We start from the raw sequence: 449,703 nt of genomic DNA on the forward strand, positions 1-449,703 counted from the left end.
GCTGCTGCTCGGCAGCACGTCGGATCGGGTGCTGCACCACGCCCACCGCCCGGTCCTGGTGGTGCCCGCCCCGAAGACCGCTACCTGAGCGGCTCTTCCCCCACGCGCCGTTCTGTTGGCTCCATCAAGCCTGCAGGGCTTTACGCCTACTTGCTTGACGCCAGTGGTGTTAGTGGGGTGCAAGTGACGGTCAAGGACTGCACCATAATGTTCCCTTCGTTCGCAATACCTACGAAGGGCACAGAAAATGACACCCCCTCGTCGTCGTCTGGCCGTCGCGGCCGCGACGCTTACCCTTGCCGTCCTCACCACCGCCTGTGGTGCCCTGGGCCAGGCCGTTGACTGCAACTCCGCGGCCACCGAGGCCAGCAAGATCATGACCGATTGGAGCTCCGAGGTCAGCAGCAACGCGACCGACACGAAGGCCGTCGGCACGGCTTCGAAGACCGCGGCCACCAAGACCAAGGAACTCGCCGGCAAGCACGACGGCGAAGTCGCCGCCGCACTGAACGATCTCGCCGCCGGGTTCGAGTCGATGGAGTCGGGCCAGCTGGAAGGCGTCTCCGAGTTCACGGGCAAGATGAACGGCTTCTCCCAGAAGATCACCGCCGCCTGCACCTGATGGGGCCCGCGGTCGCCGTTCCGCCTGTGGGGGGCAGGCCGGGGCGGCGGCCGCGTTACGTTCGGGCGGATTCGTTCTAGTCTTGCTGCCCGTGACGGGTGACATGATCGCGGCGCGACCGGGGGCGAGCGCCGCTGCCGCCTGGCGGCGGATCCGGCTGACAGGCCACCGCGGATGGGTGGGCGCGATCGCGCTGCTCGCCGCGGTGGCCTACGCCGTGCTGGGGCTGGTCAGGCTGACCGCCTACCGGGCCACCACGTTCGACCTGGTGATCGTGGACCAGGCGGTGCGCAACTACGCCGCCTTCCGCCCGCCGTACATCCCGGTGGTGGGCATGTTCCACGGGCGCGGCATGGACTATCTCCAGATCGCCGACCACTTCTCGCCCATCTACGCGGTGCTGGCGCCGCTCTACTGGATCCACGACGGGCCGGGGACGCTGATCGTGGCGCAGGCGGTGCTGTTCGCCGCCGCCATCCCCTTCCTGTGGCGCTACACCAGGCGGGTGCTGGGCGTCGTGCCCGCCTATCTGGTCTCCGTCGCGTACGCGCTGTCGTGGCCCGTGGCGCAGGCGGTCGCGTTCGACGCGCACGAGGTGATGTTCGTCCCCGTGCTCACCGCGATCATGATCGAGCGCTACCACGCCGGCAAAGTGCTGCCGGCGTTCCTGGCGATGCTCGGGCTCCTCCTGGTCAAGGAGGACATGGGGCTCATGATCGTCGGCGTCGGGCTGTGCCTGTTCGTCATGGGCGACCGGTGGCGCGGCGTGCTGTGCGCGATGTTCGGCCTCGGCGCCGTGCTGCTCATCCGCGGCCTGGTGACCTCGGTCTTCGGGGGCGAGGCGAAGGATTTCTGGGCCTACGGCCACTTCGGGGAGAATCTTCCGGACGCGGTCCTGGGGATCGTCCGCGATCCGCTCGCCGCCCTCCTGCTGTTGTTCAGCGAGGAGGCCAAGGTCGACACGCTGTTCCTGCTGGTGTGGCCGACGCTGCTGTTGTGCCTGCTGTCGCCGCTGTCGCTGGCGGCGCTGCCGCACGTGCTCGAACGCATGCTGGCCGACCGTTCTCAGTGGTGGCAGGCCGACTTCCAGTACAGCGCGTTCACCGTGGTGATCCTGTTCTGCGCGGGCGTGGACGGGCTGGCCAGGCTGCTGCGGTGGGCCGAGCGCTCCGACGACCCCGCGCTCAAGCTGGCCTGGTCGGCGGCGGCCTGCGCGATCGCGCTCACGCTGATCCCCAAGTTCGCGCTGGACCAGCTCTACCATCCGGCCTTCTACAAGGAGCCCAAGGCGGCCGCCGCCGCCGAGGCGGTGAGCAAGGTCCCCGCGGGCGTCACCGTCGAGGCCGTCAACTCGATCGGCCCCGCGCTGACCTCGCGCGCCACGGTCCTGCTGTGGTCGCCCACCACGCACGGCGCGCCGTGGGTGGTGGCCGACACGGCCCGCTGGGAGTTTCCCTTCGGCTCGCTCGACGACCAGCTCGCCAAGGTCAACGAGCTCCAGGGCCAGGGCTACGTGAAGGTCTTCGACCGCGACGGCTACGTCGTCCTGCGCCGCGGCTGACCGTCTACAGCCTGGCCCGTGCCTGCTCGTAAGCCCGCTCGAACCCGGCGAGCACCGTGGGCCACGAGCCCGCCGCGGGCGGCGTGGACCGGTTGTGGGCGGCGATGGACTCGCGCAGCCCGGCGTCCACGCACAACCGGGCCACCGCGCGGGCCAGGTCGCCGAGGGTGCGGCCGAGCAGCCCTTCTGTGCCGTTCTTGACGAAGTCGGCGACCCCGCTCTGCGCCCTGGCCACCACGGGCAGCCCCGCGGCGCGCGCCTCCAGCGCCGCGATGCCGAACGACTCGCGCGGGGCGGGCGCAACGAAGACGTCGGCCGACTCCAGGACCTTGGCGATCTGCTCCCTGGTGTAGCGGCCCGGCAGCGAGACCCAGCCGGTCATGCCGTGCCGGGCCAGAAAGCGTTCCATCTGGCCGCGAGCCGGACCGTCGCCGACGATGGTGGCTCGCATGGGGATCCGGGCGGGGACACGGGCGCGCGCCGCCTGAAGGAGCTTCAGCAGGCGTACGGGGTGCTTGCGCGGCGCCAGCCGGCCCACGGCCACGATGTGCACCTCCTCCCGCCGGTCCGGCGTGCCGGGCGCGGGCGCCCAGCCGGACAGGTCGATGCCGTTGGAGACCACGCGCACGGGCACGCCGGGCCCGGCCACCGCGCGGATGGGCGCCGCGGCGGCGTTGCTGACCGTGGTGGCCACCAGTCCCCAGCGCTGCCAGCCGTACGCCAGCCGCAGCAGCCGGTAGATCCCCCGCGTGACCGGGTCCCACATGCTGTGCACGGTGACCACGCACGGCACCCCCGCCCGCGCGGCGGCCCGCACGCCCATCCAGGCGAACGGCGAGACCGCCCCCGTGTGCACGTGCACCACGTCGGGACGCGAGGAGGTGAGCCGGCGAGTGAGATGCCCCACGCCGAACGGGTGGACGGGCAGGTCGAACGGCATCCTGGCGACGATCCTGTGCACCCCCGGCAGCGGCTCGCCCCTGGTCGCCGTGGCCACCGACACTTCGTGCCCGGCCTCCCGCTGCATGCGCACGAGATCGGCCACTTGGACCTCGATCCCTCCGAGTCGCGGCAGGTAACAGTCACTCACGTGAAAGATCCGCACCCCTCCCAGACTAATCTGGGCGTGTGCCTCCACGTACCGCTGTGTTCTTCCACGCTCACCCCGACGACGAGGCCCTCCTGACGGCGGGCACCATGGCGATGCTCGCGGCCGAGGGGCACCGCGTGGTGCTCGTGGTGGCCACCGCGGGCGAGCGCGGCCTGGCCGAGATGGAGCCCGGCGAGGCGCTGGGCGAGACCAGGCTCAAGGAGCTCTACGAGTCGGCCGCGGTGCTGGGCTGCGCGCGCGTCGAGTGCCTCGGTTACGGCGACTCGGGGCTGAGCCCCAAGGGCGGGAGCGCCGAGGAGCGGCCCGACAACGCCTTCATCGACGCCGACACCGAGGAGGCGGCCAAGGCGCTGGCCGCGATCCTGCAGGAGGAGGAGGCCGACCTGCTGTCGATCTACGACCCGGCGGGCGGCTACGGGCATCCCGACCACGTGCAGGTGCACCGGGTGGGCAAGCGGGCCGCGCAGATCGCCGGCACCGAGATCGTGCTGGAGGCGACGGTCAACCGGGATCCGCTGGTCAGGCTGCTGCGGCTGGCGGGCCGGTTCTACAAGTTCCCGCCGGAGTTCGACCCGCGGGCGTTCGAGAGCGCGTACTCGCCGGGCGAGGCCATCACCCACCGAGTGAATGTCCGGAAATTCACGAAACAGAAGCGTGCCTCCATGGCCGCGCACACCTCCCAGGCCAGCGGCGGCGACAGCGACCGCACGCTCGCCGTCATGCTGAAGGTCCCCGGCCCGCTCTACCGCCTCGTCTTCGGCACCGAGTGGTACGTCCGCCGCGACCTTCCCCCGGGGACCCGTCTACGTCATCCTTTCGAGCAGTGGCCAAAGTAATGCTTCCGGACGAAGTGGCCCATCGCCGCTAACCGGCAGACTGGACACCGATGAAGAACAAGTGGCTGCAGATCGCCCTTTCCGTGCTGTCGCTCGGGCTGGCCGTGCTGCTCGTGGTCTACCTGCCGCAGATCGTGCGGACCCTCACCGGCAAGCCCGTCTCCTGGACGCAGATCGGCGCCGTGTTCGGCACGATGGGCGCGGGCGAGATCGCCCTGATGGCCGCGTTTTGGCTGCTGAGCCTGCTGGCCTACACGTTCGTGCTGACCAACTCGCTTCCCGGGCTCAACAACCTGCAGGGCCTGACGCTCAACGCGGCGGGCAGCGCGGTGAGCAACCTGCTGCCGTTCGGCGGCGCGGTGGGGGTGGCGCTGTCGTTCGCGATGACCAGGGGCTGGGGCTTCGGCAACCGGTCGATCGTGGTCATGACGCTGGTCAGCGGCATCTGGAACACGTTGTTCAGGTTCGTCCTGCCGGCCATCGGGATCATCGCGCTGCTGATGGCCGGCGTGGCGCCCAACGGGACGGTCGCCAACGCGGGCTGGACGGGCGCGATCTCGATCCTGGTGCTCTGCGCGATCATGGCCGTCGCGCTCTACTGGGACCGCGCCGCCGTCCTGCTCGGCCGCGCCCTCGACGCGATCACCCGGCTGCTACGCCTGAAGATCCACGCCTCCGAGGCGTTCCACCGGCTGCGCGCCGACACCGCCGGGGTGGTCAGGACCCGGTGGCCGGGACTGTCGCTCGGCATGATCTTCTTCCTCGGCTTCCAGTGGGCGATCATGGCGACCTGCATGTACGCCACCGGCGCCTGGCCCGGCCTGGCCCAGTCGATCGCCGTCTTCGCCCTGTCGCGGGTGCTCACGAGCGCCGTGATCACGCCCAGCGGGGCGGGGATCATGGAGAGCGGCGTGGCGGCTCTGTTGATCACCGCGTTCGCCATCCCCGAGGCGCCGGCGATCGCGACCGCACTGCTTTTCGGCTTCTGGACTTACACTATCGAGATCCCGTTCGGTGGCCTGGCTCTGGGCGCTTGGGCGCTGCTGCGCAGGCGCAACAGCCGGAACGCCGGTACGGAATCCCCGTCCGCGATATCGAAGGCCCCCCAGTGACAATCCCAAACCCATCAAAGACCTTGTGCCTGATTCACAGGCCCGCATAGCGTGGCGGCTGACATGGTGGCGTTCCGAGTTCTGGGGCCAGTCGAGGCGTACGAACACGACGACGAACTCGACCTCGGCGGGTTGCGGCAGCGTGCCGTCCTCGCCCGACTCCTCGTGGCCAGGGGTCAGGTCGTTCCGGTCGACACGCTTCTTTACGACTTGTGGGACGACGATGCGGCCAAGGGCGCGCAGTCGGGCCTGCAGGTCTACATCTCGCGCCTGCGCCGGGTGCTCGAGCCGGGCCGCCCGCGCGGCGGGCCCAACCGGCTGCTGGTGACGGTCGCCTCCGGCTACGCGCTGCGGGTGGCCTCCGAGCAGGTCGACGCGCTCAGGTTCGAGCAGCTCGTCCGCGCGGCGGGCGAGCACCTTGAGGAGGGCGATCCGCAGTCGGCCCGCGGCCGCCTGGAAAAGGCGCTGGGCCTGTGGCGCGGCACCCCCTACTCCGACTTCGCCGACCAGCCGTGGGCCGAGGCCGAGGTCAACCGGCTGACCGAGCTGCGCCTGGTGGCGCGCGAGCGGCACGCCGACACCAGGCTGCGGCTCGGCCTGCACGCCGAGACCGTGCCCGATCTGGAGGCGCACACCACCGAGCAGCCGCTGCGCGAGGAGGGCTGGCGGCTGCTGTCGCTCGGGCTCTACCGCTGCGGCCGGCAGGGCGACGCTCTGGGCGCGCTGCGCAGGGCCAGGAACATCCTGGCCGACGAGCTCGGCATCGACCCGGGCCCGGCGCTGCGCAAGCTGGAGTCCGACATCCTGGCCCAGTCGCCGGAGCTGGAGCTGGTCGCCGCCCCGCGGCCGGCGCGGCCGGCGCCGGTCACCGACACCTGGCCGCCCCGGCGGGCCACGCCCGTCGAGCCGCCGCCGCTGGAGCCGGAGCCCTTCGTCGGCCGCGACGCCGAGCTGGCCAGGCTGACCACGGCGGCCTCGCGCACGGGCAGGTTCCAGGTCGCGATCGTGACCGGGGTGGCGGGTGCGGGCAAGACCACGCTACTGCGCCAGCTCGAAGGCAGGCTGGGGAGCGACGGCTGGATCACCTCCTCCGGCGCCTGCCCCGACTCCAGCGCCACGCCGCCGGGGTGGGCGTGGGTGGAGATCCTGCGCTCGCTCGTCGGCATGACAGGCGCGGGCGAATACGCGCAGCTGCTCGCGCCGCTGCTGGACGACGCCGTGCCGGATCCCGACGAGGACGAGGTGTCCGGCGGGTTCCGCCTGCACCGCGCGGTCGGCGGCTACCTGGCCGGGGTCGCACGCCGGGCGCCGGTGCTGCTGACGCTGGAGGACCTCCACTGGGCCGACGACCAGACGCTCGCCTTATTGCGCGCGCTGCCGAGCCTGCTGGCGACCAGCCGGGTGCTGCTCGTGGTGACCTGCAGGGAGAGCGAGCTCGACGACCGCCAGTCCGACGTGCTGGCCGCGCTGGCCAGGCTGGGGCCGCTCCGCGTGAGCCTGTCGGGGCTCGATCCGAAGGCCGTGGCCGAGCTGGTCAGAGCCACGTGCGTACGCGAGATCGACGAGGACGCGGTCGAGTCGATCGTCGAGCGCACCGGCGGCAACCCGTTCTTCGTCCGCGAGACCGTACGCCTGCTCGACTCCGAGGGCGCCGCCGCCCGGACCACCGCCACCGAAGTGCTCTCCCAGGTGCCCTCGGGCGTGCGGGACGTGCTGCGGCGGCGCATCTCGCGGCTGCCCGCGGGCGCGCAGCAGATCCTGCTGCAGGCCGCGGTGATCGGCCGGGACGTCGACCTCGACGTGCTGATCGCCGTGGCGGGCGACGAGGACGCGGTGATCGAGGCGGTCGAGGCGGCGCTGCTGGCCGGACTGGTGACCGAGCCTGGTCCGGGCCTGCTCAGGTTCGACCATGACCTGGTGCGCGACACGATGTACTCCGATGCCTCCCGGCTGCGCCGCACCCGGCTGCACGCGGCCGTGGCGGCGGTCATCGAACAGCGCACGCCGTCCGACGTGGCAGCGCTGGCCCACCACTACTTCCTGGCCGACGCGGCCGGGAAGGCCGTGCACTACGCGGGCCTCGCGGCCGAGCAGGCCGAGCGGCGCTTCGCCCACCGCGAGGCGGCCACGCTGTGGGAGCAGGCCATCGCGGCGTTCGACCGTTCCCGCAACGAGGAGCCCCGGAAAGACAAGCAGGGCGGCGAGCAGGAGCCGGAGCGGGCCAAGGAGCGGCTGCGGCTCATGCTGCGCCAGATCAGGGCGCTGGCCCTGTGCGGCGACATGACGGCGGCGCGGCTGCTGCGCCGCCAGGCCATGGACGCCGCGCTGCCGCTGGGCGACCTGGAGATCACCGCGAAGGTGGCGGCGTCGCTGGCCGTGCCGCACAAGGGCATGGCGCGCGACTTCACCCGCACCGCGTGGGAGATCGTGGACGTCACCGAGCGGGCACTCATCGAGTTGCCGGCCGGTGAGCAGCGGCTGCGGGCGAGTCTGCTGACGACGCTCGCCCTGGAGCTGGAGGGCTCCTCCTCGCCCGAGCGCGGGCGGCAGGCGTCGCTGGAGGCGCTGGAGCTCGCCCGGCAGAGCGGCGACCCCGCGCTGATCGCGGCGGCGCTGAGCGGGCGGCTGCGGCAGTCGTACGACATCCCGGCCGTGGACACGCGCGAGAGCATCGGCAGGGAGCTGCTGGAGGTCGCCCAGCGCTCGGGGCAGATGGCCACGCAGGCGCTGGCGCACCTGGTGCTGCTGGAGTGCGCGGCGGCGCGGGGCGAGTTCGCGGTGGCCGACGAGCACGCGGCCGCCGCCGACGCGCTGGCCAAGCAGTACGACCTGTCGGCGCCGGCCGCGATCGTCGTCTGGTACGCCGGCCAGCGGCTGATGATCGCCGGCGACTACGCGGGCGCCGAGCGGGCCTACCGGGACGCGGCCAGGATGACCGCGCGGGCGGGCATGCTGGAGGGCCGCCAGGACCTGCCGCTGATCACGACGTTCTGCCTGCAGCTGGTGAACGGCCGGGCCGCGGAGACGGTCGAGCTGCTCGCCGCGGCCCACCATCGCGGCGCCAAGTGGACGCTCGACGCATACGCGCTGGCCCTGGCCTCGGCCGGGCACGTCAACGACGCCAAGGCCGTGGCCGCGACGCGTCCCCCGGTGCGCCCCGACTTCCTCTACGAGCTGGCGATGACCTGGCGGGCGCTGGCCGGGATGCTGCTGGACGACCGGGAGCGGATGGTCGACTGCTACGACAAGCTCAAGCCGTTCGCCGACCGGGTGGCGGGCGCGGGCACCGGCGTGGTGGCGCTGTGGCCCGTGGCGCTGACGCTCGGGGACCTCGCCATCCGCCTGGGGCAGCCGGACGCCGCGCGCGACCACTACAACAAGGCCCTGGAGGTGGCCGAGCGGGTCGGCGTGCCGCGCTGGGTGGAGGCGGCGCAGCGGTCGGTCAGCAGCTCACCTGGAAACGGTCGCTCGTGACGGTCTCGGCGCCGTTGACGGCCAGCTCGACGCGGTACCACCCGGGGTTGCCGGAGATCCGCGCCCGCCACTCGACGGTCTCCGGGGCGCCCGCGAAGCCGTCGTAGTCGACCAGATACGTGCGCCAGCTCTTGGTGACAGGGCTCCAGCGGGTGAGCTTCCAGGCGTACCGCACGCTCTGGGCGGGGCTGGTCACCACGGTGCGGGCCACGTACGTCTTGACGCATTCCGGGCCGGGCTGCTCGGTCACGGTGATGGTGCCGGGCCGGGCGGCGGCCGTCAGGTCTTCGGTGATGGTCATCTCGCGGGCCGACAGGGCGACGGTGGTGGCACGCGCGGGCTGGGTGGCGGATCCGGCGTTGCTGTAGGCGGAGAAGCCGACGTACGCGCTGGTGAACGCGAGGGCGGCCACGAACAGCTTGGCCGCGTTCGCGGTGCCACTCGCCAGGACGGCTGCGCTTCTGGTCGGCATCTTCAACACTCCTTTTGGCTCACCCATAGAGTGGGCCTGGGTGGTTGAGTCCTGGTTGTCGGCCGGTTGCGGAGGCTTGCAAGCGGGTGTGGCGCTCACTTGCACGCTGAATTAAGGTAAGGCTGACCTAAGGCTTCGGGAGGGTGACTCGATGATCGACGGGGACGATCTCGCGAGGCCGTTCTTCCTTGGCCTGCCCTACTGGCTGGTGGGCGTGATCCTGATCCTCGCCCTGTTCGGCGCGTTCCAGATCTACTACTGGGTCGGCCGCAAGCTCGGCGACAAGCTCTACGACTCGCGCGTCGGCGTCAAGCTGGGCCGCGAGCGGATCGCGAAGATCGAGCGGGTCGTCGAGAAGTGGGGCGCGCTGGCCGTCTACGGGTGCTTCTGGGTGCCCATGCTGCGGCACACGCTGCCGTGGGTGGCGGGCGCGCTGCGCGTGTCCTATCCCTGGTACGTGGTGGCGAGCGCGCTGGGCTGCCTGACCTGGGCGCCCCTCGTGTGGTTCGGCGCCACCGCGGCCGTGTGGGGCTTTCTGGAGCTGGCCGCGCGATCGCCTGTGACGGCGGCGGTCGTGGCGGTCGTGGCCGTCGCGGGCGCGGCCTGGTTCATGGCGCGCCGCAGGAGGAGGCGGCAACGCGCCGGGGACGAGAAGGTCCTGACCCCCTAATCTTCGCGGCTCTGGTCGTCGATCGTCGCCTCAGGAGCGTTCCTGCGTACCGTCTCGATGCCGTTCACGCAGGCGGCCTTGCTGGGATAGCCCTCGCCGACGGCGAGCGTCTGCCCGTTGTTCGCGACGAGCGCGAAACGGAACCCGCCCTGCCCGTCCTGGCTGATGATGAACCTGCCCGCCACGGCCGCCGCCCCCCGCCAAATCCGGATCCATGCATGATTTACCCCCATCTGATGGGACCTTATGGCGTAGTTCGGCAAACGAACCCTTGATCTGCTGCCAACATGTTGGTCATGCGTATCGCGGGATTGATCAGCTCCACCGTACTCGCCGTGCTTGTGGGGGTTTCCCAGCCGGCCGCCGCCACGCGGGCCGCGGACGCGCCGGCGGTGAAGGCCGCGTCGGCGTACGTGATCGACTCGGCGGGAACGGTCCACTTCAGCAAGCGGGAGACCCGGCGCGTTCCGGTGGCCAGCCTAGTCAAGGTCATGACGGCGTACGTCGTGCTGCGCGAGGCCCGGCTGAGCGACACGATCACGATCACCGCGACCGACGTCAAATACGCCGCCCGGGGCGGCGCCACCACGGCGGGACTGAAGAAGGGCGAGCGCCTGACCGTCAGGGACCTGCTGTACGGCCTCATGCTGCCCTCTGGGGCGGACGCGGCCAACGCCCTGGCCCGCCAGTACGGCCCGGGCAAGACGGCCTTCGTGGCCAAGATGAACCGCACCGCCCGCGCCCTCGGCCTGACCGACACCCGCTACACGAATGCCGACGGCATGCCCACGCCGGACAACGGCGGCTACTCGACGGCCGTGGACCAGGCCAAGCTGGCACAGCGGGCGCTGGCGAGCGACACGTTCAGGACCATCGCCGGGAAGAAGGTGTACGCGGTCGCCAAGACGTCCCTGCACCGGGCGCACACGTGGCGCAACTCGAACAAGCTGCTGTCGCAGGCCGAGGGCGTGCTGGGGGTGAAGACCGGCTACACGAACGCGGCCGGCTACTGCCTGATGTTCGCCGCCGACCGGAACGGGGAGCGGGTGGTGGGCGTGCTGCTCGGCGACCAGAACGAGCGCCGCTTCTCCACCGCCGAGCAGCTCCTCGACTACGCGGGCGAGCAGATCGCGGGCACCTGACGCGAGTTTTCGACCTCGCTTCTGGTCACGACGGCAGCGACGGTGCCGCCGCCCGCGACGGTCGGGCGACGGCGATCCGGCGTTGCGTCCTCAGCGCAGGTGGCCTGCGGCCCAGCAGTTCGGCGCACCGGGCTTCCCGCAGTTCGCGAGACCCTTGAGAATCTTGGCGAGGTCGGCCGTCCTCGCGTTGCCGGGGTCGTTGGTCTCCTGGTGAGGGTCGGTGACGGTGTTGTAGTACTCCGGCTTCGGTTCGCTGTCGTACTTGACGTAGAGCTCGTCCGCGGTGCGTACGGCCGCGTAGTCGGGCGCCATGGTGTTGCCCACCCGCATGGAGTCCGCGTCAGGGTCGGGGTCGCGGGGCGCGTGGGGGTTCTTCGGTTCGACATGCTCGATCAGGGCCGCATCGCGCCAGTCCGTGACCTTCTGGCCCTGGATGAGGGGCAGCAGGCTGCGGCCGTCGCGGCTGTCACGCGTGGCCGGGTCGATCCCGGCCATGTCGAGGAAGGTCGCGAACAGGTCCACGTTCTGGGCGATGGCCCCGGTCACGAGGTTGCCCGGCCGGCCCGCCGCCGGGCGCTTGACCAGCAGCGGAACGTGGACGTCATGGTCGTAGGCGGTGGTCTTGCCGCGGACCAGGCGGTGCTGGCCGAGGTGGAAGCCGTTGTCGCTGGTGAACACCACGTAGGTGTTGCTCTTCTCGCGCTCGCTCAGCGTCGACAGCACACGCGCCACCATGTCGTCGACCGACTGCACCATGCGGATCCGGTTGCGGAAGTCCTTGCGGAGCTCCCCGACCAGCTTCGGGGGGAGCGGGGCCCGCCGGACCCAGGAGGGCTTGTCGGCGGTGTCCTCGTTGAACGAGGGCAGCTTGGTCACGTCGATGCTCTTGCAGTCGGTGCCGCCGCAGTCGCCGTGCGGGAACTCGCCCGCGGGCCAGCGGGTCTTCGGCCGGTCGCGAGGTGCCGGCGCGAAGCGCGGCTCCTTGTCGCCCGGCTTGATGTCGACCCTGGCGTGCGGCGCGAACGGCGAGACCTGGAGGAAGAACGGCTTGTCCGGGGCCTGCTCGCGAGAGCGCTCGATGAAGTCGACCGCGCGCTTGGCGAGCTCGTCCACCAGGTACGTGCCGTCGGAGGGGTCGCGCGGCTTCGCGCCGGCCGGCGTCTGCTCCTTGATGTACCGGGTGAGCTTGTACTTGAACTCGTTGTAGCCGCCGGCGGCCGCCACGTGCCACTCGTCCCAGCCGGCCGGCACCCGATAGCGGGCGTTCACCCGGTATTCGTTGATGTACTTGCCGAGATAGCCCGTACGGTAGCCGGCCTGGTTCAGTGCGACGGCGTACGTGCGGCCCTCGTGCGGCTTGAACGCCTCGTAGCCACCCCTGTCCCAGCCCTGGTTCGTACGCACGCCGGTGTTGTGCGGGAACTGGCCGGTGAACATGGAGGCCCGCGACGGGCAGCAGAGCGAGTCGGACACGTAGTAGTCGGTGAACGTGGTCCCTCCGTCGGCGAGGCCGCGCACCGTGTCCATGTATTGGAGCAGCTCGGCCGACATGTCGTCGACCAGGAAAAAGATGATGTTGGGGCGCTCGGGCTTGGACACCGTCGCCGCGCCGGCCGGCATCGCCGCCGTCACCATCATGGTCAAAACCAGGACGACGGTCGATACCAACCGGACTTTCACACTTCTGGACAAAACTTGCCTTACCGCAGGAGGAGCTCAGGGTCGCGGTGAAGAGTAATGCCCCACTTGGCGAATTATCAACCGTTTTGTCCGAATTGGCTAACTGGCAGTGTCAGCGGCGCATCAGTCCGTGGCAGGCGATCGCGGCGGCGGCCACCACGTTGAGGGAGTCCACGCCCGCGGCCATCGCCGCCGCGCTCATCGGGATGCACACCGCCTCGTCGGCCTCCTCCAGCCAGTGGGAGGACAGGCCGTCCCCTTCGGAGCCGAGCAACAGCGCGACCCGATCCGCCAGCTTGACGGCGTCCATGGGCGTGGCCGTCTGGTCCGGGGTCAGGGCCAGCGTCTGGAAGCCCGCCGCCCGCACCTGCGACAACCCCTCGAACCAGTCCTCCATCCGTGCGTACGGGATGGAGAACACCGCACCCATCGACACCTTCACCGCACGCCGGTAGAGCGGATCGGCGCACCGGGGCGACAGCAGGATCCCCTCCACCCCCAGCGCGGCGGCACATCGGAAGATCGCCCCGACGTTGGAGTGGTCGACCAGGTCCTCCAGCACCAGCAGTCGCCGCGCCCCGCCCTTGAGCAGGGTGTCGACGGCAGGCAGCGGCAGGCGTTCCATCGAGGCGAGGGCGCCGCGGTGGATCTGGAAGCCCGCGATGCCCGACATGATCTCCTCGCTCACGACGTAGACGGTCGCGTCGCCGAGGACGTCCGCCAGCGCGGTCAGCCAGCGGGGCGTGGTCAGAACCGAACGGATCGGGTAGCCGGCGCCGATGGCGCGCCTGATCACCTTCTCGCCCTCGGCGAGGAAGAGGCCGCGCTCGGCCTCCAGGCTCTTGCGCAGTTCCATGTCCCGCAGCCGGGTGTAGTCGGACAGGCGCGGGTCGTCGGTGTCGGCTATGTACTCGAGCACGTTCTGATACTGCCAGGCCGGTCATGTGCCTTCGGATGCGGCCATGCGCCGCCTGACCTGCCAGACCGCCGCATAGCAGGTGAGCACCAGGCACAGGCCGATCACCGTGCCGGCGCCGGTCTTGGTGATCACGCTCGGCAGGCCCAGCTCCGGGCTGGGCTCGTCCACCAGCGGCCACAGGAACGCCCCCGCCACAATGCCCACCGAGCACAACGCCATGACGGAGCGCCGCAGGCGCGGGCCGATCCGCAGCCGGTCCGGCACGGGCGCCGAGGGCATCCGCGACAGCCCGCGCCACCCCCACCACACCACCACGGCCAGCCCGATCACGGACGAGACGTACTGCAGCAGGCGGAAGAGCCTGATCACCCCGAAGACGGACACGGACAGCCAGGGGCCCCACTCATATGGGCCGGTGGAGTGGGTGAAGGAGTCCCACACGACGTGTGAAGCCGCGCCGATCACGGCCCCGGCCGCCATGGGGAGGAGCGCGAGCCGCGAAGGGGCCAGGTTCGCGGCGCGCCCCGCCAGGGACGACGGCAGCAGGGAGATCAGGGGATCCCTGAAAACGGCGTGGAACAGCGGCACCAGCACCAGTACGGCCAGCAGGTCGATGGTGACCACGCCGAGCCAGGAGTGCCAGTTGCTGTAGTCGGGCAGGAACGGCAGGAAGATCGGCAGGTCCGGGACCATCGCGCCCACCGCCAGCGCCCACGGGTCGACGTAGCGGCGCACGCGCGGCGAGGCGATCAGCGGCACCACGGCGGCTATGTGACTAGGTGTAAACGGCACGACCCTCTCCCCCCGGACGATCACCGCTCATTATGCGGCGAACCTTGACCATCCTTTGCCGGCTCCATCCCAGGTCACGATCCGAGATGGGTACGTTACAGAGCGCTGTCGACGGCCGGATAGCCGGGAGTTCGGGGGTTCACGGTGCCTGACCAGCGGATTCATGAGCGTCCGGCCGCGTCAGCCGATTGGCTGCGCGCTGCTCGCGCGGCCCGCGCGCTCTCCGTGGCGACGCTGGCCTGGCTGGGCGTGGAGAGCACGCTCGGCCTGGCGGCGGGCCTGGCGGCGCATTCGGTGGCGCTGATCGGATGGGGACTGTCCGCGCTCGTGGAGGCGGCGGCGAGCCTGATCGTGGTCTGGCGGTTCACCGGGGCGCGCACGCTGTCGCCGAGCGCGGAGACCACCGCCAGGCGGGCGGTCGCGGTGAGCTTCTGGCTGCTCGCGCCCTACCTCGTCTGCCACGTCGTGCACGACCTGGGCGAGGGGCAGCGGGCGGCGCCGAGCGCGCTGGGGATCGTGGTGACCACGTTCAGCCTGGTCAGCATGCCGGTGCTGGGGATGGCCAAGCGGCGGCTCGGCCGGCGGCTGGCCTCCGCGGCCACCTCCGGCGAAGGCACGCAGAACCTGCTCTGCGGCGCCATGGCGGCCGGCGTGCTGGTAGGGCTGTGGCTCAATACCCTGGGCTGGTGGTGGGTCGATCCGGCGGTGGCGGTGGCGGTGGCCGCGGTCGCCGTACGGGAGGGAAGGCGGGCCTGGCGTGGGCACGGATGCTGCCACTGAACACCCGGAACGCGGTCACGCCTCCGGTCGATGACCGCAACAGAGGGTAATCACCGCACCAAAAGGGCTGTTTTGCACCACAGACCGCACCGAGTATCGTTCCCGGAGTATTGCGGAGCATCTCCCGACTAGGGTCTCCGGAAGGTCTCAAACATACCTAAGAGGACATCGTGGGGCGACACCGCACAGACGAGCTCGATGGCGGATACAGAGCCAGCGAACCGCCATCCCGCAGGCGTGCCAGAAGCGGCCGCGGCAGGGTGCTCGTGCCACTGGCCGGCGCCGTCGCGCTCGCCGTGCTGCTCGGTGTGGCCGCGTTCGTCATCTTCAACCGCGACCACGACTGCTCCGGCGGCAAGCTGCCGCTGCGCGTCGTCGCGACCTCCGACATCCAGCCCGCGCTTTCCAAGATCGCGGACAACTACAACAAGGCGATGCACTCGATCGACAGCAAGTGCGTCGAGGTGACGGTGGCCAAGGAGGCCGCGGCCAGGACGGCGAACGCGCTGGCCGCGGGCAAGGTCACCGCCGACTTCTGGGTGGCGGACTCCAGCCTGCTCATGGCGACCCTGCGCGCCACGCCCGCCGGCAAGGCGCTGCCGCAGCCGGAGGGCTCGGCCGCGGTCTCGCCCGTCGTGCTCGCGGCGGCCAAGTCGGCCGCGGCGAAGCTGTCGAGCACGCTCAAGCCGAGCTGGTCCAGCATGATCGCCGCAGCGAACGTGGCGAACGTGGACGGCCCCGGCAAGAAGGTGCGCGTGCTCGCCCTCGACCCGCAGAAGAACTCCGCGGGCCTGGCCGCGCTGCTGGCCGCGGCCGGCACGGCCAAGGAGGCCGGGCAGGACAAGGCGCTGGTGGGAGCGCTGAAGGAGTTGTCGGGCCAGCTCGCGTCCGACTCGACGGCGCTGCTGGCGAGCCTCACCGTCAAGTCCGGCAGCAAGGTCCCCGTGGGCGTCGCGAGCGAGCAGGCCATCCACGCCCACAACAGCAAGCGGCCGGAGGCGCCGGTGGTCGCCCTCTATCCACAGGAGGGCACGCTCAACCTCGACTACCCCATCACGATCCTCACCAAGGACCCGTCCACGCTGAAGGCGGCGGCGGACTTCAAGCAGGATCTCGCCACGGCGTCGGCCGAGAAGATCCTGCGTGACGCCGGTTTCCGCACTCCCGACGGCAAGGCGGGCGAGGCGCTGTCCAAGGACAAGGGATTCACGCCGGAGAAGCCGCAGGCCCTGCCCGCGCCCGATGTCGCGACCGTGAGCAGGATGGTGCAGACCTGGTCCCGGCTGAACCTCGGCACCCGCCTGCTCACCCTGCTCGACGTCTCGGGGACGATGGCCCTGCCGGTGCCGGGTACGGGCATGACCCGCATGCAGGCCATCGGCAAGATCGCCACAGAGGGTCTCAGCCTGTTCGCCGCCGACTCCGAGCTGGGCGTGTGGACGTTCTCCACGCACCTGGACGGCCAGGGCAAGGACTGGAAGCAGCTCATCCCCGTCGGCCCGCTCACCGAGAGCGTCAACGGGGTGCTCCGCAAGGACCTGCTGGTCAAGCAGCTCAGCACGATCCAGGCCAAGGCGACGGGTGACACCGGGCTGAACGACACGCTCAAGGCCGCGTACACGGAGATGACGAAGACGTACCAGCAGGACAAGATCAATACGATCCTGATCCTCACGGACGGCGCGGGCAACGACGATCCCGACGGCGGCATCAAGAACCCGGCCATCCTGAAGTTCCTGCAGGAGACCTACAACGCCAAGCGCCCGGTCAGCATCATCCTCATCGCCTTCGGCCCCGACGCCGGGCCGGGCAAGCAGCAGATGGACGCGCTGGCCAAGGCGACCGGCGGCGAGGCGTACATCGCCAAGAACATCCTCCAGGTCCGCGACTTCTTCCTGCAGGGCATGGAGCGGCGCCTCTGCTCCCCCAACTGCGACGGGTGATTTCCACGGGGTGAGGCCCACCATGCCTGTTGGGCATGGCGGGCGAACCTGTCCTGATACGACCGCGTCCTCTCCGCGTGGGGCTTCAGTGCCCCGTCGTACCTGCGGGGAGGGAATCCGTGCCTGGATGGCCGACCGTCGATCGCGCCGCTGATCAGGAGCTGGTGGAGGCTCTGCGGCGCGCGGACGCCGACGCTCCCGCGAGGCTCTTCGACTCCTACGCCGACCGGCTGCACGACTACGCGTACGCGCTGGCCAGGGGTCAGGACGTGGCCGCGGACGCCGTGCACGACGCCCTGGTCACCGCGCAGGGGTGCGTGCCGCGGCTGAAGGACCCCGGCCGGCTGCGGGCGTGGTTGTACGCGCTGGCCAGGTTCCAGGTCCGGGCCAGGATGGCGCACAGGAGCGGCACACCTGCGCACGGCCTGCCGCTGCCGGGTCTGGAGGAGCCGGCCGACCCCGAGCTGGCCGACCTGGTCCACGAGACGCTGGGTGAGCTGAGCGGGATCGACCGCGAGGTGCTGGAGCTGTCGCTGCGCCACGGCCTGACTCCGTCCGAGGTCGGCGCGGTGCTGGCGCTGACCTCGCGGCAGGCGGCGGCCAGGCTCGGCAGGGCTCGCGGCCACCTGGAGATCGCCGCCGCGGCCGTGGTGCTGGCCAGGACGGGCCGGGCGCACTGCCCCGACCTGTCGGCGATGGTGGACTCGTGGGAAGGACCGCTCACTCCGCTGCTGCGACGGCGGCTGTCGGGGCACATCGGCGGGTGCGAGGTGTGTACGGAGCGGCGGCACCGGCAGATCTCGGCCGGGCGGCTCCTGGACATGGTGCCGGTCGCGTACCCGCCGCTCTCCCTGCGCGGCCGGGTGATCGACACGTGCGTCAACCCCGAGCGCGACCAGACCCGTACCCTGATCACGGATCGCGGGGACAGCTTCGACCGGGCCGGGTTCCCCGTGCCGGCCGGGCGGGGCACGCGCCGGCGCAGGCCGCGCCGCCTGGCGCCGGTGGTGCTCGCGGGCGCGTGCGTGCTGGCCGCGACGGGCGCCGTGGTAGTGATCAACGAACGCGGGGCCTCGAACGGCACCGCGCCGCGGCCCGTCTCCTCCCCCACGGCCGAGGCCACGGAGGAGAGCCCCACGTCCGAGCCCGTGCCCGAGGAGGACGAGCTCACCCCGTCGCCGGCGCCGAGCCCCACCCGGTCCGCCAGGGCCACGCCGAGCGGGCGGCCGGCCGCCTCGCGGCCGAGCACCAGGCCCGCGACCGTGCCCACGACCACCCGTCGCAGGCCCGCGCCCGGCGCGAAGCTCGGTGTCTCCTGCCCGGGTGACCTCGACGGCGCCGCGAAGATCGGGCTCAGCGCACGCAACGCCTCGGTGTCCTGGGTCGCGACGGCCTCACAGGGGCTGGACGTGTTCCCGGCGAGCGGATCGATCAAGGCCGGGGGCTCGGTGAGGATCTGGGTGACGGTCATCGACCCGGACAGCGACGGCACCGGCCGGGTCTCCTTCACCTCGAACGGCGGCACGGCGAGCTGCGCGCTGTCCTGGGACGGCCGGGACGCGGAGGCATCCGACCCCCCGACCGAGGAGCCGACCCCGACCCCCGAACCGTCCGAGTCGCTCAGCGGGATGGCGACCACTCCCCATCCGGATCAGTAAAGCAGGGGTCAATCAACAGTAGAGTCATCTTTGGACGACAAACAGGGATGAATCGGACCCTGACTCGAAGAACCCTGGCCTCATAGGGCATTCTGGTGTGCTTGGGGACCACATCGGGCCGGTGACCACTTGACCGTGTGTTGAAGGTCACACGAGAAAACTCTTCCTGCCGGTAAACCGGAGTGCGTCGCCAAGCGTCGCCATTGACGCACCCAGCCCCACATTGGTCCCATGAATTGGCGATCAAACGCTTTTGACCAGTAAGAGCAGGAGAGAAACCGGAGATGCTCAGGCCGCAGCACCGCAGAGCCCTCGCCTGGTTGGTGGGGCTCGCCTGCATAGCGGGAGCCGTAGTCGCGCTGTTCGACATCGAGACGCCGCTGCGCCCGTTCTTGATCTCTCTGTTCCTTCTCGTGGTCCCAGGGGCGGCGGTGGTGGGACTGTTGCGAGATCGTGATCCCCTTGCCGCACTATCAGTAGGAGCCGCGGCAAGCCTCGTGCTGAACGTGCTTCTCGCCGAGGCCATGTTGTTGTTCGGCGCGTGGTCTCCACGGGCCGGGGTGGCGACGGTCGCCGTGCTCGGAGGGTTCATGTACGTACTGCGCGTGTTGTACCGGGGGAAGAGCCTGCAGACGGAACAGGGGGCCAGGGCAAGGTGAAAATCCAGGTAGTTCGGCCGGGAGAGCTCGGGAGCGCCGAGCGGGACCGATGGCGTGAGCTGCAGAAGGCGGATCCGAGTCTGGACAACCCGTTCCTGTCGGTCGAGTTCGCCGTGGCGATGGACACCCTGCGCGACTACGTGAGGGTAGCGGTCATTTCCGACGGAAGCGGGATCAAGGGGTTCTTCCCGTACGAGCGGCACAGCTTCGGCATCGGCAAACCACTCGGCGGCTTCCTCACTACCTGTCACGGTTTGATCTCGATTCCGGACCTGAAGCTCGACGCGAAGGCATTACTGCGCGCCTGCAAGCTCAGCGTGTTCGACTTCGATCACCTGGTGGCCGGGCAGCCGACGTTCGCCGCCTACGAGACGGACGTGCGTCCCGCGCCGGTCATGGACTTCACCGCCGGCTTCGACACCTGGATCGAGCAGGTCAAGGCCAACTCGCCGAAGAACCTCAAGACGGTCCGCTACAAGGAGCGCAAGCTCGGCAGGGAACACGGCGAGCTGCGCCTGGAGTGGGCCTCGCCCGATCCCGAAGTGCTGCGCACCCTGCTGGCCTGGAAGTCGGACCAGTATCGGCGCACCGGCCGGGTGGACAGGTTCGCCCAGCCGTGGATCGTCGAGCTGACCGACATGATGCATGCCGAGAACTCATCGGACTTCGCGGGCGTCCTCACCATGCTTTATGCCGGTGACGTGCCGGTTGCCGGGCATTTCGGCCTCCGTACGGCCACCACCCTTGTAGGGTGGTTCCCCGCCTACGACACCGAGTACAGCCGCTACTCGCCGGGCATCGTGCACCATCTCCAGATGGCCGAGGCCGCCGCGAACGACGGGCTGCACATGGTCGACATGGGCAAGGGCGGCAAGGAATACAAAGACTGGCTGAAGAGCGGTGTCTTGTACGTTGCCGAAGGCCGCATCTCAAGACCGTCCGCGACGGCGGCGGTCCACTGGATGGGCCGAACTCCTTTCAACAAAGCCCGAACAATTGTCATGGATCGACCGTCTCTTTATAGGGCGGCCGACCGTGTCCTCAAGGGCTTCGGTCGGGTGCGCACCTCGATGCAACCGCAGCAGGAGTCACCCAGCGCAGTAGTCAAGGAACCCACGGGAGCGCGCTGAGCGCTCCCCCCGACCCCCGGCACACACCCTCACTCCACAGGACCCTTCAATGCACCGTTCACCGGCTTCGCCATTCCCGCAGCACCCGGGAGCGGCTCCGTCCGGCCAGCACGGGAGGGCCCCGGAAGGAATTTCCCTCGCCATGAGTCCCGAGATCACCAAGCACAACGGCAAAATCCACTCCTCGCCCCTGCGTTCGATGCCGCCGCCCTCGAGCTTCACGCCCGTCACACCTCACCTGGCCATTTCCCCGACGGTGAGCGTGGTCGTGCCCGCGATGAACGAGGCCGAGAACCTGCCTCACGTCTTCGCCACGATCCCGCAGTGGATCGACGAGATCGTGCTCGTCGACGGCAACTCCACCGACGACACGGTGGCCGTGGCAAAGCGCCTGCGGCCCAACGTGAAGATCATCACGCAGACGGGCAAGGGCAAGGGCGACGCCCTGGCCGCCGGTTTCGCCGCGTGCACCAGCGACATCATCGTCATGATCGACGCGGACGGCTCGACCGACGGCCGCGAGATCATCAACTTCGTGGGCGCGCTGGTGACGGGCGCCGACTTCGTCAAGGGCTCGCGCTACGCCTCCGGTGGCGGCAGCGACGACCTGACGCTGAACCGGCGCCTGGGCAACAAGGTCCTCACCGGCATCGTCAACGTCATGTACAACACCAAGTACACCGACCTGTGCTACGGCTACAACGCTTTCTGGGCCCGCCACCTGGACGTGCTCAACCTCGACTGCGACGGCTTCGAGGTGGAGACGCTGATGAACGTGCGGGCCGCCAAGGCCGGGTTGAAGGTGTACGAGGTGCCGAGCCACGAGCGCAACCGCATTCACGGCGAGAGCAACCTTCACGTCGTACGAGATGGCTTCCGCGTGCTCAAGACCATCCTGAAGGAGTGGCGTCGCCAGCCCTCTCCTGCTCAGCCTGAGCCCACTGCCACTCCCGCCGCTGACCGAGGCGTCGCATAAAAAAAGGATTGTTGTGAACACGTCTGTTGTCATCTGCGTCTACACCGAGGAGCGGTGGGAGGACATCAGGCAGGCAGTCGAGTCGGTCGAGAACCAGACACGCCCGGCATACGAGCTGATCCTGGTGGTCGACCACAACCCCGACCTGCACCTCAAGCTCAAGCGTGAATATCCGCAGGCCATCGTGGTGGAGAACACGCACGAGCAGGGGCTGTCGGGGGGCAAGAACACCGGCGTGGCCACGGCCGGCGGTGAGATTGTCGCGTTCCTCGACGACGACGCCGTCGCCGATGCCGGGTGGCTGGAGGCTTTGGAGGAGGGCTTCCAGGAAACCGGCGTGGTGGGCGTGGGCGGCCGTACCGACCCCTTGTGGGCGTCGGGGCGGCGGCCGGGGTGGTTCCCGTACGAGTTCGACTGGACGGTCGGCTGCACCTACCGCGGCATGCCCGCGGTACGTGCGCCGATCCGTAACGTGATGGGCGGCAACGCCGCCTTCCTGCGCGAGATCGTGTCCGAGGTGGGCGGGTTCCACAGCGGCATCGGGCGCAGCGTGCAGGGACGCAAGTCGCGCCCGCTGGGGTGCGAGGAGACGGAGTTCTGCATCAGGCTGAGCCAGCGCAAGCCGGGCTCGGTCATGCTGTTCGAGCCGCGCGCGGTGATCGGGCACAAGGTGTCCAAGCAGCGCGAGCGGTTCGCCTACTTCAGGTCCAGGTGCTATGCGGAGGGGCTGTCGAAGGCCCTGGTGACGCAGGAGGTCGGGACCCAGGACGGGCTGGCCAGTGAGCGGGCGCACGCGCTCAAGACGCTGCCGCTCGGCGCTTTGCGCGGCCTCGGCGAGGCGCTGCGCGGTGACCTGGGCGGGCTCGGCCGGGCCGCCGCGATCGTGATCGGGCTGGCCTGGACGACCTGGGGTTACGCCGTGGGTTCCGTACGGCTGAAGGCGGCACGATCATGATCAGAGTTCCGATCCTGATGTACCACTCCGTCACCGACAAGCCCAACGATGAGACGCGCCCGCACGCGGTGCGTCCCTCGGACCTGGCCGAGCAGCTGGCGTACCTGAAGGAGAGCGGCTTCACCCCGCTCACGCTGGGTGACCTGGTGGCCGCGCTCAACAAGATCGACGGCCACTCGGTGCCCGAGAAGCCGGTCGTGGTGACGTTCGACGACGGCTACGCCGACTTCCACAGCCACGCGCTGCCGCTGCTCGACCGCTACAACTTCCCGGCCACGGTCTTCCTGACCAGCGGCTGGGTGTCCGACGCTGGCAAGGACGCCGCGGGCCGGCCCCTTGACGGCATGCTGTCGTGGGGCCAGGCCCGCGAGGCCGCGCAGACCGGCATCGAGATCGGCGGCCACAGCCACAGCCACCCCCAGCTCGACCAACTCCGCACCGAGGACCTGCGCCAGGAGCTGCGCAGGAACAAGGGCCTGCTGGAGGAGAAGATCGGCGCGCCGGTCGCGACCATGGCCTACCCGTACGGGTACTCCAGCGCCCGCGTCCGCCACGAAGTACGTAAGGCCGGATATTTCGCCGCCTGCGCCGTGAACAACACGATCGCCGCGGACCGGCACGACATGCTCGCCATCCCCCGGTTGACGGTCGGCAAGGGCACGACCATCAACATGTTCAAGCGCGCCGTCGAAGGCAACGCCGTACCTCTCATCTACCTGCGCGAGCGCATCCTCACCAAGGGGTACGCGGTCGTGCGGCGGACGAGGTACGGGCTGCAACGGGTGCGCGGAAATGTCTAGGATCTGGGAAAAGATCCGTCGCGACCTGCGTAATCCCCTGTTCCTTCAGGGCTACGCGCTCATGGCGAACACCGTCATCACCGGTGTGCTCGGCATGGGCTACTGGCTGCTGGCCGCCCACTTCTACTCGCCGGAGGAGTTCGGCAGCGGGCAGGCGGTGATCACGGCGATGCGGCTGTTCGCGTCGCTGACGGCGCTGGGGTTCGTGGGGGCGCTGGCCCGGTTCCTGCCGGTGGCCGGCCGCCGCACGCCCGAGCTCATCCTGCGCGGGTACGGCCTGGCCGCCGCCACGGGCGGGGTCGCCGCCCTCGGGTTCCTGCTGACGCTGCCGATGTGGGGTCGGACGTACTCGGTGCTGGCCGGGTTCGGGCCGGGGCTGTTCTTCCTGGCGTCCGTGGTGGTGTGGGCCGTGTTCACGCTCCAGGACGTGGTGCTGACCGGGCTGCGCAGGGCCACGTTCGTGCCCCTGAACAACCTGATCTTCGGCGTGGTCAAGATGGGGCTGCTGGTCGCGCTGGCCGGCGCGCTGCCGTCCGGCGGGATCTTCGTCTCGTGGGTGATCCCGACGGCGCTCGCCCTCATCCCGGTGAACTGGCTGATCTTCGGCGTGGTCGTGCCCAGGCACGTGAAGCAGTCCGATACCGCTCAGGAGCCGCCCCGGTTGCGGGAGATCGGCAGGTTCCTGGCCGGGGACTTCCCTGGGACACTGTCGATCCTGGCGATCGTGTATCTGGTGCCGGTGGTGGTCGCCACACAGGTGGGCGCGGCCACGTTCGGGCGCTTCTCGATGGCGCACACGCTGGCCAGCATGATCGAGCTGCTGGCCATGAACATGGCGGTGTCGCTGACCGTCGAAGGCTCCTTCGACCGCACCAAACTGGCCCAGAACTGCCGGCACGCGCTGCGGCGCGCGTTCATGATCGTCATTCCGATCATCGCCGTGGCGATCCTCGGGGCGCCGCTGATCCTGACCATCTTCGGGTCCGCCTTCGCCGAAGAAGGCACGCTGCTGCTGCGGCTGATGGCGCTGGCCGTGCTGCCGCGGGTGCTGATCGAGGTCTACCTGAGCGCTTTGCGGGCACAGAGCCAGGCACGGTCGCTGGCGATCGTCCAGATCGGGCTGGCCGTGCTGGTGCTGGTCTCCACCCTGGCGCTGTTCCCGTTCGCCGGGGTGAACGCGGTGGGGTACGGATTGCTCTTCAGCGAGCTTCTGATGGCACTTTTGATCTTCGGAAAACTGCGTAAGATTCTCAAGTTCGGCGAAACAGGGAAAGCGACTGTCACCCAGGGGTCGTCCGGGGCCGCATGATGGTCAACGTGAGGCAACGGGACGGCGATGGCAGGACAACAACGGGGATCACCGGCTCCTCGGATGTGCGTGGGGACAAGGAGGAGTCAGACGTGCCCTTCGATCCGGAGGCTACCGGGGTCATCCCGAAGCTGACGTTCGAGTCCGCTTCGGAGGGCTCCGAAGGGGCGCCTGAGGGCTCGTCCGAGAGCTCTTCGGCGGAGGCCGACGACGTGAGTGCGAGCAGCACCGCCGTCTTCCGGATTCCGGGGCCGCTCCACATCGGCCACCCGCCGACCGCGGAGGAGGCGGATTCCGAGGCCTCCGGGAACGTGCCCACGCCTGGGCAGCCGGATGGCGGCGAGTCGCCCAAGAAGGCTGACACGGCTCAGACACCCACGAAGGCCGGCACCTCCGACGCTGCCACGTCAGCGAAGCCGGGCGCCTCGAAGGGCTCCACACCGGCGAAACCGGGCACCCCCGAAGCCTCCACACCGGCGAAACCGGGCACTCCCAAGGCTTCCACGCCGACGAAACCGGGCACTCCCGGGGCTTCCACGGCAAGGAAGCCGGGGCAGGCCCAGTCGTCGGCATCGCCGGACACGGCCCCGACCAAGCCGGGCCTGCAGTCGCAGCCGGCCAGTGGGCCGCAGCGCGTCGACCGCCAGCCCGCCAGCGGCCCGCAGCGCGTCGAGACGCAGGAGGCACAGGCCGCGAAGCGGGGCGGGGGTGAGTCCAAGGCTGCGCCGCCTGCAAGCGCGTCCGCCAAGGGGCCGTCCGCCGGGCAATCCGTCGGCGATGAGGCGGCGGCTGCCGGGACGGTGCCCACGAACATCGCGCCCACCCCTACTGGAGCACCTCCCACTGGGGGGAAGTCCAGCACGGTATCCCCCACCGGCGCGCCCGCCAAGGGGACGTCCGCCGCGACGCCGGCCACCGGAGGGGCGCGCAGCGGAGCGGCGCCCGCTCAAGGGACAGGTGGAGGAGCGCCCGCCCAAGGGACAGGCGGAGGGGCCGCCAGGCCGGGGACGGCTGCCGGCGGAGGGGCCGCCAGGCCGGGGACGGCTGCCGGCGGAGGAGTCGCCGGGCCAGGAGCGGGCGCGTCTCAAGGGCCGGCCGCTTCGGTGCAGCCCGCCGGGGCGCCACCTCAGGGCGGCGGGGGGCCGACTGCGGCCCCGAGCGCGCCGCCGCAGCAGGGCCTCCACCAACAGGGTCTCCACCAGCAGGCACCGAGGCAGCAGGCACCGCAGCAGGCGCCCCAGCCGGCACCGCAGCAGGCACCGCACCAGGCGCCTCAGCAGCAGGCCGCGCCCAAGCCGCGCCCCGCGGGTGGCCGCATCGGCGCGCTGATCGCCGGCGCCCCCAAGTGGCTGCCCGTCCTGCTGGTCCTCGAGGGCCTGGTCATGTACGTCCTCGCCCTCAAGGTCCCCTCGGGCCCGCTGCGGGGCGTGGATCCCAGCAACATCGACGGCCTGGGCCTGATCTCGGCGCTTCCGACGACGGCGTTCATCGCCATCCTCATCATGATCGCGTCGTTCTTCGTCACGGTCGCCCAGAGCACCGACCGCAAGTTCCTGCTGCTGTTCCAGATCGCCGCCATCACGTTCGCCCTGCACGGCGCCGGCGCCCTCGTCGCGGAGGAGCCCCGCTTCCCCACGGCGTACATCCATGCCGGTTTCGTGGAGTTCATCGGCAGGACCGGCGAGACGGCGATCAGCATCGACGCCCGCATGGGCTGGCCGGGCTTCTTCGCGTTGTTCGCGTTCGTGACGAAGGCCGCCGGGATCACTGACATGACGCCGATCCTGCAGTGGACGCCGCTCGTGTCGAACCTGCTCTACCTGCTGCCGTTCGTGCTGATCCTGCGCCAGGTCGTGGCGACCACGCGGGCGCGGTGGTTCGCGGCGCTGCTGTTCGTGCTGGTGCAGTGGATCGGTCAGGACTACTTCTCACCGCAGGGCTTCACGTTCGCCCTGTATCTGGCGTTCGTGGCGATCCTGTTGCGCTGGTTCGGCCGGGTGGAGCAGCGTACCAAGCCGATTGCGCCCAAGGGCCTGCGCAAGCTGCTGGGCAAGCTGGACGCGATGACGCCGGGCGAGCTCGCCAATACCGGCACGTACCGCGCCGACAAGCTGCTCATGCTGCTCATGCTGCTGGCGTTGTTCATCGCGGCGGTGGCCTCGCATCAGATCACGCCGTTCATGATGCTCGGCGTCGTCACCGCTCTGCTGATCTTCAGGCGGACGTCGCTGACGTGGACGCTGCCGTTCTTCCTCGGGCTGGTGGTGCTGGCCTGGATCAGCTACATGACGGTCGGTTTCTGGGCCAGCCAGATCGATGCGATCTTCGGCGGCCTGGGCCGGATCTTCCAGAACCTGCGCAGCAACACCGGCGACCGGATCGAGGGCAGTGACCCGGCGCACGCGATGGTGCTCCAGGCCCGCCTCGGCATCCTCGTGGTCATCCTCAGCCTGGCGGGGACCGGCCTGTTCAGGCGGTTGCGGCGCGGGGTGTTCGACCGGTCGGCGCTGATCCTGCTCTGCGTGCCGGTGATGGCGCTCGGGCTGCAGAGCTACGGCGGCGAGATCGGGCTGCGGATCTACATGTTCGCGCTGCCCGGCGCCTGTCTGCTGGCCGCGTACGCGTTCTTCCCGAACCTGCCTGCCGACAGCGCGGACGTGCGCGAGGAGACCGTGCCGCTGCGCAAGCGGAACGTGCGCTTCAACCCCGAGCTCACCAAGAAGATCTCGGTCGTGCTCGCCGCCTGCTTCGCGGTGCTGTTCGCGTTCGCGTTCCTGCTGGCCAGGTACGGCAACGAGAAGTTCGAGCGGGTCACCGCCGGCGAGGTGGCCGCCATGCACTACGTCTACGACCACGACAAGCCCAGCGCCAGGGTGATCTACCTGGTGCCCAAGGAGGGCCCCGAGGTCACGCCCACCATGCCGTGGGGCGAGCGGGACGTCGAGATCGTCAGCTTCAACCTGCAGGCGCTCGTGCACAAGGACCCGACGAAGATCGCGGACGCGGTCAAGAAGCTACAGGAGTCGCCGCGGAACTCGTTCCTCATGGTGAGCCGCGGTCAGGTGAGCTACCTGCAACTCAACGAGGGCTTCCCGGCCGACTGGGGAGAGAAGTTCCGCGCGGCGCTGGACGCCTCGCCGGACCTGAAGAGGGTCTACTCGAACCAGGACGCGGCGCTCTACACGTGGAAGAAGTTCGTCCGCGGCACCGAGATCCCCGAACCGAACCCGTTCGAGGGGCGCGGCGACCCGACCTCGCCCTGGACGCCGGTGGGCCTCGGCGCGCTGGGTGTGACCTGGGCCGCATTGTTCGGCTACGAAATCATCCGGCTCAACGGCCCGAACCGGGCGCGGAAGGCGCGAAAGCGCCTGCTCTTCCTGGCTGTGCCCGGGTTCGTGGTGGCCGTAGCGGTGATCGCCGAACGGTTCATCTACATCGCACAAAATAACTGAATTCACAGGAAACGCTCAGGATGTGCGGAATGATGCTCTTCAATGAGGACACAGAAGACACATCCCGCCATCCCGGGCACACGACCTGCCGCGGCTGCCCGGATCGCTTCTGTTGACGCCTTACGAGGCTTCTCGCTCCTGGGCATCCTCGTCGTGAACATCGCCTTCCTGGCCTCCGGCTACCGGATGGCCGGGTTGGCGGAGCCCGCCTTCCACGGACCGCTGGACTGGGCCGTGCGGTGGACTGTGACCCTGCTCATGGAGAACAAGTTCTACCTGCTGTTCTCGTTCCTGTTCGGCTACAGCTTCACGCTCCAGCTCGACTCGGCCGCGCGACAGGGCCGGCCCTTCGTGCCGATGTTCCTGCGGCGGCTGGCCGGGCTGCTGCTGATCGGGCTGGCGCACGCGGTGCTGCTGTTCCCCGGGGACATCCTGACGACGTACGCGGTCGTGGGCGTGGCGCTGCTGGTGCTGCGCAGGATCACTCCCAAAGCAGCGGTGCAACTGGCCGTCGGCCTGACGTCGCTCCTGGCCCTCGGCTTCGTGCTGCTGGCCGTGATGGCCATGGCCGGGCTGGACATGTCAGGAAAGGTCGCGGAGACTGCCGCGAGCGCCGCCAGGTCGGACGCCATGCTGGGCGGGACCGTCTGGCAGATCGTCTCTGAGCACATACACAAGCTGTCCCTGGTCATCATCATGCGGGTGCTCTTCCAAGGGCCTGCCGTGCTGGCCGCTTGCCTGATCGGCCTGGCGGTCGGCAAGCTCGGCGCCCTGCGCGACCTGTCCGCCCACACGGCCGCGCTGCGCAAGCTGCAGTGGGCCGGCTTCACGGTCGGGCTGGCCGGCGCGCTGTTCTACACGGCGTCGGCCTGGACCGGCACGGTGCACAAGTTCTGGGGCGAGGCGGTGGACCTGGTGACGGCTCCGCTGCTGGCGGCCGCGTACGGGGCCACGTTCCTGCGGCTGCTGCCGCATATGCCGCGGACAGGCCGCGCCCTGGCCGCGCCGGGGCGAATGGCGCTGTCCAACTACCTGGCGCAGTCGCTGATCTGTGCATTGATCTTCACGGGGTACGGGCTGGCGCTCGTGGACCGCGTCAGCCCGCCCGTGGAGGTGGTGATCGCCCTGGGCATCTTCGTCGCCCAGGTCCTTTACAGCCGTTGGTGGCTCAAGGAGCACCGGTACGGGCCGGTGGAGTGGGTGCTGCGCTACCTCACGTACTGGCGCAAACCCTCCTACCGGCCCCGCCACGCCTCATCGACCGCCTGAGATCCGGCCTTCCGTGTCCTGGAGGAACCTGTCGCCGCGGGGCACCAGCCAGAGCGTGAGCAGGGCGGATAGCAGCGTGACCGCGCAAGCCGCGTTGAGGGCCGGCGGAAGGCCGGTCAGTTCGCTCAGGACAGGCCCGGCGAAGGCCCCGATCATCGTCGCGGCGGCCTCGGTGGTGAATATTCGGGTGACCTCGGCGGCGGAGATCGGAACAATGGGTCGGCATGCGCCACTGGCCTCTCTTCAACCTGCGACTGACCACGCCCCGGCTCGAGCTGCGTCTCCCCTCCCTGGACGACCTCGACGAGCTGGCCGAGCGGGCCTTGGAAGGCGTACACGATCCGGACCTGATGCCGTTCGGCGTGCCGTGGACCGACGCCTCCGCCGCCGACCTGCCGGGCAACGTCGTCCGTTTCCACCTCGGAGTCATCTCGCGGTGGCGGCCCGAGCAGTGGTCCGGCAACTTCGTCGCCGTCCACGAGGGCCGCGTGATCGGCACCCAGGACCTGTCCGCCTCCGACTTCCCGATCACCCGAGAGGTGCACACCGGCTCCTGGCTGGGCCGCGCCCACCAGGGTGCCGGGCTCGGCACCGAGATGCGCGCCGCCGTACTCCATCTGGCCTTCGCCGGGCTCGCCGCCCAGACGGCGGTCTCCAGCGCCTTCCTGGACAACCCTGCCTCGCTGGCCGTCTCCCGCAAGCTCGGCTACCGGCCCGACGGCCTGTCCGTCCACCAGGTACGCGGGCAGCGCGCCGTCCAGCAACGCCTGCGCCTGCACCACGACGACTTCACCAGCCCGGTCCCGGTGGAGATCCACGGCCTGGAGCCATGCCTGCCGCACTTCGGCCTGAATTGACCGTAAATGCGGCGATCGTCTATGACCTCGCGCTATGCGATCATCAGCTGGGACCTGGATTCCGCACGAAGAACGTGAGGCCATGACAGACCTGTCGACATTCACCGGGGACGAGCTCGACCTGCTGCTTCACGTACCGCGGCAAGTGGCGTGGGCGGCCGTGCTCGCCGAGGAGGACGGCCTCGCCGCAACGGCCAGGGAGCTGTACGCCGGCGGCAAGGTCCTCGTGGAGGCCGAGCGGTACGGCAGCGAGTTCATCGAAGCACTTGCTGCACGCACCCCTGAGGGAGAGACCATCGGGTCGGGCCCGGGCGAAGCAGTCGCTGATGCGCTGGGCAAGGCACCGACGGCCATCGCCCTGCTCCGCGTCAAAGGCACTGAGCACGACGTACACGCCTACGGACAGTGGCTGATCGAGATCGCCGTCAGGGTCTCCGACGGCGCCGGCGGCATCTCCTCGGCCGAGCAGAGCTTTGTCGCCCGGCTCACTGCGGCGATCAAGAGCTGAGCTCCCGTCTCAGTTTGCCGAACCGCCGGCGCCACCGCCCAACATCGTCGGCGGTTCGCGGGACGGCCAGCCTCCACATTCGCATGATGAACATATGAACACTAAGCCGATCACTATCACAGTGGACGAAGCCGTTCACAGGTACGCCGCCGAACAAGTGGAGCTCGGGCGGGCTCGTTCAGTGTCGGCGTACTTCAACGAAGCCGCACTTCACCGGATGGAGACGGAACGCCAAGCCGACGTTGCCTGGCGTACCGCCGTCGAAAAGGCCAACCAGGACCCCGCCGTCGTAGAGCGAGCCCAGCGTCGCGCACGCAAGGCACAGGAGATCTTGAATGCCGGCTGACGGATATGTTCTGGACGCGTCTTTGCTGGCCGAAGTGGGTTGCGGCGACAACGACGTGGTCGCCCTGCTCCAGCAGCTCGACGCCGCGAACATCGCCATCATCGTGCCTGCACTGGCGGTCACCGGCGCCACCGTGGAGAGGACCGCCACCAACGAGCAGCTCGCTGTCATGCGCGGGGTCGGCCGACTCGATTCGGCGACCTTCGCGGCGCTCTCGACGTTCCATGACACCGTCGACCTGGCACGGATGCGGCTGGGAGCCGACACGCCCAGCGAGCTCTGGGACGTGCAGACAGCACTGCAAGCAGTGCTTGCAACTGCCCCATCCTCACGACGGACGCCGCACACTGGAACGCGGCCGCGAAGGAGTTGTCAGGACATCTCACCGTGGTCGAGGTATCCCAATTGGACGACTAGGAGCATGTCACAGCTGAAGCGGCGCTGAAAGCGCCGGCAAGATCAGCCGCCTGAACGCCGAGACGTTGGTCAAGCCTTGAGCAAGGCGGCGGCGAGCTCGGCCGGGCGGGTGAACTGGGCCTCGTGGCTGCCCGGATGCTCGATGACAGGGGCGCCCGTGCCGAGCCGCTGCGGAAAACGGGGCGTCCAGCCGAACTCGCCCGGCGGCAGGGCATGGTCCTCCGGCCCGGTCACGTAGGTGGCGGGCACGCCGAGCGCCGCCGGGTCCACCGGCAGGACGGTCTCGGTGAAGTAGCGCATTGGCTGCGGGACGAGCAGGCCGTGGATCAGGCGCTGCGTGGTCTCGTCGGCGTCCTGCATGAACGCCGCGCAGAACACCTCGTAGGGGAAGACGACGCTGTTGTTCCCCGACGCCGCCGCGAGCTGGGTGAACATCTCGGCGTAGTGGGGCGGGACCTCGTCCATCAGGGACGCGCCCTCCGCCGGGACGAACGCGCCCCAGTAGACGAGCTTGCGCAGCCGGTGCGCGAGCCGGTGCGCGGCGCCTGTCATCGGGTAGCCGCCCCAGCTGTGCGCGACCATCGTGACGTCCCTCAGGTCGTTGCGCTCGACGAGGTCGACGATGAAGTCGCTCACCTCCGCCAGGCTATGCCGCTCGGGATTGTCGCCGTCGGCGAGACCGGGCAGGGTCGGGGCCAGGACGCGGTGACCGGCGGCACGCAGGTGCTGGGCGACGAGCCGCCAGGTCCAGCCGCCGTGACAGGCACCGGTGATGAGGACGAAGGTCTCTGCCATGACGTCTCCTTGTGACGTGGCGGATGCCAGGGGTTACTGAATATGCGCCATGTGTGAGACGTTCGTCAATGGCATGACACATCTTTGACGTCGTTTGTGTCATGAAAAGTTTCATACCGGCGTCGCCCGTCCCCGATATGAAATCCGAAGTCACGCCGATCCGGCGGTGCCACGCCGAAGGAAAGCCTCAGGGGGCGGCTGTCCAGCGCTCGCCCGGCGGCAGGTCCACGACCCGGAGGTGCGGCCCGGCCAGCGCCACCGCGTCAGCGGCGGTGCCGCTGGTCCGGAACAGCGCCGACATCGGGTCGTGTCCGTGGGCGTCGTGCACCGGGACCAGCACCTTCGCACCGAGTACGGACGCCCCGGCCACCGCGCGGGCGGGATCCATCACCAGGCGCGGGCCGAACACCGGACGCAGCCCGTTGACCGGCAACAGGGCGAGGTCCACCGCCCGGTGCTCGGCCCGGTACCGCTCCAGCGGGCCGACTTCAGCCATCTCCCCGCCGAAGAACACGTGCGTGCCGGCCGTGGTGAAGACGTAGGCGTTGTTGGGCCACATCAGCGTGCGCCCCGAGGGCACCACCCGCATGGACACGCCCGGCGCGATCTGCCGGGTCTCTCCCCAGCTCAGCCGCTCGGCATTCCGGAAACCGAGCGCTTTGGCCCGGCGAACCATGTGCGGGACGGGGGCGTACAGGGGGATGTCCTTGTCCGGCAGCATGCGCAGGGCGCGCAGGTCCCAGTGGTTGGTGGCCGGGTTGGTGACGACGACGGCGGCCAGTGGAGGCAGGTCGGCGATCCGCAGGCCCAGCGGCTCGCCGCGCCGCAGCCACCATCGCTCGGTGAACCAGGGGTCGGTGAGCACCGGGTGGCCGTCCAGTTCGAGCAGCACGCAGGAGTTCACCACGCGGGTGATCGCGATCGATTGCTTGATCATGCGGCCAACGGTGCCGGTTAATGTATGCATGAAGTCAAGCGAGAACCTGTCGATCGGCGAGCTGGCCGAACGGTTCGGCCTGCCCACGCACGTGCTGCGACATTGGGAGAGCGTGGGCCTGCTCCGGCCGGCCCGGCGGGCGGGCGGACAGCGGAGTTACGGACAGGCCGACCTCGCGCAGGTGGCGCTGATCCGCATGGGCAAGGAAGCCGGATTCACGCTGACGGAGCTGCGCACGTTACTGTCCGCGCCCAGCCCGATGGATCACCGGGACCTGTTGCGCCGTCACGTCGTGGAGCTGGAGCAGCGCATCTCACGGGCCCGCGCGGCCAAGGATCTCATCGAGCACGCGCTGGCCTGTCCGTACAGCTTCGCCGAGTGCGAGCACGCGCGCGAGCAGATCGCGGCACACATCCCGCCGAGTCCCCCATCGTGACCTGCGCCACGTCGAGATCTCGCGCTGCAGAAACTTCGCCCGCGAGCGACAATTGCGCCCCATCGCGGGAGTCATCTTCTTCGCAGGACGACATCTTCGCTCACGCGGACCGCACGCGTCCGGCGGTGGCGGGAGACCGGAAGCAGGAGGCGACAGACATGACCAGGGTGAAACGCGAGACGGGCACCTGGCCGCTGATTCATGGCGAACGGGCGGCTCTGGCGGCCGACCTCGAGAGCCTGACGGAAGAGCAATGGGCGACACCGTCCCTGTGCGCCGGGTTGGCGGTGCGCGACGTGCTCGCGCACCTCACCGCGGGGGCGAGCCTCACCCCTGTGCGGTGGCTGGTGGGTGTGATCCGCTGCCGGTTCGACTTCGACAAGCAGGTGGCGATGCGACTGGCGGAGCAGTTGGGCGCGACGCCGGCCGAGACACTCGGCAGGTTCCGGCGTGTCATCGCCGGCACCACCAAGCCTCCGCTCCCGGCCATCGCGATGCTCGGTGAAACGATCGTGCACGGGGAGGACATCAGGCGCCCCCTGGGTATCCGGCGTGACTACCCGATCGACACGGTTACCCGGGTGGCTGAGTACTATCGGGGCTCCGACCTGGTCGTTCTCGCCAAGGGCCGGATCGGCGGGCTCCGGCTCGTCGCGGCCGACGGCCCCTTCACCGCAGGTTCGGGGCCACTCGTGACCGGCACCACCTTGGCGCTGACCATGGCCATGACAGGGCGCACGGCCTACTGCGGCGAGCTGGACGGCGACGGCGTCCCCATCCTGCTCGATCGCTGCAGGCGAGTTTGAGCGGCCGGGCCGGGGAGGAAGCTACGCGCCGCCTCTGCCGGCCCACTTGATCTCGTACGGCTTCAGGCTGACCTGCCTGCCGTCCACCGTCGCCGTCACGTCCTCATCCGAGGTGTTCACCATCACGGCCTGACGTTCCTGGGCCAGGACCCTCACCCGTTCGTCCGACGATTGCGCCTCGGCCACCTGCACCCCTGACGGGAACCACTTCGTGAACCCGCTCAGCAGCCCCGCCATCGGCAGTTCGCCGCCGACCTTCGGTGACCACAGGCAGCCGGGGCAATCGCCCGTGCCCTTGAGCTGCGGGTTCCAGTACAGGGCCGTCGTGACGCCGCTCTTGGCGAACTCCATCAGCGCCGTCGCCTGCACGGCCGTCCGCTTCTCCTCGCTCCACCCAGAGTTGTCGGGCTCGACGTACCACTCGGCCCACCACACCGGCAGGTCGTCGCTCTTCTGCCGCAGCCACGTCGTGATCGCGCTGAACTTGGCCTGAGCGGCGAAGTCGTCGGGGACGTTGCCCTTGTCCTTCGCCATCGAGGCGCCGTCGACCACGATGAAGTCGGCGCCCTTCTTGTTGTCGATCCAATACTGGATCGCGTCCAGGGAACGCTGGTCGATCTTTCCCCATGGGCCGCTCAGCTCCGATGAGTCAGAGGAGCGGGAGCTGCTGTCGACCGAGATGTACGGCCCGCCGACCTGGATGTCCTTGTTCACCTTCTTCAGGGCCGTGTAGACCTTGTTGTACATCTCGGTGTAGCCCTCGGCGTCCCACTGGTTCGTGGCCGGGTTCCAGAAGCCCTTGAACTCGTTCCACACCATGTAGTGCTTGACGGTCGGGTACTGCTTGGCGACCCGCGTGGCCAGCTTGGCGAAGTCGTCGAAATGCTCCGGCTCCGGCGCGACCGTGTGGTTCTTGCTCCAGTCCGTACGCCCGGCCTGTCCGCCCTTCATCCAGTCGGGCGCGCAGCACAGCGTGATCACGGGCAACCCGCGCGACGACGACATGAACTTCAGCCGCCGGTCGAGGTCGCGGAAGTTGTACTGTCCGGGGCTGGGCTCGGGGTTGCCGACGCCCCAGCCCATGATGTGCTGGTTCTGCAGCATCGGGACCCGCCCGAGCACGCCCCTGGCCTGCTCCACGACGTCCTGCGGCTCGTTGTCGGCGCTGTATTGGGTGTGCGTCACGCCCCAGCGCGGCCAGGCCTCCAGGGCCGGCGGCTGCTCCAGTTCGGGCGCCGGTTGGGTGGGCACCTGCGTGGCGACCTCGCTGCCGACGAACTCGCTGCGGGACTTGGATCGGCTGGAGGCGTACACCATGATGCCCGCCACGAGGACGACCGCGAGGATTCCTGCCCCCAGTGCGATCGGCCAGGGCGAACGTCGGCGCGCGTGTCGGCCGTCGGTCGGAATCACTGAAGGCTCCTCACGGGTCGCGGACGTGATAGGGGCTGGGCATGGCCCAGCCCCTATCAAGCTAATCGTCCCACTTGCAAGCGACTTGCCGTCAATCCGCACGTGGCGGCCGCTGGCCCCCGGCGGGCCCGGGAACCCCGGCATAGCGGTACGGCACCGGCTGCCTGCCGGGCTGGACAATCAATAGTGTGCCAGGCGTGTCCGTGTAGAACGCCGATTCCACGGCGGCGGCCACGTCCTCGGCCGGGAGCAGGGGGAATCCAGCGTTGACGAACATCTCCCGCGCTTCGGCCACCAGCGGCGTGTCGGTGAATCCGGGGCAGACGGCGCTGATCCGGATGTTCTGGGCGGACAGCGGCTCGGCCAGTGCCCTGACGAGGCCGACGACGGCGTGCTTGGTCATGGTGTAGATCGGGTCGCCAGCGTAGCCCACCAGCCCGGCCAGCGACGACGTGACGACGATGGCGCCACCGCCGCCACGGACGAGCAGCGGCATGGCGGCGCGCACGCCGAAGACCACGCCGTCCACGTTCACCCCCATCACCTGGCGGTAACGCTCCAGGTCGAACTCCGCCAGATCCACCCTGCCGGGGATCCCCGCGTTGAGGTGCACCAGATCCAGCCGCCCGTAGCGGCGCTCGGCCAGCGCCACGGCCTCCAGCGAGGCCTCCTCGTGGCTGACGTCGGCGGCCAGCCAGGATCCCTCCACCTCCTTGGCCACCCGCTCGACTCCTTCGCCGTCGCGGTCGACGAGGACGCATCTGACGCCGCCCGCCGAAAGACGCCGCGCCGTGGCCGCGCCGATGCCGCTCGCCGCTCCGGTGATGAGTGCAACTGTGCTCATGGCGCTCGCTCCTTGCGGGGTGCCGAGGTCAGGCGTGGTCGAGCATGCGGTGTGCGCGGGAGATCAGCGTCGGCACCGCCGAGCCGATCCCGTCGAACCCCTCCCCCACGGTCTTACCCTGCCGGAAGCGCGCGTGGATACCCTCCACGATGACGGCGAGTTTGAAGTTACCGAAAGCCACATAAAACCCAAGATCTGAAATATCCCGACCGGACACCTTCGTGTAGTGGGCGGCGAACTCGGCGGCGTTCATGAACCCGGGAGCCACCGTCACATCTCCGGCCACCGGGATCGCGGCTCGTTCCTCGTCCCCGCGATCATGCCAGTACGTGAGCGTCAGCCCCAGATCGGCCAGCGGATCGCCGAGCGTGGACATCTCCCAGTCCACCACCGCCATGATCTTCAAATCCCGGATCAGCGTGTTGTCCAGCCGGTAGTCCCCGTGCACCAGCGTGCTCGCCGACTCCACCGGCAACCGCGACCGCAACCGCTCCACCAGCCGGTCGTACTCCGGCAGGTCGGCGGTCTTCGACCGGTCCCACTGCTGGCACCACCGGTCGAGCTGCCTGGCCATGTAGCCCTCGGGACGCCCGAAGTCGCTCAGCCCCGCCTCGCGGTAGTCCACGGCGTGGATGGCGGCCAGGACCTCGGCCAGCTGCTCCGACAGTCGCCGTGCCTGCTCCGGTGCCGGATCGCCGAGCTCGTCCTGGGTCCGTACGGCCGCGCCCTCGACGTACCCCATGAGATAGAACGGCGCCCCGATCACGTCCTCGTCGCCGCAGAACGCGACCGGCTCGGGCACCGGTACGGGCGTCGGCGCCAGGGCCGAGATGACCCGCCACTCGCGGCGCATGTCGTGGGCGGTGGGCAGCACATGACCGAGCGGCGGGCGGCGCAGCACCAGGCGGCGCTCGCGCGTCTCGACCAGGTAGGTCAAGTTGGACCTGCCGCCGGAGATCAGCGAGACGGACAGGGGCTCACCCGCATCGGGCACGTTGCTGCCCATCCACGCGACCAGGCGGGGCCGGTCAATGCCAGGTACGGTCATGAACCCACACTAGAACGCCACTCGGTCGTGTAAACCACCTGTGAGTTGTGTAACGTTCGTAGCCTCGCAGATCAACCATCTGGTAAGTGCCTTTACCCTGGGCGTATACGTCTACCCGCACGCTGGTCAGCAAGTGGAATGCCAACAGTAGGAGCCCATGCGCGTCACCCTTGCCCTCCCTCGTGAGCTGGGACAGCCAGAAGTGAGCCGATGGCGAGCTCTGCAGGAGTCCGACCCTGCCCTCGACAACCCCTTTTTGTCGCCAGAATTTACGATAACGGTGGGCGGGCTCCGAAATGACGTACAGGTCGCCGTCCTTTATGACGGTCCGGACATCGTGGGGTTTTTCCCTTTTGAGCGGCACCCGATGGGCATCGGCAAACCGGTCGCCGCGGGGCTGACGGACGCGCAAGGGCTGGTCTACGCCAAGGACTTCGAGATCAACCCGATCCAGTTGATCAAAGCCTGCGGGCTGGCCGTCTACGAGTTCGACCACCTGGTGTCCGGTCAGCCGCTGCTGAACAACCGGCACGAGCGGCACGCGTCGCCGATCATCGACCTGCGCGACGGATACGACAACTACACCGCAACGCTCAGGGAGCACTCCGGCAAGACGTACAAAAGCACCCTGGCCAAGTCGCGCAAGCTCCAGCGCGAGACGGGGGCGCTGCGCCACGACTACGCGACCACGGCCCTGCGGCCGCTGCACACCCTGCTCGGCTGGAAGACCGACCAATACCGGCGTACGGGGCGGACCGACAGGTTCGCGCACCAGTGGATCGTCGAGCTGGTCGAGCGGCTGCTGGCCACACAGTCGGAGAGCTTCGCCGGGGTGCTCGACATGGTGTACGCGGATGACGTGCCGGTGGCCGGGCATTTCGGGCTCCGTACACGGACGACGCTCGTCGGCTGGTTCCCCGCCTACGACACCCGATTCGCCCGCTACTCCCCCGGCCTCATCCACCACCTGGCGATGGCCGAGCGGGCCGCCGAATCCGGGATCCAGGTGATCGACATGGGCCGGGGCCAGAAGGAATACAAGGACAAGCTCAAGAACGGCGAGCTTGAGGTGGCCGAAGGACGCGTTGCCAGGACCAGCGCGGCGGCGGGCGTCCATTGGATGATGCGGGTCCCGGCGCGCAAGACGCGCGCAACCGTGATGGCCAACCCGCTGTTGCTCAAAACGGCCGACAAGGCATTGAAAACCTATGGGCGCTTCCGTACTGTCATACAGCGGTGAAACATATCGCAACGCGCACGGGCCGTCACTGTCTGCCCCTGCCCTCCAACCGGCTGGGCCTCTACCTGGCACTACGTCACTGGTGCACGCCGGGACAGCGGTTGCTCATGTCCCCCATCTCGGCCGACGAGATCCTGTTTCTGGTGCTCGCGGCCGGTCTGCGGCCGGTGATCGCGCCCCTGTCCCCCCACGACGGCAACATCGACGCCTCCCGGGTCGATCTCTCCGCCGTGGACGCCGTGCTGACGACCAACTTGTACGGGCTCCCTGACCGGGTGTCCGCCTTCGCCGGGAAAATTCTGATCGAGGACGTGGCGCACGCCATGGAAACCAGCGTCGGCGGGCGTCCGCTGGGGACGTTCGGCCAGGCGGCGGTCTTCAGCCTCTCCAAGCACGCCGGGGCGGGATCGGGCGGGGTCCTGGCCGTCGAGCAGGAATCCGACCTGCGCGCCCTCGAACGCGCCCGCGACGAACTGCTCGCCAAGGGCTCGCTCAGAGCGGACCTGCTCAGCGTGGCCACCTCCATGGCGCGTCAGGCGGCGCTCAAGCTGGACCTCGTACGCCCGGCGCTCGCCCTCATGCGCGCCCTCGGCCTGCAGGAGCAGCGCGAGGGCTACCGCATCGCCCTCGACCCGGAGGGGCTGTCACGCGCTCTCAAGCAGGTCCCCGCGCTGCCGCCCTTCGACCCCTGGGTACGCGCCGACCTGCACGACTACCGCGCGCGGCGCGGCCGGGCGGCCCTGTGGTACCAGTCCAGGCGCCTGGCCAAGGTCCCCGCCGAGCGCGGGCGGCGGCTGTCGGGCGTCGCGCGGCTGGCCGAGCTGCCTCTCGTCGCGCCCGCCGTACGTGACAACCTGGGGCAGCCGCTGTTCCGGGTGCCGCTGCTGGTGCGCGACCGGGACGCGGCCATCGTCGCGCTGGAGCGGCAGGGGGTCGCCACGGGCTACCTGTACGACCCGCCGTACGACGACTACGCGCCTGACTTCACGGAGGCGTCACCGGACCCGGAGCCGGCGCGCTGGTGGGCGCGGCACGTGCTCCCCATCGACCCGCTGTACGCCACCCGTGCCCTCCCGGTCCTGAGCGAGCTGAAGCCGCCGCCCGGCTTCATCGGTTGATCCGGCACAGCACGACATAGGCGGCGTGGCGGCGTGGCGGCTCAGTGCCCGGGGGGCGGTGGTGCGTGGGCGGCTGCGATCAGCTCGGCCAGGATGCGGCAGCCGCGTCTGACGTCCGCCAGCGGAGCCGAGCCGTACCCGATCACCAGCCCGTGCAGCCGCGCCCGGCCGTGGTGGTGGCGTTCGGTCGAGTCCAGCAGGACGCCGCGTTCCCTGGCCCGCTCGACCACGGCGGGCACCGCGGCCGCGGGCAGTTCGGCCAGCACGTGCAGCCCCGCCGTGTCGCCGTGCAGCCGGCAGACGGGCGCGAGGAGCTCGACCACGGCGGCGCGGCGGCGCGCGTACTCCAGGCGCATCCTCCGCAGGTGCCGGTCGAGGTCGCCCCGCTCCAGCAGGGCGATCACGGCCTGCTGGACGGGCCCGCTGGTGCGGTCGCCCATGGCGTTGCGCAGGCCGGCGATTCTGGCAACCAGCTCGGGTTCGCCGACCAGCCAGCCGACGCCGACGTCGGGTGAGAGGGTCTTGGAGAGCGTCCCCAGGAGCACCACCCGCGACGGGTCGAGGCCGTAGAGGGCGGGCAGCGGGGCGACGTCGTAGCGGAACTCGGCGTCGTAGTCGTCCTCCACGATCGTCGCGCCGGTGCTCCTGGCCCAGGCCAGCAGCCGCTCCCGGCGCGGGATCGGCAACCGGCCGCCCAGCGGGTACTGGTGCGCGGGCGTCGTATAGAGCACCCGCAGGTCGCCGGGGAGCCTGTCCACGATCACGCCGTCCTCGTCCACGGGGCACGGCACGACCTCGGTGCCCCTGGCCGCGAACACCGTCCGCGCCACGTGGTAGCCAGGGTCCTCGACGCCGGCCCGGGCACCGGCGCCGAGCAGGGCGAGCGCGCACAGGTCGAGCCCGTTGCCGGTGCCCCTGGTGACCAGGATGTTCTCCGGGCCGACGGCCATGCCCCTGGCCCGGCGCAGGTGGTCGGCGAGCAGCTCTCTGAGGCGCGGCAGGCCGTACGGGTCGGGCGAGTCGCCGGGCGGCAGGTCGGCGGCCTTGCGCCAGGCGCGTTTCCAGGCCGCCTGGTCGTAGTCGCGTACCCAGGGGCGGCCGGCCGTCAGGTCGATCAGGCCGGCCGCGCGCTCGGGCCGGGCGGGGACGTACGGGCGGCTCTCGCCGGGCGGCGTGGGCGCCTCCATGTCGGCCACGAACGTGCCGGAGCCGTGCCGCCCGTCCAGCCACCCCTCGGCGTACAGCTGCTGGTACGCCTCCGTGACGACGGTCCGGCTCACGGCCAGCTGGGCCGCCAGGGCCCGCGTGGACGGCAGCCGCTCGCCGGGAGCCAGCGTCCCGTCCAGCATGGCGCGCCGCAGCCAGTCGGCGAGCTGCGCGGTGAGTGGCACGTCGGCCTCCCGCGACAGGGAAACCGGCAGGTCAACATGGACGCGCACGGAAGTGGTCTCTACGAAGGGGACAATAGTGGCCCTACAGGATAGGTCCACTTCGTGGCTACGGTCGAATCATGCTCTCCGCCACACCCCGCACCACGCTCGGACGCTCGAAGGAGCGCGGCAGCGCCGACCGGAACGACCTGTACGAGGTGCTCGACACCGGCCTGATCTGCCACCTGGGCGTCGTCGTGGACGGCTGCCCCATGGTGGTGCCGACAGGCTACGGCCGCGTCGGCGACACCCTCTACCTGCACGGCTCCACCGGCGCCACGTCGCTGCGCGCGGCAGCCAGCGGGGACGTGTGCGTCACGGTCACCCATCTGGACGGCATCGTGCTGGCCCGCTCGGTCTTCCACCATTCCGTCAACTACCGTTCGGCGATCATCTACGGCCCGGCCAGGCTGGTGACCGGCCACGACGAGCGGCTGACGGGATTGCGTGCCGTGACCGAACGGCTCGCGCCGGGCCAGTGGGACTACGCCAGGCCGCCGTCACGCAAGGAGCTGGCCGCCACGGCCGTGCTGGCGCTGTCACTGGAGGAGGCGTCGGTCAAGATCCGGCGTGGCGCGCCGGTGGACGAGGAGGAGGACTACGCGCTGCCGGTGTGGGCGGGAGTGCTGCCCCTCGTCACGACGTGGGGCGAACCCGAGCCGGATCCGATGCTCCCAGAAGGTATCGATACCCCTGTTCACATTCTCTATCGGGAGTAGTTCTATAAATCACGACCACCTGGCAAACCGGACTCCTTGATCACACGTCTCATCAGGTGGGCCAACTCCTGATGGGAGAGGCATATGGAGTGGAGCGCTCCCGGATACACGGCGATCAAGCAGCTCGGCGCGGGCGCCAGCGGCCGGGTCGTGCTAGCCGTGCACAACGAGACCGGCGTGCAGGTCGCCATCAAGTACCTGTCCGAGGGGCTGCTGCGTGATCCGGCCGCGCTGGCCAGGTTCCGGTCCGAGGCCCGGCTGCTGACCACGCTCCGCAACCCGAACATCGCCACGATGTGGGAGTACATCCAAGACGTCGGCGGCGCGGCCATCGTCATGGAGCTGGTCAACGGCGTGTCCCTGCGGGCGCTGCTGCGCGAGCACGGCGCGACCGAGCCGGAGGCGGCGCTGGTCGTGCTCAAGGGCTCGCTGCTCGGCCTGGCCAGGGCGCACGCGCTCGGCCTGGTGCACCGGGACTACAAGCCGGAGAACGTGATCGTCAGGGACGACGGGATCAGCAAGCTCGTCGACTTCGGCATCGCCGTGCGGCAGGGCACGATCGCGCACCCGGAGGGCACGCCTCCCTACATGGCGCCCGAGCTGTGGGCGGGGCAGCCCGCCTCGCCGGCCACCGACGTGTACGCGGCCACGGTGGTCTTCTTCGAGTGCCTGACCGGGCACCGCCCGTACCGTTCGACCGAGCCCAGCGTGCTGGGCTACCAGCACGTTCACGCCCCGGTGCCGATCCACGACGCGCCGGAGCCGGTACGCGAGCTGATCAGTCGCGGGCTGGCCAAGGACCCGGCGCTGCGGCCGGTGGGCGCGCTCGCGTTCGTGGCCGAGCTGGAGGCCACGGCCAGGGCGGCGTACGGCGAGGACTGGGAGGAGCGGGGCAAACGGCGCCTGGCCGCACTCGTGGTCCTGCTGGCGCTGCTGCTGCCCAGTCCGCAGACGCCCGCGCCCGAGGTCAGCACGTCGCTGGCCAGGACGGTGTTCCGCGGGCTGCGCTCGAACGCCACCCGCGTGGCCATGAGCGGCGCGCTGGCCGCGGCGGTGACCGTGGCGACGGTGGTGGTCGTGCTGGCCAACAGGGAACAACCGCCCGGGGGGCCGATCGGCGCGGCCGCGGCCGTGCCGCCGACCCAGATCACTCCGGAGGTCGCCTCGCTCCCGCCGGCGACCCCTGAGAACACCCCAGAGGCGAGTACGGAGAGCACGCCTGAGCCCGGCCCCGAGGAATCGGCCGAGGTCGTGCTGCCGCCCGAGGAGAGCCCCACCGGCTCGACGACCACAAGCCCCGCGCCGACACCCACCGCCACGCCCACCGCCACGCCCACTTCCACGCCCACAGGGACCCGGACACCCACACCGACACCGACACCGACACCGACCTTGACCCCCACGAGGACCCGGACGCCGACACCGACCCCCACGCCGACCAGGACTCCGAGCCCCACTCCCACGCCGACACCAACCCCCACACCAACCCCAACGCCGACACCGACACCGACCCCTACGCCGACTCCGACGCCGACTCCGACACCTTCGCCGGTCACGTCGGTGCTCGGGGTGAGCGTGGGCGCGCCCACCGTCGATGAGGACGGGGTCGCCAGCAGCACGATCACCGTGCGCGCCGGCGGCACCGCCGCCGTCACCGCCACCGCGGCCTGGACGGCCCCCGGCGCGGACGGCCGCGTCCAGCGCCTGAGCCTGAGCGGCGCCACTACCTACACCCGCACGCTGACCTGGTCGATGGGCGAGCGCCCGTGCGGCAGGACAGTCACGCTGACCGTCACCACCTCCCCCGCGGCCCCCGGCGGCGCCAGGTCCGCCTCGGTGTCCGTGCCGCCCTGCCCGACCCGGGTGACCGGACTGCGCGTCAGCCTCGACCTGCCCGCCGCGCCCGCCCGTGCCGCCCAGGCCAGGATCAGGGTGACGGCGAGCGGCACCGGCGAGATCCCGGTGCAGGCGCAGTTCGCCGTGAACGGCGACCCCGTGGCCACCCGCACGGCGACCCTGTCCGGCCAGACCTCCTACGCCCGTACGCTCACCCACGCCTTCAGGTCGCGCCCCTGCGGCTCGACGCTCTCGGTGAAGGTGACCGCGGGCGGCCGGACGGCCACCGCGCGCACCTCGGTCCCGTGCCCGCCGCAGGTCCAGCGGGTGTCGATTCTCAGGGCCGGCGTGGGTGAGGGCGGGCTCGTGGCGACGGTTCAGGTGACGACGTCGAACACCCAGCCGGTACGGCTGAACGTGGCGTTCTCGGTCGGCGGCGAGGGCGGCGGCACGGAGTCCGTCACCCTGTCCGGCGAGACCTCGTACACGCGGACCGTGAGTCTCCCCGTCAAGCTGCCCTGCGGCGCGAAGTGGACCGTGACGGCCGCCACGTCACCGGCGGCGGGCGGCGGCGCCGACAGCGCAGGCGGCAGCACCGCCGAGTGCCCGTCCGAAGAGGTGCCCACGAAGACACCGAAACCCGACACACCGGAAACCGATAAGTCAGAAACACCGGACCCAATCGGCTGATCTCACAATTCAGACTTATTGCGATATCAGTAGCGGGAAAGCGGTTCCCTCTGGTTAAGCTACGGACCGTTTGGTGAGGGTGGGGGCCCAGAAACTCCAGAGGAGACCGTATGTACGGCGAGGGCCATTGGGGGGTCCCCGGCTACACCGAGGTTCGCGAGCTTGGCTCGGGAGCCTCCGGTCGCGTCGTGCTCGCTACCCGCGACCACGACGGCGTCGAGGTAGCCATCAAATATCTCAGCGACGAACTGAAAACCGACATGGGGTTCGTCGCCCGATTCCGGCATGAGGCCAGGCTGCTGGGCACGCTCCAGAGCGCGCACCACGCCCGGCTGATCGACTACATGGAGTCCGGCCAGGGCGCCGCGATCATCATGGAGCTGATCAACGGGGTCTCGCTGCGCGAGATCCTCAGGTCAGAGGGCCCCACGGGGCCTGAGGCCGCGCTGACGGTCCTCAAGGGCTCGCTCCAGGGCCTGGCCTCCGCGCACGCGATCGGGGTCGTACACCGCGACTTCAAGCCCGAGAACGTCATGGTCCAGGGCGACGGCACCAGCAAGCTCGTGGACTTCGGCATCGCGGTCCGGGCGGGCGAGGACGTGAGCGCGGCGGGCACCCCGCCGTACATGGCGCCCGAGCAGTGGTCGGGCGCGCCCGCGGGACCGGCGACCGACGTGTACGCGGCCACCGTGGTGTTCTTCGAGTGCCTCACCGGCACGCGCCCCTATCGGGCGCCGAACATGGCCGCGCTGGCCCACCAGCACCAGAGCACGCCGCCCCCCGTGGAGGAGGTGCCCACGGCGCTGCGCGGCCTGGTCGAGCGCGGTCTGGCCAAGGACCCCGTGGAGCGGCCGCCGTCGGCGGAGGCGTTCCTGACCGAGTTGGAGGCCGTCGCCGCCGAGGGGTACGGCCACGACTGGGAGGAACGCGGGCGCCGCCGCCTGGCCGCCCTCGCCGGCCTGCTGGTCCTGCTCTTCCCGAGCGCGCCCCACGAGCCGGCGGAGACGCAGACCTCGCTCGCCGAGACCCGCTTCGACGAGCCGTCCGGCATTCTGCGCATGCTGCCCACGAAGATCGCCCTCGGGGCGGTGGCCGCCGGCGTGCTGATCGGCGCGGCCGTGATCGTCGCCAACGCGTCCGCGGAGGAGCCGGTGCTGCAGGCGCAGACCACCAAGGTCACGCCGAGCACCGACCCGTCGACGGTTGAGCCGACCGAGACCGAGGAGGCGCCGTCTCCCGCGCCCGAGGAGACCACGCCGGAGCAGACCGCGCCGGAGGAGACACCGGCGGCCACGACGAGCCAGGCGCCGCCGCCTGTCGTGCCGGCGACCACCAAGCCCCCCAAGAGCACGAAGACGCCGACGCCCAAGCCCACGCCGACCCGGGTCAAGACGCCTTCCAAGACCAGCAAGCCCACCCCGACGCCGTCGGCCGAGCCCGAGTTGAGCGGCAAGGTCAACTCGCCTGAGGGCACCCGCCCCGCCTCGTCCCCACCGGCCCCGACCCCGACTCCCACGCCGCCGCCGACCCGGCCCTCCGAGGTCCCCACGACGCCGACGGACACCGGGACCGAGCCGACACGGGAGCCCACGGTCGAGCCGCGGGTCGACAGCGCGGGCATGGCGCCGAGCGCGTTGATCGTGTTCGGCCTGATGACGTCCGGCGCGGTTCCCGTCACACTTGCGGTGAAACGCCGTATGGCGGGCCGCCATAGAAGGAAGCGCTAGTGCACGCCGGGGGGCGACGGCGATGAACAATCCTGCACCCGGTATCGCCGGGTTCCGGCTCACCGAGCACACCTGGATGACCGAGCTCGGCAACTGGATCGACGCGATCTCGCCCGACGGCCGCAGGGCCGGGGCGCTGCTGTTCGACCCGAAGATCGTCGGCCTGCCCGGCGTGCGCGACCGCGTGGTGAACACGGTCATGACCGACCAGCGGCTGGTGCTGGGCGGGATGGCCGGGCTGATCCCGGTGGCGGACGTGGTCGCGGCCGGCGAACAGGTGTGGCTGCTGACAGCGCAGGCGGTCAGCCCCACGCTGGGCGACCTGCTCGCCGCCGGGCCGATCGATCCGGCCGGCGCGGCCTCCGCGCTGGTGGAGACCGCCCAGACGCTGATCGCGCTGCACGCCGCCGGGGTCACGCACGGCTCCGTGCACCCCCGCACCGTGGTCGTCACCGCCGAGGGCGCCGCGCTGCTGTCGGAGCGCGGCCTGGCCGACGCCATCCGCGGTCAGGTCTCCCCGCCGGAACGGGACGCGGCCGGCTGGGCGTCGCTGGCGCGCGGGCTGGCCGCCTCCTTGGGGCCGGGCGCCCCACGGGCGGCCGAGCTGTTCGAACGCGTCGCGGCCACGGCGGGCACACTTGGCCTGACCGCCGCGCGCAGCACGCTGATCGGCGAGCAGGCGGCGCTGCCCGGTGGCGCGATCAGCCGCGACGGGCTGGCGCGGGCTGCGCGCGGGAGGTCGGCGTTCGCGCAACCGGCCCCGTACGCGCAGCCGCCCGTCCTGCCCAAGGACGAGGGCGACATCGTCACACTGCTGCACGTCCCCGGCCGCGCCTCGGGGCCGGTGCAGTTCGGGCCCGGGGTCGGCACGCAGGTGCAGCGGCAGGAGACCACGGCGGAGCGGATCTGGCGGTCCGGCCGCGGCGACGTGTCCACCGCGCACAGCCCGGGAGTCAGGCCCAGGGCGTCGCGGGCGCGGCGGTTCCGTACGATCTGGGCCACGGCGGTGTTCGCGGCCGTCATGGCGGGCGCGCTCCTCGCCTGGTTCAAGCTGGGCGACGCCCCGGACCTCGCGGTCAAGTCGATCGACGTGGTCGCGTCGAAGAAGTCCTACGGCTGCGACAGCACGGTCCTGATCACCGGCACGGTCGTCACGAACGGCGCGCCCGGCGAGATCGCCTTCGAATGGCGCAAGAACCTGGACAAGGAGGTCGTCAAGGGGACGCTGCGTACGACGTCCGATCAGACGTCGTACGCGTTGCCGCTGAGGTGGTCGCTACAGGGAAAGAGCAACGTCAAGGCCACCGCCACGCTGCGCATCCTGACCCCCGGACCGGTGCGGACGGACAAGGCCAGCTTCACGTACAAGTGTTGATCCCTGCCCGGCAATGCATATCAAAGCGGTTCTTACTAATCTGGCGCACATGACCACGCAGACCCCCGCGGGCTGGTATCCGGACCCGTACGGCGAGCCCCGGCTCCGCTGGTGGGACGGCAATCAGTGGACCGATGCCACCCACGTGCAGGAGCAGGGGCCGTCGCAGCCCCACCAGCAGCCGGCCTCCGGGCCGCAGCTCCACCAGCAGCCGGCCTCCGGGCCGCAGCCGCAGTCGCAGTCGCAGCCCAACTGGTCGGCGACGCCGGCGAACCCCACGCTCCAGTACGGCCAGCCGACCCAGGGCCAGTCGGCCTACGGCCAGCCCACGCCCGACCAGTCCGGTTACGGCCAGCCCGCACCTGGTCAGTCCGGTTACGGCCAGCCCGCGCCCGGTCAGTCCGGTTACGGCCGGCCCGCACCGCCCACCCAGCCGCAGTGGGGCGCGCCGCAGCCATCTGGTCCCGGCTACGGCCCGCCGCCGAAGCAGGGCAACCCACTGCCCTGGGTGTTCGGCGGGCTGGCGGCGCTGGTGGTGCTCGCGCTGATCGCGGTCGCGGGGATCTTCTTCGTCAACCGGAGCAACGACGCCGCCCTCCCGACGCCGGAGAGGACCTCCGAGACGCAGGAGCCGCCCACCAACGAGCCCCCGTCCAACGATCCGCCGTCCAGCGAGCCGCCGCCCCAGGGCACCGAGATGCCCCAGCCGGTCGGCGACCGCGTCACCGACCCGCGGGCCGGGATCTCCTTCCAGGTGCCCGACGACTGGACGGTGCCCAAGTTCACCGACGTCAACGGCACGAACCCGACCCCGACCCAGCAGCTGTGGACCGGCGCGGTGCAGGCCGTCTCGCAGCAGAAATACGACGGCCAGTCCGACTGGATCGGCAACGTCTACACGGGAGTGCTCAACGAGCTCTATCCGTACTCCGGCGCCTCGGGCCTCGGTGACACGGCGAAGGCCGTCTTCGTGGACTTCTCCAGCAAGTACTACGCGCTCGAACACGAGAGCAAGGTCGTGCAGGACAAGGCGATGAAGATCGGCGACCGGGACGCCTGGGTGCTGCAGTTCGAGCTCGACTTCACCAAGATTTCGGAGGAGAAGGGCTACAAGTGGAAAAAGGAGAATGGCGCGATCGTCCTCATGGATCGCGGCTCGGGTGAGAACCCGGCCATCCTGTACGTCTCCGTTCCCGACAATCTGGGGACCGACGTGGTCGGCAAGGTGATCGGCGCACTCAAGCCCGCGTAAGCGGTGGCACTAGGCTGGTGGGGTAACAAGCGGGCGGATTGCTCCGAGCCGCTGGGCGAGGAGATCGTATGAGTGACTTGCTGGTCTGGATCGACTGCGAGATGACCGGACTCGACCTCGGGCGCGACGCGCTCGTCGAGGTGGCGTGCGTCATCACCGACAGCGAGCTCAATCAGCTGGACGAGGGCGTCGACGTGGTCATCAAACCGCCGCCGGAGTCGCTGGAGCAGATGTCGGACGTGGTCCGCGAGATGCACACCTCCTCCGGGCTGCTGCCCGAGCTGGCGGGGGGCGTGACGCTGGGGGAGGCGGAGTCGCTTGTGCTCGACTACATCCGCCGCCACATTCCCGAGCCGAAGAAGGCGCCGCTGTGCGGTAACTCGATAGGCACCGACCGCACGTTCATCTCCCGTGACATGCCCGTGGTCGACGCCTATCTGCACTACCGGATGATCGACGTCTCATCGATCAAGGAGCTGGTCCGCCGCTGGTATCCGCGGGTCTACTTCGCCGCGCCGGAAAAGCAGGGCGGGCACCGGGCTCTGGCCGACATCACGGAGAGCATCAGGGAGCTGCGTTACTACCGCGCGGCGATCTTCGTGGAGCAGCCGGGACCCGATTCCGTGACCGCGAGATCGCTCGCCGAGCGTGTCAGCGGCTAAAGGAGTGGCGTAAAGACTCCGAAACCCCGCTACACTTTTCCTGTGCCGCCACACGGCGGGCGGCCATGGTGGGTGTAGCTCAGCTGGTAGAGCGCCAGGTTGTGGTCCTGGATGTCGAGGGTTCAAGTCCCTTCACTCACCCCAAGCGAACGGCCGGTCCTCAGGACCGGCCGTTGTCGTTTTCTCCCGGCAATGCCCCCAAATCACGACAATGCGAGTTATGCTCACTGTCTACCGCTAACGCCGGAAGCACGGGGGCCTCGGCGATCTGACCGTCTTCGCGCCCCGGAGGCCGGATGAGAGTCGACGACGCAGCGTTCGATAGCGTGTTCACGTCCTTGAGCAAACGCGAGGCCGAGGTCATGGACCTGATCGCGACAGGCCAGTCCAACGGCCAGATCGCGCAACGGCTGTTCCTGAGCGAGAAGACGGTGAAGAACCACGTCAATCGCATCTACGCCAAGCTCGGCGTGACCTCGCGCGTCACCGCCATCGGCCTCTGGCTGTCCCACCGCAAGTAGCCGCCCGCCAGGAGCCGCCGCGGCCCCGGTCGAACGCGGGGCTGGGGTTTAACCGGCGCCGGCGGTGTCAGAGGAGTCGGTGGCGATGTTCCCGGGCAAGGAGCTCTCATGGTGCGGAGAACGCGGGTCGTCGTGGTCGGAGCGGGCTTCGCCGGGCTGGCCGCGACGCGGATGCTGGCCAAGGGCGGGGCGCTGGTGACGCTCGTCGACCGCAACCCGTACGCGACCTTCCAGCCTCTCCTCTACCAGGTGGCCACGGCCGGGATGGGCACGGCCGACGTCTCTTACCCGACCCGGACGTTCGCCGCCAAGTGGCCGAACGTGCGGACCCGCCGCGCGGCGCTGAGCAAGGTGCTGCCCGACAAGCGGCGCGTGGAGTTCGCGGACGGCGGCGCGCTGGACTACGACTACCTGGTGCTGGCCACCGGCGTCACCACCAACTGGCTCAACGTGCCGGGCGCGCCGGAGAACGGGCTGCCGATCTACTCGCTCAAAGACGCGGCGGTGCTGCGGCGGCGGCTCCAGCAGGACCTGGAGGACACGGCGACGGGCCGGCGCGAGAGTACGAACGTCGTGGTGGTCGGCGCGGGCTCGACCGGGGTGGAGATCGCGGGCACGCTGGCCGAGCTGCGGCGGCGTACGCTGCCGCTGACGCATCCCGAGATCCGTCCCGAGCAGACGAGCGTGACCCTGGTCGAGCGCTTCGACTTCGTGCTGGCGCCTTACAAGCCGCGGTTGCGGGACGCGGCGGCGGCCGCGCTGCGCAAGAGAGGCGTCCAACTGAAGCTGGGAGCCACGGTGGCGGCCGTGGAGCCGGACGCGGTGGTGCTTGAGGACGGCACGCGGCTGGCGAGCGACGTGACCGTGTGGGCCCTCGGCGTGGCCGCGCCGGAGCAGGTCGCGGAATGGGGGTTGCCGCAGGGCAAGGGCGGCAGGATCACGGTCACCGAGGCGCTCAACGTCTCCCAGCATCCCGACATCTTCGTGGCCGGCGACCTGGCCGGGCCGCCCAGGCCGCTGCCCCAGCTCGCCCAGCCGGCGATCCAGATGGGCGAGCACGTGGGCAGGCAGATCCTGCAGGCGGCTCAGGGGCGCCCGGTGCGGCCGTTCGCGTATCGCGATCCGGGCATCATGGCGACCGTGGGCAAGGCGGAAGCCGTGTTGCAGTTGCCCAACGGGTGGACCATGCGCGGCTGGCCGGCATGGCTGGTGTGGATCTTCGTGCACGTGTCGTACCTGCTGGGCGGGCGAAACCGGCTCAGCGTGCTGATCAACTTCTTCTGGCGCTACATCGGGCCGCGCCGCAGCGCCACCAGCGTCACCCAGTGAGGGCCCCATCGAATGTCGCGGTGAGTGCCGCCGACAGCGCGCGCAGGCCGTGGTCGAGGTCGCCCTCCGTGATGTTGAGCGCCGGGCGCAGGCGTACGGAGCGAGGGCCGCAGGGCAGCACCAGGACGCCGTGGTCTTCCCTGAGCCTGGTCACCAGGGCGTCGCGGGCGGCCTGGTCGGGCAGGTCGAAGGCGCACATCAGGCCCCGGCCGCGCACCGAGGACACCGCGTCGGGGCGTTCGGCTTCCAGCTTCGTGAGGCGTTCGAGGAGCTCGTTGCCGAGCGTGCCGGCGCGCTGGATGAGGCCGTCGCGTTCGATGATCTCCAGGATGCCGCGGCTGCGGACCATGTCCACCAGGCCACCGCCCCAGGTCGAGTTGATCCGGCCGCTCAGCTGGAAGACGTTGTCGGGCACCAGCTCGACCCTGCGGCCCGCCATGATCCCGCCCACCTGGACCTTCTTCGCGAACGCCACCACATCGGGAGCCAGCCCGAGCTGCTGGTACGCCCAGGGCGTCCCGGTCGTCCCGCCGCCCGTCTGGACCTCGTCGAGGATGAACAGCGCGTCGTACTCGTGGCACATGCGCTGCATGGCTTGGAGGAACTCGGGCCGCATGTGGTTGTCGCCGCCCTCCCCCTGGATGGGCTCGGCGATGAAGCAGGCGATGTCGTGCGGGTTGCCCTCGAACGCCTCCCGCGCCTGGGCCAGCGCGCGCTCCTCGGCCGCCTCGACGTCGCCGAAGTGGATGGCGGGCACGTCGATCCGCGGCCAGTCGAACCTGGGGAAGCGGTCGGTCTTGCCCGGCTCGGTGTTGGTCAGGCTCATGGTGTAGCCGCTGCGGCCGTGGAAGGCCCTCGTCAGGTGCAGCACCTTGGTGCCGAGGTCACGGGAGCGGCCCGCGGCCTCGTTGCGGCGGCTCTTCCAGTCGAAGGCGGTCTTGAGGGCGTTCTCGACGGCCAGGGCGCCGCCCTCGACGAAGAACAGGTGCGGCAACTCCGGATCGCCGAGCACGCGGGCGAAGGCGTCGACGAAGTCGGCCAGGTGCTCGGTATACATGTCGGGATTGGCCGGCTTGTTACGGGCGACCTGACCGAGCAACTGCACGAAATCGGGATCGAAGGGCGGATTCACGCCCAGCGGGGCGGAGGCGAAGAACGTGTAGAAGTCCAGGTAACGGCGGCCGTTACGGGCGTCGACGAGCCACGAGCCGTGGCTGAGCTCCAGGTCCAGCACGAGGCGGTAGCCGTCGACGAGCAGGTGGCGAGCAAGGCGGGTGTGTACGTCCATGTCGCTCCACTGTGGGTAGACAGGCCGCACGTTCCTCCGGAGGAACGCCGACACATGCGTAAAATTTACGGTACATCTACCCAACAAGCGGAGTTCTTCAACCTCAGGTGTGCGAATAGACGACGATCGACACCGCGATGTACTGGACCAGGTAGGCCGCGATGGTGAACGCGTGGAACACCTCGTGGAAGCCGAACCAGCGGGGTGAGGGGTCGGGGCGGCGCAGCCCGTACACGATCGCACCGGCCGAGTAGAACACGCCGCCGACGGCCACCAGCACCACGGCGGCCACGCCCGCGCCCGCCAGGAGCTGCGGCATGACGAAGATCGCGGTCCAGCCCAGCGCCAGGTAGAGGACGGTGTAGAGCCAGCGCGGCGCGTTCATCCAGAACACCCGGAACAGCACCCCCGCCAGCGCGCCGCCCCAGATGATGGAGAGGACCACGACCCGGGCCACCCCTTCCAGGGCCAGCAGGGCGAAAGGCGTGTACGTCCCGGCGATGATCAAATAGATGTTGGCGTGGTCGAACCTGCGCAGGAACTCCGCCAGCCGGGGGCCGAGCGCGCTCCGGTGATAGGTGGCCGAGATGCCGAACAACAGAGCCGACGTGATCGCGTAAATGACGGAAGCCAGACGGGCCTGCAGGGTCGGGCCGAGCGCCACGAGCACGAACCCCGCGACCAGCGTCACGGGGAGCGCTCCTGTGTGCAACCAGCCTCGCAGCCGCGGCTTGACGGTAATGGTCGTCATAAAACCTACGGTACCGTAAGTTTCGGTACCGTAGGTTACAGGCCATTGAGGAAGCGGACCGCTGCCGGCACCGCGGCCGAGCGCCCCGAGCCTCCGTTCCGCACGAACACGCAGAACGCCAGGTCATCGCGGTATCCGAGGAACCAGCCGTGCGGCGTGACGCCCTCCCCCACCTCCGCCGTGCCGGTCTTGCCCGCCACCCCCTCCGGGAGCCCCGCCTCGCTCGCCGTACCGTGGTCGACGACAGCGGTCATCATGTTCCTGAGCGCGGCCACGATCCTCTCATCCAGCTGCACGTCCGGAACCGGCTCGCCGTCGATGCGGCGTACCTGCGCCTTCGACAGCAGCCGGGGCGAGCGCCAGGTGCCGCTCTGCACGGCGGCGGCGAGCGCGGCCATGCACAGGGGACTGGTGACGACCTCGCCCTGGCCGATCGCGTTCTCCGCGAGCAGGTCCATGTCGTCGGTCTCCGGCACGGTGCCGCACGTCCCGCCGATGCCCGTCATGATCGGCCGGCCGAATCCCCACTCGGCCGCCGTCTCCACCAGTTCCTCCGAGCTCAGCAGGGTGGTGGCCTGCTCGACGAACGTCGTGTTGCAGGAGTGGGCGAACGCGTCGGTGAAACTCACGAGGCCGCGATCCACCTCGCCGTCGTTGGGGATGGTCCGAAAGCCCGGGATGGTGTACGTGGCGGGGCACGCTACCTGGGCCGACGGATCGAGCCCTTTCTTGAGCAGCGCCGCCGCGCTGATCGTCTTGAAGACGGAGCCCGGCGGGAAGACGTCGCGCACGGCGCTGTAGTTGTCCTCCAGGCGGTCGGCCAGCCCGAGGATCTCACCGGTGCTCGGCCGGATGACGACGATCGTGGAGTCCTCGATGCCGTCCAGCGCTCTGGCGGCCGCGGCCTGGACGGGACGCGACAGGGTGGTGCGCTCGACGTTCGCCTCGGGCTGCTTGGTCAGCAGCGACCGGTCCGGCTGCCCCGGCGTCTTCAGCACCAGCTGCCAGCCGAAGCCGACCTGCTCGAACTCGGGCTTGAGCGGGTTGAGGTACGCCTCCGCGTAACTGTCGTTGGGGATCTTCTCCCCCTCGCTGGTGACCAGCTCGGCCGCGGACACGTCGATCTCGTCCAGCTCCAGCCTGCCGCCGTCCTTGAGGAGCGGGTGCAGCGTCTCCGGCGCCCACAAGACCTTCCAGGCCCGGTCGCGTACGCCCAGCCGCAAGATGCCGTCGAACGGCCACGCCCCGAACTCGGCGAGCCGGCGCACCCCCGCGAACGGCACCTCTGCGCTGCCGTCCCCTGTGCTCTTCAACGGCCCCGGAGTCAGCTGGATGGACTCGACGTGCAACTCCTCGGACAGCGCGCGATGCCGGGCGGTGTAGTCGGCGGGCGGCTGATACACCAGCCGCGCCATGCCGTCGACGTTCCCTTTGCGCCACGCCTCGAAGTAGGCGGCCGCGGTCTTGGACGCGCTCCCTTTGACCCGGTTGGATGCCACCACCGCGAATGCGCCCGCCCCGACTATCGCGACAACCGCGATAACGAGCACAATCAGCCTTCTCCGTCGCATACGGTTTCTCCCAGGAGGGGATCAGCGTGACACGTGGACAGCGGGAACCGATGCCTGGCCTGTATCCGGTGACGTTCGGCGAGGTCGAGCTCCTCCGGGATCTGGACAGGCAGGACGGCTGGGTGCTGTCCAAGGATGGCGTACCGCAGTCCTACGTGGATCTGAAAGACCCCACATTCCTGGAATTCGAGTACGTACGTCTCATGGCGGACGTAATCGACGTTCTCCACGAGGGCGCCTTGAGCTGTCTACACGTGGGCGGCGGCGCCTGCACCGTCCCGCGCTACATCGCCGCCACCCGCCCCGGCTCCCGGCACATCGTGATCGAGCCCGACGGCCTGCTGGTCAATCTGGTACGGGAGCAGCTGGAGCTCCGTTCGGTCCCCCGGCTGAAGGTCATCGTCGAGGGCGGCCGCGACGGCACCGCGAAGGTGTGGGACGCCTCGGCGGACCTGGTGGTCCTCGACGCGTTCACAGGGGCGACGATGCCGGTGGAACTGGCCACCGCCGAATACATGGGCGACCTCGCCCGGGTCCTGCGCCCTGACGGGACGCTGTTGATCAACCTGGCGGACGGCAAGGGCCTGACCTTCGCCCGGCGCCTGCTGGCCACGGTCACCGGCACGTTCCGCCACGTCGCGCTGCTGGCCGAGCCGGGTGTCATGCGGGGACGCCGCTTCGGCAACCTGATCGTGGCGGCCTCGCGTACGGACCTGCCGGTGGATCTGCTCACCCGGAGAGCGGCCGGCGGCCTGACGCAGGCTCGGTGCGTGCACGGGGAGGCGCTGACGAACTTCATCGCCGGAGCGCACCCCATCAAGGACGGCGACGCGGTCCTGGCCCCCGTTCCACCGCCGGCCGTCTTCGGGTAGGGCAACGGCGCCCTCACCTCAGCCGCCCGGCGCATCCGGACCGAGGTAGGCGAGGACGCCTGGAGGGTCGGTCCGGACATCCCGGTCGAGGCGGTCCCCGACTCCTACCAGCGGAAATGGAACGCCGCGAACGCCATCATCAACCACCACCCCGCACGCCACCTGGGCGGTTCGGCGACCAAAACGTTCCTTCTCGAGGCGGTGTGGCGCCGTGGAACCCATGGCGTCCGAGTTCAGCTGACCGGGAGCGCGGCGGCGGTCTGGCGCCAGATCCTGCCGTCCCTGACCACCAGGGTGCCGTACGTGGTGACGCGGTTGCCCCCGATGGTCATCAGCGCGTTGTAGAAGATCACATCGTCGGTCGTCTGGACCGAGACGATCTCGTCGACCTGGGGCTTCGCCGAGAAGTAGGCGGTGAACAGCTCCCTGATCTCAGCGGGGCCCCTGGCGACGCGGTCGAGGCGGACGACAGTGGCGTCGTCGTGGTATTGGGCGAGGAGGGCCTCCAGGTCCTGGCCGGCGATGGCGGCGAGCTGGCGGTCGAACACGTCCTTGGTCGTCATGCGGCACCTTCGGCAACGGGGCGGGACAGGTCGTATGCCACCTGCGCCACCGCGAACAACAGGATGATCGGTAGCGCCGCCACCACCGGCAGCGCGGAGGCGGCGAGCGTGAGCACGGCCGCGGCCAGGCGGATGCCGCCCGCGCGGCGGTCGCGCGAGCACAGGTGCTGCACGCCGAGCACGGCCAGCACCAGCGCGGCGGGCACCCCGACGGACCAGCTCGTGCCGGACGGATGCACGATCGCGTGCTCGATCCCGATCCCGAACGCCACCAGGCCCACGGAGAGCGGCAGGTGCGAGTAGACCCACACCTGTCCGGCCCATTGGGTACGGAGCACGACGGACTCGTCGATGTGGCCGAAGTACAGCCACCAGAAGCCCATCGCGATCGCCACCCCGACGAGGGCGATCAGCAGCGCACCGGGCGTGACGTCGTGGCCCTTCAACCCGACGACGACCGCGGCGATGACCTCGCCGAGGACGATCACCACGAAGAGGCCGAAGCGTTCCGGCAGGTGCTCGCTCTGCGGCGGCAGCTTGCCCTGGTAGCGCCTGGCCAGGAAGGGCGTGGCGAGGTCGATCAGAAGGGCGACGGCCCAGAACGCGTAGCGCTGCGGCGGGTCCACGGCGAGCGAGACCAGCCAGATGAGCACCGCGACGGTGAAGCCGGCGGCGTAGCGGGCAGCCAGTGCCCTGGCCTCGGGTACGTGGCGGCCGGCTCGGACGTAGGCCACGATGAGCAGCACTCGCGCCACCGCATAAGAAACGGCGAAAAGTCCGGAACGCTGGTCGATGTCGCCCACGCTCGCCGCCATGGTCGCGACGGCAAGGATCTGCGGCAACGCGAGGAGCCGGTGGCTGGTGTCGTCGGTGTCGAACCGGTTGGCGTAGAAGACATATCCCGCCCAGGCCCACCAGACCGGCACGAACAGGCCTACGAAGGTGAGGATCCTGCCGAGATCCGTGCCCCCGGCGAGCACGCCGGCCAGCTCCGCGACCGCCACGACGAAGACGAGGTCGTAGAGTAGCTCCAGCCAGGTGGCCCGGCGGTGGACGTCTTCGAAAAGCCGTAATCGGGGGGGTTGCCACTGGCGGCTGCTGATCACTCGCTTCATACCTCCGCTATGTAATTGTGTAAGTATGCCATGCGGATCTTCGCTCACCGCAAGGTCAGGCAGGCGACCCTGTCACCCGCCTGACCGGCCTGCGGGCCGCTGGTCACGGTGGACTTGGAGTGGAGCGCGAGCGAGCCCGGCAGGTTGTCGGGGTCGAGCGCCCAGTTGTTGCGGGCCGTGGAGTGACCGGCGCCCTCGCCGTCGGTCGTGACGTCGAGCCAGACCTCGCTGGCCGCATTGATCTTGCCTGGCTGGTGCTGATAGTGGGGGCCGGAGTCGTTGGGCTTGCGGCCACATGGCTTGACGTGGAGGTGGGCGCCGTAGCGGCGGTTGGGCAGCAGGCCCTCGACCACGAGGGAGGTGCGGGTGTGACCGCCGGACGACTCGACGGTGACGCTGGCCTGGGCCCCTTTCGGGACGAGCTTGCGGTCATAGGCGATGGCCGAGGTGTCGGTGTCGCTGAAGTCACCGGCGGCGGACAGCGAGACCTGTCCGTTCTGAGCAGTGCCGCGCTCGCTGGGGCCCGGGGCCTTCTGGAGCGGGGCGGGCGGACCGGCGCAGGCCACCGTGCCGGCGGCGAGCGGGACGAGCAGCATTGCGGGCACGCGCATGAGAACCCCCATAGTTCGAGCCCTGACGACAGGCGGGCTTCGAGAGGACACCACTCTAACGAGTGAGCGAGTGACTACGCTCCGTCTTCGACGGGATGTCTTTCATGCGGCTCGGCCGCCGGTCACGCCCCGTGACGCGTGGCGATGTCGTCGATGATGGCGGCCAGCGTGAAGTCGAGATCGGTGAGGCCGCCCTGGTCGTGGGTGGTGAGCGCCAGGTTGAGCGTGCGCCAGCGGATGTCGATGTCGGGGTGGTGGTTGAGCTCCTCCGCCTTGACCGCGATCTCGTCGACGATGCGGATGGCCGTGGGGAAGTCGGGCGCGGTGACCGTACGCCGGATCTCGTCGCCCTCGCGCCGCCATTCGGGCAGGTCCTTGAGCTTGCTCTCGACATCCATGGAGCAACATTACTTCAGCGCGCCCGTGCCGAGCCCCGACTGGATCTGCCGCTGGAAAATGATGTAGACGACCATTACGGGAAGGATGGTTATGCTCAGGGCGGCGAACAGGCCCGGCCAGTCCGCCTCATATCCCGCCAAAGTGGAGATTTTGGCAATGCCCTGAGTGAGGACCCATTTGTCCGGGTCGCCGGCCAGGAGGACCAGCGGCAGCAGATACTGGTTCCACTGGCCCAGCACGTTGAAGATGGTGATGCTGATCAGTCCGGGCTTGGCCATGGGGACCATGATCTGGAAGAACGTCCGGGTGTGCGAGGCGCCGTCGATCTTGGCGGCTTCGGCGATAGCTTCCGGCAATGTCCGGAAAAATGCCGCCAAGAAGAAGATAGTGAACGGAAGAGAATATGCGATATAGACCAGGACCAGCCCGATATGGGAGTTCAGCAGGCCGAACTGCTTGACGACGAAGAAGAGCGGTCCCAGGGCCAGGAAGACCGGAAACGCCAAACCGGCCACAAAGTAGTAATAAATCACCTTATTGCCGATGAACTGATAGCGCGCCAGCACGTACGCCGCCATCGACCCGAACAGCATCGTGCCCGCCGTGCCGAAGAAGACGACGATGACCGTGTTGAGCATGTACTGGCCGACGTGCGCCTTGTCCCACGCCCGGCCCCACGCGTCGAGCCGCAGCGCGCCCGGGAGCTGCAACGGGTCGCCGAAGATCTCGGTGTTGGTCTTGAACGAGGCCAGGAACGTCCACAGCAGCGGCAGTATGATCAGCAGCGCCCAAATGGCCAGCGCCACGTGCGAGAGCCCGTTGAGCACCCCAGGGCGCGGCTTTCCGGCGTCACGCGAGGACATATCTAGAGCTCAACCTTCTCACGCCTGGTCGTCCGCAAGGTCAGTACGGCGAACGTCACGGTAAGGAAAAACAGCGCCACGCCCATCGCGGACGCGTACCCGACCTTCTGGTAGGAGAAGGCGGTCTTGTAAACGGTGACGGGAAGAATGGTCGTGGCCCCGTCGGGCTCGCCCTTGTCGCCGGCCAGCACCTGGATGAGCGCGAACCCGTCGAAGGCCGCGATCCCCAGATAGACCCAGCCGACCTGGATGGTGTCGCGCAGCAGCGGCAGCGTTATCGAGAAGAACAGCCGCAGGCGTCCCGCCCCGTCCAGCGCGGCCGCCTCGAAATAGTCCTTGGGGATGGCGGCCATGCCCGCCGAGAACAGCACGACGTAGAAGCCCACCCCCTGCCAGACCATCACCGCGACGACGGACCACAGGGCCAGTTCCGGCTCGATCAGCCAGCCGACCGGGTCGATGCCGAGCCGGGCGAGCGCGCCATTGATGACGCCGTCCCCGTCGGGCCGGTAAATCGCCTGGAACAGCACCCCGACCACGGCCACGGCGAGAACCTGGGGGAAGAAGAACACCACCCGGTAGAACTTCGACCCCCAGACGCCTCTCATGCCCGCGCCGCGCGTGCCGCCGCCCAGGTTCAGCAGGAACGACAGGAACAGGGCGATGACGATGGTCACGATCGGCAGCACGAGCAGGATGGATCCGTGGTTGCGCAGGGCCTGCCAGAAGACCTCGTCCGAGAACAACCGGCCGAAATTGTCCAGCCCCACGTAGCGCACGATCGAGCTGTATCCGTTCCAGTTCGTCAGGGACAGCTGGAACGCCTGGACATAAGGGCTGATGACGAAGACCGAATAGAGCACGACTGGGACGACGAGGAATCCCGCCACGAAGCCGTATTTGCGCAACCGCTCCATGTGCTACTGGCTCCGCGTCTGCTTCGCGATCGAGTCGTCCTTCTTGATGTCGTCGGCCTTCTTCTGCATGTTGGCGCAGAATTTCTCCGGAGTGATCCGCCCGGCCATGACCACGTTGATCTGCTGGGTGCCGTAGTCGAAGAGCTCCTTGTACCAGCCCTCGAAGCGGGCGTCGGTGATGATGTTCTGGCCCGCCGCGTCCTGCGCCTTGGCCGCGCTGACCAGGCCGGCGGGCAGGTCGACCCCTTCGGCGGCGCCGTTCACCACGGTGAGGTTCTTGGTCTTCTCGGTGAAGCCCTTCGCGCCTTCCTTGGACAGCATGAGTCGCAGATATTCGAGCCCGCCCTGCGGGTTCTTGCCCTTGGCCGCGACGACGAAGTTCTCGCCGACGCCGACCTGGATGGCGCCGTACGGCATCTTGTCGGCCGCGGTGACGTCGGGAATGGGGGCGATGGCGTATTGGAAGTCCAGCGGCTTGTCCTTGGCCATCTCGTTCTCGATCCAGGACCCGACGGGGTAGAACAGCACCTTGTTCTGCAGGTGCTTGATCTGGGTCTGCGTGTGGTCGAGGCCGAAGTACGCTTTGTCGCCATATTTCGCCTGGATGTCCACCCACGCCGCGACCGCCTGCTTCATGGCCTCGGCGTTCCAGGCGTTGTCCACCAGGTTGTCGATGTCGATGAGGGCCTGGTTCCCGCCGATCTTGGCAGCGGTGTAGAGGACGTTCCAGAGCTGGTAGTACGGGCCCTTCTGGCCGGGGTACGCGAAGAGCAGGATGCCCTCCTTCTTCGCCGTCTCCCCCAGGGCCGTGAACTCGGCCCAGGTCTTCGGCAGCGCCCACCCCTTGGACTCGAACAGCTGGGCGTTGTACCAGAGCGCGCGGTGGGACACGGTGTAGTTCAGCACCAGGTCCTTACCGTCGATCTTGGCGTTGTCGAGCACGGCCGGCGTGATCGTGTCGCGTACCTTCTTGGCCGGGTCGTCCACCGAGGGCGCGTCGAACAGCGCGGTCAGGTCGGCCAGGTGGCCCTCGGCGGCCAGCGGGACGAGGTCCAGCGCCTCGGGTCCGGAGTTGTTGAGCACATCGGGCGCGTCGCCGCCGACGAAGCGCGGGCGGAGCTGGGTGCCGATCTGCTGAGTGGCGTTGTGCTTGATCGTTACGCCGGGGAACGCCTTCTTGTAGAGCTCCTCGTGCAGGTCCTTGGCGTACGCGTCGCCGTACCCGCCGCTGAAGATGACCACTTCGAGCGGCTTCTTGGCATCGACGCCGAACGGGTTCTTGGGATCCGCCGAGGCGGCGATCGTGGTGGCGGGCGCGGCCGTGGGATCGCCGCCCGTTCCGGCGGTGGCGCAGGCGCTCAGCAGGCCGGCACCGGGGCCGGCGACGAACGCGGTCATGCCGATGCGGCGGAGCAACTGGCGCCGCGTGATCTCGCTCGGGTGGGTCATGGGGGCTCCCGAAGAGGAATTAGGAAAGTTTCCTAAATGTTTGTCCGAAGGTACGGATAGCCCTCTACCTGCGTCAAGGGGTCGCAATCGAGACGTGACCTGGCTGTGACCAGTTGCCTGGAACTCATTTCCGCCGGCGCTCGGGCCGCGTCAGGCGAAGCTGACGACAGCATCCTCGACGCAGGCCACAGAGAGCAAGCGGTCAGTCCTCCCACCAGAGGCGCGGTTGCGGAGCGGAGGACTTGGGCAGCGAGTCCCTGGGCACGTCGGGCCCGAGCTCGACGGTGACCTGGACGGCGTCGGACGCGGTCTTCATCGCCGCGCCGACGATCCAGTCGTCCTTGATGTGGACGGCGTCGACGTCGTAGCCCGAGCCGGTGCCGTCCGGGTGCGACCACATCGCCACGTATTCGATCTTCTTCAGTCCGCGCTTCTCCATCTCGGCCCTGACCTCGGCGACCGTCTTGCCGCGGGGGTCGTAGTCGCCGCCGTTCACCGGATGGATCTGAACCGACTCGGCGTAGCGCTCGCCGGGCGCGGCGGGCCGTCCGATGCCGAAGATGACTCTCCCCGTGTAGTGGATGGGCATGGAGATCTTGGTGCACCGGGCGGAGGCGCAGCTCTCCTGCCGGGAGGAGCGGGTCACGCCGGTGCCGGGCGGGAAGTCGCCGGGGGTGGCGGGGCCGATCAGCGCGCCCACGTCCTCCGGCGCCACCGGGACCTTCTTCACCTCGGCGTTCAATCCGACGGCGCGGAAGGCCTCGGTGAACATCGCGACGTCGGCTTCGGGGTCGGTGATCGTGACATTGAGGTAGTTGTCGCCGGCCTCGACCGAGACGGCGGCGTTGGCGAACTGGGTGACCGGGCCGCCCAAGGGCAGCCCGAGGACGAGGGCCACGGCCAGCCCCGTGGCCAGCACGGCGAGCCCGAGTCCCCGCCGCACCTTGAAGCGGCGGCGCGCCGGCTCGCGTTCCTCGGACATGATGGACTCCATCAGCGCCCGCGCCCCCGCGCCGGACGCCTGCCCCACCGGCTCCTTGACCAGGTCCTCGTCGCGCACCCGCGCGAGATCGGCGATGTTCACAGGACACTCCCTTCGATGGCGACGGCATGTGGGGCCTCGATCCCGGCCTCCGCGAGGCCGCGGGCGAAGCGCTTGCGGGCGCGGTAGAGCCTGACCCGGGCGGCGTTTCGGGAGATGCCGAGCGTTCTGGCGATCTGGGCGGTGTCCAGCTTCTCCCAGGCGACCAGGGAGAGCAGCTCCCTGTCGTCATCGGACAGCGCGCGGAAGACCCGGCTCAGCTGCGACAGGTCCTCGGCGGGCGACGGCTCCGCGACCAGCGGCGTGGTGGCCAGCTGCGCGCGCAGGGCCACGGTGCGCTGCTCGTGGCGGCGCTCGCCGCGCCGGTGGTTGGCCAGCACCTTCCTGGCCACGCCGAACAGCCATAACTTCGCCTCGTCGCCCTGGGGGACGTCTTCGATGCGGCGCCAGGCGATCACGAACGTCTCGGCCACCACGTCGGCAGCGTCGTCCGGATCCAGGCACCGGCGCAACGCGTACCCGAGCAGCGGTCCGTACGAAGAGCTGTAGATCTCCTCGAACCGGCCTTCGGGATTGACTCCCATCCGGTCTCCTTGTGTGGGTGGTTAATACTCACCCCATGTCCGGGATTCCGGATCCATTACAGGGCTGTGGGAAAGGAGTTCGCGGTGTCCGCGGATCGGATCATCGGTGTGGGTGTCGTGCTGACCGCGCAGGACGGGCAGATCCTGCTCGGCGAGCGGGTGAAGGCCGGGGAGGAGCCGTCGTGGTGCCTGCCGGGCGGGGCCGTGGAGCCGGGCGAGAGCTTCGAGGCGGCGGCCGTCCGAGAGCTGCGTGAGGAGACCGGCATCCACGACGCGGGACCGCCCCAGGTCGCCGCCGTCGTGCTGGATCATCCCGGAGGCGTGGTGCGGGTGAGCGCGGCGGTGACCATGACGCTGGGGGCGACGGCACCGGTGGTGACGGAGCCGCACGTGTTCCGCTCCTGGCGCTGGTTCGCTCCGCACAGCCTGCCGGCGCCGCTGTTCCCGGCGACCGGGCACATCTTGACCGGCGCGAGTGATCGCAACTGGTACTACGCCGTCCGGGACGCCGGAGCCGCCTGACACACGGCGGATCGTCAGCCCGCCACCCGCACCGGTCCCCATCGGGCGGTGCAGGGGCGGGAGCGGGTGGCGGGTGGTCAGGCGAAGTGAGCGCGGGTTTCGGCGAAGGCCTGGTCCGTGCCCTCCAGAGCCTTGGCGACGTCCTCCTCCGTATGGGCGGCCGACATGAACCAGTTGTGCCACGGATGCACGTAGACCCCGTGGCGGAGGCAGGCGTCGCTCCAGTACATGGCCACGGACAGGTCGGAGTCGCCGTCGAAGCTGAGCCACGGGATCGTGACCGGTCCCGTCTGGTTCACGACGAAGCCGTGGGACTTGGCCTGCGCGTACAGCCCTTCGCGCAGCTGCGTGCCCGCGCGTTCCATGGCGGCGATGCCGTCCGTGTCGCGCAGGGTCTCGATGGTGGCCTTGGCCGCGGCCATCGCGACCGCGGAGAACCAGAAGGAACCGGTCGAGTACAGCGTCTGGGCGGGGCCGCGCAGGGCGTCGGTGCCGGTTACGGCGGCGATGGGGTAGCCGTTGGCCATGGCCTTGGACCAGGCCGTCAGGTCGGGTCGCACCCCGTACGGCTCCCACGAGCCCCGCAGGTCGATACGGAAACCGGCCCGTACGTCGTCGATCACCAGCGCGGCCCCGAGCCGGTCGGCCAGGGCGCGGGCCCCACGGGCGAAGGCGGGCTCGACCAGTTCCTGGTCCTCGAACGAGTCGTGCTTGAACGGCGTCACGATGATCGCCGCCACGTCCCCCTCCACGGTCGCCGCCGCGGCCTCCAGTGACTCCAGCGAGTTGTAGGTGAACTCGACCAGGTCGGCCCGCTCGTTCGGCGTCGTACCGGCCAAGGAAGGCGTGCACCAGGGATCGGCTCCGTGGTAGGCGCCGTGTGCCATCAGCACCTTCGTCCGCCCGGTCGCGGCCCTGGCGACCATCAAGGCCTGCGTGGTGGCATCCGTGCCGTTCTTGGAGAACATCGCCCAGTCCGCGCTGGGCACGGTGTCCACGAGCAGCTCGGCCAGCTCCACCATGATCGGTCCCGGCCCGTTGAGGCAGTCGCCGAGCGCGGCCTGGCGGGCGGCGGCCTCCTCGACACGCGGGTGCCGGTGCCCGAGGACGACGGGGCCCCAGCTGCACATGAAGTCGATGTATTCGCGGCCGTCCACGTCCCACTGCCGGCAGCCCTCGCCACGCTGGAAGAACTGCGGGTAGCCGGGGGCGAAGATCGCGGCGTTGAGGTGCCCGTACATGCCGCCGGGGACGACTTTCAAGGCCCGCTGGCGGAGTTCGGCGTCGGTCATCAGAGGGGGTCCTTACAGGAGGCTGAGGGTGGATTCGAGGTCCATGAGGCCGGCGTCCGAGCCGAGGCCGGTGGCGACGCGGGCGGCGGCGGCCGTGCCCCATCGGGCGGCGGTCAGGACGTCCTGGCCGTGGAGGAGGCCGGTGAGGAAACCGGCGCAGTAGGCGTCGCCGCAGCCGGTCGTGTCCGAGACGTCCGTCTTGATGGCCGGCACCCGCTCGGCACCCTCCGCGGTGACCACGAGGCTGCCTTCCTCGCCGAGTGTGACGAGCACGCCGCGCGGCCCGTCCGCCAGCAGGGTCGCCGCCGCCGTGTCGACGTCCGCAGCCCCTGTCATGAGGAGGGCCTGGGACTCGTTAGGGAGGACGTAGTCGACATGCGGCAGGAAGGCGCGGGCCATTCCCAGCAAGTCCGGCATCTCGGAGAGCAGGTCCATCGTGACGATCGTCCCGGCCGCCCGTACCTCGTCCAGGAGGGCGAAGAAGGCCGGGTCGCCGAGGCCGAACGTGACGTCCATCCCGCCCAGGTGGATCGCCCGCGCGCCGCGCAGCACGCCGGTGTCCAGGTCGGCGTAGGTCACGGTGAGGTTCGCGCCGGGCACGTGGAAGCTGGGCCGTCCGCCGTCGGGCCGGATGGGCAGGATCGAGGCGGCCGTCCGCTCCCCCGCCCTGCGCACCAGGCACGAGGTGTCCACCCCGCGCTTGGCCAGCACCATCAGCAGGAAGTCGGCCAGCTCGTCATCGCCGACGGCGCCCATGGTGACCACGTCGTTGCCCAGCTTGACCAGGTCCACCGCGGTGCCCGCGGCGGCGCCGGCGGCGGTGATGCGGATCTGGTCGACCAGCACGGTGTCCTGGCCCTCGGGAATGTGATCGATGGGCCTGGCGAGTATGTCGACGATGTGGACGCCGACGGTGGCAACGGTCATAGTCTAAATAGACAGACGTCCGAATAAAAAGTCAACGGAGGAATCGATGCCGAAGATCGTCGATCACGACGAGCGCAGGCGCGAGGTGCTGTCGGCGGCCCGCCGGGTGATCGTCAGAGACGGCATCGACGCGGCCACCACGCGGGCCATCGCCAAGGAGGCGGGCTACTCGAACGGGGTGCTCGCCCACTACTTCACCGACAAGGACGACATCCTGCTCTCCGCGCTGCGCCAGTCCCACCAGCGCATCCGCGCCCGGCTGGCCGGCAAGGTCGAGGGCGTGACGGGGCTGGCCGCCCTGCGTGAGCTGCTGCTGGACAACCTGCCGCTGGACGCCGAGCGCACCCAGGAGACGCGGCTGGAGGTCAGCTTCTGGAGCCGGAGCCTGGCCTCCGAACGCCTCGCGGAGGTCCAGCGGGCGGAGGCGGCCGAGCTGCGGGCCGTCGTACGCGACCTGCTGGGCCAGGCCCGCGCGGCCGGCGAGCTGCGTACGGACGACAACCTCGACGACCTGACCGAGCACCTGCTCGCCCTGGTCGACGGCCTCAGCCTGCACCTGCTCCTCTACCCGGGCCGGCTGAAGCGCGTCGACCTCGAACGCCTCATGCTGCAGGCCCTCGACCGCCTGTGAGGGAGCGCAGCGACCAGAGCGGGGGCCGCGAGGGAGCGCCGAACGGAGTGAGGCCATGAACAGGCGATTGCTGCATTTCGGACGACCGACTACATTGGCGGCGTATGAGCCTTCGCGAGCAGCTGTGCGAGTACGGGCGCCGCGCCGTCGAACTCGGCCTGGTCATCGGCACCTCGGGCAACCTGAGTGTGCGCCAGGGCGACCTGGTCGCGGTCACGCCCTCGGGGGCGGCGCTCGACCGGCTCACCCCGGACATGTGCCCGATCGTGGACGTCGAGGGCTACCTGGTCGAGGGCGAGCTGCAGCCGTCCAGCGAGACCCCGATGCACCTGGCGGTGTACGAGGCCACGAACGCCCAGGCCGTCGTCCACACGCACTCGGTGTTCGGGACGGTCGTCGCCACCACGATGACCGAGCTGCCCCCGGTCCACTACAACGCGCTGCTGCTCGGCGGCGTGGTCAAAGTCGCCGAGTACGCCACGTACGGCACCCCGGAGCTGGCCGCGAACGTGCGGTCGGCGCTGGAGGGCAAGCAGGCCGCCCTGATGGCCAACCACGGCGGCGTGACCATCGGGGCGACGCTGGAGCAGGCGTTCGAGGCCACTCGCCTGCTGGAGTGGCTCTGCGAGGTGTACGTGCGGGGGCTCGGCGTGGGCAAGCCGACCATCCTGACGGACGAGCAGCTTGCCGCCGTTGTGGAGCGTTCCCTTGATCCTCCGGTCTTCCCCCGCCGTCCCTAGGCCAGCGCGGCCTGCTCGGCGAGGCCCAGGGGCAGGCCGCCGGAGCCGGCGATCTTGTCGTGGAACTCCTTCAGCGACCCCTGGAACGACGCGCGGATTCGGTCGATCTCGATGGCCCCCGTGAGGTACGACGGCGCCTGCGTGGGCCAGGCGCAATAGCGGTTGACCTCGCCCTGGGCGGTGCCGGGCGACAGCGACGCCTTCGTCGCCATGAACGTCTCGGCCTCTTCGATGGACATGTCCTCGCAGTGCAGCGCGGTGTCCACGACGATCCTGGCGGCACGGAAGATCCGGCAGTCGAGGTGGGCGAGCTCGGTGGCCGGGGTGTCGAAGTAGCCCTGCTCGTGCAGCAGCTTCTCGACGTAGAGGGCCCAGCCCTCGGTGAAGTACGCCGTGCGGAAGACCTTCCTGACCGTACGGGGATTGCCCGCCATGTACGACAGGTGCCAGTGATGCCCGGGGTAGGCCTCGTGGACCGCGATCGACGGCATCTGGGCCCGCGAGTTGGTCCGCAGGCGCTGGCGTACCTGCTCGGGGGTGAAGTCGTCAGGCGTGTACGGGACGAAGAACACGCCGGTGCGCGAGCTGCTCAGCGGCGGCGGCGCCAGGTAGTGGGCGACGGACAGGACGGGACGGGTGTACTCGGCCGACGGCAGCACGTGGCACTCCTCGCCGCCGGCGAACGTGACCAGGTCCCGCTCCCTGACGAACTCCCTGGCGCGCAAAGTCTCGGCCTCGTACTCGGCGCGCATGTCGGCCAGCGTCGGCGGGTGGTCGTCCATGAGGGACTCCATCGCGGCCCGCCAGTCGTGCGTGCCGTTGACCTGGACCGCGACCTGGCGCATCCGGGCGTCCAGGTCGGCCCAGGCGGCCTTGCCCTTCTCGTGCAGCTCGGCGGCGCCGTACCCGAGCAGCTCGCGCTCGCGCAGCAGCGTGGAGTAGAGCTTCTCCCCCATCCGCCAGGTGCCGCCGCAGGTGAAGCCCTCCAGGAACGTCACCAGCTCGTCGAACGCCTGCGCGGCCGGTTCGGCGGCGGCGGCCAGCCGAGCGCGCAGCTCCGGGTCCTCGACCATGCCCGGGATCGTGCGGGTGAGGAAGTTGCGGCCGGTGCGCGCCTGGCCGAGCCCGCGCTGGATCAGCAGCGGCGCCGCCAGGTCCGGGTCCAGGTTCGTACGGCAGGCGGCCAGCACGCCGGGCACCTCGGCCAGCCGGGAGACGGCGGCCGAGACCAGCTCGGGCTCCGGCTTGAGCCGGCGCTGGAACGGCGTGTACATCGAGCTGAAGATCGCCGATAGGTAGACGGCGGGATCGCGGCGCCAGTCGGGCCAGGACGCGAGCGCGACCGAGCCCCTCAGCTGGGAGAGGACAAGGTCCCTGTCGATCGCGTCGTCCAGTGTGGCGGCCTCGGCCGCCGACAGGCGTTCGAGCCAGCGGGTTTCCTCGCGCTCTCGGGCGGCCCAGGCGGTGGCGGTGAAGTCACCGAGGGTGTGATCGTAGCCGTCGGCCCCCAAGAAGCTGGCGACGACGGGACGGTCGGAAAAGTACCACTTGAGAAACTCGTCCACCGATGCACCATATCCTGAGGTAATGCCTTTGCAGATCACTGGCGCGCTCGGTGACCCCGACCTCATCCGCCTCCCATGGGACGTCCCTCTGAAGGACTGGCCGGAGCATCATTTGGTAGATCTGCCGCGGGGCATCTCGCGGCACGTCGTGCGGTTCGCGCGGCTCTCCGGCAAGGTGTACGCGATCAAGGAGATCGGCGAGCGCTTCGCCAAGCGCGAATACCAGCTGCTATGGGACCTGGCCCGGCTGGACGCGCCCGCCGTGGAGCCCGTCGCCTACGTCACCGGCCGCGACGAGGGCCTGGACGCCGCGCTGATCACCAGGCACCTGCAGTTCTCGCTCCCCTACCGCGCCGTCATGTCCGGCACGCTGCGCCCCGACACGCTCACCCGGCTGCTGGACGCGCTGGCCGTGCTGCTGGTGCGGTTGCACCTGAACGGCTTCTACTGGGGCGACTGCTCGCTGTCCAACACGCTCTTCCGCAGGGACGCGGGGGCCTTCGCGGCGTACCTGGTGGACGCCGAGACCGGCGAGATGCATCCGATGGTCAGCGAGGGCCAGCGGCTCGGCGACATCGACATCGCCCACACGAACATCTTCGGCGAGATGCTCGACCTGGAGGCCGGTGGGCTGCTGCACCCGTCGATCGACCCCATGGACACCGCCGAGGACGTCGTCTCCCGCTACCACCGCCTGTGGGACGAGATCAACCAGAGCGAGATCATCGAGGAGGTGGACTGGCACCGCGTGGAGCAGCGCATCAGGCGGCTCAACCTGCTGGGCTTCGACGTGGCCGAGATGATGGTGCGGCGCAAGGTCGGCACCGGGCGGCTGATCGTCCGGCCGAAGGTCGTCGACGCCGGCCACCACCAGCGGCGGCTGCTCCGGCTGACCGGGCTGGACGTGGAGGAGAACCAGGCGCGGCGGCTGCTCAACGACCTCGACGGCTACCGGGTGGCCAAGGGGCTGCGGCACGAGGACGAGGCGATCGTGGCGCACCGGTGGCTGGCGGAGGTGTTCCAGCCGACGGTCGAGGCCATCCCCGCGGAGCTGCGCGGGAAGCTGGAGCCCGCGCAGCTGTTCCACGAGATCCTCGACCACCGCTGGTACCTGTCGGAGCAGGAGAACGCCGACGTCGGGCTGGGCACGGCGGTGAAGTCGTACGTGGACCACGTGCTCGTGCACAAGCCCGACGAGAAGGCATTGCTGCCCAACGAGGCTTCTCAGTAGGCGGTCCCCCGGCTCAGGGACCGGTCAGCTTGGTGATCTCGGCCACGATGTCGGGCCAGAGGGGACGCGGGAGATCGTGTCCCATGCCCGGATAGGTCACCAGCCTGGCGCCGGGGATGGCCGCGGCCGTGGCGTGACCGGCCGCGACGGGGACGAGCTGGTCCGCCTCACCGTGCAGCACGAGTGCGGGAACGGTCACCCCCGCGAGCGGCTCCGTGCGATCGCCCGAGGCCATGATGGCGGCGAGCTGCCTCGCCGTGCCCGCCGGATCGAAGCATCGGTCGTAGGCGAGCCCGGCCATCATGGTGATCCGCTCGCGATCGAGCTCGTAGCCGGGCGAGCCGATGACCGCCCAGGTTCGCAGCGCCTGCGCGAGCACGCCGGCGCGGTCGGCGGCCGGCTCGGCCATCAACACGGCCATCGCCGCCTCGGTGGGCGCGGCGACCGCCGCGCCCGGCGTCGACATGATCGAGGTAAGGGACAGCACTCGGGAGGGATGCCGGATGGCCAGCGTCTGGGCGATCATCCCGCCCATCGACGCGCCGACCATGTGGGCGGCGGGCCAGCCGAGCGCGTCCATGAGCCCGGCCGCGTCGTCGGCCAGGTCGTCCAGCAGGTACGGCGCCGGCGCCCCCATCATGGGCGCGCCGTGGTCGTGGAGGTGCGTGGAGAGGCCCGCGTCGCGGTTGTCGAACCGCACGACGTGGTGTCCCTGCTCCACCAGGAGCTCACAGAACTCTTCGTCCCAGTGGACGAGCTGGGCGCCTAGTCCCATGATCAGGAGCAGCGGCCGTCCTGTGGGCGAGCCGAAGCTCTCGTAGGCGATTTCGATGCCGTTCGCGGCTACGCGGGTGGTCACGGAGACCAGAATGACATTCTGGTCTCCGGCCCGTAAAGGGCTGATCAGCGCTTGACGAACTTGCGGATGCGCTCGCTACCGAGCGCCGCGCCACCGAGTACCGCGCCGCCGCCCACCAGGACCAGGGCGCCGGCCGCGAAGGACAGGCCCACGGTGCTGGACTCCTCCGCCTCGCCCGGAGGAGCGGCCGCCACGGCCTTGACACCCGCGGGCTTCTTCTCGGCCACGGGCTGAGCGAGCTCAGCCGGGTTGTCGTCCCGCTTGGCCGACTTCTTCTCGGCCATCACCTTCGGGGGCTCGGCCGGGTTGTTGTCCCGCCTGGCCCAGGCGCGGGAGGAGAAGGGGACCGGGTAGTTCTTCTTGCCGAGGCCCTCGCCCCACTTGGTGATGACGTAGTCCACGTCGATGTGGCCCTGGCCGCCGATGCCGTCGACGTGGAGGGTGTCGGGGTTGAACGTGCCACCGGTCAGCTCGGCGAACGTCTTGGCGTCCAGGTCCAGCATGATGCCGTTGTTGGAGGGCGTGCCGGGCCCGCGGTCGCCGACGAAGAAGGGCAGCTTCTTGCCCTTGTAGATGACGTAGCCCTCGGTGAGCAGCGGCCAGCTCGGACTTGCCGCCAGCCCCTTCTGCATGGGCTTGCCGCTGGCAGGCAGTCCGGTGTCGCCGGCGCGGCCGGAGGCGTCGTCCCAGAAGTAGGACGCCGTGGTCGAGCCCTTGAGCAGTACCTTTTCTTCGTTGTCGGCGCAGGCCGTGCCGGCGATGGTGAGCGCGCCGACGGTGGAGGCGGTGAGCAGGGCGAGGGCACGCAGGCCAAAACGAGCAGACATGAGGTAGTGAGTCCTTCGCGAGGGGACAAAGGGACGCACGCTCGCTGAAAAGGCGTAGCCGGGCAGATCGCCGAGCGGTCGCTACGCGGAGCGCGGAAGGGCTGGGGGGAACAGGCCGCTCAGCAGGCGGTCAGCACTACGCTGTCTGGGGGTACGACGCGGTGATACATCTATGTCCTCTCCATCTCGCCTACCGGGTTAGCTGACGGGTTCGGGCGTGGAGCTGCCCTACCGGCACGCGGCCGGATTCACCCCAGGGGATTTGGGTCCCCGGTTCCCGACTGATCGGGATTCGGCGCCAACCGGCTGGTCCCTCCTGGGTAAGGTCCATGCCACCGGCTGGTAATGGGCGATACTGTAACCGCCAAATATGGACAAACGCAATCGAACCGTCATGAAGCGGGATAAAGATCTACCTTCGTCGGCAAAGAAAAAGGGGGCACGGCACGCCGTACCCCCTTCTAGATCCCAGTCTCAGCCGCCGCTCTTGCGTCTGAACGATCTTTTATTCGCAGCCGGACCGTGCGCCCCGTGGATCTTCGATGGGTCGACGTCCTTGCCACCCGCGCCCGCTCCGGCGTGCTGGTTGCGCTTGCGCTCCAGCGCTTCACGGAACTTGCGCTTCATCTCGTCCTCGGGAGTTTCGCTGACTTCCGGCTCCGGTGTTTCCGCCATGAGGACCTCCGTGGTGTTGGGACTATCACAGCTTCGCATGACCCCGCTTATGACGCGAAACCGGCCTCGACCCTGTCCGCCCGCGCGGCGGGCGCCTCCAACCGCTCGCTCGGCATCGCCACCAGCGCCACCAGGGCGATCACGGCCCCCGCCACCAGGGAGCGACAGGATGATCAGGGCCGCCTCCGCGGTGACCGTCGAGGTGTAGAGGGTGCCGCCGATCTGACGTAAAGCGGAATCGTTCTGTTCCTGGTGTTGTGTTGGGGCGGGTCGGGAAATGGATCCGGACATGATGGTCGACCCCCCGGTCCGGCGATGAGCCTCCTGGGCCATGATCTGGCGATGGATCTCGGGGCCGCGCGCACCCGGATCTACGTCAAGGGCAAGGGCATCGTGCTCGACGAACCGTCGGCCGTCCTGCGCGACCGCGACACGGGCAGGATCCTCGGGTACGGCGCGGAGGCGGCCCGCGGCGAGCCGTGTTGGCCGATCAAGGGCGGCCTGCCGGTCGACGGCGTGCTCGCCCAGCGCATGATCAGGCACTTCCTGCGCAAGGTGCACCGGCATCCGTTCGCCAGGCCGCGCATGGTCATGGCCGTGCCCGACGACGCCGACGCGATCGAGCGCGCGGCGCTGCGTGACCTGGCTTTCGAGGTCGAGGCGCGCGGGGTTCTGCTGATCCCGCACGCACTGGCGGCGGCGCTCGGCGCGGGCGTGCCGGTCGACGACCACGCCGGGCGGATGGTCATCGACATCGGGCGCGACTCCGCCAGGGTCGCGATCCTCTCGCACGGGGAGCTGGTCGCGGCCGGCAGGGCGCCCGGCGGCGGCCACGCCATGAACCGGTCGATCGCCTCCCTGATCGAGCACGACCACGGGCTGCTGATCGACGAGGGCGAGGCGGAGGCCGCCAAGCGGCGCGCGGGCCCGCAGTGGAAACCGCTGCACCGGCAGGTGCTGATCCACGGCCGCGACCCGCACACCGGCGCCGAACGCACGGAACGGGTGCCCGTACAGAGGATCTACGAGGCCACCAGACAGCCGGTCGAGTCCATCGTGCGGGCGGCGCTCGACACCATGGAGCGCTGCCCCGACGAACTGGCCACCGACCTCGGGGAACGGGGCGCGGTACTGGTCGGAGGCGGGGCGCTGCTGCGCGGGCTGGCGCGGCGGCTGCGTACCGGGCTGTGCATGCCGGTACGGCGGGCGGAGCGGCCCCCGGAGTCCGTGGTGCTCGGTCTCGGGCAGTGCGTGGACGATCTGGGGCTGATCGCGAAGCTCAGTGATCGGCTGCGCGCGGATCGGCGGGCCAAGGTGCGCACGTGACAGGATGCTGCGTTCAGGGCCGGAGGTCCGGATCGTCGGCAAGACCACCTGCTGTCCGGCCGCCGGATAGCGCCACAGCATGCCGCGTGCCGTGGCGCCGTAAGGGGGGCTAGGGCGTGGACAGCGCCTCGGTCGGGGACAGCCGGGAGGCCCGGATGGCCGGGTAGAGCCCGGCCGCGGCGCCGATGGCCAGCGTCGCCGCCAGCCCGCCGACGGTGGCCCAGGCGGGCACCACGGAGGGCCAGCCGCTGTAGAACGCGTACCCCATGGTGACCGCGGTGCCCAGAAGGATCCCGCCGCCCCCGCCCATGGCCGACAGCAGCAGCGACTCGGCCAGGAACTGGGTGCGGATCTGGCCGCGGGTCGCGCCCAGCGAGCGGCGCAGGCCGATCTCCGCGCGGCGTTCCAGCACTGAGATGACCATGGTGTTGGCCACGCCGACGCCGCCCACGAGCAGGGCCACCGCGCCCACGCCCAGCAGGAGGTTGGCGAACGCCTGACTGGTCGCCTGCTTGGCGGCCAGCGCGTCGGACGGGCGGGAGACGTCCACCTCGTTCGGCGCCTCCGGGTTGGCGGTGCCGGCCAGCACCTGGCGTACCGCCTCCAGCTTGGCCTCTTCCGAGCGGGTGTAGAGCGTGGTCGGGTGTCCGTCGAAGTCCAGCCGGTCCTCCGCCACCGGCCAGCCGACCAGCACGCCGCTGTCCAGGTCGGTGGCGAGGGCCACCGGATTCAGCACGCCGACGACGCTGAACCGGATGCCCCCGACGATGACCTGCGTGTCCGCGCTCACCGAGCCGACGCCGAGGCGCTGGGCCGCGGACGAGCCGAGCACGGCGGCCGGATAACGTTCGGTGGCCTGGTTGAGCCACGTGCCGCTGCGCAGCGTCGCGCCCACGGTGGCGGGCAGGTCGAGGCGGGCGGCGTACGTGTTGAGGCCGCCGGTCTGGGCCTCGGGGATCTGCTCGGACCGGTAGACCTTGGCCTCGGAGACCTTCCCGATCGCCGAGGCCGCCTCGACGGGGCCGATCCGCTCGATCATCGCCTCGGCGTCCTTCGGCATCTGGGCCGCCTCGCCCGTGAGCGTGGTGCCGGACGAGACGGTGAGCAGGTTGGTGCCGAGCGCGGACAGCGTACGGTCGAGCTCGGCGCCCGAGGAGGACGAGAGCCCGACCACGGCGACCATGGCGGCGATGCCGATGGCGATGCCGAGCGCGGACAGGAACGCCCGCAGCGGCCGCGTGCGCAGGCCGACCGCGCCGACCCGCAGCACGTCGCCCGGCCGCATCCTGGCCGGGGACAGCCGGGGACGCCGCACCTCTGTGACGGCCATCACGCCACCCCTGATTCGGCGGGCTCCGGCAAGGGGACGTTCGCGGAGTCCGCGATGATCTGGCCGTCACGCATCCGTACCTGCCTGGGCAGGCCGGCGGCGATCTCCCGGTCGTGCGTGATGATCACGATGGTGGTGCCGCCCGCGTTCAGCTCGTGCAGCAGCTCCATCACCCCCGTGCCGGACACCGAGTCCAGTGCCCCGGTCGGCTCGTCGGCCAGGAGCAGCGGCGGATCGCCCGCCACGGCCCTGGCGATGGCCACGCGCTGCCGCTCGCCGCCGGACAGTTCGTGCGGCTCGTGGTCCATCCGGTGCCCGAGCCCCACCCGCTCGAGCGCGGCGGCCGCCCGGCGGCGCCGCTCGGTCCTGCTCAGACCGGTGTAGATGAGGCCGTCGGCCACGTTGTCCAGTGCGGGGACCTTCGCGGCGAGGTGGAAGTGCTGGAAGACGAAGCCGATCGTGGTCGCCCGCAGCGCCGAGAGCTGGCCGTCGGACAGCTTCGACACGTTGTGCCCGTCGATGTGGATGCTCCCCGAGGACGGCCGGTCGAGGGTGCCGACGACGTTGAGCATGGTCGACTTCCCCGATCCGGAGGGGCCGGCGATGGCGACCATCTCGCCGTGCTCGATCCGCAGCGACACCGACCTCAGCGCCGCCACGCCGCCGGGGTAGGTACGTGACACGTCCGTCAGCGCGATCATGGGGTACGTCATTTCGGCATCCCCACGGTCATGCCTTCGGTGAGCCCGTCGCCGGTGACCTCGACCCGCCCTCCAGCGAACAAACCCGTCTTAACAGCGACATATCGGGACTTGCCGCCTTCGATGACCTCCAGGCCGAACCCGCCCTCCCGGAGCGCCACGAGCGCGGCGACCGGCACGGTCAGCACGTTCGCGCGCTTGGACGCCGTGAACGTCACGTCCACGGCCGCCCTGTCGAGCCCCTTGGCGGACTTGGAGGCGCCGATCGAGACCAGCGCCTCGATCCGCGTCTCGGGGTCGGCGTTCTGGCCCTCGCCCGGTTCGATGACCGTGGCGACCTCGGTGACCTTGCCCTTCACGCTCTTGCCGTCGGGCAGCGTGACCTCGACCTTGGCGCCTTTCTTGGCCATCCGCTGGTCCTCGGCCGCCAGCTTGGCCGTGACGACCTTGGACGTGCCCGTGTACGTCAGGACCTTCTGGCCGGGCTGGGCCGGCTGGCCCTCCTCGGCCTCCAGGCTCTCCACGCGTACCTTGCCGGGGGCGAAGACCACCCGGCCCAGCTCGACCACGCCGGTCTCGTCCAGGCCGCGGTCCTCCTGCCATTCCAGGACGGCCTCGTAGGTGTCGTACGTGTACTCGTCGTCGACCGTGAAGCCGTCGTAGCCGAGCTTGCTGAGGTTCCGCTCCAGGTTCTCGACGTCCTTGCCTTCCGCGCCGATTTTGAGGTCGCGGTAGGCGGGCGTGTCGCCGTACATGAGCATGACCGGCTTGTTGTCGAGCCGGTACAGCGACCTGCCGCGGGTGATCTGCTGCCCGCTCTCGGGCAGCCAGGTGATCGTGCCGGGTTTCCTGGTCACCGCCGTGGTGACCGGGCCGTAACCGAGCTCGCCGTCGGCGTCCATGGTGTCGTTCAGCGTCTGCTTGGTCACCTGGGCCGTGGCGGGGGGCAGCACGGCGGCCGACTGGGTCGGGCCCGCGCCGGCCTCCAGCACGCCGGTGCCGTTCACCGCCACGAAGCCGGCGCCCGCGGCGGCCAGCACGATCAGAAGTCCGCCGACCACCTTGCCCCGGCCGCGACGGCGGCGCGGCCGGGAAGGCGTCGCGTCGGGCTCCGCCTTCCCATCAAGGGTGGCCATTCCCATCACATTCCTCCCATACCGGCCTCAGCGAGCTGCTTCTGGCACTTCTCCTGGGCGGACTTGAAGTCGGGGTCGTTGCCGACCTCGCCGGTGATGCGCATCATGCCGCCCTCAGGGTCGGGGTAGCTCTCCACGCCGTTGTCGCGCATGCACTGCGCGACCTTGCGCAGAGCCTCGGCCCTCTTGGGGTCGCCCCCGCCCGACTTCTGGCCCATCGGGGCGTACTGTTTGCAGGCCGCCTGGGCCTTCTCGACGGTCTCCCTGGGGACGCTCCCGTCGAACTTCATCATGATGCCCTTGCCCGGCTCCGGGTCGTCCACCTGCACGCCGTTCTCGCGCATGCACTGGGCGAACTTGAGTCCGCGCTCGTGCGGATCCTCGCTCGGCTTCGCGCTGGACGCGGCCTGGTTGCCGGTGCCGGACACCGACGCCACGTCGGATCCGCCGCCGTCGCCGGCGCCGCAACCGGTGAGGAGCAGGGTGAACGCGAGCGGCGCCGCGGCGAGCGTACTGAGGACTCGTCCTCGCATGAGTGTTCTCCTCCATCGAATGAACGTCGTCGAGGGGAGATGCAATAGGGCCCGCTGTTTCCTCAGCGTTTCCATCCGCGCCGGGTCTTCTGGCGGCTTATTTTGAGCAAATGCCACCTAGGCCACACTCGGCTATGTAAGCGAACGAAAGGCCTGAGGTACGCCATGCGGGTGCTGGTGGTTGAGGACGAGCGCATGCTCGCCGACGCGATTGCCGAGTGGCTGCGTGAGGAGACCCACGCGGTCGATCTGGCGCACGACGGCGCGGCCGCGCTGGAACGGATCGCGGTCAACGACTACGACGTGGTCGTGCTGGACCGCGACCTGCCGCGGGTGCACGGCGACCAGGTGTGCAAGGAGCTGGTCGCGTCGGAGTCCGACGCGCGGGTGCTGATGCTGACGGCCGCCGCCCAGCTCGACGACCGGGTGACCGGACTGTCCATCGGCGCCGACGACTACCTGCCGAAGCCGTTCGCGTTCCCCGAGTTGGCCGCCCGCGTCCTCGCGCTGGGCCGGCGCTCGCGCCCGGCCGTGCCTCCCGTGCTGCGGCGGGCCGGGATCACCCTGAATCCGGCACGCAGGGAGGTCTTCAGGAACGGGCGGTTCGTGCCGCTGTCGAAGAAGGAGTTCGCGGTCCTGACCGAGCTGATGCGGGCGAACGGCAACGTCGTCTCGGCCGAGCAGCTGCTGGAGAAGGCGTGGGACGAGCACGCCGACCCGTTCACCAGCGCGGTCCGGCTCACCATACTCAAGCTGCGCCGCAAACTCGCCGACCCGCCGGTCGTGGAGACCGTGCCAGGGGTGGGATACCGGATCGCATGACCTCCTGGCGAAGCCGGTTGCTGCCGCCGCAGCCGACGCTGCGGCTGCGGCTCACCCTCGTGTACGGCGCCGTGTTCATTCTCGCCGGACTGACCCTGCTCACTGTCACCTATCTGCTGTTCGACCAGCAGCTGACCCAGTCCTTCGAGAGCCGGTTCACCCCGGAGCCCGGTAAGAAGAAGAACGTCATGTTCGTCCAGGCGAACGGCGTCAGGCTCGAGGGCGAGGCCGCGGTCGAATGGCTGCGGCAACAGGAGCTGGAGCTGCACGACGCCGCCGTCACCTCGCTGCTCACGCAGGGCGCGATCGCGCTCGTCGTGGTCGGCGGCGCGGCGATCGGACTGGGGTGGGTGGTCGCGGGTCGTGTACTGGCCCCGCTGCACCGGGTCACCGACACGGCACGCAAGATCGCCGCCGCGCCCATGGCCGAGCGCGGCCTGCACGAGCGGATCGCGCTGAGCGGGCCGAAAGACGAGGTCAAGCAGCTCGCCGACACGTTCGACACCATGGTCGAGCGGCTCGACCACTCCTTCGACGGGCAACGCAAGTTCGTCGCGAACGCCTCGCACGAACTGCGCACGCCGCTCACGCTCAACCGGGCGCTGGTGGAGCTGGCCATGCACCGCCGTACCGCCTCGCCCGACGTCAAACAACTGGGCGAGAGCCTGCTGGAGATCAACGCCCGCCACGAGCGGCTCATCTCCGGGCTGTTGCTGCTGGCGAGGTCGGAGCAGGAGATCGCGGACCGGTCGCCGGTGGACCTCGCCGACGTGGTGACACACGTGGTCGGGCACACGGCGGCGGACGCGGCGGCGGCCAAGGTCACCGTGTACGAGGTCGCCGCGCAGGCGCCCACCACCGGGGACGCGCTGCTGCTCGAACGGCTGGTGCACAACCTGGTGGAGAACGGCATCAAGTACAACCTCGACGACGGCACCGGGTGGGTGCGGGTGGTGAGCCGCACCGTGGCGGAGGGAAAGGTCGAGGTGGAGGTCAGCAACACCGGGCCGAGCGTGCCGCCGTACGACGTGCCGCTGCTCTTCAAACCCTTCCACCGGCACGGCACCGAACGCGTGGTCACCGCGCAGAGCGCCGGGCTGGGATTGTCGATCGTGCGGTCGGTGGCGGCCGCCCACGGTGGAGACGTCAGGGCGCGGCCACGCGAGGACGGCGGCCTGATCGTGACCGCCTCACTCCCCCGCCGCTAGTCGCCGGCCCTCCTTGGGACGAACGCCCTCATCGCCGGTCAGTACGGGTGATGGTCGCGCTTGTTCGTCCAGGCAGCGTACGCCTGGGCGCCGAGCTCGGGGCTGATTTGATCCACCTGGATCTTGCGCTGGTCGAGGGGTCGTGTGAAGTCTTCGTACTGGAAGGCGTCGTCGAAACCTATCTTCCGGGTCGCCTCCAGATCCGCGCTGAAGTGGACGGCGTCGATCCTTGACCAGTAGATGGCGCTCATGCACATCGGGCACGGATAGCCGCTCGTGTAGAGGGAACAGCCCATGAGCATCCTGGCCCGCTCGGGCAGCGGGTCGGGCGATCCGTCAGGGCGTGGCACGAGCTCGAGCGTCGACTCGTTCTGGTGTTCCTCCGAGACGGAGGGCGCCTCCGGATTCAGGACCTGAACGGCCTTGCGGATCGCCTCGACCTCGCCGTGCGCGGTCGGATCGCCGGTGAGCAGGACGCGATTCTGCCCGCGGGCCAGAATTTCTCCGTCCTTGACGATGACCGCGCCGAACGGGCCGCCCCAGCCTTTCGTCACGGACTCGGCGGCGAGCCGTACGGCTTCGGCCATGAAATCCTTGGGCGTCATTTGGCGACCTCCTGCAGGTAAATTACGGCTGAAATTTTGACGCGATCAACCGTTTTGTGCTATTCGTCGCCACGTTTCTTCCCTGAGTGCCCTGGACTACACTTACCCAGGTGAAGCCTTATGTGAACCGTGGATCCCGCGGAGTCGGCGCCACCGTGGTGATCTCCTCGAAGGTCCGTGAAGGGCGCGAGGCAGAATATCGGCAATGGCAGCAGAAAATAAGTGAGACCATGCGTTCCTTTGCCGGTTTCCAGGGCTTGGAAGTTTGTCCGCCAATTTCTGGCGAGCAGCGTGCCTGGTCGGTCGTGTTCCGCTTCTCAAGCACCGGCGAATTGACCGGGTGGCTCGACTCCGAGATTCGAAGGAGACTGCTCGGCGAGGTTCGCCCGCTGTTGGAGGAGCCGTCGGCACTGGAGGTCCTGCCAGGAGAGCCGCCGGCCCGGGAAGCGGTCACGGCGGTGATCTCCCACAACGTGCGGCCGGGCCGCGAACGTGATTTCCGGCGCTGGCAGGACAAGGCTCGCAAGGCCCAGGAGAAGTTTCCCGGGTTCCTGGGGTTCGAAGCCTTCGAACCCGTGCCGGGTGTCCAGGAGCACTGGGTCGTCATGTTCCGCTACGACACCCGCGAGCGCCTCGACGCCTGGCTCGAGTCCGACGCCCGCAAGAAACTCCTGGACGAGGGGCGCGAATACTTCGACTACGACGTGCGCACGATCGCGTCGCCGTTCAGCGGCTGGTTCCGGTTCAGCGGCGGGGCGGCGCAGGAACAGCCGCCCAGCTGGAAGCAGGCCATGTCCGTGCTGCTGAGTCTCTATCCCACGGTGATGATCCTGAACTTGACGGTGGGCCGCGCGTTCGAGGCGGTGCTCCTGCCCGGATATCTCGCCATGTTCATCAGCAACGCATTGAGCGTCGCCCTGCTCACGTGGGTGATGATGCCTTTCGTCAACAGAATCTTCGCCTCCTGGCTGGTGCCCAGCGGCGGCAGCTCGCTCGTCACGAACATGACGGGCGTGTTCGTGATGGTGCTGTGCTTCGCGCTGTTCATCGCCGCCTTCGGCCTGATCGACGGCTGGACGGGTGCGCCATGACCATGGGTGACGGTGTGCCCGGACGTCCGCCTGCGCGATCCCGAGCACCGGCGCCCACTCGCCCGTTGACCAGGCTGAGGTGCGAGGTGGTTCAGTTGAAGCAGTCCTGCGTTTTGAGCGCGAGGGCCACCTGGTAGATCTTGCCTTTCGAGGCGAGGAAATAGTAGTCGGCCTTGGAGTTGCCGGGGACGGAGCTGTAGGGAAAGCCGCTGGCCGCCGTCTTCAGCTTCGGATATGCCTTCTTGAGCTGCTTCAGCGTAGAGCCGATGCCGATGCCCTCAGGCGTCTTGACGCCCTTCGGCGCGAAGATCCCGGCCACGCCGTGCTTCTTGGAGATGTACAGGCCTACGCTGTCCTTTCCGGTGGGGTGCGCCTTCAGGTCCCAGCCGGCGCACGATCCCTGCTGTCCGGCCATCTTTAGCACGATCTTCCCCGTCGCCTTGGCCTGCTTGGCGCTCATGCCGAGTCTGACCTGGCCGTAGCCGTACGGGCCCAGCGTGGTCTTGGAGGTCTGGGCGAGCGCGGGCGTGCCGGCGGTGAGCAGCGCCCCGCCTGCCAGAACCGCTACGAGCGCCTTCTTCATGACGATCTCCCCGTGAAGTGTCGAACCGTACTCCTGCTTCGAGTGGCGGAGGCGGCGGAAAGTTCGCACGGTCGGCGCCGTTCCAGCGAACGACCCTGAAGATCCGCCCGAGGTGAGCACCTCATCTGTCGGTACGCGCCAGAGCAGCCGAAGAATGGTCGGTATCGGCTCGGATCCGCCATACCGAGGGCACCAGCAGCGTGCCGGCGGTAGCGAGCACGGCCACCGCGGCGCTGATCCATAACACTCGGCCGGTGCCGAACGCGGCCGCCGCCGGGCCCGCCAGCCCCATGCCGAGCGGCGTGCCCACCAGCGAGCCGAGCATGGTCACAGACATCGCCCGCGCGACGAACCGCTCGGGCAGGTTGCGCTGGATGGCGGTGGTCTGGAGCACGTTGTAGACCACCACCTGCAGGCCGGCCGCGGCGCCCGCAAGCGCCAGCACCCAGACCTCGGCCGGGAGCGCGAGCAGCGCCGGGAGCGGCGCCATCAGCAGGACGAACAGCACCGCCGCGACCATGGGACGTGCGGGCCGCCATCGCGCGCCGAGCAACCCGCCGGCGAGGCCCCCTACGGCGTACGCGATGCCGATCGCCGACCACGCCGGGGCTCCGCCGAGGTGCTGGTCGGCGACATAGGGGCCGAGCACCAGGATCGGCGCGGTCACCAGCACGTTCGTGACCGCGACGTGACCGATCCGACCCACAGCCAGGAGCGCCGGCCCACCTCCGCGAGGCCGCCGCCGATGCTCGCCAGCAGCCCGCCGCCCGACTGCGGATGGTCAGCGGCCGCAGCCGGGGGCAGCCGGTAGAGGAAGGCTGCACTCACCAGGAACGTCAGCGCGTCGATCAGGACGGCCCACCCCGGACCGACCAGCGCGACCAGTGCTCCGGCGGCGCCCAGCGCCAGGATCGAGGCCGCGCTCCGAGACATCGAGATCAGGGAGTTGGCCGCCTGCAGCCGCTCCTGACCGGCCAGCGAGGCGATGAGCCCCACGGCGGCCGGATTGAAGAACGCCGATCCCGCGCCCGCGACGAGCTGCAGGACCACCAGCATCCAGACCTGTGCGGTGCCCGTGAGCAGCAGCGCCGCGGTGCCGCCGTGCGCCGCGAACCGGATCAGGTCGGCGAGCAGCATGACCGTGCGGCGCGAGAACCGGTCGCCGATCGCGCCGCCCAGCAAGGTCAGCACGATGACGGGCAGCCGGGTGCTCAGCACCACGATCCCCAGATCGATCGGCGAGCCGGTTAAGTCCAGCACGGCGAACGCGATCGCCAGCGGCGTCAGCGAATCCCCGAACCCGGACGCCGTCTGCCCCACGTAGTAGCGCCGGAAGTCCGGGATTGCCAAGGGCGCGAGAATCCGCACTGCCACCTCTTCCCGCAACAGGCCGGGTGTCCGGCAAAGGGCCGACCCCTTCCGGCCCACGCCGGCCGGAAGGGGTCAGTCCGTGGACACCTTGCCAGTCCGCACCGACAATCCGACGGCCGGTCGCGGACTGCAGTAGTCGCCCATCGTGTCGTCGTATCGGCCCGTGGAACGACAGCAGCGGCGCCACGGCGCGATCGGTTTCACTCCGGCGCGTAGTAGGAGTCGACGGCGGGCTGGCCCGTGTAGTTGGGGCCCGCCTGGTCGTCGGCGCCCAGGTAGCGGTAGGGGAGGTCGATGCGGCCGCGGCCGGTGCGGCGGATTCTCCGGGTACGCCCGTCGTACGCCAGTCCCGCGGCACGCAGCGCGGCCGTCAGGCGGCGACCGGCGGGGGTGCCGTCCGCGAGGCGGATGCTGCGGACGTCGAAGCTCGCCACGAACAGGCCGCCCTCGGTGAGCCAGCCGGCGATCTTGGCAAGGAGGCCCAGCTTGTCGCCCACGTAGTGCAGGCCATGTACGCAGGTGATGAGGTCGAACGCGGTGTCAGGACGCCAGGTGGCCACGGAGGCGGTGACCAGGCGCAGGCGCGGAGTGCTCGGCTGGCCGGCGAAGAAGTCGACCAGGTCCACGCCGACGATCTCGGCGTCGTCTCCGAGCAGGCAGGTGGCCTCGTGGAGGGCGTTCGCCGCGCCGCAACACAGGTCCAGCCAGCGGGCCGGCCTGCGTGGCGTGGCACGGAGCACGCCGACGATGTCGATGCCGAGCTCGCGGTCGTAGCTGCGGAGGCGGCGCTCGCGGTTCATGAGGGAGTTGGCGGCCACCGGTGAGCCGGCCAATTCGTCATCCGTGATCAGACGCATGATCTTTTCACTTTATGGGCTTGCTGCGCATTGTGGAGGTTTTTCGACGGATGCGTAACTTCACCACAAATCCTGACGGAGATCGCTATCGTACGTTGCATCCACCGCATCCCTATCAGGAGTCACTTCCGTCATGGCGCATGTCGAACCGCTGCGGGAGGACGATCCGGCGGCGGTAGGGGTTTATCGCTTGCTCGGCCGCCTGGGTGCGGGCGGGCAGGGGACCGTCTATCTCGGTCAGGCGCCTGACGGCAGGCGGGTGGCGGTCAAGGTGCTGCGTGACGGGGCCGGGTTCGACGACAGGTTCGCCAAGGAGATCGAGGCCGCGCGGCGGGTGGAGCCGTTCTGCATCGCGCAGGTGCTGGACGCCTCGCTGGGGCGGCAGCCGTACATCGTGACCGAGTACGTCGAAGGCCCCTCCCTTCAGCAGGCCGGCCGGCTCACCGGGGCCGACCTGCAGCGGCTGGCCGTCGCCACCGCCACCGCCCTCGTCGCCATCCACCAGGCGGGCATCGTGCACCGGGATTTCAAACCGGCGAACGTGCTGCTGGGTCCCGGCGGGCCGCGCGTCATCGACTTCGGCATCGCCAGGGCCGCCGACTCCGCGGCCACGGTCACGAGCAGCATCGTCGGCACGCCCGCGTACATGGCGCCCGAGCAGTTGGCGGGGCAGGCGGTGGGGCCGGCCACGGACGTGTTCGCCTGGGCGTCGGTCATGGTGTACGCGGCCACCGGCACGCCGCCGTTCGGTCAGGACACGCTGCCTGCGATCATCAACCGGATCCTGCACAACGAACCGCACCTCGGCGATCTGCAGCATTCGTTGCGATCGACCGTGTACGCCTGCCTGGCCAAGGATCCGCGGGCGCGGCCGGCCATGCGAGATGTGCTGCTGCGGCTGCTGGGCGAGCCCGCGCAGGGTCCGGGTCAGGGCGCGGTGTGGACGCCCATGCCCGGCCCCGGCTCTGGACCCCAGGCGCCGACGCCGGTCCCCGGGCCTGGGGCCGTCCCAAGGCCGGGCGCGACGCCGGGACAGTGGCCGGGGCCGGGCGCGACGCCCGCACCTGGTGCGCCTCCCGGACCGGGCGCGATCCCAGGACCGGGCATGATGCTCGGGCACGGCGCGGGGCCGGGGGTGCGGGCCGGTGGGCGCAAGGGGGCCGGCCTTCCGGTGGCCATCGGCGTGTCGGGGGTCATGGTGGCGGCGCTGGTCGGCGGAATCGTCTGGCTGTCCCCCTGGGCGAACGGGTGGCCGAGCGCGGCGTCGCTCGCCGGCGGCTTGTCGAGCCCGAGCCCAAGCCCGAGCCCGACGCGGGAGACCCAACGCCCGGCGACGACACCGCCGCCGCGCAAGTCCACGCGCAAGCCCCCGCGCACGCCCACGGGGAAGGCCAGCGGGAGGGCCACGCCCAAGACCACGCCCACGCCGTCATCTTCCCCCACGCCGGAGCGCACGACCGCGCGGCCGACCCCCAGCCCCACACGGACGACGAAAAGGCCGGTCACGAGCGCCAGGATCAGCATCCTCGAGATCGAGCTCTCCGGCGGGCCCGGCCAGTCCGGCGCCGAGGGCTGCTACATGCCGCCGGTTCACTTCCAGACCAACATGGAGTCCTCCCGGTCCGAGGTGTGGGTCTCCTATGTCTGGGAGGTGGACGGCAAGGCCGTCGTGCGTAACAGGTCATGGGTGCCGAAGGGCGAGTACACGGCGTTCGCGACCTCCTATCACTACGACCTGAAGGCCGGAAGCCACCGGATCACCCTGCGGGTCACCTCGCCGTCCGTGACGAGCAAGAGCGTCACGATCAACATGTGCGACGTGGAGACCTACTGATGCCGGACGCCATCGGCCCGTACCGGGTCATCCGGCAGCTCGGTGAGGGCGGCCAGGGGGTGGTCCATCTGGCCCAGGCCCCCGACGGTGCTCGCGTCGCGGTCAAGGTGCTGCGGGAGGGTGTGAGCGGTGACGGCCGCTTCGCCAAGGAGATCGCGGCGGCGCGGCGGGTGGAGCCGTTCTGCATCGCCCAGGTGCTGGACGCCTCGCTGGGCGGGCGGCCGTACATCGTGACGGAATACGTCGAAGGGCCGTCCCTGCGGGAGGCCGGCCGGCACACCGGGGCCGACCTGCAGCGGCTGGCCGTCGCCACCGCCACCGCCCTCGTCGCCATCCACCGGGCCGGCGTCGTCCACCGCGACTTCAAGCCCGCCAACGTCCTGCTCGGCCGGGACGGGCCGCGCGTCATCGACTTCGGCATCGCCCGCGCCATGGACGACGGCGTCACGCGTACCAGCAGCATCGTGGGGACGCCCGCGTACATGGCGCCCGAGCAGTTCGCGGGCGCCACCGTCGGGCCGGCCGCGGACGTGTTCGCCTGGGCGTCCGTCATGGTGTACGCCTCCACCGGCGCCCCGCCGTTCGGCAACGACTCCCTGCCCGCGGTGCTCCGGCGGATCCAGTACGAGGAGCCGCGGCTCGACGGCGTGCCGGAGCCGCTGCGGTCGATCGTGTACGCCTGCCTGGCCAAGGATCCGCGGGCCCGCCCGGCCATGCAGGACGTGCTCTTCCAGCTCATCGGCGGCCAAGCCCCGGCCAGGTCATCCCCGCAGGACGCCGGTCCGGCCCACGCGTCCGTCCCGCCACACGCCGCCTTCCCGGGCACCCCAGGGCCCGCGGCCGTTCCCGGGGAGCCCAGTTCCTCTTGGCAGGGCGGGCACGCTCGTCCCGGGCCGCCGATCGCGCACGATCACACCGGTCCCACGCACGCGCCCTCCCGCAACCGGCGTCTCCCCGCGCTGCTGGCGGCCGGGACGGCGCTGACCGTGACCGGCGCCCTGGTCGCCGCGTGGGCCTGGCTGCCCGGGTCTCAAGGCCGGACCAGCACCGCCGTCATCACCACGGCGTCCTCGCCCTCCCCTTCGGCGACCAAGGTGAAGGAGTCGGCCCGGGCCCTGCGCCCGACCTCCCGCCCGAGCACCACCAAGAAGCTCCCGAGTCCCGCCAAGAGCTCCGTCAAGCCGACCTCTTCCAGCCCTACGGCCCAGCCCACTCGTACGGAGCCCACCGCGAAGCCCACCGCGAAGCCCACCACCGCCAAGCCGACCAGTGGCGGCGGCGTGACGTCCGTGACCTTCACCTACGAGGGCATCGAACTGGGCGACTGCTGGCGCAGCGACACCAACATCTGGGCCAAGGTCTCGGCCACCGGCACCTACAGCTACCGGTGGCTCGTCAACGGCCAGAACCAGGGCAGGCAGCAGGGCACGTCGTCGTCGAAGCCGCTGCTCCCGTCCATCGTGTGGAAGGGGGAGGGCGCCTACCGCGTCGTCTTCGAGGTGGTCACGCCCACAAGCATGCGCAAGAGCTTCACGGTGAACATCTGCGACCCCTGGAAGGGCTGGTAGCCGTACGTGCCGTCCCTGACGGTCGCGGTGGGCTTCGCGCGGACGTAGCTGCCGATCGCCTAAAGTGCGTGTCCGCCGGCTACCTGCAGGACCTGCCCCGTGATCCATCGGGCCTGATGAGAGGCGAGGAAGACGACGGCGTCGGCGATGTCGTCCGGCTCGCCGACCCGTCCCATCGGCACGATGGCCGTCGAATGGTCGAAAATGTCCTGCGTCATCCAGCCGGTCTGCACCGGGCCGGGTGCGACGGCGTTCACCCGGATGCCGCGCGGCGCCAGGTCCAGGGCGGTGGCCCGGGTCAGGGCCTCCAGCGCCGCCTTCGACGTCCCGTACCCGATCTGGCCGGGGAACGCCCTGGCCGCGTCGGTCGAGACGTTCACCACGCACAACGGCGCGTCGCCGGAGTGGCGGCGCGCCAGCTCGGCGATGAGGAGCGCGGGCGCGATCGCGTTCACCTGGTAGTTCCGCTCCAGTGAACCCGGGGTCAGGGCGTCGACCGTGTCCGGGGTCTCACAGTGCGCGGCGTTGTTGACCAGGACGTTGATCGGGCCCAAGTGTTCCGTGACGGCCTCGACGAGGCGGCGGGGGCCGTCCGGCGCGGACAGGTCGGCGCTGAACGCGATGCCGCCCAGCTCCTCGGCCAGGTCTTCGGCGGCGTTCGGGGCCGGTGTGAGGTGCGCCCATTCGACACCTTCGGGTGCCGGAGGATCCTGCGCCAGGTGGTGGATCGCCACGCGCGCCCCTTGGGCGGCGAACGCGCGGCTGATGGCGGCGCCGATGCCCCCCGCGCCCCCGGTCACCAGGACGTTCTGACCGGCCAGCCGGGTGTCGATCATGGTCGGAGGTCCTTCCTGCCGGCTCAACCGGCGGCTGTGCGCAGCGCCCGGTAGAGCAGGCGGGCATCGCCGAGGTGGTGGCGCAGGAGCTTTTCCAGGCCACCGATCGGGACGAGGTTCTGTGGCGCGCGCGGGTCCTTGTAGTCGACTCCGGCCAGCGGCGGCAGGGCCAGGGTCACCGCGTCCGCCAGCCGTACGACCTGGGTCGGGTCCAGGTCCGCGCTGGCCTCGCAGCGGGCGACCCCCGCCCAGGGGGCGGAGGACTGGACGGGGAGCCGGACGTACCAGGCGTGCCGCCGCCAGCTCGTGCCCATGAGGAACACCGGCGTACGCTGGCCGGGCGCGAGCGCGGCGACCACCGCGGACTGCGGCGGCGGCAGATACGCGGTGTGGTGCGTCTTGATGTAGCCGACCGTCCGCGGCAGATGCGTACGCCCCCGCAACGGACCGTCCACCAGCAGCAGATCGTCGCTCCGCGACCGGTGCCGCACGGCCAGCTCCACTTCCAGCTGGGTGACCTGCCGCTGCAGCGCCAGTGACAGCTCCTCGAAGCTGGCGTCGGCGGCCTTGCTGGGCTGGTACGTCGCATGCGAGGTCTTGACCTCGGGCGTGTGCGGCGAGGCGGAGATGAGCGCCCGGTTGACCTCGATCTCCGCCAGGTCGGCGCCGTCCGGGCCGCACCTGACGATCCCGGCGGCGTAGGAGGCGGCGATGCCGGGGACGGGCATGGGCGCGTCGGGGTCGTTCACCCAGACGCGGGCGTCGATCCTGCGTACGCCGTCGGCGACCAGCAGAGTTCCGGGAGCGGCGGCGTCCGGCCCGGGCGTGACGGGCTTCCAGTCGGCGGCCGGCCGCTCGATGTCCAACGCCAGCTCGGCGCTGGTGGCGCCCAGCTCGGAGAGCGCCTCGACGGCGAGGGCGGCGGCGTAGCCGGGATCCCACGGGTCAACGGTGAAGCCCGTCACGGATTGTCCGCCTTCCGCACATGGGAGCCCTTGGCGTCGCGCCTGACCTCGAAGCGTACCGGCACCCGCTCGGCCAGCGCGGGAACGTGGGTGACGACGCCGATCATGCGTTCCTGGCCGGCGGCGAGGCGTTCGAGGGTGGTGGCCACGGTGTCGAGCGTGGCCGGGTCGAGCGTGCCGAAGCCCTCGTCGAGGAAGATCGAGTCCAGTCCCCTGGCGACGGCGCCGGACAGCGCCAGGGCCAGGGCGAGGGCGGCCTGGAAGGTCTCGCCGCCGGACAGCGTGCGGGCGCTGCGCCGCAACCCGGCCTCGCCGTGGTCGATGACCTCGATGTCGCCGGTCTTGTCGCTGAGCGCGAGCTCGTACTGGCCGTCGGACAGCTCGCGCAGCGTCTCGGAGGCCGAGGCGACCAGGACCGCCAGCGCCTCGGCGCACAGCCACCGTTCGAAGGCGTTGGCCCGCAGACGGAGGGCCAGCTCGTGGGCGACCTTCGCCTCGTGCTCCTTCTGCGCGACCTGGGTCTCCAGGTCGGCGGCGCGCTTGCGCTCTTCCTTGAGGCGTTCGAGGGCGCCGTCCGCGCGTGCGACGGTCCCGGCGACGGCGGCGCCGAGCTGGTCGGGCGCGGCGTCGCGCGGGGTGGCGACGCCGTGCTCGGCCAGGCGTTCGACCAGTTTGTGGCGGTCGGCCGCGAGCCTGGCGGTCGCCTGGGAGAGCTGCTCCTCGCGTTCGGCCAGCGCGGCGCGGGCGGCCTGCGCGGCCCGGTCGCGCCAGCCGAGCAGCTCGGTCCAGGCCCGGTGCAGGTCCCCGCGTACGAGCGGCGGCGGCGGATCCTCCTGGGCACCGGAGACGAGCAGCCGGTCGCGGGCGGCCTCCAGCGTCCGCCACGCGCTCTCGGCCTGGCGCTCGACCTGCTCGGCCTCGCTCCGCGTCCGGTCCAGCTTCCCGCGGGCGGCGCGGAGCGCTTTTCGCGCCTCGTTGGCGATTTGCTCCGCCTTGCCGATCGCGGCCAGCCGCCCCTCGAGCTCGGCCCGATCTCCTGGGGCGGGCAGCGTGGCCAGCTCGGATTCCAGCCGGTCGGCCTGCTCGGCCAGCATCGACGCCGACGCCTCGGCCCTGGCGCAGGCGGATCTGGCGCGCTCTGCCCGGTCGCGGGCGCCGGCGAGGGCGCGGTCGGCGGTGCGGATGTCGGCGGGCGGCTGATGGCGAGGCAGCTCGGCGACCGGGTGCCGGCAGACGGGGCACGGCTCGCCCACGGCCAGCCGGGGGGCCAGGTGGGCGGCGGCGTGGGCGTCGCGGAGCCGTTCGCGCTGGGCTTCGGCGGTGGCCAGCGCCTGCTCGGCCGCCTCTCGCGCGGTGGCCAGGCCCTGCAGCGACGCCGCCGCCGCGGCGGCCTCGGCGCGGGCGCGGGCGGCCTGGGCGGCCAGCCGTTCGCGGGCGTCCAAGGCGGCCAGCGCCGCCCGTGGCGCGCCGCGGTCGCCGAGCGCGGCCAGTGCCTCATAGGCCTCGTGGTCGTCGGCCTCCAGCGTCGCGACCTCGGCGGTCAGCGCCTCGACCGCCTCGGCGGCGGCGCGTCGGGCCGCGGCCAGCGTCGGGACCGCGGCGGGCATGCGCAGCGACGACAGCACCGACTGCTGTTCGGCCACGGCCGAACGCTCCTGCTCGGCCCGGCGGATGTCGGTTTCGCGGGCGCGCAGCAGGTCGAGGTCGGCGCCGATGGTCTCGGCCAGCCGCCGCAGCGCCGCCAGCCGCTCGGCCAGCTCGCGCTCGGCCTCCGCCGTCGCGCCGGAGAGCTTGGCGAGCTGATCGCGGGCGAAGGAGGCGGCCTGCTTGGCGGTCTCCTCCTCGCGGGCGGCGCGCTGCCTGATGCGCTCGTAGACGTCGGCGTCCAGCAGCTGCACCAGCAGGTCCTGCCGCTCACGCGGCGCGGCGTGCAGGAACTCCGCGAAGCGGCCCTGGGGCAGCACCACGCACTGGGTGAAGAACCGGTATTCGAGCCCGGTCACCCGCTGTGCCTCAGGGGTGACGTTCTCGCCTTCGGCGAGCGGCTTGACCACCGCGTCGTACGCCCGCGCGAGCGGCGCCGCCGGGTCCAGCTCGTCGATCCTGGCCTCTTTGGTACGCACCGCGCCCTTGGCGTCGCGCACCATGGCGCGGACCACGCCGTAGCGCCGCCCGTTGCTGTCGAACACCAGGGCCACCTTGCCCGCGGCGACGGAGGGCGCCAGGGCGTGCGCGATGACGTTCTCCCTGCCCCAGCGCGGCACGGTGCCGTACAGGGCGAAGCAGATCGCGTCGATGATCGTGCTCTTGCCGGCGCCGGTCGGCCCCACGAGCGCGAAGTAGTCGGTGTCGGAGAAGTCGACGGTCACCGGCTCGCGGAAGCTGCCGAAGTGGTCCAGGTGCAGCAGCAGGGGGCGCATCAGCCGGTCACCTCGTCGTAGAGCCGGTCGAACAGCGAGGCCACCTGCTCGTCGTGGCGGCCGGTGGCGGTGAGGTATTCGCGGAACAGCTCGCGCGGGCTGCGATCGGCCGAGCCTGCCTTGCGCGTGGCGGGCACCGGCCTGAACCGCTCGTCGAGCGTGACGTCGACGGCGCCGGGCAGCAGGCCGCGCACGTCGTCGGCCAGCCCCACGCGCGGTTTCTCCTCGACGATCACTCTGAGCCAGTCGTCGCCCGGCTCGATGCCCTCCAGCTGCTCAAGCGTGCCGCGTACGGTGCGCAGTCGGCGGGCCGAGCCGAACGTCAGCTCCCTGACCACGGCGGGCCGTCCCGGCGTGACCTCGACCAGCAGCGCCCCGGGAGTGTTGCCCTCCTCGCCGAAGTCGACGGCGAGGGGCGAGCCGCTGTACCAGATCGGGCACGGGCCGGGGATCTGCTGGCGGCGGTGCAGGTGGCCGAGCGCGGCGTATTGGGTGACGGTCGGGAAGGCGGTCGGCTCGAAGTAGTAGGAGAAGATCGACTGCGCCTCTCGCTCGCCGCCGCCGAACGCCCCGCCCGGCAGGGTGCCGTGGGTGGTGACCACGTTGACGGTGTCGGCGTGGAAGCCTGCCGTGAGGGCGCCGATCAGCTCGGAGATGCGGGCGGCGTAGTCGCGGTTGTGGTCGGCGGCGGTGCCGGTGAGGACCTCGGCGGCGCGTACGACGTACCGGTGCGACAGGAACGGCAGCACGGCCAGCCGCACCGGCTCGCCCGAGCGCGCGGTGAAGGCCAGCGTGCCGCCCGCGTCGGGGCGGCGGAAAGCGCCGATCACGTGCAGCCCGAGCTTGCCGAGCACCGGCCGGTAGACCTCCAGGAGCTGTGGGTTGTCGTGGTTGCCGGCCAGCACCACCACGTCCCGCCCGTCGCCGCGCAGCGCCATGAGCGCGTTGAGCACCAGCGCCTGGGCCTCCGGGGTGGGGGCCGAGGTGTCGAAGAGGTCGCCGGCCACGATGACGGCGTCCACGTCGTGGGTGCGGGCGGCGGCGACCAGCTCGCGCAGCACGGCGCGGTGCTCGTCGAGTCGGGGGCGGCCCTTGAGCACCTTGCCCACGTGCCAGTCCGCGGTGTGCAGGATCTTCACGAAACCACCTGTGGGTCAGAAGGGCGGGATGTCGTCTTCGATGCCGGGCAGCCCCTTGAACGGGTCGTCGGAGACCTTGGCGGGCGCCGCGGCTTCGGAGGGACGCGTTGCCCACGCGGGGAAGGGGAAGGCGACGGCCAGCGGGACCGGGATCTCCGGCTGGGCGACGAACATGGTGCCCGGCTTGGCGATCGTGGCGCGCTCCCTGACGGCCGCGGGCAGCCAGCCGTACTCGGATCGGGCGGCCTCTGCCGGATCCAGGCGGCCCGCGACGCGTACGGCGCTGTTGGAGACGATGCGCCGCTCCACCTCCGAGGCGGTCTGCTGGGCGCCGATGAGGATGACGCCGAGGGAGCGGCCCCGCTCGGCCACGTCCAGCAGGATCTCCTTGATCGGGGAGTCGCCCTCGCGCGGGGCGTACTTGTTGAGCTCGTCCAGCACCACGAACAGCAGCGGCCGGGCCGTGCCGGAGGACTCCTTGCGGTGGAACTCGCCGCGCAGCACCACGCCCACCACGAACCGCTGCGCCCGCTCCGGCAGGTTGTGCAGGTCCACGATCGAGACCTGCGCGTCGGAGGTGCGGACCGAGTGGGTGCGGAAGAACGGCAGGTCGCCCCGGACGATCGGGGACAGCGGTTTGACCGCGCTGCGGAGCCTGCGCAGGAACGCGTTGACGGTGCCGAGCGGGGTCTGCGCGCCGGTCCAGTCCGTCCGGCTGGCGTCGTCCTGCAGTTGCTCCGACAGCAGCTCGACCAGGTCGTCGAAGGTGCGGCAGGACGTGCCACGCACCCTGATCGCGCCACCGTCGCCCACCGGCTCGGCCCACGCCTTCAGCCGGGCCGCGACCTGCCCCACCAGCAGCGAGTAACCGGCCCGCTCGTCGTCGGCGTCGGCGAAGACGAACCGCAGCAGCTCCTCCTGGCAGAACTCGACCAGCGTCCAGTAGAACGCGCTCACCCCATGGGTACGGGCGGCGACGTGCGGCACGCCGTTGACGTCGCCGGGCCGCGGCGGGGCGAAGACGTGGACGCTGCCGAACGGCTGGGCGGGCAGCCCGAGCCGGCCGTAGACACTCCTGGCGCTCTCGTTGAGCCGCAGGTTGTCGTGGTCGAGGAAGAGCAGGTCCTCGCCCTTGACGGAGAAGATCAGCGCCTTGGTGTTGGCCGCCTCGCCCTCCAGCACCCCCGAGTTGAAGATCGAGTAAAGCAGGAAGGTCGCGAAGGACGTCTTGGTGGCCACGCCGGACACGCCGGAGATCGACACGTGGGCGCCGCGGGTGCCGTCGAGGAAGTCGAAGTTGACGTAGAGCGGCTGGCCGTCGCGGCCCGTCCCTATGGGGATCCGCCGGTCCATCACGTCGAAGTAGAGCGCCTGGTCGCGGTCTCCCGCACCGGCCAAGTAGACCTTGGAGCCGGGCAGCGGCGGCACGAACACCTCCGGCTCCACCCTGGTCACCCGCACCTCGGCCACCTCGACCACGGCGGCCGGCAGCGCGCCCTCGGCGATGAGGAAGACGTCGGAGTCGTAGGCGGCGCCCTCGTGCCTGGCCTCCACGGTCGTCACCACGCCCGCGACCAGCACGGTGCCGTATCCTGGCACCTCTCGTCTGGTCACCACCACGTCGTCGAGCTGGACCACCTTGCCCGGCTCCAGGCCGAGCCAGAACGACAGCGGCGAGGCCGCCTGGGTGCCGAGGACGCGTCCGACCGCCTCACCCGCCGCACGTGTCGCCACCGTCGGCTCGTGGCTCACCGCCCCGTTGACCGTCACGAATCCCTCCGCCCCCATCAATGCCCTTCTATGGGAGCGTAGTAGGGCGCGGGGTGTGCGTCCGGCCCATCGCCGCCTCAATCCGCGACGGATCCTCGCCCAGGCCGCCGTCCTGCGCCCCTGGCCGTCTTTTGCCGGAGCGCCACGAGCCCGCCGGACGCGTCGGTCTACGCCTGGCGATAGGGCCGCAGAGCACGGTGCAAGGATTCGAACTCCTTCGACAGGACGATGTCGTCCAGCTCGGTGACTTCCTCGATGGTCCTCGCGTTCAACCTCATGCAGGAGCGTTCAACCGAGCGCTTGAACCGCCAGGTCGATCCATCCGGATGGAAATACGGATCGTTTCCCATGTCGATGACCGCGATCGGGCCGAGTTCGAGGTCCTGGCCGTCCGCATAGTGCAGAACGACCTTGACCACGCCGAACCAGGGTTCGACCTCATCGTCGTCGTTCACCGGGCCCAGCGTGAGCCTGAACCGGGTGTGTCCTCCCGGCGGCACCGTGACGCGGACCTGGTTACCGACGGCAAAGGGGGTGGCCGACTGGGTGTCGATGGGGACGTCGTACGTGGCGGAGATCTTCTCGATGCCGCCGGACGGATAGCACCCGGCGAGGAACTCCGACCGCTGCACCTTCACCGTGTAAGAGTCGATGAGCCCTTCGCCACTGCCCCGGTTCTTCAACGTGATGTCGATGCGCGGCCCTGGCAGGCCCGACTCTTTCTTGGCCTGTCCTGTTCCCCCGAGAGGAATGCGCTCACCTTCCAGGTCATGGGTGAGATAAGCGGTCAGCGCCGCCACCCCGAGCACGCTGCGCCGGGACGCCTCGCGCCGGCTGATCTCGGCCGAGAGTTCCGAGCTGCGGGCGGAGTCCCACGCGAAATAGGCGGAGAGCATGCTGACCAGCAGCGCCACGATGGCCAGGATCGCGGTGGGGGAACGCCAGCCGGAGGGATCGGAGGACCGCGCGTCGTTCATATGGGGAGATCCTCTTCAGATCCGTGCGCCCGTGGCGGGGTCGAATGCGATGATGTGGCGCCCTACGACGTAGAGAAGGCCCTTGCCGGCAAACAGCAGGCCGCCGTCATCGATCGAGGACGACCACAACTTCGCGCCGCTGCGACTGTCCAGCGCGATGAGGGTGTCTCTGCCGCCGCCGTCGAACGTGGCGTACACGATGCCGTTCGCGTCGGCGATCAATTGACTGACCGCGCCACGCAGCTCGTACATCCACCGTTTTCCGCCGTTGTCCCTTTGCCTGGCATACAGCGGATGAAGGCCGCTCGGCAGCCGGACCGGCATTGCGGCGAAGACCGTTTCCGCGTCCACGGCCAGCGCCGGGTTGATCGATTTCTCGGTCAGCGGAAAAGACCACACCTCGGAGCCGGTGGATACGCGGAGTGCGCGTACGTGCGTGAGATCCGCCATGTAAAGGGTGCCCTCGAGCAGTTCGGCGAAGCCGGAGATCTGATCCAGCGTCTTGGACCAGGTCCTTTCGCCGGTCCGCTCCGCCAGCGCGGTGAGTTCGTACGCCTCTTCGTCGGGAATCGGATAACCGGCAACCACGAGCCGCCCGTCCGAGGCGAACACCCAATCGATGAAGCATTTCGGGAATTCGGCCGCCCATTTGCGGCGCCCGGTCGCGGCCTCCACCGCCACGAGCCGTTCACCCCGGGGCAGGCGCTCGGTGACCAGCAACGTCCCGCCTGCCAGCTGCATGGCTTTCAGCTCGCCGGGCGGCCAGTGCCAGCGCTCGCGTCCCGACGCCGGGTCGAAGGCGTAAAGCGTGGAATTGGTCCGGCAGAGAATGAGGCCGTCCACGGCGACCAGCTCATGCGCATAGTCGTCCACGGAGGCGGTCCAGACCACCTGGCCGGTGGAGGCACGCAAGGCGACCACCTGACTGGGATTCGCCCGGCCGAAGGCCGGTTCACCTCTGCCATTGCCCACGATGAGAAGGTCGCCGACCGGCAAAGGCGTGCCCTGCCAGTTGATCGCCGGAGCCCCGGGCTTGTCGGGCACGTGGGTCTGCCAGATGACGGCGCCCGTACGAGGCTGGAGAGCGCGTATTCCGCCCGTTGCACCGGCCACATACAGGGCCGCGGCGGACACGGCAGGCGGCGCGTCCTGACCGGAGACGCTGACCGGCCACCTGGACGCCGGCGATGCGCTCGCGGGAGCCGTCACCTCGCCGGCCTCCGCGCGACAACCTGCCAGCGCCGCCACACAAGCCAGGAACGCCGTACGCCGCGTCACCGCTCCGCCGGCTCGGAAAGCGCATGAATGTGGTTCGCCCATTCAGCCGTTATCTCTTGGAGAAGAGCAGCCCGTCAACCGGATTGGCACAATTCCCAAATAGGCAAATCGCGTATTCAGTAAACTGTCGGCTGAAAGCGGAAATACCGATCCGCGGCCGGCGTCCCCACGTCACCAAGGGCGGGCGAGGCTGGGAGCAAACCAGCAGATCATGATTCTTTCGCGACTTCGGGGAAGCCCTGCCGAATCGCGCCTAATCTCGTTTTGTGAGCTCCCGCAGTCGCGTCACGCTTACAGATCTTGAATTCGCCAGGCGGACCGTCCTGGACGGCGCGCTCGCCGACGTCCTGGCGCCGAGCCGAGGCCGAAAACATCCGCGGCGATCTACGCCGAACAGCTCGAAAGTGAAGACGACCTGGCCGGGGCCCTCAACATCCTGATCAGCGGACAGGAGAGGATGCTGCGTCAAGGCGACACGGCCGGCGCCGACATCCTCGCCACGCCCATCAAGCGCGTACGCCGAGCCATGGGCTTCCCCACCGACGAGGCGGACGTCGACCTGGACTTCGACGAGGAGGAGCGCACCCACCACGAGACCGTGGGGGGCAGAGGTCCTGTACTGGCCGCGGCCGGACTTCGAGCAGTTCCTCAAGTGCTGGTGCGGCTCCGGACGCAAGTACAAACAGTGCTGCCACCCGCGCAGCTTCACCTGAGGCGGCGGTTCCCGGCCGTGGGTGTCGCGGAATGATCGTCGTAAGCTGCACGGGTGACCACGGAACAGATCGACCGGCTGGTCGAGGTGGAATCCCTCTTGTCCCGTCACCGTCGCGCATCCGTGACCGTCACCGATTGGCAGCCGCTGCTACCCTGGGCCGTCGTCCGGGCGCGGGTGGAGGGCCGGGAGGGCGTGATCGTCAAATGGATGCAGCCGCACCCCAACCAGTCCCGTACCGCGTCGTGGCGGATCCGCACCGAGCTGGCCGCGCTGCGTTTCCTCTCCGACGACCTCGGCCTCCGCCTGGCTCCGCGCGTCATCGCCGCCGACCTGGCGACCGGGCTCATCGTGCTGGAGGACCTGGCCCCGCGGACGGCGCTGGATGGGCTCCTGCGCGCTGATGGCGCCGCGGTCCACGCGGAGCGGCTGGCCGCCTTCGCCCGCGTACGCGGAGAGCTCAGTGCCGCCACCGCCGGCCGCGCCGGGACCTATCACGCCCGCAGGGCGGCTCTCGGCCCGGTCGACGACCTCATGGGAGAGCTCGCCGAACGCCGCGAGGCGGGCCGCGGCCAGGCCGCCGCCCTGGGCGCGCCCATCACCGGCCAGGCCGAGCGCGAGCTGGCCGCCGCGCTCGATGAGCTCGCCGAGCCGGGACCGTTCCTGGCGCTCAGCAACGGTGACCCGGAGGCCAACAACGTGCTGGTGCACGCGTCGGGCGACCCGGACGCCCGCCTCATCGACTTCGAGTTCGCCGGCTACACGCATGCGCTCCACGACGCCGTCTGCCTGCACGTTCCCGGTCCGGCATGGTTGACGGTCGGCGGCGGTCCCACTGACGAACATCGCCGCGCCCTGGCTCGCGGCATCCCTGAGGCCGAGGACGACCGGCGGTACGGCTTCGCCCTGGCAGCGGCCTGTGTCCGCTTCGCACTCGGACGCCTCGAACGGCTCCCCAAGATCGACGCCCGCCCGCCGGGAGACGACAGCCGCCCGCAGCTCATCGCCACGATGGAGGCCGCCGCCCGCACCGCCGACGCCCACCGCGTCCTGCCCTGCCTCTCCGGCTGGGCCAGGCAGGTAGCGGACCTGCTGCGCCGCCGCTGGCCCGACGCGGACCTCGACCTCGAGGACCGGACGGCGTTCCCGCTCTATTCGCCCCGCGGCCGTTGAGCGCATTTCTGCCAGAATGTGGACAACTGCGTCAATCCGGTGTCCTCACCCCCTGTCTCCTCTGTGCACCGCCGCCGACCAGGACTACCGCCCCGAGTGGGACGGCACCGACGGCGTGATAGTCGGACGCCCTGCTGACCAGGCTGGCCAGGTCCCATGGCGAGCCGGGCCCTGTCCGTGATGGAGGAACGCCTTGACACAGAGGGACCTCTCGGCGCGTGGCCAGGTCGCCGGACACCGTGGCGGCCTCCGGGCTATGGCTTCAGCACCAGGTCTAGGTCCGTTTCTGGAAAGTAGTTTCCTTTGCACAGCAACGGGAGGCCGGAAATCTTGCTGACGGCATAGCTCAGGCAGTCGCCGAAGTTCAAGGCCGCGGGATGGCGGCCCTTGCCGTAGCGGAGGAAGGCGTCCACCGCCACCTGCCAATGATCTTCGGTGAAGTCGACTACGGTGATCTCACCCTCGGTGAGGAAGCGGCCCAGCAGGCTCCGGCCCGTCACACCCAGCCGTGCACAGAGCACCATGGACGCCTCTACTAGTGTTGGGGCACCGATTCCCGCGAACTCAGCCTCGGCCAGGCGCTCCAGCAGCGCCTCGTGCCCGGGCTCCTTCAGCAGGATGCCGATGACCGCCGAGCTGTCAATGATCACACGCCCTCCGGTCCGTACCCGAGGATGGCTTCCTGCTCGGCCTGGGAAATCGTTGTCCCCAGAACCTCCTCGGGAACCTGAGGCCAGGCTTCGTCGTGAAGGAACCGCCGGAGCCGTTCTGCCCGGCGGCCACCTCCCGCTGCCTGAAGCCGCTCTTTGCGTTCTCGAAGGGCTACGCGCACTGCGTGAGTCTTGCTCTCATGGGCCAGCGCGGCCACCTCCCCGGCGAGCCGCTCGGTTTCCGGGTCTTTGATATTGAGCGCCATGGTGTAATGATACAAGAAATGGTAGAACTACACCATCCCTGCTCGTCCTCGTCGCCGGTGCCGGCCTCTGGCTACGCAGGCACAGGCCCACCCCGTAAGCGCGATGACGACCGGCACAGCCGGGGTGGGTATTTCTGCGCGGTCACCCGGACCCGCCGCAGCTTAGTTTTCTCCGGTGCACGCCGAGCCGGTGTACGCCGCCTCGGCCGGCGACAGGCGTGTCACCGCTCGCGCGGTCCCGCGCGAGAACGGGGAACTCACATCAGGAGAAATCCACCATGACCATGCCCTCAACGGCTCCATCACGCCGCCGTGGCCTGCGCCTGTCCGCGTTGACCGCCATCGCGGTCGCGGTCGCGGGCACGCTGCTGGCGGGGAACGTCAACTCCGCCGAGGCGGTGCCACCGGAGGTGATCAGCCGCTGGAACAACGAGCTGATCCACTCCAACGCCATCAGCCCCGGCTTGAGTACGTCCCTGGGCACGGGCGCGTACACGATCACCGCCAAGTTGTACGCCGAGAACACCGGTTCCTCGGCGATCAACTACTTGTGCACGATCGGCACGGGCCCCAACTCGGACAGCGACGTCACCGAGGTGACGCTGGCGCCGCACAGCAGGCACAGCATCTTCCTCAACGTCGTGCACAACTATCCCGGCACGGGGCCGCTCAGCTTCGGCTGCACCAAGCCCGCGGGCACGGCCCAGGTGCGGATGAAGCAGGTGAAGATCACTGCGGTCAAGGTGAACACGCTGGTCAACCAGCCGTTCTGACGTGATCGCCCAGGGTCGGCTGCCCGTACGGCCGACCCTCTAGTGATATGTGGTCGAGGACGGCCATATCGCCCTGCGGCTCGGCCGCGCCCCCGCCCTGGTGGGCCCGACCGCAAACTGGGCACCATGCCGGCGCCACCCGGCACAGCGCCGCAGACGGTGGCGGCTCATGGAATCAGCGGCCCGGCCACACAAGAAAGATCCCAGCTCACAGGACTGAGCTGGGATCTTTGCCGGTGCGCCGCCAGGGACTCGAACCCCGGACCCGCTGATTAAGAGTCAGCTGCTCTAACCAACTGAGCTAGCGGCGCCTGCGGAGAAATATACCGGTGATCCTCATCCTGGTCGAATCGGTATCAGCAGGGCCCTTGTCGATAGAATAAAGTTCGGCCCGCCAGACAGGAGCACCGATGTTCGACTCCCCCGCCGAGGTGACGGACCGGCTCGCCGCCGTGGACTACCTCTCCGACGACGCCATCTCCACCTCGGTGTTCCTGGCCGCGGCGCTGGGCAAGCCGCTGCTGGTGGAAGGCCCCGCCGGGGTCGGCAAGACGCAGCTGGCCAAGGCGGTGGCGTTGGCAACCGGCGCCGACCTCATCCGGCTGCAGTGTTACGAAGGGCTCGACGAGGCCCGGGCGCTGTACGAGTGGAACTACAAGAAACAGCTGCTCAGGATCCAGGCCACCAGCGCGGACGACGACATCTTCAGCGAGGAGTTCCTGCTGGAGCGGCCACTGCTCAAGGCGATCAGGTCCGCGCGGCCGACCGTGCTGCTCATCGACGAGACCGACAAGGCGGACGTGGAGGTCGAGGGGCTGCTGCTCGAACTGCTGTCGGACTTCCAGGTGACGATCCCGGAGCTGGGGACCATCGCCGCGACGCGCAGGCCGTACGTGGTGCTGACCTCCAACGCCACCCGCGAGCTGTCGGAGGCGCTCAAGCGGCGCTGCCTCTACCTGCACCTCGAATACCCGACGCCCGAGCGGGAGCGGGACATCGTGCTCAGCCAGGTGCCGACGATCAGGGCCGATCTGGCCGAGCAGCTCGCCAGGACGGTGGCGACGCTGCGGACGCTGGAGCTGAAGAAGGCGCCGTCCGTGGCCGAGACCGTGGACTGGGCCAACACGCTGCTGGCCCTGGGCCGCCAGGAGCTGGACGAGGCGACCGTGGCCGGGACGCTGGGCGTGGTGCTGAAGCACGCCTCCGACCACGCGCGGGCGGTCAAGGAGCTGGGATTGCCCGATGCCTGACCGGATGTCGCTGCTCGACCGGCACGTGGGCTTCGTGCGGGCGCTGCGTGAGTCCGGGGTGCCGGTGTCGGTGGCCGAGGGGCTGGACGCGGCGCAGGCGCTGCGGGTGATCGAGCTGACCGACCGGGAGTCGCTGCGCGCCGCCTACGCGGCGACGCTGGTGAAGAAGCCCGCGTACCGGCCGGGGTTCGACGTGCTGTTCGACCTGTGGTTCCCGGCGGCGACAACCGGCATGTACGCCGAACGCTCCGATAAGGCGATAAATCAGGAAACAGCCACGGTTGAAGAGCTCCGCGACCACCTCGCCGGCCTCCTGACCGGCGGCGGCGACCCGGAGCTCCGCGCGTTCGCCCAGGCCATGGTCGAGCGCTTCGGCCGCCAACCGGCCGGTCCCGGCCGGCAGAACTGGTTCTCCTACAGCGTCATGCGCGCCCTGTCCCCCGAGACCCTGATGGCCCGCATCCTCCGCGAGGTCCTCGCCGGCCAGGAGCGCGGCGGACTGGCCGAGAAGACCGCGCGCCAGCGGGTCACCTCCGGCATCAGGCGCTTCGAGGAGGCCGTGGCCACCGACGTCCGCCGCCGCATCGCCGAGGACTCCGGCATCGAGCGCATCGCCCGCTCCGCCGTACGCCCCCCGCTCGACCAGATCGACTTCCTGCGCGTCACCAAGGCCGACCTGGCCCGGCTGCGCAGGGAGGTTCATCCGCTGGCCAGGCGCCTGGCCGCGCGCCTGACGATCAAGCACAGGAAGGGCCGGCGCGGCCGGCTCGACTTCCGCAGGACGATGCGGGCCTCGCTGCAGAGCGGCGGCGTGCCGCTGACCACGCACTTCAGGCCGCCGCGACCGCACAAGCCGGAGCTGGTCGTCCTCTGCGACACCAGCGACTCGGTCTCGTCGTTCGCGCACTTCACGCTGCTGCTGACGTACGCGCTCAGGGAGCAGTTCACGAAGGTGCGCGCGTTCGGGTTCGTGGACACGGTGGACGAGATCACGAAGTTCTTCGTGCCGGGCGCCGACGTGGTCGAGGCCATGACCAGGTTGGCGAGCGAGGCCGACATGGTCCGCTTCGGCCGTACGAACTACGGTCACGCCCTGGAGGGCTTCGCCGCGCGCTACGCCACCGCGATCGGCCCCAAGACCTCGCTGCTGATCCTCGGCGACGCCCGCTCCAACTACCAGCCGCCCGCCCTGGACGTCCTCAAGTCCCTGGCGGACCGGGCCCGCCACGCCTACTGGCTCAACCCCGAGCCGAAGCGGCAGTGGGACACGGGCGACTCGGTGGCAGGCGACTACGGCACGATCGTCCCCATGTACGAATGCCGCAACGTCGCCCAGCTCACCGCGTTCATCGAGACCCTGGCCTGAAGAGCGGGCGACGTCAGAGGTCGTCAGGCGGCCTTCTGCAGCTCCCTGACCGCGGTGCGGGTCAGCAGCTCGATCTGCTCGTCGCTGTAGATCCGGCCCTCGGCCGCCTTGATCTTCTTGGCCGCCAGCCGCGGCTTGAGCAGCGTGAGGCCCTCGGCCGTCAGGTTGCCACCCCGGGGCAGCATGCCGCAGTGGACCGCGAGCATCGGCGTGATCGTCACCGGCACGCGCGTCTCGCGGGTCAGCAGCTCCGCGAACGCCTCGGCGGTGTCCACCAGGGCCTTGGCCGTCTTGGAGCCGTACTTCTCGCCGAAGAACAGCCGCCCGGCGTAAGAGGCGATCTCGGTGTCGGGGCTCCAGGACTCGTTGTCGATGATCCATACGCCGGCGGGGCCGATCACCAGGTGGTCGATGGAGGCCTGGCCGCGGATCGCGCGGCCGTCGAGAACGCTGTAGCCGAGCCGGCCGAGCGACCTGCGCAGGTGCTTCCCGGTGATCGCCTCGCCGCGCTTCGCGCCGCGCCAGACCGCTGTGGCGTGGAAGGAGCGCCAGTCGAGGTACCAGTCACCCGCCGCCACCAGTCCGGCAAGGAGCAGGCCGAACAGCGGCGCGGCGGCGGTGAGATCGAACCTGAGCGCCAGAGCGGCCCCGATGACGAGCCCCACAGCGGCCTTGACGTATCTGGACCTGCGCCGGCTCTGGGCGTCCTCTCGCCAGAACTTCTCGTACCACCACTGGGGGGAATTCCCTGTGTACTTCTCGTTCGGCTGCACGTAGATAGAGCCACCGGGCACGGCAAACTCCCCGAATCAGTAGATGTCCTCCAGGATCTGCCACGCCGAAGATCCCTCGCCGGTCAAGAGATACCCGCTCCCCAACCAAGGCGAGCCTAAGGTGAGGTAATTAGTACCCGCAAGACCAGCAACCGACCAGTCGGTATGCTTCATGGTGTGACCCATGTGAAAGAGGAACCCGTCAGGCAGCGACTGCTGGCCGAGGCGACCCGCCTGTTCGCCGAGCGCGGCTTCGAGGGCGCCTCCGTGCAGGAGATCGTCCTGGCGGCCGGTGTCACCAAGGGCGCCATGTACCACTATTTCGACTCCAAGGACGACCTGCTGCACGAGATCTACGCTCGCGTGCTGCGCATGCAGATGGATCGGCTGGCACAGATCGCCGACGGCCCGGGCACCGTCAAGCAGCGCCTGCACCGGGCCGCGGCCGACGTCGTGGAGACCACGACCGCGAACCTCGACGACTCCAAGATCTTCTTCAGGTCGATGCACCTGCTGGCGCCCGCGACGCAGAAGACGGTGCGCGCCGAGCGCCGCCGCTACCACGAGCGCTTCCGCGCCCTGGTGGCCGAGGGACAGCTCGCGGGCGTCTTCAGCGACAAGGTCCCCGCCGAGCTGGTCGTGGACTACTTCTTCGGCTCGGTGCACCACCTGGGCAGCTGGTTCCACGCGGACGGGCCGCTGACCGGCGCCCAGGTGGGCAAGCACTTCGCCGACCTGCTGCTCGCCTCACTCGGGGCCGGGGACGTCGACGAGTGAGGCCAGCGCCGCACGGTGATCGCCGGGCGTGCCCAGCGCGATCTCGGTGGCCTTGGCGCGCTTGAGGTAGAGATGCACGGGGTGCTCCCACGTCATCCCGATCCCGCCGTGCAACTGCAGCGCCTCCTCGGCGGCGTGTACGGCCACGCCGGCGTTCCAGGACTGGGCCACGGCCGCGGAGACCGGTGAGGGATCGGCGACCGCGTTGCGCGCGGCGGCCCTGGCCCTGACCACCTCCAGCCACAGATCGGCCAGCCGGTGCTTGATCGCCTGGAAGGAGCCGACCGGCCGGGCGAACTGGTGGCGTTCCTTGACGTAGGCGAGGGTGGCCTCGAGGCACCACTCGGCCACCCCGAGCTGCTCGGACGCCAGCAGCGCAGCCCCGGACCGCAGCACCCCGGCCAGGTCGCACGCCCCGACCCGCCGGGCCTGTGCCCGCTCGAACGTCACCGTCGCGACCGGCCTGGTCAGATCGAGTGACGGCACGAGCTCGACACCGGCCTCCTCGACCGCGTACAGCTCGCCGTCCACGGGCACCAGCAGCACATCGGCCACGTCCGCCCCGGCCACGCCGGTGACGGACCCGGTCAGCCGCCCCTCCTCGATCCCGACCGACGCGCCCCGCAGCGGCCGGTACGCCGACGCCGCGAACGACACCGCCAGCGCGGCCGTCTTCCGCCCCTCTGCCAGCTCCCCGAGCAGCGCGTCCCCGGTCGGGAGCAGCGCCTGGGTGGCCAGCACGGAGCTGGTGAAGAACGGCACCGGCGCCACCGCCCGCCCCAGCTCCTCCAGCACGACGGCCACCTCGCTCGCCGACGCGCCCGCGCCGCCGTACTCCTCGGGGATGAGCAGCCCGGCCACCCCGATCTCGCTCGCCAGCGTCTTCCACAGGTCCAGGTCGCAGGGGTCGGACTCGACCCGCTTCAGCACCGCCCCGGGCGGGCAGCGGTCGGCGAGCAGCCCGCGCACGGCCGCCCGCAGCTCTTCCTCGACCTCCGAATACAGCAGTGTCATCGGTCGCTCACCGCTCCGTGTCATCGCGGCAGGTCCTTCCAGGGCACGTCCTTGTCGACGCGGGGTTCCGAGGGCAGGCCGAGCACCCGCTCGGCGATGATGTTGCGCAGGATCTCGGACGTACCGCCCTCGATCGAGTTGCCCTTGGCCCGCAGATAGCGGTAGCCGGGGCCGCGGCCGTAGAAGTCGACGGTCTCCGAGCGGCGGAACGTCCAGTCGTCGTAGCCGAGGTCGCGCAAGAACTCGACCTCGAAGCCGGACAGCGCCTGGTTGAGCTGGGCGAACGACAACTTCATGCCCGACCCCTCGGGACCCGGATGCCCCGCGGCGAGCTGCTCGCGCAGCCGCGCCCCGGACAGGCGGGTGACCTCGGCCTCCACCCAGAGCGACAGCAGCCGCTGGTGCAGGTCGTGGCTGCGCAGCTCCGGACGCTCGCGCCAGGCGTCGAGCACGGGCGCGAGCATGCCGCCGCCGCGCCGCACCGGAGCGCCGCCGATGGCGACGCGCTCGTTCATGAGCGTGCTCTGCGCCACCCGCCAGCCGTCGCCGACCGCGCCGAGCCGCAGGTCGTCGGCCAGCCGCACGCCGGTGAGGAACACCTCGTTGAACTCGGCCTCGCCGGTGATCTGCCGCAACGGCCGCACCTCGACGCCGGGCGCGTGCATGTCACAGATGAAGTACGTCAGGCCCCGGTGTTTCGGCACGTCCGGGTCGGTACGGGCGACGAGGATGCCCCACCGCGCGTGATGGGCGCTGGACGTCCACACCTTCTGACCGTCCACGACCCATTCGTCACCGTCCCTGACCGCGCGGGTCGCGAGCGTGGCCAGGTCGGACCCGGCGCCCGGCTCGCTGAAGAGCTGGCACCAGATTTCCTCCCCGGTCCACAGCGGCCGCAGGAAGCGCCGTTTCTGCTCCTCGGTCCCGAACGCGAGGATCGTCGGCGCGGCCATGCCCAGCCCGATGCCCTGCACGCCGGTGTCGATCTGCGGCGTGCCGGCCAGCTCCCGCTCGACGTCCTGCTGCAGCTCCCTGGCCACGCCCAGCCCGCCGAGCCCTTCGGGGAACCACACCCAAGCCAGCCCGGCGTCGAACCTGGCCCGCAGGAACTCCAGCCGGTCCCCGTCCGGGTCGTGCGCGCCGAGGAACGCCGCGACCCGCTCGCCGATGTTCACATCCACCTCTTGAGCTCGCGATAGGCCAGGGACCGCTTGTGCACCTCGTCGGGGCCGTCGGCCAGGCGCAGCGAGCGGGCGCCCGCCCACAGCGCGGCCAGCGGGAAGTCCTGCGAGACGCCGCCCGCGCCGTGCACCTGCACGGCCTTGTCGAGGATCCACTCCACGGCGATCGGGGTGGAGATCTTGATGGCCTGGATCTCGGTGTGGGCGCCCTGGTTGCCCACCGTGTCCATGAGCCAGGCGGTCTTGAGCACGAGCAGGCGCAGTTGCTCGATCCTGATGCGGGACTCGGCGATCCAGTCCTGGACCACGCCCTGCTGGGCGACGGGCTTGCCGAACGTGGTCCGCGCCAGCGCCCGCTTGCACATGAGCTCGACGGCCCGCTCGGCCATGCCGATCAGGCGCATGCAGTGGTGGATGCGGCCGGGGCCGAGCCTGGCCTGGGCGATGGCGAAGCCGCCGCCCTCCTCGCCGATCAGGTTCGCCACGGGGACGCGTACGTCCTCGAACACCACCTCAGCGTGGCCGCCGTGGTCGGCGTCGGTGTAGCCGAACACGCGCATGCCGCGTTTGACCTGCAGGCCGGGAGTGTCGCGGGGCACCAGGACCATGCTCTGCTGGCGGTGCTTGGGCGCGTCGGGGTTCGTCTTGCCCATGACGATGAAGATCTTGCAGTTGGGGTTCATCGCACCGGAGATGAACCACTTGCGGCCGTTGATGACGTACTCGTCGCCGTCGCGGACGATGGCGGTGGCGATGTTCGTGGCGTCGGAGGAGGCCACGTCGGGCTCGGTCATCGCGAACGCGGAGCGGATCTCGCCGTCCAGCAGCGGCTGCAGCCATTCCTTGCGCTGCCACTCGCTGCCGAACATCGACAGCACCTCCATGTTGCCGGTGTCGGGCGCGGCGCAGTTGGTGGCCGTCGGCGCGATGGTGGGACTTCGGCCCATGATCTCGGCCAGCGGGGCGTACTGCAGGTTCGTCAGCCCGCCGCCATGGTCCCCCGGCAGGAAGAGGTTCCACAGGCCGCGCTTCCTGGCCTCGTCCTTCAGGTCCTCCATCAGCGGCGGCGGGGCCCAGCCGCTGGTCGCCGCCTGCTCCTCGAACGCGGACTCGGCGGGGTGGACGCATTCGTCCATGAAGCGGAGCAGTCGCTCACGCAGGTCCTCGGTGACGCTGTCAAAGGCGAAGTCCATGCCGTGAGCCTACCGACCGGCCGGTATGAGTGTCGACAGGTGGTTCCCCGCAAAAACCGGCATGTGGCCATAATCGTGATTTCGTGCGCCCCCTAAGGTTGCCGCCATGACCGCGAAGCTGCCTGCCCCTGTAGTGCTCGAGAACGACGTCGTCCGGCTCGAGCCGCTCGCCCTCGACCACGTACCCGACCTGTTCGCCGCCGGGGGCGGGGACGACGAGGTGTGGCGCTGGCTGCCGACCGCGACGCCGCGGTCGGAGGCGGACCTGGGGAAGGTCGCCCGGGGGCTGATCGACGACGACCGCCACGTCCCCCTCGCGGTGGTGCTGAAGGAGAGCGGGCGGGCCGTCGGCTGGACCACGTACTGCGATGTGCCGGGCTTCGACGAGACCGTCGAGATCGGCTGGACCTGGTACGGCCGCGCGGTGTGGCGCACGGCCGTCAACACGAGCTGCAAGCTGCTGCTGATCGACCACGCCTTCGGGCTCGGGTACAACCGCGTCCTGCTCAAGACGGACGTGCTCAACCTCCGCTCGCAGAACGCCATCAAGCGGATCGGCGGGGTGCACGAGGGCACGCTGCGGCGGCACCGCAAGAGGCCGGACGGCACCTGGCGCGACACTGTCTGTTTCGGCATCCTCGATGAGGAGTGGCCACAGCACCGGGCTCGCCTGAACCCGTGACACGTAACGGGTGACGCTGGGCTGAGATCACAAGCACGGGTCAGCGGAGCATGCCGGCCAGGAGGTCCCGCATCGCGTCGCTGAGCTCGTCAAAGGCCGGCATGGAACCGGCCCCCGCGATGGCGTCGAACATGAGCCCTTCCCCGAACGCCACCAGCCGGCGCGCGTGCCGTACCGGGTCCTGGGAGCCCAGCGCGGCCAGCATCGCGACGGCGGGGTCACGGAAGCGGCGGCCCGCCGCGTCGTAGATCTTGCGTAGCTCCGGCCGTCTCGTCGCCTCCAGCGCCAGCTCGTAGCGGGCCAGCGTGCGCCTGCGGTCCTGGAGCTGGATGTACAGCGCCTCCGCCAGGAGACCGGGCAGGTCTGCCGGCTCGAAGCCGGCACCCTGGTACGCCGGGGCCAGCGCCGCCATCTCCAGCTCCGTGAGCCTTGCCAAGGTCAGCTCCAGCAGCGCGGCGCGGGTGCGGGCGAGGTTGGACGTGGAGCCGGGAGGGAGACCGGCGGCCTCGTCGACGGCCCGGTGAGTGAGGCCGCGCATACCTCGCTCGGCCAGCAACGTGATGGCCGCGTCGGCCACGGCCTCTGAGCGTTTCACAGGACCCGATACTACAGCGGTAGTGCCACCTGACTACAGGCGTAGTATGGTGACACTACAGACGTAGTTAGAGGAGGGCGTGAGATGCCCAAGGCTGTCGTGATCGGCGCCGGTGTCGGCGGGTTGACCAGTGGGATAGCGCTACGCCGCAAAGGGTGGGACGTGACCGTGCTGGAGCGGGCTCCCAGGATCGACCCCGTCGGGTCCGGGCTGGCGATCGCGGCCAACGCCCTGAAGGCGCTCGACACGCTCGACCTCGGCGGTCCCATACGCAAGCTGTCCGGCCTGCAGGGGCAGGTCGGGATACGCAGACCGGACGGCCGGTGGCTGGTGCACACGACCCGCGACATCGCGGAAGCGCGCTACGGGGACTCGGTGGTCGTCATGCTGCGGGCGACGCTGATGGAGGTGCTCGCGAACGCGCTGGGCTCCGCCGACCTGCGGCTGGGCGTCACCGTGTCCGATGTGGACGCCGACAAGGGCGTGGTGCGGACCGGCGGCGGTGATCTGGAGGCCGATCTGGTCGTGGCCGCCGACGGCATCCACTCCAGGACGCGGCAGGGGCTCTTCCCAGGGCACCCGGGTCCGGCGTACTCAGGGGTGACGGCCTGGCGCGGCCTCATGCCGCGGGGGGATCTGGACATCCGCAGCACGGAGACCTGGGGCAGAGGGCTGGTGTTCGGGGTGATGCCGCTGGCCGATGGCATGGTGTACGTGTACGCCACCGACGTGCTGCCCGCGGGCACCGTGCTCGGCGACGAGCGGGAAGAGCTGCTGCGGAGGTTCGGCGACTGGCACGAGCCGATTCCCGCGCTGCTGCGGGCGGCCGACCCGGCCGACATCATCCGCAACGACGTCCACTACTTCGACACGCCGTTGCCCGCCTTCCACCGCGGCAGGGTGGCACTGGTCGGCGACGCGGCACACCCGATGACGCCGAACCTCGGACAGGGCGCCTGCCAGGCGATCGAGGACGCGGTCGTCCTGGCGCACGTGGCCGGGGACGCTCTCGCCGCTTACACCGCCGCCCGGCGGGAACGGACGTCGAAGATCGTACGGCAGGCGATGAGCATCTGCCGGGTGACCAAGATTCGTAACCCCGTGGCGGTGCGGTTGCGTGACCTCGCGATGTCCACGGCTGCCAGGCTCAGCCCGGACCTGATGCTGCGGTCCATGGACGAGGTACTGGGCTGGCGCCCGCCGGTGGCCGGCGCTTCCGGGATGATCAGTTGACTTCTGAGGACGCCGCCACCGGACGGGGCGGCGTCGGAGCGGAGGGCTCTGCCGGGCCGGGGGGCTCCACCGGGGCTGAGGGCTCCGCCGCGGTGACGGCGTGGGAGTGGTCGGGGGCCAGGCGGCCGAGCGTGATCGTGCCGCCGATGGTCAGCGCGCTGGCGAGCAGCGCGGGGATCGCCGTGGACGAGCTCGTCGGCAGCGGCTCACCGAGCAGGAGCGCCCCCGCCAGGACCGAGGTGATCGGGTCGATGACCTGTACGCCCGCGTACGCGATGCCGAAGTACCCCACGGCGTAGGAGCGTTGCAGCAGCACCACCGCGCAGACGAGCAGCACGGGCACGGCGAGCGTGAACCAGTGCAACAGCCTGCCCCAGTCCCCCTGCATGCCACCGCCCACCACGCGGACGAACGTCGACACGCTTGCGGTGACCACCCCGGCGCCCACCGACAGCAGCAGCGCCCGGCCGGGGCCGTGGAGGCGGCCCGCGAACACCTGGGTGACCAGGACGATCGCGCCGATCACGGCCAGGAACCCGAGGGCCGCACCGTCGCCCAACCGAGGCGGCACGTTGTGCGGCGGCACCAGCAGCATGAGCCAGAGCAGGCCCACGGCCACCGCGATCGAGCCGAAGATCTCCGCCTTGTACGGCTTGCGCCCATACATGAACGCGGCCAGCGGCACGGCGAACACCAGCGTGGCGACGCTGATCGGCTGGACGGCCACCAGCGGGGCGAAGCTCAGCGCCACGGCATGCAGGGACGCGCCGGTGAAGCCGATGGCGCCGCCGATCCACCAGCGAGGTCGTCTCACCAGCTTGAACGAGGCGCCTTCGGCCACGGCCTCGTACTGCTGCAGAGCTGCGCCGAGCGCGTATCCAAGCGCTCCCGCCAGGGCGATGATCAGGCCGACCCAGGTCATGGTCGCCCACGCAGGGGCATGGATCCTTCCAAGAGCATTGCTCTAGCTTATGAGCCAACCGAGCCGGTGAAATCCTACTTTAGGCTGATCATTCGCCGAATAGTGCCCATGACCAGCACGAACAAATGGCCCATTCTGGACTTCGATTTGGTCTCCGTGGAGGGCGCGACGTGGGGTGCCACGCCCCGCCCCGGAGGCGACTTCGGCGGCCTGGGGGCTCGATCAGGACGCGTCGGGGCAGACGCAGAACAGGTGCCCCTCGGGGTCCTGCAGGACGATCCAGCGCGTCCCGTCCTCCGTGACCCCCGGCTGGAACTCGGGCTTGGTCGCCCCCAGCGCGATGTACTCCTCGACCGCCCGCTCCACGTCCGGCACCAGCAAGTCCAGGTGGAACTGCTTGTCCGGGCTCGGCCACACCACGGGCTTGCGCTCGGCGACGCGCCCGAAGTAGATGTTCATGGTCTCGTTGCCCACGGCCGCGTATTCGTCCTCCGCATGCTGGATGTCCCAGCCGGTCACCTCGTGATAGAACGCGGCCAGTTTCTTGGGCTCCGCGCAGTCGATGCTGACCGCCAGGAGCTTCGCCTTCGTCGTCATGGATTGAGTGTTTCAGGCGTACCTGCCACCTTCTGTCAGGTACGCCGAACCGGCGCCGGCGTTATGGGCCTGCCGGACCCGCTGGATCTGCTCGTCGGTGACCACGAGGTCGCCGAACAGCCGGACCGCCTGGTAGTAGGTCCAGGCGAGACCGTCACAGGTCGACTTGGCGGCTCCCGAGTATCGGGCGCAGACCTGCTTCATGTCGAAGTGGAACGCGTCGTCGATACGTGACTTGTTCACCGGGAACCGGCTCACCGCCCGGTAATTGCGGTAGCCGAAATCGTGCCGCCGGCACGGCATCCGGAAATCGTAGCCGAGCGGCTTGTCGGGGCTGCTGGAGCACAGGTCGGTCGACCAGTCGAAGACGTAGCCGGCCCAGGACGCCTGGTTGTGCCAGGCGTCCCGCCAGGACGCCGCGCTGCCGGCGGTGGGCTGGGTGAAGCCGGTAAGGGCGGCGAGTTTCTGCTCCAGAGTCACCGCATGGGCCGGTGCTGCGAATCCGATCACGGTGACGATCAGGGAGAGGGCGGCAGAGGCCCGTGCGGGACTCATGGGACTTTCAGGCGAGCCGCTCGTCCACGCCGACCGCGCCGACGCCGCTGGTGAAGATGCCGCCGCAGTATCCCTGCGACTCCCCGGACGCGCCCGGCGGGAGCGTCACCCACTCCCCCACCACGTCCGGCGCCCGGCCGCAGACCACCACGGCCCGGAAGATCCAGGTCTGGCCTGTGGGGTTGCTGCACGCGGCGATGCCCAGGTCGTTGTCCTGCGCGTGCACGAAGGTGTCGCAGTTCAGGACCGTCGCCGCCGAAGCGGACACCGTCAGGAAGCCGGACAGGAGCGCGACGGCCCCGCCCACCGCCGCGGCGATACGCATTCCTCTGGACATTGCCCCTCCTGGACCGTAGATCGACGATTACTTATCGTCGTCGATCGTACGCGGAGAGTACACGCTCTGCCTAGCGGATTTTCATTGCGTCAGCTCAGCCGCGGCGCGTGGCCGCCGTGACGCGCCGGAGGATGCGGTCCCATTCCGTGCCGAACGGGTTGTCCTGCACCAGGTACGTCCAGGTCGCCGTCGGCCGCTTCAGATCGGGCTCGGGCGCCTCGAACGCTTCCAGCGAGCGCCGCTCCACCTCGGCCTGCAGCGATTTGTACTCGGCCACGGCCTCCCGGTGGAACTCGTCGATCGGGCTCATCCGGCCCAGCGCCCGCAGGTGGATGCCCTCGCGCAGGTCCGTCAGGAACGCCAGGTGCTCGGTCCAGCAGGTGTCGATGGCGTGCAGGACGATCTGGCGGGCCGTCTCGTCCCTGGTGTCCTCGGGAAGCGCGGCCCAGCGTTCGGGGTCGGCCGCCTCCAGGGCCTTGGCGGCGGAGTCGCCGTGCAGGACCTTGTCGCGCCACTCCAGGATCAGCTCGCGCTGGTGCTCGAGGAGCCGGGTGAAGCGCCAGGTGTTGCGGTGGATCTCCAGGTTTACGCCCTCGGCGACGCGCTGGGCGTGGCCGACGAGATAGGCGCCGCGCCGGTGGCGTACGAGGCCGTCGGGGTCGGCGGCGGGCGGCCGCTCGTCCGGGACGAACTGGGTGATCAGGTCGTCCTGCATGCTGACGAAGAAGACCGAGCCGCCCGGGTCGCCCTGGCGGCCGGCGCGCCCGCGGAGCTGGTCGTCGAGGCGGCTGCTGGCGTGCCGGCCGGAGCCGATGACGTAGAGGCCGCCCAGCTCGGCGACGCCGTCGCCGAGGCGGATGTCGGTGCCGCGGCCGGCCATCTGGGTCGAGACGGTGATGGCCCCGCGCTCGCCCGCCTTGGCGATGATCGCGGCCTCTTCCGCGTCGTTCTTGGCGTTGAGCACGACCGGCTCCAGGCCACGCCGCTGCAGCAGCTTGGCGAGGTTCTCCGACTCGGCCACGTCCAGCGTGCCGATGAGGATGGGCCGGCCGGCGGCGTGGGCCTCCTGGATCTCCTCGACCAGAGCGGCGTCCTTGTCCGGCGCGGTCGGGTAGATGCGGTCCGGCTCGTCCTCACGCACGCAGGGCCGGTTCGACGGGATGACCGCGACCTTGAGGCCGTAGAACTCGCCGAGCTGCTCGCTGACCGCCACCGCCGTGCCCGTCATGCCGCAGATCTGCGGGTAACGGCGGATCAGGCCCTGCACGGTGATCGAGTCGAGGATCTCGCCCTTCTCGCTGGGCGGTAGCGCCTCCTTGGCCTCCACGGCCGCCTGCAGGCCGTCCGGCCAGCGCTGCAGCAGCGCCACCCGGCCGCGCGAGGGGTTGATCAACTGGACCTTGCCGTCGCGCACGATGTAGTCGACGTCGCGGGCGAGCAGCGCGTGAGCGTGCAGGGCCAGGTTGAGCTCGATGAGCGCGCCGGGCTCGTGCTCGTCGTAGAGCTCGACGCCGAGGATGTTCTCCACGCTGTCGGCGCCCTTGGCGGTTAGGTAGACGTTGCGCGCCTGCTCGTCGATCTCGTAGTGGTAGCCGCGTACGAGCTGCCTGACCAGTGCGGCCATCTCCGGCACCGCGTTGCCGGGGTCGGTCGATCCGGCCATCACCAGCGGCACGCGGGCCTCGTCCACGAGCACGGAGTCGGCCTCGTCGATGAGCGCGACCTCGGGCGCGGGCACGATGATCTCGCTCGCGTCGGTGTGCAGCCGGTCGCGCAGCACGTCGAACCCGATCTCGCTGACCGGGCCGTAGGTCACGTCCTTCGTGTACGCCTCGCGCCGCTCCTCCGGCGTGGAGTTCTGCCCGATCCAGCCCACGCTGACGCCGAGCGCCTCATAGAAGGGCCCCATCCACTCGGCGTCGCGCCTGGCCAGGTAGTCGTTCACGGAGATCACGTGAACGTGCTTGCCCTGCAGCGCGTAGCCCGCGGCGGCCATGGCGCCCGACAGCGTCTTGCCCTCGCCGGTCGCCATCTCCGCGACCTTCCCGTCGAGGAGCGCGAGCGTGCCGAGGAGCTGCACGTTGTACGGCCGCAGCCCCAGGGTCCGGTCGGCGGCCTCCCGCGCGACGGCGCAGAACTCGGCCAGATCGTCCATCCCGGGCTTGGGCAGCTCATCCAGCTTGCCCACTCGGTCGGCGCGCGCGTCAGCCGCCTTGACGATCTTCTGGTAGGGGGTCAGGGGCACCCCTCCTGGACGATCCAGGAGGTTCCTGAAAATTCCCTTGATTGAGGCCACAATTCCTCCAACGCACGCGCCGTCGGCGCCGTTCCCTCCGATGGAAGGTAGGGAGCGGAGCGACGGTACGGCAAGCGTCGCCGTACGGACCCTAATACATCTGGGGTCCTGAGTCGCCACACCCGCTCCCGCCCGCGTCAGCCCCTTTCCGCGCGCACCGCGAGGACCGCGACCGCGGCCAGCAACAGTGCGCACCCCGCCCACGCGAGCGGTGTGAGCCGCTCGCCGAAGAGCACGACGCCGAGCAGAGCCGCGCCGACGGCCTCACCCAGCGAGATGATCGACACGGTGGTGGCGCGCAGCGCGGTCAACGCGCGGAAGAACAGGCCGTAGGCCAATGCCGTCGGCACCGCCCCCAGATAGAGCAGCAGGGCGACCGATGTCCAGCTGACCTCCGGCACCACCCCGTCCGCCAGGGCGAACGGGGCCAGGCACGCCGCGCCGACGACGAACCCGCCGATGGCCATGCCCTGCTGGTGGTCCCGGTGACGCCGGGAGAAGAGCGTGACCCCGGCGTACCCGGCGGCCGAGGCCACGGCGAAGCCGATACCCGCGACGGAGGACGCACGGGACTGCGCCGCGGTCTCGGCGGTGAGCAGGACGAGCCCGGCCAGGGCGGCGGCCAAGGCGGCGAGCGCGATCCTGCCGAGGCGCTCGCGCAGGAGGAAACGGCTGCCGAGGGCGGTGAAGACGGGCGTGGCGCCCATCGTCACCACGGTCGCGACGGCCACGCCGGAGTGGGCGATCGCGGCGAAGTACGCGGTCTGGTAGACGGCCATCCCGGCGCCGATCGGCAGCACGCGCCAGTCCAGGCGACCGGTGAGCGCGGGCCGGAGGGCCAGCAGAAACGCGGCGCCGAGCAGGTAGCGCCAGAGGGACACGCCGACGGGGCCGAGACCGCCGGTGTCGAAGAGGAGCGAGCCGGCGGCGCCGCCGGTGCCCCAGGCGGTCGCGGCCACGGACACGTAGACGGCGCCCCGCCGGGCGGAGACATGGGTCATGACAGAGAGCTCCGGATGGAGTGGTTGGGATGGGCCCGGAATGCGGGCAGCAACCACCCCCGGATCGATCAGACCCGGAAATTTCGCGAAATGCCGCCCGCTACTGGGCGGGCGGCGGGGAGCAGATCAAAAGTCGCGGCACAGCCCACACCCTAGTTCATCCCGGCCGGCGCCCCTGTCAGGGCTTGCGGCCCACACCGCCGAGCAGGAGCTCCTCCCAGGGAGCGAGAGGCCCGGGGAGGCGGTCGTCGGGGCGCCATTCCGGGAAGTGCACCACGCCCGGGTCCACCAGCACCAGCCCGTCGAAATAGGCGGCGATGGCCGCCTTGTCGCGGAAGTAGCCGGTACCCATGGTGGCCTGGAGCAGCGCCTCCAGGGCCTTGGACTTGGGGCTGGCGGAGGCCACGAAGTTGGAGGCGGCCAGATAGCTGCCCGGCGGCAGCGCGGCCACGTACCGCTGGATCAGGCCGTGCGGGTTCTCCTGGTCCGAGAACAGGTGCAGCAGCCCGATGGCCAGGATCGCCGTAGGCTGCGACAGGTCGATCAGCCGGGTCAGCGCCGGGTGGCCCAGCACGGAAGCCACGTCGCGGGCGTCGGCGGTGATGGCGTCGGCGTACGGGTTGCCGTTCAGCAGGGCGCGGGCGTGCGGCTCCACCATGGGGTCGATGTCGACGTACACCACCCTGGACCTGGGGTCGGCGAACTGGGCGACCTCATGCGTGTTCTCCACCGTGGGCAGCCCGGCGCCCAGATCGATGATCTGCCGGATGCCCGCCTCGCGGATCAGGAAGTCCACGACCCTGCCGATGAAGGCGCGGTTGCACCAGACGAGGTCCACCACTTCGGGCACCGCGTCCTTCAGCCGGCGGGCCACCGAGCGGTCGCTGGCGAAGTTCTCCAAGCCGCCGAGCAGGGCGTCGTGTACGCGGGCCACGCTCGGCCGCTCGGCATCGACGCCGGGTGGAGCCCATTCCTGATCGCTGTCGAGACTCACCTGGCCCCCTCACAGTCCGTGACGCGGATGGTATCCCCGCCTGGGGCTCCCACGCCTCCCTTGGCAGGCGGTTGTCAGGACCGGTCAGGGCTCCCCGTCGAAAGCATGACGGGCACGGGCGCGACGACGCGCATAATCGCCGCATCTGCCGCACTTTGCGGCAAAAAGGCGCAAATAAGCACGAACGGGCAGGTAGAGGCCGGAGAACGGGGCCAGGGGTTTACGAGGGCGTGCCCGGGTAGCGGAGGCGTGCCCGACGAAGACGGATGAAGAGAGGAAGAGAGCCCAATGGAGCTCTGGAACTATCGTCCGGACGTCTACGACCGCGGCAAGAGCCTGGACCTGGTGGGCTACCACGTGCAGGCGACCGACGGGAAGGTCGGGTCCGTCGACGAGGCGACATACGAGGTCGGCGAGAGCTACGTCATCGTCGACACCGGTCCCTGGATCTTCGGCAAGAAGGTCATGCTCCCGGCCCAGGTCATCACGAGCATCGACCCTCAGGAGCGCAAGCTGTTCGTCGCGCGCACCAAGGCCGAGATCAAGGAGGCGCCCGAGTTCGACGAGGGCACGTTCAAGGAGCACGAGTACCGCACGAAGATTGGGGACTACTACGGGCGGTTCCCCGGGTGACCTCGACGTGCCATGAGGAGGGCCGCGGCCAGGCCGGCCGCGGCCCTTCGCGATCATGGCCACTTGGGGTCGCCCGACGGCTCGACGGGACCGCTCAGCACGCCCAGCCGCTCCAGCAGGGTGATGAACGTGCTCGCGTACGGCGAGTCCGCCGTCACCGCCGCCACGCGCGGCCAGTCGACCTGCTCGCGCAACGCACGCACCTGGGCCAGCAACGCACCGTAGTCGCAGGCGTGCTCGGACAGCGGCAGCAGCCACGTGATGACCAGGTCCGTGGCCTCCAGCACGGGAACGATCACCGCCGACGCCTTCAGCGGCTCGGCCCGGTCGAGCAGTTTGTCGGTGATCGGCAGGTCGGACACCCTGAAGATCAGATCCACCAGCCGGCCCTCGTCGTACGCCTTGACCAGCCAGTCCTCCGGCGGCTTGGCCGTCTGAAAGCCCTGGGCGCGCAGCGCCTCCAGCGCGGCGGGCACGTCGTGCTCCGTCAGCACGAAGTCCACGTCGTGCAGCGAGGGCGCGGCGCCTCTCGCGTATGCGGCACACCCCCCGGCCAGCGCGAATTTCACGCCGGCATCCTTCAGCGCGGAGCTGGCACGCTTGAGCGTGTCAAGGATGGCGTCGGTGACCGCGTGGCCGTGGCTGCTCATGTGATCGGGCTACCCAACCGATCGTCAAGTAGACGTTGGATGTGGGTGATGCCGCCCCCGTAGGGGGTAGCGGCAAACCCCATGACGGAGATTCTGGAGCAGACCCAAGAGGAGTACCAGGGCGAACACGAGCGGCCGCTCGGCAAATACGCCGGCATCCTCGGCGCGTACGGCGGTACGGTCGCCGTGGCCGCCGCCGTGACGGCGCTGGCGGGCCGCCGCGCCCCCGACCACGTCGGCGTGATGGACCTGCTGCTCATGGCGGCCTGCACGCACAAGGTGTCGCGGTTGCTCGCCAAGGACCCGGTCACCAGCCCCATCCGCGCGCCCTTCACCCGGTACGAGGGCCAGAGCGGGCCGGCCGAGGTACAGGAGACGCCGCGCGGCGCGGTGGGCGAGCTGCTCGCCTGCCCCTTCTGCCTGGCCCAGTGGGTGGCCACCGGATACACCGCCGGGCTGGTGCTGGCGCCCAAGGCGACGAGGCTCGTGGGCGCGACCATGACCGCGGTGGCGATCTCCGACTGGCTGCAGCTCGCCTACGCCAAACTCATGCGGTCGGCGTCCTAGCGGACCCGCGGCAGGACCTCGCGCTCGTAGAAGTCGAAGAACGCGTCCTGTTCCTCGCCGATCTGGTTGACGTAGATCTCGTCGAACCCCGCGTCCAGGTACTGCCGGATCGCCTGGGCATGCACCTCGGGGTCGGGGCCGACCGGGCTGCCGTTCACCGCCTCGTCCTCGGTCACCATCGCCGCGAGCTGCTCGAAGTGCCGCGGTAGCGGCAGGAGCTGCGACGCCTCCCCCTTGATGCCCTGTGTGGGCCACAGGCGGTGGACGGTCTTACGCGCCGACGACTCGTCGGTTGCGTAGCAGGCCTTGAGCCCGCCGAGGGCCGGCTTGCCCGCGCCGCCGGCCTTGCGGAAGGCCTGGACGGCATCCGCGTTCGGCGCCGTCGAGACATAGCCGTCGGCGATGCGGCCGGCCAGTTCGGTCGACTTCGCGCCGAGCCCCGACATGACGATGGGCGCGGGCTCGTCGGGCAGCGTGTAGAGCCTGGCGGTGTCCACGCTGTAGTGGCGGCCCCTGTGCGTCACCAGCTTGCCCGTGAACAGCTCCCGCATGAGACCGACGGCCTCCTCCAGCATCTCCAGCCGCTCGCTGAGCGGCGGCCAGCGGGACTCGACGACGTGCTCGTTGAGCGCCTCGCCGGTGCCCACGCCGAGCCGGAACCGGCCGCCGGTCAACGCCGCCGTGGTGGCCGTGGCCTGGGCGATGACCACCGGGTGGGTACGGATGAGCGGGCAGGTCACGGCGGTGGTGATCGGCAGTGACGTGGCCTCGGCCAGGGCGCCGATCACGGACCAGACGAAGGGGGACTGCCCCTGCTCGTCGAGCCACGGGTGGAAGTGGTCGGAGATCCAGAGCGCTTCGAAGCCGGCGCGTTCGGCGGCCTTGGCCTGCCGAACCAGCTCTTTCGGCCCGTGTTCCTCACAGGACAGGAAATAACCGAATATCGCCATAAGTGCACCCCTGCCCGTTGCGCCGGGGAAAAACATGTTAAGTAGCTTGCCCTGGGGGCAGTTGCAGGCCTATGGCTACTCTGCTTTGGATCATCGCGGTAATTCTCGTCATCGCCGGGATCTACGTGATCCTGGCCCGGCGCGACCTGCTCTGGGGGATCGTGCTGATCGTCCTCGGATTCCTCGTCGGCCCCGGCGGTGTCAGCATCTTCAATGTATAAGGTGGCGCCCCGCTAACTCCGTTCGTAAACCGGCTCGCCTTCGTCGAGACAGTAAACGGCGTAGGCACGTCCTAGCACGGGCAGCGCCACATTGCGCACCCTGATGCCACCCGGCGTCATACCTTTCTCACTGCCTTTGTGCGCGTGCCCGTGCAGGATCAGATCGGCGCCGGCCGTGTCGACCGCCTCGGCCAGCAGATAACTGCCGAGGAAGGGGTAGATCTCGGGCGGCTCGCCCTCCAGCGTCTCCTTGATCGGGGAGTAGTGCGAGAGCACCACACGGTGCTCGACCGACATCTCCTTCAGCGCGACCTTCCACGCCTCGGCGATGTAGCGGGTGTGGGCCACGAAGTCCTTGATCTCGCGCTCGCCGAACTCGCTCGCGCACTTGCCGGCGTATCCGCCGCCGAAGCCCTTCCCGCCGACCACGCCCAGTTTCGTGTCCCCGCACTGGATCACGGCGCCGTCGTCGTCGAGCACGACGACTCCGGCGTCCCGCAACTCGCCGGCGATCTCGTACTGCATGTCCGAGTGATAGTCGTGGTTCCCGAGCACCGCGACGACCGGGATCGGCATGTCGCGTAGCTCGTCGGCCACCAGCTTGCCCTCCTCCAGCGTCCCGTGCCTGGTCAGATCCCCGGCCAGCATCAGCACGTCGGCACGGTCCTCGATGCCCCCCAGTCTCTTGCGGTATTGGCCTCGGACGTCCTCCCCTAGGTGGATGTCTCCGACGGCCGCTATGCGCAGGTCAATCAAGATGCTCATCCTCTCCTGGTTCGGTGACGTCGACGACCTTGACCTCGTTGTGCACACGGAGATCGGGAGCGGCCTCGTGCGCCACCTGACTGAGCCGCTCGCGCTGGGCGGCCCCGCTCACCTGGCCGCGCAGGAACAGCTGGTCACCTCTTATGTCGACGCGAATCCCGAGCTCATTCGTGCGTGCGTCCTCCGCCAGCGCCTGCTGGACGCGGGCGGCGACGTACTGTGGAGCTTCCATCGCTCGCCTCCTTCTTCATGTCGCCGCATGCCCGGCAATGAACACCTCAAACGGCGCGAATGAGGTCGATAACCGCCCGCTCCACCGGCCCGGCCGTGGCCAGCTGCCCGAAGTCGGCGTCCGCGCCGAGCTCGGTCAGCACCGCGCCGATGGTCCGGTCCTGGTCGTACGCCTCCACGACGCGCGGGTCCACGTACGACGCCTGGGCCACGGTGGGGGTGTTGCCCAGGTATTCGGAGACCTCGCGCATGACGCGGGTGATCGCCCGCTTCTTGCTGGCCGTTCCGTCAGCGCCGGCCGGCCTGGACACCGCCAGTCCCACGGCGGCCAGGACGGTGGCGTGCCAGGTGCGGAAGTCCTTGGCGGTGACCTCGTACCCGATGATCTCGCGGAGGTAGTCGTTGATGTCCTCGCTCCTGACGTCCCTCCAGCCGCGGTTGTGCCGGTACCGCAGCAGCTCTCCGTCCACGCCGAGCGCCCTGAGCGAGCGCAGCACCGCGCACGCGCCGGGATCGGCCACCTCGACCTCGCGCGGCACGTCGCCCTTGGCCTGGTAGGAGCAGATGACGATGCCGTTCACGCAGGTGACGTGCTCCATCCTGAGGGTGGCCAGGCCGTAGGTGTCGTAGCTCTCCCCGCCGACGCGGAAGAAGCCGATGTCGAGCAGGCGCGCGGCCGCGGCCAGCACCCGCTGCCGGGTCAGGCCGCGCCCGCCCAGCTGGTCGTCCACGATCTTCCGGAACGCGGGCAGCCGCTCGGCCATCTCCAGCACCCGGTCGAACTTGGCCCGGTCCTGCTGCTCGCGCCACACGTCGTGGTAGCGGTACTGCCGGCGTCCTGCCGCGTCCGTGCCCACCGCCTGCAGGTGCCCGTACGGCGACGCGCAGATCCACACGTCGGTCCAGGCCGGGGGGATGGCCAGCGCCTTGATCCGCTCGATGGCGGCGGGGTCGCGCACCGGACGGCCGTCCGGCCCCTCGTAGGTGAAGCCGCGGCCCCGGCGGCGGCGGGTGATCCCCGGCTCGCTTTGGTCACTGGGTTGCAACTCGGGCACAAAGGGGCGGCCTACCCAGGACGTTAGGCAACAAACAGGACGGGCAGGTGAGCGGCATGGCTGATAACGGAAAGTGGCACGAAGAGCGGGACCGCAAGGGGCACGCCATGGTGCCCGCCACACCGCGGGACGTGGTGCACGTCAGGGTGGGGTCGTTCATGCTGGTGTTCCTGTTCGCGTTCGCGGTGCTGGGGCTCATCACCCGGGCTCCCGTGATGACGGGGGTCGCCGTCGCGCTGGCCGTGGCCACGGTGATCGACATGGTGCTCGCCGTACGACGGCAGAAGGAGCGCGGCAACGGAGAGGCGGGCTGATCTCGACATGGCACCACTTCGCGGGCGGATCGTGGTGGTGACGGGCGCGAGCGGCGGGGTCGGGCGTGCGGTCGCGCAGGAGCTGGGGCGGCGCGGGGCCAAGGTGGCGCTGATCGCCCGCGGGACGACCGGGCTGGGCGCCGCCGCCGTGGACGTGGGGGTGGCGGGCGGCAGCGGCAAGGTGTACGAGGCCGACATCGCCGACTACGACCAGGTGCGGCGGGCGGCCGAGCGGATCGAGGAGGAGATGGGGCCGATCTCGGCCTGGATCAACTGCGCCTTCTCCAGCGTGTTCGCGAAATTCACCGATGTCTCCCCCGACGAGTTCAGCCGCACGACCGCGGTGACGTACCTGGGATATGTCTGGGGCACGAAGGCCGCCCTGGACCTGATGGGCCCGCGCAACGCGGGGACCGTCGTCCAGGTCGGCTCGGCGCTGTCGCAGCGCGGCATCCCCCTGCAGTCGGCGTACTGCGGCGCCAAGCACGCGATCAAGGGCTTCACCGAGTCGGTCCGCACGGAGCTGTTCGCGGACCGGAGCAACATCAAGATCACGATGGTGCAGTTGCCCGCGCTCAACACCCCGCAGTTCGACTGGGTGCTGTCCAAGCTGGGCCGCCACCCGCAGCCGGTCCCGCCGATCTACCAGCCGGAGGTGGCCGCCAGGGCCATCGTGTACGCGGCCGAGCATCCGGAACGCAAGGAGTACTGGGTGGGCGCCACCACGGCCGCCACCCTGCTGGCGCAGCGGGTGGCCCCCGCACTGGTGGACCGGTACGTGGCACGGACCGGCATCAGCTCGCAGCAGACGGACGAGAAGCCGCCGACCGGCGTGTCGAACCTGTGGGAACCGGCCGACGAGACGACGGACTACGGCGCGCACGGCGCGTTCGACGGCCGCTCCCATGCCCGCAGCCCGCAGGTGTGGATGTCGCAGCACCGCGCCCAGATCCTGGCGACGCTGACCGGGGGCGCGGCCGCGGCCACCGTACTCGCCGCGCTGCGCCGCCGCAGGCACCGCTGACCGCGCGCCGACCTCAGGTGACCTCCACGGGCGTGGGGGCGTGCGCTCCCACGCCCGATCGGCCGACTTAAGCCGGCCGGAAGGGGTAGACGGGCTGAAACTCACTCCAGGAGGTCCTGATGCCTGAGCGCGATCTTCAATACCTGACCGAGCTGGCCGCACAGTTGCGCGTCGACTCCGTACGGGCCGCCGCCGCGGCCGGCTCAGGTCATCCGACCTCGTCCATGTCCGCGGCAGACCTGATGGCCGTGCTGTTCAGCTGCCACCTCCGCTATGACTTCGCCGATCCCGGCAACCCGGCCAACGACCATCTGATCTTCTCCAAGGGGCACGCCTCTCCCCTGCTCTACTCGCTCTACAAGGCGGCCGACGTCATCGACGACGAGGAGCTGATGTCGTTCCGGCGCCGGGGCAGCCGGCTGGAGGGGCATCCCACCCCCCGGCTGCCTTGGGTGGACGTGGCCACCGGATCGCTCGGGCAGGGGCTGCCGATCGGCGTCGGGGTCGCCATGGCCGGGCGGCTGGAGCGGCTGCCGTACCGGGTGTGGGTGCTCTGCGGGGACAGTGAGCTGGCGGAGGGGTCGGTCTGGGAGGCCGTGGAGCACGCCGGCCAGGAAGGGCTGGCCCATCTGACCGCCATCGTGGACGTGAACCGGCTCGGGCAGCGCGGGCCCACCCGGCACGGGTGGGACACAGGCGCGTACGCGCGCAGGTTCGGGGCGTTCGGATGGCACACGATCGAGATCGACGGGCACGATCCCGGGCAGATCGACTTCGCGCTCAGCGACGCGTGCAACACGCGCCGGCGGCCCACCGTGATCCTGGCCAAGACACGCAAAGGCGAAGGGGTGCTGGAGGTCGAGAACCGCGAGGGCGCGCACGGCAAGGCGCTCAAGGATCCCGGCAAGGCCATCGAGGAGCTGGGCGGGCGGCGTGACGTGCGGGTGGAGGTGCGCAAGCCCGACGCCGCCCCGGCGCCGTACCGGTTCGCGACCAGGCCGGTGGAGCTGCCCTCGTACAAGGTGGGTGAGAAGGTGGCCACGCGGACGGCGTACGGCGAGGCGCTGGCGGCGCTCGGCGCGGCCCGCGGAGACGTGGTGGCGCTGGACGGCGAGGTCGCCGACTCGACCAAGACCGAGACGTTCGGGGAGGAGTTCCCCGAGCGGTTCTTCGAGATGTACATCGCCGAGCAGCAGATGGTCGCCGCCGCCGTCGGACTGCAGGTGCGCGGTTGGAAGCCGTACGCGGCCACCTTCGCGGCGTTCCTGACCAGGGCGCACGACTTCATCAGGATGGCCGGGGTGAGCCGGGCGTCGATCCGGCTGGTCGGCTCGCACGCCGGCGTGTCCATCGGGGAGGACGGACCCTCCCAGATGGGGCTGGAGGACCTGGCCATGCTGCGGGCCGTCTACGGCAGCACCGTCCTGTACCCATGTGACGCCAACCAGGCGGCGGCGCTGACCGCCGAGATGGCCGACGTCGAGGGCGTGTCTTACCTGCGGACCACGCGCGGGAGCACGCCGGTGATCTACGAGGCGGGCGAGCGGTTCCCGGTGGGCGGGTCGCGGGTGCTGCGGCAGTCCTCCGGCGACCGGGCCACGATCGTGGCGGCCGGGGTGACCGTGCACGAGGCGCTGGCGGCGGCCGACGAACTGGCCGAGGCCGGGGTCCCGGTGGGGGTGATCGATCTGTACTCGGTCAAGCCCGTCGACGCGGCGGCGCTGGTCGAGGCGGCCACCACGACGGGCAACCTGATCACGGTGGAGGACCACCGGCTGGAGGGCGGGATCGGCGACGCCGTCACGGACGCCGTCAGCGATCTCGGGCCACGGGTCGTGAAGCTGGCGGTGACGGGGCTGCCGGGGTCGGCGACGCCGGAGGAGCAGCTCGCCGACGCACGCATTGACCGCCACGCGATCATCGCGGCGGTCAAGCGGCTGTTGTGAGTGGCGCCGTCAGCTGCGGGCCTTGGCGGTGGCCTGCCTGTTGGCCTTCTTGATGGCGGTCACCAGCTCCTGCTTGGTCATCTTGGAACGGCCCCGTACGCCCAGCCTGGCGGCCACGCTCTGCAGGTGTTCCTTGCTGGCATTGGCGTCCACGCCCTCGGCCGTCCGGCCGGACCGGTCCGTCGCACCCTTGTCGGAAGGGCCCTTCTCCGACTTCGGCTCCCAGTGGTCGCCGACTTTCTCGAAGGAGTGCTTCAGCGCGGCGAACGCGGTCATATGGGCGCGCCGGCCCTCGCCGTACTGCTCCACGGCGTTGTCATGCGCCTTGATCCAGGTGGTCTGGGCCTTCTTCGGCGAACGCCTGATGGTCGATGGCAGCTCTTCAACGGCTGGCATGCTGCTTCACCTCCTACAGCGGTGGTTCGTTGTAGTGACGGCGGTCCTCGTACACGGTGGTCTTGCGCGTCTCGGGCTCTGTGTAGATGTCGTGGCGGTGCACCGGCTCGTCGATCGGGCCGACCGCCCTGCGGGTGACGCTGATCCTGTATATGCCGAACAGGAGTCCGACCAGCCCGCCGAGCATGAGGATGACCCCTACGACGTTGATGTCGAGGCCGGCGAGATCGAATTCGACGGCCCAGGTGAGGATCGCACCGAGCATGATGAGGATGATGCTTCCGGCGATGGTCATCAGATTTACCTCCTTGACACGAAGGAAACCTCTATCCACATGTCGAAAAACAAACCAGTCGTGGTGATCGGGCTCATGGGTTCGGGCAAGACGACGGCGGGCCGCTTGATCGCCGAGGCGCTCGAGCTGCCCTTCAGCGACAGTGACCCGTTCCTCACGGCCAGGTACGGCGGCACCGCCGCGGAGCTCGCCGCCCGCGACGGGGCAGACGTCCTGCACCGGTACGAGGCGGAGCACGTCCTGCACGAGCTCGTGGGCGAACCCAAGGTGATCGCGGCGGCGGCCAGCACGGTCGAGGACGCCCAGGTGCGCGCGGCGTTGCGGGCGGCGTTCGTGGTCTGGGTGGACGCCGCCGACGAGGTGCTGATCGAGCGGATGCGCTCCAGCGACCATCGCCCCGACTTCGATCCGGCCACCATGCGGGCGCGCCGCGCGCCGTACTTCCGCGAGGTGTCCGACCTGGTCTGCGACGTCGGCGTCATGCGGCCCGAACAGGTGCGGGACGCGGTGCTGCGAGAGCTGGGGACAACCAATGGCCCCCGCGGCGCATCTAAGCATCAGTGATGACGGTGCCCGGCGACCCCGAAAGGCTGGGCGGCTACTGGCTGGCCGCCCGGCTCGGCGCGGGCGGCCGCGGCGTGGTCTACGACGCCTATGACGACGAGGGCCGCAGATACGCGGTCACGGTGCCGCGCGGAGAGGTCGGGCGCCGCTTCGAGCGGGTGACCTGCCGCCATCTGGCCGAGGTGGTCGCCGTCGGGATCGACGGGCGCGTGCCCTATGTCGTGAGCGAATACGTCGACGGCCCCGACCTGCGGCGGGCGGTCGCGCTGCACGGCCCCTACGCGGGCGAGGAGCTGATCGCGCTGGCGGGCGCGCTGGCCGCCGCGCTGCGCGCCCTGCACGCGGCGGGGCTGACGCATCGCGGGCTGAACCCGGAGAGCGTGCTGCTCGCGGCCGGCGGCCCCAAGGTGATCGAGCTGGGTCTGCCGGCCGCGGGGTCGGTGGACGGCACGTACACCTACCTGGCGCCCGAGGTGCTGACGGGACGGGAGGCCGGGGCGGCTGCGGACGTGTTCGCGTGGGGCGCGGTGGTGGTGTTCGCGGCCACCGGCCGCGACCCGTTCCGCGGGGACAGTCCGGGCGGGGTCATGCACCGGCTGCTGGCCGTGGACCCCGACCTGAGCGACCTGCCGGACTCGCTGCGGGGGCTGGTCGGGCGCGCCCTGGCCAAGGATCCCGCCGATCGCCCCAAGGCGGACGAGCTCGACATCGACGTCGTCGCCGCGCTGCGGCCGCCGGACGGGCACGTCGGGCCGCGGTCGCTGGGCGACGTGGCCGAAGCGGCGTACCTGGCGCTCACGCCCGGTCAGCAGGAGGAGGTGCCGGGGCTGCTGCTGCGCCTGATGGACGGCGACACCCCGCACGACGAGGGCGGCGTGCTCGGCCCGCTCATGGCCGCCGGCCTCCTGGTGCGCCGCAGCGTACGCGTGCCGCCGACGGACACCCCCGTCGGCAAGCTCGTGGCCGTCGGCGACGGGCGGGTGGCGCCGGCCAGCGCCGCGCTCTACCGGGCCTGGCCCCGGCTGCGCGGCTGGGTGGCCGACGAGCGCGAGAGCCTGCTGGCGCACCGGCGGATCCGCGAGGCGGCCAGGCGCTGGTCGGAGCACCGGCGCGGCAGGAGCCGCCTCTTCCGCGGCCAGGAGCTGGACACCGCGCTCGGCTGGGCCGCGACCAAGCGCCGCCACCTGCGGCTCAACCAGCTCGAACGCGACTTCATCAACGACAGCGTTGCCCTGTCCAAACAGCGCAGAAGGCTGGTCGTTCCCTCGCTGACGGCGCTGGGCGCGGTGCTGGGCGTCGCGGTGGCCATGACAGTGGTCTCCGTACAGGGGCAGCACGAGCTGCGCGGGCAGCTCGTCGAGGCCAACGCGCGGGCCGTGGCGGCCAGGGCGGAGGCGCTGCGGTCGTCCGATCCGCAGACGGCGATGCGGCTGAGCGTGGCCGCCTGGCGGCTGTCGCCGGTGTTCGAGGCGCGGGCCGCGTTGCAGGCCTCGCTCGTGCAACCGGAGCTGGGAGTGTTCACCGATCCCGCGCCCGACTCGCGGGCCCGCTACCTGGTGCGCGGCGACGAGCTGGTCAAATGGGACGCCGGTGCGGTCACCATGTGGGACGTGGCCGCCGGGCGGCGGCTGGCCTCGTACGCGCTGCCGCCCGGCAACGCGGCGCTGAGCGACGACGGGCGGTATGCGGAGGGCGTCGACGGCCGGCCCTTCGACGTGGCGACGGGGCGGACGCCCGCCGGGGGCGTCTACGCGATCAGCCGCGGCAACACCACCAGGGTCTACCGGGGCGGCGCGGTGCTGTTCGAGGTCGCCGACCGCAGGGTGGCGCTGTCCCGGGACGGGGCCGCGGCGGCGGTGTCCGGGCTGGACGGGCGGGTCGAGCTGTGGGAGCTGGCGGGCCGGACCAGGACGGCGACCTTCGAGGTCCGGCCGCTGATCGGCGCGGACGCGGCGGCACCGGCCCTGGCGTTCAGCCCGGACGGGACGATGCTGGCGGTGGTGGGGCGAGACGGGGTCACGCTCGTGGAGCCCGCGAAGGCGGCGGCCGACACGCTCGCCGCCGACGCCACGGACACCAGGGAGGGCCCGGAGGCCCGTCGTGCCAGGGCGCGCGGGCAGCGTGCTCCGGACGCGGCCGGCGACCGTCGTGGCGGGGCCCGTCGCACTGACCCGTTGGAGCCGCCCGGCGTCCGCCGCGCAGGGGCCGTCGGCACCGAGAAACTGCCGGCGGCCCACGGCATCGCCTCGGCGGACGTCCCCGTCTTCAGCCCCGACGGGCGGCTGCTCGCCCTGCCCGGCGACGGCGAAGTCCGCGTGTGGAACGTGGCCGAGCGGCGGCTCGCCGGCGCGTACCCGCTCAAGGACCCGCAGCCCGGCCTGACGTTCTCAGCGGACGGGCGGGCTTTGCGCTACCTGAGCGGCACGGGCTCGGTCGTCTCGCTCGACGTCGCCGGCCTGCCCGTCCCCTCGGACGACCACCAGGCCGCCGCCTTCTCGGGCGACGGCCGGTACGCGGCCAAGGAGGTCGGGGACGCGATCGAGCTCACCGACACCGTGGAGCACAAGAAGGTCGGCAGGATCGCGGCCGCCGGCGACCTCGCCTTCGACGCGAGCGGCCGCCTGCTCGCCGTCGCCGGCGACCCGGTGACCGTGTGGGAGGTGACCGGCGGCAGGCTGGTGACCTCCGTCGACGCGGGCGGCGACGTGCTGGCCGTGGCGCTCTCCCCCACGGGGGACCTGCTGGCCACCACGCGCGGCCGGACCCTGGAGACGTGGGACGTGCACAAGGGACGGCGGGTCAGGGTCTACGAGGGCGCGGGCGACCTGGCGCTGGCGTTCAGCCCGGACGGCGCGACACTGGCCGCCGGGGCCAACCTGCTCGACCTGCGTACCGGCAAGGTCACCCCGCTCGATCTGCGCAGCGGCACCGCGGCCGAGGCGCCGGTGCCGACCGCGCTGGCCTTCTCCCCCGACGGGCGCACGCTGGCGTTCGGGCTGGACGGCGGCCGGGTGCTGCTGTGGGACGCGCGCGAGCGAAGGCGGCTCGGCACGATCGAGACCGGCACGTCCGCGGTGGACGAGCTGCGTTTCTCCCCCGGCGGCGACCTGCTGGCCATCGACGCCTCCCGCACGTCGCTGTGGGACGTGCGCACGCTGCGCGAGGTGGGCCAGGTCGGGTCGTGGGCCGCCGGGCTGGCCTTCAGCCAGGACGGCACGTGGTTGCGCGGCGTCGCACTGGACGGCAGCGTGCGCGAGAGCCCGGTCGATCCGGCGCTGACGGCTCAGGAGGTGTGCGCCAGGGCGGGCGGGTCGCTGAGCCCGGCGGAGTGGACCCGCCTGATCCCGGAGAGCGGCTATCAGGACGTGTGCTGACCGGCGGCTAGCTGTCCGGGTACGTCCTGAGCACCTTGCCCGCCGGGCTGGCGACCAGATAGCCCGAGCGGTACTTGTCGGAAACATAGACGCGCAGCACCTGGCGCGGCGAGGCGGACAGGCGGTCGGAGTCCACGCGCACGTAGCGGTTGATGGGCTTGGGGACGCCCAGCCTCTTGTCCGCCGTCTTGATCAGCGCGGGGAGAGCGTTCCATTTGTACTTGTCCAGGTCGATCAGCGGGCCGTCGATCTTGTCGCCGGTGCCGGAGGGGGTGACGATGCCGTTGCGGTAGGTGTACCTGTCGTAGAACTCCTTGTCCTCCTTGAGCGGGGCCTCGATGAAGGCGTAGGTCGGATAGACCGCCATGCTGACGATTTTGCTGCCGCCGATGACCGGCTTCAGTTTGGCGATCATGGCCTTCATGCCCGCGGGGGTGAGCAGGTTCTCGGGCTCGGCGGGCGTGCTCGCGCTCGGGGTGCCGGAGACGGTGCTCGGGGTGTCGGGAATGGTGCTCGCGGTGTCGGGGACGGTGCTCGCGTTCGGCGTCAGCACGCTCGGCGAGGGATCGCCGGTCGCGACGGAGGACGTCGCCGGGAGCAGGCGCCACACCAGGACGCCGGCCACCACGACCACCGCGAGGGACACGGCGCCGGCGGCGTTGCGGGCGGCGCGGTTGGAGCGGCGCGAGGGCACGGTTTTGGCCTGCGGGATCGGGGTCGCGCCCCACGGAGGCGGCTGCGAGCCCGGCGGGCCGCCGTACACGGGCGGTTGCGACCCCGGCCGGCCGCCGTACACGGGCGGCTGCGACCCCGGCGAGCCGCCGTACACCGGCGGCTGTGACCCCGGCGGGCCGCCGTACACGGGCGGCATCGGTCCCGATACGGCGGGGCCCGATGCGGCCGGGCCGGGTGGCGGTGGGATCGGTCCAGAGCCGGGGCCGGGCACCGATGCCAGCATGCGGTCCAGGGTCTCGGCGTCGGGACGGGCGCCCGGGTCGCGCCTGAGAAGGGCGGTCAGCACGGGGGCGAGCGGCCCGGCGCGCTCCGGCGGCGGAACGTCCTGGTTGAGCACGGCGGCCAGCGTCGCGAGCGTGGTGCTCCTGCGCATGGGATGCCGTCCCTCCACGGCCACGTACAGCAGCATGCCGAGCGACCACAGGTCGGAGGCGGGGTCGCCTTCGTAACCGTTGATGCGCTCGGGCGCCATGTATTCGGGCGAGCCGATGAACGACCCGGTGGCCGTCAGGCTGGTGGACTCGCGTACCGCCGCGATGCCGAAGTCGGTGAGCACCGACCGGCCGTCCTCGCGCATCAGGACGTTGGCGGGCTTGACGTCGCGATGCTGGATGCCGACGGCGTGCGCGGCACGCAGGGCCGATAAGACCTCGCGGCCCAGCCGGGCCGTCTCCGTCGGCGCCATGGGCCCGCGCTGGAGACGGTCCTGGAGCGAGCCGCCGGAGACGAGCTCCATGACGATCCAGGGGTAACCCTGCTCGCCGGCATCGACGATGTGGTGGATGGTGGCCACGTGCGGGTGGTTGAGCCGGGCGAGGGCGCGGGCCTCGCGCAGCACCCTGGCGCGCAGCTCTCGGGCGCGGGTCGGGTCCTGCTCGTCCATGGAGGGATCCGGCGGGCGCACCTCCTTGAGCGCGACCTCGCGGTGCAGGGCCACGTCCCAGGCGCGCCACACCAGGCCCATGCCGCCGCCACCGAGCCGTTCCATCAGCTCGAAGCGGCCGTCGATCACCCGTTTGTGCATGCAGAGCAGCGTAGGGCCGCGCCGCTCTCCTCGTCATCCACGCGGAGGTGTCCCGTCTTGTGCGGTTGAAGAGGACCGTTCTAAAGTGACCCGGGAAAGCGTTTTCCGTGAGGCTTGGAGCTCGATGTGTTCGCGCTGCCCGAAGAGGACCGCACCCTCAGCCCGTACACCGGCTGGACGCGCCGGCACTGGGAGGCCGTGGCCGACGGGCTGCTGGCGGCGGTGGAGCCGTACCGGTCGGCGGATGGCGCGTCAATCCTGCTGCCGGGCCCGGCGAGCTGGTCGAAATGCGATGGGATGGAGGGGTTCGCCCGGACGTTCCTGATCGCCGCCTTCCGGGTGGCCGGGGGCGGCCCTGCCGCGCTGCTTGAGCCCTACCGGGCCGGGTTCGTCAGCGGGCCCGCGTCCTGGCCGGCGATGGCGGACCGGTTCCAGCCGATGGTGGAGGCCGCGTCGCTGGCGCTGGGACTGCAACTGACCCGCGAGCACCTGTGGGACACCCTGGAGGACGGCGAGCGCGAGCGGCTGGGGGCGTACCTGGCGAGCGTGCTGCGCCACGAGCCGTGCGACAACAACTGGTGGCTCTTTCCGACGACAGTCGGCGCCTTCCTGGCGAGCGCCGGGGTGGAGGAGCAGGCCGCGCACGCCGCGATCGAGCGCGGCCTGGCCACGATCGAGCCCTGGTACGTCGGCGACGGCTGGTACTCCGACGGCCCCAACCGCTCCTTCGACCACTACAACGGCTGGGCGCTGCACTTCTACCCGATCCTCTACGGGCTGCTGTCCGGCGTGCCGCTCCCGGCACACCGCTCGCGGCTGCGCGAGTTCCTCGCCTCGTACGCGCTGATGTTCGGCGCACAGGGAGAGCCGCTCTACCACGGGCGGTCGGTCACCTACCGGTTCGCGGCGGTGGCCTCGCTGATGCTGGGCGCGGTGACCGGCGACACGCCGCTGTCGCCCGGCGCCACCAGGCGGCTGGCCTCCGGGGCGGTGCGCTACTTCCTCGAACGCGGTGCGCTGTCCCCCGAAGGGCTGCTCACGCTGGGCTGGCACGGGCCGCACGAGGCGTCGCTGCAGCCGTACTCGGGGTGGGGGTCGCCGTACTGGGCGGCCAAGGCGTTCGTCGGCCTGCTCGCCCCGCCCGACCACCCGCTGTGGACCGCCACCGAGGAACCCGGCCCTTCAGGGGCGATCGCCCTCGCCGGTCCCGGGTTCGTGGTGCAGAACGCGGGCGGGATCGCCCGCCTGCTCAACCACGGCAGCCAGAAGCACCCTTGGAACCCGCTCTACGACCGGTACGCCTACTCCACCCATACCGGGCCGACCTCGGACGAGCTCCCGGACAACCACTTCGGCCCGGTGCTGGACGACGGCACGGTCACGGCCCGCGGCACCATCGAGCCGCGGGGGGCGGGGCAGGTCGGAGAGCTGCTGTGGGCGGCCTCGGCGAGCGAGGGCGTCGAGAGCGTGAGCGTGGTACGGGGCACGGCCGAGCTCCGCGTGCACCGCGTCGCGCCCGGCACGCGCGTCCGCCAGACCGGCTGGGCCGTGCCGGGCGCCACCGCCGAGGTGCGGTCCGAAGCCATGGCGCCGGTCACGGACGCCGCCCCGCCCGTGAGCGTCGCGCCGTCTGTGTCGCTGGTCTCGCCGGACGCGCCCCGTTCCATCCTGACCGGCCTGTACGGCTACACCACCGCGTCAGCGCGCGAGGCCGCCGAAGGCACGGCGTTCGGCGGCCCGGCCCTGGTGCCGGTGCTCGACGGCGTGGCCGCGGACGGCTGGGCGGTGGCCCTGGCCGTCCTGGGCGACGAGGACACCCCCGCCCCGGCGGTGCGGGCCGGCGACGACCGCGTGACACTCACGTGGCCGGACGGCACCCGCATCACGGTCACCCCGCACGGCCCGGCCGCCTGACGCTGTCATTCCCCCAAGTTGCTCAACCTCCCGATGAGCGCCGTCCGCGAGGCGATGCCGAGCTTGGTGTAGATGTGGCTCAGGTGGTATTCGACCGTCTTGACGCTCAGCACCAGCTTGCGCGCCGCCTGCCGGTTGGTCATCCCCCTGCTGATCAGCACCGCCACGGTGTGCTCCTGCGGCGTCAGCCCCAGCCTGGCGGTGTCCTGCGGACGCAGCGCCGCCCGCCCGCTGGCGGACAGCTCCAGGTCGCACTGCTCCAGGTACGGCAGCGCGCCCAGCCTGGACATCGTGAGCTGGGCGGCTTCGAGCTGCTCCGCGGCGGCCGCCCGGCGCCCCCTGCGACGGAGGAACGTTCCGTACGCGAGCTGGATCCTGGCCTCCTCGAACGGCATGTCGATCTTCGCCGAGTGCTCCAGCGCGAGCTGGTAGCCGGCCTCCGCCTCGACCGGCTCGTGCCGGGCCGCGTGCAGCCCGGCCCTGGCGCGCGCGGCTGCGGCCAGGACGCTGCGGCGCTCCTTGTCCAGGGCCAGCAGCTCGCACGGCACTAGGACCGCCTCTGCCTCCTCCAGCCGGCCGGCGTTGACCAGGGCGTCGGCCAGGACTGTGCGCCAGAGCGCGATGGCGGGCTCGTCGGGCAGGTGCATCCTGGTCAGCGGCATGAGCGCGGTGATCGCCGCCTCGTGGTCGCCCCTGACGGTGGCCGTGAGCGCGTCGGCGCCGGCCGTACTGACCTGGGCCGGGATGTTGTCCGGGTGGCAGGCGGCACGGGCGGCGCGCACGTGGGCGAGCGCCCTGTCCCATTCGCCGCGAGCGGCCGGCACCAGGGCGGCCACCGCGTGGGCGTAGCTCGCCAGCCACACCTGGCCGAAGTCGTCGGCGGTGGACGCGCCGATCTCGGCGTGCGTCGCCGCCTCGTCCCAGCGGCCGAGCCGGTACTCGGCCTGCGCGAGCGCGGTGGCCGCCAGGAGCTGGAACGGTACCGAGCCGGCGGCGCTGACGGTCAGCACGCCGAGCAGGTCCTCGTGCGCGCCGGCCAGGTCGTCGGCCCACAGGCGCAGCATGCCCCTGCCGAGCAGCGCATCGAGCTCCCCCGCCGCGCCCTGTGCCGGGGGCGGCAGCTCGCCGCTCGCCGCCAGCCCCGCCTCGATCTGCCCCGACAACCCCAGTCCCACCAGCCGAGCGAACCGCACCAGCTCCCCACCGCCCGGCACCCGCCCGCCGCCCGAAGACCGCGCGTCGGGCGGGCGTGGAGGGGCGGCGCTTCGGGGCGAGGGGCCGGCGCTGGGCGAGGCGTGGTCGGCCCAGTGGACCGCTTCGGCGCCGGCGCCGCGGAGCAGGGCCGCCAACGCCTGGCGGGCCGCTATCCCCGTGGCGAGTGCCGGGTCGTGTCCGGCGTGGGACCAGGCGTAGCCGAGGTGCCGGCCGGCTTCCTCCAGCCGCCCGGCCACGAGCGCCACCGACCCCAGCGCGTAGTCACGAACCGCCGGATCGGCGCCGGGCGCCACCTGGGCGGCCAGCGCGCCGGCGTCCCCCGGGCGACCGGCGGCCAGCAGCGCTTCCACGGCCTCCGCGATGAGCCGATCGCGCCCGGGTCCCTCCGCCGTGAGCTGGACGGCACGCGTCAGGCAGCCGCACGCGCTCGGCCAGCGCCCGGCCGCCGCCTGCCGCCGCCCGATGCCGGCCACCTCCCGCACCAGCTCCGCGTCCACCTGGTCGGCCGCGGCCAGCCGGTGGTGCAGCCGGTACACGACGTCGTCGGCGAGATCGGCCGCGAGCAGGTGCAGCCGCCGCCGCGTGGCCGGGCCGAGATCGTGGTAGATGGCCGCCTTGACCAGGGGGTTGGGGAAGCCGATCGAGACCCCGGCGCCGGTGCGCCACTCGGCGAGCAGCCCGGCGCCCGCCGCCTGCTCCAGCGCGGGCAGCGGCTCGGCCAGCTCGGCCATGCGGGCCACGAGGTGCAGCGGCGCGGAAGTGCCCAGCACGGCGGCCGCGGCCAGCAGCCGCTGCGCCGCTGTGCCGCACCGGCCGAGCTGATCGAGGACGAGCGCGGTGAGGGCGCGCGGCGCGGGCAGCGGGGCGTCCACGTCGGCCAGGGTCTCGGCGCGTACCTGCTGGAGCAGCGCTCGGGCGTGCAACGGGACGCCCTTGGTGTGCTCGTGCAGCCGCTCGGCGGCCTGGGGCGTCAGGCGTACCGGACCGAGCCGGGCGCTGAGCGCCTGCAGCTCGCGCGCGCTCATCCCGCCGAGCGGCAGCCGGAGCGCGGCGCTGCCGCGCAGCAGCCGGCGCAGCCCCTCGGGCAGCCGGGCATCGTCGCTCTCCCTGATGATCACGATGGCGAGCACCCGGTCGGTACGCAGCCGCCGCAGCGCGAACGTCAGCGCCCGCAGCGACGGCAGGTCCGCCCACCCCGCCCCGTCGATCGCGATGACGACGGGCGCGGTGCGCTGGAGCCGGCCGAGCAGCTCCAGCAGGGCCGCGCCGACCACGAGGGGATCCGGCTGCGCGGCCGCCCCAGGTCCCGGCAGGTGGGCCAGCACCTCGGGTAAGGACTGCGCCTGCGCCGCGAGCTGGCCCAGCACGCCGTACGGCAGCTCGGCCTCCCCTTCCTCGCCGCTCACGTCCAGCACGATCGCGTTCTCGATCGCGGGCAGGAACTCGCCGGCCAGCGCCGTCTTCCCTATTCCCGCCGGCCCCTCCAGCACCACCAGACTCGACCGGCCCTCACAGGCGCGGCCGAGCTGGGCGTGGAGCACCGCCAGCTCGCGGCAGCGACCGACGAAGTGTTCGTCGCGAGAGCGTGCGGTTCCGTTGCGAAGGACGCGGGTTGTCATGGACTCACCCCCTGGACCAACTCATGGTGTGCCTTGGTCCGGCGACCGTCCAGTGCCTGGCTGACCCGAGTCGGGTCCTGTTCTCGTTAGGGTCCTGCCCCGGGGTTATCCCCAGGGCGTTCCCTGATGCTCGCGGCAAGGCGCGTTCATAACGTCCCCGTAGGTGCACAACGTGCCCCCAACGCCAGGAGACCATCATGCCGTCCTACATCGCAGAGGAGCAGCGCGGAACGGAGGCACGGATTCTCAACGTGCTGTTCCCCACGATCCTCCAGGGCCTCCAATTGGCCCACCAGGCAGCAGAGCAATTCGGCGCACCTTCGCAACAGCCGCCGACCGGGCCCGGGATGGAGCACCGGCCCGTGGAGTACCCACCGCGTTTCCCTGAGGCCTACGTCCGGTCGGCGGCCGACCGGTCGTTCATGGACGTCGCCGCCGTACTCATGCCCGTCGTCCAGGCCATCACCCCGCCGCTGGTGGAGCAGTTGCTCTCGTTCGGCCCGCCGAAGTCGGAGACCGACCAGAACGAGGACGAGCGCTTGACGCAGTTCGTGCCGCAGCTCATCGGCACCATCACGCCGATCATGATGCAGGTGCTGCCGGGGCTGCTCCAGACCATGCACGGTGCCCGAGCGGCGCACCCCGTACGCGTCACCGACAGGGAGCTCAACCAGCGCTACTTCGGTCCCATCCTGCAGGCGGCGCTGCCCGCGATCATCTCTTCGCTGCCTGAGCTGCTCGCCATCGTGCACGGCGACCATCGCTCGCCCGTCCACTACGAGCCGATGCCCGGGCGCGGCCTGCTGCAGCTCATCAGGATCAGCAGGAACGACCTCGTCAACGCGCACCGGCTGCGCGACGGCGACGTAGTCTACCTGACCGAGACCCCCGCGCCGCCCGGCACCACGGAGGTGCGCGTCAGCATGGCGCCGCACGGCCTGTGGTGGAAGGGCGTCCAGGTCACCGACGACAGCGGCCGGCAGATCTGCTTCGTCGAGACCGGCGGCGAGACGTTCGCGAGCTTCGACTCCAGGTCGGTGCAGACCGGTGGCGGCATCGTGCTGTGGAAGGCCAAGATGTTCGGCGTCCACACCCCGATGTACATCCTCCCGACCGGCGATCTGTCGCCGGATGCCAAGTGCTTCACCTTCCACTGGGCCGCGGACTGATGGCCGGGCCCACGCTGCGACTCGGCAGCAGAGGAGAAGAGGTCAGGCGGCTGCAGGAGCTGCTGCGCGCCCGCGGCTACCGCCTGCGGGCCGACGGGTACTTCGGCGCCTCCACGTACGGAGCCCTGCTCAACCTCCAGCAACGCGAGGGCCTGCCCGCCGACGGCGTGGCGGACCCCGGCACGTGGCGGGCGCTCGGGGAGATCTCGCAGCCGGCCACCCTGACCGCCGATCAACGCCCGGCCGAGCAGGCCGAGTGGAACTTCATGGTCTACATGGCCGGCAACAACAACCTGTCCGACGCCGCGGGACGCGACCTGGAGGAGCTGCGCGCCGTACCCGCCCACAACGGGGTACGGATCACCGCGTTCGTCAAGCAGCAGAACGCCGGCGGCCGGGCCAAATACCTGGAGATCACCCCCGGCGGCGCCCCCGACCTGGTCGAGGAGCTGCCGCCCACGGACTCCGGCGACCCGCGCACGCTGCTGCGGTTCGTCCGCTGGGCCGCCGGGCGGGCCCCGGCCAGGCGGTACGCGCTGGTGATCTGGAACCACGGCGGCGGCTGGACCCCCGACGACCTCGACCAGCTCTACACCCAGGTCAGGGGCCGCCGGGTCAGGCGCGACGTCGAGACCGGGTACGTCCGCCGCACCGCCCGCATGGCCATGGCCGAAGAACCGGCGTTCTCCGAGCTGGCCAGACTCACGGAGACCCCGGCGATCACCAAGGCGGTGTTCACGAAGTCGCTGGAAGAGGTGCTGAAACTGCCCAGCGCGCAGGAGCGCGCCATCGCCACCGACGACGGCACGCTGCACTCGCTGGACACCATCGAGCTGCGCAACGTCATGAAGCAGGTTCACGAGGACCTCGGCAGGCCGATCGACCTGGTGGGCATGGACGCCTGCCTCATGAGCAACCTCGAGGTCTGCTACGAGATCCGCGAGCACGTCGGCATCGTGGTGGGCTCCGAGGAACTGGAGCCGAACGAGGGCTGGCCGTACACCGAGATCGTCTCCGCCATGGCCGCCGAGCCCGGCATGGACGCCAGGGAGCTCGGGCGGATCATCGTCGAGGAGTACGTCAAGTCCTACCGCGGCTCCCAGCAGACCGTCACGCAGTGCGCGGTCGACGCGACGCGGATCGAGGAGTTCATGCGGGAGTTCGAGTCGCTCGCCGGCGGCCTGCGGCAGCAGGTGCACGCCAACCGGTCGGTCGTGGACAGCGTCCAGTCGGTGGCCACCCGCTTCCACTTCGACCGCTCGCTGGTCGACCTGCGCACGCTCTGCCTGGCGCTGGTCGCCGACTCGCGTACGGATCCGACGCTGGCCTCGGTGGCCGACAAGCTGCTGGCCATCCACAGCCCGGGCGGATTCGTGATCCAGGAGGGCCATCTGGGCCAGAAGGTGGAGGGGTGCGGCGGTCTGAGCGCGTATTTCCCGATGGAGCGGACGATCTCCCGCTACTACGCGGATCTCCAGCTCGCCCAGCACACCGCGTGGGACGAGTTCCTCAGAGAGTACGCGGACGCCCGTACCATCCGGCGTTAAGAGACCACGAGCCGGCGATCCGCCGGTGACCTTGGGGCTATTGCGGCCCGGGACCGGCCGCAATAGCCCCTACCTTTGGAGCCATGGATCCCCTCATCAGCCGCCGGGCGCTCAACCGGGCCACGCTCGACCGGCAGTTCCTGCTGCGCCGCACCGACCAGGGCGTCGCGGACGTCGTGGAGCACCTCGGCGGGTTGCAGGCGCAGACCCCGCACACCTGGTACACCGGCCTGTGGAGCCGTATCGCGGGCTTCAAGCCCGCCGACGCCGCCGATCTGCTGTTGTCGCGCGCGCTGGTCCGGATCGCGTTGCAGCGCTCCACCATCCACCTCGTCACCGCCCGCGACTGCCTGGCCATGCGGCCGCTGCTGCAGGTCGTCACCGAGCGCATGACCAGGACGACGTACGGCAAGCGGCTGGCGGGGGTGGACCTGGACGAGCTGGCGGCGGCCGGGCGGGAGCTGGTGGAGGCGCGGCCGATGACGTTCGCCGAGCTGGGGCGGGAGCTGGCCGAACGGTGGCCGTCGAACGACCCGCACGCGCTCGGCCAGGGCGTTCGGTGGCTGGTGCCGCTGGTCCAGGTGCCGCCGCGCGGGGTGTGGGGCAAGAGCGGGCCGATCGCGCACACGAGTGCGGAGTCCTGGCTGGGCTTCGAGGCGCCCCCGATGACGACCGCCGAGCTGGTGCGACGCTATCTGGCGGCGTTCGGGCCCGCGTCGGTGCAGGACGTGCAGACGTGGTCGGGACTGACGCGGCTGGGCGAGGTGGTGGAGTCGCTGGACCTGGTGCGGTTCAGGGACGAGGCGGGGCGGACGCTGTACGACCTGCCGGACGCCGTACGGCCCGACGCGGACGTGCCGGCTCCGGTGCGGCTGATGTACGACTTCGACAACCTGTTCCTGTCGCACGCCGACCGGTCCAGGGTCATCAGCGAGACCGGGGCGGCCGCGCTGCGGGGCTTCATGGGCACCAACGTGGTGCCACGCGCCATCCTGGTGGACGGGTTCACTGCCGGGGACTGGACGGTCACCCGGGCCAAGGGCGTCTCAACGCTCAACATCCACCGGTGGGCGCCGATCCGGGTCCTGGAGGAGGTGGAGGCGGAAGGGCTGCGGCTGCTGGAATTCCTGGCGCCGGACGACAAGCACGAAATCTCCGTCCTCGACGGCCCCTCCAAGCCCTGACAGCAGGGGGTGATGGATGACGGATCCTGACGTGCAAAGGCCTCAGGGAATGTCAGTGAGCAGTCGTACGGTTACGGTATGTCATACACCCCCTCCTACTGGGAGTAATCCCCTGACTTCTGTGGCGCCGCCACCGGGCGGGCCGACGAGTTCGACCGGTTATTTCAGTCCTTGACCGCCCCACCGAGTCCTGACATCAGCCGCCGCTGCACCGCCACGAAGAAGATCAGGACTGGGATCGTCATCAGCGTCGAGGCCGCCATGATCCCGCCCCAGTCGTTCTCGTCCGGCTTGAAGAAGACGAGCAGCGCCGCGGGCAGGGTCTGGTTGTCCTTGGCCGAGATGATGAAGGTCCTGGCGAAGATGAAGTCGTTCCAGGCCGTGATGAAGGAGAACACGCTGGTCGCCACGAGCCCGGGGGCGACCAGCGGGAACACGATGCGCCACAGCACGGTCGCGCGCCCGGCTCCGTCGATCATGGCCGCCTCTTCCAGCGCCTCGGGCACGGCGGCGACGAATCCGCGCATCATCCAGATCGCGAACGGCAGCGTGAACGCCAGCTGCACCAGCACCAGCGAGGCCAGCGTGTTGAGCAGCCCGAGGTCCCTGACGACGAAGAACAGCGGGATGGTCAGAGCTTCGACGGGGACCATCTGCGCGATCAGGAACATGATCAGCACGGTGGTCCTGAGCCGGAAGGCGAACCTGGTCACGGCCACGGCGGCGAGGAAGGCGACCCCGGCCGAGAGCACGACCACGGAGAGCGCCACGCCCGCGCTGTTGAGCAGGTAGCGGCCGAAGCCCTCGCCGGTCAGCACCCGGACGAAGTTGTCCAGGGTCGGGTGCAGGGTCCACGGTTCGACGTCGAGCGACTGGATCTCGCCGTCGGGCTTGAGCGCCGACAGCACCATCCAGTAGAGCGGGAACGCGGTGACGAAGGCGACGACCAGCGCCACGGCGTTGGGCAGGAGGCGGTTACTCAAAGTCGCTCCCCACTGCGATAGAGCGCACGGATGTAGAGCAGGGTGACGGCGAGCAGGATGAGCGTCATGACGACGGCGATGGCCGAGCCGAGACCGTATTCGGAGGAGCCGAAGGCCGTCTGGTACGCGTACACGTTCAGCACGGTGTTCTGACCGGCGACGCCTCCGCCGTTGGTCATGACGTAGATCTGCGTGAACACCTTGAAGTCCCAGATGACCGACTGGATGACGACGATGGTGATCAGGGGGCGCAGCATCGGCACGATGATCTTCCAGAACGTGCCCCACGCGGAGGCCCCGTCGAGCGCCGCAGCCTCCAGCACGGAGACCGGGATGGCCTGGATGCCCGCGTAGAGCGTCACCATCACCAGCGGGAACGAGTGCCACACGATGGTCGCGCCGACCACCCCGAACGTGATCCATCGGTCGTAGAACCAGTTGAAGCCGTCGAGCCCGAGCACCTGGTTGACCAGCCCGAGGTCGGCGTCGAACAGGAACATCCACACGGTCGAGCCGGTCATCGCGGGCGCCGCCCACGCCCCCAGCGCGGCCAGTGACAGCGCCATTCTCGGCACCGGGCCCACTCTGGTCAGCAGCACCGCCAGCGCCGCACCGACGGCCAGGGTGGACACCACGAGCGCCACCGCGAAACCCACGGTCTGCGCCAGCACCTCCCAGAACCGGGTGTCGCCGAGCAGCGCCGCGTAGTTGCCGAAGCCGACGAACGTGCTCGGCTGCCCGCCGCTGACCTGGGCCTGCCGGTAGTCGAAGACCGACAGCAGGCCCAGCATGTACACCGGGTAGCCGAACATGGGCACGAGCACGGCCGCCGCGGGCAGCAGGTAGAGCCAGGGCCGAGCCCGCCCGCGCCGTGCCCGTTCCCGCACGTGACGCCCGGTCAGAGCCACCGCCGTCACGACTGCCCGAAGGCCGCCTTGACGGCCGTGGCCGCCTCGGTGGTGGCCTCGTCCACGGTGGCCTGGCCGGTGGCGATCTTCTGCAGCATCGTGGGGATGACCTTGCCGTTGTCGATCTTCACCCAGGCGGGGTCGATGGGCACGAACTTGGTGCCCTTGGCGACCGTGTCCAGGAACGGCTTGAGGAAGGCGTCCTTGGCCGCGATCTCCTCACGCGCCGCGGTCAGCGTCGGCAGGTTGCCCATGGCCTCGTACATCTTGATCTGGTACGCCTTGCTCCCGAGCAGCTTGACGAAGTCCACGGCGAGTGTCCGATGCTGGACGTTCTTCATGACGCCCAGGTTGTTGCCCCCGGCGAAGGCCGGCGCGATCGAGCCCTTGGCGGAGCCGGGCAGCGGCACCACCGCGTACTTGCCGGCCGCCGCGCCCGCGTCCATCGCCGAGCGGTTGAAGTTGCCCCCGATGCCCATCGCGGCCTTGCCGCCGGCGAACAGCTCGACCGTCTTGCCGCCGGTGAGCGACACGCACGCCTGCGGCGGGCAGATCTCGTCCGTCAGCAGGTCCGTGTACGCCTTCACGCCCTTGCGCGACTCGGCCGAGTCCAGCGAGGTGATGTCGCCGCCGGCGTCCCAGACGAAGGGCAGGGCGCCGAAGGTGTTCTCGCCGCCGACGGCCATGCCGTACAGGTCGGGCTTCTTCTTGCGGATCGTGCGGGCGGTCTCCGTCAGCTCGCCGATCGACGTGGGCGGCTTGAGACCGAGTTCGTCGAAGACGTCGGTGCGGTAGTAGAGGGCGCGGACGCCGATGAACCACGGCAGGCCGTACTGTTTGCCGTCCACGGCCGCCGACTGGAGGAGCTCGGGCGTCATGTCCTGGCCCTTGAGGTCGGCCGTGAGGTCGGCGAAGCCGCCGGCGGCGGCGTACTCGGCGAGATCGGTGTTGCCGTATTCGGCGACGTCCGGCGAGCTGGCCGGGTCGTTGAAGGCGCCCTTGAACTTCTCGTGCCGGGCCGGCGTGGTCGGGACGTAGCTCACCTCGACCTTCACCTCGGCGTGGGCGGCGGTGAACTCCTTGATCGCCTCATTGATGACCTTGTCCTTCGGGGCGCGGTTGGGCTCGTCGAAGAGCCACACGCGAAGCGTCCCGGTCTTCTCGTCGGCGCCGCCTCCGGCCGGGGCGGTCGAGGGAGCGCATGCGGTCAGCGCGATCAGCGCGGTTCCGGCCGCGCCAAAGTAAAGAAACTTCACAGTAAACCTCCTGGTCGCAGACACTAGGAATCCGCGCAGGAGCCGGGAAGGTTCGTAATTGCTTGTTGTGCAATGCAAAACTCCGTGTTGCATGTGCGTTTCAGGAGGTATGTTGGCACTCGTGCCCGAACGCAACCAGTCCTCCTCGCTCAGACGGGCGCTGGCCGTGCTCGACCACGTCCGCGAGCACACGGGCCTGTCGCTGACGCAGCTGGCCGAGGCGCTGGAGCTGTCCAAGAGCACGGTGCTGCGGCTGAGCGTGCCGCTCATCGAGGCCAGACTCCTCGAACGCGACCGCAAGACAGGGGCGTACCGGCTGGGCCACGGCACGCTCCGGCTCGGCCAGGCATACCTGGCCACGCTCGACCTGCGCGCGGTGGCGGCCGAGGAGTCACACCGGCTGATGAGCGAGGTCCGCGAGACCGTGCATCTGGTCGTGTACGACCCGCCGCACGTCGTCTACATCGACAAGGTGGAGAACTCGGCCAACGTCCGCATGGCCTCGCGCATCGGCAGCCGGGGCCCGGTCCACGCCACCGCGGTCGGCAAGGCCATCCTGGCCTGGCAACCGGACGAGGCGATCGCCGAGCTGGTGCTCGAACCGAGGACCAAGCACACGATCACCGACCCAGAGCGGCTGCGCGCCGAGCTGGCGGCGATCAGGCGCCGCGGCTACGCGGTGGACGACCGGGAGAACGAACCCGAGGTGCGCTGTGTCGCCGCACCGATCTTCAACCACAATGACGCGGTCTCCGCGGCCATCTCCGTCTCCGGGCTCACCTCGCGGATCACCGCCGCGCGCGTGCGCGAGCTGGGGCCGGTGGTGGCCGGGGCGGCGGCGCGGATCTCGAGAAAGCTGGGTAGCCCGAACCGATGACCGATCTGGTGACCTTCGGTGAGACCATGGCCCTGTTCGCCGCCCGCCGCACCGGGCCGCTGCGCTTCGCCCGCGACTTCGACCTGGGCCTGGGCGGCGCCGAGTCCAACGTCGCGATCGGCGTGGCCCGGCTCGGCCACAGCGCGACGTGGGTGGGCAGGGTGGGAGCCGACGAGTTCGGCGACCTGATCCGCTCGACCCTCGCCGGGGAAGGCGTGGACGTGCGCGCCATCCCCGACCCCGACGCGCCCACCGGGCTGATGATCAAGGGCAGGCGCACCGCCGACCTCATCGACGTGCGCTATTACCGCAAGGACAGCGCGGGCTCCCGGTTGTCGGCCGCCGACCTCGACCCGGAGCTCATCGGGTCGGCCCGGGTGCTGCACGTCTCCGCGATCACACCCGCGCTGTCGGACTCGGCGCGCGACGCCGTACGGCACGCGATCGCCACGGCGCGGGCCGCCGGGGTGCTCGTCTCACTCGACGTCAACTACCGCAGGGCGCTGTGGACGCCCGAGGAGGCGGGGGCATGGCTGCGCAAGACGGTGGGCGACGTGGACGTGCTGTTCGCGACCGAGGCGGAGGGCCGGCTGATAGCCGACGCGGCGGGCCCGGTCGAGCTGGCCCACGCGCTGGCGGCCCGCGGGCCCCGGCACGTGCTGGTCAAGCTCGGCGCGCAGGGCGCCCTGGAGCTGTCCGAAGGCGAGGTACGGCGGGCGGAGCCGTACCGGGTGACCGAGGTGGACTCCGTGGGGGCCGGGGACGCCTTCGCGGCCGGGTGGCTGGCGGACTGGCTGGCCGCGGCGGAGCCCGAGGAGCGGCTCAGCACGGCGTGCGCGGCGGGGGCGTTCGCGGTGACCTCGCAGGGCGACTGGGAGAGCCTGCCCCGGCGCGCCGACCTGAGCCTGTTGCGCCGGCCCGCCGACGGCGTGAGCAGGTGATCAGGCGGTTTTCAGCAGCTTGGCGGCGCAACCCGAAGGACCACCGCCCGTAACCGGCTTTACGCCCAAAGAGCGCCGTACGTCACCCGTAATGTCATAACCTGCCGGGGTGCTCGATCAACTTCTCGACGAACTCTTCCAAGCCGCGGAGGATCGGGACCCCGCGCGCTTCTTCGACGTCCTGCCCCGGCTCTACGCCGCCGCCCAAGCCGCCGAGCAGCCGGCGCTGTCGGCCGCGCTGACGCGGCTCGGGGATCTGTTCGAGCGGGTACCACCGCTGATCGGCGCGCGCCTGGGCGTGCTCTGCGGCGCGCTGGCCGAGCGCGGCGCCGATCCGGCGCCGGTGACCGAGCCGCTGGTGACCGGGCTGGGCGACTGCCTGGAACTGGCCGGCAGGTTCGCCGCGACCTGGCGGACGGCCACCGGCGAGGAGCCGCCCGAGCCCGTGGACGACGACCACGACTGGGCCCCGGTGATCGACCGCCTCACGAGCGCGGCTCTCACCCGCGAGCAGGCGGTCGCGCTGACCGAGGCGTGGACGTGCGCGTACCTGCGGGCCCTGCCCGTCATGTCGATCCTGCAGCTGTCGCCGCGGGTCAGGACCGCACTGCCGGGCCGCGAGCGGCTGATCGCGGCTCTCGGGTCGGTGCTGGACGAGCGCGCGGACCTGGAGTTCCTCGCGGGCCTGCTGCGGGTGCTCGACGACGAGCGGCTGATCGTGCTGCACCGGCCGACCGGGCGCGGCTACGAGGTCGTGATCGGCGGGATCGGCGACAACTTCCAGCTCCACACGCTGCTGGCCGACGCGCTGAGCGGCCCGGACGCCGACGGGCTGCTCGACGGCGTGCGCCCCGACCCGAGCTGGGTCCTGGCCGCCACGGAAGGGCAGGTGGACAGGGATGCCGCGCCGGTGCGTGGGCAGTTCAACCTTGTGGACGCGAACGGCAAGTGGATCTGGAACGAAGGCCGCCCGGCCGACATCCCACGCCTGGACGGGGTACGCGTCGTCGTCCTCGATCCGCCGCCGTACGAGCGGTCGTGGACCCCGGGCCGGATCTATCCGATGATGCGGCCCGCCATCCGCGTGCGCCGGATCCTGCCGGCGGACGAGGCCGCGGCGTGGCTGGCCAAGGTCGCGCCGGTAGCCGGCCTGGGGGCCTGACCTTTACCTCCGCGCCTCACAGGAGGAGGCTCGGAAGTGTGAGGAGGTCGTCATGGACTACAAACAGTGGAACATACAGATCTGGATCAGTGAGGACGACGACGACGCCCTGACCACGGCAACAGCGGTGCTGTTCACCGCGGACGGCAAGCGGCACGAGAGCGTGGGGCACGCCCGCCGCAACCCGAGCGACCGGCCCGTGCCGGGGATCGGGGACGAGCTGGCCGCCGGGCGGGCGCTGTCCAATCTGGCGGCGAAGCTGATCGAGGACGGCGCGAAGGACGTCGCCCATCTGGCCAGCCCCGCCTGACAGGCCGGGTCCGGGATCAGAGCAGCCCGGCGGACGCCAGGAGCTTGCCGATCCGGCCGATCTCGTCGTCGTTCAGGGGGATCTGCGGGAGCGCGGTGATCGGGCAGTCGATGACACCGCGCAGGTGCAGTGCGGCCTTGAACGCTCCGAGGCCCGATGAGCTGCCGCCCATGCGCGTGCCACCGACCCGGACGATGTCGAACAGCCTGACCAGGCGCTCCTGCTCCGCCCTCGCCGCCTCCCAGTCGCCGCGGGAGGCGCAGCGGTAGAGCTCGGCGTAGCCGTGCGGGTCCACGTTGCCCAGCCCGGGGACCACGCCGTCGGCGCCCATCCAGAGCGCCGAGTCCACGGTCACCTCGGACCCGGTCAGCACGCTGAACGGCGCCTCGCGCCCCAGGATGACCTGCCGCAGGCCGCCGTCGTCGCCGCTGGAGTCCTTGACTCCGGCCAGCACGCCCTCGGCGGCCAGCCCGAGCAGCAGGTCGGCGTCCAGTTTGAGGTGCACGGAAACCGGCAGGTCGTAGGCGTAGACCGGGAGTCCGCCGCGGGCGGCGATGGCGCGGAAGTGCGTACGGATCTCGTCCGGGTGCGTGCGCGTGTAGAACGGCGCGGTCGCCACCAGCCCGGCCGCGCCGGCCTCGACCGCGGTCCGCGCGTGCTCGAGCACCCGCGGCGTGGTCATGTCGATCACCCCGGCCAGCACCGGCACCTGCCCGCCCACGTGCCCGACCACGGTGTCCAGCACCACCCGCCGCTGCGCGTCCGTCAGGTACGCCACCTCCGACGACGATCCGAGCACGAACAGCGCGTCCACCCCGCCCGCCAGCAGATGATCCACCAGCCGGGTGAGAGAGGCCGCGTCCACCTCGTAGTCGGGGGTCATCGGGGTGCAAACCGGGGGGATGACACCGGTCAAAGTCATGCGCGCTCCTGGATCAGCTCTACATCGGTCGCTCCCGCCGCCACCGGGTGGTGGCAGTGGAAGAGGTGGTCCTCGACGGTGTCCGCGGCGGGCATCTCCGCGGCGCAAACGTGGTCTGCCCGCCAGCACCGGGTGCGGAACGGGCAGCCGCTCGGCGGCCTGGTGGCCGAGGGCACCGCGCCCACGAGCGGGATGGGGTTGATGGGCGAGATCAGGCCGGGGGTCGCCGAGAACAGCGCCCGCGTGTACGGGTGCCGCGCCCCCAGCGGCACGGCCTGCGCCGGCGCCTGTTCGACGATCCGGCCGAGGTACATGGTGACCACGCGGTCGCTCATCCTTCGCACCGTCTGGATGTCGTGCGAGACGAACACCAGCGCGAGCCCGAGCCGTTCCTTCAGGTCGAGCAGCAGGTTGAGGATCTGCGCGCGGACCGACACATCGAGGGCGCTGGTGGGCTCGTCGGCGATGAGCAGGTCGGGTTCGAGCGCGAGCGCCCTGGCCACGGCCACCCGTTGGCGCTGCCCGCCGGACAACTGGCCGGGCAGCGCGTCGGCGGCGCTCGGCGGCAGGCCGACGAGATCGAGCAGTTCGCGTACGCGGGCGTCGCGCTCGGCCGGGGTGCCGCGCCGGTGCACGTTGAGCGGGTCGCGCAGCACCTGCCTGACGGGCAGGCGCCGGTTGAGCGCCGTGGACGGGTCCTGGAAGACCATCCCGACGCTCGAACCGATCAGCGCCCGCCGCTCGGGCTCCTTGATCGCCCACAGGTCCTGGCCGCGGAAGACCACCGTGCCCGAGGTCGGCCGCTGCAGCCCCACCAGCACCTTGGCCAGCGTGGACTTGCCGCAGCCCGACTCGCCCACGACGCCGACGGTCTCGCCGGGCTCGATGGTGAGATCGGCGGCGGTCAGCGCGTAGACGCGGTCACGCGAGAACACCCCGCCCGAACGGCCCTTGTGCACCACGTGCACGTCCTTCAGCTCAAGCACGCCGCTCGCTCCCCGCTGTCTCATGGGCCGCGTCCGCTCCCGCTTCACGGGTCTTGGCTCCCTCTCCCCCTTCATGGGTCGAGTCCGCCTTCGCTCCCTCTCCCGTGGCCGGATGGTGGCAGGCCACCAGATGAGTGACGTCGCCTTCCAGCACCGGAGTCTCGGTACGGCACACGTCCGTGGCCATCGGGCACCGGTCGGCGAAGCGGCAGCCGGGCGGGAAGTCGGCCGGGGCCGGCACCACGCCGGGGATCTGGGTGAGCCGCTCGGCCCCCGACTCCAGGGACAGCACCGAGCCGAGCAGGCCGCGGGCGTAGTGGTGGGCGGGTGCGCCGACCAGGGTCGCGGTGGCGCCGGTCTCGACGATCTGGCCGCCGTACATGACGACCACGCGGTCGGTGACGTCGGCGACCAGCGCGAGGTCGTGCGAAACGAGGATCAGCGCGAATCCGAGCTCTTCGCGCAGCCGCAGCAGCAGCTCGATCACCTGTGCCTGGACGGTCACGTCGAGCGCGGTGGTGGGCTCGTCGGCGACGATCAGCTTCGGCTCGCGCGACAGCGCCATGGCGATCAGCACCCGCTGCCGCTGCCCGCCCGACAGCTCGTGCGGGTAGGCCGACAGGGTGCGGCGCGCGTCGAGGCCCACCAGTTCCAGCAGCTCGGCCGGGGTACGCCGGCCGCCGCGCCGGGTGAGCTGCTTGAGCTGGGCCTTGATGGTCATGGCCGGGTTCAGCGAGGACAGCGCGTCCTGGTAGATCATCGCCATCTCGTGACCGAGCAGCCGGCGGCGGGCGCCGCGCGACAGGGCGAGCAGCTCGCGCTGGTCGAAGCGGACGTGCCCGCTGACGCGGGCGTCGCGGGGCTGCAGGCCCATGATGGTCAGCGCGGTCAGCGACTTGCCGCAGCCGGACTCGCCGACCAGGCCGAGCACCTCTCCAGGGCGTACCTCGAAGCCGATGCCGTCGACGATGTCCACGCCCTCGGTGAACCCGATGCGCAACCGCTCCACCGCCAGGATCGGCGGGCCCTGCGGGAGCGGGCGGGCGCGTTCGGCCAGCCGGCGCGCGGCCTCGGCCAGCCCCGGCAGTTCTACGATCTTGCCGGAGCCCGGCTGGGCCCGCTCGAACGCGTCCTCCTCCCTTTTCACCGGGGCCTTGCGGGCGGCGGGCGCGGCCCAGGCGTCGGAGACGCCCTCCGACAGGATGTTCAGCGCCAGCACGGTGATCAGGATCAGCAGGCCGGGGAAGACCGTGGCCCACCAGCCGCCGAGCAGGACCATGTTCTTGCCGTCGGCGATGACGCTGCCCCAGGAGGGGTTCGGGGGGCGTACGCCGGCGCCGATGAACGACAGCGACGCCTCGAACACGATCGCGTCGGCCACCATCACCGTGCAGAACACCAGCACCGGTGCCGCGCAGTTGATCGCGACATGCTTGATGAGGATGTGCGGCGTGCGGGCACCGATGATCCGCTCGGCGGCCACGTAGTCCTCGCCGTACTGGGCGAGCACGTTGGCCCGCACGACCCGGGCCACGGACGGCATGTAGAGGAAGGCCATGGCCATGACCAGCACCGGGATGCTGCCGCCGAACACCGCCACCAGCACGGCCGCCAGCGCGATGCCGGGGAAGGCCATGACCACGTCGAGCAGGCGCATGATGGTCTCGTCCACGGCGCGCCGCGAGGTGGCCGCGACCGCGCCGACGATCGCCCCGGCCACCAGGGCGAGCCCGGTCGCGCCGAGGCCGATGATCAGGGACCAGCGGGCGCCGTACAGGAGCCTGGAGAGGATGTCGCGGTTGGCGCTGTCCAGGCCCATCCAGTGCGCGGCGGACGGGCCGCCGCCGGCGGCCTCCTGGAAGTACGGCGAGTGCGGCGCGATCCACGGCGCGAGCAGTGCGGCCAGCACGACGACGGCGACGATGCCGACCGCCACCCACGACAAGGGCTTCAGCCTGCGGAACCGCATGCCCGGCCGGGCCAGGCGCTCCGTCAGTCCACGTCTCATGCGGCACTCCTGAGGCGGGGGTTGACCAACAGGTAGAGAACGTCCACGACCAGGTTGACGACCATGAAGCCGACCGCGATGGTGAGCACCACGCCCTGGACGACGGCCGGATCGCCGTCGCGCACCGCGTTGATCATGAGCTGACCCATGCCGGGCAGGCCGTAGATGGTCTCGATGACCACGGTGCCGCCGATCAGGTAGCCGATACGCAGGCCGAGCACGGTCAGCGGGGTGATCAGGGCGTTGCGCAGCACGTTGCGGCCGATCACGACGATCGGCGGCAGGCCGCTGCCGATCGCGGTACGCACGTAGTCCCGGTCCAGCTCCTCCACCATGGAGGTGCGGATGATGCGGGTGAGCTGCGCCGCGATCGGCAGCGACAGCGACAGAGCGGGCAGCGTCATCGACTGCAGCCAGCCGGTGGTCGAGTCCGCCGGGTTGATGTAGCCGCCCGTCGGGAACAGGCCCTCGCCGACGGCCAGATACTGGATCATCAGCAGCGCCAGCCAGAACGGCGGCGCCGCCACCCCGATCAGCGACACCACGCGGATCACCTCGTCGGGCCAGCGGTCGCGGAACAGCGCCGCCGTCACGCCGAACACCAGCGCCAGCACGACCGCCACGGCCAGACCGAGGAACGTGAGCTGCAGCGTCAGCGGCAGCGCGGTCGTCACGGACTCCAGCACCGGCTTCTTGGTGAGCACGCTGGTGCCCATGTCGCCCTGCGCCAGATCGGCCACGAAACGGACGTAGCGGATCGGCATCGGGTCCAGCAGGCCGTTCTCGAGCTGGAACTGGTGGATCTGCTCGGGGGTCGGGTTCGCGCCCTGGAAGTAGGCGTACTCGGGTTTGCTGTTGGAGAAGCGCATCACGATGAAGACGAACGCGACCACCCCGAGCAGCACGGGGATCAGGATGAGGAGCCGCCGCAGCAGCATCCTGGCGACGAACGTCATGTCCTCTTGGCCTGCAGCAGGTTGATGCCGGGGTACGGCTGGGCGCGGATGCCGGACAGCTTCTTCGGTTCCCAGGCAGTCATCAGCTCGTTGTGCACGACCGGGTAGAGCACGGCCAGCTCGGCCACCAGATCCAGATATTTGTGGATCAGCTCGGATCTCTTGGCCTTGTCCGTTTCCTTGCTGGCCTCGTCCATCATCGCGAACAGCTTCTTGGCGTCGTCGCTGCCGTCGAAGTGGCTGTACTTCATCCACAGGCCGCCGGGCACGTAGTTGTAGTGCAGGATCAGGTCGGCGTCCATGCCGAACTGGTTGGGGTTCGAGGCCGCGGCGACCACCTGGTAGTCCTGGAACTGGTCCATCTTGGTGAACAACGCGGCCGTGTCCTGCGGCTCCAGCGTGGTCTTGACGCCGATGGCCTCCCAGGAGGCGGCGATGGTGGGCAGGCAGTCGGCGATCCAGCTCACGTTGACGGCCATGAGGTTGATCGTCAGGTTGCTCACGCCCGCCTCTTTGAGCAGGGCCTTGGCCTTCTCCGGGTCGTAGTCGTAGACGACCGAGGCCCGCTTGTGGTCGGGGTGGCCCTCGTTGAGGAAGGAACTGGAGGCCGTGCCGTGGCCCTTGAGCGCCACGTCGATCATCTTCTGCTTGTCGATCGCGTAGTGCAGCGCCTGGCGCACCCGTACGTCGCCGAACGGCTTCGCGCCCGTGTTGAACATCAGGAACATGTGGTTCATGCCCTTGCCGCCCTCGACCGTCAGGCCCTGCTGCTTGAGCTGCTCGACGTTCGCGTACGGGATGTTGTCGGCGATCTGCGCCTCGGCCGAGCCGCCGGAGATCTTGGCGACGCGGGCCGCGGCGTCCACGATGGTCAGCCAGTTCATCTTCTTGACCGTGGCCGGGCGCGGGCCGTTGTAGCCGTCGAACGCCTCGAAGGAGGTGTTGGACTTGGGGTTGTGCTGGACCATCTTGTACGGTCCCGAGCCCACCGTCTTGCCGCTCTTGGCCTGGTCCCACGCCCCCGCCTGGCTGAACACGTGCTTCGGCATGATCTTCGCGATCGTCAGCCGGGGCGCGGCGTCCGGGAACGGGAACTTGAAGACTAACTCGACGGTCCTGTCGTCGATCTTCTTCACCTCCTGCAGCCAGGACTTGAAGAAGTTGCCGACCAGCACGTTCGCCTCGGGGTCGAGGACGCGCTCGTAGGTGAAGATCACATCGTCGGCGGTGACCGGCTGCCCGTCGTGCCACTTGGCGCCCTCGCGCAGCGTGAACTTCCACGAGGTGGCGTTCAGGTCGGTGGGCAGCGCCGACGCCAGCGCCGGGTACGGCTCGCGCGTGATCGGGTCGGTGTCGAGCAGGCCCTCGTAGATGTGGCTGATCCCGGCCATCGCGAACGCCGACGCGGTCTGCGTCGGGTCCCAGCTCTGGTCGTTGCCGTAGCCGATGACGGCGGTGATCAGGTCCTTGTTGGAGCCGGCGCCGACCGAGCCGGTCGAGGCCGGACCTCCGGAACAGGCGGAGAGGGTGGCCGCGATGAACGTCGCCGCACCCGTCGCTCCGCTGTAACGCAGGAAGTCACGGCGGCTGAACTCAGAGCTCACGGATGCCTCCTGGAGGGTTCATGGCTGTCATCCCACGTAGAACGTGGGACATCCCATGTCCTATCTTGTGCGTAAAGTGGACGCTAGATGCCGGGCCTGCTTGAGGTCAACAGAAGGTTTCCGGAATGTTACGTAAGTACCTTTCAGAAGGGGACATTTCATGACCGCTGTCTCGCGTCCGGCCCGGCCCAGCCGCGCCGTGGAGGCCCAGGAGGGCGTCAAGGACCTGATCGTCCGGCGCGGGCTGGTGGCCGGGGATCCGCTGCCGACCGAGTCCGAGCTCATGGAAGAGCTCCAGGTCAGCCGCAACTCGATCAGGGAGGCGCTCAAGGCCCTGCAGGCGGTCGGCATCGTCGACATCCGCCACGGCTTCGGCATGTTCGTGGGCCGGATGTCGCTGGCCGGGCTGGTGGACGAGCTGGCCTTCCACAGCCGCATCACGCTCCAGAACGGCAAGAACCACCTGGCGCACCTCGTCGAGATCCGCGAGATCCTGGAGCGCGGCCTCGTAGAGCGCCTCATCCACCTGGAGCCGAAGGCCGACCTGACCCCGGTCGCCGACGTGATCGCCCGGATGGACGCCGAGGCCGAGGAGGGCCTGGTCTCCCCGGAGACCGACCGGCTCTTCCACGACCTGCTCTACCGGCCGCTGGGCAACCCGCTCGTGAGCCAGCTCCTGGGGGCGTTCTGGGACGTCTACTACCAGCTGCGTGACCACCTCGGGACTCCCGACGAGCCGCCGGGGGACGTGGCCAAGCGGCACCGCGACATCTACACGGCCGTCCTGGCCGGTGACGGACCGGCCGCCACCGCCGCCGTCACCGCCCACTTCGACGGCGTACGCAACCGCCTGGCCCGGTTGAAGAGTTAGACACGGAGCATCAGGCGGGCCAGCGCTCCACGCGCCGCCAGAGCCGGCGCCACTCCGCGTACCACTGCGCGAACCAGGGGTGGGCCCCGGCCAGCGGCATGATGTACGCGACGGTCTCCAGGTAGTAGCGGCGCTGGAACCGCCACGGCATCCGCTGCAGCTCCTGCACGTTGCTCGCCCGGTCGGCCAGCTTCACCAGCACGGCCTGCGGCGGCGCCTTGACGAGGGAGCCGAGGTAGTCGGCTTTGGCGGCGCCGCGGGGCTTGGTCGCCCACCGCACGAGCTCCGCCACGCGCGCCCCGAACCGCCGCGCGATCTCCTGCTCGGTGCACGGCGTGTCCTCCAGCACGTCGTGCAGCACGATCGCCACCAGCACGTCCCGATCGCGCACCCCGGCGCCGGCCACGGCCACCTCCAGCGCCTCCAGCAGATGCTCCAGGTAAGGCCGCCCGGTCGGCCGCTGCTGCACCCCGTGCCAGCGGCCGGCGAACTCCACCGCCTCGCGCAACGCGTCGACGGTCTCCGCCGGGAGCGCCTTGGCCAGCGGGCCTTCGGCCTGCTTCCACGACGTCCAGCTCGTGAAGATCTCCATCCTGCTCCTCATGTCTTAGGCTGACAATATGGCCGAGATCGCCGTCCCCGACGGCTCCTGGACGTTCACGGGCGAAATTCTGCGCATCGTGCCCAGCAGCGGCAAGGACGTGCACGAGCTGCGCAGGACCCTGGGCGAGGTGACGGTGCCGCTCGAAGCCATCGCGGGCGTGGCGTTCGAGCCGGCGCGCAAGGGCGGGCACGTACGCCTGCGCCTGCGCAAGGGGGCCGATCCGCTGCACGACGCGGTCGCGGGGATGCTGGGGGCGCCCGCGGACCCGTACCGGCTGGCCGTCCCGAAGACGCGCGCCGGCGCGGCCGAATATTTCGCCGACGAGATCCGCGACACGCTGCTGGTCTACCAGACGCCGACCGGCCCCTGCGAGGATTACCTCATGCCCGGCCCGTCCGTGCCGATCTCGGCCACGGCCGGCGACGGCACGGCGATCTTCGACGGCGAGCGCGTACGCCTGGAATGGACCGGTTTCGCCAGCACGGAGAAGGAGCGGGCGGGGCCGCAGGAGTTCCCGCTGTCGGATCTGGTGGGCGTGGAGTGGAAGCCGCAGTCCGGCATGGGCTACGGGACGCTGCGCTTACGGATCAAGGGCGAGGGCCCGGCCCAGCCGCCGCAGAAGGACCCGCGCTGCGTCTCGTGGGGCATCCAGCGCTTCGGCGGCACGACGGCCCTGGTCGCCGCGGCCGTGCTGGCCCGCCTGCCGCGCAACGTGCCCGAGCTCCCGCCCCCTCCTCCGCCGGGCTCGGACGACATGCACGACGCCGTCCTGCGCCGTCTGGCCGAGCTGGGCGAGCTGCACCGCTCCGGCGTGCTGACGGATGACGAGTTCTCCCTGGCCAAGCAGGCCATGATCCGCCGCCTGCAGGAATCCTCATGAAGAAAACCCCAGGCCGAATCGACCTGGGGTTTTCTGGTGGTGCGCCGCCAGGGACTCGAACCCCGGACCCGCTGATTAAGAGTCAGCTGCTCTAACCAACTGAGCTAGCGGCGCAACGGGTGTAACTCTATCAGTCGCCGAGCACTGCCCACGCACATCAGCCGAGCCGGGCGGCCAGCCTCTCGTACGCCCCCACCACCAGATCCCAGAACCGCTTCACATCCAGCGTGGTCGCCACCAGTGCGTTCGCCTGCCGGTCGCCGACCTTGAAGTCCGTCACCGTCATGCCACGGGTATACGTGCCGGCCGTCTCCACGTTCACCACCGCGGGAACGCAGGTGAAAAGGGAAGGATCCAGCACGTACGCCACCGCGCACGCGTCATGGATGGCCGGTCCGCCCTCGGCCGTCACCATCCCGTACGACTGCGCGCCCGGCACCAGCAGCTCCGACAGCCTGCCGAGCGGCCGCATCCGGTCCAGGACGTCGGAGGTCACCACGGCCGACAGCGTCACGTCCAGGCCCAGCATCTTCACCGTCCACCCGGCGTCGAAGACGATCGCGGCCGCCTCGGGGTCGGCCAGCATGTTGAACTCGGCCGCCGGGTTGTGGTTGCCGCGCGTGTAGGAGCCGCCCATGATGACGAGGTCGCGGGCCCACTCCACGACGCGCGGATCCCTGCGTACGGCGAGGGCGACGTTCGTCAGCGGCCCCACGGCCACCAGCGTGATCTCGCCGGGGGCGGCCCGCAGGGTGTCCAGGATGAAGTCGACGGCGTGCCCCTTGGACGGCTCGCGCACGGGCGCGGGCAGGACCACGTCGCCGAGACCGGTGACGCCGTGCACGTGAGCGGCCCGGACGGTGCCCCGCATCAGGGCCCCGGCGCTGCCCGGCGTCACCGGGACATCGCCGAGCTGGAGAAACTCCCTGAGCGCCAGCGCGTTCGCCGTGGTCAGCTCGAGATCGACGTTCCCACCTACCGTGGTGACACCAACCACGTCCAGGGCATCGGGGGAGCCGGCCGCCAGGGCCAGAGCAAGGGCGTCGTCGATGCCGGGGTCGCAATCGATGAGAACTCTTTTCACGGAACTGGAGGATACGCATAGATCGGGCCGGGCAGTTCCCCCAAAGCTGCCCGGCCCGATCGGCGGCGGTCCAGGCCGACGCTTTCCCCCAAAAGCGTCGGCGGTCCCGCACTCGCGGACCGCGGTCCCCCTCCGCGTCCGCATCGGTGAAGGTCCTCGGCCAGTTGCAGTGCCCCTGACCTGCTACAACGTTACCGAGCCCTATGTAACGGTCGCGTCATAACGGGGTCGAATATCTGTTTAATCCGACTAGGGAAGCTCCAACCGAACCTCAGTACCCTCCTCCAGGGACCTGCTCACCGTGCAGTACTTCTCGTGCACCCGCCCGGCCACCGCCCGGAACACCTCGTCGGCCTGCTCCGACGGCAGCTCGACGTCGTATGTGACCGTCACCGGGCCGAGCTTGTTCGGCTCGGCCTTCTCCGACTGGACCGTCATGGCCAGCCGGATCAGCCGGTGACCGCGCTTGGCGGTGAGCGGCTCGACCGTCACGATGTTGCAGCCACCCACCGCGGCCAGCAGCAGCTCCACCGGCGTGAACACCCCGTCCTCGTCGCCGCCGCCCATCCGCACCTCGGCGCCGCGAGCGTTCGTGGCCCGGAATCCGCCGTCTTCAGTCCGCTCAACACGCACGTTAGCCATGTTCGAGACTTTACCGACACGGAACCGGCCGCCCCGCCGCCGGGCCTGCGGAGCCCGCGGCGCATTCATTAACGAGATTTCTCAGGAGTACTCAGGAACCTTTCATCTTCATTCAGGATCGTGGTCGACATGGCTAGCGAGGTGAATGCGAATCATGGTCCCGTCCTGTTCTGGTGCGGGGTCGCGGTAGCCGAGTTCGGTGCGATCCACCCGGGCTTCGGCTACCCGTGGACCCCCACCGCCTACGCCGCCGCGGCGCTGCTCGTCGGGCTCGGCTTCCTCAGTGTCAAGGCCGCCGACTACCTGCGCACCGAAGAGGCCAGGCAGCGGTTGCGGCTCGGCGGCTATCTGGCCGGCGCCCTGCTGGTGGCGCACCAGTTCGCCTCGACGGCGTACGTGACGAACCTGAGCCGCGTGGGCGCGCTCATCCTGTACGCGATGGCGGCCGTGATGGCGGTCTGGAGCCACCAGGTCCCCCAGGAGACCCGGGGCTCGCTGCTGATCGCCACCGGCCTGGACCCGGCCGCGCTGCGAACCCGCCTGGCCGGCGCCCGGGACACGGTGGCCGTCTACCGGGCCGAGCGCGTCACGGAGGAGCTCCGCGATCTGGAGGCCCGCTACGGGCTCATCCTCGTCGTCGGCGAGGAGCATGACCCGCGAGCCAAGGAGCGGCTGAGCGCCTCCGGCCTGAGTCGCCAAATTCCTGACATCGCCGAGCGCGACGTGGTGGTGGCCGGCCCGCGCCAGTTCAAGCGGTATGTAGGCGGCGCCCTGTCACGCCTTGCGGTCCCCAGATCACAGATTCATTTCAAATCAGGCCAAAAGGTTTAGCCGGAATTTACGCCTCATCTGCAACGGTGGGCTGCGGACAAGGAGGCAAGGTGACGATTTTCCCCGGAACCGCCCGTGTCGAAATGATCATGGGCATGCCGGTCAGCGTGGACATCCGCACGGCTCTCCCTCAGCGCGAGCTGACCCCCCTGCTGGATGACGCATTCGCCTGGCTGAGGTGGGTGGATGACACCTTCAGTCCCGTCAAGGAGGACAGCCAGGTCGGCCGGCTCAACCGCGGCCAGACCATCCGGCAGATCCCGGAGCTCATCGAGGTCCTGCACCGCTGTGAGGAGCTCAGCGAGGCCACCGGCGGCTGGTTCGAGGCCCGCATCAACGGCGTCATCGACCCCTCCGGCTACATCAAGGGCTGGGCGCTGGAGCGGCTGTCGCGCGCCCTGTCCAACGCGGGCGCGGGCGACCACCGCATCACCGCGGGCAACGACATCCGGGTACGCGGCTCGGCCGCCCCCGGCCGGCGCTGGCGCATCGGCATCCGGGACCCGCGCCTGGACGTCATCCGCAAGGTCGTCTTCGCCAACGACCTCGGCATCGCCACCTCGGGCGGCGCGCCCGTGGTCGACCCGCGCACCGGCAAGGTCCAGCAGGGGCTGGGCGCGGTCACCGTGATCGGCCCCGACCTGGGGCTGGCCGACGCGTACGCCACCGCGATCTACGCCATGGGCCCCGTCCTGGCCCGGCGCTTCGCCGCCGATCTCGCCGAGTCGAACCCGTACCAGACCATGATCATTACTCGGGACGGCAAGGAGGTGAGCACGCCGGGCTTCGCCGACCACTACGGTGCGGAGGCCAGGCTGGCGGGCTGAGCCTTCGGGCGGGCTCAGGCGTCGGGATGCCGTCGCAGATACTCGATGTAGATCGGGCGCAGCGCCTCGCCGAGCTCGCCCTCCCCGGCCGCGAGGGCATCGCTGAGCAGCGCCGAGACCTTGCTGAGGTCGTTGGCGCTCTCGTTGGCGTGACCGCTGGCGGCCTCGGCGGCCGGGATCACCTTCAGCAGGTCCCACAGGAACCCCAGGTCCCCGTGGCGTACGGCATAGCGCACCGCCCGATCGTGCAACTCATGCGCCGGCAGCGACTCGAGCCCGTTCGCATCCATCTCGCTCCCTCCCCCTGCACGCTCTTCCCCGCGTTGGGTGGCCATAACCGGCGACTACGAAGCGTGACGACCGGGAATCGTAGTGCGTGCGCCTCTATCGCAGCGTCGAGCTCAAGTGGGAGGATCAAGCAGCGTGAGATTCATCATCAGAACCATCGCGGCGGCAGTGGCCCTGTGGGTGGCCATCCAGTTCGTCCCCGGGATCGAGGTCAACACCCCGGCCAACACGGCCAGATACTGGGGCGTCCTGCTGGTCGTGGCGCTGATCTTCGGCATCGTGAACGCGATCGTCAAGCCCCTCGTCAAGGCGCTGGGCTGCGCGATCATCGTCCTGACCCTGGGCCTGTTCCTGCTCGTGATCAACGCGGTCATGCTGCTCCTGACGAGCTGGATCGCCGGCGAGCTGGACATCCCCTTCCAGGTCGACAACTTCTACCCGGCCGCGTTCTGGGGCGCGATCATCATCAGCGTGGTGAGCTGGCTGCTCGGCCTGTTCATCCCCGACAACGACTGACCGACCATGGTGCTGCTCGACGGTGCAGGCCTGACCTGCGCGCAGGTCCACGAGGTGGGGTATGCCGGGACCCGGGTCACGATCTCTTCCCCGGATCGGGCCCAGGCCGCGTGGGCTGCCGCGCGAGACCTGACGAGGCCCCTGTACGGCCGGAGCACCGGCGTCGGCGCCAACAGAGACATCGCGCTCTTCGCCCCCGGCCTCGACCTGCTGCGCAGCCACGCGTGCGGGGCGGGGCCGCTCATAGAGCCCGCCCGTGCCAGGGCGATGCTCGCCGTCCGGCTCAACCAGCTCCTCGCGGGCGGCTCCGGCATCGACCCGGCGGTCATTCCGGTGCTGGCCGACGCGGTCAACGGTGGTTTCACGCCGCCGATCAGGATGTACGGGGCCATCGGCACCGGCGACCTGCCGGCCCTGGCCATCACCGCCCTGTGCCTGCTCGGCGAGCTCCCCTGGCGCCGTGAGGCCGACAGCCCCACCCCCGACGAGGAACCGCCGGTCGCCGGATCCGGCGAGGACCTTCCGGGTCCCCGCTACCCGCTCGCGTCGAGCGACGCGCTGCCGTTCATCAGCTCGGGGGCCGCCACGCTGGCCGACGCCGCGATCGCCTGCCACCGCCTCGGCCTGCTGCTCGAAGCCGCCATCGACGTCGCCGCCCGGTCGTTCACCGCCGTGTCGGCCTCGGCCGAGCCGCTGGCCGCCGACGTGCACGAGGCCCGCCCCCACCCCGGCCAGGCCGCCGTCGCCGCCCGCCTGCGCGGCCTGATCGCCCAGGAGCAGGCCCCCCGCATCCAGGACCCGTACGGCTTCCGCGCCTTCCCCCAGGTGCACGGCGCCGCCGTAGACCTGCTCAGCCGCGCCACCGCCGTCGTCGAGATCGACCTCAACGCCGCGACCGAGAACCCGCTCATCTCCGGCTCCGTGGCCTGGCACAACGGCAACTTCCACGGCGCCCCGGTGGCGCTGGCGCTGGACGCCCTGCGGGCCGCGCTCGCGCAGACCGCCCAGCTCAGCACGGCCCGCCTGGCCACCCTCATGGACCCGGCCTACACCGGCCGCCAGTCCTTCCTCGGCGACCGGCCGGGCGCCTCGGGGGCGCTGATCCTGGAGTACGTGGCCCAGGACGCCCTGGCCGAGCTGCGCCACCTCGCGACCCCGGTGACGACGGGCACCGCGGTGATCTCACGGGGCGCGGAGGATCATGCCAGCTTCGCCACCCAGGCGGCCCGCCACGCCCTGCGCTGCCTGGAGCCCTTGGAGATCGTGCTGGCCTGCGAGCGGGCCGCCGCCACCCGGGCACTCCACGCCTCGCCCCTGGACCGCCCTCTCACCGAGGACCTGGAGGAGTCGCGCCGCGCCCTGCACACGCCCGGCGGAGCCACGCCGGCGCCCTGACCGCCACACGCTTCGCCGCCGGCGTGACCGCGGCAACTGAGCTGGATCGGGGCACCGAAGCAGCCTGAGCGCGACGAGAGACGGCGGGGGGACCGAAGCGACGGAAGGCTGCCGATCAGGACAGGCGGGCGATCGAGCCGCGTTCGCGCAGCGTGGGGGCCTGGACGACGCGGCGCCTGCGGGTGCCGCCGTCGGCCGCCGCCGAGATGAGCCGCACCGCCGCCCGGACGATGCCGTCGATGTCCCAGTCGACCGTCGTCAACCCGGGCGTGAGCAGCCCGGACATCGGATGGTCGTCATAGCCCATGACGGACACGTCGCCCGGAATCGACAGGCCCAGCTCCTGCGCGGCCGCGTAGACGCCGTACGCGATCGAGTCGGCGAAGCAGAACACCGCGCTCGGCCTCCGCCCCTCCAAGAGCTCGCGGGCGGCCGAGGTGGCACCGGCCAGGCCGTGGGACGCGGTGGTGACCTCGATGTCCAGGCCCAGGCGGTCGGCCTCGGCGGTGACGTGCACGTCGGCGGGGCGGTCGGGCGTGCTGGCCTTGGTCGAGGTGAGGACGGCGATGCGGTGGTGGCCCTGCGCCCGCAGGTGCTCCAGCGCCAGCGTGACCCCGCGCCGGTTGTCGAAGATCACCTCCCCGGCCGTGCCCGCGAGCGAGTCGCCGATCGCGACCACCGGCACCGACTCGCACAGCTCCGGCCAGAAGGCCGCGGCGGGATCGATCGGCTGCACGATCATGCCGTCCACGCGCTGGTCGCGTAGCTGCTGGGCGAGGACCCGCTCCCTGGCGGGATCGCCGACAGCGTCGAGGATGAGGGCGTAGCGGTCCTTCTCCCGCAGGCCCCTGCTGATGCCGACCGCCAGCGACTGCTGCCACAGGTCCTCCAGCGACCCGCACAGCAGCCCGATCATGCCGGTGCGCCCGCTGGCCAGCGCCCTGGCGATGGGATCGGCCTCGTAGCCCAGCTCGGCCGCAGCGGCCCGGACCCGCTCCATCGTCTCCTCGGAGACCTGCAGACCGCGTAGCGCGTAGGAGACGGCCGCGGGTGACAGGCCTGTGGCCTGAGCCACCTCACGGATCGTCGCTCTCTTGCGAGGCATGCCGCCAGCCTATTGGGTTGCACCGTCAAAAGCCGCGCCGGCCGAGCTGGAGCGGGCGCCGACGGTGTCGGCGGTGGTGGTGCGGCTGCGGCGGGCGAGCCGTTGACAAGTGCTCAGGTGAAGCGGTTCACTGAACCGTATCACTGAAGCGGTTCAGAATCGAATGTCGCAGCCCAGCAGGTTTACCTGTAATACTAGTAGGAAATAGGGGGTGGGTGACCGTGGGCATCGACGTGCATCAGCACTTGTGGACCGGCTCGTTCGTCGAGGCGCTGCGTGCCCGCACCACGCCCCCCTGCCTCGACGGCTGGACGCTGATCCTCGACGGCGAGCCGCCGTACCAGGTGAATCCCGCCGACCACGAGCAGCGCGACACCACCGGTCTGGAGCTGGTGCTGGTGTCGCTCTCGAGCCCCTTGGGGATCGAGTTCCTGCCGCCCGAGGAGTGCCTGCCACTGCTCGACGCCTACCACGACGGCGCCCTGGCCCTGGGCGAGCCCTTCGGCGCGTGGGCGGCCACGTGCCTCAGCGAGCCCGATCCCGAACGCCTGGCCGAGGACCTCGACCGCGGCTTCGCCGGGCTGCAGATCCCCGCGACCGCCGTGCCCGACGACCGGCTCCTGGAGGTTCTCACCGACCGGGACCTGCCGCTGTTCGTGCACCCGGGCCCGGCGAAGGCCACCACGGGCGGGCCGGCGTGGTGGCCCGCGCTGGTGCCGTACGTGCAGCAGATGCACGCCGCCTGGCACTACTTCCACGCCGTCGTCAGGCCCAGGCACCCGCGGCTGCGGGTGTGCTTCGCGCTGCTGGCCGGGCTGGCGCCGCTGCACTCCGAGCGCCTGATCGCCAGGGGCGGCGCCGGGCGCGGGCTGGTTGACCGGGACTTCTTCGTGGAGACCTCCTCGTACGGCCCGCGCGCGATCGACGCCATCGTCCGCGAGCTGGGCATCGACGTCGTCGTCAACGGCTCCGACGCCCCCTACGGCACCGCACCGGACCCCGGCCTCGGCGCCGCGGCGGCCCACGCCATCCGCGACACCAACCCCCGTCGGCTACTGGCGAGGGAGTACCGGTGCCTGGAGGAGCGGCGGGAGCGCAGCGACCAGAGCAACGGACTGAGGCCATGAGCAGGCGAGGGAGTGCCGGCGCCTGGAGGAGCGCCGGGAGCGAAGCGACCAGAGCGGGGGAAGGCGGCGGCGTCGGGCGACCGAGCTCGCCGAACGGAGTGAGGCAATGAGCAGGGTGGGAGTGCCGGCGCCTGGAGGAGCGCCGGGAGCGAAGCGACCAGAGCGGGGGAAGGCGGCGGCGTCGGGCGACCGAGCTCGCCGAACGGAGTGAGGCAATGAGCAGGGTGGGAGTGCCGGCGCCTGGAGGAGCGCCGGGAGCGAAGCGACCAGAGCGGGGGAAGGCGGCGGCGTCGGGCGACCGAGCCCGCCGAACGGAGTGAGGCCATTGAACAGGGAGGGAGACTCGTACGTGAGCACCGATCAGATCAAGGACGGGGGCGTCTGCGCTCGCCTCCCCGAGCGCGCGCTCGACCGGCGCGAGCTGCGCGACCTGGTCAACGACCTGGCCGCCCACCCGGAGGAGTGGCGCGACCTGGTGGAGTTCCCAGAGGACGGCGGGCGGCACTACGCCTCGCTCTACCGCGACGCGTACGTGGACGTCTGGCTGCTGTGCTGGCGCCCCCAGGACGACACGGGCTGGCACGACCACGACATCTCCTCAGGAGCCGTCCACGTGGTGCGGGGCGCGCTGCTGGAGAGCAACCCGCGCATCGGCGGCGAGCACCTGGAGACGGTGGTGCCGGAGGGACAGTCGTTCGCGTTCGGGCCCGACCACATCCACCGGCTCACCGGCGCGGTGGACGACAGCATCTCGATCCACGCCTACTCGCCGCCGCTGTGGCGGCTCGGGCAATACTCGATCGACGGCACGGGCGTCATGCGCCGCGTCTCGGTCAGCTACGCGGACGAGCTGAGGCCGCTGGACGACGCTGTGGCCTGAGCACGCAGCAGCTCCCGCAGGGCTCCACGTCGGGCAGCGTGATCCACAGGCAGCAGGTCCTGCGGAAGTAGCCGTCGCCGACGGGCTCGATGAGCCCGTCGACCGGCCTGCCGATCTCTTTCAGCAGCCGCATGTAGTCGCCGGGGACGATGGAGGTCAGCGGGTGCGCGATGGCCTCGGCCGTGGAGCCCCACAGCGTCCGTTCGCCGACCTTGGCCAGCGCGTTGATGGCCTCGACCAGCGGCCGCTGCGACTCCTCGAGCGCGTCGCCGATCGCGCGGGCGCCGGAGGCCCAGCTGACGCGGGTGGCGGCGATCGTGACCCCGGCGTCGGACACCTTGAAGTACGTCTCCGCCAGCCGCATGATCGGCACCCGCCCGTCGAGCGCCCAGCCGAGCGCCATCGGCAGCGTGTGCCAGTATCCGTAGGTCTTCCAGAACAGCGCCGCGCCGACGTGGCGGGGCGCGTTCCAGCGCCCGGCCGTCTCGTCCATCAGCTCCTTCAGCAGGGTGTACGGCTGCCGCGGCAGCTCCGCGACCGGCGTCCAGCTCGCGTCGGGCTCGATGACGAGGCCTGGTTCGACCCCGATCACCCCGCCGCGCGCGTCGGCCATGCGCTGGAGTGTCTCGGTCAGCACGCTGGAACACCCTCCTAAAAGTTAGGCTTACCTAAGGTAGCAGGACGTCCGGCGCGCCACCCCGCCAGGATCTGCACCATGAGCACCCCCAGCACCGCCACCAGGGGCACCGTCCAACCTCCGGACACCTGCCCGAGATATCCGAACAGCACCGGCCCGAGCGCCGCGACCACGTAGCCGACGGACTGGGCCACGGCCGACAGCGCGGTCACCGCGGCGGGGTCGGCGGGGCGCAACGCGATGATCAGCAGGGCCAGCGCGAACGAGGCGCCCTGGCCGATGCCGAGCACGATCATCCACAGCCACGGGACGGTCGTCGGGGCCAGCAGCACGCCGAGGTAGCCGAGGACGGTGAGCAGGCCCGCGCCGACCACGTACGGCACCTGCGAGGCCCGCCGCCCGGCCAGCACGGGGACCGCCAGGGAGGCTCCCACCTGGACCAGGTTCGTCAGGCTGAGCAGGTAGCCCGCCTGGTCGGCAGGCAGGCCGGCGTCCAGGTAGATCGTCGGCAGCCAGGCCAGCATGACGTAGAAAGTGAGCGACTGCAGGCCCATCAGCGCCGTCACGTACCAGGTCACGCGGCTGCGCAGCACCATCCCGTACGGCCTGGGCCCGTTCTGCGGCCCGGCCTGCTTGCCCAGGGCCTGCGGGAGCCAGAGCAACGCCCCGAGCAGCGCGGGCACGGCCAGCAGGGCGGAGACGCCGCGCCAGCCGTAGCCGGTGGTGTGTTCGAGCGGGACCATCAGCGCCGAGGCGGTGGCCGCTCCGCCCACCGCGGCGGCGACGTAGACGCCGGTCAGGAGGTTGACCCGGGCCGGGAAGTGCTGCTTGACGACGCCGGGCATGGCGACGTTCATGACGGCGATCGCGATGGCGGCGAGGGCGGAGCCGAGGTAGAGCATGGGGGCGCCGTCGAGGCCGCGCAGCGCCACGCCCGCGGCGATGACGAGCAGCCCCGCCAGCAGCGTGCGGTCGAGCCCGATGCGGCGCGCGAGCAGCGGCGCCACGGGAGCGAACACGCCCAGGCAGACCACCATGACCGTGGTGATCGCGCCGCCGCCCGCGGGCGAGAGGCCCAGGTCGTTCATGATCTCATCGAGCAACGGGGAGACGCCCGCGATGGCCGGGCGCAGGTTGAGGGCGGCCAGCACGAACCCGGCCACGAGCACGCCAGAACGCAACGACATAGGTGACCACTGTCGCATAGCCCCTGACAACGTTGTCTACCTGGGCTGGGTAGGACATGATCCTGGCGTGAGACCGACGATGAAGGACGTCGCGACGGCGGCGGGCGTGGCGCTCAAGACCGTCTCGCGCGTCGTGAACGACGAGCCGGGTGTGCACCCGGCCACCGCCGAGCGGGTGCGGGCGGCCATCGAGCGGCTGGGCTACAGCCGCAACGAGAGCGCGCGGGTGCTGCGCAGGGGGCGGACCGCCACCATCGGGCTGGTCATCGAGGACGTCGCGGACCCGTTCTACGCCGGTTTGAGCCGGGCCGTGGAGGATGTGGTCATCGGCCACGGCTGCCTCCTGCTGAGCGGCTCGTCGGGCGAGGAGCCCCGCAGGGAGCGGGAGCTGGTCGCGACGTTCTGCGCGCGCCGGGTGGACGGGCTGATCATGGTGCCCGCCGGGGACGATCACACGTACTTGCGTCCCGAGCTCGAGGAGGGGACGAAGGTGGTGTTCGCGGACCGGCCGCCGGGGGCGGGGCTGGACGGGGACACCGTGCTCGCGGACAACGCGGGCGGGGCCGAGCAGGCGATCCGCCATCTGCTCGGTCACGGCCACCACCGGATCGCCTTCCTGGGGGACGATCCGGCGATCTACACGGCCGCCGAGCGGCTGCGCGGCTACCGTGAGGCCCTGGGCGGGCTGTTCGATCCGCGGCTGGTGTCGATGCGACCGCGGTCGCTGGAGGCGGTCAGCGAGGATCTGGCCCGGATGTTCACCCTGGCCCATCCGCCTTCCGCGGTGTTCACCGGCAACGGCCGGTACACCGTGACCGCGCTGCGGGCGCTGGCGGGGCGGCGGGTGGCGCTGGTCGGGTTCGACGACTTCGAACTGGCCGACCTGCTCGATCCGGGGGTGACCGTGGTGGCGCAGGATCCGGCCTGGATGGGGAAGGTGGCGGCGGAGCTGCTGTTCCGGCGGCTGCGGGGGGACGTGGGTCCGCCCGAGCACATCCAGCTCCCGGTCCGGCTCATCCCCCGCGGCTCGGGCGAGCTCAATCCTTTTTAGCCGCTCACCGTTCGCCTCAGCGGGGCGCCGGTTGAGTCGCGGGCGACGGGCGCAGCACGCCGGCCAGCGCCAGCGCTACCAGGATGCCCCCGCCGCCCGCGACCGCTATCGCCGGTCCGGGGCCGATCACCTCGCCCAGTGCCCCGACCAGCGCCGCGCCGGCCGCCTGACCCGTCATCAGACCGGCCGACTGCAGGCCGAACGCCTGTCCGCGCACCTCCTCCGGCGCCGCGTCCACGAACCGCCGCTGCAGGCCGAGCTGGTACGACAGGCCGGCGGTTGCCGTCGCGGCCAGCACCGCCGCCCATGCGATTCCCGGCCCGAGCGCGAAGCCCACCCAAGGGACGCCGAGCAGCACCGCCAGCGGCAGCGACAGCCGCTCGCGCAACTCCGGTGCCGCGAATCGGCCCACCGCGAACTCGCCGGCCGCCATACCGGCCGCGGCCGCCGCCAGCACCACACCGGCCTGGCCCTGCCCGCCCAGGTAAGGAACGACCATGGCCTCCGCTCCGGCCAGGCACACGCAGGGGAGCCAGCCGGCCAGCAGCAGGCCGCGTACCCGCCCGTCGGCCAGCAATCGCCGGTTCACCCGCAGCGTCTCGCGTACCGCGCCGGACCCGGTCGCGCCCCTGGCCGGCCGGAACGGGAGCCCGGCCCGGAGCACCACGGCGGCCACGACCGACAGGCCGGCGGTGGCGGCCAGCGCCCCGGAGGCTCCGGCGAAGGCCAGGACCGCGCCGCCGGCCGCCAGCCCGACGATCTGCGCGCTCGCGGAGGCGACGTTGAGCACCGAGCGCCCCAGCACGTACGCGTCCCCGGGCAGCACCTCGGGCAGCATGGCCGCCCGCGCGGCGAAGAACACCGGCGAGAACAGCCCGGTGACCAGCACCAGGGCCAGCATCGCCCACACCGGCAGCCCCGCGTACGCCAGCAGCAGGCACGTCACCGCCCTGACCAGCTCGCCCACCACCATCAGGGCCCGCGGCGACACCCGGTCGGCCAGCGACAGCAGGAACAGCCCGCCGAAGATGAACGGCAGCCAGCCGGCCATGTAGGCGGCCGCCGACAGGCCGGGAGAGCCGGTCCGCGCGTACACCAGCACGGACAGGGCCAGCATTTTGATCACGTCCCCGCCGATCAGCAGCGCGAAGCTGCCGAACAGCACCCGGAACTCCCTGACGGCGAACACCTCGCCGAACGTCGCGCCTTTCACGGTCCCGATGCTGGAGACCAACCCCCGATCGCGCGACTTTTTCGGATATAACCGAAAGGTGGTGGCAATCATCGAGGTCACTCCGCAGGACCTCGTGACCAGCAGGTTCGCGATCTCGCCGCTGGTCGAGACCATGCACGCGCAGTGGGTGCTGGCGGGCCGCCTGGAGGCGGGCGTGCACGGGCGGTGGGCGGCGCGGTGGCGGGAGACGTACCGGCTGCTGGAACGCGCGCACCCCGCCCTGCGGGCCGCCGCGGTGGTCAGCGGCAACAAGGGGGACGCGAATGTCGACTTCATCGCCCCTCCCCCGACGGCGGTGGACGTGCCGTTCGAGGCAGAGCTGGCCGCCATGCGGGCGACGCCGCTGGAGCAGGCGCACGCGGAGATCGCCAGGGTGCTGGCCCGGCGCCCGCCGGTGCCGGGTCCGGTCCGGGAGCTGCTGCTGGGGCCGCACGTGGTGGAGCGCTTCGCGGAGGCATACGAGGCACTGTGGACGGAGATCCTCGCCCACGAATGGCCGCGCCTGCGGGCGACCCTGCAGCGGGACGTGGCGCAGCGGGCGGGACGGCTGGCGGCCTACGGCTGGGCGGCGGCGCTGGAGGATCTCAGCCCTCGGGTCCACTGGCGGCGCGGTGGCCGGATCGAGGTCGAGATGCACCACAGCGGCACGCACCGGCTCGGCGGCAAGGGGCTGCTCTTCCTGCCCTCGGCGTTCACCGGCGCCGTCGGCGCCTACCTGACGGACGCCTGGCCGTACGCGCTGGTCTATCCCGCCAGGGGCATCGCGGCCGCGCCGCCCGTACCGGACGCCGACCTGTCGGGGCTGATCGGCCGCAGCCGCGCCCGCATCCTGGCCGAGCTGACCGAGCCCGCCACCACCACGCAGCTCGCGGCGCTGCTCGGGCAGAGCGTGGGCACCACGGGCGGCCATGTGGCGGCACTGCGCAGGACCGGACTGATCGCCGGCACCCGCATCGGACGCAGCGTCCTGTACGCCCGCACGAGGCTGGGCGACGCCTTGATCGCCCGTTAGCCTTATCCCCGGCCGGCGCGAAGCTATAGTGATTGCGCATCAGTTCTGCAAATATGTTCACAGATAGCGATTCCAGGAGCGCGCTCATGAATGCCGCCGACGTCGCCCCAGACGCGCAGGCCAGGTTCCCGGTTGAGCTGATGTACGCGGCGGCGCAGCAGTACTACATGGAGGACGCCACCCAGGGCGACATCGCCAAGCGGCTCGGCGTCTCCAGGGCGACCGTGAGCCGGCTGCTCACCGAGGCCCGCAAGCAGGGCATCGTCGAGATCAGGGTGCACCGCCCGGCCACGATGGCGGACGGCCCGCTGGCCGACGAGGTCGCGCAGGCGCTCCAGCTGCAGCGCGTCTACCTGGTGCCCAAGGTGAGCGGTCCGGCGCTGGGCCCGTGGCTGGCGCCGGGCATGGCCCGCGCGCTGGCCGCGGTGGGGCTGGAGTCGGGCGACGTCGTGCTGGTCTCGTCGGGCACCACGGTCTACGAGTGCGCCCGCGAGGGGCTCGGCCAACACCCCGGCGTCACGATCGCGCCCGCGGTGGGCGGCCAGGAGGAGCCCCAGCCCTGGTTCCAGACCAACGAGACCACCCGCATCCTGGCCGAACGCGTCGGCGGCGTGCCCGCCTACCTCTACGCGCCCGCGCTGCCGGGGCCCGAGCTGTTCTACTCGCTGCAGCACGAGCCGTCCGTGCGCCGCGTGATGGACCTGTGGGCGCACGCCAAGTGCGCCATCGTCGGCGTCGGCTCGGCGCCGCTGATGCGGCAGCTGATGCCCGCGCTCATGCCCCGCGACGCCGACAGCCTGCGCCAGGCCGTGGGCGACGTGTGCATGCGCGTCTACGACCGCGACGGCGCCCCGGTCACCTATCCGGGCAGCGAGCGGCTGGTGGCCACGAAGCTGGAGGAGCTGCGCCGCATCCCCGCCGTGATCGCGGTCGCGGTGGGGGCGGAGAAGGTGCTGTCGATCGTGGCCGGCGCCAAGGGCGGCTACTTCAATCAGCTCGTCACCGACGTGCCGACCGCGGAGGGCCTGGTTGCAGCCGCTCGCCAGCTCTGAACATTTTTTCTGGACAATGTTTCCGCACGCGAGGTAACGTGAGCCGCACCACAGGGCGTGCCCCTCAGTGAGGGGCATCCCCATGTCTCGGGGGCAGCGAGCGTGATCAATCCGTCCCGCGAGGACGTAGCGAGTGAGGAACGAACCCGTGAACAGAGCTAAGATGCGGACCCCCGCGTTCGCCGCAGTGGCAGTGCTCGCAGCCTCGGTGCTGGCCGCGTGCGGCTCGGGCTCCGGCGCCGCCGGCGGGAGCACCAGCGGCGGCGGCAACCTGGAGAACGCCAAGGTCGCCTTCCTCATGCCCGACCTCGCCTCGACCCGATACGAGTTGCAGGACAAACCGCTGTTCGAGGCCAGGATGAAGCAGCTGTGCCCGAGCTGCGAGGTGATCTACCAGAACGCCGACTCCGACGCCGCCAAGCAGCAGCAACAGGCCAACTCCGCGCTCGCCCAGGGCGTCAAGGCCATCGTGATCGACCCCGTCGACTCCGCCGCCGCGGCCACCATCGTCAAGACGGCGCAGTCCCAGCAGGTGCCGGTCATCGCCTACGACCGGCCGATCCCGGCCACGCCCGCCGACTACTACATCTCGTTCGACAACGAGAAGATCGGCCAGATGATCGCCCAGTCCCTGGTCGACCACCTCAAGGCGGAGAAGGCCGAGGGCGGGATCCTGGAGGTCAACGGCTCCCCCACCGACGCGGCGGCCGGTTTGATCAAGAAGGGCATCCACAGCGCCATCGACCCGAGCGGCTTCAAGCTGCTGGCCGAGTACGACACCCCCGACTGGCAGCCGGAGAAAGCCCAGACCTGGGTGAGCGGCCAGATCACGCAATTCAAGGACCAGATCGTCGGCGTGGTCGCGGCCAACGACGGCACGGGCGGCGGCTCGATCGCCGCGTTCAAGGCCGCGGGCGTGAAGGTGCCGCCGGTCACCGGCAACGACGCCGAGGTGGCCGCCGCGCAGCGCATCATCTCGGGCGACCAGTACAACACGATCTCCAAGCCGATCAAGATCGTGGCCGAGGCGGCGGCGAACACGGCGTGGGAGTTCATGCAGACCAAGAAGCCGGCCGGCAAGACCACGCTCTACAACACGCCGTCCGAGCTGTTCGTCCCCACGGTCGTCACCAAGGAGAACATCAAGGAAGTGCTGTTCGACAGCGGCATCATGAAGGCAAGTGAGGTGTGCACCGGCGAATACGCCAAGGGCTGCGCCGAACTCGGGATCAAGTGATGAACGTCCTTTCCCTCCGCGGGATCAGCAAGACCTTCGGCGCTGTGGCCGCGCTCACCGGCATCGACCTCGACGTGGCCGCGGGCCAGGTCGTGGCCGTCGTCGGGGACAACGGCGCGGGCAAGTCGACGCTGGTCAAGATCCTGTCGGGCGTGCACCCGCCGGATTCGGGGACGATCACGTTCGAGGGCCGCGGGGTCGAGATCCCGACCCCGGCCGCGGCGCACAAGCTCGGCATCGCCACGGTCTTCCAGGACCTGGCGCTGTGCGAAAACCTCAACGTCATCCAGAACCTGTTCCTCGGCCAGGAGCTCCGCCCGCTGCGGCTGAACGAAGTGGCCATGGAGACCCGCTCGTGGGAGCTGCTCCGCCAGCTGTCCGCCAAGATCCCGAGTGTGCGGGTGCCGGTCGCGGCGCTGTCGGGCGGCCAGCGGCAGACCGTCGCCATCGCCAGGTCGCTGCTCGGCGATCCGAAGGTCATCATCCTCGACGAGCCCACCGCCGCCCTCGGCGTGGCGCAGACGGCCGAGGTGCTCAACCTGGTCGAGCGGCTGCGCGAGAACGGCCTGGGCGTCATCATGGTCAGCCACAACATGGCGGACGTGCGGGCCGTCGCCGACAAGGTCGCGGTGCTGCGGCTGGGCCGCAACAACGGGCTGTTCGACGTGGGCGAGGTCTCCACCGAGGACATCATCGCCGCCATCACCGGCGCCACCGACAACGTGGTGTCCAGGCGGGCGCGAAAAGGAGTGTCGTCATGACGGCTGTGACAACCGACCGCCAGGACGAGCGGCTCCAGGACCGCGACGGGTTGCGCGGCGCGGTCGCCGACGTGGTCGAGCGGGCCCGCGGCGGCGACCTCGGCGTCATCCCCGTCGTGGTCGGGCTCGTGGTCATCTGGACGGTGCTGCAGATCCTCAACCCGATCTTCCTGTCCAGCGCGAACCTGGTGAACCTCACCCTCGAGTCCGCCGCCGTCGGCATCATCGCGCTCGGCATCGTGTGCGTGCTGCTCGTGGGGCAGATCGACCTGTCGGTCGGCTCGGTCAGCGGGCTGTCGGGCGCGGTGCTCGCGGTGCTCTTCGTCAGCGAAGGGCTGCCGGTCTGGGTGGCGATCGCGGCCTCGGTGATCATGGGCGCGGTGATCGGGTGGGTGTACGGGCAGCTGTTCAACAGGTTCGGCGTGCCGAGCTTCGTGATCACGCTGGCCGGCCTGCTGGCCTTTCTCGGGCTGCAGCTGTACGTGCTGGGCACCAAGGGGTCGATCAACCTGCCGTTCGACTCGGGGCTGGTGAACTTCGCGCAGCTCGACTTCGTACCGGCCTGGCTGTCGTACACCTTCGCGGTGATCGCCGCGATCTGGCTGTTCGCCACCGGCTACCTGTACGCGCGGCAGCGCCGCACGGCCGGGCTGTCGGCCAGGAGCACCGCCGCGCTGGCGGTCAGGAGCGTGGCGCTGCTGGCGGTGCTGGCGTTCGTGGTGTGGTACCTCGGCCAGACGCGCGGCGTGGGCTGGATGTTCGTCTTCTTCGTGGCGCTCGTGCTGATCATGCACTACCTGCTGTCGCGGACGAAGTGGGGCCGGGCCGTCTACGCCGTGGGCGGCAATGTGGAGGCCGCGCGCCGGGCGGGCATCAACGTCAAGGCGATCTACACCTCGGTGTTCGTGCTGTGCTCGACGTTCGCGGCGGTCGGCGGCATCCTGGCCGCGGCCCGGCTCGCGGCGGCCAACCAGAGCAGCGGCGCGGGCGACGTCAACCTCAACGCGATCGCCGCGGCCGTGATCGGCGGGACGAGCCTGTTCGGCGGGCGCGGCACGGCGTTCGGCGCGCTGCTCGGGATCATCGTGATCCAGTCGATCTCCAGCGGCCTGACGCTGCTGAACCTGGACTCCTCGATCAGGTTCGTGGTGACGGGGGCGGTGCTGCTGCTGGCGGTGATCGTCGACTCCGTGTCGCGCCGGTCGAGGACCTCCCACGGCAGGGCATGATGGCGATCATCTGCGTGGACGTGGGGACCACGGTCATCAAGGCGGTCGGGTACGACGCGGCGGGCGTGGAAGCGGTCGTCGCCAGGCGCGAGACCGTCGTCTCGCGGCCCGCGCCCGGCCATGCCGAGCAGGACATGGGCGCGGTCTGGGACGCGGTCGCGGCCACGGTACGCGAGGTCGCGGCCCAGGTGGGCCCGACGGACGGCCCGATGGGCGGCACGGTGGACTTCGTGGCGGTCACGGCGCAGGGCGACGGCTGCTGGCTGGTCGACGCCAGCGGCGCGCCGACCGGTCCCGCGATCCTCTGGAACGACGCCCGCGCGGCCGAGACCGTGGCCGCCTGGACGCGCGAGGGGCCGGCCGCGGCGGCGTTCCGGGTCAACGGCTCCTCGGCGGCCTCCGGGCTGGCGCACGCGATCCTGACCTGGCTGCGGGCCAACGACCCCGAACGGCTCGACCGGTCGGCCGCCATGCTCACCTGCGGCGGATGGATCTTCTCCCGGCTCACCGGGGAGCTGGTGGCGGAGGAGTCGGACGCCTCGGCGCCGTTCATGGACCTGCGCGCGCGGGCGTACTCACCGGAGCTGATGGCCATGTTCGGCCTGGAGTGGGCCGAGCGGCTGCTGCCCCCGGTCCGGTCCTGCCCGGTCGCCGAGCTGGCCGCCGAAGCCTCCGAGTCGCTCGGGCTGCCCGCCGGGACCCCGGTCGTGATGGCTCCGTACGACATCGTCGCGACGGCGCTGGGCGCGGGCGCGGTGCGGGCCGGGCAGGCGTGCGGCATCCTCGGCACCACGCTGTGCACCGAGGTCGTCGTCGACTCCCCCGGCCTGGACGGCGAGCCGATCGGCGTCACGATCGCGCTGCCCGGCGGCTACCTGCGGGCCTTCCCGACCTTCGCCGGCACCGAGGTGGTGCAGTGGACGTGCCGCCTGCTGGGCCTGCGCGACCCGGCCGAGCTGGGCGATCTGGCCCTGCGCAGCGCGCCGGGCGCGGGCGGGCTGGCGTTCCTGCCCTACCTGTCGCCCGCCGGCGAGCGGGCGCCGTTCTCCGATCCGCTGGCCAGGGGGTCGTTGCTCGGGCTGTCGTTCGAGCACGGGCGCGAGCACATCGCGCGGGCGGTGCTCGAAGGGCTCACGATGGTCATCCACGACTGCCTGACGGCCACCGGATCCGCGCCGACCGAGCTGCGGGTGTGCGGGGGCGGGTCCGCCAGCGCCGCCTGGCTCGGGATGATCGCCGACGTGACAGGGCTGCAGGTGCGCCGCTCGGCCGACGCCGAGGTGGGGGCGCGTGGGGCGTACCTGGTGGGGCTGGCCACGACGGGGGCCGCGCCGTCCATCGCGGCCGCGGCCGCTGAGCATGTACGTCTGCGCGACGCGGTCGAGCCCGACCCCGGCCGCCAGGCCCTTTATGCCGGGCTGTTCGCCGACTTCCTCACGTTGCGCGCGGCCAATGCCGGTTCGTGGCCGCTGCTGGCCGGGATGCGAGGCCGTACATGAGCGTGTGGATCGGCATCGATCTCGGGACGCAGAGCGTGCGGGCGCTCGCCGTCACCGGCGACGGCGAGGTGCTCGGCGCGGCCGGCCGGCCGCTCACCAGCCACCGGGACGGGCCCCGGCACGAGCAGGACCCCGAGCAGTGGTGGCGGGAGCTGGCCGCGGCCACCCGGGAGGCGCTTCGCGACGTTCCGGCCGAGCGGGTGGCGGGCGTGGCGGTGGCGGCGACCTCTGGAACGATCCTGCTCACCGACGCCGTCGGACGCGCTCTGACCCCGGCGCTCATGTACGACGATCGGCGGGCCGACGCCGAGCGAGCCAACGAGGTGGGCGCGGTCGTGTGGGAGCGGCTCGGCTACCGGCGCATGCAGCCCAACTGGGCACTGCCGAAGCTGCTGTGGCTGCTCCGCGACGCTCCGGCCGGGGCCCGGCTGGCGCACCAGAGCGACTTCGTGAACCGGCGGCTGGTCGGACATGATGTGGCCACCGACCTCAGCAACGCGCTCAAGACCGGCGTGGACCTGATCGAGGAGCGCTGGCCTCCTGAGGTGCTGGAGCTGCTTCCGGCGGGGATGCTCCCGGAGGTCGTGCGGCCGGGCAGCCGGCTCGGCACGGTGTGCGCGGAGGCCGCCGAGATCACCGGCATCCCCGCGGGCACGCCGGTGATCGCCGGGACCACCGATGGGTGCGCGGCCCAGCTCGGGGCGGGTGCGCTGCGGGTGGGGAGCTGGAACTCGGTGCTGGGCACCACGCTGGTGCTCAAGGGCGTGACGAAGGAGCTGATCCACGACCCGCTGGGAGTGGTGTACTCGCATCGCGCGCCGGACGGCTCGTGGCTGCCGGGCGGCGCGTCGAGCACGGGCGCCGGCGTCCTGTCCCGCGATCTGCCCGGCCGCGACCTCGACGCGCTCAGCGCCCAGGCCGCCCGCTCCGGCCCGTCCGCCGCTCGTTCCGCTCCCGTGACCTACCCGCTCGTCTCGCGCGGCGAGCGCTTCCCCTTCGCCGCCCCTGAGGCGGAGGGCTTCACGCTCGGCACCCCGGCCGACGACGTGGAGCGTTACGCGGCGATCTTACTGGGGGCGGCCTTCGTGGAGCGCCTCTGCTTCGACTACCTGGACCTGCTCGGCGCCCCCGTGGACGGCGAGATCATCCTGACCGGCGGCGCCACCAGGAGCGCCTACTGGACCCGGCTTCGCGCGGACGTCCTGGGACGTCCCGTGACTCTGCGGGAGAACGCCGAGCCCGCGCTGGGCATGGCCGTCCTCGCGTCCGGCGACGCCGGCCGGATGATCAGGACCAGCGCGGTGGTCGAGCCGTCGGGCGCCGACCTGCGCGAGCCGTACCTGCGTTTCGTCGCCGAACTGGCGCGGCGGGGCTGGCTCCCGGAAAACGCCGCACAACACGCCCGCGAGAGGACCGCTCGATGACCGACCTCGAGCTCGTACGCCACGGCGAGACCGTCTGGCACGCCGAGAACCGCTACGCCGGCGTCAGCGACGTGGAGCTGACCCCGCGCGGCCGGGAGCAGGCCGTCCAGCTCGCCGAGTGGGCCGGTCAAGCGGGCCTGGTGGCCGTCTGGTCCTCCACGCTCAGCCGGGCCCGGATCACCGCCGCGGCCGGCGCCGCCAAGGCGGGCGTGGAGCTCCAGACCGACCCGCGGCTGCGGGAGCTGGACTTCGGCGAGGGCGAGGGGCTGACCTCGGCCGAGATGGCGGCCCGCTTCCCGGAGGCGCGCGCCGCGTTCGAGGCCGATCCGGCGGAGAACCCGCTCCCGGGCGGTGAGAACCCGCATCAGGCCGCCGACCGGTTCGTCGCCGCGCTGCACGACATCGCCGCCGCCCACCGCGACGGGCGGGTGCTGGTGGTCGCGCACACGACCGCCATCAGGCTCGCCCTGTGCCGGCTGATCGGCGTGCCGCTCGGCGAATACCGGCGGCTCTTCCCCCGGCTGGACAACTGCGCGCTGACCCGGCTGCGCCTGCCGGAGCTCGGCGGCACCGGGCGGGCCGCGCTGCTGCAGTACAACTCCCCGATTGGAGCCGTTCGTTGACCATCCGAGTCCTTGCCGCAGGCGACCACTTCGTCCAGAACCGCCTGCTCGTCGACGCGCTCAAGAGCGCGGTCCCCGGCGAGGTGGACATCCGCGAGCTGACGCTGCCGTGGCCGCTAGAGCCGTTCGGCCGGGTGGGTGAGGTGGACGAGGCGTCGGACGTGGAGGACGAGCTGATCGAGGCACTGCGCGGCGTCGAGGTCTGCGTGACGCAGATGGCTCCCCTGACCAAGCGGGTCCTGGACGCCTCCCCCGACCTGCGGCTGTTCTGCGTGAGCCGGGGCGGGCCGGTGAACGCCAACCTGGAGGCGGCCGCCCATGCCGGGGTCGCGGTCACCTACGCGCCCGGCCGCAACGCGGTGGCCACCGCCGAGCACACCCTGGCCATGCTCCTGGCCGCCACCCGCAGGATCCCCCAGACGCACGCCGACCTGGCCGGCGGCGTGTGGCGGGGCGACTACTACATGTACGACAACGTCGGCCCCGAGCTGGAGGGGAACATGGTCGGCCTGGTCGGCTACGGCGCGATCGGCCGCCGCGTGGCCCGCATGCTGGAGGGCTTCGGCGCGGACGTCCTCGTCCACGACCCGTACGTCGACGTGCCCGGCCGCGTGGAGCTGACCGAACTGCTGGCCCGCTCCCGCTTCGTCTCCCTGCACGCCCGTGCCACCCCGGAGACCGTCGGCATGATCGGCGCGGCCGAGATCGCCGCCATGCCCGAGGGCTCGGTCCTGGTCAACTGCGCCCGGGGCGCGCTGCTCGACTACGACGCCCTGTGCGACGCGCTGGAGTCGGGCCATCTGTTCGGCGCGGCGATGGACGTCTTCCCCGAGGAGCCCATCCCGCCCGGCTCGCGCCTGCTCGCCGTGCCGAACCTGGTGATGACCCCGCACCTGGCCGGGGCCAGCAAGGAGACGGCGATGAAGGCGGCCGCGATCGTGGCCGCGGACGTGGCCCGCTACGTGCGCGGCGAGCCGCTGGTCCATCTGGCCAGCCCTTGAGCGCGCCCGCCGTCGAGACGTGCGGGCGGGCCCGAGCCCTGCGCGACTCGAGCCCGCTGTCACGCGCCCAGAGCCGGACCTCCACCCCTCCGAAGAGGCCCAGCCCCGCACGGACGCGTGACGTCCACGGTCGATCGGCTCGGCGCCCTGGCGCGCGATCCGATCGATCACAGGAAGAACGGTAGGCGTGCAGATGGCGTGTGCACATGCACTGACATGGCCATTCGAGGATGTACGCGGCAGGCGCGGCAATGTGTAGACGGCTCAGCGGTGCTCGGCCGCCCATGCGGCGATTTGTGTACAACGTCGAGGAGAAAGCCCGTCACGACAGAGCGGCCTCGATCACGGCCCGTGCGATGGGCGCCACGGCCTCGGCCCGGGCGCCCGGATGCTCCAGCACGACCCCCACCGCCACCTCCGGCTTGTCCGCCGGCGCGAAGGCCGTGAGGAGCGCGTGCTGCTCCATGCCCGAGTCCGCGGTCTTCGCGGCCACCTCCATCCCCGGGATGGCCGCGCCCGTACCCGCGCCGCCCGAATGCGTCACCGTGGTCATCATCGCCGCCAGATGCTTGGCCAGCATGGGAGGAAGGGCGGTCCGGTAGGGCGTGGGGCCGGCGCGGTTGATGACCGAGCCGTCCGGCAGTCGTACCTCCTCCACCAGGTACGGCCGCATCAGCACCCCGTCGTTGGCCACCGCCGCCGACAGCATGGCGATCATCAGCGGCGTCGCGCGGGTGTCGTGCCGCCCGATGGCCGACAGTGCCGTCTGGGCGCGGGACATGGCCGGCGGATACCGGCTCGGCGTCGTGGCCAGCGGGATCGTCAGCCCCGCCGCGTTGAACCCGAACGCCTCCGCCTGATCCCGCAGGATGTCCTGGCCGAGCTGCAGCCCGATGCGGGCGAACGCGGTGTCGCACGAGACCTGGAAGGCGTACAGGAGTGTCGGATGCGCGTCACGGCAGCCGGCGGCGTTGCGCACGACCACCGAGGTGCCCGGCAGCCGCAGCCGCGCAGGGGCGTCGAGCAGGCTCGCCGGGGCGTACTCGCCGGAGGCCAGCGCCGCCGCTGTGGTCACCAGCTTGAACGTGGGCCCCGGCGGATACGACCGGTGCAGAGCCCGGTTCAGCATGGGCTGCGCCGGGTCCTGCCCGAGCCGCCCGCTCACCGCGGCGAGCCGCGCCCGGTCGAAGGTCGTGAAGGCGTTCGGGTCGTACGACGGGTACGTGGCCAGCGCCAGGATCGCGCCCGTGGCCGGGTTGATGGCCACGACCGCGCCGGGGATCCCTTTCTCTTCGAGGCCCCGGTACGCCACCCGCTGCGCACGGTCGCTGATCGTCAGCCGGACGTCGGCCCCCTGGGCGGCGCCGGCTCTGAGCAGCGAGCGGACCTTGACCTTGGCGTCGTCGCCGGACAGCACCGCGTTCTGCGCCTGCTCGATGCCGGTGGCGCGATACAGCGCCAGGTGGCCGGTGACCGGGGCGTAGATCTCGCCGTGCCTGTAGACCCTCTGGTAGAGGTACGGGCCCTCGCCCGCCGGGCGGCTCGTGGCGATGGTCGTGCCGTCGTAGGTGAGGATGTCGCCGCGCGGATGGTCGAACCTGGCGATCAGCGGCCGCTCGTTCCTGCGGTCGGCGTTGAGTGTGTACGAGCCGAACGCCTGGACGACCGTGATGTGCGCCAGCAGGGTGAACAGCATCGTCGCGCAGAGCACGGCGACACGGCGCAGCGAGACGTCGATCCGCCCGTTCCGCGATCCGGCCATGGATCTTGGTTTACCGGCCGGACCGCAAAGACCGAGCTAGAGAACCCTGCGGTAGTAGGAAATCTTGGTCTGGATGTAGCGCTGGCGCTCGGCGAGGTTCGCGATCTGCGCCTGGACGTGCTGGTCGTGCTCCTCCAGCAGCTTGATCCGGTCCCGGATCGTGTGGTCCCCCGCGCGTACGAGCTCGGCGAAGCGCAGCATCGTGGCGATGGGCATGCCCGTGTCACGCAGGCAGCGCAGCGTGCCGAGCCAGCCGATGTCCTCCTCGCTGAACCTGCGCTGCCCGGCCGCGTTCCGGTCCACGCGCTCCAGCAGGCCGATCTTCTCGTAGTAACGCAGGGTGTCGAGGCTGAAGCCGGTTTCCTCGACGGCTTCCGCAGGTGTGTACACGCTCACGCGACCAGTTTTTCACCTGGAGCGCACTCCAGGTCAACCGATTGACATGGAGTGCGCTCCAGCTCTCAAAGTCGGGGGCATGAACATCGCACTCGGCACGATCCCCTTCGGCACCAGCGTCGATCTGAAGGACACCTTCGCCATCCTGGACCGCTTCCACGAGGCGGGCGGAACCATGCTCGACACGGCCAACAACTACCCGTTCTGGGTCGCGGGCCGCTCGGGCGACGAGAGCGAGCAGGCCGTCGGCGCCTGGCTGGCCGCTCGCGGCAACCGGGACCAGATCTTCATCAGCACCAAGGCCGGGGCCCGGCCGACCGTGGCCGGCGACACCACCCTGGCCTCCGCCGAGGGCCTGTCCGCGCCCGCCATCGCCAGGGCCGCGGAGGGCAGCCTGCGGCGGTTGGGCACGGATTACATCGATCTGTACTGGTCGCACATCGAGGACCGGTCCGTCCCGCTGGAGGAGACCCTGGGGGCGTTCGACGACCTGGCCCAGCAGGGCAAGGTACGCCGGTTGGGCGCCAGCAACATCGCGGCCTGGCGACTGGAGCGGGCCAGGAACCTGTCGGCGGTGCGTGGCTGGATGCCCTACACGTACGTGCAGCTGCGGCACACCTACCTCCGGCCCCGGCCGTTCACGGAACTGGCGGAGGCGGGGCACACGCTGGTGTCGGACGAGATGCTGGACTACCTGGCCGCCGAACCGGACATGACGCTGTGGGCGTACAACACGCTGATGTTCGGCGCCTACACGCGTCCCGACCGGCCGATCGCGGAGATCTACGACCATCCGGGAACGACCCGCCGCCTCGCCGTCCTGCGCGAGGTCGCCGGCGAGCTGGGGGCCACGCCGAACCAGGTGGTGCTGGCCTGGCTGATGGCCGACGGCATCGTCCCCATCGTCGGGGTCTCGACGATGGCCCAGCTGGAGGAGGCCATCGGCGCCGCCGGCCTCAAGCTGGACCCGGAACTGCGAACCCGCCTGGACGCGGCGCGCTGATCCCGGCACGCGGCCTCCCGGGCCGGACAGCGCGCCGACCGGCCCGGCGAGGCGGTTATGGGAGGTGGGGGGTCAGATAGCGGCGGACCAGGTGTTTGCACTCGGCGATCAGCTCCGCGTCCCCCCGAGGATCGGCTCGGAAGGCGAGTTTGAGCACCGCGTCCGTGGCCTCGACCGCCACCACCAGCGCCCGGTCGAGCCCCGGCCCCGCGGGCGCGTCCAGGAGCTCCTGGATGAGGGCCCGCAGCCGGTCGGCCACCACCGCGCTGTTGTCCTGGATGCCGTCGAGCACCCGCTTGGTGCCCGGGATGGCGGGCCCGCCGGGCGCGGTGAGCACCTCGCCGAAGTCCACCACGGCGAACCCCGGCGTGCCGCGTTTCATGTCGACGAACTCGTCGATGGCCAGGTCGACGAGCTCGGTCCAGTGCCTGAGGTCGGCCGCGGCGAAGCGCTCGCTGATCCGTTCGAGGAACGCCTCCAGGTTGCGCAGCGCCAGCGCCCGCACCAGCCCCAGTTTGTCGTGGAAGAACTGGTAGAACGTGCCGATCGGCACCTCGGCCCGGCGCGCGACCTCTTTCGTGGTCATCGCCTCGTATCCGATCTCGTCGAGCAGCAGCGCGCACTCGTCGAGCATCCGCTCCACCCGCTCCACGCTGCGGCGTTGGGCGGGACGGCGGCGCAAGATACTCGTCATGCCCCCATCTTGGCGTATGCCCGGCGGATAAAGGGAGTCACACGGGACCCAGTTAACATGAGCCAAACTCGCATAACAGCAGGGAGCCCGTGATGTTCCTATGGGGTACGGCCACGGCCGCGTACCAGATCGAGGGCGCGGCCCAGGAGGACGACAGGGGCGCGTCCATCTGGGACACCTTCGCGCACGAGCCCGGCCGCACCAGGGACGGGCACACCGGCGACGTGGCGTGCGACCACTACCACCGCTGGCGGGAGGACGTCGCTCTGATGTCCGGCCTCGGCGTGAACGCCTACCGCTTCTCGATCGCCTGGCCGCGCGTCCAGCCGCTCGGCACGGGCGCCCTCAATCCCCAGGGCCTCGACTTCTACGACCGGCTCGTGGACGCCCTGTGCGAGCAGGGCATCCAGCCGGTGCCGACGCTGTTCCACTGGGACCTGCCGCAGCCGCTGGAGGACCGCGGTGGGTGGCTGAATCGTGAAATATCGGAAATGTTCGCCGAGTACGCCGCCATCGTCGCGGACCGCCTGGCCGACCGCGTCCCCCTGTGGATCACCCTGAACGAGCCCTTCGTCCACATGGCCTTCGGCTACGCCATGGGCATCCACGCCCCCGGCCAGGCCCTCCTGACCGGGGCCCTCCCGTCCGCCCACCACCAACTCCTGGCCCACGGCCTGGCCACGCAGGCCCTGCGAGCGGCCGGCGCCCGCCAGGTGGCGATCACCAACAACTGCACCCCGGTCTGGCCCGCCTCGCAGGAGGAGCCCGACCTCAAGGCCGCCGACGCCTACGACGTCCTGCACAACCGCCTGTTCAACGACCCCGTACTCATCGGCGAATACCCGGATCTGTCGGCGTACACCCCTGCCCTGGACTTCCTCCGCGACGGCGACCTGCAGATCATCTCCACACCGATCGACGCTCTGGGCATCAACTACTACAACCCCACCCGGATCACGGCCCCGGCAGCCGAGGGACTCCCCTTCGAGGACGCCGGCATCACCGGCCACCCCACCACCGCCTTCGGCTGGCCGGTCGTCCCCGACGGCCTGCGCGAGCTCCTGACCGGCCTCAAGGCCAGGTACGCCACCGCGCTCCCGCCCATCTACATCACCGAGAACGGCTGCTCGCAACACGACGTGGTCACCGCCGACGGCCGGATCGAGGACCAGGCCCGCATCGCGTACTTGGAGGGCCACATCGCGGCGATGCGCCGGGCCATGGCCGAGGGCGTGGACGTACGCGGCTATTTCGTCTGGTCCCTGCTGGACAACTTCGAGTGGGCCGAGGGCTACCACCAGCGCTTCGGCCTGGTCCACGTGGACTTCGAGACCCAGCGCCGCACCCCGAAGGCGTCGTACGCCTGGCTGAAGGAGTTTCTCGAAGCTCAGAAGACCGACACGTGAACGTGGTCGTAGTGGTTGGCCGTCACCCCGCCGCGGTCCGACATCGGATCCCAGCCGCCCCCTGACCGGATGTCGTAGTAGCGCTGCTTCCAGATGATGTACATCACACCGAGCCTGGCGCCGTTCTTGATGAGCCAGTCGGCCAGGGCGTCCCCGTTGGCCCCGTCGGCCCCGGCGGCCATGGTGCCGCCTCTGGACATCATGAAGTCGCAGGCCCGGCCCTTGCCGTGCTCGCCGGGGTCGCCGGGGCGCAGGCAGCCGACGCCGTACCTCATGGGGAAGTTCTGCATGATCTCGGCGCGCACCGAGACCATGCGCGGCGTCAGCCCGTCCGCGCCGCCGGGCTCCTGGAAGCCGTACTTGTTGAGCAGGCGCTCGATCTCGCGGCGCTTGCCCTGCATGACCTTGATTTCCTTCTTCAGCTTCTGGATCTTGTCACTGGCCTCGATCTTGGCCTCTTTGGACTTCTCGATCAGCTTCTGGATGCTCTTGACGCGCTCGGTCCGCTCGTTGGCCATGTAGGTCATGTTGGCGGCCTGCCCCAGCACCTGGTGCGGCTCGACCTGGGTGGTGAGGAGTCGCAGCCCGTCGATCGGGCCCACCATGTAAGCGGTCTGCGCGATGCGCGCCACGTCGCTCTGCGCGGCCTTGAGCTTGGCCTCCAGGCCGCTGGAGGTGTCGGTGGCCTTCTTGGCCTGGACCCTGATCTCCTCCAGGCTCTGGATCTGTCCCCGGTAGAGCTTGTTGAGCTGATCCGCCTGCTTGGTGAGTTTGCGCAGCTCAGCGGGGGAAGGAGCGGCCGCCGCGGACTGCGGGGCGGGGATCGCGAGCAGCCCGGCGAGGACGGCGACAAGAACGGCGAACCGCCCGGTTCTCACACCCGCCCCCTCCCCTCATAGACGGACCGAAACTATAGAAGATGATCTTGATCTCTGTCATCCGAACGCCAGAACTGCTGCACCTTTGATGAAGTTTCTTGCATTTTGTCCGCTTTTGGGGAGGCATGACCCGCGCGCGAGCGCGGCGCTCTTGCGTGGATGGGCAGAACATGGTTCGGTCGCCTTGGGACGTTCGCCAGGCAAGCAAGCATTCGGTCGGCAGGAGGCTCACGACATGCGCCAGCACGACACGCTGTTCATCGGGGGCGAATGGGTGGCCCCAGCGGGCACGGGAACGATCGACGTCATCTCCCCGCACACCGAGGAAGTCGTCGGCCGGGTGCCGGACGGCACGGCCGCCGACATGGACCGCGCGGTCGCGGCCGCCCGCGAGGCGTTCGACCGCGGGCCGTGGCCGCGCATGACGTTCGCCGAGCGGGCCGAGGTGATCAGCCGGCTGGCCGCGATCTACAACGAGCGGCAGGGCGAGATGGCCGCGCTCATCACGGAGGAGATGGGTTCGCCGATCACGTTCTCCAACCTCGCGCAGGCGCCGCAGCCGCTCGGCATGCTGCAGTACTACGCCGAGCTCGGCAAAACGTACAAGCAGGAGGAGCAGCGGCCCGGGCTGTTCGGCCCGGTCACGGTGCGGCGCGAGCCCGTGGGCGTGGTGGCGGCCGTGGTGCCGTGGAACGTCCCGCAGTTCGTCACGATGACGAAGGTGGCGCCCGCGCTGCTGGCCGGCTGCACGATCGTGCTCAAGCCGGCGCCTGAGACGCCGCTGGACGCGTACCTGCTGGCCGAATGGGCGGCCGAGGCGGGCCTGCCGGCCGGAGTGCTCAACATCGTGCCCGGGGGCCGCGAGGCCGGCGAGCACCTCGTCTCGCACGCCGGCGTGGACAAGGTGGCCTTCACCGGCTCGACGGCGGCGGGCCGGCGCATCGGGGCCATCTGCGGCGAGCAGCTCAAGCGGGTCAGCCTGGAGCTGGGCGGCAAGTCCGCGGCGATCATCCTCGACGACGCCGACCTGGCCGCCAGCATGGGTTTCCTGTCGCTGGCCTCGCTCATGAACAACGGGCAGGCCTGCGTGGCGCAGACGCGCATCCTGGCCTCGCGCAACCGCTACGACGAGGTCGTCGAGGCCGTCGCCGGCATGGTCACCTCGCAGCCCGTCGGCGACCCCGCCGACCCGGCCACCGGCATCGGCCCGCTCGTGGCCAAGCGGCAGCAGGACCGGGTCGAGGGCTACATCAAGATCGGCATGGACGAGGGCGCCAAGGTCGTCGTCGGCGGCCTGGACCGGCCCCACGACCGCGGCTGGTACGTCGCCCCCACCGTCTTCGCCAATGTCGGCAACGACATGCGCGTCGCCCGCGAGGAGATCTTCGGGCCGGTCCTGGTCGTGATCCCGTACGAGGACGAGGCGGACGCCGTCCGCATCGCCAACGACAGCGACTACGGCCTGGCCGGCACGGTGTGGACGGCCGACACCGAGCACGGCATGGACGTGGCCCGCCAGGTTCGCGCCGGCACCTACGGCGTCAACTGCTTCATGCTGGAGACCAACGCGCCCTTCGGCGGCTACAAGGCCAGCGGCGTCGGCCGCGAGCTGGGCCCCGAGGGCCTGCAGGGCTATCTGGAGTACAAGTCGATCGCCCGGCTGGGCTGAGCCGCCTCCCAAGGCCGACGACCAGGGCCCCGCGCCTGACGCGGGGCCCTGGTCATCACAGGACGTGCACCCAGCGCCCCCGCGACGCTGGGCTACCGCCCGACTACTGAAGTATGTCCCACGTCCACCGCATCGACGGTTTCCTTCCCCAGGGACTTTCTCCCGGCGGTTCTCTTCCATCCGCCCTAGGTAGACGCGTATTACTCAGGAAAAGTTCGAAGAGATCCATTTGCCGATTCGGCGGATGAGCTCGGGGGACGCCGCGGACTCCGCGTGACCGTATCCGGACTCGATCCACAGCTCCTTGGGCTCGCGGGCGCCGTCGTACAACTGATGGGCGTGATCCAGCGGGAAGAACATGTCGGCGTCCCCGTGGACGATCAGCAGCGGGGCCGGCGAGACGAGCGCGGCGGCCTCGTGGGGCGGCATCGGGATCGGGTCCCACCGGCCGCGAGCGATCTTGGTGCGCTTGGCCACCCTGGCCGCCCACCGCCCGAACGGCTGCTCGATCGCCCAGTGCACCTGGCGCATCGGCTTGGTGCCCCGGTAGTACCAGCGGGCCGGGCCGCTCACCGCCGCCACCGCGTCCACCCCGCCGCGCAACCCCGCATGCCGTACGGCCACCGCCGCGCCCATGGAGAAGCCCACGACCGCGATCTTCGAGTAGCCGACCACGCGGGCGTGCCGCACGGCGGCCGCCACGTCGAGGATCTCCCGGTCGCCGACGGTCGTCTCGCCGCCGGAGCGGCCGTGGCCGCGGAAGTCGAACGCGAGCACGCCGCCGTACTCGCTGAGCACGTGCGCGATGCGGCGCGCGGCACGCTCCCGCCAGGACCCGGTGAAGCCGTGGGCCATGACGATCCCCACGTCCGTACGGGTGGAGGGCGTGTGCGCGGCGTCGATGCGGACCCCGTCCTCGGTCCTGAGCATGACGGGGAAGTGTGGTGCGAAGGGCATGTATATGAGCTTAATTTCGCAGAGCGCTGAGGTCCGCGACGCTCATGACGATCCGTACGCAGGACTCCTCCGCCGCCTCGAGCGCCTGCGGCAGGTCGGAGATCAGCACGCGGGCGCCGCTGTCCCTGATGTGGTCCCTGAGCACGTCCGTGTCGAGATGGGCGGACACCGGCCAGGCGACGCCGCCCGCCGCGATCACCGCGTCGGTCGCCACCAGCAGATCAGGGCCGACGGGCAGGCAGATGAGCACGGTGTCGCCCGGCCGCACTCCCCTGCGCCGCAGCTGGACGATCGCGACGGCGGACCTCTCGTCCAGCTGCTCCTCGGTGAGCCTCAGGCCCGTGCCCGAGTCCACGATGACGATGCGCCCATCCATGGGGCCCACCGTAGGGAGGGCTTCCCATGCGTACATGGGGCGAAATATGTAGATCCCTATGCAGAAGAGCGCGAGGTGCGCTCGGCCGCCCATACTGCGATCTGCGCCCGCGATGTATAGCCAAGTTTCTCCATGATGTTGGCAATATGCCGGGCAACCGTGGCGGGACTGATCACCAGCTCTTCGGCGATGGCGCGGTTGGACAGCCCGCGGGTGAGCAGGCTCGCGATCTCCTGCTCGCGGGCGGTCAGCAGCGAGTGTTTGGCGGGCTCGGCGGCCACGGGCCCCCGCGGCGCCGGCCGCTTGCCCTCCAGCACGTGGCGCGCGGCGTCGTCGGGGCTCATCACGCGGCCCCGCGACCACAACGCGGCCGTGCGGCCCTCGCCCAGCTTGGCGCGGGCCCGGCCGAGCAGCTCCTCGATCCTGATCGTGGCCGAGTGCTGCCCGATCGACTCGCGGAGCGTGGTCGCCGCCGCGGCGGCCAGCACCGCGCCCTCCAGGTCGCCTTCGTGCTCCGCCAGCACCGACAGCCCCGCCAGGCAGCGGGCCACGCTCTGACGCTGCCCGGCCCCTCTGCTCAGCGCCAGGCTCGCGGCCAGCCGTTCCCTGGCGGTGCCGAACTCGTGCAGCATCGCCGCCACCCGGCCGATCCTGGCCAGGCAGCGCGCCAGGTCGGCGTCGCCGTCCAGCTCCCGCAGCCAGGGGACGGCCATCTCGTATTGGGCCTTGGCCGTCACCAGGTCGCCGCGTGCCTCGGCCACCGCGCCGAGCTGGGCCGCGGCCCTGGCCATGATCCAGCGGTGGCCGTGCTGACGCGCCCGGGCGAGCGCCTCCTCACCGAGCCGCTGCGCCTCGCGCAGCCGGCCGCGGGTCAGCGCCACCGCCGACAGCCCGGCCAGGCCCGCTGCCTGGTTCCACGCGTCGCCCGAACGGGTGGCGCGGGCCAGGCCCTCCTCCGCGTGGCGCACCGCCTCGTCGGCCCGGCCCATGCGCAGCAGCACCACGACCATGAGGCTGTGCATGCCGCAGCGCACCCACTCGTTGTCCGGCGACAGTCCCGCCAGGCTCTGCTCGGCCACCTCCAGCGAGCGGCCCAGCTCGTCGCGCGCCTCCAGCCCGTAGGAGAGGTACGCCTTGGCCTGCGCGATCTGCTCGTCCGGCACGTGCGTCAGGTCGAGCGAGAGCAGCCGCTCGATCCAGGCGACGATCCCCGTCAGGTTGCCGACGATCGGCAGCAGTCCCGTGCTCGTGGTGCACAGGCGCAGGCCCAGCGGTACGTTGCCGGACTCGGCCGCCCAGTCGAGCGCCACCCGCCGGTCGTCCAGCAGGCTCTTGCTGGCGGTCAGCGCCCGCAGCCGCTCCCGCCACGGCACGCCGGACTCGATCATCTCCGTCACGAAATGTCGTTCCTGCAGCCGGCAGATCACGTCGAGATGCCGCTCGCGCAGGACCTCGCGCTCGCCGGCCTGCTCCAGGCGCTCGAGCGCGTAGCGCTTGATGGTCTCCGGCAGCCAGTAGCGTGTGCGGCTCTCGTCGCACAGCACCAGCGACTTGTCCACCAGGCCGCCGAGCAGGTCCACGATCTGCGCCCGCGAGATGGGCCGCTCCACGCAGACCTGCTCGGCCAGGTCCAGGTCGAAACCGCCGGCGAACACCGACAGCCGGCGCAGCAGCACCTGCTCCTTGGCCGAGAGCAGGTCGTAGCTCCACTCGACGGCGGCCAGTAACGTGCGCTGCCGGGCGGGGGCGGTGCGGCCGCCCGTGGTGAGCAGCGAGAAGCGATCGTCGATGCGGTCGGCGATCTGGCCGGGGCTGAGCAGGCTCGTGCGGGCCGCGGCCAGCTCCAGCGCCAGCGGCAGCCCGTCGAGCGCCTGGCACAGGCGGACGATGTCGGGCAGGCTGCCAGGGCCCAGCCTGGTGCCCGCGGCCGTCGCCCGATCCATGAAGAGCTGCACGGACTCGGCGTCGGCGCTCTCGGCGTCGTCGCTGTCCGCGTCGGGGAGCTCGAGCGGCGGAACCCGCCAGATCAGCTCGCTCGCGATGCGCAGCGGCTCCCTGCTGGTGGTCATGACGCTCAGCCGCGGGCAGTCGGCCACCAGCCTGGCCGTCACCTCGGCGCACGTGTCGACCAGGTGCTCGCAGTTGTCGAGCAGCAGCAGGCAGCGCAGGCCACGCAGCCTGGCCGTCACGGTGTCGAACAGCGGCCTGCCGGCCTCCTCGCTCATCCCCAGCACGCGGGCGATCTCCGGCACGACCAGCTCGGCGCGGCCGAACCTGGCCAGCTCCACCAGCCAGACGCCGTCGGGATAGGCGGGCACCAAGCCCGCGGCCACCCTCAGGGCCAGCCGGGTCTTGCCGATGCCGCCGACCCCGCACAACGTCACCACGCGATTCTCGGCGACGAGCGCGCACAGGTCGTCGAGATCGCGTTCGCGGCCCACGAACCTGTTGGGCTCTGCTGGAAGGTTGTGCCTGGGGGGTTGTGGCATGTGGTCACCCTGCGTCGCGGATGGATCACACTTTTTTCACAGTCTCACATGCCGAGCGAACTCACCACTGCCCTTTCGTCGATGACGCGGAGGACCGGGTCGCCGAGCAGCCTTCTGGCCACGTCGTAGGGCGCCACGACCAGAGTGGCGCGGCGCTCCTGGGCCAGCACCCGGCAGCCGACCAGGCTCGGCTCGTGGGCGATCACGACATGGGCGCCGGACATCATGGCCAGGTCGACCACCCGCAGGCCGCGGAAAACGCCGCTGGCCGCGTTGATCACGACGTCGTCCTTGCCGATCACCAGCCGCGCGGCCACCCTGCGCAGGTCGGCGGCCAGCTCGTCGTGGTCGAGCACCCGCCTGCCGTCGGGCGCGATCGCCGGCCCCGCCAGCGGGCCGAACTCGAGGGCGCCGCTGTTCAGCAAATCGCCGAACGGCGTGGCGCCCGGCGCCGGCAGGAACGAGAAGACCCGCTCCACCTTCGCCGCCGCGGGGTCGTGGTCGCGCTGGGTGATCATCATTCGGGCCGTGCCGGCGGCCCCGAGCACCGCCACCCCGCCCGCCCAGGCCACGGAGTGGACCGCGACCGGCAGCGACGCGCCGAGCGGTACGTTGACGAGCACGCGCTCGCCGAACCGCAGGCCCTGGCGGCGCAGCCCCGCCGCGGCGCGAGTGACCCGTCTCACGAAAGCCGAGTACGACACCACCTCGCCGGTTCTGACGTCGCTCACCGCCGGCTGGTCTCCCTTCGTCGGCGCCGCGGCCATAACCAGCTCTGTCCAGGTCATGCCGACAATGTAGGGACCACGCCCGGGCTTGCCATGCGCACAATTGTGCAACCGACTATGTAGGTGCGCCCCCGCTACCTGCGGCGACCCGCCGTGCGGCGCTTCGTCCCGCTCCTGCCATTAGGGGGGATCAACTAGACTTAAGTAGTCGCGACTTCGCGCGGCCGCCCCCACGACACAGAGCGAGACGTCATCATGCCTTTGAACAGCCGCGACGACCTGCGGAACATCGCGATCATCGCGCACGTCGACCATGGCAAGACCACGCTGGTCGACGCCATGCTCTGGCAGTCCGGGGCATTCCGCGCCAACCAGGACGTCGACGACCGCGTTATGGACTCCAACGACCTGGAGCGCGAGAAGGGGATCACCATCCTCGCGAAGAACACCGCGGTCCAGCACGGCGGCATGACCCTGAACATCATCGACACCCCCGGCCACGCCGACTTCGGCGGCGAGGTCGAGCGCGGCCTGTCCATGGTCGACGGCGTCGTGCTGCTGGTGGACGCCTCGGAGGGGCCGCTGCCGCAGACCCGGTTCGTGCTGCGTAAGGCCTTCGCCGCCAAGATGCCCGTCATCCTGTGCATCAACAAGGTCGACCGCCCCGACGCCCGCATCAAGGAGGTCGTGGACGAGGTCTACGAGCTCTTCATGGACCTCGACGCCACCGAGGAGCAGATCGACTTCCCGATCGTCTACGCCTCCGCGAAGGCGGGCCGGGCCTCGCTGAACCGTCCCGCAGACGGTGGCATGCCCGACTCCGAGGATCTTGAGCCGCTGTTCGACATCATCAAGTCGACCATCCCGGCCCCGACCTACGACCCCAACGCGCCGCTGCAGGCCCACGTCACCAACCTCGACGCCTCCTCCTACCTCGGCCGCATCGCGCTGTGCCGGATCCACCAGGGCGTCCTGCGCAAGGGCCAGCAGGTGGCCTGGTGCCGCACCGACGGCACGATCCAGCGCGTCAAGATCACCGAGCTGCTCATGACCGAGGCTCTGGAGCGCAAGCCGGCCGAGGAGGCCGGCCCCGGCGACATCATCGCCATCGCGGGCATCCCCGAGATCATGATCGGCGAGACGCTGGCCGACCCCGAGGACCCGCGCCCGCTGCCGCTGATCACCGTGGACGAGCCGGCCATCTCGATGACCATCGGCACCAACACCTCGCCGCTGGTCGGCAAGGTCAAGGGCTCGAAGGTCACCGCCCGCATGGTCAAGGACCGCCTCGAGAAGGAGCTCGTCGGCAACGTGTCGCTGCGCGTGCTGCCGACCGACCGGCCCGACGCCTGGGAGGTGCAGGGCCGTGGCGAGCTGGCGCTGGCCATCCTGGTCGAGCAGATGCGCCGCGAGGGCTACGAACTGACCGTCGGCAAGCCGCAGGTGGTCACCAAGGTCATCGACGGCAAGGTGCACGAGCCGGTCGAGCGCCTGACGGTCGACTGCCCCGAGGAATACCTCGGCGCGGTCACGCAGCTCCTTGCCGTGCGCAAGGGCCGCATGGAGCACATGACCAACCACGGCACCGGCTGGATCCGGATGGAGTTCGTGGTCCCGGCCCGCGGCCTGATCGGCTTCCGTACCGAATTCCTCACCGAGACGCGCGGCACCGGCCTGGTGCACCACGTGTTCGACTCCTACGAGCCGTGGTTCGGCGAGCTGCGCACCCGCAACAACGGCTCCCTGGTGGCCGACCGGTCCGGTCCCGTGACCGCGTTCGCCATGCTCAACCTGCAGGAGCGCGGCACGCTGTTCGTCTCACCGACGACCGAGGTCTACGAAGGCATGATCGTCGGCGAGAACTCCCGCTCCGACGACATGGACGTGAACATCACCAAGGAGAAGAAGCTCACCAACATGCGCTCCTCCACCAGCGAGGAGACCGAGAAGGTGATCCCGCCGCGGGTGCTCTCCCTGGAGCAGGCGCTGGAGTTCATCCGCGAGGACGAGTGCGTGGAGATCACGCCCGAGGCCGTACGCATCCGCAAGGTCGTGCTCGACGCCGCCACCCGAGGCCGCGCCGCCGCCCGCGCCAAGCGTGCCTGATTGAAGTTTCACCGGGCCGCGCTTTGCCGACATATTTGCCGGCAAAGCGCGGCCTTCGTGTAAGTGCGGGGAGTAAGCGGCGGCCCGCGGCCGCGTGCTGCCATGTGCGATACATGGGCGGCTCCCGGGTCGGGCTGTAAAGAAAAGTTGTCATGGGAATAGCTGTAATCACACCGTGACCCCATGAGATAGAACATTCGGGCATGCCGGAGAATCATCCACATTGTGGGAAAGCTCCGGATGACGATCGCGTTCGGGCTGGCGTTGGTGTCATTGGGGGCGATCGTTTGGTGCACCGTCGCAGCCAGACCGGTAGCGGGGCCTGCGCCGCCTAAGAGCGCCGCAGCGCCCAACCCGTGGGTGGCCGCCGCCACCCGCGCCGACCCCCTCGTGCGCTGGGCCCGCAAGGCCACCACCGAGGTCCTCATCACCAGGGCGGACGAGAACGACCTGGATCCGGTCCCAGAAGGCCGGATCGACCCGCGCCAGCGCCAGGTCAAGGTGACCGTCGTCCACCGGCTCCAGCTGGCCCGCAAGGACCCGCTCATCGAGGCGTTACGTCAGGGCGGCGGCTTCCCCGACACGCTCCAGCAGGCCACGGACGCCGTTTTCGGCGCCGTCAAGGTGGACGGGCCCGGCCTGGCGCCCACGACGCGACTGGCGCCGATCCTCGTCTCCGACCCCCAGGGCACCACGGCCGCCTTCACGGTGAAGCTGCTGCGCCAGGTCGAGATGGAGGAGCTGCTGAAGCTGGACTTCTCCGCCCCCAACGCCTCCCCCTTGATCGTCACCTCGCGCTCGATCGCGGTGGTGCCCGGCGAGTGGACCGTGCTGCGGCAGGAGGGGATCACACCGAAGCGGGAGCAGGAGGAGCGGGTGGAGTTCCCCATCGGGGCCTACCCGGTGAGCATGACGCTGGCGCCGGACTCCTACGGGTTCCCCGACGTGGTGGTCGCGGAGGACTTCTCGTGGGCCACCGCGCTCGGCGTGCTCACCGCGGTCGCGCTGGTCGCCTTCCTGCTGCGCTCGCTCGGCCGGGGGTTCTGGGAGCGGCTGCCCAACAGGGAGCTGGCCATCGGGCTCGGGCTGGCGGCGCCCTCGTTGCTGATCCCGCTGTTCGCCAAGGAGTGGTCGCCGGTCGCGTACGTGATCCTCTTCGTCGCCGTACCCGCTCTCGTGCTGCGGCACGCCGGGCGGGTGCTGCCCACCAGCCCGCCGTGGACCACCCGCGACCTGCTGATCGTGACCGGCCTCGGCCTGCTCGTCGGGCTCGGCATGCTGATCTGGTCGTGGCTGCACGGGCAGCTGTCCGGGCCGGCCCTGCTCGCCGGCGGGGCGGTGGCCGCGCTCGCCGCGGCCGGGTCGGCGGTCGCGTTGAGCGTCGATCTGGGGGTCCGGCCGGTGATCGTACGGCTGGCCGTGCTGTCGGCGGAGGCCGCGATCGGGCTGCTGGCGCTGGCGCTGTGGTTACGGGCGCTGCTGGCCGGGGTGTACCCGCCCGACAGCATCCGCCTGGTCCTGGGGCTGGGCTGGGCGATGATCCCGATCGGCGCCGTGGCCGTGGCGACCAAGCAGTGGAGCCGCACCGCGGTCGTGGTGGCCGTGTTCGTGAGCCTGCTGGTGCAGGGCTGGCCGACCGAATGGCTGGACGCCGGGTCGTGGAGCCTGGCCGTGTCCCAGCCGGTGCCGAGGATCGGCAGCCTGCCCCTCGACCCGATCGTGCGCGGGGTGCTCGGGCTGCTCCTGCTCGGGTTCGTGATGCTGGTGCTGCGGCTCAGGCGGCTCGGTGGGCAACTGGCCGCGATCGGCAACCCGGTCGCCGAGTCCACGATGATCGCCGTGCTGATGGTGCTCTACATCACGCCGGGCGGCAGCACGACGCTGGCCGACATCGACGTACCGCTGCCGCTGCTGGCCATCACCTCGATCGTGGCCTGGGCGACCGCCCGCTGGCTGCTCACCGGGCCGGACGTGGCGATCGCCGAGCCCGCCACGCCGGAGGAGCACCGCCGGCTCATCAGGGCCGCCATCCACAAGCGGCTGCTGCTCGTGGCCGAGCAGGAGCTCTACCGCATCGGGCGGGGCAGGATCGGCGCCGGGGACCTGTCGATGGCCGACTTCGACGAGCAGCGGCACGCCTTGGAGGCGGCCCTGCGCGAGCACGGCCGGCATCCGGAGACCGCGTTCGCCACGGCCGCCGCGTGCACGCCCTGGTACAACGGCGTGCACGGCTTCACCGTCAGCCTGCTGCTGAGCCTGCCCTTCACCGTCGTGTACGGCCTGCCGGAAGGGGTGGACCTGACCAGCTTCATCTTCGACGGGCGCTACCTGATCACGCTGCCCGCGTTCGGCTTCCTCTTCGGCTACTTCTACCCGCGCATCCGCGGCACCCAGCCGATGACCAAGGCCCTGCACCTCACCGCCGCCGCCCTGCTGACCGAGTTGTCCGGCTACCTCTCGACGCTGGTGGAACCGGATGTCGGGGCGTTCGACAAGACGCAGGTGGTGGCGATCGTGGTGGGGCAGGTGATGATGGTGTGCATCGGGCTCGGCCTGTTCTGGGAGTGGCGGATCATGCACCTGGCCGACGAGCCGTGGGCGCGGGTGCGCAACCTGCGCAGCGTTCGCAGCCTGGCGGCGCCGACGCTGGCCCTCGTGCTGGCGGCGGGGACGACGGCGGCGAGCTCGGCGGCGGGACAGACCGTGGACCGCATCCTCAAGGGCGACCAGGTGACCAGCGCCCCCCGCTGACGCCGCGGTGGGGTCAGCGGCGGGGCAGTTCGCTCCCCCGTACATGTGTGCACAGCCACTCCACCAGGGGGCCGAAGGCGCGCCAGGCGTGCTCCACGCGCGTGCGCACCTCCGCCGTGTGCACCCAGGGCTCCGGCTCGAACCGCGCACCCGCGTAAAGGGACTTGTGCCGCAGCAGCTCGATGCGCGGATGGTCCTCGCTGAACCCCCGCGGCTTGGTCTTCAGCCGCTCCCCCAGCAGGTCGTAACCCGCCGCCACCAGCGCGTCGGTGATGGCCGACAGCGGCTTGCCGGTGAGGTCACCGTCCACCGCGGCCCGGTAGCGGGCGATCTGGTCGGACGCCTGCGTGTAGAAGCCGCCCGCCATGAAGAGCCCGGAGGCGCTGATCTCGACGTAGAACCCGATGCCCGGCATCAGGTCGACGAAGGCCCCCTGGTGCGTCTTGTAAGGCGATTTGTCCTTGGCGAAGCGCACGTCGCGATAGGGCCGGAAGAGCTGCGCGGACCCGAACTCGGCGGCCAGCTCGTCGGTGAGTGCCAGCATGGGCGCCCGCACGGCCTCCTCGTAGAGGTGCTTGTTCCGGGTGAAGTACGTCTTCGAGTTGTCCGCCTCGAGACCCTCGTAGAAGATGAACGCCTCGTCGGGGAAACCGGTGAAACCCATGTCGTAAGGGTGCCACGCCGGACCCACTGCCCGAGAAACCGATCATCGCTCCGTGTACGTCCGGCCCGCCGCGAGCGTCTTGCCGTACAACTCGGAAACGGTGACGAACGTGTAGCCCTTCCTGCTGAGCCGATCGAGCACCTCGGGCACGGCGTCCACGGTGCTGCGGTGGATGTCGTGCAGCAGGACGATGGAGCCGGGTTTGGCCTCGCTCGCCCGATGGACCACGCGGGAGGCCGCCCGGTCGCGCCAGTCGAAGGTGTCGACGTTCCACATGATCTGGGCCAGCCCCTCGCTACGGGTCACGGCGGCGACGCCGTCGTCCGTGGACCCGAACGGCGGGCGCATCATCCGCATCCGTATCCCGGTGATCTGCTCGACGATCTTCTGGGTGTCGGCGAGCTCACGCCGGACCGCCTCGCGCGGCAGCTCGGCCAGCGGCGGGTGGCTCCAGGAGTGGTTGGCGATCTCGTGGCCCTCCGCCACGATCCGGCGGACGGTGTGGCCGCCCTCGTCGGCGGCGACCATCTGCCCGATGACGAAGAACGTGGCCCTGGCCGCACGCTGGCTCAGCATGTCCAGCAGCCGGTCGGTGTGCTCACCCGGGCCGTCGTCGAAGGTCAGGGCCACGCACTTGATCCGCGCGCAGTCGAACTTGCGGCTGCGCGGCCAGCCGGCCTGCAGGGACGCCAGCCGCTTGGCCAGCGTGGCGGGATCGATGCTGACCGGCCTGAGCGGCAGGACCGGTTCGGCCCGCCGGTGGTGCGCCACCGAGTAGGTGACGCAGGCCACCAGGGCGAGCAGGGCCAGCGGCAAGGCCCATACGCGCATGCTTCCCCCCGGAGCGCCGCATGCGGGGGCCTATGGATAGTCCTGGGCCGGTTTCCCCCGCAATTCCCTGACCAGGTCGTCCCACCAGAGTGGGATATCGGCCTGCAGTTCCTGATAGCGGCGCGCCACGCGTATGGCACATCCAGCCGGATCCGTACCCAGATGCCGACGTTTCACCGGTCCTTCCTGCCAGCGGTAAAAACCATCCCTATAGCGCACGACCAGGCTGATCCATACCGAGATGGTCGCGTCGTCGCCCACCTCGTACGCGCTGGTGACGCCGAGACCATGGAGCTCTACCTGGAGCTTCTCCGTCGCCGCCCGGGCCTCACTCACACGCCACCCCCTGCCGACGTTTCGCCGTACACCAGGGATGTACCCAAACAACGGGCAACAGCCGTCCAAGACATGGAGTAATCATGAGACTCCGGTGCGTGCTCCGGCGGGCATTCGCCGTTATTGGTCCGACGCCTCGCGTGGCTCGGCGACCACCATCACCAGCCTGAGCTCCTCGTTGCCCAGGTTGGCATAGCGGTGGGGCCGATCGGCGGTGAAGAGCACCGCGTCGTCCTTGCCGATCACGTGGCTCTTGCCATAGACCGTGAGCGTCAGCTCCCCGTCCAGCACGGTCAGCATCTCGCGGGTGCCCGGCGGATGGGCGTCGCCGTCGTGGTGCTCCCCCGGCGCCAGCCGCCAGTCCCACAGCTCAAGGATCATCGGCGAGTCCGCGCCGACGAGCAGGCGGGCCTGCACCTGGCCCTGGTGGAACGTGACCACGTCCGACTTGTCCACGACCCGCACCATGGGGACGTCGGAGACCTCGACCAGTCTGGCCACGGTGACGCCCAGGGCGGAGGCGATCCGGGTGAGCGTGGAGACGCTGGGGTTCGTCCGGCCCTGCTCCACCTGGACGAGCATCCCGCGGCTCACGCCTGACCTGGCGGCGAGCTGGTCCAGCGTCAGCCCTCGATGCGAGCGCTGGAAGCGGACGTTGTTGGCGATGGCCTGATTGATCAGGGCTGGATCCTCCATGACAGTGCAGTGTAGTGAATCTGATTTGCACTGTGTTGCACTCAGTGTGTTGTACTAGGAGTGCAACGCATTGAACTTAAGGAGTGAGCGATGGTTGCAGTGATCCTGGCGACCGCCTGTGCGGTCGTGTACGGCACGGCCGACTTCTTCGGCGGGCTGGCCGCCAAACGCAGCCAGGTGCTCTCGGTCGTCGTGCTGTCGCAGATCGCCGGGCTGGCGCTGATCCTGGTTTTACTCCCGCTGCTGCCGGGCGTGTTCAGCGACCGCGCACTGCTCTGGGGGCTGGCCGCCGGGCTGTCCGGCGCCGCCGGGCTGGTGCTGTTCTACCGGGCGCTGGCCACCGGCGTCATGTCCGTGGTGGCGCCGACGACGGCGGTGACCTCGGCGGCGCTGCCGGTGGTGTTCGGGCTGGCGACGGGCGAGCGACCGGCGTTCTGGGCGCTGGCGGGCGTGGTGCTGGCACTGGGCTCGGTGCTGCTGGTCAGCCAGGACCGGTCCGCGGGCGGGAGCACTTCCCCCGGCTCCCTGCTGACCTCGCTGGCCGCCGGCGCCGGGTTCGGCGGGTTCTTCATCCTGCTCGCCATGGCGCCGTCGGACGCGGGCCTGTGGCCGCTGGTCGGGGCGAGACTGTCCTCGGTCACCACGGTGGCTCTGGTGGCCCTCGTCACCCGGCGTACGCTGCGCCCGAGCGCGGGCTCCCTGCACATCATCGTGGCGGCGGGCGTGCTCGACATGGCGGCCAACGTCCTCTTCCTGCTTGCGCAGCGTCAGGGGCTGCTGAGCCTGGTCGCCGTGCTGGTCTCGCTCTACCCCGCCAGCACCCTGCTGCTGGCCAGGCAGGTCCTCGGAGAGCGGCTGCAGGGCATCCAGGTGGCCGGCGTGGCCTGCGCGTTGGGCGCGGTGGCCCTGATAGCCGTTGCATAGCCCCGCAAGCGCTTGCTACGTTTCGCCCGTGCACCCAGAGCGGGCACGTACCGATGGCGAGGGTCTGCGGCACGTTGCGGTGCCGTACGACTCCCATGCCGCCTTTCTGGAGCTGACCGTGCCGCGCGTGCGGGCCGCACTGGACGAGGGCCGGCGGGTGCTGGTGATCACCTGCCCGGCCAAGCTCGCCCTGCTGACCGACGCGCTGGGCGGCGACGCGGGACACATCGACAGCCGGGTCTCGGCCGCGTGGTACGGCCACCCGTACCGGACACTGGCCGCCTACCACGAATACACCCGCGGCCGGCGTACCCTCGTGATCTGCGAGCCGCTCTGGGAGGGCCGGAGCCAGCGCGAGGTCAGGGAGCTCATCCGCTGCGAGTCCGTGCTGAACGCCGCGCTCGGCACGGCGGCGTCGATCATGTTGTGCCTCTACGACGTGCGCCACGTGCCCCCGGCCGTGCTCGACTTCCACGCGGTGAACCATCCGCTGCTGCTCGGCGCGCAGGGCGAGGCGGCGAGCACGCGGTTCGTCGCGCCCCACGAGTTCAGGCTGAACGACGACCGCGCCCCGCTCCCCGAGCCGGCACCGGACGCCGAGAGGATCCACTTCACCGGGCACGAGCTGAAGCGGCTGCGCCGGATCGTCGGCGACTACGCCAGGGCGGCCGGGATGGACCGCGATCTGATCACGTCGCTCGTCATCAGCGTCTCCGAGATCGCCGCGAACAGCATCGAGCACGGCGCCGGGTACGGCACGATCGCGATGTGGGTGAGCGGCGAGGAGCTCGTCTGCGAGCTCACCGACCCGGGCGGCGCCCTGGACGACCCCTTGCCCGGCTACATACCACCGGAGCCCGAATCCCCTCGGGGATACGGGCTCTGGATCAGTCGTCAGCTCTGCGATCTGGTGGAGCTGCGCACGGAAGGCGGCGTGTTACGCGTCCGCCTTCATCTCTCCATGGGGTCCTAGGCGGCGGCGCGCTGGGCGGGGAGCCGGAGCGCGCCCTCCTCGACGGCGTACTGCTCCAGCATGCCGCGCAGCTGGCGCCGGCCGCGGTGCAGCCGGGACATGACCGTGCCGATGGGCGTGCCCATGCGCTCGGCGATCTCCTTGTACGCGAACCCCTCGACGTCGGCCAGGTAGACCGCGACGCGGAAGTCCTCGGGAAGGGAGCGCAGAGCGTTCATCACGACGCTGTCGGGCAGCCTGTCGAGCGCCTCGGTCTCGGCCGACCGCAGGCCGGTCGAGCTGTGCGACTCGGCGGCGTGCAACTGCCAGTCCTCGATGTCCTCGGCGGCGGACAACTTGGGCGAGCGCTGCTTCTTCCGGTAGTCGTTGATGAAGTTGTTGGTCAGGATCCGGTGCAGCCAAGCCTTGAGGTTGGTGCCCTCGCGGAACTGGTGGTACGACGTGTACGCCTTGGCGACCGTCTCCTGCACCAGGTCTTCCGCGTCTGCGGCGTTACGGGTCAAACGCATGGCGGAAGCGAACAGCTGTGAGGTCACGGGCACGACATCGCGCTCGAACCAGTCCTGACGCTGCTCATCGGTCATAGTGATCATTCATTCCCCCTTGCGCTATCCCCCAGTTTCGGCACAGGCCGCCTGACGGCGGTCCCATCATGGCAAGTCCCAGCTAAGGGATGCGTTAGGGAGCTTCCGCCTTGGTCAGAAGGGGTTTCCGTCCATCTGCTCGCGGCGCGCCTGATCACGTCCACGGCCGGACAAGTCTCAGTATCATAACACTAACCACCCAATTCCGCAGTAATAGTGGCGAGAGTCACATGCGATAGCGTATGCGCATGGATTTCGTGGACCGTCACGACACGGGGACACGTCGCTGGGTGGCGGAGGCGATTCGCAAAGTCGAAGCCGACGCCAACCGTAGTTGCGACACGCACCTGCACGTCTTTCCGCTTCCCTCGCACTGGGGAGTAAACCTCTACTTGAAAGACGAGTCAGTGCACCCAACCGGTTCACTCAAACACCGGCTCGCCCGCTCCCTATTCCTGTACGGCCTGGCCAACGGCTGGATCGGCCCCACGACGACGGTCGTGGAGGCCTCCAGCGGATCCACGGCCGTGAGCGAGGCGTACTTCGCCCGCCTGCTGGGCCTGCCGTTCATCGCCGTCATGCCCGCGTCCACGTCACCGGAGAAGTGTCATCTCATCGAGTTCTACGGCGGGAAGTGTCACCTCGTCGCGGATCCCGGCACGATCTATGACGAATCTCATCGGCTGGCCGCCGAGACCGGCGGGCACTTCATGGACCAGTTCACCTACGCCGAGCGGGCCACCGACTGGCGCGGCAACAACAACATCGCCGAATCGATCTATTCACAGATGTCGCTGGAGCCGCACCCCGAGCCCGCCTGGATCGTGGTCGGGGCGGGCACCGGCGGCACGTCGTCGACCATCGGCCGCTACATCCGCTACCGCCGCCACCCCACCCGCCTGGCCGTCGTCGACCCCGAGGGCTCGGCCTTCTACCCGAGCTGGCTCTCCGGCGACGCCTCCGTCACCGCACCCGGCTCCCGCATCGAGGGCATCGGCCGCCCCCGCGTGGAGCCGTCGTTCCAGCCGTCCGTCATCGACCGCATGATCGCCGTACCCGACGCCCGGTCGATCGCCGCCATGCACTGGACGCGCGAGGTCACCGGCCTGGACGTCGGCGGTTCCACGGGCACGAACATGGCGGCCTGCGTGGAGCTCATCCAGGAGATGCGCCGGTCGGGCGACCAGGGCAGCGTCGTCACGCTGATCTGCGACAGCGGCGACCGCTACCGGGGCACGTACGGCAACCCGCAGTGGCTCACCGACCACGGCCTGGACATCGAGCCCCATCTGGCGGAACTACGCGCGTTCCTGCCCGGCTAGCCCCGCGCCGCGTCCACGCCGAAGAACTTGGCCACGTCGTCCAGGATCGAGTGCGCGCCCTGGATGCCCACCGCGGTCATCCACGTCGGGTCGGCGACCTCGTGCTTTTCCCCCTTGAGCTTGGCCCACAGCGGGTTGTTCACGAACTTCTCCTTGGGCCCCTCGGCCGAGGGGTCCTGGTAGGTGGAGACGAAGATGTGGTCGGCGTCCAGGTCCGGGATCCGCTCCTGGCTCACGTCGACCGCGATCGTGTCCTGCACGGTCGGCTGCCCCTCGGGACGCGGGAACCCGACGTCCTTCATGACCAGGCCGGAGTACGACTTCTCCACGTACAGCCGGACCGTCGGCTCACCGGCGAACCGCACGATCGAGATCGTCGGCAGCTCGCCCTCCTTCTCCTTGATCGACGCCCCGATCTTGGCCGCCCGGTCCTGGTATTCCTTGAGCCTGGTGTCGGCGAGCTGCTCCTTGCCCAGGGCCTGGCCCATGAGCCGGATGTTCTCCTTCCAGATGGCTCCGGTGGTCTCGCTGAACACGGTCGGCGCGATCTTGGACAGCTTGTCGTACAGGGCCTCGTGCCGGACCTTCGCCGAGACGATCAGGTCGGGCTTGAGCGCCATGATCTTCTCCAGGCTCGGCTGCTCCAGCGTGCCGACCGGGGTGGCCTCCTTGCCGTACTCCGCTGCGACGGTTCCCAGGTACTCGGGCAGCTTGTCGTCGAGCGACCGGTACGTCGTGTACCCCACCACAGGCGTCTCCAGCGTGAGCACCGCGTCGACGAAGCTCTGGTCGAGCGCCACGACGCGCTTCGGCTGGGCCGGGATCTTCGTCTCGCCCATCGCGTGCTTGATGGTCCTGAAGGGCGCAGCGGCCGACGCCGCGGTGGTGGTGGTGGCGGCGGGTTCCGCGGAACCGCAGGCGGCGAGCCCCGCCACGAGAAGAGCACCGACCAGGGCGCGCAACGGTTTCATCAGATCCCTTTCCTCGAGAAGTAAGGCAAACCTAAATTAGGTTAGCCCTGCCTAAGCTGGCATACTTCACCGGGATCGGGCAATCGCTGAGGAGGAAATACGGGTGAGCGCAACCGCCGCCGCGCCGCGCCTCCATGGCATCCGTCATCGCCGGATCGCGCTCCTGGCCGCGCTTCTCGCCGCCGTGCTGATCGCGGTCGTGATGAGCATCACGATCGGCTCCAAGCCGGTGCCGCTCGCGGACGCCTGGCACGCGCTCACCGCGCCCGCCGGCACCGACAACGACATCGTCATCCGCTCGCTGCGCATCCCGCGGACCGTCTTAGGGGTCCTCGCCGGGGTCGCGCTGGGCGTGGCCGGGGCGCTCATGCAGGGCCACACCCGCAACCCGCTCGCCGACCCGGGCCTGCTCGGCGTCACGCAGGGCGCGGCGTTCGCGATGGTGGCCTCCATCATCCTGCTGGGCGCCTCGAGCCTGCTGGTCTACATCTGGTTCGGCCTGGCGGGGGCGCTGATCGCCAGCGTCGGGGTGTTCGCGCTCGGCATGGTGGGCGGCAGGGGCGGCCCGACGCCGGTCACGCTGGCGCTCGCCGGCACCGCCGTCAGCGCTTTCCTGTACGCGCTCACCTCCGCCATCGTCCTGCTGGACGAGCAGGCGATGGACGTGTTCCGGTTCTGGCAGGCGGGTTCGATCGCGGCCAGGGGCGCCGACGTGGTCTGGCAGGTGCTGCCGTTCATCCTGGCCGGCCTGGTCCTCGCCATGGTCAACGCGCCCGGCCTGAACGCGCTCTCCCTCGGCGAGGACGTGGCCAGGAGCCTCGGCCAGAACATCGCCATGACCCGCACCATCGGCGTCGCCGCGGTCACCCTGCTGTCGGGCGCGGCGGTGGCCGCCTGTGGGTCCCTGTCGTTCGTCGGCCTGATCGTGCCCCACCTGGCCCGCCCGCTGTCGGGCACCGACCACCGGTGGCTGCTGCCGTACTCGGGGCTGATCGGCGCGGCGCTGCTGCTGCTCGCCGACGTGATCGGCCGCGTGGTGGCCCCGCCGGGAGAGCTGGAGGTCGGCGTGGTGCTCGCGCTGATCGGAGCGCCGTTCTTCGTGGCCCTGGTGCGCCGAAGGAAGCCGGTGCGCCTGTGATGACCACACTTCCCCTGCGCGCCGCCGGCCTGTCCTGGCAGGTACGCCTGCGCGGCGTCGCCGTCACCGTGACCGGCCTGGCCCTCCTCGCTCTGCTCATGGCCCTGAACATGCGCATCGGCGACATCCAGATGACGCTGTCCGAGGTGGTCACCGGCACGTTCGACGCGGGCAGCGCGGCCCACTTCGTCATCATGGAGCTGCGCCTGCCGCGCGCGCTGACCGGCGCGCTCGTCGGCGCCGCGCTGGCGCTGTCCGGCGCGATCATCCAGTCCATCGCGCGCAACCCGCTGGCCAGTCCCGAGATCCTCGGCGTCACCACCGGCGCCTCCGTCACGGTGGTCGCGGGCGTGGTGGCCAGCGGCAGCGTGTACGGCGGCACCAGCGGCCTGCTGGCCACCCTGGGCATCCCCGCGCTCGCCCTGCTGGGCGGCCTGATCGGCGCGGCCATCGTGTACGGCCTGGCGTGGCGGCGCGGCCTGGACGGCTACCGCCTGGTGCTGGTCGGCATCGGCGTGGCCGCGGTGTTCACCAACGTCAAGTTCTGGCTCCTGACCGTCGGCGACGTCAACGACACCAGCCGCGCCATGGTCTGGATCAGCGGCTCGCTCAACGGCCGCGGCTGGGAGCACGTGGCGCCCACGGCGCTGGCCCTGGCCGTGCTGGTGCCGCTGACCCTGCTCGGCACCCGCTCGCTCGACGCGCTGCGCTTCGGCGACGACACGGTCACCGCCCTGGGCGTCCGGACGAACCTGGCGCGCGCGCTGATGATCCTGGCCGCCGTGCTGCTGGCCGCCGTGGCGACCGCCTCCGCCGGGCCGATCGCGTTCGTGGCGCTCGCCTCGCCCCAGATCGCGCTCAGGCTGGTCCGCTCGGGGCAGCCGCCGCTGCTGTGCTCGGCGGTCGTGGGCGGCGTGCTCACCACCGGCGCCGACCTGATCGCCAGGACCGCGTTCTCTCCGCTCGAACTGCCCGTCGGCATCGTCACCGCCGTCCTGGGCGCCCCGTACTTGATCCACTTGATCTGGAGGGCACGAAAGTGAGACTGCAGGCCGCCGGTGTCAAGCTCGGGTACGGCGACCGCATCGTCGTCGACGGGCTCGACCTCGGCATCGAGGCAGGCACCGTGACGACGATCATCGGTCCGAACGGCTGCGGCAAATCCACCCTGCTCCGCGCGCTCGGGCGCCTGCTCAAGCCCCAGGGCGGGGAGGTGCTGCTGGACGGCAAGCGCATCGACAAGATCCCCACCCGCGAAGTGGCGAAGATCCTCGGTGTGCTCCCCCAGGCACCCACCGCTCCCGAGGGGCTGACCGTGGCCGACCTGGTGGCCAGGGGCCGGCATCCGCACCAGACGTGGTACCGGCAGTGGTCCTCCGACGACGAGGGCGCGGTGGCCGCGGCGCTGGACATGACCGGCCTGGCCGACCTGGCCGAGCGGCCGCTGGACGAGCTGTCGGGCGGGCAGCGGCAGCGGGCGTGGATCTCCATGGCCCTGGCCCAGGGCACCGACCTGCTGCTGCTCGACGAGCCGACCACGTTCCTGGACCTGGCGCATCAGGTGGAGGTGCTCGAGCTCGTACGGCACCTGCACCAGGAGGCGGGCCGCACGGTGGTCATGGTTCTGCACGACCTCAACCTGGCCGCCCGCTACGCCGACCGGCTGGTGGCCATGCGCGCGGGGAAGGTGATCGCGGCGGGCACCCCGCACGAGGTGCTCACCGAGGAGCTGCTGGGGGACGTGTTCGAGCTGGACGCCAAGGTCATCGAGGATCCCGTGGCGGGGACGCCGCTGGTCGTGCCGATCCGGCCGCGGTCGCATCCCGCTAAAGAGGCGTCTCGGCCAGCGCCCGCCTGACGTCGTCGTCGCCGGGGGCGAGCTCGGCGGCCCTCAGCAGGTCCCGCCTGGCCTGCTCGGGCCGGCCCGCGGCCCGGTACACCACGGCCCGGTTGAACAGCAGCTCGGCCGTCTCCGTCAGCTTGAGCGCGTGCGTCAGGTCGGCCAGGGCGGCGGCGTTGTCGCCGCCTTCGAAGGCCAGCTCGGCCCGGCTCGCCCAGGCCGCCGCCAGGTCGGGAGCGAGCTCCAGCGCCTGGTCGAACGCGACGCGGGCCTCCGGATGCCGGCCCTCGGCCAGCTCCACCTGCCCGAGCACGCACAGCAGGTGGGGGTCGCGCGGCGCGAGCGCCAAGCCCCGCTCGACGTCCCGTCTGGCCAGCTCGTAGTCCCCTTCCACCCCCGCGATTCCGCTGCGATTGACGTAGGCGGGCGCGAAGTCGGGGTCCAGCTCCAGGGTGTGGTCCAGGTCGGCGCGGGCGCCCGCGCGGTCGCCGGTGGCGTAGCGCAGCTCGGCCCGGTTGTAGTACGCCTCAGGGAAGGGCGGGCTCAGCCTCATGACCGTCTCGTAGTCGGCCAGCGCGGCCTCCGTCCTGCCGAGCCCGTGCAGCAGGTTGCCCCGGTCGAGGTAATAGTCGGGGTAGCCGGGGTCGGCCTCGATGGCCCGCGTGTAGTCGGCCAGCGCCTGCTCCGCCTGCCCCGCCATGGCCAGGAGCTGGGCCCGGTTGGCGTACAGGACCAGCCGGTGGATCGGGTGCTCGTCCGGCAGGTGCGCCTCGGCCAGGTCGATGGCCTGCTGGACCAGGTCCATGGCGGCGTCGTGGCGCCCGCTGCGTACTTCGACCAGGGCCTTGCCGTTGAGGTCGAACCCGAGATGGAAGGCCCGCTCGCGGGGGTCGGGCAGCAGGGAGGTGATCGTGATCGCCTCGTTGATCCAGGCCAGGGCCTCTTCGGGGTGGCGCCGGGCCGGGTCGTGGTGGCGTACGAGGATCATGGCGGTCGCGTAGGCGATGGTGGCGCGGTGTTTGGGGTCGGTGCTCTCCCGCCTGGCCCGGTCGTAGAGGTCGCGGGCCTCGTCCTCGCGCTCGATGGCCTCCAGGGCGGCCGCGACCCGCTGCAGGAGACGCTGCCAGCCGTCGGGATCGTCCTGGTAGGCCATGCCGCGCAGCCTCTCCAGGCCCGACTCCGCCATGGCGTGGTGGAAGCCCTCGTCGCGGTAGCGGCCGAAGTCGGCGGGCAGCGGCCCCACGCAGGGAGCCGACGGGCCCTCGTCGATCCGCAGGAGCCCCGGGTCCAGCCTGCGCCGCAGCACGGCGACGAGCTCGGCGTCGGTGTGGTCGGCCTCGCCGAGGTTGGTCACGGTCAGCGCGAGCGCACCGGCGCGGCCGAGATGGTCGCGGACGAACTCGGCCAGCCCGTTGGCGATCCTGAGGCTGCGGCGGGCGCCGGGCACGAGGATGCGCTGCGCCCTGGGCAGGCTGTCGGCCAGCGACCGCCGGCGCGCGGGCACGATGTCGCGCAGGTGCGGCGCCGCCGTGCGGATCTCGATGTCGTGCGCGGCGACCAGCTCGGGCCAGCGCTCCAGCGCCTGCGGGACGAGCAGGTCGAGGATCGCGGCGGCGAGCGTGTAGGGGCCGCCGATGCGGCGGTCCGCATTGAGGATGACCGGATTAGGCATCGTCTGTACGGCCGGCGTCTCGCAGGAGACGCCGGCCGATTCAGGCACTGTGCCGGGGCGCGGCCGCGGCCGTGGGTTTCACAGTTCCGGGCCGGTGTACAACGATCTTCTTCATCGACGCCCTTTCGCCAAAAAAGCGATCATTTAGACCGATACATGTCAGCACAGCGCAAAGTCGTCGATCAAGGCTTAACTGGTAAGGGCCATTCCGTTGGTGATTACCGGGTGGCCGGAAAGCGTCAATCGCCCAGGATCGCGTCCACGAACACTTCGGGATCGAACGGCGCCAGATCATCCGGCCCCTCACCGAGCCCCACCAGCTTGACCGGAACGCCCAGTTCCCGCTGCACCGAGATCACGATGCCGCCCTTGGCCGTGCCGTCGAGCTTGGTCAGCGCGATGCCCGTGATGTTGACGACCTCGGCGAACACCTGGGCCTGGCGCATGCCGTTCTGGCCCGTGGTGGCGTCGAGCACGAGCAGCACCTCGTCGACCGTGGCCTTCTTCTCGATGACCCGCTTGACCTTGCCGAGCTCGTCCATGAGCCCGGTCTTGGTGTGCAGGCGGCCGGCGGTGTCGACGATGACGACATCGGCCTTCTCCTCGATGCCTTTGGCGGTGGCGTCGAAGGCCACGGAGGCCGGGTCGCCGGCCTCGGGGCCGCGCACCACGTCGGCGCCCACCCGCTCGCCCCACGTCTGGAGCTGGTCGGCGGCCGCCGCACGGAAGGTGTCGGCCGCGCCGAGCACGACCTTCTTGCCGTCGCCGATGAGCGCGCGGGCGAGCTTGCCCGTGGTGGTGGTCTTGCCGGTGCCGTTGACGCCCACGACGAGCACCACCGCGGGCCGCTCGCCGTGCTTCTGCACCTGCAGCGTGCGGTCGAGGCCGGGGTTGATCTGGGCGAGCAGCTCCTCGCGCAGCAGGCCGCGCACCTCCGCGGGGCTGCGGCTGCCCAGCACCTTGACCTTGGTGCGCAGGTCGTCGACCATGACGCGGGTCGGCGCGACGCCCACGTCGGCGGTGATCAGGCGCTCCTCGATCTCGTCCCACACGTCGTCGTCGAGCCGGTCGCGGGAGAGCAGCTCCAGCAGGCCGCGCCCGAGCGCGCTCTGCGAGCGCGCCAGCCGCGAGCGCAGCCGCACCATCCGGCCCGCGGACGGCGGCGGCACCTCGATCTCGGGCTTGACGACGGCCGGTTCGGCGGGCTTGACCGGCGGCGGGAGCGTGGTGGTCGCGCCCTCGCCCTCCTCACCCGCCGCCGCGGGCCGCTTCTCCTCTTCCTCGGGAAGCGTGGGGGCCTCCGGCGGCTTGACCGGCGGAGGAACCTTCCGGCCCGGCCGGAAGAGCAGGAAGAGACCGCCGACCGCCAGCAGGGCGACGACGACCACGATCACGATGACGCCGAGATAACCTTCCACAAGATGTCAGTTTTCCAGATCGTCCGGCCGAGATGGACCAGCAGGGTCCTGCCTCGGCCGCACCGATCAGGCGGACTCGCGCTCTCGCAGCCGCTGGCTGACCACTTGCGTCACACCGTCACCGCGCATCGACACGCCGTAGAGCGCGTCGGCGATCTCCATCGTGCGCTTGTTGTGGGTGATGACGATCAGCTGCGAGCTCTGCCGCAGCTCCTCGAACAACGTCAGCAGCCGCTGCGTGTTCGTGTCGTCGAGCGCGGCCTCGACCTCGTCCATCACGTAGAACGGCGACGGCCGCGCCTTGAAGATGGAGATCAGGAACGCCACCGCGGTCAGCGACCGCTCACCGCCCGACAGCAGTGACAGCCGCTTGACCTTCTTGCCCGGCGGCCTGGCCTCGACCTCGATGCCGGTGGTCAGCATGTCGTTCGGGTCGGTCAGGACGAGCCGGCCCTCCCCGCCGGGGAAGACCCTGGTGAAGATCTGCTCGAACTCACCGGCCACGTCCGCGTAGGCCGAGGCGAACATCTGCTCCACCCGGTCGTCGACCTCCTTGACCACGGTCATCAGGTCGCGTCTGGTCTTCTTGAGGTCCTCCAGCTGCGAGGTGAGGAACGCGTGCCGCTCCTCCAGCGCCGCGAACTCCTCCAGCGCGAGCGGGTTGACCTTGCCGAGCTGGTTCATCTGCCGCTCGGCGGCCCTGGCGCGCTTCTCCTGCTCCTCGCGCACGTATGGGACCGGCGGGTCGCCGGCGACCGGGACCTCGGGACCGTACTCGGAGATCAGGGCCTCGACGTCGACGCCGAACTCCTCCATGGCCCGCTGCTCCAGCTGCTCCAGCCGCATCCGCTGCTCGGTCCGGGCGACCTCGCTGCCGTGCACGCGGTTGACCAGCTTGTCGAGCTCCTGGCCGAGCTCGCGGACGCGCAGGCGTACCTGCTTGAGCTCGGCGTCCACGGCGACCCTGGCGAGGTCGGCCTCGTCGCGTTCCCTGGAGGCGAGCTGGATGGACGTCGCCAGCGCCCTGAGCACCTGCTTGGCGCCCTTGCTGACGGCCTCGGCCACGGCGGCCTGCCGCCTGCGCCTGGCACGCTGCGCGGCCGCCTGGGCGCGTTCGTGGCGCTCGCGCTGGGCGGCTCTCATGAGGCCGTCGGCGCGGCCCTCGATGCCCTTGACGCGTTCTTCGGCGGTGCGCACCTGCAGGCGGGTGTCCATCTCGCGCTGCCGGGCGGCCTCGCAGGCGCTCGCCAGCTCGTCACGCAGGTCGGTGGTGGGCTCGGACTCCAGCTCCTGGGCGTATTCGGCCTCGGCCAGGCGGATCTCCAGCTCGGCCAGCTCCTCCAGGCCCTCGGCGCGGGCCTCCTCCGCCTTGGTGGCGCTCCTGGCGAGCCGTTCGGCCTCGTCGTGCGCGGCGTTGGCGGCGGCTTCGAGCTGGGCGAGCCGCTTGGCGGCCGCGGCATTGCGCTGGTCGGCCTCCCGCTGCCGGCCCCTGACCTGGTCGAGGGCGCCTTGGGCGGCGCTCACGCCGGCCTGGGCAGTGGTGACGGCGTTCTGGGCCTCGTTGACCTGGGCCTGCGCGGCCTCCAACGCCGCCTGGGCGGCCTGCTCCTGGTTGATCGCCTCGTCCAGGGCCAGCGCCGTCTCCTCCGCCCTCGCCTCCGCCTCCTCCAGGTCCCTGACGGCCTCGTCGAGCGCCGCCCGGACCTGGAGCACGGAGGTGCCGCCGTCGGACCCGCCGCCGGCCAGGTGCGCGCCGACCACGTCGCCCGCCCTGGTGACGGCTCTCAGAGCGGGGTGGCGCTCGACGAGCGCGCGTGCGGCGTCCAGGTCCGCCACGACGGCGACGTCTTCGAGCACATGATCGAGCGCGGGACGCAGGTGATCGGGAACGGTGACCAGCTCCGCGGCCCACTGACTGCCCTCAGGAGCCGCCGTACGCGTGCGCCCGGCCCCGGTGTCCCCCTCCGCGCCGACGCGGCGCTCAGCGGGCGCTCCGGGCGCCGCGGCGGCATCGGCGGCCGCGGCTCCACCCGCGTGGTCGTCGTCGGCGAGGGCCACGAGCAGGGTGGCCTGGCCTGCGCCACGGGTGCGGAGCAGGCCGAGCGCTTCGATGGCCGTGTCCAGGGTCTTGACGGTGATCGCCTCGGCGACCGGCCCCAAGACCGCCGCCACCGCCAGCTCGGCCCCCGGCGTGACCTGCATCGCGGCCGCCAGCGGCCCGAGCACCCCGGCCAGGTCCGCCTCCAGCAGCGCCGCGCCGCCGTCGCCCTTGGCCAGCCCCAGTTCCAGGGCGTCCCGGCGAGCGGCCAGAGCGGCCACCGACCGCTGCGCCTGCTGGTCGGCGGCGCGCGCGGTCGCGACCCCCGACTTGGCGGCCTGGAGGGCGGCGCGCGGCGCGTCCAGGCCCGCCTTGGCCTCCTCCGCGGCGGCCCGCGCCTCGTCGGCGACCGCCTTGGCCTCCTCGACCAAGGCCTGCGCCGTGGCCAGCGCCGCGGCGAGCGCGGGATCGACGGCAGGCTCCTCCTCCCGCTGGGTTTCGAGGTCCTCCCTGGCCTGACGCTCGCGTTCGGCCGCGTCGGCCACCGCCTGCTGGAGCCGGCCGATCTCCTCCTCGGCGGCGCGGGCGCGGCTCCGTACGGAATCGACCTGGCCGCGCAGCTTGGCCAGGCCCTCGCGGCGGTCGGCGGCGGCCCTGGCGGCCAGTGCGAGCCGTCGCTCCTCGGCGCTCAGCTCGGCCTCGCCGTCGGCCCGCCGCTGGACGGCCTCCTCCAGCAGCTCTTGCGCCTGCTCGAGCTCGGCCTTGAGGATCAGCTCCTGCTCGCGTACGTCGGCCGCCTCGCGTTCGAGGTCTTCGGGGTCGCGGCCGCGGCGCTCGATGGCGGCGGCGTCGAGGGCGTGCCGGTGGCGCTCGGCGGCGAGCTGCTCCAGGCCGGTGATGCGCTCGCGCAGCGACGAGAGCCGGAAGTAGGTCTCCTGCGCGGCCGTCAGCCTGGGCTGGGTCTCGGCCTCGGCGGTCTCCAGCGCCGCCTCCCGCTGCTGGGCCTCGGCCAGCTCCGTCTCCACCTGGTTGCGCCTGGCCATGATCGCGGCCTCGTCGGCGGCCTCGCGCTCCAGCGTCGTGCGCAGGATGCACACGTCGTCGGCCAGCAGCCGCAGCCTGGCGTCGCGCAGGTCGGCCTGGATGACGGCGGCCTTGCGGGCGATCTCCGCCTGCCGGCCCAGCGGTTTGAGCTGGCGGCGCAGCTCGGTGGCGAGGTCCTGGACCCGGGTCAGGTTGGCCTGCATGGCATCCAGCTTGCGCAGCGCCTTTTCCTTGCGCTTGCGGTGCTTGAGCACGCCGGCGGCCTCTTCGATGAACGCCCGCCGGTCCTCGGGCCCCGCGTGCAGCACGGCGTCGAGCTGGCCCTGCCCGACGATCACGTGCATCTCGCGGCCGATGCCCGAGTCGGACAGCAGCTCCTGGATGTCCAGCAGGCGGCAGGTGTCACCGTTGATCGCGTATTCGCTCTGCCCCGACCTGAACATCAGCCGGCTGATCGTGACCTCGGTGTAGTCGATCGGCAGCGCGCCGTCGGAGTTGTCGATGGTCAGCGTCACCTCGGCGCGCCCCAGCGGGGGCCGGGACGAGGTGCCGGCGAAGATGACGTCCTCCATCTTGCCGCCGCGCAGCGACTTGGCGCTGTGCTCGCCCATGACCCAGGCCAGGGCGTCGACGACGTTGGACTTGCCGGAGCCGTTGGGGCCGACCACGCAGGTGATGCCGGGCTCGAACCGCAGGGCCGTGGCGGAGGCGAAGGACTTGAAGCCGCGCAGGGTGAGGGTCTTCAAATACAAGCGCGGCCCCCTTCTCCCTGTACGAACTGCGGAAAGCCTACTGGTCCGCACTGCCCCACGTGGGCAAGTACAAGTGTGCGAGGGCCTTGACCAGGGCTTTAGTCGTCAGGGCAAATAACAAGGGACGCCTCTTCGAGACGTCCCTGGGTCTTGCGCTCCGATCACTCTCAGGTGAGTGCCGGCTCGCGCTCTTGCATGCGACTTAGCGCTTCGTCGCGGGTTTGCGCCGCAAGAGCGTCATTCGTGGCCTGAAGTCGGATAAGTTCTGCCTCCAGATCCCGGATACGCTGCTGCAAGCGGCGCATCTCCGAGACCATCCGAGGGTCAGGACCGCCGACGTGGCCGAGTAGAGCCTTCGCCATGGTAAAGGGTCCTCCACGCTGAGTGACCAGACTGGTTCGCGCACTTCTATTCCGCGGGAGGGGTGCGCGTGGTACCTAACAAGAGTCGCACCGGCAGTGTGGGCGGTCAAGTCGAACAAACCGCTGCGCCCTACTGATGGGCACTCCCGACATACAACTATACCCTATTTGAGCCGTTTAACGAAAGGCGCTACCTCTCCACAAACCCGCCCAAACTACCTCGGGGTTCGCTCCATCGTTCCACTACTCCATCCACCCGGCCCGGCGTGTCGCAACCCCTGAGCTGCTCCAGCAGCTTGACGCAGTGCTCACGCGGCCCCTCGGCGACCACCTCCACCCTGCCGTCCTCGGTGTTGCGCGCCCATCCGGCCAGGCCCAGCTCCAGGGCGCGGGCCCGGGTCCACCAGCGGAACCCCACCCCTTGCACCCTGCCCCGTACCCAGGCCGTCAGTCTGGCGTTCTCCGTCTGTTCCGGCATTTTTCCTCCTGCTCAGGCGACCAGGGCCGCCACTCCGAGCGCTTGCCCGGCCGCGGCCTCGCCGAACGCCCTGACCGCGGCCGTCTCCGCCGCCTTCACCCAGGCCAGGCCCAAGATCGACGGCGGCAGCCCGGTGACGGGGACGAAGGCGACGTCGGGGCGCCTGTGGTGGGCGGCCGTGGGGGTGCAGAACAGCATGCCACCCCGGTTGAGCGCCACCTGGGTCAGGCCCTCCTGGGAAGTGGCGACCGTGCCGACCAGGGGGATCGTACGCCCCGAAGGGGTCACGGAGGGTGCGGCGCGCTCGCGCCACCAGCGCGGGGCCGGGCCCTCCAAGCCGATCAGCGGCACATCCGCGAGCTCCTCCACGCCGATGCTCCCGCGGGTCGCCCAGGGATGCCGCGTGGAGAGGCCGAGCTCGTAGGGGACCCGGTTCAGGCCCACGCCGGTCCCCAGGTCGGGCTCGTCCACCGGCAGCAGCGTGAACGCGATGTCCACCTGCCCGGCCCGCAGCTTGCTGAAGGGGTCCGAGAGCGGGATCTCCACCAGTTCCGCCGCGCACCCGGGGTGGCGGCGTTCGAAGGCCCGTACGCTGCCCGTGACGACGTCCGTGGGCGTGGCCAGGAAGCCGACCCTGATCACCCCCGTCACCTCGCGGGCGGCCGCCTTGGCGCGGCCCACGGCGGTCGCGAGCCCGTCGTAAGCGGGCCGCAGCTCGGCGAGGAAACGCTCGCCCAGAGGCGTCAGGGACACGCGGCGGCTGGTCCGGTGGAAGAGCCGGCCGCCGATCCTGGTCTCCAGGGCGCGCATGAGCTGACTCACCCGGCCCGGCGACAGATAAAGGCGCTCGGCCGTACGCGCGAAGTGCAACTCCTCGCTGAGGACCACGAAGCACTCCAGCTCCCTGAACTCCATCCCCACCTCCGCTCGATCGCTTAGCTCACCTAAACCAAGCCTTCGGCCTTCGCCATTGTTCCCGCCGAGGCCTGGGAGAACGCTGAGGGGCATGACAACGCTTGTTTCCGCCCCTGTACGGGCCCGCTGGCTCGCCGTGACGTCGGTCGCGGTGGGCACCTTCACCATCGTGACCAGCGAGATGCTGCCGGTCGGCCTGCTGACCTCGATCGCCGCCGATCTCGGCGTGTCCGCCGGCACGGCCGGGCTGATGATGTCGGCGCCCGGGCTGGTCGCCGCGATCGCCGCGCCCGTGCTGGCGATCATCTCCCGGCGGCTGGACCGGCGATCCGTGCTGCTGGGTCTGATGGCGCTGCTGGCGGTGGCCAACCTGGCGGGCGCGCTGGCGTCCGCCTACCCGGTCATGCTGGCGGCCCGGGTGCTGACGGGGGTGAGCATCGGCGGGTTCTGGGCCTTCGCGGCCGGCCTCGGCGTGCGCCTGGTGCCGGAACAGCACGTCGGGCGGGCCACGTCGATCATCCTGGCCGGGGTGTCGGTGGCGTCGGTGCTGGGAGTGCCAGTGGCGGCGTTCGTCTCGTCGTTCGCGGGGTGGCGCAGCGCTTTCGCCGCGATGGGGGTGCTGGCTCTCGCCCTGCTGGCGCTCCTGGCCACGACGCTGCCGCCACTGCCGCAGGAGCCCGCCACGCCCGCCCCTGCCGGCGCCGCCGAACCGCGCCGTGCCTGGCTCTCCGGCCCGCTCAAGGTCGTCCTCCTGCTGACCGTCCTGATCGTGTCCGGCCACTTCGCGGCCTACACCTACCTCCGGCCGTTCCTGGAGCAGGTCGCGCACGCCGGTCCCGGCCTCGTCAGCACGGTGCTGCTGGTGTACGGGGCCGCGGGCGTGCTCGGCAACTTCGCCGCGGGCGCCAGGGCGGCCAGGAATCCCCAGCCGGTCCTGATCACGCTGGCCGTCCTCATGGCCCTGGCCACGGCCGCGCTGCCGCTGATCGGCCTGCCGCTGCTCGTGCTGGTGGTGTGGGGCCTCGGCTACGGCGGCGTCGGGGTGACCCTGCAGCTGTGGATCATGCGGGCCGGCGGCGGCGAGCTGGGCACGGCGCTCTTCGTCGGCGCGTTCAACATCTCCATCGCGCTCGGCGCGCTGGCCGGCGGCCGGCTCGTGGACGGCGTGTCGATCTCCGCGGTGATGTGGGCGGGCGCGGTGCTCAGCGCGCTGGCCGCGGCCGTCGCTGGCATCTGGGGCAGGAGTAGGACGACCGGTTCATGAACGCATCGCGCTTGATGGGGGTGCCGCAGCGGGAGCACGGCAGGTCGCGCCGCCCGTACGCCTCCAGCGAGCGGTCGAAGTAGCCGCTCTCGCCGTTGACGTTGACGTAGAGGCTGTCGAAGGACGTGCCGCCCTGGTGCAGTGCGGCGGCCATGACCGTGCGGACGGCGGCGACCAGCTCGGCGATCTTGGGGCGGGTGAGCGTGTGCGTGGGGCGGGCCCAGTGGAGCCTGGCGATCCACAGCGCCTCGTCGGCGTAGATGTTGCCGACGCCGCTGATCAGCGACTGGTCGAGCAGCGCCCGCTTGATCTCGGTGTGCCTGGCCCTGAGCCTGAGGGCGAACTCGGCCTCGTCGAACGCCTCCTCGAACGGGTCGGGGGCGATGTGGGCGATCGGCTCCGGCACGCCGTTCACCAGGGCGGTGAGCATGACGTGGCCGAACGTGCGCTGGTCGACGAAGCGCAGGTCGGGGCCGCCGTCCTCGAAGCGGAGGCGTACTCGCAGGTGCTTTTCCGGCGGCGCGTCCGGGTCCACGACGAGCAGCTGGCCGCTCATCCCCAGGTGAGCCAGGAGCGCCTCCTCGGCGCCCGACAGCGGCAGCCACAAGTATTTGCCGCGGCGCTCGGCGGACAGCACCGCGCGGCCCTTGAGCCGCGCGGTGAACTCGTCGGCGCCCGGCACGTGACGCCTGATGGCGCGAGGGTGCAGCACCTCCGCGGCGGCGATCTCGCGGCCGACCACCCATTGGGCGAGGCCGCGCCTGACGACCTCGACTTCCGGCAGTTCCGGCAACCTGGTTCGCCCCCTCGCGTCAGCCCGCGGGCTGGCTCTCCCGCTGCTCGCGGCGGGCCCGGATGCGGGTCCACGCCGCCTCGGCCGCCTGCTGCTCGGCCTCCTTCTTGCTGCGCCCGGTGCCCGTGCCGTAGGACTCGCCGCCGACCCGCACCACGGCCGTGAACGACTTGGCGTGGTCGGGGCCGCTCTCCTCGACGTGGTATTCGGGCACGCCGAGCGCCTCGGAGGCGGTCAGCTCCTGCAGCGAGGTCTTCCAGTCGAGCCCGGCGCCGAGCGAGGCCGAGCGCACGATCAGCGGGTCGAACAGCAGGTGCACCACCCGGAACGCCTCGTCGAGCCCCTTGTCGACGTAGACGGCGCCGATCAGGGCCTCGAGCGTGTCGGCCAGGATGGAGGACTTGTCGCGACCGCCGGTGCCCTCCTCGCCCCTGCCGAGCCGCAGGAACCGGCCCAGGCCCAGGTTGCGGGCCACGTCGGCGAGCGCGCGCATGTTGACCACGGCGGCACGCAGCTTCGCGAGCTGCCCTTCGGGCAGGTCGGGGTGGTTGCGGTAGAGGGTGTCGGTGACCACCAGGCCCAGCACCGAGTCGCCGAGGAACTCCAGGCGCTCGTTGGTGGGCAGGCCGCCGTTCTCATACGCGTAGGAGCGGTGCGTCAGCGCCCGCTCCAGGATGTCGTGGTCCAGGCCGACCGCCAGGACCCGCTCCAGCTCGTCTCTGGCGACCTCCACGGCCACCGGCTTAGGACCTGCGCCCACGTGCTTCCTCCTCGGACATCTTCACATGACGCGCCGACTGCGGAAGATGCCCGAAAACGTGGTGGGCGTCGGGGTAACACGTAGCCCCGGCGTCCACCACGGCCGCGGGCGAGCCGCCGCCGCACGCATCTAAGACGGTAACGCCGACCGAGGCACAATTGCACCCGCTCGGCATCACGTCAACTGCTGACGAGAAACCCGCGAGTGGACTGCCGCCACGGTCTCAACCAAGCACAAGAGTGGTGCGGCAGTCCAACGGGCAGGTTTCTTGCCAGAGGATCAGGCGGACGGCTCGATGACCTGACGGCGGTTGTAGGTGCCGCAGGTGGGGCACGCGATGTGCGGCTGCTTGGGCGAACGGCACTGCGGGCAGCTCACCAGGGCGACAGCAGTCGTCTTCCACTGGGAGCGACGGGCGCGGGTGTTGCTCCGCGACATCTTTCGCTTCGGGACGGCCACGTCACTTCTCCTGATCGTTATCTTTGTCGGAAACCAGACCTTGCAACGACGCCCAGCGGGCGTCGATCTTCTCGTGCCGGTGACCCTCGCCGGCCTCGGCCAGCTTGATCCCGCACTCCGTGCAGAGCCCTTCGCAGTCCTCGCGGCACACGGGGCTCAGCGGCAGTGCGAGCACCACCGCGTCGCGGAACGCCGGCTCGAGGTCGAGCAGCTCACCGTCGAGCAGCGAGTCGTCCTCCGAGGCGTCCTCGGAGGAGTAGAAGAACAGCTCCTGCAGGTCCACCTCGATGTCCGAGGAGACCGGGTCCAGGCACCGCGCGCACTCCCCGGCGAGCGGGGCCTGCGCCGTGCCGGAGACCAGCACGCCTTCCATCACTGCTTCGAACCGGAGATCCAGCTCGACTTCGGCGTCCTTGGGGACACCGATCATGTCGACGCCGAGGTTCGCCGGTGCCGGGAGAGCCAGAGTCATCTGCCTCATCGTGCCCGGCCGCTTACCCAGGTCATGAGTGGAGATCACCCACGGGGAGCGGGGGTCGAGGTGCTGAGTCATCCTGCTCTCGCTAGGCATGGCGAAAAGGATCGCCGTCGTACAAGGCCGAAATGAAAGGATAGCAGGTCGGGCTCAGCCCCTGAGCCGCTCGATGAGCAGCTTGTGGACGAGATCGGGTACGAGCCCCGACACGTCGCCACCATAGCGGGCGATCTCCTTCACCCGGCTGGAGGACAGGAACGAGTATTCGGGGTTCGTCGGCATGAACAGCGTCTCCACCCCCGACAAGCGGTAGTTGAGCTGCGCCATCTGCAGCTCGTAGTCGAAGTCGCTGACCACTCTGATGCCCTTGACGATGGCGGGGATGTCGTTGTGTTTGCAGAAGTCGACCAGCAGGCCGTGGAACTTCCGCACCTTCACGTTCGCGAAATCCTTGGTCACGGTCTGCAGGATCTCGATCCGTTCGTCCACGGTGAACAGGCTGCTTTTTTCGACGTTGATGAGGACCGCCACGGTCACCTCGTCATACAGGTGGGCGGACCGGCCGATGATGTCGAGATGGCCATTGGTGATGGGGTCGAACGACCCCGGGCAGACTACGCGGCGCAAGACGCCTCCCAGGTCTACGGGTTCCCGGCGGCGCGACCGTACCAAACGGACGCTTCGCCATAGCGACGGACCCTCTCCTCGACATATCCTTCAGGCCACATAAGGGCTTTCCCCCTGCTTTCCCTCTCGAAAGCCACCAACGCCTCATCGGCCAGCCAGCCGTTGTCCCGGAGCAGTTCCAGAGTCCTGGTGACCTCGCTGTCCGGCACCGCGTACGGGGGGTCGGCGAAGACGATGTCGAACGGGGCTTCCGGGGGCTTGGCCAGGACCCGCTCCACCTTGTCCGCCACCAGCAGGGCGCCCTCGAGGCCGAGCGACTGGATGTTGGCCTTGATCGTGCGGACGGCCTTCGGGTCGGACTCGACGAGCATCGCCTCGGCCGCTCCCCGCGACAGCGCCTCCAGGCCGATCGCGCCCGACCCGGCGTACAGGTCCATCACGCGAGCGCCGTGGAGTCCGTACAGGGAGTCGAGTGTCAAGAAGATCCCTTCTCGTGCCCTGTCGCTGGTCGGTCTCGTCCCGCGCCCCGGCGGCACCGTCAACCGCCGCCCACCCGCGCTCCCCGCGATGATCCGAGTCATGTGCCCCATTGTTCCGCATGTTCATGCAGGTCAAGAGTGGACAAGTGTCTGCCTCGACTGCGCAAGGGTGATTCACATCGGTGCGATGGGCCCGCATGATGAGTTCTGCGGCCTTCGAGGTGACCCACACGGAGGCCGACCGGCGTGATCGTGAGCCCTTCCGCACGCCGGTTCCCTCGGCACCTGACCCGAGGGTGGGCCCAGCCGGGGACGGCATTCGGGGGGAGGCCGTCCCCGCGGCTGGGTTCTTTCTTTCAGACCGTTCGCGCCCACCGCGCCGAGCCGCGGGACGGGTTACGTCTTCTCCAGGTATTCGGCTCGTTCGTCGGCCAGGAGCCGGTCGATCTCCGCGCGCAGGCCCTCATGAGACTTCAGCTCCGGATCCTGGGACAGGAGTGCCGCCACCTCCTCCCGGGCCGTGGCGATGACGTCCTCGTCCCGAAGCAGTTGCAGCAGCTTCAGTGAAGAGCGCTTGCCCGACTGCGCCGCCCCCAGGACGTCGCCCTCCCGCCGCTGCTCCAGGTCCACCCTCGACAGCTCGAAACCGTCCAGCGTGGCGGCGACCGCGTCCAGGCGGGCGCGGGCCGGGGTGCTCTCCGGGAAGTCCGAGACCAGCAGGCACAGGCCGGGCAGGCCACCGCGGCCCACACGACCGCGGAGCTGGTGGAGCTGGGAGACGCCGAAACGGTCGGCGTCCATGATGATCATTACGGAGGAGTTGGGGACGTCGACGCCCACCTCGATGACCGTGGTGGCGACCAGGACGTCGAGCTCGCCCCGCGTGAAGGCCCGCATGATCGCGTCCTTCTCCTCCGGCGGCAGCTTGCCGTGCAGGGTGCCGACGCGCAGGTCATGGAAGGGGCCCTCGGTCAGGAGCTCGGCCACGTCCAGGACGGCCAGCGGCGGGCGGCGCTCGTCGTCCGCCGCGGGCGCCGCCAGGTCGCCCTCGTCGCCCTCCAGATCACCGATGCGGGGGCACACGATGTACGCCTGCCGCCCCAGCGCCACCTCCTCCCTTACGCGCTCCCAGGTGCGCTCCAGGTAGTGGGGCTTGTCCGCGGCCGGTACGACGTGCGTGGTGATGGGGGCGCGGCCGGAGGGGAGCTGGGACAGCGTCGAGACCTCCAGGTCGCCGAAGACGGTCATGGCGACCGTGCGCGGGATCGGGGTGGCGGTCATGACCAGGACGTGCGGACGGGTGTCACCCGCCTTCGCGCGCAACGCGTCGCGCTGCTCCACCCCGAACCGGTGCTGCTCGTCGACCACGACCAGCCCCAGGTCGGCGAACTGCACGTGCTCCTGCAGCAGCGCGTGCGTGCCGACGACGATCCCCGCGGTGCCCGAGGCGGCGTCGAGCAGGGCGGAGCGCCGCGCGGCCGCGCCCATCGAGCCGGTCAGCAGCGTGACCGCCGTCCCGCCGAACATGCCGCCCTGCGCGAGGTCCCCCAGCATGGTGGTGATCGAGCGGTGGTGCTGCTGGGCGAGCACCTCCGTGGGCGCCAGGAGCGCCGCCTGGCCGCCCGCGTCGACGACCTGGAGCATCGCCCGCAGCGCCACCACCGTCTTGCCCGCGCCGACCTCGCCCTGCAGCAGCCGGTGCATCGGGTGCTCGCCCGCCAGGTCGGCGGCGACCTCCTCGCCGACCTGCGCCTGCCCCTCCGTCAGGGAGAACGGCAGCCGTTTGTCGAACTCGGCCAGCATCCCGTCGTCCCGCCGGGGCCGCGGCTTGGCCGGCCAGGCGGTGGCCGCCTGGCGGCGCTGCAACAGCACGGCCTGCAGCACGAACGCCTCGTCGAACTTCAGCCGCTTGCGGGCCAGCCCCACCTCGGCGAAGTCCTTGGGCCGGTGAATGGCCTCCAGCGCCGCGCCCAGGTCCTGCAGCCCGTGCCGGGCCCGCAGGCCGGCGGGCAGCGGATCCTCCAGCGGGCCCAGCGTGTCGAGCACGACGCCGATCGCGCGCCTGATCGCCCACGGCGTCAGGTCCTTGCCCGCCGGGTAGATCGGCACCGGCGCCGACGCGAACTCCTCCGCGCTCGCCTCGCCCTCCTCGAACAGCTCGAACTCCGGGTGCGCGAGCTGCCAGCGCGGCTTGGCCCTGGCCCCGAACAGCCCCACCTTGCCGGCGAACATGCCGCGCCGCCCCGGCTTGAGCCGCGACTCGGCCGCGTGGGAGCCCTTGCCGAAGAACGACAGGTAGATCTTGTTGCCGTTGCCGTCGACGACCTCGACCTCCAGCCAGGTGCCGCCCCGGTTGCGCATGGGTTTGCGCATCGCCCTGGTCACCTCGCCGACCACGGTGACGTGCTCGTCGACCTCCAGCGCGTCCAGCGAGGTCAGCTCGCCGCGCTCGGCGTAGCGGCGCGGGTAGTGGCGCAGCAGGTCGCCGACCGTCTCCAGGCCGAGCACGCTGTGCAGCAGCTTGGCGGTCTTCGGGTCGAGCGCCTTCTTCAGAGGCTCGTCGAAACGGCTCACGGCATTAAGTTCTACCGCCTGCGGCCGACAGGAATCCCGCTGACGGCTCCGTGGACGCTCCGGGGTTCACTTTCCTCGCTACTCCACGCCGATCAGCAGCGGGTAGCCGCCCTGCTCGCCCTCGTACACGACCAGGTCCACGTCCGGGCGCGTACGTGTCAGGTGCTCCTCGACGTGAGCGGCCAGCCGTACCGGCGCCTCCGCCCCCGTGACCAGGGTCACCAGCTCGCCGCCGCCCGCCACCATCCGGTCCACGATCATGACGGCCACCCGCTCCAGCGCCTCGCCGATCACCGCCACGTCCCCCTCGATCAGGCCGAGCACATCCCCTGAGCGGCACACCCCCGCGCTCGTGAACGCCTCCCTGTCGGCCACCGCCAGATGCCCGTACCGGGTCTGGCTCGCCGCGTCGGTCATCGCCACCACGTCGTCGTCGAAGCGGCGCAGCGGATCGTGTACGGCCAGCGCCGCCAGCCCCTGCACGGTCGCCTTCGTGGGCAGCACGCTGACCACGACGCCGTCCTCGCGGGCGATCTCGGCCGCGGCGGCGGCCACCGAGCCGACGCCCTCGTCGTTGGGCAGGACCGCGACCTCGCTGCCGGCCTGCCTGATCGCGGCCAGCATGGCGGGGAGCGCAGGCCGGGCACCGGGCGTGCGGCGCACCACGACGGCCCCGCACTCCTCGAACAGCGCCGCGATCCCGTCCCCCGCGGCGACCGCCACCACTCCCCTGCCCGCACTGCCCCGATGCGTCCGCTCGGCCAGGTACGTGATCCTGATCCGGTGCGGCCGCCCGGCCCGTATCCCGGCCTCGACGGCGGGACCGGCCTCCGGCACGTGGACGTGGACGTTCCACAGCCCGTCGCCGCCGACCACGACGAGAGAGTCGCCCATGGCGTCGAGCTCCTCGCGCAGTTCGGCCACCGCCAGGTCGCCGGCGTCCAGCAGGTACATCACCTCGTAGCCCGCCCCCACCTCGCTCATCGGCGACACCCGCGAGGTCGGCGCGGGCACCTCGTAGTGGTCGGTGTAGGAGTCGGTGATCACGGCGGCCAGCGTCTCCAGCATGATCGCCGCCCCCGCGCCGCCCGCGTCCACGACGCCGCTGCGGGCCAGCACGTCGAGCTGGTCAGGGGTACGCCGCAGCGCCGCCCGCGCCTCCCCTGCCGCCTGCCGCGCCACCTCACGCAGGTCCCCGTCCAGGTCCCGCACGGCCCGCGCGGCGGACTCCAGCACGCTCAGCACCGTGCCCTCGACCGGCCTGGCCACGGCCTCCCTGGCCAGCACGGCGGCCCTGTGCAGCCCGGCCCGCAGGTCCTGGCCGTCCTTCAGGGCCTCGGCCAGACCGCGCAGCGCCTGGCTGACGATCACCCCGGAGTTGCCGCGCGCCCCGACCAGGGCGCCGTACGAGAGCGTCTGCCACACCACAGCCGCGTCCACGTCGTCGGGCAGCGACTCGACGGCCTCGGCCGCGGCCAGCATGGTCAGGTAGAGGTTGGTGCCGGTGTCACCGTCGGCGACCGGGAACACGTTGAGCGCGTCGATCTCCGTCCTGGCCCCGCCCAGCGCGTCGGCCGCCAGGCGAGCCCAGCGGCGCACCGCGGGCGGGTCGAGAATCTTCATCCGCGCTCTTTCCCAACCAACCGACCCCGGCCGACTACATCCCCGGCCAGCCGACCCCGGCCGACCTCCCGGCCGGCCCGGATGCGCTACCGTTGTCGGAGGAGAATATCTCCGCGCCGGGCCTAGTCCAGTAGCTCGGTCCAGTGCTCCGGTTCGCGCCCAACGGTGGGGATCGGATATTCTCGTCTGGCTAGCCGGTTGTCCCGGCATGCCCTCCGCCGGGAAAGCATCAGCGGACAGGGCTACATCGACTGTTTTAAGGAGCGATACCGTGGCTTCCGTCTGCGATGTCTGCCGCAAGGGGCCGACCTTCGGCAACAACGTGTCCCACTCGCACCGCCGCACCCGCCGTCGTTGGAACCCCAACATCCAGACGGTCCGCGCGGTCGTCGGCGGCACGCCGAAGAAGCTGAACGTGTGCACCTCGTGCATCAAGGCGGGCAAGGTCACCCGCTAGTTCGACTTCCACGAAGGCCCGCGCCTCCTCACACTGAGGAGCCGCGGGCCTTCGTCATGAGGCTGTCCCCTCGCCGCATGAGTGCCCCGCCTCATGCGCGAGAAGCGGCGAGTGGGCATCTCGGGTGCCCGGGGGCGCGCTCGCGCCGTAGGAGGCGTTCCAGGCGCTCCTGGGTCAGCGCCAGCGCCAGGCGTGGTCGACCGGGCCGATGCCGGCGCCCAGCGGGAAGCCGCGGGCGATCGCGCCCGTGACGTAGTCCTTCGCCGCCCCCACCGCCGTGGGCACGTCGTCGCCCAGCGCGAGGCGTGAGGCGATGGCCGAGGCCAGCGTGCAGCCCGTGCCGTGGGTGTGGCGGTTGTCGAGGCGTTCGGCGGTGAAGCGGTATTCGCTCGTGCCGTCCGTCAGCAGGTCCACCGGCGCGCCGGGCAGGTGGCCGCCCTTGATCAGCGCCCACGCCGGTCCCAGCTCGAGCACGGCGTCCGCCGCCCGCCGCAGCTCGTCCTCGTCCTCGACCTTGACCGAGGTGAGCTGCTCCACCTCCCACAGGTTCGGCGTCACCACGGTGGCCACCGGCAGCAGCCGCGTCTTCATCGTCTCGACGGCCTCGGGGGCCAGCAGCGAGTCGCCGTGCTTGGACACCCCGACGGGATCGACCACGACAGGGGCGGCGTACGAGCCGAGCGCGTCCGCCACCGTCTCCACCAGCACCGGCGAGGCCAGCATGCCGGTCTTGACGGCCTGCGCGCCGATGTCGCCGAGCACCGAGTCGAGCTGCGCCCGCACGGCCTCGGGCGGCAGCTCCCAGTAGCCCTGTACGCCGACCGAGTTCTGTGCGGTCACCGCCGCGATGACGCTCATGCCGTGGACGCCCATAGCCATCATGGTCTTCAGGTCAGCCTGGATGCCCGCGCCGCCCCCGGAGTCGGAGCCGGCGACGGTCAGCACGCGTGGAAGGGTCGAAACCGTCATGCCACCCATCCAACCACTCAGCTGACGGCGCACTCCCCGCTGACCATCCCGCAGTTCTCGGGCTGCGCGCCCTTGCCCGTGGCGGTGAACGAGACACCGACCGAGCCGCCCGCCGTCAGCGTCGCCGACAGGTCCAGGATCAGCAGGTCACCGTCCTGGGTCCACTCGGCGCCGTCCACGTCGAGCACCTGACCCTCGACGGGCACGGAGACCGTGGGGCTCTGCAGGGTCACCTGAGAGGTGTTGGAGACCGTCAGCTTGGCGGTGTACGAGGCCAGACGCTGCTGGACCGTCTGCTTGACGTTCACCGAGCCGCCGCTGGACCCGGACTCGACGGTGCCCGTGCTGGTGGGGAAAGGCGTGACGCCCGCGGTCGGCGCGACACCGCTGTCGGCGTCGTCCAGCGTCGAGGTCTCCTCGGTCGGCGTCTCCTCCACGCTTTCCGGGGGGGACGGCTCCGGCTCCTTGGTGGGCTTCGCCGACGTCTTCACCCTGGTCTTGGTGGGCGTCGGCGTGGCGGTCGCGGTACGGCGCGGCTGGCGGGGGCGGTAGGTGGGCGTCGGGGTCTCGGACGGCGTGGTCTCCGCCTCTTCCGCCGGCTCCTCCTCGGGCGCGGACTCGGGCTCCTCCTCGGCGGGCGGCTCGGAGACCAGGGGGCCCGGCTGGTTGGTGGGGGCCTGTACGGCCGCGCAGGCGGCGCCCTCGCACTTGGCCGCGTCGCCCGAGGCGCTCATGAACTTGACGCCCGCCACGGTGCCGCCCAGCACGATGGCCACGGCGGCCACGGACAGCAGCGCGACCCGGCCCTTGCCGCCTCCTCCCGAGGCGGCGGGGATGACGTCGTCGCCTCCGCCACCACCACCGCGTCCGGCCTTGCGGCGGCCGCGGCGGCCCTTGGGCTGATCCGGCTCGTCGAGTCCGGCGTCGGACGACCAGCCCGAGGCGAGGAAGCCGGTCTCGGCCTCCGCCCACGCCGGGGTCTGCACGGCCGTCGGCTCCCCGGCCACCTTGATGTCACCAGGCTCCGGCGGTCCAGCGGGGCGGGTGTCGAACCTCGCGGTACGGTCCGCGTCCACGTCGTCTCGGCGGTCGGCAGGGCCGCTGAAGCCGCCCGCTCGATCGGCCGGCCCGTCGAAGAACCCCGTCCCGTCACCGGGCCGGTCGAAGAACCCTGTCCCGTCACCGGGCTGGTCGAAGAACGCCGTTCTGTCGGCGGCTCCATCGAGCCTGTCGCCAGGCCGGTCGAAGGGGCCGGTTCCGCTGGTCGGCGCGTCGAAGGGGCCCGGGCTGTCGGGGGAACCGTCGAATGCGCCGGGGCGATCAAAGGCGCCCGGCCGGTCGAAAGCGCCAGGGCCGCCGGGCACGGGGCCGTTGGAGGCGTCAGGACCGCCGGCCGGACCCGGACCGCCGAAAGGATTGGGGCCGTTCGAAGAGGCGGGCCCGGGGCGGTCAGTGGGCGAGTCCCAGTCCTGCGGGCGGACGAACGCGCCCGTCGTCTCAAAGGGCCCGGCCTGCTGCCCGAAAGGGCTCGGCGGTGGGAAGCCGCCCGCGGGGTCGTTCGCCGGCGGGAAGGCGCCCGCAGGGTCGTTGGCAGGCGAGAAGCCGGCAACGGGGTCGCCGGGCAGCGCGAAGGCCCCAGTGGTCTCGAAAGGCTCGGGCTGCGGCCCGCGCGGCGGCTCGCTCTCACGCCGCGGCATGGGGGCCCACTGCCCCGTTACCTCCGGCCGATCCGGCAGCGAGGGCCAGCCTGGCGGCTCGGCCTCCTCATCAGGACCCCAGAATGCGCTGCTACTCCCCCGTTCTTCCCCGTCGTCGGATCCACCTGTGCCGTGGCGGCCCATGGGTGCCCTTTCTGCCGGTTACAGTGGCCGCCAATCTTCATAACACCTTTGCTACGCCCTTGTCACAGCAATCCCGCTAGTCGTACCCCAAACCAGGAAAATTTCACTTAAATCGGGACAAGTCATCACCGAAAGTGATCCCATCCGCCTCGGCCCATCTCGCGGCCATACACCAGTACGCCGTCACCCTCGACCACCCGGCCCACGACCTGCCACGACGGCGGCAGCCGTACCTCTGGGGGAAAGACCGCGGCGAGCGCGTGATCCTCACCACCGGTGAGCACCCACTCCAGCGGATCGGCCCCCAATTCCTTGGCCGCCGCCACCACGGGCTCGCCCACCGTGAACGCCTGGGGGTCCAGCTCGACCCGCACCCCACTGGCCGCGGCGACGTGGCCGAGGTCCTGGACGAGCCCGTCGCTGACGTCCAGCATCGCGCTCGCGCCCAGCTCCGCCGCCCGCGGCCCCTCCGCGTAGGGGGGCCGCGGCTGCCGGTGCCCGGCCACCGCCTCCCGGAGGGCCGGGGAGTCCACCGGCACCCCCGCGTCCAGCAGCGCCAACCCGGCGGCGGCGTACCCGAGCCGGCCCGCCACCGCCACCACCTGTCCCGGCCTGGCCCCCGCGCGGGTCACGGGGGGCCGGCCGCGCAGGTCGCCCAGCGCGGTCACGCCGAGCACCACCAGGTCGCTGCGGGTGACGTCGCCGCCGGCCACGCTCGCGCCGGCCGCGGCGCACTCGTCGCGGAACCCGTCGGTCAGCGCGTCCAGCCACGCCACCGGGAGGTCGGCGGGGATCCCGAGCCCGACCACGATGGACGTGGGCAGCGCGCCCATGGCGACCACGTCGGCGAGGTTCTGGGCCGCGGCCTTGCGGCCCACGTCGTAGCCGCTGGACCAATCCCGGCGGAAGTGCCTGCCCTCGATCAGGAGATCCGTGGACACCACGACTCGGCCGTCAGGCGCGCTGATCATGGCGGCGTCGTCACCCGGGCCCAGCATTACCGCCGCGACCTGGGGCAGACGTCCGGTAATGCGGTTTACCACTCCGAATTCGCCGAGATCTCCGACTGTGATGACGCACCTCCTGTCGCACACAGGGTACGGTGGCCCTTCGGCGTGATCCAATCGCCCGGGAGGACGTAATGGTGCAGGCCTACATCCTTATCCAGACCGAGGTCGGCAAGGCCGCGGCCGTGGCTCGCGAGATTTCCGGGATATCCGGGGTAACTCAGGCGGAAGACGTGACGGGCCCCTACGACGTGATCGTCCGTGCGGAGGCCCGCAACGTCGACGAGCTGGGCAAGCTCGTCGTCGCCCAGATTCAGGCCGTGGAGGGCATCACTCGTACGCTGACATGTCCCATCGTCCATATCTGAAGGTAGTCCTCGCATGCGTGCCGCCGCCGCCCTGCTCGTTCTCCTGACGCTCGCCGGTTGCGGCGGCACTGTGCGGGTCGAGCCGCCCGTGCCCCAGGGTTCGGCGGTGGCGGCCTGCGACCGGCTGGCGACGCTGCTGCCCAAGACGCTGGACGGCGCACCGCGTGGCGAGTCCACGCCCGAGTCGCCGTACGTGGCCGTGTGGGGTGACGGCACCATCGCGCTGCGCTGCGGCGTGCCCCGGCCGGCCAGGATGGCGCCCACCGACCAGCTGCAGGAGATCGACGGGGTGGGCTGGTTCGCCGACCCGGAGAAGCCCGCGCTGTTCACCGCCGTGACCGACGTCGCCTATGTGGAGGTCACGGTCGGCGGCGAGCACGTGGCCGCCGAGGTGCTCGCCGATCTGTCGAAGCCGATCGGCCAGGTCTCGGCCCAGCCCCGCTGACCGTCACCGCAACCCGGGCGCGCGGGACAGGGCGAGCTGGATGAGCCGGTCGACGAGCTCCGGGTAGGACAGGCCGGTGGCGGCCCAGAGCTGCGGCGCCACCGACAGCGATGTGAAGCCCGGCATGGTGTTGATCTCGTTGAAGATCAGCCTGCCGTCGGGCGTGTAGAAGAAGTCGACCCGAGCCAGCCCCTCGCAGTCGAGCGCCTCGAACGCGCGCACGGCCATCGCGCGCAGCTCCCCGGCCCTCTCCTGCGGAAGGTCGGCGGGCACGGTCAGCGACATCTGGTCGGGATAGTATTTCGCCTCGAAGTCGAAGAACTCCTGCCCGCCCTCGACCTTCACCTCGCCGGGCAGCGACGCCGCCGCCGGCTCGTCACCCGGCGACTCCAGCACGGCGCACTCGATCTCCCTGCCCTCGATGGCGGCCTCGATGAGCACCTTGGGGTCGTGCTGCCTGGCGAACTCGACGGCCGCCTCCAGCTGTCCCCGGTCGTGGGCCTTGGAGATGCCCTGCGAGGAGCCGGCTCTGGCGGGCTTGACGAACACCGGCCAGCCGAGCTCCTCGGCCTCCTTGAGCACGAGGTCGCGGTTGAGCCGCCAGTCCCGGTCGCGTACGACCACGTAGGGTCCGATCGGCAGTCCCGCGGCGGCCATCACGGTCTTCATGTGCGCCTTGTCCATGCCGACCGCGCTGGCCAGCACGCCGGAGCCGACGTAACGCACCCCGGCCATCTCCAGCAGCCCCTGGATCGTGCCGTCCTCGGCGAACGGCCCGTGCATCACGGGGAAGACCACGTCGACCGAGCCGAGCTCCACGGGGATGCTGCCGGGGTCGTACGCCACCAGTGCGGGGCCGCCCGAGGGCAGCGCCAGCGCGGCGCCCGCGGTGTCAACGACCGGCAGCTCTCCGGACTCGATGGCGAACCGCTGGTCCGACGTGGCCAGCACCCACCTGCCGTCTTGGGCGATCCCGATGGGGATCACCTCGTATTTGGTCCTGTCGATCGCATCCAGCACGCTGCCCGCGCCCATGAGGGACACGGCATGCTCGGAATTGCGGCCTCCGAAAACGACAGCGACGCGTGGCTTGCTCATGGTGTCCGAATCTACCGGGGTGTCCCCAGGACAGCGAGCCAAGCACGCCGAGTGAGCGCGCGAGGGAGTGCCGTCGCCTGGAGGAGCGGCGGGAGCGCAGCGACCAGAGCGGGGGAAGGCGGCGGCATAGGGCGACCGAGCCCGCCGAACGGAGTGAGGCCATGAGCAGGGTGGGAGTGCCGTCGCCTGGAGGAGCGGCGGGAGCGTAGCGACCAGAGCGGGGGAAGGCGGCGGCATAGGGCGACCGAGCCCGCCGAACGGAGTGAGGCCATGAGCAGGGTGGGAGTGCCGTCGCCTGGAGGAGCGGCGGGAGCGTAGCGACCAGAGCGGGGGAAGGCGGCGGCATAGGGCGACCGAGCCCGCCGAACGGAGTGAGGCAATAAGCTCGTGATTACACGCCGTACCGCTCCGGCTTGGGCGAGCGGGACATCAGCAGCATCCCGGCCTCGGCCGGCGACATGCCGTCGTGTACGACGCCGACGACGACCTCGGTGATCGGCATTTCCACGTCGTGCTTCCTGGCCAGTGCCAGCACCGACTCGCAGGACTTGACGCCCTCGGCGGTCTGCTTGGTGGCCGCCACCACCTCGGCCAGTGTCATGCCCCTGCCCAGGTTCTCGCCGAACGTCCGGTTGCGCGACAGCGGCGACGTACACGTGGCGACCAGGTCGCCCATCCCGGCCAGGCCCGCGAACGTGTGCGGATCGGCCCCCAGCGCCGCGCCCAGGCGGGAGATCTCGGCCAGGCCCCTGGTGATGAGCATGGCGCTGACGTTGTCACCCATGCCCATGCCCGCGGAGACGCCCACGGCCAACGCGATGACGTTCTTCACCGCGCCGCCGAGCTCGATGCCGACCACGTCGGGGTTGGTGTACGGGCGGAACCACGGCGGCAGGTGGCAGATCGCCTGGAGGCGCGCGGCCACGGAGTCGTCCGTGCAGGCCACGACCGTGGCGGCGGGCTGGCGCTGGGCGATCTCCCTGGCCAGGTTGGGACCCGAGACGACCGCGACCCGATTCTCGGGCACCTCGGCGACCTCGCGGATCACCTCGCTCATCCGCTTGGTCGTGCCCAGCTCGATGCCCTTCATCAGGCTGACCAGCACCGCGCGGGACGGGATGTGCTCGCGCCAGACGGCCAGGTTGGGCCGCAGGAGCTGGGACGGCACCGCCAGCACCACGAACTCCGCCCCCTCCAGGGCCCGCACCGGGTCGGTGGTGGCGCGCAGCGCGGGCGGCAGGGCGATGCCGGGCAGGTAGTCAGGGTTCGCGTGAGTGCGGTCGATCGCCTCGGCCAGCTCCGGCCTGCGCCCCCACAGCGTGACCTCGTTGCCCGCTTCCGCCAGGACCATGGCGAACGTGGTGCCCCACGAGCCTGTGCCGAAAACGGCCACCTTTGTCATGCCATCACCGCCCGGCGGGATCGTAGGGGGTCTCGGGCGCCTTTTCACCGCGCAGCTCGGCCAGCTGCGCGCTGATCGCCGCCATGATGTCGGCCGTGGCCTCGCGCAGAACACTCGCGTGCGGCGACTTGCCCGCGTATTTCGACAGGTCCACCGGCGGCCCCACGCTCACGTGGAACGTCTTGCGCGGGAACAGCCTCGGCTTCTTCTCACCGTACGGCAGCAGCTCATGCGCCCCCCAATGGGCCACCGGGATGACCGGCGCGCCGCTCTCCAGCGCCAGCCGGGCCGCGCCCGTCTTGCCCACCATGGGCCACAGGTTCGGGTCACGGGTGCAGGTGCCCTCGGGGTAGAACAGGATCGCGCAGCCGTCCTCCAGCCGCTGGGCCGACGCGCGCAGGGATCTGGCCGCCTCGTTGCTGCCGCGCTCGACCGGGATGGCCAGCAGGGCCGTCACCGCCCGCCCCAGGAAGGGCGCCTTGAACAGCGCGGACTTGGCGAGGATCACCGGCCAGCGCCCGTTGTTGTAGAGGAAGTGCGACAGCAGAACCGGGTCCGCCCAGGAGAGATGGTTCGTCGCGATGATCACGCCGCCGGTGCGGGGGATCCGCTCGCCGTGCCGCCAATCCTTCTTGACCAGGAGCCGGGACAGCGGTTTCACGACAGCTACTGCGAAGGTTTCCCAGGAACGCGATGGTCGCGTGGGGCGGCTCATGGTCTCCTCCTACGTTATGCGCCTAAGTCTCCCGGTTGGCCGTATGGGATGTCGAGGCGCGATGCTTAAGCGTATGAGCATCCGCTGGTCGTTGGTCATTCCGGTGAAAACGCTGGTCGCGGCGAAAACCCGGTTGGCCGCCGCGACGGGACCGCATCGCACGAAGTTCGCCGTCGCCGTGGCCTGCGACACCCTGGCCGCGGCGCTGGCCTGCCCGCAGGTGGCGCGGGTGATCGTGGTGACGGCCGATCCTGCCGCCGCGGGGCCGCTGGCCGCGCTGGGCGCCGACGTGGTGCCCGATCCCGACCGCGGGCTGAACACCGCGCTGCGCACGGGCGCCGCCCATGCCGTACGCGTCGCGCCCGGCGACGCGGTGGGCGCGCTCCAGGCCGACCTGCCCGCCCTGCGGCCCGCCGAGCTGGCGGTGACGCTGGGGGCGGCGGCCGAGTTCGACCAGTCCTTCGTGCCGGACGCGCTCGACGTCGGCACGACCTTCTACGGCGTGCGCCCGGGCGTCCCGTTCGCACCGAGGTTCGGAGGGGAGTCTCGGGCCAGGCACCTGGCCGGCGGGGCCAAGGAGCTGTGCGTGCCGGGGATCGACTCGGTCCGGCGCGACGTGGACACACCCGACGACCTGCGTGCCGCCATCGCGCTCGGCCTGGGCCGCCACACGGCGGCGGTGGTCGCCGAGCTGTGGCCTGGGTCATGAGGCCCGTCATCGGGCGGTGGTCGCGCTCCTGATCGCCCGTCATCGGGCGGTGGCCGCCTTCATGATCACCCGTCATCGGGCGGTGGCCGCCTTCATGATCACCGGCGCGGTGACCACCGCCAGGTGCGACAGGCCCAGGACGACGACGCCCGCGGCGAAGGCCGCGTACCCGCCGAGCCACTCCCCCAGCGCGCCGCCCGCCAGCCCGCCGAGCGGGCTGGCGCCCCACATGAGGAAGCGCATGCTGGCGTTGACCCGGCCCAGCAGGTGCTCGGGGGTGACGCGCTGGCGGTAGCTGAGCTGGGCGACGCCGAAGATCGCGCTGGCGACGCCGAACAACGCCGCGGCCACGGGGAGGATCAGCAGCCGCCAGCCCGGCCCGGTCGCCAGCGCGGGCAGGTAGAGCACGGTGGCGAGGGCGGCCGAGCCGTACAGGGTGCGACCGGCACCGAACCGAGCCGTGACCCTGGCCACCAGTGCCGCGCCCGCCAGCGAGCCCACGGCGACGGCCGACATGAGCAGCCCGTACTGGGCCGATCCCACGCCGAGTTCCTTGACCAGGTAGAGAGGCAGGCCGACCGCGCAGACGCCGTTGGCGGTCATCGCCAGCGCGCCACCGACTGCGATCCGGCGCAACACCGGCTCCCCGGCGACGAACCTGAGGCCCTCCTTGACCTCATGGCGCACCACCCGATCGCCACGTCGCGGCCGCTCCGCCGCGCGCACGCCCGACAGCAGCAGCCCGGAGGCGAGGTAGCTGACGGCGTCGGCGAGCAGGGCGATCGGCGCGGTGAACGCGGCCACCGCCCAGCCGCCGACCCCGGGCCCCGCCAGCACGGAGACGTTCCTGGTGACCTCCAGCACGCCGTTGCCGCGCTCGAGCCGTTCCTTGGGGACGATGGCCGGCAGGAAGCTCATGTGAGCGACGTCGAAGAAGACCGTGCCGACGCCCACCACCAGCGCGACGGCGTAGAGCTGAGGGAGGGTGAGCACGCCGAGCCACGCGGCCACGGGGACCGACAGCAGCGCCACGCCCCTGACCAGGTCGGACCAGATGAGGATCGGCCGCCGGCGCGCCCGGTCCACCCACACGCCGGCGGGCAGCCCGATCACCAGGAAGGCGACCATCTGGACGGCGGACAGCACGCCGAGCTCGAAGGCCCCGGCGTCCAGGGTGAGCAGCGCGGTCAACGGCAGCGCGACGACCGTGACCTGGGTGCCCAGTTGCGTGATGCCGTTGGCCCACGCAAATCGCCAGAAGTCGCCCGCCTGCCCCATCTGGTCGATCATCACGCTACTCGCCAGGCGAGGGCAAACCCTTTGGGCGCAGACACCGCTGCCTGCGATGGACCGCTGGACGCGGCCCATCGTAGGCGCATAACCCGCTGCCTGCGATGGACCGCTGAACGCGGCCCATCGTAAGCTGATCTGCGTGCAGGGGACGGTACGCAGCTTTGACGAGGGCACGCGATCGGGCACGGTCTTCCTCGATGACGGGACCGTGCTGGACTTCGGCACGGCCGCGTTCGACGCCGGGCCGCTGCGACTGCTGCGCACCGGGCAGCGGGTCAACCTCGCGATGGCGGCCGGCGAAATCACCTACATCACGCTCTCGACTTTTCCGGTGCCGGACCCGTGAAATGCGGACGCCCGGGCCACTGGGCCCGGGCGTGGTGGTCCGCTGGGTTTACTTCTTCTTGCCGGTTGTCCTGCCGCCCTCATTGACCAGCTCTTTGAAATCGGAGCCCGGGCGGAACTTCGGTCCCCAGCTCTCCGGGACGTTGATTTCCGCGCCGGTGGACGGGTTCCTGGCCGTGCGGGCCGGCTTGTGCACCATCTCGAACGCGCCGAAGCCCGTGATCGAGACCTTGTCGCCGCTCGCCACGGCCTTCTGGATGGCGTCGATGACCGAGTTCACGGCCTCGGTGGCCGTCTTCCTGTCGCCCATCCGATCCGTGATGGCCTCGACGAGTTCTCGCTTGTTCATGAAAGTCCTGCTCCCCCAGTTACGGCTCGGGGTTCCAGCTCACGAGTTCGACGTAGAAACCCCTTACGCGCTTGAAAGTAGGCTGGATCGCGGGGGAACTCAATCACCCAGCGTGTTTTCGTCCTTGCGTGGCGTGTCGGCGCCGTGGTCAAGAATGGCGAGAAACGCGTCAAGCCGGACGGCGGCCCTTTCCGGGTCACGCTTGGCCAGGTCGCAGATGGCGAGATAACGGCGGGCCAGCCGCTCCTTGTCGCCCGGGGGAAGCAGGCGGACGCGGCGGTGCGCCTCGCGCAACCGCCGCGCCAGTTCGTCGTCTTCTAGACGGTCGTCGGCAGCCATGGCTGCCGACCATTCTCGTATGCCGTGATGTCCTCGGCGTGCCGCAGGGTCAGCCCGATGTCGTCGAGGCCCTCCATGAGCCGCCAGCGGGTGTAGTCGTCGATCTCGAACGGCACGACCTCGCCGGCCCAGCGCACCTGGCGTTCCGCCAGGTCGACGGTGATCTCCAGCTTCGGGTCCGCCTCGACGGCCGACTGCAGGGCCTCGACCTTCTCGCCGGGCAGGACGACCGGCAACAGGCCCATCTTGGTGGAGTTGTTGCGGAAGATGTCGCCGAAGCGGGCGGCGATCACGGCGCGGAAGCCGTACTGCTGCAGCGCCCAGACGGCGTGCTCGCGCGAGGAGCCGGTGCCGAAGTCGGGGCCGGAGACCAGGATCGTGCCGCCCTCGTAGACGGGGTCGTTCAGCACGAACGTCGGGTCCTCGCGCCAGGCCGCGAACAGGCCCTTCTCGAATCCGGTGCGGCTGACCTGCTTGAGCCAGACGGCCGGGATGATCTGGTCGGTGTCGACGTTGCTGCGGCGCAGCGGCACCGCCGTACCGGTGTGGGTGGTGAAGGCGTCCATCAGATTTCCTTCCTTACAGGTCGGCGGGGGCGGTGAGGCGGCCGGTGACGGCGGTCGCGGCGGCGACCTGCGGCGACACCAGGTGGGTACGGCCACCCTTGCCCTGGCGGCCCTCGAAGTTGCGGTTGGAGGTCGAGGCGCTGCGCTCGCCCGGCTGGAGGGTGTCGGGGTTCATGCCCAGGCACATCGAGCAGCCGGCCTCGCGCCACTCGGCGCCGGCGGCCTTGAACACCTCGTGCAGGCCCTCCTGCTCGGCCTGCAGCTTGACCAGCATCGAGCCCGGCACGATCAGCGTGCGGGTCTTCACCTGGCGGCCGCGCAGGATCTCGGCGGCCGAGCGCAGGTCCTCGATGCGGCCGTTGGTGCACGAGCCGACGAAGACCGTGTCGACCTCGATCTCGCGCAGCGGCGTGCCCGCGGTCAGGCCCATGTACTCCAGCGCCCGCTCGGCGGCCGAGCGCGCGACCGGGTCGGCGAAGGACTCGGGGTTCGGCACGGAGTCGCCCAGCGGCAGGCCCTGGCCCGGGTTGGTGCCCCACGTGACATAGGGGGTCAGCGTCGTGGCGTCGATCTCCACGACCTTGTCGAACACGGCGTCGTCGTCGGTGCGCAGCGACTTCCAGTATTCGACGGCCTGGTCCCACGCCGCGCCCTCGGGCGCGTGCTGGCGGCCCTTGAGGTAGGCGAAGGTGGTCTCGTCCGGCGCGATCATGCCGGCGCGGGCGCCCGCCTCGATCGACATGTTGCAGACCGTCATGCGGCCCTCCATGGAGAGCTTGCGCACGGCCTCGCCGCGGTATTCGACGATGTAGCCCTGGCCGCCGCCGGTGCCGATCTTGGCGATGATCGCCAGGATCAGGTCCTTGGCGGTGACGCCGGGGGGCAGCTCGCCGGAGACCTCGATGGCCATGGTCTTGGGCCGGTAGGCCGGCAGCGTCTGCGTGGCCAGCACGTGCTCGACCTCGGAGGTGCCGATGCCGAACGCGATGCCGCCGAAGGCGCCGTGCGTCGAGGTGTGGGAGTCGCCGCACACGATGGTCATGCCCGGCTGGGTCAGGCCGAACTGCGGGCCGATGATGTGGACCACGCCCTGGCCGGCGTCGCCCATCGGATGGAGCCTGATGCCGAACTCGGCGGCGTTCTTGCGCAGGGTCTCGACCTGCGTCTTGGAGACAGGGTCGGAGATCGGGCCGAGCACGGTCGGCACGTTGTGGTCCTCGGTGGCGATCGTGAGCTCGGGCCTTCGCACCTTCCGGCCGGCGAGACGGAGCCCGTCGAACGCCTGCGGACTGGTCACCTCGTGAATGAGGTGCAGGTCGATGTAGAGCAGGTCGGGTTCGCCTTCGGCACGCCGGACGACGTGTTGCTCCCAGACCTTCTCGGCCAGTGTGCGGCCCATGTGATCTCCTCCTCGAGACTTCCTCCGACTTGCTTTCTCATATGTCGAGACTGCAGTATCGGTGTATGGACAACTCTAGCGGAGTCGGAGTACTCGACAAGGCAGTTCTTGTACTCAATGCCCTCGAAGCGGGACCCGCTTCATTGGCGCAGCTCGTCCAGGCCACCGGCCTGGCCCGCCCCACGGCCCACCGGCTGGCCGTCGCTCTTGAGCACCACCGCATTGTGAGTCGTGACACGCAGGGCAGGTTCGTGCTCGGCCCGCGGCTTTCCGAGTTGTCCACCGCGGCCGGCGAGGACCGGCTGCTGGCGGTGGCCGCGCCCGTGTTGCTGCAGCTCAGGGACCTGACCGGGGAGAGCGCTCAACTCTATCGCCGCCAGGGCGACGAGCGGGTCTGCGTGGCGGCGGCGGAGCGGGCCAGCGGCCTGCGCGACACGGTTCCCGTGGGTTCCGCACTGCCCATGACCGCCGGCTCCGCGGCGCAGATCCTGCTGGCGTGGGAGGAGCCCGACCGGCTGCACCGGGGCCTGCGCGGCGCCAAGTTCACCGCCGCCACGCTCGCCTCCGTACGCCGCCGCGGGTGGGCCCACAGCGTCGGCGAGCGCGAGCAGGGCGTGGCCAGCGTATCGGCCCCGATCAGGGGCAGCGGGGGCAAGGTGATCGCCGCGGTGTCCGTCTCCGGGCCCATTGAACGACTGACGAGAGCGCCTGGACGACTGCACGCGGTGCCGGTCATGGCGGCCGCCGAACGCATCACGGAGGCCATGCGCCGTACGTCATGATCAGCAAAAGGATGTATTTGGGGAGCCGAGAACTTCGTGGGCGCACTAGCCTGAGTGCGTGACAGATCGCATCGAGGTAGCCGCCACTGAGCTGCGACCCCTGCTCGAAGAGTTCATCATGTGGGCACGCGCCAACGCCCCCGGAAGCGACCCCGAGCTCGTGGGCCCTGCCGCACTGTGGCACCGTCTCGCCTTCTCGCAGGACCTCGGCACGTGGAAGCGTGCTGACCTGCGCAACCTGCTGCTTGATCGCATGCCCAAGGTCGTGGAGGATCCCGACGCCGCCGCGGACGGGATGCTCCCGGCCGTGGACGCGTACCTGACGTTCCTCTCGCAGACCGGCAGGCTGACCAAGCGCTCGGACTCCCTCGCCGATCTGCAGGCCGAACTCGACGACGTCGAAGACGAGTTCCTCGACCTCATGGAAGAGCTGTTGGAGGACGCCGAGGGCGCCGACGAGGACGAGGAGGAGGCCGGCGACCTCGGCGACTTCGAGCCGTTCGCCGACGAGCTGTCCGAGCTCCCCACGATCAGGCTGCGGCCCGATTCGGAGCTGGCCGCGGCCGCCCGGGAGGTGCCGCTGGTCGCCAAGGCCCGCGACCTGGCCGTGTGGGTGGGGTCGGGCCGCCGGGTGGGCGAGGACACGCTGCTCACCGACGCGGAGGTGGAGGAGGCGCTGGCGGCCGTCGGGGTGCCCAGGCCGGACACCGACGGTCCGCTCGCCGAGGCCGTCCCGCAGCTGTGGAACATCTGGAATCTGGCCGTCGACCTGGAGTTCCTGGAGCCCGGGGAGGCCAACACGGTCGCGGTGCAGGACGACACCGCGGAGTGGCCGTTCGACGACGACGAGGACGTGCTCGACGCGTGGATGCTCGGGCTTCACTCGGTCGACTACGGCGACCCCGAGCTGCCGGACGAGGACCTCACCATGGCGCTGTCGGGCCTGACCCGCGGCGTGCTGGTCAGGCTGTTGCTGGCGGGCGGCTCGCGCGATCTCGACGACCTGGCGCGGGAGCTGGCCGAGGCCACCGCTGAGCTCGACGAGGAGCTGGGCGCGGACGCGTGGGAGGCCGCGGGCGACCCGCTGGCGCCCGTGGTCGACTGGCTCGTGGGATACGGCATGGTCCAGGTCCAGGGCAGGACGCTCAGCCTCACGCCGCTCGGCACCGAGGGCGTGGTGCACCTGGTGGACGACGCCGACATCGAGGTGGACGCGCGGCCCGCGATCGAGTCCATGAGCGCGCACGAGCTGCTGGCGCTGAGCGCGGAGCTGCCGGAGGAGGAGGCCGACGCCGAGTTCGCGGCCTGGATGCGGCTGCGCGAGCCGGCCAAGGCCGCGGAGGAGCTGCTGGACGCGGCGGCGGAGGACGACAACGACGCCCTGATCAGGGTCCAGGCGGCCAGCGTGGTCGGCACGCTGGGCGAGGCCGCGATCCCGGCCTGGCAGGCGGCGCTCAAGCAGCCGTCGCTGCGGCCCTATGCGGCCACCCACCTGAGCCAGCTGGAGGTCGAGGGCGCTCCCGAGCCCACGCAGGATGACACGCACTGGCTGATCCTGGACATGTGGACGATCTCCGCCGGGCTGGGACGGTCGGAGTTCGTGAGCAGCCTCCAGGACATCGGCCCGGACATGGTCAACAGCCTGCTCGAGGTGATCTGGAAGATCCCGCACGGGCATGTGGAGGAACTGCTCGATCTGATCTCCCAGGTCCACCCGGACAAGTCGGTGGCCAAGGCGGCCCGGCGCGCGCTGTTCAAGGCCCGCTCGATTTGACGGCTTTCCGCTGAAGGCGGATTTCTCAAAGGCCCTCGTCATTATGGCGAGGGCCTTTTTGCTCTCCCGCCGTTCGTGGCAGGGCTTTCTTGGTTTTTTACGGCGGTGCCGACGGCACCCCAAGCGGCGTACATGGTCGGGCCCCGTCCAGGGGAACGCTCCTCCGGTTCACGGGGCCGGGCGCCGCTACGTGCGCTCTGCGGGCCTTTCACGTGAGAGCCGCGGGCCTGCGGAAAACAAAAACGCTCCGGGCCATTGGCGCCGGAGCGGAGATGTAGACGTAGTCCCGACCGGATTCGAACCGGCGCTACCGCCTTGAGAGGGCGGCGTCCTGGGCCACTAGACGACGGGACCTTCGCGAACTTGTGACAGTGGTAGTCCCGACCGGATTCGAACCGGCGCTACCGCCTTGAGAGGGCGGCGTCCTGGGCCACTAGACGACGGGACCCTGTCCACAAGTTGCTGTGCCGGGGAATCCCCCGGCGACGCAGGTAACTCTACCGCACCCCGCAGACCACAACCAAACCGCTTATCTGGGGGTCAGGTGGTGAGGAGGCCGCGGCGGTAGGCCTCGCCGACGGCGGCGGCGCGGTCGCGGACGTCGAGTTTGGCGTAGATGTGCAGCAGGTGCGTCTTGATGCTGGCCTCGCTGATGAACAGCCTGGCCGCCGCCTCCTTGTTGGTCGCTCCCCCGGCCACCAGGCGCAACACCTCCAGCTCGCGCTTGCTCAGCGCGCCCCTGGCGGGCCTGCGCAGCTGCTCGGCCAGGCGGCCGGCCACCGCGGGCGCGAGCACCGTCTCACCCCGGTGGGTGGCCCGGACGGCGCGTACCAGCTCCTCGGGCGGCGCGTCCTTCAGCAGGTAGCCGCTGGCCCCGGCCTCGAGTGCGGGCAGCACGTCGGTGTCGAACGTGGTCAGCACCAGCACCCGCGGCCCGGCGCCGCGGAGCCTCCTGATGGCGGCGACGCCGTCCATCTCCGGCATGCGCAGATCCATGAGGACGACGTCGGGCTGGAGCTCGGCGGCCAGGCGCACCGCCGCGGCGCCGTCGGCGGCCTCGCCGACGATCTCGAAGTCGGGCTCGGCGCCCAGAGCCGCGCGCAGGCCGTCGCGCACGATCGGGTGGTCGTCCGCGATCAGCAGCCTCATCGGTCTCCCTTCCCCGAGGTCATCATCGTCTCATTCCGCGGGGATCGCGGGGATTGAGGGGATCGCGGGGACGGCGGCGGCGATGGCGGTGCCGTGGCCCGGTTCGGACTCGATCTCCAGCGTGCCGCCGACGCCGCGGACCCGCTGCCGCATCCCGTCCAGGCCGAAGCCGTCAGTGGGCGTCTGCGAGTCGAAACCGAGCCCGTCGTCGCGGATATCGAGAAGGACGAGATCGTCTGTGTACGACAGTGTGAGGCCCGCCCTGGTGGCTCTGGCGTGCTTGGCGACGTTGGCCAGGGCTTCCTGGGCGACGCGGAACAGGGTGGTCTCCACGTCGGTGGACAGGGCGACGGGCGTGCCGGCGACCTCGAAGGCGAGGTCCACGCCGGAGGCCCGCGACCAGGATTCGGCCAGGCGGCCGAGCGCGTCCGGCAGTTCGGCGTCCTCCAGCGGGCCGGGCCGCAGCGCGCGTACGGACCTGCGGGTCTCGGCCAGACCGCGGCGGGCGAGCTCGGCCGCCTGGCCGAGATGGCGGCGGCGGACGGTGTCGTGAGTGGCGCGGCCTGCGGCGTCGAGCTGGCCGATCAGGGCGACGAGGTCCTGCGCCACCGTGTCGTGGATCTCGCCGGCCACGCGGTGCCGCTCGTCCAGCACGCCCGCCCGCCTGGCCTGATCGAGGAGCCTGGCGTGCAGACCGGCGTTCTCGGCCATGGCGGCGCGCAGGCGCTCGATCAGGCGGCGGCGCTTGTCGTGCTCGGCGGAGACGTACCAGCCGGCCACCACCAGCGGCACGGCGACGCCGGCGATCACGGTGAGCAGGGCCGTGCGGTCCCCCGGACCGGCCTGGGCGGCCACGTTGACGACGGCGGTGACGGTCACGCCGGCCATGACCAGCCGGGCGGGCAGCATGCCGATGGCCAGCGGGTAGCCGATCGCGGCGAACACGGTGAAGGCCGCGCTCGCGGCGACCAGCGCCCCGGCCAGGGCGATGAGGACCAGGTAGTGGGCCACGACGAGCGCGCGGAAGCGGTCGCGGCGGGAGTGGAGCCAGGCGATCGGGGCGATCCACACCGCGGCTGCGCCCGCCGGCACGGGCCAGGGCACGGCGCCTCGCGGCGGATCCATGAGGGCGGCCGCGCCGGCGGAGATCGCGAGGAGCGCGTAGGCGAGCACGAGGAAGGCCCAGCGCTCGCGGCCGTCGAGCCAGCTCATGAGGTCCAGCCTGGCATGGGTCAACCGATCGGTGGATGTCCGGCATCCACCGCACGTCGCGCCGCACGGGCGATGTGGCCCCGGGCCGGCCTCGGCGAACATCGCCGTATGAGCGATACGACACGCAGATCGATGTTCCAGCTCGCCGCCGTCGCGGGCGCGGGCGCGTTGGCCGGCCCAATGGCCGCCGAGCGCAAGGAGGTGACCACGTTCGTGTTCGTGACCGGCTCGAACGGCGTGGCCACCGCCGACGCGGAGCTGACGCTGCGCGGCCACCGCGCCGTGGGCGTGAACCTGCCCGGGCACGGCCCGGAGGAGCAGTTCCACCTCGCCTACCAGGCGCCGCAGGACCTGGCGAAGCTGGCCACGATCCCCTCCCCGGTGGCCGGAGTGACGCTGGACGACTACGTGGAGGCCACGGTGGAGACCGTGCGCCGGGTCTCCCGGTACGGCCCGGTCGTCCTGGTGGGCGGCAGCCTGGGCGGCTCGACGATCACGAAGGTGGCCGACGAGGTGCCGGATCTGATCGACCGGCTCGTCTACGACGCGGCCTACTGCTGCACGAAGCTGCGTTCGCCGGCCGAATACCTGGAGACTCCGGAGGGCAGGACGAGCCTGGCGACGAGCATCGTGCCGGGCATCGTCGGCGACCCCCGGGTGCTCAAGGCCGTCCGCGTCAACTGGCGTACGAACGACAGGAAGTTCCTGGACGCGGCGAAGGCGGCGTACATGGCGGAAGGGACCGACGGAGAGCTGCTGGCGATGCTCAACACGTTGCTGCCGGATGAGAGCCTGCAGGTGTCCGGCGCCGACGCGCGGGGCCGCAAGGGCGCCTGGGGGCGGGTGCCGCGGGTGTACATCAGGCACTCGCGGGACCGGGTGATCCCGCTCGCGCTGCAGGATCGCATGATCAAGGAGGCGGACGCGGCGACGCCGGGCAACAGGTTCAAGATCTTCACCGTGGAGACGTCGCATGCGCCTACGCCCAAGGCGTACCGGCAGATCACCGAGATCCTGGATCGGCTGGCGAAATGAAAAACGGATGTCTCGCTATGAGACATCCGTCAGATGCTGGGGTACCAGGACTCGAACCTAGACTAACTGAACCAGAATCAGTCGTGCTGCCAATTACACCATACCCCACCGCTGCGAACCCCTAGGGGCTTCGCTTGGCGACCTCCGAAAGAATAGCCCAGCTAGGCGGGTAAGACCAAAACGATTCGCCGACCGGCTCTCCGCGTCCCGCAGCACCGGCTGCGGCGTGCCAAGCTGAGGGGGACAAAACACCACGTGGAGGAGCCCGAGCGTTGGCCGAGAATCCGTTCTTCGCCCCTAGCAATCTGCCACACGAGCTGCCGCCCTTCGCGGACATCCGCGAGGAGCACTACCTGCCCGCGTTCCAGCGCGGGATGGCCGAGCAGCTGGCCGAGGTCGACGCGATCGCCGGCAGCACGGAGCCGCCCGCCTTCGACAACACGATCGCCGCGCTCGAACGGTCCGGGCGGATCCTCGACCGCACGGCCACGGTCTTCTTCAGCGTCGCCGCGTCCGACACCAGCGACGGCATCATGGAGATCGAGAAGCAGATCTCTCCGGAGCTGACCAAGCACAGCGACGCGATCCGGCTCAATCGGGCGCTGTGGGCGCGGATCAAGCAGGTGACCACGGACGACCCGGAGGAGGCCTGGCTGCTGGAGAAGTACCGCGAGGACTTCGTCAGGGCCGGCGCCGACCTGTCGGAGCCCGAGCAGGAGCGGCTGCGCGGGCTCAACGAGGAGCTGTCGAAGCTCTCGACGGAGTTCGCGCAGAGCCTGCTCAAGGCCTCAACGGAGGCCGCCCTGGTGGTGACGGACCCCAAGGAGCTCGACGGCTTCGACGAGGCCAAGATCGAGTCGCTGCGCAAGGACGACGGCACCTACGTCCTGCCGCTGCTCAACTTCACCGCCCAGCCCGGCCTGGCCCAGCTCACGAACCGGGACGTACGCCGCAGGCTCTACGAGCTGAGCGTCGGGCGGGCGCCGGGCAACTTCGCGGTGGCCGCCAGGATGGCGACGCTGCGGGCCGAGCGGGCGGCGCTGCTCGGGTTCCCCAGCCACGCCGCCTACACGGTGGCCGACCAGACGGCCAAGACCGTCGAGGCGGTCGAGGAGATGCTCGGCCAGCTCGTCGCCCCAGCCGTGCGCAACGCCAAGAAGGAGGCCGAGGAGCTGGCGGCGCAGGCCGGGTTCGACATCGAGCCGTGGGACTGGCCGTACTACTCGGAGAAGGTGCGCCAGGCCCGCTACGACTTCGACGCCGCCGCGATGCGGCCGTACTTCGAGCTCGACCGCGTCTACCGGGACGGCATCTTCTTCGCCGCCACCAAGCTCTACGGCATCACCTTCACCGAGCGGTCCGACCTGGGCGGATATCACCCGGACGTGACGGTGTTCGAGGTGTTCAACGAGGACGGGAGCAGGCTGGGGCTGTTCCTGCTCGACCCGTACGCCAGGGCGACCAAGCGCGGCGGGGCGTGGATGAACAACCTCGTCGACCAGTCGTTCCTGTTCGGTCAGCTGCCGGTGGTGATGAACAACCTCAACGTCACCAAGCCCGCCTCGGGGCCGACGCTGCTGACGTACGACGAGGTCAACACCGCCTTCCACGAGTTCGGGCACGCGCTGCACGGACTGTTCTCGCAGGTACGCTTCCCGCGCGTGTCGGGCACCAGCGTGCCGCGCGACTTCGTGGAATACCCCTCGCAGGTCAACGAGATGTGGGGAACCTGGCCGGAGGTGCTGGCCAACTACGCCAAGCACCACGAGACGGGCGAGCCGATGCCGGATGAGCTGGTGGCGAAGCTGAAGGCGGCCGAGAAGTTCAACCAGGGCTTCAAGACCGTCGAATATCTGGCCGCCACGCTGCTCGACTGGGCCTGGCACAAGCTCGCCCCAGGCGAGAGCGTGAGCGACGCCGAGGCGTTCGAGGCCGCGGCTCTGGAGGCCGCGGGGATCGCCGTGCCGGAGGTCAGGCCGCGCTACCGGACCAACTATTTCGCGCACATCTTCGCCGGCGGCTACAGCGCCGGCTACTACTCCTACATCTGGAGCGAGGTGCTGGACGCCGAGAGCGTCGAGTGGTTCACCGAGAACGGCGGGCTGACCAGGGCGAACGGCGACCACTTCCGCCGTGAGCTGCTCTCCCGCGGCGGGAGCCTCGACCCGCTGACCGCCTTCCGCAACTTCCGCGGGCGCGAGCCGAGCATCCAGCCGCTGCTCATCCGCCGCGGGCTCGACTAGTCACCGGAACGCCTCGGCGTGCTGGGCGGCCCACTGCGCGAACGTGCGCGGTGGGCGCCCCGTGACCTGCTCGACGGTGGAAGCCCGCTTGCGGAAGCTTATGTTCCTGAATTGAAGCGGGCGAGCGCGGCGCGGATGCGGTCCTGGGCACGCTCGCGGCCGAGCACCTCGATCGACTCGAACAGCGGCAGGCCCACCGTCCGGCCGGTGATCGCGACGCGGACCGGCGCCTGGGCCTTGCCCAGCTTGAGCCCGTGGGCCGCGCCGACCTCCTCAAGAGCCTCCTTGAGCGACTCGGTGTCCCAGCTCACCGACTCCAGCCGCGCCAGGTAGCCCGAGAGGATCTCCACCGGGGAGTTCTTCATGGCCTTGTCCCAGGACGCCTGGTCGAACACCGGCTCCTCCAGGAAGAGGAAGTCGACGTTCTGCCTGATCTCCGACAGCACCGCGATGCGGGTCTGGGCCAGCGCCGCGACCTTGCTGAACCGCTCGCTGTCCCAGGAGGGGTCGAGGTAGGGCGCGCAGCGCTCCTCGAACGTCTCCAGCGGCAGCGCCCGGATGTATTCGCCGTTGAACGCACGCAGCTTCTTCTCGTCGAAGAACGCGCCGGCGGAGTTGACGTCCTCCAGCCGGAACAGCGGCACCATGTCCGACCACGGCATGATCTCGCGGTCCTCGCCGGGTCCCCAGCCGAGCAGCATGAGGTAGTTGACCATGGCCTCGGCCAGGTAGCCCTCCGCGCGGTAGTCCTCCAGCGCCACCTTGTCGCGGCGCTTGGACAGCTTCTTGCGCTGCTCGTTGACGATCACCGGCAGGTGCGCCCAGACCGGCGGCGTCGCGCCCAGCGCGGGCCACAGCAGCATCTGCTTGGCCGCGTTGCCGAGGTGCTCCTCGCCGCGGACCACGTGCGTGATGCCCTGCGTGATGTCGTCGACCGCGTTGGCCAGCACGTAGAGCGGCGAGCCGTCGGTGCGGGCGATGACGAAGTCCTCCTGCGCCTCGTTGGGGAACTCCACGTTGCCGCGGACCAGGTCCGCCACCACGATGACGCCGTCGTCGGGGGTGCGGAAGCGGACCGCGCCCTCGGTCAGCCCCCGGTCGCGGCAGTGGCCGTCGTAGCCCTTGTGCTCGGAGCCGGTGCGGGCCACGAGAGCCTCGCGAGTGCAGTCGCAGTAGTAGGCCCGGCCGTCGGCGAGCAGCTTGGCCACCGCCTCGCGATGCTGCGGCTCGTAGGCCGACTGGAAGTAGGGGCCCTCGAACACCGGGTTGGTGCCGTTGATGCCGATCCAGTCGAGCGCGGAGATGATGCCCTCGGTCCACTCGGGGCGGTTTCTCGACGCGTCGGTGTCCTCGATGCGCAGCACGAAGCGGCCGCCGGACTGCTCGGCCAGCGCCCAGTTGAACAGCGCCGTGCGAGCGCCGCCGACGTGGAACATGCCGGTTGGGGACGGGGCGAAGCGCACCCGTAGATCAGTCACGGGAGACCACCTTGTTCGTGAGTGTGCCGATGCCTTCGATGCCGACGCTGACCTCGTCGCCGATCTGCAGCGGGCCGACGCCTGCCGGGGTGCCGGTCAGGATGACGTCGCCGGGGATCAGCGTCATGACCGCGCTGACGTAGGCCACCAGCGCGGGGATGTCGTTGATGAGCTGGCTGGTGCGGCCGCTCTGGCGCACCTCGCCGTTGACCGTGGTCGTCAGCGCGAGGTCGCTCGCGTCCAGGTCGGTCTGGATCCACGGCCCGAGCGGGCAGAACGTGTCGAACCCCTTGGCCCGGGTGAACTGCACGTCCTTCTTCTGCAGGTCGCGGGCGGTGACGTCGTTGGCGCACGCGTAGCCGAAGATGACGTCCTCGGCCCGCTCGACCGGCACCTCGCGGCAGAGCCTGCCGATCACCACGGCCAGCTCGCCCTCGTAGTCGACGCGGTCGGACAGCGACGTGGGATAAGCGATGGTCTCGCCGTGGCCGATCACCGAGGTGGACGGCTTCATGAAGATGAGCGGCTCCTCGGGCACCTCGTTGCCCATCTCGCGCGCGTGCTCGGCGTAGTTTCTCCCGATGGCGATCACCTTGCTGGGCAGCATCGGGGCCAGCAGCTTCACTTGGGAAAGCGGGAACCGCTCGCCGGTGAACTGCACCTGACCGAACGGGTGGCCGGAGATCGTGGAGATGAACTCCTCCCCCGGACCGCCTTCGACCACGCCGAACGACACGCCTTCGCCTGTGGAGAACCTCGCTATACGCACTCGACAAGGCTATCGCCGCCGCTGCGGGGCTCTGCCCATCCCCACTTCGGTGAGTCACCTGGGCGCGGCGCTGGGCCGCGATCGGGCACCGGCGATCGTGCGCGTTAGCCTGGAGCCCTCACATGTGAGGCGCTGACGAGAGGGGTTCCCGTTGTCCGTCGTGAAGATCAACGTGCTGACCGTGCCTGCCGACATGCGTGCGGAGCTCGAACGCCGCTTCTCCAGCCGGGCCGGGATGGTGGAGTCGGCCGACGGCTTCGAGTGGTTCGAGCTGCTCAGGCCGGTGGACGGCACGGAGCGCTACCTCGTCTACACGCGCTGGCGCAGCGAGGAGGACTTCCAGAAGTGGCAGCAGAGCCAGGCGTTCCAGCGCGGGCACGCCCAGGCCGCCCAGGCGCAGGGCGCTCAGGGGCACGGCCACGGGCAGGGGCCCGCGGCGACGGGCTCGGAGGTGTGGTCGTTCGAGGTCGCGGAGAGCGCGGGCCCGAAGGCGTAGGCCGGGAGCGCGCGCCCATGCCATAGTGCCCCCGGCAGCCGGGACCTGGGTCCCGGCTCAGGCGTCCAGGGGGTTGCCTGCGATGCGGTCGACGATGCCGCCGCGCACGAAGCGGCCGGCGAAGCTCGACGGCTTGCGCGCGCCCTGCTCCGAGATGCACGCACTGAACTCCTTGGCGATCTCCAGCCGGGGGTGGCGCTCCAGAACCTCCCGCCGCACGTCGGTGGGGATCTCGTCGGTCCGGCGGCCGGAGATGTCCATTCCGGTCGAGAGCTCCAGCAGGTGCCCTTCCGGATCCTCGGCCACGGGGACCTCCTCCCACATGTGCCGGATGATCACCTCTGCCGCGCGCGTCCTGCGCTCGGGCGACCAGCCGGCCCCTGCGCAGAAGGCCCAGGCCACGTGCCCGCCGGCCTCCTCGAACGGCACCGTGTGACTGTCGAACTCGGCGACGAGCCCGAGGTCGTGCAGCATGGCCGCCACATAGAGCAGCTCGGCGTCGAACGCGATGCCGTTGCCCCGCGCGTACGCGGCGGCCCACAGGTAGGCCCGGATCGAGTGGTTGAGCAGCGACGGCGAGTGGTAGCGGGTGGCCACTTCGAGCGCGCCGCGGCAGGCGGGCGTGTCAGGGATCACGAGATCGTCGAATGTCACGGACACCAGCATGTCGCGGCCTGTACGCATCCGCCAGTCAGGGTGCGGTGCCGCATCGGGCGTCTAACGAATCGGGCATCCAACTTGACCAGGCGATCGTGATTCGGACAGCATGATCCGCCTTCATCTTTTGTCCCGAAAGGAACTGGCGTGCGCCGGTTTGCGATACCTCTTGCCCTCACGCTCGCACTCGGCGGGTTCGTGAGCCCCGCGCAGGCCGACAAGGTGACGCGCACCGCGGAGTGCCAGGGCGACTGGCTGCCCGGCACGCCGACGGCCGAGGACGTCATGCGGGGTGAGCTCTCGCTGGTCGGACTGCCCGCCTACAAGCTGGGCAAGAAGATCAACTGGTCCGCGAGCCCGTACAAGAACCGCTCGTGGGAGTACGTCTTCCAGTCGCTGCGCTGGATGGGCACGCTGGTGGTCGCGTACGAGAACAGCGGCGAGCGCAGCTACCTGGATCGTGCCACCGAGATCACCAAGGACTGGGTGGCGAACAACAAGTACGGCGCCCGCGGCACCCAGCCGTACGTGTGGAAGGACCATCCGGTCTCGCTGCGTACCCAGCCGCTGCTGTGCCTGAGCATGCACGTCAAGGACGCCTGGCTCAAGGAGAGCCTGGCCGCCCACGCCAAGCTGCTGGCGAACCCGAGGCTCTACAAGAAGGGCCACAACCACGGCATCGACCAGGACATCGCCCTCATGGGCATCGGCTGCAGGTACGGCCGCAAGGACTGGGCGAACCTGGCCTCCAGCCGGCTGACCGGCACGGTGAAGCTCGACGTGGACGCGCAGGGCGCGCTGATGGAGCAGGCGCCGCGATACGCCGTCTACGTGTACGGCCGGCTCCAGGTCGCGATGACCAACATGAAGTCCTGCGGCCGCAAGGTCCCCGGCGCGATCGCCGACCGGGCGGAGGCGCTGAAGGACTTCATCGCCCACGCGACCATGCCGAACGGCTACATGGTGCCCCTCGGGGACGGCAGTGCCGAGACCGAGCCGAAGATGGAGACGGGCACGCCGAAGAATGAGGTCAAGGCGTACCGGGCGGGCTACGTGTTCGGCAGGACAGCCTGGGGCAAGCCGGAATCGGCGTACTACTCGATCAGGTTCGGACCCGGCATGAAGTTCCACGGCCACGAGGACCACCTGAGTGTGACGTACTACGCGCAGGGCCGCGACATCCTGGTCGACGGCGGCTTCCACTCCTACGAGAAGAGCTCCTACCGCTACTGGACGATGTCGCCCGAGGCGCACAACGTCCCCGTCGTGGTCGGCGCCCGGTTCAGGCCGCGCACCTCCTCCAGGCTCACGGAGACGAAGTACGGCGCCGACCGCCAGTCGTTCCGGCTGACCGACCAGGCGTACGGCGTGAGCCGGACCAGGTCCGTGCTGGTGAACCACGGCGAGGACCTGATGGCGGTGCTGGACAAGGCGTCGGGCGGCAAGAAGGTCAGGAACCTGTGGCGCTTCGCCCCGTCGCTCAAGGTGGTCTCCACCGGCGGCGGCAAGGTCGTGCTGGCCGACGGCAAGTTCAAGGTCACGCTGGTGCAGCTGACGCCCTCGTGCGACCGGGCCGGCGGGCAGAAGGTGGAGCGCGGCGGCAAGCTGGGCTGGGTGTCGCCGACGTACCTGTCGAAGCAGCCGGCCAACGTGGTCGTCTCGCCCGCGGCGAAGTCGCTGCTGACCGTGATCGTGCCGGGCACGGACTCGCCGAAGGTGTCGTGCGCTGGAGGGAAGGTCACCGTCGAGGGCGTGTCGTTCCCCTCCGACCTCTTCTAGACCCGGCCCTGACCGCCCCCGTGCCGGCCCAGGCGCGGGGGCGCGTCTTTCAGCAGTCTCAGCAGTCGCGCCCCGCGCGCAGCAGCCCGTACGTCACCGCCTGCTCCAGCGCCTGCCACGAGGCGTCGATGATGTTCTCGGCGACGCCGACCGTGGCCCACTCGGAGGTGTCGTCGCTGGAGGTGATGAGCACGCGGGTGATGGCGCCGGAGCCGTGGGTGCCCTCGAGTATGCGCACCTTGAAGTCGATCAGCTCCAGCCTGGCCAGCTCGGGGTAGAGCTTCTCCAGGGCCAGCCGGACCGCCCTGTCGAGGGCGTTGACGGGGCCGTTGCCCTCGCCGGTGGCCACGATGCGCTCGCCCTTGGCGTGCAGCTTGACCGTGGCCTCGCTGACCAGCTCGCCGCCCTTCGTACGCTCGACGATCACCCGCCACGACTCGACCTCGAAGTGGCGCTTGCGCTCCCCGTGGACGGTGTCGCGCAGCAGCAGCTCGAAGGACGCGTCCGCGGCCTCGAACGTGAACCCCCTGGACTCCAGGTCCTTGACCCGCTCGACGAGGGTCTTGGTGTGCTCGGGCGTGAGCTCGTAACCCAGCTCGCGGCCCTTGAGCTCGACGGAGGCGCGCCCGGCCATGTCGGAGACCAGCATGCGCATGTCGTTGCCGACGGCGGCCGGGTCGATGTGCTGGTAGAGGTTGGGGTCCACCTTGATGGCGCTGGCGTGCAGGCCGGCCTTGTGGGCGAAGGCGGACATGCCGACGTAGGGGGCGTGAGAGTTGGGGGTGACGTTGGTGACCTCGGTGATCGCGTGCGCGATGCGGGTCATGTCGGCCAGCGCGCCCGGCGGCACGAGGTCGAAGCCCCGCTTGAGCTGGAGGTTCGCGACGACGGTGAAGAGGTTGGCGTTGCCCGAGCGCTCACCGTAGCCGTTGGCGCAGCCCTGCACGTGCGTCGCGCCCGCCTTGACGGCGGCCAGCGTGTTCGCGACGGCGCAGCCGGTGTCGTCGTGGCAGTGGATGCCGACGCGGGGGCCGGCCTGGACGGCCTCGTGCACGATGTCGGCCAGCTCGTCGGGGAGCATGCCGCCGTTGGTGTCGCACAGGGCGATGACGTCGGCCCCGGCCTCGGCGGCGGTCCTGAGGACCTCAAGAGCATAGGCTGGATTGGACTTGTAACCGTCGAAGAAGTGCTCGGCGTCGAGGAAGACTCGCTGCCCCTCCGCACGAAGGTGGGAGACCGTGTCGCGGATCATCGCGAGGTTCTCCTGAAGGGTCGTGCGAAGGGCCAGCTCCACGTGCCGGTCGTGACTCTTGGCGACAAGGGTCACGACCGGCGCGCCGGATTCGCGCAATGCGGCCACCAGGGGGTCGTCGGCGGCCTTCACACCGGCCCGGCGGGTCGCGCCGAACGCGGCTAGTTGCGCGTTTTTCAGGTCGAGCTCTGTTTGAGCGCGCCTGAAGAACTCGGTGTCCTTGGGATTGGCGCCCGGCCAGCCCCCTTCGATGAAACCGACGCCCAGGCCATCCAAGTGACGCGCGACGGCGAGCTTGTCGGCGACGGTCAGGTTGAGCCCCTCCTGCTGCGCGCCGTCACGCAGGGTCGTGTCGTATACGTGGAAGCGGTCGTCGGCCATGAGCCTCTCTTCTCTGTGAAAGATCTCCGGAATGCAAAAAGACCCCTCACGGACGTGAGAGGTCTGCGCGCTGGCGGTGTCCCTGTGTCAGCCAGCGCGCCTGCCGATAATGAGCAGACCGTAGAACATGATGCCGCCCAGTCTGCCATACGTATCCACTGTCCGGCACACCGGTCTCACGTTGTGGTCACACACGAACGCCGTGGTCACCGCCACGAACGTCATGGTCACCGCCACGAACGTCGTGATCACGCCACGAACGTCGCGGTCACACCTCGACGCCGTCGCCGCCCGTGATGACGCGTTCGAGCGCGGCGGGATCGAACGCCTCGTTGCCCAGCATCCGCCCGTCCAGCAGCACCGTCGGCGTGCCCTCGAGCGGCACTTTCGCGGTCTGCTCCAGATGAGCCCGCGCGTACGACTGTGACGTCACACACTCGTCCACGGCCGCGCCCGCCTTCCTGGCCGCCTTGACCAGCTCCTCGACGGTGAACCCGGAGGCGGTGCCGTGCGGGGCGGGCTGGATGGCGTACAGCTCGTCCCTGAATGCCAGCCAGTTCGCCTCGGGGACGCAACGCGCGGCCGCGGCGGCGCGGATGGAGTTGGAGCGCATGGGCTCGTCCTGGAAGATCGTCACGGGATGGAAGACGACCTTGACCTTGCCCTCGCGCGCCAGCCGCTGGATCGTGGCGTCGACCTTGGCGTGCATGTCCTTGCAGATCGGGCAGTCGAAGTCCTCGTACACGTCCAGCACGGGAGCGTCGCCGGCCTTGTCGGCCAGCACCATGGAGCCGTCGACCTGTCTGGTCAGCCGTACCCCGTCGGACGACGCGCCCGGCGGCTCCCAGAACGCCAGCACCCCGATGACGGCGATCGCCACGCACGCGACCGCGACCGCTACCAACCGCTTCATTATTCGCCCACTTCCGCCTTATTGATCGCGCAGACCCTACCGGAAGCGGAAACAATGGCCACATGAAGGCATACCTCCTCAACCCTGCCGTCGCTCAGTACGTCTACGACCACTCCACCGAGCCCGACCCCCTGCTGGAGGAGCTGGCGAAGGAGACCGTCCGGATCGCGGGCGACAGCGCGGGCATGCAGATCTCCCCCGACCAGGGTGTTTTCCTCACCATGATCACTCAGCTGGTGGCACCCGAGGTGGCCGTGGAGGTGGGGACGTTCACCGGCTACTCGTCGGTGTGCATCGCCCGCGGGCTCACCGGGGGCCGGCTGCACTGCTTCGACGTGAGCGAGGAATGGACCTCGATCGCCCGCCGCTACTGGTCGGAGGCGGGTGTGGCGGACCGGGTGACGCTCACGCTCGGGCCGGCGCTGGAGACGCTCTCCGCGTTCGACCAGACCATCGACCTGGCCTTCCTGGATGCCGACAAGGGCAACTATCCCGGTTACTACGAGCTGCTGATCGAGCGCATGCGGCCCGGCGGACTGCTGATCGCGGACAACACCCTGCGCCGGGGGTGGGTGGCCGATCCGGCGCATGAGGAGGTCACGACGGTGGAGATCCGCCAGTTCAACGACCTGGTGATCGAGGACCCGCGGGTGAGCGTCCTCATGCTGCCCGTCGCCGACGGGATGACGCTGATCAGGAAAAAGTAGCCGCCGCGCCCGCTGTGATCAGGAAGAGGTGGCCGCCGCGGGCCCGCTGTATTCAGGAAGACGCGGCCGCCGCGGGCCCGTGATCAGAAAGGCGGCCGCACTCCCTGGATTCACGCCCCCGCCGGACAATACGCTGAGCCACCTGCCGACTACGTGAGGACGGTGGCATGGTCAGGCCGCTCGAAGAGCGCTTCCGCACGGTCCGCGATCTGCTTCCGGACTATCGGGTGGAGACGACCGGGAACCGCATCGTCGTCCACGAATCCGGCACCTGGCAGCACAACACGGTCCTGTCCCGGCTGCTGTTCCAGATCGTAGGCCCGGCGGCCGCGCGGGGCTGGGAGATCTGGCCGAACATCACCGTCCACCTGGGGGAACAGGCCGACCGATACGTGCCCGACCTCGCCGTGGTGCCGCCGTCCCCGCGCATGGCGGAGGACCACGCCGTCCACGGCGATTCGACGGTGCTGCTGGTGGACGTGGTCTCCACCAGCAGCACCTACGACGACTATTTCGTCAAACCGACCGGCTACGCGCCCGCCGGGGTGCCGCTCTACCTGGTGATCGACCCCTTCCAGGAGTCGGCGACGCTGTTCAGCGAGCCGGGCGAGCGATACGGCAGGGAGACGGCCGTGGGCGCGGGCGAGCCGCTCGTGCTGCCCGCCCCGTGGGAGTTCGCCCTCGACACCGGGAAACTGCTGTACGCCTAGACGACCTTGTGGATCCAGTTGTGGGAGTCGGGGCGGGCGCCGTACTGGATGCCGACCAGCTCCTCGCGCACCCGCATCGTCACCGGGCCGGGGGTGCCGTCGGCGATGGTCCAGGAGCGGTCGGCACCCTTCACCGAGCCCACCGGCGTCACCACGGCCGCCGTGCCGCAGGCGAACACCTCGGTCAGCTCGCCCGACGCGCAGCCGTTCTGCCACTCCTCGACCGAGATCAGCCGCTCCTCGGTCTCCAGGCCGAGGTCGCCGGCCAGCGACAGGATGGAGTCCCTGGTGATACCGGGCAGCAGGGTGCCGGTCAGCGCGGGGGTGATGAGCTTGCCGCCGAGGACGAAGAACAGGTTCATGCCCCCCATCTCCTCGACGTACCGGTGCTCGTGGGCGTCCAGCCACACCACCTGGTCGCAGCCGTGCTCGACCGCCTGCCGCTGCGCGACGAACGCCGCGGCGTAGTTGCCGCCGCACTTGGCGAAGCCGGTGCCGCCGGGGGCGGCCCGGGTGTACTCGGTGGACAGCCAGACCGACACGGGCTTGATGCCACCGGTGAAGTACGAGGCCGCAGGCGAGGCGATGACCATGTACTTGTACGTCTTCGACGGATAGTTGACGCCGAGCCCCGCCTGCGTGGCGATCATGAAGGGGCGCAGGTAGAGGCTGTGCCCCTCGGTGGTGGGCACCCACTCCTTGTCGGTCTCGACGAGCAGCTCCAGCGACTCCACGAACGTCTCCTCGGGCAGCTCCGGCATGGCCATGCGGGCGGCCGAGCGGTTGAAGCGGGTGGCGTTCGAGTACGGGCGGAACATCACGATCGAGCCGGCGAGCTGGCGATAGGCCTTGAGGCCCTCGAAAAGCTCCTGGGCGTAGTGGAAGACCGAGGTGGCGGGGTCGAGAGAGAGCGGGCCGTACGGCATGAGCCTGGCGTCGTGCCAGCCCCGGCCGTCGGTGTAGTCGATGGAGATCATGTGATCGGTGAAGGTCTGCCCGAAACCAGGGTTCGCCAGTACCTGCTCGCGCTCGGCCGCGGTGCGAGCGTGGTCGGATAGCTGCACGTCGAAGCTGAGCTTCTGAGCGATGGTCATGACGGCGGTCCTTCTCTCTACGACTTCTGCGAAATCTACCGAAAACTGCTGGATGTGCGACTGCGCGGCAGCCGCTCGGGGGCAGCTCGTACTTCCTATTGTCTCGCTATATGGGATGGCAAGCGGCCTATGGGGTAATTCAGCCGTTCAGACGCGAAAAAGCGCCTGGCAGTCCTCTTCGGACCACCAGGCGCGTTTCGGGGCTAGGCGGTCCTAGCCGGATACTCGCGCGGTGATGTCGTCGCCGATCTCGTGGGTGGTGCGGCCGGCCCAGCCGGCCAGGCGCTCCACGATGTCGTCGGCGACGGCCTGCTCGACCTTGGCCGCCTCGGTGTGCAGGCCCAGGTGGTCGAGGAGCATGGCCACCGACAGGATGGTCGCGGTGGGGTCTGCCTTGCCCTGTCCGGCGATGTCGGGCGCGCTGCCGTGCACCGGCTCGAACATGCTGGGCGCGGTCCGCTCAGGGTTGATGTTGCCACTGGCGGCCAGGCCGATGCCACCGGCGATGGCCGCGCCGAGGTCGGTGATGATGTCGCCGAACAGGTTGTCGGTGACGACCACGTCGAACCGCTCCGGCTGCGTCACGAAGAACATCGAGGCCGCGTCGATGTGGGAGTAGTCGGTCGTGACCTCGGGGTATTCCTCCGCCAGGCGGTTGACCGTGCGCTGCCACAGGTCGCCGGCGTAGGTCAGGACGTTGGTCTTGTGGACGAGCGTGAGCTTCTTGCGCGGCCGGGTCATGGCCTTCTCGAACGCGTAACGCACCACGCGCTCGACGCCGTAGGCGGTGTTGAGCGACTCCTGGGTGGCGATCTCGTGGGGCGTGCCGCGCCGCATGGCGCCGCCGGTGCCCGCGTAGAGGCCCTCGGTGCCCTCGCGGACGACGATCATGTCGATGTCCTCGGCGGGCGTGTCGGCCAGCGGGGTCTCCACGCCGGGGAACAGCTTGACCGGGCGCAGGTTGACGTAGTGGTCGAACTCGAACCGGAGGCGGAGCAGCAGGTCGCGCTCGAGGATGCCCGGCGGCACACTGGGGTCGCCCACGGCGCCGAGCAGGATCGCGTCATAGCCGCGCAGCTCTTCGAGCACCGAGTCCGGCAGCGTCTCGCCGGTGCGGTGGTAGCGGGCTGCTCCCAGGTCGTAGTGGGTTGGCTCGATCTTCGTGCCGACGGCTTCCAGGATCTTCAGTCCTTCGGCCACGACTTCGGTGCCGATGCCATCTCCGGGGATGACGGCCAAGCGGATGTTACGCGACTCCATGGGCGGTACCTTACCGGCTCGTCTCGACTGACGAACACATCATCTCACTTTTCGGACGTCGGCTTTTTGTCTGTATTGCACCTCTTTGACCGTTTCGTTAGAGTCCGTCGAGCCTAATCCACGCAGCCGTTGTGTGGAGCCGGGGACCCACTTTTCCCTGGGGCGAATCGGCACCCGTGCCGTAGGGCTGCTTCCAAGCCCGAGCCCGTCAGCTAACCCGGTCGGCCGCATGGAAGGACACCCCCCTGTCTCGCATCGCCATAGCCCTGGCGGCGGGCGCCGCCGGGCTCATCCTGGCCACCCCAGCCCAGGCCGCGACCACCGACGACCCCATCACTCCGACCGGCTCTCACGCCAAGCCCATCCAGGAACAACCCGCGCCCAAGCCCGCTTGGAAGATCGCCCTCAAGTACGCCATGCACAAGCGCGGCACCCCGTACGTGTGGGGCGGCACCGGCAATCGCGGGTATGACTGCTCCGGGCTCATGCTCAGGGCGTACGAGCGGGCAGGGATCCAACTGCCACGCACCGCGCGCCAGCAGTACGGAGCGTTCGACAAGAAAATCGGCTGGGCTGACCTCAAGCCCGGCGATCTGGTCTTCTTCCACAACCTCGGGCACGTGGGCATGATCTCCCGGCCCGGCCACATGGTCCACGCGCCACGCACAGGTGACGTGGTCAAGGAGGAGCGCCTGACCAGCTGGCGCAGGAACTCTTTCGTGGGCGCCGTCCGTCCCGACCCCAAGGGCGTACGGCTCTGGTCCGAACTCAAGGAGCAGCGCCGCACCCCGGCGCCCGCCATGCTCAAGTCGGCGACCCTGTAGGAGGCGCGACGCGAGCGGCTCCGCGTCGCGGGGCCGCTCGCGGACGTAGCGTGGTGGTATGCCACCCGAGAAGGTGCATCTCACCGAGGAGAAGGCCACGCTCCTCGCCACTCTGCACGGGCGGGCGCTGGACGCGAGGTCCGGGCATCCGATCCTCGGCGACGACATGGCCGCCGAGGTGATCGACCGCATCGATCACGACTTCTCCAAGACCGGCATGAACGCCGCCCTCGCCGTCTCGGTCGCGCTGAGGGCTCGCTTCATCGACCGGTGGGCGGCCGAGTTCCTGGCCGCGCACACCGAGGCCACCGTGCTCCACCTGGGCTGCGGCCTCGACACCCGCTTCCACCGGCTGGCCCCGCCACCCACCGTCCGCTGGTACGACGTGGACTACCCCGAGATCATCGAGCTGCGGGAGCGGCTGTTCCCCGAGGCGCCCGGCTACCACACGATCGGCTCATCGGTCACCGACCTGACCTGGCTGGAGCAGGTCCCGGCCGACCATCCGGTGCTGGTCGTCGCCGAGGGCCTGCTCTACTATCTCGATCCTGACGGGGGCCGGGCCCTCCTCCGGGCGATCGTGGGCCGCTTCCCCGGCGGCCGGCTCGTCTTCGACGCGGTGAGCAGGCTCGGGCTTCGGATGCAGAAGCTCAACAGGCCGGTGCGCAAGGCCGGCGCCACGCTGGTGTGGGGTGTCGACGGCCCGGACGAGCTGGTGGCGATCCATCCGAGGCTGCGCTGCCTGAACGCGGTGAGCGCGTTCGACATCGACGGGTTCGACCGCCTGCCGCCATCGCACCGGATCGCCGCCCGGATCGCCAAGGCGCTGCCAGGGATGAAGCGGGCGGCGGTGTTCTACCGGCTCGAATTCTGAGGGGCGCCGCCGTTGTCCCTGCGGTCCAGCGCGGTCTGGACGGCCTCGGCGGCCTCGTCCTCGTGCTCTTCGGCGCGGTTCCAGGCATACATCTCGTACATGGTTCTCATCTCGTTTCGCGGGCGCGTTCCAAGGGGATATCGGACCCCGGTCGCGAATCCGACCAAAAGGCCTGATCTCACGGTCCGGATCGGATGGGACTTACCGGCCGACACACGCCACCACCCCGCGGCGAGTCGTCGACCTGCCCTAACAGGCCCCGCCGCGGCAGGTAATGAGTACGAACACCTGGCGCATTTGTAGTTACAGTACCCGAGGCATCTCGTTGGATGTCCTAGCATCTCGCATGGTGAGACAAGAAAAGCCGCCACCCGGAATGCTCCGGATGACGGCTCTACGCCCAGAGAGGTCAGTCCTCCAGGTCCACCGAGCGGCCGCTCTCCGCGCCGATCTCGGCCATGATCTGCTCGATGACGTCGGCCGGGATCGCCGAGTCTACGGTCAGCGCGATCAGCGCCTTGCCGCCCTTGACGTCGCGGGCCACCTGCATCGAGGCGATGTTGACGCTGTGCTCGCCGAGAAGGCGGCCGACCACGCCGACGATGCCGGGCCGGTCGGCGTAGGTGAAGAACGCCAGGTGGGCCGTCGGCTCGATCTCCATCTCGTAGCCGTTGACCTCGACGATCTTGGTGATCTGGCGAGGACCGGAGAGCGTACCGGAGACCGAGACGTGGCGGCCGTCGGCGAGCACGCCGCGCACGGTGATCACGTTGCGCCAGTCGGGGCTCTCGGAGCTGGTCACCAGCTCGACGGTGACGCCGCGGTCCTTGGCCAGCAGCGGCGCGTTGACGTACGTGACCTGCTCCTCGATCACGCCGGCGAACACGCCCTTGAGCGCGGCCAGCTCGATCACCCGCACATCGTGGGAGGCGATCTCGCCGCGCACCTCGACGTCGAGCTTGGTGGCGACCTCGCCGGCCAGCGCGGTGAACACCCGGCCCAGCTTCTCCGCCAGCGGCAGGCCCGGCTTGACGTCCTCTGCGACGGCGCCGCCCTGGACATTGACGGCGTCCGGCACGAACTCGCCGGCCAGCGCCAGCTTCACGCTCCGCGCGACCTGGGTGCCGGCCTTCTCCTGGGCCTCGTGGGTGGAGGCGCCCAGGTGCGGGGTGGCCACGACCTGGTCCAGCTCGAACAGAGGGCTGTCGGTGCACGGCTCCTTGGAGAACACGTCCAGGCCCGCTCCCGCGACGCGCCCCTCCTTGATCGCCGAGTAGAGCGCGGCCTCGTCCACGATGCCGCCGCGCGCGACGTTGATGATGCGGACGTTCGGCTTGACCTCGTGCAGCTCCTTGTCACCGATCAGCCCGATGGTCTCCTTGGACTTGGGCAGGTGCACGGTGATGAAGTCGGCCTGCTTGAGCACCTCTTCGAGGCTGAGCAGCTTGACGCCCATCTGCGCGGCGCGAGCCGGCGGCAGGTAGGGGTCGTAGGCGATCAGCTCGACGCCGAACGGCTGCAGCCGCTGCGCCACGAGCTGGCCGATCTTGCCCAGGCCGAGGATGCCGACGACCTTCTCGTCGAGCTCGACACCGGTGTATTTCGACCGCTTCCACTCCCCGTTCTTCAGCGCGGCGTGCGCCTGGGCCGTGTTGCGCGCGCTGGCCAGGATGAGGGCGAGGGTCTGCTCGGCGGCGCTGGTGATGTTGGAGGTGGGCGCGTTGACGACCATGACGCCGGCCTTGGTGGCCGCTTCGACGTCGACGTTGTCGAGTCCGACACCGGCGCGGGCGACGACGCGCAGCTTGGGCGCCGCGGCGATGGCCTCGGCGTCGACCTGCGTGGCGGAGCGGACGATCAGCGCGTCTACATCGGCGAGTGCGGGCAGCAACTGGGAACGGTCGGCGCCGTCGGTGTGGCGGACCTCGAAATCGGCGCCGAGCACGGCGAGGCCGGCCTCGGACAGCTCCTCTGCGACCAGAACGACGGGCTTGTTCACGGGCGTGAATCCTTAGCGTGCGGGCGGGTCTTCGGGGGACACGTGCACGGATCCCCCGGCGGTCCCACAGAGTCTATCCGGCGCTTGTGAACGCGTTCACGAGAGACCCACCATGTGAGACAGGTCGGCGTACCCAGCCGACGGGAAACTCACCCACTCTGCTCCCATCTTTGTCTTGATCGGGGGAATTCTTCGCCATTAGCCTGATAAGCCGTGGGCAACTACCTATCGTTCGTCATATGAGCATCGGGAATCCTGCGCTTGCCGACGTGCTCGCCCAGCATGGCACTCCTCACCGCCTGCTGAGCGCCCTCGCCGACGGCGGTGTCCTGGTGGCAGTGCGACCAGATCGATCGGTCGTCCTCGGGACGACCCAAGCCGGTGACCGGGTGCTGTTGGGGTACACCAGCCCCACCACGTACGCCAGGCACCGCGGCAGCCATTCCCTGTCGGCCTGCGACGCCGACACCATCCTGGACATCCAGCGCGTCACCGGCGTGCGGGAGATCGTGATCGACGCGGCCGGACCAGCCGCTGCGGCCGTGCCCATCGACGATCTCCAGCGCTTCCTCACCACGACGCGCACGGGACCGACGCCCGTACTGTCGGGGGCGGTGCCGGCCGCCTACGCGACGGGCGCGATGGCCACCGTCTCACGCGGTGCCGCGCTGGCCCAGGTGGCTCCTCCTGCTCCGCAGGCGCCCTCGTTCCCGTGGGTGCCCGCGCCGCGGCCGCATCTGTCGGGGCCGATGCAGCAGGTGGACCCGGGGTATCGGCGCTGCACGCACCCGATACTGCCCGCGCTGCGGCAGGCGATCGGGCAGCTGCTCATGGACTTCCCGCTGGTGCACCACGTGTGGATCTCCGAGGCCCGCACGGCGTCCGGGGCCACGGGCATCATGCTGCACGTCAAGGTGCACATGTCGGCCGCCGAGGACGTCGTCCGCGACCTGCACCGGCTGGTACGCGCCCGGCTCCCGCAGTTCGCGGCCAGCGGGGCGCCGATCCTCATGGCCAGGGTGGCCGACGCGCGCAGCGAGCGCCGGATGATCGAGATCGGCGCCCACGTGGTGTGCGCCGATGTGAGCGACTGATCTCTCTGCGTACGGCCGGAGGCCCAGGGGAAACTGGGCCTCCCCGGACAAGCTCTCGCTCGGCTTCAATGAGTGCATGATCACATCGGCAGTGGGCACGCACACGGTCCCCACAGGCGTGCGCCTGGGTTATGGCGTGGGCTCGTTCTGCACGGCCACGGTCAACGCCGTGCCCGGGCTGCTCCTGCTCTACTACATGACCAACTTCCTGGCGGTGCCCGCGTGGCTGGCCGGAGTGGTGGTCACCGCGCCCAAGATCTGGGATCTGATCATCAACCCGCTGGTCGGGCGCTGGTCGGACCGGACCGCCTCCCGCTGGGGGCCGCGGCGGCCGTGGCTGCTGGCCGGGGCCTGCACGCTGCCGGTCACGTTCTTCCTGGTGTTCGCGGGACCGTCGCTGACCGGCGTGCCGGCCGCCGCGTACGTGGGCCTCTGCTTCCTGGCCATGGCGACGGCGTACGCGCTGTTCGAGGTCCCGTACAAGACGATGCCCGGCGAGATGACGCACGACTACCACGAGCGCACCTCGCTGCTGCAGTGGCGGATGGTGTTCATCGGCGCGGCCACCGCGATCAGCGGGGTCCTCGCGCCGGTCATCGCCACGAGCGAGGGCGAGAACGGCACGCTCGGCAGCTACCGGCTGATGGCGGGCATGATCGCGGTCATTCTGCTCGCCGCCATGCTCGGCACCTTCTTCGGCACCGCCCGCGCTCCCATGACCGGCGCGCCGGAGGCGGACCGGGGCGGGTGGCGCGAGCAGTTCGCCGCGATCAAGGGCAACCGGCCGTTCCTGTGGCTCACCGTGCTGGCCTGCACGCAGATGCTCGCGGTCTCCATGATGCTGGCCGCCGCGCCCTACTTCGCCACCTACACGATCGGCTCGCCGAAGGCGACGCAGACGCTTTTCGCCGCGCTGGTGGGCCCGATCCTGCTGACGATGCCGGTGTGGGTGCGGCTGGCCAGGCGCTTCGACAAGCGGGGCGCGATGATCCTGGCGGCGCTGCTGTTCGCGGGCGGCACGGCGGGCGCCATGGCCACGCCGCTGTTCGGCGCCGTGTGGGCGCATGTGATGATCCTGGTGGTCGGCGTCGGGTACGCGGGGCTGCAGCTCCTGCAGTTCTCGATGCTGGCGGATGTGATCGCGGCGGACGCGGCCAGGACCGGCAAGCGGCGCGCCGGCGTGCTGACCGGGCTGTGGACGGCCATCGAGAACGGGGTCTCCTCATTCGGCGCGCTGATCTTCGGTGTGATCCTGTCGATCGGCGGCTTCATCGAGTCCGAGCCGAGCAGGCCGGTCCAGCAGCCGGACAGCGCGGTGACCGCGGTCCTCATCGGGCAGACCGCGGTCCCCGCGCTGATCGTCCTCGCCTCGGTGCTGATGGCGTTGAAGTACCGCCTTACGCCACCCGTCGCGCCAGTGTCAGACGCGTCCGCGTGAACGTCCCCGCCACCAGCGCCGCAAGCAGCGGCAGCCCGATCACCACACCGGCGAGGAACAGCCAGGGGATGTCGATCGTCGTGCCGCCGAGCCCGTAGAGGGACTGCTTATCCAACCTCGTCAGCGACCAGGTCAGCGCGATGCCGCTGCCCGAGGGGCCCATGACCGCGACCAGCTCCCCGCGGGAGACCTCCAGGCTCACGCCTCGCAGCGCGGGCACCTGGCCGTGCTCCCGGGTCACCTCTCGCAACCTCACCACACTCATGCGTTCTTCTCCTTGGAAACGGCCTCGCAGTGGTCCAGCCAGCGCTGCTCCGCCTCGGCCTGGAATATCAGCGAGTCGAGGACCAGCCGCTGCGCGAGCCCTCCGGTGGCGGACCGCTTGGCCAGGGTGAGCTCCTGGAGCCGGCGCATGGTGGCCATGCGCTGGGTCAGGATGACCTCGGCCATGTCGATGTCCTTGCTCGCGACGGCCATCGCGAGCTTGATGGCGAGCTCGTCCCGAGGCCGGTCGCGCTGGGCGACGGGGGTGCTGAACCATCGCTCCAGTTCCGCGCGACCGGCCTCGGTGATCGTGTAGACCGCCCGGCCCTGCTCGTCGGCGCCGCCCGGCGCCACCAGCCCGTCGCGTTCCAGACGGGAGAGCGTCGTGTAGACCTGGCCGATGTTGAGCGGCCAGGTCGCCCCCGTAGACGCCTCGAACTCCACCCGTAGCTGGTAGCCGTAGCGCGGTCCGCTACTCAGCAGTGCGAGCAGTCCGTGTCTGATCGACATGAATACTGAGTATGCATACTCAGTATGCCTATCGCAACTGATCCACGTTTTCTGGACACAAAGCGAGGTTCGGGCCGATACTCGCTACATGAGCTCGACCCATCCGCCCTTTCGCGCATCCGACGGGGAACGTGACCGTGCGATCGACGAGCTCAAAGAGCGGGCCGTAGAGGGCCGGATCTCGCACGACACCTTCGTCGGCCGGGTGGACCAGGCGCTGCAGGCCCGCAGCAGGCACGAGCTCGACGAACTGGTGGCCGACCTGCCGCGGCGGCCGACCTTCAGGCAGCGGATGACCGACGCCGTGGCGTCGGTGTCGGAGTTCACCACCAAGCTGCAGTCGGCCTGGCGGCGGCCCCGGCTGCCCCGGCTGGCGCTGCCCGACGACGACCGGCTGCGGTACGTGGTGGGCAGGGGGTCGGCCTGCGACCTCGTCCTGTCCGACCTGACGGTGTCCCGGGTCCACGCCGAGCTGCGGCGCGCGGACGACGGCGGGTGGATGCTGGTCGACCTGGGCTCGCTCAACGGGACGCGGCTGAACGGCTGGCGGCTCGTGGGGCCGGCGCGGGTCAAGCAGGGCGACGAGATCTCGTTCGGCGACTGCGGCTTCCTGCTGACCTCAAGCCAGCCGTCCTTCTGATGCGGGTGGGACGCGCGCCCTAAATACGGATATTTGCGGATCACAGGGTGGCGGCGCTGGTTCATGCTCTCATGCGATCCCCCAGTCTTTTGGAGACCCCATGCGGCGCACCTCAGCCTCCCTCGTCGCGGGCGCGCTCGTCGCGTCCCTCGCGTGGGCGTCCAGCCCCTCCTCACCTGCCGTCGCCCAAGATCCCTCAGCCGGCGTGGCCGACTTAGCGCAGGACATCAATCAGATCCTCAGCGACTCGCGGCTCACGATCGCCCGGGCAGGCGTCGTGGTCAAGAGCGCCAAGACCGGTGAGGAGCTGTACGCCACCGACGCCGGCAAGCTCCTGATCCCCGCCTCCAACACCAAGCTGTTCACCTCGGCCGCGGCTGCGGAGACGCTCGGTCTCGACTACCGCTTCCCCACCACCGTGCTGAGCGCCGGCCGCAAGGCGGGCTCGGTGCTGGCCGGCGACCTGGTGCTGCGCGGCACCGGCGACCCGACCATGCTGGCCGAGGACTACGACGCGCTGGCGGCCGAGGTCGCGGCGGCGGGCATCAAGGTCGTCACGGGCAAGCTCGTCGCCGACGACACCTGGTTCGACGGGCAGCGGCTCGGCAACGACTGGTCATGGGGTGACGAGAGCGCCTACTACGCGGCGCCGATCTCCGCGCTGACCGCCTCGCCCGATCGGGACTACGACGCGGGCTCGGTGGTCGTCGCGGTGGCCGCCGACGGCGACAAGGTCAAGGTCTCCACCACGCCGGAGACCGACTATCTGAAGATCGTCAACAAGGCCACCGTGGGCGCGCAGACCAACGTGCTCATCGAGCGGCAGCACAGCACGCGGACCGTCGTGATCACCGGTACGGTCGCGAACCCGTACCAGGAGTGGGTGGCCGTGGACGATCCCACTGCTTATGTCTCCTCGCTGTTCCGCAAGTCGCTGGCCAAGCACGGCGTCAAGGTCCTCGGCCCGACCGCGACCGGGGCTGCCCCCGAGGGCGCCAAGGAGCTGGCGAAGCACGAGTCGATGACGCTGGGCGAGCTGCTGGTGCCGTTCATGAAGCTGAGCAACAACATCCACGCCGAGATCCTCACCAAGGCCATGGGCCGCAAGGTCGCCGGCCAGGGGACGTGGTCGGCCGGGCTCAAGGTCAGCACCGACTTCGCCAAGGCCAACGGGGTCCAGGTGATCAACATGCGGGACGGCTCCGGGCTGTCGCGCCGCGACGGGTTCTCGCCCGGCTCGATCGCGCAGCTGCTGACCGCCGTACGCGGGAAGCCGTGGTTCCCGACGTGGTACGAGTCCCTGCCCATCGCGGGCAACGCCGACCGCTTCGTCGGCGGCACGCTGCGCAGCCGCATGCGCAACACGCCGGCCGCGAACAACGTGCACGCCAAGACGGGCTCGCTGACCGGGGTGACGTCGCTGTCCGGGTACGTCACCAGCGCCGACGGCGAGCCGTTGATCTTCTCCATCATGCTGAACCAGTACCTGTCGGGCTCGCCGAAGGACATCGAAGACAAGATCGCCGTCCGGCTCGCCCAGTTCTCCCGCGCCACCCCGGTCGACGCCGCCGCCCAGCTCCGTTCGGCGGACGACGCGCAGGCGGGCGATCTCGAGTGCTCATGGCTGAAGCCCGTGCAGTGCTAGAACCCTCGGCGGCCCTCTGACGCGCAGGGGGCCGCCCTGGTTTACCGAGCTCGGGACCGGCCTCGTCACGATTCGGCCACTTGGAGCTCCAGATATGAAGTGACTTTTCGGGACATGGCTTACTTCGGGGGACCAGAATGCGGGTTCGACGCAGTGTCGAGCCCTCAACCGGAGGACCAAATGCGCAGACCGCTCCAGGCATTGGCCTGCCTCGGAAGTCTGACGGCATTGAGCTTCCCCGCCCCCGCCGCGCAGGCGGCGGCCGCGAAGCAGCAGGCCGCCCAGGCGTGCCGCGTGGCCGCGGTGAAGCCGTCCGTGTCCAAGGGCAAGGTCCGGGGCACGGCCGTCCGGACGGGCTGCGCCGACCAGACCCGCCTCCGGGTACGCATCAAGGTGGCCGCCTCCGGCCCGGACCGGGTCGTCAAGAGCGGCTCGCAGATCATCGGCAACGGCAAGATCACCGCCGGCGTCACGTGCACCAGTACCGCCCGCCGCTACTACGTGGTCGCGCTCGACGCGCAGGGCCGGACCAGCCAGTCGCGCCCGGTGAAGTTGTCGTGCGGGCGGGCGCCGAGCCGGAGCTTCGCCTCGGCCCAGGAAGAGGCGGTCGTCAAGCTCACCAACCAGGCCCGGGTCAAGAACGGCTGCCGGCCCTTGATCCACGACCCCAAACTGCACCTGGCCGCCGAGCGCCACTCCGGGGACATGGCCGCCAAGAGATACTTCGATCACGACTCGCTCGACGGCCGCACGTTCGACCAGCGCATCAGGGCGGCCGGCTTCGCCTTCACCAGGGCGGGTGAGAACATCGCCCAGGGCCAGCCCACCGCCGCGGCCGTGGTCAGGGGCTGGCTCAACAGCCCCGGGCACCGGGCCAACATCATGAACTGCGCCTTCACCCACATCGGCGTCGGACACAACGCCAAGGGCCCCACCTGGACACAGGACTTCGGCGCCCACTGAGAGCCACGGGAGCGCAGGGCTTCCACCGGCCACACCCCAGCCGGTTTCCCACCGCACGCCCACAGCGCTCCCCTCCCAGCGGGCCCGGCCGCGTCTCCCCCCGCACACGGACCGCGGCCGGGCCCGCACATTCAACTCAACATCGCTCGCAGGCGGTCGTACGTGGGAGCCAGCCGGCGCAGCCCCGCCGCCACGGCGGCGTCGTCGCCCACAGTGAGCGGATGTTGCAGGCCGCCGACCACGCGGGCCTGCCCGGCGGCGACGGAGGCCGCCTCCGCCAGGCCGAGCAGTTCCAGGCACGAGGCCGCGTCGGCGAGCCGCCGGGCGCCCACCCGTACTCCGAAATGCGTCAGCAGCCCGCGCACCCCGTCGTCGAGGCCCTCCTCCACCATCTCGGCCAACCGGAGCGCGGCGTCGCCGCCGCCGAGCGACCCGGGCTTCACGGGGAGATCGTCGCGCCCCTCCAGCCAGCGAACGGCGGCGGGCAGCGCGCCGCGCAACGCCTCCAGGACGGACGTCTCGCGCACCCGCGCGAACCCGGTACGCAGCACGAACGGCGTCTGGACGTGCTCCAGCGACTCCGCCCGCCAGGCGGCCAGGAAGCCGGCGACGGGCATGGTGGCGTAGGGATGGCCGTGCGGATCGTGCACGACCACGGCGTCGCCCTCCACCGCGAGCACCACGACGTAGTGATCGCCGCCGCCGTCCGGGATATAGGGCAGCAGCGCCATGTCGACCGGCCCGGCCATGGCAGGACCGCGTTCGACCGCGGCGCGCAGCCGGGCCAGCGCCTCGCCCGCGTCGCCGCCCTCGCTGCGCTCGCACTCCCAGCCCAGCAGCTCGACGGCGGGGTCGATCCCGCGCTCGGGATCCCAGCCGTAGGGGTCGAAGTACGGTTCCCGGCCGCCCTCGAGCTGCATCCCGAACGGCGACCCCGTCAACGTCTCGATCACGCCCGGCGCAGGGGCGTGCGGGCCGAGCATCATGGCCACGCAGTTGGCGTAGCAGTAGGGTCCTGAACCCAGATAGGCGAACATCCTGCCATTGAAGGCCGTGACACGGTGTCAGGGTCCAGCGAAGCGGGCCAGGACCAGCGACTCGACGACGTCGACGGCCGCGTACGCGAGGATGGACACGCCCGTGACCACCACGATGTCGGCCGAGCACGTCGAGCAGCGGCTGCGGGCGGCGCCGTCCCTGCGTGACCACATCCTGCCCGCGATGCTGGACGAAGGGCTGGTCGCGACCGTCAACTCGGACGATCCGGCGTACTTCGGCGGCTACGTGAAGGACAATTACCAGGCGCTGCGGCGGGAGCTCGGGATGACGGACGCGCAGTTGGACCTGAACGCCCGCAATTCGTTCGACACGTCGTTCACCTACGAGGAGTGACCATGCGTATCGAGCCGTCCCGGCCGGCGGTTCCGGAACGACGTCCGGAGCTCGACGCCCTGCGTGCCCTCGTGGTGGTCGGGCTGGTGTTCTTCCACGCGTCGCTGGTGTTCGACTCGCGGGACGACTTCTACGTCAAGAACGCCGAGACGACCGAGATCACCTTCATCATCGCGGCGCTCTGCGTGATCTGGGCCATGCCGCTGCTCTTCCTCATCGCCGGGCTGGGCTCGTGGCACTCGATGCGGCGTCGCGGGCCCGGCGGGTTCGCCGCGGAGCGGTTGCTGCGGCTCGGCGTGCCGCTGGTGTTCGCCACGGCCACGATGATGCCGGTGCCGCAGTGGTTAAGGCTGCGGGCCGATCCCGCGTACCACGAGTCCTATCTGGCCTTCCTGCCGAAGTTCTACGCCGTCCGGCTGGAACCGAGCGACTTCCCGTTCGTCCTGGAGGGGACGTACTTCGAGACCGGGCACCTGTGGTTCGTGGTGCTGCTGCTCACGTTCTCGCTGCTGCTCGCGCCGCTGGTGCGATACGTGCCGCGCGAGCGGGCTCGGCGCGTCCGCGCCCGGCTGGCCGGGATCGCGCGCCCGCGCTGCGGGCTGCTGCTGCTCGGCCTGCCGGTCGCGGTGATCTGCTCCTTTGCCGGGCTGGAGGAGGCGTTCGGCGGCTGGAGCCGCTGGGCGTACCTGGTGTTCTTCCTGTACGGGTTCGTGCTCGTGACCGATCCGGCCTTCCGCGCGGCGATGCGGCGGGACCGGATTCCTGCGGCGGTGACCGGGGCCGTGCTCATGGCGGCGGGGGTGCCGGGATTCATCGTCGCGGGCGACGTGCCCGGCGCCGATCCCTTCACGGACCTGACCCCGCTCACGATCGGGGTGCGCGCGATGTACGGCCTGGCCGGATGGTGCTGGCTGGTCGCGATACTCGGCGCTCTGGACCGCCCCCGCTCCCCCTCGGCCCAGGGCCGGCCGCCACGCCGGCTGTACGCCTACCTGGCCACCGCCGTGCTCCCGCTCTACGTGCTGCACCAGCCGATCGTCGTGGCCGTGGCCTACTTCGTGGTCGGGTGGCAGGCGCCGATCCTGGTCGAATATCTGGTGATCGTGGCGCTCTCCCTCGTGCTGACCGTGGCGGCCTATGACGTGCTGGTGCGGCGCACCAGGGTGACCAGGTTCCTGTTCGGGATGCGGGAGCCTACGGCAAGGTGAGGATGACCGGACCGGCCTCGGTGATGGCGACCGTGTGCTCGACGTGCACGCTCCTGCTGCCGTCGGCCGAGCACACCGACCAGCCGTCGTCGGCCATGTAGTAACCGTCGTCGCCCCCGGCCATCAGGCTCGGCTCGATCGCGATCACCAGGCCGGGGCGCAGCCGCAGCCCGCGCCCCCTGCGGGCTTCGTTGGGCACGAACGGTGACTCGTGCATGGCCCGCCCGATGCCGTGGCCGCCGAAGTCGTTCTGCATGCCGTATCCCGCGCCGCGCCCGACCGTGGACATCGCGTGGCCGATGTCCCCCATCCGGCCGCCCGGCAAGGCCGCCTCGATGCCCGCGGCCAGCGTCTCCTCGGCGACCCTGATCAGCTTGAGGTCCTCCGCGCGAGCGTGCCCGACCGCGAAGCTGACCGTGCCGTCGGCGTGCCAGCCGTCGATGTACGCGGCGCAGTCGACGCTGAGCAGGTCGCCGTCGCGCAGCCGGTACGGCGTCGGCAGGCCGTGCAGCATGACCCCGTTGACGGACGTGCAGATCACGCCGGGGTACGGGGTCGCGCCGAACGCCGGGTGGTAGCCGAGGAACGACGCCCCTGCCTTCGCCTCCGCCATGACCGTCCGCGCCACCTCGTCCAGCTGCATCAATGACACGCCGACGGCGGCCCGCTCGCGTACCGCGGCGTGGACGGCGGCGACGACCTTGCCCGCCGCCCGCATCGCGTCGATCTCCCCCGCACTCTTCAACTCGATCACGGCCCCTCCTCCTCACGTTGCCGATAACTATACCGGTATTATTATCACGTCGAGAGGAGGCGGGACACCGAAGACCGGCCGTCAGCCTGGCGCCGCCGGGCCTATGGAATGACCCGGCCCAGGAAATCCCGGACGAGGGGGACGATCTCCGCCAGGCTGGTCTCCAGCGCCCAGTGACCGGCGTCGAGCACGTGCACTTCGGCATCCGGCAGGTCCCGGAGATAGGCCCTGGCGGCCCCTTCGGGCATGTAGCCGTCGTGGGGCCCCCAGACGATCAGCGTGGGCGGCTGATGCTCGCGCAGGTACGCCTGCTCTCGGGGAAACCATTCCAGCGTCGTCGCCTGGTCCTCGAACAGGCCCACGACGTTCTCACGGCGCTGCGGGGTGTTCATCAGCGCCCAATGCAAGTTCCACAGATCCGGGCTCACCCGCGCGGCGAGGTGTCCGGGGAGTTCCCCCGCGAATTCGTCGCGGAAGCCCACCTCGGTGACGTTCTCCGCTAGCTTCGCCCGGCCCTCCGGCGTGGGGTTCGCCCAGAACTCCTTGAGCCAGGCGTATTTCGGCCCGAACTCGTCCTCGTAGATGTCTCCGTTCTGAATGACGAGCGCGGTGACCCGCTCGGGCGCGCGCATGGCCAGGCGGAGCCCGAACTGGGAGCCGTAGTCGTGGAGGTAGATGGCGTAGCGCAACAATCCCATCGCGTACGTGAACCGCTCCAGAAAATCGGCGTAGCCGTCGAAGGTGTAGGAGAAATGGGCGCGGTCGGGCGTTCCGCTGTAGCCGAACCCCGGCAGGTCGGGCGCGACCAGCCGCCATCGGTCGCCGAGTGCGGGCGTGAGGTTGCGGAATTCGTACGAGGAGCAGGGATAGCCGTGCGGCAACAGGAAGACCGGCGCGTCCTGCGGGCCCGCCTCCCGATAGAAGATCTCGATTCCGTCGACGTCGATGGTCCGATGCGCGACCGGCGCCAGTGGCCTGGTTTCAGTCATGGGGTACGGTGCTGCCCGCCGCTACGGCGTCATATGCGACCTCGAAGGCTCGTACGACCGGATTTCTTCCGCCAGTCCGCGCAGCGACTCGACCGGAAGTTCGGTCTCCGTCCACGGGGGCGTGAGATCGGTGGTCGCGTAGCGGGGGACCAGGTGAATGTGGAAGTGGAAGACGCTCTGCCACGCGGTTTCACCGCTCGCGTGCCACAAATTGACGCCTGGCGCCCGCAGCGCGCCCGTGAGTTGGCGCGCCACCTCTACGGCGGCCCGCATGACATGCGCCGCCTCGTCGAGCGGGATTTCCGCGAGGTCCCGGTGATGCGTTCTAGGGACGACGAGCGTATGCCCCTTGGTGGCCTGGGCGACGTTGAGGAAGGCGTCGGTCACGAGTCGCAATCTTGGTAGCCCGTCCGAACGCATCTCAACTCATTTTCGAAACCTCGCCAAGGAGCGATGAGCACCCCTTGGCGAGCGTTCATACGAGGGTCAGGACCCGCGCTTGGGGATGATCCGCTTGACGGCCAAACCCGCGGAGACGACCGTGAAGATCGCCAGCGCTATCCAGACGGCATTGAATCCGGCGAATGGAGCCGACAGGAGACCGCCGAACCCTGCGGCCACCCCACCGATCGGCAGGTTGTTATACATACTCACCATTTCCTTTCTCGGTGCCAGGCCGCCTCCCAGAAGGCCTTCGCCTGGACGATCTGCAGAAACACGTCGAAGACCATCTCCACGAGCAGCAACCCGGCGAGGAGCATCTGCCGGGGGCCGCGGGCGCGTACGGTAACGACGCGTTCAACAATGAAGATCACGGTGACGGCGGCCCACACGGGCTGGATCCGCAGGCCTCCCGTCGCCGTGATGGACCACACAAGGGTCCCCAAGTACAGGAAGAGGACGACGATGCCGATGAGTGAGAGCAGCTGCCGTCCCCAATAGCGCCACGTCACCTTCGTCCAGCCGTAGTCGCCGAGGTTCTCCAGCGCGCCGCGCTTCCAGCGCAGCCGCTGCCGGAACAGCTCACGCCAGGTGGGCATGACCTCGGTGGTCAGCGTGCATTCCTTGGGCGCCAGGATGCGCAGGCGCAGATGCAGGATGGCCAGGGTCAGCTCGTTGTCCTCGGTCAAGACCCGTACGTCGTACACGTGGGCGCCACCGGGCAGTTGGCCGGCCCGGCGCGCGGCGACGACCTGCTGCAACGTGAGCGCGCGGAAGATCGTTGCCGTCCCGGTCAGCACGAGCGCCTTGCCGTCGAGCCGGTGGACGTCGCGGGCGTAGCGGGCGTACTCGTTGCGCTGCAGCATGCCGACGAACCCGCCGCCGTCCTTGCCGGTGAACGTGCCGCCGACGGCCGCGTACCGCCCGGTGCACAGATATTCGAGCCCGGCCTGGACGAATCCGCGGTCCAGGGCCGAGTCGGCGTCCATGACCAGGATCGCGTCGTCGGGGCCGAGAAAGTGCAGCAACCGGTCGAGCACCTGGTTGAGCGCTCCCGCCTTTTTGTGCGCGTTGCCCACCGTCACGAACACCTCGGCGCCGAGGCGGCGAGCGATGCCCGCGGTGTCGTCGGAGCAGTTGTCGGCGATCACGATGACCCGGTCCGGGATCCGGCTCTGGGCTCGCAGCGAAGCGATGCTCTCGGCGATCTGCGCGGCTTCGTTGTGGGCGGGGATCAATACGGTGACGCGAATCTGGTCGATCCGCGCCCAAGGCAGGCTCATCTTGCCGTCGTCGCGGTGCGACGTCGGTCGCGTGCGCGCGACGGCCCGCTGGGGGGAGGTCACGTGTTCGCTTTCAGGCGGATCGGAATGAATGAGGTGGATCTATCGCCTGAAGGTGCAAAGCGCCCAGCTCACGCGTAAAGGTAGTCTATACCACTCTTACCACTCTTTTACCCCCAAACCATCGCGTATTTACTCATATACAGTGGCATCGCCCTGAAACTGGCTTTTCCCCCTTCAATCCTGGCCAGGTGTTGTTTTGCCAAGATTTCGAGTGCGCCGCGGCGTCATGCTTCCCGCCCTCGCCGCCGTGCTCGGCGCCGCCGCACTCACCGCGATGTCCTGGCCGTGGCCCGCCGCGCCGCCCGCCGCGCCCCCCGCCGCCCCGGCCGCGCCCGCCGCGACCGTGTCCGTTCCTGTGGCCACATCACCGCAGCTCCCGGCCTCGCCCCCGGTTCGGGTGGAGATCCCCAAGATCGGCGTACGCGCGAAGGTCATGAACCTGGGCCTCAACCCTGACGGCACGCTGGAGGTCCCGCCCCTGTCGAAGGCGGATCAGACAGGCTGGTACGAACGCGGCGCCGCCCCCGGAACCTCCGGCCCCACCGTGATCGTCGGCCACGTGGACTCCGCCAGCGGCCCGGCCGTCTTCTTCCGGCTGGGCGAGCTGCGCCCGGGCGACCGCGTACGAGTGACGCGGGCCGACGGCAAGATCGCCACCTTCCGGCTCGACACGCTGGAGTCGGTACGCAAGGACGCCTTCCCCACTCTGCGGGTGTACGGCGACGTTCCGTATCCGGCCATCCGCCTGATCACCTGCGGCGGCGATTTCGACCGCACGAGCGGCCACTATCTCAACAACACCATCGCCTACGGCCACCTCATCTCGATCAGCTGAGGCCGCCGGAGGCACGTCGCCAGGCGGCGTCGCGGAGCAGGCGCAGGCCGTTGAGTCCGACGATGACGGTGGAGCCCTCGTGCCCGGCCACGCCGAGCGGCAGCGGCAGCTCGCCGAACAGGTCCCAGGCCACCAGCACGGCGATGAACGTGCCCGCGATGGCGAGGTTGGCGACCACCAGCCGGCGGGCGCGCCGCGCCAGGGCGATCACGGCCGGCACGGCGGCCAGCTCGTCCCTGGTGATGACCGCGTCGGCGGTGTCCAGGGCGAGGTCGGATCCGGCCCGGCCCATCGCGATGCCGGTGTGGGCGGTCGCCAGGGCGGGGGCGTCGTTGACGCCGTCGCCCACCAGGGCCACCCGAGCGCCGCGCTCCTGCAGCTCGCGTACCGCCGCCACCTTGTGCTCGGGCAGCAGCCCGGCGCGCACGTCGGTGATGCCGACCTGGGCGGCCACCCGGCCGGCCACGCGCGGGTTGTCGCCGGTCAGGAGCACCGGCGTGGCTCCGGTCACGGCTTCCAGGTGGGTGACGGCACCGGCCGCGGCGGGCCGCGTACGATCGGCCAGGGCCAGCACGGCCACGGGCACCCCGTCCACCCGCATCACCACGGCACTGTGCCCGCCGTCCTCGCACGCGGCCACCACAGCGGCGGGTTCACCGCCGGTTTCCAGGAGCGCGGTGGGACTGCCGATCTCGACCAGCCGCCCGCCGACGCGCGCCCGCACCCCGGCCCCCGGCACCGACTCGAACGACTCGGCCCCGGGCCAGGTCAGACCCGCTTCACGGGCCGCCTGGACGACGGCGCGGCCGAGCGGATGCTCCGACCCCTCTTCGGCTGCGGCGGCCAGCGCGAGCAACCCGTCCGCGCCTTCCGTGGCGGCGGGCAGGGGATGGATCCCCGCCAGGTACGGACGGCCTTCGGTCAGCGTGCCGGTCTTGTCGAAGGCGACCTGCGTGACGGTGGCCAGCTGCTCCATCACCACAGCCGACTTGACCAGCACGCCATTGCGACCCGCGGTGGCGATGGCGGCCAGCAGCGGCGGCATGGTGGCCAGCACCACGGCGCACGGCGACGCGACGATCATGAACGTCATGGCCCGCAGCAGGCTGTCCTGCAACGGCACGCCCCACAGCAGCGGCAGCGCGAACAGGGCGAGTGTGGCGGCGACCATGGCGACGGAGTAGCGCTGCTCGACCTTCTCGATGAACAACTGGGTGCGTGCTTTCGTGGCGCCGGCCTGCTCGACCATGGCCACGATCCGCGCGATCACGGTTGCGGCCGCCGGGCGCGTCACCCGTACCCGCAGTGCGCCGACGCCGTTCAGAGTGCCGGCGAACACCTCGTCGCCCGGCCGCTTGTCCACGGGAAGGCTCTCGCCGGTGATGTTGGCCTGGTCGACGTCACTGCTCCCGGCCACGACCTGGCCGTCGCCGCCGATCCGTTCCCCCGGCCGTACCAGGATGATGTCACCGACCTCGAGCACGGCGGCATCGACGATCTCCTCGTCCCCCGCCGCGGTCAGGCGGGTGGCTCGCTCGGGGGCCAGGTCCAGCAGGCCGCGTACGGAGTCCTCGGTGCGCTTGGTGGCGACCGCCTCCAGCGCGCCCGAGGTGGCGAAGATGATGATGAGCAGCGCCCCGTCGAAGACCTGCCCGATCGCCGCGGCCCCGATCGCGGCGGCGACCATCAGCAGATCGACGTCCAGCGTCCGGTCCCGCAACGCCCGCAGCCCGGACAGCCCCGGCTCCCAGCCGCCGGCGGCATAGCACGCCAAGTACAGGCCCCACCACACCCACGCCGGCGCCCCGGCGAGCTGGCCGACGCCGCCGGCGGCGAACAGCGCGGTGGCGGCCACGGCCCAGCGCACCTCGGGCAGCGAGCCGGCTCCGCTCCGCCACCACGCCGCGACTCGGGACGGCCGGGCCTCCTGGGCCGCGGCGGCACCAGGGACTCTCAACTCTGTAGTCACCGTGCCATCGTATCTGCGCACTCACGCAGATACGCAAGTTGCAAGGTCCGGGGCTATGCTGGCGTCATGCACACGTCGCTGCCCGACTTCGACATGCCGAACGAGGAACAGGTGCACCTGGCGGCGGAGTCGTTCCGGCTGCTGTCCGACCCCACCCGCATCAAGATCCTGTGGGCGCTGCTGCAGGGTGAGTCATCCGTCGCCTGCCTGGCCGAGCTCGCCAACGCCGCCCCCACCGCGGTCAGCCAGCACCTGGCCAAACTCCGCCTGGCCGGCCTGGTCAAGGGCCGTCGCGAGGGGACCTTCGTGTATTACCGCGCGGCGGACGAGCACGTACGCCGGCTCCTGACCGAAGGCCTCTTCCACGCCGACCACATCGACCGGGCCGACCAGGCCGCCCCGAGCCCGGCCGCACCCTCGCCCCACGCGGTCAGCTGACCTGATCCAGACCTTCGAACCGCCGCCGGCCGGTGCCGGCGAACGCGCTAGGCCTCGCCCTGCCACCAGATCGTGACCAGCTCGCGGCCGGATGACCCCAGGTCCGGCGGGCGATCCTCGGCGACGCCGGCGTTCAACAGCGCCACCGCGACATCGTCGCGACGATCCGGCGGCAGGCAAAGGCGGCGCCGGGTGACGTCCACGAGGGTCGCGAAGCTGTCGTATTCGGCCATCGCCGGTCGGGTCCAACGCTCCACCTTCACCGCCAGGCCGAGGCCTTCCAGGATCTCGACCACCTGCTCGGCCGTCGGGCCCTCCGGCCGGTCCAGGCCGTGGAACTGCTTCCAGTACGGGTTCAGATCCGTCAGCGGATGCCGCACGGTGACCTCCGTGACCACCCGGCGGCGAGCGTGGCCGGTGAGCGCCGCCACGAACGGCGCCAGATCGGCCACGTTGTAGATCACATGATGGCAGAGCACCACGTCGGCCACCGGCACACTGGCGGCGGCGTCGGGCCAGGTGCCGCACACGACCACGGGCGCCAGGCCCAGCGGCGCGGCGCGGCGCACCAGGTCGTCCAGGAGGGGCTGGTGGGAGTCCACGGCGGTCAGACCGGTGACGCGGGAGGCCAGGGGCAGGCTGGCCGCGCCGGCCCCGGCGCCCACGTCGAGCACCGAGCCGCCGTGCCCGAGAGCCTCCATCGCACGCTCGTACGACGGACCGCAGGGTGCGGCCAGGTAGCTCTCGGTGCGGCGGGCGAAGACCTCGTCGGGCAGGACCCAGGGCGACTCCACGGCGCCGGAGAGGATGGACTCGGGGATGCGCCAGGCGGCCAGGTCTTCGGCCCAGGCGCGCAGCTGTTCGGTGGTGCTCACGGTCCCTTACGCCTTTCTCACGTGGCCGCTCCGAGTCAGCGCCTGAGCGCACGGAAGGCCAGGTCGAGGACGAGGATAGCCGCAGGACCGCGAGGACCCGGTGTCGACAGCTCGTCGTAACGGACGCCCCTGAGCGAGACCGCCGGTTCCTGACCCATTCCCGGCTCCTGCGGCGGCCGCCGTGCCCCGGGCGTCGAGAGCCGGCGACCTGGACCTATGGTGGAGGGAGAGAGCGCCATCAAGCCGAACCTGCGTTCCACAGGAGGCTGCGATGAGAGAGCACTTCGTCTGGGTGACCGTACGCCGCATCAAGCCGGGCACGTTGGACGACTTCGAAAGGGCGTGGCGCCCTGAGCCGTACCCGCAAGATCTGCGCCACGCGTACGCGTACTGGTCCGAGGACGGGCAGGAGATCACCGGGGTGTCGTTCTGGGATTCGAAGGAGGCTTGCGACTCCTGGCGGACCTCCGAGGCCGAGGCACGTCGGCGTGAGGCCATGGCCCCGTACGTCGTCGAGGAGCGGGAAGGCTTCTACCGCGGCCGCGAGCTCGCCGTCCCGGTGCGATAGTCGCGATCTGGCCGATTCCGCCTGACCGCCGCGGTCCGGCGGACCCGGACAGCCGTCACGCTGGATCAGCTGAGTTGGTATGCGCGGGCGGAGCCCGCAGGCCGACCACTCAGCCAGGGCAACGGGTGGATGGGCGCCGGGCATTCCGCCGGCGCCCCCACCCGTACAACTGACTACGGCTTGAGCCAGCTCATCATCGGACGCAGCTTGGCGCCCGTCTTCTCGATCGCGTCCTCGGCCAGCTCCTCGCGGTGGCGGGTGAACTCCTTCTGCCCGCCGTCGAACTCCTCGACGAGCTGCCGGGCGAAGGTGCCGTCCTGGATCTCGCCCAGGATGCGGCGCATCTCCTGCCGCGTCTCATCGGTGATGACGCGCGGACCGCGGGTGTAGCCGCCGTACTCGGCCGTGTCCGAGACGGACCAGTACATCTTGGAGATGCCGCCCTCGTACATCAGGTCGACGATGAGCTTCATCTCGTGCAGGCACTCGAAGTAGGCGACCTCGGGCTGGTAGCCGGCCTCGATGAGAGTGTCGAAGCCCGCCTTGATGAGCTCGGACACGCCACCGCAGAGCACGGCCTGCTCGCCGAACAGGTCGGTCTCCGTCTCCTCCTTGAACGTGGTGCGCAGCGCGCCGGCGCGCGTGCCGCCGATGCCTTTCGCGTACGACAGCGCCAGGTCCAGCGCCTTGCCGGAGGCGTCCTTCTCGACGGCGACCAGGCAGGGCACGCCGCGCCCGGCCTCGAACTGGCGGCGGACGAGGTGGCCCGGGCCCTTCGGGGCGACCATGCAGACGTCGACGCCCTCGGGCGCCTCGATGAGGCCGTAGCGGATGTTCAGGCCGTGGCCGAAGAACAGGGCGTCGCCCTCGACGAGGTTGGGGGCGACGTGCTCGGCGTACAGGTGGCGCTGGATGTGGTCCGGCGCCAGGATCATCGTGAGGTTGGCCTCCTCGACGGCCTCGGCCGGGGTGACGACCCGCAGCCCGTCGTTCTCCGCCTTCTCGCGGCTCTTGGAGCCCTCTGGCAGGCCGACGCGCACGTCCACGCCGGAGTCACGCAGGGAGAGCGCGTGGGCGTGGCCCTGGCTGCCGTACCCCAGCACGGCCACGTGGCGTCCCTGGATGATCGACAGGTCGGCCTGGTCGTCGTAGTAGATCTCGGTCACTTGCTTTAAACCTTTCAGGCGGTACGGTCCAGTGCCCTAAGGGACCGGTCAGTTATGGAACGGGCGCCGCGGCCGATGGCCACCATGCCCGACTGGACGAGTTCTTTGATCCCGAACGGCTCGAGGACCTTGATGAACGCATCCAGCTTGTCGGGAGTGCCGGTGACCTCGATGGTCACGGCGTCGGCCGCCACGTCGACGCAGCGGGCGCGGAAGAGCTGGACGAGCTCCAGCACGTGCGAGCGGCTGTCGGCGTCGGCCTTGACCTTGATCAGCATCAGCTCGCGCTGCACGGACTGCGACGGATCCAGCTCGACGATCTTGAGCACGTTCACCAGCTTGTTGAGCTGCTTCGTGACCTGTTCAAGGGGGAGCTCCTCGACGCTCACGACGATCGTGATGCGCGAGATGTCATCGTGCTCGGTCGGCCCGACGGCCAGCGAGTCGATGTTGAACCCCCTTCGGCTGAACAGCGCCGACACACGGGCCAGCACACCCGGCTTGTTCTCGACAAGCACTGAAAGAGTATGCCTACTCATCCTCGTTCTCCCACTTCGGCGCCATGTCACGGGCGATCTTGATGTCGTCGTTGCTGGTGCCTGCCGCGACCATGGGCCAGACCATCGCGTCCTGGTGGACGACGAAGTCGACCACGACAGGCACGTCGTTGATCTCCATGGCCTTCTTGATGACGGCGTCCACGTCCTCGGGACGCTCGCACCGCAGCCCCACACAACCATAGGCCTCGGCCAGCTTCACGAAGTCCGGGATCCGCCGCGTCGTCTGCAGGTCGGTGTTGGAGTATCGCTTGTCGTAGAAGAGCGTCTGCCACTGGCGGACCATGCCGAGGTTACCGTTGTTGATGACGGCGATCTTGATCGGCACACCCTCCAGGGTGCAGGTGGCCAGCTCCTGGTTGGTCATCTGGAAGCAGCCGTCGCCGTCGATGGCCCACACCGTGGCGTCGGGGCGGCCCATCTTGGCGCCCATCGCGGCCGGCACGGCGAAGCCCATCGTGCCCAGGCCGCCGGAGTTGATGAACGTGCCGGGGTTCTCGTAGTCGATGAACTGCGAGGCCCACATCTGGTGCTGGCCGACCCCGGCCACGTAGTAAGCCTCCGGCCCGGCGATCCTGCTCAGCCGCTCCATGACGTACTGCGGGGCCAGCGAGCCGTCCTCGAACGACTCGTACCCCAGCGGGTACGTCTCCTTGTAGTTGTTGAGCGCCTTCCACCAATCGGCGTAGTCACCCTGCTGGCCCGACGCCTGGATGGCGGCGATGAGGTCGCTGATGACCTCCTTGCAGTCGCCCACGATGGGCACGTCGGCGTGGCGGTTCTTGGAGATCTCGGCGGGATCGATGTCGGCGTGCACGACCTTCGCGTTCGGCGCGAACGACGACAGGTCGCCGGTCACGCGGTCGTCGAAACGCACGCCCAGGCCGATGAGCAGGTCGGACTTCTGCAGCGCGCCCACGGCCGCCACACTGCCGTGCATGCCCGGCATCCCCATGTGCTGCGGGTGGCTGTCGGGGAAGGTGCCGCGCGCCATCAGCGTGGTCACGACCGGGATGTTCGTCAGCTCGGCGAGTTGCAGCAGCTCGGCCGAGGCGCGGGCCTTGTGGACGCCGCCGCCGACGTACAGGACCGGGCGCTTGGACTCGGCGATCAGCTTGGCGGCCTCGCGGATCTGCTTGGAGTGCGGCCTGGTGACCGGGCGGTAGCCCGGCAACTGCATCACCGGCGGCCAGGAGAAGGTGGTCTGGGCCTGCAGCGCGTCCTTGGAGATGTCCACGAGGACCGGCCCGGGGCGGCCGGTGGAGGCGATGTGGAAGGCTTCCATGATCGTACGCGGAATGTCCGCGGCGTCGGTGACCAGGAAGTTGTGCTTGGTGATCGGCATGGTGATGCCGGAGATGTCGGCCTCCTGGAAGGCGTCCGTGCCGATCATCGGCGCGGCCACCTGCCCCGTGATCGCCACGATCGGCACCGAGTCCATGAACGCGTCCGCGATCGGCGTCACCAGGTTCGTGGCACCCGGACCGCTGGTCGCCATGCACACCCCCACCTTGCCGGTGGCCTGCGCATAGCCCTCGGCCGCGTGCCCCGCACCCTGCTCATGGCGTACGAGCACGTGCCGGACCTTGGTCGAGTCGTAGAGAGGATCGTAGGCGGGCAGGATGGCGCCGCCAGGGATCCCGAACACGGTGTCGACTCCCACGTGCTCCAGCGCCCTCACCAGGGCCTGTGCACCTGTCATGCGTTCGGTCATCGGCTCGTTCCTTGCGTGGCTACTCGCTTAGGACATAAAAAATGCCCCTTCCCACCAGGCGGCGGGACTGGGGCGGCGCGCAGGTCGTCGTGCTTCGCTATCGGCCTGCGCGCCGGCGAAGTACTACGAGAATCTCACTGCGAAGCATGTCGTCCACGATAGCCGCTCCGAACGCCCTGGTGTCAACTTGGTGGACACAAGTCTCAAACAGTGAGACTTGTCCGCATCAACGAATCGACCCCGCGCGCCGCCATCGGCCGTGCCACGAGGAAGCCCTGCCCCCGCGTGCAGCCCATTTCCCGCAGCAGTTCGAGCTGCTCAGGACGCTCGATGCCCTCGGCCACCACGATGAGCCCGAGGTCATGGCCGAGCCGCACGATCGTGCGGGTCAGCAGCGTCAGCGTGTCGTCCCTGCCGAGCCCCGCCACGAACGACGGGTCGATCTTGATCATGTCGACGGGAAGCTGCCTGAGGAACGCCAGCGACGCGTAGCCGGTGCCGAAATCGTCGATCGCCAGGCGTACCCCGAGGGCGCGCAGCTCCGACAGCCGCTTGACGGTCTCCCCGGCGTCCTCGACCAGCATCTCCTCGATCACTTCGAGGGTGAGCGCGGAGGCGGGCAGCCCGCTCTCGGCCAGCGCCTCCTCGACCGTCTCGACGAAGCGAGGCGCGGTGATCTGACGTGCCGACAGGTTGAGCGACAGGCCGATGTCCCACGAGGATGCCCGCCAGGCGGCCACCTCGCGGCACGACTCGCGCAGGATCCACTCGCTGAGCGGCACGATCAGGCCGGTGTCCTCGGCCGGTCCGAGGAACTGCTCGGGCGGCACGAACACCGAGCCGCGCCACCACCGTACGAGCGCCTCGACCGCGGTCACCCGCGAGGTCACCAGGTCGACCACGGGCTGGTATTCGATGGCGAACTGCTGCTCGATCAGCGCCCGCTGCAGATCGGCGGCCAGCTCCAGCCGGCGCACCACGTCGGCGTGCATCTGCGCGGCGAACACCTCCACCCGCCGACCGCCCAGCGCTTTGGAGCGCGCCATTGCCACATCCGCGTTGCGGATGAGGTCGCCGGCGGGCATGTCGTCCTCGGCGAAGGCCACGCCCACGCTCGCGGTCAGCGCCACGTCGCGGTCGGCGACCCGGAAGGGCTCCTGAGAGACCGCGCGGACCAGCCGCTCGGCCAGGTCGACCGCGACCTGCGCCTCGCCGCCCGTCTCCACCAGCACCGCGAACTCGTCGCCGCCCCACCGGGCGAGCGTGTCGTCGGCGCGTACGGCGCCGCGCAGCCGCCGGGCCGCCTGCCCGAGCAGGTAGTCGCCGCTGGCGTGCCCGACCGAGTCGTTGACCGAGGTGAACCCGTCGAGGTCGAGGAAGATGACCGCGACGTTGCCCACGGTGCGCCCGGAGAGCACCTCGCGGGTGCGCTCCTCGAAGTAGGCCCGGTTGGGCAGCCCGGTGACACCGTCATGGAAGGTCAGGTGGGCGACCTGGTTGCGCAACGCCTCCTCGTCGCTGACGTCCCTGGTGGTGACCAGCAGCAGCTCGTCGCCGCGGACGTGGCGGGTGGCGACGGACTCGGTGGGGCGCCAGGTGCCGTCGGCCGCCCGCACCCGGCAGGCGATCAGGCACGCGCCCGGGGCGGAGTCGTCCTCGTCGAGGTACATGGCGCCCAGCGCGACCTGGATGCCGGGCACGTCCTCGGGGTGGATGTAGTCGAAGATCGCGGTGCCGACCACGTCGTCGGGGCGGTAGCCGTACGTGACCTCGACCCCGGCGCCGATCTCACGGACCACGCCCTCGTAGTCGCAGAGGAACACCACGTCGCCGGTGCTCTCGGCGAGCTCCCTGAGTTGCCGCTCGCCGAGCCTGACCAGGCCGCGCAGGCGCAGGTTGACCGCCGACAGCGCGAACAGGCGTACGAGCAGGAGCAGCACCACGGAGACCGCGACCACCACGACGCCGGTGACGGGCGCGGTGTGACGCCCGCCGGCCAGGTGGGCGAGCAGCGCGCAGGCCGCCACGGCGACCAGCGCCGGCGGGATCATCGCGACCACGTTTTTGGCGGCGCGGCCGCTCGCCTTGCTGGCGCGCGGCCCCCACGGGACGGCGGCCAGCAACAGCAGCGCCACGGGCGCCAGTAGCACGGTCCAGGTCGGCGGCACGCCGCCGTCCAGCCGCGTCAGGGCGGTGGCCAGCCCGGCCACGGTCATGGTGGCGAGCACGCCGACGCCCGTCAGGCCGAGCAGCCAGGAAGAGGACCTGCTGGTGAGCACGGAAGGGATCGCGGCGCACGTCACCAGCAGCGCGACCATCGGCGGCAGCATGACCAGCGTGAACGCCGGCGGGTCGGACGCGGCGGCGTAGACGTGGCGCAGTCCCACCACCCAGCCGATCAGGAAGAGCGAGGCCGCGGACAGATAGGCGTCGGTGATATGCCGCAGCACGACGCCCGCGGGAAACTTGCGGTCGGCGGCGATCACCACACCGCCCGCCATGACCACCGTACCGAGCAGCACGAACATGTCGGCGAAGCCGGACACGAAACTGTCGGCGAACGGCCGCAGCGCCACTCCGGCGCCCCAGATGACCGCTCCCCCGCTCATCCAGCGGGCGGCCATCGCGGTCGAGCGGTTACCCGCCGACCGCAGCGAGGCGACCACCAGGGACGCGGCGGCGGCGAGGGCCGTGAGCCCACCGGCGATGGCGCCGGCGAGCAGGGCCTTGCCGTCGTCGAGGAACGCGGCGGCGAGCACTACCGCGCCTGCCGCCACTGCGGCGGTCAGCGGCGCACGTGGATCACGCCAGCGGATCACAGTCGTTGCCCATCCCGTCTCGAACTCTGCACCTGCGACCGCCGAAGACCGGCGATCACTTCGCCAGTGTGTGCGGTCGCGGGCACACGGGTGGTGACAACGCCGATGTCGTCACCGATCTGATAACCACACAGACCACTTTGCCGCCAAGAGTTCCTTGACAGTGAGTCAGGAGCCCCCTGCAAACGTAACCGTACGCACCGGAGGTCACGGACCAGCCACGTTCCGGAATCCTCTCAGTACGATTCAGTGATGATGTTGATCAGCTGCTCACCTGCGAGGTAACGCGAGAGCTGGGCGCGGATCAGTCGCAGCATCCGCCGCCCGGACGCGGGGGTGCTGCCCGCGACGTGCGGGGTGATCAGCACGCCCGGCGCGCTCCAGAGGGGGTGGCCCTCGGGCAGCGGCTCGGGCGCGGTCACATCCAGCGCGGCGCGTAGCCTACCGGTTTTCAGCTCCGCGATCAGCGCGTCGGTGTCGACGATGCCGCCCCTGGCGGCGTTCACGAGGACGGCGCCGTCCTTCATCCGGGCCAGGAACGCGGCGTCGACCATGCCGGCGGTGTCCGGTGTGGCGGGCACGAGCAGCACCACGACGTCGGCCTGGGGCAGCAGCGCGGGCAACTCGTCCAGGCCGTGCACGCCCTCCCGGGCACTCCTGGCCACGCGGACGAGGTCCACCTCGAAGCCCTCGAGCCTTCTTTCGAGCGCGCCGCCGATGGAGCCGTACCCGACGATCAGCACGGTGGAGTCGGCCAGCACGCCGGTGTGGTGGTAGGTCCACTCGCCCCTTCGCTGCGCGTCCACGAACCCGGGGAACTCCCTGAGCGCTGCGATCATCGCGCCCACCGCCCACTCGGCGGTCCCGGCGTCGTGCACGCCGCGCGCGTTGCACAGCACCGCGCCCTCGGGCATGTGCGGACGGTACGGATCCACGCCCGCGGTGACGGTCTGCACCAGCCGCAGCGAGCTCATCCTGGCCAGCGTGCCGGGCACGTCGGGGACGGGGATGAGCGGCGGGATCCAGACCTCCACCTCCTCCACCCCTTCCGGCATCGGGGACGTGCCATCGTAAATGCGGCATTCAACCCCGGGCAGGTCGGACAGAACATCAGCCACCGAATCGGACGGAACCCACGTCTTCATGCCGAGAACCTTACGGCTCGAGAGGGAGTATGGAACACATGAGAAAGCTCTGGACGATCTTGCTAGCGGCCGCGCTCACCGCCTGTTCCAGCGCCGGAGAGGTGCTCCCCACGGCCGCCGTGGACGGGCCCGCCGCCCCCGGCGAGCCGAAGGACGTGGTCACCGGCCTGGCCGTGCCATGGGCGATCGCTTTCCTGCCCAGCGGCGACGCGCTGGTGACCGAGCGGGACACCGCCAGGCTGCTGCGGGTGAGCCCGGCAGGCCAGGTGACGGAGATGGGGAAGATCGAGGGAGTGAGGCCGGACGGCGAGGGCGGCCTGATGGGCGTGGCGGTCAAAAGTCAGCACATATTCCTTTACTTCACCGCGGAAGCGGACAACCGAATTGTCCGGTACACGCTCAGCGGCAACCGCCTCGGCGACCCGAAGGTGCTCGTCCAGGGCATCCCCAAGGCCGGCATCCACAACGGCGGCAGGCTCGCGTTCGGCCCCGACGGCTACCTGTACGTCGGCACGGGCGAGACCGGCGACGACGAGCTCGCCCAGGAGCGGGACTCGCTCGCCGGCAAGATCCTGCGCATGACCGTGGACGGCGAGCCCGCCCCCGGCAACCCGTTCGGCACCCTCGTCTACAGCTACGGCCACCGCAACGTGCAGGGCCTGGCGTGGGACGGCTCGGGCCGGCTGTACGCCTCCGAGTTCGGCGCCAACTCCTACGACGAGGTCAACTTGATCAAACCGGGCGCCAACTACGGCTGGCCCGAGGTCGAGGGCCGCGGCGACGACTCGCGGTTCGTGAACCCGATCCTCACCTGGACCACCGACGAGGCGTCCCCGTCCGGCATGGCGTACGCCAACGGCTCCCTGTGGGTGGGCGCGCTACGCGGCACGCGCCTGTGGCAGGTGCCGCTGAGCGAGGACGGCGCGGCGGGCAAGCCGGTCGCCCACTTCACCGGTCAGTACGGCCGGATCCGCGCGGTCACCGCGGCCTCTGGCGGCACCTTGTGGGTCGGCACCAGCAACAAGGACGGCAGAGGATCGCCCCGCCCTGGCGACGACCGCATCCTGTCCGTCCCCGCCTCATAACGCCGCGCGGACCACCCGGCCCCGCCTCACAACGCGCCGCGGACCACCCGTCCCCGCACGCCGCCGGCGCCCGGGGACGGCCGGTCACTGGGTCGTGGCGGTGCAGGTGATCTGGGGCTGGGGCCGGTATTTCGTGGTCAGCTTCTTGTCCCGCTTGACCGCCTTGCCGTTCTTGTGGAACACCCGCGTGACGTCGATCGTGAACCCCTGCTCGCCCGCCGTCGGCAGGCACCCGGGCGCCGAGCTGGTCTCGCGGCGGAACGGCGTGAAGCTGCGCCGCTCCGATTCGACCGCCTCGATCCTGTCGTACCGCTTGGTGCTCCACAGCGCCACCGTGACCGAGGTGCCGGTGAAGGCGGTCTTGATCAGCACGCCGTCCTGGGAGTCGTTGCGCCATTTGAGATCCAGGTCCGGATAGAGCAGCGCGACGTCCCGCCCGGCCGGGTAACGGGGCGCGTAGTAGTCCATCGGCTGGTGCTCCACGTCCTCGAACCCGCCGAAGAAGGACGCGTTGTACATGGTCGTGGCGAACTGCGAGACGCCGCCACCGACGATGTTCACCATCCGCCCGCCGACGATCTGCCCCGCCTCGACGTACCCGTCCTCGACGGTCCGCTCGCCGATGACGTCGTTGATCGAGAACGTCTCCCCCGGCCTCACCAGGTAGCCGTCGAGCTGCTGGGCCATGCGCTGGATGTTCTTCACGCGCGGCTGGCAGCAGTCGTACGTCGTGGTGAACGAGCCCACGATCTCCTTGATGCCGAGGCCGCTGATCTGCTGGGTGGTGACGGTGGGCTCGACGGCGCCCAGCCGCACGGGGATGGTCCGGTCGCCGCCCGTGTCGAAGACCTTTTCGACATCCCTGGCCAGCAGCTTGTCGTTCACGCCCCGGCCGGTGCGCGCGGGCACCAGGACCGGCTTGTCGTCCACGATGTCGTAGGTGGCGTCGCGCGGCTGCTGGGCGGCGTCGACCAGCCGGCTCTCCAGCTGGACCAGCACGGCCTTGGCGTCGAACTCGGGCACGAGCGTGCCGTCGCCGTCGGCGTTGAACGTCAGGTTCGCGGCGATCATGGCCGGGGTGACCTGCGCCTGCTTGTCGCCGCTGGTCAGCGTGATGGGCGCGGCGACCGCCTGCTTCGCCTTGACCAGGGCCGCCTGAACGGACTCGTTCGTGGTGAGCGGCTGGGACGGCCGCAGTGTGAGCACCACCGCGCCGGAGCCCGCGCCGCCGCTCAGGAAGGCATCGCTGATCTTGCGAACGGCGTCGTCCCTGTCGAGCAGCACGCCCTCGGCGGCCTGCCGCGCCTTCGGCTGCAGCCCGGTGAAGAACACCCGGCCTTCGACCGCGGGCTTGTCGACGCTCTCAGCGAGGCCCTCGACGGTCCTGGTGAGCTGCGAGGAGTCGAGGGTGACCTTCGGCTGGAGCTCGGTCGTGCCGGTCAGGCCCCGCCACACCTCCTGCGGGCTGGGAAACCCGCTGGGCGCCTGCCCGATCGTGCCGACCACGTCGAGTTCGAGCCCGGCCTCGTCGGCCTGGATGGTGTCTCTGGTGCCGCCGATGTCCACCACGACCGGCTTGCTGAGCCTGGTGGAGAGCTCGGTACGCAGCTTGTCGGCGGCCTGCGTCACGGTCAGGCCGCCGATGTCGACGCCGGCCACGTGGGTGCCGCGCAGCACGGCGCCCGACATGAGAACGGCCGGCACCACGTACGCCAGGCCCGCGAGCACCGCGACGAACACGAGCAGCCCTGGCAGGAGCCGGCGCCGCCTGGGCTCGTGGTGGTCGTCGTCGAAGGAGGGCTGCCGCTGCGGCATGCCGAATGCGGTAGGAGGAACCGGCTGCTTGTCCCGCATCGGCCAGGGCTGCGCGGGCGGCGCCACCGGCGGCAGCGCGCCTCCCGATGGACCGCCCGGCGCGCTCGGGCTCTGTGCCGGCCGCGGCTCCTGCCTGCCCGGCGGGCCGAAGATGTCCCGGGACACACCCGGGGGTAATCCTTCGATCCGCGGCTTCCTGGAGACACTCGACGAGGGCAGTGGCACCGAGGCGAACGGGTCGGTCGGTGATTCGATCGGTCCGGCGTTTGGCACGCCTCAATCACCTCCCGGGTCCGCAGCCAAGTCTCAGGCAACAGTAAGGCACGGAGATCCGCATATGTCACGGGAAATGGCTACGGAAATGTGTCAACCTAGCCACCGGTAGCGATGTTCCGGTCGTCCGGCCGTGCCGTAACGTGGCCGGAACTCGGCCTGACCGGCCACGCACAAATATTCGAGATAGCGGCGGACGCTCACCCGCGACAAGCCCGAGAGCTCGGCCGCCTCGGTCGCCGACAGGTCCCGGCCCGCCTCTCGCAGGGTATCGGCCACCAGCGCGCAGGTGGCCGCGGACAACCCTTTCGGCATGGGGGCGGTGCCGGTCTTGGGCGTGCCGAAGAGGCGGTCCACGTCGTCCTGGCGCGCCTCGGGGCCGATGGCGGTCAGGCGTTTGCGGGTGTCGGCGTACTGCTGGAGCCGTTCGGTCAGGGCGGCGGCGGTGAACGGCTTGATCAGGTAGTTGACCGCGCCCCCGCGCATGGCCTCCCTGACGGTGGGCACGTCGCGGGCAGCGCTGATCATGAGGACGTCCACGTTGTGGAGCGCCTTGAGCACCTCCAGGCCCGACATGTCGGGCAGGTAGATGTCGAGCAGCACGAGATCGGGCCTGAGCTCGGCCGCGGCGGCGAGCGCGTCGGCGCCGGTGTGCGCCACGGAGACGACCCCGAATCCAGGCATACGGGACACGTATCCGCTGTGGATGCGCGCGACCATGAAGTCGTCATCCACCACCAGCACGCGAATCATTGCCTCACTCCGTTCGGCGGCTCGGTCGCCAGACGCCGCCGCCTTCCCCCGCTCTGGTCGCTGCGCTCCCGCCGCTCCTCCAGGCGACGGCACTCCCTCGCGGTCATTGCCTCACTCCGTTCGGCGGCTCGCGCACAGCAACCGCGGTCTTCGCCGGCAGCAGGGCGGTGAAGACCGCGCCGTCCGAATTGCGTACGCGCACCCAGCCTCCTCTGCGCAGGCACGCCTGCCTGGTCAGGGCCAGGCCGAGGCCGCGCGGCCCGGAGTGGGCGGCCTTGGTGGTGAAGCCCTCCCTGAAGACCTCGTCCACCAGGTCGGGGGCGATGCCGGGGCCCGAGTCGCCGACCCGTACGCGCAACCCCTCGTCGTCGGCCACGACCGACACCTCGATCGTGCCCTCCGCGCCGTCGAGTGCGTCGATGGCGTTGGCGACCAGGTTGCCGACCACCAGGACCGCGTCCTGAGGGTCGCCGAGCAGGCCATCGGGCACGCTCGAGTCCTCCGACAGGACGAGCTTGGCGCCGCGTTCCGCCGCCTCGGCGGACTTGGCCAGCAGCAAGGCGGCGAGGGTGGGGTCCTGGACGCGTTCGCGCAGGTCCGTGACGTAGGCGCCGCGCGTGGTGCGGGTGATGAAGTTGATGGCGGCCTCGTGCTCGCCCAGCTCCAGCAGGCCGATGACGGTGTGCATGCGGTTGGCGAACTCGTGCGCCTGGGCCCGCAGCGCCTCGGTGGCGCTGCTGGTGTCGTCGAGCTCGCGGGCCAGGCGGACCAGCTCGGTGCGGTCGCGGAGGGTGACCACCCACCCGCGATGCTGGCCCCGTACGGACACGGGGGTGCGGTTGAGCACCAGCACGCGCTCGCCGTGCAGCACCACGCGGTCCTCGCCGGGGTCGGCGCCGCCGAGCACGTCGCGCATGCGGTCGGAGATCGGCATCCGGGTCAGGTCCTCGCCCACGTCGCCGAGCAGCTCGCGGGCGGCGTCGTTGACCAGCGTCACGCGGCCTTCGAGGTCGAGCGCGAGCACGCCTTCCTTGACGCCGTGCAGCACGCCCTCGCGCTGTTCCAGCAGCGCGGCGATCTCCCGGGGCTCCAGTCCGAACGTCTGCCTGCGCACCCGCTTGGTGATCATCGCGGCCAGCGCCAGGCCGGCGAGCAGCACCGCCAGCGCCGTCCAGACCAGCGGCGGCAGCGCGGCGCCGAGCTGGCCCATGACCGTGGTCTGCAGCACACCCACCGAGACGAGGCCGATGATGTTGCCGTATTCGTCGCGGATCGGGGCCTTGCCCCTGACCGTGGTGCCGATCGTGCCGGTCTCCGTGCCGACCCAGCTGTCGCCGGTCCTGAGCACCGCGGTGCCGTCGGTGGACAGCTTCTTGCCGATCAGCTCGGCGTTGGGATGGGTGTAGCGCTTCTGCTCGGCGTTGGCGATCACGACGTAGTCGGCGCCGGTCTCGTGCTGGACGCTCATGGCCAGCGGCTGCAGCACCGTCTCCGGGTTGGGCAGTTTGAAGGCCTCGCGGACCTGCGGGAGGGCGGCCACCGTCTGGGCGATGGCGAGCGTCCGCTGCTGGTGCAGATAGTCGAGTTGATTGCGCGTGTGCCTGGCCCACACGCCGGCAGTGCCGCCGACGGCGAGCAACACGATCACCATCTGGAGGACGAACAGCTGAGTCCCCAGTGAGGCGTCACGCACTCTTCTCACGGTCCACATGGAAACAAACCCAGGTCACGTCCAGGTCGCGACCAATACGACCACTACGACGGCAAGCATGCAAAGCCTCGACGTGGACGGGATTGGGAATCACCATCCCATTTTCATAACCGTGAAATCCCCCCATTGGAGTTGATCATGCGCCTGCGCATATTCGCCGCACTAGCGGCGCTCTCACTCGGCGCCCTGGCCGGCTGCGGCGCGACCGGCGGCAGCACCGCTTCAGGCACGCTGCGCATCATGGCCCCGGCCTCGCCCGGCGGCGGCTGGGACCAGACCTCCCGTACGGCCGAGCAGGCGCTCAAGACCGCCGTGCCCGACCGCAAGGTGGAGGTGTACAACGTGCCCGGGGCCGGTGGCACGATCGGCCTGGCGCAGCTCGCCGGCGAGAAGGGCAACGGCAACCTGCTCATGACCATGGGCCTGGTCATGGTGGGCGCCATCGAGCAGAACAAGTCGAAGGTCACGCTGGCCGAGACCACGCCCATCGCCAAGCTGACCGAGGAGTACGAGATCATCGTGGTCCCGGCCGCGTCCCCGTACAAGACGCTGGCCGACTTCGTGGCGGCCTGGAAGGCCGACCCGGCGAAGGTGTCCATCTCGGGCGGCTCTGCGGGCGGCACCGACCACATCGTGGCCGGCCTGATGGCCAAGGCCGCGGGCGTGGACCCCAAGCAGGTCAACTACATCGCCCACTCGGGCGGCGGCGAGGCTCTCAACGAGCTGCTCGGCAACAAGGTCAGCGCGGGCATCTCGGGCGTCGGCGAGTTCGCCGAGCACGTGAAGTCCGGCAAGCTCCGCGCACTCGGCGTGACCTCGGGCCAGCGCCTCCCCGACCTGGACGCGCCCACGCTGAAGGAGGGCGGCCTGAACGTGGAGCTGGCCAACTGGCGCGGCTTCGTCGCCCCCGGCGGGCTCTCCGACGCCGACAAGAAGGCGCTGACCGACGTGGTCACCAAGATGCACGACTCGCAGGCGTGGAAGGACGCGGTGGCCAAGAACGGCTGGATCGACTCCTTCCAGACCGGGCAGCAGTTCGCCGACTACCTGAACTCCGAGCAGGCCCGCGTCAAGGCCGTCATCGCCGAGATGGGGCTCGTTTCCTGATGGCCCGGTGGTGGCGGCCCGAACTGGGGCTGGCGGTCGTGGTGCTGGGGCTGGGCGTGTTCGTCGTGATCGGGACGCTGGACGTCTCGGCGGCGGCCTCCCAGCTCGGCATCGGGCCGCGGTTCTTCCCGATGCTGGTGGGCGGGTCCATGGTGCTCGTCGGCCTGTTCTACGTGCTCGACGTGCTGCGCGGCGGGCACGGCGACCCCGAGGAGAGCGAGGACGTGGACGTGGACGCGCCCTCGGACTGGCGCAGCGTCGGGCTGGTCAGCGGCATCTTCCTGGCCTTCGCCGTGCTGCTGAACACGCTCGGCTGGATCATCGGCGCGAGCCTGCTGTTCTTCGGGCTGTCGGTGGCGCTCGGCGCCGAGCACAAGTTCCGCGCGGCCGGGGTCGGGGTGGTCCTGGGGATCGCCACGTACCTGCTGTTCGTCAAGGGCCTGGGCGTGACGCTGCCCGGCGGCCCGCTGCAAGGAGTGATCTAGGTGGAGTCGCTGCAACTCCTGCTCGACGGCTTCGCCGCCGCGCTCACCCCGGTCAACCTGCTGTACGCGCTCGTCGGCGTCACGCTCGGCACCCTGGTCGGCGTGCTGCCCGGCATCGGCCCGGCGATGACGGTGGCGCTGCTGCTGCCGATCACGTTCACGGTGCCGGCGGCCAGCGCGTTCATCATGTTCGCGGGCATCTACTACGGCGGCATGTACGGCGGCTCGACCACGTCCATCCTGCTCAACACGCCGGGCGAGTCGTCCTCGATGATCACCGCGCTGGAGGGCAACAAGATGGCCCGGCGCGGCCGGGCCGCCCAGGCGCTGGCCACGGCCGCCATCGGCTCGTTCGTGGCGGGGACCATCGCGACCGCCCTGCTGGTGGTCGCGGCCCCGGCCGTGGTGGCGTTCGCGATCTCGTTCGGTCCCGAGGACTACTTCGCGCTGGCGATCCTGGCGTTCACCGCCGTGTCGTCGGTGCTGTCCCGCTCGATCGTGCGCGGCCTGGCCTCCCTGGGCCTCGGCCTGATGATCGGGCTGGTCGGCATCGACCAGCAGACCGGGCAGGCGCGGCTCACGCTGGGCCTCAACGAGCTGCTCGACGGCATCGACGTGGTGATCGTCGCGGTCGGCCTCTTCGCCCTCGGCGAGGCTCTCTACGTGGCCTCCCGGCTGCGTCACGTGCCCCCCGAGGTGATGCCCGTCGGCCGGGCCTGGATGGGGCGGGCGGACTGGAGCCGCTCGTGGCGGCCATGGCTGCGCGGCACCGCTCTCGGCTTCCCGTTCGGCGCGCTGCCCGGGGGCGGGGCGGAGATCCCCACCTTCCTGTCGTACGCGACCGAGAAGCGCCTGGCTCGCGGCGTGGCCAAGGAGGAGTACGGCAAGGGCGCCATCGAAGGCGTCGCCGGCCCGGAGGCGGCCAACAACGCCTCGGCCGCGGGCACCCTGGTCCCGCTGCTGACGCTCGGCCTGCCGACGTCGGCGACGGCCGCGATCCTGCTCGCCGCCTTCCAGCAGTACGGCCTGCAGCCCGGACCGCAGCTGTTCGACCACAACCCGGCGCTGGTGTGGGGCATGATCGCGTCGCTGTTCATCGGCAACACGATGCTGCTGGTCCTCAACCTGCCCCTGGCCCCGCTGTGGGCGCGCGTGCTGCGGATCCCGCGCCCATACCTGTACGCCGGGATCGTCCTGTTCGCCGCCCTCGGCGTCTACGCGCTGAACGGCAGCGTGGTGGACCTGTACGTGCTGTACCTGCTCGGCCTGCTCGGATTCGCCATGCGCCGCTTCGGCCTGCCGGTCGCGCCCGCGGTGATCGGCCTGATCCTGGGGCCGATGGCGGAGATCCAGCTGCGCCGGGCGCTGGCCATCGGGGCGGGCGACGTGAGCGTGCTCGTCCGCAGCCCCATCGCGGCCGTGCTGCTCATACTGTCGGCCCTGGTCCTGCTCATGCCGCTGTACAAGAAGCTGATGACGCGGCGGACGAAGACGCCGGTAGGCGTCGACTAGAGCATCGGTCCCGCCGACCGCCCGGGTCGGCGGGACCGCCCTCGCCGGCGCCCCGGCCCCGCTCCCGCCACCGGTTCCCGGTCTTCGGGTCCCGCGTCACGTCTTCGCGAGTTGTCGCGCCGGAGCACCGGTCCGGATCGAGCGCGGCGCGATCGCCGGCCCCGCCAGCGCCATGGCCAGCGTGGCCGCGAACACCGCCCAATAGCCGGAGCCGACGGCCGTGAACAACGCGGCGGTGACGGCCACCGACACCACCGAGAACACCGACTCGCCGACCTGGAGCGCCGAGCTGTTCTCCCCTTGCTCGCCCGGCGCCGACAGCTCCAGCGTGAGCACGGACAGCGTCGGATACACCAGCCCCATCCCGAAACCGGTGATGATCCACGACGGGTACGCCACCGCGACCGGCACGGCGGTGAACGCCACCGTGCCCATGAGCAGAATGCCGAGCGCGATCATGGCCGAGCCGAGGCGCAGGTTCGTCATCCGGCTGAAGATCTCCCGCCCCTGCAGCCAGGAGGCGAACGACCAGGTCAGGGCGCCGCCCGTGAGCGCGAACCCGGCGGCCAGCGCCGACAGGCCGCGCTCTTCGACCAGCATGAGCGGCACCATCACCTCGGCCGCGAAGAACGCCCCGGCGGCCAGGCCTCTCAACCCGATCACGGCAGGCAGCCCGCGGGCGGCGCGGAGCGTACCGGTGGGAAGGAGCCTGGGCAGCGCCACGGCCAGCACGACCAAGCCGGCGATCAGCAACGGGAGTCGCCCGCCGCTGCCGTACTGCATGAGCCCGGCGCCCACGGCCGTCACCGCGGCCCAGCCGATCTTCCCCAGCAGGCCGGGCGCGGGCTCACTCTGCCCGCCGCGTAGCGGCTGCCCGGCCAGGCCGCGCAGCAGCATCAAACCGCCCACCACGGTCAGGATCGGCACCAGCAGGAACACCCAGCGCCAGCCGAGCGTCTCGGTCACCACTCCCACAATCGCCGGCCCCACCATCGAGGGCACCACCCACGCGGTCGCGAACAACGAGAAGATCTTGGGATGCAGCCGCTCGGGATAGACCCGGGCCACCACGACATACAGCGCCACACTGACCAGCGCGCCGCCGAATCCCTGCAGGAACCGGCCCGCGATCAGCACCTCCATGCTCGGCGCCAGCCCCGCGACCGTCAGCCCGGCGATGAAACCGGCCACACCGGTCCACAGCGGCGCCCCAGGGCCGCGCACGTCCGCCCACCGCCCGCCGAGCACCGTCCCGACCACCCCGGCCGCCATCGCCCCGCTGAAGGCCAGCCCGTAGAGCTCCAGCCCGCCGAGCTCCCTGGCCACGACCGGCATGGCGATGGCGACCGCCAGGTACTCGAAGGCCACCAGCGACACCATCGCCACCAGGCCCGCCGTCAACGCTTTCCTCGTCATGCTGCGACCGTACGATGACGTGCGCACCCTCGCCTCCAGCCGAGGCCCTAGCCCGGCACCGGCACATGGACCTAGGACCCCCGGACGACGGGCCGGCCAAGACAATGGCGCGGCGGCCAAAGGGCCCCGCCACCGAAGCGGCGAGGCCCTGGAAACGGCGGTCTACTCGGAGACGCCCAGCTTCTCCAGGATCAGCTGCCGGGCCCGGGCCGCGTCGGCCTTGCCCTTGCTGGCCCGCATGACACCACCCACGAGCGCACCAGCAGCGGCGATCTTCCCGGAGCGCACCTTCTCGGCCGCGTCGGCGTTGTCGGCCAGCACCTGGTCGATGATCGCCGCCAGCTCGCCCTCGTCGCTGACGATCTGCAGCCCGCGTCGCTCGACCACCTCGTCAGGCGTGCCCTCGCCGGCCAGCACGCCTTCGAGGACCTCGCGGGCGAGCTTGTCGTTGAGCGCGCCCGAGGCCACCAGCTCGGTCACCCGGGCGATCTGAGCCGGTGTGATGGGCAGGTCGCCCAGCGGGACACCGTTCTCGTTGGCGCGCCGCGCCAGCTCGCCCATCCACCACTTGCGCGCGTCCGCGGGCGGGGCACCCGCCGCGACCGTGGCCTCGACCAGGTCGAACGCGTCGGCGTTGTGCATGGCCTGCATGTCGAGGTCGGACAGGCCCCACTCGGCCTGCAGCCGCTTGCGCCGGACCGACGGCAGCTCGGGCAGAGCCGCCTTCAGGTCGGCCACCCAGGACGGGTCCGGTGCGATCGGCACCAGGTCGGGCTCGGGGAAGTAGCGGTAGTCCTGCGCCTCCTCCTTGGACCGGCCGGACGTGGTGGTGCCGGTGTCCTCGTGGAAGTGCCGGGTCTCCTGGGTGATCTTCCCGCCGCCGGCGAGGACGCCGGCCTGCCGCTCGATCTCGCTCCGCACGGCCCGCTCGACGCTCCGCAGCGAGTTGACGTTCTTGGTCTCCGTCCGGGTGCCCCACTCGGACGAGCCGCGCGGCATGAGCGAGACGTTGACGTCGCACCGCAGCGAGCCCTCCTCCATGCGCACGTCGGACACGCCGAGCGTGCGCATGATCTCGCGCAGCTCGGTGACGTACGCCTTGGCGACCTCGGGCGCGAGCCGGTCGGTGCCGGGGATGGGCTTGGTGACGATCTCGACCAGCGGGATGCCGGCCCGGTTGTAGTCGACGATCGAGTAGTCGGCCCCGTGGATGCGCCCGGTCGCGCCGCCCACATGGGTGGACTTGCCGGTGTCCTCCTCCAGGTGGACCCGCTCGATCTCGATCCGCACGGTCCGGCCCTCGACCTCGACGTCGACGTAGCCGTCGAAGCAGAGCGGCTCGTCGTACTGCGAGATCTGGTAGTTCTTCGGCATGTCCGGATAGAAGTAGTTCTTCCGGGCGAAGCGGCACCACTCGGCGATCGAGCAGTTCAGCGCGAGGCCGATGCGGATCGTCGACTCGATGGCCATGGTGTTGGCCACCGGCAGCGCGCCGGGGAACGCCAGGCAGGTCGGGCAGACCTGGGTGTTGGGCGGGGCGCCGAAGGTCGTCTTGCAGCCGCAGAACATCTTCGACTTGGTGCCCAGCTCGACGTGGGTCTCCAGCCCGAGCACCGGCTCGAACTTGTCGAGCGCTTCGTCATAGACCATGGTCATAGCGACGGTGCCTCCTTCAGCAGCGGGCCGCCCCAGCGGCTCTCCAGGGCCTTCTCGACGGCGGCGCCGACGCGGTAGCAACGGTCGTCGGCCAGCACCGGCGCCATGATCTGCAGGCCGACCGGCAGGCCGTCCTCGTCGGCGAGGCCGCACGGCACCGACATGGCCGCGTTGCCCGCCAGGTTGGACGGGATGGTGCACAGGTCGGCGAGGTACATCGCCATCGGGTCGTCGGCCCGCTCGCCGATCGGGAACGCCGTGGTCGGCGTGGTCGGCGACACCAGCACGTCGACCTGGTGGAAGGCGGCCTCGAACTCGCGGGAGATGACCGTGCGCACCTTCTGCGCCTGGCCGTAGTAGGCGTCGTAGTAGCCGCTCGACAGCGCGTACGTGCCGAGCATGATGCGCCGCTTGACCTCGGGGCCGAAGCCGGCGGCCCGGGTCAGCGCCATGACTTCCTCGGCGCTGCGGGTGCCGTCGTCGCCGACGCGCAGGCCGTACCGCATGGCGTCGAAGCGTGCCAGGTTGGACGAGCACTCCGACGGCGCGATCAGGTAGTAAGCCGGCAGCGCGACCGTGAACGACGGGCACGAGACCTCGACGACCTTGGCGCCGAGCGACTCCAGGAGCTGTACGGCCTCGTTGTAGCGGGCCAGCACGCCGGGCTGGTAGCCCTCGCCGCCGAACTCCTTGACGACGCCGATCCGCATGCCGGAGATGTCAGCGTTTCTGGCGGCCTCGACGACCGACGGCACGGGCGCGTCGATCGAGGTGGAGTCCATCGGGTCGTGCCCGGAGAACGCCTCGTGCAGCAGCGCCGCGTCGAGCACGTTGCGCGCGAACGGCCCCGGCGTGTCGAGCGAGCTCGCGAACGCGATGATCCCGTAACGGGACGAGCCACCGTAGGTCGGCTTCATGCCCACGATGCCGGTCACCGCGGCGGGCTGCCGGATCGAGCCGCCCGTGTCGGTGCCGGTGGACAGCGGCGCCTCGTACGCGGCCACGGCGGCGCTCGACCCGCCCGACGAGCCGCCGGGGATCTTCGTCAGGTCCCACGGGTTGTGCGTCGAGTGATAGGCCGAGTTTTCCGTCGAGGAGCCCATGGCGAACTCGTCGAGGTTCGTCTTGCCCAGGATGACCAGCCCGGCCTCGCGCAGCCGCGTGGTGACGGTCGCGTCGTACGGCGGCCGCCACCCTTCGAGGATCTTGGATGCGGCGGTCGTCGGCATGTCGCGCGTGGTGAAGATGTCCTTGTGCGCGATCGGCACCCCGGCCAGCGGCCCGAGCTTCTCGCCCGCCCTGAGCCTGGCGTCGACGGCCCGCGCCTGCTCCAGCGTGACCTCGCGGTCGACGTGCAGGAACGCCTTGACCTTGGGCTCCACCTCGGCCATGCGGTCGAGATGCGCCTCGGCCACCTCGGCGGCCGACACCTCGCCCGCGGCGATCATCGAGCCCAGCTCGGCGGCGGTTTTGCGGATCAGACTCATGCCTCCTCCCCGAGGATGCGCGGCACCTGGAAGCGGTCGTCCTGGACGGCGGGAGCGCCGGCGAGCGCCTGCTCGGGCGTCAGGGACTGTCGCACCTCGTCGGCACGGAAGACATTGGTCAGCGGAAGCGCGTGCGACGAAGGCGGCACATCTTCGGCGGCGACCTCGGCCACCTTCGCGACCGACTCGATGATGGCATCGAGTTGGGTGGCGTAGTGGTCTAGCTCGTCGTCCGTGAGCGCCAGCCTGGACAACCGGGCCAGGTGTGCGACCTCGTCGCGGGTTATGGCGGACATGAGTCGTTTAACCCGTTTCGTGGATGGAGTCTTGGACACTGCCATCCTAGGGGGCTTGACGCAGCACGCCCGAACCATTAACCCCCTGGCAACACATGCCCGGAACGATCCCGGCCGCCCGCTCGCCGCCCGGGGCAAGGGCCCAGATTGCGAGTGGGGCGTGGCGATGGAGCGTCATGGGCGCTCGCGCCACTGAAATCGGAGCTGTCGCGACCTGGCGCCGTGCCGCATGGATGCGAGTCAAAGGCGAGCGGCTGGGCAGCACGTAGGCACGCAAGGGTGACCATTTGCTACGCAGGGTGGTTTTTGGGTATATGTCTGGAAAGGAGAACTACGGACCGTACGCGCTTGGTTTCGCGAAGTGGGGTAAAGGTCGTACCCTCCCATAGTGACCTAATGGGGGTTCTGTTACCGATGACTGACCCAACCGACACCCGCGACATCGGACCACGCGTCGGCACACCACTGTGGGCGTTTCTCGCGGGCATTACCGTGATCGGCTGCACCGCCCTCGTCGTGGCCATGCTCAGGCTCGACCCTGCGGCCCTGATGGACCTCGCCCGCACGCCGCTGTTCTGGACTCTGGCGGTGCTGGTGATCCTGGGCGAGCTCAGGCCCGTGATGGTGTCATACGCGAGCGCCGTGGGCGGCACCTTCCCCTCCACGATGTTCACCTTCGCCGTGTTGCTGTACTTCGGGCTGCCTGTGGCGGTGTTAATGCAGGCCGTCGGCGTCGTCATGAACGGCGTGGTGACACGCAAGGCCTGGCATCGGGCCATGTTCAACGTCGCGCAGTCGACCCTCGCGCTCACTGCGGCGGCCGTGGTGCTGGGGGCGTTCGGGATCGTGCCGAACCCCGTCGCGCCATGGGTGCCCAGCGGGCCCGACCTGCTGCCGATCGCGCTGGCCGGGGTCGCGTTCTTCGCCACCAGGGCCATGCTCGTCTGCGGGGCGGTCGCGCTGCACGAGCGGCGTTCGATCGTACGGGTGCTGAAGGCCACTGTGGGCCCGCAGAGCCTGGTCTACACCGCGATGCTGGGCCTGGCGCCCCTGGTGGTCGTGGTCATGAACCACTCACCCGGGCTCGTGCCGCTCTTCGTCGCCCCGCTGGCCGCCGTCTACTTCACCGCCACGCTCTCCGTACGCCGCGACCACCAGGCCCTGCACGACGAGCTGACCGGCCTGCCCAACCGCAAGATGCTCATCGTGAGCACCGAGGAGGCGCTCGCCGAGGCCCGCCAGGACGAGCGGGTCGGCCTGTTCCTCCTCGACCTCGACCGGTTCAAGGAGGTCAACGACACGATGGGCCACCCGGTGGGAGACCGGCTGCTGCAGCTGGTCTCGCACCGGCTCACCCACTCCGTACGGCCTGGGGATGTCGTGGCCCGGCTGGGCGGCGACGAGTTCGCCGTGCTGCTGCCCTCGATCAGGGATACGCACGCGGCCAGGGAGGTGGCGGCCAGGTTGCGGGCGGCGCTGACCGAGCCGGTGCGGCTGGAGGGCATGACCTTCGACGTGGACGCCTCGGTCGGGATCGCGCTCTATCCCGATCACGCCCCCGACTTCGAGCTGCTGCTCCAGCGGGCCGATGTGGCGATGTACCTGGCCAAGGAAGGACGTACCGGCGTCGAGCTCTACCAGCCGGACAAGGACCGCAACTCGCCCGAGCGCCTCACCTTATTGGGGGACCTGCGGCGCGCCATCGACAACGGCGAGCTGCGGCTGCATTACCAGCCCAAGGTCAGGCTCGGCAGCGGCGCGGTCCAAGGAGTCGAGGCGCTGCTGCGCTGGCGGCATCCGGTGCACGGGGCGATCGCGCCGTCGGAGTTCGTCCCGCTGGCCGAGCAGTCCTACCTGATGCGGCAGCTCACCGCGTTCGTCATCGACACCGCGCTCGAACAGACCGCCCGCTGGTGGCACACCGGCCTGGAAGTGCCGATCTCGGTCAACATCTCCGCCCGCGACCTGCTCGACTCCGCCCTGCCCGAGCGGCTCGAGGCGGGGCTGACCCGGTATGGGCTGCCGCCGACGGCCATCCAGCTGGAGGTGACCGAGCGCATCCTGACGGGCGAACAGGCCTACACCCAGGAGACCATCAAGGCCCTGTCCACGCTGGGCGTGCCCCTGGCCCTGGACGACTTCGGCACCGGCTACTCCTCGCTGATCAGGCTGCAGCGGCTGGCGGTGTCCGAAGTGAAGATCGACGCCTCGTTCGTACACAGGATCGCCGAGTCGCAGGACGACGACCGGATCGTCCGCTCCATCGTGGACCTGGTGCGCTCGCTCGGCCTGCGCTCGGTGGCCGAGGGCGTCGAATCGGACGAGGTCGCCCTGCGGCTGGCCGAGATGGGGTGCGACGTGGGGCAGGGATGGCTGTTCGGCCACCCCATGCCGGCCGCGGACGCGACCGTCTGGCTCCGCGAGCACTTCGAGCCGGCGGCCGAGGTCGAGTACGGCTACCAGCCCGAAGTGAGCCGCTCCGCCTGAGCCGCCCAGGACGGGCGGTCAGGCGTCCGGGGTGACCGCCACCTGGGCGGCCGCCTCCGGCCCCTCGTTGAGCAGGACGTCGAACCCGGCCCCGTCCAGGATGGGCACGCGGAGGCTGACCGCCTTGTCGTATTTCGATCCGGCGTTCTCCCCCGCCACCAGGAACGACGTCTTCTTCGACACAGACGAGGCCACCTTCCCGCCCCTGCTGGCGAGCGCCTCGGAGGCCGAGTCCCGGGTGTAGCCCTCCAGGGTGCCCGTCACCACGAACGTCAGCCCCTCGAGGGTCTGCGGCCCCTTCTCCGGAGCCGGCTCGTCCGCCATCCGCACCCCGGCGGCCCGCCACCGCTCGATGATCTCGCGGTGCCAGTCGACCGCGAACCACTCCTTGATCGTGGCCGCCACCCTGGGCCCGATGCCCTCGACCGCCGCCAGCTCCTCCTCCGAGGCGTTCATGATGGCGTCGATCGAGCGCATGGCGTTGGCCAGGTCGCGTGCCGTGGGCGGGCCGACGTGCCGGATCGACAGGGCGACCAGCACCTGCGCGAGCGGCACCTGCTTGGCCTGCGCCAGCTCCTCGATCAGCTGCAGCGCGTTCTGGCTGGGCTCGCCGTTGACGTTGGAGAAGAAGGAGACGATCTTCTGCTCACCGGTCTTGGGATCGATCTTGGGCAGGCCGGTGTCCTGGTCGCGGACCACCGACTTGATCGGGATGAGCTGATCGAGTGTCAGGTCGAACAGGTCGGCCTCGGTGCGCACCACCGGCTCCTGCGGCGGGAGCGGCTGGGTGAGCGCGGTGGCCGCGACGTAGCCGAGGCCGTCGATGTCGAGCGCGCGCCGCCCGGCCGCGAAGTAGATGCGCTCGCGGATCTGCGCGGGGCAACCGCGCGCGTTGGGGCAGCGCAGGTCGGCGTCGCCCTCGCGTTCGTAGGCCAGCTCCGTCCCGCACTCCGGGCAGTGCGTCGGCATGACGAACTCCCGCTCCGACCCGTCACGCAGCTCCGTCACCGGCCCCACGATCTCGGGAATGACGTCACCCGCCTTGCGCAGCACCACGCTGTCGCCGATGAGCACGCCCTTCTTCTTCACGATGGCGGCGTTGTGCAGCGTGGCCCGCTGCACGGTCGAGCCCGACACCACGACGGGCTCCATCACCGCGTACGGCGTGACGCGCCCGGTGCGCCCGACGCCCACCTGGATGTCGAGGAGCTTGGTGTTGACCTCTTCCGGCGGGTATTTGTACGCGATCGCCCACCGGGGCGCCCGCGAGGTCGAGCCCAGCTCCCGCTGCGTGCGGAAGTCGTCGATCTTCACGACGACCCCGTCGATCTCGTAGGCGGGATCGTGCCGGTGCACGCGGTAGTGCTCGATGTAGTCGTTGACCTCGATGGGCCCCGGCACCACCTGGTAAAGATCGCTGACCGGCAGCCCGAGCTCCCGCAGCCGGTCGTAGACCTGCGACTGCGTGCGCGGCTCCGTCGCGCCCTCCCAGACGCCGATGCCGTGCACCAGCATCCGCAGCGGCCGCTGGGCCGTGATGCGCGGGTCCTTCTGCCGCAGCGTGCCGGCCGCGAAGTTGCGCGGGTTGGCGAACGGCGGCAGGCCCTGCTCGACCAACTGCTCGTTGAGCCGCTTGAAGTCCTCGACCTCGATGTAGACCTCGCCGCGCACCTCGATCAGGCTCGGCACGTCGTCGCCCTTGAGCCGGTGCGGGACGCCCTTGATGGTGCGGACGTTGGGCGTCACGTCGTCGCCGGTGCGCCCGTCGCCCCGGGTCGCGCCGCGCTCCAGCTTGCCGTTGCGGTAGACCAGCGCGATCGCCAGCCCGTCGATCTTGAGCTCGCACAGGTAGGGACCCGGGTCGCCTTCGGCCAGCCGCTCGGCCCGCGCATACCAGCCGTTCATGTCGTCGGCGTCGAAGGCGTTGTCCAGGCTCTCCATCCTGGCCAGGTGCGGGACCTTGGCGAACTCGCCCGAGACCGGCGCGCCGACCTTCTGTGTCGGCGAGTCGGGCGTCTGCAGCGACGGATGGGCCTCCTCCAGCGCGAGCAGCTCCTTGAACCACCCGTCGAACTCGGCGTCGCTCACGGTGGGCCGGTCCAGCACGTAGTAGCGCCAGCGAGCCTCCTCGACCAGCTCGCTCAGCTCGGCATGCCGCTTGAGCGCGGCAACGGGAACGCCCCCGACCTCGGTGCCTGGCTCACTCACGCAGGGTCTCCTCTCGTCCAACACCCTGAGCAAACGCTACCGCCGAGCACCGGCGAGGACACGCCCCGGCGTACGCCTTCCGGAGTTGCTCATCCCCTTTGCAGACCGCTTTCGGGATCGTCCCTGAGCACCGTGGCCGCCTTCCGGCAAGCCGCCAGCGCCGCCCGCGCGTAGCGGGGCGAGGCCCCGGCCAGACCGCACGCCGGCGTCAGCACGACCTGCCCGGCCAGCTTGTCGGCAGGGAATCCGAACCGCCGCCACAGCTCCACCGCCGGCCGGGCGATCATGTCCACGTCCGCCAGCCGGGCGTCCGTGCCCGGCACGACTCCCAGGAACAGCGCGATCCCGGCCTCGATGACCTCTCCCAGCGCCTCCTCGTCCCGCCGCCGCAGCAGCGAGGCGTCCACCGAGATCCCGCGGACCCCGGCCCTGCGGAGCAGGTCGTACGGCACCGACGGCGCGCAGCAGTGCACGACCGGAGCGTCGAACAGCCGCAGCGTCTCCTCCACCCGCCACCCCTCCACGGCGGCGAGCCGCCCGAACCCGGAGGCGGTCGGCAGGGTCCCGGCCAGCACCCCCGGCAGGCCGGGCTCGTCGAGCTGCAGCACGATCTCCGTCACGCCGGGCAGCCGCCGCCGCACCTCGGCGCAGTGGTCGGCGACCCCTTGCGCCAGCGAGGCGGTCAGATCGCGGACGGCCCCCGCGTCGGCGATCACCTTGTCCCCGTACTTGAGCTCGATCGAGCCCGCCAGCGTCCACGGCCCGCACACCTGCAGCTTGAGCGGCCCCGAGTAGTCGTGCCCGATCTCCTCCAGCGCGTCCAGATCCCGCCGCAGATGGTCGACGGCCCGCTGGTGATCGCGCCCTGGCCGGTCGGTCAGCCGCCACCCGGACGGCTGCACCTCGACGGGCAGCTCGATCAGCAGCCCCGCCGTCCTGCCGACCATGTCGGCCCCGACGCCTCTGGCCGGCAGCTCGGGCAGGTACGGAAGCCCGGGCACCTCGCCGAACACGACTTTGATCGCCTCAAAATGATCCTCACCCGGATGCGACCCCACCCCGGTGGCTTCCCATGTAGACATGGGCACCAGCGTAGGCTCTGACGGATGGAGCTCACGAAATATGACCACGCCTGCGTCCGCGTCGAGAAGAACGGCAAGGTCCTGGTCATCGACCCGGGGACGTTCACCCGGGCTCCGGTCCTGGACGGCGCCGACGCGGTGCTCATCACCCACGAGCACTTCGACCACGTGGACGTGGAGAAGCTGAAGGCCGCCTCACCCGGCCTGGAGATCTGGACGTGCGAGGGCGTCGCCGCCGGGCTGACCGAGGTGCCGGGCAAGGTCCAGGTCGTACGGCACGGCGACGACTTCGAGACGGCCGGTTTCCACGTGAAGGCGTTCGGCGAGTGGCACGCCAAGAACCACCCCGACGTGCCCATCGTCCAGAACGTCGGCTTCCTGCTCGACGACGAGCTCTTCTACCCGGGCGACGCCCTGACGGTCCCGGACGTTGAGGTGCCCACGCTCCTGGTGCCGACCGGCGCGCCGTGGCTGAAGCTCATGGAGATGGTCGAATATCTCCGCACGATCCGCCCGGCGAGGGCGTTCTCCACCCACGACGGCCTCTACAGCGAGGTCGGCCTGGGCCTCGTGGACAACTGGCTGAAGATGGAATCCGACAAGCAGGGCGCCGACATCCGCCGGCTCAAGGTCGGCGAGTCCGCCACCCTCAGCTAGCGGAGACGATGGTGGCCGAGCCGATCACCGTGTCGCCGGAGTAGAGCACGGCCGCCTGGCCCGCCGCGACGCCCGTGGCGGGGCGGTCGAGGTCGATGCGGAGCCCGCCACCGGCCTCCTCGAAGCGGCAGGCGTAGACCTCGCCGTGGGCCCGCAACTGCACGGTGAGGTCGTCGTGGCCGGCCGGGCCGTTCCACACCGGGGCGCCGCAGGTGATCGAGGTGACCTCCAGCGCCGAACGCGGCCCCACCGTGACGGTGTTGGACACCGGCTCGATCGACAGCACGTAGCGCGGCCTGCCGTCGGCGGCGGGCCGGTCGATGTGCAGGCCCTTGCGCTGGCCGATCGTGTATCCGTGCGCACCCTGGTGGCTGCCGACGACCGCGCCGTTCTGGTCGACGATGGGACCCTCCGCCGAGCCGAGCCGCTTGGCCAGGAAGCCGCGCGTGTCGCCGTCGGCGATGAAGCAGATGTCGTGGCTGTCGGGCTTGTCGGCGACGGTCAGGCCGCGCCTGGCGGCCTCCTCGCGCACTTCGGCCTTGGTGGAGTCGCCCAGCGGGAAGATCGCGTGGCTGAGCTGCTCGCGGGTGAGCACGCCCAGCACGTAGGACTGGTCCTTGCCCTGGTCGACGCTCCTGGACAGGACCCCCTCGGCCAGCCTGGCGTGGTGGCCGGTGGCGACCGCGTCGAAGCCCAGGGCCAGCGCCCGGTCGAGCACCGCCGCGAACTTGATCTTCTCGTTGCAGCGCAGGCACGGGTTGGGCGTGCGGCCCGCGGCGTATTCGGCCACGAAGTCCTCGACCACATCGCGCTGGAACCGCTCGGCCATATCCCAGATGTAGAACGGGATGCCGATCACGTCGGCGGCGCGGCGAGCGTCGCGCGAGTCCTCGACCGTGCAGCACCCCCGGGCACCCGTGCGGTGGGATTGGGGGTTGGCGGACAGGGCGAGATGGACACCAGTGACGTCGTGACCGGCCTCGGCGATCCGAGCGGCGGCCACGGCGGAGTCGACGCCGCCCGACATGGCGGCAAGCACACGCAGTCCCATGACCGTTCCAGCGTACTGTCCGGCGGGGAGTGCGCGACCATGGCCCGGGGTCTGCGAGTATTCAGGCCATGCGACTGTTCGGGCGCAAGGACGCAGACGACGATGAGGACGGCGGGTCCCGCGAGGACGGAATCGCCGCGTTCTGGACGTGGTGGGAGGAGGCGCGGCCGCGGCTCGACTCGCTCGTGGCGGCGGGCGAGCCCGGAGGGCTGGAGGACCTGCTCGCCCCGGCCGTCGCCGCCCTCCATCCCGACCTGGTGTGGGAGGTGGCGCCCGGCAGGAACGCCATGCACACCCTGGTGGTGACCGCGGCGGGCGACGCCGAGCTGCGCCCGCTGGCGCACCGCTGGGCGAAGGCGGCGCCGCCGGCGGACCTGTTGTGGGAGTTCCACCCGTCGCGGCAGGCCAATCCGCAGGCACTGGAGCTCACGGTCGACGTGGGCGGTTTCGAGTTCGCGCTCGACAAGCTGATGGTGGGCCTGCGGGTGCCGCGGGGCGCCCCGCGCGTTGACGTGGCCGCGTACCATCCGATCTTCGGCGAGCTCGACGAGGACACCAGGATGGAGGCCACGCTGCTGGCCCTGGACTGGCTGCTCGGCGAGGACGACGTGGCGAGGTGGGTGGGCGAGATCACGGCGGCGACGTTCGAGCCGATCGACGCCGTGGCCGCCGCGCATTTGCCCGCCGTGCTCGCCGACCTGGCCGGCGAGCAGGACGAGGAGCAGTGGCTGTTGCTCGAAGGCCAGACCGCGGGCGGCGCGCCGCTCGTCGCCACGGCCCGCTATCCGCTGCGCCCGGTCGACTATCCGCTCTTCGACCAGCACATCGCGATCACGCTCCCGTACGCCCACCGCGACGAGGCCGGCCTGCCGATCGGCGCGTCGCTGGCGGCACTGCGCGACTTCGAGGAGCGGCTGGCCGCCCGCCTGCTGAAGCTGCGCGACGACGCGGTGCTCGCGGCGCACCTGAGCGCGGAAGGGCAGCGGATCATCCATGTGTACGCCGACCCGACCGGCGACGCCGCGATCCACGCCAAGGAACTGATCGTGAGCTGGGAGGAAGGCGAGCCGCGGGTGGACGTGACGAGCGACCCGGGGTGGACCGACGTGGCGCCCTTCATCAGCTGAGGCTGGGGCCCTGCTCTTCAGGGCGTCCGGCTAGCTGAGACCGGCTCTGCGAGCACGTTCGACGGCGGCGGGGAGCACCTCGATCAGGCGCTCCACGTCCTCGCCCGTCGAGGTGTGGCCCAGCGTGAATCTGAGCGAGCCCCGCGCCGCGGCGGCGGCCGCGCCCATGGCCAGCAGCACATGGGACGGCTGCGCCACGCCCGCCGAGCAGGCCGACCCTGTCGAGCACTCCACGCCCTTGGCGTCGAGCAGCATGAGCAGCGCGTCGCCCTCGCAGCCGGGGAAGGAGAAGTGGGCGTTGCCCGGCAGCCGGTCTTCGGGGTCGCCGTTGAGGATCACGTCGGGGACGGCCTGGCGTATCCGCTCGATGAGCTCGTCGCGCAGCGACGTCAGGCGGCGGCGCAGCGCCTCCTGGTCCTTGACGGCGGCGCCGACGGCGGCGGCGAGCCCCGCGATGGCGGGCGCGTCGAGCGTGCCGGAGCGCACGTCGCGCTCCTGACCCCCGCCGTGCTGCACGGAAACCGGCGTCAGCCCTTTGGCCAGCAGCAGCGCCCCGACCCCCAGCGGGCCACCGATCTTGTGGCCTGACAGCGTGAGCGCGTCGGCCCCGGACTCGGCGAACGACACCGGCAACTGCCCGACGGCCTGCACCGCGTCGGTGTGGAAGGGGATGCCGTGGTCGTGCGCGATGGCGGCCAGCACGTGCACGGGCTGGATGGTGCCGACCTCGTTGTTGGCCCACATGATGCTGATCATGGCCACGTCGTCGGGGTCGCGCTCGATGGCGGTCCGCAGCGTGTCGGGGTGGACCCGGCCGTACGCGTCGACCTCCAGCAGCTCCACCTCGGCGCCCTGGCTGTCGGCCAGCCACTGGGCCGGGTCGAGCGCGGCGTGGTGCTCCACGGAGCTGATCAGGACGCGCCGGCGCGGGCGGCGCGACCAGTAGAGGCCCTTGATCGCCAGGTTGTCGGCCTCGGTGCCGCCGGAGGTGAACACGACCTCACTGGGCCGGGCGCCCAGCGCGTCCGCGATCGTCTCGCGCGACTCCTCGACCACCCTGCGCGCCCTGCGGCCCGCGGCGTGCAGCGAGGAGGCGTTGCCGACCCGTTTGAGCTGCTCCGTCATGGCCTCGATCGCCTCGGGCAGCATGGGGGTGGTAGCCGCATGATCAAGATAGGCCGACGGTCTGGTCACGTGCTCAGGGTATCTCGTTTGCGACTGTACCGTCCGGACGGTACAGTAGAGGCATGAGAAGGGACGAGCTTTTGGACGCGGCGGAGGAGCTCCTCTGCGACCAGGGCTCCGCCGCACTCACCCTGTCCGCCGTGGCGGATCGGGCAGGAGTGAGCAAGGGTGGCCTGCTCTATCATTACGGCTCCAAAGAAGCCCTGATCAAGGGCATGGTGGAGCGGTTGATCGAGGACTTCGACGAGCTCATGGCGGCCCAGCCCGGCGAGACCTACACCGAGCGCTACCTGGGCGCGACGTTGGCCGCCGTCCGATCGGGGCGGTTGCGACGATGGGCGGTCGTCACGGGGGCGTCGGGAAACCTCTTCCTGCTCGCGCCACTGCGCGAGGCGATGACCCGATGGCATCGCGAGGAGCTGAGCGAGGAGCCGGATCCGCTGGCGTCGCAGATCGTACGGCTCGCGTGTGAGGGGCTGTGGGACGTGGCCAGCCATGACCCGGAGCTGAACACGGAGGGCGATCTCCGGACTCTCGAAGGCCGGCTCAGAGCCCTGCTGAAACCAGGCTGACCCGGCCCGGCCCCACGCCCGGGCCGCACCGCGCCAGGTGGTGGGACGGCGTGCGGCACGGCCCGGCGCAACATGCGCGGCGCCCAGCCACCGAACTCCCACCGCGGCCCGTCCGCAGCCCTCACAGCCTCCCTGCCGGAGCCTGGTCCCGATTCCTTACCTGCGGCCCCGTTCACTCGAACTGCCGGAGCGGCGGGGCGCTGGGTGCTGCGGGGGTGCTGGCCCCCTCCGTCCCTGTGCGCGCCGGATCTCTCCCTCCCCCGCCTCACCGACGATCCCGCCGCTGGAACCCGGCCGTCTCAGACGGACCTGTCCCGGCGAGCGGGCGACGCGCTGCCCTTTTAATCCCCAAAAATTACGAATTTGTGTGAGGTGTTGCCGTATGACGCGCGACCTGAGGAGTGCCCGCTACGGGGCGGTCCTCACCTTCGTCCTTGCCGGCCTGATGGTGGGCACGATGACCGTGCGCATCCCCGCGCTGACCGACAAGCTCGCCCTGTCCGAGTCCACGGTCGGCGCGATCCTGCTGGTATGGGGACTGGGAGCCCTGGTGACCATGCAGTCCATGCGCCGGGTCATGACTCGCGCGGGCAGCAGGGCGGTCCTGCGGGTCGGCGGCCCACTTACCGCGCTCGGCCTCGTGGCCGTGGCGTTCGCCCCGGACCTTCCCCTGCTCATGGTGGCGGTGGCGTTCTTCGGCATGGCGTTCGGCATGGTCGACGTCGCCATGAACGCCCAGGGCTCAGCGGTCGAGCAGGCGTACGGGCGGCCGCTCATGAACGGCATGCACGCGGGCTGGTGCGTAGGTGCCATCGCGGCAGGCGCCCTGGGCAGCCTGGCGATCGCCATGGGCCTGTCGTTCACCGCCAACACGGCGCTGATCGGCCTGGTCGCGCTGCCGCTCATGGTGGTGCTCGGCCGCACGTACCTGCCCGAGCCCCCGGCGGCCGGAGCCGTGACGGCGGCCCGCCGCCGCCTGCCGCCGATCGTCTACCTGCTCGGCGCGATCATGTTCTTCGCCTTCATGGTCGAGGGCACGGTGGCCGACTGGAACGGCCTCTACATGCGGAACGAACTGGGCGCCCCCGAAGCCCTGGCCGCGCTCGGCTACCCGGTCTTCGAGGCAGGCATGCTGATCGCCAGGCTCACCGGCGACCGGCTGCGGTTGAGATTCGGCGTACGCGGCATGCTGACCGTCTCCGGGGTGGCCACGGCCGGCTTCTTCGCGGTCGTGCTGGTCTCTCCGGCGGCGCTGGTGGCGGTGTTCGCCATGTTCTTCGTCGGTCTCGGCGTGGCGACGATCTCTCCGCTGACGATGTCACTGGCCGGCACCGCCACCGACACTCCCGGCCCGGCGATCGCCCAGGCGGGCGCCATGGGGTACGCGGGCCTGCTCCTCGGCCCGGTGATGATCGGCTTCCTGTCGGACGTCACGTCCCTGCGTACCGCGCTCGGCATCGCGGTCGTCCTGGGCGCGCTGATCGCCCTGGCCTCCCGCCTGCTGCCGCGCGGCGAACCAGCCGCCGTCAGCCCGCTGCCGGTCAGAGAGCGCGAGCCCGCCGAAGTCGCAGCCTGAGGTGGGTCTGGGAGTTTTCTGTGGATCCCGGCGAGCGGAACCCGCAGGCCCCGCGTAGCGGGGTCCCGCTCACAGAGAACTCACAGATCCTCCCAGAACTCCCCCAACCGCCCACCGCACGCTGGATGCATGATCCAGCTCAACGGATTGACCAAACGCCACGGCGACGTGCTCGCCGTGGACGATCTCACCTTCACGGTACGAGCGGGCCTCGTCACCGGCTTCCTGGGCCCGAACGGTGCAGGCAAGACCACGACCATGCGCATGATCCTCGGTCTCGACCTGCCCACCTCGGGCACGGCCACCATCAACGGCCGCCGCCACCAGGACCTCCCGAGCCCACTGCGCGAGGTCGGCGCGATGCTGGAGGCGCAGGCCGTCCACCCGCGGCGAACCGCCCGCAGGCACCTGCTCTACCTCGCCCAGTCGAACAACCTCCCCACCGGCCGCGTCGCCGACGTCCTCGATCTGGTCGGGCTCACGGCCGCGGCTGACAGGAAGGCGGGCGAGTTCTCGCTGGGCATGAGCCAGCGTCTGGGCATCGCCGCGGCCCTGCTCGGGGATCCGCCGGTGCTGCTGCTCGACGAGCCGGTCAACGGCCTCGACCCCGAAGGCGTCCGGTGGATTCGCACGCTCATCCGCGGCCTGGCCGCCGAGGGGCGTACGGTGCTGGTCTCCAGCCACCTGATGAGCGAGATGGCGCTGACCGCCGACCGCCTGGTGGTGATCGGCAAGGGCCGGCTCGTCGCCGAGGGCGAGATCGGCGAGTTCACCGAGAGCGGCGCGGCGGTGCTGGTACGCACGCCGGAGGCCGCGTCGTTCGCCCGGCGGCTGGAGCTGTCCGGCGCCTACGTGCAGGCGGGGACGGACGGCGAGCTGGTGGTCACCGGCATGACCGCGCCCGACGTCGGGCGGCTGGCCGCGGCCGAGGGCGTGCCGCTGTACGAGCTCACCGCCCGGCGTACGTCACTGGAGGAGGCGTTCATGGAGCTCACCCGCGACAGCGTCGAGTACGGGGCGGCACGATGATCGACACTGGGGTACTCAGGGCGGAGTGGACCAAGTTCAGCAGCATCAGGGCCACCATGGTGCTGTCGCTGGCGACCGTGGCCGTTTCGGCGCTGTTCGGGTGGCTGTTCAGCAACGCCGCCGCCAAGCAGTACGCCACGGCCACACCGCAGGAGCGGCTCGACTTCCAGCCCCTCGACATGGGCATGCGCGGGCTGTTCATCGTGCAGCTGCTGGTCGCGGCGCTCGGCGTGCTGGTCGCGTCCTCCGAATACGGCTCGGGCACGATGCGGGCCAGCGTCGCCGCCGTGGGCAGGCGGGGGCGCCTGCTGGCCGCCAAGGCCGTGATGACCGCGCTGACGGCGCTGCCCGTGAGCCTGGCCGGAGTGTCGCTGATGTACGTGGCCGGCCAGACGACGCTGGCCACGGGCGGAGCGCCGTACGTCATGCCGGGTGATCCGGCCGTCCTGCGCCTGCTGCTGCTCGGGCCTCTGGTCTTCACGTTGCTGGCGCTGTTCGGGCTGGCGCTCGGCTTCCTGCTGCGCGGCACGGCCGCCGCCATGAACGTCAGCACCGCCGTCCTCCTGCTCCCCATCTTCGCCTCGTCCTCACCCGGCTTCCTGCGCCACCTGCTCGCCACCTACTGGCCGAACACGGCGGCCTTCCAAGCCGTCAGCGGTACGTCGGAGCTGCCGCCGTGGGCGGGGATCGGGATACTCGTCGGTTTCGTGGCGGTGACGCTGATCGCCGCGTTCGCCAGCTTCACCAACCGCGACGCCTGACTACGCTGGCGGAGGAGGTGTCACGTGGGCGAACGGCTGCTCGTGGTCGACGACGAGCCCACCGTCAAGGAGCTGCTCTCCGCGACGTTGCGGTTCGCGGGCTTCACGGTGAGCTCGGCGGAGAACGGCACGCAGGCGCTGGAGGCGGCCCGGCGCGACCCGCCCGACCTGGTCCTGCTCGACGTCATGCTGCCGGACTTCGACGGGTTCGAGGTCATCCGCCGGCTGCGGAGCCTGCCCAGGGCCGACGGGCGGCCGGGGCCGGTGCCCGTGCTGTTCCTGACGGCGCGCGACACGACGGCCGACAAGATCAACGGGCTGCGGCTGGGCGGCGACGACTACGTGACCAAGCCGTTCGACCTGGAGGAGCTGCTGGCCCGCATCAGGGCCATCCTGCGGCGCACGGGCGCGGTCCCCGACGACCACCTGCTGGTCGTCGGCGATCTCGAGGTCGATCCCGACGGCCACCAGGTGACCCGGGCGGGCCGGCCGGTACGCCTGTCGCCGACGGAGTTCAGGCTGCTGCATCACCTGGTGCTCAACGCCGGCCGGGTGCTGCCCAAGTCGCAGATCCTGCAGCACGTGTGGCGCTACGACTTCGCCGGTGACACGAGCATCGTGGACACGTACGTGAGCTACCTGCGACGCAAGCTCGACACCGGGGAGCCCAAGCTGATCCACACCGTGCACGGGGTGGGCTACGTGCTGCGCAGGCCGAAGCGGTGATCGGGCGCCTTTCGCTGCGGTCCCGGCTGCTGGCCATCACCGTCGGGCTGCTCGTGGTCGGCCTGGTGGTGATCAGCTCGGTCGTCGTACGCCAGCTCGAGACCCAGCTCATGACCCGCGTCGACGCACAGCTCGGGCCGATGGGCAGGATTCTTTCCGCGATGCCGCCCGAGCGCGCGACCAGGCTGCAGCGGCAGGCGGACCGGCTGCCCCTGGGTATCGGGCAGCCCGACCTGATCGACAAGGGGTATGGGGCCTACCTGTCCGCCGACGGCACGGTGATCCGCGAACTGGGCGGCCCGGCCGGTCCCGCCCTGCCCCGGCTCGACGCCGCGGCGGTGGCGGCCCGCGCGGGCGAGCCGTTCACCGTGGGCGGGCAGGGTGGTGAGGAGTGGCGGGCGATGGCGCTGCCGCGGTCCGGCGCCGGCTATTCCGGTGTCGTCGTGGCCGTGTCGCTGGAGGCGATGCACGCGACGATCGACCGGGTCCGCCTGGCCTGCCTCATCGCGGGCTCCGTACTGCTCGCCGTGCTCGCGCTGGCCGGCGGGATCGCGATCAGGGCAGGGCTGGCGCCGCTGCGCCGCGTGGAGGAGACGGCCGCGGCCATCGCCGACGGCGACCTGTCCAGGCGCGTGCCCGAGCCGGTCACGCCCAGCACAGAGGTGGGGCGGCTGGCCCGCTCGCTCAACAAGATGCTCGCCCAGATCGAGCAGGGCGTCGCGGCGAGCGCGGAGTCCGAGGCGCGCATGCGGCGCTTCGTCGCCGACGTCAGCCACGAACTGCGTACCCCCTTGTTCGGCATCAAGGGTTTCTCCGAGCTCTACCGCATGGGCGGCACCGAGGCGGATGCCGCGCTGGCCCGCATCGAGAGCGAGTCCGGTCGCCTGGCCCGGCTGGTGGAGGACCTGCTGCTGCTCGCGGGCCTCGACGAGGCCGACGGTCCCGCTCTGGATCTCACCCCGATGGATCTTCGCACGCTGGCCGCCGACGCCCGCCACGACTTCGCCGCGCTCGACCCCTCCCGGCCCATCGCGTTCACCGGGCCATTCGGCGGCCTGGCGGCCAGCGCTCCGGTGCTGGGCGACGAGGCCCGACTGCGGCAGGTGGTCAGCAACCTCGTCGGCAACGCGGTCACCCACACGCCCGCGGGCACTCCCGTGAGGATCGGCGTGGGCACGGACGGGGCCGAGGCGGTGCTGGTCATCGAGGACGAGGGGCCGGGGCTGAGCGCCGAGGAGGCGGCCAGGGTCTTCGACCGGTTCTACCGTGCGGACGGCTCGCGTGCCCGGTCGACGGGGGGCGCGGGGCTCGGGCTCGCCATCGTCCGCTCCATCGTCACCGCCCACGGCGGCCGCGCCGAGCTGCGAACCTCCCCGGGCGAGGGCGCGGCCTTCCAGATCCGCCTCCCGGCCGCCGATCCGCAATGAAGCGCGTCGGCCGGCTCTTCGATGACGGCGAAGTTCTCCGCCAAGCGCACGCCGCGGCCACGGTCGGAATCTTCCTCAACGGCGGCTGGGACCTGACGATTAACCAGCCGGGCTCATCCGTGGTCTCGATCTACGCCCTTACCACGACGGAGGGCGCGGCCGAGGTCGCCGAGTCGGTGCGCGGCGTGCTGCACGGCGAGATCCCCGACCCGTTCTGAAGCTGCTCCCGGGGGCGTGCTGGACAGGAATGTCCGGGAAGTGACCGGCGCGTGACCTGTTGACGGCGACCGTGCTCTGTGAGGCTGACAGCAATCGCTCTGGCGAATTCACAGGGAGACTCTGATGCAGACAGCAGGAACATCCCGGAAAGTACGCCCCATGGCTCGAGTCCTGGCAACGGCGACCGCGCTCGCGGCAGCTATGGCGACCACCATCTCACCGGCATCGGCCACCACGGGTGCCGCCCCGGCGGCCGCTCAGCTCGCGCGCCCGGCCGGTGTCAGTGTCTGCCTGGGACTATGGGCCGCGTACAACGCCATCCTGCTCAGGCACCTGGGGAACTGCAACCCACGCGGCACCTACCACATCCACGTCTGGGGCGGTGGCAGTGACATCAATTATCCCACCTACACCTATAACGGCAGCCTCAAGGAATTCTCGTATGTATGGCCGGCGCGCCCAGGGACCAACATCTGCGCGGAACTCTGGTACCACAAACCCGGCGGAGGCTATGAGAGCTGGGGTCTTCCCTGCGAAGAAATGTGACTTCCAGCAGGGCAAGCCCGCCGTCATCGCCGCCGCCGCGGCGATGACGGCGGGCTGTACTCGAAGCTGACCAGCCCGAGCCGGCGCGGTCCAGTATGTCCTTGTACTGGTTCTTCCGCGTCGAGTGAAGCGGCTTTGAGCCGGGGGTTGGGGGGCGGCGCCCCCAGAGTCGCTTGTTGACTTCCTCGGTGAGCTGCGGCGACACCGTCTTGCCCGTCTGCCCCACCTGGAACTGGTGTGGATACCAGCCCGCGTCCGTGGCGGCGCGGGAGGCGCCCACGGCCGCGCCCAGCTCTTTGATGACGGCGAAGTTCTCCGCCGAGCCCACGCCGCGGCCACCGAAGACCACGATCGCCGCCTCGGTCAGCTCGAGACGGGCGCGGCCTTCCAGGTTCGCCTGCCGGCCACCGATCCGCAGTGAAACCGGCCGATCGAGGCTGTACGTCGCCACCCACGCCGGCCGAGCAGCATACATAACTCCGCGCCGAGCTGCTCAGGAGCCGCTGACGCCGCGAGCGACGCCGCCTGCAGGTTCGGAGAAGCGACAATCCGGTGCGGGATGCGTATAAGTTCACAGCTTGATGACTTCGACGCCTGGCATTTCGTCGTAGTCCGAATCCTGCGTGACGACAGGGACCTGGTGCGCGATGGCCGTGGCGGCGATCCAGCTGTCGTTGATGGGCGCCTTCCGTCCGGCGGCGCGTAGCCGGGAAACGAGCAAGGCCCATGCATCGGATACGGCCTCGTCGATCGCGATGGGCTCGAAGCGTTCGGCGAGTTGGTAGGTGGAGAGTCGTCGGGCGGATGTATCGGGGTCGCGAGCCTGAAGTACGCCGAGCCTGAGCTCACCGAGCGTCACCACCGATACGCCCCATTCATAATCGGCGAACCGGTCGGCATTGAAGCGCTCCGCTTCCAGTCCGATGAAGATAGACGTGTCAGCCAATGCGCGCTTGCGTTCTACCACGGGAGATCGTCCGTCGTCTCGGTGAGCGTCTCCCGCAGTTCGTCCGCAAGGCCTGTGGAGTCCGCGCCGAGACGGGTCAGTTCGATGCCGACTTCGACTGCGGAAATCCATCGGCGGCGGCGAGAGAACGGAATGATCTTCGCAACCGGCCGATTGTCTCGGAGAACTTCAATCTCCTCGCCGGCTTCGACGCGCCGCAGCACCTCGGCAGTGTTGTTGCGCAGCTCTCGAGCAGGAATCGCGGTCATACTACAAGCGTAGGCCACATGCTACAGACGTAGCAACGCCTTTCCTTTCGACTCCATGCTCTGCCTCGAAGCCACACACCGCATCCCAGACCAGGCAGCTCACACGCCCGACGCCGAAGGCGGCGCGAAGCGCGGCGAGGCCGGTGAGCCCGAAGCAGCACGTCGTACGCGACCTCGACGAGCAGAGCTACCTCGAACTCATGCGCGTAGTCAGGAAAGTGGCACTGGCCGTGGAGCCGGTCGTGCCGTCCGAGCGAACGTACCTGGTCTCGCTCGGCAGCCAGCAGGCAACGCGCAGGTCGTGGATGCCGAGGGAACCGCAGGTCGAAACAGGGAATAGTCACCAAGGGCCGAGGCGGCATCAGGCCACACGGCGAGACCCTTCCCATAGTGGTACCATTTTTTGTACCAATAGGAAGGTACGCAATCGTGTCCATCACCGCCAGCGAGGCGCGCCGCCGCCTGTTTCCTCTCATCGAAGAGGTCAACAACGACCAGACCGCCATCGAGATCGTCTCCAAGAACGGCAGCGCCTACCTAGTGGCCGCCGAGGAGTACGAGGCACTCCAGGAGACCGCCCACCTGCTGCGCTCCCCCGCAAATGCCCGTCGGCTCCTTCGCTCCTATCAGCAGGCCATGGACGGACAGACCGAACATCGCGAACTCATCCGCGATGAGGACGGCCGGTGAAACTGTCCTTCACACCGGAAGGCTGGGCCGACTACGTCCATTGGCAGACCGCTGACCGGCAAGTCCTCAAACGCATCAATCGCCTTATCGACGACACGCTTCGCGATCCCTACGCCGGGATCGGCAAGCCTGAACCCCTCAAGCACGCCTTGGCCGGCGCTTGGTCCCGGCGCATCACCGACGAACACCGCCTCGTTTATCTGCCTCGGGACGACGAGGTAGTCATCCTCCAGGCCCGCTATCACTACGAATAGCGTTGATCAATCGGCTGTCGGGACAAGGGTGGCTGACGAAGTGGCGAAGCGGCTTTGAGCCGGGGGTTTGGGGGGCGGCGCCCCCCAATGTCACAGCCTGAGCTCTTTGCGCGAAGCGCTATCCAGCGAAGACCGCGCGTTTCCCCCCGGCGCTCAGGGTGGCCTACTTGCGCTTGTTGACTTCCTCGGTGAGCTGCGGGACGACCTGGTGGAGGTCCCCCACGACGCCGTAGTCGGCCAGCTCGAAGATCGGCGCCTCCGGGTCCTTGTTGATGGCGACGATGGTCTTCGCGGTCTGCATGCCCGCCCGGTGCTGAATCGCCCCCGAAATGCCCGCCGCGATGTACAGCTGCGGCGACACCGTCTTGCCCGTCTGCCCCACCTGGAACTGGTGCGGATACCAGCCCGCGTCCGTGGCGGCGCGGGAGGCGCCCACGGCCGCGCCCAGCGCGTCGGCCAGCTCTTCGATGATGGCGAAGTTCTCCGCCGAGCCCACGCCCCGACCGCCGGAGACCACGATCGCCGCCTCGGTCAGCTCGGGACGGGCGCCCTTCTCCTGCTTGACCCGCTCCACGATGCGCGTGGCCTTGGCGGCCTCGGACAGCGTGACCGACACCTCCTCCTCGGCGCCGGCGCCCGCGGCGGGCTCGGGGGCCGTGGAGTTCGGGCGTACGGCGACGATCGGCGTGCCCTTGCGCACCTTCGCGTGCACGTTGACGCCGCCGCCGAAGATGGACTGGTCGGCCACGAAGCCTTCGCGCAAACCCACGGCGTCGGTGATGACGCCGGAGTCCGTCTTGATCGCGAGGCGGCCGGCGATCTCCTTGCCCTCCGCCGTGGCGGCCACGAGCACGGCGGCCGGCGACTTGCCGGCCACGAGCTGGGCGAGCAGCTCGGCCTTGGGCGCGACCACGTAGTCGACGATGTCGCTCGACGGAGCGACATAGATCTTCTCAGCGCCGTACTCGGCGAGCCTGGCCTTGGCCTCCGGCGTGATGCCCGGGCCCGCCCAGACGGCGGCGGGCGTGCCGAGCGAGCGGGCCAGGGTCAGCAGCTCCAGGGTGACCTTCTTGACCTGGCCGTCGACCTGCTCGACGAGAACGAGAATCTCCGACATTTCAGCAAAACCCCCGTTCTCAGATGAACTTCTTGGACGCGAGGAACTCGGCGGCCTTCGCGGCGCCGTCGCCCTCGTCCTTGACGACCGTGCCGGCCGCGCGCGGCGGCGCCGCGGCGAAGTCGACGACCTCCGACCAGGCCGCGGCCAGGCCGACCTGGGCGGCGTCGATGGAGGCGTCGCCGATGGCGAGCGTCTCGACCGGCTTCTTCTTGGCCGCCATGATGCCCTTGAACGACGGGTAGCGCGGCTCGTTGATCTTCTCGACCACGGAGACGACGGCCGGCAGCGTGGCCTCGACCTTGTCGAAGCCGTAGTCGGTGAGGCGCTGGACCTTGATGGAGGGGCCCTCGATGTCGACCTTGTTGGCCAGCGTGAGCTGCGGCGCGCCGAGCCGCTCGGCCAGCATCGCGGCCAGCATGCCGGTGCGCGCGTCGGTGGACTCCGAGCCCAGGATGACCAGGTCGAAGCCGATCTTCTTGAGCACCTGCGCCATCGCGTACGAGGTCGACAGCGCGTCCGAGCCGTGCAGGGCCTCGTCGGTGAGGTGCACGGCCTTGTCGGCGCCCATGGCCAGCGCCTTGCGAATGGTCTCGGTGGCCTTGGCCGGGCCCATGGTGAGCACGGTCACCTCGCCACCGTGGGCTTCCTTTAGTTTCAGGGCCTCCTCGACCGCGTATTCGTCAAGCTCGTTGACCACGCCGTCGGCGGCGTCGCGATCGAGCGTCTTGTCATCGGACCGCAGCTTGCGCTCGGTCGCCGTGTCGGGGACCTGCTTCACGCAGACGACGATGTTCATGGCCGGTGGCCGACCTCCCGTTTCGCGTGCACCACCGCGTCGTTGCGGTGGGCGCCGGTTGCAATGCTGTCCAGACTGCCAGGTGTCCGCCGGGCTCCCGGCAGTGGGTGGCTTGTCGCGGTCATGTTACCCATGGGTAGCTTACGCGCAAACCGCCGAGTGCGCGGCCGACACGAAGCCACCATACCGAGCTTCATTCTGTTGGCGCCCATCAGGTCAGGCCGACAGCAGGAACACGATCCCCACCACGAGGGCCGTGCCCGCGAACAGCGCCAGCGTGAACGTGCTGAACAGGGCCGCCAGCCCGAAGCACAGCCCCACCACCCCGGCCACGCTGACCAGGTCAACGACCATGCGACTGCGTTTGTACGGGCTGCGCGAGAACAGCGCCACCCCCGCGTCCGACACCACGGCCAGCGCGTAGGCCGCCAGCAGGAAGAGCCCTGCTTCGAACACCAGATCCTGCGCGGCGGCCGCCAGCAGCGAGACGAACAGTCCCGAGCCGATCACCCAGCGCCTTCGCACCTTCTCCCGGTGCCTGGCCCTGGACTCCTCCACCGACCGCCGATGCTGCTCCTTGCCCGGCCGCCACTCCCGGGTGGTCATGTCGTCGGCGGCGCGCACCGCCGTACGGGCGGGTCGATGGAAGGCGGGAGGGACGTGGGAGACGGGCTCGACGCCGAGCCGGGCGCAGATCTGCGCGGCCGTCGGCCGCGCGGATGGGTCGGTGGACAGGCACTCCCGTAACAGCGGCGCCAGCCACTCGGGCACGCCCTCCAGGTCCGGCGGGTGGTGCACGACCCGGTAGGCGACCGCGGAGGCCGGCCCCTGCCCGTACGGCTGCCGCCCGGTCGCCGCGTAGGCCAGCGTCGCCCCGAACGAGAACACGTCGGCCTCCATGCCCGCGTGCTTGCCTTCGAGCACTTCGGGGGCCAGGTAGCCGGGCGTGCCGACCACCGCGCCGGAGGCCGTGACGGACAGCGAGTCGAGCGCGCTGGCGATGCCGAAGTCGATGACCACGGGCTCGCCCTCGGTCATCATCACATTGGCCGGCTTGAGATCGCGGTGCACCACCCCGGACTCGTGCATGGCCAGCAACGCGTCGGCCAGGCCGGCGGCCAGCCGGCGCAGGTCCTCCACAGGCACGGGCACGGCGCTCAGCGGGCGGCCCTGGACGTAGCGGGTCACGAGGTAGGGTCTGGCGCCCTCCAGCGAGGCGTCGAGGACCTCCGCCACGTGGGACCCGCCGACCCTGCGCATGGTCTCCACCTCGCGCGCCAGCCGGGCCAGAGCGCCGCCGTCGGCCGCGACGTGCGGGTGGAGCACCTTGACCGCGACCGTGCGCCCCTCGGTGTCGAGCGCGAGGTGCACCTCGCCGAACCCGCCCGCCCCGAGCCGGGAAAGGAGCTCATAGGGGCCGAGGTGCTCGCTCATACCTCTACTTGTCCCCCTGAGAGGTCACCGAGACACTCAGAACCAGTTGGTCAGGAACCCCAGCCCGAGATCGTCGAGCAGGCTCCCGATCAGTCCGGTGATCAGCCCGATCGTGCTCTGCTCGGCCTCGCTGGCCAGGGTCTTGATGACCGACTCCGGCGCCTGCCACGGGTACCAATCCGGATTCTGGCCCAGCGCGAACATCACCGCGAACAGCGCAGCCGTGCCCACCAGCACGACCGCGACCAGCGCCGCACCCGGGCTGCGCAGCACGCCGGTGAGCGAGCGGGTGACGGCCTTGCGCGGCGCGCCGCCGCCGGGCAGCACGAACAGGCCCGCCGCGAACGCCCCCGCCGCGTACGCGGCCGCGTCGTTGACGGTCATCTGACCCGCCCAGTAGAGGACGCCCCAGACGCACACCCCGAACAGCAGCGCCAGCGGCACGTGCACGCACGTCACGAGTGCGGACTTGATCAACGCCCACGGGGTGCCGACCAGCGCGAGCAGCGGATCGGCCGCGCTGCTCCCGCGCACCTGGCGCCTCTTGACCAGGTCACCGAACAGGTATTCGCCGAGGCGCAGCACCAGCGCCAGCACGACCGCCACCGCGCCCACCATGACCGGCATCATCACGGTCAGCGCCACCAGTGTGACCAGCAGGAGCAGCCCGGTGAGCTGGCTGCCGAACAGATATCTCCTGCGCTCGGCCGGCGGGGTGTACTGACGCGGCGCGGGCGGCGGACTATAGGGCCTGACCTGCGACGGCGACGTGGGCTGCGGCGCCGGGTAGCCGGCCACCCGCTGGTCGGGACGCGGCGGCCGGGCCGGCATCGGCGCGGGGACGTACGGCGGCGGCTTCTCCTCCCGCCGCTGGGGCGGAGGCGGCGCGGGCTTGCCGTATTCGACCGGCGGCAGCAGATCGGAGAAATTCTCCATGGCCCGCGTACGGTTGCCTATCCGCTTGGTGCCCGTCGGACCGTCGAAGGTGGTCTGGTTGAACGAGGTCACCGACGGATCGAGCGCCTTGGCCATCCGCAGCAGCTCGTGGGCGCTGGGCCGGGCCTCCGGATCGACCTGGAGTGCCCGGCTGAGCCAGCCGCGCAGCCAGGCGGGCGCCTTGTCGATCTGGGCGCGCCCCTCCATGATGTTAAAGCAGACCGCCTCGAACGTCCCCGTGCCGAACGGCGGCGCCCCCGTGGCGGCGAAGAACACCGTCGAGGCCAGCGCATGCACGTCGGCCGCCTGGGTGATCTCCGAGTCGCGGATGATCTCTGGCGCCAGATAGCCCGGCGTCCCCACGAACATGCCCGTCTGCGTGAGCCTGGTCGCGTTGACCAGGTGGGCGATGCCGAAGTCGATGACCAGCGGCTCGCCGTCCACCAGCATCACGTTGGACGGCTTGAAGTCACGGTGGATCACGTCGGCCGCGTGAATGGCCACGAGCGCCTTGCACAGCCCCTGGGTGAGCCTGATGATCTCGCGCGCCTCCAGGGCGCCGTCGGCCAGGACGGTGTCCTCCAGCGTGCGCCCGGGCGCGAACCGGGTCACGACGTAGGGCTGGCCGCCCACGAGCTCGGCGTCGAGGACCTCGGCGACGTGCGGGCTGCGTACCCGGCGCATGGTCTCGACCTCGCGGGTCAGCCGGTCGCGGGCCTTGAGGTCGGCGGCCACGTGTGGATGCAGCACCTTGATGGCGACCTCGCGGCCCTCGCCGTCGAGACCGAGGTGGACGACGCCCATGCCGCCCTCGCCGATCTTCCTGACCAGCCGGTACGGGCCGAGGCATTCCGGTGCTTGGGTGTTCATCGCCACCTTCCCCGCGTCATCCCCCGGTGTTCCCCCTCAGTCCTTCGAGTTGCTCGACCACTGGATCGACGTTCAGCGGAGTCCATACGGCCCCCCTCGGATTGTCCCCGAACGTGTTGTAAGCGAGGGTCAGCGAGAGAGCGGCGCCCACCGCCAGCACTCCCGCCATCACCATCGCCGCTGTTCTCGAGGGTACGAGGGATGAGAGTGTTCTGCGCATCTGTTTGCCGGGACCCTCCACTCCGGGACCTGCGCAGACGGTCCACAGCGCGACCGCGGCGCCCCACGCCAGGGCGTTGGCCGACTCCATCCCGGCCACCACCGTGAGCAGCAGCGTCACCGGCAGTCCGAGGATGAGCGCGTAGAGCACCAGCGCCAGCGTGATGCCTGCCGACTTCGCCAGCGCCTTCGGGTAGGAGAACACCCTGATCACGTCGAGCGCCGCGGCCCCCGCGGCCCGGCGCGCCATCAGCGAGGGCTGCGCCAGGTCGGCCGCGCGCAGCAGCACCGCGACCGGGATCGCCACGACGGCCACCAGCACGGGCGCGAGCACCGCCGCCACCACCATGAGGACGAGCAGCATCGCGCTCGCCACGCCGTACGCTCTGGAACGCTGCAGCACCTTGCCCGGCGGCACCGCCGGGATGTACGGCTCGCGCTGGGTCGACGGGGTGGGCTGGTAGTGCGGCTGCGCCGGGATGTAGGGAGGCGGCTGGACCGGGCTCGGGCTGAGCCTGCCGTAGTCGTTCGCGTCGGGCGGGGCGCCCGGGCCGGGGCTCGGGTTGGGCCTGCGGTAGTCCGGGGCTTCCGGGCGCACCCGCGTGGTGGGCACGTCGGTCTCGCCGTACGCGGGCGGGTGGCTGTTGGCCTGCGGCCACGGCTGGCTGGGCTGGGCCGCCGCGTTCTCGCGCTGGATCTGCCGCAGCTCCTCAGGGGTCACCCTGCGGGTCGGCCACGGGTCGGCCTGGTTGGGCAGCAGCGAGACGTACTGCTGGTCCTGCGGCGGCGGCGCGGGCTGCTCCTGGCTTTCGAGCAGCCGCCTGGGCGTCATCGGCGGCGTCGAGACGTCGTAGGACGGCTTGTCCGTCACCTTCGGGGGCGGCGGGAACTCGGCCGATTGCTGCGTGTCCGGGCGCGGCAGGGTCGAGATCTCGTCGGGCGCACTGGCCGGCGGCGGCGCGGGCAGCATCCTGGCGGTCTTCTCGGCCAGCTCCGCCGCCTTGGGGCGCTTGGCCGGGTTGCGCTGGAAGGCCGCCTTGAGCAGCGGCTGCAACGCCGCCGGGGCGGCGCTGACGTCGGCCTTGCCCGCGGTGATGTTGTAGAAGATCATCTCCAGCGTGCCCTTGCCGAAGGGCGGCTGGCCGGTGGCCGCGAACAGCAGCGTGCCGGCCCAGGCGTGGACGTCGACCTCGGGCCCCGCCTCCTGCCCCTCGATGATCTCGGGCGCGAGGTAGCCGGGCGTGCCGATGAACATACCGGTCTGCGTCAGCCGCGTCGCGTCGACCGCCTGTGCGATGCCGAAGTCGATCAGCACGGGCTCGCCGTCCAGGATCATGACGTTGCCCGGCTTGAGGTCACGGTGGATCACTCCGACCGAGTGCACCGCGGCCAGCGCCGCCGCCACGCCGTGTGCCACGCTGATCAGCTCGGGCAGGTCGAGCGGCCCGTCGTCCTTGACGATCTCGTCGAGCGGCCGGCCGGGGACGAAACGGGTGACGATGTAGGGGCGATGACCGGTTACGTCGGCGTCGACGACCTCGGCGATGTATTTGCTGCGCACCCGGCGCATGGTCTCGACCTCGCGCGAAAGCCGCCGCCTGGCGACCTCGTCGCCGGCGACTTCGCCGCGCAGGACCTTGACCGCCACCTGCCGCCCCTGCGGGTCGACAGCGAGGTGGACAACGCCCATCCCGCCTTCACCTAGCCGCCTGAGCAGCCGGTAAGGGCCTAGTCGGTCGTCGTTCATGGCATGAAGCACCATACCGGCTTAATCCCCGCCCACGAGATGAACCATGAGGCCACATTCCCACTCGTACAACGTCCGCAAGTGCCTCATCGGTTTCCCATCCAACGGTCTCGAATCGGCTTCAGTTTTCCGCCCGGCCCGTGAAGGGCCGGGGGTTCAGCTCGCCAAGGGAATGACCTCGGCGGGCTTGAGCCCGGCCAGCGTGGCGCCGGAGACGGCCAGCTTCGACCTTCGCACGCCGCTTCCGATCACCACCCTCGGATGCTCGGCGACGTGCGTGTCCACCAGGATCGGCCAGTCGTCGGGGAGGCCGAGCGGCGTGATGCCGCCGTACTCCATCCCGGTCAGCTCGACCGCGTCGGACATCGGCGCGAAGCTCGCCTTGCGGGCATCGAGATGCCTGCGCACCACGCCGTTCACGTCGACTCGCATCGTCGCGAGCACCATGCACGCGGCGTAACGCGTCTCACCGCCCCGCCTGGCCGCGACGACCACGCAGTTGGCCGACTCGTCGAGCCGCTCGCCGTAGCGCTCGCAGAACGCCGCGGTGTCGGCCAGATCGGGGTCGATCTCGGCCACCTCTACGCCCTCCATGTTTCGCACGGCGAGGGCTACCGGATCGGCCAGCAGGTCGGTTCGCCCGGTCGCGGGCACCCAGTGCAACGTCATCCCATCTCCTCGATCCGCTTCTCCCAGAACACTATGGCGATCCTGGAAGCAGCGAGCGACGTCACGGGGACTGCAACACGCGCTGGTGCAGCTGGGTGACGGCGCCGCGGGCGGACTCCATGGCCCCCGCCTGCCAGGCGATCAGATGGGTGAGCCAGTCGCCCGCGAAGTACACCCTTCCGGCGGGGCGTTGCAGAAGAGTGAACGACGAATCAAAGGCAGGCCAGCGCACCCAGCCTCCCTGGATGTGCGCCTGGCGCTCCCAGGCGATGGAGACGCTGGACAGGAGGTGCTGGCGGTACTTGTCGCCGTGGATCTTCTTGCCCTGGGTGAGCGCCCTGCGTCTCCTGTCCTCGGGGGTGAGGGCTCCGTACAGCTCGGCGTTCCGCTCGGTGTTGTAGTAGCCGACGATGAGGCCGCGTTCGGAGTGGTAGTCGTGGGACGGGTACCAGATGTGCGTGATGTCCAGGTCCGTCTCGGTGACTCCGCCGTAGATGCGGTCCTCCAGCTCCCACCAGCGCTTGCCGTACTCCAGGCCGATCTTGCCGGCGGCGACCGGGACCGGGGTCTTGAGGGCGGCGGTGACCTGGGCGCCCAGGTTGTGCGGGATCTTGGCGAGGAGGTGGGGCGGGAGGGTGGCGATGCAGTAGTCGGCCTTGACGCTGCCGCCGTCGTAGGCGATCTCCACACCGTCGTCGAGGCTGGTGATCTTGGTGACCTTGGCGCCCGTCTTGATGCGGTCCTCGCCTACCGCTTCCTTCAGCCTGGTGACGATCGCGTCCATGCCGCCGACGGGCTGGAACATGGGGGTGGCCTGGTCGTAGCCGAAGTCGTTGGTGATCGCCCGGCCGGTGCCGGCGGCGAGGACCTGGTGGAGGGTGCCGGGGGCGTCGATGGGTGTTCCGGTGTCGATGGCGGGAAATTTCACGAAACCGCGGCGAGGGGAGCCTTCGTACTCGTGCTTGGGGCCGAGGTCGCCGAACCTTCTGAGGAATTCCAGCAGGCGTTCCTGGTCGTCCTTGGTGATGGTCCTGTCGAGCGCGCCGACATTCGTGGCTTTGGCGAGTAATTCGGCGACATACCCGTACATGTCGGCTCTTGCGGTGCGGGCCCGTACCGTCCGGCCGTTGGTGTGCACGTAGGCGGCGGCGTTGTTGTTCACGAACGTCTCGATGGGGATGCCCAGCTCGCGGCAGTAATCGAGGCTCACCATCCAGGGGGCGATCCGGCCGGGGCCCGCGTTGAAGTACACCCCCTCACCGAACTTCACCTCCTGCGCGGGGCCGTTCAGCTCGGCCAGGCGGTCGCCGCCGCGCAACGTCAGGTTCCTGCCGCCCGCCTTGTCCCCGGCTTCGAGGAGGGTGCAGTCGTAGCCGGCCTTGCCGAGCTCGTACGCGGCGGTCAGGCCGGCGACGCCCGCGCCGAGGATCACGACCTTGGCCGCACCCTTCCCGCGCAGGGTGAAGTCGCCCGGCTTGGGGGCCGCGTACTGCTTGTCCTGCCCGTCCGGGGCCAGGCCCAGGGCGCCCATGGCGGCGAACATGGCACCCGCGCCGCCCACCGCCCCGATCCCGACGAGCAGACCCCGCCGAGTCAGCGCCGCGCCTTCCACGTCACCCGCTCCCTACACCCGATCCCGACAACCGATCCCACACCCCGTCGCCGCAGCGCGCGGGCTTCCGTGAGCGCCGCGTCACCGTCGTGCGCCCCTCTTCTCCCAGGGGACCTCAGCCATAGGGTCCGCTGCCGCAGGCGACCTGGCCGCCGATGGTGGCGAAGATGCCGAACAGCGCCATGATCTGGGTGAAGTCGTCGGTGGTGAACTCGATGTGACGCGACCCGACCGACTTCACGCCGGGGACGAGCGCCACGGCGGCGGCGATGGCGGTGGAGTTCCACTCCACCCCGAGCGTGTACGGCGCCGCCAGCCGGTACGGCGTGAAGTCGGTCAACCGTCCGAGGGCCCGAGCCGTGGCCTCACGAATGCGTGCCTGGGCGACGCTGGGCGGCAGCAACTCGGCCGAGAACTTGTCGATCCCCCTCTTCACCGCGACCGTCTCGACCTCGCCGAGCACCTCGCGCGCCTCCTCACCGACGGCCTCGTCGCCGGTGACCAGCACGACCGGCACGCCGTGGAACCCGGCACACGCCGCGACCAGCCGCGTCTCGCCGCACAACTCGCCGTTGAGGTAGACGTTCTGGATCTCCTTGCCCATCCAGGTGTGATTGAGCACGCCGTCCTGGACGCCCGCACGAGCGTGATAGCCGACGAAACAGGCGGCCTGGAACGAGCCGTCGAGCCCTTGCGCCATCCGCTGCGCCTTGCCCGGGCCGCGAATGAGGCTGGCCCGGGGATCCAGCAGGTCGATCCTGAGATTCTTCGTGGAGCCGTGGGCGTCGTTGACGAGCACGCTGCTCGCTCCCGCCTCGAACGCCCCCTCGACGGCGGCGTTGGCGTCGGCGGTCATCAGCTCGCAACCGCGCTCGTAGCCGCGCTTGCCGGCGTGCATCTCCTCGGGGTCGGTCAGCCCCGTCACGCCCTCCATGTCCACCGACAGGTAAACCTTCACGCACCCAACTCCTCAACCAGCCCGAACCTTGCAGCAGCGGCCCGCTCTCCGCACGCACCTGGCCGCCTCGCCTCAGCGACTCGCCACCCGAGCCCGGCCCCAGGCCCTGGCCGGCCGCAACGCGTGCCGGGACGGAGCGGGGACGGGGTCAGGAGCCCCATGTCTCCACCCGCCGTATCTCCCTCTCGGTCATGAGCCCCACCTGGGCCGTCATGAACGCGGCCGCCTCGTCGCGCCACTGGCCGGGGATCTCGTCGATCGCGGGCGGGTAGCAGTGGTCGAGCCAGCTCGTGGATTCCTCCGTGGCGTCGAAGTAGTCGAGCGCCTTGGCGAAGAACGTGTGCTCGATGCCGGGAACGCGCGCCAGCGCGTACTCGATCATCTCCATGCCGCCGTAAGGCGGCTTCTGGAGCCACTTGCGGGCCACGGGCCGGTCGGCGGTGATGGGGGTGTTGAGCGGGCGGCGCTCGACGGCGGCCTGGATGAGCTCTTTGTAGAGGCACTTCCCGCACGTACGGCAGGGGCCGTCGGTGCCGCGCAGGCACCAGCGCACCTGGTCCTTGAGGCCGGAGCTCAGGGCCAGGCGCATGGTGACCGCCTCGCTCACGCCGCCGACGGGCAGCACGATGTGTACGCCGGCCGCGGCGAACAACCGTCCCCACGCCCCGTGCGGCGCCCACATGGGGTTGTCGGGCGTGTACCGCAGCAAGTAGCGATCACCGCCGAGCCAGCGTGAACCGAGTTCGTAACCGAACGCCAGCCCACCGAGGTTCAGCTGGTCGGCGAGCAGCAACGCCCCTGCCGCCACCGCGTGGTGCTCGGGGTAGCCGGGGCGCGGCTCCGCCAGCGTGAACTCGAGGTCGGAGGTGACGGTGGTCAGCTCGCGTCCGGTGCCGGCGGCGAGCTTGGCCAGCACGTCGGATCGATAGTGCGGCCAGCGGTTGGGGACGCGCGGATGCGTCACCCTCCGGAAGTGGACGAAAGGCGCGTCCGGGTAGATGGCGGTGGCCGCCACGGAGTCCGCGCCGCCGCTGTAGGAGATCGCGAGCGTCGGCCCGGCCGGGCGCGGCTGCGCGTCCACCGGTCCGGCCTCGATGCCCCAGCCGTCGTGGAGAGCGGTGGCCACCTCGGCCGATATGGCCCTGTCGAAGGAGATGCGCTTGCGCGTCCACGGTGCGACGATCGTCCAGGCCGCGACCGCGAAGAGGTCGGGGTGGGCGTCATCCGGGACGCCGCCGATGGAGCAGGAGTTGGTGGCCAGCTTGACCGGGTGCTCGTCGGCCGCTCTTCCGGTGATCTCGTCCTCCGGGTCGAGCCGGAAGCTCAGCTTCCCGCCGGTCCAGGTCACGCGCACGGCCGCTCCTCTCCCTCTCCGTAAGGCACCATGTCCTGTTCGGGATGCCCGGCCGGCCCGTTGACGGCGGAGCCCGTACCGGATCGAGCGGCGCGGGCCCGTAGGTCGTCGATGGCCTGCCAGACGAGGACCTCGTTCTGGAGCACGCCGTCCAGCGCCTTCGCCGTCTCCTGGGCGAGGCGGTGGGTGTCATCGATCTTCGCCTTGTCGGCCGTCGCCGGTGGCCGGGCGTTCCTGAGGCGTTCCACCTCGGCCTGGAGGGTGGTCATCTCCCGCCGCATGGTCTGGACCTCCCAGAGCGCGTCCCTGATGTCCTGACGGTGGTCGGCGATGGAGATGTAGCGGGAGTCGAACCACGCACGCACGGCCTTCCGGAGCCGGGCAGGGACGAGGACGCGCATCATGAACTATGAAGATACTGGCAATCCCACAGCCAAAGGGACGGCCCGTCAGAACGGGTCGCCTTTGTGTTGGACCGCCCCCGGCCGGGGCTCGCGACGTCCCGGCCCTTGGGAGCCCCCGAGCGGGGTGATTATCGGCCGGTGAACTTGGGCTTGGTCTTCTCGGCGAAGGCGCGCATGCCGATCTTCGCGTCGTCCGTGGCGAAGAGCCCGGAGAACTGCAGGCGCTCGATCTCCAGCCCCGTGTCCAGGTCCGCCTCCAGGCCCTGGTCAACGGCCTGCTTGGCGGCGCGCAGCGCGACCGCCGGCCCGCCCACGAAGGTGGCGGCCCATTCGAGGGCGGCCGTGTAGACCTGCTCGTCGGGCACCACCCGGTCCACCAGCCCCATTTCGAGGGCCTCCGAGGCGGGGACGTGACGCCCTGTGAAGATCAGGTCCTTGGCGCGCGCCGGGCCGATCAGCCGGGGCAGGCGCTGGGTGCCGCCCGCGCCCGGGATGATGCCCAGCTGGATCTCCGGCTGCCCCAGCTTGGCCGACTGCCCGGCGACCCTGAAGTCGGCGCACAGGGCGAGCTCGCAGCCGCCGCCCAGGGCGTAGCCGGAGATGGCGGCGATCACCGGCTGGCCGATCTCGGCGACCGCCGTGAAACAGGCCTGGAGCGTGCGGGAATGGGTGGCCATGCCCGCGTAGGACATGTCGGCCATTTCTTTGATGTCGGCGCCCGCCGCGAAGACCTTCTCACCTCCGTAGACGATGACCGCCTGCACCTGCGGGTCGGCGTCCACGATGCGGGCTGCCTCGGCGATCTCCAGCTGGACCTGGCCGTTGAGGGCGTTCATCTTCGGACGGTCAAGACGGATCGTGGCGATCTGGTCGGCCACCTCGACGCTCACAAACTCACCCATGGTCCGAACCTACCAATCTTGAAGCGCTCCCCACGGATGGATCCGGGGGATTCCAGCCGTCCCAACCGTGCGGCTATGCGCATGGTCGCGACGCTGTTGCTTGGCGATTCACCTTCCGGCCCCGCGGTGCGGGTTTCCACGCCCCAACCCGCGCCCCCGGTCGGGGTAGCGCGTGCTCCGCCCTCCCGGCGGTGAGTAGCGGCCGAACCGGCAAGCTTGGTTATCACTCACCTGTTCGACCACCGCTCACACTACTGGCACACAACGTGACGCTGCAAGTGGTTTGCGTTACTGCACCCTCGGGCGCCAGCACGCCTTCCCGCGCCGGACTTACCCCATGGCTGAAGCCAGGGGTCCCCGCCCGGCATCTACGATCGCTATCGCGCGGCCGACTTCACCTCTTCGAGCGTTGCCTTGCTGCGCCCTACCCGTACGAGGGCCGCCGAACGACCATAGCGGTCGAGCAGGACGTCGATGACGGCCTTGTCGGTCTCCCCCATGCGCTTCCGCTACCCGGCGGCAGTCCTGGCATACCCGGGTTTGGGCACCTGGCTGAGGGGGAGGCGGAGGTTCACGATGGTGAAGGAGCCCGTTGTGCTGACATTGACTGACAAGGCCGTCGCCGCGATCCGCGACGTGATGGCCGGGGAGGACGTGCCCGCCGACGCCGGCCTGCGCATCGCCGCCAAGGCCGACGAGGCCGGCGCGCTCGAGCTCTCCCTGGCCAGCCAGCCGCACGCCGGTGATCAGGTCATCGAGAAGGAGAACGTCCGCGTGTTCGTCGCCGAGGAGGCCGTGCCCATCCTCGACGACAAAGCGCTCGACGTGGAGCCGGGCAAGCCGGGCAAGCCGACGTTCCGCCTGGACCGGCGCGACACCTAGCCGCTCAGCCCAGGTCGGACTCCGTCGCCTGCGGGCGCAGGTCGCCGAGCCCGAAGAGGCCCACCAGCGTGCCGTCCGCCTGCGTCACGACGACGTGGTCGGCCTTCGCCCGGTCCATGCGCTGGATCAGCGGTGTGAGCTGCTCGCTCGGCCGTACCGTGGTCACGCCGACGCGCATGGCCTGCTCGGCGGTGCCGCCCATGTCGGCGCCCTTGAGCTCGGGCGAGCCGATCACACCCTGGACCACGTCGTCCTCGTCGACCACCACAGCGAGCCCCGCGGGGTCGGCGACGATGCGCTCGGTGAGCTCTTCCAGCGGGTCGTCCAGGGTGGCGGTCACGGGGTCGCGGCGCACGTTCTGCGACACCAGCGCGGCCTGCCCCTCGTACGGCAGGTCGGCCGCGAGCCAGTCCATCTTGCCCACGCCGTAGTCGTGGACCTCGCGGAATCCGAGGTGATCGAGCCGGTGGGCGGCGCGCGGGCTCATGTCACAGAGCCAGTCATGGCAGTAGACGATGACCGGCCGCTCCCGGTCCAGCATGGCGGCCGCCGCCTCGTCGATGCGGGCGAGCGGCAGGTTCACGGCTTTGGGGAGGTGCGCCCACGCGTAGTCCTCCTCCGGCAGCACCTCGACCAGCTGGGCCTGCCGGGTGGCGAGCAGATCCTGTACGGCTTCGCGATCGATGATGTGCGTCATGGGGATCCACGTACCCTCAGATCGTGTCACGATGACGACGCGTCCTCTTTAGGGAGTGTCCGATGTCTGACGATCCGCTGCTTCCCGACGCCGTCGCCCGCGCACTGGCCGACTACCGTTCGCTGCGCGACGCCCATGGCCCCTGCTGGGGCGAGCCGCCCCTGTCGTACGTCGTCCAGGCCTGGACCACGGTCTTCCTCGACCACCGCTACGACTTCTGGACGACGGGCCTGCGCCAGCTCGCCGAGCGCCATCCCGAGCTGTCCGAGGCCGAGCTCGAGGATCACCTCGGCCAGGTGGACGCCGACCGGGTGGTGCGCGACGCGCTCGGCGGCGACGTACTGGACAACCTGCCCGCGCTGCGCCTCACGCCGGAGGGGGTCGCGCTGGCCGCCGACCCGCGGGTGGTGCTCGGCGACGGCCCGTTCCGTACGGCGTTGCTGCTGGACTCCAGCAGGGACGAGCCGGTCACGGTGGTCGTGGACGGCACGGCGTACGAGGTGCCGCCGCGTGGCGCCAAGGTGGTCGAGGTGGCGCGGGAGGTCAGCGTCGGCGGGCGGCCGGTGGACCTGTCCCCGCTGGCCAGGCGGGCCGCCGCGGCCACGCTCAGAGTGCGGGCCGGGTTCCCGTGCCGGTGGAGCGTGACCGGCGCGAACGGCCAGGGCTGGTATCCCGAGGGCGCGCCGCCCAAGCTGGACGCCCACCGCAGGCCGTACTTCCACGGTGACGATCTCGTGGTCGCCGTGCCCGCGGAGCCGATCACGGTGACCGTGACCAGGGGCATGGAGTACACCTCCACCGAGGTCGGGCTGACCCCCGAGGCGGGCGCCGAGACGCTGGTCGAGGTGGCGCCCGAGCGGCTCTACGACGCCGCCGCCCGCGGCTGGTACGGCGGCGACCTGCACGTGCACCTCAATTGGATGGGCGAGGAACCGGCCGCGCCCGCGCTGGCCGCGGCGGCCCAGCACGGCGAGGACCTGCACGTGCTCAACCTCGTGGCCGGCAACGTGGCGAGCGAGCGGGTGTACGACGTGGAGGCGCTCGCCCACTGGGTGGGCGAGGACCTGCCCTGGTCGGACGAGCGGCACCTGGCCAGGATGGGCGTCGAATACCGCAACGACGTCGTCGGGCACCTGACCGCGTTCGGGCTGCGCCACCTGCCCCAGCGCTACCACACCGGTTTCCTGGACACGGTGGACTGGCCGCCCAACGCGGCCGCCTGCGAGGAACTGCGCGCGCTGGGCGGGGTGACCGGTTACGGGCACCCGTTCCACACGGCGTTCGCCGACGACGACCCGCCGGACGTGGTGCTCGACCGCAGGCGGAACTGCTCGGCCAGGGAGATCGTCGCCGACGCCGCGCTCGGCCTCATCGACACCCTGGACGTGCTCAACCACTCCTCGATCTCCGCCACCGCCGCCGTCTACCGCCGCCTGATCGGCGCGGGCAACCGGCTCGCGGTCACCGCGGGCACCGACGCCGTGCTGTCCTTCTGCCGCCGCGGCACCGCCTCCTCCCCGCCTGGGTGGGAGCGGGTGTACGCGCACGTCGCCGGGCCGCTCACCGCCGAGTCGTACGCCGAGGCGATCCTGCTCGGGCGGACTTTCGCGACCACGGGGCCGTGGCTGGAGGTCACCGTCAACGGGCACGAACCCGGTGACACGCTGGAGCTGGCCCCCGGGCAGCGGGTCGAGATCGTGGCCACCTCGATCGGGCCCGAGGTCGAGTCGCTGGAGATCCACACCGCGGAGGGCGTGCTGGCGCAGGGGCCGCCGGGGCGGCTGGTGGCCGCGATGGAGGTGCGCGAGCCGACGTACGTCGTGGCCGTCGCCTCCGGCGGGCCGCACCCGCGCTCCTTCCACCGGCGCGGCGCGTACGCGCACACCAGCCCGGTGTACGTGGACGTCGCGGGCGGGCACGTGGCCAGGGAGGCGGACGTGCGGTGGTGCCTGGCGTGGCTGGACCGGCTGGAGATGCTGCTGCGGGAGTTCGGCACGTTCGAGAGCAAGGAGCAGCTGGGCGACCACCTGGAGCTTTACGAACGGGCCAGAGAGATCTACCGCGGGCGGCTCAGCCGGTAGATCGGCGCACCGGAGAAAAATTCTCCGGTTTCCGGCGATATTCTGCGTAAGAAGTGACGTCAAGCGAGAGGCCGGCTGACCCATGCATGGGACGAGCCAACTCCGGGCGGATGCCCGGCGCAACCGAGAGCTGATCATCGACACCGCCAGGACCGTCTTCGCGGAGCAGGGGCCCGGGGCGACCATGGACGAGGTCGCGCGGCTCGCCGGGGTGGGCGCGGGCACGCTCTACCGGCACTTCCCCGAGCGCGACAGCCTGATCCAGGCCGTGCTGGCGGACGCCCTGGAGCGCATGATCGCCCTGGCGGACACCGCGCGGAAGGAGGAGACCTGGGCGTTCGACGCGCTCAGCCGCTTCGTGCACGACTGCGCCGCGTTCCACTTGGACCTGCTGGTCTCGGTCGCCGACGCGCCGGCCGAGGGCGTGGTGGGCACACCTGAGATCAGTGAAGGCCGCACCCGGCTGCTGGCCGCCCTCGACCGGATCGTCAAGGCCGCCCATGACGAGGGGGCGCTGCGCGCTGAAGTCGGCGCCGGGGACGTCATGGGCGTCGTCGGGCTACTCGTGCGCGGGCTTCCCACGCTGCCCGCGGATCTGGCGGATGAGGTGCGGGAGCGTACGGTGCGGCTGGTGCTGGCCGGGATGCGCACCCATCCGGCGCCGTCCCCGCCGGTGACGCCGCTGACCGCCGACGAGCTGAGCGGCCGCCTGTCCGAACACCGCCCCACTTAGCGGGCCGGCGGCGACACGCCGCTCCGGGAAGGGGCTTCGTGAAGCCGGTGCGGGACTATGATGTTGGAAAATAAAGCGGCTCCGGTGTGCGGTTGCTGCTGGGCAAAGCGTTCCGGAGGTGTGCGCATGCTGGTGTCGCGGTGGGCCCAGGAGACGTTCGGGCAGCGGGCGCTGGTGATCAGACAGGGGATCGCCGATGCGCTGTCCGTCGCGCTGGACAACGCCCGCGACGCGCAAACGGCGGCGCAGACCGATCACACGCACCCGTTCGGGTTCACGCTCATGTCGCGCAAGTTCGAGGCGCTGGCCGAGGCGTTCGAGGACATGGGTGACGTGCGGATCGTCAAGCCCGCCGGGTCCGCGCACGAGCTGGTGGTGCTGGACGGCAAGCTGCTGTTCCCGTTCCGCTACGCCAAGGACCGCTCGATCAGCGTCATGAGCGCCCGCATCGGCGACGGCCGGCCGTCGGCGCTGGTGCAGGCGCTGTTCAACCGGTTCGGGCCCGAGCCGGTCATGCGGCAGCTCGCGCTGCACGACGTGGCCCCGCACGCGGTGCCGGTCGCCGAGGCGCTGAACGACCTTCCCGAGGACACCAGCCTGGTGCTGATCGCCTACGCCTGCAACGCGCACGCCGGGCTGCTGGACGCCTGGTGGGGTCAGGCGGAGCTGCTGGATCGCACCGGCAGCCTGCGCTGGCACCACTGCGAGCAGCTCCCGCTGACCGCCGAGGCCGGCACGGAGCAGACCTCGATCCCCGCGGCGGCGTTCGACCAGGGTGCCATGCCCACGCCGTCGCTCAACCCGCGCACCGGCGCCCAGCGGCTGGTCCCGCCGGTCGGCGAGGCCTCGCAGGCCGGCAGATCCGGGCACGCCGGCGGAGCCGTACCGATCAGGACAGAAGCCGCGAGCGGTGAGTGATTTCCGAGCCGGTGCGCCGACCCCGCAGTCCGTCGCCGACGCGTTCGACGCAACCCGCCTCACTCAGGCCCGCCACCTGGCCGCACTGACCAAGAAGGAAGTGGCCGAGCATCTCGGCGTCTCCCCGGCCGCGGTCGGTCAATACGAGGCCGGGGTCACCCGGCCGCGCCCCGACCTGATCCCGCTGCTGGCCGAGGTGCTGGCGGTGCCGATGGCGTTCTTCCTGCCCGGACGGCCGCACGGCAAGCTGGACGGCTCCATGGCGCATTTCCGCAGCCTGCGCTCCACCCGCGCCTACCAGCGAGCCAAGGCCGTGGCCTTCGTCGAGCAGGTGTGGGAGCTGACCTACGCCCTGGAGAAGCGGATCCAGCTCCCCTCCGTGGACCTGCCCGGCTTCGCCGGCGGCGAGATGCACTCCTCGCTGCCGCGCGACCCGGCGGGCGCGGCTCGCGCGCTGCGCGCCCACTGGGGGCTGGGCACCGGCCCCATCAGCCATCTCGTACGCCGCATGGAGGCGCACGGCATCGTCGTGGCCTTCCCGAGGCAGGACCCCGACGCGATCACCGTGGACGCGTTCTCCACCTCCAGCCTGCCCCGGCCGATCGTGGTGCTGACGCCCAACAGGTTCGACGACATCTACCGCCACCGCTTCACCGCCGCGCACGAGCTGGGCCACCTGGTGCTGCACGGCGACACGGCGGCCGGGGACACGCATCAGGAGCGGGAGGCCGACGCGTTCGCCGCCGAGTTCCTGACGCCGCGCGACAGCATCCTGCCCCACCTGCCGCTCCGCGCCGACCTGCGCAAGCTGGCCGAGCTGCGGCGGACGTGGGGAGTGTCGGTGGACTCGCTGCTCTACCGGTGCCGGGAGACGGGGCTGATCTCCGACTCCGCGGCGAGCCGGGCCTACCAGCGCCTGGCCGCGCTCCGCGACCAGCCGGGCTTCACCAACGAGCCGGTCTCCGGCTACCCGGGCGAGCAGCCGGTGCTGCTGGCGCACGCCTTCGACCTGGCCACCCGGGAGAGCGACCTGACCGCCGCCACCCTCGCCCAGGAGCTGGCCTGGCCGATCGCCCGCGTACGCGAGCTCATCGGCCTGCCCGACCAGCGCCCCTCACTGAAACTCGTGGTCTGAGCGCGCGTTAACACGTGAAAAATGTCTTCGCAAAGATCTCGCCTGCGAAGGAAAATGTTGAGACGCTGAACTGCACTACGCGCCCCCCAGTCCCGAGGAGTGGTTCATGCGCAGACTACTGGCGATCGGCGTGATCGCTCTATTGCCGTTAGCCAACCTTTCCGCCGCCCAGGCCGACGAATCCGCGAGCAGGCAGCAGGCCTTCGCCGCCGCGGCCCAGGAGTTCCAGGTGCCCGAGAGCGTGCTGCTCGGCGTGTCCTACCTGGAGTCCCGCTGGGACGCCCACGCCGGCCAGCCCTCCAGCGACGCCGGGTTCGGCCCCATGCACCTGACCGACGCGGCCGCGTTCACCGGGTCCAACCATCACGGCGAGGGCGAGGAGGACGCCCGCGGCGACGACAGCCGGCCGCTGCCCCCGGTCGACCACGAGCCCGCGCCCGCCGACATCCCCGCCTCACTTCGCACCATGGAGCGGGCCGCCGAGCTGACCGGGGAGAGCCACGAGCGGCTCCGTGCGGACGACGCCGCCAACATCAGGGGCGGCGCAGCGCTGCTGGCCGACTACCAGAAGGCGCTCGGCGCGCCGCTGAGCGACGACCCCGGCGAGTGGTACGGCGCCGTCGCCAGATACTCCGGCGCCGAGGAGGCCGGGGCCGCCAAGTTCTTCGCCGACGAGGTGTTCGCGACGATCAAGGAGGGCGCCGAGCGCACGACCGGCGACGGCGAGCGGATCCGGCTCCCGGCGGTGCCCGACCTGCGCAAGATCGAGAAGTGGCTGGAGAAGCTCGGCCTGCGCCCGGTGCGCCCCGACGGCGTGGAGTGCCCGGCCTCGATCTCGTGCGAGTGGATCCCGGCGGCCTACCAGGAGCTGCCTCCGGACGACTACGGGCACTACGACCTGGCGAACCGCCCGTTCAGCCAGAAGGTCGACTACATCATCATTCACGACATGGAGGGATATTTCCTGCCCTCCATCCGCCTCAACCAGGACCCGAAGTACGGCGCGAGCTGGCACTACTCCCTCCGCTCCTCCGACGGCCACATCGCCCAGCACATCAAGACCAAGGACGTCGGCTGGCAGGCCGGCAACTGGTACATCAACGCCAAGTCCATCGGCCTGGAGCACGAGGGCTTCCTGGCCCAGGGCGGCACCTGGTACACCGAGGCGATGTACCGCTCGTCCGCCCGCCTGGTCCGCTACCTGGCGTTCAAGCACGCCGTGCCGCTGGACCGGGCCCACATCCTGGGCCACGACAACGTCCCCGGCACGCTGCCGACGACGGTCAGGGGCATGCACGAGGACCCGGGACCGTTCTGGGACTGGGCGCACTACTTCGAGCTGATGGGCGCGCCGCTGCACCAGTTCGGCGGGCCGCGCGCCGGCTCCGTCATGATCAAGCCGGACTTCGCCACGAACAAGCCGTACTTCTACGGTTGTGACCGCAAGAACCCGTCCGCGGCCTGCCCGCCGCTCCCCGCGGGCACGGTCTGGCTGCGTACGGAGCCGCGCGCGGACGCGCCGCTGGTCAAGGACATCGGCAAGCACCCCACCGGCGAGTCCCTCTACAGCGTCTACGACCACAGCGCCCGCGCCAGCACCGGCCAGCGCTTCGCGGTGGCCGACCGCCAGGGCGACTGGACGGCCATCTGGTATCTAGGCCAGAAGGCCTGGTTCCACAACCCGGCCGCCGCGCCGACCGCCGTCCCGTCCATGGGCCTGGTCGTGACCCCGAAGCCGGGCAAGGCCACGGTCCCGGTGTACGGCAGAGCGTATCCGGAGCAGGAGGCGTACCCGGCGGGCATCCCCTACCAGGCGGTGACCCCGCTGCAGTACACGTTCTCGGCGGGCGAGAAGTACACCCTCGCGGGACCGGCGGCCACCGAGTATTACCGGGCGGTCACCTTCAACCTGGAGGACCACAAGGTCGTGCGGGGCAAGACCAAATACCTGGAGATCCAGTTCGGCCATCGCGTGATGTTCGTCAAGGCTGACGACGTGCAGGTGACGTTCTCCGGGTGAACTCCTTGACGGCGCGCCTGGTGCTCGCGAGCGCCTCCTGAGAGGAGTCGTACGTGCGCTGGGCGACGCCGACGAACACGCAGTCGACGACGAGGAGCTGGCTGATCCGGCTGGCCAGGGCGCCGGGACGGAACTCCGTCTCGCGCCCGGCCGAGATCAGCACGTGTTCGGCCAGCTCCGCGATGGACGAGCGCGGGTTGTTGGTGATCGCGACCGTGGTCGCGCCCGCCTCCTTCGCCCGCGACAGCGGCTCGATCACGTCGGGGGTCTCCCCCGAGGTGCTGATGCCGATCGCCACGTCACCCTGCCTGAGCAGCACCGCGCTGGTCAGGGCCAGGTGCGCGTCCTGGAAGGCGTGGCTGGACAGGCCGATGCGCAGCAGCTTCTGCGCGACGTCCTCGGCCACGAGCCCGGAGGCGCCGACCCCGTAGGCGTCGATCCGCCTGGCCTCGACGATGGCCTCCACGACCAGGCCGAGCCGCTCGGAGGTCAGCTGGGCCACGGTGTCGTTGATCGCCTCGGACTCGGCCCGCGCCACCTTCTGGATGACCTCCGACAGCGGGTCGTCGGGCGCCAGGTCCCCGGGAACGAGCCGGTCCGGCTGCGCCGCGGCCGCCGCCAGGGCCAGCCGGAGCTGCGGATAGCCGGCGAACCCGAGCAGCCGCGCGGTGCGCACGATCGTGGCCTCGCTGGTGCCGGAGGCGGCGGAGAGCTCCGTGATGGTGCTCCTCGCCACCGTCGCGGGGTCCTCAAGGATGAGGCGGGCGACGGTCTGGGCAGCCGGCGTCAGGGACGGCAGCACACCGCGGACCGTGGCCACCAGAGTGTCGGCCCGCAGGCCGTTTCCGCTGTCGTCCACGCCCCGATTATGCCGTTCCTTTACCTCGGCGTGCCGCTCCGTATGCAGGCGATTTACCGCAATGTGCCGTTTGTCATGCCGGCAGGCTCCTCGGGCACGGTGATGAGTCCCAATTCCGACGGTGTCGCGATGAGCGGGTGGTACGGGACGACCCGGACGGTGTACCCGAAAGCGCCGGTGCGATCGAGCGGGACCGAACCCGTGTAGTGCGCCCGCCCGTCGTCGTCGACCGACCCGGCGATCAGCTTGGCGTACGCCGGATGCACCAGCTCGTCGTGCGGCCCGACCTTCCCGTACGCGGCCTCGACCAGCACGTCGCCGGGCTCCAGGTCACCGAGCGCGATGGTGGCGCGCAGCTCGATGGAGAACCCGACCTCGGGCGTGTCCCCCACCCCTGACGCCTCGACGTGCTCGACGCGGACTCCCGGCCACGCCCTGGCGACGCGGACCCGCCAGGCGGCGAACGCCTTCGCGGCCGCGTACGAGTCCGCCGACAGCGCGCGGGCGGCCTTGGCCGCCGGGTTGTACAGATCCACCACGTAGTCCCGCAGCATCCGCCCGGCGAGCACCTTCGGGCCCAGCGAGGTCAGGGTGTGCTTGACCATCTCCATCCACCGGCGCGGCAGGCCGTCGGCGGGGCGGTCGTAGAACCGGTCGGACACCTCGTGCTCGATCAGGTCGTAGAGGGCGATGGCCTCCAGCTCGTCGCGCCGGTCGGGGTCGGTCACGCCGTCGGCCGTGGGGATCGCCCAGCCGTTGGTGCCGTCGTACCACTCGTCCCACCAGCCGTCGCGGATCGACAGGTTGAGCCCGCCGTTCAGCGCGGACTTCATCCCCGACGTGCCGGACGCCTCAAGGGGCCGCAGCGGGTTGTTCAGCCAGACGTCGCACCCCTGGGTCATGAGCTGACCGAGCGCCATGTCGTAGTCGGGCAGGAACACGATCCGGTGGCGCACGTGGTGCTGGTCGGCGAACTTGACGATCTGCTGGATCAGCTTCTTCCCGCCCTCGTCGGCCGGGTGGGCCTTGCCCGCGATCACGATCTGGACCGGCTTGTCCGGGTCGAGCAGCAGGCTGGTCAGCCGTTCCGGGTCGCGCAGCATGAGCGTGAGCCGCTTGTACGACGGCACGCGCCGGGCGAAGCCGATCGTCAGCACGTCGGGGTCGAGCGCGTCGTCGATCCAGCCGAGCTCGGCGTCCGAGGCGCCCCGCTCGCGCCAGGACCTGCGCAGGCGTACCCGGGCGCCCTCGACCAGGCGCTGCCGCAGCGTGCCGCGGATCTTCCAGATGTCGGCGTCGGAGATCTTCTGGATGCCCTCCCAGCCGCGGGCCCGCTCCAGCAAGGAGGGCAGCTCGCGCCCGGCCAGCTCCATGAGCTCGCGCCCGACCCAGGTCGGCGCGTGCACGCCGTTCGTGATCGACCCGATCGGCACCTCGTCCAGGTCGAATCCGGGCCAAAGTTCCTTGAACATGTCCCGGCTGACCTCGCCGTGCAACTGCGAGACGCCGTTGACGCGCTGGGCCAGGCGCATGCCCATGACGGCCATGTTGAACCGGCTGGGGTCGGACTCCGCGCCCAGCGCCAGGATGCGCTGGACGGGGACCGTCGGCCAGGCCGACGTGCCGCCGAAGTGACGCTCGATCATGTCGCGCGGGAACCGGTCGATCCCCGCGGGCACGGGCGTGTGCGTGGTGAACACCGTGCCGGCCCGCACGGCCTCCAGCGCCTCGTCGAAGGAGAGCCGGGCCTCGGTCAGCTCCCGGATGCGCTCCAGGCCGAGGAAGCCGGCGTGGCCCTCGTTGGTGTGGAACACCTCGGGCTCGGCGTGCCCGGTGATCTTGCAGTACGCCCTGATCGCCCGCACGCCGCCCACGCCCAGCAGCAGCTCCTGCATGAGCCGGTGGTCGGTGCCGCCGCCGTAGAGGCGGTCGGTGATGTCGCGGGCGGCGTGGTCGTTGTCGGCCACGTCCGAGTCGAGCAGCAGCAGCGGCACCCGGCCCACCTGCGCCACCCACACCTGCGCGTGCAGCACGCGCTCGTCGGGCAGGCCCAGGCGGATCTTGACGGGCTCCCCGTCGGCCTCCTTCAGCAGGGTCAGCGGCAGGCCGCCCGCGTCGAGCGACGGGTAGTGCTCCAGCTGCCAGCCCTCCGGCGACAGCGACTGCGTGAAGTAGCCGTGCCGGTAGAGCAGGCCGACCGCGAGGATCGGCACGCCCAGGTCGCTGGCGGCCTTGAGGTGGTCTCCGGCCAGGATGCCGAGGCCGCCGGAATACTGCGGCAGCGCGGCGGCGATCCCGTATTCGGGCGAGAAGTACGCGATGGCGCGCGCCCCGTCGGGCAGCGTCTGATACCAGCGCGGCGAGATCATGTATTCGCGCAGGTCATCGGCTGCGTCCGCGAGGCGGCGCAGGAATCGGCGGTCGGCGGCCAGCTCGGTGAGCCGGGCCGGGGTGACGGCGCCCAGCAGCGCCACGGGATCGTGCCCGACCTCTTCCCAGAGCTCTGCGTCGACCTCGGCGAAGAGATCCATCGTCTCCGGGTGCCATGACCAGCGGAGATTGTGCACGAGCTCGCCGAGGGCGGCCAGCTCCGTGGGCAGGACGGTGCGGACGGTAAACCGGCGGATAGCTCTCACGGCATGCACCCTATGGGGTAGGAGGGACCTCTCACTCCTTCACCCCCATCATGACCGTTCAAACCCCTTCCGGGAACAAGCATGAAGAGGGAGCATTGGGGCAACTTTCCATGTTGTTGGGCCCTCCCGCAGACACTCTCGGGAGGTCTATCCGTTGCTGTCCACAATTAACGTGCAAGGATCGTTAGTGCCACGGTGGTCCGCGTCCGGCGGTTCACCGCAGGCCGCGGAGTCGACACCACCAAAAGCCTCCGGCGGCACCGAGCGTGCCGTCGCAACCCTTGAATGCGATGATCGGACGAATTCCCATCACGGACATCTCCCCCGTCGTCGGCTGCGGGCAGTGGCCCGCCAAGGCGGCCGCCGGCGAGACCTTCGAGGTCTCGGCGACCGTGTTCAGAGAGGGCCATGACGCCGTGGCCGCGGGCGTGGTGCTGACCTCGCCCGATGGACAGCGTGGCCGGTTGAAACCGATGCGCGAGCTCGCGCCCGGCACCGACCGGTGGGCAGTGGAGGTTTGCCTGCCGGCCGAGGGCGACTGGCTGTTCCGCGTGGAGGCATGGAGCGACCCCATCCACACGTGGCTGCACGACGCCGAGATCAAGATTCCGCGTGGCATGGATGTCGATCTCATGTGCGAAGAGGGCGCCCGGCTGTTCGAGCGGGCCGCGCGGGCCGTACGCGCGCCGGACTGCCCCAACGGCGCGGTCAAGAACGGGCAGGCCAGGAACGGCGGCAAGAACGGCCCCGCCAAGAACAGCGCCGCCAAGGACAGCACGGCGGGGAACGGGCAGCGGAAGCAGAACGGCAACGGTGAGAGCGCCTGCGGGCACCGGGCGGCCCTGCTGGCGATCTCCGCCACGCTGCGTGACGAGGAGCTGGACCCCAGGGCCCGGCTGTCGATCGCGCAGCTTCCCGAGACCGCGGCGCTGCTGGAGGCGCATCCGTTCCGGGAGCTGGTTACCAGATCCAAGGCGTACAAGATCAGGGTCCACCGGCGCAGGGCGCTCTACGGCTCGTGGTACGAGTTCTTCCCCCGGTCGGAGGGGGCGATCGTGGACGAGCGCGGCATCTCCAAGTCAGGCACCTTCCAGACCGCCGCCAAGCGGCTGCCGGCCATCGCCAAGATGGGCTTCGACGTCGTCTACCTGCCGCCCATCCATCCGATCGGCACGACGTTCCGCAAGGGGCGCAACAACACGCTCAGCCCTGAGCCCGACGAACCCGGCTCCCCCTGGGCGATCGGGTCGGAGGAGGGCGGCCACGACGCCGTGCACCCCGACCTGGGCACGATCGGGGACTTCGACGAGTTCGTGGCGCGCACGCGCGAGCTGGGCATGGAGGTCGCGCTCGACTTCGCGCTGCAGTGCTCGCCCGACCACCCGTGGGTCAAGGAGCACCCCGAGTGGTTCACGATCAGGGCCGACGGCTCGATCGCGTACGCGGAGAACCCGCCGAAGAAATACCAGGACATCTATCCGATCAACTTCGACAGGGACCCGGAGGGGATCTACGCCGAGGTCAAGCGGGTGCTGCGGCACTGGATGGACCACGGGGTGCGGATCTTCCGGGTGGACAACCCGCACACCAAGCCGGTGGTGTTCTGGGAGCGGCTGCTGGCCGACATTCAGACGACCGATCCCGATGTGATCTTCCTGTCGGAGGCGTTCACCCGGCCGGCGATGATGCGCATGCTCGCCAAGACCGGCTTCCACCAGTCATACACGTACTACACGTGGAAGAACTCCAAGCCGGACGTGGAGACGTACCTCACCGAACTCGCCCACGAGACCTCGTTCTACCTGCGGCCGAACCTGTTCGTGAACACACCGGATATCCTGCACGAATACCTGCAGCATGGGGGCATCCCGGCGTTCAAGATCAGGGCGGTGCTGGCCGCGCTCGCCTCGCCGACGTGGGGCGTGTACTCGGGGTACGAACTCGGCGAAAATGTGCCGGTACGTCCGGGCAGCGAGGAATATCTAGATAGTGAAAAATATCAATACAAGCCCCGCGATTGGGTTACGGCCGAACGCGAAGGACGGAGCCTCGCTCCGTTCATCACTCACCTGAATTTGTTCCGAAGAGCGCATCCGGCGCTGCAGGAATTGCGTAATCTACGATTCCACCGGGTCGACCAACCGGACATCGTCTGCTTCTCGAAACGACTCCCGGGCGCCTATGACGCGGCCACACGAAGGCACGGGCTGGGCGACGTCGTTCTGGCGGTCATCAACCTGGATCCGCACCACACCCACGAGGCAACCGTTGATCTTGACCTTCCCGCCATCGGCCTCGACTGGAACGCCGAGTTCGTGGTCGACGACGAGCTCTCAGGCGAGTCGTATCGCTGGAGGCAGAGCAACTATGTCCGCCTCGACCCCCACATCCAGCCAGCCCACATTCTCACCGTACGAGCCGCGCCACGGTAAGACGAATTCAGCGGGGAGACTTCAACGTGTGTGAAAGCGCCTCCCTCATGAGCTCCTCGCGAGGTGACTCATGAGCTCCACCACGCCCATTCCCAACACCTTCGACGAGGAAAAGCCGCGCGATCCCTACTGGTACAAGCGCGCGGTCTTCTACGAGGTCCTGATCAGAGGTTTCGCCGATTCCAACGGCGACGGGACCGGGGACATCCGAGGTCTCATCAGCAAGCTCGACTACCTGCAGTGGCTGGGCGTCGACTGCCTCTGGCTGTTGCCGTTGTACGAGTCTCCGCTGCGGGACGGCGGCTACGACATCGCGGACTTCATGAAGATCCTGCCCGAGTTCGGAGATCTGGGCGACTTCGTGAGGCTTGTCGACGAGGCACACAAACGCGGCATGCGCGTGATCGCCGACCTGGTCATGAACCACACCAGCGACGCGCACCCGTGGTTCCAGGCCTCGCGGCACGATCCGGAGGGCCCGTTCGGCGACTTCTACGTGTGGTCGCAGACGGATGAGAAATACCAGGACGCCCGGATCATCTTCATCGACACCGAGACGTCCAACTGGACCTACGACCCGGTGCGCGGCCAGTACTACTGGCATCGCTTCTTCCACCACCAGCCCGACCTCAACTACGAGAACCCGGACGTGCAGGACGCGATGCTGGAGGTGCTGCGGTTCTGGCTGGACCTCGGCATCGACGGGTTCCGGCTGGACGCGGTGCCATACCTGTTCGAGGAGGAGGGCACCAACTGCGAGAACCTGCCGAGGACCCACGAATACCTCAAGCGGGTGAGGGCCGAGGTGGACCGGATCTACCCGGACCGCGTGCTGCTCGCCGAGGCCAACCAGTGGCCGTCGGACGTGGTGGAGTACTTCGGCGACCCGGTAGGCGGCGGGGACGAATGCCACATGGCCTTCCACTTCCCGCTGATGCCCCGCATTTTCATGGCCGTACGCCGGGAGTCTCGCTACCCCATTTCCGAAATTTTGGCCCAAACGCCAAAAATTCCGGAACATTGCCAATGGGGAATCTTCCTCCGCAACCACGACGAGCTCACGCTCGAAATGGTCACGGACGAGGAACGCGACTACATGTACACCGAATACGCCAAGGATCCGCGCATGCGGGCGAACGTCGGCATCCGCCGCCGCCTGGCGCCCCTCCTGGAGAACGATCGCAACCAGATCGAGCTGTTCACCGCGCTGCTCCTGTCGCTGCCCGGCTCCCCGGTGCTCTACTACGGCGACGAGATCGGCATGGGCGACAACATCTGGCTCGGCGACCGCGACGGCGTACGCACGCCCATGCAGTGGGACCCCGACCGCAACGCCGGCTTCTCCGACTGCGATCCCGGGCGGCTCTACCTGCCGGTGATCATGGATCCGATCTACGGCTACCAGGCGATCAACGTCGAGGCGCACCAGAAGAACGCGGGCTCACTGCTGCACTGGACCAAGCGCATGATCGAGATCCGCAAGCGTCACCCGGTGTTCGGGCTGGGCGAGTACACCGAGCTCAACTCCTCCAACCCGAGCGTGCTCGCGTTCGTCAGGGAGCTGGGCGACGACCGGATGCTCTGCGTGAACAACCTGTCACGCTTCCCGCAACCCGTCGAGCTCGACCTGCGGAGGTTCGTCGGCGTCTCCCCTGTTGAAACCATGGGAGGCGTACCATTTCCGGCAATTGGCGAACTTCCGTATCTTTTGACGCTTCCTGGGCATGGATTCTATTGGTTCACGCTGCCGCCGCCAGCCGTCACCCAGGAGGAGTAGAACGTGCTTCCCGAGCTCCTTGCCGCATGGATCAGCCGCCAGCGTTGGTTCGGCGGCAAGGGGCGACCGATCGACGAGTTGTCGATCGACTCGGACGTCGAGCTGACGCCCGGACTGAGACACCTGATCGTCGCCATCTGGCAGAACGGCTCCCGGGACCGCTACCAGGTCCTGCTGGGCGAGCGCGCCGACCTGCCGGACCGGCTGCGACACGCCCTGATCGCCACGATCGACGACACCTACGTCTACGACGCCCTCCACGACTCGGACCGCACCGCCTGGCTCCTCGACGGCATGGCCCACGACGAGACCCGCAGCGGCCTGCGCATGCGTCACGTCCCCGGCGTCACCATCGACACCTCCCCGCGCAGCCTGATGCTCGGGGCCGAGCAGTCCAACACCTCGCTCGTGTACGGGGACGCCTACATCTGCAAGCTCTTCCGCCGCCTCATCCCCGGGGTCAACCCCGAGCTGGAGATCATCACCGCGCTGGCGGCCAGGAACGCCCCGCACATCGCCCAGCCGTACGGGTGGATCGAGGCCGATCTCGACGGCACGGACACCACGCTGGCGATCATGCAGGAGTTCCTGTCCACCGCGAACGACGGGTGGGACCTCGCGCTGGCCAGCGTGCGCGACCTGTACGCCTCGCTGCCCCAGCTCCCGGCGGCCGAGGCGGGCGGCGACTTCGCGGCCGAGTCGGAGCGGCTGGGCGCCGCCACCGCCCGCGTCCACCACGAGCTGGCCGCCGCCTTCCCCACCGAGGTCATCGAGATCCACGAGGTCAAACGGATGGCCGAGGGCTTCCGGCGGCGGCTCGGCCGGGCCGTGACGGAGGTGCCCGAGCTGCGCCGGCATGTGAGCGTCATTGAGGCGGCCTACCACCAGGTGGAGCTGCTCACCACCGAGGTGCCCGTGCAGCGGGTTCACGGCGACTACCACCTGGGGCAGGTCATGCGCACCCCGACCGACTGGGTGGTGCTGGACTTCGAGGGCGAGCCCGCCCAGCCGCTGGCCGAGCGCAGGGCACTGTCCTCGCCGCTGCGGGACGTCGCGGGGATGCTGCGCTCGTTCGACTACGCGGCCAGGCACCTGCTGGCCGGCCGCCCCGAGGCCGACGACCTCGAGCCCAGGGCCCAGGAGTGGGCCGACCGCAACCGGGCGGCCTTCCTGGAGGGGTACGCCGAGGGCGGCGGGGTGATCAACCGGGGCGACGCGGCGCTGCTGCGGGCGTTCGAACTGTCGAAGGCCGTGTACGAGGTGGTCTACGAGGCCAGGAACCGCCCCTCGTGGGTGTCCATCCCGCTTGCCGCCTTCCGCCCGCGCCTCTAGTTGTAGAGCTCCTCCACCAGGCCCGACAGGCCCTCGTGGCCGAGGCCCCGGGCTGTGCGCTGGTCGATGATGGTCTTCATGGGCAGCAACAGGTCCGGCTTGACGCCTTGCTCGCGGAAGGCGCGGGCGAGGTTCTCCAGGCCCACCCTGTTGATCTCCAGGTTGGACACCTCCGTGTGATGGTCGCCTGTTTCGATCTTCTCGGCCCAGACCGGCGCGAGCGCGGCCATGGCGTTGAGCCATGGGATCAGCAAGGTCGTGGTGAACTCCGTCAACGGGAATTTCGCCGACGTGACGAGAGCCGCGGCCTCCAGGACTCCGGCCATCTGGCCGTACATGCCCGTGAGCATGGCCAGGTCGAGCAGCGGCGCCATGCCGGGGTCCGCACCGACGTACCGGGCGTCGGCGAGGGCGGCCAGCGCCGGCTCGTGGCGGTCGAAGGCGGGCTCGGAGCCGCTGTAGAGAATGAGCGCGCCGGGATTGGCGATCATTTGAGGCACGGCCATGATGCCGCCGTCCAGGTAGTCGGCCCCCTGCTCGGCCGCCCAGGACGCCGCCTCGCGGGCCTCGGCCGGCCTGCCGCTGGTGAGGTTGGCGAGGACGCGGCCGGACAGCTCGGTGTCCTTGAGGACGTCATAGACGGACGGGTAGTCGAGCAGGCACGCGATGACCAGCGGGCTCGCCTCGACCGCCGCGGCCGGCGTCGCGGCGCGGGCGGCGCCCTTGGCGACCAGGGGGTCGGCCTTGGCGGGCGTACGGTTCCAGACGGTGACGCGGTGGCCGGCGGCCATGAGGGCCTCGGCGAGCGCGGAGCCCATGAGGCCGAGGCCGAGAACGGAGATATTTTCCGACATTTCAGTGTTCCTTCGGTGTTGAGTGATGCGTTCACCCTGTCGGTGGACGGTTATGGTCTGATTCGGAGTTCGTTATGGGGGGCGGATGCGGTTCGGGGTGCTGGGGCCGCTCGCGGTGTGGAGCGCGGACGGGGAGCCGGTCCGGGTGCTCGAGGTCAAGGTCCGGGCGCTCCTGGCCGACCTGCTGATCCACGCGGGGCACCCGGTCTCCGCGGACCGGCTGGTGGAGGACCTGTGGGGCGGCAGGCCGCCCGCGAACGCGCCCGCCGCGCTGCGGGTGAAGGTGTCGCAGCTGCGCAGGGCGCTGGGAGATCGGGAGCTGGTGGCGTACCGGGCGCCCGGCTACGTGCTGTCCGTGGAGCCGGAGTCGGTGGACGCGGGCCTGTTCGAGACGTTGCTCAGGCGCGCGCAGCACAGCGACGACCTCCAGGTACGCGCGTCGCTGCTGCGGCAGGCGCTCGGCCTGTGGCGTGGGGGCGCGTATGCCGAGTTCGCCGACGAGCCGTTCGCCCTGGCCGCCGTGGCCCGGTTGGAGGAGCAGCGGCTGGTGGCGGTGGAGGAGCTGGCCGAGACCCGGCTCGGATCGGGCGAGCACGCGCTGGTGGCGGCCGAGCTCGCCGATCTGGTGGCCCGGCATCCGCTGCGCGAGCGGCTGCGGGCCGTCCACGTGCGGGCTCTCTATCTGGCGGGGCGGCAGAGCGAGGCGCTGGCGGCCTACGAGGATCTGCGCCGGCGACTGGCCGACGAGCTGGGGCTCGATCCGGGGCCCGAGCTGGTGGCGCTGCACCAGGCGATCCTGGAGCAGGACACCGCCGCCCTGGGACCGGCGCCGGCGCGGCCCCGTACGAACCTGCCCGCGCCGCTGACGGACCTGGTGGGGCGTGCGGAGGCGGTGGCCGAGGTGCGCACGCTGCTGCGCGCCCACCGGCTCGTCACGCTCACCGGCCCCGGAGGAGTGGGCAAGACCCGCCTCGCACTGGCCGCCGCGAGCCCGCCGGCGCCGCAGCGAGCGGGACACGGCGCCGGAGGGACGGCGGCGCAGGACGGGTCCGGCGCGGGAGGGGCGGCGGCACAGGGCGGGTTCGGCGCGGGAGGGGCGGCGGCACAGGGCCGGTTCGGTGGCGGAGGGGCGGCGGCGCAGGACGGGTTCGGTGGCGGGGTGTGGCTGGTCGAGCTGGCGGCGCTGCGGCCGCGTGCGGCGGTCGTCGAGGTGGCGGAGACGATCGCCGGCGTGCTCGGGTTACGGGACGACTTGGCGGACTCCATGGTGGATCGGCTGGCCGCCGCCCTGGAGGGCAAGGAGACGCTGCTCGTGCTCGACAACTGCGAGCACGTCGTCGAGCAGGTCGCCGCGCTGACCGCGCGGCTGCTGCGGGCCGCGCCCCGGCTGCGGGTCCTGGCCACCAGCCAGGAGTCGCTGAGGATCGAGGGCGAGACGCTGTGGAGCGTGCCTCCGCTGGAGCCGGAGGCGGCCGTGGAGCTGTTCGCGGCCCGGGGGAACGTGCCCCCGAGCGAGGCCGTGGCGACCATCTGCCGGCGGCTCGACGGCATCCCGCTGGCGCTGGAGCTGGCCGCCACCCGGGTGCGCGCGCTCGGCGTACAGGAGCTCGCCGACCGGCTGGACGACCGGTTCAGGCTGCTCAACGCGGGCATGCGGGACGCGCCGGCCCGGCAGCGCACGCTCCGGGCGATGATCGACTGGAGCTGGGAGCTGCTCACCGAGGACGAGCGCATGGTGCTGCGGCGGCTGGCCGTGCACGCCGGCGGCGGCACGCTGCGGGCGGCCGAGGAGGTGTGCGCCGAGCCCGCCGTGGACGTGCTCGACACGCTGGCGAGGCTGGTCGACCGGTCGCTCGTCGTGGTGACGGCGGGGCCTCGGTACCGGCTGCTGGAGTCCGTGGCGGCCTACGGCCAGGAACGGCTGGCCGAGGCCGGCGAGCTGGATGACGTGCGGCTCCGGCATGTCCGCTACTACGCCGGCCTGGCCGAGCGGGCCGCGCCGGACCTGCGGGGGCATGACCAGCGGCGCGCGCTCGCGCTGCTGGACGCCGAGAGCGCCAACGTGCGGGCCGCGCTGGAGGCGGCGGCCCGCCTCGGCGCGGCCGATGAGGCCGTGCGCCTGGTGAACGCGATGGGCTGGTACTGGGTGCTGCGCGGCAAGCTGGGCGAGGGCCAGCGGGCGCTGGAGACGGCCCTGTCGATCCCCGGAGCGCCTCGCTCCGGCGCGGCGCAGGCCAGGGTCTGGCTGGCCGGGCTGCGGATGCTGACAGGCCGGCCGCAGGTCGCCGGCACCACGCTGTTCGAGGCCATCGAAGACCCGCTGGACAGGGCCAGGGCTCGGTGGTTCGCCGGGTTCGCGATGTTCGGCTACGACGACTTGTCGGCCAGCGGGGCGCTGATCGAGACGGCGCTCGCGACCTTCCGCGCGCTCGGCGACAAGTGGGGCACGGCGGCCGCCCTGAACGTCCTGGCCAGGTACGCCGCCATGCGCGGCGACCTGGCGGCGCTGCGCAGGAACGGCGAGCAAGGGCTGGCGCTGTTCAGGGAGCTCGGCGACCGGTGGGGAGAGATGCGGGCCGCGGAGAACCTCAGCACCCTGGCCGAGATCACCGGCGACTACGAGCGGGCGGCCGAGCTGCGCATGGAGGGCCTGCGCATGGCCGAGGAGCTTGGCCTGTGGAGCTCGGTGTCCGACGCGCTGTCGCGGCTGGGCAGGATCGCCCTGCTGACGGGCGATCACGCGCGGGCCGACGACTACCACGAGCGCGCCAGGCTGCTGGCCGTCGCGCAGTCCAACCGGCCCGCCGAGGAGTTCGCCGAGCTCGGGCTGGCGCTCAGCGCCAGGCGGCAGGGCCGGCTGGACGACGCCGAGCGGCGGCTGCGTACGTGGCTGGACTGGGTCAGGGACGTGGCGGGCGAGCCCGGGGCCGCGCTGATCCTGGCCGAGCTCGGGTTCGTCGCCGAGCAGCGAGGTGATGCGGCGGCGGCGCTGGAGCTGCAGCTGGAGGGCCTGGAGGCGGCCCGCAAGGTGGGCGATCCGCGGGCGACCGCGCTGGCGCTGGAAGGGCTGGCGGGCGCACGGGTGCTCGCCGGGCGGCACGAGGAGGCCGGCTTGCTGCTCGGCCACGCCGCGGCGCTCAGGGCATCCGTGGGCGCGCCGCTCCCGCTCGGGGAACGGGGCGACGTCGACCGCATCACGGCCGCCGTGGAGGCGGCTCTGGGGCGGCAGGCCCTGGACGGGGCGCAGGCGCGCGGTGCGGAACTCCCGCTGGAGCGGGTCGTCCCGCCGCAGGCCGATTAACCCGGGAGTTTGCACTTTCTGTGATTGTCGCGGTGATAGGGGGCAGGTCCTGGGATGGACGGTCATCTTAGGGCAGGGTTGGAGTCATGCCGATGAGGACAGAGCTCGACCGCCTCGCGGGCGGAGCACACCACGATCCGCACTCCGTTCTGGGAGCGCACCCCGTCCCTGGGGGGATGATCTTCCGCTCGCTGCGCCCGCTGGCCGAGCGGGTCAGGGTGGTGCTGGAAGACGGTACGGCCCACGACATGAAGCACCAGGCCCACGGCGTGTTCGAGGTCACGGTCCCAGGTCTGGACAAGGTGCCCGACTACCGGTTGAGCGTCAAATACGCCGACGCGGAGCCGTACGAGGTGCGCGACCCGTACCGGCACTGGCCCACCCTGGGGGAGGTGGACCTGCACCTCATCGGCGAAGGGCGGCACGAGCGGCTGTGGGAGGCGCTGGGCGCCCGGGTGATGAAGCACGAGGACGTCGAGGGCACCGCGTTCGCCGTCTGGGCCCCGAACGCGCGCGGCATCAGGGTCGTCGGTGACTTCAACCACTGGGACGGCACCGCCTACCCGATGCGGTCGCTGGGGCGTTCGGGGGTGTGGGAGCTGTTCGTGCCCGGGCTTGGCGCGGGCGAGCGGTACAAGTACCAGGTCCTCGGCGCCGACGGGACGTGGCGGGACAAGGCCGACCCGATGGCCAGGCGGACCGAGGTGCCGCCGATGACGGCCTCCGTGGTGGACAAGTCCGACTACGCCTGGGCGGACGACACGTGGATGGCCGAGCGGCCCGAGCGGCGGCCGCTGAGCGAGCCGATGAGCGTCTACGAGGTGCACCTGGGGTCGTGGCGGCCTGGGCTGTCGTACCTGGAGCTGGCCGACCAGCTCTCGGACTACGTGGCCGACCTGGGGTTCACGCACGTGGAGCTGCTGCCGGTGGCCGAGCACCCGTTCGGCGGGTCGTGGGGCTACCAGGTGACGTCCTACTACGCGCCGACGGCCAGGTTCGGCACCCCTGACGAGTTCCGCCACTTCGTGGACCGGATGCACCAGCGCGGCATCGGGGTGGTGCTGGACTGGGTGCCGGCGCACTTCCCGATGGACGACTGGGCGCTGGCCCGCTTCGACGGCACGCCGCTGTACGAGCACGCTGATCCGGCCAGGGGCGAGCACCCGGACTGGGGCACGTACGTGTTCGACTTCGGCCGCAGGGAGGTGCGGAACTTCCTGGTCGCCAACGCGGTCTACTGGCTGAAGGAGTTCCACATCGACGGGCTGCGGGTGGACGCGGTGGCGTCGATGCTCTACCTGGACTACTCGCGGCGGGAGGGCGAGTGGACGCCGAACGTCTACGGCGGCCGGGAGAACCTCGACGCGGTCGAGTTCCTCAAGGAGATGAACGCGGTCGCCTACCGCGAGACGCCCGGCATCACCACCGTGGCGGAGGAGTCGACGGCCTGGCCGGGGGTGTCGCGGCCGGTGCACCTGGGCGGGCTCGGGTTCGGGTTCAAGTGGAACATGGGGTGGATGCACGACACGCTCGAATACCTCCGGCATGAGCCGGTATTTCGCCAGTATCACCATCACCAGATGACGTTCTCGCTGCTGTACGCGTACTCCGAGAACTACGTGCTGCCGCTGTCCCACGACGAGGTCGTGCACGGCAAGGGATCGCTGCTGGGCAAGATGCCGGGCGACGAGTGGCAGCGCTTCGCGCAGCTGCGGGCGCTGCTGGCGTTCATGTGGGCGCATCCGGGCAAGCAGCTGCTGTTCATGGGCGGCGAGTTCGGCCAGGGCTCGGAGTGGTCGGAAGAGCGCGGACTGGACTGGTGGGTGCTGGAGTTCGACGGGCACCAGGGCGTGCAGCGGCTGGTGCGCGACCTCAACAGGCTCTACAAGGAGACGCCCGCGCTGTGGGAGCAGGACTGCTCGCCCGACGGGTTCCGGTGGATCGACGCCGACGACGCCCCGGGCAACACCTTCTCGTTCGTCCGTTACGCGGCCGACGGGTCGGCGGTGGCGTGCGTGGTGAACTTCAGCGGCGCGGCGCACGAGAACTACCGGCTCGGGCTGCCGTACGCCGGGACGTGGACCGAGGTGGTCAACACCGACGCCTACGACTACTGGGGCAGCGGCGTGGGCAACATGGGCGCGGTCGAGGCGGCCGTCGAGGCCTGTCACGGCCTCCCGTACTCCACCACGCTGCGGGTGCCGCCGCTCGGCGCGGTCTGGCTCTCGCACGAGGGGATTCACTGATCATTTGACCGGAGTCCGCTGAAAGTTCGGTGAGAAACCGGGCGGGGGCCTGTGCCTGCCCGGCAAATCCCCATAAACTCCGAGATCATCCCCTCTCGGAGGAGACGCGTGCGACTTCGCCACCTGATCGTGTGCTCGATCGCGCTGGCCCTGATGCCCGTGGCCGGCCCGGCTTACGCAGACGATCCGACCCCGACGCCCAGCACGTCGCAGGAGAAGGTCGAGGACGGCTTAGCCGCCGACGGCGGCACCGAGCGGGCCATCGTCGAGCTGACCGACCCCGGGCAGAACGCGCCCGTGGCGAGCCAGGCGGCGGCCGAGAGCGTGGACGTGCTGCTGCAGCCGCAGAACCAGTCGTTCATGGTGGTCGAGGGCACCGCGGAAGAGCTGGCCAAACTGGCCGAGGACCCGCGGGTCACCTCCATCCACCGGGACCGGACGTACTCACCGGCCGACGTCACCCCCAACCTCTCGCTGATCGGTGCCGACCAGGCGCACGCGAAGGGCATCACCGGGACCGGGCAGGCGGTGGCCATCCTCGACACCGGCATCGACCGGGACCATCCGTGGTTCGGCAACCGGATCGTGGCCGAGGCCTGCTTCTCCGCCGTGGAGAGCGGCGTCGAGTCGTTGTGCCCGAACGGGCAGCCGGAGCAGATCGGCTCGGGCGCGGCCGACGCCATGACGGCCAAGTGCCTGGCCGACGGCGTGAACCTGTGCGAGCACGGCACGCACGTCGCGGGCATCGCGGCCGGCACCGGAGGCGTGGCGCCGGGCGCGAACATCGTGGCGGTGCAGGTCTTCAGTCGGGTCAACGACGAGGGGATCTGCGGCGAGGCGTCGTGCCTGCTGGCGTTCGAGTCGTCGCTGCGGCTGGCCATGGACTACGTGGCCGGGCTGAGCCAGCCGGTCGCGGCGGTCAACCTGAGCCTGGGCGGCGCGCTGTCGGAGACCGAATGCGACGGCTCCGAGGAAGCCGCGATCTTCAAGCCGAAGATCGACGCGCTCCTGGCCAAGGGCGTCGCGACCGTGGTGGCCGCGGGGAACGAGTTCTTCGACGGGGCCTCGTACCCGGCGTGCATCTCCTCGGCGGTGGCCGTGGGCGCGAACGACGGCGGCGACGCGATCGCGGACTTCTCCAACCGGGGCGCGGTGGTGGACCTGTTCGCGCCTGGTGTGGACATCTCCTCGTCGGTGCCGGACAACCAGACCGCCGTGCACAGCGGCACGTCGATGGCCACGCCGCACGTGGCGGGCGCGCTGGCGCTGATGAAGCAGGCCGGGCCGCAGACGCCGATGGCGGACCTGATCAACACGTTGAAGACGACCGGCAGGCCGTACGTGTACGAGTCCAACGGCACGCAGGTCACCACGCCGCGCCTGGACCTGGCGGCGGCCCTGGCCGGGGCGACGCCGCAGCCGCCCATCACGCAGACCCCGACCGAGGACCCCTCGCCGGAGCCCGACCCCTCCGACAGCAGCGGCCCGGCGCCGGAGCCCGACGACCCCGATCCCGAGCCGTCGCCTGATCCACAGCCGACGTCGTCCACGTCACCGGTCCCGCTGCCCACGGTCACGGTGACGGTGACCGTCACACCGAAGCCGGCCGCCGCGGTCTGCACGCGCGGCACGACGGCCGCGAAGATGACGGCCAAGAAGTGGGCCGTGGAGATCCACCGCAGCAGCGGCACGATCCCGGACGCCACGCTCACCTGCTACCTGAAGCTGATCGGCAAGTCGAGCAAGGTGTTCCCGGAGCTGACGAAGGCGTCCTCGCTCGGCACTGCGTACCGGGTGCTGAAGAACTCCAAGGCCGGCAAGGGCAAGCTGGACAGCGCGCTGCTCACGGGCTGGCTGAACTGGGCGCACGGCACGAACGGCACCGCGACGCTGTCGACCGCCGAGAAGGTGCGGCTGAGCGGCACGTCGTCGGCGGCGGCGCTGAAGAAGGCCACGAAGAACGTCCTCAAAACCGTTAAATAACCAAATATCAGAAAAGGCCGGTCACTCTTGACCGGCCTTTTCTCTTTGCCGCCACAAGGCAAAAAAAGCCTCCCTCGTTTCTCTGGTAACAAACGTCACTGACATCACAGTTGTCACAGGTGGGGATGTATGCGGCTGCACGCAGCCGGGAGCCGGAAAAGGTGCACGGCTCCCGCCTCAACGCATCACACCGCCTGATTCTCGGAGGAATAAGTGAGGCTACGCTCTCTGCCGGCCGGCGCAACGGCGCTGGCCGTCGCCTCGGCTCTGCTCTACGCGGCGCCGGCGCTCCACGCCGACACGATCGACACCAGCGGCCCCATCGTCAGCCCCGCGCTCGTCGCGGAGGTCCAGGGCAGGACCAAGGTCCGCTCCATCGTCCAGCTCAGGCCAGGGCAGAGCGTCGCGGCCGTCGCCGGCGACATCGGGCATGCCTCCGAGGGAAGCCGCGTCCTGGAGACGGCCGAGTCGCCGCACTTCTTCGTCGCCGAGCTGGACGAAGCCGCGTTGGCCAAGCTGAAGCAGGACGCCCGGGTCCAGTCCGTGTACAAGGACGAGGTGCGCTTCCCCCTTCTCGACACCAGCACGCGGACGATCCGCTCGGACCGGGCCAACCTCGCGGGCTGGACCGGTAGGGGCACGACGGTCGCCGTGCTCGACACGGGCATCGACCGCGACCATCCGTTCTTCGCCGGCCGCCTGGTCGACGAGGCCTGCTTCTCCTCCTCCTACGCCGGCGACGGCACGGTCTCGATCTGCCCGAACAACCAGCCCAGCCAGATCGGCCCCGGCGCGGCCGACGCCGAGATCCCGCTGTGCGTGGTCAACGGCCGCAACCTCTGCGACCACGGCTCGCACGTGGCGGGCATCGCGGTGGGCAGGAGGACCACGGGCGCGCCCGCCAACGGCGTCGCCCCCGCGGCGGGACTCATGGCGATCCAGGTTTTCAGCCGCTCGGACAGCCCTTCGACGTGCGGGATCGGCGGCGAGCCGACACCGTGCTACGTCAGCTACATCTCCGACCAGAAGCTGGCGCTGGAGTACGTGGCGCGGGTTGCCAGATCCCGCAACGTCGCGGCGGTGAACATGAGCCTCGGGGGCGGCGGCCCGTACGCCGCGGCCTGTGACACCGACCCGAGCGCCGCCGCGGTCAAGCCGGAATTCGACACCCTGGTGGCCCTGGGGGTCGCGCCCGTGGTGGCGGCGGGCAACAACGGCTTCACGAACGGGGTCGCCTCGCCCGCCTGCATCTCCACCGCCGTCGCGGTCGGCGCCACCTGGGACAACGACGCGCCGGCCTACTTCACCAACCGCGGCAAGCTGCTCGACGTGTTCGCGCCCGGAGTGTCCGTCAGGTCGGCGGTCCCGGGCGGCGGCTACGCGTACGCCAGCGGCACCTCGATGTCCGCGCCGCACGTGGCGGGGGCGTTCGCGCTGATGCGGCAGGCGTTCCCGGGCTTCACGATCGCGCAGAGCCTGCAGCGGCTCCGGAACGCCGGGAAGGGCATCCCGTACGTGGGAGGCACGACGACGATCACGCCGCGGATAGACGTGCAACGGGCCACCGCGGGCTCCGTGGCGACCACGGCCGATCCCCGCCTCTGAACTGACGGGCCCTTCAGGGACAAGAAGAGATAACGGAACCCAAACCCCCCCTCTGACATCAGTTGTCTAATTACTACACTTCCATCAACAAAGCCCCCCGAACCCCCCGGAGGAACAGTTGAGACTTCCGTCTCTGCTGGCCGGCGCGATCGCGTTAGCCGCTACCTCGGCAGCGCTGGTCGCCACACCCGCTCTCGCCGACCCCGACTCCAAGATCGACCCTGCGATCACCGCGGCCGGCGAGCACCGCGCCATCGTCCGGGTACAGCAGCCCGCCCAGGTCAAGTCCGTGCAGACCAGCGCGGAACAGGTGAAGCAGGACAAACGGAACGTCTCCGCTGAGCCGCCCTCCGAGGTGGCGGGCAAGCTGGACTTCTTCGTCTACCGCGGCACCCGCGCCGAGTTGGAGAAGATCGCCGAGCAGTCGGACGTCGTCTCGATCCGCAAGGACAAGCTGAACGAGCCCACGCTCGTGGAGAGCATCCCGCTGATCGGGGCCGACCGGGCACACCGGCTGGGATATTCGGGCAAGGGCACGGCCGTCGCGATCCTCGACACGGGCATCGACAACGACCACCCGGCCTTCGGCAACCGCATCGTGGCCCAGGCCTGCTTCTCGGCCGCCGACCCCGTCGACGGCTCCACGCCGCTGTGCCCGAACGGCAGCCAGTTCCAGATCGGCGACGGCGCCGCGAACTCCGAGGCCGAGGCCTGCACGAAGGACGCGCCGCAGCCGCAGTACGGCCTGTGCTACCACGGCACGCACGTCGCCGGCATCACGGCGGGCCAGGCCACCCCCGAGTTCGCGACCGGTGGCGTGGCGCCGAAGGCCACGATCATCCCGGTGCAGGTGTTCAGCCGCTTCGACAACTCCCCGTACTGCGCGGGCCGCCCGGTCTGCATCCTGGCGTACGACTCGTCGATCCTGACCGGCATGGCCTACTCCGATCTGGTAGCCGACCAGTACAACGTCGCCTCGGTGAACCTGAGCCTGGGCGGCGGCCAGTACACCGAGGCCTGCGACGAGGGCGACGGCGCCGACTTCAAGGCGGAGGTCGACAAACTCCTGGCCAAGGGCACCGCCACGGTGGTCGCGTCGGGCAACAACGGCTTCGAGGCGGCGGTGTCGTGGCCCGCGTGCGTCTCGAACACGGTCGCGGTGGGCGCCACGGACAAGCAGGACGCCGTGGCCACGTTCTCCAACCGGGGGACGATGCTGGACGTGTTCGCGCCGGGCGTGGCGATCAAGGCCGCGATCACGGGCAACACGTACGCGGCCCTGAGCGGCACGTCGATGGCGTCCCCGCACGTGGCGGGCGCGTTCGCACTGCTGCACCAGAAGCGCCCGCACTCCTCAGTGGACCGGATCCTGGACGCCCTGAAGCGCACAGGCAAGCCGATCGGCTACACCAGCGCGGGCACCGAGGTGACAACGCCCAGAATCAACGTGTATGCAGCATTGAAGGCCCGATACTGACGACGCCTGGGTAGGTGGGCCGTCGCTCACCCCCAGGCACCTCAGTTAAGACGCCCCCGGCATGAGGCGAATATCCGCGGGGCCTGCGCGCGTCGGCGCGGGCCTGGGCCGCGTGCCGCTCGCCATGCCGAGCCGCGCGTCGAGGCAGCGGGCAGTGGCGAACCTGACCAGCTCCGCCCATTCGCGGTCACGGCCGAAAACGTGCGCGGGCTTGGCGAGGGGTTGCACAGCCAATGGTGTACACCTTCGCGCCGAACACACGTGGACCCATTTCCAAATGTGTCGCTTAGGGTGGCTTTATGGACGCAGGCAAGGCGATCTTCGAAACCGTCGGCAAGCTTCGCCAGCGGCGCACGGCCCCGCTGGTGCTGGAGCTCGATCTCACCGAGGGCCTCACGGAGGGCCCCCCGGCGGATCCGCTCGCCGCGTTGCTGTCCATGCGCAAACCGCGCCTGTCCGACGTCCTGTCCGGGCTCCGGCGGGCCAAGCAGGACTCCAGGGTCAAGGCGCTGATCGTGAAGATCGGGAGCAGCCCGCTGGGGCTGGCCATGGTGCAGGAGCTGCGCCAGGCCGTGGTCCACTTCCGGGCCTCGGGCAAGCTGACCGTCGCGTTCGCCGAGACGTTCGGGGAGTTCGGCGGCGGCACCGTGCCCTACTACCTGGCGACCGCCTTCGAGCGTGTCTACCTGCAGCCGAGCGGCGACGTCGGGCTGACCGGGGTGGCTCTGGAGCAGCGCTTCCTCAAGGGAGCCCTGACGAAGCTGGGCGTGGGGTACGAGGCCGGGCAGCGGCACGAGTACAAAACCGCCGTCAACACCTTCACCCAGGACCACATGACCGAGCCGCACCGCGAGTCCATGAGCCGCATCGTGGAGTCGGTCACCGAGACGATGATCGCCGGCATCGCCGACGGCCGCCGGCTGGACCCCGGCAAGGTGCGCGAGCTGATCGACCGCGGACCGTTCACCAGCGCGGAGGCGCAGGAGGCCGGGCTGGTCGACGGGCTGGCGTACCGGGACGAGGTGTACGAGGAGATCAAGCAGGCCACGGGCGGCGACGCGCACCTGCTGTTCGTCTCCAGGTACGCCCGGGCCGCGGCCGTACGGAAGCTGCCGCATCCGATGGCGGATGGGATCGCGCTCGTCCACGGCAGCGGCATGATCAAGACCGGCCGCAGCGGCCGGAGCCCGCTCGGCGGGGGCGGGGCGATGGGCTCCGACACGATCAGCGCCGCGCTCCGGGCCGCGAGGCGCGACGAGCACATCAAGGCCGTCGTCTTCCGCGTCGACAGCCCCGGCGGCTCGTACGTGGCCTCCGACACGGTGTGGCGCGAGGTGACCCTGACCCGCAAGGTGAAGCCGGTGATCGTCTCCATGGGCGATCTGGCGGCGTCCGGCGGCTACTTCGTGTCGATGGCGGCCGACGTGATCGTGGCCCAGCCGGGCACGCTGACCGGCTCGATCGGCGTGTACGGCGGCAAGCCCGTCTTCTCCGAATTGCTCACCAAAATGGGGATAAATTCGGAAATGGTGGCGGAGGGGGCCAACGCCGGCATGTTCTCCACGTCCCGCAACTTCTCCCCCGAGCAGTGGGAGCGGATCAACGCCTGGCTCGACCGGATCTACGACGACTTCGTGAGCAAGGTGGCCGAGAGCCGCGACCTCCCCCGGGAACAGGCCCACGAACTGGCCAAGGGCCGCGTGTGGACCGGCGCCGACGCGCACGCCCGCGGGCTGGTGGACGAGCTGGGCGGGCTGGAGGACGCGCTGACCCTGGCCAGGAAGCGGGCCGGGCTGGGCGACGAGGCCCCCGTCCGCCTCTATCCCCGGCTCAACCCCCTGGAGCGGCTGCGCGGGCCGGAGTCCAGCGAGGACAAGTCCGCGGCCCTGGCCCGGGTACGGCTGGACGCCTGGGGACCGCTCGCCCGCCTGTCCGCCGAACTCGGCCTCCCGGCGACGGGTCCGCTCCTGCTGCCCGAGTGGTACACGATCCGCTGAACCGGCCCCGCTACGTGCCCATGGCCCGGTAACGCCCTCGGAGCCGTACCAAGGGCTGGAGGGCGGGGTTGACGTAGGGGACGGACAGGACGGTCGCGAGGAACAGCGTGTGGTCGCCGGCCGGGATCACCCGGGTGGTCTCGGCTTCCAGGGCGGCCACGCCGCCCTCCACCACCAGCGCGTCCGTCTGCGGCCCCCGATGGTGCGGGACGCCCGCCACCAGGAGCCGCGCGCTGGGCCGGCCGGGGGTGGCGAAGCGGCTGGCGATCGCCGCCTGGCCGGACGACAGCAGGGAGGCGGCCCAGCGGTCCTGCCGGAGCAGCACCTCATTCAGGTAGCCGCGGCTGGCCAGGCTGACCAGGACGAGCGGCGGTTCCAGCGAGACGGACATCAGCGCCGACACCGTGGTGCCGAGGTCGTCGCGCCCGTCGCGGACGGTCACCACCGCCACCCCGGCCGAGAGCTGGGCCATCGCCTCCGTGAACTCACTCACCGCGAGGGCCCCCGATCCAGGAGGCCCTCGCGGGAAGCGGCGTCAGGCGAGGCCGTTGGAGGTCAGCCATTCCTTGGCCACCGTGGCGGGCTCGTCCTTGTTGACGGAGATCTTCTGCATCATGTCGAGCAGGGACTGCGTGGACAGCTTCGCCGAGATGGAGTTCAGCGTCGTCTTGATGACGTCGGACGCGGCCGCCTTGTTGAGCAACGGCGTCACGTTCTGAGCGGGGAAGATGTTCTTGGGGTCCTGCAGCGGCACCAGGTTGTTGGCGGTCATCTTGGGGTCGGTGGTGAACACGTTGCCGACCTGGATCGAGCCGTCCTTGATCGCGTCAGCGGTGGTCGGCCCCGTGGGCTTCCACTCCTTGAACTCGATCCCGTAGACCTCCTTGAAGCGCGCCTCCCACCGCTCCTTGAACTCCGGCGGCCCACCGACGACCATGCTCTTGGAGACCTTGGCCAGGTCCTCCATCGAGTTGAGCGACTGCTTGGTCTGGGTGTCCTTGGTGATGGACAGGCTGTCCTTGTCCTCGGCCGGGGAGGAATCCAGCACCTCCAGCTCGGCGGGCAGCTTCTCCTTCAGCGTGGTGTTGACCTCATCGGTGGTCGCCGCGGTGCTCTTCTGGTCGATGAAGGCCAGCAGGTTGCCGTTGTATTCGGGCACGATGGTCAGACCGCCGCTCTTGACCTGGTCGTAGACGACCTCGCGGCTGCCGATGCGCGGCTTCTCCTCAACCTGCACGCCCTTGGCCTCCAGCGCCTGGGCGTAGATCGACCCGAGCAGCACGCTCTCGTCGAAGTCGAAGGATCCGATGACGGCCTTCCCCCCGCCAGAGGCCGAACCGCTGGGAGCCGCGCTCGAGGTGTCCAACGGGTTACCTGCCGTGCTACCGCCGCCACCGCCACAGGCGGCCAACGCGAGCATCGCCGAAACCAGGATTCCCGCGACGCGGTACTTGCGTCTCATCTTTGCTTTTCCCTTCTAAGGCGGGAGGTAATACAGGAGACTATCGAACCTTCAGCCGCCGGCTCACCCCAGGCGAGACCGTCACTCTCTGAGCGAGCGTGAACAGGATCTGCACCACGAGCGCGAACAGCACGATCAGTACTGAACCGCCGACGACGCTGGAGTAATCCTTCGTCGCGAAACCGTCGATCACGTATCGCCCGAGGCCGCCGAGCCCGGTGTAAGCGGCGACCGTGGTGGTGGCCACGATCTGAATCGCGGAGAGCCGGCAGCCGAGCAGGATCAGCGGCAGCGCGACCGGCACCAGCACCCGCCCGAGCACCTGCCCGCTCCGCAGCCCCATCCCGTACGCGGCGTCGCGCAGCTCGGGATCGACCCCCTTGATGCCCTCGAACGTGTTGACCAGGATCGGCGGCACCGACAGCAGCACCAGCGCGATGACCACCGGCCAGATCGAGGCCGTGCCGAGCAGCAGCACGAACATCACCAGCAGCCCCAGTGTGGGCAGCGCCCTGGCCAGGTTCGCGGAGACGACGACGAGCACCTCGCCCCGGCCCGTGTGGCCGATCAGCAGCCCGAGCGGCACCGCGATCAGCACGGCCAGCACCAGCGCCAGCGCCGAGAACTCCAGGTGCTCCAGCAGCCGCGCGGGGATGCCGTCGGGCCCCGACCAGTTCTCGGGGTCCCCGAAGAACTGGCCGAGCCAGTCGAAGAACGCGATCAGCCAGCCCACGACGCCGCTCCCCATCCGCAGCACGCCCTCACGACGCGGCTCCCTTCCTGGCCCGCACCCACGGCGTGAGCAGCCGCTGCGCGAGGACCAGCAGACCGTCGGCGACCAGCGCCAGCGCGACGATCAGCACGATGCCCACGATCACCGGCGGCATGAACGGGTTCTGGTACGCCCGCGTGAACAGCCCGCCGAGCCCTCCTTGCCCGATCAGCGCGCCCACGCTGACCAGGCTGATGCTGGAGACCGCGACCACCCGCAGCCCGGCCAGCACCACCGGCACGGCGATCGGCAGCTCGACCAGCAGCAGCCGGCGCAGCGGCGTGAACCCCATCGCGACCGCCGACTGCCGTACGTGGTCGGGCACCGAGCCCAGCCCGTCGACCACCGCCGGGATGAGCACGGCCATGCCGTAGAAGGTCAGCGGGATGATCACGGTGGTCTGCGACAGCCCGGTCACCGAGATCAGCAGCATGAAGACCGGCAGCGAAGGGAGCGCGTACACGATGTTCATCAGGCCCGAGGTGGGCTGGTAGAGCCAGCGCCAGCGCACGCAGGCCAGCCCGAGCGGGAGCGCCAGGACTAGCGAGAACAGGATCGGCACGAGGGACATGGTCAGGTGGTCGGTGAGCAAATTCCTGATGCTGTCGACCCGCCCGGTGTCCCAATTGCGCCCGATCCACTCCCATAGGGAGGGAGGACCGTCACCCATCCGCCGCCTCCGCCAGCGCCTCGTCGAGCGCCTCTCTGGTGGCCACGCCGACGACCTTGCCCTGCTCGTCCACGGCCACGGAGCAGCCGGACGGCGACAGCAGTGCCGCGTCGAGTGCGGAGCGCATGGAGTCCTTGCCGTGCAGGAACGTCCCGTACGGCTCCAGCTCCCCCGGACGCGCCCCGGACACCCAGCCGACCGGCCGCCCGGCCGCGTCCACGACCAGCAGCCACGGCTCGTCGCTCGGGTCCGCGAAACCTTCGGCCACGGTCAGGTCGGTACGCAGCCGCAGTCCGGCGGTCGAGATGAACTGCAGGCGCCTGATCCCCCTGTCATGGCCGAGGAACTCGCGGACGAAGTCGTCGGCCGGCTCCGACAGCAGTGTCTTGGGGTCGGCGACCTGCGCCAGCGTGCCGCCCACCCGCAGCACGGCCACGCGGTCGCCCAGCTTGATGGCCTCGTCGATGTCATGGGTGACGAAGACGATGGTCTTGTTCAGCTCGGACTGGAGCCTGAGCAGCTCGTCCTGCAGGCTCGTGCGCACGATCGGGTCGACCGCGCTGAACGGCTCGTCCATGAGCAGCACGGGCGGGTCGGCGGCGAGCGCCCTGGCCACGCCCACGCGCTGCTGCTGCCCGCCGGAGAGCTGGAACGGGTAGCGCCCGGCCAGCGCGGGGTCGAGGCCGACGCGTTCGAGCAGCTCCATGGCCCTGGCGCGGGCCTTCTTCTTGTCCCAGCCGAGCAGGTAGGGGACGGTGGCGATGTTGTCGATGATCTTCCGGTGCGGGAAGAGGCCGGCCTGCTGGATGACGTACCCGATGCCGCGCCGCAGCGTCGGGGGGTCGATGCCCTGCACCGGCACGCCGTCGAGGAGGATCTTCCCCTCGGAGGCGTCGATCATCCGATTGATCATCCGGAGGGACGTCGTCTTTCCGCAGCCAGAGGGGCCGACGAACACGGTGATCTCACCGGTGGGCGCCTCGAGGCTGAGGCGGTCCACGGCGACCGTTCCGTCTGGGTAGCGTTTGGTGACAGCGTCGAATGTGATCACGCGCGAACTCTCGCTTCGGGCTTCCTTGGCAGGGGCCGCGGCCCCCTGCCACGACCGCCGCATGATCTCCTGGACCCACAGACTACGGCGATCTGAACCGCTCTGTCCCCTCAGGCCCTGCTTAAGCGTTTCACTGACCAGGCATATTTACCTAAATCTGGATCTGGTAGTGCGCAGGACCTCTGTGTGTTGGCATGATTACCTCCACGATCTCAAGACGCGCATCCCTCACCTTTGCCCTCAGCGTCCCGCACACAGCAAGAGGATCCGGCCCGTGTCCCAGCCGCTCACCGATCAGCGCCCACGCGCCGAACTGGTCGCAGAGCTCTACGACCAGCATGCCACCGGGCTGTTCGCGTACTGCGCTGACCAGCTCGGCGACCTCGGCTCCGCGTCCGACGTCCTGGTGTCGGTGCTCTCCGCCGTCCCAGCCACGGAGCCGCCGCGCGCTGCTCTCTACGCCCTCGCCCGCCGCGAGATCCATCGGCGGGACATCGTCTACGCGCCTCCCATGGTCGATCCGCTCATCGACCCGGCCACCGCTCTCGTGGAGCGCACCCTGCGCGAGCTGCGCCCGCACCAGCGCGAAGTGCTGGTCCTGTGCGCGGTCTGCGGGCTGAGCAAGTCCGAGCTCGCCTGGGTGCTCGACGTCGCCCCCGACACCGCCGAAGAGCTGGCCGTGGGGGCGGGACACCGCTTCCGGCAGGCTCTGGGGGCGGCGCTCGCCTCCATCAGCGTACGTGTGCCGAAGCCGGTGGCGGACGTCTACGGCGCCCTGACGGTGGCGCCGCTGCCCGACGTGCTCGGCCGCCTGCCGTGGCCGCAGCCGCCCGGGGCGTTACGCATCCACTTCGCGGGCTCGCGTACGGCGACTCCCGCGCCGTTGTTCGTGAAGCCGCGCTGGCCCACGCCGCCGGTGTGGCCGCAGCCGCTGGCGGACGCCGATCCGGCGACCAGCACAGTGATCTTCCCGGCCGAGCTGATGACGCCGCCCTCGCCGTCGCGCGTCCCGGTGCACGAGGCCACGACGGCCCCGATGCCCAAGCTCCGCGACCCCCTGGACACGCCCGACACCGCCCGCCCCCTCCGGGACCCCTTGGGCGCCCTCGACGCGGCCCACCCCTTCAGACCCATGACGGGGCGGAACCCACAGGCCGCGCCCTTCGCCGAGCAGGACCCGCAGACCGGACCGTTCGGCAGGCGAGATCCGCAGGTCGCGCCCTTTGGCGAACAGGACCCGCAGACCGGACCGTTCGGCGGGCCAGACCCGCAGGCCGCGCCCTTTGGCGGGCGGGATCCGCAGGCCTTCACGCCGCCTGGAGAGCGGCCGTTCTTCATGGCCGCGTCCGAGTCGGCGGACGGCCCGCAGCCGTTCGTCACGGGTGACGTGCTGCTGCCGAAGGACTCCCCTGAGCCGTTCGCGACCGGCGACGTGCTGCTGCCCAGCGAGACGCCGCCCCGGCCGTTCGACGGGGGCGACGTGCTCGCGCCCCGACGCGACACCCGCCCGTCCAGGCGCGACGCCCGCCCGTCCAGGCAGGCGCGGCACCCGTCCGCGGCCGACGACATCCTGGTGCACAAGGGCCCGCCCCGCCCGCAGCCAGAGCAGCAGGAGACGGAGGAGCCGGTATACGCCACGGCGGCCCCGCTGTTCCAGCCACGCCCCAAGCCCGCCGACCCGGCCTCACGCGCCAAGCCCGCCGAGCCGATCTCGCGTCCGAAGCCCGCGGACCCGATCTCGCGTCCGAAGCCCGCCGAGCCTGTTTCGCGTACCGAACCCGCGGACCCGATCTCGCGCCCCAAGCCCGCCGACCCGATCTCGCGCGCCAAGCCCGCCGAGCCGGTCTCGCGTCCGAAGCCCGCCGATTCGATCTCGCGTGCCAAGCCGGCAGAGCCCGTCTACCGGATGCCGTTGCCCTGGGAGAACGACCCGGCCGACGAGAAGGAGGAGGCGTTCCGCGAGGAGCCTTCCTTCCTGGCTCCGCGCCCCGTCCGGGCCCGGCCCGTGCCGAAGCGGCGACCCGAGAACCCTGCCATGACGGAAAAGGCGCGCCGCCGCAAGGACCGCCACTTCGACTGGGCCTGGGAGCTGATCGGGTTCCTGATCTGCGTGGCGATCGCGATGATCGTGTTCTTCTCCGTGCCGATGTTCGTCGACCAGTGAGCCACGGCCCGCCCCGCGCGGGCGGGCCGGGAACTCACCTCTGGTCGTTGCCGACGGCCAGGCCGAGCGCCTTCAACCGGTCCGGATCGCCGAGGATGTCCATGGCCACGACCTTCCCTCCGGAGACCGTGAACGCCATGATCGACAGCGGCTCGCCGTCCCGCGCCGTGAGCACGCCGGCCACGCCGTTGACCAGCACCGGCTCGCCGTACGCCGCGATCCGCTGGAACCTCAGCGCCTGCTTGGCCACGGTCAGCGCCCCGCGCAGCTCCGTCCACCCGCCGGCCACGGCGCCGACGTCGGCTCTCAGGACGACGTCCGGGTGCAGGACGGCCACCAGGGCGTCGAAGTCGCCGCCGCGCGAGGCCGCCAGGAAGGCGTCCACGACCTCGCGCTGCCGCGACAGGTCCGGGTCCGGCTCCGGGGCGGCGCCCTGGACGCGGCGGCGGGCGCGGCTGGCGAGCTGTCTGGTCGCGGCCGGGGTGCGGTCGACGATGAGGGCGATCTCGTCGAACGGCACGGCGAACATGTCGTGGAGGACGAACGCCAGGCGCTCCGCCGGATCCAGCGTCTGCAGCACCACCAGCAGCGCCAGCCCCACGGAGTCGGCCAGGAGCGCCTCCTGCTCGGGATCGGCCCCGTCCACCGGGCTCACGACCAGGTCCGGCAGGCGCGTCTCCAGCGGCTCCTCCCGGCGCGTCTGACGGGAACGCAGCATGTTGAGGCAGATGCGGCCCACGACCGTGGTGAGCCAGCCGCCCAGGTTCTCCACATCGCCGGTGTCCGTGCGGTTGAGCCTGATCCACGATTCCTGCACCGCGTCGTCGGCCTCGCTCAGCGAGCCCAGCATCCGGTACGCCACCGCTCTCAAGTGACCGCGGTGCGCCTCGAAGACGCCGGTCAGCAGGTCTTGCTCATTCACTGTCACATTCTCTCGTGCTGTCGCGTCATAGCGGTGACGCACGAAAGCCGGTCAGTCGGCCGACAGGATCAGGCCGCTCGTCGGCACGCCGGTGCCGGCGGTGACCAGGACGTTCGCGACGCCGGTGAGCTGGTTGGCGGCGGTGCCCCTGAGCTGGCGCACCGCCTCGGCGATGCCGTTCATGCCGTGGATGTAAGCCTCGCCGAGCTGGCCGCCGTGCGGGTTGACCGGGAGGCGGCCGTCCAGCTCGATCCCGCCGTCCTTGAGCAGTTCCCGGGCCTCGCCGCGGCCGCAGAACCCCAGCTCCTCCAGTTGGGTCAGGACGAACGGGGTGAAGTGGTCGTACAGGATGGCCGTCTGGATGTCCTGCGGCGACAGGCCGGACATCTCCCAGAGCCGGCGCCCGACGACGGACATTTCGGGGAGGCCGGTCATGTCGTCGCGGTAATAGCTCGTCATCATCAGCTGGCCGGCGCCGGACCCCTGCGCGGCCGCCCTGATCACCGCGGGGGATCTGCGCAGGTCGCGGGCGCGTTCGAGGGAGGTGACGACCAGGGCCACCGCGCCGTCGCTCTCCTGGCAGCAGTCGAGCAGGCGCAGCGGCTCCACGATCCACCGGGACGTCTGGTGCTCCTCCAGCGTGATCGGGCGCCCGTGGAACCAGGCGGCGGGGTTGGTGGCGGCGTGCCTGCGCATGGCGACCGCCACCCGGCCGAAGTCCTCGGAAGTCGCGTTGTACGCGTGCATGTAGCGTCGCGCGAACATGGCCACCCAGGCCGCCGGCGTCATCAGCCCGTACGGGACGTGCCAGCTCATCTCCAGGCCCTGCGAGGTGGGCTCGCCGGTCAGGCGGGCGTTCGGCTGGCCGAAGCGGCGGCCCGAGCGCTCGTTGAACGCCCGGTAGCAGACGACCGTCCCGGCCAGTCCCGTGGCCACGGCCATGGCCGCGTGCGCCACGGTCCCGCAGGCCGCGCCCCCACCGTACTCGACCCGCGAGAAGAACGTCAGATCGCCGATCCCCACCTCCCTGGCGACGGCGATCTCCTGGTTGCTGTCCTGGCTGTAGGTGACCAGGCCGTCCACGTCTCCCGGGGACAACCCGGCGTCGTCCAGCGCCGCCAGCACGGCCTCGGCGGCCAGCCGCAGCTCCGAACGCCCTGACTTCTTGCTGAACTCGGTGGCACCGATGCCCGCGATGGCGGTGCGCCCACTCAACAACGGCTGCTCCCTGGGAGGACGAACGTGACAGTGCCGGTGACGTGATCGCCCAGGCTCACCGTGCCGCGTACCGCGACCGTGACCTGGCCGCCCGAGCGTCCCACGACGGTCCCGGTGAAGCTCAGGCGGTCGCCCGCGTACGCGGGGACGCCGAGCTTGACGTTGATGCTCTTGATGAGGGCCTCAGGGCCCGCCCAGTCGGTGACGTAGCGCTCCGCGAGGCCCATGGTGGTCAGGATGTTGAGGAAGACGTCCTTCGCACCCTGGGCGCGGGCGAGCTGGGGGTCGTGGTGCACGGGGGTGAAGTCCATGGTCGCCAGGGCGGTGGCGACGACCACGGTGGGCGTGAGGTCGATGGACAGCTCCGGCAGCGCGGAGCCGATTTCTGTCGGCATCATGACTCCCCGGGCGCCCACATCGGCAGGACGAGCCGGTCGTCCATGGGGCGGTACGTCACGCGCAGCGGCATGCCGATGTCGACCTCCTCGATCGGGCAGTCCACGACGTTGCCGACGATCCGTACGCCCTCCGGCAGCTCCACCACGCCCACCACGAACGGGACCTCCCGGCCGGGCACCGGCGGGTGGTGGTGGACGACGAAGCTGTAGAGGGTTCCGTGGCCGCTCGCGACCTTGTAGGAGCGGTTGGCCGAGCGGCAGCGGGGGCACAGCGGGCCGGGCGGGTGGCGCAGCTCGCCGCAGTCGGCGCAGCTCTGGATGCGGAGCTCGCCGTCCTTCACGCCCTCCCAGAAGAAGGCGGTGTCCTGGTTGATCGCGGGCTGGAGCGGGTACGGCTCCCGCTTCTGTGGGGTCGCGGCTGGACGAAATTTCAGGACACGGAAGAGCATTTCCGCCACCGGCTCGTCGTCGTCGGCGTACCAGGTGACGTTCCAGGTGGCGAAGTAACCCACGCCCAGAGCGGTCCTCTTGGGGCCCGCCAGGCCCGCGAACCTGGTCGCCGGGGTGAGCCGCTCCCCCAGGCGGGCGTAGCGGTGATAGGTCTGCTCGCAGTTGGTCGCCACCACGCCCGTGTAGCCGTTGGCCGTGAGCGCGGCCAGCATGTCGTCCACCGGCGACCGGTCCTTGTCCCGCAGGCCCGGCATCGTCCAGACCTGGGCCATCGCGGGCGGGGCGACGCCTTTGTCGAGGTAGACCGGGTTCGCGTCGCCCATGGCGGCGAGCCAGTGCCTGATCATGGGGGCGTTCACCGGGTCCGGCGCCGGGGTGCCGCGCACCTCCCCCAGCGCCGCCTGCTTGGCCGCGAGCTCATGCAGCTCCTCATCGGTCATGGGCTGAGGCTCGGTCATCGCGGCGGCCTCGGCAGGCTCAGGCCCAGCATCGCGATCAGCTCCCGCTGCACCTCGTTGACCCCGCCGCCGAACGTCAGCACCACGGCCCCCTTCACCCCATGATCGAGGCGTTCGAGCAGCTCGGCCGTCTCCGGGTCGGCCGGGTCGCCGTACCTGGCCAGGATGTCGCCGACGAGCCTGCCGACCTCCTGCATGCGCTCGGAGCCGTAGACCTTGGTGGCCGACGCGTCGGGGGCGCCCAGCCAGCCGAGGTCCATGTTGGCGGCGACCTGCCAGTTGAGCAGCTCGTTGGTGCGGTGGGCCGCCCACACCTTCGCCAGCGCCCGCCGTACGTCCTGGTTCTCCACCAGCCCGGTGCGGCGCGCCCAGGAGAGGAAGCGGTCGTAGGTCTGGCCGATGTTCCCGGCGGGGCCGAGCGTGACGCGCTCGTGGTTGAGCTGGTTGACGATCAGGTCCCAGCCCCGGTCCACCTCGCCGACCACCATGGTCACGGGGACGCGGACGTCGGAGTAGTAGGTGGCGTTCGTGTGGTGGCGGCCGTCCATGGTGGTGATCGGGGTCCACGAGAAGCCGGGCTCGTCCGTGGAGACGATCATCATGGTGATGCCCTTGTGCTTCTTGGCCTCGGGATTCGTCCGGGCGGCGAGCCAGATGTACTGGGCGTAGTGCGCACCGCTGGTGAAGATCTTCTGGCCGTTGACGACGTAGTGGTCGCCGTCGAGCACCGCCGTGGTCCGCAGCGAGGCCAGGTCGGTGCCCGCCTCGGGCTCGCTGTAGCCGATCGCGAAGTGGCACTCGCCGGCGAGGATGCGCGGCAGGAAGAAGTCCTTCTGCTCCTGGGTGCCGTACTGCATGAGCGTGGGGCCGACGGTCTGCACCGTGATGATGGGGTACGGGACCCCGGCGCGGGCTATTTCGTTGGCGAAGATCTGCTGTTCGAGGGGGCCGTAGCCGCCTCCGCCGTACTCCTTGGGCCAGCCGAGGCCCAGCTTGCCGTCGCGGCCGAGGCGGCGGCAGTGCTCCATGTACGCCTCGCCGAACGGGTCCTCGGTGATCTTCCTGCGGTCCTCGTCGGTCAGGCAGTTCTGAAAGTATTCGCGGAGTTCGTCACGGAGCCTGCGTTGGCCGGGGGTCAGGTCGATCAGCATCAGACGAGCGCTCCGATCAGGTCGAGCTGGGCGTCGGCGCCGCCGAGCAGGTGGGACAGATGCTTGGCCTGGGCGAAGTAGCGGTGCAGCGGGTAGGTCACGTCGAGGCCGAGGCCGCCGTGCAGGTGCTGGCAGGTGTAGAGGGCCTTGACCGCCTCCCCCACGTGGTACGCGGCCAGTGCCAGGTCCTGCTCGGCCGGCAGGCCCTCGCCCAGTCGCCAGGCCGCCGACCACATGGCCACGTCCAACGCCCGCCCGGCGATGTAGACGTCGGCGATCTGCATGGTCACGGCCTGGAACTCGGCCAGCGCGCGGCCGAACTGCCGCCTGGTCCTGATGTAGGAGGTGGTCAGCTCCAGCGCCCCGGCGAGCACGCCGCCGGCCTGGGCGGCGACCGCGGCCGTGAAGAGCTGACTGGCCCCGGTGCTCGCCTCCGGTCCGGCGACCCGCTCGGCCGGGGTGCCGTCGAGCACGATGGTGGCGGCCGGCTCGCCGGTGGAGGTGTACTCGGCCGTCATGGCCGGGCTTTCCACCAGGAACAGGCCCTCGTCGGCGGCGACCAGCGCCGTCGCCCCGGGATGCAGCACGGAGATCTTGCGACCGGTCAGGGTCCAGCCATCGCCGTCCTGCCGCGCCGCCGTCAAAGGCGGATCGGCCAGGGCGCGGCCGGGCTCGCGCAGCGCGAGCGCGATGGGGCCCTCGCTGTGGCGTCGTTGCTGGTCAAGGGTGCCGTAGCGGGCCAGGGTCAGGGTGCTCGCCAAGATCGGCAGCGCGGGGACCGGCGCCGCCCGCGTGCCCACTTCCCGCAGCACGACGGCCATCTCCACCGGTCCCAGCCCGGCGCCGCCCGCCTCCTCCGGCACGCAGACGCTCATCAGCCCGGCCTGCCACAGCCGCTGCTCGTCCCCTTCCTTGGCGAGGACCTCGGCGGCCAGCTTCTTCAGATCCTGCTGGGTTTCGTCCAGATTGAAATCCACTACGTCTCCAAGAGGTGTTGCCTGCCGTGCCGTACGAACTCCTCCTCGATCCCCTTGGCGTCCGCGTCGGTCAGCGGCCGGAGCCCGGCGGGCGTGCGCCACCAGACCGGGTCCCCCGTACGCCATCCCTCCCGTGCCAGGTGCCGTTTGATGACCTTGTGCGAAGGCGTCTGGGGCAGGTGATCAGAAAGGCGGATGTAGCGGGGTAGGGACTTGGCGCCGAGATCACGGCGGGATGCCAGGAAGGCCGTGAACGCGTCCGGGTCGAAGGCCCCCTCCATCACCAGCGCCGCCATGACCTGGTCGCCGGCCGCCGCGTCCGGCACCGGGTAGACGGCCGCCTCGATCACGCCGCCGAACTCGCGCAGCGCGGCCTCGATGGGCGCGACGGCCAGGTTCTCGCCGTCCACACGCAATCGCTCGGTGCCGCGTCCGGCGAAGAACACGTACCCGTCCGCGTCCCTGTAGGCCAGGTCCCCCGACCAGAACGCGCCGTCCCTGACCCGCTCGGCGTCGGCGCCCGGATCGTTGTAGTAGCCCTCGAACAGTCCCAGCCCGGCCGTGTTGACCAGCTCCCCGACGGCCTCGTCCGGGTTGAGCAGGCGGCCGTCCTCGATGCGGGCGGGCGGGCACGGCAGTCCGGTGAGGGGGTCGAGGATCGCCACACCGTCGGGCAGCCTGCCGAGGCAGCCAGGGGGCCCGGAAGGGTCGGGGGTGAACGAGATGGCCGTCTCCGTCGACCCGAAGGCGTCGATCACGTGGCACCCGAACCGCTCCCCGAACCGCCTGATCGCGACCGCGCTCCCCTCGTTCCCGAAGGCGATCTTCAGCGGGTTGCCGGCGTCGTCGGGGCGTTCTGGGGTGGCCAGGACGTAGGAGAGCGCCTTGCCCACGTAGTGCAGGTACGTGCAGCCGTACCGCCTGACGTCGGGCAGCAGCCCCGAGGCCGAGAACCGGCGCCGCAGCGCCAGCGCCGCCCCCGACGCCACGGCGGGCGCGTAGGCGGCCATCAGGGCGCCGGAGTGGAACAGCGGCATCGAGCAGTAGACGACGTCCTCGGGCGTGAGCAGCGCCCCCAGGCGCATCCCGGGCACGGCGATCTTCCGTTGGGTGATCCGCACGGCGCGGGGCCGGCCTGAGGTGCCGGACGTGAAGATCAGCATCACCAGGTCATCGGGCCGGGGATCAGCCTGCGGCTCCCGCCCGACGGCGGACAGGGGCAGGGCCTCCACCCCCAGCGCCTCGGCGACCGGCCTGGCCACGCCCTCGTAGGGGACGTCCGACAGGAGCAGGTCGACGTCGGTGGCGCGGGCGTCGCGGATCAGCTCGTCGACGGACCGCGTCGGGTTCAGCGCCACGACCACGTGCCCGCTCAGTGCCGCCCCGCCGAGCAGGAAGACCAGCTCGGGAACGTTCTCACTCAGCACGCCGACGTGCAGGCCGGTGCCACGCCCCGAGAGCCACGCCCCGGTGGCCCGGCAGGCGGCGACGTGCGCGCGCCAGGACCACACCGCGTCCTCGAACAGCAGCCCGGGACGATCGTCCGCGGCCCGTGCGAGAAGCAGGGCCGCGAGCGTGTTCGCGGTCGCGGGCGGGTTCGCGGTCATCGGGCCTCCAGCAAGCGCTCGGTCAGCCGAATCGCAAACTAGAACAGATTCTAATATCTGTCCAGTAACCGTCCATAGCGATGACTCCGGACACGTGGCTGTAACCCCGTAGACATGGGGCGATGAGGCTTGTTTGTTGACCCGTGAGTAACAAGCCGTGGCTGCGAGAAATCAGATAACGTGTTCTCATGCGTACTTCGCAGGCGACGGAGCTCACGATTGCCGCGCCCTCCTCCAGCGAGACCGAGGGGACCATGGAGAGCCACCCCACGGCGGGCGGGCACAGCGTCCGTACGCGTAGCCAGCACCAGCGCCGCAAGCGCATCGTCCAGGCCGCCGCCGCCCTCGCCTCACGCGGCGGGGTCGAGGCCATGCAGATGCGCACGGTGGCCGAGCGCGCGGGCGTCGCGCTCGGCACGCTCTACAGGTATTTCCCCTCCAAGATGGACCTGGTCGTGGCGGTGGTCGGCGAGGAGATCGACCTGCTGGAGAGCAGCATCGAGCGCCGCCCGCCCGGCGCCGCCACCCCGTCGAGCCGCGCGGTGGACGTGCTGATGCGCGCGACCCGCGGCCTGATGCGCGAGCCGGAGCTGGCCGACGCCCTCATCCGGTCCTTGATCATGGCCGAGGTGCAGACGCCGTTCGGCGAGCGGATGACGGGACTGCTGCTGCGCGTCTCCGCCGACGGGCTGACGCTCGACGAGGCGAGCGAGGAGCAGCTCGATCTCGCAGGGTCGCTGGCCAGCGTGTGGGTGCAGGAACTCCTGGAGATGCTCCGCGGCCGCCGCACCTATGACCAGATCCAGCGCCGCATCGAAACCGCCGCCGCCAGGCTTCTCGCCGATATTTAACCCCGCTTCTTCTTTTTACGCGCTGCCGTGGTCCGCCAACCGCCGCCGCCGGCTCGCGTCCGTCCAGGGAAACGGCCTCTGACCGGTCAGTGGCGCGCCACCGTTACGGAGCGCGCAGTGGGCCATGGGACACGTGCCGGGATGAGGGTTCAGAGCATGTTCTTGATCGGCTGGGGTGTTTCGGGCACGGGCTGGGCGAGGATCTCGGTCGCCTCCCCGGGTGTGAGCAGGCGGGCGTCGCGCAGGAGGCGGACGGACTCCTCCCACTGTTTCCGTGCTTCGCCGTGCCGTTCGAGGTGGTGCAGCGTGATGCCGAGCCACCAGCGTGACATGGCTTCCCCCAGGCGGTATCCCGACTCGTGAAGCAGCCGCACGGCCGTCGTGTAGCTTTCCACCGCCTCGGTCAGCCGGCCGGCGTGGCGGTAGACGTCGCCCAGCGAGTCGTGTGCCGTGCCCGCACCGGCGAGCGGGTCCGTCTTCGGCCACAGCTCCACCAACTGGCGTGCTTCCGCGATCGCCTCCTCGAAGCGCCCCTGGCGCCAGTAGACGTGCACCCGGTTGTTGCGGATCGCGGCCGTGGCCCCGGGGCGTTCGGCGTCGTCGATGAGTGTCAGAGCGGACTCGAGGTAGGCGAGCGCGTCGTCGAGACGTCCCACGATCGTGTTGATGACACCGAGGTTGTTGAGGGCTCCCGCCTTCCTTCGGGGCAGTTTCGCGCGGTCCCAGTCGGTGAGAGCTGTCTTCAGTTGCGCGATCGCGGCGTCGTAGCGGCCCTGGTCTCGGTAAACCCAGCCCAGGAAGTTGCGGAGCTGGGCCTTTCCCTCCCACGCCGCGATGCGATCGGCCACCTCGATGGCGTGCGCGTAGACGCTGGCCAGTTGCGTGTGCCAGCCCTGGTAGCAAAAAGGCCAGTGGAGTCCCAGGACCAGGCCGATGGCGGTCGCCGGGTCGGGGCCGGCCAACGCCTGCTGCGCGGCGGCGAGCAGGTTGTCCCGCTCGTCCTGGACCCATCGTCTCGCCTCCGCCAGGTCCTTGAAGGCGATGTCGGGCAACTCGACCGGGCATATCAGCATGGCGTCGCTGTTGAGCATGGTGCTCGCCATCCACAGGGTGGTCAGGTAGTGGTGGAGCCCGCGCCGTACGGCGGTGGTGCGTTCCTCCTCCGGCAGGTCCTGGTGTGCGCGTTCGCGGGCATAAAGGCCGACCAGGTCGTGGAACTGGTAGCGGTCGGGTCCGGCGGGCTCCAGGAGGCGGGCGTCCTGCAGGCGTTCCAGGGCGGCTTCGGCGCGGTGGTGGGGCCAGCCGGTCAGGGCGGCGGTGGCGGCGGGGGTGTGGGTGGGCAGGTCGAGCAGGCCGAGCAGCGGCAGCAGATAGGCCGCGTCGCGGCCGGTGGGTTCTTCGTGCAGGTGGTGGTGGCTGACCGCGATGCTGGCGCGGACGGCCAGGTCGGCGTACTCCAGTACGTCCAGGCGGCGGGTGGCGTCGGCCAGCCGTGCTTCCAGGTCGGACAGGGTCCAGTCGGGGCGGGCGGCCAGGCGGGCGCCGACGATGCGCAGGGCGAGGGGGAAGCCGCCGCACAGGTCGACGATCCGCTGGGTCGCCTGCGGTTCGGCGCGGACTCGGTCGGGTCCGGCCAGGCGGGACAGTAGCGCGGCGGCGTCGGCGGCACTCAGGGTGCCCAGGTGCAGGTGGCGGGCGTTGTCCAGAGTGGCCAGCGGGTCCCGGCTGGTGATCAGGACCCGGCAGCCTGGGCCGGCGGGGATGAGCGGGCGGATCTGGCGGACGTCGCGGGCGTTGTCCAGGATGACCAGCAGGTTGCTCGCCGCGGTGAGGGAGCGGTAGCGGGCGGCGGCCTCGCCCGCCTCGGCGGGGACGGCGGCGCCGTCCAGGCCCAGGGAGCGCAGCAGATGGCGCAGCGCTTGAGCCGGGGTCAGCGGATCGAGTCCGGGGGTGGATCCGTGCAGGTTGAGGTAGATGACGCCATCGGTGAACCGGGCGGCCACGGCGTGGGCGACGTGGACGGCCAGCGCGGATTTGCCGACGCCGCCAGGTCCGTCGATCACGGTGATGGCAGGCCCGTCGGTGGGCCCGTCGGTGGGCCCGTCGGTGGGCCCGTGGGCAGGCCCGTCGGTGGGCCCGTGGGCAGGGCCGTGGGTGGGGCCGAGTGCGGTGCGCAGGCGCTGGATCTCGGTGGCGCGGGCGGTGAAGGCGCGGGTGTCGGCGGGCAGTTCGGCCGGGATGTACGGCTCGCTGAGCGTGAGCTGCTGGGCCGGGGTGGTCAGGTCGAGGACAGAGTCCTTGACCAGGACGGCCTGGTGCAGGCGGCGTAGTTCGGCGCCGGGTTCGAGGCCGAGTTCGGAGACCATGATCCGGCGGGTGTCCTGGTAGACGGCGAGCGCTTCGGACAGGCGGCCGGCGCGGTGCAGGGCGAGCATGAGCTGGGCGGCGGGGCGTTCGCGTAGCGGGTGGGCCCGCACGTGTACGGCCAGGTCCGCGGCGAGTGCGTGGTGGTCGCCGGCGGCAAGACGGAGATCGGCGTGGTCTTCCAGGACGGTGAGGTGTTCTTCTGCCAGGCGGGCGGCTTCGATTTGTGCCCAGGGCGCGGTCAGTTCGGCCAGTGGTTGGCCTCGCCACAGCTGCAGGGCTGCGCGGAACAGGGCGTCGGCGGCGGCCGTGGCCCCCTGCGTCTGGGCGGTGCGGGCGCGTTTGACCAGGCGGGTGAACAGGTGCGCGTCGATGTGGTCGGGTTCGAGCGCGAGCCGGTAGCCGCCGGACACGGTCTGAATGATCTCTTCGGTGGTGTGGGGTCCGAGAGTTTCGCGGAGTTTGGAGATCACGATGTGGAGTTGTTTGGGCACGGTCGCCGCGGAGCTGTGTCCCCAGATGTCGGTGAGGATCCGCTCGGCGTGTACGGTCTGCCCGGCGTCCAGGGCGAGTCTGGCCAGCACGCCGATTCGTCGTTGCCCGGCGACCTGGACCGGTTCGCCACCGGCCAGCACCTGCCACGGACCGAGGAATCTGATCTCCAGCGCCATGAGAAGCGAGGTCCCCTCCTTCAACGGGGTCGGCAATGTAACGAGATGGCCGGGCTCATCCGCGGCGATGACGGATGGAACGCCGTCTTCGTGCGGACTTCCGGCGTCTTGATTCACCTGTGCATGTCTAGACGTGCAGGCTTACATGTGACTTGCAGGCCACCGATCACCGGGAGACCAACGACAGGACCGCCCCACAGCGGGGCAGCGGCCCAAGAGCCGCACTCCGTCCAGGAATGCGGAGTCAGGCCCCGATAACGCGAGGTCTGTCCGGCTTGCCGGACGGACGCGGTGTCGACTTCCACCGGATCGCTGCCCGGCCTCGGCCGGCAGGCGACGAGGCCACGCCGGTGTCCGTTTTACTTGTGTAAACACAGAGGACCGAAGACGCTGGACCGCGTGAAGATGAAGGCGATCAGCCAGGACGCTCTGGGCGGTCCTGAAGTGCTGAAGATGGTGGAAGTGGACAAGCCGGTCCCCGGTCCGACCGAGGTGCTGGTGCGGGTGCAGGCGGCCGGGCTCAACCCGACCGACTGGAAGATCCGCGAGAACGGCGGCCTGCTGGCGGGCCCGCCGTTCGTGCTCGGCTACGACGTCTCCGGCGTGGTGGAGGCCTCCGGCATCGGGCAGGCGCTCTACAAGCCGGGCGACGAGGTGTTCGGCATGCTGCGCTATCCCCAGGGGCACGGCGCCTTCGCCGAGTACGTGGCCGCGCCGTCCCGCCACTTCGTACGCAAGCCCGCGGGCATTGACCACACGCAGGCGGCCGCGATCCCGTTGGCCGGGCTGACCGCCTGGCAGGCGCTCGTGGACGTGGCGGGGCTGAAGGGTGGTCAGCGGGTGCTCATCCATGCCGCGGCCGGCGGGGTGGGGCATCTGGCGGTGCAGATCGCCAAGGCCCGCGGGGCGTACGTCATCGGCACGGCGAGCGCCGGCAAGCACGATTTCCTGCGCGATATCGGCGCCGACGAGCTCGTCGACTATCGGACGGCGGATTTCGCCGAGGTCGTGCGGGACGTGGACGTGGTGCTCGACACCCTGGGCGGCGACTACGGACCGCGCTCCCTGCGCACCCTGCGCAGGGGCGGCACGATCGTCTCGCTCGTCCTCAGCCAGTTGGACGCGAGCCTCGACGCGCAGGCGGCAGAGTTGGGCATCCGCTCGGAGACCATGCTGGTGGAGCCCGACCAGGCCGCGATGCGGGCGCTCGCGGCGCTGTTGGAGGCGGGCCGGCTGCGGGTGGAGATCGCGGCCGTGCTGCCGCTGGCTGAGGCCGCCAAGGCGCACGAGCTGGGTGAGACCGGCCGCACCACCGGCAAGATCGTCCTTTCCGTGCCTCACTGAGGGCCGCCTTTGGTGGCGGCCTTCGCCCGAGCGCCCCGCGGCCCGGGGGAAGGCCGCTGGTCTTGTGCCGCCGCGGGCAGGCCCCGTTCTCGCAGTCCCGCCGCGAAGACGGGCTCCTCGCGTTCCCCCGTCTCCGCCGGCCGGCCCGGCTTCGGCACTGCCAGCGCGATGGTGCACAGCACGGCCGGCGCCACTCAGCGGAGCGATCCGTCTTCAGGGTGATTCCTTCGATTTCGTCATGGGGGTCGCTCAATTAACCAGGCGGAGGTAAAAAACTCGTCGTTCTGTCGGTAGCGGGGTCTATACAGGGTGGTATGAGCGACAAGCCGACGAACGAGGACTTCCTTCGGCGGGCTGATCCGATGCGGCGCGAGCTGCTGGCGCACTGCTACCGCATGATGGGGTCGGTGCACGACGCCGAGGATCTCGTCCAGGAGACCTACCTTCGGGCGTGGCGGGGCTATGACGGCTTCGAGGGGCGTTCCTCGCTGCGTACGTGGCTCTACCGCATCGCGACCTCGGCGTGCCTGACGGCGCTGGACAGCCGCGGCAGGCGGCCGCTGCCGTCCGGGCTGGGCGCGCCGAGCACCGAGCCGAGCGCGCCGCTCGTACAGGACGCCGAGGTGCCGTGGCTGGAGCCGGTGCCCGACGCGCTCGCGGGCGCGGGCGCGGGCGACCCCGCCGCGATCGTGACCTCGCGCGAGAGCATCAGGCTCGCGCTGATCGCCGCGCTGCAGCACCTGCCGCCGCGCCAGCGCGCGGTCCTGATCCTGCGTGACGTGCTCAAGTGGAAGGCCGCCGAGGTGGCCGACGCGGTCGGCGTGTCCACCGCGGCCGTCAACAGCATCCTGCAGCGGGCCCGCGCCCAGCTCAACCAGGTGTCGCCGAGCCTGGACGACCCGGTCGAGCCGCTCACGCCCGAGCAGCGGGAGCAGCTCGAGCGCTACGTGGCGGCGTTCGAGAACTACGACGTCGACAGCCTGGTGCACCTGTTCACCAAGGACGCGATCTGGGAGATGCCGCCCTACGTCGGCTGGTACCAAGGACCCGACGCGATCATGGAGCTCACCAGGAGGCACTGCCCCGCCCAGCGCGCGGGCGACCTCAAGCTGGTCCCGATCGCGGCGAACGGGCAGCCGGCCTTCGCCATGTATTTCCGCGAGGACGGCCGCTACAGGGAGTTCGCGATCATGGTGGTCACGTTCTCGGGAGAGGGCATCAGCCACGTGGGCATGTTCTTCGGGGAAACGCTGTTCGAGACCTTCGGGCTGCCCGCCACTTTGGAAAGCGAGACTACCGCGACAAAGTAGAACGCGTTACAGTCAGCGCCAGAGCATCGTTCTGGAGGCGACTGTGGGCGCACCTGTGATCGTCGAAGCCGTTCGCACCCCCATCGGCAAGCGGGCGGGCTGCCTGGCCGGACTCAAGCCGCAGCAGATCCTCGCCGCCGCGCTGAACGGGCTCGTCCAGCGGGCCGAGATCGAGCCGGCGATGGTCGAGCAGGTGTTCGCCGGATGTGTGACCCAGGCGGGCGAGCAGGGCGGGCACATCGGGCGCTATTCGTGGCTGTATGCCGGGCTGCCGCACCAGACCGGAGTCACCACCGTGGACGCGCAGTGCGGGTCGTCGCAGCAGGCGGTGCACCTGGCGGCGGCGCTGATCAGCGCCGGGGCGATCGAGGCCGGCGTCGGCTGCGGGGTCGAGGTCATGAGCCGCGCGCCGCTCGGCAGCAACGTGCGGCCCGCGCAGCCGAAGCCCGACGACTGGAGCATCGACCTGCCCGACCAGTTCACCGCCGCCGAGCGGATCGCGCGCCGGCGCGGGCTGACGCGCGAGCGGCTCGACTGGTTCGGGGCGCGCTCGCAGCAGCTGGCCGCCAAGGCGTGGGCGGACGGGCGGTTCGAGCGGGAGATCGTGCCGGTCGGCGACGTACGCAGGGACGAGGGGCTGCGCGAGACCACCGAGGCGGGGCTCGCCAAGCTGAAGCCGGTGGTGGAGGGCGGCCTGCACACCGCGGGCACGTCGTCGCAGATCTCCGACGGCGCGGCCGCCGTACTGGTGATGAGCGAGGAGGCGGCGCGGCGGCACGGGCTGCGGCCCCGGGCGCGGATCCGGGCGCAGGCGCTGATCGGGGCGGAGCCGTACTACCATCTGGACGGTCCGGTGGAGGCGACGGCCAAGGTGCTGGCGGCGGCCGGGATGACGATCGGCGACATCGACAGGTTCGAGGTCAACGAGGCCTTCGCGGCGATCGTGCTGTCGTGGGCCGCCGTGCACGAGCCCGACCTCGACCGCGTCAACGTCAACGGCGGCGCGATCGCGCTCGGGCATCCCGTGGGCGCCACGGGCGCGCGGTTGATCACCACGGCGCTGCACGAGCTGGAGCGGTCGGACGCGGCGACCGCGCTGGTCACGATGTGCGCCGGCGGGGCGCTGGCGACCGCGACGATCCTGGAACGGATCTAAGCAAACAGCTCGAGGGGGCTCATGAAGACCAGACGCAGGCCGTACGCGCAGCAGCGCCCGCAGGATCTCGGAGGCGGGGTGTGGAGCGTACCGGTGCCGATCCCGGGCAATCCCCTCGGCTACACGCTGGTCTACGCCATCGAGTCGCCTCAGGGACCCGTGCTGGTCGACGCCGGCTGGAACCACCCGGAGGCGTGGGAGGCGCTCAGCGGCGGGCTGGCGGCGCTCGGGATCGACGTGAGCACGGTGAGCGGGGTGGTCGTCACCCATTTCCATCCCGACCACGCCGGTCTCGCGGGCCAGGTCAGGGAGGCGTCCGGCGGCTGGATCGCCATGCACGAAAACGATGCGGCGCTGGTCAGGCTGATGCTGGAATTCGCGGCCGGCGAGCATGACGCCTTCCAGTCCGACATGCTCCGGCGGGCCGGCGCCGATCCCGGCGAGGTGCGCCAGGCGATCGGCAACCGTCCGGCGCCGCCCGCCATGCCGGACCGCGAGCTGCGCCACGGCGACCTGGTGGACCTGCCGGGGCGCAAGCTGCGGGCGGTGCACACGCCCGGCCACACCCCCGGCCACATCTGCCTGCACCTGGAGGACGCCGACCGGCTCTTCACCGGCGACCACGTGTTGCCCGACATCACCCCCCACGTCGGCATTTATCCCTACGACCGGGACGATGTCGATCCGTTGGGGGACTTCCTGGAGTCCTTGGACCGGGTCCGCGCGCTCGGCCCTCTCGATGCGCTGCCAGCACATGAGTGGATATTTCCGGATGTGGCAGCGCGGGCCGCCGAGATCCGCCACCATCACGAGGAGAAGCTCGTACGGCTGCGCGCCCTCATGGTCCAGCGGCCGGAACCGCTGACCATCTGGGAGGTCGCCGCGATGATGACGTGGAACAGGCCATGGGAGGACCTGTCCCCCATGCTCAGGGGCATGGCGGCCGGCGAGGCCGCGGCCCATCTGCGCACCCTGGAGGCCAGAGGCCAAGTCCGCCGCCTCCTGGGGGTCGATCCGGTCCGGTTCCAGGCCCTAGACTCCTAGACATCCGATGTCTAGGGAGAAGAGCGTGGCGGTCACCGACGCGGCCATCGACAAGATCAAAGAAATGATCGTCTCGGGCGAGCTGGCCCCTGGCGACCGTTTGCCCAAGGAGGCGGACCTCGCCGAGCGGCTCGGCCTGTCGCGCAACTCGCTGCGCGAGGCCGTACGCGCGCTGTCCCTGATCAACGTGCTGGACGTGCGGCAGGGCGACGGCACGTACGTCACGAGCCTGGAGCCGCGGCTGCTCCTCGACACCATGTCGTTCGTCCTCGATCTGCACCGCGACGACACGGTGATCCAGTTCTTCGAGGTGCGCAGGATCCTGGAGCCGGCCGCGACGGCGCTGGCGACCGAGCTGATGAGCGACGAGGAGGTCGAGGAGCTGCGGGTGATCCTGGAGTCGCTGCCCGCCGAGCCCACGGTCGAGGAGCTGGTGGCCAACGACCTGCGCTTCCACCAGCGGATCGCGCAGGGGTCGGGCAACAGCGTGCTTTGCTCGTTCATCGAGAGCCTGTCAGGTCCGACCACTCGGGCCCGGATCTGGCGCGGGCTCACGCAGGAGGGCGCGATGGACAAGACCCGCGAGCAGCACACCGCGATCTACGAGGCCATCGCCGCCCGCCAGCCCGACGTCGCCCGCTCCTGGGCGACCGTGCACGTGGCGGGCGTGGAGTCGTGGCTGCGCAAGGCCCTGGAGCTGGACTGATTCACCAGGGGTAGGTGCCGCCCAGCTCGCTGCGGAAAACGCCGCTCGGCGCGGCGGTTGCGGGCACGTGTCTTGCGGGCTTCTGGGTAGAACCGGGGACGTGGCGGACAAACTTCAGCGATACCGAAGCAAGCGCGACCCCACCCGAACCCCCGAACCCGTCCCGGCCGAACCCCCGACGCCGGCGGAGGGCAACGCGTTCGTCATCCAGGAGCACCACGCCCGCTCGCTGCACTGGGACCTGCGCCTGGAACGCGACGGCGTCCTGGTCTCCTGGGCCGTCCCCAAGGGCCTGCCCGCCGACCCGGACACCAACCACCTGGCCGTGCAGACCGAGGACCACCCGATGGAGTACCTCACCTTCCACGGGGAGATCCCCAAGGGCGAGTACGGCGGCGGCACCATGACGGTCTGGGACACCGGCACGTACGAGACGGAGAAGTGGTCGGACCGCGAGGTCAAGGTCGTCCTGCACGGCGAGCGCGCCTCCGGCCGGTTCGTGCTGTTCCAGACGCGGGGCAAGAACTGGATGATCCACCGCATGGACGCCCCGGTCCACGAGCCGTTCCCGTCGGTCGAGCCCATGCTCCCGACCGAGCGGGCCAAGCCGCCCAAGGACGCCTCCGCGTACGCGTTCGAGTTCGCGTGGGGCGGGCGCCGCCTCCTGGTCCCCATCTACGGCGGCCGCACCGACGCCGCCCGGGAACACCCGTGGCTGCGGTCGCTGGCGGAGTCGTTCGGCAGCCGGTCGGCACTGCTGGACGGGGAGGTCGCCACGCTCGGGGGCGCGGAGATCCTGGTGTTCTACGACCTCCTCTACGACGACGGGCACGCGCTGGTCGAGGAGCCTTTCACGGTGCGGCGGGCGGCACTGGAGGCGCTGGGGCTGGCCGGCGCCCGCTGGCAGACGGCGCCGTCCTGGCCGGGCGAGGCGGGGCCGGTGCGGCAGGCGGCCCGCGAACAGGGACTGCCGGGGATCGTCGCCAAACGCCTGGACTCACCGTACGAGCCGGGCCTGTCCAAGTCGTGGCTGTTCATCCCATCATGATCTAACTGATCCCCCATGGCGTTGCGACCAGATCACCACGGACCTCGCCACCGAACAACCACGATCATGGCGACCGAATCACCACAGGGGACGGTCGCACGTGCCATGCACAGGTGCGTGCCATGCCCGTCGGCGCCTTTGAGAAGTCGGTTGAGGGATACTCGTCCGGTGCTGATTACCGAAATATCGCCGGCCGACGATCCGCTCGGGTCCGAGCTGCTGGCCCTGCAGCAGGCCGCGTACGCGATCGAGGCGCAGATCATTGGGGACGATCGCATCCCGCCCTTGCACGAGAGCCTGGCCGACCTGCGGGCTCAGCCACTGCTGTGGCTCGGTGCGGTGGACGAGGACGGGCGGCTGGTGGGGGCCGTGGCGTGGGAGGAGACGGCCGCCGAGGTGGACGTCAACCGGCTGGTCGTGCATCCCGGCGCGCTGCGGCGCGGGATCGGACGGGCCCTGGTGAAGGAAGTGCTGGTCAGGGCCGGGACGCGGCGGATCGTGGTGTCCACGGGGCGCGACAACGCGCCCGCGCGCACGCTGTACGAGCGGCTGGGGTTCGCGTTGCTCGGCGAGGCCGAGGTGATCCCCGGCCTGTGGATCGCCAACTACGCGCTCCCGGCCTGAGACGCCTACGACGCCGGCGAGAGCAAGCCTTCCGACTCCAGCTCCTCCCACAGGTTCTCGGGAACCGGCCGTGACCACAGGGCGGCGTTGGCGGTGACCTCCTCGGGCGCGCGGGCGCCCAGGACGATGGAGGCGACCGCCGGGTGACGCAACGGGAAGGCCATGGCCGCCTGCGGCAGGGAGACGCCGTGGCGCTCGCAGATCCCGGCGATCTTGGTGGCCCGGTCCACGAGCGGCGCCGGCGCCGGCTGGTAGTCGTACGTGCCGGCCGGTTTGGGCGTGGCCAGGATGCCGCTGTTGAAGACGCCGGCCGCCAGCACCTTGACGCCGCGTTCCGCGCACGCGTCCAGCAGCGGCGAACCCGACTGGTCGAGCAGCGTGTAGCGGCCCGCGAGCATGACGACGTCGATGTCGGTCTCCTGGACGAAGCGCAGCGGCACCTGCCACTGGTTCATGCCGAGGCCGATCGCCTGCACCACGCCCTGGGCACGCAGCTCGGCCAGCGCCGGGTACGCCGCCGCGAGCGCCTGCTCCACATGCTCGTCCGGGTCGTGGATGAGCGCGACGTCGACGGCCGGCAGGCCCAGCCGCACCAGGGAATCCTCCAGCGACCTGCGTACGCCGTCGCGCGAGAAGTCCCACGCGCGCTCCAGCTCCGCCGGCACGTCGAAGCCCTCGCCGTCGCGCCCGCCGCCCGACGACGAGGGCACCAGCAGGCGGCCGACCTTCGTCGACAGGACGTAGCCCGAGCGGCCGGCCAGCGCCGCTCCGAGGCGACGCTCCGACAGGCCGAGCCCGTAGTGCGGCGCGGTGTCGAACAGGCGCACGCCGCTCTCCCATGCCGCGTCGATGGTCGCGCGGGCCTGCTCCTCCGGCACCTCCTGGAACAGATTGCCGATCGGGGCGCCGCCGAACCCGTAGCGGGGCAGCTCGATCACGCCGCACCACCCGCACGCAGCCACACCACTCCACCCGCGCGCAGCCACACCGCACCGCCCGCAGGCAGCCACGCCGCGCCTCGAAGCCGTCGTTCCATCAGTCTTGTGCCTTTCCGCCGGCGATCCGGCTGATCATCAGCGCCACCAGGATGATGGACCCGTAGATCACCGGCTGCCAGAAACCGGAGACGCCGATCAGCGTGAGGATGTTCTGCACGAGGCCGATCACCAGCACGCCGGTGAGCGCGCCGAGGATCGTGCCCTTGCCGCCGTCCATGCTGACCCCGCCGATGACGGCCGCGGCGAACACCATGAAGATCCAGCCGACACCCTGGTTGTTGCCGATCGCGCCGAGCCGGCCGGTCTCCAGGATCCCGGCCAGCGCCGCCAGCGTCCCACCCAGGATGAACACGCCATACAGCACCCGGTCCACCCGGATGCCGGCGGCGCGGGCAGCGTCGATGTTGCCGCCGATCGCGTAGAGCGCGCGGCCGAGCCGGAGGTAGCCCAGGCCGAAGATGCCCGCCGCGAACAGCAGCCCCGCGATCCAGATGGCCGCGGGCAACCCGAGCCACGTGGCGCTGCCCAGGTAGAGAATCGAGTCGGGGAGCTGGAACAGCGTCTTGCCCTCCGTCGGCCCCTGCAGGAGGCCGTGCACGATGATCAGCATGGCCAGAGTGACGATGAAGGCCGAGAGCTGGAACCTGATGATCAGGAAGCCGTTGAAGGCGCCGATGGCAGCTCCGATCAGCAGGGCGAGCGGGATCGCCAGCGCGCCGGGCAGCACGATGCCGAAGCCGCCCGCCGACACCGGGATCACCAGCATCACCGCGATGGCCGGGGCGGTGCCGACCGTCGACTCCAGGGAGAGGTCGAACTTGCCGGCGATCAGGATCATGGCTTCGGCCAGCACGAGGAGCGAGATCGCCGCCTGCTGCTGGAGCACGTTGGTCAGGTTGCCCACGGTCAGGAACGTCGGGTCCAGGAGCGCGCCCACGACGAGCAGGAGCACGATCACCGGCACCAGCGTCAGGTCACGGAGCCTCGCCGGCCGCACCCGAAGGACGGGCGCCGTCATAGTGGTGGTCACTCTTCTATGCCCTCCATCACGGCCACGAGCTCGTGGTCCGTCCAGCCACGCGGCACGTCCATGACGACCTTGCCGTGGAACATCACCATCACCCGATCGCAGATCCGCAGGTCGTCGAGCTCGTCGGAGACCACCACGGCCCCCGCGCCCCGCTCGACCGCGTCCTCGACGGCGCCGAGCAGGGCCTGCTTGGCCTTGACGTCGACGCCGGCGGTCGGGTTGATCACGACCAGCACCGTCGGATCGTCCACGAGAGCTCGCGCGAACACGACCTTCTGCGCGTTTCCCCCGGACAGGTCGCCGACCGGCTGATCAGGTCCTTCGGTCTTGATATCCAGACTGTCGATCATCTGCTGGGCCTTGGCCCGGCGCCGGAGCGGCGACACGACGCCGTAGCGCCCCAGCTTGCGAGCGATCGGGAACGTCGCGTTCTCCCCCACCGACAGCAGCGGGACGAAGCCCTCGTGGTGCCGGTCCTCGGGCACGAACCCGAGCCCCGCCCTCATGGCGGCAGGCACGTCACCCGGCCGCACGCGCGTGCCGTTGACCGTGACCGTGCCCGAATCGGCCTTGCGCAGCCCGACCAGGGTCTCGGCCAGGCCGACCTTGCCGCTGCTCGCAGAGCCGGCCAGGCCGACGACCTCGCCCGATCTAACGGAAATGTCAACGTTGGCGTAGCGACCCGCCAGCGACAGGCCCTCGCCCGACAGCACCACCCTGTCGCCGGTGGTACGCGAGCGCGACTCGTACGCGGCCGTGGCCTCGCCCGTCATCGCGGCGACCAGCTCGTCGTGCGGCAGGTCGGCGACCTGCTTGGTCAGGACGTGCCGGGCGTCGCGGAAGACCGTGACGCTCTGGCAGATCTCGTAGACCTCGTCGAGGTGGTGGGAGATGTACATCATCGTGACGCCCTGCTCGCGCAGCGAGCGCATGCGGGCGAACAACCGCTCGATGGCCGGCCCGTCCAGCCGGGCGGTGGGCTCGTCGAGGATGATGAACCTGGCCCCGAACGACAGCGCCCTGGCGATCTCCACGAGCTGCCGCTGCTCCACGCTCAGGTCCCCGGCCAGCGCCTCCGGGTCCACGTCCACCTCGTACGTGTCCAGCAGCTCCCGCGCCCTGACCCGCAGCGCCCGCCAGTTGATCGGGCCCGCCTTGTCCGTCTGGCGGTTGAGGAAGAGGTTCTCCGCGACCGTCAGCGCCGGAATGATCGTGGACTTCTGGTAGACGCAGGCGACGCGCTGCCGCCAGGCGTCGCGGTCGGCAAGGGCGGGTGCCGCCTCTCCGGAGAACAGCACCTCGCCCTCGTCCGGCCGCTGGAGCCCGGTGAGGATCGACACCAGGGTGGACTTCCCTGCGCCGTTCCTGCCGACGAGCGCGTGGGTCTCACCCTCGGCGATCGCGATCTTCGCGCCGTTGAGCGCGATGGTCGGACCGAAGCGCTTGACGACATTTCGGGCTTCAACGTGAATGTTCATCACTTGACCTGGTTACCCCAGAGGGCCTTGTCGTCCACGTTGTCCTTGGTCACCAGCGGCGCGGGGAGCTGGTCCTCAAGGCCGTTCGGGAGCTGGATGATGGTGCTGTCGTGGTCCGTCGGGCCGGGCTTGAACGTCTTGCCCTCCAAGGCCGCCTTTGCGTAGGAGAGCGCGTACTTGGCGTAGAGGTCGGCCGGCTGCGACACCGTGGCGTCGATCTCGCCCTTGCGGATCGCCTCGAACTCCTGGGGGATCCCGTCGTTGGAGACGACGAAGACGTGTTTGGGGTCGGCGGTCGGGAGGAGCAGCCCCTTCTGCTTGAGCACCTGAAGCGTCGGAGCCAGGTGGACGCCGCCGGCGTGCATGTAAATGCCCTTGATGTCAGGGTTCTGCTCCAGGCGGGTCTGCAGCATGGACGCGGCCTTGCTGCCCTCCCACTCGGTCGGCTCACTGAACACCGTGATCCCGGGGAACTTGGACTTCATGCACTCCAGGAAGGCCTCCGACCTGTCGCGGCCGTTGATCGAGCTGAGCGCGCCCTGGAGCTGCACGACCTTGCCCTTGCCGCCGAGCTTCTCACCGAGAAACTCGCACGCCTTGGTGCCGTACGCGCGGTTGTCGGCGCGTACGACCATGTAGACCTTGCCCTTGTCCGGCCGGGTGTCGACGGTCACGACGGGGATCTTCTTGTTCTCGAGCTGCTGCAGCGTGTTGGCGATGGCGCCGGTGTCCTGCGGGGCCATGACGATCACCTTGGCACCCTGGCCGACCAGCGCCTGCACGTTGTTGACCAGCTTGGCCACGTCGTTCTGCGAGTTTGTGGCGGGCATGAGGTCCACCTTGAGCTCGCCGGCCATCTGGGGGACGTATTTGATGTAGGAGTTCCAGAAGTCGGAGTCGGCCCGCGGGTGATCGATGCCGACCTTTCCGCCTCCGCCGCCGCCTCCAGCTTCCGTCGACGTCCCTGAACCGCATGCGGTGACGACTGCCAAGATAGCCGCGGCCGCGGCCGCCCGTCCGAACTTCATGGGGGGGGTTACCTTTCCTAGTTGAGTGGCCGGAGCCTGAGCCCCTGCATGCCACCGTCGACCGCAAGCGCGGTCCCGGTGGTCGCACCGGCCTCGGGGCTGACGAGATAGGCGATCGCCGCGGCGACTTCCTCGGCGCTGACCAGGCGGCCCATCGGCTGCCTGGCGTTGAGTGCGGCCCGTTCCGCCTCGGGGTCCGGGGCGGAGTCGAGGAGCCTGGTGACCCACGGGGTGTCCGCGGTGCCGGGGTTGACGCAATTGACCCGGATGCCCTCGTGGATATGATCCGCGGCCATCGCGAGCGTCAGTGACAGCACCGCTCCCTTCGTCGCGCTGTAGAGCGCCCGCTTGGGCAGCCCTGCCGTGGCCGCGATCGAGCAGGTGTTGACGATGGCGGCGTGCTCGGACCTCCTGAGGTACGGCAGCGCCGCCCGTGCGACCCGGACCATGCCGAGCACATTGACGTCGAACACCTTGAGCCATTCGGCGTCCGGGTTGTCCTCGACGGTCCCCTGGGCTCCGATGCCCGCGTTGTTGACGACCACGTCGATGCCACCCATGCGCTCGGCGGCCTCGGCCACCGCGGCGCGCACGCTGGCGTCGTCGCTGACGTCCGTCTTGATGCCGATGAACGGCTCGCCCGGCGGGTTGAGGTCGAAGCAGGCGACCGTCATGCCGCGCTCGTGGAGCAGGGTGGCCGCGGCCAGGCCGATGCCTGAGCCGCCCCCGGTCACGATCGCTTTGAGACTCACGTGTCCCTCCCGGCCTCGTGACCGCGCACGCGCGCCGTCCAGATCTCGACCGCTGGACCGCTCACGCGCCCACGCCGGGCCCCGATGGCCTCATGCCTCCTACGTCTCCGCAGGGGGACCTTGATCGCTTGACGGCTCATGCGCCGGCCCTCCAGATCTCGCCGCCGGGGAAGGTGTGGGCGGCGATCGACTCGGCGTGCATCTCGGCGCTGAAGCCGGGCGCGGACGGGGCGACGTACCGGCCGTTCCTGATGACCACTGGGTCGGTGAAGTGCTCGTGCAGGTGGTCGACGTATTCGATGACGCGGTCGTCCATGGTGCCGGTGATCGCCACGTAGTCGAACATCGACAGGTGCTGCACCAGCTCGCACAGCCCCACGCCGCCCGCGTGCGGGCACACCGGGACGCCGAACTTGGCCGCGAGCAGCAAGATCGCGATATTCTCGTTGACCCCGCCGACGCGGGCCGAGTCGATCTGCAGGTAGGAGATCGCGTTGGCCTGCAGGAGCTGCTTGAACACGATGCGGTTCTGCACGTGCTCTCCGGTGGCCACCGGGATGGGGTCGATGCCCCTGGCGATGGCGGCGTGACCGAGCATGTCGTCCGGGCTGGTCGGCTCCTCGACCCAGTGCGGGTGGAACTCCGCCAACGCGTTGACCCACTCGATGGCCGAGCCGACGTCCCACCGCTGGTTGGCGTCGATCGCGATCGGATAGTCGGGCCCGCAGACCTCGCGGGCCACCCGGAAGCGCCGCCGGTCGTCGTCGAGGTCGGCGCCCACCTTGAGCTTGATCTGCCCGAACCCCTGGTCGAGCGCTTCCTTGCAGAGCCGCCGCAGCTTCTCGTCGTCGTACCCGAGCCACCCCGGGGAGGTCGTGTACGCGGGGTAGCCGACCTCGATGAGGTGATTGATCCGATCTTCCTTGCCCTTTTCGGCGGTCCGCAAGATCTGGAGGGCTTCGCCGGGCGTCAGCGCGTCGCTCAGGTAGCGGAAGTCGATGAGATCGACGATCTCCTCGGGAGACATCTCCGACAGCAGCCGCCACACCGGCTTGCCCGCCCGCTTGGCCTTCAGGTCCCACAGGGCGTTGACCACGGCGGAGATCGCCATGTGCATGACGCCCTTCTCCGGCCCCAGCCACCGCAACTGCGAGTCGTTGATCATGTCCTTGTAGACGGCGCCGAGGTCCTCGACGTCCCTGCCGATCACGTAACGTTCCAGCGCGCTGATCGCGATCGTCTGGATGTCGTTCCCTCGCCCGATCGTGAACGCGAACCCGTGCCCCTCGAACCCGTCGTCGGTCTTGAGCACGACATAGGCCGCGGAGTAGTCGGGATCCGGATTCATGGCGTCGGAGCCGTCGAGGTCTCGCGACGTCGGAAACCGGACGTCGTGCGTTTCCATCCCAACGATCCGGTATGCCTGCTCTGGAGTCGTCATGCCTGCCCCACCGTCTGCCGCTGCCGCCCGAGCCCCACGATCTCCAGCTCCATCACGTCACCGGCCCGTAGGTAGGGCTGCCCCGGCATGCCCATGGCCACCCCGGCCGGCGTACCCGTGTTGATCACGTCACCGGGCTCCAGCACCATGAACTGGCTGAGATAGCGCACGATCTCCGCGACATCGAAGACCATGTTCTTGGTGTCGCCGTCCTGGCGCAGCTCACCGTTCACCCATAGGCGCAAGGGCAGGCTCTGCGGGTCGCCGACCTCGTCCGCGGTCACCAGCCAGGGACCGAAGGGGTTGAACGTCTCACACGACTTGCCCTTGTCCCACTGCCCACCGCGTTCGAGCTGGAACTCGCGCTCGGAGACGTCATTGGAGATCGCGTACCCGGCGATCACGCCGAGAGCCTCCTCCCGGCTGCTCAGGTAGCGGGCCTCCTGGCCTATGACGACGGCCAGCTCCACCTCCCAGTCCGTCTTCACGCTGCCGCGCGGCACGAGCACCTCGTCGTACGGACCGATCATGGTGTTGCCGGCCTTCATGAACACGACCGGCTCGGCCGGCAGCTCCAAACCGGACTCGGCGGCGTGGTCGCTGTAGTTCAGGCCGATGCAGACGATCTTGCCTGGACGCGCGATGGGGGCGCCGATCCGCAGCCCCTCTGCGTCGACGACGGGCAGGTCGCCGCGCTCGAGCGCCTCGCGGACGCGCGCCACTCCCCCGGAGGCGAGAAAAGCCCCGTCGATCTCGGGCTCTCCGATATCGCGCAGCTTACCGGCGTCGTCCAGGACAACCGGTCGCTCCCGCCCGACAGGTCCTACTCGCAGCAGCTTCACACCGCATCCTTCACATATACATCGGATGTCTCGTTTCCCGATGCTCGTGCGGCCGGACGGGGTGTGTCAAGTGCGCTGAGAGGGAAACATCCGATCCGTGACCTGGAGAGACTCTTGCCCTGGCAACGATGGGCTGTGAACCCGTTTTACCGGCCCGTTGGCCGCGTTCACACCGCCGAAATTCCGCCGGAGTGAAGACATCGGAGGTCGAGCCCGATAGCGAGCCGTCCCCTTTACGGCCGTACAGTGTCTCCTTGACGGCCGTACAGTGCCGTAATAGAACACGTTTCAGCAGGCTCTATCGTGCTGACGTCGCCGAGCGCTTGATCAAGAGGGTGAACCACGTGCACATCGACCTCGTCGACAGGGACCGATACGCGACCACTGGACCTCCGCACGACCAGCTCGCCTGGCTGCGCGCGAACTCCCCCGTCCACCGGCACGGGGGCGAGCCCGGATTCTGGGCCGTCACCCGCTATGAGGACGTCGTCCACGTCTCGCGCCATTCCGACCTGTTCTCCTCTCACCGGAAGCTCGCCCTCTTCGAAGATCTGTCGGAGGAACAGATCGCCCTCCAGCGGCTCATGATGCTCAACCAGGACCCGCCGGAGCACACGCGGCGGCGTTCGCTGGTCAACCGGGGCTTCACCCCGCGCACCATCAGAGCCCTCGAACAGCACATCCGCGACATCTGCGACGACCTCCTCGACAAGTGCACGGGCGAGATCGACTTCGTCACCGAGGTCGCCGCGCCCCTGCCCCTCTACGTGATCTGCGAGCTGCTCGGCGCGCCCGTGTCCGACCGCGACAAGGTGTTCAACTGGTCGAACCGCATGATCGGCGCCCAGGACCCCGACTACGCCTCCTCCCCCGAGGAGGGCTCGGCCGCCGCCATGGAGGTCTACGCCTACGCCAACCAGCTCGCGGCCAAGCGCAGGGCCAACCCGCAGAACGACATCGTCACCAAGCTCCTGCAGCCCGACGAGAACGGCGAGACGCTCGACGAGAACGAGTTCGACCTCTTCGTCCTCCTCCTGGTCGTGGCGGGTAACGAAACGACCCGCAACGCGGCCTCCGGCGGCATGCTCGCCCTCTTCGAGCACCCGGACCAGTGGAACCGCCTGGTCGCCGACCCCACGCTGGCCCAGACGGCCGCCGACGAGATCGTCCGCTGGGTCTCCCCCGTGAACCTCTTCCGCCGCACCGCTACGGCGGACCAGGTCCTGGGCGGGCAGCCGATCAAGGCCGACGACAAGGTCGTCGTCTTCTACGCCTCCGCCAACCGCGACACCACCGTCTTCCCCGACGCCGACGTCTTCGACATCGGCCGCAGCCCCAACCCGCACATCGGCTTCGGGGGCGGCGGCGCCCACTTCTGCCTCGGCAACCACCTGGCCAAGCTGGAGCTACGCATCCTGTTCGAACAACTGGCCCGCCGCCGCCCCCGCCTCCGCCAGTCAGGCCCGGCGCGCCGCCTCCGCTCCAACTTCATCAACGGCATCAAGGAACTGCCCGTCACCGTCGGCTGACGCGTCCGCATGCCGGCCGCCGGCGCATGATCGGGCGGCGGACTCCAGCCGCATAGCCTGAAGCGGTAGCGGCGGCGGGCCGCGCGGATGCGGCGCAGGATGCGGGTCGTGCCCTCGGGGCCGGGTTGCCAGCCGCGCTCGATCAAAGCGTCGGCCACATGGTGGAGGAGGTCGGCGATCTGGCCAGGGATGACGTCTCTCCGGACGGCGATCACCCGCCAGCCTCGCCGTCGTAGCTCCTCCCGGCGATCGGTGTCGCGTTGCTGGTCGGTGGTGGAGGTGTGGTGGTCCTGGCCGTCGTACTCGACCGCGACCTTGAACTCCTCCCAGCCCAGGTCGAGATAGGCGTATCGGTCCTCGCCCAGCTCGACCCTGATCTGGGTGGTGGGCCTGGGCAGGCCGCCCTCCACGAGGATGACCCTGAGCCGGCTCTCCCTGGGGGAGGCGGCTCCCCGGTCCGCCAGGCTGAGGGTGTCGCGCAGGCGCCAGGTATTGAGCGGACGATGCCACAACGCTTCGAGATCGACACCCTTGCGGGCGAACTGATCGAGGATCGCCACGCCCTCCATGCGCGGCAGCCAGCGGGCGCAGTCGAGGGCGGTGCATTCCATGGTGGTGATCCGGACGCCCTTGTGCTCGGTGACGTCCTCGTCCGGCAGGGACGCCACGTAGGTGACGCAGCCGGGGATCGCCAGGTGGCTGGGGGCGGTCAGCTCGATGGGCCAGTCGGCCTCTGGGGTGGGCAGGATGTTGAGGCCCCAGACGTACGCGGCCGTCTGGCGGCATGCGACGGCCTGCGGAACTGCACGGGTGATGCGCCTGGCGCGCTCGATCAAAGAGGGGGAAACGGCGGGTGTTCCGCCACCACCCACCAAGCCGCCGTCCATCGAGCCGCCGGAAGGCCCCATAGCGGCGGTGCCGGCAAGGAGAGCGCCTGAGGGCGAAAGCGCGGTGCGGTGTTGTCGGTTCATGGCGCCAAGGGTGCATCAGGGCGGCAGCGCGACATCGGGCCGAATAGGGTTCTGTGGACGAGGATGGATTGTCCACAGGGCGCTCGCGTCCTGCGGCGCACTTCTCAGGCGCCGAGCCCCGACCCTCAGGCCCGGGCTCGGCATGAGACGGCAGCGGCTGCTAGCCCTCGATGAGCCGGCCAAGCCAAAGCCACGGAGCCGGTGCCCGTGCGCGCCGTAACGGCGGCGCGCCACTGACCGGTCAGCGGCCGTTTCCCTGGACAGGCGCGAGCCAGCAGCGGCGGGTGGCCGACCACGGCAACGCGTAAAGAAAGAAAAAATCTAAGGCCAGGAACTGTCCTGATCCGGGTCGCCGCCGTTGGTGAGGAGGCGGAGGTCGGAGTCGACCATCATGGCGACGAGTTCGTCGAAGGACACGATCGGCTCCCACCCCAGCTGCGTACGTGCCTTCTTCGGGTCGGCGCACAGCAGGTCCACCTCGGCCGGCCGGTGCAGGCTCTGGTCGGTGACCACGTACCGCTCCCAGTCCAGCCCCGCCGCCGTGAACGCCGCCTCCACCAGCTCCCTGACCGATTTCATCCGCCCGGTGCCGATCACGTAGTCCTCGGGGGTGGCGGCCTGCAGCATCAGGTGCATGGCCTTGACGTAGTCCCCCGCGAACCCCCAGTCCCGCCGCGCCTCCAGGTTGCCCAGCCGCAGCTCCGTGGCCAGCCCCAGCTTGATCCTGGCCACGCCGAGCGTCACCTTCCTGGTGACGAACTCGGCGCCCCGGCGCGGCGACTCGTGGTTGAACAGGATCCCGGAGACGGCGTGCATCCCGTACGACTCGCGGTAGTTCTGGGTGAGGAAGTGCCCATAGGCCTTGGCCACCCCGTACGGCGAGCGCGGGTGGAAGGCGGTGCGCTCCGTCTGCGGGGTCTCACTGACCTGGCCGAACATCTCGGAGGAGGAAGCCTGATAAAAGCGGATCTGCCCGGGAGCAATCCCAGAAGAACCAGCCCCGGAAGAGCCGGCAGAGGCTCCCCGCGAGACGCCCGAGCACACCCGGATCGCCTCCAGCATGCGCAGCACGCCCATCCCGGTCACCTCGGCCGTGAGCTCGGCCTGCTCCCATGACATGGGGACGAACGAGATCGCGCCCAGGTTGTACACCTCGTCCGGCTGAACCCGTTCCACCGCCGAGATCAGCGACCCTTGATCCAGCAGGTCACCGCGCACCACCTGGACGTCGGAGAGCAGTTTGCGCATCCGGGAGACGCGCGGGTTCGCCTGCCCGCGGGCCAGCCCCCACACCTCGTACCCCTGCTCAAGCAGGTGCTCCGCCAAATAGGAACCGTCCTGGCCGGTGATGCCGGTGATCAGAGCGCGCCTGGCCAAGAGGTCCTCCAACGATCGCGTCCCGCGTCCCTTTGGGACGGGAATGTACAGCTAAGCGCCTGGAAACAGCATCAAGCCAAGTAGAACGCGTTCCACCGAACCACGCTCGGTTACGGCAACGTCGCAGTTCGCACGGCCTGTGGAAGCGATTGTGAACAATTCCAGACGAGCTACCGAATGGTAGCCTTCTCGGACTAAGGTCATCTTTCACGGTACACGCCTTCTCAGAGGGCCTACCGGCAGAGAAGGCAGGGCCCTACCGGCGGAGAAAGGGGTGTCCGTGGGGGAGCAAGCGCCAGGGGCTTCCATGCAGGAGCGGCCGCTGCGGGTCGCGCTGCTGTCGTACCGCAGCAAGCCCACCTGCGGGGGCCAGGGCGTCTATCTCCGCCACGTGAGCCGCGAGCTGGTCGCGCTCGGCCACCATGTCGAGGTCTTCTCCGGCCAGCCCTATCCAGAGCTGGACGAGGGCGTCATCCTGCGCGAGGTGCCCAGCCTCGACCTCTACCGCGACGAGGACCCGTTCAGAACGCCCAAGCTGGGCGAATACCGGGACTGGATCGACTGGCTCGAGGTCGGCACCATGTGGACGGCCGGGTTCCCGGAGCCGCTGACGTTCACGCTGCGCGCCTACCGGGAGCTGAAGAAGCGGGTCGGCGACTTCGACGTCGTCCAGGACAACCAGACCCTGGGATACGGCCTGCTGGGCATCCAGAAGCTGTTCCCCGTGGTCGGCACCATCCACCACCCGATCAGCGTGGACCGGCGCATCGAGCTCGAGGCCGCCACCGGCGCGAAGAGGCTGACCATGCGCCGCTGGTACGGGTTCGTGAAGATGCAGTCCCGGGTCGCGCCCCGGCTGAGTCCCATCCTGACCGTCAGCGAGTCGTCGCTGGCCGACATCCACCGCGACTTCAACGTCCCCCAGGCCAACATGCGGCTGATCCCGCTCGGCGTCGACACCCGCTACTTCCACCCGCGCCCGGACAAGCCCAAGCGCAAGGGGTCGATCGTGGCGGTCGCCAGCGCCGACTCCCCCATGAAGGGCGTCGCGACGCTGCTGCGCGCCGTGGCGAAGCTGGCCACCGAACGCGACGTACACCTCACCGTCGTCAGCAAGCCCACTCCCGGCGGCCCGACCGAGCAGCTCGTCCAGGAGCTGTCACTGCAGGACCGGGTGCGTTTCGTGCACGGCATCTCCGACGAGGAGCTGGGCGAGCTGATCGCCACCTCGGAGATCTCGGTCGTGCCGTCGCTGTACGAGGGGTTCTCGCTGCCCGCCGTCGAGCACATGGCCTGCGGGACGCCCCTGGTGGCCAGCCGTACGGGCGCGCTGCCCGAGGTCGTCGGCGACGCGGCCGTCCAGGTCCCGCCCGGCGACGCCGAGGAGCTGGCCGCGGTGCTGCGCCGCCTGCACGACTCCCCCGAGGAGCGCGAGCGGGTGGGCCAGGCCGGATACGACCGCGTCATGGAGCGCTACACCTGGCACGTCGTGGCCAAGAAGACCGTCGAGGCCTACCGCGAGGCCATCGCGGCCCGCAAGCGCTGACCACAAGATCACAAGGAGAAAGCGACCAGTGCTGACCGTGGATTTCGCCCGGCTTCCCGTCGGCCCCGGCGTACGCGTGCTCGACCTGGGCTGCGGTGGCGGCAGGCACGCCTTCGAGGTGCTGCGCCGCGGGGCGGACGTGATCGCGTTCGACATGGACCAGTCGGAGCTGGACGGCGTGGCGGCCATGTTCGCGGCGATGGACAAGGCGGGCGAGGTGCCGCCGGAGGCCACCGGGGAGATCGTCCAGGGCACGGCGCTCGACATGCCCTTCGAGGACGGCAGCTTCGACCGGGTCATCGCGGCCGAGGTCCTGGAGCACATCCCGGACGACATGGCCGCCATGCGGGAGATCTTCCGCGTGCTCAAACCCGGCGGCACGGCCGCGATCACCGTGCCGAGCTTCCTGCCCGAACGGATCTGCTGGGCGCTGGACGAGGACTACCACACCGCCCCCGGCGGACATGTCCGGATCTATACGCTGGCCGAGCTGTCGGCCAAGCTGAAGTCCACCGGCTTCGAGATCGGCCCCCACCACCACGCCCATGGGCTGCACGCACCGTACTGGTGGATCAAGTGCGCGGTCGGCGTCAACAACGACGACCATCCGATCGCGAAGGCGTACCACGAGCTGCTGGTCTGGGACATCATGAAGCGCCCGGCCGCGACCAGGATCGCCGAAGCCGTGCTCAACCCGATCATCGGCAAGAGCGTGGTCCTCTACGTCAGGAAGCCATGATCTCCCGCGCGGAGGTCATGCAGACGGCCGCGAGCATCGCGGCGATACAGCAGCCCGACGGCGGCGTCCCCTGGCCCGGGGGACACGTCGACGCCTGGAACCACGTCGAGTGCCTGATGGCGATGTCCGTCGCGGGCCTGGAGGAGCCGGTACGCCGCGGCTACGCCTGGCTGGCCCGCCACCAGCGCCCCGACGGCTCCTGGCCGATGAAGCTGGTCGACGGCGTGCCCACGGAGCTGGGCGGCGAGACCAACCACGCCGCCTACGTCGCCGCCGGCCTCTGGCACCACCACCTCGTCACCGGCGACCAGGCCTTCACCGAGGAGCGCTGGCCGATGGTCAAGGCCGCGCTCGACTTCGTGGCGGGTCTGCAGACCGAGCGGGGCGAGATCGTCTGGGAACGGGACGCCCAGGGCCGGGCGGCGGCGTACGCGCTGCTCACCGGCTGCTCGTCCATCCACCAGGGGCTGCGCTGCGGCGTGCGGCTGGCGGAGCATCTGGGTGACCCGCAGCCGCACTGGGAACTGGCCGCGGACCGGCTGGCGCACGTCCTGTCGGCGCATCCCGAGGCGTTCGCCGACAAGAGCCGCTTCTCGATGGACTGGTACTACCCGGTGCTCGGCGGCGCGGTGCGCGGGCGGCAGGCGGCCGAGTTGCTGGACCGGGAGTGGGCCACTTTCGTGGTGCCGGGGCTGGGCATCAGGTGCGTGTCCGACCAGCCGTGGGTGACCGGGGCCGAGACGTGCGAGCTGGTGCTGGCGCTCGACGCGATGGGAGACCGGGAGCGGGCGGTGGCGCTGTTCACGGACATGCAGCACCTGCGGCACGAGGACGGCTCGTACTGGACGGGCTGGCAGTTCGCCAACCGCAAGCACTTCCCGCACGAGCGCTCGGGCTACACGGCCGCCGCCGTCGTCCTGGCGGCGGACGCGCTGCTGGAGCTCTCCGGCGGGTCAGGGCTGTTCCGCGACGTGGCGGAGACGTCGGTGTTCGACCCGGACGTCTGCGGGTGCGCGGCCGTCTACACGGGCGGAGCCGAGGAACTGCAGGGCGAGGAGCACTGACGGCAAGGGCTTTTGCGGGTTCTTTGCCAGGCAAATCCGGTGTGCCGCCGAGGACAGGCGCAATGGGCTCACTAGTTTCGTAGTGGCCGTACGAGGCGTCTTCGGGGGAAGCGTGGGCGACACGGGCACAACATCGTTCTTGGACCAGGCTGGGACCCAGCCGACACTCACCCCGGCGAAGGGGCTGCGGAGGTTCCTGGCGAAGGATCCGCTGGAGTCCGATCTTGGCCGGCGAAGGTTCCGGCTCAAAACCGGAGCGTCTCGGGCAGTCTTCATCAATGCCGAAAAGTCGTATGTTTTCGGCTACAATGCGGTGCTGTCCAAGCAAGTGGAGAAGGTTGAGGAGATCCCGGCCGAGCAGCGGCCCTTCGGCTACGAAGGCGCGGCCGCAGCCTGCACCGTGCTGGATCTCCTCACATTGACCCGGGGCCGGCGCCTTCACGAGCTACTGGCCGGCCCCGCTCAACACCACCGCCACGCCGCCTACATGGGGGCCGGCCGCGGGTACGCGCTGCTGCGCCTGCGGCCCGTACGCGGCGCGCGGCAGGCGCATCCGCTGCTGCGGTGGCTGGCGGTGGACGGGTTCGGCTTCCAGTGGAGCCTGACCAGGGCCGATCGGATGGTGGGCGAACGGACCATGCCCGACCTGCTCACCAGGGCCCACTGCGCGGTGTTCGACCAGGGGCTGGGGCGGCTGCTGTGGTATCACGACTGCGCCACTCCCGACGACGTCGCCGCCAGGATCGCGGGCTATCCGGCCGGACGGCGCGGCGACCTGTGGAGCGGGGTCGGGTTCGCGGCCGCGTACACGGGCGGGGCCGAGGCCGACGAGCTGTGGTGGCTGGCTGATCACGCGGGGGCCGACGGGTTCCGTGGTCATCTGGCGCAGGGATGCGCGTTCGCCGTGGCCGCGCGGCTGCGGTCCGGGGCACTGCCGGATCACGCGGCGCATGCCGTGCCGATCCTGACGGGAGCCGAGCCCGATGAGGCGGCGGCCTGGACGGACCGGGCGCTCATCGCGCTCGGGCACGAGGCCCACACGCACGACGACTTCCGGTCCTGGCAGGCCCAGACCCGCCATTCCTGGGCCCGCAGGCACCGCGCCTAGGACGGCTTCATGAGCCTTGGTGGGGCTTGGTCCGTTCGAGCACGCGCAGCGAGCCCTCCACCGCGACGTCCTTGAACGCGCCAGACTCCAGTGCGCGCTGATAGACCCGGTATGGCGCCTGCCCCCCGTGCGCCGGATCCGGGTAGATGTCGTGGAACACCAGCGCCCCGCCCACCACGACATGCGGCGCCCAGCCCTCGTAGTCGCGGGTGACCGGCCCCTCGGAGTGCCCGCCGTCGATGAACAGCATGCCGAGCGGCGTGTGCCACAGCTTGGCCACCTGCTCGGAGCGACCGACGATGGCGATCACCTCCTCTTCCAGCCCCGCCGCGGCGATCGTCGCCCGGAAGGTCGGCAGCGAGTCCATCTTCCCGAACCGGAAGTCCATGAGGGTCGGGTCGTGGTGCGCCCACCCCGGCTGGATCTCCTCCGAGCCGCGGTGGTGGTCCACGGTGACGACCACGGACCCGGCCTGTCTGGCGGCCGCGCCGAGATAGATCGTGGACTTGCCGCAGTAGGTGCCGATCTCACAGATGGGCCCGCGCCGGCCGTATTGCCGAGCCGCCTCGAACAGCGCCAGCCCTTCGTTGTCCGGCATGAACCCCTTGGCGTGCTTAGCTGCGTAGAGCAGCTCAGACGGCATCGTCATGAGGATCCACTCTAACCCAACCGAACAACATTCCGGGGAGCTCTTGCAGCGCTCTTCTGAAACCTGTTCTACTTGGCACGTGAATCAGCGCGCTCGCATCGCGATGTCGGACGAGGACGTGGCCGCCTTCCTGGAGAGCTCGAACAAGCTGCAGCTGGCGACCATCAACCCCGACGGCACGGCGCACCTGGTGACGATGTTCTACGGGCTGGTCGACGCCAGGATCGCCTTCTGGACCTACCGCAAGGCGCAGAAGGCCCACAACCTGGCGCGCGACCCCCGGGTGAGCTGCCTGATCGAGGCGGGAGAGGCGTACGACGAGCTGCGCGGCGTCCTGGTGTACGGCAAGGCCGAGCGAGTGGACGACCCGGACCAGGTCATGGACATCGGCATGACGGTCGCCCGCAGGATGACTCCGGACGTACCGGACGATCTTCTGCGCCCTTACGTCGAGCAGACCGGGCAAAAGCGGGTTGCGTACGTCGTCGAGAGCACCAAAGTGGTCTCATGGGACCACAGGAGGCTCAGATGAAGGTCAAGGTAGACGAACTGGTCTGCGAGGCCAACGCCGTGTGCATGGGGCTCGCGCCGGAGGTGTTCGAGGTCGACGACGACGACCAGCTGCACATCCTGCTTCCCGAACCGCCCCCCGAGTTGCAGGACCGGGTCCGTCACGCGGTCAGGTCCTGCCCCAAAGCCGCCCTGTCCATCGAGGACTAGCCCTCGGCGGACCAGCTTTCGAGCCGGAGGAGGAACCCCCCATGCGCGCCGCGATCCTGCACGCCGTAGGCAACGACAAGCTCGACATCCGCGACGATGTCGCCCTGGCGCCGGTCGGACCGGCGGACGTACGGGTCCGGATCAGAGCCACGGGTGTCTGCCACTCGGACCTGTCGGCCATATCCGGCGTGCTGCCGCAGCCCGTCCCGCTCGTCCCCGGCCACGAGGGCGCGGGCGAGATCGTGGAGGTGGGCGAGCACGTCACCTCCCTCCAGCCGGGCGACCACGTCGTGATCAACTGGCGGCCGGCCTGCCAGGAGTGCGATCTGTGCCTGGGCGGCCAGCCGTACCTGTGCCTGAAGTTCGTGATCGAGTCCTTCAGCAAGGGCAACTTCCGGTTCGGGGGCGATGGGGCGACGGCGTTCGGGCTGGCGGGCTGCGGCACCTGGGCCGAGGAGATCGTCGTCCCGTGGCAGGGCGCGATCAAGATCGACCCGGAGGTCTCGTGGGAGGCGGCGGCCCTGATCGGCTGCGGCATCACCACCGGTGTGGGCGCAGCGATCAACACCGCGAAAGTGCGCCCCGGCTCCACGGCCGCGGTGATCGGCTGCGGCGGCGTCGGCCTGTCGGTCATCCAGGGCGCCCGCGTCTCGGGCGCCAGGGTGATCCTCGCGGTCGATCCGCTGGAATCCAAGCACGCGCTGGCCAAGAAGGTAGGGGCGACGCACGCCGTGACGCCGGAGCAGGTGCCGAACGCGGTCAACGAGCTCACCGGCGGCTCCGGCTTCGACTACGGCTTCGAGGTGGTCGGCAAGGCGGCCACGATCCAGAGCGCCTGGCAGATCACGCGGCAGGGCGGCGACGTGATCGTGGTCGGCGCGGGAGCGGCGGACGACATGGTGTCGATCTCGGCGTTCAGCCTGCTGTTCGAGGGCAAGAACCTGCTGTCCAGCGTGTACGGCGAAGCGGACGTGCGCCACGACTTCCCCTACTTCGCCAAGCTCCACAAGGCCGGCCAGCTCGACCTCGAATCGATGATCAGCGCCCGCATCCGCCTCGGCGACCTGAACGACGCGGTCGAGGCCCTCCGGAACGGCGAGGTGCTGCGCCAGATCGTCCTCATGGACTGACGGCCGGCAGAAGCCTGACCTTACGCCGGGCGCCGCCCTGGGCCGGCCCGGGCCTGCAAGCCGCCGCCGCGGTCTGCGCCCGGGCCGGCCGGGACCTCACCGCGGCGGAGCGGGCTGAAGTATCTGAAAGAGTTCCCCGCCTTGGAGGTCTGCCCCAAGGCGGGGACCTGACGGCTACTCGGTGGAGAAGGCCGCGTCGAAGGCGGTGGCGGGCGGGGTGATGGAGTTGAGCTTGCGGATGTAGGACAGCGCCTCCTTGGCCCCGTCCAGCCGGTCCATCCCCGCGTCCTCCCACTCGATCGAGATCGGCCCTTCGTACCCGATCGAGTTGAGCGCCCTGAAGCAGTCCTCCCACGGCACGTCGCCGCGCCCCGTCGAGACGAAGTCCCAGCCGCGCCGCATGTCCGCCCACGGCAGGTGCGAGGACAGGCGGCCGCGGCGGCCGTCGCCGACGCGCATGCGCGTGTCCTTGCAGTCCACGTGGTAGATCCGGTCCTTGAAGTCCAGGATGAACCCGACCGGGTCCAGGTCCTGCCAGACCATGTGCGACGGGTCCCAGTTGAGGCCGAACGCCGGCCGGTGGCCGACGGCCTCCAGCGTCCGCACCGTCGTGTAGTAGTCGTAGGCGATCTCGCTCGGGTGGACCTCATGCGCGAAGCGCACGCCCACCTCGTCGAAGACGTCCAGGATGGGGTTCCAGCGGTCCGCGAAGTCCTGGTAGCCGGCGTCGATGACCGAGGCGGGCACCGGCGGGAACATGGCCACCGTGTGCCAGATCGACGACCCGGTGAAGCCGACGACCGTGTCCACGCCCAGCAGCGAGGCCGCCCGTGCGGTGTTCTTCATCTCCTCGGCGGCGGCCTGGCGTACCGACTCCGGATCCCCGTTGCCCCAAATGCGGGCCGGCAGGATGGCCTTGTGGCGCTCGTCGATGGGGTGGTCGCAGATGGCCTGGCCGACCAGGTGGTTGGAGATGGTCCACACCTTGAGGCCGTGCTTGTCGAGCTGGGCGCGCTTCTGCTCCACGTACGACGGATCCGCCATGGCCTGCGCCACGTCGAAGTGGTCACCGGAGCAGGCGATCTCGAGCCCGTCGTAGCCCCATTCGGCCGCCAGCCGGCACACCTCCTCGAACGGCAGGTCGGCCCACTGTCCCGTGAACAGCGTGACTGGTCGCATCGGTCAATCCTCCACGTTCGTGTAGCGGCTGCCCTCAGCCGCGCTCCGCTCGACCGCCTCCAGCACCCGCTGCACCCGCAGCCCGTCGGCGAACGACGGCGCGGGGTCGGCTCCGGTGGCGATCGCCTCCAGGAAGTCCTTGATCTCGTGGGTGAAGGTGTGCTCGTAGCCGAGCCCATGCCCCGGAGGCCACCAGGCGCCCACGTAAGGATGATCGGGTTCGGTGACCAGGATCCGCTCGAAGCCGCCGCCGCCAGAGCTGAACCACAGCTCGTTCATGGCCTCGAAATCGAAGGCCAGGCTGCCGAGCTGGCCGTTGATCTCTATGCGCATGGCGTTCTTGCGCCCGGTGGCGAAGCGCGTGGCCTCGAACGAGGCCAGCGCCCCTCCCGACATCCGGCCGATGAACAGCGCGGCGTCGTCGACGGTCACCTCGCCCACGGAATCAGTACGGGAGGCGCCCAGCCCGGCGGACTCCCCCGCCAGCGGACGCTGCTTGATGAAGGTCTCCGTCAGCCCCGACACGCCGACGACGTGCTGCCCGGTGATGAACTCGGCCGCGTCCACGATGTGCGAGCCGATGTCGCCGAGCGCCCCGGCCCCGGCCTTGTCCTTCTGCAGCCGCCACACCAGCGGGAACTCCGGATCGACGATCCAGTCCTGCAGGTATTGGGCCCGCACGTGCCGGATCTCGCCGAGCCGGCCCTCCTCGACGTACCGGCGGGCCAGCGCGACCGCGGGCACCCGCCGGTAGTTGAAGGCCACCATGCTCTTGCCCGTCGCCCCGGCCGCCGCCCGCACCATGGCCTCGGCCTCGGCGACGGTGTTGGCCAGCGGTTTCTCACAGATCACGTGCTTGCCCGCCGCGAGCGCGGCGATGGCGATCTCGGCGTGCGAGTCGCCGGGCGTGCAGATGTCGACGATCTGCACGTCGTCGCGCGCGACCAGCGCTCTCCAGTCCGTCTCGACGGCGGCCCAGCCGTGCTGCGCGGCGGCCGCTTCGGTGCGCTCCTTCGACCGGCCGGCGAGCACCGCCATGCGCGGCGCGAGCGGCAGGTCGAAGAAGGCCCCCACGCTGCGCCAGGCCTGGGAGTGGACACGGCCCATGAACGCGTAGCCGACCATGCCCACGCCGATGGTGGTCTTGTCTGACATGCAACCCCCGATCAGGATTCGAAGCCGAGTGCCAGGTACTTGTCGACGTTATCCTTGGTGATGGTCTCGGATGCGAGCGTGATGGACTGAGGCACCTGGTTTTCCACCAGATCACTCATGCCCTTGCCCTGCGCGATCAAGCGGGCCAGCTTGATGGCGGAGGAGGCCATCGTGGGGCTGTAGGTCACCGTGGCCTTCAGCACCGAGGTGCCCGACTGGATCTCCTTCATCGCGTTGAGCGAGCCGGCGCCGCCGACCATGATGAACTCGTTGCGGTTCGCCTCCTTGATGGCGGCGAGCACGCCCACGCCCTGGTCGTCGTCGTGGTTCCAGAGCGCGTCGATCTTCTTGTGCGCCTGGAGCAGCGACGTGGCCACCTGGTTGCCGGTCTCGACGGTGAACTTGGCGTCCTGCTTGGCCGTGACGCTGAACCCGTACGTCTTCAGCGCGTCGGCGAACCCCTTGCTGCGGTCCTGCGTGAGCGGCAGCGTGGCGATGCCCTGGATCTCCACGATCACCGGGTTGGCCACGCCCTTGTCCTTGAGCTGCTTGCCGATGAAGTGCCCGGCCGCCACCCCCATGCCGTAGTTGTCGCCACCGACCCACGTCCGATAAGCCAATTTGTCGGGAAATATCCGGTCGAGGTTGATGACCGGGATCCCCGCCTGCGTGGCCTGCAGCGCGACCTGGTTCAGCTGCTGGCCGTCGTTCGGCAGGATCACCAGCGCGCTCACCTTGGCCGCGATGAGCGACTCGACCGCGGAGATCTGCTGGTTGATGTCGTTCGTCGGCTCGACGGGCTTGAAATCGATGTCCGAGTATTGCTTCGCGGTGGCCTCGGCGTTCTTGGCGATCGCCGCGATCCACCCGTGGTCGGCGGCGGGAGCGGAGAAGCCGATGGTGACCTTCTGGCCCGGCTGGTCGTTGCCGCTGGCGGCGGGGGCTGGAGCGGGTGCCGCGCTGGCAGGCGCGGCCGCGGGCTCGTTGCTGGTGCAGCCGGCCGCTAAGAGTGCGGCTCCGCCGACGAGGAGTCCCCTGCGCCCGACGTTCTTCTCACTCATGGTGTTCTCTCCTTCAGGTTCCGCCGCTGGAGAAGGACGGCGACGACGATGATCAGGCCCTTGGCGATCAGCTGGTCGCTGGTGTTGAGGCCGTTGAGAATGAACAGGTTCGTGATGAGGGTGAAGATCAGCAGGCCCAGGATCGAGCCCATGATCGTGCCCCGGCCCCCGGTGAGCAGCGTGCCGCCGATGATCACGGCCGCGATGGCGTCGAGCTCGTACAGGTCGCCGTGGGTGGACGAACCTGTCGTCGTGCGGGCCATGATGAGGATGGCGGCGATGCCGCAGCACAGCCCGGACAGTGCGTAGAGCAGCATCGTGTGCCTGCGCACGTCGATCCCGGCCAGCCGGGCCGCCTCGGGGTTGCCCCCGACCGCGTACGTCCGCCGCCCGAACGTGGTCCGGTTGAGCAGGATCCACCCCAGCACCACGACCAGGGCGAAGATGTAGACCAGCAGCGGGACCCCGAGCACGCGCGTGGTCGACAGCTCGACAATGCCGGAATTGTCGGTCTGGATGAGCTGCGTCTTGCGGTCGGACATGCGCTGCGCCAGCCCGCGGGCGGCCACCAGCATGGCCAGCGTGGCGATGAACGGCACCAGCCGCCCGTACGCGATGAGCCACCCGTTGACCAGCCCCGCCCCGGTGCCGACGAGGATCGCGCACAACGCCATGATCCACGGCCCGTACGACTGCGTGGCCAGAGTCGTCGCCCACACCGAGGCCAGCGCCATGACCGCGCCCACCGACAGGTCGATGCCGCCACCGATGATCACGAACGTGGCCCCGACCGTGATGACGCCGATCGTGGCGGCCAGGGACAGGATGCTGACCAGGTTGGAGGTGGTGGCGAAGTTCTCCGGCCTGGTGACCAGGCCGACGATCACCAGTAGCGCCAGCGCGCCCAGCAGGCCGAGATGCCGCATCTCGCCGAGGGCGAAGCGGCGCGACACCGGGGGCGCGGGCGCTCCCGTACGCGGCCGGTCCGTTGCAGGCTCGCTCATCACGCCGCCCTCCCATTCATGATCATGTCGAGTACGCGGTGCTCGTCCAGCTCCGCGGCGTCGCCCTGGTGGATGACCGCCCCTTCGCGCAGCACGAGCACCCGGTCGGCCAGGCCCAGCACCTCTGGGACCTCGCTGGAGACCAGCAGCACGCCGATGCCCTGCTCGGCCAGGTCGTGGATCACCGCGTACAGTTCGGCCCTGGCGCCCACGTCCACGCCCCTGGTGGGCTCGTCCAGCAGGAGCAGCTTGCGGCCGCCGAGCAGCCAGCGGGCGAGCACGGCCTTCTGCTGGTTGCCGCCCGACAGCGTTCTGATCGGGCGGTCCGGATCGGGTGGCCGGATGTCCAGCATTTCCGACAGCCGCCGGGCCTCGGCCCGCTCGCGCTTGCGGTCGATCCAGCCGAATTTCGCGAACCCCGGCAGGGTCCCCAGCGTGATGTTGGCGGTGACGCTCTGGTCGAGAAGGAGCGCCTGGGCCTTGCGTTCCTCGGGGGCCAGGCCCATGCCGCGCCGGACGGCGCCGACCACGCCGCGGCGCACCGGGGCACCGTCTAACAGGACGCGGCCGGTGGCGGGGCGGGCGCCGTACACCGCCTCCAGGATCTCCGAGCGGCCCGAGCCGACGAGCCCGGCCAGGCCCACGATCTCGCCCGCCCGCACCGAGAACGACACATCGGCGAAGACGCCCGGCGAGGTCAGGTCCTCGACGCGGAGCACCTCGTCGCCGAGCGTGCGACCCCCTCGGGGCGGGAAGACGTATTCGACGTTCCTGCCGGTCATGAGGGAGACGATCTGCGCAGTGGGGGTGTCGCGGGCGGGCAGGCCCACGGCGACCGTACGGCCGTCCTTCAGCACCGTGACCCGGTCGCCGATCTCGCGGATCTCCTCCAGGCGGTGGGAGATGTAGACGACGGCCACGCCCTGGGCGGTGAGCTCGCGGATGATCCGGAACAGGTTCGCGACCTCGTCGTGGGCGAGGGCGGCGGACGGCTCGTCCATGATGATCAGGCGGGCGTCGTGGGAGAGCGCCCTGGCCATCGACACGACCTGCTTGGCCGCCGGCGACAGCCGGCCCACCTCCGCCGCCGGGCGGATCTCCGGGTGGCCGAGCCGTTCCAGCACCTCGCGGGCGGCCTTCCTGGCGGCCGCCCGGTTGACGAAGCCCAGGCGGGCGTGCTCGTGGCCGAGGAAGATGTTCTCCGCCACGGTGAGCCCGTCGACCAGGTCCAGCTCCTGGTAGATGGTGGCGAAGCCGAGCCTGATGGCGTCGATCGGGCTGCCCGGCCGCACCTCCCGCTCGTTGAAGACGATCGTGCCCTCGTCCGGCTGGTGCACCCCGGCCAGGACCTTGATCAGGGTGGACTTGCCCGCGCCGTTCTGGCCGAGCAGGCAGTGCACCTCGCCCGCCCGTACGTCCAGGTCGACCCCGTCCAGCGCGCGCACGCCGGGAAATTGCTTGACGATGCCCTTCATGACCAGCATCGGAGGTCCCTATCTTTCAGGCGTTGACGATGCGGTTGATGTTGTCCGGTGACAGGTAGTGCTCGATGGCGAGGATCCCCGCCCCGAGCGCGGCCGCGTTGATCCCCGTACGGCTCGGCGTGATCGACAGGTGGTGCGTGGCCAGCGGGAGTGACCTGCGGTAGACCGTCTCCCTGATCCCGGCCAGCAGGTGTTCGTGCACCCGCGACAGCGCGCCGCCGATGACGATGACCTCGGGGTTGAAGAAGTTGACCAGGCTGGCCAGCACCTCGCCGATGAGCCGGCCCGCCTCCCTGACCAGCCGCAGCGCCTGGGTGTTGCCGGTCTGTACGAGCCCGACGACGTCGGCGCCCGACTCGGCCGGCAGGCCCAGCTCGGTCAGCCGCCGCGCGATCGCCGCCCCGCCGGCCACGGCCTCCAGGCACGCGCTGTTGCCGCAGCGGCAGCCGGCGTCCTCGTGGCCGCTGACCCGGATGTGCCCGATGTCGCCCGCCGAGCCCTGAGCGCCCCTGTGCAGCTTGCCGTCGGCCACGATGCCGCAGCCGATGCCCGTGCCGACCTTGACGAACAGCAGGTGGCTCGTGCCGGAGAAGGCGTTGCGGTGCTCGCCCAGCGCCATCACGTTGACGTCGTTGTCGACCAGCACGTTGACGCCGTCGAAGTATTCGGGGACGGGGTAGTCGTTCCAACCCGGCATGATCGGCGGGTTGTTCGGCCGCCCGGTGGCGAACTCCACCGGCCCCGGCACCCCGATCCCCATCGCGCGCAGCGCCGAGCGCGGCCGCCCGGCCTCGCCGAGCAGCCGGTCGAGCCGCTGGTCCACGTGGCCGAGCACCTGCTCGGGGCCCTCGCCGATCAGCAGCCGGTCCTCGCACTCAGCCAGCACGTTGCCCGAGATGTCCAGCAACGCGACCCGGCAGTGCGTGGCGCCCAGGTCGACGCCCGCGAAGGCGTGGTCCTCGGTGTGCAGGCGCAACTGGCGAGGCGGCCTGCCGCCGGTGGACTCCCCGCTCTCGGTCTCCTCCACCAGGCCGCGCTCGATCAGCGCGTCGACCCGCTGGGAGATCGTGGATCTGGCCAGGCCGGTGAGCCTCGCCAGATCGGAACGGGTCGTCGCCGAGCCTGCGCTGATCAGCGTCAGCACGTCGGCCGCGGAGCCCGGCTGGGGGGTCATGCCGCGACAATAAGATCACCGATGCGGCAAATCAAGAGTGAGAATCGACCAAACTCCGCCGACTTTCGCCGAAGATCGAACAAAGACCGCCCACGCACCCCATAACCCGACATTTCGGGATCCATTCCGCCGCAAAACGAAGCCGGCCCCCGTCACAGACGGGGACCGGCCAGAGGCGCGTGGGAGCCGGTACGTCCTACAGCATCGCCTTCATCGAGTCGCCGGCCGTCAAGACGTAGGGTTGTTCGGCCATGACCAGCTCCCAGTTGGCCGCGATCGTCTCCGGCGTGAGCTCGTCGGACTTCCAGCCCGGCCCCTCGGCCACGAACACCCGTGCCACCCGGCCGCCCCCGACGGTGAACACCTCGCCGCTCACCTCGCAGGACTCGTGCACGAGGCAGGCCACCAGCGCGCTCACCCGCTCCGGCGCGAACTTGGCCTCGAACTCGGCGGGCAGCAGCGCCTCGGTCATCCGGGTCCAGGCGACGGGCGCGATGGCGTTGGCCTTGATGCCGTTGCGGGCGCCCTCGATGCCGAGCGTCTTGGTCAGCCCGACCAGCCCCATCTTGGCGGTGGAGTAGTTGGCCTGGCCGAAGTTGCCGAACAGCCCGGCCGGGCTTGAGGTGTTGACGACCCGCCCGTATCCGGCCGCCTTCATCAGCGGGTAGGCGGCGTGGCTGACCAGGAAGGACCCGCGTACGTGCACGGCGAGCACCGCGTCGAACTCCTCGGCCGTCATCTTCCCGAACGACTTGTCCCGCAGGATGCCCGCGTTGTTGACGACGATGTCCACCTTGCCGAACGCGTCCACGGCGGCCTGCACGATGGCCCGCGCCCCCTCCGGCGTGGCGACGTTGTCGGCGTTGGCGATGGCCTGCCCGCCGTTCTTCGTGATGAGCTCGGCCACCTCCACGGCGGGCCCGGCGGAGGCTCCCGTGCCGTCGAGCGCGCCCCCGAGGTCGTTGACGACGACCTTGGCGCCCCGCTCGGCCAGCAGCAGCGCGTGCGACCTGCCGAGGCCGTGTCCGGCCCCCGTGATGATCGCGACCCTGTCATCGAACCGAAGCATCGAACCTCCAACGCAGGAGAACAACGTTCTAGTACGAATCACGATAACCCGGCCGCGGCGCGCGCACAGCTCCGGCTCACCCGGATGAAGCCCGGCATTCGAATCATGTTCTACTAGTTCCATGAAGCTGAGCCGCGAGATCTCAGACGATGGCCGCTTCGTCCGGCAGTCGAGCCGTTTCACGGAACGCCTCGGCCCTCCCGAGCCCGGCCGCTACCGCCTCTACGCCTCCTACGCCTGCCCGTGGGCGCAGCGCGTGCTGATCGTACGGAAGCTGCTGGGCCTGGAGGACCTGCTGGACGTCACGATCGTCGACCCGATCCGGGATGAAAAGGGCTGGCGCATCCCCGGCGGCGACCCGGAGTACCTGTCGGAGCTCTACCACGCGACCGACCCCGGCTTCACGGGCCGCTACACCGTTCCGTGCATCTGGGACACCACGGAGAAGCGGATCGTCACCAACGACTTCAAGCAGATCACCCTCGATCTGGAGATGTCGTGGGGCACCTCGCCCAACCTCTATCCGGAACGCCTGCGCCCCGACATCGACATCATGAACGACCGGATCTACCACGGCCTCAACAACGCGGTCTACGAGGCCGGCTTCTCCCGGGACCAGCAGGTGTACGAGGAGGCGGTGGCGCGGGTCTTCACCACGCTCGACTTCCTGGAGGTACGCCTGGCGGAGTCGGCGTACCTCTTCGGCACGCTGACGGACAGCGACGTGCGCCTCTACACGACGCTGGCCAGGTTCGACACCGTCTACCACGGGCACTTCAAGTGCTCGGTCCGGCGGCTGATCGACTATCCGGCGCTGTGGGCGTACACGCGGAGGTTGTACGCGATCCCGGCCTTCCACGAGACCACCGACTTCGACCACATCAAGCGTCACTATTACCTCACGCAGCCGGACATCAACCCGAGTGGGATCGTGCCCGTGGGACCCGAGCTCGACTGGAGTCTGTAGCCACCGGCATCCGGACGAACAGCAGGGCCGAGGCGAGCATCACGGCCGCGGCGACGGCCCAGGCGGCGGCGACGCCCGCCTGGGCGGCCAGCGCGCCGAAGGTGAGGTTGGCCACGATCCCGCCGGACTGCAGGGACAGCGAGCTCGTGGAGGTCACGGTGGTGCGCTCGGCGGCGGTGACCGCGTTGTGCGTCATCTCCAGGGACAGCAAGCTGGTCACGGCGAGCCCGGCGAACAGGACGACGTAGCCCAGCGCGGCGGTCATGAGCCCGGAGGCGCCGCCGAGCCCCGCCGTGGCGGCCAGCGCGCCGACCGAGAGTGCGGTCAGCACCGTCCCGGCGATCGCGCCTCTGGCCGAGCCGCCCGCCAGCCGCGCCGCGCGGGGCGCCAGGGCGCTGCCGGCCGCGCTGCCCGCGAAGCCGAGCGCGGCGACGACGGCGTAGGCCATGCCGCCCGCCTCGGCCGCGCCGGCGAGCTGGGCCAGGCGACCGGGCGTGAGCAGCTCGATGGACACCAGCACCACGCCGGAGCTCGCGGCGGCGAGCATCAGGCGGCGCAGCACGGGAGCGCCGGTCGCCAGCCGCACGCCGGCGACGACCGTGACGGGCACCTCGCGCAGCACGCCGGACAAAGACCTGCGGGCGTGCGCCGGTTCGGGGAGCGCGAGCAGCACCACGACCAGCAGTACGGCCGCCGCGACCGCGCCGGCCAGGCTCGGCGCCGCCAGCGGGAACATCAGCCAGGACGGCACCAGGAGCGGCAGGCAGCCGCCGGCCAGCACACCGAGGCAGAGCGCGGCCGACTCCATGGCGCCGCCGCGGGCCAGGCCCGGTTTGAGGTCGGCGTCACGGCCTTCGATCTCGTGGAGTGTGTCGACGTACCAGGAGGTGGCGGGGCCGCTGGACAGCGCCCTGGCCACACCTTTGAGCACGACGCTCGCCAGGAACATCCAGAACGTCGTGGACATGCTCATCAGCGCCAGCCCCGCCACGAGGAACGCGGCGGCGGCGGCCAGCACCACGCGCCGCCCGACGACGTCGGCGAGGCCGCCGGTGGGCAGCTCGAGGCCGACGGTGACGATCCCGAACACGGTCATGGCCAGCCCGACCTGCGCCACGCTGAGACCTCTCTCGGTCATCAGCAGCACCATGGAGGCCATCATGAGCCCCAGGGGCAGCCAGGTCAGGAAGCTGACGAGCAGGTAGCGGCGTAACGCGGAGCGGGCGGTCATCGGTCGTCCCTTTCCGATCGGGAGAACGGCACGGCGCCCAGCCAGACATTGACCTGACGGGCATCGGGATGGTCGACGTATCGGGCGGCGAGGTCGAGCAGCAGCTCCGTGGCCTGCTCGGTGAACTCGCGCAGCGCGGCGGGCGGCAGCGTGAGGATGTGGTCGCTCATTCCGGACACGTCCACCCACTCGCGGGGCCACTCGGCGACGTCGAACTGCTCCATCACCCGCCCGACCAGCTCGGCCTGCCGCAAGTGCATGATCTTGACCGCCTCGCGCCCTTCGCCGGTGTCCGACATCTCGGCCGCGTCCCACGAGGTGTAGCGGTGGCGGGCCCGCCAGCGGCGCTCGCGGCCGTCGCGCTGCTCGGCGTCCTCCTCGATGAAGCCGAACTTGAACAACTCGCGCAGGTGGTAGCTGGTCGAGCCGGAGCTCTCGCCGACCTTGCGGCCCAGCTCGCTGGCGGTGGCCGGGCCGTCACGGCGCAGCAGGCCGAGCAGCCGGACCCGCAGCGGGTGGGCGACCACCTTGAGCACCTGCGGGTCACTGATCCTGTATTGCTCCTCCACACATCTCACGCTAGACCGCAAAGGCAATTTTGCAAAGGGAATTTTGCGGTACCCATCGCTCGTAAACTTGGCTTCGTGCTTGATGACATCTGGGTGGACGACGCCGTCTTCGAACTACGTCCGGACTTCGCGGTGCTGGTCATGACCGCGCACGGCCTGCGCAACGGCCCCAGCGACGACCGGTCCAGGGCCTGGCTGGCCGCGGCCGCCGAGGTGGAGGTGCAGACGGCGAAGATCGACGCGTGGAAGGACGCCTACCGCGCGTTCGGCGCCAAGCCGCAGCGGACCAGGCCTTCGGTCGACGCCCTCACCCGCAGGATGCCGCTGCCGGAGATCAACCAGGCCGTGGACGCGTACAACTCGATCAGCGTGAAGCACGCGCTGCCGATCGGCGGCGAGGACCTCGACCACTACGCCGGCCCGCCGCGGCTGCTCAGGGCCGCGGGCGACGAGGCGTCGGAGGAGGCACTGGGACAGCCGGAGCCCGGCGAGGTGATCTGGCGTGACGACCTCGGCGTCACCTGCCGGAGGTGGAACTGGCGCCAGGGGGTGCGCACCCGGCTCACCGAGGAGACGACCAACGCGATCTTCCTTCTGGAGCGGCTGGAGCCGATGTCGCTGGAGGAGCTCAAGGAGGCCGGCGAGGAGCTCGCCGATCTTCTGTCCGAGCTGTCGCCAGAGGTGCGGATCGCCAGCAGAGTGCTGTTTGATCGGAAATAAACCTCTCGCCACAGCGTTGATACCAAACGGTAATAAATGCGGCACCACCCGGGTTGACGAGGGGGGCGTGACCTCTTTGCGCTGTCCTGAGAGGATCGTTCGAGGCGGTAGGGCCACCCGGGCACGCGCCGCTGGTCGGGGCGAGTAGCCTTGGACCGGTTCTCTAACATCAACGCCGATCTGCGGAAGAGGGCGATTTCCGCCGTGTCGTCTGAGTCGTCGCGGACAAATCCGCTGGCAAGCTTTGGACAGAACGAGTGGCTTGTCGACGAGCTGTATCAGAAGTACCTCCAGGATCCCGAGTCTGTCGACAAGGCCTGGTGGAACTTCTTCGCTGACTACAACCCTGATTACGGACCGGGGCGAACCCCGGTAAGGGAGGCGGCGAACGGCACTGCGACCGCCCCCGCTCCCTCCCCGGCGCCACCCAAGGCGCCACCTGCGGCCGAGAAGCCGAAGCAGCCGGCCACTCCGGTGCCCAAGGGCGCCGAAGAGGTCAAGCTGCGCGGCGCCGCGGCACGCACGGCAGCCAACATGGACCTGTCGCTGTCGGTTCCGACCGCGACCAGTGTCCGGGCCATCCCGGCCAAGCTGCTGATCGACAACCGCATTGTGATCAACAATCATCTCAAGCGGGGTCGTGGCGGCAAGGTCTCCTTCACGCACTTGATCGGTTTCGCGATCGTCAAGGCGCTGAAGGCCATGCCGGAGATGAACTACTCCTACACCGAGGTCGACGGCAAGCCGACGCTGGTCAAGCCCGAGCACGTGGGCTTCGGTCTGGCGATCGACGTGCAGAAGAGCAACGGCGAGCGCCAGCTCCTCGTGCCCTCGATCAAGGGCGCGGAGGAGATGGACTTCCGGCAGTTCTGGATGGCCTACGAAGAGGTCGTCCGCAAGGCGCGGGCCGGCAAGCTGGGTGTCGACGACTTCGCCGGCACCACGATCTCCCTGACCAACCCCGGCACGATCGGCACCGTCCACTCGGTGCCGCGGCTCATGCCGGGCCAGGGCACGATCATCGGCGTCGGCGCGATGGAATACCCGGCCGAATACCAGGGCGCCGCTCCCGAGACGCTGTCTCGGCTGGCGGTCTCCAAGGTCATGACGCTGACCAGCACCTATGACCACCGGATCATCCAGGGTGCGCAGTCGGGCGACTTCCTGCGCCAGATCCACCGGCTGCTGCTCGGCGAGGACGGGTTCTACGACGAGATCTTCGAGGCGCTGCGGATCCCGTACGAGCCCGTCCGCTGGGTCCAGGACATCTCCGCCTCGCACGACGACGACGTGGCCAAGTCCGCTCGAGTGCTCGAGCTGATCCACGCCTACCGCGTGCGCGGCCACCTGATGGCCGAGACCGACCCGCTCGAGTACAAGCAGCGCAAGCACCCCGACCTCGACATCCAGTCGCACGGGCTGACGCTGTGGGACCTGGAGCGCGAGTTCGCGACCGGCGGATTCGGCGGCCGGCCGCTGATGAAGCTGCGCGAGATCCTGGGCGTGCTGCGCGACTCCTACTGCCGCACGGTCGGCATCGAGTACATGCACATCCAGAACCCCGAGGAGCGGGCCTGGATCCAGGCGCGGGTGGAGAAGCCGCACGCCTCTCCCGAGCGCGACGAGCAGCTCAACATCCTGTCGCGGCTCAACACCGCCGAGGCGTTCGAGACGTTCCTGCAGACGAAGTTCGTCGGCCAGAAGCGTTTCTCGCTGGAGGGCGGCGAGTCCCTGATCCCGCTGCTCGACTCGGTGATCAGCGACGCCGCCGACGAGGACCTGGACGAGGTCGTGATGGGCATGGCCCACCGCGGCCGGCTCAACGTGCTGGCCAACATCGTGGGCAAGTCCTACGCCCAGATCTTCGGCGAGTTCGAGGGCAACATCGACCCGCGCACGGCGCACGGCTCCGGTGACGTGAAATACCACCTCGGCGCGACCGGCATGTTCACCGCGCCGAGCGGCAAGACGATCACCGCCTCCGTGGTCGCCAACCCCTCCCACCTGGAGGCGGTCGACCCGGTGCTCGAAGGCGTCGTACGCGCCAAGCAGGACCTGCTGGAGCGCGGCGAGGAGGGCTTCACCGTCCTGCCGATCCTCATCCACGGCGACGCGGCCTTCGCGGGCCAGGGCGTCGTGGCCGAGACGCTCAACCTGTCGCAGCTGCGCGGCTACCGCACCGGCGGCACCGTGCACGTGGTGGTCAACAACCAGGTCGGCTTCACGACCTCGCCCGCCTCGTCCAGGTCGTCGGTCTACGCGACCGACGTGGCCCGGATGATCCAGGCGCCGATCTTCCACGTCAACGGCGACGACCCCGAGGCCGTGGTGCGCGTGGGCCAGCTGGCCTACGAATACCGCCAGGCGTTCCGCAAGGACGTGGTCATCGACCTGATCTGCTACCGGCGCCGCGGCCACAACGAGGGCGACAACCCGGCCTTCACCCAGCCGCTGATGTACGACCTGATCGACGCCAAGCGCTCGACTCGCAAGCTCTACACCGAGGCGCTGATCGGCCGGGGCGACATCACGGTCGAGGAGGCCGAGTCCGCGCTGCGCGACTACCAGGCCAAGCTGGAGCAGGCCTTCACCGAGGTCCGCGAGGCGGCCAAGAAGCCGCAGGAGGCCGCCGCGATGCGGGTGCCGCCGGCGGAGGTCGTCAAGTGGTCGCACGACGACACGCCGACGGCGATCACGCACGAGACGCTCAAGCGCATCGTCGACACCCAGCTCAACCTGCCCGACGGCTTCACGCCGCACCCGCGCCTGGCGCCGGTGCTGCAGCGCCGCGGCCAGATGGTCGAGCAGGACGCGATCGACTGGGCGATGGGCGAGACTCTGGCGTTCGGCTCGCTGCTGCTCGACGGGCACCCGGTGCGCCTGGTCGGCCAGGACTCGCGGCGTGGCACGTTCACCCAGCGCCACGCCGTCCTGGTGGACCGGATGACCGGGGCCGACCACACCCCGCTCAAGGTGTTCAACGAGGGCACCACGAAGTTCTACGTCTACGACTCGCTGCTGAGCGAGTTCGCGGCGCTCGGCTTCGAATACGGCTACAGCGTGGTCCGCCCGGATGCTTTGGTCGCCTGGGAGGCGCAGTTCGGCGACTTCGTCAACGGCGCCCAGACGATCATCGACGAGTTCATCTCGTCGGGCGAGCAGAAGTGGGGTCAGAGGTCCTCGGTCGTGCTGCTGCTGCCGCACGGTTTCGAGGGCCAGGGCCCGGACCACTCCTCGGCCCGCATCGAGCGGTTCCTGCAGGTCTGTGCGCTCGACAACATGACGGTCGCGCAGCCCACCACGCCGGCCAACTACTTCCACCTGCTGCGCTGGCAGGTGGAGTCGGAGCGGCACAAGCCGATGGTGGTCTTCACGCCGAAGTGGCTGCTGCGGCACAAGGCGGCCACCTCCAAGGCGTCCGACTTCACCTCGGGCACCTTCCAGCCGGTCCTCGGCGACACCACCGTGGACCCCGCCAAGGTCACCAAGGTCGTCCTGACCTCCGGCAAGCTCTACTACGAGCTGGCCGCGCAGCGTGACAAGGCGGGCCGCGAGGACGTCGCCATCGTCCGGCTGGAGCGCCTCTACCCGTTCCCGGGCGAGGAGCTGGCCGCCGAGCTCGCGCGCTACAGCGCGCAGGCGGAGCTGGTCTGGGCGCAGGACGAGCCGGTCAACATGGGGCCGTGGCCCTACCTGACGCTGAAGCTGGCCGAGGACCCGCAGACGCTGGGCGGACGGCCGCTGCGGCGGGTCTCGCGCACGCCCAACAGCTCGCCGGCGACGGGCTCGCACAACGCGCATGACACCGAGCTGGGGGACATCCTCCATCAGGTGTTCGGCTGATAGAGCCAACTGCTAAATTGGCAGTTGTTAGCAGCTAATTAGCAGCTAACAACTGCCAATTTTGGTAGGTGGTCAATGCGTCATGGTCGATGCTCAACCAGGACTACTGGCTGACGGAGTTCATCTCGATCTCTCGCATCCTGAAGAACGCGCCCGCTCGCTACGGCCGCAGCTTCCTGCACGTCGAGCAGGACGAGAACGATCTGACGTACTTCGTCATGTACCAGCTCGACGTGTTGCGCCGGGCCATCCAAGACCTGCACGCCTATCTCGACAGGAAGGCCGCGGAGACGCGGGAGGTCCAGGCGAGTCTGGCCCGCGGCCACAAGGGCGGCTTCAACGCCCGCCAGATAGCCTTGCTGACGCACGCCACAGGCCATCCGGCAGCCGAATACACCGTGGCATCCCATGCCGCCAATCACCAGGTCGTGTTGCAGACGGCCAGAACCGACCTGCGCGAGCTGGAGCATCGCGGTCTACTCGATAAAGTCAGGCGAGGGCGCGCCGATGCCTGGGTTCCGGCCGGCGATCTCGCCTCACGACTGCGTGGCGACTGAATGGGGAGCGATGTACTTCACCGATCGGGGGATCGAGGAACTTGTCGAGCGGCGGGGCGAGGAGGAGGTGAGCCTGCTGTGGCTGGGTGAGCGGCTGCGCGAGTTCGTCGACCTCAACCCCGAGTTCGAGACCCCGATCGAGCGGCTGGCCACCTGGCTGGCCCGGCTCGACGACGACGAGGACGACTAGGGGTCGACTGCTCGACACCGGCCGAACGCGATACATCTTGAGTTTTCGATAAACGCGACATATCGTGTTTATCGTAGGGACGTGTCGCCAGGAAGGCGGGGATCATGCAGCAGTGGACCATCGAGGCGCCGGAACAGCTGACCTTCGGCCCAGTGGAGTCGCTCGACGTGCGGATCGTCGCCGGGCGGCTGGCCGTGCTCGCCAGCGAGGGCCCACCGACACTGGAGGTGGCCGAGTTCGAGTCGGCCTCGCCGCTGCTGGTGACCTATGACGAGGACACCGGGGAGCTGGCGGTCACGTACAAGGATCTCACCTGGGACGGTCTGCTCGGCTGGCTGCGGCGCGACCGGCGCAGGACGGTCCTGACGATCACCGTGCCGAAGACCTGCGCCGTCAACGCGGGAGTGGTCTCCGCGCCCGCCGTGGTGGCCGGTTTCGAGAAGGCGACCCAGGTCAGGAGCGTGTCCGCGGAGATCGTGCTGGACGGGGTCAGCGGCGACGTCAGCGCCACGACCGTCTCGGGCCCCGTCGAGAGCCGGGCGATGGACGGCGATCTGGCGTTCAAGAGCGTCTCGGGGGACCTGACCGTGGCCGACGGCACACCGCGCCGGCTGAGGGCGAACACCGTCTCCGGCCGGATCACCGCCGATCTGGCGCTGAGACCCACCGGCCACGTGACGCTCAACAGCGTCTCCGGTGACATCCTGGTCAGACTGCCGGAGAACGTGGAGGCGGACGTCACGGCGAGGTCCACCTCCGGCCGGCTGGTCAGCACGTTCTACGAATTGTCCAACACGAGCGGCCCGGGCATGAAGACGCTGTCCGGGCGGCTGGGTGGCGGCATGGCCTCGCTGTCGGCGGTCACGGTCTCCGGCGAGGTCGCGCTGCTCAAGGGAGAGAAGGAATGAGCCCTGTTTTCGGTCACGGCCGGCTCCGGCTGTACCTGCTCAAGCTGCTGGAAGAGAGCCCCCGCCATGGCTACGAGGTCATCCGGCTGCTCCAGGACCGCTTCCTCGGCGTCTACTCGCCCTCCCCCGGCACGATCTACCCGCGCCTGGCCCGCCTGGAGGAGGAGGGCCTGGTGACGCACGAGGTGGTCGAGGGCAAGAAGGTGTTCTCGATCACCGACAAGGGCCGCGACGAGCTGAACGCCCGGCTCGACGAGCTCGACGACCTGGAGCAGGAGATCTCCGCCTCCGTGCGCGACATCGCCCGCGAGGTCAAGGAGGACGTCCGCGACACGGTCAAGTCGTTGCGCGACGAGCTGACGCGGATGGCCAAGGACGTCCGCACGGGCGCCCGCGAGGACCCCAGGCGCGTGCGCGAGCAGCAGAAAGAGGACTTCAGGCGGCTCAAGGAGCAGCAGACGCGGCAGTGGATGGAGCACGCCAACCACTGGCAGGACGAAGGCGAGCGGCTCACCGAGCAGTGGCGCAGCATCTGGACGCAGATCTGGGCCACGCTCGGGGGCGCGCCGCCCAGCCGCGCCGACCTCGACGCCGAGCTGGGCGAGCTGCTGGCCGACTTCGTCGCCAAAGCCCGGCAGGAGGCGTCGAACGCCCACCTGACCCCGGAGAAGCTGGCCGAGCTACGCACGGCCGTGGCCGACGCCGGCCGCCGCATCCGCGACATCCTGGAGCCGTAGCTCACGCGGAGCGGAGCTGCCGCTCCAGGCGGCGTGAGGCTTTGCGGGCGTGGTAGGCGATGGGCATGTAGCGCAGGCGTTCGGGCAGGCGTGGCAGCAGCATCGCCACCGCGTGCCCGAGATGCCGCAGCCGCCGCTCGTCGCGGCCCGTCCATCGCAGCCCCAGCTTCGCGCGTACGGCCGGCGGCAGCGTGCCGACGGTCACGAAGTGGTTGAACTCCCCCGATCCCACCCCCACCGGCGTCCACAGCCGGCGCAGCGGCCTGGGGAGCCCGGGCGGCGCCGGCGTGCCGCGCATGACCGCCAGCACCTCCAGCGCGGTCGGGTGCGGCTCCAGCCGGTGGGCCACCATCTCCTCGAAATACCGCCAGAACGCCTCCAGATCGGCCGGCATCTCCCGCTCCGGCACCCGCAGGATGGCGCCGAGTTGCCGCGACTCGGCATACAGCCGCCGCTGCTGCGCGACGGTGAACGGTGTGCCGAAATAGCGGTTGAGTGCGATGAATCGCTCGAACAGCGACAGGTGCACCCACGCCCATGCCTCGCCGTTCAGCGCGTGGTAGGGCCGCCCGTGCTCGTCCACGCCGCGGATCGGCCGGTGCAGCTCCCTGAGCCGCTCCCCCTCGGCCGGGCCGTCGGCGCCGCCGTACACCCACTTCTGGACGGAGGTGAGCGTACGGTCGAGCCGTCCCCACGGGTCGTTCTTGTACGTGGAGTGCTGCGCGACGGCGGCACCCACCGCCGGGTGCATCGTCTGGATGACCAGCGCGCTGCCGGCCACCAGCAGGTTGCGATATTCGCCCGCGGTGTCCCAGTGCATCGAACCCGGGCCGAAGGGCTCAACGTCCATGATGACGGCCTCCCGGTTGATACCACCTCACCTCTCCTGTATCACCCGGGAGCCACCGAAGTAACCATTCACTTATTCAGCCGGTAAAGATGATCTTTCCGAAAATCTCCCCTTCTGCCATGGCGGCAAACCCGTCCCGCGCGTCCGCCAGCGGCAGCGTCCTGTCGACGACGGGCCGCACGCCCGTCTGCTCCAGGAAGACGGCCAGGCGCTGGAGCTGGTCGCGGGTCCCCATCGTGGAGCCGACCACGGACAACTGCAGGAAGAAGACCCGGTTGAGGTCGGCGGGCGGGACCGCGCCACTGGTGGCGCCGCTGACGACGATGCGACCGCCAGGCCTGAGCGACTTGAGCGAGTGGTCCCAGGTGGCCTGGCCGACGGTCTCCATGACCGCGTCCACCCGCTCAGGCAGCCGCGCGCCCGACTCGAAGACCTGGTCGGCGCCGAGCTGAAGGGCCCGCTCCCGCTTGGCTTCGGAGCGGCTGGTGGCCCACATCCGGTAGCCGCCGGCCCGGCCGAGCGCGATCAGCGCGGTGGCGACGCCGCCCCCGGCGCCCTGCACCAGCACGGTCGAGCCAGGCTCCAGGCCGCTCTTGTCGAACAGCATGCGGTACGCGGTCAGCCAGGCCGTGGGCAGGCAGGCGGCGTGCTCGAAGCTGAGCCCGGCCGGCTTGGGCACGAGGTTGCGGCGTGGCACGGCAACGCGCTCGGCGAACGTGCCGTCGTACACCTCCGACAGCAGCGAGCGCTTGGGATCGAGCGTCTCGTCCGCGCCCGTGCCGATCACGGCGTGCACGATGACCTCGTTGCCGTCCTCGTCCACGCCGGCGGCGTCGCAGCCGAGCACGATCGGCAGCCGGTCCTGCCGGATGCCGACGCCTTTGAGCGTCCACAGGTCGTGGTGGTTGAGCGCGGCCGCACGTACGGAGACGGTCGTCCATCCGTCCGGCGTCTTCGGCTCCGGGCGCTCTCCGAGGGTCAGGCCGGCGAGCGGATTGTCGGGGTCGGTCTGTGTGGCGGTTACGGCGAACATGGCCGCACCCTACTAACCCACCCGCCGCCCTTCAGCGATCCTTCAGCGTGACTTTGATCCCCTTGATCGCTTTCTCGCGGAACCAGTCCGCCCCCGTGACCGCGACCCGCACGTCGCCCCGGCACACCGACTCGGCGGGACGCCCGCCCCCGCCGATCGCGAACGGCGTCCTTTCCTTCTTCGCGCAGCCGGGCGTGGGCACGAGCGCGACCATCTCCCTCTCCCCGCCGCCGAACCACAGCTGCGGCCCGACCGGAGTGCCCTGCGCGGTGTCCCCCGGTTTGGCCAGCCGTACCGCTCCTGTGGCCGACAGCACCAGGTAACCGTCCTTCGTCACCCTTCCCGACAACCGCTGCGCGAGGGCCACCCGCTGGTCGAACGTCAGGCCGCGGCCCCGGTCGTACATCGCCAGCCGCCACTTCCCGAACGCGAACAGCAGCACCTGCCCGTAGGAGCCGCTTCCGGCCTGGCGCGGCCACAGGGTGACGTGGGGCGCGTAGTTCCTGATCGGCTGGCCGCCCCGGGTGATCTCGAGCTCGCCGCTGTACGGGACCACGAACTGGCGGAATCTGCCGTCGATCCACGCCCCTTGAAACGGCCGGGACCCCATGCCGGCGAGATCGAGCTCGGCCGGATAGCGCACCTCGGCCCGCACACCGTGCGGGAACACCACCTCGATGACCTCGTCGTCGCCCTTGTCCCTGGAGGGGACCTGCAGGAGGTTGGGCGGGTTGTCGAGCCGGGTCAGGGACCTGATGGGCTCCGGGGTGGCCACCGGTGGGGCCGGCTGAGGCGCGGGCTCTCGGCTGGCGAGCAGGCCGACGACGGGCACGAGGAGGAGCGCCACCACCGCCACCAACCCGATCCACCGGCGGCGGCCGCGCTCGCCTACCTCGATCACGTCGAACCGGTCGGCCACGACGTTCCTCGCCGTTCTTTGCCGAGTAGTTGTGGGCTTGCGCCCTCGCCTCAAGTTCAGTTGACCGGCGACCGCCAGCGCAAGCCCTCGAACCTGGCGAAATCCTTGTCGCAGGTTACAAATTCACAACCGTGCTCGATGGCGAGTGCGGCGAGGTAGGCGTCGGGGATGAGCTTGCCTCGCGCATCGGCTTTGAGGCACAGCTTGACGAAGATCTCCCAGTGTCGCGGACCGGCATGCACCACGACCGCATGCCGCTGGTGGCGGACGCTGTCGGCGAACTCCCGAGCGACGTCGAATGAGGTGGCGCCAGGGATGCGCGGATTGGTCACCACGCGGATGAAGCCGTTGAGCGCGAAGTCGCTGACGGCGTAAGCCTCGTCGCCTTGCAGGAGCTCCGCGAGGACGGCATGGCACTGCTCATGATGTTCGAAGTCACGCCGCTGCGCGTTGACGAGGACGTTCGTGTCAAGCATGCGCATGGCCGGCTCCCAGCACGCGCTCGATGTCCTCCTGCTCGAGGATCTCCTTCATCTCGGCCCAGGTCAGCTTGGGACCAGAGGCGGATCCGGAGACGGGCAGCTTGATCGGGGGCCGCTCCGCCACTTCTGTAGAGCGGTTGATGAGTTGCCTCAAGGCATCCTCCATCACTGAGTTGAGACTGCGTCCGTTTCGTGCCGCGTACGCCTTCGCCTCGTTGAGGAGCGTCTCGTCGATGCGCACCGTTGTCCTCCGCATGGCTCCAGCGTCCGCCGGTGACATAAAAATGTCAACCCCGGAGCGTAGCCACGTCGTCACAAGTTGGCAACCACTTTACCTCTCCGCTCAACTCCACGTCCCATTCGTCCAATATCAGACATCCGCGAACTTTGCGCCCGAGGATGCCAACGGGACAGGCGTTGCCCGTACGCACGAAAAGCAATGAGCGTCCAACGGAAGCGACTTCTGATAATTGGCGTTACCGCTGTTGCGAGAGACCACCCGGCACCCCGCCCAACCTGCGGAAATGCCTTCCAGGAATATCTGCGCTCTCGCGTCTCCATAACGAAATGGAACCGTCCCATGCTTTCTGACGTCGCTTCCTGGCCGCCGCTTCGCGCCATTCATTAGCGTTCCGATCGTTTTCCTGGCCCACCGGGGCGCAGCACCCCGCTCTGGGCCGCCGAGAACTGAAAGGAGCTCCATGCATTCCCGAGCAAGGCGCATCGCGATCCCGCTCGCCGGCCTGGTGGCCATCGTGCCGGCCGCGGGAACGGTCAGCGGCCCCGCGAACGCGACGGCACCTCCTGACGTCGTGTCGAAGAACGCGGAAACCCCGGCCGAGCAGGCGATCCAGTTCTGGACGCCGGACCGGATCAAGCTGGCCACCGACTACGACGACGCCCTCGACCTGTCCTCCAAAGGCGTCAAAGGCAGCAACGACGCCCCCGACGGCCCGCCCGGCTCCGTTCCGCCGATCGGCGAGGACAAGACGAAGACCAAGAAGAGCAGGCACGTCAACCTGCCGAACACCGTCGGCCGCGTGTTCTTCACCCTGCCGAAGGCCGACCCGCGCAATCCGAAGAACTGGCGTTACTGCTCGGCCAGTTCGCTACAGGGCAAGTACCGCAACCTCGTGGCGACCTCGGCCCACTGCGTGTACGACACCAGAAAGAACACTTTCTACGACAACTGGATCTTCATTCCGTCGTACTGGGACGGCGACAAGATCTGGGAAGGCAAAGCGCCCTATGGCATTTACGCCGCCAAGACCTTCAACGCGCACGACGATTTCGTGGTGAAGGAGGACTACGACTACGACTACGCGTTCGTCAACGTCTACAACGGCATCAAGGTCAAGTGGGAGAAGGCCGGCCATCGGTGGCGGTGGACCGTCGAGAACGTCGGCCGGCTCGGTGACAACGTCGGCGGCCAGGGCTTCACCTGGAACCGCAGCACGAAGCTGAACGTGTTCTCGTTCGGCTACCCGGCGGGCAGGCACGCCGACGGCGACAAGCCGTTCACCGGCCGCACAATGAAGTACTGCTACGGCAAGACCAAGCCGATGCCCGAGGCCAGGACGTACAACCTGCAGGAGCACATCGGCTTCGCGTGCTCCTTCACCGCCGGCGCCAGCGGAGGTCCGCTCCTCTCCGACTACAAGAGCGCCTCGCGCGCCGGCTACCTGGCCGGCGTCAACAGCGTGGCGTGGGACACCGACGGCAACGACCGCTACGACCACATCTCGTCGCCGTACTTCAACACCGACACCTACAAGGTCTACAAGGCCGCCGCGAACCGGTGGACCGGCAACATGCCGTGACAACTCGGCACCCTAGGCCCCGGCTCCGCGCGGATCCGAGACCTCTCCTTCGAGCGGCGTACGCACTGGAGCAGGCGATGAAAAGTGCGGAATTCGACCACGCAGGGATCACGCACCATCATCCTGACCTGCGGCGATGATGCATCACTAATGATCATTTAGACGTATCAGAGTGGTCGGCTGACGATGTCCTTATAGTTCGATGTGCAACCTAGATCAGGTAACGAATCCCTATCCGAGCTGCAATACAGTCTGCACATCTGGAAAAATCCAACCTTACGACGCTAAGAAAGGCTTTTCCATGATCTCCCGGGCCAGACACGCGGTGGTCGCTGCGCTCAGCAGCGCGCTGCTGCTTGTGCCTGCCTTCACGGGGATCGCCAGCGCCGCACCCGACAGCAAGGTGTCCGCCGTCCAGCTTGCCACGACCGCCGCGGACGTGAAGAAGGTCGCCGACTACTGGAAGCCCGACCGGCTCAAAGAGGCCGACGACTACAGCCCGGCCACGCCCGGCGCCGCCCAGCCCACCGCGACGGCCAACCCCGCCACGGCCCCCTCCGGCCAAGCCGCGTCCGCCGTCCCCTCCGTGGTCAAGCGCTCGACCGCCGCGCGCAGCACCGCGCCCGCTCTGCCGCGCAAGGGCCCCAAGGTCGCCAGGACCATGGGCAAGGTCTTCTTCCGGTTCGGCGACAAGGAGTACTGGTGCTCCGCCAGCTCCGTCGCCGCCAGGAACCGCAGTGTGGTCGCCACGGCCGGGCACTGCGTGTACGACCCGCGGCAGGCCAAGGCGGCCGAATACTGGATCTTCGTACCGAACCCCGGGCCCAACGGCGAAACGCCCAACGGCATCTACGTGGGCTCCTCGGTCAGCATGCACGAGGACTGGGCGGGCAAGGGCGACTACGACTACGACTACGTGTTCGTGACCGTGCACCGCGGCTTCACCTGGGCGTCCAAGAACGGCCAGTACGTCATGGAGGACGTCGGCCCGCTCCAGGACAACGTGGGCGGCCTGGGTCTCGAGCTGAACAAGAGGCTGACCACGTACTCGGTGGTCCCGTTCGGTTACCCGGCCGGCACCCAGCCCGACGGCACCCGCCCGTACAACGGCAAATCCCTGCAGAGGTGCGTCAACGGCACCACCCGCTGGACCGACGCTCCCAGCCTCGACCTGCAAAAAGGCGTGCAGTTGCAGCCGTGCGACTTCAGCCCCGGCGCCAGCGGCGGGCCCTGGGTGATCGGGTACGACGAGGAGCGCGGGACCGGCAGTCTGAACGGCGTCAACAGCCTGACCTGGAACCGGGACGCCAAGGGCCGGTACGACGCGGTGTCGTCGCCGTACTTCGACACCGACACCGGAGAGGTTTACCGACGCGCCGCCGCGCAGACCACTCCGGCAAATGTGACGTAAGTCATATGCAACCGATCAGTCACTGCCCGTGATCAGCCCTAACGCCCGTCTCAGGACGGTCACGGCGATCCTTTGGAACGCTGACATGATCTACCTAAAATTCACACATCCATGGTCAACACGGTAAGTTCCGGACTGTCGTTTGCTGAGTTTTGGAGGTGCACAAGGCGCCTCATGTCAGCGCAACCTGGAGTTACCTTGAAGCGAATCCTTCTTCCCTCCGCCGGCGCCGTTCTGGCGACCGGTCTGCTCGCCGCAGGCCTGACCGGAACCGCGCAGGCCGACGGGGACGTCGCCAACGACCCGATGGCCAGCAACAGCTCTCAAGCCGCCTCCGTCGCCTCCTTCTGGCTGGCGTCGAACGGCGCCGCCCTCCGCGCCGCGACGCAGTACACGTGGGACTCCAAGGAAGTGCGGAAGGTCGTCTCCAAGGGCGGCGCCGACCCCGACGGCCGCCCCGGCACCACGGCCCCCACCGGTGAGACGAAGTCCACCGGCAAGGCCCAGAACGTGAACCTCCCCAAGACCATCGGCAAGGTCTTCTTCGTCGACGGCTCCGGCAAGTTCCGCTGGTGCTCGGCCACCTCCGTCCAGTCGAACTACCGCAACCTGGTCTCCACCGCTGGCCACTGCGTGTACGACACGGACAGCAACAGCGCCCTCCTGGACAACTGGGTCTTCGTCCCGGGTTACTACCAGGGCAAGGCTCCCTGGGGCATCTACGTGGGCAAGCAGGCCTTCACCCACTACGACTTCGACGTCTACGAGGACTACGACAAGGACTACGCCTTCGTCACCGTCTACAACGGCATCCTCTACAACGGCGCCAAGCAGGTGGACCGCAAGGACTTCGAGCGCTTCACCGGCCCGAAGAAGGCCTGGGGCGGCCACTACTACATCTTCCTGTCGAAGGACGCCGGCCGCCTCGGCGACAACGTCGGCGGCCAGGGCTTCGCCTGGAACCAGCCCACCGGCAAGCCGGTCCGCGCCTTCGGCTACCCCGCGGCCCCGCACCCCGACGGCGACAAGCCGTACAGCGGCGTCACGCCGAAGACCTGCTACGGCACCACCACCGCCAAGACCGTCGGCGCCTCCTGGCTCAAGATCGAGGAGCACATCGGCCTCAAGTGCGCCGTGACTCCCGGCTACGACGGCGGCCCGTGGCTGACGAACTACAGCAACGCCAAGCGCCTCGGCTACGTCAACGGCGTCACCAGCACGTTCGCTGACCAGGACGGCAACGACCGCGTGGACTACATCACGTCCCCGTACTTCGACGGCGAGACAGCCGCGGTCTACAACGCCGCCAAGAACGTCTGGTCCGGCAAGATCGTCGGCCCGAACGGCGAGCTCTACAAGTAACCCTTCCAGGGCAAAGTGAGGGCCTCAAGGTGCCGAGGCCCTCACTTTGCTTTTCTGGCTTTTCGGGAAGCACCGGGCCCGCATGCACGGCCTTCCGCCATGGGGGCGCTCCGCGCCCTGGGAGAGCTCCAGACAGCATTCCCCAAGAGGGCTCCGCCCCCTTCCAATCCCCTCAAACCACGCTCGCTCCGCTCGCCTGAGCCCGCCCCTTGCCCGGTTACGTGGTTGGCCTGCGGAGCCCACCCCGAGCCGACCCCGCTGTCGCTCGGACTGTCCTTCCTGGGACGCGCCTCTTCCGAGCAGACCTGCTCCGGACGCCTGAATCGAGACCAGTGCTTCCAAAGCATTGTGATCACAAGCGTTGCGTCTCTCCTCTGAGTCCGTCATGCAAGCTCGCTCACAAGGGGCACCCTGTAGCTATGGACTCCCGGCCCGTTACGCATAGCTCCAATGGAGCCCTTGCACGAGCCGGTCACTCGGATCGGCCTCACAGCGACAGAGCGGTTTGATCCTGATCATCAAGGCATGGCCGAGAAATCGTCGAGGCAGGCGAGACCATCAGACATGGCGCCTGAGAACCGTTGATCGACCCCGGAACGCCGATGACGAGTTCCCAAACCTGAGCGACGAAACGGCCGACGTCGCAGGCAGGCCGAAGGTATGATCCGAGTATGACCGAGGAGCGCGACGACCGCCAGGCGCCTTCGAGCGCAAGGAAGCCAAAGGTGGCGATCACCATCGAGCCGCACGTCAAGGCGTACGTCGACCACGCCGTCGAGGCAGGCGAATTCGGATCGGTATCTGCGGCCTTCAATGAAGCGATGCTCGAGCGGATGGAACGTCAACGCCGCATCCGCACCCTGTGGAACAGTAAGGTCGCGCAGTCGGATCCTGAGAGGGTCGCACGCATGATGGCTCACGTGGAGGGCCAGCGCGATCAGTGAGCACGCACACTCCCACCCCCTACATACTCGACACCGGATTGCTCATCGAGATCGCCCGCGGCGACACCGATCTCATCGGCTTGATCCAGGGCTACGACGCAGCAGGCCAGCCCATGGTCGTGTCTGCCCTTGCCATCACCGGCGCGTCTCTCGACGTGCGAAGCGAAGAAGCCGATGACTTGCTGGCCGGCTTCGATCTACTGGAGACGGTTACCATCGCCCCGCTTAGCGGAACCAAGCAGGCCAGTGTGTTGGCCGCCATGATCGCCCGAACAGGACTCGATCCTTGGGACGCTCATGTCGCAGCCATCGCCGACGTATCGGTATGCCCCATCCTGACCCTTGATGCAGCCAAATGGGCAGAGCCCAGCAAGTCGCTGGAAGAGCCGCTCCACATCCGCGAAATTGCGGACCCTGACCAGTAAATGCATCTCTGAAAGGAGCCTGCGGCATCCTCCCCAATCAGCAGGGCGTAGATCCGTTGGCCCAAGTCCCGTGTTCCAGTACCGGCCCGCTGGCGTCCGTGATCATCAGTGCCCGGTGACCACCACCTCCGAAACGCTGGTGCGATGATCGGCTACCACACCCCCTGGAAGCGCCTTCCCGCACAGGATGAGGATCCTGAGCGGATCGCCATCCGCGAGGCGCTGGCCTTCGGCAAGGCCCTGTACGACCGGCGCGTCGCCCTCGGCTTGAGCGTGACCGAGCTCGCCGACCGGGTCGGCATGACCGAGGACGAGATCGAGTGCATCGAGGAAGGCGGGACCGCGCCGACCACCGCGCTGCTGCGCCACCTGGCCGCCGCGCTGGACGCCGACGTCCGCCACACGCCAGGCCACGATGTCGGATCGGTGAAACCCAAGCCTGAGCCGCAAGGCATCCTTGCTCAGGCGGCTGAAGGTCGCGGAGTAACGGTCATCCCGTCTCATGCCGAGCTGACGACACAGCAAGCAGCGGACATGCTGAACGTCTCGCGTCCCTACCTGATCAAACTTCTAGAGACGGGAGAGATCCCCTTCCGATTGATCGGCAAGCATCGGCGGATCACGTATGAGGATCTGCAGGAGTACAAGCGTCGCGACGACGCCAAGCGCCGGACGGCTGCTGATCAACTTGCTGCGCTGGGGCAAGAGTCGGACATCTGAACATGGCCTACGTGGTGCTCTACGACGCGAACGTGCTGTACGGCAATACCCGCCGCGACCTGCTCATATGAGCCGCCAGTCAGTGAGGCGGTTCCGCCTCTTCGGCGGCTTCCCTGATCCTGCGGCAGCCTTCGGCGCGGCGCTCGCTGCGGGTTCCAGTACGTCCACAAGGCGAGTTAGGCGATGACGACTGTCCGAAGTAGACGCTGTGAAGGGATCTCACCCTCGTCGAGCAGCCGCGCGACGAAGGGGCGCGAAAGTCCCAACATCTCAGCCACTTCGTTCGGCGTCAGCCGGGTTTCTACTGGCAATGCCAAGACAGCGTTGCCCTTTGCGAGGACGTGCGCAGCCGCCATCAGGAGGCTCACCAGCGACTGCGGCAGCTCAACATCGGTACCGTCAGGCCCACGCAACACCAGCGACGCCCTCGCGGTAGGCGCAGTCGCTTCCAGCTGCTCAAGTAGCTCTCGGTCACCACTATCTGCTTCAACACGTGTTGCGTTGGCTAGAACTTTGGTTCGAGGCATGGCACCTACCTCTTGATATCTGCAATAACTGCAACTTGATCTGACCGAGCACGCCGACATCGGCGCCAGTAGAGCGAGGCGACGAGGTTGCGGGCATGGTGGCAGAGAATGACACCGAACTCGGCGGCCCGTAGTCGCACCACCTGGAAGGACCGGCATGGGCTGCCTGACCACGCCGCGCGGGAGCGAGGGAATTCGGGGATCTGGAGCTGACATCCTTCAGGTACATCTCATACCGCTGTTCGATGGGCGGAATGGCCTCGTTCGCCATCAGTAGGGCGAAGATCCGTTGGCCCAAATCCCGTAAGCGGAGGACGTAGAGCGAGGGGCTGGCAAGTCGATCGGCGGCCGCCAGGCGAATGCGGCGCCCTTCTTCGCTTGTTTGAACATCTCGAAGTCGCCGGCCCAGAATGCGTACCGGAAGTCGGCATGCACGTGCGGGGGCTCGTTCCTGGCCTCGTCGGCGGAAACCGAGTGGATGTGGACGTCCACGGGAACAACGTCATGCAGCGCCGGATAGGCCGCGTGAGGCCAGCAGGCACCGGTCTCCGCCTCCAATTCTCGCAGGGCCGCACCGTACATGCTGCGATCTCCCGGCTCGATATGACCTCCGGGCAACCGCCAACGCCGCTGTGACCAATGACGGACCATCAGAACGTCCCCGACGGCGTCGACAACGGCCGCACTGCAGGTGACGTGCAGCGGGAATGTGTTCCGCGAGGCCACGTCGCCATCCTGGCAAAGCGCTAAGAGTAGAGGGACCGCATCGAACCTCCGGTCGGGAGCGGCGGCGAGATAGTGCGCCAAAGCAGTGCCGACCTTGTCACGAGTAACACCCACGATCTCCATGGAAGTGTCCGGCGACGCCTCCCGCAATCGATTGCCAGAGATTGAAGGGAATCTCCCACATGTCCCGAACACGAGACCCCACCAGCAAATACGCCAATCTGGGGCAACGGCATTGATCCGAAGGAAGCGGTTGGACGTCGACCGCCGGGGTGCCTGACTTGGCCGTGCACCCGGCCAGTCGCCCGCGTATAGATCACTGGCGATCAGGCCGCATCCTGTCCGACCGTGATCGTGAACGTGGTCCCCATCGCGCGGGCCAGTCGTTCCAGCCTGGCCAGGGTCAGCACGCCGCCGCCACCCTCAATCCGAACCAGGGCGGGCCAGCCGATCTAGGCACACTGCGCCCCCTCGGTCCGACCGGGGGTGGACCGCCGGACCGCCAAACGCTAGCGTGCGCGCCCCTCAAGGAGGGTCTCCCACAGCCGCCTCGCTTCAGCCGTCCGAACCCAAGGACTCTCACTGACGCGGTTGCCTTTCGACGACCTCTCCGTTCGACGAATGTAGGCCAGGCCACCCGCCGAGCACAGCTCATACACCGTCGTCACGCACTCGCACATATTCGTGGTCGCGTCGCCCCCGCCCCAGTGACAACTCCGACGCCCTACCGCTTAGCACAACGCCGCACCTGGTCGCGTACCGATCCGTTCCCTGGAGTACTTCTTCCGAGGCGATTCCCAGTTCTCCTTGGGTGCTTTCGCCTCGCTCAGGGTGCTCAGGGAGCGGCTTCGATCTTGCCCTTAGTAAGGGCGGCTACGATGAGTCGGTCGGCAAGTGGTGGCCATTTGGAGGTAAACCGTGAGCAAGTACCGAGATGTCCGTGAATGTTACGAAGCAAGGCTCGGTAAACCGACGCGCGAAGCATTGTTCATGAAGGATGACTTCAAAATTGGCGTCCTCAAATGGAATCCTTCCCCCGCCACCGCTGGAGTCAGCCTCTACGCAACAATTGGCGCTAGCGACTATCCCATGCCTCACGGCAACCCGCTTCACCGCCAAGAGTTCTTCGTAGGCTTCACACCCGGGTGGGACGACATCGCGGATCCCTTGGCGCAGCTGGGAAGCTACTCACAATTCAACGAGAAGAACCTAGACACAAGCCACATTCTGCGCCTACCTGAAAGCTTCGCAGAGGGGATAAGACTGACCGGCTTTCTCATCGTTTCGCCTCTCGACGGGTTTCTGCCTAGCGCCGCTCTAACCGACGGCCGGCATGTTGAGTTCCTCATGGCAATACCCGTGTATCCTGAAGAACTCGACTTCGCGGCACAGCACGGCGTCGAGGATCTGAGAGATGCCATGGAGGCGAAAGAAATTCCATTCTGGAAAGTTAATCGCCAATCCACGTTTTGAATTAGCCTCGTGCTTCTATGATCTTGATGAGCCCGGTTGGATTGTGAATTTCGGGTGGTGGCCAGCGTTGTGGCCTGAACTGTCGCGCCGAGTGGGCGGAGTCCTGCCGGGTTCCATGCGTCCCAGTGATCGTTGGAGCGGCGGCTTGCGACTGACCACTGGCCGAGGCAGCCAACTCGCATCAAACGTGAACCGCGCCCAGTTTGATGCGCCTCTTGGTATGCCGCACATATGGCGGCAGATGAGGCCGCGACCCGGCGGCAGCTTGCCGATCTGCAGCCCCATGCCCTGATTCGTGCGCACTTAGCCTCGATTCGTCAGCGGGCTGTGTTGCGTGAGTGGCTCCGCGGTTTACCCGTAATGTCCCCGATGCGGTTGGGGTGGGCCGTCGCATGTCGCTGCGAGGGCGCCTGGTTCCACGGGCCCGGGGCTGGGCTCCTTCCTGATCGTTGAGGCGAGGTCCGGCCCTCAGGCGAGGGCGGGCAGGTCGGTGAGGCGCTGCCAGGCCAGGACGAACGGCTGTGCCCAGGGCCAGGTGCTTCGACCCGCAGGCGCCGACGCCGGGCGTGGGTGCTCAGGCGGGCGGGCAGGTGGTAGAGCCGTAACGCATGGTGTCCGGTTCGGCGCGTTCCAGGCCGGGCTGGTCGTGCAGGGTCAGCAGGCGGACCCAGCAGTCCAGGTCGCGGCCGAGGTTAGCGGCCAGCATCCAGCCTTGGTTGATGGTCCAGTCTGGCTGGGCAGGTTGCGCAGGCCCATCGCCTTGCCGGCGCGAACACGGTCTTCGACCACCGCGTGGGCGCGGGCCAGCGCGTCCAGCCACTGTGGATGGTGGGAGCCGGCGATGCCCCACATGCGGCCGATGTTGGTCGCGATGATCGAGTACTTCCAGCCGGTTGTGAGCTCGAACACGGTGAGGTTCTGGCGATGGCAGGCTGAGGGGCGGACCCGGCGCACCAGCAGTCGCATGCCGTCCGGCCAGCCGGTGCGTCAGTTCAGCGCGGTCGGCTCGGCCACGTGATAGCCCGGGCAGATCTGCCCGTCCTGATCGAGGGAGTCGGTCCAGGCGGTGGCGGGCAGGCGGGCGATGGCCTGCTCATCGAGTGCGGTGATGGTCCAGCCGACCAGATACCGCACCGTGCGGCGGGCGGTGTTCAGCCCTTCCAGGTGACGTAGGAGGTCATGGGTGGCGCCCGCGCCGTCCACACGGACGAGGATCTTCGCTTGGCAGGAGTTCGGGATCTGGGCGAGCGCATCGGTGAGCACGCGCACGTGGTCGGCGACGATGTTGCTGCCCGCATTGCCTTCGCCTAGCAGCATCGCCAGCGATTCTTGGGTGTTGGCGCACCAGCAGGCCAGCGGGTGAAAGCCGTAGGTCTTTTTGAAGGGGACCGCCGCGCCGCTCTTGTCTGAGGCCAAGGTGATGATGGTGGCGTCGATGTCGATGACGATCCACCGCTCAGCCGTTTGCCGGCCACCTTCAGCCGGGGAAAGCCGCCGGGGCGTAGATGCAGCAGTTGCCATACGTGGCGCCGTACTTTCGCTCTGGTCTTGGCGATGCGGGCGAGCATCGGCTCGTCCAGGCCGGCCAACGCACGGCGGGTGGTGGAGTCCGACGGCGCCGCTGCGACCAACGCCGTCTGATGACCTTGCAGCCGCTCGGCTTGCAGCAGGCTCCGCGCGCCGCACACGATCGCTGCGGCCAGTCTGACCAGCACGTGCGCGCGGTCGCGCCAGGTCGCGTTCTGCCCTGCCAGCCACAGTCCGGCCAGCGCATCGGTCAGCCCCATCCGGTCGGCGATCTTGTGTAGCAGGACCGCTCCTGTGTGCCCGACCAGTCCTTTTCCATCGGCAGTGACAGACAACCGCCGGTCCCACCCGGTACGCTCATTCACCAGAAAGGTGCACCTGTTTCTGCGGTGGATACGACGTCGACACTCGAATCCTTGCAGTTCAGGGGCACCTTTTCTCTTGTTTCAGACCACTACCATCCGACCGCTTGAATACCTCGGGTTAGTCTCGACCTCGGCATCGTCGCGCAGGCCGAAGTTAGTGGCGATGATGGCGTATTTCGGCCGGTCTCCTTCTCCAAGGCTGCGAGTTTCGCCTGATCGCGGCGTGACGGTTGACCTGGCGCCCCAGTAGCCGCACACCCCAGACGGCGTTCGGCGCACCGAGTCCCGGCGGGTCGGAAAGCACGCCGCGTGGCACTGGAGGAGTTCAGAGGTCCGGAGGCGCATGGACTGGTGGCGGCGATATTGCCAATGAGGGGCGGTGCAACAGGCCGCCGCACCAGCCTGTTCAGGGCGGCGCTCGATGAAGCGCAGCACGCGCGTTGACAAGGTCGGGGTCCTCCGTGCGGGCCAAGCGACATACACACCTCTTTCTCAACCCTGCCACTCGCGTTGTCCGTGTCACCGACGGTCAGGCGGTATCCGCACCGCTAGCCTCCGGTGCCGATCTCCCAGCGATACCGTTTGCACGCCAAGGGACGCCTGGAAGGTGAACTGGGGCCAGTCTGGGCGGCCCTCCCTTCTATTGGAGGTATGCCTCCGACACCACGCTTCTCGACCTCGTCCCCGTGGGACGCCACCCGCTGTCCCAGCAGCGCGTTCCACAATGAGCTCGCATCACCGTTCTGGTGAGCACCCTCATAACGTCGGCAGAGCAAACACTGGCGCGCGACGACGGCCGCTGCCGTGGCGAGCGAGTGCCCGGTGACCACCGAACGACGGCAGGCCATCGATCTGGAAGTGGTCGGCACCGCACTCGACATCCGTGACTGGAGGCAGATGGTCAGGGCCGGGTGTAGTTCCGGGCGGTGCTGTGCTTGGCAGTGTGACAGCCCGCCGCGCGCAATCCGCTACGTGATCGCCAAATGGGCGTGCGGGCGTCATGCGCGGTCATCTCCGCTTGGTCGGGTAACAACGCCGGATCCGGGCCGCTGCCACCACCGGTCCTCACCCGCCGGATGCTCCGCCTCCACAGAGCGATGCGATGGCCGAGGATCCTAGGACTTCGTCGACGACGGCTGCAGGACGACCCATTCGCCGAGGACGAGGACTTCTCCGATGAAGATGAACCGTGCGCCGTCGTGGAGATCTGCGTCAGGAAGAAGACCATGGTGCGCGCCGCGTATCGGCCCTGCGACGATGCAGAGAAGGGCTACGCCTGGTACTACCTGGCACTCGAAACGAAGATCCCGGCGGTCGGCAGAAAGCCGAAGTCCGGCTCGTTCGAGTTGCTTGGCGATGACTGGGTCCACGTCTCGGACAAGGGCGGCATCGGGGACGCGATCGCGCTGTCCGACGATGCCGACCGCGTCAAGGTCTGCGTGCGGACGAGCACGCGCATCCGTGCGAACGACGTCCACTGCGACGACTTCGACGACGGCTACGAGTGGTACTACATCCCCATCTTCCGCCGCATCCCGCGGGTGGGAGTGAGGGCCGAGCGCGGGACGTATCACCCTTCGGAGTGGTGGACCACGTACCGGGCGCGCCCGGAAGGCGGCAAGGGCCGCGCGGCGGCCATCGAAGAGCCCAGCCCGGAGGACAGCAGGCCCACAGCGCGGCCGACCCAATCGCGCGCTCGATTGCGATGACGCTGCCGCCCCGCCTGATCCCGCTATTTCAGCGCCGCGCGCCTGGCTGACACCGCAATGCACTCCCTGTTCCACCTGAACCAGCCGGACCGGCCGCTGCGCCACCACCAGCATCTGGCTTGCAGAGTCCTCAACCCAGCGACGAGCACCTGACCCATCTGCCGCGCCTTCCAGACCAGATTGCGCATGGAGAAGCCGTCGCTTTGGTCGCGTCGGTCATCCCTCCGCTCGCCCGTAGTGGCATCCCACCCCAGGTGACCGACACGTCTAGCCGCCGTTCGCGAGACCGCCGTCTCGTACCGCCCCTCCCACGACAACGACGCGATCGATAGACGAAGGACGGCGGAAGAGATCAAACGTTCCAAACCTGAACCTGAAGATCACCTGTGAGAAATGAAGCATCTTAGACGGGGCTGGGTTCCCATCTGGTTCCTGTGATCTAAGTCACATTCAAGTGACTACGCTCCGTGGCGAATCCCTAACGGAACTTTCGTCCCACAAGCCACAACCCCTGCATACCCTGCGAAAACGTGACCTCTTGAACACAGCGCGCAAAGATCTCTGACTGATAACAGCACGGTAACGGCGGTAATGACGACTTCCGGATCACCCAAACTGGCTTCCACCTGCGGAGATCACCACGCTATGGTCCTTGCCATCCCTTTACTGACGCATGGGACGCAAATTGCGTCTCACGACAGAGCAAGGAGCAGTTCCCTTGAAGCGCATCCTCATCCCTGCCGGTGGCGTCATCATGGCTACCGGCCTTCTGGCCGCCGGTCTCGCCGGTGCGGCTCAGGCCGACGAGACGACCGCCGCCGACCCGATGGCGGCGACCGCGGCCAACGCAAAGGCCATCGCCCAGTTCTGGGCGGAGAACAACGGTGCTGCCCTCAAGGCTGCCACCGCGTCCGACATCTGGGACAAGGCCGACGTCGCCAAGCTGCAGAGCAAGGGCGGCTACAGCTCGGACACGAAGCCGGGCTCGACCGCTCCGATCGGCCAGGAGAAGAAGACCACCGCCAAGGTCCAGAACGTCAACATGCCGAAGACCATCGGCAAGGTGTTCTTCGTCAACAGCAAGGGCGAGAAGAAGTGGTGCTCGGCCACTTCGATCCAGTCGAAGTACCGCAACCTGGTCTCCACGGCCGGTCACTGCGTGTACGACACGGCGAACAACACCGAGGTCGTGTCCAAGTGGGTCTTCGTCCCCGGTTACTACCAGGGCAAGTCCCCGTGGGGCATCTACGTGGGTAAGCAGGCCTTCACCCACTACGACTTCGACGTCTACGAGGACTACGACCGCGACTACGCGTTCGTGACGGTGTACAACGGCGTCCAGCTCGGCGGCGGCAAGGCCACCAAGGTGACCAAGGCCGAGTTCGAGAAGCACCAGGGCCTCAAGGACGTCAAGAAGATCGAGATCACCAAGGCCGAGTACGAGAAGTGCAACCTCAACCTCGGTGACTGCTACGCCGAGGGCGAGGACAAGGACCCGCAGCTGGTGGGCCCCGACTACCCGGGCGCCGTCCTGACCAAGCTCGAGGTCGCGAAGGACGTCTACGACAAGGCTGCCACCGGCAAGGGCAACGGCAACAAGATCGGTGAGCCCATCACCGAGCACGTTACCGAGGCCGAGTACAACGCCTACAAGGGTCCGGGCACCAAGGCCAAGGACGCCGCGGGCAACTACACCATCACCCACTACTACGTCCAGCAGTGGATCAAGCCGGGTGAGGTGAAGAAGTACTACGTCAACGAGTACTACGTCATCGAGGGCTACGCCAAGGACGCGGGCCGGCTTGGTGACAACGTCGGTGGTCAGGGCTTCGCCTGGAACCAGCCCACCGGCAAGTACGTGCGCGTGTTCGGCTACCCGGCCGCGCCGCACCCCGACGGCAACAAGGCCTACACCGGCATCACGCCGAAGTGGTGCTACGGCAAGACCACTGCGAAGCTGGTCGGCTCTGCTGCCAAGAAGATCGAGGAGCACGTCGCCCTCAAGTGCGCCATGACCGAGGGCGCCGACGGTGGCCCGTGGCTGCTCAAGTACAGCAACAGCAAGCGTCTCGGCTACGTCAACGGTGTCACCAGCACCTTCAACGACCAGGACGGCAACGGCCGCGTGGACTACATCTCCTCGCCGTACTTCGACGGTGAGACGAACACGGTCTACAAGGCTGCGGCCAACGTCTGGTCCGGCAAGATTGTCTAAGTGACCCACAGCGACCGGCCCTGAGCCGTTCGTGTAAGTGTTCCAAGCGAAGGGCCCGGCATCCGTCGGGCCCTTCTGCTTTCCGGCCCCAAAGTGAAGACCTTTGGACGCATGGAACGCCCAGACGGTGCCATTAACCCAGTGTGATCTGCATCACACTGGATCCCCAGCTGGAATCAGGAGGTTCCCTCACCCTCAAGAGCCAAGCTCACAACTTCCTTATGTTGATCAGGGCAAATGGTCACGAGGCCGGCTTCCCCCGACTCCTGCGCATCAGCCACCTAAACATCACAGAACGATCACGCCCGCCTTGTCGCGACTTTTCCCGTCAAAGCGGCTACCGGATTTCAAGATCGACACTGTATGTTCCTGGCTATCCCTTTACTGACGCATGGGACGCAAGAAGCGTTCCACGACAGCGCAAGGAGTTACCTTGAAGCGCATCCTCCTCCCCGCCAGCGGCGCCCTGCTCGCCACTGGCCTGCTCGCCGCCGGCCTGGCTGGTACTGCCCAGGCCGACGAGGTCTACTCCGCTGACCAGCTGGCCAGCGACCAGAAGGCCGCCGAGATCCTCGACTTCTGGACCAAGTCCGACAACGCTGCCCTGAAGTCCGCCAAGGCGTACTACTGGGACAACAAGGACGTCAAGAAGATCGTCTCCAAGGGTGGGTACGTCGCCGACGGCAAGCCCGGCGCCACCGCCCCGATCGGCGAAGAGAAGAAGGTCGCCGCCAAGGTCACGAACGTGAACCTGCCGAAGACCATCGGTAAGGTTTTCTTCGAGGGCCGTGACGGCAACCTCTACTGGTGCTCCGGCACCTCGATCCAGGCGAAGTACCGCAACCTGGTCGCGACGGCCGGTCACTGCGTCTACGACATCGCCGCGAACGACGAGGTCGTGTCCCGCTGGGTCTTCGTCCCGGGTTACTACCAGGGCAAGGCTCCTTGGGGCATCTACGTGGGCAAGCAGGCGTTCACCCACTACGACTTCGACGTCTACGAGGACTTCGACCGCGACTACGCCTTCGTCACCGTGTACAACGGTGTCGGCGGTTTCCTGAACAAGCCGACCAAGGTCACCAAGGCCGAGTTCGACAAGTACCAGGGCAAGAAGGACATCAAGCGGATCGAGATCACCAAGGCCGAGTACGACAAGTGCAAGCTCGAGCTTGGTGAGTGCTACGCCGACGGCGAGGACAAGGACGCCGAGGCGGTCGGCCCCGACTACCCGGGTGCGGTCCTGACCAAGCAGGAGGTCTCCAAGGCCACCTACGACGCCGCTGGTGTCGGCAAGGGCAACGGTAACAAGATCGGCGAGCCCGTCGTCGAGCACGTTACCAAGGCGCAGTACGACGCCTACACTGGCCTCGGCACCAAGAGCGACGCCGGCGGCAACTACACCATCACCCACTACTACGTTCAGAAGTGGGTGAAGCCGGCCGAGGTCAAGAAGTACTACGTCAACGAGTACTACATCTTCGCTCACTTCATCAAGAGCGTTGGTCGTCTCGGTGACAACGTCGGTGGCCAGGGCTTCGCGTGGAACCAGCCCACCGGCAAGTACGTCCGCACCTTCGGCTACCCGGCGAACGCGCACCCCGACGGCAGCAAGCCCTACTCCGGCGTCACGCCGAAGTGGTGCTACGGCAAGACCGCTGCCAAGGGCACCAAGGTTCCGTCGCTGAAGATCGAGGAGCACGTGTCGCTGAAGTGCGCCGTCACCGGCGGCTACAGCGGCGCCCCGTGGCTGCTCAAGTACAGCAACGCCAAGCGCCTTGGCTACGTCAACGGTGTGACGAGCATGCTGTTCGACGCGGACTCGAACGACCGCTGGGACCACATGTCCACCCCGTACTTCGACGGCGAGACCAACACGGTTTACACCGCGGCGGCCAACGTCTGGTCGGGCGACATCACCTGGGGCCTGCCCAAGTAGTCTCGGTGATCGTCTGAGCTGAGGGTCCAAACCGAAGCTCGACCCAGCTTTACCCGAAGGGCTCGGCATCCTGCCGGGCCCTTCGGCCTTTCTGGTGAAATTTGATACGAACCCTTACCAGAGTGACTAATGGGTCGATAGGGTCTTTACACAGTTCTTGACAACCCGTAGCGGAGTCCCCCCTTGAAGCGCCTGCTGATCCCCCTCGCCGCCGCCGGCCTGAGTGCCGCCACCCTCGCGTTCCCCGCAACCGCCGCGCCGGACTGGGTCACTGACAATCTCCAGCCGAAGCCCGCGGACGCGTACGGCGCCGCCTACTTCTGGCTCGACTCCAACGGAGCCGCCCTGCGCAAGGCCACCCAGTACCACTGGGACGCCAAGGAAGTGCCCAAGCTGGTCGCGTCGCAGAGCCAGGGCGCCCCTGACGGCAAGCCCGGCATGACGGCCCCCACCGGCACCCCCAAGCCCGGTGCCACCAAGAACGTCAACCTGCCCAAGACCATCGGCAAGGTCTTCTTCCTCGACAAGGCCGGCCAGTACCGCTGGTGCTCGGCCACGGCCATCCAGTCCAGGCACCGCAACCTGGTCGCCACAGCCGGACACTGCGTGTACCAGAACGGCAAGGACGACGTCTACGACAAGTGGGTGTTCGTGCCGGGCTACTACCAGGGCAGGGCCCCTTGGGGCATCTACGCGGGCGCCTACGCCTTCACCGCCTATGACCTCGACACCTACGACGACTACGACGGCGACTTCGCCTTCGTGGCCGTACACAACGGTTTCACCCTGGCCGGTGAGAAGGAGGTGTCGCACAAGGAGTTCAAGGCCTGGGCGGGCGACAAGTGGGTCAAGCCGCGCGAGATCAACGCCGCGGAATTCCTCAAGTGCCAGATCAACCTCGGCGAATGCTGGTCGGAGGGCGAGGACAAGCCCGCTGACCTCGTCGGCCCCGACTACCCCGGCGCCGTCCTGGAGAAGGTGGAGGTCTCCAAGGAGGCCTATGACGCCGCCAAGGTAGGCAAGGGGCAGGGCAACAAGTTCGGCGAACCGGTCGTCGAGCAGGTCACCAAGGAGCAGTTGGACGCCTACAAGGGTCCCGGCGTCAAGGGCACCGACGCGCTCGGCAACCACACCATCACCCACTACTACACGCAGAAGTGGGTCAAGCCCGGCACCTCGCGTAAGTACTACGAGGCCCACTACTTCATCGGCTTCGCCAAGGACATGGGCCGGCTCGGTGACGTCGTCGGCGGTCAGGGCGTGGCGTGGAACCAGCCCATGGGTCAGAAGGTGACCGCCTTCGGCTACCCCGCGGACCCGCACCCCGACGGCGACAAGCCCTTCTCCGGCGTCACCCCCAAGTGGTGCTCCGGCAAGACCGGTACGAAGACCTACCAGGTCAACACCTTCAAGGTCGAAACGCACCAGGTCCTCAAGTGCTCCATGACCGGCGGCGCCGACGGCGGCCCCTGGCTCATGCGCTACGACAACGGCAAGCGCACCGGCTACGTCAACGGCGTGACGAGCATGTTCCACGACCAGGACGGCAACCAGCGGATCGACTTCATCAGCTCGGCGTATTTCGACGGCGAAGTGGCCGCCGTTTACAACAAGGCCCAATACGCGGAGACCAAGAAGATCGTCGGCCCTAACGGCGAGCTTCTCAAGTAGTCAGATCACAAGTCCTCAGGACGGAGGACGTTGAGCCTGCTGACCTCCTGAAGCCGGGCGAGGCCCCGGTCGTTGGTCAGCAGGCTCGCGCCGTGTTCCATGGCCGAGGCGGCGATGAGCATATCCGTACGCTGCCCCTCCTTGCCCTTGGCCCGGGCGGAGGCATTGAGCATGGAGTAGGCGACGCCCGTGCGGGTGGTGAAGCCGAGGACGAAGAGCCGGCTGATCAAAGCCGCGAGGTTGTCGGCCCTGCGCTTGCGCTGGGCACGGTCTTTCGCCTTGGCCACGCCGGTCATGAGCTCTCCAAGCGTGATGACCGAAATCCCAGGCGTGTAGCCCAACAGCTTGTGCATGTCGAACGTGCCGCGCTCGATATCCGCCACAATGCAGGTGTCGAGCACTACGGCCCGGTTGCCCATCACCGCTCTCGGATGACTTCGTCGATGTCGGCGGCGAAGTCCGCGTCCGGCCCGAACTCCTCCAACCATTGCAGGAGCAGGTGCCCCGTCGGAGCGTCCGGAATCACCGGCCGCGGCACAGGCGTCAGCACCGCAACGGGACGCCCGCCCCGCGTGATGGTGATCTGCTCGCCCGCTTCCACACGGTCGACCAGTCGGGACAGAGTCTTCCCGGCTTCCGCGATTCCCACTGTCGAGGAAGGAGCCGGCTCCACTGGAAGAGCGCTCATACCCTCAGCATACGACGAAGCTCCGGATAGTTCCGGAGGCCGCCGTAAGTATCCGGAGTTCCAGCGGCCTCCTTTACACGGCGGCGAGCTCCCGCGTGCGCTCCTTGAGCGTCATAACGGCCCGCTCCTTCTTGTAGGGCCCCAGCCGCCGCCGCAAATCAGCCGCATACGAGCGCGACCGAGCCGACTGCAGCTCCCCGGCCAACGTCATCGCACTGGCAGCGGTGGAACAGGCCTCCTCCAATTCCCCGCACTGCAACAGCCCGGCAGCCAGCAGCGACAGGTTGAACATCCGCCCCCGCACGAATCGGCCGTCCATGTCGAGCGAGCGCCGCGCATACCGTACGGCCCGCTCCCCCTCCCCCAGGTCGCGGAAGCAATGCGCGAATTTGGCCGACAGATAGGCCTCGTCGAAATAGCTCAGCCACTTGGGCTCGTCGGCGGGCTTGCGGGCGTCGAAGGCCGCCTCCGCGTCGTTCAGGGAGGCGCCGCAGGAGCGGGCGTCGCCGCGGCCGGCGTGCGCGTGGGCCTCCAGGACGTGGGCGGAGGCCAGCAGGGTGTTGACGCCAGCCCTGCGGGCCGCGAGCTGGGCGGCCCGGGCCAGGTCGAGGGCGTGGTCCGGCTGGCCCATGTAGATGGCCTGGTGCGCCATGCCGGCCAGGATCTCGCCGCCGAGGGTGTGGTCGTCGGCGCCCCTGGCCAGGCGGAGCGCCTGGATGAGGTAGCGCTGGGCCAGGCCGTGCTGCTCCATGTCGTACGCCATCCAGCCCGCCAGGCGGGTCAGCTCGGCGGCCGCGGCGGCCAGTTGGCGGCCGGTGGACTCGCCGTACGAGCCGTTCTTGAGCAGCGGCGAGACGGCGCTGTCGAGGTATTTGACCACGGACGTGCGGACACGTCCGCTGCCGAAGCGATTGTCTAGCTCACCGAACGATCGGGTGACCTCCTGGATGGCGCCGATCTCGGCGCGGCCCACGCGCCGCGCTCCCGAGCCACTCGGGCGCCCCTCATTGGGGGACGTCAACCAGCGGATCGCCCCGACGGAACCCGCTCCTAGCGCGAACGTCGAGTCGATGAGGAACCTGCGTCTTTCTACGTCGGCCCGCCACAACGCCGTCACTGTCGCGATCCCCTCCTGCCACGTGTGCGTGAACTCCTGCCCGAGATGGAGGGGTGTAATGATGGCCGGCATTCCCAACTCTTCCGGAGTCACCGGCCGCCCTAGTCGCAGCGCGAATATCTCCGTGAGCAGGCAGGGCACTGGGTCCCTTGGGCGCTGGCCACCGATCCAGCGCAACACCGAGCTGTGGTCGTACTTCAGCCCCGGAGTGCCGCGCGCGGCTCCCAGGGCATTGAGGCACCTGGCCAATCCCTTGTGGGAGAAGCCCGCCTCCGCGATGAGCTGCTGCAGCAGTTGATTTGGCCCGCGTTCCATCGCTCTCCTCGTCACAGGAGCCGGCGCCCACATCATTACAGAGGGCTACAGTTATAGCACCTTGCGTATAGGATTTAGGACGGATCTCAAAGGAGATGCAAAAATCAGTCCCGCTTCCGGCAATGGACGCCAGCCCCGCAATGAGAAGAGCGGGGGCCGGAAGCCCCCGCTCACGAGCCGCACGGCACCTCAGGCGCGGGCGACCCCGTCGGCGCGGGCCTGGGCGGCCACGGCCGCCGTGACGGCGGGGGCGACGCGATCGTCGAACGGGCTCGGGATGACGTACGTCGGCGCGAGAGCATCCCCCACGACGCCCGCCAGTGCGTTGGCCGCGGCCACCTTCATGTTCTCGGTGATCGAGGAGGCGCGCACGTCCAGGGCGCCCCTGAACACCCCGGGGAACGCCAGCACGTTGTTGATCTGGTTGGGGAAGTCCGAGCGCCCGGTGGCCACCACCGCGGCGTGCCTGGCGGCGGCCTCGGGGTGGACCTCGGGCGTCGGGTTGGACAGCGCGAACACGATCGCGTCGGCCGCCATCGAGGCGATGGCCTGCTCGGAGACCGTGGATCCGGAGAGCCCGACGAAGACGTCCGCGCCGGCCAGCGCATCCTCCGTGGAGCCGGTCCGGCCGGCCCGGTTGGTGTCGCGGGCGAGGGCCTGTTTGACCGGGTTGAGGCCCTCTCTGCCCTTGTAGATCATGCCCTTGGAGTCGGAGACCGCGATGTCGCCGATGCCCGCCTCCAGGAGGATGCGGGTGACGGCGACGCCGGAGGCCCCGGCGCCGGCCACGACCGCGCGCAGGTCGCCGAGCGTGCGGCCGGTCAGGCGGGCGGCGTTCTGGAGCGCGGCGAGGACCACGATGGCGGTGCCGTGCTGGTCGTCGTGGAAAACGGGGATGTCGAGCAGTTCGCGGAGCCTGGCCTCGACCTCGAAGCAGCGCGGGGCGCTGATGTCCTCCAGGTTGATGCCGCCGAACGACGGCGCCAGGCGCACGACGGTCTCGACGAGCGCGTCCACGTCGGTGCAGTCCAGGCAGATCGGGACGGCGTCGACGTTCGCGAACTCCTTGAACAGCAGCGCTTTACCCTCCATGACCGGCATGGCGGCCAAGGGGCCTATGTCGCCCAGGCCGAGCACGGCGGTGCCGTCGGAGACGACGGCGACCACGTTGGAGACCCAGGTGTAGTCCTGCGCCAGCGACGGCGTCTCGGCGATCGCGGTGCAGACCCGGGCGACGCCGGGCGTGTAGGCGAGCGCCAGGTCGTCCGCGTCGCGGACGGGAACGGTGGAGCGAACCTCGAGCTTGCCTCCGCGGTGCAGCGCGAAAGCCGGATCGAGGTCAAGTGTTTCGACGGATGCAGAATCGGGCGTGACGGCCACAGCGACCCCTGGTAGTCATCGGAAGCGGAAGGACCTTCGGCGGACGAGCGCGAGCGGGCTGGCTTCGGTAGCTGCCAGGATCCCCTCGCCGATCATCTCGTGAGGGGGTTCGGGGGTCACCCGTGAACCCATATTGCCACATGGTGAGATGGTCTTCGGTGTCGGCGCCGACGCCGTTCCGTTGACGCATCGTTAAACGGTGGATGACGGACCGCATCAAAACCCCATTTAAACTGCACGAATAGCAAGTTTCGTGGCATTTCACTCTCTAGGAGGCCGTACATGGCCCTCAGCCCCAAGGGCCGCCGTGGCTACGCCGCCGGCGTGCTCGCCTTGACCGCTGCTCTCACGCTGACCGCATGCGGCAGCAGCGACACCGGCTCGAGCTCCGGCACCACCAGTGCGAGCGCCTCCGCTGCCGGCGGTGTCAAGCTGGTCCAGCCCGGCAAGCTCACGGTCTGCACGAACATCCCCTACGAGCCGTTCCAGTTCAAGGACGCGAGCGGCAAGATCGTCGGCTTCGACGTGGACATCGTCGACCTCGCCGCGAAGAAGCTGGGCGTGACCCAGAACATCGTGGACATCGACTTCGCGGTGATCAAGAGCGGCGCGGCGATGGCCGCGGGCAAGTGCGACGTGGCCGCCGCCGGCATGACGATCACCCCGGACCGGCAGAAGAACATCGACTTCTCCGAGCCGTACTTCGACGCCACTCAGGCACTGTTGGCCAAGAAGGGCACCGGCGCGACGTCGCTGGCCGACGTCAAGGCGAAGGGCCTCAAGCTGGGCGCCCAGGCCAGCACCACCGGCCTCGACTACGTCAAGAAGGAGGGCTTCGACCCCACCGAGTACGCCGACTCCGCCAAGGAACTGCTGGCTCTGCAGTCCGGGCAGGCCGACGTGATCATCCAGGACCTTCCCGTGGTGCTCACCTGGCTGAAGAAGCCGGACATCGCCGCGAAGTTCGAGCTGATCGGCAGCCTGGACACCGGCGAGCAGTACGGCATCGGCCTGAAGAAGGGCGCCGACCCGGTCCTCCTCAAGACGATCAACGAGGAGATCACCAAGGCCAAGCAGGACGGCACCTACGAGAAGATCTACATGAAGTGGTTCGGCAAGAAGCCCGGCGAGCTGGGCTGATCCATGGCCGACCTGCCGAAGACGGCTGAGCCTGCCCGCGCCAGGCTGAGCCCGCGGAAGAGGCAGCAGATCAGCCGGGGCATCCAGTACGTCATCCTGGCCGCCGCGCTCGTCGCGGTCGTGCTGTATGCCGACTGGGGCAGCCTGGCACAGAACTTCGCCAAGATCGACGTGGCGAAGGAGGCGCTGCCGGAGCTGTTCACCGTCGCACTGCGGAACACGATCATCTACACGGTCGGCGGCTTCGTCTTCTCGTTCCTGCTGGGACTGCTGCTCGCGCTCATG

The 449,703-nt window shown here is 70.0% G+C and carries 418 protein-coding genes, 6 tRNA genes, 2 pseudogenes and 2 riboswitches (1 of these 428 only partly in view); of the genes and pseudogenes, 194 read left to right on the top strand and 232 right to left on the bottom strand.

The annotated features are described in order from the left end of the window. The first annotated feature begins 4 nt into the window (after positions 1 to 4). The 3 genes from ACTMTI_RS11710 to ACTMTI_RS11720 all read left to right on the top strand — a co-directional run bounded on the left by ACTMTI_RS11710 (position 5) and on the right by ACTMTI_RS11720 (position 2,183). Positions 5 to 88, top strand: a complete 84-nt coding sequence (locus ACTMTI_RS11710) for a universal stress protein (RefSeq protein WP_441120733.1) — start codon at positions 5 to 7, stop codon at positions 86 to 88. 159 nt (positions 89 to 247) lie between these two features. After that, on the top strand, positions 248 to 622 hold the full coding sequence (locus tag ACTMTI_RS11715) for a hypothetical protein (protein ID WP_441120286.1): 375 nt from the start codon (positions 248 to 250) through the stop codon (positions 620 to 622). Positions 623 to 713: 91 nt separating this feature from the next. Further along, positions 714 to 2,183 carry a DUF2079 domain-containing protein gene (locus tag ACTMTI_RS11720; protein WP_441120287.1) on the top strand — a complete coding sequence of 490 codons (1,470 nt, stop codon included), beginning with the start codon at positions 714 to 716 and terminating at the stop codon, positions 2,181 to 2,183. A 4-nt stretch (positions 2,184 to 2,187) separates the two neighbouring features. Here the strand turns inward: ACTMTI_RS11720 and ACTMTI_RS11725 are convergent, their stop codons facing one another. Further along, a complete protein-coding gene (locus tag ACTMTI_RS11725; RefSeq protein WP_441120288.1) occupies positions 2,188 to 3,273 on the bottom strand; it encodes a glycosyltransferase in 1,086 nt (361 codons plus the stop codon). A gap of 38 nt (positions 3,274 to 3,311) precedes the next feature. Here ACTMTI_RS11725 and ACTMTI_RS11730 point away from each other — a divergent pair, with 38 nt between their 5' ends. From ACTMTI_RS11730 to ACTMTI_RS11740, 3 genes are all read left to right on the top strand, one after another. Then, positions 3,312 to 4,130 carry a PIG-L deacetylase family protein gene (locus ACTMTI_RS11730; protein ID WP_441120289.1) on the top strand — a complete coding sequence of 273 codons (819 nt, stop codon included), beginning with the start codon at positions 3,312 to 3,314 and terminating at the stop codon, positions 4,128 to 4,130. A gap of 50 nt (positions 4,131 to 4,180) precedes the next feature. Further along, positions 4,181 to 5,242 carry a lysylphosphatidylglycerol synthase domain-containing protein gene (locus ACTMTI_RS11735; protein ID WP_441120290.1) on the top strand — a complete coding sequence of 354 codons (1,062 nt, stop codon included), beginning with the start codon at positions 4,181 to 4,183 and terminating at the stop codon, positions 5,240 to 5,242. A gap of 63 nt (positions 5,243 to 5,305) precedes the next feature. Continuing rightward, a complete protein-coding gene (locus ACTMTI_RS11740) occupies positions 5,306 to 8,716 on the top strand; it encodes a BTAD domain-containing putative transcriptional regulator (protein WP_441120291.1) in 3,411 nt (1,136 codons plus the stop codon). On the opposite strand, the gene ACTMTI_RS11745 is transcribed toward ACTMTI_RS11740, so the two are convergent. Continuing rightward, the gene (locus ACTMTI_RS11745) at positions 8,685 to 9,188 is read right to left on the bottom strand and encodes a hypothetical protein (RefSeq protein WP_441120292.1); all 504 of its coding nucleotides are present in this window, start codon (positions 9,186 to 9,188) and stop codon (positions 8,685 to 8,687) included. The genes ACTMTI_RS11740 and ACTMTI_RS11745 overlap by 32 nt on opposite strands. Before the next feature lie 151 nt (positions 9,189 to 9,339). On the opposite strand from ACTMTI_RS11745, the gene ACTMTI_RS11750 reads away from it, so the two are divergent. Beyond that, positions 9,340 to 9,858 carry a DedA family protein gene (locus ACTMTI_RS11750; protein WP_441120293.1) on the top strand — a complete coding sequence of 173 codons (519 nt, stop codon included), beginning with the start codon at positions 9,340 to 9,342 and terminating at the stop codon, positions 9,856 to 9,858. Here ACTMTI_RS11750 and ACTMTI_RS11755 read toward each other — a convergent pair. Further along, positions 9,855 to 10,091 carry a YegP family protein gene (locus tag ACTMTI_RS11755; protein ID WP_441120294.1) on the bottom strand — a complete coding sequence of 79 codons (237 nt, stop codon included), beginning with the start codon at positions 10,089 to 10,091 and terminating at the stop codon, positions 9,855 to 9,857. The two genes, ACTMTI_RS11750 and ACTMTI_RS11755, sit on opposite strands and share 4 nt — an antisense overlap. Before the next feature lie 63 nt (positions 10,092 to 10,154). Between ACTMTI_RS11755 and ACTMTI_RS11760 the strand changes: the two genes are divergently transcribed. Further along, entirely contained in the window at positions 10,155 to 11,000 is an 846-nt protein-coding gene (locus ACTMTI_RS11760) for a D-alanyl-D-alanine carboxypeptidase family protein (protein WP_441120295.1), read from the top strand. Positions 11,001 to 11,090: 90 nt separating this feature from the next. Here the strand turns inward: ACTMTI_RS11760 and ACTMTI_RS11765 are convergent, their stop codons facing one another. The 3 genes from ACTMTI_RS11765 to ACTMTI_RS11775 all read right to left on the bottom strand — a co-directional run bounded on the left by ACTMTI_RS11765 (position 11,091) and on the right by ACTMTI_RS11775 (position 14,391). Continuing rightward, on the bottom strand, positions 11,091 to 12,638 hold the full coding sequence (locus tag ACTMTI_RS11765) for a sulfatase family protein (protein WP_441120296.1): 1,548 nt from the start codon (positions 12,636 to 12,638) through the stop codon (positions 11,091 to 11,093). A 154-nt stretch (positions 12,639 to 12,792) separates the two neighbouring features. Further along, on the bottom strand, positions 12,793 to 13,599 hold the full coding sequence (locus ACTMTI_RS11770) for a TrmH family RNA methyltransferase (RefSeq protein WP_441120297.1): 807 nt from the start codon (positions 13,597 to 13,599) through the stop codon (positions 12,793 to 12,795). Positions 13,600 to 13,620: 21 nt separating this feature from the next. Continuing rightward, on the bottom strand, positions 13,621 to 14,391 hold the full coding sequence (locus ACTMTI_RS11775) for a DUF4184 family protein (RefSeq protein ID WP_441120298.1): 771 nt from the start codon (positions 14,389 to 14,391) through the stop codon (positions 13,621 to 13,623). Positions 14,392 to 14,535: 144 nt separating this feature from the next. Here ACTMTI_RS11775 and ACTMTI_RS11780 point away from each other — a divergent pair, with 144 nt between their 5' ends. The 9 genes from ACTMTI_RS11780 to ACTMTI_RS11820 all read left to right on the top strand — a co-directional run bounded on the left by ACTMTI_RS11780 (position 14,536) and on the right by ACTMTI_RS11820 (position 24,601). Continuing rightward, a complete protein-coding gene (locus ACTMTI_RS11780) occupies positions 14,536 to 15,171 on the top strand; it encodes a cation transporter (RefSeq protein ID WP_441120299.1) in 636 nt (211 codons plus the stop codon). Positions 15,172 to 15,437: 266 nt separating this feature from the next. Then, the gene (locus tag ACTMTI_RS11785; protein WP_441120300.1) at positions 15,438 to 17,114 is read left to right on the top strand and encodes a substrate-binding domain-containing protein; all 1,677 of its coding nucleotides are present in this window, start codon (positions 15,438 to 15,440) and stop codon (positions 17,112 to 17,114) included. Between the two features lie 119 nt (positions 17,115 to 17,233). Continuing rightward, the gene (locus ACTMTI_RS11790; protein WP_441120301.1) at positions 17,234 to 18,772 is read left to right on the top strand and encodes a sigma factor; all 1,539 of its coding nucleotides are present in this window, start codon (positions 17,234 to 17,236) and stop codon (positions 18,770 to 18,772) included. A gap of 284 nt (positions 18,773 to 19,056) precedes the next feature. Further along, positions 19,057 to 19,431, top strand: coding sequence for a hypothetical protein (locus ACTMTI_RS11795; RefSeq protein ID WP_441120302.1), 375 nt, complete (start codon positions 19,057 to 19,059; stop codon positions 19,429 to 19,431). After that, complete coding sequence (locus tag ACTMTI_RS11800; protein WP_441120303.1) at positions 19,428 to 20,561, top strand: GNAT family N-acetyltransferase; 1,134 nt, start codon at positions 19,428 to 19,430, stop codon at positions 20,559 to 20,561. Before ACTMTI_RS11795 ends, ACTMTI_RS11800 begins: the two co-directional genes overlap by 4 nt. A 142-nt stretch (positions 20,562 to 20,703) precedes the next feature. Beyond that, positions 20,704 to 21,537, top strand: coding sequence for a glycosyltransferase family 2 protein (locus ACTMTI_RS11805; RefSeq protein WP_441120304.1), 834 nt, complete (start codon positions 20,704 to 20,706; stop codon positions 21,535 to 21,537). Between the two features lie 13 nt (positions 21,538 to 21,550). After that, positions 21,551 to 22,492 (top strand): glycosyltransferase family 2 protein, encoded by a 942-nt coding sequence (locus tag ACTMTI_RS11810; RefSeq protein ID WP_441120305.1) that lies wholly within the window; start codon positions 21,551 to 21,553, stop codon positions 22,490 to 22,492. Beyond that, on the top strand, positions 22,489 to 23,292 hold the full coding sequence (locus tag ACTMTI_RS11815) for a polysaccharide deacetylase family protein (RefSeq protein ID WP_441120306.1): 804 nt from the start codon (positions 22,489 to 22,491) through the stop codon (positions 23,290 to 23,292). The genes ACTMTI_RS11810 and ACTMTI_RS11815 overlap by 4 nt, the downstream gene beginning before the upstream one ends. After that, entirely contained in the window at positions 23,285 to 24,601 is a 1,317-nt protein-coding gene (locus ACTMTI_RS11820; RefSeq protein ID WP_441120307.1) for a lipopolysaccharide biosynthesis protein, read from the top strand. The genes ACTMTI_RS11815 and ACTMTI_RS11820 overlap by 8 nt, the downstream gene beginning before the upstream one ends. 367 nt (positions 24,602 to 24,968) lie before the next feature. Here the strand turns inward: ACTMTI_RS11820 and ACTMTI_RS11825 are convergent, their stop codons facing one another. Beyond that, positions 24,969 to 25,319 (bottom strand): hypothetical protein, encoded by a 351-nt coding sequence (locus ACTMTI_RS11825; protein WP_441120308.1) that lies wholly within the window; start codon positions 25,317 to 25,319, stop codon positions 24,969 to 24,971. A 385-nt stretch (positions 25,320 to 25,704) separates the two neighbouring features. Between ACTMTI_RS11825 and ACTMTI_RS11830 the strand changes: the two genes are divergently transcribed. From ACTMTI_RS11830 to ACTMTI_RS11855, 6 genes are all read left to right on the top strand, one after another. Then, entirely contained in the window at positions 25,705 to 28,053 is a 2,349-nt protein-coding gene (locus tag ACTMTI_RS11830) for a hypothetical protein (RefSeq protein WP_441120309.1), read from the top strand. Positions 28,054 to 28,206: 153 nt separating this feature from the next. Further along, positions 28,207 to 29,322 carry a DUF418 domain-containing protein gene (locus ACTMTI_RS11835; RefSeq protein WP_441120310.1) on the top strand — a complete coding sequence of 372 codons (1,116 nt, stop codon included), beginning with the start codon at positions 28,207 to 28,209 and terminating at the stop codon, positions 29,320 to 29,322. 224 nt (positions 29,323 to 29,546) lie between these two features. Next, entirely contained in the window at positions 29,547 to 30,179 is a 633-nt protein-coding gene (locus tag ACTMTI_RS11840; protein WP_441120311.1) for a GNAT family N-acetyltransferase, read from the top strand. Positions 30,180 to 30,261: 82 nt separating this feature from the next. After that, entirely contained in the window at positions 30,262 to 30,687 is a 426-nt protein-coding gene (locus ACTMTI_RS11845) for a hypothetical protein (protein WP_441120312.1), read from the top strand. A 94-nt stretch (positions 30,688 to 30,781) separates the two neighbouring features. Beyond that, positions 30,782 to 31,033: a hypothetical protein gene (locus ACTMTI_RS11850; RefSeq protein WP_441120313.1), complete on the top strand. Its 252-nt coding sequence runs from the start codon at positions 30,782 to 30,784 to the stop codon at positions 31,031 to 31,033. Beyond that, the gene (locus ACTMTI_RS11855; RefSeq protein WP_441120314.1) at positions 31,023 to 31,478 is read left to right on the top strand and encodes a hypothetical protein; all 456 of its coding nucleotides are present in this window, start codon (positions 31,023 to 31,025) and stop codon (positions 31,476 to 31,478) included. The genes ACTMTI_RS11850 and ACTMTI_RS11855 overlap by 11 nt, the downstream gene beginning before the upstream one ends. Positions 31,479 to 31,519: 41 nt before the next feature. On the opposite strand, the gene ACTMTI_RS11860 is transcribed toward ACTMTI_RS11855, so the two are convergent. Then, positions 31,520 to 32,245: an alpha/beta fold hydrolase gene (locus tag ACTMTI_RS11860; protein ID WP_441120315.1), complete on the bottom strand. Its 726-nt coding sequence runs from the start codon at positions 32,243 to 32,245 to the stop codon at positions 31,520 to 31,522. 187 nt (positions 32,246 to 32,432) lie between these two features. Next, positions 32,433 to 33,182, bottom strand: a complete 750-nt coding sequence (locus ACTMTI_RS11865; protein WP_441120316.1) for an MBL fold metallo-hydrolase — start codon at positions 33,180 to 33,182, stop codon at positions 32,433 to 32,435. A gap of 28 nt (positions 33,183 to 33,210) precedes the next feature. Between ACTMTI_RS11865 and ACTMTI_RS11870 the strand changes: the two genes are divergently transcribed. Both ACTMTI_RS11870 and ACTMTI_RS11875 read left to right on the top strand, forming a co-directional pair. After that, positions 33,211 to 33,618: a MerR family transcriptional regulator gene (locus ACTMTI_RS11870; RefSeq protein ID WP_441120317.1), complete on the top strand. Its 408-nt coding sequence runs from the start codon at positions 33,211 to 33,213 to the stop codon at positions 33,616 to 33,618. A gap of 158 nt (positions 33,619 to 33,776) precedes the next feature. After that, positions 33,777 to 34,424 carry a maleylpyruvate isomerase family mycothiol-dependent enzyme gene (locus tag ACTMTI_RS11875; protein ID WP_441120318.1) on the top strand — a complete coding sequence of 216 codons (648 nt, stop codon included), beginning with the start codon at positions 33,777 to 33,779 and terminating at the stop codon, positions 34,422 to 34,424. 21 nt (positions 34,425 to 34,445) lie between these two features. Here ACTMTI_RS11875 and ACTMTI_RS11880 read toward each other — a convergent pair whose 3' ends face one another. The 3 genes from ACTMTI_RS11880 to ACTMTI_RS11890 all read right to left on the bottom strand — a co-directional run bounded on the left by ACTMTI_RS11880 (position 34,446) and on the right by ACTMTI_RS11890 (position 37,729). Continuing rightward, complete coding sequence (locus ACTMTI_RS11880; protein WP_441120319.1) at positions 34,446 to 35,837, bottom strand: GH39 family glycosyl hydrolase; 1,392 nt, start codon at positions 35,835 to 35,837, stop codon at positions 34,446 to 34,448. Between the two features lie 91 nt (positions 35,838 to 35,928). Next, complete coding sequence (locus ACTMTI_RS11885) at positions 35,929 to 36,681, bottom strand: SDR family oxidoreductase (protein ID WP_441120320.1); 753 nt, start codon at positions 36,679 to 36,681, stop codon at positions 35,929 to 35,931. A gap of 28 nt (positions 36,682 to 36,709) precedes the next feature. Next, positions 36,710 to 37,729 carry a phosphotransferase family protein gene (locus tag ACTMTI_RS11890; protein WP_441120321.1) on the bottom strand — a complete coding sequence of 340 codons (1,020 nt, stop codon included), beginning with the start codon at positions 37,727 to 37,729 and terminating at the stop codon, positions 36,710 to 36,712. A gap of 367 nt (positions 37,730 to 38,096) precedes the next feature. Between ACTMTI_RS11890 and ACTMTI_RS11895 the strand changes: the two genes are divergently transcribed. Next, positions 38,097 to 38,969: a GNAT family N-acetyltransferase gene (locus ACTMTI_RS11895; RefSeq protein ID WP_441120322.1), complete on the top strand. Its 873-nt coding sequence runs from the start codon at positions 38,097 to 38,099 to the stop codon at positions 38,967 to 38,969. Beyond that, positions 38,966 to 40,087 carry a DegT/DnrJ/EryC1/StrS family aminotransferase gene (locus ACTMTI_RS11900; protein ID WP_441120323.1) on the top strand — a complete coding sequence of 374 codons (1,122 nt, stop codon included), beginning with the start codon at positions 38,966 to 38,968 and terminating at the stop codon, positions 40,085 to 40,087. The genes ACTMTI_RS11895 and ACTMTI_RS11900 overlap by 4 nt, the downstream gene beginning before the upstream one ends. Before the next feature lie 41 nt (positions 40,088 to 40,128). On the opposite strand, the gene pdxR is transcribed toward ACTMTI_RS11900, so the two are convergent. Continuing rightward, entirely contained in the window at positions 40,129 to 41,526 is a 1,398-nt protein-coding gene (gene pdxR, locus ACTMTI_RS11905) for a MocR-like pyridoxine biosynthesis transcription factor PdxR (protein ID WP_441120324.1), read from the bottom strand. A 71-nt stretch (positions 41,527 to 41,597) separates the two neighbouring features. On the opposite strand from pdxR, the gene ACTMTI_RS11910 reads away from it, so the two are divergent. The 9 genes from ACTMTI_RS11910 (at position 41,598) to ACTMTI_RS11950 (ending at position 51,628) form a co-directional block, all read left to right on the top strand. Then, positions 41,598 to 42,236 (top strand): pyridoxamine 5'-phosphate oxidase family protein, encoded by a 639-nt coding sequence (locus ACTMTI_RS11910; protein ID WP_441120325.1) that lies wholly within the window; start codon positions 41,598 to 41,600, stop codon positions 42,234 to 42,236. 84 nt (positions 42,237 to 42,320) lie between these two features. Continuing rightward, entirely contained in the window at positions 42,321 to 44,762 is a 2,442-nt protein-coding gene (locus tag ACTMTI_RS11915; RefSeq protein WP_441120326.1) for a protein kinase domain-containing protein, read from the top strand. A 110-nt stretch (positions 44,763 to 44,872) separates the two neighbouring features. Then, entirely contained in the window at positions 44,873 to 46,489 is a 1,617-nt protein-coding gene (locus tag ACTMTI_RS11920) for a protein kinase domain-containing protein (RefSeq protein WP_441120327.1), read from the top strand. Between the two features lie 22 nt (positions 46,490 to 46,511). Next, the gene (locus ACTMTI_RS11925; RefSeq protein ID WP_441120328.1) at positions 46,512 to 47,864 is read left to right on the top strand and encodes a hypothetical protein; all 1,353 of its coding nucleotides are present in this window, start codon (positions 46,512 to 46,514) and stop codon (positions 47,862 to 47,864) included. A 49-nt stretch (positions 47,865 to 47,913) separates the two neighbouring features. Further along, positions 47,914 to 49,116, top strand: a complete 1,203-nt coding sequence (locus ACTMTI_RS11930) for a DUF2510 domain-containing protein (protein ID WP_441120329.1) — start codon at positions 47,914 to 47,916, stop codon at positions 49,114 to 49,116. Positions 49,117 to 49,184: 68 nt separating this feature from the next. Continuing rightward, a complete protein-coding gene (gene orn, locus ACTMTI_RS11935; protein WP_441120330.1) occupies positions 49,185 to 49,778 on the top strand; it encodes an oligoribonuclease in 594 nt (197 codons plus the stop codon). Between the two features lie 68 nt (positions 49,779 to 49,846). Continuing rightward, a tRNA-His gene (locus tag ACTMTI_RS11940) sits at positions 49,847 to 49,922 on the top strand. Positions 49,923 to 50,116: 194 nt separating this feature from the next. Further along, complete coding sequence (locus tag ACTMTI_RS11945) at positions 50,117 to 50,299, top strand: helix-turn-helix domain-containing protein (protein ID WP_441120331.1); 183 nt, start codon at positions 50,117 to 50,119, stop codon at positions 50,297 to 50,299. Between the two features lie 108 nt (positions 50,300 to 50,407). After that, a complete protein-coding gene (locus tag ACTMTI_RS11950) occupies positions 50,408 to 51,628 on the top strand; it encodes an NAD(P)/FAD-dependent oxidoreductase (RefSeq protein WP_441120332.1) in 1,221 nt (406 codons plus the stop codon). On the opposite strand, the gene lat is transcribed toward ACTMTI_RS11950, so the two are convergent. From lat to ACTMTI_RS11965, 3 genes are all read right to left on the bottom strand, one after another. Further along, on the bottom strand, positions 51,618 to 52,916 hold the full coding sequence (gene lat / locus ACTMTI_RS11955) for an L-lysine 6-transaminase (RefSeq protein ID WP_441120333.1): 1,299 nt from the start codon (positions 52,914 to 52,916) through the stop codon (positions 51,618 to 51,620). The two genes, ACTMTI_RS11950 and lat, sit on opposite strands and share 11 nt — an antisense overlap. Positions 52,917 to 53,019: 103 nt before the next feature. Next, on the bottom strand, positions 53,020 to 53,667 hold the full coding sequence (trhA, locus tag ACTMTI_RS11960) for a PAQR family membrane homeostasis protein TrhA (RefSeq protein ID WP_441120334.1): 648 nt from the start codon (positions 53,665 to 53,667) through the stop codon (positions 53,020 to 53,022). Between the two features lie 35 nt (positions 53,668 to 53,702). After that, entirely contained in the window at positions 53,703 to 55,217 is a 1,515-nt protein-coding gene (locus tag ACTMTI_RS11965) for a penicillin-binding transpeptidase domain-containing protein (protein ID WP_441120335.1), read from the bottom strand. 47 nt (positions 55,218 to 55,264) lie between these two features. Between ACTMTI_RS11965 and ACTMTI_RS11970 the strand changes: the two genes are divergently transcribed. Beyond that, complete coding sequence (locus tag ACTMTI_RS11970; protein ID WP_441120336.1) at positions 55,265 to 56,110, top strand: spermidine synthase; 846 nt, start codon at positions 55,265 to 55,267, stop codon at positions 56,108 to 56,110. 233 nt (positions 56,111 to 56,343) lie between these two features. Here the strand turns inward: ACTMTI_RS11970 and ACTMTI_RS11975 are convergent, their stop codons facing one another. The 9 genes from ACTMTI_RS11975 to ACTMTI_RS12015 form a co-directional block, all read right to left on the bottom strand. Beyond that, positions 56,344 to 56,673 (bottom strand): nuclear transport factor 2 family protein, encoded by a 330-nt coding sequence (locus ACTMTI_RS11975; RefSeq protein WP_441120337.1) that lies wholly within the window; start codon positions 56,671 to 56,673, stop codon positions 56,344 to 56,346. Then, a complete protein-coding gene (locus tag ACTMTI_RS11980) occupies positions 56,670 to 57,788 on the bottom strand; it encodes a low temperature requirement protein A (protein WP_441120338.1) in 1,119 nt (372 codons plus the stop codon). Before ACTMTI_RS11980 ends, ACTMTI_RS11975 begins: the two co-directional genes overlap by 4 nt. Positions 57,789 to 57,832: 44 nt before the next feature. After that, positions 57,833 to 58,399: a superoxide dismutase family protein gene (locus ACTMTI_RS11985; protein WP_441120339.1), complete on the bottom strand. Its 567-nt coding sequence runs from the start codon at positions 58,397 to 58,399 to the stop codon at positions 57,833 to 57,835. Between the two features lie 122 nt (positions 58,400 to 58,521). After that, positions 58,522 to 58,797: a 4a-hydroxytetrahydrobiopterin dehydratase gene (locus ACTMTI_RS11990; RefSeq protein WP_441120340.1), complete on the bottom strand. Its 276-nt coding sequence runs from the start codon at positions 58,795 to 58,797 to the stop codon at positions 58,522 to 58,524. A 9-nt stretch (positions 58,798 to 58,806) separates the two neighbouring features. After that, a complete protein-coding gene (locus ACTMTI_RS11995; protein WP_441120341.1) occupies positions 58,807 to 59,661 on the bottom strand; it encodes a carbohydrate ABC transporter permease in 855 nt (284 codons plus the stop codon). A gap of 2 nt (positions 59,662 to 59,663) precedes the next feature. Further along, entirely contained in the window at positions 59,664 to 60,578 is a 915-nt protein-coding gene (locus tag ACTMTI_RS12000; RefSeq protein ID WP_441120342.1) for a carbohydrate ABC transporter permease, read from the bottom strand. A 3-nt stretch (positions 60,579 to 60,581) separates the two neighbouring features. Further along, positions 60,582 to 62,027: an N-acetylglucosamine/diacetylchitobiose ABC transporter substrate-binding protein gene (gene ngcE / locus ACTMTI_RS12005; protein WP_441120343.1), complete on the bottom strand. Its 1,446-nt coding sequence runs from the start codon at positions 62,025 to 62,027 to the stop codon at positions 60,582 to 60,584. Positions 62,028 to 62,229: 202 nt separating this feature from the next. Next, positions 62,230 to 63,111 (bottom strand): hypothetical protein, encoded by an 882-nt coding sequence (locus ACTMTI_RS12010; RefSeq protein WP_441120344.1) that lies wholly within the window; start codon positions 63,109 to 63,111, stop codon positions 62,230 to 62,232. Beyond that, positions 63,108 to 63,653 (bottom strand): RNA polymerase sigma factor, encoded by a 546-nt coding sequence (locus ACTMTI_RS12015; RefSeq protein ID WP_441120345.1) that lies wholly within the window; start codon positions 63,651 to 63,653, stop codon positions 63,108 to 63,110. The genes ACTMTI_RS12010 and ACTMTI_RS12015 overlap by 4 nt, the downstream gene beginning before the upstream one ends. An 84-nt stretch (positions 63,654 to 63,737) precedes the next feature. Between ACTMTI_RS12015 and ACTMTI_RS12020 the strand changes: the two genes are divergently transcribed. After that, positions 63,738 to 64,175, top strand: coding sequence for a nucleotide triphosphate diphosphatase NUDT15 (locus ACTMTI_RS12020; RefSeq protein ID WP_441120346.1), 438 nt, complete (start codon positions 63,738 to 63,740; stop codon positions 64,173 to 64,175). A 77-nt stretch (positions 64,176 to 64,252) separates the two neighbouring features. Here the strand turns inward: ACTMTI_RS12020 and ACTMTI_RS12025 are convergent, their stop codons facing one another. Beyond that, positions 64,253 to 65,467, bottom strand: coding sequence for an aminotransferase class III-fold pyridoxal phosphate-dependent enzyme (locus ACTMTI_RS12025; RefSeq protein ID WP_441120347.1), 1,215 nt, complete (start codon positions 65,465 to 65,467; stop codon positions 64,253 to 64,255). A 12-nt stretch (positions 65,468 to 65,479) separates the two neighbouring features. Next, the gene (locus ACTMTI_RS12030) at positions 65,480 to 66,394 is read right to left on the bottom strand and encodes a carbohydrate kinase family protein (protein WP_441120348.1); all 915 of its coding nucleotides are present in this window, start codon (positions 66,392 to 66,394) and stop codon (positions 65,480 to 65,482) included. 46 nt (positions 66,395 to 66,440) lie between these two features. On the opposite strand from ACTMTI_RS12030, the gene ACTMTI_RS12035 reads away from it, so the two are divergent. Then, the gene (locus ACTMTI_RS12035; RefSeq protein WP_441120349.1) at positions 66,441 to 67,025 is read left to right on the top strand and encodes a TetR/AcrR family transcriptional regulator; all 585 of its coding nucleotides are present in this window, start codon (positions 66,441 to 66,443) and stop codon (positions 67,023 to 67,025) included. A 104-nt stretch (positions 67,026 to 67,129) separates the two neighbouring features. Continuing rightward, on the top strand, positions 67,130 to 67,765 hold the full coding sequence (locus tag ACTMTI_RS12040) for a class II aldolase/adducin family protein (protein WP_441120350.1): 636 nt from the start codon (positions 67,130 to 67,132) through the stop codon (positions 67,763 to 67,765). Here the strand turns inward: ACTMTI_RS12040 and ACTMTI_RS12045 are convergent. Then, the gene (locus tag ACTMTI_RS12045) at positions 67,762 to 69,330 is read right to left on the bottom strand and encodes a DUF885 domain-containing protein (RefSeq protein ID WP_441120351.1); all 1,569 of its coding nucleotides are present in this window, start codon (positions 69,328 to 69,330) and stop codon (positions 67,762 to 67,764) included. The two genes, ACTMTI_RS12040 and ACTMTI_RS12045, sit on opposite strands and share 4 nt — an antisense overlap. A gap of 22 nt (positions 69,331 to 69,352) precedes the next feature. Between ACTMTI_RS12045 and ACTMTI_RS12050 the strand changes: the two genes are divergently transcribed. After that, positions 69,353 to 70,561, top strand: coding sequence for a DUF4032 domain-containing protein (locus tag ACTMTI_RS12050; RefSeq protein ID WP_441120352.1), 1,209 nt, complete (start codon positions 69,353 to 69,355; stop codon positions 70,559 to 70,561). Between the two features lie 13 nt (positions 70,562 to 70,574). Here ACTMTI_RS12050 and ACTMTI_RS12055 read toward each other — a convergent pair whose 3' ends face one another. The 3 genes from ACTMTI_RS12055 to ACTMTI_RS12065 all read right to left on the bottom strand — a co-directional run bounded on the left by ACTMTI_RS12055 (position 70,575) and on the right by ACTMTI_RS12065 (position 72,922). After that, positions 70,575 to 71,420, bottom strand: a complete 846-nt coding sequence (locus tag ACTMTI_RS12055; protein WP_441120353.1) for an alpha/beta fold hydrolase — start codon at positions 71,418 to 71,420, stop codon at positions 70,575 to 70,577. 44 nt (positions 71,421 to 71,464) lie between these two features. After that, entirely contained in the window at positions 71,465 to 72,247 is a 783-nt protein-coding gene (locus ACTMTI_RS12060; RefSeq protein ID WP_441120354.1) for a hypothetical protein, read from the bottom strand. A gap of 172 nt (positions 72,248 to 72,419) precedes the next feature. Then, positions 72,420 to 72,555: riboswitch (cyclic di-AMP (ydaO/yuaA leader) on the bottom strand. A 166-nt stretch (positions 72,556 to 72,721) separates the two neighbouring features. Then, positions 72,722 to 72,922: a DUF5302 domain-containing protein gene (locus tag ACTMTI_RS12065; protein ID WP_441120355.1), complete on the bottom strand. Its 201-nt coding sequence runs from the start codon at positions 72,920 to 72,922 to the stop codon at positions 72,722 to 72,724. A gap of 342 nt (positions 72,923 to 73,264) precedes the next feature. On the opposite strand from ACTMTI_RS12065, the gene ACTMTI_RS12070 reads away from it, so the two are divergent. Further along, positions 73,265 to 74,248 (top strand): rod shape-determining protein, encoded by a 984-nt coding sequence (locus ACTMTI_RS12070; protein WP_441120356.1) that lies wholly within the window; start codon positions 73,265 to 73,267, stop codon positions 74,246 to 74,248. A 109-nt stretch (positions 74,249 to 74,357) separates the two neighbouring features. Here ACTMTI_RS12070 and ACTMTI_RS12075 read toward each other — a convergent pair whose 3' ends face one another. The 4 genes from ACTMTI_RS12075 to ACTMTI_RS12090 are packed head-to-tail and all read right to left on the bottom strand — an operon-like array spanning position 74,358 to position 77,948. Continuing rightward, complete coding sequence (locus ACTMTI_RS12075) at positions 74,358 to 75,578, bottom strand: ABC transporter permease (RefSeq protein ID WP_441120357.1); 1,221 nt, start codon at positions 75,576 to 75,578, stop codon at positions 74,358 to 74,360. Further along, entirely contained in the window at positions 75,578 to 76,291 is a 714-nt protein-coding gene (locus tag ACTMTI_RS12080; RefSeq protein WP_441120358.1) for an ABC transporter ATP-binding protein, read from the bottom strand. Before ACTMTI_RS12080 ends, ACTMTI_RS12075 begins: the two co-directional genes overlap by 1 nt. Further along, positions 76,288 to 77,415: an efflux RND transporter periplasmic adaptor subunit gene (locus ACTMTI_RS12085; protein WP_441120359.1), complete on the bottom strand. Its 1,128-nt coding sequence runs from the start codon at positions 77,413 to 77,415 to the stop codon at positions 76,288 to 76,290. Before ACTMTI_RS12085 ends, ACTMTI_RS12080 begins: the two co-directional genes overlap by 4 nt. A gap of 5 nt (positions 77,416 to 77,420) precedes the next feature. Beyond that, positions 77,421 to 77,948, bottom strand: coding sequence for a hypothetical protein (locus tag ACTMTI_RS12090; RefSeq protein WP_441120360.1), 528 nt, complete (start codon positions 77,946 to 77,948; stop codon positions 77,421 to 77,423). Positions 77,949 to 78,113: 165 nt separating this feature from the next. Between ACTMTI_RS12090 and ACTMTI_RS12095 the strand changes: the two genes are divergently transcribed. Both ACTMTI_RS12095 and ACTMTI_RS12100 read left to right on the top strand, forming a co-directional pair. Beyond that, positions 78,114 to 78,770: a response regulator transcription factor gene (locus ACTMTI_RS12095; RefSeq protein WP_441120361.1), complete on the top strand. Its 657-nt coding sequence runs from the start codon at positions 78,114 to 78,116 to the stop codon at positions 78,768 to 78,770. Next, on the top strand, positions 78,767 to 79,978 hold the full coding sequence (locus ACTMTI_RS12100; RefSeq protein ID WP_441120362.1) for a sensor histidine kinase: 1,212 nt from the start codon (positions 78,767 to 78,769) through the stop codon (positions 79,976 to 79,978). The genes ACTMTI_RS12095 and ACTMTI_RS12100 overlap by 4 nt, the downstream gene beginning before the upstream one ends. Before the next feature lie 38 nt (positions 79,979 to 80,016). Here ACTMTI_RS12100 and ACTMTI_RS12105 read toward each other — a convergent pair whose 3' ends face one another. After that, on the bottom strand, positions 80,017 to 80,583 hold the full coding sequence (locus ACTMTI_RS12105) for a nucleoside deaminase (RefSeq protein ID WP_441120363.1): 567 nt from the start codon (positions 80,581 to 80,583) through the stop codon (positions 80,017 to 80,019). 110 nt (positions 80,584 to 80,693) lie between these two features. Here ACTMTI_RS12105 and ACTMTI_RS12110 point away from each other — a divergent pair, with 110 nt between their 5' ends. Further along, a complete protein-coding gene (locus tag ACTMTI_RS12110; protein WP_441120364.1) occupies positions 80,694 to 81,674 on the top strand; it encodes an antibiotic biosynthesis monooxygenase in 981 nt (326 codons plus the stop codon). Positions 81,675 to 81,765: 91 nt separating this feature from the next. Here the strand turns inward: ACTMTI_RS12110 and ACTMTI_RS12115 are convergent, their stop codons facing one another. From ACTMTI_RS12115 to ACTMTI_RS12130, 4 genes are all read right to left on the bottom strand, one after another. Further along, entirely contained in the window at positions 81,766 to 82,257 is a 492-nt protein-coding gene (locus tag ACTMTI_RS12115; RefSeq protein ID WP_441120365.1) for a hypothetical protein, read from the bottom strand. A 121-nt stretch (positions 82,258 to 82,378) separates the two neighbouring features. Next, the gene (locus ACTMTI_RS12120; protein ID WP_441120366.1) at positions 82,379 to 82,924 is read right to left on the bottom strand and encodes an MFS transporter; all 546 of its coding nucleotides are present in this window, start codon (positions 82,922 to 82,924) and stop codon (positions 82,379 to 82,381) included. Further along, positions 82,921 to 83,607, bottom strand: coding sequence for an MFS transporter (locus ACTMTI_RS12125; protein WP_441120367.1), 687 nt, complete (start codon positions 83,605 to 83,607; stop codon positions 82,921 to 82,923). The genes ACTMTI_RS12120 and ACTMTI_RS12125 overlap by 4 nt, the downstream gene beginning before the upstream one ends. 221 nt (positions 83,608 to 83,828) lie before the next feature. Next, positions 83,829 to 84,485, bottom strand: coding sequence for a class I SAM-dependent methyltransferase (locus ACTMTI_RS12130; RefSeq protein ID WP_441120368.1), 657 nt, complete (start codon positions 84,483 to 84,485; stop codon positions 83,829 to 83,831). A gap of 133 nt (positions 84,486 to 84,618) precedes the next feature. On the opposite strand from ACTMTI_RS12130, the gene ACTMTI_RS12135 reads away from it, so the two are divergent. Beyond that, positions 84,619 to 86,319 (top strand): serine/threonine protein kinase, encoded by a 1,701-nt coding sequence (locus tag ACTMTI_RS12135; protein WP_441120369.1) that lies wholly within the window; start codon positions 84,619 to 84,621, stop codon positions 86,317 to 86,319. After that, the gene (locus ACTMTI_RS12140) at positions 86,319 to 87,887 is read left to right on the top strand and encodes a serine/threonine protein kinase (protein WP_441120370.1); all 1,569 of its coding nucleotides are present in this window, start codon (positions 86,319 to 86,321) and stop codon (positions 87,885 to 87,887) included. Before ACTMTI_RS12135 ends, ACTMTI_RS12140 begins: the two co-directional genes overlap by 1 nt. A 59-nt stretch (positions 87,888 to 87,946) precedes the next feature. Here ACTMTI_RS12140 and ACTMTI_RS12145 read toward each other — a convergent pair whose 3' ends face one another. From ACTMTI_RS12145 to ACTMTI_RS12175, 7 genes are all read right to left on the bottom strand, one after another. After that, positions 87,947 to 88,723: an SDR family NAD(P)-dependent oxidoreductase gene (locus ACTMTI_RS12145; protein WP_441120371.1), complete on the bottom strand. Its 777-nt coding sequence runs from the start codon at positions 88,721 to 88,723 to the stop codon at positions 87,947 to 87,949. Between the two features lie 23 nt (positions 88,724 to 88,746). Next, the gene (locus ACTMTI_RS12150) at positions 88,747 to 89,688 is read right to left on the bottom strand and encodes a hypothetical protein (RefSeq protein ID WP_441120372.1); all 942 of its coding nucleotides are present in this window, start codon (positions 89,686 to 89,688) and stop codon (positions 88,747 to 88,749) included. Next, entirely contained in the window at positions 89,685 to 92,108 is a 2,424-nt protein-coding gene (locus tag ACTMTI_RS12155) for an AAA family ATPase (RefSeq protein WP_441120373.1), read from the bottom strand. Before ACTMTI_RS12155 ends, ACTMTI_RS12150 begins: the two co-directional genes overlap by 4 nt. Continuing rightward, positions 92,108 to 93,247, bottom strand: coding sequence for an exonuclease SbcCD subunit D (locus ACTMTI_RS12160; RefSeq protein WP_441120374.1), 1,140 nt, complete (start codon positions 93,245 to 93,247; stop codon positions 92,108 to 92,110). The genes ACTMTI_RS12155 and ACTMTI_RS12160 overlap by 1 nt, the downstream gene beginning before the upstream one ends. A gap of 15 nt (positions 93,248 to 93,262) precedes the next feature. Continuing rightward, on the bottom strand, positions 93,263 to 95,017 hold the full coding sequence (locus ACTMTI_RS12165) for an ATP-binding protein (protein ID WP_441120375.1): 1,755 nt from the start codon (positions 95,015 to 95,017) through the stop codon (positions 93,263 to 93,265). A gap of 167 nt (positions 95,018 to 95,184) precedes the next feature. Next, positions 95,185 to 95,931: a hypothetical protein gene (locus ACTMTI_RS12170; RefSeq protein ID WP_441120376.1), complete on the bottom strand. Its 747-nt coding sequence runs from the start codon at positions 95,929 to 95,931 to the stop codon at positions 95,185 to 95,187. A 78-nt stretch (positions 95,932 to 96,009) separates the two neighbouring features. Next, on the bottom strand, positions 96,010 to 97,272 hold the full coding sequence (locus ACTMTI_RS12175; RefSeq protein WP_441120377.1) for an outer membrane protein assembly factor BamB family protein: 1,263 nt from the start codon (positions 97,270 to 97,272) through the stop codon (positions 96,010 to 96,012). Between the two features lie 614 nt (positions 97,273 to 97,886). On the opposite strand from ACTMTI_RS12175, the gene ACTMTI_RS12180 reads away from it, so the two are divergent. Both ACTMTI_RS12180 and ACTMTI_RS12185 read left to right on the top strand, forming a co-directional pair. Next, a complete protein-coding gene (locus tag ACTMTI_RS12180; protein ID WP_441120734.1) occupies positions 97,887 to 97,985 on the top strand; it encodes an SEC-C metal-binding domain-containing protein in 99 nt (32 codons plus the stop codon). 53 nt (positions 97,986 to 98,038) lie between these two features. Continuing rightward, positions 98,039 to 99,157: a hypothetical protein gene (locus tag ACTMTI_RS12185; protein ID WP_441120378.1), complete on the top strand. Its 1,119-nt coding sequence runs from the start codon at positions 98,039 to 98,041 to the stop codon at positions 99,155 to 99,157. Positions 99,158 to 99,411: 254 nt separating this feature from the next. Here ACTMTI_RS12185 and ACTMTI_RS12190 read toward each other — a convergent pair whose 3' ends face one another. Then, complete coding sequence (locus ACTMTI_RS12190; protein ID WP_441120379.1) at positions 99,412 to 99,807, bottom strand: type II toxin-antitoxin system VapC family toxin; 396 nt, start codon at positions 99,805 to 99,807, stop codon at positions 99,412 to 99,414. Continuing rightward, positions 99,804 to 100,073 (bottom strand): type II toxin-antitoxin system VapB family antitoxin, encoded by a 270-nt coding sequence (locus tag ACTMTI_RS12195; RefSeq protein WP_441120380.1) that lies wholly within the window; start codon positions 100,071 to 100,073, stop codon positions 99,804 to 99,806. The genes ACTMTI_RS12190 and ACTMTI_RS12195 overlap by 4 nt, the downstream gene beginning before the upstream one ends. A gap of 278 nt (positions 100,074 to 100,351) precedes the next feature. Here ACTMTI_RS12195 and ACTMTI_RS12200 point away from each other — a divergent pair, with 278 nt between their 5' ends. Beyond that, entirely contained in the window at positions 100,352 to 100,846 is a 495-nt protein-coding gene (locus ACTMTI_RS12200; protein WP_441120381.1) for a hypothetical protein, read from the top strand. A gap of 237 nt (positions 100,847 to 101,083) precedes the next feature. Here ACTMTI_RS12200 and ACTMTI_RS12205 read toward each other — a convergent pair. Then, positions 101,084 to 101,157, bottom strand: a tRNA-Lys gene (locus ACTMTI_RS12205). A gap of 99 nt (positions 101,158 to 101,256) precedes the next feature. On the opposite strand from ACTMTI_RS12205, the gene ACTMTI_RS12210 reads away from it, so the two are divergent. Both ACTMTI_RS12210 and ACTMTI_RS12215 read left to right on the top strand, forming a co-directional pair. Beyond that, positions 101,257 to 102,096, top strand: coding sequence for an AAA family ATPase (locus ACTMTI_RS12210; RefSeq protein WP_441120382.1), 840 nt, complete (start codon positions 101,257 to 101,259; stop codon positions 102,094 to 102,096). Further along, on the top strand, positions 102,089 to 103,462 hold the full coding sequence (locus ACTMTI_RS12215; protein ID WP_441120383.1) for a vWA domain-containing protein: 1,374 nt from the start codon (positions 102,089 to 102,091) through the stop codon (positions 103,460 to 103,462). Before ACTMTI_RS12210 ends, ACTMTI_RS12215 begins: the two co-directional genes overlap by 8 nt. A gap of 23 nt (positions 103,463 to 103,485) precedes the next feature. On the opposite strand, the gene ACTMTI_RS12220 is transcribed toward ACTMTI_RS12215, so the two are convergent. Continuing rightward, entirely contained in the window at positions 103,486 to 104,256 is a 771-nt protein-coding gene (locus tag ACTMTI_RS12220) for a nuclease-related domain-containing protein (RefSeq protein WP_441120384.1), read from the bottom strand. 156 nt (positions 104,257 to 104,412) lie between these two features. Here ACTMTI_RS12220 and ACTMTI_RS12225 point away from each other — a divergent pair, with 156 nt between their 5' ends. Then, positions 104,413 to 105,012 carry a TetR/AcrR family transcriptional regulator gene (locus tag ACTMTI_RS12225; RefSeq protein ID WP_441120385.1) on the top strand — a complete coding sequence of 200 codons (600 nt, stop codon included), beginning with the start codon at positions 104,413 to 104,415 and terminating at the stop codon, positions 105,010 to 105,012. Here the strand turns inward: ACTMTI_RS12225 and ACTMTI_RS12230 are convergent. Genes ACTMTI_RS12230 through ACTMTI_RS12240 form a run of 3 tightly spaced genes read right to left on the bottom strand, consistent with a single transcriptional unit; the run spans position 104,983 to position 108,400 of the window. After that, the gene (locus ACTMTI_RS12230; RefSeq protein ID WP_441120386.1) at positions 104,983 to 106,026 is read right to left on the bottom strand and encodes an acyl-CoA dehydrogenase family protein; all 1,044 of its coding nucleotides are present in this window, start codon (positions 106,024 to 106,026) and stop codon (positions 104,983 to 104,985) included. The genes ACTMTI_RS12225 and ACTMTI_RS12230 overlap by 30 nt on opposite strands. A gap of 20 nt (positions 106,027 to 106,046) precedes the next feature. Beyond that, complete coding sequence (locus ACTMTI_RS12235; protein WP_441120387.1) at positions 106,047 to 107,201, bottom strand: acyl-CoA dehydrogenase family protein; 1,155 nt, start codon at positions 107,199 to 107,201, stop codon at positions 106,047 to 106,049. Next, positions 107,198 to 108,400 (bottom strand): acyl-CoA dehydrogenase family protein, encoded by a 1,203-nt coding sequence (locus ACTMTI_RS12240; RefSeq protein WP_441120388.1) that lies wholly within the window; start codon positions 108,398 to 108,400, stop codon positions 107,198 to 107,200. Before ACTMTI_RS12240 ends, ACTMTI_RS12235 begins: the two co-directional genes overlap by 4 nt. A 106-nt stretch (positions 108,401 to 108,506) precedes the next feature. Between ACTMTI_RS12240 and ACTMTI_RS12245 the strand changes: the two genes are divergently transcribed. Beyond that, entirely contained in the window at positions 108,507 to 109,082 is a 576-nt protein-coding gene (locus ACTMTI_RS12245) for a GNAT family N-acetyltransferase (protein WP_441120389.1), read from the top strand. Positions 109,083 to 109,122: 40 nt separating this feature from the next. Here the strand turns inward: ACTMTI_RS12245 and ACTMTI_RS12250 are convergent, their stop codons facing one another. Then, positions 109,123 to 109,677 (bottom strand): TetR/AcrR family transcriptional regulator, encoded by a 555-nt coding sequence (locus tag ACTMTI_RS12250; protein ID WP_441120390.1) that lies wholly within the window; start codon positions 109,675 to 109,677, stop codon positions 109,123 to 109,125. 84 nt (positions 109,678 to 109,761) lie between these two features. Here ACTMTI_RS12250 and ACTMTI_RS12255 point away from each other — a divergent pair, with 84 nt between their 5' ends. Further along, a complete protein-coding gene (locus ACTMTI_RS12255) occupies positions 109,762 to 110,910 on the top strand; it encodes an FAD-dependent monooxygenase (protein WP_441120391.1) in 1,149 nt (382 codons plus the stop codon). Here ACTMTI_RS12255 and ACTMTI_RS12260 read toward each other — a convergent pair. The 7 genes from ACTMTI_RS12260 to ACTMTI_RS12290 all read right to left on the bottom strand — a co-directional run bounded on the left by ACTMTI_RS12260 (position 110,903) and on the right by ACTMTI_RS12290 (position 117,612). Beyond that, entirely contained in the window at positions 110,903 to 111,832 is a 930-nt protein-coding gene (locus ACTMTI_RS12260) for a DMT family transporter (protein WP_441120392.1), read from the bottom strand. The genes ACTMTI_RS12255 and ACTMTI_RS12260 overlap by 8 nt on opposite strands. A 222-nt stretch (positions 111,833 to 112,054) precedes the next feature. Continuing rightward, the gene (locus ACTMTI_RS12265; RefSeq protein ID WP_441120393.1) at positions 112,055 to 112,429 is read right to left on the bottom strand and encodes a VOC family protein; all 375 of its coding nucleotides are present in this window, start codon (positions 112,427 to 112,429) and stop codon (positions 112,055 to 112,057) included. Between the two features lie 12 nt (positions 112,430 to 112,441). Then, on the bottom strand, positions 112,442 to 112,984 hold the full coding sequence (locus ACTMTI_RS12270; protein WP_441120394.1) for a phospholipase: 543 nt from the start codon (positions 112,982 to 112,984) through the stop codon (positions 112,442 to 112,444). 7 nt (positions 112,985 to 112,991) lie between these two features. Next, positions 112,992 to 113,321 carry a hypothetical protein gene (locus ACTMTI_RS12275; RefSeq protein WP_441120395.1) on the bottom strand — a complete coding sequence of 110 codons (330 nt, stop codon included), beginning with the start codon at positions 113,319 to 113,321 and terminating at the stop codon, positions 112,992 to 112,994. Between the two features lie 94 nt (positions 113,322 to 113,415). After that, entirely contained in the window at positions 113,416 to 115,566 is a 2,151-nt protein-coding gene (secA2, locus tag ACTMTI_RS12280; RefSeq protein ID WP_441120396.1) for an accessory Sec system translocase SecA2, read from the bottom strand. A gap of 188 nt (positions 115,567 to 115,754) precedes the next feature. Beyond that, positions 115,755 to 116,618 (bottom strand): DMT family transporter, encoded by an 864-nt coding sequence (locus tag ACTMTI_RS12285; protein ID WP_441120397.1) that lies wholly within the window; start codon positions 116,616 to 116,618, stop codon positions 115,755 to 115,757. 178 nt (positions 116,619 to 116,796) lie between these two features. Further along, the gene (locus tag ACTMTI_RS12290) at positions 116,797 to 117,612 is read right to left on the bottom strand and encodes an SAM-dependent methyltransferase (RefSeq protein WP_441120398.1); all 816 of its coding nucleotides are present in this window, start codon (positions 117,610 to 117,612) and stop codon (positions 116,797 to 116,799) included. Positions 117,613 to 117,900: 288 nt separating this feature from the next. Here ACTMTI_RS12290 and ACTMTI_RS12295 point away from each other — a divergent pair, with 288 nt between their 5' ends. Further along, the gene (locus ACTMTI_RS12295) at positions 117,901 to 118,245 is read left to right on the top strand and encodes a PRC-barrel domain containing protein (RefSeq protein ID WP_441120399.1); all 345 of its coding nucleotides are present in this window, start codon (positions 117,901 to 117,903) and stop codon (positions 118,243 to 118,245) included. A 53-nt stretch (positions 118,246 to 118,298) separates the two neighbouring features. Here the strand turns inward: ACTMTI_RS12295 and ACTMTI_RS12300 are convergent, their stop codons facing one another. After that, entirely contained in the window at positions 118,299 to 118,895 is a 597-nt protein-coding gene (locus ACTMTI_RS12300; protein ID WP_441120400.1) for a nucleotidyltransferase, read from the bottom strand. A gap of 81 nt (positions 118,896 to 118,976) precedes the next feature. On the opposite strand from ACTMTI_RS12300, the gene ACTMTI_RS12305 reads away from it, so the two are divergent. Next, complete coding sequence (locus tag ACTMTI_RS12305; RefSeq protein ID WP_441120401.1) at positions 118,977 to 119,462, top strand: DUF1360 domain-containing protein; 486 nt, start codon at positions 118,977 to 118,979, stop codon at positions 119,460 to 119,462. Here ACTMTI_RS12305 and ACTMTI_RS12310 read toward each other — a convergent pair. Beyond that, positions 119,459 to 120,412, bottom strand: a complete 954-nt coding sequence (locus tag ACTMTI_RS12310) for a TIGR03557 family F420-dependent LLM class oxidoreductase (RefSeq protein ID WP_441120402.1) — start codon at positions 120,410 to 120,412, stop codon at positions 119,459 to 119,461. The two genes, ACTMTI_RS12305 and ACTMTI_RS12310, sit on opposite strands and share 4 nt — an antisense overlap. A 71-nt stretch (positions 120,413 to 120,483) precedes the next feature. On the opposite strand from ACTMTI_RS12310, the gene ACTMTI_RS12315 reads away from it, so the two are divergent. Beyond that, positions 120,484 to 120,633 (top strand): GPGG-motif small membrane protein, encoded by a 150-nt coding sequence (locus ACTMTI_RS12315; protein ID WP_020543887.1) that lies wholly within the window; start codon positions 120,484 to 120,486, stop codon positions 120,631 to 120,633. Positions 120,634 to 120,645: 12 nt separating this feature from the next. Here the strand turns inward: ACTMTI_RS12315 and ACTMTI_RS12320 are convergent, their stop codons facing one another. From ACTMTI_RS12320 to ACTMTI_RS12330, 3 genes are read right to left on the bottom strand one after another with little or no spacing between them, the layout of a single operon-like run. Continuing rightward, positions 120,646 to 121,398, bottom strand: coding sequence for a metallophosphoesterase family protein (locus ACTMTI_RS12320; RefSeq protein ID WP_441120403.1), 753 nt, complete (start codon positions 121,396 to 121,398; stop codon positions 120,646 to 120,648). Continuing rightward, positions 121,382 to 121,630 carry a BON domain-containing protein gene (locus tag ACTMTI_RS12325; protein WP_441120404.1) on the bottom strand — a complete coding sequence of 83 codons (249 nt, stop codon included), beginning with the start codon at positions 121,628 to 121,630 and terminating at the stop codon, positions 121,382 to 121,384. The genes ACTMTI_RS12320 and ACTMTI_RS12325 overlap by 17 nt, the downstream gene beginning before the upstream one ends. Before the next feature lie 46 nt (positions 121,631 to 121,676). Next, the gene (locus tag ACTMTI_RS12330) at positions 121,677 to 122,684 is read right to left on the bottom strand and encodes a DNA topoisomerase IB (protein ID WP_441120405.1); all 1,008 of its coding nucleotides are present in this window, start codon (positions 122,682 to 122,684) and stop codon (positions 121,677 to 121,679) included. Between the two features lie 56 nt (positions 122,685 to 122,740). On the opposite strand from ACTMTI_RS12330, the gene ACTMTI_RS12335 reads away from it, so the two are divergent. From ACTMTI_RS12335 to ACTMTI_RS12345, 3 genes are all read left to right on the top strand, one after another. Beyond that, positions 122,741 to 122,998: a hypothetical protein gene (locus ACTMTI_RS12335; protein WP_441120406.1), complete on the top strand. Its 258-nt coding sequence runs from the start codon at positions 122,741 to 122,743 to the stop codon at positions 122,996 to 122,998. Between the two features lie 7 nt (positions 122,999 to 123,005). After that, a complete protein-coding gene (locus tag ACTMTI_RS12340) occupies positions 123,006 to 124,022 on the top strand; it encodes an SDR family oxidoreductase (RefSeq protein ID WP_441120407.1) in 1,017 nt (338 codons plus the stop codon). 119 nt (positions 124,023 to 124,141) lie between these two features. Continuing rightward, the gene (locus ACTMTI_RS12345; RefSeq protein ID WP_441120408.1) at positions 124,142 to 125,968 is read left to right on the top strand and encodes a transketolase; all 1,827 of its coding nucleotides are present in this window, start codon (positions 124,142 to 124,144) and stop codon (positions 125,966 to 125,968) included. A 9-nt stretch (positions 125,969 to 125,977) separates the two neighbouring features. Here ACTMTI_RS12345 and ACTMTI_RS12350 read toward each other — a convergent pair whose 3' ends face one another. Both ACTMTI_RS12350 and ACTMTI_RS12355 read right to left on the bottom strand, forming a co-directional pair. Continuing rightward, the gene (locus tag ACTMTI_RS12350; RefSeq protein WP_441120409.1) at positions 125,978 to 126,364 is read right to left on the bottom strand and encodes a ChaB family protein; all 387 of its coding nucleotides are present in this window, start codon (positions 126,362 to 126,364) and stop codon (positions 125,978 to 125,980) included. 13 nt (positions 126,365 to 126,377) lie between these two features. Then, complete coding sequence (locus tag ACTMTI_RS12355; protein WP_441120410.1) at positions 126,378 to 126,659, bottom strand: hypothetical protein; 282 nt, start codon at positions 126,657 to 126,659, stop codon at positions 126,378 to 126,380. Positions 126,660 to 126,698: 39 nt separating this feature from the next. Here ACTMTI_RS12355 and ACTMTI_RS12360 point away from each other — a divergent pair, with 39 nt between their 5' ends. Then, positions 126,699 to 127,223: a shikimate kinase gene (locus tag ACTMTI_RS12360; protein WP_441120411.1), complete on the top strand. Its 525-nt coding sequence runs from the start codon at positions 126,699 to 126,701 to the stop codon at positions 127,221 to 127,223. Further along, positions 127,223 to 130,597, top strand: a complete 3,375-nt coding sequence (locus tag ACTMTI_RS12365) for a protein kinase domain-containing protein (RefSeq protein WP_441120412.1) — start codon at positions 127,223 to 127,225, stop codon at positions 130,595 to 130,597. The genes ACTMTI_RS12360 and ACTMTI_RS12365 overlap by 1 nt, the downstream gene beginning before the upstream one ends. A 7-nt stretch (positions 130,598 to 130,604) precedes the next feature. Here ACTMTI_RS12365 and ACTMTI_RS12370 read toward each other — a convergent pair whose 3' ends face one another. Then, positions 130,605 to 132,356 carry a serine/threonine-protein kinase gene (locus ACTMTI_RS12370; RefSeq protein ID WP_441120413.1) on the bottom strand — a complete coding sequence of 584 codons (1,752 nt, stop codon included), beginning with the start codon at positions 132,354 to 132,356 and terminating at the stop codon, positions 130,605 to 130,607. 114 nt (positions 132,357 to 132,470) lie between these two features. On the opposite strand from ACTMTI_RS12370, the gene ACTMTI_RS12375 reads away from it, so the two are divergent. After that, on the top strand, positions 132,471 to 134,270 hold the full coding sequence (locus tag ACTMTI_RS12375; RefSeq protein WP_441120414.1) for a DUF2264 domain-containing protein: 1,800 nt from the start codon (positions 132,471 to 132,473) through the stop codon (positions 134,268 to 134,270). A 5-nt stretch (positions 134,271 to 134,275) separates the two neighbouring features. Here ACTMTI_RS12375 and ACTMTI_RS12380 read toward each other — a convergent pair whose 3' ends face one another. Further along, positions 134,276 to 137,104, bottom strand: coding sequence for an AAA family ATPase (locus ACTMTI_RS12380; protein WP_441120415.1), 2,829 nt, complete (start codon positions 137,102 to 137,104; stop codon positions 134,276 to 134,278). 197 nt (positions 137,105 to 137,301) lie between these two features. On the opposite strand from ACTMTI_RS12380, the gene ACTMTI_RS12385 reads away from it, so the two are divergent. The 3 genes from ACTMTI_RS12385 (at position 137,302) to ACTMTI_RS12395 (ending at position 141,004) form a co-directional block, all read left to right on the top strand. Continuing rightward, on the top strand, positions 137,302 to 138,273 hold the full coding sequence (locus ACTMTI_RS12385) for a hypothetical protein (protein ID WP_441120416.1): 972 nt from the start codon (positions 137,302 to 137,304) through the stop codon (positions 138,271 to 138,273). Further along, entirely contained in the window at positions 138,243 to 139,820 is a 1,578-nt protein-coding gene (locus tag ACTMTI_RS12390) for a clostripain-related cysteine peptidase (protein WP_441120417.1), read from the top strand. The genes ACTMTI_RS12385 and ACTMTI_RS12390 overlap by 31 nt, the downstream gene beginning before the upstream one ends. 83 nt (positions 139,821 to 139,903) lie before the next feature. Continuing rightward, on the top strand, positions 139,904 to 141,004 hold the full coding sequence (locus ACTMTI_RS12395) for a winged helix DNA-binding domain-containing protein (protein ID WP_441120418.1): 1,101 nt from the start codon (positions 139,904 to 139,906) through the stop codon (positions 141,002 to 141,004). Positions 141,005 to 141,168: 164 nt separating this feature from the next. Here the strand turns inward: ACTMTI_RS12395 and ACTMTI_RS12400 are convergent, their stop codons facing one another. From ACTMTI_RS12400 to ACTMTI_RS12410, 3 genes are read right to left on the bottom strand one after another with little or no spacing between them, the layout of a single operon-like run. After that, positions 141,169 to 141,987, bottom strand: a complete 819-nt coding sequence (locus ACTMTI_RS12400) for a carbohydrate ABC transporter permease (RefSeq protein ID WP_441120419.1) — start codon at positions 141,985 to 141,987, stop codon at positions 141,169 to 141,171. Beyond that, positions 141,984 to 142,904, bottom strand: coding sequence for a carbohydrate ABC transporter permease (locus ACTMTI_RS12405; protein WP_441120420.1), 921 nt, complete (start codon positions 142,902 to 142,904; stop codon positions 141,984 to 141,986). Before ACTMTI_RS12405 ends, ACTMTI_RS12400 begins: the two co-directional genes overlap by 4 nt. Beyond that, positions 142,901 to 144,151 carry an extracellular solute-binding protein gene (locus ACTMTI_RS12410; RefSeq protein WP_441120421.1) on the bottom strand — a complete coding sequence of 417 codons (1,251 nt, stop codon included), beginning with the start codon at positions 144,149 to 144,151 and terminating at the stop codon, positions 142,901 to 142,903. The genes ACTMTI_RS12405 and ACTMTI_RS12410 overlap by 4 nt, the downstream gene beginning before the upstream one ends. Positions 144,152 to 144,260: 109 nt before the next feature. Between ACTMTI_RS12410 and ACTMTI_RS12415 the strand changes: the two genes are divergently transcribed. The 4 genes from ACTMTI_RS12415 to ACTMTI_RS12430 all read left to right on the top strand — a co-directional run bounded on the left by ACTMTI_RS12415 (position 144,261) and on the right by ACTMTI_RS12430 (position 147,441). Next, the gene (locus ACTMTI_RS12415; RefSeq protein WP_441120422.1) at positions 144,261 to 145,028 is read left to right on the top strand and encodes an IclR family transcriptional regulator; all 768 of its coding nucleotides are present in this window, start codon (positions 144,261 to 144,263) and stop codon (positions 145,026 to 145,028) included. After that, positions 145,025 to 145,969, top strand: a complete 945-nt coding sequence (locus tag ACTMTI_RS12420) for a sugar kinase (RefSeq protein ID WP_441120423.1) — start codon at positions 145,025 to 145,027, stop codon at positions 145,967 to 145,969. Before ACTMTI_RS12415 ends, ACTMTI_RS12420 begins: the two co-directional genes overlap by 4 nt. A 109-nt stretch (positions 145,970 to 146,078) precedes the next feature. Then, positions 146,079 to 147,131, top strand: a complete 1,053-nt coding sequence (locus ACTMTI_RS12425; protein ID WP_441120424.1) for a hypothetical protein — start codon at positions 146,079 to 146,081, stop codon at positions 147,129 to 147,131. Positions 147,132 to 147,183: 52 nt separating this feature from the next. Further along, complete coding sequence (locus ACTMTI_RS12430) at positions 147,184 to 147,441, top strand: DUF1876 domain-containing protein (protein WP_441120425.1); 258 nt, start codon at positions 147,184 to 147,186, stop codon at positions 147,439 to 147,441. A 16-nt stretch (positions 147,442 to 147,457) separates the two neighbouring features. On the opposite strand, the gene ACTMTI_RS12435 is transcribed toward ACTMTI_RS12430, so the two are convergent. Genes ACTMTI_RS12435 through ACTMTI_RS12455 form a run of 5 tightly spaced genes read right to left on the bottom strand, consistent with a single transcriptional unit; the run spans position 147,458 to position 153,917 of the window. Next, positions 147,458 to 148,363 (bottom strand): dihydrodipicolinate synthase family protein, encoded by a 906-nt coding sequence (locus ACTMTI_RS12435; protein ID WP_441120426.1) that lies wholly within the window; start codon positions 148,361 to 148,363, stop codon positions 147,458 to 147,460. Further along, positions 148,360 to 149,349 carry an ABC transporter ATP-binding protein gene (locus ACTMTI_RS12440; RefSeq protein ID WP_441120427.1) on the bottom strand — a complete coding sequence of 330 codons (990 nt, stop codon included), beginning with the start codon at positions 149,347 to 149,349 and terminating at the stop codon, positions 148,360 to 148,362. The genes ACTMTI_RS12435 and ACTMTI_RS12440 overlap by 4 nt, the downstream gene beginning before the upstream one ends. Further along, entirely contained in the window at positions 149,342 to 151,357 is a 2,016-nt protein-coding gene (locus ACTMTI_RS12445; RefSeq protein WP_441120428.1) for a dipeptide/oligopeptide/nickel ABC transporter permease/ATP-binding protein, read from the bottom strand. The genes ACTMTI_RS12440 and ACTMTI_RS12445 overlap by 8 nt, the downstream gene beginning before the upstream one ends. After that, positions 151,354 to 152,313, bottom strand: a complete 960-nt coding sequence (locus ACTMTI_RS12450; protein WP_441120429.1) for an ABC transporter permease — start codon at positions 152,311 to 152,313, stop codon at positions 151,354 to 151,356. Before ACTMTI_RS12450 ends, ACTMTI_RS12445 begins: the two co-directional genes overlap by 4 nt. Further along, positions 152,310 to 153,917: an ABC transporter substrate-binding protein gene (locus ACTMTI_RS12455; RefSeq protein ID WP_441120430.1), complete on the bottom strand. Its 1,608-nt coding sequence runs from the start codon at positions 153,915 to 153,917 to the stop codon at positions 152,310 to 152,312. Before ACTMTI_RS12455 ends, ACTMTI_RS12450 begins: the two co-directional genes overlap by 4 nt. 160 nt (positions 153,918 to 154,077) lie before the next feature. Between ACTMTI_RS12455 and ACTMTI_RS12460 the strand changes: the two genes are divergently transcribed. Then, positions 154,078 to 154,788: a FadR/GntR family transcriptional regulator gene (locus tag ACTMTI_RS12460; RefSeq protein WP_441120431.1), complete on the top strand. Its 711-nt coding sequence runs from the start codon at positions 154,078 to 154,080 to the stop codon at positions 154,786 to 154,788. Between the two features lie 10 nt (positions 154,789 to 154,798). Here the strand turns inward: ACTMTI_RS12460 and ACTMTI_RS12465 are convergent, their stop codons facing one another. Then, the gene (locus ACTMTI_RS12465) at positions 154,799 to 155,380 is read right to left on the bottom strand and encodes an HD domain-containing protein (RefSeq protein WP_441120432.1); all 582 of its coding nucleotides are present in this window, start codon (positions 155,378 to 155,380) and stop codon (positions 154,799 to 154,801) included. Between the two features lie 28 nt (positions 155,381 to 155,408). Here ACTMTI_RS12465 and ACTMTI_RS12470 point away from each other — a divergent pair, with 28 nt between their 5' ends. Beyond that, positions 155,409 to 156,272 carry a DUF4429 domain-containing protein gene (locus tag ACTMTI_RS12470; protein WP_441120433.1) on the top strand — a complete coding sequence of 288 codons (864 nt, stop codon included), beginning with the start codon at positions 155,409 to 155,411 and terminating at the stop codon, positions 156,270 to 156,272. Between the two features lie 37 nt (positions 156,273 to 156,309). On the opposite strand, the gene ACTMTI_RS12475 is transcribed toward ACTMTI_RS12470, so the two are convergent. The 3 genes from ACTMTI_RS12475 to ACTMTI_RS12485 all read right to left on the bottom strand — a co-directional run bounded on the left by ACTMTI_RS12475 (position 156,310) and on the right by ACTMTI_RS12485 (position 157,998). Beyond that, positions 156,310 to 156,386: transfer RNA gene (locus ACTMTI_RS12475), tRNA-Lys, on the bottom strand. Positions 156,387 to 156,429: 43 nt separating this feature from the next. Next, a complete protein-coding gene (locus ACTMTI_RS12480; protein ID WP_441120434.1) occupies positions 156,430 to 157,356 on the bottom strand; it encodes a nucleoside hydrolase in 927 nt (308 codons plus the stop codon). A 249-nt stretch (positions 157,357 to 157,605) separates the two neighbouring features. Continuing rightward, positions 157,606 to 157,998: an OsmC family protein gene (locus ACTMTI_RS12485; RefSeq protein ID WP_441120435.1), complete on the bottom strand. Its 393-nt coding sequence runs from the start codon at positions 157,996 to 157,998 to the stop codon at positions 157,606 to 157,608. Between the two features lie 129 nt (positions 157,999 to 158,127). Here ACTMTI_RS12485 and ACTMTI_RS12490 point away from each other — a divergent pair, with 129 nt between their 5' ends. Continuing rightward, on the top strand, positions 158,128 to 158,829 hold the full coding sequence (locus tag ACTMTI_RS12490; RefSeq protein ID WP_441120436.1) for a hypothetical protein: 702 nt from the start codon (positions 158,128 to 158,130) through the stop codon (positions 158,827 to 158,829). A 50-nt stretch (positions 158,830 to 158,879) separates the two neighbouring features. Beyond that, on the top strand, positions 158,880 to 159,656 hold the full coding sequence (locus ACTMTI_RS12495) for an FAD:protein FMN transferase (protein ID WP_441120437.1): 777 nt from the start codon (positions 158,880 to 158,882) through the stop codon (positions 159,654 to 159,656). Between the two features lie 14 nt (positions 159,657 to 159,670). Here the strand turns inward: ACTMTI_RS12495 and ACTMTI_RS12500 are convergent, their stop codons facing one another. After that, complete coding sequence (locus tag ACTMTI_RS12500) at positions 159,671 to 159,946, bottom strand: hypothetical protein (protein WP_441120438.1); 276 nt, start codon at positions 159,944 to 159,946, stop codon at positions 159,671 to 159,673. 133 nt (positions 159,947 to 160,079) lie between these two features. Here ACTMTI_RS12500 and ACTMTI_RS12505 point away from each other — a divergent pair, with 133 nt between their 5' ends. Both ACTMTI_RS12505 and ACTMTI_RS12510 read left to right on the top strand, forming a co-directional pair. After that, positions 160,080 to 160,460 carry a phage holin family protein gene (locus ACTMTI_RS12505; RefSeq protein WP_441120439.1) on the top strand — a complete coding sequence of 127 codons (381 nt, stop codon included), beginning with the start codon at positions 160,080 to 160,082 and terminating at the stop codon, positions 160,458 to 160,460. Between the two features lie 6 nt (positions 160,461 to 160,466). Beyond that, on the top strand, positions 160,467 to 161,855 hold the full coding sequence (locus tag ACTMTI_RS12510; protein WP_441120440.1) for an aromatic amino acid ammonia-lyase: 1,389 nt from the start codon (positions 160,467 to 160,469) through the stop codon (positions 161,853 to 161,855). A 115-nt stretch (positions 161,856 to 161,970) separates the two neighbouring features. Here the strand turns inward: ACTMTI_RS12510 and ACTMTI_RS12515 are convergent, their stop codons facing one another. After that, entirely contained in the window at positions 161,971 to 162,960 is a 990-nt protein-coding gene (locus tag ACTMTI_RS12515; RefSeq protein ID WP_441120441.1) for a LacI family DNA-binding transcriptional regulator, read from the bottom strand. Between the two features lie 221 nt (positions 162,961 to 163,181). On the opposite strand from ACTMTI_RS12515, the gene ACTMTI_RS12520 reads away from it, so the two are divergent. Together ACTMTI_RS12520 and ACTMTI_RS12525 are read left to right on the top strand one after the other, a co-directional pair. After that, complete coding sequence (locus ACTMTI_RS12520) at positions 163,182 to 164,087, top strand: amidohydrolase family protein (protein WP_441120442.1); 906 nt, start codon at positions 163,182 to 163,184, stop codon at positions 164,085 to 164,087. A 349-nt stretch (positions 164,088 to 164,436) separates the two neighbouring features. Beyond that, positions 164,437 to 164,967: a cysteine dioxygenase gene (locus ACTMTI_RS12525; protein ID WP_441120443.1), complete on the top strand. Its 531-nt coding sequence runs from the start codon at positions 164,437 to 164,439 to the stop codon at positions 164,965 to 164,967. Here the strand turns inward: ACTMTI_RS12525 and ACTMTI_RS12530 are convergent. Together ACTMTI_RS12530 and ACTMTI_RS12535 are read right to left on the bottom strand one after the other, a co-directional pair. Further along, positions 164,921 to 165,604, bottom strand: a complete 684-nt coding sequence (locus ACTMTI_RS12530; RefSeq protein ID WP_441120444.1) for a hypothetical protein — start codon at positions 165,602 to 165,604, stop codon at positions 164,921 to 164,923. The genes ACTMTI_RS12525 and ACTMTI_RS12530 overlap by 47 nt on opposite strands. Positions 165,605 to 165,618: 14 nt before the next feature. Then, positions 165,619 to 166,791 (bottom strand): CynX/NimT family MFS transporter, encoded by a 1,173-nt coding sequence (locus ACTMTI_RS12535; protein WP_441120445.1) that lies wholly within the window; start codon positions 166,789 to 166,791, stop codon positions 165,619 to 165,621. A gap of 67 nt (positions 166,792 to 166,858) precedes the next feature. Here ACTMTI_RS12535 and ACTMTI_RS12540 point away from each other — a divergent pair, with 67 nt between their 5' ends. Further along, a complete protein-coding gene (locus tag ACTMTI_RS12540) occupies positions 166,859 to 167,842 on the top strand; it encodes a LacI family DNA-binding transcriptional regulator (RefSeq protein ID WP_441120446.1) in 984 nt (327 codons plus the stop codon). 16 nt (positions 167,843 to 167,858) lie between these two features. On the opposite strand, the gene ACTMTI_RS12545 is transcribed toward ACTMTI_RS12540, so the two are convergent. Beyond that, positions 167,859 to 169,055 (bottom strand): MFS transporter, encoded by a 1,197-nt coding sequence (locus tag ACTMTI_RS12545; protein ID WP_441120447.1) that lies wholly within the window; start codon positions 169,053 to 169,055, stop codon positions 167,859 to 167,861. A 58-nt stretch (positions 169,056 to 169,113) separates the two neighbouring features. Between ACTMTI_RS12545 and ACTMTI_RS12550 the strand changes: the two genes are divergently transcribed. From ACTMTI_RS12550 to ACTMTI_RS12590, 9 genes are all read left to right on the top strand, one after another. Next, positions 169,114 to 170,088, top strand: coding sequence for a DUF5937 family protein (locus ACTMTI_RS12550; protein WP_441120448.1), 975 nt, complete (start codon positions 169,114 to 169,116; stop codon positions 170,086 to 170,088). 86 nt (positions 170,089 to 170,174) lie between these two features. Continuing rightward, entirely contained in the window at positions 170,175 to 171,140 is a 966-nt protein-coding gene (locus tag ACTMTI_RS12555) for a sugar-binding transcriptional regulator (RefSeq protein ID WP_441120449.1), read from the top strand. 148 nt (positions 171,141 to 171,288) lie between these two features. Then, entirely contained in the window at positions 171,289 to 172,377 is a 1,089-nt protein-coding gene (locus tag ACTMTI_RS12560; protein ID WP_441120450.1) for an ABC transporter substrate-binding protein, read from the top strand. Beyond that, on the top strand, positions 172,377 to 173,138 hold the full coding sequence (locus ACTMTI_RS12565) for an ATP-binding cassette domain-containing protein (protein ID WP_441120451.1): 762 nt from the start codon (positions 172,377 to 172,379) through the stop codon (positions 173,136 to 173,138). Before ACTMTI_RS12560 ends, ACTMTI_RS12565 begins: the two co-directional genes overlap by 1 nt. Then, positions 173,135 to 174,367, top strand: coding sequence for a sugar ABC transporter permease (locus ACTMTI_RS12570; protein WP_441120452.1), 1,233 nt, complete (start codon positions 173,135 to 173,137; stop codon positions 174,365 to 174,367). The genes ACTMTI_RS12565 and ACTMTI_RS12570 overlap by 4 nt, the downstream gene beginning before the upstream one ends. Next, on the top strand, positions 174,364 to 175,866 hold the full coding sequence (locus ACTMTI_RS12575; protein ID WP_441120453.1) for an FGGY family carbohydrate kinase: 1,503 nt from the start codon (positions 174,364 to 174,366) through the stop codon (positions 175,864 to 175,866). Before ACTMTI_RS12570 ends, ACTMTI_RS12575 begins: the two co-directional genes overlap by 4 nt. After that, entirely contained in the window at positions 175,863 to 177,290 is a 1,428-nt protein-coding gene (locus ACTMTI_RS12580; RefSeq protein ID WP_441120454.1) for an FGGY-family carbohydrate kinase, read from the top strand. Before ACTMTI_RS12575 ends, ACTMTI_RS12580 begins: the two co-directional genes overlap by 4 nt. After that, on the top strand, positions 177,287 to 177,913 hold the full coding sequence (locus tag ACTMTI_RS12585) for a histidine phosphatase family protein (protein ID WP_441120455.1): 627 nt from the start codon (positions 177,287 to 177,289) through the stop codon (positions 177,911 to 177,913). The genes ACTMTI_RS12580 and ACTMTI_RS12585 overlap by 4 nt, the downstream gene beginning before the upstream one ends. After that, complete coding sequence (locus ACTMTI_RS12590; protein WP_441120456.1) at positions 177,910 to 178,914, top strand: 2-hydroxyacid dehydrogenase; 1,005 nt, start codon at positions 177,910 to 177,912, stop codon at positions 178,912 to 178,914. The genes ACTMTI_RS12585 and ACTMTI_RS12590 overlap by 4 nt, the downstream gene beginning before the upstream one ends. A 322-nt stretch (positions 178,915 to 179,236) precedes the next feature. Here ACTMTI_RS12590 and ACTMTI_RS12595 read toward each other — a convergent pair whose 3' ends face one another. Continuing rightward, positions 179,237 to 180,676: a penicillin-binding transpeptidase domain-containing protein gene (locus tag ACTMTI_RS12595; RefSeq protein WP_441120457.1), complete on the bottom strand. Its 1,440-nt coding sequence runs from the start codon at positions 180,674 to 180,676 to the stop codon at positions 179,237 to 179,239. A 36-nt stretch (positions 180,677 to 180,712) separates the two neighbouring features. Then, positions 180,713 to 181,072: a MerR family transcriptional regulator gene (locus ACTMTI_RS12600; protein ID WP_441120458.1), complete on the bottom strand. Its 360-nt coding sequence runs from the start codon at positions 181,070 to 181,072 to the stop codon at positions 180,713 to 180,715. Between the two features lie 79 nt (positions 181,073 to 181,151). Between ACTMTI_RS12600 and ACTMTI_RS12605 the strand changes: the two genes are divergently transcribed. Continuing rightward, positions 181,152 to 182,075, top strand: coding sequence for an aldo/keto reductase (locus tag ACTMTI_RS12605; RefSeq protein ID WP_441120459.1), 924 nt, complete (start codon positions 181,152 to 181,154; stop codon positions 182,073 to 182,075). A gap of 55 nt (positions 182,076 to 182,130) precedes the next feature. Here ACTMTI_RS12605 and ACTMTI_RS12610 read toward each other — a convergent pair whose 3' ends face one another. Then, on the bottom strand, positions 182,131 to 182,769 hold the full coding sequence (locus tag ACTMTI_RS12610) for a TetR/AcrR family transcriptional regulator (RefSeq protein WP_441120460.1): 639 nt from the start codon (positions 182,767 to 182,769) through the stop codon (positions 182,131 to 182,133). Positions 182,770 to 182,861: 92 nt separating this feature from the next. On the opposite strand from ACTMTI_RS12610, the gene ACTMTI_RS12615 reads away from it, so the two are divergent. After that, on the top strand, positions 182,862 to 184,175 hold the full coding sequence (locus tag ACTMTI_RS12615; RefSeq protein WP_441120461.1) for a GH1 family beta-glucosidase: 1,314 nt from the start codon (positions 182,862 to 182,864) through the stop codon (positions 184,173 to 184,175). Here ACTMTI_RS12615 and ACTMTI_RS12620 read toward each other — a convergent pair. Further along, positions 184,157 to 185,053: a coiled-coil domain-containing protein gene (locus tag ACTMTI_RS12620; protein ID WP_441120462.1), complete on the bottom strand. Its 897-nt coding sequence runs from the start codon at positions 185,051 to 185,053 to the stop codon at positions 184,157 to 184,159. The two genes, ACTMTI_RS12615 and ACTMTI_RS12620, sit on opposite strands and share 19 nt — an antisense overlap. A 235-nt stretch (positions 185,054 to 185,288) precedes the next feature. Here ACTMTI_RS12620 and ACTMTI_RS12625 point away from each other — a divergent pair, with 235 nt between their 5' ends. Further along, positions 185,289 to 186,722 carry an aldehyde dehydrogenase gene (locus tag ACTMTI_RS12625; protein ID WP_441120463.1) on the top strand — a complete coding sequence of 478 codons (1,434 nt, stop codon included), beginning with the start codon at positions 185,289 to 185,291 and terminating at the stop codon, positions 186,720 to 186,722. 204 nt (positions 186,723 to 186,926) lie between these two features. Here the strand turns inward: ACTMTI_RS12625 and ACTMTI_RS12630 are convergent, their stop codons facing one another. The 4 genes from ACTMTI_RS12630 to ACTMTI_RS12645 are packed head-to-tail and all read right to left on the bottom strand — an operon-like array spanning position 186,927 to position 191,332. Continuing rightward, a complete protein-coding gene (locus ACTMTI_RS12630; RefSeq protein WP_441120464.1) occupies positions 186,927 to 187,679 on the bottom strand; it encodes an alpha/beta hydrolase in 753 nt (250 codons plus the stop codon). A gap of 10 nt (positions 187,680 to 187,689) precedes the next feature. After that, positions 187,690 to 188,055 carry an AMP-binding protein gene (locus tag ACTMTI_RS12635; protein WP_441120465.1) on the bottom strand — a complete coding sequence of 122 codons (366 nt, stop codon included), beginning with the start codon at positions 188,053 to 188,055 and terminating at the stop codon, positions 187,690 to 187,692. 56 nt (positions 188,056 to 188,111) lie between these two features. Continuing rightward, complete coding sequence (locus ACTMTI_RS12640) at positions 188,112 to 190,544, bottom strand: LuxR C-terminal-related transcriptional regulator (protein ID WP_441120466.1); 2,433 nt, start codon at positions 190,542 to 190,544, stop codon at positions 188,112 to 188,114. A 44-nt stretch (positions 190,545 to 190,588) separates the two neighbouring features. Then, entirely contained in the window at positions 190,589 to 191,332 is a 744-nt protein-coding gene (locus ACTMTI_RS12645) for an AMP-binding protein (RefSeq protein ID WP_441120467.1), read from the bottom strand. 195 nt (positions 191,333 to 191,527) lie between these two features. Here ACTMTI_RS12645 and typA point away from each other — a divergent pair, with 195 nt between their 5' ends. Together typA and ACTMTI_RS12655 are read left to right on the top strand one after the other, a co-directional pair. Beyond that, on the top strand, positions 191,528 to 193,378 hold the full coding sequence (typA, locus tag ACTMTI_RS12650) for a translational GTPase TypA (RefSeq protein ID WP_441120468.1): 1,851 nt from the start codon (positions 191,528 to 191,530) through the stop codon (positions 193,376 to 193,378). A gap of 225 nt (positions 193,379 to 193,603) precedes the next feature. Then, positions 193,604 to 196,129, top strand: a complete 2,526-nt coding sequence (locus ACTMTI_RS12655; protein ID WP_441120469.1) for a hypothetical protein — start codon at positions 193,604 to 193,606, stop codon at positions 196,127 to 196,129. 13 nt (positions 196,130 to 196,142) lie between these two features. On the opposite strand, the gene ACTMTI_RS12660 is transcribed toward ACTMTI_RS12655, so the two are convergent. The 4 genes from ACTMTI_RS12660 to ACTMTI_RS12675 all read right to left on the bottom strand — a co-directional run bounded on the left by ACTMTI_RS12660 (position 196,143) and on the right by ACTMTI_RS12675 (position 198,656). Then, on the bottom strand, positions 196,143 to 196,793 hold the full coding sequence (locus ACTMTI_RS12660; protein WP_441120470.1) for a DUF2461 domain-containing protein: 651 nt from the start codon (positions 196,791 to 196,793) through the stop codon (positions 196,143 to 196,145). 42 nt (positions 196,794 to 196,835) lie between these two features. Continuing rightward, positions 196,836 to 197,624: a polysaccharide deacetylase family protein gene (locus tag ACTMTI_RS12665; protein ID WP_441120471.1), complete on the bottom strand. Its 789-nt coding sequence runs from the start codon at positions 197,622 to 197,624 to the stop codon at positions 196,836 to 196,838. A 30-nt stretch (positions 197,625 to 197,654) separates the two neighbouring features. Further along, positions 197,655 to 197,960 carry a hypothetical protein gene (locus ACTMTI_RS12670; RefSeq protein ID WP_441120472.1) on the bottom strand — a complete coding sequence of 102 codons (306 nt, stop codon included), beginning with the start codon at positions 197,958 to 197,960 and terminating at the stop codon, positions 197,655 to 197,657. A gap of 120 nt (positions 197,961 to 198,080) precedes the next feature. Beyond that, the gene (locus ACTMTI_RS12675; RefSeq protein ID WP_441120473.1) at positions 198,081 to 198,656 is read right to left on the bottom strand and encodes a helix-turn-helix domain-containing protein; all 576 of its coding nucleotides are present in this window, start codon (positions 198,654 to 198,656) and stop codon (positions 198,081 to 198,083) included. 90 nt (positions 198,657 to 198,746) lie between these two features. On the opposite strand from ACTMTI_RS12675, the gene ACTMTI_RS12680 reads away from it, so the two are divergent. Together ACTMTI_RS12680 and ACTMTI_RS12685 are read left to right on the top strand one after the other, a co-directional pair. Next, positions 198,747 to 199,580, top strand: coding sequence for an EamA family transporter (locus ACTMTI_RS12680; protein ID WP_441120474.1), 834 nt, complete (start codon positions 198,747 to 198,749; stop codon positions 199,578 to 199,580). 28 nt (positions 199,581 to 199,608) lie between these two features. Beyond that, on the top strand, positions 199,609 to 200,553 hold the full coding sequence (locus tag ACTMTI_RS12685) for an anti-sigma factor RsbA family regulatory protein (RefSeq protein WP_441120475.1): 945 nt from the start codon (positions 199,609 to 199,611) through the stop codon (positions 200,551 to 200,553). On the opposite strand, the gene ACTMTI_RS12690 is transcribed toward ACTMTI_RS12685, so the two are convergent. Then, positions 200,550 to 201,146, bottom strand: a complete 597-nt coding sequence (locus ACTMTI_RS12690; protein ID WP_441120476.1) for a sigma-70 family RNA polymerase sigma factor — start codon at positions 201,144 to 201,146, stop codon at positions 200,550 to 200,552. The two genes, ACTMTI_RS12685 and ACTMTI_RS12690, sit on opposite strands and share 4 nt — an antisense overlap. A 239-nt stretch (positions 201,147 to 201,385) precedes the next feature. On the opposite strand from ACTMTI_RS12690, the gene ACTMTI_RS12695 reads away from it, so the two are divergent. Further along, positions 201,386 to 202,459 (top strand): PLP-dependent cysteine synthase family protein, encoded by a 1,074-nt coding sequence (locus ACTMTI_RS12695; RefSeq protein ID WP_441120477.1) that lies wholly within the window; start codon positions 201,386 to 201,388, stop codon positions 202,457 to 202,459. Here the strand turns inward: ACTMTI_RS12695 and ACTMTI_RS12700 are convergent. Next, positions 202,456 to 203,430, bottom strand: a complete 975-nt coding sequence (locus ACTMTI_RS12700; RefSeq protein ID WP_441120478.1) for an ABC transporter substrate-binding protein — start codon at positions 203,428 to 203,430, stop codon at positions 202,456 to 202,458. The genes ACTMTI_RS12695 and ACTMTI_RS12700 overlap by 4 nt on opposite strands. A 103-nt stretch (positions 203,431 to 203,533) precedes the next feature. Here ACTMTI_RS12700 and ACTMTI_RS12705 point away from each other — a divergent pair, with 103 nt between their 5' ends. The 3 genes from ACTMTI_RS12705 to ACTMTI_RS12715 are packed head-to-tail and all read left to right on the top strand — an operon-like array spanning position 203,534 to position 206,426. Further along, complete coding sequence (locus ACTMTI_RS12705) at positions 203,534 to 204,568, top strand: FecCD family ABC transporter permease (protein ID WP_441120479.1); 1,035 nt, start codon at positions 203,534 to 203,536, stop codon at positions 204,566 to 204,568. After that, positions 204,568 to 205,611, top strand: coding sequence for a FecCD family ABC transporter permease (locus ACTMTI_RS12710; protein ID WP_441120480.1), 1,044 nt, complete (start codon positions 204,568 to 204,570; stop codon positions 205,609 to 205,611). Before ACTMTI_RS12705 ends, ACTMTI_RS12710 begins: the two co-directional genes overlap by 1 nt. Continuing rightward, positions 205,608 to 206,426: an ABC transporter ATP-binding protein gene (locus tag ACTMTI_RS12715; protein ID WP_441120481.1), complete on the top strand. Its 819-nt coding sequence runs from the start codon at positions 205,608 to 205,610 to the stop codon at positions 206,424 to 206,426. Before ACTMTI_RS12710 ends, ACTMTI_RS12715 begins: the two co-directional genes overlap by 4 nt. Here ACTMTI_RS12715 and ACTMTI_RS12720 read toward each other — a convergent pair. The 6 genes from ACTMTI_RS12720 to ACTMTI_RS12745 form a co-directional block, all read right to left on the bottom strand. Next, a complete protein-coding gene (locus ACTMTI_RS12720) occupies positions 206,395 to 208,080 on the bottom strand; it encodes a tetratricopeptide repeat protein (RefSeq protein WP_441120482.1) in 1,686 nt (561 codons plus the stop codon). The two genes, ACTMTI_RS12715 and ACTMTI_RS12720, sit on opposite strands and share 32 nt — an antisense overlap. Positions 208,081 to 208,319: 239 nt before the next feature. Beyond that, positions 208,320 to 209,498, bottom strand: coding sequence for a signal recognition particle-docking protein FtsY (gene ftsY, locus ACTMTI_RS12725; RefSeq protein WP_441120483.1), 1,179 nt, complete (start codon positions 209,496 to 209,498; stop codon positions 208,320 to 208,322). Positions 209,499 to 209,564: 66 nt separating this feature from the next. Continuing rightward, a complete protein-coding gene (smc, locus tag ACTMTI_RS12730) occupies positions 209,565 to 213,332 on the bottom strand; it encodes a chromosome segregation protein SMC (RefSeq protein WP_441120484.1) in 3,768 nt (1,255 codons plus the stop codon). A 167-nt stretch (positions 213,333 to 213,499) separates the two neighbouring features. After that, positions 213,500 to 213,694 (bottom strand): hypothetical protein, encoded by a 195-nt coding sequence (locus ACTMTI_RS12735; protein WP_090938435.1) that lies wholly within the window; start codon positions 213,692 to 213,694, stop codon positions 213,500 to 213,502. A 190-nt stretch (positions 213,695 to 213,884) separates the two neighbouring features. Then, on the bottom strand, positions 213,885 to 214,172 hold the full coding sequence (locus tag ACTMTI_RS12740; protein WP_441120485.1) for an acylphosphatase: 288 nt from the start codon (positions 214,170 to 214,172) through the stop codon (positions 213,885 to 213,887). 12 nt (positions 214,173 to 214,184) lie between these two features. After that, positions 214,185 to 215,087, bottom strand: coding sequence for a LysR family transcriptional regulator (locus ACTMTI_RS12745; RefSeq protein WP_441120486.1), 903 nt, complete (start codon positions 215,085 to 215,087; stop codon positions 214,185 to 214,187). Between the two features lie 91 nt (positions 215,088 to 215,178). On the opposite strand from ACTMTI_RS12745, the gene ACTMTI_RS12750 reads away from it, so the two are divergent. Continuing rightward, positions 215,179 to 216,351, top strand: a complete 1,173-nt coding sequence (locus ACTMTI_RS12750; RefSeq protein WP_441120487.1) for an MFS transporter — start codon at positions 215,179 to 215,181, stop codon at positions 216,349 to 216,351. Here the strand turns inward: ACTMTI_RS12750 and mutM are convergent. The 8 genes from mutM to ACTMTI_RS12790 all read right to left on the bottom strand — a co-directional run bounded on the left by mutM (position 216,290) and on the right by ACTMTI_RS12790 (position 224,141). After that, positions 216,290 to 217,144, bottom strand: a complete 855-nt coding sequence (gene mutM / locus ACTMTI_RS12755) for a bifunctional DNA-formamidopyrimidine glycosylase/DNA-(apurinic or apyrimidinic site) lyase (protein WP_441120488.1) — start codon at positions 217,142 to 217,144, stop codon at positions 216,290 to 216,292. The two genes, ACTMTI_RS12750 and mutM, sit on opposite strands and share 62 nt — an antisense overlap. Positions 217,145 to 217,163: 19 nt before the next feature. Further along, positions 217,164 to 217,883, bottom strand: coding sequence for a ribonuclease III (gene rnc, locus ACTMTI_RS12760; protein WP_441120735.1), 720 nt, complete (start codon positions 217,881 to 217,883; stop codon positions 217,164 to 217,166). Between the two features lie 300 nt (positions 217,884 to 218,183). Next, a complete protein-coding gene (rpmF, locus tag ACTMTI_RS12765) occupies positions 218,184 to 218,363 on the bottom strand; it encodes a 50S ribosomal protein L32 (protein WP_033409409.1) in 180 nt (59 codons plus the stop codon). 1 nt (position 218,364) lies between these two features. After that, complete coding sequence (locus tag ACTMTI_RS12770; protein ID WP_441120489.1) at positions 218,365 to 218,934, bottom strand: YceD family protein; 570 nt, start codon at positions 218,932 to 218,934, stop codon at positions 218,365 to 218,367. 54 nt (positions 218,935 to 218,988) lie between these two features. Beyond that, positions 218,989 to 219,465 carry a pantetheine-phosphate adenylyltransferase gene (coaD, locus tag ACTMTI_RS12775; RefSeq protein WP_441120490.1) on the bottom strand — a complete coding sequence of 159 codons (477 nt, stop codon included), beginning with the start codon at positions 219,463 to 219,465 and terminating at the stop codon, positions 218,989 to 218,991. A gap of 14 nt (positions 219,466 to 219,479) precedes the next feature. Then, positions 219,480 to 220,046, bottom strand: a complete 567-nt coding sequence (gene rsmD, locus ACTMTI_RS12780) for a 16S rRNA (guanine(966)-N(2))-methyltransferase RsmD (protein ID WP_441120491.1) — start codon at positions 220,044 to 220,046, stop codon at positions 219,480 to 219,482. 294 nt (positions 220,047 to 220,340) lie between these two features. Continuing rightward, positions 220,341 to 222,518, bottom strand: coding sequence for an ATP-dependent DNA helicase RecG (gene recG / locus ACTMTI_RS12785; protein ID WP_441120492.1), 2,178 nt, complete (start codon positions 222,516 to 222,518; stop codon positions 220,341 to 220,343). A gap of 78 nt (positions 222,519 to 222,596) precedes the next feature. Beyond that, a complete protein-coding gene (locus ACTMTI_RS12790; RefSeq protein ID WP_441120493.1) occupies positions 222,597 to 224,141 on the bottom strand; it encodes a DAK2 domain-containing protein in 1,545 nt (514 codons plus the stop codon). Between the two features lie 271 nt (positions 224,142 to 224,412). On the opposite strand from ACTMTI_RS12790, the gene rpmB reads away from it, so the two are divergent. Continuing rightward, positions 224,413 to 224,598, top strand: coding sequence for a 50S ribosomal protein L28 (gene rpmB / locus ACTMTI_RS12795; RefSeq protein ID WP_043618345.1), 186 nt, complete (start codon positions 224,413 to 224,415; stop codon positions 224,596 to 224,598). Positions 224,599 to 224,772: 174 nt separating this feature from the next. Here rpmB and thiD read toward each other — a convergent pair whose 3' ends face one another. The 3 genes from thiD to ACTMTI_RS12810 form a co-directional block, all read right to left on the bottom strand. Continuing rightward, on the bottom strand, positions 224,773 to 225,576 hold the full coding sequence (thiD, locus tag ACTMTI_RS12800; protein ID WP_441120494.1) for a bifunctional hydroxymethylpyrimidine kinase/phosphomethylpyrimidine kinase: 804 nt from the start codon (positions 225,574 to 225,576) through the stop codon (positions 224,773 to 224,775). Positions 225,577 to 225,584: 8 nt separating this feature from the next. Next, positions 225,585 to 227,264 carry a hypothetical protein gene (locus ACTMTI_RS12805; RefSeq protein ID WP_441120495.1) on the bottom strand — a complete coding sequence of 560 codons (1,680 nt, stop codon included), beginning with the start codon at positions 227,262 to 227,264 and terminating at the stop codon, positions 225,585 to 225,587. Between the two features lie 269 nt (positions 227,265 to 227,533). After that, positions 227,534 to 228,502, bottom strand: coding sequence for a thiamine-phosphate kinase (locus ACTMTI_RS12810; protein WP_441120496.1), 969 nt, complete (start codon positions 228,500 to 228,502; stop codon positions 227,534 to 227,536). A gap of 47 nt (positions 228,503 to 228,549) precedes the next feature. Between ACTMTI_RS12810 and ACTMTI_RS12815 the strand changes: the two genes are divergently transcribed. Both ACTMTI_RS12815 and ACTMTI_RS12820 read left to right on the top strand, forming a co-directional pair. After that, complete coding sequence (locus tag ACTMTI_RS12815; protein WP_441120497.1) at positions 228,550 to 228,783, top strand: Lrp/AsnC family transcriptional regulator; 234 nt, start codon at positions 228,550 to 228,552, stop codon at positions 228,781 to 228,783. 13 nt (positions 228,784 to 228,796) lie between these two features. Then, on the top strand, positions 228,797 to 229,228 hold the full coding sequence (locus ACTMTI_RS12820; protein WP_441120498.1) for a DUF3515 family protein: 432 nt from the start codon (positions 228,797 to 228,799) through the stop codon (positions 229,226 to 229,228). A 3-nt stretch (positions 229,229 to 229,231) separates the two neighbouring features. Here the strand turns inward: ACTMTI_RS12820 and ACTMTI_RS12825 are convergent, their stop codons facing one another. The 3 genes from ACTMTI_RS12825 to ACTMTI_RS12835 all read right to left on the bottom strand — a co-directional run bounded on the left by ACTMTI_RS12825 (position 229,232) and on the right by ACTMTI_RS12835 (position 232,389). Beyond that, positions 229,232 to 230,326 (bottom strand): D-alanine--D-alanine ligase family protein, encoded by a 1,095-nt coding sequence (locus tag ACTMTI_RS12825; protein WP_441120499.1) that lies wholly within the window; start codon positions 230,324 to 230,326, stop codon positions 229,232 to 229,234. A 391-nt stretch (positions 230,327 to 230,717) separates the two neighbouring features. Further along, positions 230,718 to 231,728, bottom strand: a complete 1,011-nt coding sequence (locus ACTMTI_RS12830) for an NAD(P)H-dependent glycerol-3-phosphate dehydrogenase (protein WP_441120500.1) — start codon at positions 231,726 to 231,728, stop codon at positions 230,718 to 230,720. Positions 231,729 to 231,732: 4 nt separating this feature from the next. Beyond that, complete coding sequence (locus ACTMTI_RS12835; protein ID WP_441120501.1) at positions 231,733 to 232,389, bottom strand: lysophospholipid acyltransferase family protein; 657 nt, start codon at positions 232,387 to 232,389, stop codon at positions 231,733 to 231,735. A gap of 127 nt (positions 232,390 to 232,516) precedes the next feature. Between ACTMTI_RS12835 and cofC the strand changes: the two genes are divergently transcribed. Further along, entirely contained in the window at positions 232,517 to 233,152 is a 636-nt protein-coding gene (cofC, locus tag ACTMTI_RS12840) for a 2-phospho-L-lactate guanylyltransferase (RefSeq protein WP_441120502.1), read from the top strand. A 72-nt stretch (positions 233,153 to 233,224) separates the two neighbouring features. Here the strand turns inward: cofC and ACTMTI_RS12845 are convergent, their stop codons facing one another. Beyond that, positions 233,225 to 234,442 (bottom strand): MFS transporter, encoded by a 1,218-nt coding sequence (locus ACTMTI_RS12845; RefSeq protein ID WP_441120503.1) that lies wholly within the window; start codon positions 234,440 to 234,442, stop codon positions 233,225 to 233,227. A 142-nt stretch (positions 234,443 to 234,584) separates the two neighbouring features. Between ACTMTI_RS12845 and ACTMTI_RS12850 the strand changes: the two genes are divergently transcribed. Beyond that, the gene (locus ACTMTI_RS12850) at positions 234,585 to 234,791 is read left to right on the top strand and encodes a hypothetical protein (protein ID WP_441120504.1); all 207 of its coding nucleotides are present in this window, start codon (positions 234,585 to 234,587) and stop codon (positions 234,789 to 234,791) included. Positions 234,792 to 234,839: 48 nt separating this feature from the next. On the opposite strand, the gene ACTMTI_RS12855 is transcribed toward ACTMTI_RS12850, so the two are convergent. From ACTMTI_RS12855 to leuC, 4 genes are all read right to left on the bottom strand, one after another. Then, positions 234,840 to 235,139 (bottom strand): HU family DNA-binding protein, encoded by a 300-nt coding sequence (locus tag ACTMTI_RS12855; protein WP_441120505.1) that lies wholly within the window; start codon positions 235,137 to 235,139, stop codon positions 234,840 to 234,842. Between the two features lie 99 nt (positions 235,140 to 235,238). Beyond that, positions 235,239 to 235,478: a hypothetical protein gene (locus ACTMTI_RS12860; protein WP_441120506.1), complete on the bottom strand. Its 240-nt coding sequence runs from the start codon at positions 235,476 to 235,478 to the stop codon at positions 235,239 to 235,241. Next, positions 235,457 to 236,044: a 3-isopropylmalate dehydratase small subunit gene (gene leuD / locus ACTMTI_RS12865; protein WP_441120507.1), complete on the bottom strand. Its 588-nt coding sequence runs from the start codon at positions 236,042 to 236,044 to the stop codon at positions 235,457 to 235,459. The genes ACTMTI_RS12860 and leuD overlap by 22 nt, the downstream gene beginning before the upstream one ends. Before the next feature lie 13 nt (positions 236,045 to 236,057). Further along, on the bottom strand, positions 236,058 to 237,443 hold the full coding sequence (leuC, locus tag ACTMTI_RS12870; RefSeq protein WP_441120508.1) for a 3-isopropylmalate dehydratase large subunit: 1,386 nt from the start codon (positions 237,441 to 237,443) through the stop codon (positions 236,058 to 236,060). A 65-nt stretch (positions 237,444 to 237,508) separates the two neighbouring features. Here leuC and ACTMTI_RS12875 point away from each other — a divergent pair, with 65 nt between their 5' ends. Both ACTMTI_RS12875 and ACTMTI_RS12880 read left to right on the top strand, forming a co-directional pair. Then, on the top strand, positions 237,509 to 238,225 hold the full coding sequence (locus ACTMTI_RS12875) for an IclR family transcriptional regulator (protein ID WP_441120509.1): 717 nt from the start codon (positions 237,509 to 237,511) through the stop codon (positions 238,223 to 238,225). 58 nt (positions 238,226 to 238,283) lie between these two features. After that, positions 238,284 to 239,999: a hypothetical protein gene (locus tag ACTMTI_RS12880; RefSeq protein WP_441120510.1), complete on the top strand. Its 1,716-nt coding sequence runs from the start codon at positions 238,284 to 238,286 to the stop codon at positions 239,997 to 239,999. Positions 240,000 to 240,280: 281 nt separating this feature from the next. Here the strand turns inward: ACTMTI_RS12880 and ACTMTI_RS12885 are convergent. From ACTMTI_RS12885 to ACTMTI_RS12900, 4 genes are all read right to left on the bottom strand, one after another. After that, positions 240,281 to 240,353 (bottom strand) — tRNA-Glu (locus tag ACTMTI_RS12885). 18 nt (positions 240,354 to 240,371) lie between these two features. Beyond that, positions 240,372 to 240,447: transfer RNA gene (locus ACTMTI_RS12890), tRNA-Glu, on the bottom strand. A gap of 92 nt (positions 240,448 to 240,539) precedes the next feature. Beyond that, positions 240,540 to 241,148: a response regulator gene (locus ACTMTI_RS12895; protein WP_441120511.1), complete on the bottom strand. Its 609-nt coding sequence runs from the start codon at positions 241,146 to 241,148 to the stop codon at positions 240,540 to 240,542. Positions 241,149 to 241,178: 30 nt separating this feature from the next. Next, positions 241,179 to 242,360: a sensor histidine kinase gene (locus tag ACTMTI_RS12900; RefSeq protein WP_441120512.1), complete on the bottom strand. Its 1,182-nt coding sequence runs from the start codon at positions 242,358 to 242,360 to the stop codon at positions 241,179 to 241,181. A gap of 108 nt (positions 242,361 to 242,468) precedes the next feature. On the opposite strand from ACTMTI_RS12900, the gene ACTMTI_RS12905 reads away from it, so the two are divergent. Next, a complete protein-coding gene (locus ACTMTI_RS12905; protein ID WP_441120513.1) occupies positions 242,469 to 243,395 on the top strand; it encodes an alpha/beta fold hydrolase in 927 nt (308 codons plus the stop codon). Between the two features lie 36 nt (positions 243,396 to 243,431). On the opposite strand, the gene ACTMTI_RS12910 is transcribed toward ACTMTI_RS12905, so the two are convergent. Then, positions 243,432 to 243,503: transfer RNA gene (locus ACTMTI_RS12910), tRNA-Gln, on the bottom strand. A 164-nt stretch (positions 243,504 to 243,667) separates the two neighbouring features. Between ACTMTI_RS12910 and ACTMTI_RS12915 the strand changes: the two genes are divergently transcribed. Beyond that, the gene (locus ACTMTI_RS12915) at positions 243,668 to 245,638 is read left to right on the top strand and encodes a M3 family metallopeptidase (protein ID WP_441120514.1); all 1,971 of its coding nucleotides are present in this window, start codon (positions 243,668 to 243,670) and stop codon (positions 245,636 to 245,638) included. Between the two features lie 98 nt (positions 245,639 to 245,736). On the opposite strand, the gene gltX is transcribed toward ACTMTI_RS12915, so the two are convergent. Together gltX and ACTMTI_RS12925 are read right to left on the bottom strand one after the other, a co-directional pair. After that, complete coding sequence (gene gltX / locus ACTMTI_RS12920; RefSeq protein ID WP_441120736.1) at positions 245,737 to 247,074, bottom strand: glutamate--tRNA ligase; 1,338 nt, start codon at positions 247,072 to 247,074, stop codon at positions 245,737 to 245,739. A 34-nt stretch (positions 247,075 to 247,108) separates the two neighbouring features. Further along, on the bottom strand, positions 247,109 to 247,885 hold the full coding sequence (locus tag ACTMTI_RS12925; RefSeq protein ID WP_441120515.1) for a fumarylacetoacetate hydrolase family protein: 777 nt from the start codon (positions 247,883 to 247,885) through the stop codon (positions 247,109 to 247,111). A 151-nt stretch (positions 247,886 to 248,036) separates the two neighbouring features. Here ACTMTI_RS12925 and ACTMTI_RS12930 point away from each other — a divergent pair, with 151 nt between their 5' ends. Then, positions 248,037 to 248,381, top strand: a complete 345-nt coding sequence (locus ACTMTI_RS12930) for an antibiotic biosynthesis monooxygenase family protein (protein WP_441120516.1) — start codon at positions 248,037 to 248,039, stop codon at positions 248,379 to 248,381. A 57-nt stretch (positions 248,382 to 248,438) separates the two neighbouring features. Here the strand turns inward: ACTMTI_RS12930 and ACTMTI_RS12935 are convergent, their stop codons facing one another. After that, positions 248,439 to 249,035: an HD domain-containing protein gene (locus ACTMTI_RS12935; RefSeq protein WP_441120517.1), complete on the bottom strand. Its 597-nt coding sequence runs from the start codon at positions 249,033 to 249,035 to the stop codon at positions 248,439 to 248,441. A 150-nt stretch (positions 249,036 to 249,185) separates the two neighbouring features. On the opposite strand from ACTMTI_RS12935, the gene ACTMTI_RS12940 reads away from it, so the two are divergent. Next, on the top strand, positions 249,186 to 250,817 hold the full coding sequence (locus ACTMTI_RS12940) for a heparinase II/III family protein (RefSeq protein ID WP_441120518.1): 1,632 nt from the start codon (positions 249,186 to 249,188) through the stop codon (positions 250,815 to 250,817). 58 nt (positions 250,818 to 250,875) lie between these two features. On the opposite strand, the gene cimA is transcribed toward ACTMTI_RS12940, so the two are convergent. The 3 genes from cimA to ACTMTI_RS12955 form a co-directional block, all read right to left on the bottom strand. Then, positions 250,876 to 252,450: a citramalate synthase gene (gene cimA, locus ACTMTI_RS12945; protein WP_441120519.1), complete on the bottom strand. Its 1,575-nt coding sequence runs from the start codon at positions 252,448 to 252,450 to the stop codon at positions 250,876 to 250,878. Between the two features lie 87 nt (positions 252,451 to 252,537). After that, positions 252,538 to 252,702, bottom strand: a complete 165-nt coding sequence (locus ACTMTI_RS12950; protein ID WP_441120520.1) for a hypothetical protein — start codon at positions 252,700 to 252,702, stop codon at positions 252,538 to 252,540. A gap of 16 nt (positions 252,703 to 252,718) precedes the next feature. Beyond that, positions 252,719 to 253,363 carry a DsbA family protein gene (locus ACTMTI_RS12955; protein ID WP_441120521.1) on the bottom strand — a complete coding sequence of 215 codons (645 nt, stop codon included), beginning with the start codon at positions 253,361 to 253,363 and terminating at the stop codon, positions 252,719 to 252,721. Positions 253,364 to 253,425: 62 nt separating this feature from the next. Between ACTMTI_RS12955 and ACTMTI_RS12960 the strand changes: the two genes are divergently transcribed. Together ACTMTI_RS12960 and ACTMTI_RS12965 are read left to right on the top strand one after the other, a co-directional pair. Next, positions 253,426 to 254,070: an O-methyltransferase gene (locus ACTMTI_RS12960; RefSeq protein ID WP_441120522.1), complete on the top strand. Its 645-nt coding sequence runs from the start codon at positions 253,426 to 253,428 to the stop codon at positions 254,068 to 254,070. A 167-nt stretch (positions 254,071 to 254,237) separates the two neighbouring features. Then, on the top strand, positions 254,238 to 254,780 hold the full coding sequence (locus ACTMTI_RS12965; protein ID WP_441120523.1) for a Uma2 family endonuclease: 543 nt from the start codon (positions 254,238 to 254,240) through the stop codon (positions 254,778 to 254,780). Here the strand turns inward: ACTMTI_RS12965 and ACTMTI_RS12970 are convergent. Both ACTMTI_RS12970 and ACTMTI_RS12975 read right to left on the bottom strand, forming a co-directional pair. Continuing rightward, positions 254,777 to 255,874 (bottom strand): branched-chain amino acid aminotransferase, encoded by a 1,098-nt coding sequence (locus tag ACTMTI_RS12970; protein ID WP_441120524.1) that lies wholly within the window; start codon positions 255,872 to 255,874, stop codon positions 254,777 to 254,779. The two genes, ACTMTI_RS12965 and ACTMTI_RS12970, sit on opposite strands and share 4 nt — an antisense overlap. A 213-nt stretch (positions 255,875 to 256,087) precedes the next feature. Beyond that, positions 256,088 to 257,134, bottom strand: a complete 1,047-nt coding sequence (locus ACTMTI_RS12975) for a 3-isopropylmalate dehydrogenase (protein WP_441120525.1) — start codon at positions 257,132 to 257,134, stop codon at positions 256,088 to 256,090. Positions 257,135 to 257,234: 100 nt separating this feature from the next. Then, positions 257,235 to 257,375, top strand: a riboswitch (cyclic di-AMP (ydaO/yuaA leader). 175 nt (positions 257,376 to 257,550) lie between these two features. Between ACTMTI_RS12975 and ACTMTI_RS12980 the strand changes: the two genes are divergently transcribed. Beyond that, the gene (locus ACTMTI_RS12980) at positions 257,551 to 257,958 is read left to right on the top strand and encodes a C40 family peptidase (RefSeq protein ID WP_441120526.1); all 408 of its coding nucleotides are present in this window, start codon (positions 257,551 to 257,553) and stop codon (positions 257,956 to 257,958) included. 58 nt (positions 257,959 to 258,016) lie between these two features. After that, on the top strand, positions 258,017 to 258,832 hold the full coding sequence (locus tag ACTMTI_RS12985) for a class I SAM-dependent methyltransferase (protein ID WP_441120527.1): 816 nt from the start codon (positions 258,017 to 258,019) through the stop codon (positions 258,830 to 258,832). Between the two features lie 409 nt (positions 258,833 to 259,241). Here the strand turns inward: ACTMTI_RS12985 and serA are convergent, their stop codons facing one another. Then, positions 259,242 to 260,831, bottom strand: coding sequence for a phosphoglycerate dehydrogenase (gene serA / locus ACTMTI_RS12990; RefSeq protein ID WP_441120528.1), 1,590 nt, complete (start codon positions 260,829 to 260,831; stop codon positions 259,242 to 259,244). Positions 260,832 to 261,070: 239 nt separating this feature from the next. Here serA and ACTMTI_RS12995 point away from each other — a divergent pair, with 239 nt between their 5' ends. Beyond that, a complete protein-coding gene (locus ACTMTI_RS12995) occupies positions 261,071 to 261,925 on the top strand; it encodes a hypothetical protein (protein WP_441120529.1) in 855 nt (284 codons plus the stop codon). Between the two features lie 76 nt (positions 261,926 to 262,001). Beyond that, positions 262,002 to 263,363, top strand: coding sequence for an MFS transporter (locus tag ACTMTI_RS13000; RefSeq protein ID WP_441120530.1), 1,362 nt, complete (start codon positions 262,002 to 262,004; stop codon positions 263,361 to 263,363). On the opposite strand, the gene ACTMTI_RS13005 is transcribed toward ACTMTI_RS13000, so the two are convergent. Together ACTMTI_RS13005 and ACTMTI_RS13010 are read right to left on the bottom strand one after the other, a co-directional pair. Continuing rightward, positions 263,323 to 263,628: a hypothetical protein gene (locus ACTMTI_RS13005; RefSeq protein ID WP_441120531.1), complete on the bottom strand. Its 306-nt coding sequence runs from the start codon at positions 263,626 to 263,628 to the stop codon at positions 263,323 to 263,325. The two genes, ACTMTI_RS13000 and ACTMTI_RS13005, sit on opposite strands and share 41 nt — an antisense overlap. Continuing rightward, on the bottom strand, positions 263,625 to 264,137 hold the full coding sequence (locus ACTMTI_RS13010; RefSeq protein WP_441120532.1) for a PadR family transcriptional regulator: 513 nt from the start codon (positions 264,135 to 264,137) through the stop codon (positions 263,625 to 263,627). Before ACTMTI_RS13010 ends, ACTMTI_RS13005 begins: the two co-directional genes overlap by 4 nt. A gap of 88 nt (positions 264,138 to 264,225) precedes the next feature. On the opposite strand from ACTMTI_RS13010, the gene ACTMTI_RS13015 reads away from it, so the two are divergent. The 3 genes from ACTMTI_RS13015 to ACTMTI_RS13025 all read left to right on the top strand — a co-directional run bounded on the left by ACTMTI_RS13015 (position 264,226) and on the right by ACTMTI_RS13025 (position 267,385). Further along, positions 264,226 to 264,777, top strand: coding sequence for an FHA domain-containing protein (locus ACTMTI_RS13015; protein ID WP_441120533.1), 552 nt, complete (start codon positions 264,226 to 264,228; stop codon positions 264,775 to 264,777). Between the two features lie 100 nt (positions 264,778 to 264,877). Beyond that, the gene (dacB, locus tag ACTMTI_RS13020) at positions 264,878 to 266,422 is read left to right on the top strand and encodes a D-alanyl-D-alanine carboxypeptidase/D-alanyl-D-alanine endopeptidase (protein WP_441120534.1); all 1,545 of its coding nucleotides are present in this window, start codon (positions 264,878 to 264,880) and stop codon (positions 266,420 to 266,422) included. 180 nt (positions 266,423 to 266,602) lie between these two features. Continuing rightward, complete coding sequence (locus ACTMTI_RS13025) at positions 266,603 to 267,385, top strand: CAP domain-containing protein (protein ID WP_441120535.1); 783 nt, start codon at positions 266,603 to 266,605, stop codon at positions 267,383 to 267,385. Between the two features lie 131 nt (positions 267,386 to 267,516). On the opposite strand, the gene ACTMTI_RS13030 is transcribed toward ACTMTI_RS13025, so the two are convergent. Continuing rightward, the gene (locus ACTMTI_RS13030; RefSeq protein WP_441120536.1) at positions 267,517 to 268,422 is read right to left on the bottom strand and encodes a hypothetical protein; all 906 of its coding nucleotides are present in this window, start codon (positions 268,420 to 268,422) and stop codon (positions 267,517 to 267,519) included. 103 nt (positions 268,423 to 268,525) lie between these two features. On the opposite strand from ACTMTI_RS13030, the gene ACTMTI_RS13035 reads away from it, so the two are divergent. Continuing rightward, positions 268,526 to 268,777: a hypothetical protein gene (locus tag ACTMTI_RS13035; RefSeq protein WP_441120537.1), complete on the top strand. Its 252-nt coding sequence runs from the start codon at positions 268,526 to 268,528 to the stop codon at positions 268,775 to 268,777. Between the two features lie 2 nt (positions 268,778 to 268,779). Then, positions 268,780 to 269,985, top strand: coding sequence for an acyltransferase family protein (locus ACTMTI_RS13040; protein ID WP_441120538.1), 1,206 nt, complete (start codon positions 268,780 to 268,782; stop codon positions 269,983 to 269,985). On the opposite strand, the gene map is transcribed toward ACTMTI_RS13040, so the two are convergent. The 5 genes from map to ACTMTI_RS13065 all read right to left on the bottom strand — a co-directional run bounded on the left by map (position 269,972) and on the right by ACTMTI_RS13065 (position 273,515). Continuing rightward, on the bottom strand, positions 269,972 to 270,739 hold the full coding sequence (gene map, locus ACTMTI_RS13045; RefSeq protein WP_441120539.1) for a type I methionyl aminopeptidase: 768 nt from the start codon (positions 270,737 to 270,739) through the stop codon (positions 269,972 to 269,974). The two genes, ACTMTI_RS13040 and map, sit on opposite strands and share 14 nt — an antisense overlap. Positions 270,740 to 270,840: 101 nt before the next feature. Further along, positions 270,841 to 271,728, bottom strand: a complete 888-nt coding sequence (locus tag ACTMTI_RS13050) for an alpha/beta fold hydrolase (protein ID WP_441120540.1) — start codon at positions 271,726 to 271,728, stop codon at positions 270,841 to 270,843. A 21-nt stretch (positions 271,729 to 271,749) separates the two neighbouring features. Continuing rightward, complete coding sequence (locus ACTMTI_RS13055) at positions 271,750 to 272,115, bottom strand: HIT family protein (protein ID WP_441120541.1); 366 nt, start codon at positions 272,113 to 272,115, stop codon at positions 271,750 to 271,752. A gap of 99 nt (positions 272,116 to 272,214) precedes the next feature. Beyond that, positions 272,215 to 272,376, bottom strand: a complete 162-nt coding sequence (locus ACTMTI_RS13060; RefSeq protein WP_441120542.1) for a hypothetical protein — start codon at positions 272,374 to 272,376, stop codon at positions 272,215 to 272,217. Between the two features lie 2 nt (positions 272,377 to 272,378). Next, complete coding sequence (locus tag ACTMTI_RS13065) at positions 272,379 to 273,515, bottom strand: glycosyltransferase family 2 protein (RefSeq protein WP_441120543.1); 1,137 nt, start codon at positions 273,513 to 273,515, stop codon at positions 272,379 to 272,381. Between the two features lie 196 nt (positions 273,516 to 273,711). Between ACTMTI_RS13065 and ACTMTI_RS13070 the strand changes: the two genes are divergently transcribed. Further along, on the top strand, positions 273,712 to 274,350 hold the full coding sequence (locus ACTMTI_RS13070) for a class F sortase (RefSeq protein ID WP_441120544.1): 639 nt from the start codon (positions 273,712 to 273,714) through the stop codon (positions 274,348 to 274,350). On the opposite strand, the gene ACTMTI_RS13075 is transcribed toward ACTMTI_RS13070, so the two are convergent. Then, entirely contained in the window at positions 274,343 to 276,319 is a 1,977-nt protein-coding gene (locus tag ACTMTI_RS13075) for a heavy metal translocating P-type ATPase (RefSeq protein WP_441120545.1), read from the bottom strand. The two genes, ACTMTI_RS13070 and ACTMTI_RS13075, sit on opposite strands and share 8 nt — an antisense overlap. A gap of 66 nt (positions 276,320 to 276,385) precedes the next feature. Here ACTMTI_RS13075 and ACTMTI_RS13080 point away from each other — a divergent pair, with 66 nt between their 5' ends. Next, positions 276,386 to 276,757, top strand: coding sequence for an ArsR/SmtB family transcription factor (locus ACTMTI_RS13080; RefSeq protein ID WP_441120546.1), 372 nt, complete (start codon positions 276,386 to 276,388; stop codon positions 276,755 to 276,757). Positions 276,758 to 276,804: 47 nt separating this feature from the next. Here the strand turns inward: ACTMTI_RS13080 and ACTMTI_RS13085 are convergent, their stop codons facing one another. Beyond that, positions 276,805 to 277,632 (bottom strand): class I SAM-dependent methyltransferase, encoded by an 828-nt coding sequence (locus ACTMTI_RS13085; RefSeq protein WP_441120547.1) that lies wholly within the window; start codon positions 277,630 to 277,632, stop codon positions 276,805 to 276,807. 271 nt (positions 277,633 to 277,903) lie between these two features. Between ACTMTI_RS13085 and ACTMTI_RS13090 the strand changes: the two genes are divergently transcribed. Beyond that, positions 277,904 to 278,200, top strand: a complete 297-nt coding sequence (locus ACTMTI_RS13090) for a hypothetical protein (RefSeq protein WP_441120548.1) — start codon at positions 277,904 to 277,906, stop codon at positions 278,198 to 278,200. A 173-nt stretch (positions 278,201 to 278,373) separates the two neighbouring features. On the opposite strand, the gene ilvC is transcribed toward ACTMTI_RS13090, so the two are convergent. The 5 genes from ilvC to ACTMTI_RS13115 all read right to left on the bottom strand — a co-directional run bounded on the left by ilvC (position 278,374) and on the right by ACTMTI_RS13115 (position 285,601). After that, a complete protein-coding gene (gene ilvC / locus ACTMTI_RS13095) occupies positions 278,374 to 279,357 on the bottom strand; it encodes a ketol-acid reductoisomerase (protein ID WP_441120737.1) in 984 nt (327 codons plus the stop codon). A 23-nt stretch (positions 279,358 to 279,380) separates the two neighbouring features. Then, the gene (ilvN, locus tag ACTMTI_RS13100) at positions 279,381 to 279,905 is read right to left on the bottom strand and encodes an acetolactate synthase small subunit (RefSeq protein ID WP_441120549.1); all 525 of its coding nucleotides are present in this window, start codon (positions 279,903 to 279,905) and stop codon (positions 279,381 to 279,383) included. Further along, positions 279,898 to 281,637, bottom strand: coding sequence for an acetolactate synthase large subunit (locus ACTMTI_RS13105; protein ID WP_441120550.1), 1,740 nt, complete (start codon positions 281,635 to 281,637; stop codon positions 279,898 to 279,900). The genes ilvN and ACTMTI_RS13105 overlap by 8 nt, the downstream gene beginning before the upstream one ends. A gap of 203 nt (positions 281,638 to 281,840) precedes the next feature. Further along, positions 281,841 to 284,456, bottom strand: a complete 2,616-nt coding sequence (locus tag ACTMTI_RS13110) for a putative bifunctional diguanylate cyclase/phosphodiesterase (RefSeq protein ID WP_441120551.1) — start codon at positions 284,454 to 284,456, stop codon at positions 281,841 to 281,843. A gap of 236 nt (positions 284,457 to 284,692) precedes the next feature. Then, positions 284,693 to 285,601, bottom strand: coding sequence for a 2-hydroxyacid dehydrogenase (locus ACTMTI_RS13115; protein ID WP_441120552.1), 909 nt, complete (start codon positions 285,599 to 285,601; stop codon positions 284,693 to 284,695). Positions 285,602 to 285,630: 29 nt separating this feature from the next. Between ACTMTI_RS13115 and ACTMTI_RS13120 the strand changes: the two genes are divergently transcribed. After that, complete coding sequence (locus ACTMTI_RS13120; RefSeq protein WP_441120553.1) at positions 285,631 to 286,686, top strand: PQQ-dependent sugar dehydrogenase; 1,056 nt, start codon at positions 285,631 to 285,633, stop codon at positions 286,684 to 286,686. 84 nt (positions 286,687 to 286,770) lie between these two features. Here the strand turns inward: ACTMTI_RS13120 and ACTMTI_RS13125 are convergent, their stop codons facing one another. From ACTMTI_RS13125 to ACTMTI_RS13135, 3 genes are all read right to left on the bottom strand, one after another. After that, complete coding sequence (locus ACTMTI_RS13125; protein WP_441120554.1) at positions 286,771 to 288,666, bottom strand: VanW family protein; 1,896 nt, start codon at positions 288,664 to 288,666, stop codon at positions 286,771 to 286,773. Between the two features lie 201 nt (positions 288,667 to 288,867). Continuing rightward, positions 288,868 to 289,527: a response regulator gene (locus tag ACTMTI_RS13130; protein ID WP_441120555.1), complete on the bottom strand. Its 660-nt coding sequence runs from the start codon at positions 289,525 to 289,527 to the stop codon at positions 288,868 to 288,870. Between the two features lie 103 nt (positions 289,528 to 289,630). Beyond that, positions 289,631 to 291,229, bottom strand: a complete 1,599-nt coding sequence (locus tag ACTMTI_RS13135) for an ATP-binding protein (RefSeq protein ID WP_441120556.1) — start codon at positions 291,227 to 291,229, stop codon at positions 289,631 to 289,633. Between the two features lie 147 nt (positions 291,230 to 291,376). Here ACTMTI_RS13135 and ACTMTI_RS13140 point away from each other — a divergent pair, with 147 nt between their 5' ends. Genes ACTMTI_RS13140 through ACTMTI_RS13150 form a run of 3 tightly spaced genes read left to right on the top strand, consistent with a single transcriptional unit; the run spans position 291,377 to position 294,342 of the window. Next, a complete protein-coding gene (locus ACTMTI_RS13140; protein ID WP_441120557.1) occupies positions 291,377 to 292,345 on the top strand; it encodes a Bug family tripartite tricarboxylate transporter substrate binding protein in 969 nt (322 codons plus the stop codon). Further along, complete coding sequence (locus ACTMTI_RS13145; RefSeq protein ID WP_441120558.1) at positions 292,345 to 292,830, top strand: tripartite tricarboxylate transporter TctB family protein; 486 nt, start codon at positions 292,345 to 292,347, stop codon at positions 292,828 to 292,830. The genes ACTMTI_RS13140 and ACTMTI_RS13145 overlap by 1 nt, the downstream gene beginning before the upstream one ends. Further along, entirely contained in the window at positions 292,831 to 294,342 is a 1,512-nt protein-coding gene (locus ACTMTI_RS13150; protein WP_441120559.1) for a tripartite tricarboxylate transporter permease, read from the top strand. 96 nt (positions 294,343 to 294,438) lie between these two features. Here the strand turns inward: ACTMTI_RS13150 and ACTMTI_RS13155 are convergent, their stop codons facing one another. From ACTMTI_RS13155 to gatC, 4 genes are all read right to left on the bottom strand, one after another. Continuing rightward, positions 294,439 to 295,758, bottom strand: a complete 1,320-nt coding sequence (locus ACTMTI_RS13155) for an MFS transporter (RefSeq protein WP_441120560.1) — start codon at positions 295,756 to 295,758, stop codon at positions 294,439 to 294,441. 162 nt (positions 295,759 to 295,920) lie between these two features. Continuing rightward, positions 295,921 to 297,408 carry an Asp-tRNA(Asn)/Glu-tRNA(Gln) amidotransferase subunit GatB gene (gene gatB / locus ACTMTI_RS13160; protein WP_441120738.1) on the bottom strand — a complete coding sequence of 496 codons (1,488 nt, stop codon included), beginning with the start codon at positions 297,406 to 297,408 and terminating at the stop codon, positions 295,921 to 295,923. A 2-nt stretch (positions 297,409 to 297,410) separates the two neighbouring features. Further along, positions 297,411 to 298,901: an Asp-tRNA(Asn)/Glu-tRNA(Gln) amidotransferase subunit GatA gene (gatA, locus tag ACTMTI_RS13165; RefSeq protein WP_441120561.1), complete on the bottom strand. Its 1,491-nt coding sequence runs from the start codon at positions 298,899 to 298,901 to the stop codon at positions 297,411 to 297,413. Beyond that, complete coding sequence (gatC, locus tag ACTMTI_RS13170) at positions 298,898 to 299,197, bottom strand: Asp-tRNA(Asn)/Glu-tRNA(Gln) amidotransferase subunit GatC (RefSeq protein WP_441120562.1); 300 nt, start codon at positions 299,195 to 299,197, stop codon at positions 298,898 to 298,900. Before gatC ends, gatA begins: the two co-directional genes overlap by 4 nt. A gap of 414 nt (positions 299,198 to 299,611) precedes the next feature. Between gatC and ACTMTI_RS13175 the strand changes: the two genes are divergently transcribed. After that, entirely contained in the window at positions 299,612 to 301,684 is a 2,073-nt protein-coding gene (locus ACTMTI_RS13175; RefSeq protein WP_441120563.1) for a putative bifunctional diguanylate cyclase/phosphodiesterase, read from the top strand. An 18-nt stretch (positions 301,685 to 301,702) separates the two neighbouring features. Here ACTMTI_RS13175 and ligA read toward each other — a convergent pair whose 3' ends face one another. Continuing rightward, complete coding sequence (gene ligA, locus ACTMTI_RS13180) at positions 301,703 to 303,892, bottom strand: NAD-dependent DNA ligase LigA (RefSeq protein WP_441120564.1); 2,190 nt, start codon at positions 303,890 to 303,892, stop codon at positions 301,703 to 301,705. 89 nt (positions 303,893 to 303,981) lie between these two features. Continuing rightward, positions 303,982 to 304,974, bottom strand: coding sequence for a methionine synthase (locus ACTMTI_RS13185; protein WP_441120565.1), 993 nt, complete (start codon positions 304,972 to 304,974; stop codon positions 303,982 to 303,984). Positions 304,975 to 304,998: 24 nt separating this feature from the next. On the opposite strand from ACTMTI_RS13185, the gene ACTMTI_RS13190 reads away from it, so the two are divergent. Continuing rightward, entirely contained in the window at positions 304,999 to 305,631 is a 633-nt protein-coding gene (locus tag ACTMTI_RS13190) for an MBL fold metallo-hydrolase (RefSeq protein ID WP_441120566.1), read from the top strand. On the opposite strand, the gene mnmA is transcribed toward ACTMTI_RS13190, so the two are convergent. After that, positions 305,624 to 306,682, bottom strand: coding sequence for a tRNA 2-thiouridine(34) synthase MnmA (mnmA, locus tag ACTMTI_RS13195; RefSeq protein ID WP_441120567.1), 1,059 nt, complete (start codon positions 306,680 to 306,682; stop codon positions 305,624 to 305,626). The genes ACTMTI_RS13190 and mnmA overlap by 8 nt on opposite strands. 68 nt (positions 306,683 to 306,750) lie before the next feature. Here mnmA and ACTMTI_RS13200 point away from each other — a divergent pair, with 68 nt between their 5' ends. After that, entirely contained in the window at positions 306,751 to 307,809 is a 1,059-nt protein-coding gene (locus ACTMTI_RS13200; protein ID WP_441120568.1) for a DUF695 domain-containing protein, read from the top strand. A gap of 30 nt (positions 307,810 to 307,839) precedes the next feature. Here the strand turns inward: ACTMTI_RS13200 and ACTMTI_RS13205 are convergent, their stop codons facing one another. After that, positions 307,840 to 309,003: a cysteine desulfurase family protein gene (locus tag ACTMTI_RS13205; RefSeq protein WP_441120569.1), complete on the bottom strand. Its 1,164-nt coding sequence runs from the start codon at positions 309,001 to 309,003 to the stop codon at positions 307,840 to 307,842. Between the two features lie 53 nt (positions 309,004 to 309,056). Between ACTMTI_RS13205 and ACTMTI_RS13210 the strand changes: the two genes are divergently transcribed. The 7 genes from ACTMTI_RS13210 (at position 309,057) to ACTMTI_RS13240 (ending at position 315,303) form a co-directional block, all read left to right on the top strand. Then, positions 309,057 to 309,566, top strand: a complete 510-nt coding sequence (locus ACTMTI_RS13210; protein WP_441120570.1) for a TetR/AcrR family transcriptional regulator — start codon at positions 309,057 to 309,059, stop codon at positions 309,564 to 309,566. A 382-nt stretch (positions 309,567 to 309,948) separates the two neighbouring features. Then, the gene (locus tag ACTMTI_RS13215; protein ID WP_441120571.1) at positions 309,949 to 311,142 is read left to right on the top strand and encodes an MFS transporter; all 1,194 of its coding nucleotides are present in this window, start codon (positions 309,949 to 309,951) and stop codon (positions 311,140 to 311,142) included. A gap of 129 nt (positions 311,143 to 311,271) precedes the next feature. After that, positions 311,272 to 312,171, top strand: a complete 900-nt coding sequence (locus ACTMTI_RS13220) for an ABC transporter ATP-binding protein (protein WP_441120572.1) — start codon at positions 311,272 to 311,274, stop codon at positions 312,169 to 312,171. Beyond that, positions 312,168 to 312,932 carry a hypothetical protein gene (locus tag ACTMTI_RS13225; RefSeq protein ID WP_441120573.1) on the top strand — a complete coding sequence of 255 codons (765 nt, stop codon included), beginning with the start codon at positions 312,168 to 312,170 and terminating at the stop codon, positions 312,930 to 312,932. The genes ACTMTI_RS13220 and ACTMTI_RS13225 overlap by 4 nt, the downstream gene beginning before the upstream one ends. Before the next feature lie 24 nt (positions 312,933 to 312,956). Continuing rightward, positions 312,957 to 313,658, top strand: a complete 702-nt coding sequence (locus tag ACTMTI_RS13230; protein WP_441120574.1) for a response regulator transcription factor — start codon at positions 312,957 to 312,959, stop codon at positions 313,656 to 313,658. After that, positions 313,655 to 315,085, top strand: coding sequence for an ATP-binding protein (locus ACTMTI_RS13235; RefSeq protein ID WP_441120575.1), 1,431 nt, complete (start codon positions 313,655 to 313,657; stop codon positions 315,083 to 315,085). The genes ACTMTI_RS13230 and ACTMTI_RS13235 overlap by 4 nt, the downstream gene beginning before the upstream one ends. Beyond that, positions 315,082 to 315,303: a hypothetical protein gene (locus ACTMTI_RS13240; protein ID WP_441120576.1), complete on the top strand. Its 222-nt coding sequence runs from the start codon at positions 315,082 to 315,084 to the stop codon at positions 315,301 to 315,303. Before ACTMTI_RS13235 ends, ACTMTI_RS13240 begins: the two co-directional genes overlap by 4 nt. Positions 315,304 to 316,040: 737 nt before the next feature. Here the strand turns inward: ACTMTI_RS13240 and ACTMTI_RS13245 are convergent. The 3 genes and pseudogenes from ACTMTI_RS13245 to ACTMTI_RS13255 form a co-directional block, all read right to left on the bottom strand. Continuing rightward, positions 316,041 to 316,238: pseudogene (locus ACTMTI_RS13245) on the bottom strand (FAD-binding protein); the annotation flags it as partial. A 183-nt stretch (positions 316,239 to 316,421) separates the two neighbouring features. Continuing rightward, the gene (locus tag ACTMTI_RS13250; protein WP_441120577.1) at positions 316,422 to 316,817 is read right to left on the bottom strand and encodes a type II toxin-antitoxin system VapC family toxin; all 396 of its coding nucleotides are present in this window, start codon (positions 316,815 to 316,817) and stop codon (positions 316,422 to 316,424) included. Then, a complete protein-coding gene (locus ACTMTI_RS13255) occupies positions 316,811 to 317,065 on the bottom strand; it encodes a type II toxin-antitoxin system Phd/YefM family antitoxin (protein ID WP_441120578.1) in 255 nt (84 codons plus the stop codon). Before ACTMTI_RS13255 ends, ACTMTI_RS13250 begins: the two co-directional genes overlap by 7 nt. Before the next feature lie 429 nt (positions 317,066 to 317,494). Between ACTMTI_RS13255 and ACTMTI_RS13260 the strand changes: the two genes are divergently transcribed. Both ACTMTI_RS13260 and ACTMTI_RS13265 read left to right on the top strand, forming a co-directional pair. Then, the gene (locus tag ACTMTI_RS13260) at positions 317,495 to 317,755 is read left to right on the top strand and encodes a type II toxin-antitoxin system Phd/YefM family antitoxin (RefSeq protein ID WP_441120579.1); all 261 of its coding nucleotides are present in this window, start codon (positions 317,495 to 317,497) and stop codon (positions 317,753 to 317,755) included. Then, positions 317,752 to 318,009: a Txe/YoeB family addiction module toxin gene (locus ACTMTI_RS13265; RefSeq protein WP_441120580.1), complete on the top strand. Its 258-nt coding sequence runs from the start codon at positions 317,752 to 317,754 to the stop codon at positions 318,007 to 318,009. The genes ACTMTI_RS13260 and ACTMTI_RS13265 overlap by 4 nt, the downstream gene beginning before the upstream one ends. A 163-nt stretch (positions 318,010 to 318,172) precedes the next feature. On the opposite strand, the gene ACTMTI_RS13270 is transcribed toward ACTMTI_RS13265, so the two are convergent. The 12 genes from ACTMTI_RS13270 to ACTMTI_RS13325 form a co-directional block, all read right to left on the bottom strand. Beyond that, on the bottom strand, positions 318,173 to 319,126 hold the full coding sequence (locus tag ACTMTI_RS13270; RefSeq protein WP_441120581.1) for an electron transfer flavoprotein subunit alpha/FixB family protein: 954 nt from the start codon (positions 319,124 to 319,126) through the stop codon (positions 318,173 to 318,175). Positions 319,127 to 319,145: 19 nt separating this feature from the next. Beyond that, on the bottom strand, positions 319,146 to 319,925 hold the full coding sequence (locus ACTMTI_RS13275; RefSeq protein WP_441120582.1) for an electron transfer flavoprotein subunit beta/FixA family protein: 780 nt from the start codon (positions 319,923 to 319,925) through the stop codon (positions 319,146 to 319,148). 216 nt (positions 319,926 to 320,141) lie between these two features. After that, positions 320,142 to 321,359, bottom strand: a complete 1,218-nt coding sequence (locus tag ACTMTI_RS13280) for a serine/threonine-protein kinase (RefSeq protein WP_441120583.1) — start codon at positions 321,357 to 321,359, stop codon at positions 320,142 to 320,144. 36 nt (positions 321,360 to 321,395) lie between these two features. Further along, positions 321,396 to 323,165: a serine/threonine-protein kinase gene (locus ACTMTI_RS13285; protein ID WP_441120584.1), complete on the bottom strand. Its 1,770-nt coding sequence runs from the start codon at positions 323,163 to 323,165 to the stop codon at positions 321,396 to 321,398. Between the two features lie 16 nt (positions 323,166 to 323,181). Continuing rightward, a complete protein-coding gene (locus tag ACTMTI_RS13290; RefSeq protein ID WP_441120585.1) occupies positions 323,182 to 325,131 on the bottom strand; it encodes a protein kinase domain-containing protein in 1,950 nt (649 codons plus the stop codon). Positions 325,132 to 325,287: 156 nt separating this feature from the next. Next, a complete protein-coding gene (locus ACTMTI_RS13295) occupies positions 325,288 to 325,800 on the bottom strand; it encodes a YbaK/EbsC family protein (protein WP_441120586.1) in 513 nt (170 codons plus the stop codon). Positions 325,801 to 325,861: 61 nt separating this feature from the next. Next, positions 325,862 to 327,412, bottom strand: coding sequence for a flavin monoamine oxidase family protein (locus tag ACTMTI_RS13300; protein WP_441120587.1), 1,551 nt, complete (start codon positions 327,410 to 327,412; stop codon positions 325,862 to 325,864). Positions 327,413 to 327,527: 115 nt separating this feature from the next. Continuing rightward, positions 327,528 to 328,370, bottom strand: coding sequence for a M55 family metallopeptidase (locus tag ACTMTI_RS13305; protein ID WP_441120588.1), 843 nt, complete (start codon positions 328,368 to 328,370; stop codon positions 327,528 to 327,530). Between the two features lie 148 nt (positions 328,371 to 328,518). Beyond that, positions 328,519 to 329,724, bottom strand: a complete 1,206-nt coding sequence (locus ACTMTI_RS13310; RefSeq protein WP_441120589.1) for a DUF6395 domain-containing protein — start codon at positions 329,722 to 329,724, stop codon at positions 328,519 to 328,521. Beyond that, positions 329,715 to 330,128: a hypothetical protein gene (locus ACTMTI_RS13315; protein WP_441120590.1), complete on the bottom strand. Its 414-nt coding sequence runs from the start codon at positions 330,126 to 330,128 to the stop codon at positions 329,715 to 329,717. The genes ACTMTI_RS13310 and ACTMTI_RS13315 overlap by 10 nt, the downstream gene beginning before the upstream one ends. A 128-nt stretch (positions 330,129 to 330,256) precedes the next feature. Beyond that, entirely contained in the window at positions 330,257 to 331,030 is a 774-nt protein-coding gene (locus ACTMTI_RS13320) for an enoyl-CoA hydratase/isomerase family protein (RefSeq protein ID WP_441120591.1), read from the bottom strand. Positions 331,031 to 331,407: 377 nt separating this feature from the next. After that, positions 331,408 to 331,530, bottom strand: coding sequence for a hypothetical protein (locus ACTMTI_RS13325; protein ID WP_441120592.1), 123 nt, complete (start codon positions 331,528 to 331,530; stop codon positions 331,408 to 331,410). A 94-nt stretch (positions 331,531 to 331,624) separates the two neighbouring features. Between ACTMTI_RS13325 and ACTMTI_RS13330 the strand changes: the two genes are divergently transcribed. After that, complete coding sequence (locus tag ACTMTI_RS13330; RefSeq protein ID WP_441120593.1) at positions 331,625 to 331,912, top strand: HesB/IscA family protein; 288 nt, start codon at positions 331,625 to 331,627, stop codon at positions 331,910 to 331,912. Between the two features lie 4 nt (positions 331,913 to 331,916). Here ACTMTI_RS13330 and ACTMTI_RS13335 read toward each other — a convergent pair whose 3' ends face one another. Next, positions 331,917 to 332,609 (bottom strand): rhodanese-like domain-containing protein, encoded by a 693-nt coding sequence (locus ACTMTI_RS13335; RefSeq protein ID WP_441120594.1) that lies wholly within the window; start codon positions 332,607 to 332,609, stop codon positions 331,917 to 331,919. A gap of 62 nt (positions 332,610 to 332,671) precedes the next feature. On the opposite strand from ACTMTI_RS13335, the gene ACTMTI_RS13340 reads away from it, so the two are divergent. From ACTMTI_RS13340 to ACTMTI_RS13360, 5 genes are all read left to right on the top strand, one after another. Next, positions 332,672 to 334,690: a CehA/McbA family metallohydrolase gene (locus ACTMTI_RS13340; protein ID WP_441120595.1), complete on the top strand. Its 2,019-nt coding sequence runs from the start codon at positions 332,672 to 332,674 to the stop codon at positions 334,688 to 334,690. An 82-nt stretch (positions 334,691 to 334,772) separates the two neighbouring features. Beyond that, on the top strand, positions 334,773 to 335,423 hold the full coding sequence (locus ACTMTI_RS13345; RefSeq protein ID WP_441120596.1) for a TetR/AcrR family transcriptional regulator: 651 nt from the start codon (positions 334,773 to 334,775) through the stop codon (positions 335,421 to 335,423). Positions 335,424 to 335,549: 126 nt separating this feature from the next. Further along, positions 335,550 to 336,341, top strand: coding sequence for a hypothetical protein (locus ACTMTI_RS13350; protein WP_441120597.1), 792 nt, complete (start codon positions 335,550 to 335,552; stop codon positions 336,339 to 336,341). After that, a complete protein-coding gene (locus ACTMTI_RS13355) occupies positions 336,334 to 337,476 on the top strand; it encodes a helix-turn-helix domain-containing protein (RefSeq protein ID WP_441120598.1) in 1,143 nt (380 codons plus the stop codon). Before ACTMTI_RS13350 ends, ACTMTI_RS13355 begins: the two co-directional genes overlap by 8 nt. A 106-nt stretch (positions 337,477 to 337,582) precedes the next feature. Further along, a complete protein-coding gene (locus ACTMTI_RS13360; RefSeq protein ID WP_441120599.1) occupies positions 337,583 to 339,496 on the top strand; it encodes an N-acetylmuramoyl-L-alanine amidase in 1,914 nt (637 codons plus the stop codon). On the opposite strand, the gene ACTMTI_RS13365 is transcribed toward ACTMTI_RS13360, so the two are convergent. Continuing rightward, positions 339,459 to 340,355, bottom strand: coding sequence for a MurR/RpiR family transcriptional regulator (locus ACTMTI_RS13365; protein WP_441120600.1), 897 nt, complete (start codon positions 340,353 to 340,355; stop codon positions 339,459 to 339,461). The genes ACTMTI_RS13360 and ACTMTI_RS13365 overlap by 38 nt on opposite strands. 53 nt (positions 340,356 to 340,408) lie before the next feature. Further along, positions 340,409 to 342,991, bottom strand: coding sequence for an alpha-glucan family phosphorylase (gene glgP, locus ACTMTI_RS13370; RefSeq protein ID WP_441120601.1), 2,583 nt, complete (start codon positions 342,989 to 342,991; stop codon positions 340,409 to 340,411). A 290-nt stretch (positions 342,992 to 343,281) separates the two neighbouring features. Between glgP and ACTMTI_RS13375 the strand changes: the two genes are divergently transcribed. From ACTMTI_RS13375 to ACTMTI_RS13385, 3 genes are all read left to right on the top strand, one after another. Beyond that, a complete protein-coding gene (locus ACTMTI_RS13375; protein WP_441120602.1) occupies positions 343,282 to 345,423 on the top strand; it encodes an alpha-1,4-glucan--maltose-1-phosphate maltosyltransferase in 2,142 nt (713 codons plus the stop codon). Between the two features lie 70 nt (positions 345,424 to 345,493). Further along, entirely contained in the window at positions 345,494 to 347,200 is a 1,707-nt protein-coding gene (gene treS / locus ACTMTI_RS13380; RefSeq protein ID WP_441120603.1) for a maltose alpha-D-glucosyltransferase, read from the top strand. 3 nt (positions 347,201 to 347,203) lie between these two features. Then, positions 347,204 to 348,532 (top strand): maltokinase N-terminal cap-like domain-containing protein, encoded by a 1,329-nt coding sequence (locus ACTMTI_RS13385; RefSeq protein ID WP_441120604.1) that lies wholly within the window; start codon positions 347,204 to 347,206, stop codon positions 348,530 to 348,532. On the opposite strand, the gene ACTMTI_RS13390 is transcribed toward ACTMTI_RS13385, so the two are convergent. After that, positions 348,529 to 349,386, bottom strand: coding sequence for an NAD(P)-dependent oxidoreductase (locus ACTMTI_RS13390; RefSeq protein ID WP_441120605.1), 858 nt, complete (start codon positions 349,384 to 349,386; stop codon positions 348,529 to 348,531). The two genes, ACTMTI_RS13385 and ACTMTI_RS13390, sit on opposite strands and share 4 nt — an antisense overlap. 85 nt (positions 349,387 to 349,471) lie before the next feature. Between ACTMTI_RS13390 and ACTMTI_RS13395 the strand changes: the two genes are divergently transcribed. The 5 genes from ACTMTI_RS13395 to ACTMTI_RS13415 all read left to right on the top strand — a co-directional run bounded on the left by ACTMTI_RS13395 (position 349,472) and on the right by ACTMTI_RS13415 (position 359,998). Then, positions 349,472 to 352,687 carry a BTAD domain-containing putative transcriptional regulator gene (locus ACTMTI_RS13395; protein ID WP_441120606.1) on the top strand — a complete coding sequence of 1,072 codons (3,216 nt, stop codon included), beginning with the start codon at positions 349,472 to 349,474 and terminating at the stop codon, positions 352,685 to 352,687. A 92-nt stretch (positions 352,688 to 352,779) separates the two neighbouring features. After that, the gene (gene glgB / locus ACTMTI_RS13400) at positions 352,780 to 354,933 is read left to right on the top strand and encodes a 1,4-alpha-glucan branching protein GlgB (RefSeq protein ID WP_441120607.1); all 2,154 of its coding nucleotides are present in this window, start codon (positions 352,780 to 352,782) and stop codon (positions 354,931 to 354,933) included. Between the two features lie 108 nt (positions 354,934 to 355,041). Further along, positions 355,042 to 356,916, top strand: a complete 1,875-nt coding sequence (locus ACTMTI_RS13405; protein WP_441120608.1) for a S8 family peptidase — start codon at positions 355,042 to 355,044, stop codon at positions 356,914 to 356,916. 213 nt (positions 356,917 to 357,129) lie between these two features. Then, a complete protein-coding gene (locus ACTMTI_RS13410) occupies positions 357,130 to 358,521 on the top strand; it encodes a S8 family peptidase (protein WP_441120609.1) in 1,392 nt (463 codons plus the stop codon). A 118-nt stretch (positions 358,522 to 358,639) separates the two neighbouring features. Continuing rightward, positions 358,640 to 359,998: a S8 family peptidase gene (locus ACTMTI_RS13415; RefSeq protein ID WP_441120610.1), complete on the top strand. Its 1,359-nt coding sequence runs from the start codon at positions 358,640 to 358,642 to the stop codon at positions 359,996 to 359,998. Positions 359,999 to 360,043: 45 nt separating this feature from the next. Here the strand turns inward: ACTMTI_RS13415 and ACTMTI_RS13420 are convergent, their stop codons facing one another. Beyond that, positions 360,044 to 360,232 (bottom strand): hypothetical protein, encoded by a 189-nt coding sequence (locus ACTMTI_RS13420; protein WP_441120611.1) that lies wholly within the window; start codon positions 360,230 to 360,232, stop codon positions 360,044 to 360,046. A 65-nt stretch (positions 360,233 to 360,297) separates the two neighbouring features. On the opposite strand from ACTMTI_RS13420, the gene sppA reads away from it, so the two are divergent. Continuing rightward, positions 360,298 to 361,995 carry a signal peptide peptidase SppA gene (gene sppA, locus ACTMTI_RS13425; RefSeq protein WP_441120612.1) on the top strand — a complete coding sequence of 566 codons (1,698 nt, stop codon included), beginning with the start codon at positions 360,298 to 360,300 and terminating at the stop codon, positions 361,993 to 361,995. A gap of 10 nt (positions 361,996 to 362,005) precedes the next feature. Here the strand turns inward: sppA and ACTMTI_RS13430 are convergent, their stop codons facing one another. From ACTMTI_RS13430 to ACTMTI_RS13450, 5 genes are read right to left on the bottom strand one after another with little or no spacing between them, the layout of a single operon-like run. Further along, positions 362,006 to 362,488 carry a flavin reductase family protein gene (locus tag ACTMTI_RS13430; RefSeq protein WP_441120613.1) on the bottom strand — a complete coding sequence of 161 codons (483 nt, stop codon included), beginning with the start codon at positions 362,486 to 362,488 and terminating at the stop codon, positions 362,006 to 362,008. Positions 362,489 to 362,530: 42 nt separating this feature from the next. Beyond that, complete coding sequence (locus ACTMTI_RS13435; RefSeq protein WP_441120614.1) at positions 362,531 to 363,457, bottom strand: ABC transporter substrate-binding protein; 927 nt, start codon at positions 363,455 to 363,457, stop codon at positions 362,531 to 362,533. A gap of 40 nt (positions 363,458 to 363,497) precedes the next feature. Beyond that, a complete protein-coding gene (locus ACTMTI_RS13440) occupies positions 363,498 to 364,190 on the bottom strand; it encodes an ABC transporter permease (RefSeq protein ID WP_441120615.1) in 693 nt (230 codons plus the stop codon). A 28-nt stretch (positions 364,191 to 364,218) separates the two neighbouring features. Beyond that, positions 364,219 to 364,899, bottom strand: coding sequence for an ABC transporter permease (locus tag ACTMTI_RS13445; protein ID WP_441120616.1), 681 nt, complete (start codon positions 364,897 to 364,899; stop codon positions 364,219 to 364,221). Next, positions 364,892 to 365,950 carry an ABC transporter ATP-binding protein gene (locus tag ACTMTI_RS13450; RefSeq protein ID WP_441120617.1) on the bottom strand — a complete coding sequence of 353 codons (1,059 nt, stop codon included), beginning with the start codon at positions 365,948 to 365,950 and terminating at the stop codon, positions 364,892 to 364,894. Before ACTMTI_RS13450 ends, ACTMTI_RS13445 begins: the two co-directional genes overlap by 8 nt. Before the next feature lie 274 nt (positions 365,951 to 366,224). Here ACTMTI_RS13450 and ACTMTI_RS13455 point away from each other — a divergent pair, with 274 nt between their 5' ends. Further along, the gene (locus tag ACTMTI_RS13455; RefSeq protein WP_441120618.1) at positions 366,225 to 368,114 is read left to right on the top strand and encodes a hypothetical protein; all 1,890 of its coding nucleotides are present in this window, start codon (positions 366,225 to 366,227) and stop codon (positions 368,112 to 368,114) included. Positions 368,115 to 368,148: 34 nt separating this feature from the next. Here the strand turns inward: ACTMTI_RS13455 and ACTMTI_RS13460 are convergent, their stop codons facing one another. The 7 genes from ACTMTI_RS13460 to ACTMTI_RS13490 are packed head-to-tail and all read right to left on the bottom strand — an operon-like array spanning position 368,149 to position 375,295. Next, positions 368,149 to 369,036 carry a sigma-70 family RNA polymerase sigma factor gene (locus tag ACTMTI_RS13460; protein WP_441120619.1) on the bottom strand — a complete coding sequence of 296 codons (888 nt, stop codon included), beginning with the start codon at positions 369,034 to 369,036 and terminating at the stop codon, positions 368,149 to 368,151. Between the two features lie 51 nt (positions 369,037 to 369,087). Continuing rightward, positions 369,088 to 370,251 (bottom strand): lipid-transfer protein, encoded by a 1,164-nt coding sequence (locus ACTMTI_RS13465; protein ID WP_441120620.1) that lies wholly within the window; start codon positions 370,249 to 370,251, stop codon positions 369,088 to 369,090. Further along, on the bottom strand, positions 370,248 to 370,652 hold the full coding sequence (locus ACTMTI_RS13470) for a MaoC family dehydratase (RefSeq protein WP_441120621.1): 405 nt from the start codon (positions 370,650 to 370,652) through the stop codon (positions 370,248 to 370,250). The genes ACTMTI_RS13465 and ACTMTI_RS13470 overlap by 4 nt, the downstream gene beginning before the upstream one ends. Further along, positions 370,649 to 371,542 carry a bifunctional MaoC family dehydratase N-terminal/OB-fold nucleic acid binding domain-containing protein gene (locus tag ACTMTI_RS13475; RefSeq protein WP_441120622.1) on the bottom strand — a complete coding sequence of 298 codons (894 nt, stop codon included), beginning with the start codon at positions 371,540 to 371,542 and terminating at the stop codon, positions 370,649 to 370,651. Before ACTMTI_RS13475 ends, ACTMTI_RS13470 begins: the two co-directional genes overlap by 4 nt. 14 nt (positions 371,543 to 371,556) lie before the next feature. After that, complete coding sequence (locus ACTMTI_RS13480; RefSeq protein ID WP_441120623.1) at positions 371,557 to 372,711, bottom strand: acyl-CoA dehydrogenase family protein; 1,155 nt, start codon at positions 372,709 to 372,711, stop codon at positions 371,557 to 371,559. Further along, complete coding sequence (locus ACTMTI_RS13485) at positions 372,711 to 373,688, bottom strand: acyl-CoA dehydrogenase family protein (protein WP_441120624.1); 978 nt, start codon at positions 373,686 to 373,688, stop codon at positions 372,711 to 372,713. The genes ACTMTI_RS13480 and ACTMTI_RS13485 overlap by 1 nt, the downstream gene beginning before the upstream one ends. Beyond that, on the bottom strand, positions 373,688 to 375,295 hold the full coding sequence (locus ACTMTI_RS13490) for an AMP-binding protein (protein ID WP_441120625.1): 1,608 nt from the start codon (positions 375,293 to 375,295) through the stop codon (positions 373,688 to 373,690). The genes ACTMTI_RS13485 and ACTMTI_RS13490 overlap by 1 nt, the downstream gene beginning before the upstream one ends. A 188-nt stretch (positions 375,296 to 375,483) precedes the next feature. Between ACTMTI_RS13490 and ACTMTI_RS13495 the strand changes: the two genes are divergently transcribed. Then, entirely contained in the window at positions 375,484 to 376,146 is a 663-nt protein-coding gene (locus ACTMTI_RS13495) for a TetR family transcriptional regulator (RefSeq protein WP_441120626.1), read from the top strand. 149 nt (positions 376,147 to 376,295) lie between these two features. Here ACTMTI_RS13495 and ACTMTI_RS13500 read toward each other — a convergent pair whose 3' ends face one another. Further along, positions 376,296 to 379,205 carry a BTAD domain-containing putative transcriptional regulator gene (locus ACTMTI_RS13500; RefSeq protein WP_441120627.1) on the bottom strand — a complete coding sequence of 970 codons (2,910 nt, stop codon included), beginning with the start codon at positions 379,203 to 379,205 and terminating at the stop codon, positions 376,296 to 376,298. Between the two features lie 381 nt (positions 379,206 to 379,586). On the opposite strand from ACTMTI_RS13500, the gene ACTMTI_RS13505 reads away from it, so the two are divergent. The 7 genes from ACTMTI_RS13505 (at position 379,587) to ACTMTI_RS13535 (ending at position 386,413) form a co-directional block, all read left to right on the top strand. After that, entirely contained in the window at positions 379,587 to 380,525 is a 939-nt protein-coding gene (locus tag ACTMTI_RS13505) for an NADP-dependent oxidoreductase (protein ID WP_441120739.1), read from the top strand. 314 nt (positions 380,526 to 380,839) lie between these two features. Continuing rightward, the gene (locus tag ACTMTI_RS13510; protein WP_441120628.1) at positions 380,840 to 381,835 is read left to right on the top strand and encodes a sigma-70 family RNA polymerase sigma factor; all 996 of its coding nucleotides are present in this window, start codon (positions 380,840 to 380,842) and stop codon (positions 381,833 to 381,835) included. A gap of 43 nt (positions 381,836 to 381,878) precedes the next feature. After that, positions 381,879 to 382,991, top strand: a complete 1,113-nt coding sequence (locus ACTMTI_RS13515) for a steroid 3-ketoacyl-CoA thiolase (protein ID WP_441120629.1) — start codon at positions 381,879 to 381,881, stop codon at positions 382,989 to 382,991. A 21-nt stretch (positions 382,992 to 383,012) separates the two neighbouring features. Then, on the top strand, positions 383,013 to 384,035 hold the full coding sequence (locus tag ACTMTI_RS13520; RefSeq protein WP_441120630.1) for an MBL fold metallo-hydrolase: 1,023 nt from the start codon (positions 383,013 to 383,015) through the stop codon (positions 384,033 to 384,035). 25 nt (positions 384,036 to 384,060) lie between these two features. Beyond that, positions 384,061 to 384,741, top strand: a complete 681-nt coding sequence (locus ACTMTI_RS13525) for a FadR/GntR family transcriptional regulator (protein WP_441120631.1) — start codon at positions 384,061 to 384,063, stop codon at positions 384,739 to 384,741. Positions 384,742 to 384,841: 100 nt separating this feature from the next. Beyond that, a complete protein-coding gene (locus ACTMTI_RS13530) occupies positions 384,842 to 385,789 on the top strand; it encodes a DNA polymerase ligase N-terminal domain-containing protein (RefSeq protein ID WP_441120632.1) in 948 nt (315 codons plus the stop codon). 168 nt (positions 385,790 to 385,957) lie between these two features. Further along, positions 385,958 to 386,413: a GNAT family N-acetyltransferase gene (locus ACTMTI_RS13535; protein ID WP_441120633.1), complete on the top strand. Its 456-nt coding sequence runs from the start codon at positions 385,958 to 385,960 to the stop codon at positions 386,411 to 386,413. 5 nt (positions 386,414 to 386,418) lie between these two features. On the opposite strand, the gene ACTMTI_RS13540 is transcribed toward ACTMTI_RS13535, so the two are convergent. From ACTMTI_RS13540 to ACTMTI_RS13570, 7 genes are all read right to left on the bottom strand, one after another. Then, a complete protein-coding gene (locus ACTMTI_RS13540; protein ID WP_441120634.1) occupies positions 386,419 to 387,351 on the bottom strand; it encodes an aldo/keto reductase in 933 nt (310 codons plus the stop codon). A gap of 97 nt (positions 387,352 to 387,448) precedes the next feature. Continuing rightward, positions 387,449 to 388,441: an ABC transporter permease gene (locus ACTMTI_RS13545; protein ID WP_441120635.1), complete on the bottom strand. Its 993-nt coding sequence runs from the start codon at positions 388,439 to 388,441 to the stop codon at positions 387,449 to 387,451. Continuing rightward, the gene (locus ACTMTI_RS13550; RefSeq protein WP_441120636.1) at positions 388,438 to 389,919 is read right to left on the bottom strand and encodes a sugar ABC transporter ATP-binding protein; all 1,482 of its coding nucleotides are present in this window, start codon (positions 389,917 to 389,919) and stop codon (positions 388,438 to 388,440) included. Before ACTMTI_RS13550 ends, ACTMTI_RS13545 begins: the two co-directional genes overlap by 4 nt. Beyond that, entirely contained in the window at positions 389,919 to 390,947 is a 1,029-nt protein-coding gene (locus tag ACTMTI_RS13555; protein WP_441120637.1) for a sugar ABC transporter substrate-binding protein, read from the bottom strand. Before ACTMTI_RS13555 ends, ACTMTI_RS13550 begins: the two co-directional genes overlap by 1 nt. A 17-nt stretch (positions 390,948 to 390,964) precedes the next feature. Then, positions 390,965 to 391,699, bottom strand: a complete 735-nt coding sequence (locus ACTMTI_RS13560; protein WP_441120638.1) for an SDR family NAD(P)-dependent oxidoreductase — start codon at positions 391,697 to 391,699, stop codon at positions 390,965 to 390,967. A gap of 136 nt (positions 391,700 to 391,835) precedes the next feature. Continuing rightward, positions 391,836 to 393,140, bottom strand: a complete 1,305-nt coding sequence (locus tag ACTMTI_RS13565) for an L-fuconate dehydratase (RefSeq protein WP_441120639.1) — start codon at positions 393,138 to 393,140, stop codon at positions 391,836 to 391,838. Further along, entirely contained in the window at positions 393,137 to 393,982 is an 846-nt protein-coding gene (locus ACTMTI_RS13570; RefSeq protein ID WP_441120640.1) for a fumarylacetoacetate hydrolase family protein, read from the bottom strand. Before ACTMTI_RS13570 ends, ACTMTI_RS13565 begins: the two co-directional genes overlap by 4 nt. Positions 393,983 to 394,326: 344 nt before the next feature. Between ACTMTI_RS13570 and ACTMTI_RS13575 the strand changes: the two genes are divergently transcribed. Beyond that, positions 394,327 to 395,511: a cytochrome P450 gene (locus ACTMTI_RS13575; RefSeq protein WP_441120641.1), complete on the top strand. Its 1,185-nt coding sequence runs from the start codon at positions 394,327 to 394,329 to the stop codon at positions 395,509 to 395,511. Positions 395,512 to 395,675: 164 nt separating this feature from the next. On the opposite strand, the pseudogene ACTMTI_RS13580 reads toward ACTMTI_RS13575, so the two are convergent. After that, a pseudogene (locus tag ACTMTI_RS13580) lies at positions 395,676 to 396,482 on the bottom strand (DUF559 domain-containing protein); the annotation flags it as partial. A gap of 321 nt (positions 396,483 to 396,803) precedes the next feature. Next, a complete protein-coding gene (locus tag ACTMTI_RS13585) occupies positions 396,804 to 397,859 on the bottom strand; it encodes a GDP-mannose 4,6-dehydratase (RefSeq protein WP_441120642.1) in 1,056 nt (351 codons plus the stop codon). A gap of 307 nt (positions 397,860 to 398,166) precedes the next feature. On the opposite strand from ACTMTI_RS13585, the gene ACTMTI_RS13590 reads away from it, so the two are divergent. The 4 genes from ACTMTI_RS13590 to ACTMTI_RS13605 all read left to right on the top strand — a co-directional run bounded on the left by ACTMTI_RS13590 (position 398,167) and on the right by ACTMTI_RS13605 (position 402,316). Next, complete coding sequence (locus tag ACTMTI_RS13590; RefSeq protein ID WP_441120643.1) at positions 398,167 to 399,405, top strand: glycosyltransferase family 4 protein; 1,239 nt, start codon at positions 398,167 to 398,169, stop codon at positions 399,403 to 399,405. A gap of 28 nt (positions 399,406 to 399,433) precedes the next feature. After that, positions 399,434 to 400,144, top strand: coding sequence for a class I SAM-dependent methyltransferase (locus tag ACTMTI_RS13595; RefSeq protein ID WP_441120644.1), 711 nt, complete (start codon positions 399,434 to 399,436; stop codon positions 400,142 to 400,144). After that, positions 400,141 to 401,208: a prenyltransferase gene (locus tag ACTMTI_RS13600; protein WP_441120645.1), complete on the top strand. Its 1,068-nt coding sequence runs from the start codon at positions 400,141 to 400,143 to the stop codon at positions 401,206 to 401,208. The genes ACTMTI_RS13595 and ACTMTI_RS13600 overlap by 4 nt, the downstream gene beginning before the upstream one ends. A gap of 112 nt (positions 401,209 to 401,320) precedes the next feature. Next, positions 401,321 to 402,316: a DUF1702 family protein gene (locus tag ACTMTI_RS13605; RefSeq protein WP_441120646.1), complete on the top strand. Its 996-nt coding sequence runs from the start codon at positions 401,321 to 401,323 to the stop codon at positions 402,314 to 402,316. Between the two features lie 7 nt (positions 402,317 to 402,323). On the opposite strand, the gene ACTMTI_RS13610 is transcribed toward ACTMTI_RS13605, so the two are convergent. Continuing rightward, positions 402,324 to 402,959, bottom strand: coding sequence for a class I SAM-dependent methyltransferase (locus ACTMTI_RS13610; RefSeq protein ID WP_441120740.1), 636 nt, complete (start codon positions 402,957 to 402,959; stop codon positions 402,324 to 402,326). Positions 402,960 to 403,044: 85 nt separating this feature from the next. Between ACTMTI_RS13610 and ACTMTI_RS13615 the strand changes: the two genes are divergently transcribed. The 3 genes from ACTMTI_RS13615 to ACTMTI_RS13625 are packed head-to-tail and all read left to right on the top strand — an operon-like array spanning position 403,045 to position 404,815. Next, on the top strand, positions 403,045 to 403,497 hold the full coding sequence (locus ACTMTI_RS13615; protein WP_441120647.1) for a pyridoxamine 5'-phosphate oxidase family protein: 453 nt from the start codon (positions 403,045 to 403,047) through the stop codon (positions 403,495 to 403,497). Continuing rightward, positions 403,494 to 403,685: a ferredoxin gene (locus tag ACTMTI_RS13620; RefSeq protein WP_345389450.1), complete on the top strand. Its 192-nt coding sequence runs from the start codon at positions 403,494 to 403,496 to the stop codon at positions 403,683 to 403,685. The genes ACTMTI_RS13615 and ACTMTI_RS13620 overlap by 4 nt, the downstream gene beginning before the upstream one ends. 41 nt (positions 403,686 to 403,726) lie before the next feature. Then, positions 403,727 to 404,815, top strand: a complete 1,089-nt coding sequence (locus ACTMTI_RS13625) for a Zn-dependent alcohol dehydrogenase (protein ID WP_441120648.1) — start codon at positions 403,727 to 403,729, stop codon at positions 404,813 to 404,815. A 174-nt stretch (positions 404,816 to 404,989) separates the two neighbouring features. On the opposite strand, the gene ACTMTI_RS13630 is transcribed toward ACTMTI_RS13625, so the two are convergent. From ACTMTI_RS13630 to ACTMTI_RS13660, 7 genes are all read right to left on the bottom strand, one after another. Beyond that, positions 404,990 to 405,994, bottom strand: coding sequence for a sugar phosphate isomerase/epimerase family protein (locus ACTMTI_RS13630; protein ID WP_441120649.1), 1,005 nt, complete (start codon positions 405,992 to 405,994; stop codon positions 404,990 to 404,992). A gap of 3 nt (positions 405,995 to 405,997) precedes the next feature. Beyond that, positions 405,998 to 407,149 carry a Gfo/Idh/MocA family protein gene (locus tag ACTMTI_RS13635; RefSeq protein WP_441120650.1) on the bottom strand — a complete coding sequence of 384 codons (1,152 nt, stop codon included), beginning with the start codon at positions 407,147 to 407,149 and terminating at the stop codon, positions 405,998 to 406,000. Positions 407,150 to 407,160: 11 nt separating this feature from the next. Further along, positions 407,161 to 408,210: an ABC transporter substrate-binding protein gene (locus ACTMTI_RS13640; protein ID WP_441120651.1), complete on the bottom strand. Its 1,050-nt coding sequence runs from the start codon at positions 408,208 to 408,210 to the stop codon at positions 407,161 to 407,163. Next, positions 408,207 to 409,214 carry an ABC transporter permease gene (locus ACTMTI_RS13645; RefSeq protein WP_441120652.1) on the bottom strand — a complete coding sequence of 336 codons (1,008 nt, stop codon included), beginning with the start codon at positions 409,212 to 409,214 and terminating at the stop codon, positions 408,207 to 408,209. Before ACTMTI_RS13645 ends, ACTMTI_RS13640 begins: the two co-directional genes overlap by 4 nt. After that, a complete protein-coding gene (locus ACTMTI_RS13650; RefSeq protein ID WP_441120653.1) occupies positions 409,214 to 410,698 on the bottom strand; it encodes a sugar ABC transporter ATP-binding protein in 1,485 nt (494 codons plus the stop codon). Before ACTMTI_RS13650 ends, ACTMTI_RS13645 begins: the two co-directional genes overlap by 1 nt. 16 nt (positions 410,699 to 410,714) lie before the next feature. Then, positions 410,715 to 411,872, bottom strand: coding sequence for an ROK family transcriptional regulator (locus ACTMTI_RS13655; RefSeq protein WP_441120654.1), 1,158 nt, complete (start codon positions 411,870 to 411,872; stop codon positions 410,715 to 410,717). A gap of 196 nt (positions 411,873 to 412,068) precedes the next feature. Then, positions 412,069 to 412,941: an SDR family NAD(P)-dependent oxidoreductase gene (locus ACTMTI_RS13660; protein ID WP_441120655.1), complete on the bottom strand. Its 873-nt coding sequence runs from the start codon at positions 412,939 to 412,941 to the stop codon at positions 412,069 to 412,071. Between the two features lie 121 nt (positions 412,942 to 413,062). Here ACTMTI_RS13660 and ACTMTI_RS13665 point away from each other — a divergent pair, with 121 nt between their 5' ends. Beyond that, the gene (locus ACTMTI_RS13665) at positions 413,063 to 413,908 is read left to right on the top strand and encodes a glutathione S-transferase family protein (protein ID WP_441120656.1); all 846 of its coding nucleotides are present in this window, start codon (positions 413,063 to 413,065) and stop codon (positions 413,906 to 413,908) included. On the opposite strand, the gene ACTMTI_RS13670 is transcribed toward ACTMTI_RS13665, so the two are convergent. Further along, positions 413,856 to 415,139, bottom strand: coding sequence for an MFS transporter (locus tag ACTMTI_RS13670; protein ID WP_441120657.1), 1,284 nt, complete (start codon positions 415,137 to 415,139; stop codon positions 413,856 to 413,858). The two genes, ACTMTI_RS13665 and ACTMTI_RS13670, sit on opposite strands and share 53 nt — an antisense overlap. Next, complete coding sequence (locus ACTMTI_RS13675) at positions 415,136 to 415,708, bottom strand: winged helix-turn-helix domain-containing protein (protein ID WP_441120658.1); 573 nt, start codon at positions 415,706 to 415,708, stop codon at positions 415,136 to 415,138. The genes ACTMTI_RS13670 and ACTMTI_RS13675 overlap by 4 nt, the downstream gene beginning before the upstream one ends. Positions 415,709 to 415,783: 75 nt before the next feature. Here ACTMTI_RS13675 and ACTMTI_RS13680 point away from each other — a divergent pair, with 75 nt between their 5' ends. The 6 genes from ACTMTI_RS13680 to ACTMTI_RS13705 all read left to right on the top strand — a co-directional run bounded on the left by ACTMTI_RS13680 (position 415,784) and on the right by ACTMTI_RS13705 (position 422,663). Next, complete coding sequence (locus ACTMTI_RS13680; protein ID WP_441120659.1) at positions 415,784 to 416,428, top strand: B3/B4 domain-containing protein; 645 nt, start codon at positions 415,784 to 415,786, stop codon at positions 416,426 to 416,428. Between the two features lie 204 nt (positions 416,429 to 416,632). Beyond that, positions 416,633 to 420,271: a multifunctional oxoglutarate decarboxylase/oxoglutarate dehydrogenase thiamine pyrophosphate-binding subunit/dihydrolipoyllysine-residue succinyltransferase subunit gene (locus ACTMTI_RS13685; protein WP_441120660.1), complete on the top strand. Its 3,639-nt coding sequence runs from the start codon at positions 416,633 to 416,635 to the stop codon at positions 420,269 to 420,271. Between the two features lie 89 nt (positions 420,272 to 420,360). After that, complete coding sequence (locus ACTMTI_RS13690; protein WP_441120661.1) at positions 420,361 to 420,828, top strand: hypothetical protein; 468 nt, start codon at positions 420,361 to 420,363, stop codon at positions 420,826 to 420,828. 10 nt (positions 420,829 to 420,838) lie between these two features. Then, positions 420,839 to 421,018, top strand: coding sequence for a DUF6104 family protein (locus tag ACTMTI_RS13695; protein WP_080045373.1), 180 nt, complete (start codon positions 420,839 to 420,841; stop codon positions 421,016 to 421,018). Positions 421,019 to 421,122: 104 nt separating this feature from the next. Beyond that, positions 421,123 to 421,926 carry a DUF4097 family beta strand repeat-containing protein gene (locus ACTMTI_RS13700; RefSeq protein ID WP_441120662.1) on the top strand — a complete coding sequence of 268 codons (804 nt, stop codon included), beginning with the start codon at positions 421,123 to 421,125 and terminating at the stop codon, positions 421,924 to 421,926. Continuing rightward, entirely contained in the window at positions 421,923 to 422,663 is a 741-nt protein-coding gene (locus tag ACTMTI_RS13705; protein WP_441120663.1) for a helix-turn-helix transcriptional regulator, read from the top strand. The genes ACTMTI_RS13700 and ACTMTI_RS13705 overlap by 4 nt, the downstream gene beginning before the upstream one ends. A 1-nt stretch (position 422,664) precedes the next feature. On the opposite strand, the gene ACTMTI_RS13710 is transcribed toward ACTMTI_RS13705, so the two are convergent. From ACTMTI_RS13710 to ACTMTI_RS13730, 5 genes are all read right to left on the bottom strand, one after another. Next, positions 422,665 to 423,513: an oxygenase MpaB family protein gene (locus ACTMTI_RS13710; protein WP_441120664.1), complete on the bottom strand. Its 849-nt coding sequence runs from the start codon at positions 423,511 to 423,513 to the stop codon at positions 422,665 to 422,667. A 76-nt stretch (positions 423,514 to 423,589) separates the two neighbouring features. After that, the gene (locus tag ACTMTI_RS13715) at positions 423,590 to 424,546 is read right to left on the bottom strand and encodes a zinc-binding dehydrogenase (RefSeq protein WP_441120665.1); all 957 of its coding nucleotides are present in this window, start codon (positions 424,544 to 424,546) and stop codon (positions 423,590 to 423,592) included. Positions 424,547 to 424,577: 31 nt separating this feature from the next. After that, positions 424,578 to 425,465 carry a hypothetical protein gene (locus tag ACTMTI_RS13720; protein WP_441120666.1) on the bottom strand — a complete coding sequence of 296 codons (888 nt, stop codon included), beginning with the start codon at positions 425,463 to 425,465 and terminating at the stop codon, positions 424,578 to 424,580. Positions 425,466 to 425,521: 56 nt separating this feature from the next. Continuing rightward, the gene (locus tag ACTMTI_RS13725; RefSeq protein WP_441120667.1) at positions 425,522 to 425,947 is read right to left on the bottom strand and encodes a type II toxin-antitoxin system VapC family toxin; all 426 of its coding nucleotides are present in this window, start codon (positions 425,945 to 425,947) and stop codon (positions 425,522 to 425,524) included. Next, complete coding sequence (locus ACTMTI_RS13730; RefSeq protein WP_441120668.1) at positions 425,934 to 426,188, bottom strand: hypothetical protein; 255 nt, start codon at positions 426,186 to 426,188, stop codon at positions 425,934 to 425,936. The genes ACTMTI_RS13725 and ACTMTI_RS13730 overlap by 14 nt, the downstream gene beginning before the upstream one ends. 460 nt (positions 426,189 to 426,648) lie before the next feature. Between ACTMTI_RS13730 and ACTMTI_RS13735 the strand changes: the two genes are divergently transcribed. The 6 genes from ACTMTI_RS13735 to ACTMTI_RS13760 all read left to right on the top strand — a co-directional run bounded on the left by ACTMTI_RS13735 (position 426,649) and on the right by ACTMTI_RS13760 (position 432,629). Further along, positions 426,649 to 427,767: a trypsin-like serine peptidase gene (locus tag ACTMTI_RS13735; protein ID WP_441120669.1), complete on the top strand. Its 1,119-nt coding sequence runs from the start codon at positions 426,649 to 426,651 to the stop codon at positions 427,765 to 427,767. Positions 427,768 to 428,068: 301 nt separating this feature from the next. Further along, positions 428,069 to 429,178 carry a trypsin-like serine peptidase gene (locus ACTMTI_RS13740; RefSeq protein ID WP_441120670.1) on the top strand — a complete coding sequence of 370 codons (1,110 nt, stop codon included), beginning with the start codon at positions 428,069 to 428,071 and terminating at the stop codon, positions 429,176 to 429,178. 198 nt (positions 429,179 to 429,376) lie between these two features. After that, positions 429,377 to 430,540 carry a trypsin-like serine peptidase gene (locus ACTMTI_RS13745; RefSeq protein WP_441120671.1) on the top strand — a complete coding sequence of 388 codons (1,164 nt, stop codon included), beginning with the start codon at positions 429,377 to 429,379 and terminating at the stop codon, positions 430,538 to 430,540. A 671-nt stretch (positions 430,541 to 431,211) separates the two neighbouring features. Beyond that, a complete protein-coding gene (locus ACTMTI_RS13750) occupies positions 431,212 to 431,484 on the top strand; it encodes a hypothetical protein (RefSeq protein WP_441120672.1) in 273 nt (90 codons plus the stop codon). Continuing rightward, positions 431,481 to 431,909, top strand: coding sequence for a hypothetical protein (locus ACTMTI_RS13755; protein ID WP_441120673.1), 429 nt, complete (start codon positions 431,481 to 431,483; stop codon positions 431,907 to 431,909). Before ACTMTI_RS13750 ends, ACTMTI_RS13755 begins: the two co-directional genes overlap by 4 nt. Before the next feature lie 144 nt (positions 431,910 to 432,053). Continuing rightward, positions 432,054 to 432,629: an excisionase family DNA-binding protein gene (locus ACTMTI_RS13760; RefSeq protein ID WP_441120674.1), complete on the top strand. Its 576-nt coding sequence runs from the start codon at positions 432,054 to 432,056 to the stop codon at positions 432,627 to 432,629. A gap of 176 nt (positions 432,630 to 432,805) precedes the next feature. Here ACTMTI_RS13760 and ACTMTI_RS13765 read toward each other — a convergent pair whose 3' ends face one another. Both ACTMTI_RS13765 and ACTMTI_RS13770 read right to left on the bottom strand, forming a co-directional pair. Continuing rightward, positions 432,806 to 433,156 (bottom strand): helix-turn-helix domain-containing protein, encoded by a 351-nt coding sequence (locus ACTMTI_RS13765; protein WP_441120675.1) that lies wholly within the window; start codon positions 433,154 to 433,156, stop codon positions 432,806 to 432,808. 270 nt (positions 433,157 to 433,426) lie between these two features. Then, positions 433,427 to 434,005 (bottom strand): NUDIX domain-containing protein, encoded by a 579-nt coding sequence (locus tag ACTMTI_RS13770; protein ID WP_441120676.1) that lies wholly within the window; start codon positions 434,003 to 434,005, stop codon positions 433,427 to 433,429. A 795-nt stretch (positions 434,006 to 434,800) separates the two neighbouring features. Between ACTMTI_RS13770 and ACTMTI_RS13775 the strand changes: the two genes are divergently transcribed. After that, on the top strand, positions 434,801 to 435,355 hold the full coding sequence (locus tag ACTMTI_RS13775; protein WP_441120677.1) for a suppressor of fused domain protein: 555 nt from the start codon (positions 434,801 to 434,803) through the stop codon (positions 435,353 to 435,355). A 574-nt stretch (positions 435,356 to 435,929) separates the two neighbouring features. Here ACTMTI_RS13775 and ACTMTI_RS13780 read toward each other — a convergent pair. After that, positions 435,930 to 436,061: a hypothetical protein gene (locus tag ACTMTI_RS13780; RefSeq protein ID WP_441120678.1), complete on the bottom strand. Its 132-nt coding sequence runs from the start codon at positions 436,059 to 436,061 to the stop codon at positions 435,930 to 435,932. Positions 436,062 to 436,342: 281 nt separating this feature from the next. Next, a complete protein-coding gene (locus tag ACTMTI_RS13785) occupies positions 436,343 to 436,876 on the bottom strand; it encodes a transposase (protein ID WP_441120679.1) in 534 nt (177 codons plus the stop codon). A gap of 1,447 nt (positions 436,877 to 438,323) precedes the next feature. Here ACTMTI_RS13785 and ACTMTI_RS13790 point away from each other — a divergent pair. From ACTMTI_RS13790 to ACTMTI_RS13805, 4 genes are all read left to right on the top strand, one after another. Beyond that, the gene (locus ACTMTI_RS13790; protein WP_441120680.1) at positions 438,324 to 438,956 is read left to right on the top strand and encodes a hypothetical protein; all 633 of its coding nucleotides are present in this window, start codon (positions 438,324 to 438,326) and stop codon (positions 438,954 to 438,956) included. 718 nt (positions 438,957 to 439,674) lie between these two features. Further along, the gene (locus tag ACTMTI_RS13795) at positions 439,675 to 441,171 is read left to right on the top strand and encodes a trypsin-like serine peptidase (protein WP_441120681.1); all 1,497 of its coding nucleotides are present in this window, start codon (positions 439,675 to 439,677) and stop codon (positions 441,169 to 441,171) included. 433 nt (positions 441,172 to 441,604) lie between these two features. After that, positions 441,605 to 443,107, top strand: a complete 1,503-nt coding sequence (locus ACTMTI_RS13800; RefSeq protein WP_441120682.1) for a trypsin-like serine peptidase — start codon at positions 441,605 to 441,607, stop codon at positions 443,105 to 443,107. A gap of 183 nt (positions 443,108 to 443,290) precedes the next feature. Further along, the gene (locus ACTMTI_RS13805; protein ID WP_441120683.1) at positions 443,291 to 444,778 is read left to right on the top strand and encodes a hypothetical protein; all 1,488 of its coding nucleotides are present in this window, start codon (positions 443,291 to 443,293) and stop codon (positions 444,776 to 444,778) included. Positions 444,779 to 444,783: 5 nt separating this feature from the next. Here the strand turns inward: ACTMTI_RS13805 and ACTMTI_RS13810 are convergent, their stop codons facing one another. The 4 genes from ACTMTI_RS13810 to ACTMTI_RS13825 form a co-directional block, all read right to left on the bottom strand. After that, positions 444,784 to 445,197, bottom strand: coding sequence for a PIN domain-containing protein (locus tag ACTMTI_RS13810; RefSeq protein ID WP_441120684.1), 414 nt, complete (start codon positions 445,195 to 445,197; stop codon positions 444,784 to 444,786). Next, entirely contained in the window at positions 445,197 to 445,466 is a 270-nt protein-coding gene (locus ACTMTI_RS13815) for a type II toxin-antitoxin system Phd/YefM family antitoxin (RefSeq protein ID WP_441120685.1), read from the bottom strand. The genes ACTMTI_RS13810 and ACTMTI_RS13815 overlap by 1 nt, the downstream gene beginning before the upstream one ends. A gap of 73 nt (positions 445,467 to 445,539) precedes the next feature. Then, complete coding sequence (locus ACTMTI_RS13820; RefSeq protein WP_441120686.1) at positions 445,540 to 446,898, bottom strand: hypothetical protein; 1,359 nt, start codon at positions 446,896 to 446,898, stop codon at positions 445,540 to 445,542. Positions 446,899 to 447,087: 189 nt separating this feature from the next. Then, positions 447,088 to 448,278: an NAD(P)-dependent malic enzyme gene (locus tag ACTMTI_RS13825; RefSeq protein ID WP_441120687.1), complete on the bottom strand. Its 1,191-nt coding sequence runs from the start codon at positions 448,276 to 448,278 to the stop codon at positions 447,088 to 447,090. Between the two features lie 282 nt (positions 448,279 to 448,560). Here ACTMTI_RS13825 and ACTMTI_RS13830 point away from each other — a divergent pair, with 282 nt between their 5' ends. Together ACTMTI_RS13830 and ACTMTI_RS13835 are read left to right on the top strand one after the other, a co-directional pair. Beyond that, positions 448,561 to 449,418: an ABC transporter substrate-binding protein gene (locus tag ACTMTI_RS13830; protein ID WP_441120688.1), complete on the top strand. Its 858-nt coding sequence runs from the start codon at positions 448,561 to 448,563 to the stop codon at positions 449,416 to 449,418. Positions 449,419 to 449,421: 3 nt separating this feature from the next. After that, positions 449,422 to 449,703, top strand: the 5' end (the start) of a protein-coding gene (locus tag ACTMTI_RS13835; RefSeq protein WP_441120689.1) for an amino acid ABC transporter permease. Its footprint extends 546 nt past the window's final position; only the first 282 of its 828 coding nucleotides appear in the window; it begins with the start codon at positions 449,422 to 449,424; the stop codon falls past the right edge of the window.

The organism is Nonomuraea sp. H19, from assembly GCF_052068215.1.
Taxonomy (GTDB): domain Bacteria; phylum Actinomycetota; class Actinomycetes; order Streptosporangiales; family Streptosporangiaceae; genus Nonomuraea.

Coding starts and splice junctions, on each gene's coding strand:
- ACTMTI_RS12265 (WP_441120393.1), bottom strand. CDS start 112,429: ATGACGACGAAGGCGAAGCTCCTGGCGGTCAGCATCGACTGCGCGGAG.
- ACTMTI_RS12825 (WP_441120499.1), bottom strand. CDS start 230,326: ATGAGCAAGCCACGCGTCGCTGTCGTTTTCGGAGGCCGCAATTCCGAG.
- ACTMTI_RS12575 (WP_441120453.1), top strand. CDS start 174,364: ATGATGGCGATCATCTGCGTGGACGTGGGGACCACGGTCATCAAGGCG.
- ACTMTI_RS12740 (WP_441120485.1), bottom strand. CDS start 214,172: ATGCCGGAACAGACGGAGAACGCCAGACTGACGGCCTGGGTACGGGGC.
- ACTMTI_RS12535 (WP_441120445.1), bottom strand. CDS start 166,791: ATGTCGTTGCGTTCTGGCGTGCTCGTGGCCGGGTTCGTGCTGGCCGCC.
- ACTMTI_RS11950 (WP_441120332.1), top strand. CDS start 50,408: ATGGTGCGGAGAACGCGGGTCGTCGTGGTCGGAGCGGGCTTCGCCGGG.
- ACTMTI_RS12675 (WP_441120473.1), bottom strand. CDS start 198,656: ATGGAGGATCCAGCCCTGATCAATCAGGCCATCGCCAACAACGTCCGC.
- ACTMTI_RS13600 (WP_441120645.1), top strand. CDS start 400,141: ATGATCTCCCGCGCGGAGGTCATGCAGACGGCCGCGAGCATCGCGGCG.
- ACTMTI_RS12470 (WP_441120433.1), top strand. CDS start 155,409: ATGGCCGAGATCGCCGTCCCCGACGGCTCCTGGACGTTCACGGGCGAA.
- ACTMTI_RS13000 (WP_441120530.1), top strand. CDS start 262,002: ATGATCACATCGGCAGTGGGCACGCACACGGTCCCCACAGGCGTGCGC.
- ACTMTI_RS12635 (WP_441120465.1), bottom strand. CDS start 188,055: ATGGATGGGCGCATCGTCATCGTGGACTCGGGCACGGGCCTGAGGCTC.
- ACTMTI_RS13105 (WP_441120550.1), bottom strand. CDS start 281,637: ATGACCGAACGCATGACAGGTGCACAGGCCCTGGTGAGGGCGCTGGAG.
- ACTMTI_RS13655 (WP_441120654.1), bottom strand. CDS start 411,872: ATGACCCCCCAGCCGGGCTCCGCGGCCGACGTGCTGACGCTGATCAGC.
- ACTMTI_RS12360 (WP_441120411.1), top strand. CDS start 126,699: ATGTCGAAAAACAAACCAGTCGTGGTGATCGGGCTCATGGGTTCGGGC.
- ACTMTI_RS12640 (WP_441120466.1), bottom strand. CDS start 190,544: ATGCCACAACCCCCCAGGCACAACCTTCCAGCAGAGCCCAACAGGTTC.
- ACTMTI_RS13495 (WP_441120626.1), top strand. CDS start 375,484: ATGCGTACTTCGCAGGCGACGGAGCTCACGATTGCCGCGCCCTCCTCC.
- ACTMTI_RS12240 (WP_441120388.1), bottom strand. CDS start 108,400: ATGGACTTCGCCTTTGACAGCGTCACCGAGGACCTGCGTGAGCGACTG.
- ACTMTI_RS13320 (WP_441120591.1), bottom strand. CDS start 331,030: ATGGGTGAGTTTGTGAGCGTCGAGGTGGCCGACCAGATCGCCACGATC.
- ACTMTI_RS11915 (WP_441120326.1), top strand. CDS start 42,321: ATGGAGTGGAGCGCTCCCGGATACACGGCGATCAAGCAGCTCGGCGCG.
- ACTMTI_RS12845 (WP_441120503.1), bottom strand. CDS start 234,442: ATGATCGACCAGATGGGGCAGGCGGGCGACTTCTGGCGATTTGCGTGG.
- ACTMTI_RS11925 (WP_441120328.1), top strand. CDS start 46,512: ATGAACAATCCTGCACCCGGTATCGCCGGGTTCCGGCTCACCGAGCAC.
- ACTMTI_RS13565 (WP_441120639.1), bottom strand. CDS start 393,140: ATGACGACTCCAGAGCAGGCATACCGGATCGTTGGGATGGAAACGCAC.
- ACTMTI_RS13640 (WP_441120651.1), bottom strand. CDS start 408,210: ATGAGTGAGAAGAACGTCGGGCGCAGGGGACTCCTCGTCGGCGGAGCC.
- ACTMTI_RS12700 (WP_441120478.1), bottom strand. CDS start 203,430: ATGAAACCGTTGCGCGCCCTGGTCGGTGCTCTTCTCGTGGCGGGGCTC.
- ACTMTI_RS13820 (WP_441120686.1), bottom strand. CDS start 446,898: ATGGAACGCGGGCCAAATCAACTGCTGCAGCAGCTCATCGCGGAGGCG.
- ACTMTI_RS12200 (WP_441120381.1), top strand. CDS start 100,352: ATGACCATGCCCTCAACGGCTCCATCACGCCGCCGTGGCCTGCGCCTG.
- rsmD (WP_441120491.1), bottom strand. CDS start 220,046: ATGACTCGGATCATCGCGGGGAGCGCGGGTGGGCGGCGGTTGACGGTG.
- ACTMTI_RS12960 (WP_441120522.1), top strand. CDS start 253,426: ATGAAGGCATACCTCCTCAACCCTGCCGTCGCTCAGTACGTCTACGAC.
- ACTMTI_RS12015 (WP_441120345.1), bottom strand. CDS start 63,653: ATGGGAGTCAATCCCGAAGGCCGGTTCGAGGAGATCTACAGCTCTTCG.
- ACTMTI_RS12075 (WP_441120357.1), bottom strand. CDS start 75,578: ATGGCCGTCACAGAGGTGCGGCGTCCCCGGCTGTCCCCGGCCAGGATG.
- cimA (WP_441120519.1), bottom strand. CDS start 252,450: ATGGCCGACGACCGCTTCCACGTATACGACACGACCCTGCGTGACGGC.
- ACTMTI_RS12260 (WP_441120392.1), bottom strand. CDS start 111,832: ATGACCTGGGTCGGCCTGATCATCGCCCTGGCGGGAGCGCTTGGATAC.
- ACTMTI_RS13220 (WP_441120572.1), top strand. CDS start 311,272: ATGATCCAGCTCAACGGATTGACCAAACGCCACGGCGACGTGCTCGCC.
- ACTMTI_RS13340 (WP_441120595.1), top strand. CDS start 332,672: ATGTCTGACGATCCGCTGCTTCCCGACGCCGTCGCCCGCGCACTGGCC.
- ACTMTI_RS13505 (WP_441120739.1), top strand. CDS start 379,587: ATGAAGGCGATCAGCCAGGACGCTCTGGGCGGTCCTGAAGTGCTGAAG.
- ACTMTI_RS13010 (WP_441120532.1), bottom strand. CDS start 264,137: ATGTCGATCAGACACGGACTGCTCGCACTGCTGAGTAGCGGACCGCGC.
- ACTMTI_RS11805 (WP_441120304.1), top strand. CDS start 20,704: ATGAGTCCCGAGATCACCAAGCACAACGGCAAAATCCACTCCTCGCCC.
- ACTMTI_RS12385 (WP_441120416.1), top strand. CDS start 137,302: ATGCCGTCCTACATCGCAGAGGAGCAGCGCGGAACGGAGGCACGGATT.
- ACTMTI_RS13790 (WP_441120680.1), top strand. CDS start 438,324: ATGCTCCGCCTCCACAGAGCGATGCGATGGCCGAGGATCCTAGGACTT.
- ACTMTI_RS12430 (WP_441120425.1), top strand. CDS start 147,184: ATGGACTACAAACAGTGGAACATACAGATCTGGATCAGTGAGGACGAC.
- ACTMTI_RS12745 (WP_441120486.1), bottom strand. CDS start 215,087: ATGGAGTTCAGGGAGCTGGAGTGCTTCGTGGTCCTCAGCGAGGAGTTG.
- ACTMTI_RS12995 (WP_441120529.1), top strand. CDS start 261,071: ATGAGCATCGGGAATCCTGCGCTTGCCGACGTGCTCGCCCAGCATGGC.
- ACTMTI_RS13445 (WP_441120616.1), bottom strand. CDS start 364,899: ATGGGTGACGGTCCTCCCTCCCTATGGGAGTGGATCGGGCGCAATTGG.
- ACTMTI_RS12595 (WP_441120457.1), bottom strand. CDS start 180,676: ATGGCCGGATCGCGGAACGGGCGGATCGACGTCTCGCTGCGCCGTGTC.
- ACTMTI_RS12270 (WP_441120394.1), bottom strand. CDS start 112,984: ATGAGTCCCGCACGGGCCTCTGCCGCCCTCTCCCTGATCGTCACCGTG.
- ACTMTI_RS13360 (WP_441120599.1), top strand. CDS start 337,583: ATGCGCAGACTACTGGCGATCGGCGTGATCGCTCTATTGCCGTTAGCC.
- ACTMTI_RS12625 (WP_441120463.1), top strand. CDS start 185,289: ATGCGCCAGCACGACACGCTGTTCATCGGGGGCGAATGGGTGGCCCCA.
- ACTMTI_RS12145 (WP_441120371.1), bottom strand. CDS start 88,723: ATGATCGACACCCGGCTGGCCGGTCAGAACGTCCTGGTGACCGGGGGC.
- ACTMTI_RS12040 (WP_441120350.1), top strand. CDS start 67,130: ATGAGCCTTCGCGAGCAGCTGTGCGAGTACGGGCGCCGCGCCGTCGAA.
- ACTMTI_RS13185 (WP_441120565.1), bottom strand. CDS start 304,974: ATGTCTACATGGGAAGCCACCGGGGTGGGGTCGCATCCGGGTGAGGAT.
- ACTMTI_RS13620 (WP_345389450.1), top strand. CDS start 403,494: ATGAAGGTCAAGGTAGACGAACTGGTCTGCGAGGCCAACGCCGTGTGC.
- ACTMTI_RS12580 (WP_441120454.1), top strand. CDS start 175,863: ATGAGCGTGTGGATCGGCATCGATCTCGGGACGCAGAGCGTGCGGGCG.
- ACTMTI_RS13750 (WP_441120672.1), top strand. CDS start 431,212: ATGACCGAGGAGCGCGACGACCGCCAGGCGCCTTCGAGCGCAAGGAAG.
- ACTMTI_RS12690 (WP_441120476.1), bottom strand. CDS start 201,146: ATGATCACTATGACCGATGAGCAGCGTCAGGACTGGTTCGAGCGCGAT.
- ACTMTI_RS11795 (WP_441120302.1), top strand. CDS start 19,057: ATGCTCAGGCCGCAGCACCGCAGAGCCCTCGCCTGGTTGGTGGGGCTC.
- ACTMTI_RS12485 (WP_441120435.1), bottom strand. CDS start 157,998: ATGGCTAACGTGCGTGTTGAGCGGACTGAAGACGGCGGATTCCGGGCC.
- ACTMTI_RS13510 (WP_441120628.1), top strand. CDS start 380,840: ATGAGCGACAAGCCGACGAACGAGGACTTCCTTCGGCGGGCTGATCCG.
- ACTMTI_RS13470 (WP_441120621.1), bottom strand. CDS start 370,652: ATGATGCCGACAGAAATCGGCTCCGCGCTGCCGGAGCTGTCCATCGAC.
- ACTMTI_RS12275 (WP_441120395.1), bottom strand. CDS start 113,321: ATGTCCAGAGGAATGCGTATCGCCGCGGCGGTGGGCGGGGCCGTCGCG.
- ACTMTI_RS12345 (WP_441120408.1), top strand. CDS start 124,142: ATGCCTGAGCGCGATCTTCAATACCTGACCGAGCTGGCCGCACAGTTG.
- ACTMTI_RS12875 (WP_441120509.1), top strand. CDS start 237,509: ATGGACAACTCTAGCGGAGTCGGAGTACTCGACAAGGCAGTTCTTGTA.
- ACTMTI_RS11760 (WP_441120295.1), top strand. CDS start 10,155: ATGCGTATCGCGGGATTGATCAGCTCCACCGTACTCGCCGTGCTTGTG.
- ACTMTI_RS12860 (WP_441120506.1), bottom strand. CDS start 235,478: ATGGCTGCCGACGACCGTCTAGAAGACGACGAACTGGCGCGGCGGTTG.
- ACTMTI_RS13645 (WP_441120652.1), bottom strand. CDS start 409,214: ATGAGCGAGCCTGCAACGGACCGGCCGCGTACGGGAGCGCCCGCGCCC.
- ACTMTI_RS12100 (WP_441120362.1), top strand. CDS start 78,767: ATGACCTCCTGGCGAAGCCGGTTGCTGCCGCCGCAGCCGACGCTGCGG.
- ACTMTI_RS11910 (WP_441120325.1), top strand. CDS start 41,598: ATGCTCTCCGCCACACCCCGCACCACGCTCGGACGCTCGAAGGAGCGC.
- ACTMTI_RS12325 (WP_441120404.1), bottom strand. CDS start 121,630: ATGGAAGCTCCACAGTACGTCGCCGCCCGCGTCCAGCAGGCGCTGGCG.
- ACTMTI_RS11930 (WP_441120329.1), top strand. CDS start 47,914: ATGACCACGCAGACCCCCGCGGGCTGGTATCCGGACCCGTACGGCGAG.
- ACTMTI_RS13770 (WP_441120676.1), bottom strand. CDS start 434,005: ATGGAGATCGTGGGTGTTACTCGTGACAAGGTCGGCACTGCTTTGGCG.
- ACTMTI_RS12855 (WP_441120505.1), bottom strand. CDS start 235,139: ATGAACAAGCGAGAACTCGTCGAGGCCATCACGGATCGGATGGGCGAC.
- ACTMTI_RS12025 (WP_441120347.1), bottom strand. CDS start 65,467: ATGACCGACGCCGAACTCCGCCAGCGGGCCTTGAAAGTCGTCCCCGGC.
- ACTMTI_RS13740 (WP_441120670.1), top strand. CDS start 428,069: ATGATCTCCCGGGCCAGACACGCGGTGGTCGCTGCGCTCAGCAGCGCG.
- ACTMTI_RS12050 (WP_441120352.1), top strand. CDS start 69,353: ATGCCTTTGCAGATCACTGGCGCGCTCGGTGACCCCGACCTCATCCGC.
- ACTMTI_RS12460 (WP_441120431.1), top strand. CDS start 154,078: ATGACCGCTGTCTCGCGTCCGGCCCGGCCCAGCCGCGCCGTGGAGGCC.
- ACTMTI_RS13030 (WP_441120536.1), bottom strand. CDS start 268,422: ATGTTCGCCTATCTGGGTTCAGGACCCTACTGCTACGCCAACTGCGTG.
- gltX (WP_441120736.1), bottom strand. CDS start 247,074: ATGTTCCACGTCGGCGGCGCTCGCACGGCGCTGTTCAACTGGGCGCTG.
- ACTMTI_RS13490 (WP_441120625.1), bottom strand. CDS start 375,295: ATGACCGCGAACCCGCCCGCGACCGCGAACACGCTCGCGGCCCTGCTT.
- ACTMTI_RS12035 (WP_441120349.1), top strand. CDS start 66,441: ATGCCGAAGATCGTCGATCACGACGAGCGCAGGCGCGAGGTGCTGTCG.
- ACTMTI_RS12645 (WP_441120467.1), bottom strand. CDS start 191,332: ATGACCTGGACAGAGCTGGTTATGGCCGCGGCGCCGACGAAGGGAGAC.
- ACTMTI_RS12105 (WP_441120363.1), bottom strand. CDS start 80,583: ATGACGCCCAAGGATTTCATGGCCGAAGCCGTACGGCTCGCCGCCGAG.
- orn (WP_441120330.1), top strand. CDS start 49,185: ATGAGTGACTTGCTGGTCTGGATCGACTGCGAGATGACCGGACTCGAC.
- ACTMTI_RS12135 (WP_441120369.1), top strand. CDS start 84,619: ATGGCGCATGTCGAACCGCTGCGGGAGGACGATCCGGCGGCGGTAGGG.
- ACTMTI_RS13285 (WP_441120584.1), bottom strand. CDS start 323,165: ATGAACACCCAAGCACCGGAATGCCTCGGCCCGTACCGGCTGGTCAGG.
- ACTMTI_RS12380 (WP_441120415.1), bottom strand. CDS start 137,104: ATGACAACCCGCGTCCTTCGCAACGGAACCGCACGCTCTCGCGACGAA.
- ACTMTI_RS13665 (WP_441120656.1), top strand. CDS start 413,063: ATGAAGCTGAGCCGCGAGATCTCAGACGATGGCCGCTTCGTCCGGCAG.
- ACTMTI_RS12245 (WP_441120389.1), top strand. CDS start 108,507: ATGACCGCGAAGCTGCCTGCCCCTGTAGTGCTCGAGAACGACGTCGTC.
- ACTMTI_RS13240 (WP_441120576.1), top strand. CDS start 315,082: ATGAAGCGCGTCGGCCGGCTCTTCGATGACGGCGAAGTTCTCCGCCAA.
- ACTMTI_RS11990 (WP_441120340.1), bottom strand. CDS start 58,797: ATGGATGTCGAGAGCAAGCTCAAGGACCTGCCCGAATGGCGGCGCGAG.
- ACTMTI_RS12315 (WP_020543887.1), top strand. CDS start 120,484: ATGGCTACTCTGCTTTGGATCATCGCGGTAATTCTCGTCATCGCCGGG.
- ACTMTI_RS13050 (WP_441120540.1), bottom strand. CDS start 271,728: ATGACTGAAACCAGGCCACTGGCGCCGGTCGCGCATCGGACCATCGAC.
- ACTMTI_RS12285 (WP_441120397.1), bottom strand. CDS start 116,618: ATGACCCATGTCTCCGCCCGGCGGGGCGCCGTCTACGTGTCCGTGGCC.
- ilvN (WP_441120549.1), bottom strand. CDS start 279,905: ATGAGTAGGCATACTCTTTCAGTGCTTGTCGAGAACAAGCCGGGTGTG.
- ACTMTI_RS11715 (WP_441120286.1), top strand. CDS start 248: ATGACACCCCCTCGTCGTCGTCTGGCCGTCGCGGCCGCGACGCTTACC.
- ACTMTI_RS11895 (WP_441120322.1), top strand. CDS start 38,097: ATGGGCATCGGCAAACCGGTCGCCGCGGGGCTGACGGACGCGCAAGGG.
- gatC (WP_441120562.1), bottom strand. CDS start 299,197: ATGTCCGCCATAACCCGCGACGAGGTCGCACACCTGGCCCGGTTGTCC.
- ACTMTI_RS12140 (WP_441120370.1), top strand. CDS start 86,319: ATGCCGGACGCCATCGGCCCGTACCGGGTCATCCGGCAGCTCGGTGAG.
- ACTMTI_RS13715 (WP_441120665.1), bottom strand. CDS start 424,546: ATGTTCGCCGTAACCGCCACACAGACCGACCCCGACAATCCGCTCGCC.
- ACTMTI_RS12365 (WP_441120412.1), top strand. CDS start 127,223: ATGACGGTGCCCGGCGACCCCGAAAGGCTGGGCGGCTACTGGCTGGCC.
- ACTMTI_RS13780 (WP_441120678.1), bottom strand. CDS start 436,061: ATGCTGGCCGCTAACCTCGGCCGCGACCTGGACTGCTGGGTCCGCCTG.
- ACTMTI_RS13315 (WP_441120590.1), bottom strand. CDS start 330,128: ATGATGCGCGTCCTCGTCCCTGCCCGGCTCCGGAAGGCCGTGCGTGCG.
- ACTMTI_RS12820 (WP_441120498.1), top strand. CDS start 228,797: ATGCGTGCCGCCGCCGCCCTGCTCGTTCTCCTGACGCTCGCCGGTTGC.
- ngcE (WP_441120343.1), bottom strand. CDS start 62,027: ATGACCCACCCGAGCGAGATCACGCGGCGCCAGTTGCTCCGCCGCATC.
- ACTMTI_RS13650 (WP_441120653.1), bottom strand. CDS start 410,698: ATGCTGGTCATGAAGGGCATCGTCAAGCAATTTCCCGGCGTGCGCGCG.
- ACTMTI_RS12060 (WP_441120354.1), bottom strand. CDS start 72,247: ATGTCTGCTCGTTTTGGCCTGCGTGCCCTCGCCCTGCTCACCGCCTCC.
- ACTMTI_RS11875 (WP_441120318.1), top strand. CDS start 33,777: ATGACCAGGGTGAAACGCGAGACGGGCACCTGGCCGCTGATTCATGGC.
- glgB (WP_441120607.1), top strand. CDS start 352,780: ATGAGGACAGAGCTCGACCGCCTCGCGGGCGGAGCACACCACGATCCG.
- ACTMTI_RS13815 (WP_441120685.1), bottom strand. CDS start 445,466: ATGAGCGCTCTTCCAGTGGAGCCGGCTCCTTCCTCGACAGTGGGAATC.
- ACTMTI_RS12295 (WP_441120399.1), top strand. CDS start 117,901: ATGGAGCTCTGGAACTATCGTCCGGACGTCTACGACCGCGGCAAGAGC.
- ACTMTI_RS13435 (WP_441120614.1), bottom strand. CDS start 363,457: ATGAGACGCAAGTACCGCGTCGCGGGAATCCTGGTTTCGGCGATGCTC.
- ACTMTI_RS12210 (WP_441120382.1), top strand. CDS start 101,257: ATGTTCGACTCCCCCGCCGAGGTGACGGACCGGCTCGCCGCCGTGGAC.
- ACTMTI_RS12000 (WP_441120342.1), bottom strand. CDS start 60,578: ATGGAGCGGTTGCGCAAATACGGCTTCGTGGCGGGATTCCTCGTCGTC.
- ACTMTI_RS11860 (WP_441120315.1), bottom strand. CDS start 32,245: ATGGCAGAGACCTTCGTCCTCATCACCGGTGCCTGTCACGGCGGCTGG.
- ACTMTI_RS13155 (WP_441120560.1), bottom strand. CDS start 295,758: ATGACGAGGAAAGCGTTGACGGCGGGCCTGGTGGCGATGGTGTCGCTG.
- thiD (WP_441120494.1), bottom strand. CDS start 225,576: ATGGGTGGCATGACGGTTTCGACCCTTCCACGCGTGCTGACCGTCGCC.
- ACTMTI_RS12415 (WP_441120422.1), top strand. CDS start 144,261: ATGTTGGCACTCGTGCCCGAACGCAACCAGTCCTCCTCGCTCAGACGG.
- ACTMTI_RS13295 (WP_441120586.1), bottom strand. CDS start 325,800: ATGACGTTGCACTGGGTGCCCGCGACCGGGCGAACCGACCTGCTGGCC.
- ACTMTI_RS12955 (WP_441120521.1), bottom strand. CDS start 253,363: ATGAAGCGGTTGGTAGCGGTCGCGGTCGCGTGCGTGGCGATCGCCGTC.
- ACTMTI_RS13705 (WP_441120663.1), top strand. CDS start 421,923: ATGAGCCCTGTTTTCGGTCACGGCCGGCTCCGGCTGTACCTGCTCAAG.
- ACTMTI_RS12370 (WP_441120413.1), bottom strand. CDS start 132,356: ATGCACAAACGGGTGATCGACGGCCGCTTCGAGCTGATGGAACGGCTC.
- ACTMTI_RS13735 (WP_441120669.1), top strand. CDS start 426,649: ATGCATTCCCGAGCAAGGCGCATCGCGATCCCGCTCGCCGGCCTGGTG.
- ACTMTI_RS12085 (WP_441120359.1), bottom strand. CDS start 77,415: ATGGCCACCCTTGATGGGAAGGCGGAGCCCGACGCGACGCCTTCCCGG.
- ACTMTI_RS13080 (WP_441120546.1), top strand. CDS start 276,386: ATGCACACGTCGCTGCCCGACTTCGACATGCCGAACGAGGAACAGGTG.
- ACTMTI_RS12340 (WP_441120407.1), top strand. CDS start 123,006: ATGGCACCACTTCGCGGGCGGATCGTGGTGGTGACGGGCGCGAGCGGC.
- ACTMTI_RS11920 (WP_441120327.1), top strand. CDS start 44,873: ATGTACGGCGAGGGCCATTGGGGGGTCCCCGGCTACACCGAGGTTCGC.
- ACTMTI_RS12215 (WP_441120383.1), top strand. CDS start 102,089: ATGCCTGACCGGATGTCGCTGCTCGACCGGCACGTGGGCTTCGTGCGG.
- ACTMTI_RS13255 (WP_441120578.1), bottom strand. CDS start 317,065: ATGACCGCGATTCCTGCTCGAGAGCTGCGCAACAACACTGCCGAGGTG.
- ACTMTI_RS13710 (WP_441120664.1), bottom strand. CDS start 423,513: ATGGACGTTGAGCCCTTCGGCCCGGGTTCGATGCACTGGGACACCGCG.
- ACTMTI_RS12565 (WP_441120451.1), top strand. CDS start 172,377: ATGAACGTCCTTTCCCTCCGCGGGATCAGCAAGACCTTCGGCGCTGTG.
- leuC (WP_441120508.1), bottom strand. CDS start 237,443: ATGGGCCGCACACTGGCCGAGAAGGTCTGGGAGCAACACGTCGTCCGG.
- ACTMTI_RS13115 (WP_441120552.1), bottom strand. CDS start 285,601: ATGAAGACGTGGGTTCCGTCCGATTCGGTGGCTGATGTTCTGTCCGAC.
- ACTMTI_RS13480 (WP_441120623.1), bottom strand. CDS start 372,711: ATGCTGATCGACCTGACCCCCGGCCAACGCAGGCTCCGTGACGAACTC.
- ACTMTI_RS11750 (WP_441120293.1), top strand. CDS start 9,340: ATGATCGACGGGGACGATCTCGCGAGGCCGTTCTTCCTTGGCCTGCCC.
- ACTMTI_RS13120 (WP_441120553.1), top strand. CDS start 285,631: ATGGAACACATGAGAAAGCTCTGGACGATCTTGCTAGCGGCCGCGCTC.
- ACTMTI_RS11885 (WP_441120320.1), bottom strand. CDS start 36,681: ATGAGCACAGTTGCACTCATCACCGGAGCGGCGAGCGGCATCGGCGCG.
- ACTMTI_RS13660 (WP_441120655.1), bottom strand. CDS start 412,941: ATGCTTCGGTTCGATGACAGGGTCGCGATCATCACGGGGGCCGGACAC.
- ACTMTI_RS12080 (WP_441120358.1), bottom strand. CDS start 76,291: ATGACGTACCCCATGATCGCGCTGACGGACGTGTCACGTACCTACCCC.
- ACTMTI_RS12710 (WP_441120480.1), top strand. CDS start 204,568: ATGACCACACTTCCCCTGCGCGCCGCCGGCCTGTCCTGGCAGGTACGC.
- ACTMTI_RS12090 (WP_441120360.1), bottom strand. CDS start 77,948: ATGCGAGGACGAGTCCTCAGTACGCTCGCCGCGGCGCCGCTCGCGTTC.
- ACTMTI_RS13830 (WP_441120688.1), top strand. CDS start 448,561: ATGGCCCTCAGCCCCAAGGGCCGCCGTGGCTACGCCGCCGGCGTGCTC.
- ACTMTI_RS13700 (WP_441120662.1), top strand. CDS start 421,123: ATGCAGCAGTGGACCATCGAGGCGCCGGAACAGCTGACCTTCGGCCCA.
- ACTMTI_RS11820 (WP_441120307.1), top strand. CDS start 23,285: ATGTCTAGGATCTGGGAAAAGATCCGTCGCGACCTGCGTAATCCCCTG.
- ACTMTI_RS12750 (WP_441120487.1), top strand. CDS start 215,179: ATGACAACGCTTGTTTCCGCCCCTGTACGGGCCCGCTGGCTCGCCGTG.
- ACTMTI_RS11755 (WP_441120294.1), bottom strand. CDS start 10,091: ATGGGGGTAAATCATGCATGGATCCGGATTTGGCGGGGGGCGGCGGCC.
- ACTMTI_RS12895 (WP_441120511.1), bottom strand. CDS start 241,148: ATGAGGCTGCTGATCGCGGACGACCACCCGATCGTGCGCGACGGCCTG.
- ACTMTI_RS12195 (WP_441120380.1), bottom strand. CDS start 100,073: ATGGCGCTCAATATCAAAGACCCGGAAACCGAGCGGCTCGCCGGGGAG.
- ACTMTI_RS12115 (WP_441120365.1), bottom strand. CDS start 82,257: ATGAAGAAGGCGCTCGTAGCGGTTCTGGCAGGCGGGGCGCTGCTCACC.
- ACTMTI_RS13590 (WP_441120643.1), top strand. CDS start 398,167: ATGCAGGAGCGGCCGCTGCGGGTCGCGCTGCTGTCGTACCGCAGCAAG.
- ACTMTI_RS13635 (WP_441120650.1), bottom strand. CDS start 407,149: ATGTCAGACAAGACCACCATCGGCGTGGGCATGGTCGGCTACGCGTTC.
- ACTMTI_RS13765 (WP_441120675.1), bottom strand. CDS start 433,156: ATGCCTCGAACCAAAGTTCTAGCCAACGCAACACGTGTTGAAGCAGAT.
- ACTMTI_RS13325 (WP_441120592.1), bottom strand. CDS start 331,530: ATGGGGGAGACCGACAAGGCCGTCATCGACGTCCTGCTCGACCGCTAT.
- ACTMTI_RS13215 (WP_441120571.1), top strand. CDS start 309,949: ATGACGCGCGACCTGAGGAGTGCCCGCTACGGGGCGGTCCTCACCTTC.
- ACTMTI_RS13090 (WP_441120548.1), top strand. CDS start 277,904: ATGAGAGAGCACTTCGTCTGGGTGACCGTACGCCGCATCAAGCCGGGC.
- ACTMTI_RS12905 (WP_441120513.1), top strand. CDS start 242,469: ATGAGCGATACGACACGCAGATCGATGTTCCAGCTCGCCGCCGTCGCG.
- ACTMTI_RS12230 (WP_441120386.1), bottom strand. CDS start 106,026: ATGACACTGCTGTATTCGGAGGTCGAGGAAGAGCTGCGGGCGGCCGTG.
- ACTMTI_RS12570 (WP_441120452.1), top strand. CDS start 173,135: ATGACGGCTGTGACAACCGACCGCCAGGACGAGCGGCTCCAGGACCGC.
- ACTMTI_RS11845 (WP_441120312.1), top strand. CDS start 30,262: ATGACAGACCTGTCGACATTCACCGGGGACGAGCTCGACCTGCTGCTT.
- ACTMTI_RS13550 (WP_441120636.1), bottom strand. CDS start 389,919: ATGAACATTCACGTTGAAGCCCGAAATGTCGTCAAGCGCTTCGGTCCG.
- ACTMTI_RS12970 (WP_441120524.1), bottom strand. CDS start 255,874: ATGACCATCGCTCAGAAGCTCAGCTTCGACGTGCAGCTATCCGACCAC.
- ACTMTI_RS12305 (WP_441120401.1), top strand. CDS start 118,977: ATGACGGAGATTCTGGAGCAGACCCAAGAGGAGTACCAGGGCGAACAC.
- ACTMTI_RS11980 (WP_441120338.1), bottom strand. CDS start 57,788: ATGAAGCGAGTGATCAGCAGCCGCCAGTGGCAACCCCCCCGATTACGG.
- ACTMTI_RS12975 (WP_441120525.1), bottom strand. CDS start 257,134: ATGGAGTCGCGTAACATCCGCTTGGCCGTCATCCCCGGAGATGGCATC.
- ACTMTI_RS11735 (WP_441120290.1), top strand. CDS start 4,181: ATGAAGAACAAGTGGCTGCAGATCGCCCTTTCCGTGCTGTCGCTCGGG.
- ACTMTI_RS12350 (WP_441120409.1), bottom strand. CDS start 126,364: ATGCCAGCCGTTGAAGAGCTGCCATCGACCATCAGGCGTTCGCCGAAG.
- ACTMTI_RS12095 (WP_441120361.1), top strand. CDS start 78,114: ATGCGGGTGCTGGTGGTTGAGGACGAGCGCATGCTCGCCGACGCGATT.
- ACTMTI_RS13290 (WP_441120585.1), bottom strand. CDS start 325,131: ATGAACGACGACCGACTAGGCCCTTACCGGCTGCTCAGGCGGCTAGGT.
- ACTMTI_RS12660 (WP_441120470.1), bottom strand. CDS start 196,793: ATGGGTTTCACCGGTTTCCCCGACGAGGCGTTCATCTTCTACGAGGGT.
- ACTMTI_RS11815 (WP_441120306.1), top strand. CDS start 22,489: ATGATCAGAGTTCCGATCCTGATGTACCACTCCGTCACCGACAAGCCC.
- ACTMTI_RS12445 (WP_441120428.1), bottom strand. CDS start 151,357: ATGAGACGTGGACTGACGGAGCGCCTGGCCCGGCCGGGCATGCGGTTC.
- ACTMTI_RS12555 (WP_441120449.1), top strand. CDS start 170,175: ATGAATGCCGCCGACGTCGCCCCAGACGCGCAGGCCAGGTTCCCGGTT.
- ACTMTI_RS12630 (WP_441120464.1), bottom strand. CDS start 187,679: ATGCCCTTCGCACCACACTTCCCCGTCATGCTCAGGACCGAGGACGGG.
- ACTMTI_RS13225 (WP_441120573.1), top strand. CDS start 312,168: ATGATCGACACTGGGGTACTCAGGGCGGAGTGGACCAAGTTCAGCAGC.
- sppA (WP_441120612.1), top strand. CDS start 360,298: ATGGACGCAGGCAAGGCGATCTTCGAAACCGTCGGCAAGCTTCGCCAG.
- ACTMTI_RS13175 (WP_441120563.1), top strand. CDS start 299,612: ATGACTGACCCAACCGACACCCGCGACATCGGACCACGCGTCGGCACA.
- treS (WP_441120603.1), top strand. CDS start 345,494: ATGAGCTCCACCACGCCCATTCCCAACACCTTCGACGAGGAAAAGCCG.
- ACTMTI_RS13520 (WP_441120630.1), top strand. CDS start 383,013: ATGAAGACCAGACGCAGGCCGTACGCGCAGCAGCGCCCGCAGGATCTC.
- ACTMTI_RS13025 (WP_441120535.1), top strand. CDS start 266,603: ATGCGCAGACCGCTCCAGGCATTGGCCTGCCTCGGAAGTCTGACGGCA.
- ACTMTI_RS11890 (WP_441120321.1), bottom strand. CDS start 37,729: ATGACCGTACCTGGCATTGACCGGCCCCGCCTGGTCGCGTGGATGGGC.
- ACTMTI_RS12320 (WP_441120403.1), bottom strand. CDS start 121,398: ATGAGCATCTTGATTGACCTGCGCATAGCGGCCGTCGGAGACATCCAC.
- ACTMTI_RS12815 (WP_441120497.1), top strand. CDS start 228,550: ATGGTGCAGGCCTACATCCTTATCCAGACCGAGGTCGGCAAGGCCGCG.
- ACTMTI_RS12665 (WP_441120471.1), bottom strand. CDS start 197,624: ATGCGCGTATGGGCCTTGCCGCTGGCCCTGCTCGCCCTGGTGGCCTGC.
- ACTMTI_RS12610 (WP_441120460.1), bottom strand. CDS start 182,769: ATGACGAGTATCTTGCGCCGCCGTCCCGCCCAACGCCGCAGCGTGGAG.
- ACTMTI_RS11865 (WP_441120316.1), bottom strand. CDS start 33,182: ATGATCAAGCAATCGATCGCGATCACCCGCGTGGTGAACTCCTGCGTG.
- ACTMTI_RS12420 (WP_441120423.1), top strand. CDS start 145,025: ATGACCGATCTGGTGACCTTCGGTGAGACCATGGCCCTGTTCGCCGCC.
- ACTMTI_RS13475 (WP_441120622.1), bottom strand. CDS start 371,542: ATGACCGATGAGGAGCTGCATGAGCTCGCGGCCAAGCAGGCGGCGCTG.
- ACTMTI_RS13625 (WP_441120648.1), top strand. CDS start 403,727: ATGCGCGCCGCGATCCTGCACGCCGTAGGCAACGACAAGCTCGACATC.
- ACTMTI_RS12615 (WP_441120461.1), top strand. CDS start 182,862: ATGTTCCTATGGGGTACGGCCACGGCCGCGTACCAGATCGAGGGCGCG.
- ACTMTI_RS12465 (WP_441120432.1), bottom strand. CDS start 155,380: ATGGAGATCTTCACGAGCTGGACGTCGTGGAAGCAGGCCGAAGGCCCG.
- ACTMTI_RS12695 (WP_441120477.1), top strand. CDS start 201,386: ATGGATTTCGTGGACCGTCACGACACGGGGACACGTCGCTGGGTGGCG.
- ACTMTI_RS13630 (WP_441120649.1), bottom strand. CDS start 405,994: ATGCGACCAGTCACGCTGTTCACGGGACAGTGGGCCGACCTGCCGTTC.
- ACTMTI_RS13335 (WP_441120594.1), bottom strand. CDS start 332,609: ATGACGCACATCATCGATCGCGAAGCCGTACAGGATCTGCTCGCCACC.
- ACTMTI_RS12805 (WP_441120495.1), bottom strand. CDS start 227,264: ATGCCGCGGCGTGAGAGCGAGCCGCCGCGCGGGCCGCAGCCCGAGCCT.
- ACTMTI_RS13350 (WP_441120597.1), top strand. CDS start 335,550: ATGCTGGTGTCGCGGTGGGCCCAGGAGACGTTCGGGCAGCGGGCGCTG.
- leuD (WP_441120507.1), bottom strand. CDS start 236,044: ATGGACGCCTTCACCACCCACACCGGTACGGCGGTGCCGCTGCGCCGC.
- ACTMTI_RS13015 (WP_441120533.1), top strand. CDS start 264,226: ATGAGCTCGACCCATCCGCCCTTTCGCGCATCCGACGGGGAACGTGAC.
- ACTMTI_RS13145 (WP_441120558.1), top strand. CDS start 292,345: ATGGCCCGGTGGTGGCGGCCCGAACTGGGGCTGGCGGTCGTGGTGCTG.
- ACTMTI_RS11855 (WP_441120314.1), top strand. CDS start 31,023: ATGCCGGCTGACGGATATGTTCTGGACGCGTCTTTGCTGGCCGAAGTG.
- ACTMTI_RS13725 (WP_441120667.1), bottom strand. CDS start 425,947: ATGCGCATGCTTGACACGAACGTCCTCGTCAACGCGCAGCGGCGTGAC.
- ACTMTI_RS13345 (WP_441120596.1), top strand. CDS start 334,773: ATGCATGGGACGAGCCAACTCCGGGCGGATGCCCGGCGCAACCGAGAG.
- ACTMTI_RS13005 (WP_441120531.1), bottom strand. CDS start 263,628: ATGAGTGTGGTGAGGTTGCGAGAGGTGACCCGGGAGCACGGCCAGGTG.
- ACTMTI_RS12980 (WP_441120526.1), top strand. CDS start 257,551: ATGCACAAGCGCGGCACCCCGTACGTGTGGGGCGGCACCGGCAATCGC.
- gatB (WP_441120738.1), bottom strand. CDS start 297,408: ATGGTCTATGACGAAGCGCTCGACAAGTTCGAGCCGGTGCTCGGGCTG.
- ACTMTI_RS12680 (WP_441120474.1), top strand. CDS start 198,747: ATGGTTGCAGTGATCCTGGCGACCGCCTGTGCGGTCGTGTACGGCACG.
- ACTMTI_RS12515 (WP_441120441.1), bottom strand. CDS start 162,960: ATGCCTCGCAAGAGAGCGACGATCCGTGAGGTGGCTCAGGCCACAGGC.
- ACTMTI_RS11840 (WP_441120311.1), top strand. CDS start 29,547: ATGCGCCACTGGCCTCTCTTCAACCTGCGACTGACCACGCCCCGGCTC.
- ACTMTI_RS12900 (WP_441120512.1), bottom strand. CDS start 242,360: ATGAGCTGGCTCGACGGCCGCGAGCGCTGGGCCTTCCTCGTGCTCGCC.
- ACTMTI_RS13785 (WP_441120679.1), bottom strand. CDS start 436,876: ATGGCAACTGCTGCATCTACGCCCCGGCGGCTTTCCCCGGCTGAAGGT.
- ACTMTI_RS12985 (WP_441120527.1), top strand. CDS start 258,017: ATGCCACCCGAGAAGGTGCATCTCACCGAGGAGAAGGCCACGCTCCTC.
- gatA (WP_441120561.1), bottom strand. CDS start 298,901: ATGAGTCTGATCCGCAAAACCGCCGCCGAGCTGGGCTCGATGATCGCC.
- ACTMTI_RS12965 (WP_441120523.1), top strand. CDS start 254,238: ATGGTCAGGCCGCTCGAAGAGCGCTTCCGCACGGTCCGCGATCTGCTT.
- lat (WP_441120333.1), bottom strand. CDS start 52,916: ATGGACGTACACACCCGCCTTGCTCGCCACCTGCTCGTCGACGGCTAC.
- ACTMTI_RS13390 (WP_441120605.1), bottom strand. CDS start 349,386: ATGTCGGAAAATATCTCCGTTCTCGGCCTCGGCCTCATGGGCTCCGCG.
- ACTMTI_RS13130 (WP_441120555.1), bottom strand. CDS start 289,527: ATGATTCGCGTGCTGGTGGTGGATGACGACTTCATGGTCGCGCGCATC.
- ACTMTI_RS13690 (WP_441120661.1), top strand. CDS start 420,361: ATGCTCAACCAGGACTACTGGCTGACGGAGTTCATCTCGATCTCTCGC.
- ACTMTI_RS11870 (WP_441120317.1), top strand. CDS start 33,211: ATGAAGTCAAGCGAGAACCTGTCGATCGGCGAGCTGGCCGAACGGTTC.
- ACTMTI_RS11850 (WP_441120313.1), top strand. CDS start 30,782: ATGAACACTAAGCCGATCACTATCACAGTGGACGAAGCCGTTCACAGG.
- ACTMTI_RS12255 (WP_441120391.1), top strand. CDS start 109,762: ATGCCCAAGGCTGTCGTGATCGGCGCCGGTGTCGGCGGGTTGACCAGT.
- ACTMTI_RS13695 (WP_080045373.1), top strand. CDS start 420,839: ATGTACTTCACCGATCGGGGGATCGAGGAACTTGTCGAGCGGCGGGGC.
- ACTMTI_RS13670 (WP_441120657.1), bottom strand. CDS start 415,139: ATGACCGCCCGCTCCGCGTTACGCCGCTACCTGCTCGTCAGCTTCCTG.
- ACTMTI_RS12395 (WP_441120418.1), top strand. CDS start 139,904: ATGGATCCCCTCATCAGCCGCCGGGCGCTCAACCGGGCCACGCTCGAC.
- ACTMTI_RS12070 (WP_441120356.1), top strand. CDS start 73,265: ATGGATCTCGGGGCCGCGCGCACCCGGATCTACGTCAAGGGCAAGGGC.
- ACTMTI_RS11995 (WP_441120341.1), bottom strand. CDS start 59,661: ATGTCCTCGCGTGACGCCGGAAAGCCGCGCCCTGGGGTGCTCAACGGG.
- ACTMTI_RS13210 (WP_441120570.1), top strand. CDS start 309,057: ATGAGAAGGGACGAGCTTTTGGACGCGGCGGAGGAGCTCCTCTGCGAC.
- ACTMTI_RS12770 (WP_441120489.1), bottom strand. CDS start 218,934: ATGCCTAGCGAGAGCAGGATGACTCAGCACCTCGACCCCCGCTCCCCG.
- ACTMTI_RS12155 (WP_441120373.1), bottom strand. CDS start 92,108: ATGCGCCCCCTGCTGCTGCACCTGGACCACTTCGGCAGCTTCCGCGAG.
- ACTMTI_RS12790 (WP_441120493.1), bottom strand. CDS start 224,141: ATGAAGATTCTCGACCCGCCCGCGGTGCGCCGCTGGGCTCGCCTGGCG.
- ACTMTI_RS13395 (WP_441120606.1), top strand. CDS start 349,472: ATGCGGTTCGGGGTGCTGGGGCCGCTCGCGGTGTGGAGCGCGGACGGG.
- ACTMTI_RS12335 (WP_441120406.1), top strand. CDS start 122,741: ATGGCTGATAACGGAAAGTGGCACGAAGAGCGGGACCGCAAGGGGCAC.
- ACTMTI_RS11975 (WP_441120337.1), bottom strand. CDS start 56,673: ATGACGACCAAGGACGTGTTCGACCGCCAGCTCGCCGCCATCGCCGGC.
- ACTMTI_RS13200 (WP_441120568.1), top strand. CDS start 306,751: ATGCGACTGTTCGGGCGCAAGGACGCAGACGACGATGAGGACGGCGGG.
- ACTMTI_RS13140 (WP_441120557.1), top strand. CDS start 291,377: ATGCGCCTGCGCATATTCGCCGCACTAGCGGCGCTCTCACTCGGCGCC.
- ACTMTI_RS12720 (WP_441120482.1), bottom strand. CDS start 208,080: ATGCCTAATCCGGTCATCCTCAATGCGGACCGCCGCATCGGCGGCCCC.
- ACTMTI_RS13190 (WP_441120566.1), top strand. CDS start 304,999: ATGGAGCTCACGAAATATGACCACGCCTGCGTCCGCGTCGAGAAGAAC.
- ACTMTI_RS13760 (WP_441120674.1), top strand. CDS start 432,054: ATGATCGGCTACCACACCCCCTGGAAGCGCCTTCCCGCACAGGATGAG.
- ACTMTI_RS13270 (WP_441120581.1), bottom strand. CDS start 319,126: ATGTCGGAGATTCTCGTTCTCGTCGAGCAGGTCGACGGCCAGGTCAAG.
- ACTMTI_RS11985 (WP_441120339.1), bottom strand. CDS start 58,399: ATGCGCGTGCCCGCAATGCTGCTCGTCCCGCTCGCCGCCGGCACGGTG.
- ACTMTI_RS12830 (WP_441120500.1), bottom strand. CDS start 231,728: ATGACAAAGGTGGCCGTTTTCGGCACAGGCTCGTGGGGCACCACGTTC.
- cofC (WP_441120502.1), top strand. CDS start 232,517: ATGAGCATCCGCTGGTCGTTGGTCATTCCGGTGAAAACGCTGGTCGCG.
- ACTMTI_RS12300 (WP_441120400.1), bottom strand. CDS start 118,895: ATGAGCAGCCACGGCCACGCGGTCACCGACGCCATCCTTGACACGCTC.
- ACTMTI_RS13610 (WP_441120740.1), bottom strand. CDS start 402,959: ATGCCGTCTGAGCTGCTCTACGCAGCTAAGCACGCCAAGGGGTTCATG.
- ACTMTI_RS12510 (WP_441120440.1), top strand. CDS start 160,467: ATGGTGCTGCTCGACGGTGCAGGCCTGACCTGCGCGCAGGTCCACGAG.
- ACTMTI_RS12450 (WP_441120429.1), bottom strand. CDS start 152,313: ATGACGTTCGTCGCCAGGATGCTGCTGCGGCGGCTCCTCATCCTGATC.
- mnmA (WP_441120567.1), bottom strand. CDS start 306,682: ATGGGACTGCGTGTGCTTGCCGCCATGTCGGGCGGCGTCGACTCCGCC.
- ACTMTI_RS13280 (WP_441120583.1), bottom strand. CDS start 321,359: ATGAGCGAGCACCTCGGCCCCTATGAGCTCCTTTCCCGGCTCGGGGCG.
- dacB (WP_441120534.1), top strand. CDS start 264,878: ATGCGGCGCACCTCAGCCTCCCTCGTCGCGGGCGCGCTCGTCGCGTCC.
- ACTMTI_RS13375 (WP_441120602.1), top strand. CDS start 343,282: ATGATCGGACGAATTCCCATCACGGACATCTCCCCCGTCGTCGGCTGC.
- ACTMTI_RS12500 (WP_441120438.1), bottom strand. CDS start 159,946: ATGGATGCGAACGGGCTCGAGTCGCTGCCGGCGCATGAGTTGCACGAT.
- ACTMTI_RS12065 (WP_441120355.1), bottom strand. CDS start 72,922: ATGGCGGAAACACCGGAGCCGGAAGTCAGCGAAACTCCCGAGGACGAG.
- ACTMTI_RS12735 (WP_090938435.1), bottom strand. CDS start 213,694: ATGGCGAAGGCTCTACTCGGCCACGTCGGCGGTCCTGACCCTCGGATG.
- ACTMTI_RS13060 (WP_441120542.1), bottom strand. CDS start 272,376: ATGTATAACAACCTGCCGATCGGTGGGGTGGCCGCAGGGTTCGGCGGT.
- ACTMTI_RS13275 (WP_441120582.1), bottom strand. CDS start 319,925: ATGAACATCGTCGTCTGCGTGAAGCAGGTCCCCGACACGGCGACCGAG.
- ACTMTI_RS12030 (WP_441120348.1), bottom strand. CDS start 66,394: ATGACCGTTGCCACCGTCGGCGTCCACATCGTCGACATACTCGCCAGG.
- ACTMTI_RS11765 (WP_441120296.1), bottom strand. CDS start 12,638: ATGATGGTGACGGCGGCGATGCCGGCCGGCGCGGCGACGGTGTCCAAG.
- ACTMTI_RS12310 (WP_441120402.1), bottom strand. CDS start 120,412: ATGGCGATATTCGGTTATTTCCTGTCCTGTGAGGAACACGGGCCGAAA.
- typA (WP_441120468.1), top strand. CDS start 191,528: ATGCCTTTGAACAGCCGCGACGACCTGCGGAACATCGCGATCATCGCG.
- ACTMTI_RS12605 (WP_441120459.1), top strand. CDS start 181,152: ATGAACATCGCACTCGGCACGATCCCCTTCGGCACCAGCGTCGATCTG.
- ACTMTI_RS11740 (WP_441120291.1), top strand. CDS start 5,306: ATGGTGGCGTTCCGAGTTCTGGGGCCAGTCGAGGCGTACGAACACGAC.
- ACTMTI_RS12435 (WP_441120426.1), bottom strand. CDS start 148,363: ATGACTTTGACCGGTGTCATCCCCCCGGTTTGCACCCCGATGACCCCC.
- ACTMTI_RS13810 (WP_441120684.1), bottom strand. CDS start 445,197: ATGGGCAACCGGGCCGTAGTGCTCGACACCTGCATTGTGGCGGATATC.
- ACTMTI_RS11745 (WP_441120292.1), bottom strand. CDS start 9,188: ATGCCGACCAGAAGCGCAGCCGTCCTGGCGAGTGGCACCGCGAACGCG.
- ACTMTI_RS12585 (WP_441120455.1), top strand. CDS start 177,287: ATGACCGACCTCGAGCTCGTACGCCACGGCGAGACCGTCTGGCACGCC.
- ACTMTI_RS13040 (WP_441120538.1), top strand. CDS start 268,780: ATGCGTATCGAGCCGTCCCGGCCGGCGGTTCCGGAACGACGTCCGGAG.
- ACTMTI_RS12490 (WP_441120436.1), top strand. CDS start 158,128: ATGGCTAGCGAGGTGAATGCGAATCATGGTCCCGTCCTGTTCTGGTGC.
- ACTMTI_RS12130 (WP_441120368.1), bottom strand. CDS start 84,485: ATGCGTCTGATCACGGATGACGAATTGGCCGGCTCACCGGTGGCCGCC.
- ACTMTI_RS13555 (WP_441120637.1), bottom strand. CDS start 390,947: ATGAAGTTCGGACGGGCGGCCGCGGCCGCGGCTATCTTGGCAGTCGTC.
- trhA (WP_441120334.1), bottom strand. CDS start 53,667: ATGACGACCATTACCGTCAAGCCGCGGCTGCGAGGCTGGTTGCACACA.
- ACTMTI_RS12355 (WP_441120410.1), bottom strand. CDS start 126,659: ATGACCATCGCCGGAAGCATCATCCTCATCATGCTCGGTGCGATCCTC.